The organism is Paenibacillus sp. PvP094, assembly GCF_040546835.1.
GTDB classification, from domain to species: Bacteria; Bacillota; Bacilli; order Paenibacillales; family Paenibacillaceae; genus Paenibacillus; species Paenibacillus illinoisensis.
Genome location: NZ_JBEPOM010000001.1, coordinates 807,401 through 1,268,773 on the forward strand (window position 1 = coordinate 807,401; position 461,373 = coordinate 1,268,773).

Genomic DNA, 461,373 nt, shown 5'->3' on the forward strand with positions numbered 1-461,373 from the left:
TCGGTTAACGACGACCTGCAGCCCCTGACTCGTACCATACTCCTGCAGTGCACTTAGCAGACCGGATTCGAGTCCGGCGGGACGAAGCTGCATGATCAGCGCACGCATTTCCTTCAGAGCTTCTTGAGATAACGAACGGATATCTCTCATGGCTTCAGCCGCCGGATGCAGTTCTGCTGTACCGGATAACATGCTCTCTGCTCCCTTGGCGGTCAACGAGAGCGAGAACAATATTTGGTTTACCGAATCATGCAGATCCCGAGCCAATCGGTTTCGCTCCTCCAGACGGGTTAATTCACGGCGCTTCTCGACGAGTCTCAGACTTTCCCAAGAAGCTGTAATATGTTCTGCCAGCGCATCCATAACCTCACGGTCTGACAGAAGAGAATCCATTTCCGAACCAAGCTGGGCGACCAGCACGGCTGTTTCCCCGGGAGGGCTGAGTGGTATGGCAGCAGCCAGACCTGAAGACATAACGGAATCGGGAGGCATGCCGCAAACCTGAGACAATTCTACCATCTCGGATGCTGACAATATTTCGGCGCGATGTGATTGAATCACACGTTGTAGTAGGCGATCCGTCTCCGGTGGTATCTCGTTAACTAGCAATGAGTCTTCCAAGGCACTGGCATGCGCCGTTTGTATGCGTAGAGCTTCATTTTTTTGAGCTATCAGAGCGACAAAAGGCCATTCGTAATGCTGTCCAAGCAGCTTGACCACTGTCCTGGCCATATCGTCAGCATTGCTGCACTCGTTCAGTTCCAGCCCCAGCGCTCTGCTGAACTCCCCCAGCCTGGCATACTGATCCGCTCTTCTCTGCTCGCCGCGATATAATCGCATGCGCTCCATGGCACTTCCAATTTGATAGGCTACGGCCTGCAGAAGCGCCAGCTCCCCTTCACTAAAATGCTCTTTGCCTGGTGCTGCAACGTTGAGCAATCCGATCATTTTCTCACCCGATCGCAGCGGAACCGTTGCATGATGGGTGATGTCACGCGTGTCTCCCCACTGATGCTCCGTGGCATCCTCAAGCCGTTTGCAGTTAATAATGTTGACGGCATTATCGAGTCTACCATCCCGGAAACGGTTTACACACCAGCATGTTCCACAGCGCATGGGCTCCTTGTCTTGATGAAGCAGAGCCGGCGGCAGGTTATAGTCCGATACACATGAATATTCTCCGCCCTCACGAATGAGAAATACCCAGCCTGTCGTAAGTCCCGTCAGCTCCAGCAGCTTGCCTACTACCGTATCCAGCATCGGGCTCAGATCATTGGATGTGTTCAGCGTCTCCGCAATGGTTTTCAGCGTGTACATTTCCTGCATTCCGGAATCTTGCGGCATGCGGATTTCTCTCCTTTGTTCCATCGAAGTGTTGTTGTTTCATTATTGTATACAATCATTTCAGGAGTTTAAAGGACGAACTTCCAATCGTTTTAACCGAGCTTTTGGCGGCTCTTGCGGGATATGGACAGCGGCTCCACATTGATCAGTCCCCGATCGGATAAGGCAAGGGCCATTTTATAGAAGGCACGGGTTCTGATTTTGGTATACGTATCCTTGCTCACAGGCGGATCAAATACATGGTTGTACACCTTGTAATCAAACACGTCATCATCTTTCAGGTACCGTTCACAAACGAGTATCCGTTCCTTCTCACTCAGACGAGACACGATATAATCAATTGTATCGCAATACGCCTGACGTGCACGCTGTACATCCACATTGTAGATCGCCGTTCTGGCAGTTGAATCCCCTGTGACATTGGTCGGCCCATGGAAACGCTCCGTGTAACTCGCCGTGACCATGACCTCACGTTCTTCAAAGGCAATCGTTTTATAAATTCGGTATTTCTCCAGCGCAGCCTCCACAGCCGTTTGCGTTTTGCGTCGATCCAGTTCAGGCAGCAATAATTCCATATTCATTCTCCTCCTTAAGGGTTTGGTCTAAAATAAAACACGCTAAACTTCACTTCTTTTATGAGTGTTATACAGTCTTTTCAGAGAAATAACGGCCATTGTCCAGGTCCTTTGCGTTGCCTTTTGGAATCACTTCCGCAGGGCACCATACCTCGAGGCTTTCGGTTTCCAGTACATACAAATCGTTCAAATTTAATGTTATGTTCGTATTCTGTTCGTATTTCTATTTGAGGATACCACTTATTGGAGATTAGAGTAAACCTTCATTTTGGGTCATTTTGACGATAAAATAAAACCCTCGCTCCTATTTTCTATACCTTTTGGCATAATTGTTTCAATTCCCTTTACCTAATGGTATATATACGTTATAGTACAGATAATTACAGATCTCTCGTATGAGCATGAATTTTTATAGCTTAAGATGGTTACCATTTCACCGTTAACGGAGAGGGCAGAAATAACCTGAAGAAGCGTTAGCGGTCACGTTTATCACCGGATTTCTCCCTTTAGAAAAGGGAATAAGGAAATCTGGGGATAACAGTGATCGGAAGGTTGTTCTGCCTGCGGAGTGCCCCGGTGTAAATAGAATTTCTTAATCTATCATTCAGTTACTTATACGAATTGAAGGAGTTGGCATGAATTGTGGAGCACGCTTTTGGTCCTTATCTGAAACAGCTGCGGGAACAGCAGAGCTATAGCATCAATCAGCTCGCCGAAGCAGCAGGAATCAGCAACTCACAAATTTCACGCATTGAAAATGGAGTCCGCGGTGTTCCGAAACCAGCCACGATCCGCAAATTGGCAGATGCCCTCTCCGTCCCCTATGCCGACATGATGAAACAGGCAGGGTATATTGAGGCAGCAAATGCAGCAAGTGAAGCTCAGGACATTCCCGAATGGGCAACGTACAAAGACCGACGTGATTTCAAGAAAATGCTTGAGGACGAAGACGATCTGATGTTTGACGGGATTCCACTGGATGACGAAGACAAAAAACGTATCAAGGATGTGCTGACCGGACTGTTCTGGGAAGCCAAGCAGATGAACAAACGCAAGAAAAACGATGAACCGGACAGCCGCCAATGAGGCATGGAAAGCTGATTACAATGAAGCAGCAGGTGAGATGATATGGACGAGATGGTAACAAAGCTGATTCGAAAACACCGGACCAACTGCCCCTTCAGCATTGCCAGAGCCATTGGAATACAGATCCGTTTCACCAATCTGGGCAAGTCTACCAAAGGGCTGTATTTCCGCAAGCTCCGCCGCAGATTTATTGTCATTCACAGTGAACTTCCGCCGGAATGGCAGCGGTTTGTATGCGCTCATGAACTTGGACACGACCGATTGCACAAAGGCATCAATCGTTTCTTTTTGGAGGAACACTCCTATTTTGCTCCCGGCAAGCTGGAAAGACAGGCCAATCGTTTTGCCATTCAATTATTGACCTCGGGAGTCATGCCGGAACCTGATGAATCCCTGGAGAAATTCTGTTTACGTACAGGACTGCCGCGCGAAGCGCAGCATTTTTTTTACTCTATATAAGAACATACGTTTCATTCAACTGAGCGTTAACTTTATTTCCCAGCCAGTCGATTAGATGTCACTTTCAGGTTACCTATTTTTACGTAAATCACGAGATTTCCTAATCATAGTCTGCTAAAATACAATTTGAGCTGTGCGAGAGCTCAGGCAGATCATATTTTTGGGAGGGTACAGATTCATATGAAAATCTGGAAGACTTACGTTTCACTTCTGCTAACGGCTTGCTTACTGTTTGGCAGTGTAGGAATTGCGGCCGCTGCAACGGATACAACTCCGGGCACGGGTAAACACATTACGATTCTACATACGAATGACACACATGCACGTGCAGTTGAAGCTTCGCCTGCAATGGGCTATGCCAAAGTGGCAGGGATTGCTGACAAATACCGCAGCGAGAATCCAAATACCCTTTTGCTTGATGCAGGGGATGCTGTGCATGGTACTACCTTTGCAACACTCGTGAATGGCGAGAGTATCGTCAAAGTCATGAATGAAATGGGCTACCAGGCCATCGTTCCGGGTAACCACGAATTCAACTACGGCTCCGAGCACCTCGTCGAACTTGCGGACATGATGAATTTTCCAATGCTCAGTGCCAACGTGAAGAAAAAAGACGGAACTCGTCTTTTCGATCCATATCTTATTAAAGAAGTTGACGGTGTCAAAATCGGAATCATCGCACTGACTACACCTGAAACCATGTACAAAACCAATCCAAAAAATGTTGAAGGTCTTGATATTACTGACCCAGCTGCGGAAGCCAAAATTCTGGTGAACGAAATTCGCAGCAAAGTAGATGTAGTAGTTGTTCTGGGACACCTTGGACAAGATGCTTCCAGTACAGACACTAGCTTCAAAGTGGTAAAAGAAGTTCCGGGTATTGATGTATTCATCGACGGTCACAGCCACACCATCCTCCAGGATGGTCTCGTATCCGACAACGGAACATTGATCGCGAGTGCCGGAGAGTACACCAACTTCGTAGGTGTCATCGATCTGTGGGTAGACGGTGGCAAGGTAACGAAGAAACAAGCTACGCTGATTGATGAAACAGAAGCCAAAGATATTAAACCGAATGAGAAAGTAGCAGCACTCGTGAACTCCATTCAAAAAGAACAAGAACCTATTCTTAAAGAAGAAGTGGCCAATACAGCAATCCTGCTTGATGGTAAACGCGAACAAGTCCGTGCTGGCGAGACAAACCTAGGTGACCTGCTCGCAGATGCCCTTCGTGATGTCAGCAATGCAGATATTGCACTTACGAACGGCGGCGGTATCCGTGCTTCCATTGAAAAAGGTATCGTAACCAAAGGCGACATTATCACTGTACTTCCTTTTGGTAATCAGGTTGTAACGCTTGATGTAAAAGGCTCTGACGTTCTGGCAGCTCTTGAAAACGGCGTAGCCTCCTATCCGGAACCAAGCGGTGGTTTCCCGCAAGTATCTGGCATGACGTTCAGTATCGATACTTCAGCTGCTGAAGGCAGCCGTGTACATTCCGTGACAATTGGCGGCAAAGCTCTTGATCCTGAAGCCACGTATACACTGGCTACAAACGATTTCACAGCCGTTGGCGGTGACGAGTACACCATGTTCAACAAATACACCATCTCCGGCATGTACGGTGCAATGGACGAAGCACTGATTGAATACATGCAGAAGCTTGGCGCTGTAGACATCAAAACAGATGGCCGAATCAAGGAAGCAAAAACACCTGTAGTTGAACCGGAAGCTCCAGAGACAGAGACACCGGCTCCAACTACACCGAAGCCAGAAACGCCAAAACCGGTAACACCAAAACCAGAAACACCTTCAAAACCGACACCAAACAAACCAGCTCCTGCCAAAGTATATGTTGTAAAATCCGGAGACTCCCTGTACTCCATCTCCAAAAAATACAACACAACCTGGCAAGCGCTGCAAAAGTTGAACAGCATCAAAAATCCTCACTGGATTTATCCTGGTCAACAACTGAAGCTGCCTGCTGCTTCTTAAGCAAACCAATATTTGAATAGTGTGACCCGCTCCACAGATCGAATGAATCAGAAGTAATGATAGCAGTATCGGAAAAAGGGTGTTCCTTAAGCCAATCTGGCTGAAGGAGCACCCTTTCTGCTTCTCATTTTAGAAGCAACCATTTATCTTTCCCTTGTGAGCCTTTTAGGCAAAAACGATTAAAATACCTTTGCGGCAAAAATAAATCCTCAAACCTACTCTATCGTACATACACTCTCTGAGTCCCTAATCGTGAACTATAGAAAATATGCGCATAATTGCCACTGCTGCGCGATTTGTTCGCTTTCCAGACGAACATAATATACAAAAATGCTTTGCATATTTGCACCTCTTTCCATACTTCAACCCAATCAGCGGAACGTGTACTTTTCAAAAAAGTTAAAATGCATTATACACATTAGTAAAGAGTAGTCATTTTGTACGGCATCATGCATATGATTCTGTTAATTCATATGTCTATAGGCCTTGTTTTGATGCTTTATTTCAAAATACCCCACAAAAATGGAATATCTCATAATATGTGGACCTATAAAATATGTCCCTTTATGACACGAATTAACAGCGTACTGACATTCGTACAAATAAGATTATCTACGGACTAGAGCACTTCCTTGGCATGAGTCAATGCCTCTTCCACACTCATGCTAATCCGCTTGGTTTCCACTTTACCGGCAAGAGTGTGGGACCCTAATTCGACATTCCTTTCTGCAGCGCCCCGGCCAACCACAATCTGTACAGGCAGACCAATGAGTTCCGCATCCTTAAACTTCACCCCGGGACGTTCATCCCGATCATCTGTCAGCACCGTGTATCCTGCATCCCCTAACTGCTGTTCAAGTTCCAGGACAAGCTGACGCTGCTGCTCATCTTTCCAGTTTATGGGGATCAGGTGAATCTGATATGGCGCAACAGCTGCCGGCCACCTTATTCCGTCCTCTCCTGCATATTGCTCGGCAATGGCAGCCATCAGACGGGACACTCCAATACCGTAACATCCCATCACCGGGGCACACTGGCGACCATTCCGGTCCAAAAATGAAGCGTTCATGGCATCACTATATTTGGTGCCCAGTTTGAAAATGTGACCTACTTCAATGCCTTTGGTGAATACAAGCTTGGCTCCACATGTAGGGCAGTTATCCCCGTCAGCCGCGAAGCGAATTTGTCGGACTTTGTTCAAGGCAAAATCCACCCCCGGACGAACACCCGACAAATGCATATCAACTTCATTGGCTCCGGTAATAGCACTTCCCATCGCAACCACATCCGCGTCCACGATAAGTGGCAGATCCAGACCTACAGGTCCCAGAAAACCAATCTTCAAATCCGAACGTCCTGCGAGCGCTTCTTCGTCAGCCAGAATGAGTTCCTCGGCACCCAATACATGCTTGAGCGCAATATCATTCACTTCATGGTCCCCGCGAACAAGTGCAGCAATCAGTTGACCATCCGCTTGATAGAGCAGTGTTTTGATGATTTGCTCGGGTCCCTCACCGACGTAGGAACTGAGCTCGGAAATGGTACGAATAGCGGGCGTATGGATTCGGATTAGCGATTGGTCCACGGCATTGGACCGAGATTCAGCTGTATGCTGGGTTACAGCTCCATTTGTCTGGTATCCGGCCTTCTCGAGATTCGCAGCATACCCACACTGCTTACAGGATACAATCGTATCCTCTCCCACATCAGCCAGTGCCATGAATTCGTGTGTTTCTCCCTGACCGCCGATTGTACCTGCATCTGCTTCTACACGAATATATTCCAGACCGCAGCGCTCCAAAATGCGTGAATATGCCTTATTCATCGCCTGATACGTGTGATCCAGCTCTTCCCAGTCGGAAGCAAAAGAGTACGCATCCTTCATAATAAACTCGCGGCCACGCAGCAAGCCGAATCTTGGACGCCGTTCATCCCGGAACTTGGTTCCAATCTGATATAACGTGAAGGGCAATTTTCTGTAGGAATTCACCTCATCACGCGCAAGAGCAGTCACCACTTCCTCATGGGTTGGTCCGAGAGCGAACTCCCGATCGTGGCGATCCTGCAAACGCATTAGCTCAGGGCCGTATTGGCTGTATCTTCCCGATTCCTCCCACAGCTCTGCCGGCTGCATAATAGGCAGCAGTACTTCCTGACAACCGGCACGATCCATCTCTTCACGAACGATCCGCTCGACATTGAGCAGTATACGCCGCCCCAGCGGCAAATAACTGTATATCCCTGCTGCCAGCTGGCGAATCATACCTGAACGAAGCAGCCAGCGATGTCCAGCTGCATCCGCTTCTGCCGGCGCTTCACGTAATGTTGGAACAAGCATTTCACTTTGACGCATCCATTCCACACTCCTCATCTTCCTGATCATTTTTGCAAAATGAGTGGATAAACCGCAAAAAGACACATCCGTCAAGGGACGAATGTGTCGTGGTACCACCCTTATTTAACTGCATGGTTACGTTCACTAACACGTCTCGGGTTCCCCCGGGCATGCTGAACAAACGTCCCGTTTCCCTAATAGGCAATACGGAATCATACAGTCCTCTCAGGCGTAACGGGCCCAGTCCGGCGGAGGTTGCAGCCTGCTGGCATTCTCTTCCGCAGCTCGCGAGGTGGGAATTACGAAGCAGCAGCAGAAACCTCTCACCAATCGGTTCCCTCTCTGATTGAAGCTGGCTGGCGCAATTATGTCCTCACTAATCGCTGTTATCATTTTTGATCACATTAGTGCATTTGCAAGCAATTGTCAACTACTGTGTTACATGCAGATAACGGGCAGGAAGAATTCCGCGGGTGATGCTGACATCCCGCTGGCTTCCCTGTAATATAGAGAGATAGAGAACATGTATTATTGATAAAGGAGCTTGTCCTATGCCATATATTATCTATGATCTTGAATTTACGGTTAGCCGTAACGCTCGTTACTCTTCTGAAATTATCGATATCGGTGCGGTAAAAGTTACGGAAGGACCTGACGGATTATATGTATCCGACACGTTTCATACTTATGTTCGTCCCTCGAATAGGTCGGTGCTGTCCACAGACACCATTCAATTTACCGGAATTACGCAAAAAGATATTGATGCTGCTCCTCTTTTTCCTGAAGCACTCCAAAACTTTATCGCCTGGATGGGAAGCGAAGTTTATTACATGTGTTCCTGGGGACCCGATGACCGCAGCAAGCTGATCTCCCATTGTCGCACACACCAGCTTGATGTTGCCTGGATCACGAATCATAATGACTTGCAGCAGCAGTGGTCGCGAACCGTTCGCAAGGAAGGCAAATTCCGTCAGCTCGGACTAGCTCAGGCACTCGAACTATGCGGAATTGAGTTCGATGGCACCCAGCACCGTGCACTCGATGACGCCATCAATACCGCCAAAGTATTTATGCATCAATTCGACCGCTTCAATCTGGAAACCAACTGTGCCGCGGATGATGAAGGCGTTGCTTCCAAAGTTGTGTATTCCAGCAGCACAGAAGACGATGTGAAAGATTCACCCTTCGGTAATCTCGCTCATCTGTTCAAAACCAATGAATAAGCTGTGTTATCTTTCCTCTTAATCATACAAAAGAACGCCTGTCCACGCTGGGCATTAGCTATACAACTGCTGCCAGCGTCTCAGGCGTTCTTTCATTACGCTTCGGTATCCCTCGGGTTCAAGAATCTCTGCCTCTGGCCCATATTGACTAAGCCATCTCAAAAATTCCTGATCTTCAGCCAAAATGGTCTCCAGCAGTAATGTGCCTTCTGGTTCCATCGTGAGAATGGGACGCACCAAAAATTTTTGCTGCATCACATGTTCAACTGCATCGCGGGAGAAACGGATCTTGAACGCAATCCATTCTTGTCCTTGGCCGGCTCCCGACTTGCGGAAATGGGATTGCAAAAGAAAATCGTCTTTGCGGAATGTACGAGGCAGAATCCGTACTTTTTGCAGATTCTCTACTTCAAAAATCCTTAGCGTCTCCAAAAGATGACAGTATGCCAACAAATCAAAACGGTACTCACGTGGGATCAAGCAATACGGATCGAGCCGTACCACTTTCTTCATGTTTTGAGTGAGATATTCTGCCTCAATTGTGTTTTGTGACATGCCAGCTTGAAGTAAAGTCACCAGTGAACTGCTTTTCCATTCATCGCCGTCATTCTGCCAAGCAGGCAGCCCTGTTTTAAATAAACCGCCAATCTGCTCTGACCACTCTACCCGCTCCGTTTTGTTCTTCTGATTCGATGCAACCACTTTCTCATAGGCGCTCTCGAAGGCAGGCTTCAGATAAGGACGAATATCATCCATAACCTCAGCCAAATGAGCAAAAGCGTGAGCCTCCTCATCAGACCAGTTGAGCGGATACATGGCAAAGTTGCTGATAAACATGTAACCTCTCCCGTGTCCCATATTGGCGATCGGAATATGCATTGCGCTGAGGGCCTCCATGTCGCGATATATCGTCCTTTCCGTTGTCTCGCATCGCTCGGCCAGCTCCCGGGCCAGAATTCCCGGTTTCGCCTGCACGAGAGTTATAATGCGCATTAATCGGATCAGTCGGTCTGTCATTTTGCCGGACCCTCCACTAAGTTGTCAAAAAATTCGATACAACTCCATCCAATTGTTAATCATGATATATAGTACATTCGACTCACTCTTTATTTTCACCTTTAAATTCTATGTAGAAACATTCATTTTCATATCATTCTCAATAGTCCTTTGTTCCTACTCACATAACATGGTTTTTCCGTGGCTGTTGTACGCTCCACCATATGTGATTCCGTAGTGGTAACGCAGTTTCTCCACAATCTCGGCTTCTTGGTAATAATCCAGATCCTGCTTTCGTGCTGCCTCAATCAACAAGGCATCTGCATGCCTGCGAAGCAGATTGCTTCCCTCTTGTGCACGACCTCTTTCATAGGCCCGCAATGCTTGTTTAATCAACGGCACGGTCTCGCTTAATTTAATCGTCTTCTCCACCTTCGGGTCCTCCGGCTGCCTTAACATCCCCAGGTGGCTTGTATATTGAATATACAATTGCTCACGGCGCAGCAATACTCTCTGACTCTGCTTCACTTTGCGTGTGCTCCAGTAGGCAGAGCATATGGCTGCTTTTCCAGACACACGAGGGCCCATGGCAAATTCGAGGAGAATTTGTTTACTCTCCCCTTTGTATACATCGCCGAGCCGCAGAATCCAGCCGATATCGGTCTCCTTGGATCGGCAACCATAAATCCCTTTGAGTTCAATTCCAAATTCCGGTTTGAGCAAAAGTTCCATGTCTCTTGACACAATTTTAGGTGCTACTTTCCTAAGTCTTTTGGCAGGGGCCCCGTAACGCCATTCCACCATCATATATACGGGGTCGGCCCCCCCTGTCGGTATGGCCTCTCTGTTCCACGAATAACATACTTCAAAGACTGAGTTCACTGGTAGTCTCTCCCCCGATTTATGTGTATTATCTTATAAGTTATCAGGGTGAATGGACACTATATTGTCACGGAACATATGTTCGCATAATATTTTTACATTAAAATGTTTTTACATCCCTAAATCCGCCTAAATCCGACATAAAACGACGAAAAAGCCTGGCATTATGCCAAGCTTCCCCGCTTCATATTTATGACAAGTCCCAACTTACACGGTAGGCTGATTCATTCCCATTTCTGTTATGGATGCTACCCATTCCGGTTCTCTCACAGGCGCGTAAGTCACACTATCAATGATTAGTTTACGCCCGATTGGCTCTCCGTTTACGGTAATCATAATCGTTTTGGTTGGTGTCGTTTGCTCTGTTGTGTACATATATTTCTTCTCCTTTATTCACGATCTTATTCTAAAAATCGGATATATTATTATTTTTTATTATTTTCGTCATTGTGAATGGAAGCACCCGGAACCGGGGTAATGATATTATGTTTAAACTGTCCGCGCGCTGCCTTGAACGTATATTACCCTGGTGCACGCTGAATTAAACAAATGATTCCTCCTGAAAATTTGCAATACACTGAACCCAACACATCCCTTTTGGCGTATAATGTAAGAACCGTATTTCAACAAATGACGACGAATTCGGCAGACGAAAAACCTCACCGAAAGAAGGTGCCAATGATGCCACAACCCATGAAGGGTCATTTCATTCGGGTGTTATTCACCACATGCATTTTATTTACCGTTACGCTGTCATCTACAGTAAATGCAGCTAGTGCCAATATATTCTCTGACATATACAGCGGGTGGGAACGCGTTTCCGAGCTCCCCGGTGAAGTGAACGCCCTGCAGGAGAGCTACCAGCAGACGCTGAACCAACTGAATGAAACCTCTGCTCAACTGGGACAAGCCCAGGCCAATGTTGAAGCATTCAAGGCCCAGAATGAGCAGTTAATAGAACAGAACCAGAAGCTGACCGATATGGTCACGAAACTGCAGGAAGATCAAGATGCCAAAAATGCCACGACCAAACGAATTCAAACGATGATTATCACCGTCATTGTCCTCATATTAGGCTATTTTGTTCTGATTCGCGTGATGCGCTGGGGAATGCGTCGTCGTTCTGGCCGAGCCTAAAAGAACAGGAGCAAGCACATGCACATACACCTGAACACTGCCGAGGCCGGCGGAGCTGGACAAGTGGTAACCTTCTCGCTGGTCCAGAATGACCGGCTTCATATTTTACACCCGCAGCAGATCGTGGCCTTTCGCGGATCGAGCGGCAGTCGCAATGACAAGTTCATGAACATCTCAGGCATGGTCCGCAAAAAAAAGCTGATCAAATCCGAAATCACTGGCCCCTGCCAATTTGTGGCTGCACTCCCTCCCGGATTTACCATGAAGGAAGTGGAGCTCACAGAGGAGAGTGATTTGCTGTACGACTTTCGGCATCTCTTCTTTTACTCAGACGGAGTGAGCATGCATACCAAGATCCAGAAAATTAAGAACATGCTGATCACGCAGGATGCTGTCAAAATGAAATTCTCAGGTAAAGGCAAGATTGGACTGTTAACCCAAGGCCAGGTCTGCCAGCAGGAATTACATCCTACTGCCCCGCTTTACGTAGATGCAGGCAGCATCATAGCCTATCCCGAGAATGCCAAGCTGGAACTCACCGTGTATGGAAATAATCTCGCCAGTCAGCATATGAACTACCACTGGAAAATGACGGGACAGGGCTCGGTACTCTTCCAGGCAGGACGGGAGAATAGCAGACTCGAACGGGACCTGAATGATGAAGGACTATTCAAACGCATCCTTAAGGAAGTCATCCCTTTCGGCAATGTAATCATTAAATGAACCGCCCGGTGATCTCCGCATTTATTACACATGCGGGGTAGTCACCGGGCGGTTTCGTGTTATAATGGTTCAGACAATTGAAGAAGAAAATCCATGCCTCCTGGCATGGGAGAGGTTCGCGAACTCCCTCTATAAGACTTGACCTTTACAGGTCATTACAAGTCTTGCGTACACCGTGTATGACGTACGTAAAAAACTAAGGACACTTTTACCGTGCTGTTTTTTAGCAGCGTAAGAAAGGTGTGTTTTTTGATGGATGCCAGTTCATGAACTTCTCTGTTCTTCCGACACTCTGTGCCTAGGTGCATGGATTGATCTTAAGAAGATGGAGAGGTTTTTTTATGTTGAACGAAGAAAAAGCGGTCGTCGTATTTAGCGGCGGTCAGGATAGTACCACATGTTTGTTCTGGGCCAAACAGCAATTTGCTGAAGTTGAGGTGGTGACCTTCGATTATGGACAGCGTCATAAGCTGGAGATCGAATGCGCCGCTGCGATTGCACACGATCTGAATGTACAGCAAACCGTGCTGGACATGAGTCTGCTTAACCAGCTCGCACCTAATGCATTGACCCGTACAGATGTGGAAATTACGCATGAAGAAGGCGAGCTGCCCAGCACATTTGTAGATGGCCGCAACCTGCTTTTCCTCAGTTTTGCCGCCATTCTGGCGAAGCAAAAAGGAGCGCGTCATCTGGTCACTGGCGTATGTGAGACAGATTTCAGCGGATATCCGGATTGCCGAGATTCATTTGTTAAATCCATGAATGTGACGCTTAACCTGTCGATGGACTACCCATTTGTCATTCATACTCCGCTGATGTGGCTGGATAAGGCCCAAACGTGGAAGATGGCTGATGACCTTGGTGCCTTCGATTATGTACGCGAGCGGACACTGACCTGCTATAACGGGGTTATTGGAGATGGATGCGGTGAATGCCCTGCATGCAAATTGCGCAAAGCAGGATTGGATCGCTACGTGGAGCAGCGCTCTGCTGGGGCATCTGTAGGAGCAGATGTACGATGAGAGAGCCAGGAACATTCCGCATAGTTGAGCATTTGCAGCGGATTGGGGAGGATATTCTTCCTTCACAGCTGCGTTATCACCGCAAACGTGTGCTGGTCAGCAAAGAGTTCACCTTCGATGCTGCGCACCACCTGCATTGTTATGAAGGCAAGTGCAAGAACTTGCACGGCCATACGTATAGAGTCGTTTTTGGCATCAGCGGTTATCCGGGCGAGACCGGATTGACGGTTGATTTTGGACACATCAAGGATATATGGAAGACAAAAATTGAAGGATATCTGGATCATCAGTATCTGAATGAGACGCTTCCTCTCATGAATACCACGGCTGAAAATATGGTCGTCTGGCTGTTCGAACAAATGGAACACGCGCTTCAGACTGAACCATATGCAGGGCTTACCGAAGGAGGCCGAACCGAATTTGTGCGCCTCTACGAGACACCAACCAGCTACGCCGAGGCTAGACGGGAGTGGATGATCGATGAGTAGTGTGCAAGAAAACGTGAGTGCTGCTTCTTCCATACAAAACAAAGAAGCGCGCATACCGGTCATGGAGATTTTCGGTCCGACCGTTCAAGGCGAAGGCATGGTGATCGGACAGAAAACCATGTTTGTTCGCACCGCTGGCTGCGATTATCGCTGCTCCTGGTGCGATTCTGCATTTACCTGGGACGGCAGTGGCAAGGACCAGATCCAGATGATTACACCAGAGGACGTATGGGCTGAATTGCGCCGTGTAGGCGGTTCGCGATTCTCCCATGTTACCATCTCCGGGGGGAACCCTGCCCTGCTGGCTTCGCTGGGCGGGTTGGTTTCTTTGCTCCGGGAGAACGGCATCCGCACTGCGGTGGAGACGCAGGGCTCCCGCTGGCAGCCTTGGCTGGCTGACATTGACGAAGTCACCGTGTCTCCCAAGCCGCCTAGCTCGGGCATGGACACCAACTGGGACGTGCTGGATGATCTCATTAACCGATTGTCCACAGGCCCTGCAGGACGCAGCCACAGCCTGAAAATTGTCATTTTCGATGAAGTAGACTTGGATTATGCCCGCCGCGTGCATGAACGGTATCCGGCTACCGATTTGTTTTTGCAGACTGGAAATCCGGACGTCACTTCTGCCGAGACGAAAGATCTGGCTTCGTCGCTGCTCGCCCGTTATGAGTGGCTGATTGATCAGGTCAGTGCATCAGATGACCTGAACGATGTCCGCGTGCTTCCTCAGCTGCACACCTTGGTGTGGGGAAACAAACGCGGCGTTTGATCGGCTCCATGGACAGCTTGGGTGGAATGGGCGGCATGATGTAATTTTTTTGGAAACAACAAGGGACTTCAAATTTGGAACTTGGAATCCCTATCATATACCGGAGCGCTTCGCGCTTGAACGGAACAAGGAGAGTTAACCCATTGACAAGACAACCTGATGAAATGAAAGATGTGACGCTGCTGGGTAACCAGGGCGTAAAATATACGTTCGAGTATGATCCCGGCATTTTGGAAAGCTTTGATAACAAGCATCCCTACCGCGATTATTTTGTAAAATTCAACTGCCCGGAATTCACGAGCCTGTGCCCAATCACGGGTCAGCCTGATTTTGCCACCATTTATATCAGTTATATTCCCGATGTGAAAATGGTAGAGAGCAAATCGCTTAAACTGTATCTGTTCAGCTTCCGCAACCATGGGGATTTCCACGAGGATTGTGTGAATATTATCATGAACGACCTGATCAAGCTGATGGATCCTCGTTATATTGAGGTTTGGGGCAAATTTACGCCGCGCGGTGGCATTTCCATTGATCCGTATACCAATTACGGCAAGCCAGGAACCAAGTATGAGCAGATGGCTGAACACCGCATGATGAATCATGACATGTATCCGGAAACGATTGATAACCGTTAATTCTCCGGCACTTCTGTTCCGCTGTGCAGTATATCGAAAATAATAGAACACTTAAAAGCCGAACTCTTCACTCCGAAGAAATTCGGCTTTTATTTATGTAATCCCTCAATCGCTCAAAGGTTCGATTGAACCTATCAAGAGCGGTTAATATATTTTATGGAATGTCATTATTTTACCTGTTCCCCTTGTCGCTTCCAACAATCTATCCTATTATGTAACAATATGCTTAGGCACACTACATTATCAGGCGCTGATCCTTCGTGACCGCGACCAAAGGAGAAAAGTACATGTCCATGCAAACTTCATTATCCAAGGACGCTGCCATGCGTTCGAAAAACCAACCCGGATTGGATGCCCAGAGCACCGTTTACCGGATCTTGATTGCCATCAGTCTCGTTCACTTGTTTAACGATTCGATCCAGTCTGTCATACCGGCTATTTTTCCAATCCTGAAAGACTCCATGCATCTTACATACACACAGATCGGATGGATATCCTTCGCTATCAACTTTACCGCATCCATTATGCAGCCTGTTGTAGGCTGGTTTGCAGATAAGAAGCCGACGCCTTCGATATTGCCGATCGGCATGGGATTCACGTTCACCGGCATGCTTCTGCTGGCGTTTGCCGACAGTTATATGGCTGTCCTGATTTCCGTTATCTTTGTCGGGCTTGGTTCGGCCGCTTTTCACCCGGAAGGTTCCCGGGTATCCCATATGGCCGCAGGGCCTCGTCGGGGTCTCGCTCAATCCATCTTCCAGGTGGGTGGCAACGCCGGACAGTCTCTTGCTCCGCTCTTGACGAGATGGATCTTCATCCCGTTTGGCTTGTTCGGTGCCATCGGTTTCACCGGCATTGCAGCCATGGGGATTGCCGTACAGATCTATATTGCCCGCTGGTACGGGCGCATGCTGCAATCCGGAGGTTATCTTCGCAAACAGGCGGCTGCCCGTCGTGCTCCAAATCCCGCACTTGGCAAAAAGATAGCTGCTGCCATCACGATTCTGATTATGCTCGTCTTTGTTCGTTCATGGTATGTCGCTTCCATCGGCAGCTTCTATGCGTTTAATCTGAAGGAATTGTTCAGTCTCTCCACAGAGGACGCTCAAATCTACATCTTCCTGTTCCTGGCCGCTGGCGCACTTGGCACGTTCTTCGGAGGTCCACTGGCAGATCGCTTCGGCAAACGCAACATGATATTCCTGTCGATGGCTGGAGCTGCTCCACTGGCGCTGCTGCTGCCCTATGCCAATCTGTTCTGGACCGGGGTACTGCTGACCATTATCGGATTCATCATGCTATCCAGCTTCTCGGTGACTGTCGTTTATGCCCAAATGCTCATTCCGGGCAAAATCGGAACCGTCTCCGGATTAATCACCGGGCTCGCATTCGGTATGGGAGGACTCGGTGCACTTGTTCTGGGAAACTGGATCGACGTGTTCGGTGTATCTCCAGTCATGCAGATGTGCAGCTTCCTTCCGCTGATCGGCATATTCACCTTCCTGCTGCCTTCGGATAAGGTACTGAAACGCTGGGCAGATGAAAACGGCAGTGAGGAATAAAAAGGATACTGATACTACACTTCTATAAACCTCATAAACGTCAAAAAGGGTTCCCGCTCCAATCTGGTATACAGATTGGCGGGAGCCCTTTTATTTATTAAATGGTTTATTAGTTCAAGCGCTGAAGAATCAGCCTTTTTTTGTATAACATTTTACCTGCTTCGGCAACATCGCTAATCGTATTTTTGTTGCTTACCGAACCAAACACCATGCCGGCAATCGGGATAAGCTGGAACAGCTTTTTCCAGCCGAAGGATTCACTATAGGAATTGAAAACCTCACGCCAGCCCTGCATTTGTGAAACGACCTGTACTTGCTTGTCCGGATTGTCATACTCGGCCAGTTCATCGATAATTGCCTTCTTGCCTACAATGTCGGCAGAGGAGAATTGCAGGCACTTCACAATGAATATCCGTTCCTGGGGATCGTCGGGATCATATCCGTAACATAACGCCATCTCTTGCAGTACCTTCAGGGAAAGCCCCATCACCATCGGGATATCCGCTGCGATCGTTACGATACCGCCAATTCCTGTTGCGGCACCCTGTGCTGCGGCAAATTTGGTTCTGCTCTCCGTAATGTTGTCGGCAACGCGGTCCAACACTTCAAGCGGCAGATTTTCTACACTATGAATTTTTGCTGTCCCTTCTGCTTGGGCATCCTCTTCCAGACGATAGGTGTGGTCCTTCATGGAGTAACCCGATCTCTCCGCTTCTTCTTGAAGCAGCTTGGCTACCTTCTTTTTCTGAACGAGAAATTTGCCGCCGTTCTGTACATACTGCCCAACTTCGTTCAGGGCATCACCAATTTTTTGTTTGATTGCTTTTGGCATGACTTTATCCAGCATCGCAAATGGCAAACGCCCGATTTTATCCCAGATGAATAAATCCTTCTGTTCCTTTTCCCACTTTAGAATCTGCTCAAGCTCGTGATCCAATTTTTCACGTGAATCCATATGTGATCCTCCTGTATGTTCGATTAATTCTTTCAGCTATGGATTGTATACGTTGAAAAAGGATTCTGGTTACTAATCGATGTGATTTTGCCTGTATACCTTAGGGGAGACTCCATAGGCCTTTCGGAACTGACGTGTGAAGTAGTTGCTATCGTTAAACCCGCATTCATAGGAGATCTGGGTTATGGTCAGGCTGCTGTGTTTCAACAAGCTGCATGCTCTCTCCAGGCGGAGCGTCAACATATAAGCAATTGGCGTCATCTGATAATAGGAGCGAAAGATCCGATTCAGGTGCCTTACCGAGATATTGGATTTACCTGCAATCTCCTCCAGTGTCAGCGGCTCCAGGTAATGATCTTCCATATAGGATATGGCATTCGCCAAGTGCATCAGATGGTTGCCCTCCATCCCCTTTTCCTGCGTATCATAGTGCCGCGACAGGTAGACGACCAGCTCCGTGAATCGCGAGAGCAGCATCGTCTGATAGCCCTGCAGCTGGCCATGATACTCCTCAATCATGATCGCAATCAGTGATTCCACATACTCCAGACTGGGAATGGGCAGCGCCAGCTTGCCAGGATAGGAGTGAATATTACGATAGTATGGCTCCAAGACAAACAGCGCCTGAAACCCGTTCGATTTCTTCAGATCCGGTCCAATGGATGCAAGCATCTCCGGTCTGAACATAATATTGCAGATTTTAAAGTCATGAGGGTCCCTGTAAGCATGAGGTGTGGAGCCGTTAATGACAAAGGCATTGCCCTTTTTGATAAAATACTCCTCTGTATGTACAACATGCGTGGCATTACCGTTCAGCACAATCACGAGCTCCGAAAAATCAACGTGCTGATGCAGCTCGGTATCCTCCTCATGCCCACCGTACTGAATATAAAATGGAAACTGCAAGTCAGATGTAAACCAGTTCAGATACGCGCTGCTCAATCGTTTCTCCTCCACAATTCCAGTTGGATTGATGTCTATATCATGCTACTCCAGGACCGAAAAATCAAGGTTTCCACCTTACTACCCCGATATAATTCATCATGTAGAGACGCCAGTGGAAGACGAATTAAGGAGGTGTATACGATCAGAAACACATGATCATGATTCTGCTCTATGGGCAGTCTGATTTTTTTAAGACCAGATTTGTAAACGCATTCAAAAATACAATATCTCAGGGGGTTAGCATGGTTAAATCGATAAGAAACATTCCCAAATGGTCAGTCGCGCTCACACTCTCATTAAGCTTGCTTGCAGGATGCAGCAGTGAAGGTGCAACAAATGGCAGCTCCAGCGGTGATGAAACCGCTCCGGTAACCTTCACTTTCTTCGGTGCAGATGCCAATCCGAATTGGAGCAACATGCAGGATGATGTCGGAAAGGAAATTACCAAACAAACAGGTGTAACCCTGAATGCGGAGTTCGCCATGTCGAATCCTTCCCAGCGTTTGGCACTCATCGCAGCAAGCGGGGATTACCCGGATCTGATCAGTCCAAAAGGGGATCTGGACAAATTGATTGATGCCGGGGCCATGCTTGATCTAACCGATCTGATTGAAGAGCATGCGCCCAACCTCAAAAAACTGTTCGGGGATGAAATGAAGCGGCTTCGCTACAGCAATGATGATCCCTCCATCTATGTCATTCCAACATACTCTGCGATTGATGGGGTCAACTTCGTCGCAGGCGGCGGCTTCCAGCTGCAGCATCGAGCCGTGAAGGAAGCTGGATATCCTGAGATCAAAACGTTACAGGATTACGAGAATGTCATCCGCAATTATCTGGAGAAACATCCTACCGATGAAAATGGCAATCCAAACATCGGCATGACGCTGAATGCGGACGACTGGCACATTCAGATTACCGTAACGAACCCGGCTGCCGAAACGACCGGCAAATCAGGTGACGGTGAATACTACATCGATCCGGAAACCTATGAGGCTTCTTATCATTTCCGCACCGAAGGTGAAAAGGAATATTTCCAGTGGCTGAACCACATGTACAATACCGGTTTGCTGGATAAGGAGTCCTTTGTGCAAAAGAATGACCAGTATCTGTCCAAAGTCGCATCTGGCCGGGTTATCGGCCTGACCGATGTGGACTGGGGCTATGCTGATGGCGAAAAGGCATTGAAAGCTGCCGGGAAAAATGACCAGACTTACGGACACTATTCCGTCATGTTGTCGGATCAATACAAGGATAATCGTTATCAATCAACAGGCTTTATGGCTGGCTGGGGTGTTGGCATCACCGTAGACTGCGAAGACCCGGTCCGGGCGATCAAGTTCCTGGACTACCTTGCTTCAGATGAAGCCCAGGTACTGAACAATTGGGGGATTGAAGGCAAGCATTATGAAGTCAAGGATGGCACCCGTGTTGTCCCCGCTGAAGTACAGGAACGTATCGTGAATGATAACATTGCGTTCAGCAGGGAATCAGGTATCGGATTTTACACGAACCTGGGAGCTCATTATGGAGATGGTGTCAAAGACTCTACCGGCAATTATTACACCAAGAACTTCCCGGAACAGATTGTGGAAAATTATACGGATGCCGATAAGGAAACACTCAAGGCCTATGGTGCCACAACATGGATGGATTTGTTCCCGAATGAAAAGGAATTTCCGGCCAAACCTTGGGGTGCCGTATGGAACATCTCCGTGCCGAGCGAGGACGAGATCAACATCATCTCAAGTAAGGTCAAGGACATCACATGGAAGCAGATCCCGCAGGCCATTATGGCCAAACCGGAGGAATTCGAGGCCATCTGGAATGAGTATCAGCAGATGCTGATTGATGCCGGCGTTGAGAAAATGGAACAGGGATTTACCAAGTACGTACAGGACCGCGTTAAACTTTGGAATGAATAGGAGTAATACATGATGAAATACAGCAATCCCGTCATACCCGGCTTTTATCCTGATCCGAGTATCTGCCGGGTAGATGAAGATTATTACCTGGTGACCAGTACCTTCGAATACGCTCCAGGAGTGCCCATATTCCACAGCCGAGATCTGGTCCACTGGCGGCAGATTGGCCATGTGCTAACCTCTGACCAACAGATTGTACTTGCAAATGCATGGGTTTCCGGGGGAATCTATGCGCCAACCCTTCGGCATCATGACGGCTGGTTCTATATGATCACGACCAATGTAAGTGCAGGTGGCAACCTGTATGTACGCAGCCGTCAGCCTGAAGGCCCTTGGTCGGAACCTGTTTATGTTGATCAGAAAGGCATTGATCCCTCCCTTTTGTTCGACGAAGATGACCGGATATACTTCCAATCTGCCTGTAACGGTTCAGAAGGTGAAGGCATCTATCAGTGCGAGATTGATATCGAGACAGGAGAACGATTAACCGACAGCCGATTCATCTGGAAAGGAACAGGAGGAGCCGCACCTGAGGCACCCCATCTGTACAAAGTAAATGGCATGTATTATCTGATGATTGCTGAAGGTGGCACGGAATATGGTCATATGGTTACCATTGCCCGCAGCAACGATCCCTATGGACCATATGAAGCATGTCCCGCCAATCCGATCCTGTCCAATCGAAGCATGAAGACCAGCATCCATGCTACAGGGCATGCAGACCTTATCCAGATTCAGGATGGGAGCTGGTGGGCGGTCTGCCTCGGCATTCGTCCTGCTGCCTATCCGCTGCGACATCATCTGGGACGTGAGACGTTCCTTGCCCCAGTCACATGGACGGAAGATGGATGGCCAATCATCGGCAATAACGGACATATCGAGCCTGTCATGACTGGACCGCAGCTGCCGGAAACGCCGTGGCCATCGCCAGCAGTTCGAGACCATTTTGACCTGCCCACACTGGGGCCGGGCTGGGTGTTCCTGCGAAATCCGGCTCCCGGCAGCTGGTCACTAACTTCGAATCGGGGTCACTTGACCTTATGCGGTAACTCCCTCTCCCTTCATGATCAGGGGAATCCCGCATTTGTTGGGCGGCGCTTGAGTCATTTCCAATGCAGCATTGCTGCAGGTCTGGACTACGAGCCGCTACAGGAAGAAGAAGAGGCCGGATTAACGGTCTTCATGAATGGAAAATATCATTATGATCTGGCGATTAAGCAGATTCATGGACAGAAGAAAGTTATTTTCCGCCGAACCGTAGGTTCATTACAAACTGAACAGATTCACGACTGTGGAACAGGCCCCGTCAGATTAAAAATTCAGACAGATCGTAATCAATTCACGTTTTTCCTGCAGCACGGCTTGGGGGAGGACATCCTGATTGGATCTGGCGAAACCCATCTGCTCTCCACCGAAGTGGCAGGCGGCTTCACCGGCATCATCATCGCCATGTACGCCCATGCTCCATCCGGAGCGGGTACGCCAGCTCAGTTCGATTGGTTCGACTATGAACCGCAAGAGGAAACCAGGACTAATCATTGATATAAGCCATGCAAACATACCAAAAAACCCACCGTCCATGTTGATCTGGCCGCGGTGGGTTTTAAGCATATTCCAGCGATGAAGTTCTTTCTTACATCATCAATCTAACAAGGTTCATTCCCAATACAATTGGTCTTACTTGCCGGAAGGCTGTGCTTCAGCGGTATACCCGGCTGGAATATCCGTCTCTGCCGTAACTTCCGTGATAACCATCGGATACATCATGTCCGGATCCGGCTGAACGATGGAATACAGCACGATCGCACGTCCATCCTTCTCCAGTTTGACATCATCAATCTTTAAGCCGTAACCAGGATGAGGCATTTCAGCCGTGAGTTTCACCTTGGTTGTTTTGTCATCGACCTTGGTTGAACTCACTTCAGGTACGATGGCTTGCTGGCCTTCCCCCGGAGTCTCTGGAGCTGGCTCAGCTGAGCCGCCATTGCCATGCTTATCCACAAATTCAAGTGCATTGAAGATCATGCTTGCAGCCTCCATACGGGTAAGCGACTGATCTGGACGGAAGTTACCGTCCTTATCCAGTTCAATGATGTTCATGTTCAGCAGGTTCTGGACTGCAGATATGGCGTCCTTACCAATTTTATTTTCGTCCTTAACAAAATTATACTTCATAACGACCGGATAATTCCCGGTTGTGTTAATGCCTTCATGAAGCAAAATAACAAATTGCTCGCGTGTCATCTTGCCTTGTGGATTCAATTCTACCGGGATCGACAGACCATTCTGGGTTGCAGCCTGTACAGCATCTGCATACCAGGTATCCGGACTAATTTTGTTTTGCGCGGATGCCGCAGCATATTCATTCTTCAATCCAAATGCCTTTACAATCAATTGAACACCCTGCGGCTCGGACAACGCAGCATCCGGACGGAACAGATCCGCCGTTACTCCGCTGACAATCCCTTTGGATTTCAGGGAATCCACAATGGTTTTTTGTCCTTCATCCTGCACGTCTGAAAAGGCGAGTACAGACGCACCTCCTGCCGTCAGAGAAACGCAAAGCGCAAGTGTTGCAGCCAATCCTTTTTTATGTTTCATTTCCTGGCACCTCCTAAGATTAGTAAACCCTATTTTTGACTTCTTCAATCCTACAGACGGGACACCTTCAGAAAATGTTTCAGAGAATTCGACATTAGGGTAATCCTGTGCAAAAAACTACATATACATGTCTGCATGGCCTGCGAATTTTCACTTTCATGCCCTTCTTCCCGGCTTCGTTGACAATGATACGAATTAGCGCAAAAATAAGAAAAGAAGAAATCATTCGTTAACGGATAAATAGCAAACTGGATCGCATAAAGTAAGAGGGCACGACGCGCTAATTATAGGTGTCGGCCCTTTTCTTGCCTCCGTACCTTACCTAACTTCACCCGAACAAAGGAGAACCCGAGATATGTCCAAGACAGGATTGCTTCGAAGCTATGTCGTCTCCAACTGGCCCGTGTATCTGACTGCCGTTGTGCTGATCATTGCCTCCAATGTCGGTCAGGCCTCTTTGCCCCGTATTCTGGGCAGTTTCACGGACCAGCTCATGCAGAATACACTTCAAATGAATACGGTCATCCGTTACAGCCTGTGGCTTCTGGCCATCGCCATCGCCTACAACCTTCTCTTCGGAACAGGACAGTTCATGATTATGCGGCTTGGGCGCCGCTTCGAATTCATGACACGCGAACGTATTTTCGGCAAGTTTTCCGAATTGAGCGAGCACTACTTTTCCAAGCAGGGAAACGGAAAACTGCTCAGCTATGTCATGAATGACGTTACCTCCGTGCGCGAAGCCATTTCCAACGGGGTGACGATGATGACAAATGCTACATTTCTGCTGATCTCCTGTATCGTCATGATGCTGCTTAGCGGCATTCCAATGAGCCTTATTCTGATCAGTATCCTTCCCTTGCTGGCCATCCCCTTTCTGGTTGTGTTCTTTGGCCCCCGCATCCGCAAGCGTTCTCGTGATGTGCAGGATGCCCTTGCGAACATGACCGAATCTGCGGAAGAGCAGCTCGGCGGAATTCGTGTGACGAAGACGTTCGCCATTGAAGACGGTGCCCGTGCACAATTCGGCGCAACTGTTGATGCCATTAAGGAAAAACAATTGCGACTTGTGCGCCTCTCTTCCCTGTTTCAAGCGCTGCTGCCACTGCTTGGGGCCATCTCGCTCGTTGTTTCCCTGCTTGTCGGCGGTATTCTGACGATGCAAAATTCCATTACACTCGGAAGCTTTGTTGCGTTGACGCTATATTTGCGGATCATTATGGGACCGCTTCAGCAGATTGGCAATGTGATCAATACCATGCAGCGATCGGGAGCGTCCCTTGAACGGGTTAACGATCTGCTGACAGAAAAACCGGATGTCCGGGAAGTCTCCGGGGCCAAAACCCTGAATGCCGTGAATGACATCATCATTGAAGACTTGTCCTTCTCCTACCCGGGGAGCTCAGCTTCTGCTCTTAAGCACATCAGTCTGAAGATTGCCGCAGGACAGACCGTGGGCATTGTGGGCAAGACCGGCTCTGGCAAAAGCACCCTGGTCAAACTGCTGCTTCGTACATATGAACCGCCTGAAGGCACGATTCGTATGAATGGCACAGACATTCGGCAGCTGTCGCTGGAAAGTCTTCGTTCCCGCATTGCTTATGTCCCGCAGGATGGTTTCCTGTTCAGCACCACCATTCGTGACAATATCGCATTCAGTGACCGGGAGGTACCGCTGGACACCGTGGAACGCAGTGCAAGGCAGGCGATGATCTACGACAACATTATTCGCTTCCCGGATCAATTCGACACCCTGCTCGGTGAACGTGGGCTAACGTTATCCGGCGGTCAGCGTCAGCGAACCAGCCTGGCTCGGGGGTTGATCAAAAAGGCTCAGATCCTCATTCTCGACGACAGTATGAGTGCCGTTGATGCAGTAACGGAAAGTGGCATTCTGCGCAGCCTGAAGGAAATTGGCAAAGGAAAAACTACCCTGATTATCTCCCATCGCATCAGCGCCGTCCGTCATGCGGATGAAATTATTGTGCTGGATGAGGGACACATCGCTGAACAAGGCACGCACTCGCAATTGATGGCCGCAGAGGGCCTGTATGCTGCGACCTACCGTTTGCAGGAGGAGGGATTGCATCATGAAGGATCATAAGACTGGCGCCCATACCGAAGCGAACCCCGTACCCCATACCTCATCCGGGAACCATACGGGTTCGGGCACAGAGAAAGAACTCAGCAAGCGTTCATCGTTTAAAGCGATGATGAGCTACGCCAAACCTCATCGATTTGCTTTTTTGGGCATCTTTTTATGCTCGTTGCTCGGGATCTCCGCCGATCTGCTCCAACCGTATCTGGTCAAAATCGCCATTGATGATCATCTGGCGATCGGCCAGACCAGCGTGGGATTTCTTGTAAAACTGGCTGCCGTCTATCTGGCACTGGCTGTAATCAGCTTTATTTTTACCTATATACAAAACAACCTGCTGCAGCATGTCGGTCAGAACATCGTCTCCCGCATTCGCAAAGATCTCTTTCGGCACATCTCCAAAATGTCCATGTCCTTCTTCGACCGCTTCCATATCGGAAGTCTGGTCACGAATGTGTCCAGCGATACGGAGACAATCAGCAGTTTCTTCACCCAGGTACTGCTCAGTCTGATTCGGGATGGCATGATGCTGGTGCTTATTATCTTCTTCATGTTCCAGCTTGATCCGGTGCTCGCAGGTTACTCGCTGATTGTACTGCCCGTTATCGCCATTGTGGCCATCCTGTTTCGCAGCAAGCTGCGCCAGGCCTATCAAAATGCCCGTACCCGTCTCTCCCGCCTGATTGCTTTTACGGCGGAGAACCTGTCCGGCATGTTTCTGATTCAGGCCTTTCACCAGGAGGAGGAACAGAAGAAACGCTTCACAGAGCAAAACAAGTTACACTTGAAGGCCAACATTACCCAGGCCCGTTCCAATGTTATCTTCAACCGGACGTTTGACATTCTGGGCAATGCCGCCCTGGTGATGATGGTATGGCTTGGCGGACGCGCCGTGCTGGGTGAATCGCTGCAGGTCGGGGTGCTGTATGCGTTTATCAGCTACATCCGCCAGTTCTTCCAGCCGATCAACCAGATTACGATGCAATGGAATACGTTCCAGTCCACTACCGTGTCCATGGATCGGATCTGGAACATTCTGAATACCAAACCCGAGGTCGCAGATCCAAAAGCAGAGACCGCTTCCTCACTAGAGCCCCGGGACGTGATGGGACAAATTGATTTTAACGATGTGTCATTCGGCTACCGGGCAGACCGCCCACTCATTCAGCATCTGAATCTGCACCTCTATCCAGGAGAAATGGTTGGCATTGTGGGTACAACGGGAGCTGGCAAGAGCACGCTGATCTCCCTGCTCAATCGGTTCTACGATGTCAATCAGGGCAGCATTGAAATCGACGGCACGGATATTAGGCAGCTGCCTCAGGCCAAGCTGCACCGTATTGTGGGGCTTATTCAGCAGGAACCTTTTCTGTTCTCAGGCTCCATTATTGACAATGTCCGCATGTTTCGGGAGGATATTACGAGAGAACAGGCAATCGAAGCCTGCCGTTTTGTCGGGGCACACGCCATGATCTCACGACTGCCGCAAGGATACGATACCCGCCTCTCGGAACGAGGTAGCGGTCTGTCTGCCGGGGAACGTCAGTTAATCTCTTTTGCCCGCATTGTGGTATTCCAGCCCCGTATACTCATTCTCGATGAGGCAACCGCCAATCTGGATTCCCATACCGAGCAGCTGGTGCAGCAGGCACTGGAAACGGTATCTCAGGGTCGAACCACGATTGTCATTGCACATCGCCTGTCTACCGTCATGCACGCAGACCGGATTCTGGTCATGGAACATGGCGAAATTGTCGAGGAAGGCTCACATCAGCATCTGATCGAAGCCGAAGGCATCTACGCCGATCTGTACGCCCATGCACGGGAGACCGGTGGTGACACGGCAATTCCGGGGTAATGAATGCCAATAAGTGCCGCCTGCGCTGCAGTGCGGCATGATTTGTTTTTGGAGCAGATGATGATAAGGAGGAGTGGCCTTTGCAGCGCGAAACAGCTGAGTTTGGTGATCAGCATTTAGGCTTTCGCCGGAGTACTGTGCTCTGGAAAAGCGCATTGTGTCTTATATTTTTACTGTTATGTGCAGCTCTACTATGGATTAATTATGTTGAATACGCGGGAAAATGGCAGACATTGCCCTACACGATTGCTGCCATTATTGGCATGTGGATCGTAGGTCCACTGTTTTTCATGTTTTTGTCGGGCTTAACCAGACGATCCACCGTTTTATTCTCTTGGAATGATGAAGCACTCGTTACACAGGGAAGGACCGTTCCTTGGCATAAGATTCGTCATATAGAACTTACATCATCCGGGGCCAGCAGTTGGATGTTATCCTCCGCCCCCATGCTCGCTCTGCATCTGAAGGACGGTAAACGGCTTCACATCCGGACTGGTCATTTACTTACCGCCAAGGAATTGCTCCGAGCCGAGATTCTGCTCCAGTTGAACCTGCGCGAAAAGCAACAACGAGATACTTGAAGCTTACTTCTCCCATTTAGTTTTTAATTATGCGTGTTATTTACCGTGAAAACGGGTTGTATACCATATAGGAGAATATATACCTATCTTGAAGGAGTGCAGCTGCAATGAAAATTCAATTGATTCGTCATGCCACCCTGTGGCTTGAATATGCCGGGATGAATATTCTGGTTGATCCGATGTTGATGGATCCTGAAGAGATGCCTGCCTTTCCCAACACCCCTAATGATCTACGTAATCCGAGAGTTGCCTTGCCAGAAACAGAGACCGATTACACCAATCCGGACTTGGTGATTGTTACTCATACCCACATCGATCACTGGGATGCAGTTGCAGCGGAACGGCTCCGGAAGGATGTGCCTTTGCTGTGTCAGCCTGGTGATGAGAACATATTTATCGAAGCCGGTTTTACGAGCGTTCATCCGGTGGATGAGAAATATGAGTTCCATTCCGTGCGTTTTGCACGAACTTCAGGCCAACATGGCACGGGGGAAATCGCGGAGCGGATGGGCAGGGTGTCCGGTTTTGTGCTTGAGGCTGATGCCGAACCCGTATCGTATATTGCCGGAGACACGATCTGGTGCGAAGAACCGGCCGAGGCCATAGAGCGATATCAACCGGAAGTGATCGTTGTGAACGCGGGGGGTGCCCGTTTTACCCAAGGTGACCCAATCACCATGGACGGATCGGATGTAGCTGCAGTGAAACGACATGCATCGGATGCACATGTCATCGCTGTTCATATGGATGCCATTAACCATTGCATGATGACCCGGTTGGATCTCGCCAGTTATCTGGCTTCCGAACAGCTGGACGGACAAGTTCTCATTCCCCGGGATGGCGAAAGTTTCGTATTTGATTCAAAATCGGAGCTGGGTAAAGACCCGTTAAATTGAACAGTAAAAAAGGATGTTCCCGTCACGTCATGACGGAAACATCCTTTTCTTCACTTACACTTATTTTTATTGAATTTTCAAACGAATCACGTTCCAGGAAGCCTTCGCCAGACTTGCAGTAACCAGCGTGCCCGACACTTCTGCCCCGCCGCGGTTATGTGGAGCCACCCGATTCGGCTGTGCAGCCGTATTCACGGCTTTGAGGTCGTCACTTTCCAGTACGATATGCTCCAGCAGGCTACATTGTCCGAAGCTGCGCAGATCGACTTCAAGCTGAAGAGAATCTTCCAGGTGACGGTTCACGGCAAATACAGTTACTTCACCCTGCTCTTCATTATGCACCGCAATCCCTTCCAGGTACGGTACATCCGTAATTTGTTTCGTATCGTACTTCGCTGATTGAATCAATGGCACAAGTGCTGTTCCACGTCCAAAGACGGAAGCGTGCATAAACGGATAGAAAATGGTCTGTCTCCAGGCAGCACCACCTGTGTCCGTCATGATCGGCGCGATAACGTTGACCAATTGTGCGAGGCAGGCCATCTTCACGCGATCCGCATGCTTAAGCATGCTAATCAGCATACAGCCCACAAGCAGTGCATCTTCATGGTTGTATACATCCTCCAGCTGCGGAGGTGCAATCTGCCACGGATCCAGCTTCCTGTCACTTTCATTGGAATGGTACCACACGTTCCACTCATCGAAAGACAGATACATCGTTTTCTTGCTGCGCTTCTTCGCCTTGATGTAATCACAGGTTGCCATGACGGTCTCAATAAATCGATCCATCTCCAGCGAACGCGCCAGGAAGGTAGGCGTATCATCATCCGCGTTACCATAATACTGATGGAGTGACAAGTATTCCACATGATCATAGGTATGATCCAGCACAGTTGCTTCCCATTCCGGGAACGTTGGCATGCCCAGTGAAGAACTTCCGCAGGCAACCAGCTCAATCGTTGGATCAGTCCATTTCATGACTTTCGCTGCTTCAAGCGCAACCCGTCCATATTCTTCTGCCGTTTTGTGACCGATCTGCCATGGGCCGTCCATCTCGTTACCCAAGCACCAGGTCTTGACCGCATGCGGCTCCTTGTAACCATGCTTGATCCGCAGATCACTATAATATGAACCTTCCGGATGGTTGCTGTACTCCACGATGTTCCGGGCTGCATCTACGCCCCGTGTGCCCAAATTGACGGCCATCATGACTTCGGAATTCGCAAGTTTGGACCAATCCACGAACTCGTTGAAACCGAATTCATTGGTCTCAATGGTTCTCCAAGCCAGCTCAAGTCTGCGTTTACGTTCTGCAACGGGTCCTACGGAGTCTTCCCAATTGTAACCGGATACAAAGTTACCCCCAGGATAGCGTACAATCGGCACCTGCAGCTCCTTGACCATCTCCAGCACATCCGTACGGAATCCCGCTTCGTTCGCAGAGGAATGCCCCGGCTCATAAATACCGCCATATACGGCGCGTCCGAGATGCTCAATGAATGAACCGTATAAACGTTTATCGACTGCACCAATCGTGAAATCCTTGTCTACCGTCATTTTTGCTTTTACCATCGTGAAGTTCAGCTCCTTAAGATTAATAAAAAAATTAATTGATAATCTATGGATCAACGTTCATATTTATATTAAAATCGATTATAACCCTAATTTCAACCTGAATTTTTAAAAAAGTTATTCTTTTCGATGGATTTATGTTTAACTTAATTCTATATCCAATAATGGAGGAACCCCATGATTAGAGCAAATACGGATGCCGAATGGCTGCCCTTATACGAAGCACTTGCCAGTGAAGTGCGCTTGCAGATTATACGACTTGTTGCCGAGAACCCGATGAACGTAAAAGATATTGCCGCCTCACTTGGACTAAGCAGCGCCATCGTAACGATGCACGTTCGCAAGCTGCAGGATGTCGGCATCATTCAATCCAAGATGGTCCGCAAGGACGGCGGTACCCACAAAATGAACAGCCTTGCAATCGACTGGATCGGCATCTCCATGCCGCAGGATACCGGTATGTCGAACAAGGTGCATGAGGTTGCTGTACCCGTCGGGCATTATACCCATTTTGACGTTTATCCCACCTGCGGCCTGGCTACAGTCAATCATGTGATCGGGCAATATGATGACCCGCGATATTTCCTGGACCCCGAGCGGATGCACGCCAATATTCTCTGGTTCGGACGTGGATTTGTGGAATACAAAATTCCAAACTACCTCTTACCGGGACAGCAGATCAACTCGATTGAATTATCGCTGGAGATCGGTTCAGAGGCGCCTTCAGTCAATCCCAACTGGCCCTCCGATATTACCTTTATGCTCAACGGAATACAGGTCGGTGAATGGACTAGCCCAGGTGATTCAGGGAATGGCCGCGGCGTATTCACGCCTGACTGGTGGAGTGAAAGTGTCAATCAGTACGGCATGCTGAAAGTGCTGCGGATCACGCAGGAAGGTACGTTTATTGATGGGCAGCGCGTCTCTGAAGTAACACTCTCGGATATTCCGGTCGAGCGCAATCAATGGACATTGCGATTGTCGGTAGAAGAAGATGCCCAGCATGTAGGAGGTCTTACCTTATACGGTGAGGGATTCGGCAACTATAATCAGGATATACTGTTCCGTCTCTACTACCAGGATTAGAGGCTTGAAAAGAAAAACCAAAAAACCTTCCATCTGCCTGTTCGGCGATGATGGAAGGCCTTTTTTTGCTGTATCCAGTTTTCCGTCACTCAGTTCATTCGAATTCAAAGTGAGCCTGAAACTATCAATAATAACTAGCTTTACAGTGCACTTCCGCCATAGAGGAAGCGATGTTCCCAGTGCTTGCCCGAGATGTCACTGGTCGTTACTCCGCCACCAGCATTGGAATAGGTGTGCAGTATTTTTCCGTCGCCAAGATAGATTCCGACATGCGTAATTCTTGCCGTAGACTTGTTCACCCCAGCATAAGAGGAAGCTTTCGTGCCTTTATACGACATAAAGAACATCAAATCCCCACGCTTGAGTTTTTTCCAATCCGTCTGAACGTTACCTTTGCCTTTTACATAAGTCCCCTGCTGACGTGAATCTGCAGGAAGCTTGACTCCAAGTGCATCAATAAATGCCTGGCGAACAAAGCTGGAGCAGTCGAACGTAGCCGTACTGTTTCTACTCGCTCCGAACTCATAAGGCGTGCCCCAATATTTCATGCCAGCAGCAATAACTTTCTCCACAGCTGCGCTGCCTGTTACAGAAGTGCTGCTGGAACCCGATGTCGTTGTGCTGCCGCTAACGGCTTTGGTGTATTTAGATGAAGAGGATATGTATCCTGTCCGGTTGCTGGAGTCTTTTACTTTATACCATGCGGATCCGGATTTTTGAAGTACGGTAATGGTTTCCCCTTTACCCACCATACGAACAACACTCGCAGAAGATGATGGTGAAGTACGCATGTTAACTCCCCAGATCACTTTCAGTTTGGCATTTTCGGCCGTTGCAGCAGATACCGGTGCCGTTAGTGCTCCTGTCGTCAGACTTCCCATCAGCATCGTTGCTGTTAGACTCGCGGTAATTATTTTACTTTTCCAGTTCATGATGTCGTGTTCCCCCTGATGTTACAGAATTTTAACCTGGCTTCGTTCTCTCCGGGCTTGCCCCATTGTAAACGGGCTGTCCATCGTGATCATCAGACTAAAGTCCTGTATTCCTCTCAGGCCATTTGAGCACTAAGAATCAGGAATGAAACCGCCATCCACATGAAAAACAGCAGGAATATGAAGTGTTTTCTAAAGGTTAAAATATTGTAACTATTTGATACCACTTCGTTTCCAGCTGTTACAGATAGGTTATTTCAACTAAACCAGCATATAGGTCTATATACCCACCGACACAATTGCAAATTCCATAAGTGGTAAACATTACTACGTCTAAAATCAGCAAAAACTGCCGCTTTATTGATTCAAATTCCTAAAAGCTGCTTCAGGAATTCCTTACCTTCTCGAAAAATAGATAGGTCCATATTGCTTTAGAGCAAAAAAAGACGGTTACTCATGACGCAGGTCTGCGCGCATGAAGTAACCGTCTCTGATATTTTCTATACTTTGAATTTGTTGATCTGTTCTTGCAATTCTTCTGCCATTTTGGAGAGAGAACCAGCCGATGACGCAATCTCTTCCATGGAAGCCAGCTGTTCTTCAGTTGCTGCAGATACATTGTGTACCCCGCCTGATGCTTCTTCAGCAATATTCGAGATTTGATCCACATATCGAACCACTTCATCCGTACTTGCTGACATTTCTTCGGATCCGGCAGATACTTCCTGAATTTCACCAGCGACCTTGTTCACTGCTTCTGAGATTTGCTCAAAGGCTTGTCCTGCCGCAGTTACCATCTCTATTCCGGCTTCTGTTTCACTGCTGTTCACTTTTACTGCCTGTACCGCATGGTTCGTGTCATTCTGAATGAGCTGCACCAGGTCCGTAATTTTCTGTGCGGACTCCGATGATTCTTCGGCCAATTTACGAACTTCTCCGGCAACAACGGCGAAACCTCGTCCGTGCTCCCCTGCACGTGCGGCCTCAATCGCAGCATTCAATGCGAGAAGGTTGGTTTGACGGGCGATATTGTTGATGACCTCCGTGATGCTGCCAATCTCTGCAGAACGTTCTCCAAGCCCGGTTACGAGCTCTGTAAGTGAAGCAATGGACGTACGCACCGATCCCATTTGATCCACAGCCTGCTGGATAATCATATTCCCTTCAGCCGATTGATTCGCTGCATCTACAGCCGATACGGATACGCTCTGAGCAAGCTCTGCAATCTGTTCTGAACCAATGGCCATTTCGCTCATCGCCTGGGAAGAACGTTTCACAATATTCACCTGGTCAGATGTGCCCACAGCCAGCTGCTCCACAGTTGCGGATATTTGCTCCGATGCTTGCGTATTTTGCTCGGCACTCGCCAGCAGTTCTTCCGAAGAAGCAGCTACCTGCTCGGAAGTCACGGAAACGGACTGAATCATCGCACGTAAGTTGCCCGTCATGGTATTGAAGGAAGCAGCCAGCGTGCCAAGCTCATCCTTGTTTTTCAGCGTGATCGTTTCACCCGTTAGATCACCGTTTGCAATTAGCATCGCCGATTCGTTCATCTTCTTAATCGGTCTTGAGATGATGCTTGCAATGAAGAAAGCAATAAAGAGTGCGATCAGGAAGGCAATAATCGTGACCACCAAAATAATAATAAAGGCGCTATTTGCTTCGTTCAATGAATCCGCTGTGGCTTGCCCTGCTAATTCATTACTCATCGTAATCAGCTGAGCAATAGTATCATTGGCTGTGAACCACAGCGGGTATGCTTCATTATGCAGCCTGCTGGCTTCAACATAGTTGTTAGCCATGCCCAGCTCGATAAAAGCAGGCATTTTGGCCAAATAGGCATCATAGTTGGTGCTGAACGTATCATACAGTGCCATTGCTTCGTCACTGCCCTTAACAAGGTCAAGCAGCTGTTTGCTCTCATCCTCAATCTTGACTTGCAGCTGCTCCAAAGCCTCATTCATCTTCGCGATTTCACTTTCATCCGTCTCGACAATGACTGCAAGAGCCAGACGTTCCACATCCGAGACGTCGCCATTCATCATGCCCAACAGACTGACGCTCGGCATCCACGTCTGATCGATCTCTTCAGAAGTATTGGACATATCATAGATCTGAATTAAGGCATAGCTGCTTACGAAGGCAAGCAATGCGACTACAATCATAAATCCCGTCAACAATTTCATGCGAATCGTCAACTTCAATTTCCCCAACGCGTTTCCCCGCGTGCTTTTCATATTCCCCACTCCCAACTTGGCCATAAACCAATACGTATGAATAGTATATCGACATCTATCGACATGAATTGTAGATATTCCAAATTTAATTTTCATCAATTTCATGTAACTTCGTCCTAAAAACAAAAAAGCCTCAAGTCTTTGGCACAGCCAAAACTCAAGACTTCAAAGTATATATCCCCCAATCCTTATCCCCACATCATAAGCGCTATTCTAACGGAAAACTCTCCGATGGATATGGATAAAGAAATCAGGAACCGACTTCGTATAGTTACGCGTCGCGATCAGAATGACACTGACCAGACTGCCCAGAACAAATCCGCCAAGGATATCTCCCGGATAATGCACACCTACATATACACGCGATACCCCAGTCAGCACGGCAAGCAGCAGCATCCACCATCCGAAACGACGTCCGATGAAAAATGAAGCGGCAGCAAGGGCAAAGACAAATGAAGCATGCTTGCTTGGAAAAGATGGATCCGGTACATGCGGCACCAGCTGATGTACATTCCCTTCCACAAAGGGTCTTGGATGACCAACGGCTGGAGAAATGCCCCATTTGGCAAGAACAAGAGCCACAATAGATGCTACACATGCATAAAAGACAATACGCTGCTTGGCCGGATTACCCAGGAACCAGACAATAACCAGAAGGGCAATCATAATCCACACGGCATATTCTGCTGAAGTGATCATAAACCAGTCCAGAAGCGGAACCCGGTCCGCAAACTGGTTGATCCAGTTAAAAACAGATTGATTCATAATTGCGTTCATACCTCCATGACATAAAACGTGATTCGTTTTTACACTATAATACCCACCAACGATTTGTCAAACAATGCACCCGCTGACCGAATATTCGAAATCAAAGGGGACATTTTCCTTACTTTTTGTTAAAATAGTCTGGGTTACATATCAGTTCAACAATAGAAAGGTGAAGATTATGCTTAAAAAATGGTTATGGGGGACAACCCTAACCCTGGCACTTACCGTAACAGGTGTCCTCGTATATTACGGATATTCCATTGTACATTTTGCCAATAGCATCTCAACCGCTTCAGGTACTTCCTCATCGTCTACATCCAATCCTCAGACAGACCTTGGTACGGACACTACAACAACACCAATTCCCAAGTGGGAAGGCAAGGAACGCGTAAACATCCTGCTTCTCGGGGGTGACTCCAGAGGTGATGATGCAGGGCGCTCCGATTCGGTCATGGTGGCCTCCATTGATCCGGTGTCCAAACGGGCTCATTTATTCTCTGTTCTGCGAGATACATATGTGGAAATACCCGGACATGGCAAAAGCCGGCTTAACGCAGCATTTTCCTACGGGGGCGCTGAATTGACCAAACAAACGGTAAGCAATCTGCTCGGCATTCCGATTCAGCATTACGTATACACGGACTTCATCGGCTTTATGGCTCTTGTCGATGCCGTAGACGGCATTGATATTGATGTGGAAAAAGACATGTACTACACCAGTAAAGCTGACAAACATATGTATGACATTGATCTCAAAAAAGGACTTCAGCATATGGACGGGAAAACGGCTCTCCAATATGTTCGTTTTCGGCATGATGCCACATCGGACTTTACGCGCACCGAACGGCAGCGAATCTTCATGACCGAGCTTGCCAAGAAGCTGCAAAGCACTACCTCCCTCTTCAAAATTCCGGAGATCCTGGAGGCGGTTGCCCCTTATATCGAAACAGACCTCAGCCCTACGCAGATGCTGAAACTGGCCTCGCTCGGGTTTGATATTAATGTCAATGAAGTGGACAAACAGCAGATTCCACCTAATAAATTGTTAACCAACGAGCTTGCAGGTTCTGCCCAGGTTCTGGGCGTGGACAAAAATAAACTTCAGGCATTCATTCAAAATCTGTTCGAGGAAGATGCTCAGGCAGAGCAACGATAAATAGAAAAGCGGCGGCCTTTTGGGCCGTCTTATTTTTTATCCTTTTTTCACCATTTAATCTCCTCTTAATGTTGAGATAGTACCCTTTAATGATGTTGTGTATTGGAAGGAGGCGGGCCATCTTGGGTAAACCGCGTATAGAAGAGTGGACGCAGCTGCGCGGGATCGCGTTTCTCGCCATCGTCATGCAGCATAATATTGCGGAATATATCTATCGTTCAGATATTGAACAGCCGGATTCCGTCATGCTGACCATGATCTATCATCTCACCCGGTTCGGAACGCCGACCTTTGTCTTTTTGTCCGGTGTGATGCTTTTTTATCATCATCGTCAGGTCAAGCCGGAATACCGTCCATTTATCCGAAAACGATTTGGGGATATTTATGTCCCTTTTGTCCTTTGGACACTGATCTACTGGCTGTCTGTTCGCATTTTCACACCTGCATTTTGGCTCTCGGGCACGCCTGATATACGCAGCTTGATCCGCGAGCTTTTCATCCCTCAGACTGGATACCATCTCTGGTTTGTCATCATGATTTTTCAGTTTTATGTGTTATTTCCCTTGTTCCGGCTCTTGGTTCAATTCGTGAACAGCAAGCTTACCAAAATCACCAGAATATCGCGCATGCATTCCGTTCTATTGCTTGTTCTGCTTGCAGCGGGAATGTATAGCTTGCTGATGAAGTGGTCCTATTACGACATGGCCAGCTGGACAGCGGCACTTGCGAAGCCCTGGTCAACATTGCTGGAGTATCGTTCCTACTCCTGGGTGATGTACTGGTTCTATTTTTTACTTGGGGCAGTTTGCGCTTGGGCTGTAGACACTTGGAGAAACTGGACCATTCGTGCACTCCCATGGATGATCAGTCTTTTCATTGGCATGTACCTCTGGCTTGGTTACGATGTGCTTAGAGGGTCTGGGGATATCGTTAATCTTAATATATCGACATATCTGAAGCCGACAACGTTCATTATTATTATGGCGCAGATGTTCATGTTATATGGATTCCTTGTCCTATTACGAGGCAAAACAACGAAGTTTCTGGGCGCGCTCACCTGGATCGGCCGTTATTCGTTCGGGGGATATCTTGTGCATGCTCTGATTATCTATGCGATCGCCTACTTCACCAGACCACTCCAGCTTGGCGGCTGGCATCTGCCGGTAACCTTGCTGTCATTTCTGGTGACAACTGCCACAGCGCTGGCCATTAGCTATGGACTATCCCGGTTACCAGGTTCCCGGTATACGGTTGGTTTACAGCGTAAGCGGAGCCGGAACTCGTCTGTTCAAAGCTCCGATCCTGTAGAGCCTCGGCTTAAAGCCGGATCAGTTACACCGCTGAGTGCAAGTGCAGGCCATTCTTCCGAAACAAGATAGAAGAGCTGATCGCATAACATAGTCTAGTAAAAGTAAAACTCAGTCAACCTCGTTATACACCTATATTGACGAGAAACAGGGCGCCTGTCTTCCGAAGAAGACCAGGCGCCCTGCATATACATACATTAATCTGACTCGGTCGAAGCCGGGTGCCCCGGTGCATGCTCCCGTGGAATAGAATGTGCCCCGCCCTTATGGTTCACGAGCCGCTGCAAATCCCCCGTTAATTGCTCCTTCAGCTTGTCAATAAGCTGTGTTTCACTAATTCCATGTGCTTTAGCAACTTCAGCAAGAGACTTTCCACTTTTCAACTGCTCATGAAGCTGTTCCGGCGTAATGCCGATAAATTGGGCAATCGCCTTGTGGTTCAAGGAAGCATGTTTTCTACCATGACCTGCAAACTCCTTACGCAACTCTCTGAGGGGAGTATTGATCACCTTTTTCAACTTTTCATCCATGCCAGCCTTGGCTGCCGAGACCTGCTCCTTGGTTAGGCAGCCTTCTGCAGCAGCTTGATCCAGACGTTTCACAAGGGATGGTTTGAGCTTCTGTAACAGCTGCTCTTCGCTTAGACCTTTGCGCTCCTTGGCAATCTGGCTCAATGTCTTGCCTAGCTCCATCTGCTCCTTCAGATCTCGGAGTCCAATGCCGAGCAGATCGGCTGTTTCACCAATCATAAATAATCCATGGCTTGCCTGCATACATGGTTGTTTGTCAAGCTGGGAAGCTGCCGGAGTTGTCATTGCGGTGCTGTCAGGCTTTTCTGCCGCACTGGCTGAGGCAGCATTTCCCGTTGCTGCTAATATGAGCATGGCTGCCAAACTGCTTACAAGCCATGTTTTCCATAGGTGCTTCATATTTATTTTCCGCCTTTCGTATGTCGAAATACTGTGGTCTACACCTAGTTTGAGCCTAATCCCCCCGTTTTTATCCCATAAAAATACAAAAAGTCATCAAATATTTCACAATTCATCACAAAAGATCCTATTTTTTTCAATTCATATCCGCTATACTGGGTATAACTCCATGATCTAGTCGAATAGTCCTTAATTATTTTATTGCGGGAAGGGCGTAAACAAACGATGCGGAGAGAATGGCTTGATCCGTTTAGATCCGATTTGGAGGTGGTGTTCGCTGCTGCCGAGCAGCTGGTTCAGAACTATCCTGAATCCCTGTCAGAACATGCACTGAAACAACTTCATTTGATTAATCCCCTGTTACGCGATTCAGGTCACAGCTATATTGGCTACATTATTCCGCTCTGGATGCAGATTTCAGACGGACTCCCCCCACAGACTGCACACAAGTTAAGCACGGCCTGTCTGATTCATATGTTGTATTTTCTCAATCAGGATGAAGTGATGGATGAACGTCCTGACGACAGCACCTTGAAGTTATCCTTGGGTAATTTATACTACATGGATGCTTTACGTATCTACTCGGATTTATTTAGCCCGTCTTCACTGTTTTGGACGTATTTCAGACAATATGTAACGGACTGGGCTGTTAGTGTTAACGGCGAGAAGTCGCTGGATTACTTCAAAGAAAACCCGCTTTTGATCACCCAAAAGGCTGCTCCCCTTCAACTTGGAGCTGCAGGTGCTCTTCTTTTACTTGAACAAAAAGACCGAATTGTTGCTGTATGTTCTGCTGTTAACATTGCACTCATGACCCTCCAGATGACAGACGATTTCAATGACATGGATCAAGATGCTGCGCAGGGAAATTATAATAGTTTCCTTTCTCATATTTCTTCTGCTCTACAACTAACTTATCCTGAACAGCCGCTAAGCGAGCGTATCCGGGATAATATGTACAGCACATCAATCATGAACTCTTATGTAGACATTGCTTACCGATATCATGACATATTGGCATCTTCTAACTCAGGAATTCCGCACCTTTTGTCCTTTAATACGCATTTATGCCAAACACTTGTACAAGCTGTCGAGGCAATCAAGCAGCACAAAAAAATGCTTCATCAAGGCGGGTTTCATTACTGGATCAGTGAACATGCCTTAAACCCACAGGGAAAGACATGAAACTGTGACAGTTCATATTCTATATTAAGAAGGGATTGTTGAACGATGATGGTATCTGAGAGAACAATGCATGAGGATATTATTGAAAAGGCATGGACCGATGAACATTTCAGACAGCAGCTGCATTCCAATCCAAAACAGGCACTTCGCGATGCATTCGGTATTGATATTCCGGACAACGTCAAGATCCGTACAGTAGAAGAACAGCAGAACGATTATGTTCTTGTCATTCCGCCCAATCCCTCCAAAGTGAATTATGACGTGAATTGCGGACCTTGGAGAACCTAAACACCCAACTTAACGGCTCTGGGCCAACATTACAGGTAAAGGGGTAGAGAACCAAAAAGCTGTCTATCTTCTGCCAGTCCGTCAATCGACGAACTCGGCAAAAGATACGACAGCTTCCGTTCCTACCCCTTTTGTGCTTGTAAATGAGATCTCGCCATGCATCGCTTCCACAATTCGGAAGGTTACCATCATGCCAAGCCCTGTTCCCTTGATCTTGTTGGAGAAGTAGGGTTCACCCAGGCGGACCAAAGCTTCCTCATCCATGCCTTCCCCATTATCCCTCACGTGAACTTTAATCATTCCATCCTGGGCATAGGCCCATATATCAATCTGGCCTTGACCTTGCAAAGCTTCAATACTGTTTTTAATAATATTAATAAAGGCCTGTTTGAACTTGGAAGAGTTGCCTCGAATCCAGAGATCTGGCGGGATATCGGTCGTTATTTTGCCGCCCTCCAGATTGGCCATCGGCACCAGAATCCCTTCTATATGCGTAAACTCATCAGCAATATTCAGAGAAGCAATATGATCGAACTCCGGTTTGGCAAACGTCAGAAAGTCCGTAATGATCCCTGATGCTCGGTCAAGCTCCTCAAGGGCAATTCGCACATACCCCTTGTTTTTGTTGTCTTCCTGTTCGGTCATCAGCTGTAGGAATCCTCTGGTCACCTGTAGAGGATTGCGAACTTCATGTGCAACTGAAGCGGCCAGTTCACTAATAATCTCCATCTTCTCGGATCGCTGCAATTCATTGTTGAACAGCTCCAGTTCCTTGGAGTACTCAATGACCTGTCTATGCTTCTCCGCAAAACGACTGCCCAGAATGGCAATAAGCGCTATGATAAAAGCAACCATCGACCACTTCCACCATATGAGATGATACGTGCCATTCCGCTGGTAGTACCATAACAACTCAGCTACACTGATAAGCGCAAACGTACTGTATCCTGCAGCCAGCAGTATTGCTTCCTTGTTTCTCCTTAGTGCCTGGGATATGGTGCCTATCATCAGTAATGTCAGCAGGATTACCAAAATGACGCCGATTGCCTTTTGAACCAGAAATACATAAAGTACGTCCCATTGACCGCTCGAGATGAAATACACGAGCAGTGCAATGATTGCAATACCTGAATACACGAGCTGGAATTTTCTTAACTTCGTGAAGATCCCATAAGGCCCCGCCCCAATAATCTGTTCGAAAAAATAACATAGTGCAGGCATTCCCGCCAGCATCGCCATATCGAACAATATGGAGTACAGATCGCCGTAAATCTGGTAGAACGTATACAGAAATTGTGAATACGTAATGATCATCGTTCCGATGGAACCCATGACAACACATAGCGAGATCCATAATCCCTTATGGAATTTGCCAAAGAAGAATGTGCAGCTGAGCATGGTCATAGCTGTAAACAGAAAGGTTGCCCCTAAGATGACATCCAACAAGCCATTATGAATATATCTCTCTTGCAGATTGGTGTATCTGCCTACCTCCACCGTCCCGAAGATTCCGAGTCGGCCGTTGGTATTTTCAGTCCATATATACAGCTGCTCACCTGAATTTTCGATAGATAGGGGCAGCAGTGCCGCATTGTTGTCATAGTTATAATGATAGTTCTCATACACCTTGCGATCCTTAAGATAGATCACAATATGTTGACCTTTAATATTTTCAAAACGAATGGCAGAATTATCCTCACTCAGTTGCGGAATGGTCAAGCGAGTCCATAGTGACTCCGTAGAAGGATTTACCGTAGTGTAATCCGGCTTCTCCAACCCTTGCCGCTCCCAGACTTCATCAGGTCTTCCCACTTCGCTGATAAACCCCTGATCGTGTTCATTTCCCCATTTTACTTCCCATGTCGTAATGGGGACAGGACTGTTATCTTCCTGTACACCTGCCGCGCCTACTCCCTGCGGCCAATACATGATGAATAACAGGCTGATCCATAGGACGATGATAGCTTTGGGCACATTTTTCATTCACAGCACCTCAAAGTTCATATTTTGAGCATTTAGCAATATTCGAATGATGCAAAATGCTGCATCTATCCCCTAACTCTATCATTTATGATTCGCCATGATTTAACGTGTCACCTTCTAATGGCAAACGAAAAAAATCACATTTTAGTCCAACTATATATTTATTTCCATTTTATAACGAGGGAATCCAGTTTTCCTTTGTCTTACCCGCGCAAATCTTCGAACTGGTTCTCAATCATTTCCCGTTCCGTTCGTTCATAGGCATTCCGAAACTTCAGCCACTGCTCCGTTTCCTCATCCTCATAAATCGTCCATATATCCGAAAAAAGAAAATCACGCAACTGGACAACTTGTCCGGCCCATATGCCACCGACCCAGAACAAACCGTCCGGTCTGCGAATGACTGTACGCGAAAAGCCGGGTGTAGATGCCTTTTGTCCAATTCGGATTCGAGTGATCATATTGCCAAGTGTAAACCATTCCAACTGGAATCCCTCCCTATTTCATCATGCTCCATCATAACATAGGCCTTGCTCGAAAGCTGTACCAGCTGCTCTGCGATTCAATTCGCTTCTAGGGGTGTAATGGTTCCTCAAAGCAACCATTCACCTATTAAGGAGATGATTTAAATGAACGAGCCACACAAAACGGTAGAAGTAGAACGGAAAGATATTCAGCAAAAATCGGATTCCAGCATGGTCGCCTCCACTTTTATTAAATATGCGGCTTATGTACTCATTTTTTTCGGCTTCCTGTACTTTCTCGTCAAATATGTATTCCCTAAATTTTAATCATTCATATTCGGGTCAACCCAGGGAATGCTAACACGTGCAGGATTACATCGTTTAGGGTTTGGGTAACTACGGGGTAAGAACCTTAGAAAATATCAGCACAATAATACATGCAGTCAATCACATTTAATTCCTGAAAGGAGCTGCTACTTATGACAGACAGACCGATTAGTAATGACGAAAGCGACCGTTATTATGACCGATATCAGAGGTTCCGCGATATTCCGCCCGAAACGGAAGTACCCGCGGGCGATATGGATACATTTGACGAAGTGTCCGGAAGACGGATTGAAACCGATGAGACGGATCTGCCTCCTGTAGCTGCAACGACAGTAGAGGATGAGGAGCTCGAATCACGTTTGGCAGAGCCTGCACTGGAATCTGTACCTGATGCCGATCTGCTGCAGCCGAATAGCCCGGTCGACCCGGCTGCACCTGATCCGGACGCCCTTCATGGTACTGATCTTCTCAATGGCGCGGGAGCGGGTGCCAAACCGCAGGACGACATTCTTCCACGAGGTTAAGATCGGCAAACTCCCTTGCGTCGTGAATAAGGAGGTGCAGCATAATGAAGGATGACCACCATAAGCATGTTGAGACGCCGGATAATTTGGTAACCGAACGGGACATCGACCCTGATTTCGGGCTATTTACGGAAGATTCATTTCCGGATGCTCTGGAAAAAGAGGATCAGCTTGATGCTGTTGAACATGCCATTCCGAAGGAGAAATCCGATTCTGAAGAATGATACACCTTTTCTATGAAATGAATCAGGCTGAACAATTGGGAAATCTCTCATGAAGAGGTTTCCCTTTTTAAATGTATATTACTTGCCCACATATATAGTCATATCAAAAAGATGGCTGCTGTATTGCTACAGCGCCATCTCTCCTTAAGATCCATCTATCGATCTGCTGTTACCGCTTTCTTCGATGCTGATTTTCCTGAACCCGGAAGCTTATGCTCCAAGCCAGACCATTTGGCTACAATCGCTGTGATTAACAGCGCCAGTCCATTGATGATAAAAATCCAGCGAATAGGCAGCCATCCACCAAGTATACCACCAATGATGGGACCTGCCATCGTACCGATCTGGGACGCCGACTGATTCAGGCTAAAGGCCCTTCCTCGGAAGCCCGGGTCCGTCGCCTGCACAATCATGGCATTGATGGCCGGGAACACAGCCGCGAAGAACAACCCGTATACAAACCGCAAAACACCAAAACCGATATAACCTGTCGTGAAAAACTGCAGCAGATTCCCCACTGCACCACCGACGAGTCCAATAATCAACACTTTGCCGTAACCGATGCGCTGACCAATCTTCCCCCATCTCGGTGCCATAATGACGGTAGCTATACCTACCGCTGAGAAAATAATACCTGAGCTGAGTGATGCCCGGTCCGGCTGAATACCCATCTCCATGACATAGACCGTGAGCAGCGGCTCAAGAATCATGACGGAAAAGGTACAAATGCCCATCATGCCGAGCACAGTAATAAACAGACGATTCGCTCTGGCTTCACGAATATCATCCATGACATGGGAACGCGGCTTATTGCGATTGAAATTCTCCTCTTTTACCCAGAAGGTCGCGATTACCGCTGAGACGAGCACCACAATGGCTGAAAATAAAAAAGCATTCCGGTTACCATAGTAGTGGCTTACCACACCGCCAATCAGCGGACCAATGATGCCGCCCGTAGCTCCGGCGGTGGACATGATACCGAGTGCGTATCCGGTCTTCGCTTCCGGGGTATTCGTACCTACAAGGGCAATCGCAGCCGGAACGAAACCAGCCAGCAATCCCTGAAACAGCCGGACTACGATGAGTGAATATGGGTCCTGTACAAAGTAGTTGATTAAATACAAAACCGCAAGGCTGTATCCCGACCGGATCAGCATCGGCTTGCGTCCGTATTTGTCTGCCAGGGAACCCCAGAACGGAGACACCAGGGCACTGGCCAGAAACGTGATACCAAAGGCCAGCCCTGACCAAAACTCCAGGTGATCACGAACACCGAGATCGCCGCTCAGAAACAAGGGCAAAAACGGGATGGAGATTGAATATGCGGTGCTGCAAAAAAATACACCAATCCACAAAATCACCAGATTACGCTTCCACGAGAAGTTCATATACCCACACGTCCTTTCCGTTACTGACGCGGGACTGCCGTGGTTTGGAGCGGACGGAACAGACCCGTACGTCCCTGCTGCGGAAGCATTTTCCTTATTTTACACCTATGCTCCCATGAAGACCATCCCTGTCACCTGCAAAAGCAAAGCTTGGATTGCCTTCCTGTCCCAAAAAACGGTATGATAGTTGATGGATTATCCCAAAATAATTCCGTTGAAATACATTAAGCAGAGATGCAAGGGGGAACATTCTCATGTCTTTACGATGGAAAAAAACAACTGCTGCATCGCTGATCATGGCGCTGCTGCTTATTGTTATTAGCGGCTGTGGACGCCCTTCGAGCAGCGCTACGGAACCCGTTCCGGCTCCGCCTGAAGGTCAAAATCCGGTAGCCACGATTGAAATGCAGGACGGGCAAAAAATCGTGATCGAACTCTATCCGGACATTGCGCCCAACACGGTATACAATTTCATCTCGCTGGCCAATCAGGGCTTCTATGATGGCTTGATATTCCACCGCGTTGTTCCGGGCTTCATGATTCAAGGTGGAGATCCGAATGGTAACGGGACAGGCGGCCCCGGATATGCCATTAAGGGTGAATTCACATCCAACGGCCACAAAAATAATCTGAAGCACACACGTGGGGTTATCTCCATGGCGCGGGAATCCGGAAAACTCGATTCAGCTGGTTCCCAATTTTTCATCATGGCAGCAGACGATGAGAATTTAGATGCTCAATATGCCTCTTTTGGCAAAGTCACAGAAGGTATGGATGTGGTGGATAGCATCGTTAATCAGCCTACTGAAGGAGTAAAACCGGTTACCGATCAAGTTATGAAAAAGGTGACCGTGGACACGCATGGACTGGAATATCCTGAACCTGTTAAAATGCCTGAGTAATAAGCCTTCAGGTACATTCCAAACAAACAAAAGCTCTGTCTTGCGATAAATAGCAAGGCAGAGCTTTATTTAATGATAGCGTTTACATATGAGGTTTTAAAAAAAGCCTCTACGCATGTATATATGCAGCAGCTCTGCAACCCGCTGATCTCACAACATCCACCCCAACAAACGGAACCAGCCAATAATCGCAATCCATAGCGGGCAGCTGAAGGCAATCCCCCATGCAAGCCCTTTCAACATGCTGCGGTCAACTTCCACGAACAACGACTCCTTTCTCCAGGGAATAGTCGCAGTATCGGTAATACTATATGATTTTATACCCGTTTTCATTCGTCACGGAACAGCTGATTTCCTTCTTTTCTTGACTCGTTTCATGGAATGCATACCGGGAACCTGATATACTATGACTACGGATCGAAACAGGGAACCTGATTTACGTTGGAGAGGAGAATTTTCCATGGCAAAATCCAAAAAACAACCTGCTGCCCCCAAAGCAGCTCAGGATAAACCAACGACGCTGAAGGATCTGCTCAGCAGCGACGTGCTGGAGAAGCTGAAAGCTCAAGCTGATGAAGCCAAGGCTGCCGAAGCCCAGCGCAAGGAAGAGGAACGCCAGCAGGCAGAAGAAGCTCGCAAAGCGGAACAGAAGCGACGGGATAATGACTTCGAGTATTTATTGAATAACAGCTCGCTGGACTGGAAGAAACATAAATAACATTTCAGCAAGCGATTCGCATATTTGACGTCATTTCAGATTTAGATGCGGGACCGATTATCGGTCCTGTTTTTTTGGGTTGGACAAGTATGGAGGAATCTGATTCACCTCCCTTGTGCCGGGTATGTAGAGATAGAGAGTAACACTGAAATTTTATGGACGTGGAGGGATCAGGATGAGTGAACAGCGTTTGAAAGGAAAAGTGGCGATTGTGACCGGTGGTGGTTCTGGTATTGGGCAGGCTACCGCGATTCGTTTTGCAGAGCATGGAGCCAAAGTCTACATGCTGGACCGGACGCCAGAGAAAGCGGAAGAAACGAAGCAGACCATTGAGAAGGCCGGCGGCGAAGCTTATGTGATCGAATGCGATATCTCCAAACCGGACCATGTGCAAAAAGCCATTAATCAGGCTGCGGCTGAAGCCGGCAAACTGGATATTGTATTCGCCAATGCCGGGATCAACGGCACAATGGCTCCGATTGAAACGATGGAACCGGAAGACTGGGACCAAACGATGGAGATTAATATGCGCGGCACGTTTGCAACCGTCAAATACGCCATCCCCCATCTGAAAGACCGTGGAGGCAGCATCATCATCACCAGTTCGATTAACGGTAACCGGGTATTCTCAGGTATCGGATTCTCTGCATACGCTTCCAGCAAAGCCGGGCAAACCGCTTTTACGAAGATGGCTGCACTCGAACTGGCCCGTTACAAGATTCGTGTCAACGCCGTATGTCCTGGTGCCATCGACACCAATATCGATGACAACACCTATCCTTCAGATGATCTGAAGGATGTACAGATCCCCGTGGAATTCCCGGAAGGCCATGAACATCCGCTCAAGGGTGAACCTGGTACTTCAGAACAGGTAGCCAACCTGGTGCTTTTCCTGGCTTCCGACGAATCTTCCCATGTCACGGGTACACGAATCTACTTGGATGGTGCAGAATCCCTCCTTCGGGGATAAGTTATCCGCCCCATCGTATTGAGTTCTATAAATTAAACATCCCGCATGTCTCCTGAGCTTCAGGATACTGCGGGATTTTCATTGTTCTCCTTTTGCCAATCACACTGCGGAACTTCTCTCCTTCTTCACCCGGTTCTTCACTCGCTCCGGAATGGCGAAGAACAGCACGTACATGAGCGAAAACAATACGGCTGCCAGCACTTCTTCCCCCACAATGTATAACGGGTACGGTCCCAGAAGATCCAGTACGGATGCCGTCTCCGGTTTATGACGAAGAAACATATAGTTGGCTTCCAAAAGCACATCCATTCCATATACAATCAGCGCTGCCACATTAACAAAAACCATCGAACCCACGACCGATCTCCAGCTTGGACGAAGCTGTTCTACCCAGGTCATATAGAGCAAGGCAAGTATAATACAGGCATGAGCCGTAAAAAATTGAATAAAACGAAAATGTGGAACGGTATAACCCAGGTTTGGAGTTACGATTGCCATCAGCGCACCTGCAATCCCTGCAAATAATAACGCCGAATGCAGCATACGACTGCGTGTTAACAGCAGCACGGCCGACAACAACAGGGACAGGCTGCACAGCTCCAGCGGAAGCGATGTCCTCACACTCCACACCCCGCCGTAGACATACCAGATCTGAAGCAGCACTTCACAACCTATCATAAAGATGGCTAAGGCAATCCGCAGCACCCGCCGTGTACGTTCTGGCCAGGCTCTCAACTGATTTCTAAACAGGTACAGCAAGATAATCACTATCGCTGTGCAGGCCATTGCCCATAGGTGCGGATTCGAAAACATGATAAAAGGCCGTTCATCATAAGGGTCAAGCCACTGGGGATATCCCATGTTCTTCTCCTTCCCATCACAAACAGTGATACCTTGAAATGTAATATTTTTCATTTTGGCATTAATCGAAGCGAAAGTCTATCCGTTGAATGTTTGCAGATATGTATTGCGTTCTAATTATCTTTATGTTAAGATAAATTCAGAACAAAACAAACAAAAAGTTAGCCACTTAATAAAAGTTAAATAACACTTTACACATAATCAAGAATACCCCATCCCAATTACTCAGGAGGAATTAACAATGCAAATCAAAGGACTTCACCACGTATCCGCACTGACCGCACATGCCGCTGAAAACTATCGCTTTTATACCGATGTCATGGGCCTTCGCCTAATCAAAAAAACAGTAAACCAGGATGACGTTTCCGTGTACCACCTTTTCTATGGAGATGAAAAAGGCAATCCCGGCACGGAGCTAACCTTCTTCGAAATTCCGATGGCTGGACAGACGCGTGAAGGCGTGAACAGCATCTCTGCTACTTCGCTGCGCGTTCCGAGTGATGCTGCTCTCCAGTATTGGATCAAACGTTTTGACGAATACGAAGTACCTCATGGTGAAATTACGAATCGTGGTGGCCGTGCAACACTCTCATTTACTGATTTTGAGAACCAGCGTCTGATCTTGGTGTCTGACGAGAACAACACAGGTGTTCCGGGGGGCAAACCATGGGATCAGAGCCCGATACCGGCTGAATACGGTATTGTCGGTCTTGGTCCTGTACACCTCACCGTTCAGGATGCCTCGTTGACGGCAGCTGTTCTCACGGAGCTGCTTGGATTCCGTCAAAAAGGAACCTACCCTGCTTTTGTTGCAGGACAACCGGATGTACTTGTATTCGAATCCGGTGAAGGAGGCAGTGGTTCCGAGGTCCATGTCGAGGAGCGTAATGACTTGCCGATCGAGAGACCAGGACGTGGCAGCGTACACCATGTTGCCTTCCGGGTGGATAATGAGGAAGAATTGAAACAATGGGTCGACCGGGTTCGCAACTTCAGCTCTCCTAATTCCGGCTTCGTCGATCGCTTTTACTTCCGGTCCCTGTACTTCCGTGAAGCGAATGGCATTCTATTCGAGCTTGCAACCGACGGTCCTGGTTTCGATACGGATGAAGAGCTGGCTCATCTTGGGGAGTCCCTGGCACTGCCACCATTCCTTGAAGGTCGCCGTGCAGAGATTGAAGCAAATCTCAAACCGCTCGATACTGTAATTCGGTAATGTCGTTTGATCAACATGATTCGCACTGAATAAACGTAAAAACGATTATCACAATGTGTGCTATGGATTTGATCCAGCAACATCATCGTTGATAATCGTTTTTTACGTCTATTTTATTTAACCAAATACGATGTTGTAAGAGGCACAAACAGCGATGAACCTGGATCTTCTGAAACAATCTCAACAAAAACAGCTTCTGTGCCTGATACATCCACGTCCAAGCTTACCAAACCGCTTCCCGGCGATATACTCAGCTTTTTGAGCACCGTATTGTCCTGGTTGATTACCTGTATCTCCTGATTACCAACAAGAGCGGCCAATTCCAGGTGCAGGGAAGAATACTTTTTGCCCGTCATGATCTGGAAGTCGTCCCCTTGCTTAACGGAATCGGTATGCAGATATACATCTTTGTAATCCTTGCCTTTGTAAGTAGTCTCCGCAGGATCTTTGGTATGCCATGCAGTAGATCCCAATACAGTTGTTCCAAGTGTACTTAGTGTTACTTTATCGTTTGTTACTGGCCCGGTTTCATTTTTTCCACCAATCAGGACGGATGAAGTTGCACTGTCATAAGTGATCTCTGTCCCAAGCAATGATCCCACCGCACGCACAGGCAAATATGTCGTTCCGTTGTAAGTAATCGGCAATACCGTTTTGCCATTGGCATCTTTGGCTGTTACCGTTGTTCCATTTAATTTCAGAGATATCTTGCTGTTCAAATACGCTTTAATCGGTTCCAGCCCCGTTGCTGCAAGTGCCCCAGTGCCGATGCCCAGTGTTAATGTACCCACCATTAAACCCAACACAACCTTCTTCCTCATGAATGATCCCTCCTGAAAGGATGAAATAGATAAGTTCCATCCTTTATACATTTAAACGACTAAAGTGCTTGTGTCAACCATTTCATGGTAAAATCCTGAAATGAAATTCGATTTTGGATAACACAAAGCGAGGCTAAAGGTGCATCATTTTTTCAGCCTCACCCGTTTCCCTCCGGCATTCAGACCTTAGGGACCTATTTTTTTGCCATGCTTCTCAGCTATTCTGCGCTTCTCTGATTACTTCCGTTCAATCAAAAGATTCATAGTACTCATCTTCATACTCTTCTGTGCTGTATTCCAATTCCACAGCTTGCCACTCGCCATCTTTATAGTCATAGGCAAAGTTAAGATCACCGTCATACAAGCCCATACCGTATGCACCGGATGCCGACACAACCAACTTGCCATTCTCCACACTGTAATATACAACACCGCCGAACTTGAGCTCACCGTTATACACGCCCTCGCTCGTCTCCTCCTCCATCAGAGAGGGCTCTGCATGAACACCATCAACGGTAACATTGATCGTCACCTGCCCCGGTGCAACACTGACTTTCGAATGTACATGCTGCTTCACAATGTCATCCAGTGATTGCATCTTCATCTCTTCCAGCGTATCTGGATCGATAATATGCGCCTCACCCAGATAGATGCCTGTTCCATGACCAGCTGTAAACAACACAACAATCTCCTTCTTGCCATCTCCATTCAAATCCAGTTCGTGCACTTCGGGTTTGTAGGACCCGCCTTCTCCTTGCCATTTGCTGAATTCTTGTGTTTTGCCGTTCACTTCCAGCACCATTCCGTTATATATATATCCTGAACCCTCCAATTTCATGGGGTACAGTCTTACGTTCTCATTTTCGGGAGCAACTGAGATGTCTTCCTCCTTGACGGAGGTTGCTTCTTTCGTTGTAAAAGCTGTTTCATTCATTGTTTCTATATTGGAAGCCACGACCCCTGAAGTCTGGCTGGATTGATCATCTATGTTAAGCTGTTTTTGTTCATTGGAGGTTCTGGCAGCTGAAGTTGTACTAATCGTAACAACAGCCAAAACGATCATCAGCAGGATACCTGTCCAAGTTTTCAATATTCTGGGCTCCTTCTTTTAAAAATGGAATACTACAACTATTATATCGTCATTTATCGCCCAGTCGTTGCGAATTTGTTAATGTTTCATAAAAAAAACTTTACAAACCTCAAAATTTGCGAAAGAATGTTCGGGTTTATCCATATAAAGAAAAAAAACACTCCGGACACAGCTTATGGCTGCATCCGAAATGCTTTAGTTTTATCCATCAAACGATTCGTTAATTCTCTCAACTCTTCAGCGGAAGAGGAGATTTCCTCCATGATTGCCGTCTCCTCATGAGCGGCATCCATAATCCGTCTGGCCTCGTCCGAGAACGAGCCGGCTTTTCCTTGAATTTGTTTCACGTGACCATGCGTCCGTTCAACCCGAACCGTCTGCTCTGCAATTTTGGAGCCGATCTCATGAGCTCCCTTCATGAACACCTCAACCGTTCCCGTCAGCTCCTGCAGAGTCTGATCGACGTTAATGGTGCGCTGGGACTCATTCACGACAAGCCCGTGCTGCTCATGAATCAGCTGTGCTGTATCGCGGATACGCTGCTGAACACGACTGATCAATTCGTTAATCCGGTGAACCGATTGTGTACTCTCGTCCGACAGCTTGCGAATCTGTTGGGCAACTACAGCAAAACCAGCTCCCTCTTCCCCTGCACGCGCTGCCTCGATGGATGCATTAAGGGCAAGAAGCGCTGTCTCCTCAGCGATGTTTTTGACCGATTGCGTAATGGCTTCAATATCCGAAGCTTCCTTCTCCAGAAGCACCATGATGTCACGGGAACGATTATGCGATACGGTCAGCTCGTCCATGCCTTTCATCAGATACGAGAAAGTCTGCTTCGTTTGATCAACCGACCGTTCCATTTGCCCTGACATCTCTGTCATTCCGATCGATTGGGTATGCATGCGCTGAAAATCATTCAACATCTCATCTGCGGTAATCAGTGATTGCTGTGAGGTCACTTTTTGTTCCTCTACCCCTACGGCAATGTGATCCACCGCTTCCGACATCATTTCGATCTGTTCAGCTGCCTGGGTAATGGCTTCACTCAGCGATTGCGCATTCTGTGAGGTCGTACGTGTACTATCCGAGATATCGTTTACAATACTTCTTAGATTAACGACCATCGCGCGAAATGCGTCATATAAAACGGCAAGCTCGTCCTGTGTACGGCGCTCCGGAATTTCAGCTGTTAAATCCCCTGAGGAAACTTGCTGAGCTGCCTTGGACAGATGAACAATTGGGCGTGTCAGCCAGCGTGAGGCAAACCATCCCAGAATTCCGTTCCAGCACACCCCAAGTATGAGTACTAAGGTGATATACAACCAGCTTGGCATGGAGAAAGAGAGCCAGTCCTGGAGGAAGAATATAAAAAAGCCGCTAGTCCCGTATGTAATAATCGAAATGAGTACCAGACCTGCGACTGTCTTTGCGCCTAAAGTCCATTTCATGCTCACACCTCGTAGTCCTTTTTTCCTATTTTACCAATCATCGACCAAAAAACATGTGATCTACATCACTGAAAACGCTGAATCAGGAACCCATCTTGTCCCGCACGAATACCTTTTCATCCTTGTGGTGCATAATTTATAAGATAAGTTTGTTACACTTCGATTCACCCAGTACCACGCCAGGTTAAACCCCCTAATTTTAATTATTATCGGCAACTTGGGTAAAATCATTTAGCCTGGCATCCATTTTGCTTAAATGATATACTGAGTGCGCTTCGGCATCGCCGGAGCTGACCTATTTTTGGATGCCACTGGAGGCGAAAGAAATGTCTACAATGTCCACACGGACGGAGAAAGATTTTATTGGTGAAAAAGAAATTCCTGCTTATGCCTATTACGGTATACAGACGGTGCGGGCCGTGGAAAACTTCCCGATTACCGGCGTACCTGTGCACCGGGAGCTAATTACAGCCCTCGCTGCCGTGAAGAAGGCTGCCGCAATCACGAATATGGAGCTGAAGATGCTGCCGCCGAAAATTGGCGATGTCATCGTGATGGCCGCTGAAGAAATGATGAAAGGTCATCATCTGGATCATTTTATAGTTGACTCCATTCAGGGCGGTGCAGGCACCTCCATGAATATGAATATGAATGAAATTTTGGCCAATCGCGGACTGGAACTGCTGCTGCAAAACAAAGGGGACTACTTCCATTGCAATCCCAATAACCATGTGAATATGTCCCAATCGACCAATGATGTCATTCCAACGGCACTGCGGATCGCAGCGTATCGGTTGTCTGAAACACTGCTTGATACCATGCAGCGTCTGAAAGATGCTTTTCTAAAAAAAGAACTGGAGTTCAATGATGTCGTCAAAGTAGGACGCACCCATCTCCAGGATGCCGTGCCGATCCGTTTGGGACAAGAATTCGGTGCCTATGCGCGGGTGCTGGGACGCGATATGGAGCGTCTTGAATTTGCGAATCGCCGCCTGCTGACGATCAACCTCGGAGCTACGGCAGTAGGAACAGGGCTCAATGCCAAACCGGAGTACATCGTTAAGGTCACGGAACATTTGTCCGATGTTACCGGACTGAAGCTGCAGACGGCTGATGATCTAGTTGATGCCACTCAAAATACGGATGCTTATATGGAGCTGTCTGCTGCCCTCAAGGTATGCGCGGTCAACCTGTCCAAGATCTGTAACGATATTCGAATGATGGCTTCCGGACCGCGTGCAGGATTCAATGAGCTTCGTCTTCCGGCCCGTCAGCCCGGTTCTTCCATCATGCCAGGTAAGGTCAATCCCGTTATGGCCGAAGTGATCAACCAGGTCTCCTTCCAGGTCATGGGGAACGATCATACCATCTGCATGGCGTGTGAAGCCGGACAATTCGAATTGAATGTAATGGGTCCCGTCATTGCGTTCAACCTGCTGCAATCCCTGAAAATCATGAATAACGGCATTGACGTGTTCACCCGTTATGCTGTGGAGGAAATGGAAGCCAACCGTGAACGCTGTGCGCTGATCATGAAGCAGAGCTTCAGCGTTATTACGGCCCTCAACCCGCATCTGGGCTATGACGTGGCGGCATCCATTGTGAAGGAAGCTCTGAAAACGGGTGCTTCGCTCCAAGAGATCATTCTGGAACGCGGACTGCTCACCATAGAGGAACTCGAAGAAATCATGCATCCGGAACAGATGACTACACCGGGCATCGCTGGTGAGCGTTTCCTGCACAATATGTAATGAGGCTTGACTGACTCGAATTCATCATGATTATGGTTCAAAACAGAAGGCCCCTGCACACCGTTAATTCGGATGAGCAGGGGCTTTATAGTGTTATAACGCTTATGCTATAAGAAAGAAGACATTAAGGCATGAAGGTTTATTTAACTCCAGCGCTTGCGCTCAAGCGAAGGCAGGATCTGCAGCTCCTCCCTGTACTTTGCCACCGTTCTGCGGGAGATCCTGATCCCCTCACCGGCGAGCAGCGCTGCCAATTGACTGTCCGAATACGGCCGGCTAACCTGCTCCGTACGGATGAGTTCCTTCAATCGAAGTTTAACCGCTGATGCAGAAGTGGGATCTCCACCTGCTGTCTCAATGCCTGTCGTAAAAAAGGACTTTAATTCGAATACCCCATGGGGGGTCTGAATATATTTCCCGCTAACGGCACGGCTCACCGTGGACTCATGCATGTCAATCCTCTCGGCAACGTTAGCCAGACTGAGTGGTTTCAGACCAGCGGGCCCTTCATGCAAAAAATGTACCTGCTCGCTCATCACTGCCGTGAGAACACGCATCAAGGTTCTGCGCCGCAGCTGCACACTGCGAACAATGGCTCTTGCCTCCGCTGCCCGCGCCGACCAGACTTCGTCTGGAGCTCCATGCCTGATCCAGTGGGAACATGCTTCATTCATGGATACATGAAGGTTCCCTGCCAAATGGAGCCCGATATAAATCTCGCTATGCCGCAGTTCCACCATGGCATCCGGAATAATGTAATGAGGACGCTCTTGGCATCCAATGGAACGACAGGGTTTGGGGTCGAGCTGTGTAATGTAATTATACGCAGCCTGTGCCTCCCGTGAGGATATACCTAGCCTGGTTCCCGCTTTCCCCGGATGGAAGGGGACGAGTTCCCCCAGTCCGGCCTGAACCATTCGCTCGGCATGGACAACGGCTGACGAATCCCGGCGGATCTGTAGCAGCAGGCACTCATGCAAGCTGCGTGCTCCAACGCCTGCGGGATCCAGCGACTGAAGGATATCCAAGCCTGCTTGCAGCCCATCCACAGAGATGCCGAGTACGGATGACAATTCAGCTAAATCTGTCTTCAGATAACCGTCGTCATTGACACACCCTGCCAAATATTCAGCTGTTACCTTCACCATAGGCGGGAGATCCAGCAAGCGAATCTGAGCAGACAGCAGCTGCTCAAGCGTTGGCTCAGCACTTTTCACCTGCAGCAACGGGTCATAGGAAGCGAACGTTCTCTGATTTCCTTTCCGCGGGAGGCGGACCAGCGGTGCAGCGTGCTCCTCCACTTCAAGTACCGGATTCTCATCGGCTGCTTCCTGCAGATAACGGTTCAAGTCCTGACCGGACAACGTCAGCAAATGAATGGACTGTTTCATCTCTGGCGTCATGGACAGCCGAACACGCTGTTCCTGAACCAGCTGCATCTCCAGCATGATTCTCCCTCCTTCTGCGCGGATTGGAATTTGATTTATATTTTCCGGAAAAAGAGTACAAAAGTAAATGCTTTACTACAAGCATCAGCCGCTGTACGCCTCAATACTTTTCGGAAACCAGCTTCGCTTGTGTAAAGAGCAGCAGATAGTCTCTTCCGCCCGCTTTGGAGTCCGTACCTGACATGTTGAATCCGCCAAACGGATGCGTGCCAACCAAAGCACCTGTGCATTTCCGGTTAAAATACAAATTGCCAGCAAAAAACTCTCGTCTCGCCAGTTCCAGATGCGCACGATTTCGTGAAATGACTGCACCTGTTAAGCCATAATCCGTGTTGTTTGCAATATGAAGAGCTTCCTCAAACGTATCTGCCTTGATAAACGCGAGTACAGGTCCAAAAATCTCTTCCTGCGCAATTCGGGCCAGCGGGTCAACATCCGCGATAATCGTCGGTTCGATAAAATAGCCTTGAGCATCCCCTGTACCACCGCCCAACACAAGCCTGCCTTCGCCCTTGCCCACTTCGATATATTCATTAATCTTGGCATAAGCCTTGTCGTCAATAACTGGTCCTACATGACTGCCTACCTCGAGCGGACTGCCCATCGTGAGCTTCTTCGTACGCTCAATGACCTTTTGTAATACCTCATCATATACATCCTTATGAATAATGGCACGGGAACACGCTGAACATTTCTGTCCAGAGAATCCGAATGCCGAAGCGGTAATGGAGTCCGCAGCCAGTTCCAGATCACTTTCACTGTCCACAACGATGGAATCTTTACCGCCCATTTCTGCAATTACCCGTTTGATCCACTTTTGCCCTGGAGCTGTGCGAGCAGCCCGTTCGTTGATCCGCAGACCCACATCTCTCGAACCGGTGAAGCTGATAAAGCGAGTCAGCGCATGATCCACCAGATAATCGCCCACTTCGCTGCCCGGGCCTGGCAAGTAGTTCACTACGCCATCCGGCAATCCTGCTTCAGTGAGCAGTTCCATGAACTTGGCTGCGATCACCGGTGTCGTGCTGGCCGGCTTCAGGACAACTGTATTACCCGATACGAGCGCTGCAGAAGTCATGCCAGCCATAATGGCCAGCGGGAAGTTCCAAGGTGGAATGACAACCCCCACGCCAAGCGGGATATAGGTTAGTTCATTATCCTCGCCTGCAATCCGGGTCAGAGGCTGAGGTTCACTGAGACGCTGCATTTCTCTTGCATAGAACTCCATAAAATCAATGGCTTCCGCTGTATCTGCATCTGCCTCCGGCCAAGTTTTGCCTGCTTCATACACCATCCATGCAGAGAATTCATGCTTGCGCAGGCGCATAAGCGCAGCTGCTTTGTACAGATATCGCGCGCGTTCGTTCGGATCTGTATGTTTCCAGGTACGGAATGTTTCTGCTGCTGTCTGAATCGCCTGCTCTGCCAGCTCCTGATCTGCCTGAAAAATCGTTCCGATCACCTGTTCCTTAGCCGCCGGGTTAACGGAGGTTAACGTGCGACTGCTCGTTATGTTCTGCCCACCGATAATAATGGAATATTCCTGTCCGAGCTCAGATTGCACCTTGCGAAGTGCGCTCTCAAAGGCTTCCTTGTTCGCTGGTACAGCAAAGGGCGTAAATGGTTCGTTAACAAAAGGGATATTCATGAATAATTCCTCCTTCAGGATGTTGGAATCGCTGGCTGCTCGCCTGATTTACCATGCTATTTCACTCTCACCCAATATATGTAGCAAGATCCGTGCCAACTCCGATTAAGAATGAATATTTTAATAAAATAAGTGATCTGGCATAATTCTTGCTTCATTAAACGGCTATAAGAAGCATGATCCCTAAGGAGGAAACTGGCGTGAGTATTGGAACGGAAATGTACCGTAAAACACTGCTGACCGTTGCAGGCAATAAAGCTGTGGAGAATTTGTCCATCAAATACGGCAAAAAGCTGGCAGGCAAGTTTATCGCTGGCAGCACACTGGAGGAGGCATTGGAAGAGATTCGGGCCCTTAACAACAAAGGCATCATGGCCACACTGGATCATCTCGGGGAAGGCATCACGAGGTTGAGCGAAGCTGCCCTCTATCGTGATGAATATATAAGACTCGTGGAAGGCATAGCTCGCCAAGGGGCAGACTCTAACGTATCCCTGAAGCCAACCCAGATGGGCCTTGCGCTCGATCCGGAGGAGGGTTACCGGAATATCCGATCCGTGGCAGCACAGGCGAAGCTGCATGAGCTGTTTGTCCGAATTGATATGGAGGACAGCCCATTCACCCAGGCTACGCTGGATATTGTCCGCCGCCTGCATGCAGAAGGACTTGATAACACGGGAACGGTACTGCAAGCCTATCTTCATCGTACCGAACAGGATACACGGGACATGATTCGTGAAGGCATTCGGCTTCGCCTCGTCAAAGGCGCTTACAAAGAGCCCGCAGCCGTAGCATATCAGAATGCTTCCGAAGTCATTGATCAATTCAAATCCATGATCCGCCAGCATCTGGATCAGGGTGTTTACACAGCGGTTGCTTCGCATGATGACCACATTATCTCGTGGACTAAACAGTATGCCAAGGACCGTGGCATATCCCCAGATGCGTTTGAATTCCAGATGCTGTACGGGCTGCGCATGAGCGAACAGGAACGACTTGCACGGGAAGGTTATCGCATTCGCTGTTATGTACCCTATGGAACGATGTGGTATCCGTATTACACTCGCCGCCTTGCCGAGAAGCCGGCCAATCTCTGGATGGTCGTCAAAAACATGTTTAGATAATCGACTTCCCTACTCATATGGAACCATGTGATCCCTGTTTTCTCAGGTCGCATGGTTTTTTTATCCCACTCTCTCTTATGTCCCCCTTCTACACTGCAATGTCTAAAAAATAAGAAACCCCAAATTGAAATGTCCAATATTTAAGACACTAATGAATGTTCAACAAATAGTGACCACCAGCTTGGTGTCATATAACTTTACCTCCCTATGACTTCAAAAGCTCAGACTATTTAGGAACAGTTGCGTAGAGAAGCAACATATCCGTATGTAAGCGTATACTAATCTAATTACTTTATATATTATTTAATCCTCCTTATAACACCTACACCTCATGTCAAAAAATATATACACAAGTTATTTGTGCCGCTATAATAGGGCTAACCATTCTTTATCGTTAAGATCACTTTATTGCTGCTCAACGATTCGCATTGCAAGTCATGGCACACAAGTGTCGTTTCTGATTATCATGCTCGAACCCGAGGTGAAACGGATGAAACATTTGCTTCCAAATGTAATGTCCCTGCTGCGGACAGACCTGAGTACGTTAAAAGATAGTACGCACTTGCCTGTTATTTCTTCGTCTACTACACTCCCCGAGGCCATTTCCTATTTTAGCGAAAGTCCCCACCTGTTGATCCAGGATGAAGGCTCCCCTGTTGGATATATCGTAGTAACTGATGTTTTGCAATCCATGCTGCAAGCCTACCGTCTCATGGAGGCTTATTTTGAAACCACCATTGAAACGGCAGGTACAGCCCTTACCCTGATTAATGAAGAAGCCAAGGTGGCTTACTGGACTACGGATGCAGAGCGTGTTTTCTCCATTAACAAAGAAGACATTATCGGACAGCCGGCAGCAGACTTCTTCCCGCCTGATCGGCTTCAATCACTCAAAACGTTATACACCGGCGACACGGTCTACCGTAAACAGCACCAGCCCCGTCCGGATCTGTTCGCTCTCATCAATGCACGCCCAGTCTTACTTGACGGACATATCGTGGGTGCGGTAGCAGCCGAAGTGGATATAACAACTGAAATCCGCCTGCATCAGGAACTGTTACATATGACATCCAAAGTCCAGCACCTGGAGAAGGCCGTAGCGCGGCTGCGTCCGGATTCCGATCCGTTCGCGGGAATCAAAGGCAGCAGTCCGGTCATTAAGCAGTGTCTCGAGACCATACGCAAGATTAGTAGTACCTCAGCCACCGTGCTCATACTGGGTGAGAGTGGAACAGGCAAGGAGTTGTTTGCCAAAGCCATTCATGACCTGCGCGAGTCGCCATCCGCGCCTTTTATCGCCATCAACTGCGGTGCCATTCCCGCTTCACTGTTCGAAAGTGAATTGTTTGGTTATGAAAAAGGGGCATTTTCCGGTGCTGATCCCAAAGGAAAAAAGGGGAAAATTGAACTGGCCGAAGGCGGTACGCTCTTCCTGGATGAGATCGGTGAAATGCCGCTGGAATTGCAGGTGAAGCTGCTGCGGGTCCTTCAGGAAAAAAGCTACTTCCCTGTTGGCGGAACACGCATGAAACAGGCGAATTGCCGAATTATCGCTGCAACCAACCAGAATTTGATGGGCATGATTGCCAAAAACCAGTTTCGGGAAGATCTATACTATCGCCTGAATGTCATCAATCTCATCATCCCTCCTCTGCGCATGCGCAAGGAAGATATATATGAACTGACCCAGACGTTCCTTCAGGAGTTCTCCCTGCTCTATAACCGTCACATTGAACTCGTTCCTCCCGAAGTATTCAAGCTGCTGTTCAGCTACGAATGGCCAGGTAATGTACGAGAGCTTCGCAATGTGATAGAACGCATTACCATACTTACAACGGATGGTGACGTCAAGGCGGAATATTTGCCGGAATCCCTTACCTCATTGGTACAGCCCCGCTCCTCCACGGCGGATGAGACTGCATTGCTGCATGTCATACCGGTACAACCTACGCTCTCATCAACCCGCGAATCTCCGGATACTATTGCCAAAGGAAACGAGAGCGAGTCCTTCGAAGTCTCCCCCCTGTCTTATCAGGAAAGGCTGGATTCATATGAAGCGAATCTCCTGCGTCAGTGTCTGATCTCGGCAGGTGGCAATAAGCGTACACTCGCTAGGCAGCTAGGCATCTCCAGAGCCACGCTCTATAACCGAATGAAGAGGCTTGGTCTATGACCAGCCTCTTCTGTATTTCATGATCCATTCCGTTTATAACACTCGTGCAAGACGAATCAGTGCGGTTCGCAAATGGCGGTAAAACGTGGCCCGGCTCATGGAGCAGGCCTCGGCTGCGGCCGTTGGGTTACCCGCATGAGTCCAGTAAGCTGCATAGAGGAGCATCTGATCCTGCTGGGAAATTCCGTGTGCGCGCCCCTCCAGAAGATCCAGCACGTGCATCTGCAGCTGTATCCCGTCTCTCACACCACTCACACGCGCAGCATACGTTTGCAGTTCACCCGGGGAGTGCAAATGCGTCAGCATTTTTCGCAGATCCGACTCAGACCACGGGACCCCATCCGCCCCCTCACTCGTTGCTTCATATGGCAACCTGCTCCCTTGTTTCTCGGGATCCAGCAAGGACATAACCCATTCTCCAAATAATCCATTTCGCAAATCCAGGTCCATGACATCAGCCTGATCCTCATATCGGTCACAGATACGTGTACGCGTTCTTCTCATCCGAAAACCGATGCTCTGTAAAAACAGCTTCAGATTCGGATTGGTCGCCACCAGCATGACTCTTGCTCCATCACCCAGAAGGGATAGCCTGTCCAGCGACATGTAGCCCACGAGCTCTTCACGTCTGTATCCGGGTACGTTATCACGGGCAGCAGCTAGTACGGCAAAATGAGTATCCGTCTGATCCGGATCACACGCGAGTTCCTGCGGGCTAAAGCATTCCTCCATTTCCGCCGGAAAATATCTTAACAGCATCTCACTGCTCTCCCGGTGGACAAGTACCGTAATAAACATGGCAATAGGCTCCCCGTTCTGATCACGCATCAGCACAATTCCTTCAGGGTAACGCTGTGCCAGCTCATCCAGAAATGGACGATAAGGCTCAGCCTGCCACGGCTCCACACTGTATTCGCACCATTCCTCCAATAAGCTGTGCAGCAAGGGCAGGTCCCCCTCTCGCATGACCTCCAGCGGTGAAAAGAGGGCCTCAGTGGATACATCCGCATATTTCCGATGCTGAAGCATGGATTCCTGACAGAGCAGGAGCATTCTCCGGGCAATCTGCCGCTGCTCATGTGGTCCGGCCTGTGCATGCAGGGGCAGCAACAAGCTCGCGATACGTACCCGCATGGCTTGCAGCCGCTGCGGTTCACGCTGACGAAAGTCCCGAAGCAGATGTACTCTGGCCAGGTCATGCAGCGCCAGGCCATCCGGAACGGAGCGGATGAATGACATTCGTTTCAGCGCCAGATATTCGCCGAGCGTCACTTCCGTTTGCAAAACCGAGGATAACAATTCCTGATTGGCGGTTTCGAGCAGCGTGAGCACCTCAATCATGGGATGCAGACTTGGAAGCGTCAATTCGAGCAATAAGCGTGCACTGATCATATAGGATAGCTCGGCCCATTCCGCAAGAGGTACGTTTCGCCGATGATCGGCAGCTTCCACCGCGAGGGCAAGTCCAAACGGATGCCCGTCCGTCATTCGTGCAATCGTGCCTGCCATGTTGATATTCACGAGTCCTGCACCAGCAATGTACTCCGATACTTCTTCATTCGTGAAATGCTGAAGCGGCATCTGCACCAAGTGCTGCCTCAAGCGGGGATGCATTCGCCATGCCGTAGCCGGTTCGGATCGTGAGGCCAGTACGATCAGCACTCCACTGGAGGAGAGTTTATTGACGAAAACCTCCATAAACCAACTTTCCAGCAAGGCAAGTTCTTCATAGTTATCCACTGCAATGACCAGTCTCTTGTGAACCGACGTCTCACTCAATCGGCTAAGTGGGCGGAGATGGCCCTCACTCCCCAGCGTTTCCAGTCCCAATGTCGAGGAGAGATACTCCAGAAAGACCGAGGGGGTTGAACCACAGGATCTGCCATCCATCCATATGGACGTAGCCCCCCGATTACGTGATACCGACAACATCTCCGAGAGCAGGGAGGATTTCCCGATCCCTCCCATTCCCGTTACCGAAAAAATGGTCAAAGGTGCTTCCGGATGGTTAAACCAGCGATCCAGAATCATTAATTCCTTGACTCGTCCTACAAAACGTTTGCCACGGTCATAGTGTCTATCGCTTTGTACCTCACTACTGTTTCCCATTTGCGCCCTCCGTACTAGATACTGATAGTTTTACTCTAGCATTATCCAAATGCTCAATATACGCCATTCCCTTGCAAAATGAGACTATATTGAGACGCGCACTAACCTATGAAATGATAAAATCTTGAAGAAGGCCAAATTATTGAAAGGTTCCGAACAGCATCCTGCAAACGTTTAACACGGTGTACATGCGCTTTATTTTCTATAATCTCTTACCATTGCATAAACTTAGTTAACTCTTCCGCCAATCGAGCATACCAATCTAGTCGCATTTGCCAATACCTGATGCTGAAGTACATAAGCACTTACCGATCTCAAACTCCTTGCTTCCCTTCCAAAACCATAATGATTCCAGGAAAGGCGGATTTGTGTGAGAAAAGAACTCGATATCTGTAATCTGAGCGGACAACTCGGAATCCAACATGAAAAGCTGGCTGATTGGTTGAAGGAACACGGATTTCTATCCCATGAGGCTGAGGCAGAGGGTCGTTCTGATCGAACATCGCCTCCGTACCGATTGGCAACCCCTACATCATTATCACTTGCTCCCTCAACTGGCCAACCCAAACTCTTCCGCGGCAGGCGTTCCATGTCCGGTCGTTCGATACTGCCACAGCTGGGTCCATCCCGCCGTATCGGCAAAAACTACTAACCACACTCCGATGCTTCCCACCATCAAGATTGATAAGTCTGTTTATCCTCCATCATCGCGTAAGCAAGCAGCGCCATCTCCAGGCATATTCTTCTCCCCTGGTCCATATAACCAGGTCCCATCAGCTCTTCCAACTTCTCCAATCTGTTGTACAACGTCTGTCGATGTATAAATAATTGGGCAGCAGCGTCACGCTTGGAACCAAAATTCCGCAAGTAGGCTTCAAGCGTCTCCACAAGCTGGAGATGATGTGCACGGTCGTATTCGATCAGCACACCGAGATGGTCTTCCACGAAGGGCTGAAGGAAGGATTGAGGCAGCGCCTTCAACATTTGATATATACCCATACGTTCGTAAAAGTAAATATGTTCCATCCGACTCACTGAACGTGAAACCTCGATAACCTGATACGCTTCTTGAAGACTGTCCGGCATACCGGTCAAACGGTTGCGAATTTTGCCAAACCCGGCATATATCGCAACCTGCTTCAGGTTCCGGCTCGCAAAGCGTTTTACATCCCCAATAATGCTTTCGAGGGACCTAACCAGCTTATGGGAGGTGGATGCAGCACTCTCTTCCTTGGCACAGCACAGGTAGACCTGGTTATTTTTCAGCATGATCAAGCTCGGCAGATTGTTCTTCTTCAGCAAGGATCTTAGCAAAACCAGAATATCCTGATGATTTGCCTCCATCCGTTCACGTCCGGTCCCCTTCAGCTGATGCTCAATCTCAATCACTCCTCCTGCAAACCAGTACTGTCCCTTCACCAGCAATCGGAGTCCCATCCGGGTCTGTGCCTGTTCTTCCTGATGGATATGACCATTCATCAAGTCCTGAATTAATTCATTCTGATTGCGTACCATCTTCTCTTCGAGAAACTGGGAACGAAGCGTCAGTGCGGCTGCCGCCTTCGCCGTGTAATCAAGCAGCAATTTGAGATATTCTACTGGCGCAGAGGGATGCACCACCATGCCTACAGCTGAGAACACCTGACCAAAGCAGACCACCGGATGACACAGCAGCATGTGCTGCTCATCGATGCGAAACCATAGTTCGGTATCCGAATCGTTCAGATCCAAATGCTCTACTTCCTGTTCATACCAGGTATAGATGGCCTGCTCCATCTCAGGGGGAAGACCTGGGACAAAGCTGCCTGGCTCCATGGACGAAATATAGACAACCGGTTTGGCCGCGTATTCATGAAGCAGATGGAGTACGGCAGACATGTCGGTGCTCTGCAATGTCCGCTGCTGCAGCTGACGGGAGTATGCCTCCAGACTCTTCAGCAGCTGATGCTGATGATTAATGAGCAGAGCATGAATATCCTGCGTAATCTCCACGAACCTTACTGGCTGTTCGAATACAATCAGCGGAAATTGATGTCTGTCCGCCAGTTCAATTAATTGTTCGGGAATGCCATGAATGCTGGTGCCAAACTCCACACACAATCCTGCCGCGTCACTATGAATCAGCTGGAGCAAATATTCTTCACGCCCCTCTTCCGATTGAAGCCACAGCCCTGTGGATAATATAAGATCATGGGGGCTGACATACGGAGAGACATTGGTAATCTCCAATACATGAACCCATCCAACCTGACGGGATGTTCCCCCGCTTCCTGCAACCAGACGCGCTCTGGCAAAGACAGGGCGTGCCAATAGATCCTTTATCGTAAACACACGATCATTTCTCAATATTGATCCCTCGTAATGTTATTTTTTCTTACATTATAATTCATGGACAAATGTCCTGAACAGCCCTTTTCGACATAATGTTGATTGAATCCCTTGAAACATAGACATTAAGTAAGGTGCAAAACAGTTACTCAGGTCATAAACTTGTAGTATAAGTTGACAACCATTAAATGGACGAGGTGCATGGGCATGAGAATCGGTATCCCAAAAGAAATCAAAAATAATGAAAACCGTGTAGCCATAACCCCTGCCGGGACGGCTGATTTTGTCAGAGCAGGGCATCAAGTCATGATTGAGCAGGGCGCAGGATTAGGCAGCGGATTCACAGACAGCGAGTATGAGGCCGCCGGGGCAGTCATTCAGGCTCAGGCCCAATCCGTTTGGTCGGAAGCTGACATGATTATCAAGGTTAAAGAACCGCTTGCCAGTGAGTACGCCTATTTTCGTCCTGGACTGATTCTCTTCACCTATCTGCACCTGGCGGCAGAACCGGAACTGGCGAAAGCTCTTGTTCAGAGCAGGGTAACTGCCATTGCATATGAGACTCTGGAGGTTAACGGCACCCTTCCTTTGCTGACCCCAATGAGTGAAGTGGCAGGACGGATGTCGGCACAGATCGGGGCACAGCTGCTGGAGAAAACCGAAGGTGGCAAAGGCATTCTGTTATCCGGCGTGCCTGGTGTCAGCCGCGGCAAGGTTGCCATCATCGGCGGTGGTACGGTCGGTACCAATGCGGCCAAGATTGCGATTGGTCTCGGAGCGGACGTGACCATCCTCGACCTGAATCTGAATCGCCTGCGCCAGCTGGATGACATATTCGGCAACCAGATCCATACGCTGGTATCCAGTGCATCCAACATCGCGGCTGCGGTCGCTGAAGCGGATCTACTGATCTGCGCGGTACTGATTCCCGGCGCCAAGGCGCCGAAACTCGTCAGCGAGCAAATGGTGAAGACCATGGCACCCGGTTCGGTCATTGTGGATGTCGCTATTGATCAGGGTGGAATCGTAGAGACCATTGATCATATTACGACCCACGATGAACCGACCTATGTGAAGCATGGTGTCGTGCATTACGCGGTAGCGAACATGCCTGGCGCGGTGCCGCGCACATCCACGGTGGCGCTGACTAACGCCACCATGCCTTATGCGCTGCAGCTGGCCAACCATGGTGCAGCCTCCGCTATTCGCGGCAGTGCATCCATTCGCAGCGCGGTCAACGTGCTGAATGGACATATCACGTATGAGGCGGTGGCCCGGGATCTCGGGCATGCCTATGTTCCTGCAGGACAGGCGCTAGAGCATCCCGCCGCTGTCCAGTAATCTGTATATGATCGTTCCCCTGGCGCCTTGCCTTTCTCGCCTGTGGAACGAACAGAAGCGCCACTCCGGGCATATTTAGTCCAGACTGGCGCTTCTCGGTTTATTTTGCATGAAATAAATTCTACTAGGGTTATAAGTTCTGGCTTCCGAGATATTCCAACGTTCAAACGGCCCGCTCGCTGCACACCTCGCGAAAATTGCAATCCCTGCACGCACGACGTGAAGGCATCGGAGTAAAGTACGACATGTCCTTCGGACGATTATGATACTCATCTGCCACGCAGGAACGCATCTCCTCAATGTATCTCCCCACATTATCTTCCACCTTCTGCAGCTCTTCTTCGGTCGGCGTAAACTCGCGATGTGTCCCGGTCAAAAGGTATTCCACTCGCAGCTCAATCTGCTCCAGCGGCACCCGGTAATGGTCCCTGACATACGCTGCGTACAGCATGAGCTGGTCCGTAAAATCATCCTCCTTGCCTGTCTTCCAGTCCACAATCACAATGTTGCCGTTGCTGCGGCGATACAACAAGTCCATCTTCACGTATACTCGCGTATCATGCAGAATCATGGTGTCCCATTTCTCAATCTCCAAAATATCCGTACTCGCCCGGGACAGGTCCTCCCAGGTAAGTGTCTGATACATATGGTTTACACACGCCGAAGCTCGCTCCTTAATCGTTGCAATTCGATCATTCAGCGTGTCATCTCCGTAGTAGATCTCGGATAGCATCACCCGATTCTTCGGGTTCAGGCGCCACTGATCCTGATCCATCGACTCCACGTAGGCCTGATTAAGCAGCTTCCGCATTGTTTGTTCCAGAAAAGATTCACGCGGCTTGTCTTTTCCTTCCTCCCTGCTGCGGACTGCTGACTCACACATCCGATGTGCGAGGTCACCAAAGACAAGGTATAGATTGCTGAGCTGTTTCAATCGGTACAGACGGACCTGCATCTCATCAGCCGATTCTGTCTTCCAGCCGTTATGGGCTCCGTAATAATGATAATAATATTTGCGCAGGCACTCATCGAACATGCTTGCCCGCGACTGCGAATACGACCACTGCGGGTATTGTGCCATAAGCTGTTCTGCCTTTCTGTATACCGGATCTGTATGAGATCCCTTGATGCTCACAGTATATAGGATGGGGTGAAAATGCTGCAAGCTGTCCTGTGATTTCGTACTGAACGCAACCGTTTCCGATTCGGAGCGTAACGTTTATATAGTATCATCACCAAAAGATGAAATGGCGAAGCAAAACGCATAATATACTAAATAAAGGACAGGATGTTGCAGATCATTAAATCATGTACAGGCATATCCTAAAAGGAGGCACCACCCATGAATCGACCGGATTGGTTCCAGGCGGAAATGGCTTTGCAACAGATCCAGGTCATTGGCAGCGACCGAAATGAGCTGGTGAATATCATCGGCCATGCAGAAGGAATCCATTGCATCGGAACAGGTACGGATGCGGCTGTTTTTACGTACGATGGCTTGCCCCAATATGCCTTCAAAGTGTATTCGGATCACGCCCTGGAGAAACTGGAGAACGAGAAGCGGGTCTATGAGCAGCTGCGTGGATTACCCTACTTCCCCACCTATTACGGCTGTGGCCGAAATATTCTGGTCATCAGTTATGAACCGGGAGATACACTGCTGGAGTGTCTGGAAAAAGGAATTCCGGTTCCCGAACAGGTGATGACAGATGTGGACGATGCACGGTCAGCTGTACGCAGCCGTGGCCTCAACCCGCGGGATATTCACCTCAAAAATGTACTTCTTCAGAACGGACGCGCGAAGGTTCTGGATGTCTCGGAGTACATTAAGGAAGGCAATGATAACCGGTGGGAACATCTCGTCTGGGCGTATCACAACATTTATCCAAGAATCAAAGGCACGCCCATTTCCCCGCGTATGCTGCAAACGATCAAATGGGGCTACAATCAGCTGGATCAGGCCAATCTCAAGATGGACGACCTATCCAAGAAAGCAAATCGTCTATTCGCCAGGTTTATGAAATAAAAAAGGTTACTCTCACAACAATGTACTTTCACGGAACATATCCTTCGGTATATATATTAAAACCCGGTCATCCCCATGAAGGGTGAGAACCGGGTTTTATTTGTAATATACAAAATTGTAAAGGAAATTATCATCTGAGTCTTATATGCCGCAGCTTATCCGGATTCCGGATCATATAAATTTCTTGAACGAGGTTATTTCTTATAGCTAGGCTGACTACCGTTGGGGAAGCCTCATTGGGGACCTGTATCAGAAGACCATGTTGTCCGTTGATTCTAACCACCCGTACCGATCCCAGGCTGTCTCCCTTGGCTACGAGACCTCCAATGAATGCAATGACGCGTTGACTGGATACAATCGGCTTCACAGCTGCCGTGATTTTGCCACCACCATCACTATACAGCGCAACATCATCTGAGAGAAGCTGGAAAAGCTCAGCCATATCGCCAGTCGACGCAGCCTCAAGAAAACGCCGTGTCAACTGCTCGGTTTTCGCATTGGGAACCCATTCAATTTCGAATTCGTTCTCCATTTTTTGTTTGAGACGACTGAAAATTTTACGACATCCCGTCTCGGTTTTACCAAGAAAGTCTGCAATAACATCGTATTCAAATACGAATGCCTCTCGCAAAATAAATACCGCTCGCTCGACAGGGGTCAACCGTTCAAGCATAACAAGAAAGGCGTAAGAGATCGTATCTTCCAGCTCAATCGTCTGGAATGGATCCATTCCCTCTGCTCGGGTTGATGCTGGGATGATCGTATATTCTTGCAACAAGGGCTCCGGCAACCAGGGACCGATATACACTTCTCTCAGTGCCTTGGCTGACTTCATATAATCAAGACAGCGGTTCGTAACGATTTTGCATAAGTAAGCCTTCAGATCGCGAATGTGTCCTTCATCCTGATGTATGGCCTTCTGCTGCAAGGTCACAAAAGTGTCCTGCACCAAATCCTCGGCATGGGTGACCGATCCCAGCATACGATAAGCGATAGAAAACAGAAGAGCTCTGTATCTACTGTATACTTCATCAAGTTCCATCCTGTGCCTCCTCTGTTTAGATGTCTGTATCTGCCAATATCATCCGAGCAGCTTCACGTGCACTGACCAGCGAAGCATGAACCAGCATCCCCTCACTCCCAACCCAATCACCAGCAACATAGATTCCCGGGCGACCCTTGACCCTCGGGCCTGGCCTCCCCTGGAGACCGCCCGTTACAGCGGCCGGAATGGCATGGGTAACCAGCATTCGTGGCAGAAGCCGCTTCCGGACAACATGCTCTCGCCAGCCTGATTGAATGCAATCCAGAAATCTAGTCAGCTCGTATTCATCCCTTTTGGGATCGGAATGCCCTGTTGCTGGTAAATACTTCATGACGTGTACAACGTTACGTTCGGAGTGAATGGATAATGAAGCCGTAGCAGAATGATTAGAATAATACCAAGGGGCGTCGGCACCCAGAACAAAGGTCGTTTTGGGATTCGGCATCCCTGTCACAACCAGATCCAGACACGCTGCGTAAACTGGAACTAGCTGCCTGTAAATTGCTTCTTCGGTGGTAGTAAGTGTAGGATTCAAAAAAGCCAATGTACTCCTTGGCCCAGTAGTGGAGATGATATTGCGAGAAATTAGACGGGATTCATCCTTAAGTTTAATCTCAATCCGAGGCTTAGTGCCATGGACTTCTTGTACGGAGACACCGCTACAGACGGATACGCCAGCTTGCTGAGCCCGCGTAGTCAATTGATTGACAAGAGACTGCCATCCTCCGTTTACATACAACACCCGACTCTGTTTAAGCTGATTAATTACAGCTCCAGCACTTATCAGATCAGGGGCATCGCAATACGTGCTTAACCGAACAAGCGCAAGCACAATACGCTGCGCACACAGGCTAGGTACTATTTTATCCAAATACTCCTGCAAACTGATCTTGTTCAGAGAAGATACATCTGCTCTGTTCAGAGACCAATAGAAGCCAAGCAGCTGATATTTTTCTCTACTATTCAGGAGTGACCCGAACAACAAACGCAACAATGAAACGTTCATACCCCGACTATTTTCTCCGTCAAAAACCAAGCTACCCGGCGGTTTGGGTGCCATTCCATCAGGAATTACACCTATGTCACGCAAAATGGGGAGTGCGCTTCTATTCAGCGCATGAGCCCCCAAGTTAACTTGGGCATCTGCCAGTTCAGTAGAAGCAGCACGACCTCCCGGATTTTCCCCTTTTTCCAGCAATAGCACTTTTTGTCCGGCCCGGGCTAAATATATAGAAGCAGTTAATCCAGCGATACCTGCTCCAATAATAACAGTGTCCCAAACGAAATCATTGGCATTGTGTCTCACGTCATATCAATCCCTTCTATTGGATACACATATGACGATTAGAGCCGTTATTTTGTGACCAAAATCATTCCCTTCATCCTTTCCGGTTCAACCGTCCTTCGGAAGGGGTCATTCCCTTATACTGTTTATACAGTTTTGTAAAATAATTGGCATTGTCGCACCCCACCCTGGCGGCAATCTCGGTAATGGTCAGATTGCTGCTTCGCAGCAGGTGTTCGGCTTCGGTCATCCGGCATCCGTTCACGTATTCGACGAAGGTGCGGCCCGTCAATTTCTTGAACATTTTGCAAAAATGATATGTATTCAGCCCCACCTGACTTGCCGCTTCGGTCACGGATATCTTCTCCGCCGCATTGGCTTCAATCTGCTCGATCAGTTGTTTGAACCGCTCGCGGTTCGGGAAATATGACCCCGTTGTTTTTCCCGGCAGCTGCTGGGGCATAAAGGTACGGGCCAGCATGGTAAACAGGGCGTGCAGCTTGGACTTGGCCACGAGCTGGTAGGCAGGTGGCTGCATCACCATCTCCTCAATCGCATCATGGATTAGTGAGTAGTAGTCCAGGCAGATTTTGTCCTGCTCCGCCGGCTTCACCGGAAAGCGAATCCGTCCCTCCAGATAAGGAGCCACGTACTGCAGATGCAGCGGATCATGTGTGAAATCATGGAATAACGCCGCATTAACAACAACCGAATCATACTCCACATCCCCCTCTTCCAGGGCATAACCCACATGAAGCGTACCTCCCGGAATAACAAGCACCTCGCCCGGCCCAGCCGTGTAAGGTCTGCTATCGATATGAAATACGGCATGACCCTTGCGCATGGCAATCAGTTCAAAGTGCTCATGCCAGTGCAAATACATGATACACTCCTCCGCTTTCATATCTGAGCAGCGATTCTGAAACAGCTGAAATGGATGTGATTTATGGTCAATTCGGGTATTTTCGTGAAGCGCTTTCAGATCCAGCACGATCTCTTCCCCCTCCTCACAAAATCGGACTAATATTGCACAAGATTGTATAGAGCCATACAGCAGATGCGTGGCTATAATGAGTGTGTCACGAAGTACTATAAGCCAATATTGGAGTGAAATACAACCATGAAAAATCAATTACGCATCGGTACCCTCGTCGGTGGAGCGGATGCTGTCCGCGTGATCCCTCAGATCATGAAACACGGTTTCGAGTCATTCAATCTGACCTTTTGGCAAACTACGGGTGAACTGGATCTTTCCGAAACAGCGAAGCGCGTGCGCGAGCTGGTCGACGAACATGACATTAAAATTTCTGCACTCAGTGTATTCGGCAACCCGCTCACCGGGGCTGGAGACAATGCAGACACACTGGCAAGCTGGGAACGGGTTATTGATCATGCCCAGCTGTTCGGCGCAGACATTGTCTCGGGTTTCACGGGACGACTAACGAATCAGCCCATTGACGAGTCCATCCCGCGGTTCAAGGAGGTCTTTGGGGAACTGGCACGCCGGGCGGCGGACCGGGGAGTACGGATTGCTTTTGAAAACTGTGATATGGGTGGAACCTGGCAAACGGGCGACTGGAATATTGCACATAATCCGACGGCTTGGGAAATGATGTTCAATGCTGTTCCGGAAGAAAACATCGGCCTGGAATGGGAGCCTTGCCATCAGATGTCCAGCCTCATCGATCCGATTCCTCAGCTTCGCAAATGGGCGCATAAAGTGTTCCACGTGCATGGCAAAGACGCAACCATTGCCTGGGATATCGTCAAGGAATATGGGGTTCATGGTCCGCATGAATATGTCTGGCATCGTACGCCCGGCTTCGGAGATACCAATTGGTCCGACATCATCACCATTCTGCGGCAAAACGGTTACCAGGGAACGATCGACATCGAAGGCTGGCATGATCCGGTATACAAAGATGAATTGGAAATGACAGGGCAGGTACATGCTCTGCGCTATTTGAAACAATGCCGCGGCGGGGATTTTGTGCCCAATCCGGAATAAGGAGATGATCGAGTGAGTCAGCAACATCGAGTGCTTGTCGCAGGCTGCGGTGCCATGGCCAACACCTGGGTCGATTACGCCATGCAAAGACCGGACACGGAGATCGTAGGGCTTGTCGATCTGCAAGAACAAAATGCTATGGCCCTGGCTGCACGCCATGGTCTCTCCTGTCCTACATATACGGATATCGCTGAGGCCATCCAAGCTACAGAAGCCAACATCGTATTCGATGTCACGATTCCTGCAAGTCATTATGGCATTGCCATGACAGCCTTACAGCAAGGCTGCCATGTGTTTGGCGAAAAGCCGCTGGCAGAAACCTTCGCGGAGTGCGGTGATATCGTCCAGACTGCACGCAATACCGGCCGCATCCAGGCCGTGATGCAGAATCGCCGCTTCGATCCTCGAATCCGCGCCTTTCGGGAGCTCATTGCCGGGGGCACCATTGGTAAGGTCGGTTATGCTGGGGCAGACTTCTTTCTCGGACCCCACTTTGGCGGATTCCGGGATATGATGGACAGTCCGCTGCTGCTGGACATGGCGATTCATACGTTTGATCAGGCCAGACTTATTCTTGGAGCCAATCCGGTATCGGTCTATTGTCACGAATTCAATCCCCCAGGCTCCTGGTACACAGGCAATGCGATGGCGCTATGTATCTTCGAAATGTCAGATGGCTCCGTATTCAATTACCGCGGGTCCTGGTGCGCAGAAGGCGCCCCAACCTCATGGGAAGCATCTTGGCGTGTAACCGGGGAAAAAGGTACAGCCATCTGGGATGGACATGATGACATTTATGCCGAAGTCGTTGGGGCAGAGCACCTGGATGCAAGCGGTAAGCCTTCCTTCTTCCAGCCTTCAGAGCGAATTGAAGGTCAGCTGCCTGTCATGGAGAAAAGTGGACATCACGGCTGCCTCGAAGACATGTTCGCTGCGCTGGAATCCGGGAGATTGCCCGAAACGGATTGCAGCGACAACCAGTTTAGCATGGCGATGGTGCTCGCTTCCCTCGAGAGTGCCCGCACCGGACAGAAAGTGCTCATCGCTGATCTGATGCAAGTTACGTAGAGAGCGCTTCATAAACAGCCAAGCCAGCCTAACCCGCAAATCTGAGCGAGTTAGGCTGGCTTGGTTAGTATTTTGCTGCATCTTTACAGAATGAAAAAGGAGATGAGAAAATCCGGGGATAGCAGCAATCGAAAAATGGTAATGCAATCGGAGCTTTTGAGTGTAACTGTATAACCTTTTATACCCCTCTATAAAATTCCTTTTTGCATGGCTTTGTACACAAGCTGCGAGAACAAGCTGTTGGACCAGGCAAACCAAGGTCTTGTAAATGTATCGGGATCATCTGCATGAAAGCCTTCATGCATGAACCCGGTTCCTGCGTCTGTCTTTTCCAAAAGTTCAATCATCTCCAGCATTTCCTCGTCATTATCCGCGGTCAGTCCCTGCATGGACAGTGCCATATGCCAGATGTATCCTGGCGGGGTATGCGGGCTTCCGATCCCTTTGGCTGCTTGGCCTTCATAATAAAACGGATTCTCCTTACTCAGAATAAACCTGCGTGTATTCTGGTACACGGTATCCTCCACGGGTGCATATTCCAAATAAGGAATGGACATTAGTCCAGGCGTACCCGCATCATCCATCAGGCAATGATTGCCGTATCCGTCTGTTTCGTAGGCATAGATTCGTCCATAGACCGGATGATTGTATATACCGTAGAGAGAGATTCCATGACGGATCTCTTCCTCAAGCCGAGCCATTTTGCTAACCAATTGTTCATCCCGAAATACCCATTTGGCGATCTCCCCCATCTGACGCAAGGTCACCGCAGCAAACATATTCGCGGGGATGTTATAGTGGAAATCACAGGCATCATCGCTCGGACGGAAACCCGACCAGATCATTCCTGTGTAGTTCACAGGCATTCCCATTCCCGCATTACGCATCGTATCATGAGCTGGACAATTGCGGCGCATAAACCGATATGGCGATTGCTCGGCATGGTGCTGCTCCGTTTGCCAGAGGTGGACTACACTCTCCATCACCCTTTTGAAGCGTTCATCAAAAATATCCGTCAATTCCGTCTCACGCCAGTACGCATAGGCCAGCTTCATCGAGAAGCAGAGGGAATCCAGTTCGAATTTACGTTCCCATACCCATGGTAACATCTCCGTCTCATCATTGGCATCCCAGTGCCAGCCGTTGGCTGTTTCGTTGAATGCATTGGCATACACATCAATGTCAGCATAGAACATATGCCGCTTGATCAACCCGCCGATAATTCGTTGTAATGCTGCATCGTCCTTCGCAAGTGGCACATAATGCATGACTTGCTCCACGGAATCACGCAGCCACATGGCTGGGATATCACCTGTAATGACAAACGTTGTGCCGTCATCAAGCAGTTTGGTCGTCGTCTCCAGCGTACTCGGGAAGCAGTTGCGGAACTGCGCGAGCAATCTCGGTCTGTGCTGCAGCTTCTTGTCCGCCTCCGCCAGAATATCTTGCACAGCCTGCGGCAACTCCAGATGAGGCATGGGAATCTTCGGTAATCTGAACTGTTCCATGGATGTAGTCTCCTCTGACATGAATTGTGGTTGTGGTGTTTGGATGTGGCTGATCTGTTCCTCTCCAAATCCGGTATATGCTTTTAGGCATATTTGAATATTGTTATTTTTGTTATCATAATATATAATAACGTTATTAAATGTAGTGTACTGTGAGTTGGTAAATGTCGTCAATTCGTAAATTGCTATAATTGCCACGAATTCAATTCTAAATTTATATTTTGTTTACATATGAAGGAGTCATGAACATGTCCCGCAAAGTATCCATTCAGACGCTGGCTGACCAGCTTGGATTATCGAAATATGCCGTTTCCCGTGCACTCAGTGGCAAGACAGGAGTCAGCGAGTCTACCCGCGCCCGTGTGCTTGAACTCGCCAGAGCTCTGGGTTATCGCCAAAATACACCCGGAAGCACCGGTGTCTCCGCTGCTGCAGACCAATCCGAACCGCCATTCGCGCTCATCTGCATGAATCAGCTAAACCGCGGGGAGCCTCACTACTGGCAGCGGGTGCTGTCCGGCATGATCTCAGGCTGTAATGAACGGGGTTGGCATCACGCGATTGTATCTCCTTCGCTTGGTACCGGGGACGCACATACGCCACCGGAACGGGCCATTGCTCCTCATCTGGATTGGGAACGATGTGCGGGTGTCATTGTCATGGGCGCCTTTCCTCATGCCGTTCTGCAGCGGCTGGCTCAGACAGGTCGTCCCATCGTGCTGGTGGATCATCAGGAACCGCTCCTGAATTGTGATACGATCAGCCATGATAATCTGGAGGCAGGCATCACCGTCGTGCGGTATTTACTGTCCCTGCAAGCCCGCAGGATCGGGTTAATTACGGACGATGGACGTGCGGCCAGCTTCGCACAGCGCAAGATCGGCATGGAACTGGCATTGAATCATTTTCATACAGGCCAGGGTCACGCTGCCACATTCCGGGAATGGAATGTTCCTTATGAGCAAGGGGAATGGGTGGACCAGCTCGCAACCGAAATCAAAAACATGCCGGAGCATGAACGACCTGATGCCTGGATTGGTGTGAATGATGATATTGCTCTGCAATGGATGAACAAGCTGCAGGAGATCGGAATCTCCACACCCCAAGATTGCCTTGTGGTTGGCATTGATAACGTCCACTCTGCCGCAACGTCTTCCCCACCTTTGACGACAGTCAACCTGTGCAAGGAAGAGCTAGGGCAGCGGGCCATTGAAGCTTTGCAAAGACGAATTGAACGTCCCGGGACACCGAAAGAGACTGTCATGCTCGCCACTTCCCTTATTCCGCGGGACTCGGCTTAGCTTAGCTTAGCTTAATATACGCTGTGCTACTTTTTAAGTAAGTCACGTGTAAATATGGAAATAGCCCCGCAGTAGATGCGGGGCTTCCGTGATTATTGGACTCATCTAATCCATGTTATTTTTGCCAAGGCAGACTTTGAAATGAAGGGAGATCCACTGCCCAGTTCACATTACGATACTCTCGATCAACGACCACACGTTTCAATGTGAATTTCGTACCGTTCTCTTTGTAAAAATTTCGTATGATCAATTTTAAACTATCTGCAACGTATTCTCCGTTATTATTTGGCTCATCTGGATAACCGATCACTTCAACAGGATACTCTCTCCCCTCCGTATCTATGGCCACCCAGCGATCCCCATTAAATGCATTACGAAAAGTTCCAGTTCCCTCGAGAACTAGTGACGAACCTTCCTTCGCATCACTCTTCGGGAGGTTATAGGATTCCAACTGTGGTTTGTAATTATAATCGTAAAATAATATTCGATCTCCCAGCTGTTCAAATTCAACAAAAGTATAGAAATTGGTGTCCTTACGCCTTTTGTCCAGATCTACTTCTACTGACTTCTCTTCTTTCACGGGGATCGTGTAACCGTCCAGGACAAAATGAATGTCCTTGGCATCTACTGTTACAAACGCAGGATCCCATGTCTCCGATAACTTTAACGGCCCACCATCCCTCAAGCCACTTGGATCACGGAGCCGAAACTTGGCTTGGCGGGTATCTGGTCTAATCCCATTGAATATACGATATTCATTGGTTTCAGGAATTTCAAGATGGTACATAATGTTCACATAATCCGCCCAATCCTCTCCGACTTTATCACGCAACTGATCATCTATACTTACATTCATATCAAGCCGCGTTCCGCTTGGCGTTCGTACAAGCTGCGTCATATCCAATTTCAAACCTTCTGGCGTCGTATATGTGTTATTCATAGGGGCTTCGACAGCCAGTGATTTGGCTTGGGTCATATCGATATTGAACTGGAAGCTCCAATCCACCGTGACATCTTTGTCTTCGTACGATTTTGTCTCGAAATTATAATAGCTTCTATTCAAATTTCCCAGTTCCCCACGTACAACTACCTCATCGGGGATATCATCGTGCAGCTGAAATGCAAATCGTTCAACTGTAAAATTACTTGATCGGGTATCTCTAACGAGACTGGCAACCTGTCGTCCTTGATCATCCGTTATATGGATTCTCCCCATTTCAGGAGTTAGTGCAGTTAAATTCAACCCATCAGGCATGGTTTGTTGCGTAGTAATCACGATCTGCGAACGGTCCACTAGTACATCTTCAATCTTAAGCGTGTAACCCTGGTCCTCGATATGAATATTAGGATTAACCACAAGACCGAGTGGCTTGAGACGTTTGTAATCATCAGCCAGATAGGAGTACTTCAGTTCCTCAGGTACAGGAATATTGGGAAGTGGAGGATTATTCACCGCATTGACCGCAGGTTGTTCAGGTCCTACTTTATAATCCCAAGCAAACCAGGCTCCCCCTGCAAGAATTACAACAGCCGCTGCTGTAACCCCCATACGGCGTATCCAATGGGTATTGGAAGACTTTCTCACGGTAAAATCCACTTCTGCTTCACGTTCCATGGAGACACCATCCAGTTTCTTCATCACCTGAAGCGTAAAATCGGGTTCTGGCTCCTCGCGGAATAAATGCTGTTCCCATAACCGGTCCTCATCATTTGGAATAGGCTTCATATGTGGCTAACCCTCCTTTGCGCTCCATCTGTTTCTTGAGCATCTTTTTCCCACGGTACATCGCGTTTCGGACCTGCGCTGCACTCATGCCGGTAATATCTGAAATTTCTTCATAGCTTAGCTCACTGGTATATTTCAACAGCAGCACAAGCCGGTATGATTCCGGCAGCTGTTCCATCTGGCGGTATATTTCCCGCTGCATCTCCTTGTGCAGCACATGCCTTTCCGGCGATTCTTCGCTGGCTCGCTCCATGACCGGTTCATCTGCCGTCATAACCGGTTTCTTTTGCCTTATAAAATCCCGCATCCGATTCACAGCGATGGTATATACCCATGAAGAAAAACTGCTTCCTACCCTTCGGGACGGGAGATAGCGATAGATCCGAATAAACGTGTCCTGTGCAAGATCCTGCGCATCCGGATGACTTGCGCCCATTCCGCGCAGAATGCCGTAGACTTTATTTTTATATCGATCCACGAGCAAGGCGAACAGTTGTTTATCCCCTGCAATAATACGCTCGATGAGCTCCTCCTCCTGCATATGTTGAGTCATGTAATCCCCCTTCTCTACAGCTTCCATGCATGGTTCTGTACTATATAGACGGAAGTACTTTCCAAAACTTCTCACTTTCTTCAAAAAAAAGAATTCGCTCAAGTCCGGTTCAAAGCCGGTTGGGCGAATCCACTGTAGTCTGCTCAACGTTTCTGCGCAATAAAATCGCTAAGCTGTGAGTAAATAGCAACGATCTCATCCATCGACATGCGTACCAGTCCGCTTGAAGAAGGGGCAACGAATTCCTGAATTTCCGGGACAACCGGATCGTCCTGAAATCCCCATTCCACTTTGGTACGTTTGCTGTACTGGGTGTATACCCCTTTCCCGACAAAACAGGCGACATCCGGTCGGTACTGTTCCAGCTTTTGCCGCAGAATCTGACGTCCCTCCGCATACTCTTCACGTGTTATATCTTCCACACCTCTCGTAGGCCGGGCTACTATGTTGGTAAATCCATACCCCAATTTGAGCAGATCCTGATCTTCTTCCGGATGATATAAACGAGGAGTTAAGCCGGAACGTTCAAGAATGCGCCAGAACCGATTGCCTTTGTAGGCATAATGATGGCCGGTCTCGCCTGATGTGATGCTGGGATTGAATCCGATAAACAGAATCGATAACCCAACATCCAGATGATCTGGAATCATATTCACATGACCTCCCTAGTGTATATAATGATATAATGGTTGAAGTGTTTACGAAATCGGACTGAAATTTTCATGAAAAAGGAAGCTGAACCAATGATAGCAGACATCATGCTTGAAGTCGTCCTGCCCGTCTTTCTCCTGATCGGAGTCGGGTCCTGGATGCAAAAGGTGTTCAAGCTGGACTTGTACACCCTCGCCAAAATCAATTTCTATTGTATTACCCCCGCAGCCGTCTTTATGAGCATGTACCATTCCGATATGTCGGGTGAACTACTCGGGACTGTCACTCTCTTCTACGCCATATATGTCATTATTCTGTATATCGTAGGATCCGTGTTCGCACGAACACTTCGATTGAACAAAGGCATGAAGGCCGCCTTTAACAACAGTGTCATGCTGGACAACGCAGGCAACTATGGCCTGCCGATTAATGCGCTTGTGTTTCGCGGAGACCCGCTCGCATCTTCCATTCAGGCTCTCGTGATGTCCCTACAGTCGTTGCTGACCTTCACGTACGGCGTATTATCCATCCAGGGTGCGAAGCTGAAAGGGAACTACCGTGCAGTCATCATCGGATTTCTCAAAATGCCAGTACCTTATGCGCTCTTACTGGGGATTCTGTTCCATATGTGGAAGGTGCCGCTGCCAACGTTTCTGTCCATGCCGCTGACGTATGCACAGCAAAGTATGGTTGCTGTGGCACTGCTGACCCTCGGAGCACAGATTGTTAAATATCCGATCCGGCTGTACCGTCTTGATGTGTATATTAGCACATTTCTGCGTCTCCTGATTGGCCCGGCCATCGGGATCTCCATTGTACTGCTTCTGGGTCTGGAAGGGATTGCCGCACAGGCACTGATCATCGCTTCAGGAATGCCTACCGGGGTGAATGCGTCCATTCTGGCCGAAGAATATGATAACGAACCTGACTTTGCCGCCCAAACGGTGCTTATCTCAACACTCTTGAACATTATTACGATTACTGCACTCATTTCTTTTGCCAAAACGTTTTGATGCAACTAAAAAAGTCCATGCGCTCCGCAAGTCGGATGAGCTTGGACTTTTTTTGGTTAAGACATATGCGATCTGTGCGAGTAACCCCTACTTGCACAGCCAAAAAGAAAAACTAGGATTCAAACGTCGTCCGTTCCGGAAACTTGCCGCCTTCCCTGAATAAACATCGGACCAGCCGCTGCGCCGCCCGATTGAAGTAAAAGCTGGGATTGACCCCTTCGACCTGAACAGGTTCCAGTTCCTTCACACTTTCCTTGATCTTGTTCATTTCAATCAGTCCCATCTTCCGCTCATTGGGTCCGAATCGATAAATAACCTTTTCATCGTCCTCCGTCTGTTTTACCAGCAGAATCATGGATGCCATGCAGGTTACCCCCTATCGTTACGTTATGAGATTCCAATGACTACTTGCTATATATAACATTATTACCCAGATAACCATGGAAGGATATAGGGCTTTGGTTCGTTTATATTGAAGTTAAGACTCCTAATTCAAATGTTCTTAAATGTAAAGTTTTTACAAATACAACGAAAAACAGGCCTGGATCTTGTCCAAGCCTGCCTTCATCTCAGTCTAATGCAAGGTGTTTTCCTCTATTAAAATGACCATCACAATCGTGGATCGACCTTCTCAGACTCCAGGGCTAACGTTGCCAGCACACATTCATGAACCCGCTCCACAGGCTCCCTGCGGACAAAACGCTCAACTCCCTCCATACCCAGAGCGCTTTCCATTAGGGCATGGCGTTCCTTCTTGGATGTTTTGCGTTTGCTGAGCCGGGACAAATTCTCGGGTGCCAGGTAATCCATCCCATAGATGATGTGCAAATATGCACGCCCTCGTACTTTAATCGCAGGTTGGATCATTTTGTTCCCATTCCACGTGCGGAAGGTTTCTGGCTTGATAACAATGCCCTCATGTCCTGCTGCCGTCATCTCCTCCCACCAGCGAATAACTTCCGCTTCATCCGCCTCACTCGTAATCACCCGATATTCCGTCTCCATCATGAAGCTGGACATCCGGGCAAACTCGCGGTTCTGCTCCATATGCCATTCATGTGTCTGATCCCAGAACGTTCCCGTGCTGTGAGCCAGGGTGTGGAACGGTGCTATACGGATATCCCCGAGTTCCTTCACATCCCAGCAGTAGTTCTGAAATACGTCACGGAATGTAGTCGCATTCGCCAGTTTGAATTCGGTCTCCCGCAGCCACTCCCCCACATCTCGTCCGGCGGCTCCCGCTTCCCGCAATTTGTCCAGCACCGTTCCGCGATCCATGAGGGAAGCCTCGGCCACATGTGCATATTGTGAAGCGATCAGCTCCCGGGCCTTCAGGTTCCAGGGGACAATCTCGGCATCCAGCAATACAAACTCCGTCTGATGGCGTTCAAAATAACCGTCTGCAGTCAGGTCCGCATGCAACCTGGTCAGTACATTCTGTTCTGTTGTGGGGTCAAAAAAAGATCGTCCTGTCCGGGTCACGATGTTCCCCAGCATCGGTCTTCCCACTCGCTGCTTCGCAGCTTCTTGATCGCGGAAGAGGAGCAAAATGGCTCTACTGCCCATATGTTTCTTCTCAGCCACCATGCGCGTAACCCCCTGTGACCGGTAATAGTGGAATGCATCCCGCGGATGCTCCAGATAGCCTTCAACTGAAGAAGTTGCTGGCGGCGGGCTCATCGTAGGCGGGATATAGACCAATTCTTCGAGCGGTACCGTAAAGTGGGAAAATGTATCAATGGCCGTCCGGGCTACCTCACCCTGGATGGATACGTCCAGTCTGGATCCGGTCTGCACCGTAAATCCTTCCTTGAATTTCCGAAGGTTGGGCGGTGCAAACCGGCGCTGTTCCCAGCGTTTGAGCGGGCTATCCGGATCTCCTGCATAATCCTGCAGTGCTGCAACGCTGACGGACTCCCGTTCCGGCATTCGCCAGGCCGTCAGCATACCTCCAAATACAACACCCTGATCGATATTTACCGTATCATTAACGATCGTAGGATATGGACGAGGGTCATGTCCCCAGACGATACATTCGCCTGAAGTATGATCCACGTACCAGTCCTTCCGAACTGGGCGTCCATGCTCATCTGTTCCATCCACATCTCCATAGCGGCAGTAATCCTGAATGCGTTTGGATTGTTTTCCGATAAAATGATCCCGAATACCCGCGTGTGCCACCACCACCTGACGTACCCCGTTCCGGGAGAATACCAGATGGGAAGGAGCGTTCAGCAGAAACTCTCTTAGATTTGTGCGTATTTGCTGCGCTGTCTCTGTGCCATGTTCCCGTTCCAGTTCGCTCAGCTCCTGCTCAACAAACTCATCTCCATGACTAAGGGTAACGTCGCGACCGTCCAGATAACGGGCAATTTTCCATCCATGGTTGCTGTCAACCATGTAGGCTAACCCTGCGGCACAATGCTGCTGCCAGAACAGCAGACATGAAAGCGATGCAGGTCCGCGGCTGGATACGTCCCCAACCGAGACCAGCTTTCTTCCCTCAGGGTGACGGTACAACCCACTCTCTTCCTCTACCACATATCCCAAACGAATGATTAACTCGATCATTTCATCATAACAGCCGTGAATATCACCAATGATATCAATCCCTACACCCATGTCGACCATTAGTGGATTGGCCGTGCGCACAAATTCAAGTTCATCCGGCTGCTTCAGCACGTAATTGGCATCGAAGCCATCTTCACGGATGGCACGCAGCGTGCGTTTGAACTGCTGCACCTGCTGCTTCACCCGCTGACGGCCGCGTGGATAATCGCGATGAGCGTCCCGCTCCAGCAGTTCCTTCTCCGGAACATCAAGTACGATCGCAATGACAGGTACATGGGCTTTTCTGGCGAGATGAATAAGACGCTGGCGATCTTCCGTATACAGATGGGTCGCATCGACCCAAGTCAGCTTGTTCAACCTGCATCGTGTGGCCAACATCGCTTCCATGGCTTCAAAAGCCTTGGCCGATACCTGCTGGTATTCGGCATAGATCACATCCGCTTCACTTCGCGGACGATTTTTCCAGTCCACATATTCGTCATCTCCGACCAGCATGCGGAACTGATCCGACGAGACGGCTTCCGTACGTCTGATGACTCCTTCCTCCACGAGTCGTTCGAGCAATGTGCTTTTGCCGCTACCCGACGGACCAACAAGCACGACGATCCCTGCATGAGGCAGGTGTATTTTGCGGCGTCTTTTGTGATCCCTTCCTGCCATCGGATCATGAGGCATTCTGCCTGTGTCCGTTTCTTCTGCTGTTCCCCGGTTATCTCTCATGTTAATCTCTCCTTTCCTTCCTGAAAATCACGAGCTGAGTCGGCTGCCCGAAACCTTCTGCATACTCCCCTATTCCCCTGATTTCAAAGGTGTACGCTGCCTGCTTCGTCCACATCTCACACTGAGCTGCCAGTTCCGCCCTGGTCCATTCGAAGCGATGGTCGTGATGGCGGAGGCTCTCCTGTTCCATTGCATATACTTGGTTGTATTCCTTGTTCGGAGTGGTCACAAGCAGTACTTCCGGCTGGTATTCGTTCATGATCGTATCCATGATACCGTTCAGCCGATAAGCTTCAATGTGCTCGATGACCTCGCACAGGATCATGACATCCTGATGCTGCATCTGCTCATCAAAATAAAACAGTGAGCCAATGACTGCCTCTGGCATAGCCACGATCCCGCTTCGTCCTTCCAGCTTGGAAAATCGTTCCATGGCCCGCAGCCGGGACTGTCCCGAAGGCTCCACAGCCAAAATGGACTCCACGCCCGGAATATAAGCTATGCGGGCGGATAACTTGCCTTCGCCGGCACCCATATCCACAATGCGGCGCTTAAGCGGAAGGCCTACGACCACATCTGTGATTGCACGATAACGAAGTTCATTTAACCGAACGGGTGGTTCCTCCTGCTGAGACGGAACGTCAGATCCATCGCCTTTTTCATAGACACTCACGTTATCGTCCCCGGCATCCGCCATCTTCACAGGTGCAGATAGAACACCCTCCTGACACTCATACTGCCGAATCAATTCGGCGAACCGCAGCGTACGCTTGATAATCATTTCCTTCAACGGATGGCTGTCCAGCCAACCTTCGCCGTAACGCTTGATTTTATCGATTTCATCCTCGCTGATGAAATAATGTTTATAGTTATCCAGCACGGGAATGAGCAGGAATAACTGGCGCAGTGCATTCTGCACGGTAACTTGACCGCGAAGAATGATGCGGCGGACAGTGCTCTTCTTTTTCAGATCAAACGTATAGGCTAGCTCGTCTCTCTCCAGGGTTACAGCGTAACCAAGTGGCGAGAACAACTCCTCAATGGCTCGATCAGGCAGATCCGATGCCACCGGTCCAAAGGAGAGCACCATATCGAACGGATGCCCTACCCACTGTACATAGGCTTCCTTCGGTTTGCCATTAAGCGCGGTCCCCAGCGCCGAACGTATGTAAGAGCAGAACAAGCTGCTGGTCACAAATTCACGGTCATTAATATACTGCGTAATATCATAACCATCCGGTGTGCCTCTAACCAGATCAACGGGATCAGGTTCGGCGTGCATCAGTACTTCGGTTTCACGTTCTGTAGCCATCGTATATACCATTCTTACGCGGACACCCTTGTCTGTCCGGTCATACACATTATTCGGATTCTTCGAGAGCAGATGCGATACAATGCCTGCTCCCTCTCCAGTTGCTTTTAATATCAGATGCATGAATTACTCCTCCCTCTTCCTAAGCTCCTACTCTTCATCCGCCCACGCTTCATCCAGCGCAGATCGGAAAATTCGATTCAATTCTTCGTACCCTACAACCTGATCATTCCTCATGTCCGCAGCTACGTGTCCGAAATGCTCGATGTTCTCTGCTAAATAGGAATGAATGGCTGGCAGCTTCGGCTCTAGATCCAGTTCTTCTCCAGCTCTCTTCCTTCTCAATAGCTCTTGAATTTCCATATACAGCTGCGTTCCCGCAGGGATAATGTCCTTGACTAACTCATCAAACTCCATGGGCGGCATGGTCTCATATCGTTCAATCCAACCGCAGGCGAGCAGCGGACGCAGCACATAGAAATACTTTTTGATTTTTACTTGCTCGCCTTGCAGATAATCCCGGAAGTTCCCTTTGGCCATATTCAGATAATGGTACATGCAGGACTTGGGCGAGAACGTAAGCGGAGACCATGCACGAATGCGCTCTGCCACACTGTATCTCTCATCGTAGCGAATGGGCGATTGCAGCCACTCCAGCAGCGGTGGATTTGATTTTCGAAATAACTTCAGCGCCTTTTGCAGATCCCAGCCATTGATGTCCAGCTGATCACTGATCGGACGTTCAATCACATCCCGTTTATCCTCAATCGACAAGTACCAATCCAGCGGTCTCACGTACAGAAAACGCACATCATAATCACTATCCTGTGAAGGAAATCCCCAAGCCCGGCTGCCCGACTCGCACGCATAGATAATACGAATCTCTTCCTCCTGTTCAATCTGTGCAAGCTGCTGCCGGATCGATTTTCTCATTTCTTCATCAACGTGAGTCATGTCTACCTGCCTCCTTTATTCTTCTGTTGTTTGTTACGTACCTCTTCGTACCCTCATTATGCCTAACTCATCCATACTAGAACATGGCGAAAGTATGGCGACCTTTGTAAGTTTAAAATGAAACCAGCCACTCTTCCTGTTACAATGAAGGGATACGAGAAGTGGGGAGCTGCATATTGCTCAATCCATATTTGCCTGACTCCAGGCCACCAAGGAGTGATGATTCATGGCCAAAGAAAGCTTTGACAAAGAAATTCAGTTTCTTCGCATGCTGTCTCTGACAAGCGGTGCATACAATCGCAAACAGTATGCCGAACGACTCGGCATCTCCGTACATACCTTTGATAAAACGACGCGCAGGTTAAAAGAAATTATGCAATCTGTGGCGGACCAGCGCCACGGTTCAGAGCCGAGCAAAGAAATGACGGACCTCGTCCGTTTCCAATATGGGGAATCTGCGGAACCCCTGCTTCTGTTCCTTTTTCGGGCCAAATCGATGAAAGAAACAGAGGTTCAGCGGCTTTCTGTCATTTTACATACGCTGCAAGGCCGCGCGCTGACCGCGATGGAACTGCTGGACGCCTGCTGTGCCGATCTGCCAGAGGAACTCGCATTGCCTGACGAAAAAACGATCCGCACCGATCTGAAGTATCTGGAAGAAGTCGGTGTAATCCGGAAGGAACCGGGCGGCAGGCCTTATCGCTATATGCTGCAGCAGGACGTCCTCACCAAACTAACGGCTCAGGAACAGCTGGAGTTATATGATTTTGTGGACATCATGGCCAATACCCAAGTTCCCTCGGTACAAGGGTATCTGCTAAGAGACAGCCTGAAGAAGGCAATAGCCGCAAGCTATCCCGAGCAGGAAGTAACCGAACCTTTTATATACAAGTACCATTATTATTCCCGCATTCTGGATGAGGCACATCTGTACACCCTGCTTAGTGCCATTCGCCAGTGCAAGCGAGTCCAGTTTGTCTATTTTTCACCCAAAAAACCATCCAGCTACAGCTCGCAGAATACGAATCCGCGATTCGAACGCGAAGCCGGCGGACACTCCAATCAGATCCTTCCGCTCGAAGTCGTTTACGATCACCAGTATGGCCGGTGGTATGTCATTGGATATCAGGGACGCCGAGGGTTCGTGAAGTTTCGAATGGAGGGTATCACCCAGATGGAGGAACTGGATGTGGTAAGCGCAGAATATATGCACGATCTCAAACAGCAATGGGCAGAAGTCAGCCGGTTCAGCTGGCTGGTGGATACGGCGAAGACGATTACGGTTCAAGCCCGTTTTTTCCATCCCGAGAGTGGTCAGCGCAACTTCATTCTGGATCGGGTACGTCTGCAGGGCCAGTGGGGCACGATTACGCCCGAAACCGAGCATACCTTTCTGTATGAGATCCGGGTTAACGGTACGACGGAGATTAAACCATGGCTTCGGAGCTTTGGCTCCAGCTGCGAGGTCATTGCACCTCACAGGCTTCGCCAGGAGATGATTAAGGAATGGAAGGAGATTGCGCAATATTATGAATCTGTTCGAGAAGATGTTCAACTATCAGATCATGACGAGATTGAATGAGACTGGACTGTTCACCTGGACTTCCCAGGAACGGGCCTGGCTCCGGATGATGCTGAATCACACTGCCGCCCAGGAAGCATTAACTCCTTCCACGTACCATAAACTGCAAGATATGCTGGATGCGGAGCCGGACATGAACCTGCAGGAGTACTTGACCGAAAAAGCCAAAAGCGAAGAACACAGCGTCTCCCACCCCCTGCTCAATCCACTGCGCAAAATCATAATGAACCAACAAGCTTTTCGACTAACGGGGTATGTCCGCAATGGGAGGATCATTCAGGATCAATTTGGATTTCCTTACAAGCTCGAATATTCCATGGTCAAAAAAGAGTGGTATGTGCTCTGGTACGCCCCTCGTTTCGGGAAATTGATGTCAACCAAGCTGCGCAGTATTATCACTGCGGAGTCGGAGCAGCTTGAACCGGAAAACGTCTCGCGTTATACGGAGCAAATCCGCTATTTGACCGAGAAACGTAAGACAACCATCACGATTGAAGTACTGCCGAAGTTCAATCAGGAATTGTCACGCATTCTATATGCCTTCTCCTGCTTCGAGAAACAGGTAAAGTATGTGGAAGCTCAGCATACCTACCGGATTGAGCTGACAATCCCCCGGAGTGAGATGGATTATGTGTTGTCCAAAATGCGTTTTCTTGGCAAACGGGTGCGGATTGTAGACAACGTTTTGCTGCGCAATCGCATGTCCGAGACAGCAGCCAAGGTGCTTGCACGCTACACAGATCCGGAACCTCAAAGGGAGCCGGGTCTGCCTTCCGAGACCAAAGTGTCCACATAACAAACAACAACCCGAACCACGTGGTTCGGGTTGTTCATAAGCGCGCTATGTGGCAGCGGAGTTCCGTCTTTTGTTGATGGCATGCACACCCATAACGACAGCAATCAACTCATAGGTATCCAGCTGCTCGGACTCGTTACTCAATACAAAAGCTCCTGAACTGAACCAGCCACTCGTGCGTCTGAAGCTAGCCACCGTTCTGCCGCCCATTCCGGTAACATCATATTCCTGGGAAAATGCCGGGGCAGATACTTCATAGATTCCTCGCGGTCCAGCATCGTATTCGTATCGCTTACTAAAAAAGCTCATTCTGGCTCGGAGGACCCCAAGGTGTCTTCCATCCACTGAAGTGACATCCCAGCGATTGCTTAACATCCCGAATCGACCACTGCAGATCAGCCCTGCTGGACCAAACACATCTAGTGATGATCCGAATAGGCTTTTCAGATCCAAATGTCCTGCCTGCTCCTGATTTCCGTTCATGATTTCGGTGTATCCTGCGTTGAAAAAGTTATCTCTGAAGTATAGTTCCATAACATCCTCCCCTTTAGCTGAAATTAAACCTGGCCGGTAAAGTCCATACTATATATGTATTTACGTATGCGAATTGGAAATGGCTTCATAACTTGTTGAATTCTTAGTATTCCAGCTATAAAAAAACGGACGATTATGATCGCCCGTGTGATTCATATCGCCCCGAAGTATGCTGCTAAACTTCTACCTTTTTATTATTCAGATATACAGCAGCTCCAACCATAATTACAGCCACAATAATCTCAAATATGATACTCCCCCACCTTCCATCTGACCACAAAACTCCATTCGCTGTAAGTGTGATCCCTGTACTCTCCTCAGTAAACTGGAACAACTCGTTCGGGTTGAAACGACCAGCAAGAATGACATTCTCCAACCAACTGATTAGATTGGTCAGCACGAAGAATGAGACGATACTAATCCACGGGCCTGTTTTCCACCTGAAGCTGCCTCCAATCGATATGGATAGGAAAATGATGATGGTCATAAAGATGGCGACCCACCAAATAAACAACAGCAGAGTAAGCCAATCCGAAAGAGGGATTCTCGAAATATGGATGTAGCTGAGAAAGTGCATTCTTGCATTCGTGGCAACATAGAGGAAGTAATGAATGATGGAAACTGCAGTTAGCCCCAGTCCACACAGTGTACCAAATATTAGGGGAGACAATAGGTGAGACAGTCCTGTTACAGGTACGAGACGACGATTGTACGCACGGATGTTGGACCAGTACGTCTTAATCATTCTCACATAGATGGCTACACCTGCCCCCGCATAAGCAATAATACCAATAATTAGCCCTGTCACCTCAGACATGAACAATGCCAGCCCGATCTGAACGATGATCAAAACAACCAGCCCTGCCAACAAGGTATTCCAGTTTCTTCTAAAATCATATTTCAACAATGTCATCATTCCGCATAGACCTCCTTGAACATCTCATCCACGCTCTTACCGTACTTCAGACGAAGCGTCTCAACCTCTTCCTGCATCACTTTCTCGCCCTCACGAATGAAAATGACTTCATCAAAAATCCGTTCAATATCGGTCACCAGATGTGTCGAGATCATTAGACTGCTGTCTTCGTCATAGAATTTTACGATGGCATCCAGAATTTTGCCGCGGGCAACGGGGTCAACACCGCCGATCGGTTCATCCAGCAAATAGAGACGAGCCTTGCGGGAAAGAGCCATTGTTAGTTGAAGTCTTTCATTCATGCCTTTGGATAAATGCCTAACCTTGTCACCCTCGGTGAGCTTCATGAAATCAAGCATTTCCCTGGCCTTTTCCTCATCAAAATCAGCATAGAAGTCCCGGTAGTATGCAATGGCATCACGAACCTTCATCCATTTTTCGGTCAAGGGGCGATCCGGCATGAAGGAAACGAGCGACTTGGTCTCAAGCCCTACCGGTTTACCCGTGATCTGAATGGTCCCACTTGAAGGATGCAGCAATCCGGCAGCAAGCTTCATCAGGGTACTCTTGCCGCTGCCATTGCTGCCAAGCAGCCCGACAATCCTGCCTGGCGCAACCGTAAGCGTGACATCGCTTAGTGCCCGCTTGCCGCCGTACATTTTACTAATGTGATTCAATTCAAGGACGTTACTCATGCCCTGCCCCTCCCTTCCCCTGTTCATGATTGTGCTGTGATGACTGACCTCCAGCGACCGCGTCCGCAACAATGGTAACAATATCCTGCTCTTCAATCCCGAGTTCCTGCATGCCTGTCAAAAAACGCTCCAGCAGTTCTCCCGCCATTTCTTTTTTGATCGTCATTATTTTCGACTCCTCACTTGTAACATATCTGCCCAGCCCCCGTCTCGTTTCGACCACTTCTTCCCGTTCCAATTCCTGAAATGTGCGCTGTACCGTGTTGGGATTAATCTGCAGCTCAGCCGCCAATTCCCGGACCGAAGGAATCTTATCGCCTGCCTTCAGTGTGCCTGTCACAATCTGCTTCTTGATGTACTGCATAATCTGCAGGTATATAGGTAAGTTGTTATCGAATTCCATAGCCACAAAGCACTCGCTCCTCTCTGTACCAGTGTGTTAGTTAAATAGTACACTAGTGCTATGTTGTTGTAAAGCCTATTTATTTCTAACCTTATGCAGAAATCCCATAAGGATGTCCAATGACTATGGGCCAAAATAAAAAAAGAGCAGATCATATACGATCTGCTCTCTCTCTCAACCAAGCTAATCAGTGAATTAGCCTGGCACACCACTACGCCCATTTATACAATGTCCAGAGGAACTTTACCTGCTGGTGCCGGGAAGGCTTCATTTAACCGTCCCACTTCTTCGTTTGTTAAAACAATATCCATGGCTGCGGCATTCTCTGCCACATGGGACAGCTGTACTGCTTTGGGAATCGCAAGCACATCCCCATCCCGGATAACCCAGGACAATGCAATCTGTGATGTGGTCACTCCACGTTCAGCAGCAATGCTGCGCATGACCGGATGCTCCAGCAGCTCGGTGCGCAGCCTACCTCCCTGAGCGAGCGGGCAGTACGCCATTACGGGAACGTGCCTTTCCCGGAGCCAGGGCAGGAGATCCCTTTCAATGCCGCGCGATGCCGCATGATACAATACCTGATTCACGGCACAATGCTGGCCAGCCGGAATATCCCATAGCTCCTGCATGTCCTCCGTGTCCAGATTGGACACGCCCCAGCGCAAGATTTTCCCGTCTTGTTTCAGCTCTTCCAATGCTTGAACCGTCTCTTCCAGCGGGACGCTTCCCCGCCAATGCAGCAAGTATAGATCCAACCGGTCTGTACCCAGACGCCGGAGACTGTTCTCACAGGCTGTAACCATCTGTTTGCGATCTGCATGATGCGGATAAACCTTGGAGACCAGAAAAACATCATCCCGGCAGCCCGCTATCGCTTCTCCGGTGACTTCTTCCGCCCCGCCCTCAGCATACATCTCTGCCGTATCAATCACTGTCATGCCAAGTTCAATCCCGTTACGCAATGCTCTTACCTCCTGTGCACGGGCTGAACGGTCTTCTCCCATGTACCATGTACCTTGTCCTATGGCAGGCAGGGATGTACCGTCAGGAAGCAGAACAGTACGCTTCTTCTCTCCATGAGTTTCCATTTTGCATTCCTCCTATTCCTATGAATATTTCGAAATCATAGCTTGTCTTGCTGGCCCGGCTTGTATACTTCACTCGCACGCTTCCATCGTCCCACCATCATGATATACAGCTGTTCCAGCGGCAACGACAGACTGCTCTGGGCTATGCTCACCGTAGCATCCACCATCTGTGTATTCACGGTCATCAGCTTACGCTTCACTCCGGTCTGACGATCCAGGAAGGCTTGCTCATCCTTGAGTTTAACTCCGATCATGGACTGCCCCATCAACTCATACATGAAAATGTTCTCTACATCTTTCCAAGGGATGAAGCCTCCCGACGTATACGAGGAGGAGTCCACGAATCCTTGCTCATTGACGACAAAGGAAGGCTCCTTCTTGATGATCTTCACCAAGCTGTATCCAAGACAGAGTCCAAAAAACAGGACGGAAACCAGGCCTACAACCGCTGAAATTACAGTATCCCCTGTATCGGAAGAATCACTGAACATCAAAAAAAATCCGGCTGCCACAAAAAGTGCAGCTCCGGCCGCAAGCCATCCCATCCGTTTACGGCTCGGATATTCCACATGCTGTTGTTCATAGGATGTCGACAATCTCGTGCTCCTCCTTTAATTTGACCGAAATAGGCGATGCTTATATCTTCTATATCAGATTAGAAACGTTAACAGACAAAAAACACATAGGTTATTAACCAAAACAAACCAACTTCAAACAGGACAATCCGGCCCTGATCCATCGCGTTCATGACAATTCAACCATTAGGATTCGCCATACGTTCTGCAATTCCTCCTGGGTACGATATCAGCAGAGCAGCAATCTCCATTCGTGCAGAAGCATGTTGTCCTCCCCCCTGCTTTCCTTTAATATAAATGGAAAGGTTAGGAAATTACATTTGGAAAACAAGGTGGGAGGATAATCAATGAACAGTCTGCGTGGCATCACATCGGAAGATCTTTATCAGATTACATGGGTGAATGATCCAACCCCGTCTCCTGGAGGCGAACAGCTGGTATATGTAAGTCGGAAGACGAATGACAACCGGGACGGTTACTCTTCTCACCTGAGACTCCTGCATCTGAAGAGTCAGAAGGACAGAGGATTTACCTCCGGTGACAAGGATCACTCGCCCTCCTGGTCGCCGGACGGGTCACAGCTTGCCTTTTTACGGGAGCATGAGGGAAAAACACAAGTCTGGATCATTGCCGCAGATGGCGGAGAAGCACGACAAGTCAGCCAGTTGAAGCACGGAGCAAGTTCCCTCATCTGGTCTCCGGATGGCCAGGCGTTACTTGTGAAGTCCCCTGTGGATATGCACAGTGAAGCAGAAGACGAATCCAATTCAGACAACAAACTGCCACAAGAAATTGTTGTTGACCGAATTCGCATGAAATCGGACGGCGGAGGATTGTGGAATGGCAGACGCTCTCACCTCTTCCGCATCTCGGTTGACGGCGGTGAAGCCACTCCAGTTACCTCGGGTCATTTCGACGTCGGTGATTATGCATGGTCACCTGACGGAGCGTGCATTGCCTGGATTGCCCAACTGCCGGAAGCAGGCGAGGAGCATAACGATTATGCACTGACCAATCATGTGTACCGCGCAAAACCAGATGGGTCTGACATACAGCAACTGACTCCGGAAGGGTTCACCTTCAGCCGATTGGCTTATGCACCGGATGGACAATCTCTCGCCCTGCTTGCCAGTGATCGCTCTTACGGAAATGCCACTCTGGTGAAGCTCTATACACTCCCGATCTCGGGCGGTCAACCGCTGTGCCTGACCCGTGACTGGGACGTACAGATGAATCATAGTATCGTTGGAGATATGCGTGCCCACCTGACAACAACGGGGCCAATATTCACTCGTGACGGCTCTTCCATTCTCTGTCTGGCAACCGTTCATGGCAGCGTCCGAATCGCACGTGTTGCACTGGATGGCAGTCAAGCGGAGTATATACTGCCTGCGGAGAAAGAGTTTTATCAGTTTGCAGAACTGGAGAATGGTGACATTGTAGCGGCCGCTGCCGACACGCAAAGCCCAGGAGACCTCTTTTGGTATCCCCATCCGGATGATCACGGAGCCGAGTCCATTCAGCTGACTCGCAGCAATCCCCAGCTGGAAGGAGAGATCCGGCTCAGTGTACCGGAAATGTTCTGGTTTGATACCTCGGATGGGCTTCAGCTGCAGGGATGGATCATGAAACCAATCGGCATGGTAGATGGTGTCAAAATCCCAACCATTCTTGAGATTCATGGCGGTCCTCACATGATGTATGGCTTTACCTTTATGCATGAATTCCAGATGCTTGCTGCGCAGGGCTACGCCGTTGTATATACCAACCCGCGTGGTGGTTTGGGTTATGGACAACAATTTGTGAATGCCTGTCGTGGTGACTACGGCGGTGGCGATTACCGCGACCTTATGGAGACCGTTGATTATGCCTTATCCACCTATGAGTTTATTGATGAAACCCGCTTGGGCGTCACCGGAGGCAGCTATGGAGGCTTCATGACCAACTGGATTGTTGGACATACAGACCGGTTCAAGGCAGCCGTCACACAGCGGTCCATCTCCAACTGGCTCTCTTTTTATGGTGTCAGCGACATCGGATATTTTTTCACCGAAGATCAGATTGGCGGCAATGCGTGGGAGGATACGGAACAATTATGGAAACACTCCCCTCTGGCTTACGTCGGGAACGTAAACACGCCCCTGCTGATCCTGCATGGTGAACAGGACCTTCGTTGTCCGATTGAACAAGCAGAGCAATTGTATATCGCCCTGAAGCGCCGCAGACAAACGACCCGCCTCGTTCGTTTCCCTGGAGCTAATCATGAACTTTCCAGAGGCGGTCACCCGCATCTGAGAGTGAGACGTCTGGAGCACATTGCCGGATGGTTCAACGAGCACTTATAATTATTTTTCCTTGGGACAAGCCGAGTAGAGATACAACCATCGCAGGAAGATAGTCATCGGGAAGATGGCGCTGCGATGGTTTTTTTATTTGTGTGAACCAAACCTTTTAGCCGAACAGCAGCTTCTGTACAACCGTTAGAGTTGAAAGAGATCAAAAGACTACATAGGTCAGCATTGAATAAATGCTCAGGTGAATAAACCCGAGAAATTTGGACCATACCGTAGGGAGTTTAGAAGCAGGTCAAAAAGTTGCGAAAATAACGAATTTATTAGATAATTATCTGTCGATTGTGGTCGAATGAACGGATTAGAAGGGGGAACCTAATGATGAAAAAAAACACATTTGATGAGCCGATTAATCGTCTCTCTACCGGTTCGGAAAAATGGGATGCACTTGAGGAAATCTTTGGTGTGGCCGATGCGCTGCCTATGTGGGTCGCTGATATGGACTTTGCCGCACCACCATCTGTTATTGAGGCATTGCAGGCACGAATGGAACATGGCATATTCGGTTATACCGTGCGTACGGATGCATATCACGAAGCACTAAGAGGATGGATGGAACGACGCCACAACTGGAAAATCAACGATGATTGGGTTGTATTTACACCAGGGATTGTCCCTGCTTTAAGCATTGCCGTTCAACGTTTTACGGTACCGGGTGATGCTGTTGTGATTCAAACTCCGGTCTACGCCCCCTTCTATGAAGTGGTACGTGGCCAGGGCAGAGAATTGATGACCAATCCCCTCCGTCTCGAAGACGGACGCTATACCATGGATCTGGATCATCTGGAATCTTGCCTGCAGACAGGCCGGGTGAAGATGCTGATCCTCTGCAGCCCTCATAATCCTGTTGGACGTGTATGGTCTCGCGAGGAGCTTGAAGGCCTTGCTGCCCTGTGCGTGCAATATAATGTACTTGTGGTGTCGGATGAAATCCATGCCGATCTTGTGCACCAACGCGGCACGCATACTCCACTGTCCCAGATCTCGGAGGCCATCGCTGACCTGAGCATCATCTGCACGGCACCAAGCAAAACATTCAATATTCCCGGCCTATGCACCTCCAATATCATCATTCCGAACGCCTCCTTGCGTGCATCCTTTGCCCAGGGCGTCAGAACGATGGGCCTCGCCAGCATCAGCACACTGGGCGCCATTGCAGCCGAGGCTGCTTACAACGGAGCTGAACAATGGCTGGACGACTGCCTTGCCTATATTCGGGGAAACATGGAATACGTTCAGGAGTATGCGGCGAAGCACATGCCTGATGTAGGCATTGACTTGCCGGAAGCGACTTATCTGCTCTGGATGGACTTCAGCAAGCTGGGTGTTCCCCAGGAAGAACTTGTACGGCTGCTCCTGAACGAAGCAGGTCTCGCCTTTAACGACGGTACCGTCTTTGGATCGGAAGGCACGGGATACATGCGGATGAATGTCGCCTGCCCGCGGTCCACGGTTGAAGAAGCCATGCGCAGATTATCCCAGATGGTGAATCAATTGAACAAACCAAACTAATGCCTATAAAATAAGCCATCTTCCTCGATAAAGTCGAAGGAAGATGGCTTTTCTTATCATTACAGCTCGGATACAGGCATGGGAATGATTCGGTCACAGAGTCTGTTCAGCAGGTCAAGGTCATGACTGATCACAAACAGCCCCAAATTACGCTGTTGCGCCGTTGTCATTACGGTATGCCAGATCTGGGCTTGCGTGATGGCATCCAGCATCGTTGTCATCTCATCCGCAATCAGGTAACGCGTTTCCTTGCCCAGTGCGCGGGCTACGCAGAAGCGCTGCAGCTCTCCACCAGACAATTCATCCGGTCTGCGATCCAGCCACTCAGGCTGAATGCCGAGAGCATTCAGAATGGGATGCTCCACCATCTCGGCTTCATGTAACACACGTCGCATCCGCCAGCGTGGGTTGACTGCTTTTTCCGGGTGCTGAAATACAAGTTGAACCGGACAGACTCCAGCTCGGGGAAGCGGCTGCCCGTCCATCAGCACTTCTCCTGCCATAGGTTCTGCATACCCTGCCAGGATGCGTCCCAGGCTTGTTTTGCCAGATCCACTGGGTCCCCACAATCCCACAACTTCTCCCTGCTCCACCTTCAGGTTCAACTCCCGAAATATCCAATGGTTTTTGTCGTATCCATAGCCGACATTCCGTGCTTCAAGTGGCATGAATACACCTCACTTCTCCGTTTCGCAGCTTCTGCAATTCAGGATGTTGATCTGTACACGCAGGGGTCGCAGCAGTACAGCGGGGTGCAAACGAGCAACCACGTCCCTTCCGCTGATTCGCCAGTGGCTGAGAGCCCGGGATGGGCTGGAAACCATTTTGCGGCAAAGCATTCCACAGTGCACGTGTATAAGGATGTCTCAATCCATCTCCTGTGCCCGTAAAATCAATGACCTGCGCGATCTCCACACAGGAACCCGCATAGAATACAGCGATACGATCTGCTGCGGTCAGCGCCGAGGCAATGTCGTGGGTGATCCACAGGATGCCTGACCCCCGGTCAGCCATTTCCCGAAATTGCTTCATCGTGTCTGCCAGCACTTCGGGATGGATTCCCGGTGTTGGCTCATCGGCAATAATCAGCTTAGGCTCACCGGAAGTCGCCGTTGCCATGAGTACCCGCCGAGCCATGCCTCCGGAGAGCTCATATGGATACTTCTTGCTGGTTCCCTTGGGCAATTGATAGCGATCCGTAAGTTCCCTCTCTGCCTTATGCATCTGCAACCTGGAGGATACCCGGCGCTCACCCGGCTTCCGGTGAACTGGCTGAACCTGCTTACCTACCTTGAGCAGCGGGTCCAGGTGAGTAACAGATTGGGGGATGTACACCAGTTCATCTCCGCGCAGACGAAGCTGTCGCTCTCTCGTCAGCGGCTCCCCAGCATAACAGATCTGTCCCTCAAGCCTGGCACTGGCAGGAAGAATGCCCATGATCGCTTGTGCCAGCACGCTTTTGCCCGATCCGCTTGCACCTACGACAGCTACAATCTCGCCTTCGTTCACGGTCAGATCCAGATCCTGAATGACCTCGCTCTCCTCATGTGCAAACCAGCCACGAGCTCGTCTGAATGAAACGGAGACCCCTTTTACTTCAAGAAGAGCCATGGTTATCCTCCCTCCCTTGAACTACCTGTCCCTGTCAAGACTTTCAAACTGTTCCCGAGCACATCAAAGGCACGAACGACCAATAACAGTGCCAGCCCCGGGAAAAAGGCAAGCCACCACATGCCTGCGGACAGATATCTCATCGACTCTGACAAAATAATCCCAATGGCCGGCTGCTGCGGCGACAGCCCGAGCCCCAGAAACGTAATTGCGGCCTCATGCAGAATGGCATGAGGGAAGATCAGCAATGTACCCACGAACAACTGTGGAACCAAGTGAGGAAGCATATGCTGTACGGCAATCCGGAACCGGGATTGACCCAGCCTGCGGGAAATATGAATATAGTCTGCAGATTTCAGCTGAATCATCTCCGCACGAACAATCCGGGCCAGATTCGGCCAGTGAGTCAGTGCGATGGCAGCCGCCACACCAGGCAGACCCCCACCGAAGACAAAGGCCAGCATCACGAGAGACACCAGATGAGGCACACTCAGGAACAGATCGATTAGCCATGAAACCACCCTGTCGGCAAGCTTCCCTGAAGCAGCGATCAACCCCAGCAGCAGCGCCACGACCCCTCCTCCGCACGCGGCAAGCAAACCAACCTGAATGCTGGTCGTCAATCCCTTCAGCGTGCGCATGAACATGTCCCGTCCCAACCAGTCCGTGCCGAAGGGATGTGCCCATAACGGGGCCAAATTCCGGTCTTTCAACGAAGTTAGCGTGGATTCTGCAGGGAGCACGAAACCTGCCAACCATACGATAACAATCCAGCCGAGTGCCAAACTCCCCCAGATCAAGGCTCGTTTGCGCGGGTTGGCATAGCGCGGCTGCTTCTCGAAGCCAGACACCCCTGGAGACAATCCAGCTTGACGCCTCCACCGTTTACCGTGATTCCGCTTCTCCGCTTCATCAGATCCACCTGACCGCAGCAGCGGCACAGCACGAATGGGTCTGGAGGACTGCTCCATTTCCTGCTTCATGTTAACAGTTCCTCCTTCATCCGCGGATCGATAAACCGATAGAGTATGTCTGCCAGCAGATTGCCGGTAAAAACAAAGATCGTGCTGCACAGTACAAGTCCGAGCAGCAGCGGCACATCCCCTCGCAGTCCAGCCTGAACGGTGGCCTGCCCCAGGCCCGGATAAGAAAATACCTGTTCTGCAAGAACAGCTCCTCCAAACAACTCACTGAACGAGGCAAACTGCAGCGTTAATGCGGGCAGCACAACATGTCTGAATCCATGCCTGCGAAACAGCTGCATGCCCCGTTCACCCCTTGCTCTGGCGAAGAGTATATAGTCCGAGTCCAGCACATCCAGCAGCTTCTGGCGGGTATGCAGAGCAATGGCTGCCACACCGGTCAGACTCAGGGTTAATGCAGGAAGAACCATATGCACGGCACGATCTGTCCATGTGACCTGATCGGCTGCCATCCCTGCGGGAACTCCCAGGCCAACCGGAAGCCAACCCAGCCACACGCCGAACACCATAAGCAGCAGCAAGGCCATCCAAAATACCGGAGTGGAAGCCAGCGTATAGCAATACCAACAGATCAAGCGATCCAGCACGGATTCCCGTTTCATCGCTGCGACTACACCCAAGCTGAAACCAATCAGACCGGATAAAATCCATGCCACCGCCATAAGCGCAACAGAATTCAGGAATCGTTCCTGAATGATATCCGCAACCGGCTGTCTGTAGATCATCGACGTTCCCAGATCACCCTGGAGCAACGCCTGTCCCCAGGTGAATAGACGCTGGGCAGGCGGGTCATTCAACCCCCACCGTTCTTCAATAAGACTTCGCTGCTCGGCACTCACTCTGATCATGTCTCCCCCGATGTAGGCCTCAATCGGGTCCACAGGCGAGAACTGCATCAATATAAAAGCCACCACGCTGACTCCTGCCAGCAGCGATAGGAGTCGCAGCAGCTTCACCCCAACAAACCTTCCCCATTCAAGAATGCCTGTCATACCATCTCTCCTCAATGTCGGTCAGAACTCGCACTATATTGCCTACTTCGAGTTATCATCCCAGGACCATTCCTCCAGATTGGATGTCACCGGCCAGCCATGTCCATGTGGGTGAATCTGTTGTTCACCAATGTTCAGGCCATCCTTCACCAGATACAGGTGATCAATATTGACCAGCCATGCCCAAGGGGCGTCGCCCTGATAACTGAATCCCGTCGTCCCGTCCCACTCTGCCTTCTGCCAGAACGGAAGGGCTTCCTCTTCACTCGTAGCTTGGAGAGCCTGCTGCATCCAGCTATCCACCGCCGGGTTGGAATACAGCCCCACATTGTAGTATCCCTCCCCCTTGTGCGTGCTGCTGTACAGATTGTAGGTTTCCAGCGGGTCATGACTTCCCCATCCGAATAACACGGCATTGGCGTAAGCCTGCTTTTTCGTCTCTTCACGGCTCTTGCCTTCCACATTGATTTTGATGCCAGCCTGGGCCGCCATATCCGCAGCAGCAAGGGCAATGGATTGTCTGGTCAGATCTCCTGCAAAATAGAGCAGGTTGAACTCGGCATCCATGCCGTTTTTCTCCACCACGCCATCACCGTCTGTATCTGTCCAGCCGCCAGCCGTCAGTATCCGCTTGGCTTCTTGAACATCCGCATCTGCGAATACAGCGTCCGGATTGCCCCATGGAAGGTCATCACTGACCGAATAGGCAGGACGACCATGACCCTCCAGCACGCCTTCAACCAATGCATTGCGGTCAATGGCTACGTTCACCGCTTGGCGGATGGCAAGGTCGGACGTCACATCGTTCCCTGCAGGGAAACCGTCAGCGGAAGTACCGCCCGCAGGCTGCATCGGAAACATAATTCCCCGGTTATCCACGGTTTTGACCGATTCCAGCGTCATGCCGCTTACCTGCTGCTTGCTGAATGCGGCGGGAATGGCTGCAATGTCGACTGAACCCGCTTGGGCTGCCGCAAAGGCTGCATCCTCGTCCAGATAGAGAAATGTCAGTTTGCGGAATGCAGACTTTTGACCGTAGTATTGCTCGTTTGCTTCCACAATGGCCTGTTGACCCTTATCCCACTGCACCAGCTTGTACGGACCGGAGCCGACAGGATGCTCAGCATAATCGGAGCCATAGGCATGTTCAGGCACAATTCCAAGTGTAGTCAGGATACTGATAAACGTGGATTGCGGAGACTTCAATGTAAACACGACCGTTGTTGAATCAGGAGCCTGCACTTCGGCCATATTCGTCAAATCGATAACCGATCCGCTGCTGGCCGCTGTTTCAAATGTGAACTTAACATCTTCCGCCGTCAGCGGTTCACCATCCGAGAACTTCACGTCATCCCGCAGCGAAACGGTCCAAGAGAGGCCATCTTCACTTACGGAATAGTCTGTTGCCAGGTCATTGACCAGATGCAGCTTGGCATCTCTTTTCAGCAGAGTACTCTGGAAAAGCGGCGAACCGTACTGCCCCCAGCCTGTTGTCGGATCAAACCCGCCTTCCGGCTCTGTCCCTACCGCAAGCACCAGCTCATCCCTTGAGTGAGAAGCAGCAAGTGCCTGGCTCTCTTGAACCGGTGAAGCACCTTGCGTGCATCCTGCGAGTCCAACTGCACACAATAGTAAAAGACTAAGCCCTGCCTGACTTGAACGTTTTTTCCATGAAATCCCGTGCATGTTTCCCTTTTCCCCCTTTTGAAATTGACCCCTTGCTCTCCTCTAGAAGGTGCAGCAATTCTCCCAACCAGATTCGTTCCAGTTCATATTCGTGTTACTATTTTTAGCAATTGTAGCACAATAGTAAAATCACGTGTCAATAAAGTTGACTTAACAATCCATATTTTTTCATTTATAAAGCTGTTCAGAAGAATCGGTCTGGAATTATTGAGTTTCTCAGATCATTAAGTAAGAATAGGTGACAACAAAAAAAGACTGTTGGTGATGAACCAGCAGTCTAATTGAATAACTACTTTGTTATCTTCTCTGCGGATACACTTAATGCACTAATTGAACCAAATACCCAAACAAAGGCTAGTAGATAAATCAGTTTAACTTGGGTATCCTCGTGAAAAATTAGGATACAGAAGAATAGAATAACTCCTGCAATCATTTGAATAGACATCATTGATCTTCTGAAGTAGATTGGAGCGAAAAAACATATTATACCCGCTAGAAAGATAAACGGTTCTTCAGCCATGTGCCTGCACTCCCTTACATCCTTTTTGTAGGAAAAACATCTATTACCATATCATGGAGTTAATGAATGGTAAATCATGTCAGTACTTACTTACAAATAAAAAAGCAAAAGACCCCGAGAAACGATTCTCTGTCTTTTACTTTTTCCAAATCCATATAGCTTGAGGTGTTGTTCATCAGTGAGCTACTTTCACTTGGTTGTCGGCCGACGGTTTAGCTTGTTTCAAAGCTAGGAAGGCAACTACGATGCCTAGTAAAGTTGTGGCAGCGGCGATAAAGAACGCCGTGTGGATGGCATGATTTAAATCAGTTGGAAGCATGTGTTCCAATGTCGCACCTGTTCCTAGACTCGCTGAAATAATAGCCATAATCACCGCAAGTCCGATCGCTCCACCAATTTGCTGACCCGTTGAGATTAATGCCGAAGCAACGCCCTGCTCTTTCGGCTCAATTCCTGCACTGCCTGCGATAAACATCGTCGTAAACACCAAAGCCTGACCAATACCAATAACGACTGTACCTGGGATGATTCCCCATGCCGAGCCGGTTTCCGATAGCCCCGTCAGCATTAGGAATCCGATCATACCTAGTCCCATCCCCGTTGCAATGGTACCGGCTACATCCACCTTGCTTAACATCCCATTAATCAGCTTAGCCCCAACAAATGCACTAAGCGTCAAAGGCAAGAAGCTAAATCCGGATTGAACGGCTGAAAATTCAAGCACACCTTGGGTATACAAAGTCATGAAATAATATAATGAACCAAATGAAGCCGAGAAGAGAAATGCGATAAGTGCAGCTCCCGTCAGATTACGATTTCTAAACATCCGGAAGGAGATCAGCGGTTCTTTTGTACGTTTCTCGATCAAGACAAAAGCTAGTAACATCAGCACCCCAATCAAGGCAACTGGAAATGTGGAAGCACTTACCCAGCCTTCAACGGGTGCTTGGATTAAATAATAGACAACAAGTAGCAGACCTGCAGTAACGGATATCGTTCCCGCTGCATCATAGTGTTTAGTGGTAGTGGACACCTTGCTTTCTTTCAAAACAAAAGGTGCAAGAATGACGACGAGAAGTGCGATCGGCACATTTACCAGGAAGGTCGCTTCCCATCCGATATAACTTGTCAGAACCCCTCCTAGCAGTAAACCGAGCGACATCCCCACTCCGCCCATCGCGGCCCAGATTCCCATGGCACGGTTTCGTTCAGGTCCTTCCTCGAAATTAGACATGATTAGCGATAACGTTGCCGGCGAAAGTAATGCTCCACCCAAACCTTGCAGGGCTCTGGCTACGATCAACATCAGTTGGGACTCTGCCAGCCCGCCAAGCAGCGATCCTACTCCGAAAAGTCCGATAGCAACCATAAACATGCGTCTTCTGCCCATCAGGTCCGACAGTCTTCCTCCGATGAGTAAAAAACCACCGAATGCGAGTGAATATGCACTAACCACCCACTGGAGGTGATTGGCGGAGAAGCCAAGCTCATTACCTAAGGACGGCATGGCTACAAATATAATCGTGTAATCCAGTGCCAAAACCAACTGTGAAATGGCTAGAATGAATAAGGCTAAACCTTTAAATCGCGTTGAATTCATCTTCTTAATTCCTTTCACTTGCAGACAACGGTCTGCAACCTATAATAATTTTTGACCATTTGATCTATTTTGAGGAAAAAGGAATGAAGCACCGTATGACGCTTCATCCTTGTTCCAATACCGAAAGTGTAATGGTTGTGATCTGCTCAATGACGAGCGGATCGTCAGTTAATTTTGCGACTTGCGTTAGCCCATATCGTGAATGGTACAAGTACCGCGCCATGGCACGCATATCCTGATTCGTACTGAACTCTCCCTGCTGCTGGCCGCGTATCAACGCGTCGTACAAAGCCTCTTCCAATCGAATTTTGTCCTGTTCGAAAAGTTCAGCAATCTCTGGATCATGCGGCACTTGGTCAATCGCACTATAGAGAATAAAGCACTCCTTGCGGCGCTGCTCATCTCTTAATGTGTCTCCAATGACGTTGAATATATCCGTGATCGCTTGCTTCACTGGTGTCGTCTCTGCCAAATATGCGACAACTGCAGAGGACTTCTCGTCCACGTAATGTTTCGTTGCCTTCAAAAACAGATCCCGCTTCGTACCATACGTATCGTACAAGCTTTGACGTGCAATACCTAGCCCATCAAGCAGAAGGTGCATGGAGGTGCCTTCATAACCATAATGTCCAAACACCTCCATTGCCTTATGCAGCACGAGATTCGTATCAAATTCTTTGCTTCTAGCCAAATGGAAAGCCTCCTTTCTCCTCCTCTATGCTAACGATATTAGATCGTTCAGTCAAGATGAGGCAAATGGTGGTTTCCAGGAAAGATCTCCTGCCGCCCTGCCTTAGGTTACTCCGAAAAACGTACGGCATCATTCACGCTGCCGACCGACTCAATGGCCACGAGTGGATTCCAGAAATCCCGGTAGCGTGTAATCAGCCCATTTTTGGTCTCCACTACGCTGATATAGGTCTGGTTGTACGGGTTGCCCGTTTCCCGGTGCTTCCCAATTGAGTTGAACTCGGCCACAACCAACTCCGGATCAAGCGTCAGATGAAACTGAAGATCCGTAAATTCGACCTCAAAATGTTTCGGGAAGTTCTGCATGTAATCGTACAGCTCCACTTTGCCTTCCTTGCGATCCGGGAATCCGGCAGGTCCATACGGGAACTCCAGCACGCCGTTCTCTTCCCACAGATCAACCCATGCCTTAATGTCTCCGCCGGACAGGTGCTTCAGGTGGTTGCGGAAGGCTTGCTGTGCTCTTTCACGTACGATTTCTACTTCTTGCGTCATCATTTGGTTTGTCATGGTTATATTCCTCCAGTTAATTGGTTTTATTTAGACTAATCGATCTGATTTGTTCAAAAAAATAATTGATCTTCCCTTACTCCGAAAAACGTACGGCATCATTCACGCTGCCGACCGACTCAATGGCCACAAGTGGATTCCAGAAATCCCGGTAGCGCGTAATCAGCCCATTTTTGGTCTCTACGACGCTGATATAGGTCTGGTTGTACGGGTTGCCTGTTTCCCGGTGCTTGCCGGACGACTTAAATTCTGCGACGACCAGCTCGGGATCAATCGTCAAATGGAACTGAAGATCCGTAAATTCGACCTCAAAATGTTTCGGGAAGTTCTGCATGTAGTCGTACAGCTCCGCTTTGCCTTCCTTGCGATCCGGGAATCCGGCAGGTCCATACGGGAACTCCAGCACGCCGTTCTCTTCCCACAGATCAACCCATGCCTTAATGTCTCCGCCGGACAGGTGCTTCAGGTGGTTGCGGAAGGCTTGCTGTGCTCTTTCACGTACGATTTCTACTTCTTGCGTCATCATTTGGTTTGTCATGGTATATTCCTCCAGTTAATTGGTTTTAAAAATAGATCGTTCAGTCCAAAATCTTTAAAAAAATAGTCTCTACTACTCTGAAGCTTCAGCACATCCGACTCTAGATAAAATCATTTAAAACGATTGGTTACCTATTCATTTTCTTAAACTTCTCTAAGGCGAATCGCAGGCTTTAGGAGCGGTGAACTAAAGTTGAACCAAAAATCCCGATAGTGCTTAATGAAGCCGTCTTTGGTCTCCACGACGCTAATGTACGTCTGGTTATGTGGACTGCCTGTCTCCCTATGCCATCCAACTGCCTTGAACTCCGCAATCACAAGCTCCGGATCAGTCATCGGATGAAAAACCAGCTCAGTAAAATTCACGTCAAATCGCTTCGGGAAATCCTTCATGTAGTCATACAACTCAGATTTGCCGATCTTCTTTTCCTGAGATCTTTCTGGACCGTAAGGAAATTCGAAAATGCCATCTTCCTGCCACAACTCTACCCAAGCCTTTATATTGCCGCCAGCTATATGCTTCAGATAGTTGCGAAATGTGTCTTGCGCTCTTTCCCGAATACCTTCCTGCGTCAAACTTGCTTCTCGAATCATCTTCGATTACGACCTCCTTTCATTGTTGACCATTTGATCTAGAATTATCATATCATTACCGGAACGATTGGTCAATAATTATTTTCGTTCTTTTTTATGACCAGATTTCCTTCACTGTTTCAGCCACTATCTCAAATGATCGCATACGAGCCTGATGATCGTAAATGTGGCTCGTGATAATGAATTCGTCCGCTTCTGTTGCTTCATAAATAGCAGGCAGCTTCTCTCGAATGGTCGTCTGATCACCAATAATACCAAAGTCCAGTTGTTTGGAAATAAGCGCCTTCTCATGGGGTTGCCATAATGCATCCATATTTTCTACCGGTGGCTGGAATTTATCCGGTCGACCGTGCAGTAGGCTTAAGACCTGCTGCGCTTCTGAAGTAGCAAGGTAGCGTGCTTCATCTACGTTGTCAGCTGCCATGACGGTCAATCCTATCATGACATAGGGATCTGCCAATGTTTTTGATGGAATGAAGGAATTACGATACGCATTCAGCGCTTTATGCAATCCATCTGGGGCAAAATGGCTTGCGAATGCGAACGGCAAGCCGAGGCGTCCTGCCAACTGTGCGCTGACATCGCTTGAACCCAGCAGCCATATCGGAATGTTCAGCCCTTCACCAGGGACTGCACGTACACCTGAATGATTCGGATGGTATGTGGCATCCAGATAAGTACGCAACTCGTTCAGCAGCTCCGGAAATTCCGCTCCGTTAGCTCCTAATGTTCTCCGCAGCGCTTGAGTTGTCCGCATATCCGTGCCAGAGGCTCTACCTAAGCCCAAATCAATGCGTCCCGGGAACAAAGATTCCAATGTTCCGAACTGTTCCGCTACGACAAGCGGCGCGTGATTGGGCAGCATTACCCCGCCGGACCCCACTCGGATCTTCTCGGTACCGTTTGCGACATGCCCAATAAGGAGCGAAGTAGCCGAACTCGCAATTCCCGGCATGTTATGGTGCTCAGCGAGCCAGAACCGATGGTAGCCCAGCTTCTCAGCGTGACGAGCGAGATCCAACGTTCGTCGGTAAGCATCCTGGGCTGATCCCCCAGCCAATATCGGAGCCAGATCTAGCACAGAAAGTTTAGGTATAAATTTAGACATTTCAATTCAACCTCCATTATAATTTGACCATTCAGTCTGAAAAGAGCAAAAAAATAAATGATTACACGTATCTTTGATGTTATGATGCTCTCATTAATCATGTATTGATGCCCTCTTTGTGAATTGAGTATACCAATTCCAGAACAAACGGTCAATAATTATTTTTAACTTGTTCTCGATATTCTCCAAGAATCAAATTCGTAGAAAAGTTTTTACTTCCCTGCCCGTTAGCTGAATAAAAGCAGCCGATCACATTGATCAGCTGCTTTTGTATAACATTGAACTAACGTTTTCCCTGATCTTAACTCTCTTTTAACCACAGTGGTAAAAGGAGTAACGATGCAGTGTGAGTAATCTACGGTAGAACTTCATTATTTTTATTTGAACGAATATAAAACTGCTAAGTTGATTTTTTAGCTCAGCTATTTATTGAGTTCATTAACTGGAAGAAGTATTCAGGTTTATGAGTCTTATTTAGGTTATACCATGAATGTAATGTATCTGGTGCAAATACATCTAATTTTTTCAGTACTTCCATCGCAAATTCCAGAGGAGCTATTCCTGATGCAGTAACTAAATTCGTATCAGATACCGCCGCAGATCCCATCTCATAGAACTTTTCTCCTTTATAATTAGGACATACCATTTTTGTGTATTCCAAATTATTACTTGTATGCTTTCTAGTATCTAAGTATCCCCTATTCGCAAGGGCCTCCGTTGCACCACAAATTGCAGCAACAATAGTGCCAAGCTCTAAAGCTTGGCCAATCCTTTCCAAGATAGGTTGATGAATTTCTTCATTCCAGGTAGTCCCTCCTGGCAAAATTAAAAGATCTCCACTCTCAAGAGTACATTCTTCAAGGGATATCTCTGGTTTCATGCTCAGTCCTCCCATTGTAGTAATCATTTCTTTATTAGCTCCTACTGTAATTACTTTTAAAGGCACTACATCTTTTTTGAAATATCTTCCCGTGTTTAGTTCAGCAACTAAATATCCATATTCCCAGTCCGACATTGTATTAAATACATATAGAAAAACTTTTTTGGTTTGCATCCAATAACACTCCAATCCCAATTGATATAGCCAACTGTAACATGACTTCACTGACAACTAGCGTCAGGGAAGTCATCAGTTTTGATGAAAATTTATTAATTCAGACAAAACTTCAATCATTCTTTTCTTAAGGCTGATTGGCTCAACAATTCGAATAGATTTACCGTACGATAAAAGGAAATAAGGTACATATGTATGTATCAACTCTTTCTCAAAGTTAAATACGGCTTGATTTGAAGTCCGCTCTTGTAAATAATGTCCTAAAAACCAATGTTGGCAAATATCAGCTAATACACTTTTATCCCCATGAATAACCAAAGAAATAATCTCTTCCTTATCTTCTATAGTTGGAAGAAAATTTTTCATAAAAAAGGCACGTGCTGAAAAATTTTCTGGCTGGTCAAACTTATTTTCGGTTAGCATTAGATCTTCAATTCGATCTACTCTAAAACTACGGATATCACTCCTAAGATGGCAAAATCCAATCACATACCACTTATTGTTCCAATAGATAAGTCTGTACGGATCAACCAATCTATCCTTTATTTGCTTTCCGCCACTTTTATGGTGGAGAATTTTTACTGAATACCCGCCAGCTACGGCCTGCTCCAACTCCTTCAAAAAAGGCTGCATAGAGAGTGAACTTAATCGACTTATAACTTCAAGACTAGTTAAATGATGGTTTATCTTGGTTTCCTGCTCTTGATTTGAGTATTTACTTAGTTTTGAAATGGCCCTATTTAATGCTTCACCTCCATAATATCCGGCTTCTTCTGCAAAAACTGCTGCATGTAATAGTGAAGTTTGCTCCTCAAAATCAAAAAAAAGAGGTGCCTCAATAAAATTGTTCATTAAAGTGTATCCACCGTTATGTCCTGGTTCTGAAATGATAGGTACGCCACTTGTTGAAATGGTATCGATATAACGATACACAGTCCTTATGTTCATCTCTAACTTTTCTGAGATTTGTTTTGCAGTCATTTTTTCACCTGATCGAAGCATCCATAGAATTGCTAGCATGTTGTCTATTTTAGGCACGTAATTCCACCTCTATATAAATTCTCTTGTTAGTTTAAACCATGTTCTCCAGAGAGCTGTTGAATAAGGTTAACGAGTATTCCTTTTGAGAGATCAAATTTTGGGTGATCCGTTGTATGACCTCTTTATCGCGGAGCTCCAGGAAATCTGGGATCAACAAATCCGCAGGTGCTATCCATTTCGAATCAATGATCTCCGCTTTATCTAACAGAAGAGAACCACCGATGATTTCACCAATAAAATGAAATAAAATAACCTGATGATTTGTACTACTCATGAAATTGTAAATACCTGTAGTGGCTGTAAGTTTAACATCGTACCCGGTTTCTTCCTTTGCTTCTCGACGTGCCGCCTCTAGAATATCTTCATGATATTCGATTCTCCCTGACGGGAAGTTCCACGTATTCCTAACCGTTGCTTTGTTTTCCTTAATCATAAGCAGCTTACCTTCATGTTTTATCGAAACACTCACAACCAATACAATCCCGTTTTGAGTCACGCTGAAAAACCTCCATAATTAGAAAATCAATCTACCATCATCGAACTTACCTACCGATCCCCAATATTCCCTCGCTAAATCTGGTAACATCCTCATCTGAAAATGCCTAAATACGGATTCAGCATCATCTAGGGTAAGAACAACCAGCTTCAACCGATCTGTAACGATGTCAGGAAATATCATGGACAATTCTGAGGACCTCCGTTAAATCAATTTTACCAATATTTAGACTAACACATAATCCAGCTATTCTGCTTAATAGATTAAGGAAGATTGATAATGGATGAACTGACCCTGTGTTTAATCCACACCGCTTGTTTAGTGCCTGAATATTACTGTATTTAGCTTAATGAAAATTACCGCTAGAGTATGAGGTCATAGAAGGTGGGATGGGAAAAATGGCTAATTTATCAACTGGGCCGATAGAAAACAATCCCGTTTCCGGGGTTAGACCGACACAACAGGTTACGATTAGATTGGTAAGTCGTGCTGCGGACTCTCTAACTGTATCTGTCCAAGGGTATGTGCTTAGCACAACAAGAACACTGTATGTGAGTGAAGTAATCAGTATCGCCCCTAACGAAGCAGTGACCAGGAATTATTTTGCGGATCTAGATGCTTATGAGTTTGTTTTTGAAACAAGCACGGAAGGTGCAGAGCAAGTAGGGATCTCAGTGTGGGGCAAACAAGCCTCCGGACAATTGGTTGATGCACATCGTGTAGTAGATCACGAAAAAAACAGTTAAGAAAAGTCTGGCAGATAAATCTGCTCAAAAGAAGGAGATGTGGCGATGAGCTTTTTATCGACAGGGCCAATAGAAAATAACGCTGTGAACGGTGTAAGACCGACTCAAACAGTTACCATCAGAATCGATAACCGCAGCGATGTGACAGCAACATCCGTACAAATACAGGGGTACTACATGGATGGTGGATTGAGGGTTTTGTATGTCAGTGAGTCTTTAAACATCGCCCCCAATCAAGTAGTAACCAACAATTATTTTGCCAACTTTGATGCGTTCGAGTTTACTTTTACAACAACCACGACGGTTAATGATCCTATACAGGTATCCGTCTGGGGCAAGAGCAGCACAGGCTCTTTAGTTACTGCCCATCGCTTGGTCTCTTCCGAATTGCTGGGTGATGTTCCAGGCATCACCGGAGTCACAGGCGCGACGGGCTCTCCGGGGTCCACCGGTGTAACAGGTGCAACAGGCTCTCCAGGTTCTACCGGTGTAACAGGTGCAACAGGCTCTCCGGGGGCTCCGGGTGCGACAGGCGCGACGGGCTCTCCGGGGGCTACCGGTGTGACAGGCGCGACAGGCTCTCCGGGGGCTACCGGTGTGACAGGCGCGACAGGCTCTCCAGGTTCTACCGGTGTAACAGGTGCAACAGGCTCTCCGGGGGCTCCGGGTGCGACAGGCGCGACGGGCTCTCCGGGGGCTACCGGTGTGACAGGCGCGACAGGCTCTCCGGGGGCTACCGGTGTGACAGGCGCGACAGGCTCTCCGGGGGCTACCGGTGTAACAGGTGCAACAGGCTCTCCGGGGGCTACTGGTGTGACAGGCGCGACGGGCTCTCCGGGGGCTACTGGCGTAACAGGTGCAACAGGTTCTCCGGGGGCTACTGGCGTAACAGGTGCAACAGGTTCTCCGGGGGCTACTGGTGTGACAGGCGCGACAGGCTCTCCAGGTTCTACCGGTGTCACAGGTGCGACGGGCTCTCCGGGGGCTACCGGTGAGACGGGTGCGACGGGGGCTCCGGGGGCTACTGGTGTCACAGGCGCAACGGGGGCTCCGGGTTCTACTGGTGTCACAGGTGCGACGGGCTCCCCAGGTTCTACCGGTGAGACGGGGGCTCCAGGCACAACCGGAGTCACCGGAGCGACAGGTGCTCCAGGTTCTACCGGGGCTACTGGAGCGGCAGGTGCCGGAGCTATCATTCCTTATGCATCCGGACTTCCAGTTGCACTGACTACCGTATTAGGGGGACTTTTGAATACCTCCAGTTTAGTTGGATTTGGCAACAGTGCTTCAGGTGTAAGTGTCAACGGAGGAATCATTGATCTCACAGGCGCTGCCGGCACCTTGCTAAACTTTGCTTTCTCCGCATCACGTTCAGGAACGATTACTTCACTGGCCGCTTATTTCAGTACGACAGCTGGACTAAGCTTGGTTGGATCTACCATAACCATAACTGCACAACTATTCAGATCTACTACACCAAATAACTCCTTTACGGCTGTACCGGGTGCTGTAGTAACCTTGACGCCTTCATTGACCGGTGTCTTGGCACTCGGAACAATATCCAGCGGATTGACAACAGGATTGAGCATTCCGGTAACTGCCGGTGACCGCCTGCTTATGGTGTTCTCGGCATCAGTAACAGCGGGAATTGATGTGGCTACAACTTTGGCCGGATATGCAAGCGGCGGACTTAGCATCACTTAACGTGAAGTTCAGTTTCATATTAAATTGAGATACACAGACCCTTCGCCGATCATGGCGGGGGGTCTCAATCTATCTATAAGCACACAAGTGGTCTATTTTGCCCGCTTGCTGAACAAAAGCAGCCGATCACATGGATCAGCTGCTTACTACATATATTCAGTTATCGTTTCCCGTTATCAGTTATCGTTTCCCGTTAATTGAACTTTCCATTTTGATCGTTTGTTCATCAGCTTACCCGATCATGCATGCTGAATGACCAAGCGTACCCTCTACCTCGTTTCCTTCCTTACGCCAGTACTCCATGCCTCCAAGCATTTCTTTCACCTGAAAACCCAGACGGGATAAGCGGGCTGCTCCTTTGCTGGCGCCATTGCAAGCTGGTCCCCAGCAGTAGACGACGATGACCTTATCTCTGGTCAAAGACGCCGTTGTTGCTTCGCTGATCGTGTTGGAAGGAAGACTAAGAGCTCCCGGGATATGGCATTCTCCATAAGCAATAGAGCTTCTTACGTCGATGAGTACAAAGTCATTGAGACCATGCGTCATATCATGTTTTACATCTGAGACGTCCGTTTCTACGGCAAGCTTGTTCATGAAATGCTGATGAATGTACTCAGGCGAAGGAGCAGGCGTCTCTAAGACGAGGGAATATCGGATTTGATTTGTCATTTGGGTTACCTCCAAGGGGGCTGATTTGATTTCTTGCAATCAATGTAACACAGCCTCTAACCATGGAGTTATCGATAGAAATCTATAAGATACTTCAATCATATTGATAATTGGTTCCACTGATTAAATCCACGAAACCTTGAAAAGCTTTGGACTTCCACTTTTTTTTAGAATAAATGAGTTGCGTATAAAATCTACACTCCGGATGGACGAAAGGAACCGCGACAATTTGGCCCTTACAGATTTCCTCGGCAACCGCTATACGCGGCAGCAAGGCAATTCCAAGATCATAAATAACGCACTGCTTGATTGCTTCCAAATTGCCGAATTCGTAGGAAAGACTGTAATTCACTTGATTCCTTTTCAAAACATTGAGAAGCATGGACCGGTAAGTACAGCCATCTTCTGTCATAATCAACGATTCACCCTCAAGATCTTCAATGTGGACTTCACTTTGACAAGCAAGTTTATGATCAGGATTCGTGATAAAAACTAACGTTTCCTCCCTCAAATTGCTGCAGTGAAGATCGGGATCCTTAAATGGAGGATCCAAAATGATCCCTATGTCTAGTTCGCCACTTTTGACTGACTCAATAATATAAGGTTCGTTACCAGGCTGGATGATCACATTGATACCAGGATATTCTCCACGATACTTTTGAAGATATGGCGGAAGGCAGAAGGCAGCCAATGTCTCGATAGTTCCTATGGACAGTTTTCCCTTGGATTGTTTTGATACGACTTCTTTGGACTCTTCATGCAGTCTGTGTATATCGTTGGCGTATTGCAACAGCGTTTCGCCAGCCAACGTTAGTTTCATTCCCCTGCCAAAACGTTCTAAGAGAACGACCCCGTAAGCTTCCTCCAGCTTCTGAATCTGAGTCGTGATGCTGGACTGTGCATATCCAAGTGTTTCCGCGGCTCGCGTATAGCTTCCCCACTTCGCCACTTCCCGAAAGGTTTTCAAATAAGTTAGTTCCACTAGCATCCCCCACCTTTGCAAGTTCCCGATACTCTATCATGAACTCTCGGTTATGACAATTGAATTATCAAAATTAATGATCTTACCTAGCTATAACTATTGATAACTTTGAGGATAATCCGCATTGTATGATTGGTGCAGTGTTGAGGAATACAGATGTAGAGCGAATCGCGGATAGCGAGCTTGAAGTGCTGTAACCATTTTGCGGAAAGTAATCATAGAACAACAATCTGAGTAACCCAAAGCTTTAAAAAGCTTTAACTTTCATTAAACTAACCTGCCCGTTAGTCGAACAAAAGCAGCCGATCATATTGATCAGCTGCTTTCTTAGTTTTAACGATATCGTTTCCCGTTAGTTTATTTACGGTCTGCATATTTTACTCTTGTTTTGAAGCATGGTCATTGCGTCCTTATCTTCAAAGATTATTCTGTAATTATGCTACTTAATTTTTGAAAATCAAGACCATATGCTTGCTTCCCATATATTCAACGGAAGTATTTAACTGCTCCGCTACAAAACGAACAGGAACGAACGCACTGCCGTTCTTCAGAAGTAAAGGAGCATCTTGCATCACCGTTTGCTGGTTTACTTTTACCTGCCTGTTCCCTACCGCCCAACGAATCGTTTTACCATCCTTCTGAATCGTTACCTCTTTGGTGCTCTGTTTCCAATTCACGGCTGCCCCAAGCTTCTCGGAGATGAAACGGATCGGCACATAGGTACGTCCCGTCTGAATAAATGGCGCTGCGGTAATACGATAAGCACTGTCTCCAACATAAGCAGTCGTGCTGCCGATCACCAAGCGCTGTGTCTTACGCTGACCGCCAGGCAACTCATTTCCTGCCATTTTCACAAATAATTTATATGTTTTCGATCCCTTGCTTAAATCTAAATAGTTATTTTGCAGTGCAAGTGGTTCAATGAATGCACCCGTATCATAATACGGTAAAAAACCACGTTGTTGGAGCGGCTCTAAATCCCAGACTCGATTGTTTTTCAAATAGAGGTAAGCCAACATTTGAAGATTTCTCAACGGCTCCAAATCATAAATCTGGTTAGATGATAAATCCAGAGAAAGTAAGTTAGTTAATTTAGATAACGGAGCAAGATCTTTGATGTTATTATTCGCAGCATCGAGTCTCCAAAGATTAACCAATCCTGCTAGCGGCTTTAGATCAGTGATCTTGTTAGAACTTATGGACAACGTATTCAGATTAACTAGTCCCGCTAGCGGTGAAAGATCATTGATTTGGTTGCTAGCTAGAGATAAATCTGTTAACTTCGTTAACTTCCCAAGGGGCTTAATATCCTCAATTTGATTGTCGCTCAGATCCAATGTTGTCAAATTTACAGCATCGGATAGAGGTGAAATATCAGCAATTTGATTTCTGCTTAAAGAGAGCCTCGTCATATTGACTGCATACTCCAAACCCTGCAAACTCTTAATTCCTTTACCCGCTAAAGGAACGTCGGTCAGTGACTCTAAATCCTCTTTTGTTAGGGATTCATCGTCGTTTTTATTCAATAATGACTTAATCGCTTGTTCTAGATTGGAATCCTCAAAAGCCAAAGGCTGTTGGTTAGACGCCTCCATGTAAGCCTGTCCTGGTAAGCCCAGACCCAAGACAAAGATAATTATTAATCCAGCAAGGTATTTCTTCATTCTGACCATTCCTCTCCAATCCCTGTATAAACTAGCCAATAGTTGCTTCAATTAGTACGCAATTTGGATAAAAAAGTTGTATTGAAGAGTAATGTAAATAGTTGAATAAAAACAGCCAATCACATGATCAGCTGCTTTCTTGTTGTTATGAGCTAACGTTTCCCGTTAGCTTAATCCTTCTATTCAAAGAAGCGCAACCATTATTTCATACCGTGTAATGAGAGGAGCGACGACATGGTCTCGGCTGATTCTTGCATGCCTCGACCAATCCATTCTTCAATCCAGCCATACGTCCCGTAGGCGATAAACGATGTAACGTAGGCTGTCATATTGTCATATTCGGTTTTAGGTCCGTAGAGCGCGATGTAGGTATTTAAAAACAGATGAAACAAATTTCGTTTTTTTAGCAATTGATAGAATACGCTATTTTCTTTTAAATGTTTAAATAAACTTCCATATAGTTCGGCATTAGAGTCTTTATTTACTAGCTGATATTCAGCGTCCCACTTCGAGATTAAATTCTTTATGTGTTTCATTAAAATATCCTCTTTATCGACATAATTCCGATAGAACGAATTTCTACTCACCTGTGCTTTCGCAGTTATTTGCCTTATAGATATTTGAGAAAGGTCGTATTCCACTAATAGCTGTATGGCAGCTTCCGTAATTTGTTGTTTGACAAAAGTGTTTTTTTCTTCGTTGTTCATGATGGTACATTTCCTCCTGATCTGTGCCATTTATGGTGTACATATTGATCTTGTAAATAAGGGCTGGTACATTTGACACGTCGGTAGAGTACAACTGCTGCATCAGATTGTCAAGGACAATGGTACGGTCTGTAAATGCAAAGATAAAGGAGCCATATATGACAAAACTTTTTACGATGAAACGAATTGTTATTCTCGCTGCCATTATGATTTTCGGGTTGATTTTAGGAAGACTGGCAGTACGAATGTTAATTAATTTAATGGTTGGCGGATCATTGTTCGGCGGTAATTTTCTATGAGAACAAGTAAAAAGAAAGGAAACAAAACAGGCCTATTTATTCTGCTTTGCGTAGGAGCGTTTATCGTTTCTTTTGCAGGATCGGCGATATTCAAAGTGACTTATACTTCCCCGGCATTAAAAAAATATTCGGTAGACTGGAACGATGAGATGGGAACGGTTTATACCGACATTGCTTACGGAGACGGCGAAGCAAATAAATTCGATTTATATGTACCCGCTAATCATACAAAAGAAAATTATGGGCTTGTCGTATATCTCCATGCGGGAGGATTCACTACGGGCGATAAATCGGATGACGCACAAATGCTTCAATGGTTGTCCTCAAAAGGTTATGTGGCAGCAGGAATCAATTACACCTTACGTGATGAAGAACACCCTGATTCCAGTGTTTATTCACAGTCCATGGAAATCAAAAGTAGTATTCCCGCTATTGTTGAAGAAGCTAAAAAGTTAGGATACAACCTTGATTCCATGGCGATATCTGGAGGTTCCGCGGGCGGAACGCTGGCGATGCTTTATGCATACCGCGATGCGGATGAATCACCGATTCCGGTGAAAATGCTGTTTGAAGCTGTAGGGCCATCTAGTTTCTATCCGGAAGACTGGTCTGTATATGGCCTCGATCAGAATCCGGAGGCGGCATCAGGTCTGTTTTCAATCATGGCCGGTACTGAAATCACTGCGGATATGTTTGGCACGGAAGCTTTTGAAGAGGCAATCAAACCGATTTCAGCATACATGTGGGTCAATGAAAATTCGGTGCCTACGGTCTCCGCATATGGCGTATACGACATAGTGTGCCCGTTTGATACAGTGAAGCATTTGACCAATGCACTAGAAGAAAACAATGTCACGCATGAGTACATTGAATTCCCACATTCGGGACATGCCCTTCAAAATGACAATGCTCTGTATATAAAGTACATGGAGACAGTAGAAAAATATCTGGATACTTATATACCGGTCAAATAAACAGAAGGTTATCTTGATACCTATATGCCTATGAAATAATTGGGGGACCATTATGAAGAAAGTATTGAAAATTCTGAGTATTATACTTGCTGTGATTTTGGTTATTTTGTTAGGAGTTTATCTATTTGTTTTACAATATCCAAACCTAAAAGATGATCCGAAAGTCGACAAATGGTATCGCGTTACAACTAATGAGATGAAATCATCGGATGGAAGCAAATACCGCGCGTTTTTTAAAAAAGGCAGTGAAAATAAAGTAATGGTTTACTTCGCAGGTGGCGGAGTCAGTGTTAATGAAGAAACGGCAAGGGACAAAACTTATAATACAAAAGAAATTTTTATAGATTATGCAGCAAATCTCACAATGAACCTGGGTGGTATTGCTACAGCGGCGGACAACAACCCTTTTAAAGACTGGACTGTAATCTCGTTCCCGTATGCAACAGGAGATTTTCATGCAGGAACCGGAGAATTCAAGTATGCAGACAAAAACGGTATTGAAAAAACCCTGTACCATAATGGATATCATAATTTCACAGCTACGATGAAAGAAGTTATGGAGCATGCCGGTATTGATAATCCAGATGCGGTTTTGGTTACAGGCTACAGTGCTGGTGGATGGGGGGCATCTTTACTTGCCGATGATGTATTTAGCAATTATTTTCCTTATGCAAAAAGCAAGACGGTTTTAGTAGATTCATCTTTGGCTTTAAATGAAGACTGGCATAATATTGCAACAGATGTTTGGAAATCACCCAAGCATATTTCTGATCGAATCGTATCCAATAATATCTCGTTAGACAGTTTAACTGCACTTCATCAGAAGTGGGCAGATCAGGTTAATATTTTATTTGACTCATCGACCAGAGACGGTGATTTAGCAAAGGTACAAAATTATTTTGATACAGGAAACATGGAGACGGATGAAGAAAAAGCAGATATCTATCAGAAGATCCTAAAGGAAAGTATACCGAAATTAAAAAAACAAGCGGGTGCTTATTTATTTATCTGGGATGGTTTACCCTGGTATGATGACCCACGGAATTTAACCATGCATACAATCATTGCAACCCCTTATTTTTATAACCGATTTGAAAATGTAAATATGTCCATATCCGAATGGACAATGAATGCGGTTAATGGCAAGCTGGAGGATTATGGACTGGATTTGGTCGACAAGAACTACCCTTCGACTAATGAAAACTAAATAATGCAACAACATGAATGAAGAAAGTTGGAGGGAACTCTGAAGATGGGGATTTTGAAAACCACTCTGAAAATTGCGTTAATTATCGTTACTATCCTAGCCTTATTGGTTACGGCAGGGATTACATTCTTTAAATATAAGAGTACACATTATTACAAGTTCACAAAAACAGAGCAGCCCATCGAGAAGCGATATACTGCACTTGGAGCATATGAAGTATCGTTTGCAGAATTTGATGCTCAGGATGAGACAATCAATAAATATGAAATCTGGTATCCGAGAGAACTGGAAAGCAGCGACATCGAATATCCAGTCGTTGTAGTTGCCAACGGAACAGGAATTCCTGCCAGCTCATATAAATCATTTTTCAAGCATCTGGCTTCATGGGGTTTTATCGTCATTGGCAATGAAGATGGAAATTCAAGAACAGGCATTTCTTCAGAATCAAGTCTTAAATTCCTGCTGGCACTAAATGAAGACAACAACAGTATATTTTATGGTAAAATGGATCCAGCTCATATCGGAATCGGCGGCCATTCACAGGGTGGCGTCGGAGCAATTAACGCAGTGACGTCTCAAGAGCATGGAAACATGTATAAGGCACTATATGCGGTCAGTGCTACTTCTCCATACTGGGGACAGGAAAACATATTTGGACTAGACTGGAGCTATGATCTTTCAAAGATCAACATACCAACTTTCCTGACTGCGGGTACAGGTAATTTTGATGCGGGTACTGCCGAAAATATCACGGCGAGTGAAGGACAAGGAATTAGCCCGCTTTGGTCACTTCGGGTAAACTATGAGGCGCTTCCCAATTCTATTGAAAAAATCATCGCCAGGAAGACGGCTGTCGACCACGGTGAAACATACCAGGCAATCGACGGTTACATGACCGCATGGTTCATATGGCATCTGCAGGGAGATGAAGAAGCAGCCAAAGCATTTAAAGGCAGAAACGCGGAAATTCAACATAACAGCCTGTACCGGGATGTCCAAAGCAATATCCATTGTTGGTAATTACAAATTTTTATAGTCACTGAATTATCGAGAGAAAATCAAATATGTTATGGGGGGGGGGTGAAATGACTGAAAGAGAAAAATCACATGCTGGCTTGTTATACAACCTAATGACCCAGAGCTTGTTGCCGATCGTGATGTCACTATGAAGAAATTGTACGACTACAACAATTTACACCCACTGGAGCGCAATTTAAGACGTGCTCTCCTATTTTTCGCCCTATTTATGATGGGGCTCCCGTGTTTAATCTTCAACTAACCTGCCCGTTAGTTGAACAAAAGCAGCCGATCTCATGGATCAGCTGCTCTTAATTGTATTGAAGTAATGTTTCCATTTTAGTTTAATGATTCTTTAAAAAATCCAACAGGATAGTTATTCTCTTCTTCCACATCTACATCAGGGTACCGATTAAAGATCTTTTGAAAATTATCGCTTTCTATCAAATGGTCCACAATTTTTTCAATTCTTCCCCGGCTTATGAAGTCAATTAACACCATGTCGCTAGACCAGAAATATGCACCTTTCATGCACTCACCAGTTTGTATATTCTTCTGCCTTAACGTCTGTATATTTTGGTAAGTGAAAAAGCTAGCACCCCATTTTGAGCGATCCGGAAATACTACAATTACATCCGTATTAGCATCATTAATGTCCCATGAGCCTACAGGCCAGCTTTCAGCTTCTATCCACACATGACGATCCGAACAGCGCATGCTAGTCTCCTTTAAAAGTAGTTGGGCTACCGTTTCCCGTCAGCGAAATCCCGCAATAACCATTTATCTAAGCCATGTATTTTTACTGGAGAAAAGGGTTGTTTTGTGATGGAGTTAAACCGATAAACTCCTCGTTATCTACAGGTTTTAAACTAATTAACTCTTCTCCAAACTGCTTGTTAAGCTCTTCGACTTCACTGTCCGTTAGTTCTGCCTGCACAACAATTTTTCCAATATCAGATTCGTAGTATATTCTTTGTTTTTTCCCTGATACATTGTGATCAACATGGTGTGCTATCGATTTCAATAATGCCTGCAACTCACTTGAAGAATATTTGGATAATTTGGCATCTTTTACTGAGGTATTTACGCCCAGAAAACTACACCCCGTAACCAAAGAAACGTACACAAAAACTAAACACAAAACAAAAAGATATTTACGCATCATAGCCCCCTATAACACTTTTATAATATCATCTAACTAGTAGACCAGAAAGACTCATTATATATATCCTTCCGCTACCTCATGCTAACCTGCCCGTTAGTTGAACAAAAGCAGCCAATCATATTGATCAGCTGCTTCCTTGGTTTTATTGAGCTCTCGTTTCTACGTTAGTTGAATGCTAAATACAAGACGGGTTCCAGCTTTCATTATTACGGCTTGACCGTTTCGTTAATCTTCTCGAAATAAGGGGACAACTTGGTGGCTAGTTGCTCAAATTGCTGCTGCTCTTTTGGGGTCAATTTCTCCTCATGACTGACCCCATTTTCATCAGTGATCTTCAGCTTTAATACCATCAACTGCTTTGTCAGTTCCATATATTCTTTAAACTCATCTTCCGTGAGCTTGCCTTTTGCTGCCTGAAGCATCCCTTCAATCTCTTGATAGTCTTCTTGTGTGCCACCTTTCTGTTCAATGATCGAAGAAGAACCAAAAATATCATCGGCCAGATAGGAAGCAGCAAATGCGGCAGACGGAATGAGGATTGCTACTGCAGCAATACCTGCGAGCATGCGTTTTTTCATAGGAGATCTACCTCTCTTCTCTTTAACATAGTGTTGATAGGACTGTCGTACACGTCCATACAACTCGGGTGGGCAGTGCATCGAATCCGCCACCTGGCGAAGTTCATCACTCAACTCTTTGTCAATGGACATACACGTCTCCTCCTGTCATTTCATATCGTTTCCGGAGTTCTTTCCGTGCTAGATGATGCCTGGATTTAACTGTGCCAACGGGGATCTGCAACATGTCCGCAATTTCTTCCAAGGTATAATCGTGAAAATAGCGCAGGATGACGACCACACGTAGTTTGTACGATAACTGGCGGACAAGGCTAAAGAGCTCATGCTGCATTTCGGACTGCAAGACTACTTTGTCCGTCCAGTCGAACTGTTGTTCACAAGTCATCTGGCGATTTCGTTCAAAAAGGCGAATTCGTCTCCTGGTCTTTCTTTTCCAATCCTGTACAAGATGGACAGTGATCCCGTGCAACCAAAACCGGAATGGTCGGTTAGGGTCGTATTTCTGATATGACCGCCACATGTGCATGTATACTTCGTTCACAATTTCCTCAATATCCTGTTTGTTGTAGACGAGAAAAGCAACGGTCCGATAGACATCTTGGTGAGTCGCCTGATAGACCAGCTGGAAAGCTGACTCATCACCAAGTATTGCTTTTTCAAGCGATTGAATTAACTCTTTATCATTCATGGGGGCCCCTCCTGAACGTGATACAAATCTTAATTCGCTCCCGTGCGGGAAAAGGTTCAGTAGAAGAAAAAACTTTTTCAATAGCCCTTACTTAGTATTAGCTTTTCTTAGTCAAAGCTGTTCCTCTGCAGAAACAAGGTGTATATGGAAGAAACATAGCTGGGCTGTGTAAATGGTTTCTCAATAAAAAAACAGTCGATCCTAATGACCAACTGTCGCTCTATTATATTAATCTAAAGTTTCCCGTTAGTTTAATGAACCTCTATTATGCATTTGAATAATTAATCGAGACCACTCCTGGTTAACTACGGAACGAAGGAGTACCCCAAGTACCCGAAGAAGAACTTCGGCTCGTGCTCCTAGTTTGTATCCTCCCATAGTTGAACGTAAAAGAAGTATCTTTATATACTAAATGTGAGACCTTTATATCTAAAGTAATCTTTATCTTGTTTAACAAAAAGTTTATAACGTCTCTTTAACCATTTAAATGACCTACTCATGATGTTTGTAATTATACGTGTATGAGTGAAACGGTAGGACGTCCAAATTTTTTTAAAAAATAATCCCAACCTTTATTTCGCCTGGCACACTATATAATTGTCAGGAATTACAGATGTAACTATGGAGGCAAAAGATGGATTCAACTGGTAAAAACGAAAAAGAAGCAGCGGAAGCGATTCGGAGCTATGTTAAACCGATTTTCGGTTTTGCGTTAAACCGGGTCAAGCAGCGGACCGAGGCGGAGGATCTGGCTCAGGAGATTATGCTGCAGTTGTTGAAATCCTTCTCCGGGGTGCGGGACATTAGAAGCCTTGACGCTTACGTCTGGACGGTTGCCCGATACACTTGGGTGAATTGGTTGAAAAAGCGTGCGCACGCTCCCCAAGTGATCGAAATCAACGGCATGTCCGAACTATCTGCTTCCCCTTCCCGGGAGCCGCTTGACCGGCTGCTGGTAACCGAAGCTTACCACGAGCTCCGCCGAGAAGTCGTGTTTCTGTCCGACATCCATCGCCGAATCGTGGTCATGCATTACTACGACGAGCTTAAAATCGGCGATATCGCGATTGCTCTGAACATTCCTGTAGGCACGGTGAAGTGGCATTTGAGCGAGGCTAAAAAGAAGTTACGGAAAGGGATGAAACGTATGCGTACAACAGGAACTTTAAGTGTCAATCCGGTCAGCATGGGGGAAATGGGCCATACCGGTTCGGCCGGCAAACTGGGCGAAACCAACGATTTTCTTGGACGCGCCTTGGCGCAAAATATCGTTTACGCGGCTTATCACAAGGCGCGGACCGTACATCAAATCGCGGAGGAACTGGGTATGCCGCCGTCTTTGTTGGAAGACGAAGTCCAGCACCTGGCCGATTACAATTTTCTCATCCAAACCTCTCCCGGCAAATATCAAAGCAACACCATCATCTGGGACCTCTTCGAATTGGCCGTAGCAGGTCATCAATTTTGGCAAGATTGCGCTGCCGAAGTGGCCGATGTTCATTTTGACGCGTTAATGGAAGCTCGCCGTCAAGTCGAGGACAGCGGGGTGTACGTTCCGGACGGCGACTATAACTTCCTGCTCTGGACCTTGCTGCCCAAGAACATCGAGGAGCAATCTTGGCGGAGCATGCCAGCGGGCGAAAACTTCGACGCAGTCGCACCAATACGAAAGGATGGAGGTCAATATATTGCCTATGCAGCGTTAAATCGGAGCCACTATACCGATCCAGGTTTTGATATGAGTAGTTACGTCACCTTCGGTCCGTCGCTCCGCTACGTCGAAGACACTCCCTTATATTTGTGGCAATTCAGTACGTACTGGAGCGACCGCGAGATGGATTGGCGTTTCCTGGAATACCGGAATGTCGAGATTTGTCATGCGTTCCAACAAGGGGAACTGCCCGACAACGAAGAGAACGCCGAGCAATATTCGTTCCTGCTGGAGAAGGGGTACATCCGCAAGACCGAAGAGGGGTACAAGTTCAATGCGGTTTGGATCGACTCTCCGCAAACGTTGGATCGGTTGAACAAGGCAATGCCGGATTTGTCCGCTCTGTATGCGCCTGCTGTCGGCAAGCTCTACGACAAAATGCTCAACCTGTTCCTGCAAAATCAGCCGAAGCATTTGGAGCCGCAGCTTGCTTACATGGTGAGAGGCAACACCGGCGGAGGCCGGCTGGTCGCTTATATTTTGAAGCATTTGATCGATAACGGGAAGTTGAAACCGCCGTTGCCGCACCAGCAGAAGACGATTTCAACCTGGATGGGGCCGGTCAAGTAAGTCGGTTCGGGAATGTATACGAAGAATGGCCGTTCTTGGTCGGTGGCCATTTTTACACAACTCTGTCTTTCCACTCTGTCTGTCCAACGAAGTGATTAGGACATCGCTATTTCACCACGGCCCCTCCTGAACGTATGAAAATGATATTAAAAACTACCCATGACGCATGTGCGTCATAGGTAGTTTTTAATCATTTTCATATCTGCCGGATTTCTCCTTTACCTTACAATTTTTAATCTTTCTTGTCTGCAACCAACCGTGAGAGGCCAGATGCTCCACTACTCAGCAGATCTATTCAGCAAAACTGCCCTTTAGTTGAACAAAAACAGCCGATCATATTGATCAGCTGCTTTCTTTATTTTAACGCTATCGTTTCCCGTTAGCAGAATACTTAATTCTTAATCCAATCATTGAAATGATCTGTTACAAATCGAATCTCTCTCTCATAGTGAGCCAAGTGTCCTTCATCCACCATTTTTTGAAAGGCCAAATTCCCTTCGGCAGCACCATTCCTCAACGTATCACACATCGTTGTCAATCGTTGAATAATCCACTGACACAGTTCATTAGGGATGGGAATTCCATATGATTCGAAAAACAGATGGATTCGTCGACTTCGCTCTCTAGAGTGCAAATCTGTTTCATATACCACCGTTTTTTCCGAGGTATGGTTAGGCTGGAAGCTGGCAAGAGGAACCGATGTATAAAGTGTATACGCAATGTCCCACATGCGGGGACCGGGGCCAGCCATGTCAAAATCAATCAGCGCTGCAGGAATCTCATTTTGAAAGACAACGTTATACAACGCAGCGTCATTATGGCATATCACTTCGTGCTCACGCTCGTTGACATAACTAAGCTGCCACTCGCCATTAGCCAAGAGAGTTGATCCTTCAGTCGCATCATGAAAACGGCGTAAAAGACAGGCTAAACCCACAAGCGTTTCATCTGACCACATGTAGGGTTCAAGCTCAGGGTACTCGTTTCCTGGGACTTCCCCTGGGATGAATGATACTATTTCACGGTCAGAGTCGTCGGTTCCGAGAAATCTTGGTGCTCCCTCAAATCTTTGCTTCTCTAAATGTTTGAGCAGCTCATGAACACTCGGACTCCAATAACCAGTGGGACGGAGAACCATATTCTCCTTTCGTATAATGTGGTTCACATTTCCACCCTTCAATACTTCTTCCTGAGTCACTTTGTCTCCCCCTTTTTATTATTTTTTTTCAAAGCCACCACACTTAGATGAGATTTGGTTGAATATCTTTTTATTCTTTATATCTTTTAAGGAACCTTTTATATAGGCCGAGTACTTCTTGTTTTGAGTAATATTTTGCACGTAAACTGAACAAAAGCAGCCGATCACATGGATCAGCTGCTTTCATGGTTATTATTGAGCTATCATTACCCGTTAGTTCAATGAACTATAACGAAGATTGTAATTAATTAAACAATTTTAATAGTAATACTATAAGGTACTTATCAAATTGACCATCGAAGGTCACATCGAATCCACTACGGATTCAACCACGTTTTCTGTCTGTCTAGAAGCAGCATTTGATAAATTTTTGTGTTTTTCTCCCCAGATTTTCATTTCCATAATGATCGGCACTAATGTGCGTCCGAATTCCGATAGCGAGTATTCCACTTTGGGAGGAACTTGCGGGTACACCTCACGGTGCACAATCCCGTCTTCTTCAAGCTCTCGAAGCTGTAGCGTCAGCATTCTCTGCGTAATCGTCGGACATATTCTGCGAAACTCATTAAATCGTACAGGACCTTCGATCATATGATACAAAAGTACACCCTTCCACTTGCCGCCAATGACATCCAACGTATACTCGACGGGACAACCTTCTTCATTCGGGCATTGGCCATATCCCGATTTGCGGTCACGCATGTATTTATCCTCCTTTTTTACAGTATACAAATTGATACTACATCACACTATTGTGCGTACTATTCACGATAGTTAATATACGTTATATTACAACCAGAAAGCAATAAGTGATGTACATTCAAGGAGGAAACGACCATGTCAAACCGACAAATGAAAGCCATCGGCTTGCTGAAGTATTTACCCATTAATCAACCTGAGAGCTTGCTGGACGTTATGATGGATGTACCTGAACCTACAGGGAGAGACTTGCTGATCCGAGTCAAAGCCATTTCTGTTAATCCCGTCGACGTTAAAGTGCGCGCTCCCAAAAATCGGACCGAAAACACGCCAAAGGTTCTCGGTTGGGATGTTGCAGGTGTCGTTGAACAAGCCGGACCGGAATCTTCACTGTTTAAACCCGGCGATGAAGTATATTATGCCGGCAGCATTGACCGTCCTGGTGGGAATAGCGAATTTCACCTCGTTGATGAGAGAATCGTCGGTTTTAAACCAGCAACACTGGAATTTGCGCATGCTGCCGCTCTGCCGTTAACCGCCATCACCGCTTGGGAAGGATTATTTGATCGTTTGGGTGTGCCTGCTGCCACCGAGCGCAACGAAGGTAAAACCATTTTGATCATCGGGGCAGCGGGTGGTGTTGGTTCTATTGCGACACAACTGGCCAAACACGCTGGTTTGACTGTCATCGGCACAGCTTCACGTCCGGAATCTGCTGAGTGGGCTAAAAACATGGGAGCCGACCACATCATCAATCATTACGAAGCATTTCTCCCTCAGCTCAAAGCACTAGGTTTAGAATATGTTGACTATATTTTCTGCTTGAACAGTACGGAGAAGCATTGGGTCAATATGGCTGAAGCCATTGCTCCCCAAGGGAAAATCTGCTCCATTGTGGAGACGGATGAGCTGCTCGATCTGACCTTACTGAAAAACAAAAGCGTCACTTTTGCCTGGGAGCTGATGTTCACCAGACCATTATTCCAGACTTCGGATATGATTGAACAGCACAACCTGTTAAACGAAGTTTCCCGTATGATCGATGAAGGACGCTTACGAACTACGGTTGCCCAGATCCTCTCTCCCATCAATGCAGCCAATTTGCGTAAAGCCCATGCCATACTGGAAGAAGGACGTATGACAGGTAAAATCGTGATTGAGAACTTCGAGTAACTAATCGATTGCTAAACGCCAAGGCAGGAACGTTTGTACTCGAAACGAAAGTACTGCTTAAAACGTCTCCGCAAACGAACCATAGGAAGAGTCAGTTTATGTATATTATTATTTGCGATATTAGCTGTTCCGTCCGTTGGTAAAACAAAAGCAGCCGATCACTATGGTCGGCTGCTTCTCGATTTAGACGCAGTACTACTCATATTCTACAGAACTAACTGTCTGGGTTAAGAATCGCGAGAATCTGATGATCCTCCCATTTTCCATTAATATGAACATTCTGTCGAGCAATGCCTTCTTTTTGAAAACCAGCCTTCTCCAGCACTCGAATTGAAGCGATATTATGCGTCATGGCCCCTGCTTCAAGTCTATGTAATTTCAATGTATTGAAGCCATAGTCAACGACTAACCGAACAGCCTCAGTCGTGTAGCCTCTACCGTTACTTTTTTGATCTAAGTCGTATCCGATATATGCACTTTGAAGAGGGCCCCGCATCACGTGGAAAAGGCTTACCGTCCCCACTAACATATTATCGGTGTTTGTAAAGATTCCAAAATTATATGCTTGGTCATTTTTTCGATCTTCTGCCTGCTTTTCGATACGCTTGAGCTGTCCTTCCATCGTATAAAATTCGTCGGTGCGTGTCGGTGCGTAGCTCTCAAAGAAATCACGGTTTTCTATCTGCAACTGGAGTAGTCCAGCAGCATCATCGACGGAAATTTCCCTAATATGTATGTTGACGCTTCTCAAAGTAAGCCACTCCTCTTATAAATAGTTGTGTAAATGATTGAGCGCTTGAGCTTCGCTGTTAATCTAGCAATAAAAGTAATGTAAATGATAGCATAGGTACTTTTCAAACTCAAAAATGTAACCTCGTCGAATCTAAAACGATTCTGCCCGTTAGTTGAACAAAAGCAGCCGATCACTTGATCAGCTGCTTTCTTGTTTTATAGCGCTATCGTTTCCGGTTAGTTTAATGACCATTTTCATGCTTCCCATGTATTCGACGGAAGTATTTAACTGCTCTGCCACAAAACGAACAGGAACGAACACACTGCCGTTCTTTAGAAGTAAAGGAACATCATGCAACACCATTTGCTGGACTTCTTTGGATAATACGAATCAAAAAACAGCCCGACTTAATTTAATCAAAAAAGCGAAACCAGCGTAATTATTTCATTATCGATCGATAAGATGTTCCCCCAGATCTTATCATTAAATACTCCATCTTCACTGATTAATTGGCTCTGCTGCAATGATAGATCTTTATATAGAGTAGAGAGCTTTTTCAAAAGATCCATCTGCTCTGTTGAGAGTTTATTTTCTTTGAATGTTTCGTAAATATAGTCACTCGTATTCGGGCCATTTAGCAGATGTTGATACTTGTTATCAAGCGCAACATATAAGGCATCGGATTCATAACCGTAAAGTGTAAGCAGGGAACGTATAAATTCGATATCAAGTTTATTATTTTCCACCGCGTAGGTCAACGTATCGCTTATCCGCAATTGAGTTTGCCATATTACTCCGTTCAATAAATATAAAGTTTGTGGATTATCGTTTTGTTTTTCCTTAATATTTTCTTGAACTACGTATACTACACCACAAATAATGATCAAAAGGCCTAAGAGATATATGAGCTTTCTTTTCAAGTGAACACCCCGTTAAAATTTTGGTTAAATATAATGAATTGCCTCCAATAACTGATAGTAACTAAAATTCATGACTGTAATATGTCTCAATTTTTGGCGTTACAAAGAAGGCTAGTGATTTTCCAATATTACATAGGTATACTGCCTTAGCTTTAATAAACATTTTATTCGTACCATCTGTTTGCTCCTCAAAGAAGAAGTATGCCGCAGTACCTCCATCTAAGTCTGCGGAAGAGGTCACTCCTGCAGTTTTATTTGGAAGATCTGCTTTCTTGGCAATAGCGCCGTTCCCTGTTGTACTCCTTATTTTGCGCTCAGCATACGCTTTCCAACTACTCATGACATTCGAATCTATTGTCGTTGTAGTTACCCCTAATGTAGCGTTTTGATAAGCAGCCCAAGTGGTAGCCAGAAGGTTATAGGCTTTTTTCAAATAGCCCTTTAAAATTGGAATTTGTATAGCTTTAACTGGTGTGCTATCAAGGGGATAACTTAGATCTTTTCGATAATTGATTAGTAATGATGAGTTACCTGCACCGACAACGAACATGTCTAAGTAAGCCGTCATTACTTCTGTTCCATACATATTATCCTCTGTGGCTTTAAGATACTCTTCTACAGCAGGTGTGTTACTCCAAAGTCTTGTTTCGATCATGGAAGAACCATTTCCCGCTTGTGGTCTCTCTCTAGTGTATATATTGACGCCCAGAGTAGCATATTTTGCTGCCGGGAAACTACTTGGTGTGCCTGTAGCTGTTCCAGTTTTACCTATCGCCTGAGTCATAAATGATGTTTTATAGTTGAACGTACTCGCCGAGTCTATTTTAAGAGTTTCGGCGTGAGCCACTCCTGTCCAAAAATTGCTGTTGAATTTTGATGGTGTAGATGAAGCTACCTTTTGTTCATCAGAATTTTCCATATCCGAAATAATTTGATCTTTCAATTCCAAATAACTTGAGGGTACCTCTCCAAAAGCCAAGATGCCAACCCCATTGTCACTTTGTAATGTTCCATAGGTCTCTGTAACATAAACTTTCTCGGTCTGAGGATCAATGAACAGAGTAATCACCGTATCAATATCTATGTTTTTTTCATTTTTAGCCTCAGCAATAACAGGACCAAAATAGACAGTTTGATTATTTACGGTATATTTCGTTAGCTCTCCATCCATCAAAAACTTAAATTTTTCAATCGATTTAACTTTAATCTTACCTTCCCCAATAATATGTACTGAAGTTTCATCTATTTCATCAATAGAGAATTTTAACTTTGCAGATCCGTCTGTTTTATCCGAATTCTTGAAATCATCATTAAGATAATGTTCATTTCCTTCTTTTAGGGCATCACTCCATAAAAATGAGTCTGTTTCTTTTGGGTTTAATGCAAGCTCAATATTATACTTGTCATTCCCTTTTGCCATCGTGTAGAAAGGAAGGCTCCCAAATATCATAGTAAAACAGCAAATCAAAATAAGTATTCTTTTAGGCATATCTTTTGCACTCTCCAATATGTAAATTTAGCCTATTAAACTTATCACATATAAGTATATGTTTTAACGTCCAATTAATGGTAATAAAACCAGGTGCCCCACTTGGAAATTAGGCTCCGGTTTGATTTATCATTAGACCTGAGTATTGGATAAAACAAAAAGATTCCTTTCTTTAATGAGGGACGTCAAAGTTATACCCTTGAGCTTATAAAAGAAAATATCTCGCCCTACTTGTTAGACAGTTCACCCATTGAATTTCATGGCGCCCGATAAATCTGCTCCACCAGCACAAGTTGTATAAGCCTTTATAGGAGGTAAAGTTGAAGAGACACTATATTCTAAATTCATCATTTTTATTTGATGTTTATAAAAAATTTTGGCGTTAAATATCTACAAATGCCAGGCAAACCTACCCGTTAGTTGAACAAAAGCAGCCGATCACTTTGATCGGCTGCTTTCTTTGTTTTATAACGCTATCGTTTCCCGTTAGTTCATTAGGGAATTCTTAATATAGCCTTCTTAACTCAGTATAGATCACTTCCCCTTTATTAAGAAAATGTGGGATGTCACATGCTTTGAATTGTTTTTTTCAGCTGCTCATCGAACGACCGATCTACTTCTGATTCGTTGAAGTAAACTATCATAATGTTCTTTTTCTCATATATATTTGGATATGTTATTAGATTTGCGTTTTGCAAACGCTCGTTAAAAGATTCACGTGCTTCCCCTCGTGCCTTTTCCGACTGGAACACATAAACTAGCAAATTTACCGATTCGTCATTACTGACGCTATTCCCGATCCTATACCCGTAGGGCTTCACATTGTCTAAAACTACAAATGGTTCGTTGATTTTTCCCTTCTCACTTAGTTTGATACTTTGTCCTTTAATAGACTGCGTTACATTTCCCATCGTCAGATTTCTTTTTATGTCTCTTCCATCTAAACATCCCGAAAGTAATAATAAAAATAAACAAATTAACACTATTTTAGACCTCATCGTGCAACACCCTCCTACATATTAGGAACGATTATCCAAGGGAAAGTGTTGCAAATATTTTTCGATGTGAAGGTTAGTCATTGAACTAACCTGCCCGTTAGCTTAACGAAAAAAGCCGACTAAGTAGCCGGCTACATACTTGATTTAGTAGAAACGTTTGAACGAGAACTCACGGCAACTTGTATGCCTCCAGTTTCGACTCGTGGCACACGGATGCTGTCAATTGCGTTCCAAAATAACAAATAACAACGGACATTAAGCTATTCCGGGGACATACTGCTCGGAAAAGATTCATCATATTGATTCATCTCATTCATGATGGTGTTCGCCGTGATGGTGATCATGGCTGTGGCGGCTTGCGAGTTCGTTCAGCTCATCCACATATGTAACAGAGAGCTCGGCATAGAGCACCCCTTTTTGCACCTGAATTTGTTGATGCAGATGGCGCAAGCGCCCGAGGTTCCCTCTTACAGCGATAACCTCTAAGCATTGGTCGTGGTTCAGATGTACGTGCATGTTGGAGATAATGTCATGATGGGCCAGATGCTGCAGTTCCATTAAACGGACCGGCAGATCACTAATATGGTGATCATAGACCATGACAATCGTTCCTGCCACATCCTGCTCGGACCGCAGACGGGAAGGCTCCAGCAATGTTTTGCGAACCAGATCACGAAACGCCTCCGACCGATTTTTGTACCCACGCTCTTCGATATATTCATCAAACTGTTCAATCAGCGGAGTAGGGAATGCCACGCCGAATCGGGTCAAATCTTCTTTATCAGCCATTCATAGCCTCCTGCACATCGTTTACACCTGAGTGTACCATAGTCCGGCTGCTTCATCGACGATGCTTCTGCAAAAATCGGACAGCCTCCTCCAGCGCCCTTTTCCCGCCATCGGTCTGAAGTTGAAATTGATAGTCATGCCCCAGGTTTTCTGTCGAAGCGGTAAAAAACAGCGTTTCCGTCTCAACATCCAGTCGCTTCAGGGTCTGTGCCAGTTCAACCGATTGCCCGGTTAACGGGTCATGATTGCCTGAAGTAATAAATGAAGGCGGATAGCTCGGCGTAACCTGCAGCACCGTCGACATCTCATCCAGACGAGTAAATTCTTCAAAAGCTTTGATTCCCGTATACGACCAGAGGAATGTCCGGATGAGAGGAAACCCGCTTTCGCCAACGGTACTCATATTATAAGGTCCACAGTATAGAAGAACACCTCGCAGCTCTTCTGGGTCAATCGAGGGTTGTATATTCATAAGCTGAGCAAGGGCCTGATTCGTAACCACTGCTGCGGTCTGACTGGCAATTTGAGCACCCGCAGAATTGCCTGCGAGAAAAATATTTTGGGGATCTCCCTTAAATTCTGTGGCATGATCCTGAATATAAGTCAGGGCCTGATTGGTTTGGAATACAGGCGTCGGATATGTGGCATCTGGTGCAAGTGCATAGTTCATACTGACGACCACGAACCCCCGCTCAGCCAACTGCATCGCATAGTCGGCTATGTCTTTTTTGTCACCCAAGACCCAACCGCCCCCATGCACCCACAAGACAACAGGCAGCAATTCAGTCGCTGCTGACGGATAGTAGATATCCATCGTACTGTTGCTGCGTCCCCCATCAATATAGGCGACATCCTTTAGATGGCTTACCCCTTCAGCCATAACGACATCTGAATCAGATGGAGCAAGCTTGATTAGTGTTTTCAAAAAGAAAATAGGAATTTTGGGTGTAATCTGTGCGCCGATATAAAGAGTAAGTATAGTTACCATTACGATCACGCCCGGAATCCAATATGGCTTGCGTCTATACCACGGCCTCGCCGTACCTTCGGTGTTTAACTTTAACTGCAACAGGGTCACCTCTGATCCTTCGTCTGTCTGCATCTAAAGTGGTGTACGCCTGGGGTACTGGCAGGGTTTCCACTTATTACGACTTCTTGTCCAGTTCTTTTTTCACTTTCAGGTAGGTATCCGCAACTTTTTGCTCCAATGTGTAGATATTTTGTTTGGATCCAGCCCACTTCTCCGCAGCAGAAGAGAGCTGATTCAGTGAACTTAATACACGTGAAGGCTGGCCGTCTTTGATATTCTGCTTGAACAATTTCAATGCGTTCGTATATCGCTCTTTGGACAGGCTTGCCTGTTTTTTGGCGGTTTGAATCTGTTTCTTGAACGGGTCTGCAGCCGCAAGCATGGTGCGCAGACGCTTATCCTCTGTACTTTTGCGTTTGCGAGCATCAGCCAACTGCTGTTTCTTGATGCGAATGTCTGCCTTCGCCAGCTGTACAGCAGGTTTCAGCGTGTCTGCCTGAGCACGGAGCGCGGCAGTCCAATCCTTGTTTTTGGCTGCTCTGGCTGCAGCGAGCTGCTTGTTGACCGCCGTGTACAATGTAAACATCGGCTCATACCGGGTTTGGGCACGCTTCAGCGTATCGGCCAGTGCAGCCAGTTTCGCTTCATCCGTTTTTCGTATTTCCTGACGAAGCCTGGCTAACTCAGCCGTATTCGCTGTATGAAGGGTTTTGGTTTTCTGCTCCCAGCTCTGCTCCTGCGTCGTCCATGTGCCCACTTTTTGATACGTTTGTTGAAGAGAAGCTTTCGTCTGGGCATCCGCCTTCTTAAGCAGAGCTTCCCACGACTTCTGAGCAGTTACGCCAAGATCCGGGCCAGCCGCCTCGGCAGCCGACGTAAAAAGATGCATGGAACCCATGCTGGCTACCAGAAGCAGTGCGATGCATAATCGAGCGATTAAGCCTCTCACCATTCTGCCACTTACGATGCCGGAACTCGCAGTACCATCCATGGTCTGGTGATCTTCCACCGTGTTCATTGAACCTTCCTCCTCGTTTACTCGAATGTAATGCAATTTTGCAACTTCTTCGTTCTTCAGTTGATCCAAGGTGAATCGGCCGAAAAAAACACAAAAAAAGCACCCGCAAAATCAGACTATTGCCTGATTCTATGGGTGCTTCCCTTATTAACCGTTACCTATATGATTCGCGGTTATATCTTATTCTGGAGCGAATCTCAACCTTTTCTAATATATTCCAACACAATCATTTCGTCAAGCAAGCCTTACGGGCTAAACATTCGGCAGCAGGAGAACCCTTCCCGCTCACCATTTGATCTACTTTTCGGACAAAATAGCTTTCATCTCTTCGGTTAAATCTTCTTCCTTCAGCATCATATAGATGTTTTCTCCACGAACGGCATTCAGCTTGATGTGATAAACGGTTGCTTTCTCTGTCCGCTCTCCTGATCGCTGACGTTCTAGCAGATCGCTAATTATTTTTTTGTTTTTAGTCGCAACCTGCTTGTTGCCGCTTAGGCTTCCATCAATATATTCCGGCTGAGCATATACCCACTGAGGATTACCCGGACTGTCGATCTCCTGCTTCACGAACTGCGCCGAAGCAATTTCGTCTGCCGTGACAAGCAGTTGATCATATAATTTGTTCTCTTTTAACCATCCAATCACCCGGTCATAGCTCGGTTTGATTTCGTAACTCCACATATCTCTCGGTTGATACGGATCATTGGAGGAGGATTCCTGATTTAATTCTGCATATGCAAACGACTGCCAAGGGGAACGCTGTTCCTCATAGGTCTGGTCAAGAATATCCTGCTTCAGCAGTTCCTTGAACTCCCGAACCTGGTCAGGACTGCCAATGTATATTTTGCGATACGAACTGATGGTGGAACGGATACCAATACTGAGGATATCCTCATCCAGTTTGTACGTATCATAGGCTACCTTTTTATAATCCTCCAACTGTTTCAAGGCCATTAATTCCTGCCGGAATTCCGTTTCAGGAATTTGGTATTTCCGCTTCATGACCTTGCCGTTATTAAGCTTATAGCTGATATACACATACTCGTCATAATCATCATTCGGATTTACTGGGTCTTGCAAGGGCAGATCGGAATCAATAATTTTCTGATGAAGAGCAAGGACTGCCCCCACAAATTCAGGATTATCCGAGTAAAATGGATGATCATCGATTTTCTGATTCACTCCGTTTACGTAAGTGTAACGATCTCCTCCAAGCTTAATGCTTTTGACATCATTCACTTCCGGTACTCTGCTAGCATAACCGTTCCAGTCGGCGACAGGCACGTACAGAATTAACCCGGACAAAAGGCCATATAGAGCCAGCTTAGGCAGTAATCTGACGTTCCAGATCAGCCACGTTTTGCGAATAATCATCTCGGCCACAATGTAACCGACAATGCCGCCTAGAACATATCCGAAGATGGTCCACCCGGTGGATCCTGGCGGTGCAATCATAGTGAAGTAGGCTCCGCCAATCAAAACCAGCGTAAACATCAAGCCAAAGCGGAATATGGGTTTTACAAGGGTAAACGTAATCGCCTGGGTAGCTGATTCCACTTTACGCTTGGCATATAAGACATAAGCTAGTGGGATGAACAAGATGGCCAAAGCTGCATATATTACGAGTTCCGTGCCGATCACTGGATAGTTCCTAATTGAAGCCATCCGAAGGACAAGGGATATTTTCTCTGCGTAGCTGTTCATATCACCATATGGATATCCAAACAGATAATGCTGCAGGTGCAGTGTAAAGATAAACCAAAACACAACAGGCAATAACAGGATTGCATAAACCGTTAGTCCCTGCAGTACAGATTGGCCGATGCACACGCCCACAGCTACAGTCAGCATAAACATAAACAGCGAATAAATGCTCATGCTGAGGCCCCACATCCAGATCTCACTACCGTCAAAGATGAAGGCCATATGATCCTGCACAGCCCACACCCAACCTGTAATCGCCGTGGTCAGCCAGATCGGGATCAGGATCATTCCAAAGCCGGAAAGCAGATTGACCGTTAACAGATGTTTGCGCTTCAGTGGCAAACCGTGGAACAAGTCCGACGGCGCTCCGGATTGCATATAACGGAATAGAAAAATGCCCATCGCGACCGGGAACGTGATCGCAAACAAAATATGGGTTTCCCCATTTGCCTGAAACAAGCTGGTAATCTGCTGCGTTACACCACCTCTTCGCTCTGTTGCAATGTAGAGCGGAAGCGAAAATAACAATGTGAGCAGAAATAGTATTCCGAGCCAACCGTGCTGCCTGAAATTTTGGAACAGGATGCCCCGGTTACAGAATAATCGGTTGAATATCATACCCTGCATCCTCCATTTCATAAATAAATATTTCTTCCAGCGTCAGCGGCAGCACGTCCAGCAGATAAGGATTCAAGGCCCGGAACCGTTCCGTCACTTCCTCGCGACTGCCTTTGACAATGTACAGCGAGACACTTCCCCGCATCTCTTCATGTAAAATATTCAGCTCATCCATCGCCTTGGCATCGTCAGGATGACGGAAAGCCACCTGAATCTTATGGGTATCGGCCTTCAGATCATCAAGATCCTTCTCTACAATAATGCGGCCCTTGTGCATAATGGCGACGTGGTCACACAGATCTTCGATTTCGCGCAAGTTATGGGACGAAATAATAATGGTCACCTGACGCTCAGCGGCTTCCTGGAACAGCAAATTTTTGATCTGCTGCCGCATCACCGGATCAAGGCCGTCAATCGGCTCATCCATGAGCAGCACTTCCGGCATGCAGCTCAGCCCAAGCCATACAGCTGCCTGTCTGCGCATGCCTTTGGACATGCGATGCAGCTTGCGTTTTACATCCAGCTTGAATACAGTGGCCAGCTGCGCGAATCGCTCTTCATTCCAGCGCGGATATACCGAACGATAAAAGGCAGCCATCTGGGCAATGGAGGATTGCGGGAAAAAGTAAGGCGCATCCGCCATAAAAATCGTGCGGCCCTTAAGGTCCATATTTTCATAGATTTCAGCCCCGTCAATGCGAACGGACCCGCTGTCCTGACGATAGATGCCTGCGATGATTTTGAGCAGCGAAGTCTTGCCTGCCCCGTTGGAACCGAGCAAACCGTAGATCGATCCCTTATGTATGTGCATCGTAACGCCATCCACCGCTTTTTCATGTTCAAACGCTTTAATGACCTGATTCAGCTCAATCATTCGGCTCCCCCTTTTCGATACGGGCCATCGCTTCCTGGAACAAAAGCGTCATATCCGCCTTGGTTAAACCGGAATACGTTGCTTCTGCAATCAGCTTCACCAGTGCCGCTCTAATCTCATCTCTCATGGCTGCATTCGGATGTTCCACAGACGATGATACGAAGCTCCCTTTTCCCTGCAAAGAGTAGATATACCCTTCGCGTTCAAGCTCCCGATATGCCTTCTGAATCGTATTCGGATTGACGGTCAGCTGCGCTGACAGTGTGCGCACCGAAGGAAGCTGCTCATCAGGTTGGAGAACACCGTATACGATCATTTCTTTGATTTTGTCCACTAGCTGTTCGTAGATCGCCTTACGGCTGCGTACATCTAATTCGAACATCCCGCACCTCCTCTCCCCAATTGATGTAATACCCCATAAGCGAATTGAATGACTGTATATGAAGTGTATGCTTTCTAAACATTAGGTGTATTAACTGTACTATTATTATTAATACAGTTGAATTGGATTGTCAACGGTAACTTTGACTTCACTCTTCATACGCGATACCTTTATATATATGAAGTGACATATATGCCATCCAAGCGCGGTTAACGAGGCAGCACATGTAAGTGGATCATGTTCAGACAAATACACGGAAAGGTTGTTCCTCTCTTTCCCATTCCGTTATGATGGAGATGACCAAATATAGCGTTGAATCCTACACCTTATAAGGGAGAACTCCGATGAACAAGCAAAATCAGGCTTTAAATCATACAGAGTCAGACAGCTCAGCATCGAACCAAGCAGTTCCGCGCGTATTAATCGTAACCGCTGTGGATGCAGAAAAAGATGCCGTACTTCGCGGTCTGGGTGACCAAGCCGCGGAAATGTTTGACGTGATCGCTGGCGGGGTGGGCCCGGCAGCCGTTGCAGCCAGCACGGCAGCCAAGCTGGCATTCGCCGCAGCGGCTGGCGGGAAGGCGCTGGCGCAGGGCTCCACCGCGCCAGCCGGACCGGATGCGGCGCAGGCATCTGCCGCATCCACGGGGCCCCTTGCCGGAGCAGGCCTGACCCCAGCGTACACGCTGGTGATCAGCGCCGGCATCGGCGGCGGGTTCCCCGGCCGGGCGGACGTCGGCTCACTCGTGGTGGCCGACGCCATGGTGGCTGCCGATCTGGGCTCGCAGACGCCAGACGGCTTCCTCTCTGTGGACGAGCTCGGATTCGGCTCGTCCCGTGTGGCTGCGGACGCAGCGCTTGCCGCTCGCCTGCGCCATGAGCTGCAGCGGGCCGGGCACGCTGTCAGCGGAGGCACAGCGGTCACCGTGTCCACGGCGACCGGAACAGCCGAGACGGCCGCGGAGCTGCTGCGCCGCGTGCCGGATGCCACCGCCGAAGGCATGGAAGGCTTCGGCGTGGCAACAGCGGCCAAGCAGTTCGGCGTACCTGCGCTCGAACTGCGGGCCATATCCAACGCGGTCGGTCCACGCGACCGCGATGCCTGGCGCATCAAGGATGCCCTGGATGCGCTCCAGGCGGCAAGTTCCATTTTACGGGAGGTACTTACATCATGAAAATTGCATTTTCCCCTTGTCCTAACGATACATTTATCTTTCACGCCTGGGTACACGGACGGATTCCGGGTGCTCCGGAACTGGATGTCCGCTATGCGGATATCGATATTACGAATGGCCTGGCTGCCAATCCCGGCGGACCAGATGTGTTGAAAATCTCCTATGCAGCATTGCCTTACGTGCTGAACGAGTATGCCCTGCTGCCTTCCGGCGGAGCGTTGGGAAGAGGATGCGGACCACTCGTTCTTACGGCTAACGGCACCACCGATCCGGCATATCTGTCCGGACGCCGGGTTGCCGTGCCAAGTGAACGCTCAACCGCTTATCTGCTGTTCCGTCTATGGGCAGCGCAGAATGTTCCAGGAGGCGTGGGCGAGATTGTTGTGATGCCGTTCGATCAGATCATGCCGGCGGTACGGGATGGCAAAATCGATGCAGGTCTGGTCATCCATGAAGCACGTTTCACGTACCAAAACTACGATCTGAAGCTGATGACCGACCTCGGAAGCTGGTGGGAAAGCGATACCGGCCTGCCGATCCCGCTCGGAGCAATCATTGCACGCCGCAATCTGGACGCTCATGCACTCGCTGGATGGGCACGTGCATCCGTGGAATACGCTTGGGCACACCCGGATGAATCCAAAGAATACGTCATGGCGCATGCACAGGAAATGGACCCGGATGTTGCAGCACAGCATATTGATCTGTACGTGAACGAATTCAGTGCCCATCTGGGCGATGACGGCTATGGGGCAATCACAGCCCTGCTTGGACGAGCGATGAAAGAGGGCCTTGTTCCCGAATTCGACCTGAATCTGCTGCGGATCTGATCTGAGCCAGCAAACAGCAAGCCGTTCGTTAGGATGGCAATGAAGCCTGCTTACCTTGGGTTTTAGTTATTTTAGTCGCTAACGAACCTGTCGCAACCTATTCGGAGAATTCAGACGTAATGGACAGGCTGATGAACATTAGACACGTTATTCGGACAGAAACCTGGGACAGAACAAGTGAAACGATGAAATAAGCCATCTACGATGCTTTACAATCAATGAACCTCTGATACCTCTTCCAATAAGAGATACTGAGTTCGTTGGCTCTACTCATCAAATCTACTCATCTAAGCAGCAACACTGGTTGCCTGTATGGCGCCACTAATTATGCATCACAAAAGGGGCTGTCCCATAGTCATCAACATGACTTCATGGGGCAGCCCCTTCTATCTGATTTACGTTACTTACAATCGAACCCAGCACATTACAAGTTAGAACAATACATATTCCGGAAAACGTTTTAGCAACTCCATTCAATCCCTATTGCAACGAAGGTTACTCACTCGGTACAGTCAAAGTCACCCTTAACTTAGCTACTACCTTACATACAAGAAGAACATGATTTACGCTTCCGCTACTACGGTGCGTATCATTACCCGCAAGGCGTCAAGCATTGTGCTTATCGGCAGCGAAGGCACCGACGGCTGCAGCAATGACATCTCCGTTGAAGCCGGGAAATGGACAAATCCTGCCCGGATCGGCAGCTGCTGCAATCGAATGTAATCCAGTACTCGATACATCGTATTGTTGCAAATATACGTTCCGGCGGTATTGGACACCGCTGCCGGAATGCCTGCCCCAGTCATATGATTCACCATCGCGCGGATGGGCAATGTCGAGAACAGGCCGTCCGGACTGCCTTCGGTTATGGGCTCGTCCACAGGACGCTGTCCCTGGTTATCCGCATAGGAGCCAGGCGGAATGTCTTTTACATTCACGGCGATGCGCTCAGGCGTTACCGCTGTCCGGCCTTTGGCTAACCCGCAGGCAATCACGACATCCGGGCCGTATGCTTCCATCTCGGCAATCAGCAGATCCGCACATTCATCGAAATGTACCGGCAGCAGCACGGTTTTCAGTTTTGCACCTTCCACCACTTCCTGTGCGATAGCTTCCATCAGTTCTCCCGTGGGGTTCACGGCATCCCCGCCAAAAGGCTCAAACCCCGAAATCAGAATTTTCATCCTAGTCCCACTCCCATCCAATCATTTCATATCTCCAGTATGATTTCTCTGTACACGTACCTACATAGAACCGTCCGGTTATGGTTGGATATCATTACTCAAATTTATATCGCAAGCCCCACTGTCCTCGAATGGTATCCATCAGTTTCATGATCTCAAGGGACTCGTCCAGCGGGATAATCGAACTTTCTGTTTTGCCTTCCATGATGCAGCGCCCGGCTTCTTCAGCCTCAAATGCATAGCCGATGCTTGTCCGATCATCCGTAAACTTCTCGGGCTCGTCCTGACCATTCACATGCAGAAAAGCTTCTTTCCCGGCGAGGAACAGCGGCAAACGGATATACCCCTCTGTACCATACACGACAGCTTCGTTGCTCAGGTTCAGACGGACTGCCCCGTTCAATGATGCCGAGCGTCCTTCCGAGTAAGAGAGCAGTACGGAGAACTGTTCATCTACACCGGTCTCCCCGATGTTCGCTGTGCTCCAGACATGCTGCGGCTGCTCGCCAAAGATCATGGACGCGAATGAGACAGGATACACGCCAGCATCCAGCAGAGCACCCCCGCCCAGATCCGGGTTCAGCAGCCTTCCTTCAGGCTCCCAGCCGATACGGAAACCAAAATCCGCTTTGACAAGCCGCACTTCACCGATTCGTCCTTCGGCAATCCACTTCCGCGCCTGAACAATCGGAGGCAAGAAACGCGTCCACATACCTTCCATCAGGAAGAGCTTGCGGCTGCGAGCCGTCTCCACCAGCTGCTCCAGCTGACGTCCGTTCATCGTGAACGGCTTCTCACACAGCACTGCTTTTCCCGCTTCCAGACAAGCCATTACATTCTCTTTATGAAAAGGATGCGGCGTAGCAACGTAGATAATATCCACCTCTGGATCCTGCAGCAGCTCTTCATACGATCCGTATCCGCTTGCAAAACCATATTCAGCTGCAAATTTCTCCGCACTTTCCCGTGTACGCGAACCAACCGCTGCCTTCACGGCATTGCCGGCATGCTCCAGATCTCTGGCAAACTGGGATGCGATCCATCCTGTGCCCATAATGCCCCACTTTACCTTGTCCTGTCGTCCCGTAACTCCTGTCATATTAAAGCCTCCCTTGTACCCTATTGGTAGAACCAATTCTGACTCTCCTCTATATTACCAAAAAGAACCTCTGGCGTCAGACGTTGGTTTCACCTCCTGCCCCGCATGCTTGCACAGAGCTGCTTTCATTTCAATTCTCGAGCATTTTTGCTAAGATTATCAGCAGATCACGGATGAAAGGAAGATCCCGCTGTGTCTACTCTCGTAACCATTCAACAACTCACCAAACATATTGGAGCGACCGAGCAGCGTCTCTTGTTCGAGAAAGTCGATGCCTCTGTCGATGAAGGAGAGCGAATTGCCGTACTGGGTGCATCCGGCCAGGGCAAAAGTACGCTGCTCCGCATCCTGTCCTTATTGGATGTGCCCGATGGCGGAGACATTCTGTGGCAAGGCACCTCTTACCTCAATTCCGATCCCAGGATCTGGCGCATGCGCATGTCCTATGTTGCACAACAACCCATTATGCTTGCAGGCAGCGTTGAAGATAATTTGAAAACCGTTCATTACCTCCACCGGACACCCTATGATTCGAATCTGGCTGGCCGTCTGCTGGCCGGAGTGGGGCTGGAAGAACTGGATATACATAAGCGGGCAAGTGATCTTTCTGGCGGAGAAAAGCAGCGCATAGCGCTGATCCGTTCCATCATGCTTCGTCCCAAGGTATTGCTGCTGGATGAAGTCACCGCTTCTCTGGACCGGACCAATGCCAAGCTTGTCGAACAGCAATTGACTGAATGGAGCAAGCAAGAGGGCACTTCACTCGTATGGGTCACCCATGATCAGGAACAGGCACGCTCGTTCAGCACAACAACATGGTTCATGGGCGAACAGACCCTGCTGGAACGCCAGCCCACCTCCCTTTTCTTCGCCCATCCGCATTCGGAACTGGCCCGTCAATACATTCTGCGTCCTGCCCCCGAGGCAGATAAGGAGAACACATGTCCATCCTCGCACTGAGTTTCACCATCATATTTATTATGCTGACCATGCTTATTTCGGTTTGGCAGAAGCTTGGTCTGGAGAGAGATATTGCTGTAGGTACCGTTCGTTCGGCGGTTCAGCTGCTGCTGGTCGGATATGTACTTCAATTTATCTTCAACTCGGACCACCCTGCACTCATCATTGCGATTGTAGGTTTTATGATAACCGTGGCATCCTTCAACGCGGGCAAACGAGGCAAGGGACTACGACGAATTACCCTGTACATCGCAGCAGCCATTACGGTGACCGAATTATTGATGATGGGACTTCTGCTGGGTCTTCACATTGTCGAGCCGACCCCGCAATACATCATTCCACTCAGCGGAATGACGATTGGCAACGCGATGGTTGTCTCCGGGCTCTTCCTGAATCAGATGAAACGTGAGGTTGAAGCTTCCAAAGGGGAGATTGAGACACTGCTCTCTCTGGGCGCTGCGCCCAGACGTGCATTTCAGGATGTATTGAAACGCTCTGTCAAATCCAGCATGATTCCAACCATTGACGGCATGAAAACGGTAGGCCTCGTTCAGCTTCCCGGCATGATGACCGGCATGATTATCGCAGGCGCCGACCCCGTCGAAGCTGTCCGTTACCAGATTCTGATTGTGTTTGCGTTCACCAGCTCGGCAGCCATAACCAGCATCATACTGAGTCTGCTGACGTACAGACAATGGTTTACCTCAGATATGCGTCTACGCTCGTTATAGAAAGAATCGAATTCATTTATTGAATCTATAGAACGAAAGGAGGCCCCTCCATGATAAGCAAATCAGATATGGTTCATCATCCGAACGCCCATCCCTCTGCGTCCGACAACATGAACCGTACCATTACGGCCACGGGCAAGGAAGCTGGATCACCGAGTGATCTGGGGCTGTTCCTAGAAGATACCCTGCTCGAACTTCACCAAACAGACCTGATCAGGTTCACGAGCAAGGAATGGACTTGGAGTAAACCCGATATTGACCACCATACCTTTATATACATGCACAAATTTACGGGTAAATTGATAGTGAATGGTACCGAACACCTCGTTAGTCGCAAATCAGCCTTCCTCTGCAATCCAGGCACTGCCTTGGAATTATTCAGTAACGCAGGCCATGAGACTGAGCTGTATATCATCAATTATGATCTGTTCCGGGCAGCGGAGAAAAGCGAAACACGAATGATTTATGAGCGTGAATCAAGCTTCCCGGTACAGGGCTGGATTCAGGGCCCTTATTACGGCATACAGCGCATTGCAGCACAGCTGACTGCGGATGACGGACCAACCTCTCATAAAAAGAAAATGCTCATGACCGAGCTGCTGCACATGCTCTGGCCTCAGGAAGAGCAGATAAATAACGATAGCTCAGAGGAAGACCCGAACCAGTGGCTCCAGGTAACGACGCAATATATGCGCGACAACTATATGCATGAGATCAAACTGGAGAAACTGGCCGAACTGGCAGGCATGCATCCATCGTATTATTCGCAGCTTTTCAAGAGCCGGATGTACAAAAATCCAATTGAATACGTAACCCATCTGCGCATGAACCGTGCCAAGGAACTGCTGATGACCTCGGACATGCGCATTCGCGATGTGGCTCGAAGTGTAGGTTACCGGGACGAATTTTATTTCAGCCGGCGTTTTCGAAACCATGCCGGCTACGCGCCAACGTCCTATGCGAAGCAGGTGCACCGCAATATTGTTTCGCTTTCATACCCCTACACCGATCATCTGATGACGCTCGGCATAACGCCTTGTGCGGCTCAGATCCAGGGACATCTACCCCATATCCCGAAATCACTCCGTCTGCCCTTTCATGCCTATGAGCCCTGGGAGCAAGGACGTCAGGCATTCCTGGATGTGAACCCCGACCTGATTCTGACCAAGGACAATGCAGCCGCAAAAGCTATGGAACATATCGGGGATATCGCTCCGATCATCACCATCCCCTGGAATCAGACCGACATGTTCGGTCATCTTCATACGATTGCATCCATCGTGGATCGCACCCAGGCAGCGAATGACTGGCTGGAACGGCACGAACGCAAGGCTGAGCGTGCACGCAAAAAGATCAGGGATTCGATTGGACAGGTAACGGTTGCGGTATGCACATTAACTGCGAAGGGGCCGCGTATGTACAGCACCCGTAACTTCGGTCATGTGTTCTACCGCAGCCTGCAGCTGACTCCACCTGCACGCATTCAATCCGAGCTCGCTGGCAAACCTCCAGGTGTAGGTTTCAACTGGATGCCCATCACTCCAGGAGAATGGGATGGACTGGAGGCTGATGTTCTGCTGCTGGCTGTAACCTCGGTGAAAGAACGCGCCTCCCTGCTGCATCAAATCCATGCTGATCCGCGTTGGAATCAGTATCCGGCCGTCCGGAACGGGCATGTTCATGTCATTGATTGGAATTCGTGGGTTGTATACGCACCCTATTCCATCAACATCCAGCTGGATGAGGCCGTTATGTTATTGACGAACAAAGGTTCCTTTTTGTAATCTAAAAAATGTCCATCACCCGAATCTTAATTTATGCCATGTACGGGCCTGAATTAAGATTTTATAATGAACTCTAATTGATAATGATAATCAATAACAGCAGAGCTGATCTTGCTGGCAACAAAAGGAGTGACCCCCATTCAACATCCGGGACTGCCACATCGTCCGTCCAATTCAAGAAAATCCCCGGTGACAATTAGTCTAATGTTTTTGTCAGCCATCGCCATTCTGCTGATTAGTCTGTTTGTCGCCATATCGCTTGGTGCCAAATCGTTAACACTCGAAACGGTGTGGGCTGCCATATTTCAGTACAATCCGGCTCTGACACCGCATCAGATCATCCATGATCTCCGTCTCCCCCGCGTAGTTGCTGCCGCTGTCGTAGGCGCAGCCTTTGCAGTAGCAGGAGCACTGATGCAGGGAATTACGCGCAATCCGCTGGCGGATACGGGAGTGCTGGGCATCAACGCAGGCGCCACCTTCATGATGGCGTTGAGCTTTGCCATCTGGCCGGGACTGCCTTATGCCTGGCTCATGGGCCTTTCTTTCGTTGGTGCCGTACTGAGCACCCTATTTATTTTCCTGCTGGGGTCGGCTGCGCCGGGGGGACTGACATCCATGCGGCTGACGGTTGCAGGTGCTGTCGTTGCGGCCATGCTTAGCTCGCTAAGTACAGGTGTCGCGATTTATTTTGACCTAAGTCAGGATCTCGCCTTTTGGTATGCCGGTGGCTTTGGCGGTATTGAATGGCGGCATCTGAGACTCATTGTTCCTGTGCTTCTGATCACGTTGCTGCTGACCATGCCTCTTGCCCGGAGAGTATCCCTCATGTCGCTTGGAGAGGAAGTTGCCCTGGGCCTGGGGATTAATATTCGCATGACCCGATTCCTTGCCCTCACGGCTGTGGTCATACTTGCAGGCGTGTCCGTATCCGCCGTTGGCTCGATCGGATTCGTCGGGTTAGTCATTCCGCATATTTCCCGTAAACTCGTCGGTGTCAATTATCGTCTGATCATTCCCATGTCCTCCCTGCTCGGAGCCATCCTTCTGGTATTGGCCGATCTGGGCTCACGCATCGTAAATCCACCGGAGGAGCTGGCGGTAGGCATCATGGTTGCTTTTGTCGGTGTACCGTTCTTCCTCTATCTGGCCCGCAAGGAAAGGAGGGCATTGTAACATGAGATCCACGATGCCTTCACGGGGAAAACGATCCATCGTAGTCAGCGTTACGCTGATCTGTATTGCATGCGCAGTTATCGTGATTAGCCTGAATACGGGTACGATTCGTCTCTCTCCGCTCGCTGTACTGCAAACCCTGCTTGGCCATGGCAGCCCGGACGATCAGATTGTGTTGTTCGATTACCGTTTGCCTCGCATTCTCATTACAGTCCTGGCTGGAGCAGGTCTTGGCATCTCGGGAGCGGCCCTTCAAGGCATTACGCGCAACCCGCTTGCCGATCCCGGCATTCTTGGCCTTCATGCAGGAGCCGCATTGGGGCTGATGGTTTTTGTAAGTCTGTCCTATTCCATGGATGGCTCGATTGCCCTGCTGATCCCCTTGTTTACTTTTGCAGGCGGAGTCATCTCAGCACTGATCATTATGCTGCTTGCCTATGACCGGCATAACGGGGTATCTCCCATCAAGCTGATCCTGGTCGGTATCGCGGTCGCCGCAGGGTTTCATGCGCTAACGTTATATCTGTCTCTTCGGCTGGATGAAGATACGTATTCCTTCGCTGCCCGCTGGCTCGCCGGCAGTGTGTGGGGTCGGGACTGGATTCACGTGCAGGCTCTGCTTCCATGGATTGCAGTCTGTGTTCCCTATATCTGGAGCCGGTCCAAAACGCTGGACGCTTTCGGTCTTGGAGATGCAGCCGCCACGGGCATCGGTACACCTGTCCGATCCCAGCGCATATGGCTTCTCTTATGTACTGTGGCGCTGTCAGCCATAAGTGTATCCATGGCCGGAGGTATCGGATTCATCGGGCTGGCCGCACCACATCTCGCCCGCAGACTTGTCGGTCCGATGCATCGCCACCTGATTCCGGCGGCCGGTCTCATTGGCATGGTCATCCTGGTTACTGCCGATACGATTGGACGAACGATTTTCCAACCGAATGCCATCCCCGCAGGCATTGTGGTGGCTGCCATTGGTGCACCTTACTTTTTATATCTGCTGGTGCGAACCAAATGATCGAAGCCGGTGATCTACTTTATTCATCTAATTATTAACATCCAAGTGATGTTCAAGGAGAATGTGAATATTCATGTTAAAGAAAAATGTATTGCTCGCCCTGAGCATTTGCCTGATATTTGTGCTTGCCGCTTGCGGAACTGCCAGCAATTCTGGCTCTTCATCCGCTGCTGGCAGCACTTCCACGGGCAGCACTTCCGAGCAGCAGGATAGCAGTCCGGCTTCCGGAGAACAACGCATCGCGTCAATGTCCATCCACCTGACGAATGACTTGCTGGCGCTTGGCATCACACCCGTTGGTTCCGTTATTGGCGGCGAGGCCAAAGCATTCCTGTCCCATGTTGCAGATCGCCTGCAAAACACGACACCGCTTGGTCCGGTGAAAGATCCCGACATGGAAGCCCTGCTTGCCCTGAAGCCTGATGTGATCTATCTCGATGAAGAATATTCCGGTGAGGACATTGCCAAGTTTGAGAAAATCGCTCCTGTGCATGTATATAATCTGGATGACGGTACATGGCGTGATCACCTCAAGGACATTGGCAAGCTGGTCCATCGCGAGAAGGAAGCAGAGCAATATATTCAGGATTATGCAACAGAGACCGAAGAGGTAAAATCATTAATCCACGACGAGATCGGTGATGGTAGCGTCATGGCCATCCGTGTAACTGCCAAAGAATTGCGTGTATTCAGCACGCGCCGCCCTATGGGGCCGATCTTGTATGATGATCTTGGACTGACCCCGGCCAAAGGCATAACGGATATTGATTCCACCAAGCCTTACCAGGTGATCTCTCGTGAAGTACTGCCTGATTTCGATGCAGATGCCATCTTCGTAGTGGTGAACTCGGATGAGGAAGCGGAGAACATGTTCAAAGAACTGCAAAACAACCCGATCTGGCAAGGGCTAAAAGCCGTTAAAGCCAGTCACGTGTACACCATCGGCGCGCAGCCTTGGCTGGACTATTCCGCGATTGGCAATAAAATGGCACTGGATGAGGCCAAAGAGATGTTTACCCAAAAATAAACCAACGCCTTAATGGAAAAATCGCAAAAAAACCTCGCTTACGAACTGGAGAGGGAACGGCAGACTTGCTGTCCTGTTCTCCTCCGTCCGAAGCAGAGGTTTTTTCTATATTTCAATAAAAGCCTGTCATTCCTCATCCTCATAAGGTACAAACGACAATCTCAACATCCGTGTCGGCAAACGTATCCTGAATAATGCCGCTTACTTTGTCCCACTTCAGTCTGTCGAGTCCGCAACCAATCTGCGGCATGGCCAGCTTACTGATTTCTTGTTCTACACAGACGTCTCGCATCGATTGCACCGCGCGGGTAAACGATGAATAGGTTGGTTTATTCGAAAACTTCGCCTTGGTTACCAGATTCAACGTACGCCCTACCGGGTAACACCGTCCAATCTCAAGCGCTTCCTGCTTCGCCTGCTCTTGTAAAACCTGAAGCCCGAATCTTTCCCGAAACTGTACTGCAATTCCCGCCCCCATGCGGGCATCAGCGGAAATACAATGAGCGAGCGTATAAGCTTCATCCATTGCAAACAAATCCTGTTGGATCTCACGAAATTGCATCTTAATCCTCCTTCTTCACATATTAAAATGACTCACTTGCTGTTTAATGTAATTGTTCTTGAAACGCCTTGATTGTTCTCTGTCCTGCTGATCTGTCCAACACAGCAAATACAATTTGCTCAAAGGACTGCCTGAAATTCTCCTGTACCAGGACATCATGGAAATACCTCGCCACATCCACCGGATCATTCCGAAACACCCCGCAACCATAAGCACCCAGGACAAGGGTACGATGTGCATTCATCGCTGCCACGTCCAAAATATACCGAATTCGCTCCTTCATGACCGATTCGATCTGCTGGTCATCTGCCTGCCCCCGTTCCTTCACAACGCCAGCATTTACGGCAGGTGCTGTAATAAAGGCCGTCGTGTAATATTGGGCTAGCAGCCGATCCTCATCATCACGTATGACGGGTACATCCGGTGAATAGATCATATAGTCTGAATACAGACAGGTGCGCAGCTTACGATTATGATCATACATTTCATTCATTTGTGAAATACAAGGATATAACCCGGAAGCCCGGGCGAGACTCTCTTCCTGTGCCTGACTTCCCCCCAGGAAACCACCACCCGGATTTTTCGCTGAGGCAAAGTTAAGGCAAACGACATCCGTTCTCCCCTCGTCTACCACGAGACGTGAGGCTGCGGCAAGCGTCGTCTCACCGGTGACTTCAATCTGGGCAGCTGCAGACTTAGGCGCTGCCTGTAATTGGCGCACCTGCTCCCGAAGTGCCGGAAGTTCAGCCGGACGGTATAAAACGGAACCCTGAATCGCTCGTTTCAAATCTTCATCAATCGACACCCTCCGGTCATATCCGTTGATGTACTGCCCCTCTTCCAGGATGGCCAGTGTTTCCTGGGCAATACGAGCCCGGTCCGAGCGCTGATTCGTGCTTTTTAGCTGGTTATTTTTCATATGCTGGTTTGCATTCATTCGAATCACTTCCTATCTCATCTCTTAGCCGGGTCAGAATCTCACCGAGCCAGTTGGTTCCCCGCCATGTTCTGCGATGGCGGATACGTGGATCTTCTTCTGCCAGTCCAACGCCCCAGATCCGGTCATCCGGGCTTGCTTCCACTAGGGTTGTTCCACGGGTGGCGAGCAATGCGGCAAGCAGTTCTTCGTTTTGTGTGAATTTGGCCTGATTGCCTTCATAAACAATGCGTTTGCAGTTTGCTTCCCATATCGTCTGGTCGAATCCGGTTACCTGTCTGCCCAGCTTCTTTTGTACTGAAGCTGAGCTTGCCTTCAAAATCTTGTCCGCAATAGCCTGGTCGCCAAACAGCAGTGCTTTCTGATACATCATGTACTGTTCGGCACTCGTATAACCGATTCCGTTCACCGTAAAATCAGCCGGATGCCACTGGGAAAAGGGTGATGCCGTACGCCAAAAGAAAGTAAACTTCTCCATGGTTTCAGATGTCCTCCTTTCAATACAAAAATTATGTCGTCATACGCTCCGGGTTTAATCTGTATAGACGGGAAGGACGATGTCCTGCATTGCCCGTAAACTCTCCGGTTTCGATCACCCAATCAGCGATTTTGCGCCGGAAGGCTGCAGCCAGCAGCTTTTTGCCACCAATAATCTCATAGACCTTCTGCAGGGCCGTCAGCGTAAATGTCTCCGGCATCAGATTAAAAGCAATATCCGTATATTCCACTTTGGATCGTAATCGTTCCAACGCATAAACCATGATCTTGGCATGGTCAAACGCTATGCCCTCCACTTCCAAGATGGTCATGCTGCTGCTTCGCACGCTGCCTTCCACGGCTTCCTTCACCTCAATGACAGCCGATAACTCCTCTTTTCCGTTCGACAACGTCAGCTGCACTCTTCGTTCCGTCGTACGACCTCGTTCATGAATATGACGTTTCTCCTCAAGTAGCCGCTGTTCTACCCTGAACCAGTCCGCATCACTCGCATCATCGCCTGCTTCCAGCTCAAGCTCGCTGCTATCAACGAGCGCCATGTACGAGCAGCTGATCACCCTTGTACGAGGATCACGGTGCACATCGCCCCACGTGTACAACTGCTCCAGATAGATATCACCCAGCCCGGTCTCCGTGACCAGCTCGCGGCGTGCTGCATCTTCCAGGGATTCCTGCATGGACACGAATCCACCCGGTAATGCCCACTTCCCCATATAGGGATGACCACCGCGACGAATCATCAGCAGCTGCAGTGCCGGCTCAGCAAGTTTGCGATAATTGGACTGAGCCTCGCTCCTTATCGTGAAGACAAGCATATCTACCGTCACTGAAGGACGCTCATAATCGCCTGCATTATATGTCTCCAGAAACTGCTGCTCGCTTATATCGCCATGATTCAGATGGTCCAATGGTCGGCCCTCCGAATAACCTTCGTTTGTCATAATTATAACCCCGTTCTGTTATTAATAAAATGTTATTAACAATTAGATAATAAGAAATTAACACATCTATTAGCCTTCGTCAATATTTCCCATACCTAAAAAATGAGAACTGCTGTACTGGTTGGGATCGGGTGGGTGTTAAACTGCAGCATTTCAACGTTGAAGGAAATAAATTCCAGATATATTTCTGATTCAGGAAAAAAATGGTTGACGGTGCGAAACGGTGGTCTGTATACTGTGTATATTGATATATACAGTATACACAGCGAACACAGCTTGCATAGTAAAAGTGTGAGATAGAAAGGCAGGCTTGGTGGCTAACCCGCAGCGATTATTTCAGTACAACTGTGTTATATTAATTTCAATTCACTCGTATTAATAAGGAGGAGTTTCGCTGGAATGAAAAGAATCGTATTATTGGATGTTCTTAGAGGATTTGCGATTATTGGTACATTGGGGACGAATATTTGGCTCTTTGCATACTTAGGCCCTCTGAACAAAGTGTTTGGCGATCCGCTTCAACCCTGGTGGATCTCAGGTGATCGTGTACTGCAAACACTGATGCTTTTGCTGGTGAACGGAAAATTCCTCGGACTGCTTACTCTTCTCTTCGGGGCAGGCATGGAATTAAAGCGGCAAAAAGCACTTCGTAAAGGATATGTCTGGCCAGGGGTTTACATATGGACATGTGTGCTGCTGCTCATCGATGGATTGCTGCACTACACGTTGGTCATGGAATACGATGTGCTGATGAGTTATGCAATTAATGGCATCATCGTGTCCTTCATCATCAACCGTTCCCGCCGCTTTATTTTGATCGTGATGGGGCTCATGGGCGGTATACATCTCATCGGAGTGGGCGGAATTACCGCACTGTTGGCCCTTACAGAGAGTGGTTCCATCTTCAATAACATGGACGCGATTGCCAAGCTCTACGCCACGGGAACATGGTGGGAGCAGGTTCTATTCCGGCTGGACAACTTTGCTTTCTTTCGAACAGAGTCCATCATCATCATTCCACTGAATATATTTCTGTTCCTGCTGGGTTCCATGCTCATGCGTGCAAACCTATTCTCAGACGAGGCATCCGGACGTCTTAGACGCCGCAAATGGATGAATTTCGGGCTTGCCGCCGGCATTCCTCTGAACCTGCTCCTGCTGGTGCCGGGAGGTAGCATGGACTTGTTTGTTCGGTACATCAGTGCACCGATCCTTACGTTCGGCTATCTTGGGCTGATCGCTTACATGCTGGAGAAGAATAGGTTCGCCGGTCTCTTCAGGCGGTTCGAAGAGATAGGCAAGATGGCATTGAGTTGTTACATTCTGCAGAACATTCTGGCTTCCGCCATCTTTTACGGATGGGGTCTCGGACTTGGCGGTTCTCCGTCTTCGCTTGTGATTCTGTTACTGTGGGCCGGCATCTGTATTGTATTGATGTTATTCTCACATGCATGGCTGCTCAAATTTAAATCGGGACCGGTCGAATGGTTATGGCGCAAGCTCTCCATCTCTCCTGCAGTCAAGTCACAGTCACGGACTGAACCGATGTAATATCAAAATGGTTCCCTGAATTGAGCAACACAGTATTTCTCCCTCTTTAGTTCGAGCTGCGGATCTGTTCCGGAGCTCTTTTTCTTATGCTGCAAAACCTTCATCGCTCCGCGCTGGGGATACGATGCCCTCACATTTTTAATTTCCACCTTACAAATGCCTTGACGGTATGTAAGATCAAACTTATGATTTAGTTAGTCGACTAATTAATAGGAGGATAGCATATGCATTCAGCCCGCAGCGAACGGCTGCTCGGACAATTATCCGAACTTGTGAAGCTGCATCGCTATAAAGTTCATGAGAAGCTGGTTAACCACCCCGAGCTGTACCCCGGACAACCTCCACTGCTGTTCCAGCTTGACCGTGAAGATGGTCAAACCCAGAAAAGTCTGGCCGAGAAGCTTCGCCGTGCTCCTGCAACCGTTACAGTCATGCTGAAACGCATGGAAACATCGGGATATGTAAGGCGTGAAGCCGATCCGAATGACCAGCGCAGTCTGCGTGTCTATCTGACCGACCAGGGCCGCAGCGCGCTCAAGGATTTGAGTGAGGTATTTCAGGAACTGGAGCTCCAGGCTCAGGAAGGATTTACGCCAGAAGAAACGCAACTTATGTCAGCGCTTGCACAGCGCATGATTCACAACCTTCGTGAATCCTGAATGACGCATGGAATTTTAGCAGCATGCTTTTAGACTTCATTGAATGAGGTGATTTCCCTATTGTGGACGTTAAAACGATTTTTGACGCCTTATAAGTCAGCCGCCATACTCGCTCCACTCCTTATGGTGCTGGAGGTAGCCATGGACCTGCTTCAGCCGAAGCTGATGTCCAGCATCGTGGATGATGGCGTGCTTGCCGGTGACCTGCCCCATATTGTACGCACAGGGCTGTTCATGCTTTTGTTTGCCCTCATTGGCTGGGTTGGCGGAGCAGGCTGTACACTCTTTTCCAGCAAAGCGTCTGTTGGATATGGTACGGATCTGCGCCAGGAGCTGTTCGACCATATTCAAACCTTTTCCTTCCGTAATTTGGACACATTCCAGGAAGGATCGCTCATCACGCGTCTAACGAGCGATATTACGCAGATGCAGACCTTTGTACAGATGCTTCTGCGAATGTTCATCCGGTCGCCGATGCTGATCATCGGCAGTATTATTATGGCATTTACGATCAGTATCAAGCTGGCGCTGATCCTCATGATGACCGTACCTGTTCTCTTTGTCATTCTGTACATTCTCATATCCGCTTCCTACCCGCTGTTTGCCAGCGTGCAGAACAAGCTGGATCAAGTCAACGCCGTTCTGCAGGAAAATCTCGCTGGGATTCGTGTCGTTAAGGCTTTTGCACGGGCGGGAACGGAGAAAAAGCGTTTCAATCAATCCAATGAGGATTATACGGGAACAGCGGTGAAAGCCTGGCGCATTGTTACGCTGAATGCACCTGTACTCAGCCTGATGCTGAATGCGACAATCGTAGCCGTATTGTGGTTTGGCGGGTTTCAGGTTGTAGGAGGCGATATTGCAGCCGGGGATCTGATTGCTTTTATCAACTATGTAACGGTGGTGCTCTCCTCCCTCACCTCCATCGGCATGATGATGATGAGTTACTCCCGGGCCAAGGTGTCGGCTGCCCGGATCAACGAGGTTCTACATACAGAGCCGGACATTCAGTCAGGCCATGAAGCTAAGAGTGAGAATGCATTGCCATATCAGGCCATTCAGGTTGGCTCCAATCCGGCATCCAGGGCTGCTGGCCTACAAGGTGAGGTGGAATTCCGGGACGTTTCGTTCCGTTATGACGGCGAAGATGCTCTTACGGGAGTTAATCTTACTGCGCGAGCAGGGGAAAAAGTGGCTTTACTCGGTTCCACCGGTTCAGGTAAGACATCACTCGTGCAGCTGATCCCCCGCCTATATGATGCCTCACTCGGTGAAGTACTTGTTGGCGGTGTTAATGTACGGAACTGGGATCTTCAGCTGCTTCGCAGCAGAGTGTCCATTGTATTGCAGGAATCCATTCTGTTCAGCGGCAGCATTCGGGATAATATTGGCTTCGGCAGACCGGATGCCACGGATGCCGAGATCCGTGCGGCGGCGAGGGCAGCGGCAGCGGATGAATTTATCATGAACCTGAAAGATGGATACGACACGGAGCTTGGACAGCGGGGAGTCAATCTCTCCGGCGGGCAGAAACAGCGTATTTCCATTGCGCGTGCCCTGCTCATGCGGCCGGATGTTCTTATTTTGGATGACAGTACGAGTGCAGTCGATCTGCGGACTGAAGCAAGCATTCAGAGAGCATTGCATTCCCTGATGAAAGACAGCACAACCTTTTTGATAGCACAGCGCATTTCTTCGGTGAAGGATGCGGACTGCATTTACGTGCTGGATGAGGGGCGAATCGTGGCAAGTGGTACTCATGACGAACTCATGGCCAATTCCACACACTATCAATCCATTTATGATTCCCAACAACGGAAGGAGGATGTTCAATTTGGCTAAACCTGCATCTTCCTCCACGCAGCCACCTGTCGTTCCTCCCATCGGAAGACCTGGACCGGGCCGGGGACCTGTTCCGAAAGTAAGAGCCAAAAATGCCAAGCACGCCATCCTGCGAGTATGGTCCTACATGGGACGCCATCGCAAAGGGGTTATCATGGCTCTGGTCCTTACCGCTCTGGGAACACTGCTTAATCTGGCGGGACCCTACCTTCTGGGCCGTGCCGTCAATGAGCATATTGTTCCGAAAGTGACCGACGGCCTTTTGAAGGACTGTCTCCTGTTACTGACGGTTTATGTCCTGAGTTCACTCATGATGTGGGGACAGTCTTATGTGATGATCGGCGTATCCCAATTGACGGTGAAGGATCTGCGTCAGGCTTTGTTCTCCAGGCTGCAGCAGCTGCCCATCAGCTTTTTTGACAAAAATCAAAGCGGAGACCTGATGAGCCGGGCTACCAATGATATCGATAACGTGTCCACTACCCTGAATCAGAGTGTGACTCAGCTGATGTCCAGTGCGATCCTTCTTGTTGGTTCGCTGTCGATCATGCTTGCTCTGGATATCCGACTGACGCTTCTCAGTCTGGTGACCGTGCCGTTAATCACCATTGCGACCAAGCTGATCGCTTCCAGAACACGCAAACATTTTTCTGCCCAGCAGAAGCTGCTCGGTGAGCTGAATGGTTATGCGCAGGAAACGATCGCCGGGCAAAAGGTGGTTGCCGCCTATAATCGTCAAGGGCAGGCGCACCAGCATTTTGAGAACCTGAATGAAAAGCTGCGTACAGCCAGTACGCAGGCTCAAACCGTATCCGGGCTGGTTGGACCTACGATGAACGTCATGAACAACATTGGATTTGCCATTCTCGCAGCAGTAGGTGGATGGATGGCTTACCACGATTTAACGTCCATCGGACTGATTGTAAGCTTTCTCGCCTATTCCCGGCAGATTGAGCGGCCTCTTAACGATCTTGCGAACCAGTACAACCTGATTCAGGCAGCCATCGCCGGTGCCGAGCGTGTGTTTCAGATTATGGATACGCCAAGTGAATACGAAGAGAAACAGGAGAAGCAGCTGAATCATATTCAAGGTAAAGTTGTTTTTGAAAATGTATCCTTTGGATACAATTCCGATAGAGAGATTCTGAAAAATGTCAGCTTCACCGCGCAGCCTGGCGAGATGATTGCTCTGGTCGGGCCAACAGGTGCCGGCAAAACAACCATCATTAACCTGCTCCCCCGCTTCTATGAAATTACAGGCGGAAGCATCACCATTGATGGCACGGACATCTCGGAGCTGGAGAAGGATCACCTCCGGCGCGGACTCGGTATTGTGCTTCAGGATGCCTACCTGTTCTCGGGAACCATTCGGGATAATATTGCCTACGGCAAACCAGATGCGACAGATGAACAGATCAGGCAGGCAGCTGAGCTGGCCAATGCCCACTCCTTCATTCGCAAGCTGTCCCAAGGTTACGACACCCCCATTATTGCGGGCGGAAGCAATCTGAGCCAAGGACAGCGGCAATTGCTGACGATTGCTCGGGCCATTCTCGCCGATCCGGCCATTCTCATTTTGGATGAGGCAACGAGCAGTATTGATACCCGTACGGAAATGCAGATCCAGGAGGCGATGCGCACGTTGATGAAAGACCGGACCAGCTTCGTCATCGCCCATAGACTAAGCACGATCCGGGAGGCAGATCAGATACTGGTGATCAATTCAGGCCAGATTGCCGAGCGAGGTAACCACGAGGATCTCATGCAGCAAAAAGGGTTTTATTATCAGCTCCATCAAGGTCAGCCAAACTGATCATTGACTGCGCTGTAATACAAAAACGCCGCACAGGTTCCGTTATATTGGAACCTGTGCGGCGTTTTCGTTTGTTCTTGGAGGTAGCTTGTTAAACAATTATTCCACGGCTACTACAGGGAGCTCCAGTGTAAACGTAGAGCCGATTCCCACTTCACTCCGCACTGTAATCTCTCCATGGTGATCATGAGCAATCTTCTGGCAGAGCGACAGACCAAGCCCTGTCCCTTCTTCCTTCGTTGTATAAAATGGATTAAATATATCGGCAAGGGCCTTCTCCGGTATGCCGCTTCCCGTATCCGTGATGGATGTATATGCTTTGTCTCCTTCATAAACAAGAACAATATGTACTTCTCCGGGATCATTCATCGCTTCGAATGCGTTGCGTATCAGGTTGATTAACACCTGTACAATCTTGTCCCGATCCATGTGCACCATAACAGCATGTCCCGTCAGCTCAAGCGAAATCCGGTGACCGCGCGATGCTGCATCTGACTCGGTTAATGACAAAACACGTTCAAGGCACTGGTCCAGCCTCTCCGGTTTCATTAGATGAGCCTGCGGCTTGGAAAATTGCAGAAATTCTGCAGTCAGGTCCGTAACCCGGATCACTTCACCCATAATCACTTCATACCACGGGGCAATATTGTACGCTTGTCCGCGTGACAGCTGTAAGAATCCACGAATCGCCGTTAGCGGATTACGGATTTCATGTGCCATGCCGGCTGCCAGTTCTCCAACAGCCCTGAGCCTTTCCGAACGGTAGATCTCTTCTTCATTCTTAATCCACTTGCTGCGCTGTGCCTGAAATAACCGCTCCTCTGCAATCGTTATTAACTGCTGGAGGGTCTCTGCTGTCTCCGGATAGACCGAAATGCTATACGTAACCTGTAATCCTTTCAGATCGGTGGTTTGCATCGTACTCATTCGTTCCTCGATACCCGCAACCTCGGGCAAAATGATTGAAAATCGATCTCCCGCATAACGGGATATCCCATAAGCATCCGCAAAATGTTTGGAGATGCTCCCCCCTGTCCCCGCTATGATGGAACTCCAATTGTTTTCCACTTCCTTATTAAATCCGTTGAAATTTTGGATGTTCAGAAGAATAAGCAAAAAGGAGCGCTGCTTCTCTGCCGTCTCTCGCAGTGCATTCATATATCCTTCATAGTTGAGCAGCCCTGTAAGCGGGTCATGCAGGGTGAGGAATTGATTTTTCTCACGCAGTCTGCGCTTCTCAGCTTCACTGTTAATCAATGTATGGTACAAGAAAATAAAAACAACTGCTGAGAGGATATCAAATAGGGACACCAGCAAGGTGTATAACTCTATTGGTACATAGGATAGGCGAATCAGTGTATATTCCAGCACAATTAGAAAAGAAATCGGCAGTGTTTGAGCTACTCGCTGTTTGTCCTGGATCATTGTCATGATGAGCAAGTGGTATAACAGGTTACACCAGTTCAATTCACTGAAATAATGGAATATGCCGAGGAATATCCACTGAATTTTCTGTAATACAGGATATCGTCTTTCTCCATAAATGCTAGCAACAAATAAGGCTCCGGCAAGGATCATCCATGTGAGGCTGGAAGTGCGGCCCAGAAAATAAGAGGACAGGATTACAAGCAGGCAACCCAGCGGGAAAATAACCCTTTTCATCGTGTACGTTAGCAAACAGCCTCGCCCCCTTTGACAATCTACTCACATCTAACACTTCATTTACATGCATTATATCGATTATGATTAGCTAATGTTGTCGATTAATGGAAGCTCTCCAAATTGGAATGGATAGGGTTCATGGATTATATACCATTTATTTAGCATCTTGAATAGCGATCCTGCACATCATCCACCCTTTTTCTGGTATGTTATAATACAGTAATGGATTTATTTTCAATAAAATTGGAAGTTGTAGGTGATTCTCTTGGTGGAACGTAGAAGACCATTCGGAATTGGTACATTTTCACTGCTCATTGTGGCTTTGGGATTTGCATTTAATTATGCATGGGGGCCTGATGATTTTAGGTTCGGGTATTACCTGTTTCATCAGATGAATTGGCCAATCTATAGCAAGGGTGACGAAGGACTGATTATTCCAACAGTAATAACTGCAATCTTCTGGATCCCTGCCATCATCATTGCAAGAAAACACAACGTACACTATGGTACAAAAACAGCTTTAATCGTGGCCGGTGCTATGCTGATCATCTGTTTCATAGGCCCTTTGGTTACTATGTTGGATTGGATCGTCAATTCATAAAGAAAAAAGAAGCCAGCGCTCTGACATTCCAGAGCGCTGGCTTTGTTCTTTCCTCTCCACATATCTATTTCTTCGCCATATATTTGCGGATATCAAATGCAACAGCGGCAACTATAATTAATCCTTTAATAATCAGCTGCCAATTAGGGACTTACACCGATAAAGGTAAGGCCGTAGTTGATAACCCCGAAGATGAGCACACCGGCCATAACACCTGGCACTGTTCCGATGCCTCCTGCTGTTGAAACGCCACCAACGACACACGCCGCAATGGCATCCAGCTCATACATATTGCCGTAGTTATTCGTCGCTCCGCCTGTGCGCGCTGCCTCCAGCACACCCCCCAGTCCATACAACGCTCCCGCAATGGCATACAGGGCAATCAAATTACGTGCGACATGAATTCCCGACACATGCGCGGCCTGGATGTTGCCGCCAATGGCGTACATATTTTTGCCGAGGCGGGTTTTGTTAAAAACGACCCAACAGATTAAGGCTACTGCAATCGCAATCAGTACAATATAAGGGATCGAGTAGCCCCCTCCCAGATCAATATAGCCTGATCCGATCACCGTGAAGTCCGGTCTTAGTCCTCCAATCGGCTGTGACTGGTTGGGCTCTGTATCAAAATAAATCGAGTTCAAACCATATACGGCCACCATCGTTCCCAGTGTGGCGATAAATGGAGGTACATGCAGCTTGGCGACTATAATTCCATTTACCAATCCGACAATCAGACCAGCCACAATTCCAATTATAATGGGCAGCCCCACCCATAAATGCGGCAGATCCGGGAAGAAGCGATTGGCATATTCGTCAATTTGCAGCATGGACGCGGATACCACAGCCGTCAGACCCACCACCCGGCCAGCTGACAGATCGACCCCGCCAGTGACGAGAATGAAGGCCGCCCCGAGTGCAATGATGGCCCTTGTGGAGGACTGCTGCAATATATCCCGTAGGGTAGAGAAAGCAAGGAAGTTCGGGTCCGCAATGGCAATGCCGATGACAAGCAGAATAAGTACGATAAAGATGGCTCGCTGCGTTACATACTGTTTCACCTGATTGATGACTTGCGTATTCATCTGTTTCCTCCTGTCTAAGCCATCCGCTGCTGTGCGGCCAGCCTCATAATTTCCTGCTCTGTGGCGTCGGCTCCGTCTACAATGCCGGTCAGCCTTCCTTCACTCATCACCATGATCCGGTCGGACATCCCGAGCAGTTCAGGCATCTCCGAGCTGATCATGATAATGCTTTTGCCCTGACGAGCCAGTTCCGTAATAATGGTGTAGATTTCAAACTTGGCCCCCACATCAATTCCCCGCGTTGGTTCATCAAGCAGCAGAATTTCCGGGCTAGTCAATAACCACCGGGCCAAAAGCACTTTCTGCTGATTTCCGCCAGAAAGGTTGCGAATCAGCGTGTTAACAGAAGGCGTTTTGGTTCTGAACTTCTGAGTTTGCTCCCGGGCCTCTTCGCGTCCCTTCTTTTCATCCAGCAGTCCAACGCGGTTACGGTACCTTCCCAAACTCGCAATAATTGTATTTTCATATACGGACAACACCGGAAATATGCCCGTAACCCTCCGTTCCTCGGTCAGCAGCGCCATATGATGACGTTTCGCCGCGGCGGGTGAGTTGATCTTCACCTTGCGTCCATGAATCGAGATTGTGCCCGAAGCAAGCCCTCGCAGTCCGAACAAGGATTCGATCAGTTCCGTCCGCTGCGCTCCAACGAGCCCGCCAATGCCGAGCACTTCGCCTTTTCGGAGCTCAAACGTGATATCTCTGAACGAGTGTGGCTGACTTGATGTTAACCCTTCCGCCTTCAAAATCACTTCGCCAGGAACGTTGGTTCGTTCCGGAAAACGTTCGTCCAGATCCCGTCCAACCATGCGGGTGATGATCAGATCGGTAGTCAGATCGGCAGCATCCCACGTACCGACTACAAACCCGTCACGCATAATGGTGACTTCATCCGAAATCGTGAGGATTTCCTCCATTTTGTGCGAGATGTAGATAATCGACACGCCGCGGCTGCGAAGCTCGTTAATGATGGCGAACAGCTGCTCTACTTCCTTGCCTGTCAGAGATGAGGTCGGCTCATCCATAACAATGACTTTCGATTGAAAAGAGACCGCTTTGGCGATTTCCATGGATTGTATTTTGGATACGGATAACGTTCCTGCCTGTGCCTTCGGGTCGATATCCAGATTCAGGTCTTTAAACAAGGCCAGGGTATCGGCATACATCTTCTTCTCGTCGACCAGCAGCCCTCTCATCGGGAAACGTCCCAGCCATATATTCTCCATCACGGGACGATGAGGCACCGGATTCAGCTCCTGATGGATCATGGATATGCCATGCTGCAGTGCTGCTTTGGAATTCGGAATGTCGACCTCTTTTCCATCGATTCGAATTGTCCCTTCATCGGGTCGGTACATGCCGAACAAACATTTCATCAGTGTCGATTTACCTGCTCCATTCTCCCCCATCAGGGCGTGGACCGATCCGGGCTTCACCTTCAGGGTGACCTGACTAAGTGCCTGCACACCCGGAAACCCCTTCGAAATTCCGTCCATCTCCAGCAGATAAGGTGATGCCATATTGGTTCCTCCCTTCCATATGCCCAGAAAAAAAGGACGCCACCGGTAAGACGGACGTCCCTCTCTGCTGCTGTTATTGGGCGTCGGCAATGTTGTCTTTCGTAATTTTCTTGTAGGCGATCCAGACATATTTGCCATCCGTAATGTCATAGCCCGTATTTTCCTTCGTTGGTGTCTCACCCTTGGCGAGTACCGCAGCCAAAGCCACTGTTGCTGCGCCCTGGTTCTTCGCATCATTCAATACGGTGCCCAGCATCGTGCCATCCTGAAGCGCCTGAATGGCAGGAGCCGTTGCATCCACACCAACGACAGGCATTGACTTGCCGTCCTTGAAGTACCCTGCTGCCTTCAATGCTTCGATAGCACCGAGTGCCATGTCATCGTTGTTGGCAAGTACAGCTTCAATCTTGTCGCCGTGGGAAGCGAGGAATGCCTGCATTTTCTCCTGTCCTTTAACCCGATCCCACATCGCCGTGTCTTCCGCCAGTGCCTCTACTTCAATACCGGCATCCTGGATCGCCTGTACGGAGTATTTGGTCCGCAGTTCTGCATCCTGGTGACCCGGCTCGCCTTTCAGCATGACGTATTGCAGTTTGCCGTCCCCGTTTTTGTCCGCTTCGGGATGGGCTTTCCAGTAATCCACAATCAACTGGCCGGAGATCGTACCCGACTCTTCCGCCTTGGCACCGACGTAGTACACCTTATCCCATTTGTTCATATCTTCCGCTACCGGCTCACGGTTAAGGAAAACAACAGGAATGCTCGCAGCCTTGGCCTTGTCGATGATTACACCCGCTGCAGTACGGTCTACCGGATTTACGGCCATGGCACTGTATTTCTTGGATACGAAGAGATCCACTTTCTCATTCTGGGTCGGCTGTGCGTTCTGGCTATCCACGATATCGAGTGTGGCTTTGCCTTCTGCTGCTGCCGTCATGGCATTCCGTACGCCCGTCATGAACGTATCATCGAATTTGTAGATCGCAACACCAATCTTCGGCGTCTCCGCTCCGCCTGCTGCCTGCTCTCCTGTGTCAGTTCCTGTACTTCCACCCGCACTGTCTCCGCCGCTGCTGCACCCAGCCGCAGCAACCATCAAAGCGGTAAGCAGCAGTGTCATCCACGTTTTCTTCATATCCTAATGACCTCCCCCAAGTTCATTCGGCTTCACCGATGTCTTTATTATGAAAGGGTTTACACCATTTTCGAATACAATATCTTCATCTGTTTTATCGAAATCTTCCTCTCTTCGGTTCATGTCTTCTATCTTCATTGAACAAACGGAAACAGCAGCTTCTGGTTATCCATCCAGAACATATTGTCCGTACTGACCAGCTTCGTTTCCAGCGTCACTCTGGCTTGCACCTGCTGGTTATTCAGCCGTGCCACGGCCTGATTCAAACCAAGGTACCCTGCGCTGAAGCCATTTTGCACAATAAGATACTGGAATACCCCTTCCTGCAGCTGCTCCAGCTGCTGCTGCTCACTCCCGAAGCCTACAATGTTGACCTGGTGCTCCAACTTCCGGCGATGCAGTTCATCCGCCGCTCCCAGAGACGCAGGCTCCTGCAGGGCAATGAAGCCGTCTACCTGCTGCTCGTCCAGCAGCTGCTTTGCTGCCTGCCAGCAGACTTCGCGGGTGCTGCATACGGACTTGGGTTCAACCTGAATATCCGGATACTGTACCAGCGCTTCCATGACCCCCTGCTCCCGGTGGATTAGCCCTGGATTCACAGGATCTGGCCCCAGCAAGGCTACACTACCTCTGCCTCCCAGAAGCTCGGCCATCGCTTCACCTGCCTGCCGCCCAGCCTCCACATTATCCATGGAAATGACACTCGTAATCCCTTCTACAGGGAACTCATCGTTGAGAACAATCACCGGAACACTCATGCCACTCTTATTCATCGTTTGGGCCTTCTGAATAATGTCGCCAAGTACCTTCTCACTCAGTGGATCAACGAGCAGAGCGGAAGCGCCCTGTTGCAAAGCCTGCGTCACTGCTCGGATCTGTGCCTGTTCGCGCTGACTGTAAGCCGAGACATCCCGCCCGGACAACTCCTGCGGATCTCTGGCTCGGTGGATCGTCGAATCAGGATTGGATGGTGCATACGTTGCTGCCTCGGATGGAAATGCCTCCACCGTCAGCAGTTCAGCCCCATGTTCCTTGGCTGCTGCTTCTGCCCCGAGCCTTATCGCTTCAGCAAGTTCACCTGTCCCAGCAGGGGTAATTAGAGCGACACGAGGTGGCGGCAGTACCGAATCAGCATTGGAAATGCCACATGCCGTACTCAGAAATAAACAGCAGCCCGCCGCAGCGATCCCCATCCATCTGCGTACACGAAGGAGGGGCTGACTGAACTTCTTGATGGAATCTGCACGAAAGATCCTGCGGATGATTGCTTTATCTTCATTACCTTTTATCATAAAAATCGCCATCCTCCCGTTCGCATTGAACCGGTATCCGAATCCAGACCGTCGTTCCTTCCTCCAGCTCACTCTCGAATTCAAGACCGCACCCTTCCCCGTAATAGAGCTGAATCCGGTCATGCACATTGCGCACGGCTACCCCTGACCCAGCACTACTCTTCACGATGGGACTGCCCTGAAGTAGTCCTGCCACCTGCTCCTCCGTCATGCCGACGCCATTATCCGTGATGCGGAATACCAGCTGGTCGCTCTCCCGATAGACGCGGATCTCAATGCAGCCTTCATCCGTGTGATACTCAATCCCATGCACGATGGCATTTTCAATTAACGGCTGAAGGACCAGCTTCAGTGTCAGACAGTCCAATGTATCCTCATCCGCATCCAGGCTGAACCGGAATTTGCGTTTGAACCGCATCTGCTGAATGGTCAGGTAATGGTGCGCATGCTCCAGCTCTTCACGGACGGTAATAATGGTTTTCCCTTGGCTGAGACTTATGCGAAATAGGCGTGAAAGCGATGTGATCATGGTGATTACTTCTTCATTACGACTCATGCCCACCATGCGTACGACAGAATTCAATGTATTGTAGAGAAAATGAGGATTAATCTGGGCCTGCAATGCTTCCAGCTCGAGACGCCGTTTCTGTTCCTGCTCATGGATGATCTCATTCATCAGGGTACGAATCTTGTACACCATCAGGTTAAACCGACGGGATAGCCGCTCCACTTCAAGCGGTCCCTGAATGGGCAGCTCCACGTTGAAGTCCCCTCTCTCCACGGCTTTCATCTTCCGCTCCATCCGCCGGATCGGACGTGTCAGACTGGAAGAGAGCAGCATGGACACGAGAATAACGAGTATTAACACAACCAGCAGTACCCGGACAAGATAGCCATTGACCTCCTGCCGGGTTGTCATGATTTCATCCAGGTAGGCCACACCGACAATTTTCCATCCGATATTGGCTACTGACTTCACGGTATTCAGTCTTTTCTGTCCATCCGCTTCATCTTCATAACTGCCTGTGGCCACCAAGGCCTGTTCGATATTTTCGCTTTTGAGTCCCATATACATCAGCTGCTGCTGCGGATGATAAACAATGTTGCCTGCGCTCTCGTCGATGATGTAGACATATCCCCGCTGCCCCAGACTGACCCTGCGGCTCAGTTCATCCATCTGTTTGAAATTGATATCCACCAGCAGAATAACCTGTCGATCCTGACCATTTTGCCGTACAGTAATGCCTTTGCTCATCGATACGACCCACTTATAGGGGCCTGAGTACATGTTCTGAATATGAGGCAGTGAAAAGCTTAGGTGGTCCGGCACTCGGAGCGCAGATTGAAACCACCCTTGCTGTGTCACATGGGCGCTTGATTTCAACTCGGCGGAAGGTCTGTTCTTGAGCAGTTCGCCCTTGGAGTCGAGCAGTGTAATGGAGATAATGTCCTCCCTGCTGCTGAGCAGTGTATCCAGCTGTTTGTCCACCTGTTCCCCTTCCCATGTCCCGTCCCGCAGCATATGCTCCTCGATGGCTCGGTAGAGATGCGACATGCTCCGGACATAGTCCTCCAGGTTGTAACTGACCTGATCGACAATCTGCCTCGTTGTCAGTTCGGCGCTTCGTTCGGCAGCCTGTGTGAATTTGTCATGCAGAAGCAGGGCCATGATGGTGAGCACAAGTACAATGAAGATGGAAAAGGACCACGTGATAATAGACCGAATACTGCTGACCTTCGAGGATCGAAGACGGAAACGCAGATTGAGCCATAACTGTCCCATCCATCCGGCTAACGTTCTCATCGTTCTGCACCTTCACGCGTTGTCAGCACGAACTGCTTGCGATATTCTTTGGGCGAGACGCCAATATGTTTCTTGAAGCAAAAGCTGAAATAATTCGGTTCGGCGAAGCCTACCCGTTCCGCAATCTCAAACGACTTCATCTCCGTGGAGCGAAGCAGTTCCTTGGCCGCCTCCATACGGATCTGCATCAAATATTGCAGGAAGGTAAGCTGTACTTCTTTTTTGAAAATGCCACAAAAATAACCTGAACTGATATGCAGATATCCGCATACCTTCTGTATGGACAGATCGGGATCGGCATAATGTTCCTTCGTAAACCGCAGCGCCTGCTCCACAATATCCTTGTAAACATGCTGGCGCCCGCTGGCAATCCGGTGCTGTACGAGCACGCAGACTTCCCTCACTTTGTCTTGTGCCTCAGACAGTCCCGGCAATCGGAACATATCCGCATACAATTGGAAACCGGAACCGAAGATATCCTCCATGTCCTCACCAGATGCCTGCGCTGCCTTCCATACCGTCGTCAACACTTCAATCAGGTACAGCTGGATGTCCCCTCGACCATGCTCCACCGTAATTTCCCGGAAAATGATATCCAGTGCATCTTCAAGCTCCGTTCTGGTTCCTGCCTTGAGCGTACGGGTCAGCGTCTGCTGCTTCAGCTCGTCAAAACGCAGCTTGCCTGCAGTCTGCCGCTCCACGTCTGCAATATAGATAAGCGAATCCGTCCCCGGCACCAGTCTGTAGTCGAGCGCCAATAATGCATCCTCATAAGCATGTTTCACATCCGAGAGGGTATTGACCATGGATCCAGATCCCACCGTGGCCGGGATACGCAAGTAGTGATTAATGCTGCGGATGACATTTTCAAGGGCATGCTGCTGACGTTTCTCCCCTTCACCCTGACCCCAGCGATCAATAAAAAGCAGAACAATGGCTTCCTGATGCATAAAAGCATGTCCCGCCCCGTGTTCCTTCCATACCTCTTCGGCAATGTTAAGCGCAGCGAACTGCTTCAGTTCCGCATCCTCGGAGTGACGCAGTGATCCCCCGGAACCGTGGTTACCCTTTTTCTCCGATACGTTGTCTGCCCTGACCGATTCCTGAGTATTCACTCCAACTTGATGGCCATTCTTCTTCCCGTCACCCTCCATGTGCAGCGTCAGAACGGATACCCCATACCGCTCACCGTATAGGTCCAGACCGCACTGTTTGGCTTTGTCATGAATGTACGCCGGCGATTTCTGCCGATGCAGCAGCGTAGCCATCAGATCGGCCTGCACCAGCGGCAAGCTTGTATAATAATGATCCCGCAGCTGCCGGACATCTTCACGTTCTGCCACTTCGGATGCCATCTGCGCTCGCAGACGTGTAAGCAGTTCGGTCAGATGCCCGGCTGAGAACGGCTTCAGCAAATATTCATCCACACTCAGTGAGACGGCCTGCCTGGCATAATCGAATTCATCATACCCTGTCAAAATAACAACCTTCACGAGCGGGTTGCGTTCCCGCAGCCTTCGCGCAAGTTCCAGTCCATCCATAAACGGCATACTGATGTCGGTTACTACAATATCGGGCTCAACCCTCTCGGCCATCTCCAGCGCTTCACGGCCATTCTCTGCCAAACCAACGATTCGCAGGTCCAGGGCCTCCCAATCCACCTCTATGACTAATCCTTCGCGTACGTCTTCTTCATCATCCACCAGCAATACCCGGTACACGTCCGAATTCCTCCCCAGCTCTTTGGAATAATGCAAGATGCCTCATGTATATGTCGTTTCGATCCAAGGTTGCCATCATACTATACAATATTATTTCATTTGTGTAACCGCTTACTTTTTGACGGAGAAAGAATAATATTTATATCACACTCTTCTTGAAAAGATGGTAAATTATAGTTAAGACGGTCCGAGAAATTGCGAGAAAGGAACATGTTATTTCAAATGAACAGATTACAAGCTGGATTGTTAACCACAGGGATCGGTGCCGTATTGCTTTGTAGCGGAGCCATCACAGAAACCATTCGATCTGATCAGCTTCATCCCCCTAGGGAAACATTAATGTGGGAACATTATTCTCAGGACTTAAGGAATAAATTAACACGTTCGTGGAGCGGTGGAGTAGAGGCAATCCATAAGGTTATGGGTCAGGATGACGATAAGGAAAACTTAAGCAAGTGGAAGCTATATTATGATTTGGAGCATGCCAAACACCAGATTCCCCGCAAAGAGCACTCCTCTTTCATTCAGGTCTATTACGGGAATGCCCGAAGATCCTTGCTTGAAAATGGAGATTTCATGCCTGCGCTGCTTCTGGATCCTGATCATTCTAAAGCCATTCAGTTCTGGGAAAAGCATGATGGAACGTATGCAATCATAACAATGGAGAAGCGATTAGATGAGGATGGAACGCGCAAATGGCTTGAAAGGGGTGCACAGATCATCAATAAGCCCTGACCCGCTCAACAGCGGATCAGGGCTATCATTCATATGAAGTCTAAGATCAACGCAATACTAATTACGGTTGCATAGAACTCTTTATATCTTTTTATCTAATCCAAATGGTGAGATTCCTTCTCCTGCTCTACGGGATTGGCATTTAACGCTTTTACATATATCATCGTTCGATCTGGATTCGTATGTCCCATCATTTCAGCCAGACGATGCAGTGGAACACACTCAGCCATGGCATAGCCAAACCGATGACGCAGATCATGGGAACTTAGTCCTTCCAATCCGGCTGCGGTCATTACTTTTTTAATCAAATGGCGAAGCGCCCTCTCGGTCAAACGATCATTAGTCTTCTCCGAAGGGAACAGGTAAGGGCTACCTGGACTCAGACCTTCCATATACTTTCTCAACATCGTAACACACACCGTATTCAACGGAATTCTCCGTTGTCCGTTTCGTTTATCGGCCCGCACCGTAAGCTGCCCGCTTCGCTTGCCCAGTTCAATATCGACTGGCTCCAGATTGCATATCTCCATCGTCCGCAGCCCCGTATGAAACATCAAGATCAAGATGGTCTGATCACGCAGGGAATTCCCCTGTTCGATCGCAGAGAGAAAAGCTTGTTCTTCTCCTGGTGTCATGCGGCGAGGACTCACCTTGTCTTCCGGAATAAACTTTAAAGTTTTGGAAGGATCAATGCTAATTTTGGACTCTGCTGCAGCCCATTTGAATAAGCGCTTCAGTGTAATCAGTCTGCGGTTAATCGTAGCTGGCTTCAGTTGCAAAACGTTGTGTGAATAATCACGGTAGCTCATTAACGTGGATGTATCCATGTTTTCAATACTGATATCCTTTTCTCCAAATGCTGTACTTCCTTTGCACCATTCAAGAAAATGCTTCAGATCACTCGCATATTCCTTTAATGTTTTGGGAGTTAATTTAGCCTGAATGGTAAGCATATGTATGAATTCCTGAACAACCATTTCCCCATGTACCGACATACCAGATACCTTATCCATTAGAAAAAACCTCCAAATCTTGACTTATATTAGCGGACATGGTATTATCATATTAATCGATACATTAGCGGACATCAAGTCTGTGGTTTGAATATACCTGATCAGTGTTAATTTCTCATTAACCCTAATCAAAATGGTCGTTTAAAAACTTATTTTCTGGAGGAATTACATGCAAACAGGTACAGTGAAATGGTTCAACGCGGACAAAGGTTTCGGTTTTATCGAAATTGAAGAAGGAAATGACGTTTTTGTTCATTTCAGCGCTATCCAAAGTGACGGGTTCAAAACATTGGATGAAGGACAACGCGTTCAATTCGAAGTAACCCAAGGTAACCGTGGACCACAAGCTGAGAACGTTACAGTCATCTAATATATTCAAGCTGCCTTAACAGGCAGCTTTTTATTTTTATTCGATTCCTGTCCTATCAGATCTTTCGACCAACCGAATACTCCATCAAACCAAAGTGAGGGATTACACATGGATAAGGAACAATTGATTGCAGAAGTAGCCAAGTCTGGCGGATTCTCCAAAAAGAACGCTGAAAAGGCTGTCACCGTCGTACTTGATTCGATTTTGGAAGCTTTAAAGGAAGGTCAAGAAGTTCAGCTTGTCGGGTTTGGAAAATTTGAAGTGCGTGAGCGTGAGGCACGTATGGGCAAAAGCCGAAGAACCGGCAAGAAAATTCAGCTTCCGGCAGGGAAAGTCCCTGTATTCACGGCAGGATTGATGATGAAAGAAGCTTTGAATTAAGGCAGCACACCACAGTATCGGAAAGAAGGTTTTTATTCAAACGAACAACAATAATTATAATGCACATGCAACATTTTCTACGGTTGATGACATTCTTAACTATTATTCCGACAAGAAGACCAACCAGGATAACGCAAAGGATCACACCCATTCAACAGCCCCTTCAGCAGAGTCTGAACACACTTCATCATCACCCACTCGCTAACAGACCCTTTCATATTGGACAACAAACAGCCCTGCTCCGCTTATAAACGGTCCAGGGCTTGATTTATGTTTATTCCAACACCCAGGGAGAGTGTATCTTGGGGACATCATTAATCAACTGCCTTGTATAGGGATGCTCCGCTTGGTGAATGACTTCCTCTGCTTTTCCTGCCTCCACCATCCGCCCGTGTTCCATGATGCAGATCGTATCGCTCACATAATAAGCGAGACCCACGTCATGGGTGATAAACACAATGGTCATCCGGTTCTCATCACGCAGCTTGAGCAGCATATCCAAAATGGTGGAGCGCGAACAGGCATCTACCATGGAAGTAGGCTCATCGGCGATCAGCACTTTCGGGTGCAGCATGAAAATTCTCGCAATCATTAACCGCTGCATCTGCCCACCGGACAGCTCGAACGGATATTTGTTGTACAATTCCTCAAACTTCAGGTTTACGAAGGAACATGCTTCCTTCATTTTGATGTACGCCTCATCTTGGCTGAGCTTCAAACCTTGCAATTTAATGCAATCCACGAGCAGCTTCTCTACCCGGTGAAAGACATTGAACGAGGAAAACGGATCCTGGAAAATGGCCTGGATATCCTTCCAATAGGCTTTGCGTTCACGATATCGTCCAAGCTTCCTCGGTTTTCCGTTATATTCGATGGCGCCACTCGTTTCCTTAAGCAGGCCCATAATCATCTTCGCAAGCGTGGTCTTGCCACTGCCGCTCTCTCCAACAATCGAAATAATCTCGCCTTCGTGAAAATCAAAGCTGACATCGTCTACCGCCGCCTTTTTACGGTTGCCTGTACCGTATACCTTGGTCAGATGACGGCCGCTGATCAGTACCTTGCCCATCGCCATGCGGGTTCACTCCTTCCGGGAGTCATGAATCAAGCTGCTCCTCTTTCCTGATCTGCTCCAGGATTTCCGGTGTCAGCAAGCAGCGATAGATCCGTTCTTGCACTTGGATATTCTCAATCTTGCCCTGACGACATTCGTCTGTAACCAGCGTGCAGCGCTCAGCGAATCGGCAGCCTTCAGGCACATGCTTCAGATTCGGCGGAGCGCCAGGTATCGCTGCAAGCTTATGTTCCTTCATCCCCTCTTCCGGTACAATGATGGACCCCATCAGCTTACGGGTATAGGGGTGCAGTGGATTGAAGATCATCTGGTCCGCCGTTCCCCGTTCCACAATTTCGCCGGCATACATGACCATAATCTCATCCGTGACGTGATACAGAAGCGGCAGCTCATGGGTGATAAACACCAGGGACTTGATCACTTCGCGTTTCAGCAAATCCTTCAGTAGACGGATGACCGCCTTCTGTGAAGTCACATCCAGAGCGGATGTCGGTTCATCCGCAATGAGCACTTTGGGATTCAAAATGGTTGAGATGGCAATGACTGTTCTCTGCTTCATGCCACCGGACAATTCATTTGGATACATATCCAGCACATCCGGGGACAGATTCAGCGATTGGAAACGCTCGGCGGCCATCCTCCGCACTTCCTGACGCTTCATCTCCGGACGATGTTCCTTCATAATATCCTCGATGAAACGGATAATGCGCAGCGTTGGATTAAGTGCATTCATCGCAGCCTGCGGAATATAGGCAATTTCCTTTCCGAGAATGCGGGAGCGCAGCTGCTCCTTGTTCAGCTGCATAATGTCCGTGCCATTGATCCGGATCGAACCACTGCCATAATGCAGGGGCGGGAAATAAAAGCCCATCAGGCTGAGTGCCAGTGTTGACTTGCCGCAGCCGGACTCCCCCGCAATGCCCAGCGTCTGCCCTTCTTTCAGTCCAAACTCTACCCCGTCAACCGCATAAACATTCTCTTTGAGCCGGGTACGGTAATAGGTTTTGAGGCCGCTGACCTGAAGTATAGGTTGGTCCATGGTCTTAGCTCCTTATTTTCGGATTAAAGATTTCGTCCATGCCCGTATTCATCAGATAGAGCGAGAACGTAATGACGGCAATGGCCATTGCCGCGGGAATGAATGCCCACCATGCTCCTGCTACCGGAGCTTCAAATACCAGTGCCCAGTTCATCAGAATGCCGAGTGATATCGTGTTATATGGACCGAGCCCCAGCATCGAAATGGAGGCTTCGGACAGAATGCCCGAGGCGGTCTGGAGCACAAAGGCCATGACAACATAAGACGCGATATACGGCAGAATCTCATGGATAATAATACGCGTTGTGCTGTGTCCAGAAATTTTCGCAATATGCACATGATCCCGGCTCCGCAGGGATGTTGTCTGTGCACGTACCGCCCTGGCTGTCCACGGCCAGCTCGTGATGCCAATAATAATGGCCGTTACGAGCGAACTGCGGGAATCGATACTGACCGAGATGAGAATCAAAATGATAAAAGAAGGAATCACGATGAAAATATTCGTAACTGCTGTCAGGAAATTGTCCAGCATGCCCCCGATATATCCGGATACCAAGCCCATAATCAGACCAATGACCGTTGCAAAAACGCCCGCGATCAGCCCCACCCGTATGGATGTCTGGATGCCATACATCAATTCCAGAAAGATATCGCGCCCAAAGTTGTCTGATCCCAGCAGCAATCCATCCCCCGGAGGCTGGAACGCCATCGCAATCATTTCCAGCGGATCACTGCGATTGATGAGCGGATAGATGGTAACAAGCAGCAGCATGCCTACAAAAGTCACCGCACCGATCATAAACTTGGGCGACTTCAGCAAAATAGAGATCGAATGCTTCATGTCATTGTTCCTCCATTTGAGCAGCCTTGATGCGCGGATCAATGAAGCCATAGATTACATCAATCGTGAAATTGGCCAGCAGCACGGCAACGGCAATCAGCAGTGTACATCCTGAAATGAGCGGATAATCGAGCTGACGTATGGCGGTGAACAGCCAGGTGCCAATACCCGGATAACTAAACACAATTTCACAGATCAGGGATCCACCAACCATGGTGCCAATGGAGAGCGCCAGTCCCGTGATCTGCGGTAGCATGGCGTTGCGGAACACATAACGGGCAATGCGGCCGTCCCGGATACCAAGGAGTTTGCTGTACAGCACATAGTCCGAATTCAGCTCGTAGATCGACATCTCCCGCATGCCTATCGCCTGGCCGCCAATGGTTACCAGCACAATGGATAGGAACGGCAAGGTATGGTGGCGTATCACTGACATGATAAAGTCGAAGCTCAGCTGGGGCACCATCTGGAAGTCGTATCCACCGGACAGCGGGAACCATTTGAGTGTTAAAGCAAAGACATACAGCATAATAATAGCCAGAGTGAAAAAAGGAATGGAATTGATAAACAGCGCTACAGGAAACAGCACTTTATCAAAAACACCTTTCCGGTACGCCGCGATGGCACCAAGCCAAATTGCCGATTAACCAGCCCACCAGGATAGCTGGGAGCTGAAGCCCCACCGTCCAAGGGACGGCGGAGGCCAGAATGTCCGTTACAGGCTTCGGATACAATCCGAAAGACGTGCCGAGATTGCCTGTGAAGAGATTTTTCAAATAAATGCCAAACTGGGTCCACAGGGGCTGATCAATACCAAATTCAACGGTAAATGTCTCATACACCCGCTTGATGGAGTCCGAATCAGTCATGCCTGCGGTCATTTTGGAAGCGATCATGCTCACCGGGTTGCCTTCAATCAGTCTTGGCAGAATAAAATTCAATCCGACGGCGATGATCAGGGTCAGGCCATACCAGAACACTTTTTTCGCTACATATCTGGCGTAGGCATTCATTGGATCCAGCACCCCCCGAATTTTACGGATAAGGTCATCACTGTGCTAAGGTGAAAGCGTTCTCTCATCTGCTAATTATGAATTTGGTAAAGTGCCCTGATGCCTGCGCCATCCATGGAAATCTGCGGTGGAATATTGGTACCGTCCCCTTCGGAAGGGAAGCCTTTCCAGACGGACTCATTTACGGTATCAAAAACCCATGGTCTATACATCAGAGGAATGGACGGGATGTCTTTCAGCCAGATCGTATTAAGCTCTGTGTACAGTGCTTTCAGTTTTGCCTCATCGGATACGGAAGGAATCTCTTCAATGATTGCGTCTGCACGGTCATTCTGGTAACGGCCCCAGTTCCAGAATGCCATCTCCCCGAGTGGTGCGACGCCTTTCGAATACATGATGGTCATGGCACGGTTCCACGGCTGGCTCGGACTCACGCCGCCCGCAGGGGTGTTCATAATGATATCGAATTTGCCGGTTTGCAGGTCATTGGTCCACACCGGAGATTCCGGGAATTTGGTTCGAATCTCAATGCCAATCGCCTTGGCACTCTGCGCAACGATCTCCAGGGCCGCATTCCAGTCTGACCAGCCATACGGACATTCAATTTCAAACGGCCCGAGACGGGTACCGTTCAGTACACGAATCCCGTCTTTGCCTTTGGCAGCCCCAATCGAATCAAGCAGCGCATTGGCCCCTTCCACATCGGTGGTCCATTGCAGGGACTTGATTGCATTCTGATCAATATATTTGGACTCGGCATCCGAGTTCAAGGTCAGCGAAGGCTGCATCGGTGCAGAATAACCGCTCATTGCCAGTTCGGAGATCTTGTCATAGTTGATGCTCATGGCAATGGCCCGGCGGACATCTGCGTTATCCAGTCCGGCTTTGGAGAGATTGAAGAATATGCTCGGCATGGAACCAGGGAGATAGTAAGGGGCATCTTTCAAATAGGTTTTGACCGGAGCGCCGCCTTCCCACATTTTCCACACCTGCGGGATAAACTGTTGGGAGACGTCCACTTGCCCACTCTTGAACGCGAGATCCCCTGCCGCATTATCCTTGTAGATCACATGGGTAATATACTTCGGTGCCGGCAGCTTGCCGAACAGCTTTTGTCCCCAGTAGTTGTCGTCGCGAATAATGGTAATTTTCTGATCATTGTAGAAGTGCAGTTTGTAAGCTCCGGTGCCCACCGGGTTATCGTTGATTTCTTTGCGGATCGCTGTCAGATCATTATTATTTTTCTTCTCGATCTCTTCCCAGATATGCTTCGGCAGCATCGGGATTAATTCAATGCTATCCAGTACGGTCAGTTTGTTGGGATTATCAGGGTTCAGCTTGATCTCCACGACCTGGGCTCCGCCTGCTTTCACTTCCTGAATATAGGTCCAGAAACTGCTCCAGTTAATGTCGTATTTCTTGCCCAGTTCATAGGTGTACACCACATCATCTGCGGTAAAAGGCTTCCCGTCACTCCACTTGGCATCCGCGTTCAGCTCGATCCGCAGCGTCGTGTCATCCGTCCATTCGTATGACTTGCCGAGCAGCGGCTCAAGTGCTCCATCCAGTTGGTTCACCATAAATAAGGTCTCATACAGGAGTTCCCTGGAGTTTCCGTAATTCACAGGGAAGGCGGGATTGCCGCTGAGCAGATTGAAATTGGTGGGAGGGCCCCACTGCAATCCATTGATATACAGCGTCTCGTTGCGCGGAGTCTCCTTGTTGGTTTGTGGGGCCGGTTCATTTTGGGTCGTTGCAGCAGGTGGATCTACCGTTCCTTGCGGTTCACTTACCGACGGTGGCTGAACACTTTGGCATCCGGCCAATAGAGCAGCCGACAATAACAGGGCGATGAGCGGTTTTGCAGCACTCTTGACTCGCATCCTGAACCCCTCCGTGAATTCATATTGGTATTTGGAAGCGCTTACTTAACGATATTCTATGAGATATATCACATGAAACATTCCATCTCTTTCCTCAATGTCGAGACATTATTTTTTGCAGCTAGGCCAAAGGGGTGTAGGCATATGGTGTCCAAATAAAAACAGCCGGCTCCGTCAGGAACCAGCTGTTTTTTTTGGAAACCAATCCTATCTGCTATTTACAAGTTCCTTCAATGTCTGCAGGTCATATGTGGAAACCAATTGTTCCAAATGGGTATCCAGCCACTCTTCATCCTGATCCCACCATTTCAGTTCCAGCAGCAGCTCAATTGTTTCGTCGTCAAAGCGCTTTTTGATCGGCTTGGCTGGGTTGCCACCCACAATGACATACGGCTCGATGTTCCGTGTTACCGTCGAATTGGACGCAACGATGGCTCCGTCGCCGATCGTGACGCCTGGCATGATCGTTACATTTTGCCCAAGCCATACGTCGTTACCCAGTACGGTATCGCCCTTAAATGGCAGCTGATCCAGAGTGGGCGTCACTCTCTCCCATCCTCCACCGAAAATATTGAAAGGATAGGTCGTCATGCCCTCCATCCGGTGGTTTGCACCATTCATAATGAAGGTCACACCTTCTGCAATCGCACAAAACTTGCCGATCACTAGGCGATCCCCAAGAAAATCATAATGATGCAGAACTCGGTCATAGAAATGTTCAGGCGGATTACTATTGTCGCTATAGTAGGTATAGTCACCGATGTCCACATTGGGGCGAGGCGGCAAATTTTGAATATAACAAACGGTGCGAATATTCTCGTTGGGGAATAGTTTTGTTTTATCGGGAGCCATACTTATTCCTCCTTTTTCCACCATTGTAACAGATATTAGATCTTAAACGGACTGAGCGATGCCTGAAGCTCCGAGGAAACATCGGACAGCACCGCTGCGGACGCCTTAATCTGTTCCACCGACTTGAGCTGTTCATGAACCGAAGCGGCAGCCTGCTGCGAATTGGCACTGGCCGTCTGCGCATGGCGTGCAATCTCGTGCACGGAAGCAACGATCTGTTCTACGCCGGCTGACATCTCCTCACTCGTCGCTGCCATGTCCTCAATTTCCGTTGCGATCCTTAAGTTTGTGTCCCGGATCAGGCTGAAGTTTTGTTCCGTTACACGGGTCAAGCGCATTCCTTCCTGCACCTCATCCTTCACTCGAGACATGGCTGTTAGTGACAGCAGCATGTCCTGCTCCATGGCTTTGACCAGTTCCTCAATGCGGCTCGAAGAGTCCCCGGCCTGTTCAGCCAATTTGCGAACCTCGGTAGACACGACGGCAAAGCCTCTGCCATGCTCCCCTGCTCTGGCAGCTTCAATGGATGCATTAAGAGCGAGAAGATTGGTTTGATTCGCAATCTCATGAATGGTGGTAACCATCTGGCTTATCTGGGCAGACTTCTCTTCCAGCGTACGAATGACTTCATCCGTTGTTGTAACGGAGGATTCGATCGTCGACATTTGCTGAACCGTCAGCTGCACTGCTTCCCCTCCGGTTTCCGCTTGCTTCCGGGAGTACAGGGCAGATTCCGAGATGCTGGAGGCCTTGTCTGCCATCCGCTGCACTCCAATGGCCACCTCTTCCATGGCCTGCAGGTTCTCTTCGGTACTAATGGTCTGGCTCTCTGCCCCTCTCGCGACTTGTTCTACCGACGAAGCAATCTGTTCGGATTCTTGTGCTGTGCGTTCCGCAATGGTCAAGAGTATTCCGGTCGAATGCTTAGCTTTCTCCCCCGCTTGAAGACCACCCTGAATAATCAGTTGCAAGCTGCTTCTCATCTCGTTGTACCCGGTACCCAGCATGCCAATCTCGTCCTGGACGTGATCAACAACCGGCTCAGTGAAGTCCCCCGTGCCTGCACGCTTGATGGCCATAGACACCCGTTCAATTCTTAATTTCACTCTGCGGACATACAGAATAATGGCTGTAATTGCTACCAGCATCGCGAGCAAGAATACGATCAGAAAAGTTTTCAGAAATGAAGAAATAATGACATCAATCAGCGATTGAGACGCTCCTACATAGAGAATGCCGATGATTTCCCCGGTTGCATCCTTGATCGGTTGATATGCCGTCTGTACATTCTGTCCAACGACAACGGCCTCACCGTAGAATTTCTCTCCCTGCTGCAAAACAGCCTGGGCGACCTGTTCCGATACTTTTGTTCCGACAGCACGCTCTCCATCCATCATCACATTGGTTGCCACGCGCTCTTCCCCGCGAAAGATGGTGACGGTATCTCCCGATGCCTCACCGACCTCATCTACAAGTTCGAAGTTGCCCTCCATTGCTGTTTCACCTTTGTAAAGCTCGCCATCCTTGATGGCCCAGTCGCCGGGGTGTTTGTATGTAATAATTCGATCCGCCATCTCCAAATCCCGCTTCGCCTTTTCCGTTGCAAATGTCGTAATCCCCTGTCTCATTTCCAGAATTACGCTTACCGCCACGGCTGAGGAAAATACGATAAATATGCTGATAACGATCAAACTGATTTTGGTACCGATGCTCATGCTTCGCATGTGTTGAGCCACCCATTTCCCTTTGTAATTGAGGTGATTCCGAACCGAATTTCGAATCGATTTCGATAATCACATATAGAGTTATCGGTAGGCACATTCACATTATTTATAAGGTTTCAGTGATATTTATCACAATTTTCAATGAAAAAAATCAAAACATTTCCGTATTTTCCGTAATCGTGTGCGAATGTCCTTCCGGTTGGAAATTCTGATGTCATGAATAGATCAAATCAATATGTCTGGATTCATATATTCATATTCACTAGAAGAATACAAAGCCGGTTTTGAATAGGGATTACTGAACATAACACATGGAAAAAAGGAAACAAAAAAAGAGACCCGATGTGCTCATCGAGTCCCTCTTTCCATTCTAGATTATTTGGATGTAAGACTTACTTGTGCTGCCGTTTGGTCCCAATCGACAGTCAATCCCAATCCTTCAGAGATGAAGCGTACAGGGACCAGTGTACGGCTATTTTGGATAATGGCTGGTGCATCAATATCAAGCGTCTCCCCATTAACCGTTGCCGTGCTGCTTCCAATCTGGAGTACGAGTGTCTGGTCGTTCAGAACAGCGGTTACCGTCTTCGCCGTTTTGTCCCAAGTCACCTCGGCACCCAGCGCTTCAAGAATGGCATTGACAGGTACCATCACCCGGCCGCTCTGCTCCAGCGGATCCTGATCCGGGAACGAAATTGCTTGACCATCCAGCGTGACGGAAATGGTCTTGTCTGTTGTTCCCGTTTCAGAAGAAGTTTCCGAGCCTGCATCTTCCGTAGTCTCAGGCAGCGGTGTCACTTCGCGTCCGAGCTGCTCTTGCAAGTTGGCAAGTCGGTTCAAGGCAAACGTCGTCAGCGATCCTGCTGCCATGGAGCCCATGCCTCCACCACCACCGAAGTTACCGCCGGGACGTGTCTGAGTATTTCCTGTGCTCGCGGCTCCATCTGTCGGTTTTGTTCCGCTGGTGCCATCCGGCTGCGAAGGTGGTGTCGTTCCATCTGGAGGCGTCATGCCTTCAATACCTTCCGGCGGTGTCATTCCCTCCATGCCCTCTGGCGGCGTCATGCCTTCGAACCCTTCCGGTGGTGTTCCACCGATCCCACCTGATGTATCTGCGCCAGCAGAGTATGCAATGTTGGATTCGAACTGTTCGGTTGTGTAGAATTTGGTTGGATCTGCTTCTACATAAGGACGGATGACATCAGCAAGTTCTGTAATACGGTCCTGGATGCCTTCCAGGTAATCCGTCAGCTCGTTGACGTAGCTCAAGTATTTTTCCTTATACTCCGGCACGGCAAGCAGGTTGTTAATCATCGGTACATTTTCCATGCTTATGCCAAGTACAGGCTCGTCCACGGATACGTTCGTTGCATTAGTGTTGGTCGTAGCTGATCCGGTTGTCGTTGTTCCACGTCCGCCTCCACCCGAATACCCATTGAAGGACATGTTAAAATCCCAAGGTACGACCGTGAACTTGCCATCGGCATCGCTGTAGAGCATGTAGTTATGCCCTTTGTCGCCGTTATAGCTGTCATAGTTGCCGAAGACCATGTTCCCCGCGATATACTGAAGTGCGGAATCAACGTCGAGTACGCTCTCGATATCGCCTTTTTCTCCTTCAGGCATGTCATTCAGCGTTTTGATAAAGTTTTTGAGTTTGGTTTTATTCTCGTCCGTACCCAAATCTTCAGTGAGTGTGCTGTATTCGCTGCCCTCTTCATATTGAAGATAACTTCTCTCGTCGGTATCATAGAGAACACCGTCTTCGTAATCTTCACCGTAGTTCCGCTCCAGATAGCTGTCATCCACCGCTTCAACACCTGTATAGAAACCAACCAATTCGCCGTTGACATACAGGTTGACGTAGTTCGTCATCGGTACATCCATACCAATACTGCGCAGCGCTTCATAGTGAAGAACCTCACGCATGTACGATGGATCCGCGTAGTTGTTGTTCAATACCATTTTATCGAGGCCAAGCAAGGTTTGCGTTTTATCGTATTTATCAAACTTCAGTCTGAAGCTGTAGCGGTCCGAATCTTCCATGGATGCCACGGTCTTCAGTGTCAGATTGCCTTTGGTGGAAAAACCGACATTATCCAGCTTGTTGCCATCCACTTCCACACTGACCTTCTTATAATCCTTATCGAGCGGACTTTCAAGCAGGCTCTCCCAATCCGCATCATCAATCGTAACGTTGATATCAATGACATTATCTGTCTGGAATAATGATTCGTATGCTTGCGTAACGCCTGTGCTGGTCGTTGTAGCCGCCGTATCCTCTGCCGCATACGCAGCGTTAGGGCTAACGATTAAGCCGAATGATGACGTTACCATTGTCACAGACAGTGCCGTTACTGCAAATTTTTGTAGTAAGTTATTCAAATGATACATCCTCCTTCTTGGTTTCTGTTAAGCACCTGAGGCTTATAGGAACCATGGTAGAGGACAAACCTTTAATGAATCTTAAATGTGTCCGATGTTAAAACGACTCATGGGCGGGTGATCCTATTTGGACCCCCAGATCGATTGATTGTTGGACCCGATCAACGAGAAGGTCATGACTTCATTATGACTGGCTGATTCATTTTTCTGTTTAAAGAATATACCCTTGTAAGTCACCCCGTTAATAACCATCGTGCAGTAATACGTACCGGCGGTATTGGACCACGTACCGGTTACTGCACCGGTGATCGTGCCATTGGAATTTAGCGTCACGCTTTGGGTAGGCAGCATGCCCACACCGCTGATGGAAGCATCCAGTCCCATGTTGACGAACTGATACGTTCCCGTCATATCGCTTGCGCTATAACCTGTGGACGAGATACTGCTTCCCAAAAATTCGTATACGGCCGTCACCGGCCATTTGTCAGCGTTCAGGAATTGCTGATGTGCACGAACCTCATGATACTCGGTTCCATTATTAAACCGGGTGTGGTAGATCAAATACCTTGCACCATCCGTATCTAGAAAAGCGGAGTTATGCCCTCCTGATTTGTAACCGAGCGGTATGCCGGAGAAAGCATAGTTACCAAACAGCTTTATTCCACGAGTCGACTGATCGACTGAAGCAGAGGCATATACGGCCTGATTGCCCGCAGCGTCGGTATAAGTTCCGTCAATTGTGGTGGAACGATACAAGCGGATATGGTAACCACCTTCATTAGCCAGTCCACCGTAGGTTACATAGAGGTAGTAATATCCTGCATCCTTGTCATAAACGATATAGGGAGCTTCTCCTGTTTTGCCGTAACCTCCAGCTATGCGCTTGCCAAAGTAACGGTCGGTATTGCCGTTATCCGATCCCGGATAGATGGGCTGTCCGGTATCCGGATTAATTTGCAGAATATAAATTCCTCCTGACCAGGACCCGTAGCTCATCCACAACTTTCCGGAACTGTCGTACGTTAAGGTAGGGTCGATGGCATTCGGGAACAGGGTATTGTTAAAGCCTCCATTGCTCAAGAACCAACCGCTCCGCGTGCCGGACAGACTGCCTTTGTCGATCAGCTCAGGAATGTTGGTATGCTGATACCACGTGTTTACGGTTTTGGTTCCAAGTGAGGACGTGGTCGTAACTGGATTGCTCCCATTTGTGAATCCAGAGTAGATAATCGTATCGATGTATTCGTACGGCCCCTTTACAGATTTGGATACACCGAATCCGATAGCTGAGCGAATATAGGTGGAAGAAGTGGAGTAATACAGCATGTAGGCTCCCTTGGAACCGTCCGCCCATGTGTATGAAGCATTGTAAATTGGCGATGCCGGCGCCCATACCGCATGACCACCAGAGCTGTCTTGGTCATTATATCCAGCCCATGCATAAGAAACAGCCAAGGCGGATGTCAAGGCAGCTCCCGAGCTGCGGGAGGCATTACCGGTGCCGCCTGCCTTGACCAGCTCCCATTTCTGCATCTCTCCACCCCAGTAATTCCACTGCTGTATATTGGCTCCAGCAGTCGTGCTGCCGCCCGCCACATCCAGTGCACTAGTATATCCGGATGCCTTGGTTAAGAAAGCAACGGAACCATCCGCATTTTGCTGGATCCGGAACAACTGCATTGTACCGCCCCAATAGGCCCACTGCTCAATGAGAGCTCCATCGGCAGCCGAGCCGCTATTTACGTCGAGGGCACTTTTATAGGCCGAGTTGGCTGTAAGGAGATAGTAATCCCCATTGCCGTAGTGCATAATTCTGAACTTTTGCGCGTCAGAGCCGTTATAGGACCACTGCCGAATGCTTGTCCCGTCGGCAGACGAGCCATCGGCGACATCCAGGTAGAGGCTGCTGTTTTTATTTTTGATGTAATAATACCCTTCGAAGGTTGAGGGGGCATACAAGGTACTGTTAGCATACCCCTGCGTTCCCTCGTAAGACCAGTTTCGGAGATCCGTGCTGCTCGCTTGAGCCAGATGAGATCCGTAAATGTAGTACTTGTTCGTGGACGAATCATAATAAATGGAAGGGTCATGTACAGATACCCGGGTTGTATTCGAGGTTGTTGATGAACTTGCTGCCCCCAGTGCATTTCCACTGCCCATGCTGACAGCCAGAAGTACAAATACGAGCATCATTGCGCTCAGCTTGTTCCATAGCTTGTATACACGTTGCATGATTGGATCGATCTCCCTTCATAATTGGTTGCTTATATTGCGAGTTAACAATATGTTTCTCCGCATACCCAATGAGTAAAGCGCTTTCATATTTATGATAAAAAATAAATTCTCTCTCTTTTGCATTCCATTTTTAAATGGAACGTACTTTTGTTACTTTATGAATGGATATATTAACCTCCCCTCATAACGATAAGCTGTATAGCGATTTTGGATTCGAACACTATACTCCACCTCATAATAAATGCATATCCTTGTCGAAGTAAGGGGATTCATGTCGTTATATAAAATAAATATATATATTAATAAATTTGTAATTATGTAATCTTGTTATACCCTCACTACTGGCGGGAGTGGTTGTTCGACGGGTATATCTCTTAAAATGAACTTAAAAAAAGGTGCTCCATGTTTAATGGAGCACCACTTTTATTTCGATTTAAGAATCTACTTCTACCCGCTGAAGAAAGGTGCGTGTGCGATTCAGCTTGGGGTTGCCGAAGATTTGCTCCGGCGGGCCCGCTTCGGCAATTTCACCGTTATCCATGAAGAAAACCCGGTCCGCAACATCACGGGCGAAGCTCATCTCATGAGTAACGATCATCATCGTCATATTCTCTTGTGCGAGATCCTTGATCACTCGCAGCACTTCTCCAGTCAACTCGGGATCGAGTGCTGACGTCGGCTCATCAAACAGCAGAATGTCCGGCTGCATCATCAATGCACGAGCAATGGCTACGCGCTGTTTCTGTCCACCGGACAGATTGGCCGGGTAGGCGTCCGCCTTGTCGGACAACCCTACTTTCCCGAGCAGTTCCAGGCTTCGCTGGCGGATAATTGCATTGCTTTCCTTTTTCAACGTCTTCGGTGCGAGTTCCAGATTGGCTTGTACAGTCAGATGCGGAAACAGATTAAAATGCTGAAATACCATACCCATCCGATCCGTGATTTTGCGGATCTCGGCAGTCCCCGCATAACGGCCATTATCAACCAGTGTCTGATCCTGAATGCGAATCGTTCCACCAGAGATATCCTCCAGATGAATCAGGCTGCGCAGCATCGTACTCTTGCCCGAGCCCGAAGGGCCAATCACGGCAATGACTTCACCCGGTGTCACATTGAAGGTTACCTGCTTCAGGACATCAAGTGTGCCGAATGATTTTCTTAACTGATTCACTTCTATAATATGTGTCATATGCAGACAGTCCTTTGATTAATCAGATTTAATTTATTCAAATGAAAACCGCTTCTCCAGTGCTTTGAACAGCAAGGTGAGCACCAATGTCATGAGCAGATACATGATCGCAGCGACGAAAAATGGGATGAGCTGCAGATCCCGGTTGACCGCAGCTTGGGCATAATAGAGCAATTCAGGAACCGCAACCGCATAGAGCAGAGCCGTATCCTTAATCAGAGTAATGGACTCATTCGCCGTTGCAGGCAGTACCACCCGAATCATCTGTGGAATGATGACTTTGGTCATCGTCTGCCACTTGGTTAAACCGAGAACCTGTGCAGCTTCATGCTGCCCTTTGTCAATGGAGAGCAAACCACCTCTGAAAATTTCGGCAAAGTACGCCGCATAGTTCAGAATGAATGCAATCGCCGCAGCAACAAAACGATCAAACACCAGGTAATCGCCAATTACAGGAAGCAGCGGAAGACCGAAGCAGAAGAATAATACCTGCAGAAGCAGTGGTGTTCCCCGCATGACATAGACGTACGTATGTGCAATCCATGCCAGTGGTTTAATTTGGCTTCTCATCGCCAGGGTGACCACGAATCCAAGCGGTACGGACAGCACGATGGCGAGCAAGAACATAAAGATGGTTGTCTGGGCTCCCTCAAGCATAGGCTTCAAAATAGTAGATATATAATCCCAACTCATGATTTTTTGTCTCCTCTAATCTGTTAACCCCGCACTCCAATGGAGTCGATGCTCCAAGAGGAATACGGGGTCATATTGGTTTCTGATCGTATGTCAGGCGCTAACCTGTCTATTTCAACACCTTGTCTTCACCCAACCACTTGGTTGAGATCTCGGCAGCCGTTCCGTCTGCATTCAGTTCATCCAGTGCTTTTTGCAGCTGATCGAGCAGTTCCTCGTTGCCTTTTTTGATACCAATACCATATTGCTCCGGTGCAAGGGATTCATCCAGCAATTTGAAGGTTCCCTCTTCCTTCGACATGTAATATCTTGCCACCACTTCATCAATGATAACCGCATCTAGACGTTTCGTCTTCAGATCCGTCAGTGCAAGAACGTTATCCTTGAATTCGGAAGCTTTCACTTTGTCCTTCAGGGGACTGGCTGCAAGTGCATCTGCCGCTGAAGACAGAGCCTGCAATCCCACATTTTTGCCATCTAGCTCATCCAGCTTCGTAATTGGGGAATCGGCCAGTGTAATCGCAACCTGACTGTTTTCCAAATACGGCTTAGTGAACAGCACTTTCTCCTTGCGCTCGTCCGTAATCGTGTACCCGTTCCAGATCATGTCGATCCGGCCGCTGTTCAGCTCTGACTCTTTGGAAGACCAGTCGATCGGCTGAAAGGTAACTTCTTTACCCATTTTCTCCGCTGCAGCTCTGGCGTAATCAATGTCGAAGCCGACAATTTCATTTTGCTCATCCCGGAACCCCATTGGAGCGAACTTGTCATCAATCCCCACAATAATGGAGTTGTCGTCCTTGCTTCCCGAGCTGGAACAACCTGCTACAACGATTATGCATATGCTGATGAATAATAGGAATATCGCTTTTTTTCTCATCTCTAGAACCCCTCCATGTCTGTAACCAAAACCCAAACGCTTTAGTTCGTTACCACGTTATCAGAGACTTATAATAACATAGCATGGGAGAAGAGTCGAGTGTCTAGCCTATTTCCTACGTTTTCATGCAGCTCAATTGTCAACAATTTGTGAAAACGCCTCTTGGACTTTTGCTGGTTTCTCCAGCTTCGAACGTACCACGAAATCCCATTGGAGAGGGTCCTGAAGTGCCTTCAACTCCGTGCCCGCCCATTGCCGAGCAACATTCCTCCCCTGCTTTTCGTATATGGAATATATTGGGGAGGTGTTTGAGATTAATTTCATACATTCAGTGAGAGTTTGGACTACCCTTATGCTGCTTGGATCTGTGTTCCTATTGTCCGGATGCAATACCAACCAATACAATATGAACAACGTGGAAAATTCCCCTTCAGGAACGAGCCTTCGCAATAACTTGCCAACGGAACTTCCTGAACCCATCATCCAATCCGTGAGCGGCAGCCCCATCCCCGCTGTACAGGGAAGTTATTGCTGGGAGGGCTTGTGTGTCGACTACGCAGGAGTCCTGGAGCTGCTGGAAAGAATAACACCTGTTACTCTACTTGTGGGAGAGGATGCATCCATTGATATGGGGACTGACGTTGCCCCGGATGAATTTACTCTAGTCGAATATGTGGATGGAAAAGCTCATCGCGTCTCAATTACAGCGGGATCATTCCAACTGGCACAGGAAACCGGCATTCACTATTATGGAGCATTTGCCCGCTGGTCCTCTCCCACAGATTCGAATGTTTCCTTGGGGGATACTTCATTTGCTTTTGCCGTTCAACTCGTGGAGAAAAAATAAAAAAACAAGGCCCCTCCAACACATTGGAGTGGGCCTTGTCATGGTTCACGTTCAACTTATCTTCTGATCAGATGAATCTTACGATTATTGCTGCACTTTCTCGCGGTCTTTCCCTTTATCGGACTCACCCGCATTTTTGTTCGCTGCCTCACGATCCTGCTGCATCTCTTCGATTGTTTTTACCTTGAGACGTGCAGCACCTTCATATTCCTTCGTAGGAATAAGATTACCGGCAGCAAGTCTGGCTTCTGCGGCAACAATGGCTTCACCATATTGCGGCAGCCACTGCGCCTGAGAAACCAGCATTTCGTCAACCATCTGCCAAATTTCTTTTGGATTACATACGGCACCGACAAGCGGATCCATCATGAATGCTTGACGAAGCAGCTTGTCGTCTCCGTGTACAGCTGCTTCAACCGCAAGCCTTTGGACCGAAATGCTCACATTACATACCGCAGCCGGACCCAGTGGCAGATCACCGACATGCGGCATCGAGATCCCGTTTCGATCCACATATCCTGGTGCTTCAATAATTGCATCATTCGGCAGGTTGGAAATCACGCCGTTATTCACTGTATTAAAGTGTCCGCGATATACACGTCCCGTTTCCAGACTTTCTATAATGTACGAACCATGTTCTCCGCCACGTTTTTCCGGAACAAATTGCATCGGTTCATCCTTCATCCAATTGGGAAAATCAGTCTCGAACCAATTTCTGCCCTCTGTACACACGCGTAAATACCCGCCCGTCTCTCCGTTAATCCAGTTGCCCAGATCAATCCAGTCCTGAATCTCTTCTGGACGTTTGCGGTACCATGGCACATATTCGCTAAGGTGCCCGTTCGATTCCGTGCTGTAGTAGCCGAAGCGGCGCAGCATATCGATCCGGACTTTCTCGGTACGGCTGTACTCCGGATGTTTTTCAAAAGCTTCAAGCAAATCACCTGTAAGGTCTTTGCCTTCGTGAGAAGCCTTGATGTACCAGGTCTGATGATTGATACCCGCGCACACAATATCCACTTCATTCATCTTCAACCCAAATGCTTCCGCAATCTGGTGATGTCCATGCTGCACACCGTGACACAATCCGATGGTACGTACGCCACCATACTTATTACAAGCCCATGTTAGCATAGCCATCGGGTTGGAATAATTCAGGAGCAGCACGTCCGGTGCACTCTGTTCGCGTATATCTTTGCAGATGTCCAGCATTTCGGCAATTCCGCGCTGCCCATACATAATACCTCCAGCACACAACGTATCGCCGACACATTGATCCACCCCATATCTGAGTGGGATGTCCACATCGGTTGCAAATGCCTCCAGCCCTCCAACACGTATTGTACACAGTACATACTTCGCGTCCTTAAGCGCCTCTTTTCGATCCGTGGTAGGCTGAATCTGAATATTGAGTCCATTCTCGCGTATATCCCGCTGGCATAGCTCTGTCACCATGTCCAGATTGTGCTGATTAATATCGCAGAACGCAACCTCTATGTTGTTAAACTCCGGTACCGTCAACAAATCCCGCAGCAAACCTCTTGTAAAACCGATACTCCCTGCCCCGATAAATGCCACTTTAAACGACATTCGCATGTCCTCCCGTAATCCGAAATGTTTCGTTTCGGTTAATGACCTCACTTCATGAGATCATTGTATCAACGGCAATTGATGAAGCGTTATCAAAATCATGACCAGTTCCAGATGAGGTTGTCAAAAATCCTAACTTTTATTATCAGATGAAGTACTTCTCTCTTGGCTAAAAATAAGACACTCCACTCACTCCTCTGGTGGGTACAGGCTGACATGCCTCTCCATCATGGATCGATATTCAACCGGAGTCCGGCTTGTATATTTTTTGAATAACATGTGGAAGTACTGACGACTGCCCACGCCCACATACTCCGAAATTTCCGAGATCGGAATATTGGTCTGCTGCAGCAGCATCTTGGCCTTCTCCATTCGAAGCATGGTAAGATAGTCCGTTGGGGTCCGCCGGGTGTGCTGACGAAAGATGCGATGCAGATAGCCGGGATGCAGATTGACCGCTGCCGCGATATCCTTCATCTGAATGCTGCGATCCATATTATGATGCATGAACTCAATGGTTCGTTTAACATATAGCTCCGACTGATCCGGTGCACTCCGGCTCATCTCCCCACGCAGCCGCGCAACCCGGACCAGCAGCTGGATAAACAGTGTACGCACCAGCGTACCCTGTTCCGGTGACTTGAGATTCCTGGCTTCACGATGGTGTGATCGTTCATCAGAAGGAATGATTCGTATCGGGATAGCAGACCCGCTGTGATTCATGAGGCCGCGTTGATCCAGCTCCAGGACGAGGCTTTTCATAATGTGATATACCTCTTCCGGATCAGGCAGTACCATGTAAGGCAAAGCGTGCGTTAAGAAGGTACCGACTTCCTCCTCTTCCTGAGCGAGCTGCCGAATAGAGGGTTGTCCAGGCGCCGAGCCGGCAAAGCCAAACTCCACATTTAACATCCGGCAAGGAACACCATCCTCGACCAGCAAACGGTGCGGAACACCTGCATCCAGCAGAATGAACTGCCCCTTTTTCAACACAGCCTGCTCTGAATTCCCATCTGGCATCTGCACATCGACCCTGCACATCCCCGAAATGATATACATGATTTCAGTCGAATCATGATGGTGATAGGCCATGCTGTAATTGTCCCATTGCTTATAATAGTACGCGTAGAATCGCGGCCCGTAATCCTCCGTTCGCAGCTCCTCCTGAAACAGGCTTCCTGTAAAACGTTTCGTGCTCATGTTCCTACCTCCATTGATGCAGCGATCCTCACTTTTCACCATTGTAGCAATTCTGCAAGGTGGTTTTAAACTCCATTACATCAAATAGATTGCTTATTTTAATTAGATAATTATATAATTAGCTAAATATCTAATTCATTCCGTACCTATTTTCCATCCTATAAGGAGGTCGAGTATGATGAGTACCATCTTCCATCTCGTGAGACACGGTTTAAAAGAAAGGCGCATCGGTGATGTCTCCCTTACTCCTGAAGGGACCATACAAGCGGAGTCAACAGCAAGGCATTTGGCCAAGGCTGCTTTCCCCATCACCAAAATTGTTACCAGTCCCCTTCAAAGAGCAAAAGAAACCGCCGAAAGGATTGCCTTGTATACTCGTTGTCCTGTAGCCGAAGATTCCCGCTTGCGAGAGCGTGCCAATTGGGGCGATTGCCCTCATCAGACCTTTGAGCAATTTATCGCGATGTGGGACCAATGCACGTCTGATCCGGATTACATCCCGCCTGTGGGCGATTCGGCCCAAAAAGCGGGTCAACGTCTGGGCTCCCTACTGGCCGAATTGCACAATGAAGAGCCCGTAAACCGTAACATCATCGTGGTTACCCATGGCGGACTTATTACCGATTTCCTGGTTCAGACGTTCACCGAGCGAGAGCTGGACGTCTGGCATCCTTATTTTAAATCCGTACAAAACCGTCTTATTCCCGAATGTTCCATAACCAAGCTTATCTATGATAAAGGAAACTGCAGAATTGAAGCATTCGCGTCCATAGAACATTTGACATGAAGATTAGGTTATAGCTCTGATATAGTGCCCCTCAATCTGATATTGCGCCCCTCGATTGGATAAGTTTTTGATCCAGTTCTCCTTCTTCTTCTTACGTTTCTACGTGAAAAAGCTCTGGGACCCCTCATGTGCCGAGACACACCGGGATATTCCAGAGCTAGGTTTTATATTAGAAACCTTTCTTCAATAACCTGAACTTAATCATTTTCCACCCTTACCTGATTGGGGAGTAGAGAACTTGGGCAGTGTTACCTTCGACCAGTCGATATCCGATGCCATATAGAAGGACGGATAAGAAGGCTGGTTGTAACCGCTGTTCTGTCCGGCAATACCCACGCGGTACATGGCGTCATGCATCAGCGTGTACAGCTTCCGGTCTGTCTTCTCCGTACTCAGATAGATGCGGATGGCCGAGCTGTCCTCGGTTCTCACCAGCATCTCTTCCCGCCAATCCCCGAAAATATCGGCCACCAGAGAAGGCGTGCCTTTGGTGTGATTGTTGGTTAATGTGCCTGTGGCGGTCAGCAGCGTGCCGCGATTCCAATCCTTGATGGTTGGCGTGACATCAATCGCGCCGTCTACGATCTGAGTGGTCATATCTGCTGCCCAGCGAATATTCATATTCGTGCCAGGCGCCTTATCACTTATTTTCTCACCACTGGCTGTCCACAATCCTACAGCCCATGTCTCCAAGCCTGGGCGAGTAGGGTCTACATCCCCTACCATCCCGCGCCCGGTATCTTTCCCTGTATAGCCGCCATAGATGACTTCTCCCGTTTTGGCATCCCGCAAGGAATAGCCATATGGAGCCCACGGACCGCCTTCATGTACCATGAAAATTTCAAGTCCCGGACGGTCCGGATCAATATCTGCCACATGCAGTGCATCCCCATGACCCAGGCGGGCAATCGTTCCCGGTGCAGCACTTTCGGCAGGCATCAGGTCCGTTGAGCTGTACAGCACACTGCCATCATGATCGATCGTGGCCGAACCATAAATAATCTCCTGCTTACCATCTCCATCGACATCAGCCACACTGAAATAATGAGCGCCTTGAGTCGTAATGGAGCCGTACTCCGGATCTGTGCCGTCTACACCATGTGGTCCGTCGTTGAACGGATTTTTCATCGGTGTCCAGCCACTGTCCACTTTCCATTCGCGTTTGAGCTTTTTGCCGTCCCAGTTATAAGCAACCATCGTCGAGCGTGTATAGTACCCGCGTGCAAAGACAGCAGATGGCTTCTTGCCATCCAGATACGCCACGCCTGCCAGGAAACGATCCACCCGGTTACCCGGCTCGATCCGTGCCATGGCATAATCGCCCCACATCAGACCATCATCATGGCGTTCCGGCTCGTAAGGAATGGTCTCGAGCTCTTTGCCGGATTCCCCTTCGAACACGGTCACATACTCAGGTCCATCTACGATAAAGCCTTCGAATTTGCGCAGCTCGTTCTTGTCACTGCGGCTTGGCGCATAAACATCGATGAAATAATCAGCCAGACTCTCGGCATCCTGCTGGGACAACGGATAGGCATACTTCTTCTCTATGCCAAAAGCCTCCTCCAGCGTAGCAGGCCAGTTCCCCTTCACAACCTCCTCGTGTTTGTGCCAGTTTTTGAACATGTCGACCACATGATCATAGTAATCCTCAGCACTTAAACGATAGTCGTCTTCGTTGGAGTATCCTGCTTTGCGGTCTTCTTTTGGCAGCGTTATATATTTCTCGGACGTCACTTTTCCTTTTTGGTTATATTTGATAATCTTGGTTCCCGGAGCGGTCTTGAACATCAATTCTGCCTTGCCATCTCCGTCAAAATCATAAACCAGCATCTGTGTATAGTGAGCACCCGCACGGATGTTGACCCCGAGATCAATCCGGTACAACAACTGGCCGTCCAAGGTGTAACAATCGACGTACGTTTTACCAGTGTAGCCTTTTTGAGATACATCCTTGGCGTTGGAAGGGTCCCATTTGACGAAAAATTCATATTGGCCGTCTCCGTCCACATCACCTACGCTCATGTCATTCGCGGAGTACGTGTAGGCTTCGCCAGCAGGTGTAACCCCATCAGCGGGTTTTTGCAGTGGAATATCCATATAGCCACTCGCCCACGGCTTGACGGAGCTGCTGCGCTTGCTTTCCTTTCCCTTGCTGTTAACAGCGGCTACTTCATAGCGGGAAGACGATTTTCCCGCGGGATCGATATAGTTCGTACTATCCGTAACGGTAGCAATCTTCTTGCCATCGCGGTACACGTTGAAGTTCGTGCCTGTCAGCCCTTTGTCGCTGTACCCCGTTGCCTCATCCCCAAGTAACCTCCAGCTTAGAAAAACACCTTCGGACGTGGATGCTGCCACCAGCCCCCGATCCAAATATTCGAGCTGAATCTCTTTCAACGAACCGCCCCCCTTGTGTGATTGAAGGCTAGCCTCTGCTGCACTGCTGCCATTCGAAGCTGCTGCTCCGCTTGTCCCCGCGGTTCCCGCAATAAGCAAAGCAACGCTGAGCGCCGAGGATAACACCTTGGCTGCAAGCGGCATACGCACCTTCCGGCGATTGGTCTGTACACGGGGAAACTCTTCCTTATGTACCCTTACTGTTGTTTTGGAATTCATCAACCTTCACTCTCCTTGAGACAGAATAGGTGATGCTTATCTTATTTTTGAACAGAACAGGTCGCCACAACATAATGATTGCGCTTACAAAATTAGAGTCGATCAACCACTGAATCGACATCCAGAGCGCTGTCCTCCTTCCATTCCTCATTCAATTCTAAGCAGGCATTCCCGCCCGACGGGTACTATTATAGACATCCTTTCCGCTGTGACATAGGCAAATATCCGTTCAAAACGATCAATATTCAGTGTTTTATTGAGACTTATTTCAAAAAAGTCCCCTCTGTTCTTATTGCAACCGTTCCGGCTACGAATCGTTCTTCCGCCGATCGCTGTTATTCCCAGAATCGACTTCGTCACTAGGCTCCAAGTGTTACAAGTTAGATACAAGTTCGGTGCGCTTTGGAGACATCCTCTCGCTATACTGACAATCATATCGCACCAACCGGAACGGATATGCAGACGGTAACCAAAGGAGACCCCCATCACATGAACAGCGCAACAATTAACAACGCTTATATTAATTATAAATCGGATATCACTCGGTACTTATCCCATCTCGTCAGGCAGCCTCAAGATGCAGAGGATCTGACGCAGGAATGCTTCATTCGGCTCATGAACGTTCACGCAGACATCCCTGAAGATCGACTGCTCTACTATCTCAAAAAGATTGCTTATAACCTCGCTCTGGACACCTTCCGCAAACGAACGCGGACCATGAAGCGGGATAGCAGGCTTGACGTGCCAACGTACCACTATGACATATCCGAACTGGAGATCACCGAGAGTGTCAACGATCTCTTCTCCGTCATCAGTAATCCCGAACATCGCAAAATCCTGGAGCTGCGCGTCATTCATGGATACAGCATCAGGGAAACCGCTCAGCTCATCAATCGCAGTGAAGGCATGATCAAGTCTTCGGTATTCCATGCCGTGAATCGCATACGTGCCAAAGTCATCTCCTAAAAGATGGCTTTTTTCATATTATGCTAAGCAAAAATATACAGAGGATGTAAGCTTTTATCGTATATTCACTTTTTGACGTATGACTAATGGCTCAATTTTACAAAACTCGAGGTATTTTTTACAAATTGTTATGACTATGTGAGATTTTGGTGTGATAAAATATGGACGAACTTATGAATCAACTAATATTTGGGAGGGATTTGGTTGGGTAAATTGACAAGCATGCGCGGAGTATGGTTAAAATCACTCCTTGCATTGTCCATGGCTTTACCGCTTCAGGTCGGATTATGGCATGGAAATGCTGCTGTTCACGCAGAGGGTCCAACGGATCCGGCACCGTTCATCCAGGCGAAAGTGGTGAACGAAAACGCCGGCAAAAAGGTATTGTTCGATAACTCGCATGGTCAGACAGCCGGAGCTGCAGACTGGGTTATTGATGGCGGATTCTCGGACTTCGGTAATGCACTCGCAAATGACGGGTACTACGTGAAGGAACTTCGAAAAACAACTCCATTTACCTATGATGATCTCAAGGATTATAACGTTTTTGTTATTGCAGAACCCCAAATTCCTTTCAAAACTTCAGAACAGGCTGCACTGAAGCAATACGTTGAATCAGGCGGCAGTATCTTCTTCGTCGGAGATCACTATAACGCCGACCGCAACAAAAACCGCTGGGATGGCTCTGAAGTCATTAACGGCTACCGTCGTGGAGCGTACGAAGACCCAGCTAAAGGCATGAGCACAGAAGAACGTAACTCCGCAGCCATGCAAAATGTAGCCAGTACAGACTGGTTGTCCGATAATTTTGGCGTACGTTTCCGCTATAACGCACTTGGCGATATCGACGCAAACATCATTGTCCCGGCAGATCAAGCCTTCGGGATCACGGAAGGAGTATCGGCTGTAGCCATGCATGCCGGATCTACTCTCGCTATTACTGATCCGGAAAAAGCAAAAGGTATCGTCTACCTGCCAAAAACCAATGCAAAATGGAATAACGCGGTGGATCAAGGCGTTTACAACGGCGGCGGGATTGAAGAAGGTCCTTACGTAGCCGTATCCAAGCTGGGCGCGGGTAAAGCAGCCTTCATCGGAGACTCCTCCCCAGTAGAAGATGCATCTCCTAAATATTTGCGTGAAGAGACAGGTGCACGCAAAACAACCTATGATGGTTTCAAAGAAGCTGACGATGCTGCGCTGCTCGTTAACACAGTGAACTGGCTTGCTACGCAAGAAAACTATACCGATTTTACCCAGGTAAACGGTTTGGAACTGGATAATCCAACTGCATTGCTCGCATTCGAGGAACCAGCAGCTTCCACCGAGCCACAGGCTGAGCCTTGGGCTGCACCCGCTGCAGGCTACAAATGGTATGACAGCTCCACCTTCAAGCCAGGTTCCTATGGCGGACCTGCTTCCAGCGCCAATGCTTCTTACAGCTTCGTGAAACAGGATACACTGCCTAACGCAGAGGACTTCCAGATTCGCGTTGTCGTGGAAAACATGCCTGCCAATACAACTGTATCCGGGTACAGTGCAGGAATTTATCTGACTGGTGGAACTCAAGTAGCGATGATTCAGAATGAGAGCGGCACTTGGCCTACTTCCTATGGCTACAGCTCCACATTCAGCGTCACTTCCGACAGCAAAGGCCGGGCGATCAAGGATCTGAACGTTCGCATCAAGCCAGGAACTTCCGGTGCAGCGAACTTGCGTCTTCGCCTGAACGGCAGCAACCTGATCACCAATGCCGTGACCATCGGCAACGTTCCAGCCGAGCAGCTTCCTGAAGAGGAAGGACCGATTCCTGCAGCCATTACCATTGCTGAAGCACGTTCCAAAACAGCCGGAACAACGGTAACTGTTGAGGGCGTTGTAACTACCGAACCAGGCGCTTTTGGCGGACAGTCCTTCTACTTGCAGGATGAAACTGGGGGACTGTATGTCTTCCAGAGCACAAGCGGTTTCCATGCCGGAGACAAGGTTAAGGTTACTGCAGCTACGGCGCTGTATAACTCCGAGTTCGAACTGACTGACATTGTTGCCATCGAGAAAACAGGAACAGCGGATATCCCGGCTCCTGTTGAAGCAACGACAGTAACGGATAATAATCAAGGACAATTAATCCAACTGAAAGACGTAACCGTTGAAAACGTGGTCAGTGCAACACCTGTTGGATCGTTTGAATTTGACGCAGTTGCAGCGGACGGGACAAGCACTCATGTACGTGTTGATACACGCACAGGGGTAACCGAATCGAGCTTCCCTTATGCAGCAGGTGACAAAATCAATGTTACCGGTGTCGCTGCCATCTTCAGGGATGTATATCAATTGAAACCAAGAAACCTGAATGATTTTGCTGCTGCTGAGGAAGAAGGCGGCGGTGAAGAGCCTTCGATTCCTTCGGCGGGTGCACCGGGTAAACCCGTGCTTTCCTCCAATAATGGCCATACCAATGGTCTTCTTGAAGGATCCTATACCGTTACCATGAACCTCTGGTGGGGTGAAAACGCAACAAGCTACAAATTGTACGAAGACGGCGTGTTGATCGATTCGCAAACGCTGACCAGCGCTTCTCCGCAAGCACAATCCGCTAAAACGACGATTACAGGCAAAGCCAACGGTACCTATACGTATGTGGCTGAGTTGACGAACTCCAGCGGTTCCACTCGCAGTGAAGTACTGACGGTTCAAGTTGCCAATGCTGCTCCAGGCAAAGCAGTCCTCTCCCAGGACAACTGGGATGGAGATGGCAGCTACAAAGTAACGATGAACCTCTGGTGGGGTACAAATGCAACAGAGTATCGCCTCTATGAAAATGATGTATTAATTGATACTCAAGCCTTGAAAGCTGCAACACCATCTGCTCAAAGCGCGGCAACAGACCTGTCCAGTCGTGCCAACGGAACGTACACGTACCGTGCTGAGCTGGTGAATTCAGCCGGTGTGACAAGCACCGAAACGATTACGGTTCAAGTTACCAAAGCACTGCCTTTGGCTAGCTAAGAGATATAGAAAAACCGAAACCAACCGTTGCCTTAATGCCGGGCAACATGGTTTCGGTTTTTTTTATTTTATTCATACATGTTGTGCTGACTTACTGAGCTAATCTGTATTCATCGCTTCATGGATATGAGAATCATACTTCCCCAAATTGCCATCCAGTGCATAGTGAATAACGATTACATTATTTTTTTGGTATTTACCGATATTTGTTAAAGAGGTTATTGTGAAGCTTGCTTGTTCAAGTGCCTGCTTCGCCTGTTTGGCCGAATTGAAGAAATAAACAAATACAGTATCACGATCCTCTCCGTTCTGAGAAATGCTCATCTGAAATGGAACTTTGCCCTGCATGTCTATACTCGTTGAAGGCTCCATCGTCTCAACTTTTAATCCCTGCTCTTCAAGTGAAGTTATAAAATGTTCCAGAAAATCATCCTCAACAATAAGCCTTTCATGCCCTCTACAGCCTATACATATGGCCAGCAAGACAACAACGCCTACAAAGATGGCCGATCTCATAGTTCCACCACTTTTTAAATATAGAAACGAGAATGAACTCAAAATGTTGCAAACCTTAAGGGAACATTGGAATCAAAGATTTAGTTAAAACAAAAAAAAGACTACCCGTGCATTTATATTTCAACACGTGATAGCCTCTTATAGACCAATAAACCAAGAATTCTACGATTAGTTACACCAGCTTCTTCCGGATATACCCCGAGATCAGGTCAATGATCGTGATCATCACGATGATCCCCAGCAAGATAATCCCTACTCGCGGCCAGTTCCGCGTGCTGAGTGCGAAGATCAGCGGTGTACCAATTCCCCCTGCCCCGATAACCCCCAGAATGGTTGCAGAACGTACATTAATCTCGAAGCGATACAACGTGTAGTTGAGGAATCCAGGCAATACTTGCGGCAGCACGGCAAACCAGAGCTGCTGCATACGAGTCGCTCCGGAAGCGAGCAACGCTTCTGAAGGACCATAATCGATATTTTCCACTTCATCCGCGAACAATTTACCCAGCATCCCGATGGAATGCAGTCCAAGCGCGAGTACACCCGCAAAGGAACCCGGTCCTACAGCCTTGATAAAAAGCAAAGCCATGATGATCTCAGGAAAGGTACGGATGAAGCTCAGCACCATTTTCCCTGCACCCGATATGCCGCGGAAACGGCTCATGTTTCTGGCAGACCAGAAAGCAAACGGAATACACAGTACAGCTGAAATAACGGTTCCCAGGATCGAGATCGCCAGCGTGTCCAGCAGTCCCCGCAGCAAATCCTCACCTTCAGGCAAATAGACAAAGTCCCAATCCGGCGAGAAAATCCCGGCAATAATCGCCTTCATAATCTGTCCAGCTGTTTCCTTGAGGCCCGTAAACGGTACACCTGCCAGTGCCCAGGCATATACCAGGATGAGCAGCAACACAATGACCCAGCGAAGCGGGTTCTTTCGAGGTTTGCGCCGAATGACGCTCGTTTCATTTTTCATCATAACAATTTCTCCCGCAGCTTAGTACTTACATAATCAATGATCAGAACAATAACTAGGGTAAAGAGAATGATCACGCTCGTTTTGTCATATTCCAGGAATCCAAGTGTTGCTTCATAGTACAGTCCAATACCGCCTGCACCTACCAATCCAAGGATGGCAGCCGCACGCACATTGATCTCAAAGGCATACAGAACATAGGATGTAAACTGGGCAGCCAGTTGTGGTACCACACCATAGACGATCAGTTGAATCCGGTTCATGCCAACAGCCGTCATCGCTTCCAGCGGTCCCTGATCAATCGTTTCCAGCGTTTCATAGGTCAGCTTGGCAATCAGTCCGACGGAGAATACGGCAAGTGCCAGAATACCCGGGATTGGGCCGAGACCGAACACAGCAACAAACAGTGCAGCGAGTAGCAGATCGGGCACGGTACGAATCAGATTTAGTACAAACCGGGCCGGATAGTAAATCCAGCGGCTCGGCATCAGGTTGCCTGCACAGATAATCGAAACTGGAATGGCAATAAATGCGCCGATGGTGGTGCCAATCAGAGCCATACGAATGGTCTCCAGCATGCCCTGAACAATGTTGTCAAAGTAAGTCCACCGAGGTGGAAACATTTCCTTTATCAATTTCCACATTTCGGGGAATCCTCCAAACAGTTCGCCGAAGCTCGCATCGGTCTGTTTGGCACTGGCCCACAGCAGCAGCAAGATGATAACTAGCGTAAGCAGATGTTTGGTGCGGCCGGGTGGCTTGGGACGATTAACCACCTGCCCTGGTCCTGAACCGGGCTCCTTCCCCGCTCCCGTTAGTGGTGTATGAAGTGAAGCGCCAGACTGCCCCTTCATACCAGTACTTCTCCCTGCTCGGTTACAGCCTGTTTGTCCAACAATTCGTCTGCGAGAATCGGTCTGCCATAGATCTCCGCAAAGCGCTCATCTGTCGCCTCTTCCACAGGACCGTCAAAGACCACTTCACCTGCACGCAAACCGACAATACGTGTCGCATACTCCCTTGCCAGATCAATAAAGTGAAGGTTAACGATGGTCGTAATGCCGAGATCCTGATTAATGCGTTTCAAGTCATCCATGACTTGTTTGGTGGTGAGCGGGTCTAGTGAGGCAACTGGTTCATCTGCCAAAATAATTTTCGCTTCCTGTGCGAGCACTCGGGCGATGGCCACCCGCTGCTGCTGTCCTCCAGACAGCTGATCTGCACGGGAATAAGCCTTCTCTGCAATGTTCACGCGTTCGAGCGCTTCGAATGCAAGTTCCGTATCTTCTTTTGGAAAACGGCCCAGGATGGTACGCATCGTGGAATGATAACCTACGCGTCCCGCCAGTACGTTACGGAGCACGCTGGAGCGTTTAACCAGGTTGAAACTCTGGAAGATCATGCCGATATCCCGGCGAATCATGCGTAATCGCTTGCCCTGTGCCTTCGTAATGGAACTGCCGTTAATCAAAATCTCTCCCTCGCTGATATCATGAAGACGATTGATGGAACGCAGCAGTGTGGATTTACCCGCACCAGACAAGCCGACTACTGCAATAAATTCACCCTGTTCAAAGGTAAGATTGATATTATTCAGCCCTTTGGTGCCATTGGCGTACGTTTTGGTTACGTTGCGAAGCTCAATCATGACATTAATCCTTCTTTCATTAATAGAGTTCTAATTCGTTGCAGGCAGTAACGGGACAAGCCAGCGCAGCGTATATCACGCTGAACTGGCCTGTCCGCACTGCGAATACATCTGTTACATTCATTGGAAACGAATGACACCATCTACATATTTCAAATGTCTACTTGTAACAAAGACTACTCGGTTTTTACTTTTTCTCCGTATTGACGAACGATTTCGAACTTGCTGTCATCAGACTCTACATAACCTTCGTGTGTATAGATTTCCTTGATGATTTCATGCCCTTCCGGATCTGTACCAATGTCGATGAACGCCTGTTTGATTTTGGTTGTCCAGTCCGCATTCATGTCTGTACGTACAGCGATCGTGTCGTTAGGAATTGGCTCTGTGAACGCCAGTACACGTGTATCTTCAAATACCGTTGGGTAGTCTTTGGAAACCGTGTTACGTGCATCTTGGAAAATAGCTGCTGCATCAACGTCACCGTTCAGTACAGCAATAACACCTTGGTCATGACCTTTTACCGTTACAGGAGTTACGTCTTTCAATGGATCAATGCCTCTGTCCAGCAGCAGACCTGCCGGCCATACATAACCTGCGGAAGAAGTTACGTTTTGGTAGGCGATCTTTTTACCTTTCAGTTCTTCAATGGATTGAATCGGTGAATCTTTTTTCACGATAAACATGGATTTATAGGAATCAGCCAGTTCTTCCGTCGGAGCACCTGTCTCATCATTTACGCCAAAACGTTGTGCCTGCAGAATAACTTGTGCTGCACCTTTTTCTTTTGCCAGTACATAAGCCGTTGGTGGCAGGAAGCCCACGTCTACTTTATTGGAAGCCATCGCTTCGATAATTGTGTTGTAGTCCGTGGATACGCTGACTTTTACCGGAATGCCCAGTTTGTCGCCCAGCAATTTCTCAAGCGGTTTTGCTTTGGCTTCAAGCGTGTCTGCATTCTGGGATGGAACGAACTGTACAGTCAACTCAGTTGGTACATACCCTTCGGCTTCTTTTTCTGTTTCTGCCGTTTCGGTAGATGCACCGGAAGCATTGGAGCTCGAATTCGTCTCGTTAGCCGAACCCGTTGTACTGCTAGACCCACAAGCACTTAGAAACAGAACCAAAATCAACAATGGTAAAAATAAAGCGGACTTCTTCAAGCGAACACCCTCCAAAGAGTTTCTATTTTTCAATACTTGTCTACTATAATTGGCAAATATTTGCGCGATGTGAAACGAAATTTGGAGTTTTGTAAAGTTTCCTGTCAGGCTGTCAGACGAAGTTTCATCTGTTAGAATAGGCTCATTATGGTTGAAGATATAGGTACAGAGGCTGATCTTCACTCGTTAATCATTGGCAAAACAGCCTGTGATTCCATATATTCATATTTATATATTAGAGGAGATTGTAAAATGACATCCGTAACCCGCACGTCTAATTTCGACATCCTGTTCACCAGTGATCTTCACGGGGCCATCCGTCCCATTCATTACAACACCAATGCGTACCGTCCCGCAGGTCTTGCCCTACTCGCTTCGCTGATCCGCAAGGAGCGCGAAGGTTCACCCGAACTCATGCTGGTGGATAACGGGGATTTGCTGCAGGGCTCTCCCTTGGCATCCTATGCAGCTTCCTTGGATGCGGATAGCCATGTTCATCCCTTTATCACGGTTCTGAACGAACTGGGCTATGATGCTGCCGTGATGGGCAATCATGAATTTAACTATGGTCAGGAGTTGCTGCGCGGAGCCGTTGAAGCCTCCAAATTCCCATGGTTATCCGCCAATATTGTAAGCAGCGAACAGCCGGATGTACCCGCGTATGGCCCTCCTTATCTCATCAAGACATTATCTTCGGGTGTGAAAGTAGCTCTGCTTGGTGCAACCACTCACTATATCCCGAACTGGGAGCATCCGAAGAATATAGAAGGCTTGCAGTTCCTTGACGCATTGGAGACCATTCGGAAATGGGTTGCTTACATTCACGAGCATGAGCGGCCGGACGTAATGGTCGTCAGTTATCATGGCGGATTTGAGTGTGATCTGGAGAGCGGTGAGCCTGCCGAACGGTTAACCGGAGAAAACCAGGCCTATGCCATCTGCCGTGACATCGAAGGTATTGATGTACTCCTCACGGGGCATCAGCATCGCCAGCTTACCGCCGATATTCATGGCGTGACTGTCATACAGCCAGGCTTCAGCGGAAATGGTGCAGGACATGTATCCGTTCAGTTAGCAAAGCATTCAGACGGAACGTGGAAGATTACGGGGAAAGAAGCTCGTTTGCTACTTCTGGATGAGAACAGCCATGTACAGCCCGATGCTGTTGTCATGGATCTTACGGAAGACTTGGAAGCTGCAGCTCAAGCATGGCTCGATCAGCCGATTGGCGACGTAGCCGGGGACTTGTCCATCAACGATGTCACTGCTCTGCGGCTCGCATCTCATCCTTTTATTACCTTTGTACACCAGGTACAGATGGAAGCAACCGGAGCTGAAATTTCCAATACGGCACTGCTCAGTGAAGAAGCCCGCGGCTTTGGCCCCCGCATTACGGTGAGGGATGTGTTATCCAATTTTATATACCCCAACACATTGACTGTATTGGAGCTAAGCGGTCAGGACATTCGGGATGCGCTGGAGCAAACAGCACGCTATTTTGAATTGAACGCTTCCGGTGAAGTGGTGGTCAATCCGGCCTATATGACTCCGAAACCGCAGCATTACAACTATGATATGTGGGCAGGGCTTGAATACGAGCTCGATATATCGAAGCCTGTGGGGAGCCGAGTGGTTGGACTGGAACGTGAAGGTAAACCGCTTAATACGGAGGGGACGTACTCTGTCGTGATGAACAGTTACCGTGCGGCAGGTGGTGGAGATTACGCCATGTATCCTGGCAAAAAGGTATTGCATGAAGGCGCCACAGATATGGCAGCACTGGTTGAGGATTATATTCGCAGACATCAACCACTAACCGTGGAGCAGGTGAATAACTGGTGGGTTGTTGGGTCGTAAGGGGGAATTACTGCTTATGTCGGTGGACTCGGGCAGGGATTTAGGAGGCTTTAGCATACAAGCGAGCATGCATGCTTGGTTGTATGCTTGTTTCTTGTTCTTAGGAACCTAGGACGTCTTATTTGTCCCCCCGACCCTCTTTTATAATTGTAAGGAACACCAGACACGCTATTTCCTAAAAATGTGACGATTAACGCGATATACGGCTCAACATCTTATAGTAACGTGTCTCAGGTTCCTTGATTACTGTAATTGCTTTAAACTCCTGTATAACGTGTCTTCGATTCGTTAGCGCTCAACCCTCTGCTCAAAACCGTAATCGTAAGCGGGTGGGATGAGCCATGACATGGATGCTCAAAAGGGACGTCCCGTCATATTCATGACCACGAGACAGCCCCTCTTCATTATTCAATCCATATTCGCCTGTACGGTTAAGTTGTTACATTCATCAAACCTGCTCCTATTATAATGTAACCAATGCCCCACGCTCATCCGCCGAGCGCATCTCGGCTTCAATTAACTCAAGCGTGCCTATTGCACTTTCCGGTGTACATACAGATACAGGCGTACCAGCTTGAACAGACTGGATAAAATATTTCAGTTGGTGATAATATCCCGAGTCGGGTGACAGCTCAGCGACGAAACCGGGAGCATTATTCGGATTCACTTTTAGATCACCATTCTCAAAGACCACATTGCCCTGCTCCAAATTAACGCGATACGTCATGGAGAAACCGTAGTCTCCCCCCAGCGTCCAGTCGGCTTGGGCATTCAGCACTTTTCCATCAGGGTATACATAGTTGGTGGAGACCGTATCATAGCCGCTTCCCGGAATAACGTTGCGAGCCAGCGTGGATACTTGATCCGGTTTGCCAAACACCCAGTGAATAATATCCGCATCATGAATGTGCATATCTAATATGCAGCCACCGCTTTTCTCGCCATCCAGAAACCACTCTTGTGGCAGACCTGAACCCCGGAAGAAGTAACCTGCGTTTACCGCTCCATAGCGGCCGTCTTCCACAACGGATTTCAGATAAGTATAGGCTGGCCAGAAGCGTAAACATTGACCAATCATCAGTGTTTTTCCTGTCTCCTTGGCCGTCTGTGCCATCTTCCAGCCTTCCGCCGAATGACGCGCAACCGGTTTTTCACACAGCACATGATAGCCTCTCTCCAGCAAGGAACACGTTAGTTCAGCATGCAATGGTGTAGGCAGCGTAATATCAATGATATCCAGTTCCTCTTGCTCCAGCATCGCGTCGATATTGTCGTACAAACGATACGGTGTGAGATCATATACCTCTTGCTCTGTTGCCATATTTCCAGCTGCTTTACCGTGCTTCAGTTCCTCTATTCTCAGATCGCAGATGGCTACCAATTCCACGGGTTCCCCTTCTGAGGTGAGGCGTACATAGTTGTCAAAATGCATACGTCCCATAAACCCAAAACCGATCAATCCCACTTTTAACATATCTCTACCTCCCATATCAAAATAGAATTAACATTCTAATAAACGTTGTTATCCGAATTTATTACTGAGAACGTCCAAGAATGGCATCCATCGCTTTGGATGTATTGAATATGATCTGCTCCGAATGATGAGTGTAAGGCGGAATCATCTCGGCTGTCACATAGTTGTCGTAACCAATGGCCTGTAGTGCTTGCATCACCGCTGGATAATTCACATCACCTGCCAGCAGATCCACAAATCCATGAAGTCCTCCCGCTTGACGGCGGTAATCCTTGAAGTGCACCTTCTTGATCCGATGAGCCAGAATGCGAACCCACTGCTCCGGGTAACCATTCTGCACGACATTGCCCACATCGAAATACGAACCTATATACTCTGAGCCAAAAGAATCAATAAAGGTACGCAGTTCTAGCGGTGACACCAGGAATTTGTTCCATACATTCTCAATACCAATGGATACGCCGGTACTTTCCGCATAAGGCAGCAGGTGCGCAATCGCTTCCTGCGCCCGCTCGTAGGCGGCTTCATAATCGGTCACTTCGCTGTCTGGAATGAAATCCACACCAACGGCACCCGGAATGACCAGAATGGTATCCACACCAAATGCTGCGGCAAGCTCCAACTGTTTTTTACACACATCCAGTGCTTTCGTGCGAATCTCCGGACGGGCGCTCGTCATCGGGTAATCCCAGTACAACCCGGTTGCAAGTCCCGCGATTTCGAGTTCAGCTTCCTCCAGACGTCCCTGAATGTCACGAACCTCCTGTTCTGTGGCAGACAGACTCAGTTCACCTTCTCCATTAAGCGATAGTTCAATCCCCTCAAAGCCAGCTGACTTCGCTGTCTGAATACAATCCGTGATAGAGGCATCTCCTGGAAACGACCATATATTAATCCCTTTTTTCAATCGAATACCCTCCTTCAAAATATAAAAAAACCGGTTCTTCAGCATCGCATAGCTATCCCAATTGAAAATGACCAAATCGGGCAGGTATATGAAAGTTTACAGCCCCCGTGGGCTGCCATGCCTGATACTCCCGATCTCCCTACACATTCTCATCAATACGGTAAGCGTTGACCCTCCAGCATACGCCTTTCGTCAGGGGCGACTTGAAGTTACTCGCTGGAATATGGATCACATACACCCGATGGCCCTGACGATCCACTTCTACAGCCGTTTGCAAACCCTCCAGCTGCCAGGTTACATCTGTTTTCAATTCCGAACCTTCGCCGTTATTGTGGATGAGTGCATCAAATATTACGTTGTGCGGACTGACCTCCAGTTCGATGTAGTTCCTGCCATCGCCCTGTTCATCAATGAACAGTTCAACCACATCCTGCTCATACAATGGCTGATCCCTTTCCGTGAAATCAGATACGACATGATCATCCTGGCATACAAAGCGAATATGCAAGTATTCGGGACTCCAGCCAAAACGGACTTCTGTGGATTGATGAGGCGGTCTGCCGGTTACTGTATCCACCAATTCCACTGGAACACATCGTTCCCAATCCGCAGCCGATGGGAAGCCACACTGTGAAACTGACCTGAGGGGTTCGCAGCAATAACTCGTGCTCCGTTCGACCGGGAGAGAGTGCATCGTAATCCTCTCCTTTTTTAGCTTAATCCGTGATGTTGTCTCATTCGTAAGAACATGTAATAATACATATATTATAAATAAATTACACGATTATTTATTTAGGTGATCAAGAGATTATTTGCACAATTCCGTTTAGTTTTAAATAAATCTATTTAGGCTAATCTCATCAAAAAAGGGGATGGAATTTATGTCTCTCCAACGGGCGGTATATCCTCTGCAACGAACCACAAATTACAAAGAATGGTCCCCGAGCGTACATTACGCTCAGTTCCAGAGTCTTCCTCCTGGCAAACTGGCCAAGCGGCGTCTGTATGATTTTGAACTTCTGTACGTCTCTCAAGGTGAAGCTGCAACTTATATGAATGATAAACACCATATATTGAAGGCAGGTCAGCTAATCCTGCTACCTGCCGGGGTTTATCATCAAAATGAGGTGGTTTCGAGCCCAGAAGCACGTTTCATTGGCATTCACTTTGATTTTTTCAACGAATTGACCATTCTGACCGAGGCAGACATGGTTGTGAACGAGGAGACGGTTCAGCATCATAAATTCGGTGTGGAAGCTTGCGCAGAGGGCATGACGCCGCTATCTTCCAATCCGGTATATACCCCCTCTCCAGCTGCCGTGCAGCTTATGGAGCAATTGGTTCATGAATTTACGATGCGCCAATCGGGATATGAACTGGTATGCAAAGCCTTAATGCTGCAACTATTGACCCATCTGCTGCGCTCATCCAGGCGAAGTTCGCCGCGTCATGATTCAGTACACGGAGATAAACTGCTCGAACTCATGAAACGTATAGAGGTCGCTCCATCCGACCCGTGGACCAATTCGAGCATCGCCAAACAATTGAACCTGAGTGTGGATCACATGGCCAAATTGTTCAAACAGATGGCAGGCATGCCGCCCAACAAATATATTCAATCCATCCGCCTAAGCGAGGCACGCAAACTGCTGCGGGAAACGGATTATTCCATCGAGGCTGTGGGTGTACAAAGCGGTTACCCTGACATTCATTATTTCAGTCGCATGTTCAGCAAATATGAGGGCATCTCACCCCGGGAATATCGGAAGTTGTCCAGAATGCTTTGAAAATCTTTCTATTCGGCCGTATGCTGCCGTTTCAGCAAAAAAAGAGTTCCCTCCTTCCAAACCAGGACAAGGGAACTCTTTCTTGAGAACGATGTATTCAAGCATTAGCCTGTTACATGTACAGAATGATGGCCTGTTTCGCTCGCTCAGGCACAGTGATCAGACTTCTCGCCTACCATTGGAAGACTGGCGGAGTATACAGCGGTACGGTACGATCATTTTGATAGCCACTTCATATGAATGATCCAGATAATCGAGCAGCTGTTTAACCGCGAACATGCCCATCTCCAGCTTGGGCACATGAATGGTCGACAATGGTGGAGAAGTGAATTCGGAGATTTCAATATTATCTACCCCAAAGAAGGCGATATCCTCCGGAATGCGGAGTCCCTGCTCAGTTGCAGCACGCATGGCAGCAATCGCCATCATATCACTGGCCGCAAAAATGGCAGTAGGTCTGTTTGCATTGTTGGTAAATGCCCGCTTGGTCAATTCATAACTCAGCGAAACATCCCATTTCACATCAATCACCCAATCATGATCAATAGATAATCCCGCATCAGTCATGGCACGCCGATAACCAAGAAACCGTTTTTCCTCTAGAAAATCATTCTTGAACTCTGCTCCACCAATGTAGGCAATGATCCGATGCCCTTGGTCAATCAGATGATTCGTTGCCTCTCTGGCAGCTTCTTCTCGATCATAACCAACGACCGGAATGTCCGGGTCCGTAATATCCACACCCACAACAGTTCGTACATTGGCCTTGAGCCAGCGATAGGCTTCCGGATCAATCCGTTCCACCACAATCATGCCATCAATCTGATGTTCCTTTACCAGAGACTGCAGCTGCACGATATCCCCATCGTTTTCGATGCTGTACACAAATTCCAGACGCATGCCTGCTTCAGCAAGCTGCTTCTCAATGCCTTCCATAATGACTGAAAAATAAGGACTGTTGTATTTATTTTGGGGGATGGCAACCACACAGCCGATTGCATATGCCGTTTTGGGCTGAACCTTTTTCTTCTTGGCCGGGCGCTGTGAACGGTAGCCCAGCTCCTCAGCGGTGTCCCATATTTTTTTACGGGTTTCATCGCTGACCGATCGATTGACATCGTTCTTCATCACACGTGAAACGGTAGAGATCGATACACCAACGCGGTCTGCAATATCCTTCAATTTTGCCATGTGAAGTCCCCACCTCTCCTCTAACTATGTATTTAAACCCCATTCGTATTGGGGCAATTTTATCTCTATCAACACAAATTTGCGGCAAATATAATTCTATATTTCTACTGGCCAGAAGTCAATGAAATGGTGCATGGGCACTGTCTTTAATAAAATAATAGCGGCAGTCAGGGAATTTTCTGCCCCCCATAACTGCCGCAATTTTAATTCTTTTAGGAAAACGTATGAAGCCTATACACCACTTTATCTGCTTATTGCATCTTGGAGGCCAAATCCTTAAGCGCTGCGTTCAGATCACCATCTCCGGCAAGTGGAAGTTTGAGTGATTGCTCACCATACGTCCAGACCAGATCGGTTTTCTTGGTTGTAAAGGGAGATACAATGCCATACTGCTGCGCATCCAGGAAGATTTTATTATCTTCACCTACAGTGGCAATATAAGCATCCGCTGCAGCCTTGTTAGCCGGAATCGAGTATCCCTGTTTCGCCAGTTCTGTCTGTCCTTCCGGACCTGCGAGCCAAGCGAGCAGCTTATAAGCTGCCTCTTCATGCTTGGTATTGGAGCTGATTGCAAGACCTGCTGGCTGAACAACGGTTTGGTTGGTTTTGAATTTTGGCAAATAGGAAATGCCGTAATCCACACCAGCCTCGTGGTAGTTGGTTGTATTCCAGCTGCCACCCGGATTCATGGCTACTTTGGATGTCGTAATCGCAAGGTTCACCTGTCCACCCATACCTTCAATCTGTGCAGGGGTGGTGTTAATCTTTTTAGTTTTGGTCAAGTCGATAAAATAGTTCAGCACTTCCATCGCTTCAGGCGTTTCAAGCGCAAGTGAACCATCGTCATTCACCAGCTTCGCACCATTGGACCACAGCTCTGGCTCCAGGAACCAATCCATTGTTGACCCTGGTGAAATGGACAAGCCCCACTGCACAATGTTACCGGCATCAAAACCCGCTTCGTCTGCACTTTTCCCGTTCTTATCCAGTGTCAGCTTGGTAGCAATGTCTGTAATTTCATCCCACGTTGGCTCAAGCGATGGAACGGGAGCTTTATGAGGATTGGTCGCTTCATTCTCAAAGATTGCTTTGTTGTAATACCAGACGATGACATTGGCATCGATCGGCAAGGATACTTGTTTGCCCTGATACTGGTGAAGTCCCAGCAGACTTTTGTCTACATTGTTCAGATCAAACTGATTTTCTGCCAGCAAGCCGTCCAGTTCCTTGAAAATGCCGAGCTCAGCGTATTTCTCAACGTATGCATAACTCGTTTTGAACACGTCCGGAAGTGTGCCCCCAGCTGCATTCGCTGTCAGTCCGTCCCAATAGCTGCCCCAATCCTTGCCTTCGAGTTTGACCTTAATATCGGTATTGGCCTTCATGAACTGATCCAGCAGTTCCTGTGTACGATGAAGCTCTTCTGCCGTCCCCCACTGGGAGTATGTGATCGTTACAGGTTCGCTCTGGCTGCTGCCAGAACCGGAAGAGTCGGCGTTTTCGGATGATCCCCCATTTCCACATCCACTGATTACCACCATTGTCGCAAGTACAAGTGCCCATACATTGAATAGCCGTTTACTCTTCGCTCTCATATACACAACTCCCCTTTAAGTCATTTCAATAAGTCCTGTTCACCTGAAAACCGGAAAGCAGTCACCACTTTATCCTTTGGTGCCCGTAAGCACCACCCCCTCAACGATATAACGTTGTGCAAACAGATACAGCAGACCGATCGGAACAATACTGATGAATGCACCCGCAGCAAGTGCCGGCAGATCTTGGCTGGTTTGACCAATCAGCAGCTGCAAGCCCACGCTAAGCGTGAACATTTCTGCATTTTTGATATACAGGAACGGCCCCAGAAAATCGAGCCAGGAGTTCACAAAAGCAAAAATAATGGTTGTCATAATAATGGGTTTGGACAGCGGCATAATGACCCGTGCATATACCGTCCAGCGATTGCCGCCGTCGAGATATGTAGCCTCGTCCAGCTCCTGGGGAATGGTCATGAAAAACTGTCGGAACAGGAAGATATAATAGGCGCCTCCGAGCCAGGCTGGCACAATGAGCGGCAACCAGGTATCAATCCAGTTCAGCTTGGAAAAAAGAACATACGAGGGAATCATCATAATGGATGGAGGAATCATTAAGGTAACAAGCACAACCGGGAACAGAATATTCCGGTATCTGTTTGCAAAACGGGAAAAACCGTAAGCGACAAGCGAGCTGGACACCACTGCTCCCGCTGCAACAAAAAAGGAAATGATAAAGGAGTTCTGAATCCACTGCCACATCATCGGCTGCACAGCAAACAATCGTTCAAAGGCTTCCAGACTGAATGTGTCTGGCAGGATGGTTGGAGGTACCTTGTAGGTTTCCGCTTTGGTTTTCAGCATGGTCGAGAGCATCCATACCAGAGGCCCTGCGAACAGCATTAATGCTACGATCAGCATGGTATATTGGGACGTTTTTATCGCTATTTTTCGGCTGTTCATGTAACTCTCCTCCTATCGTTCTCCCTCGTAATACACAAAGCGGTTCGATACTTTCATCAGGATCAGGGTGACAAGCGAGATCACGGCGAACAGGAAAATGGACTGCGTCATCGCCATGCTGAATTTCAGATCGGTAAAGGCCGACTTGTAAATATTGTAGACAAACGTATAAGCAGAGTAGTTTGGACCACCCTTGGATAACAGCAGCGCTTCCGTAAACATCTGAAAGTTATACATCGTCTGAATAATGATGACAAACAGGATGGAAGGACTGATCATGGGCAGCGTAATTTGGAAAAAGCGACGAATCCCGCTTGCACCGTCAATGGCAGCAGCTTCATACAAATGTCTGGGTACATTTTTCAGTGCAGCCAGGAAGATCAGAACCCCACTGCCCGAAATCCAGACCTGAAGCATGATGATGACCGGCTTAATCGTATGCTCTCCGCCAATCCAGTCCACTTTGCCAATACCCAGCGCGCCAAGTCCGGCATTCAGGATGCCGAATTCGGAGTTGAACACCAGTCGCCAGATAATAACCGTTGCCACAATGGGTACCAGGGTCGGTAAATAGAAGAAAGTGCGGAACAAGGCAATACCTTTGACATTAAAATTAAGCAGCATCGCCAGACCCAGCATACCTGCCGTTACGATCGGAACACCGAATACCACGAAAAACATCGTGTTCATCAAGCTCTTCAAGAAGATGGGATCATCCATCATGTGTGTAAAATTATCAATGCCAACAAAGTTGTAATTGGTTGCTCCCGGAAGCCTTGCATCGGTAAAGGCGTAGAAGACCGAGGTTCCGAAAGGAAACAGGAAAAAGGTAATAAATCCGATGATCCAAGGCAAAATGAAGAGAAAAAACAGCAGTGTGTCATATTTTCTCAACCTGTTCATGATGACACCCCTCAGCCTGAAATTTCTTCTAAATAGACATACCGCTCTTCCAAAATGGATTTCTCTGCAGCCAGGGCAATAAGCAGCGCGTTACGACCAACTTGTGCACTCGCGAAAGGCTGTCTGCCTTCCTGTACACATTTCAGAAAATCAATGCGCTGGGTCTGTCCCCCGGTATGTCCGCCCATGATGGAATCCGACGAAACATCAATGTCCAGGTGATCCTTTGTCCAGTCCTGCCCGCCAACGATATCAATCGTCTTGTCATTACGGGCCACCATCTGACCGCCATTCTCTCCGATCAGGCCGATCTCAAGCCCTTCTCCCATCAGATTGCGTGGTTTCAAATACATGCACAGACCCAGATTGGCTTTGCTGCCGTTATCATAATCAATGGTGATAAAGGCATGATCGACAATGGAGGTGTCCGAGATTTCTTTCGTCGGATAGTGACTGTATGAATTCTGAATCCGATTGGGCTCCCCTTGCTTCATGACATGCTGGCCTCCAGAGGCAAACACGCGGACAGGCTTCGCCTGGATCATCCAGTTGAAAATATCGAAGTGATGACAATCCTTCTCTACAATCGCTCCCCCGGACTTGGACTTGTCATAGAACCAATCCGCAGGTGGGAACGGGTCACGGAATTCCTTACACCACATCAATTTCACGTCACCAAGACGTCCGTTCTCCAATTCCTTCTCCATTCGGCGATACAGATTCGAATACCGATAAACCAATCCGATTTGCAATACCCGTCCCGAGGCTTCCGCCGCTTCTATAATGGCATCACAGTCCTCAATCGTATGGGCGACCGGTTTCTCCAGAAATACATGCTTGCCCGCTTCCAGAAAAGCGACTGCCACTTCGCGATGCAGATAGTTCGGTACACTGATGACCACCGCATCCAAATCTTCCTTGGCAAGCAGCTCACGATAATCGCTAACGATGGTGGGGTTGCTATTCTTGAGTTCAGCCAGCGTACGTGCCACATTGGCTTCATTCATATCACAGATATAACGAACCTCACTATCCTCGAGCAAATCAAAACCAATGCAATGATGTGACCCCATGTCTCCTACACCGATAAAAGCCATTTTTATCTTCTCCATGCTTACACTCTCCGTTGCTCGTTAATTTGCGGCAAATGCCCTAAAGCTAGTTCAATGTCAAGAAATCTAACAGGACTGTGACTATGTATCGATAGTAAAATAGTTTTAATCCCTTGTCAATTGATTTTGGCTAAATTTTAAAATATTTTGCGGCAACATATTCGCTGTCTATTTCACATACCTCTAAACTATATATCTCTTTATTTATCGTAAATTAAGCGTTTACATTTTTACTGTATTATCATATACTTTAATTTGTATTCATTTTTATTTGCGGCAAATACTATGATTAATTTATGAATAATTATATTCAAAATTCAATGAAACACTCTTATTTCCAATAGGAAATCACAATAAATTTCAGAAAAATACTTGTTGAATCTCCTGTATTCATCCCCTATAATGCAGTTTAGACATAGAATATAAGAACTGAAAACACATTTTATATTTGCCGCAAACCAAAATTCCACCTTTCCACTTGTTTATCTCCTTCTAACTACCATGATTCTCACATAAAACGTCACTATTCCTCCACTTTATGTGGATCAGAAAGGAGTTGAACTCTCCTAACTCCCCCTCACAAAGAAACACGAGGTGGGCCGAACGAATTATCATTCAAATCCATTATTCAGGAGGTATACCATGACAAGATTATTTGATCAAAGCAAGCGGAGCTTTGGACTGTTTTTGGCTTTTATCCTCATGATTACCCTGCTATTGCCTGCGGGAGCCTTACCCAAAGCCTCTGCTGCAAACATCACCATTGATGGCAATGTCAGCGACTGGAGCAGCGTTAGCTCTCTCAGCACCAATAGCGGCACTGCCCAGACGCTCAAAGTAACCCATGATGGAACCAACCTCTATCTGCTTATTCAAGGCTCTGGTCTGAGTACAACGATGGGCAACTTCTGGATCAATACGGATAACAATACTTCAACTGGTTACCAGGCTGCCGGCTGGGGAGCTACAGGTGTGGAGTGGCTGCTTGAAAATACGGGGTTATATCGCTACGGCGGCAGCGGAACCGATTGGAGCTGGAATTTCAACAGCACGTTGACCAGCTCCCAATTCTACCGGAGCTCCACCGTCATTGAGGTCGCTATTCCTCTCTCCACACTGCAAATCAGTGCAGGCAGCACAGTGCGAGTCGGCTATATCGACAACAGCTCGGATACGTCGAGATTGCCTGCGGCTGGACAATCATTGCCCGCTTACCTTCTGACCTCAGCTGGATCGGGTGGTGGTACGGGCAACAATACAGTGGTGAATCCCGTAGAACTGGACAGCCCACTCAACAATCCATTCAAAGGCTGGGCGCCTTCGGCCAAGAGCACGACATATCCACAGCCACACAGGCTCGTATATGCCGGAGTGACCTGGAAGGAGCTTGAATCTACCAAAGGCACATATGATTTTAGTGCAATTGAAGCCGCCAACAATTTTGCCTATTGGAAAAGCAAAGGCGTCAAAGTGGTGTTTCGCTTCATTCTCGACAGCCCGACAGGACAGGCTCACCGGGATATTCCCGACTGGCTCTACAATGACATGGTTGCCCGTGGAGAATCGCCAGGAACCGTATACAACGATACAACCGGAGGCATGGGTACGGGCAACAACATGGGCTTCTCTCCCAATTACAACTCCACCTATCTGCAAGAACGGCACAAATTAGCCATCGAAGCCATTGCAGCAAGATACAACACGAATGATCGTCCGGTCGCCTTTGTCCAGATCGGTTCTCTCGGACACTGGGGCGAGTTCCATACGTGGCCTTATATCGGACCTAATGGTGAAACCAATTACACAGGTGCTTTCCCGACCAATGACATCTCGAACAAGTATGTTCAGCATTATATTGATGCCTTTGCCGGCAAAGAAGATAAAATGCAGGTTCTGATCCGGCGCAGTATCGCCCTCGCCAAAACCAATAACAAAGGCATGGTCATGGGCATGTTTAACGATGTGTTTGGACATAAAGACAGCTTTGATGCGGATTGGGGCTGGTACACAGGCACCCAGAATGGCTATTGGGATGACATCGGTCAGCAGCAGCCAGGACATCCGAACTTCTGGGAGACGCGAATCTCCGGGGGTGAATTTTATGGGGGCACTTCCGGCATGCTTGCAGCATTAACCAACGGTAGTGGATTTACGGAAACATTGCGTCAGACGGAGCTAAGCAAACCCAGCTGGTTGGGGCCAAATTCCCCTGCCTCGCTTCCTCTGAATCATGCATTACAGGCCAATATGGATGCACTTAAGAAACGAATGGGTTACCACTTTGTCGTGAAGGAAATTTCGCATCCATCCACCATTAGCGGAAGCACGTTTACAACAACGATTAAAGTGGAGAATAAAGGCGTACAGCACTTCCCGTTTGCCTGGCCAGTTGAAATTCAACTGCGCAGCGGCAATACCGTGGTCGCCAAGAAAACAACAACTGTTAATCTGACCACGTGGAAAACAGGTACCTATACCCTGACTGATTCCATTCCGGTCTCCGGTCTTGCTGCCGGAACCTATGATATCGCGATTGCGATCATCGACCCGGAAACAAATAAACCTGGCGTAGACTTTGCCAACACAAACAAGCTGACCGACGGATCGTTCAAACTGAGCAGTGTAACGAAGTAAATGTCAGATGTTACGTTGTATGATGTAATACACTCATTATTGTACGTGTAAATTACAAGAGCAGGAAAGAAGGCATAACTTCCCATGCCCTCATTCCTGCTCGAACGCTAACGTACATCAGGCACGTTATTCGAGGGTTTTGGCATGATCTCAAAATTTAACGAACTTCAGAAGCCTTATATTCAAATTTCCAGGACAGAGTCAACTTAAAATACACTCATTCAGGGTCAATAACATCTCTGGGGTTCCTTAGAATCTCATAACCTATGTATTTCGGCAAATAATGTTCGTTACAATACACTCTCCCCTTGCTTAGCCTTCATTGCAATAACATGTTGACTATATGGCATCCGCGAACGATCTCCACTTCATATCGCACATATCAAAAAAAAGGATTGGGCTCCCGTCCGGGGTTGGTATTATCCCCTCATGGTAGACAGTGAAAAAAGAGGACATGTTACAATGAACTCAAACACTGGATACCGGAGGGGATTTTGGTTATGCCAGCAAAGAAAGGTCAAACCTTTAATCGATATAGCGAAGAGACGAAGAAAGAGGCTATTTGTCTTCGAACGGAAGAAGGTTGGAAATACAGTCAGATCATAGAGAAGTTTGGGATTAAGAGCGAGAGTCAGATTATCACATAGGTTCGTAAAAGCCAAAACGGAGAGAGCTTTGAGGATTACCGTGGACGTTGGACAAAGAAGCATTTTAGTAGTGCAGTGGTAAGGAATGTCTCGTGGTGAATCACAAAAAGGTATGCCGCTATGAGATTTCTATTTTTTTATTGTCTACTTGACGGGGCTATGACCCCTTCGCGTATGAAGGTTCTGCCTTTGCAATTTGCTTTTAACCTATATCAGGGTGGAAGCAAGCGCAGCCAGCAGCAGGACCGCCACCCAAACCAGTATCAAATTCGCCATCATTAATGCAGCTTTGAACTTATAGTTATTATAGAACGCCCAGCAAGTGAATGATGCAAGGACGGGAACCGGATACGTAGCCATCACCCCTGCGGCAATGTACTCCAGTATGTAATCATCTGTATTGCTGCTGGCGAACATATAGAAACTGATAATTAACATATAAGGATAGGCTACCAGAGTAATCAAATTGATTGCGTTGATGGATAAAAGCCAGTATGCTACGGTACGATTTTTCACAATTAGTGACCTCCCGGAAACACAATCTCAGTTCATTGGATTCTAGCTATGATCTAAAACGAAACAATACTGGAGGCAATGCCGACTAATATGATTGCCGCAACCCAGAACAACAATAAATTACCGATAACCAGGGCCCATTTAAATTTACGTACATGATAGAAAATCCAACAGCTGAGTGACAAGAGAACAGCAACAGGATATGAGGCCATAATATAGACCGTTATATAGTTGGATATATAGTCATGTGATGTCGGCGCATCAAACATAAACACACAAAGCATAAGCACCACCGGGTACCCAAGCAAAGTGATTAGATAGACCGCATTGAAAAAGAAGAGCGAGTAAGCAACTTTTGCATTCTTCATCCAACAAGTACCTCCTGAAAAATATCTCGTTCCAGTATATCCTGAAGTTGACATATCGTCACGGATGTATTTTCCAGAAAATTCAATACGGTCTTCTGTCTATATTTCCTATCTTCTCCCTTAGCCAGGCTCTGCGCCGCGCTTTCCCACACCTTCGAAAAATCGGCAAAGAGCAGGGAATCAAGGGCTTCATGCCCTCATCCCTGCTCTTTTACTGTAATAATAAAATCTAATATGAAAGATCCCCTGACTCACAGACTACTATTGTGCTTTCTTGCGCAGCTGGCTGTAATACAGTTCACTGTAGAAGCCGCCCTGCTCCAGCAGCACATCATGTGAACCTTGTTCCAGCAGCTGCCCATCCTTCAGCACCAGAATCCGGTCTGCCTGCCGAATGGTGTTCAGCCTGTGGGCAATGACAAAGCTGGTACGTCCCTGCATCAGCCGCTGCAATCCCTCCTGGATTTTGATCTCCGTAACGGTATCAATGCTGCTGGTCGCCTCATCCAATACGAGTATGGACGGATCAGCCAGAATTGCCCGGGCAATGGCAAGCAGCTGCTTCTGCCCTTGACTGATGCCGCTTCCGTCAGCCTGAAGCACTTTGTCATACCCATCCTTCATGCGCATAATGAATGAGTGAGCATTGGCCAGCCTTGAAGCTTCTTCCACTTCTTCATCTGTTGCATCCAGACGGCCAAAACGGATATTTTCCCGTATGGTCCCTTGGAACAGAAATGAATCCTGGAGCACAAAAGCCATGTGGGAGCGCAAGTTTTCACGCCGAATGGTCGTAATGTCCCGTCCATCAACCGTCAACATTCCCGCTGTCGGATCATAGAAGCGGGACAACAGCTGAATCAAGGTTGTTTTCCCGGCTCCCGTCGGCCCCACGAGGGCAATCATCTCACCCGGCTTCGCCTCGAAGCTGATCTCATGCAAAATGTTGCGTCCCTCATCATATCCGAAGGAAACCCGATCGAAGCGCACGGCTCCTTCTACCTTGTTCAGAGAAACCGCAGCTCCTTCATCCTTTGCTTCCTCATCCTCGTCCAACACTTCGAACACCCGCTCAGCCCCGGCAATCGCGGACAACAGCGTATTCCACTGGTTCGCAAGGTCATTGAGCGGACGAGTGAACTGACGAGCATACTCCACGAAGATGATAATGACCCCAACGGTAACCGTACCCTGGATGGCCAAAATCCCCCCGATCCCTGCCACAATAGCAAAGCTCAGGTTGTTCAATCCATTCATCAGTTTGGGGATAAAACCGGAAATGGTCTGCGCCCAAAAACCGGATACCCGGATTCGGGTATTCCGCTCTTCGAATCCGCGAACCACCCGCTCCTCCTGGGAGAAGGCTTTGATGATTCGTTGTCCGGACAAGGTCTCCTCAATATACCCGTTAAGTTCACCCAGATTACGCTGACGTTCTTTGAAAAGCGGTCCGGTTCGACGTGTAATCCAGCGCATGCCAATCGCCATCAGCGGTACGACGATAAATGTCAGCAAGGTCAGCAATGGACTTAACCAGAGCATCACGCCAAACGTTCCCAGCAGCGTCAACACACTGGAGAAAATCTGAATGGCCGAGCTGTTCAGCGTACCGCTGACATTCTCGATGTCATTCGTAACCCGGCTCATGATCTCACCCTGCTGACGTTTGCCGAAGAATGGAATCGGCAGCTTATGCAGATGGGAGAACAGATCGTAACGCATCCGGAAAATGGTCTCTTGAGCAATCTCGATCATCCATATATTTTGCAGCCAGGATGTGAGCGAGAACAGCACGTACACCGCAGCAAGACCCAGCAGAAACGTCATCCAGCTGGAGCTTGTCGCTTCTCCATCCATATAATTGTCCACGGCCACACCGACCATGTACGGACCAAGCAACGCCAGTGCGGAACTGGCAAATACCATCAGCAGCACCATCGTCAGCTTCACTTTGCGGCGGGCCAGATATGTCCAGATCCGGCCCAGTGTACCGGACCAGTTCTTGGCCCGTGCCTTCGGCTTACGACCTCCCCCTGCTTTTAGGGCTTCGGGGTCCAGTGGCGGCGGAGGCTGACGGAAAGGTTCAATGAACGCTTTGAACATGCGGTGTACCCTCCCCGTATTGTGATCCATAGATTCGGCGATACAGCTCGGACGAATCCATCAGGTCTTCGTGTTTACCCTGTCCAATCAGACGTCCATCGTCCAGCAGCAGAATCAGATCCGCAGAGGTCGTTGAGCTGATTTTCTGGGTGATGATAAAGGTTGTACAAGATAGCTCTTCCAGTGCATCCAGCAGCCTCGCTTCCGTTGCCACATCAAGTGCACTGGTGCTGTCATCCAAAATCAGAATACTCGGACGTCTGATCAATGCGCGTGCAATGGACAAACGCTGCTTCTGACCACCGGACAAGTTAACACCGCGCTGGCCCAGCTGCGTATCATATCCGTTCGGGAGCTTCTCAATCGTGTCGTGAATCTGGGCGCGCTTCGCAGCTTCCTTGATCTCTTCCAGCGTCGCGTTCTCCCGTCCCCAGGCAATGTTATCCCGCACAGAGCCCGTGAAGAGTACCACCTCCTGCGGCACGTAACCGATTGCTCCCCGCAATGCAGGGATTGCCAGTTGGTCTGCATCTCTGCCATCAATGAACACCTTGCCCTGATCCTCGGTATACAACCTTGGAATCAGCTGTACGAGTGAGGATTTACCTGATCCTGTCGCTCCCATGATGGCGATGCGCTCCCCTCGTTTGGCGGAGAACGTAATATCCTCCAGAACCGTAATATCACTGTTCGGATAGCTGAATCCTACACCCCGAAATTCAACGGCACCTTGAACAGGGTTAGCTCGTTTAACCTTCTCGCCAGTCACGGAATTTTGTGCTGAAGTTGTATTCTGAACAGTCTCCGAACCATCCTCCGTATCAAACACCTCATTAAGCCGCTGTGCCGAAGCACTGGCTCGGGAGAAGGTCACCAGAATCCAGGACAGGGCAGACATGGCCCCAATGGTGCGAAGCAAATAATTGATGACCGCGACCACTTCACCAACGCTTGCGCTGCCGGTGGAGATGTCACGCCGTCCGAACCAGAGGACGGCGATGATGCAGCCATTCATCATGAGCAGCATGAATGGCATTGTGGTTTCCGTCAGGCGTAGCGCGGAGATCGTACCCTTCATCAGCTTGCCGCTGAATCCGGCAAAGCGCTCGATCTCATGGCCCATGCGGACGAAGACACGGATGAGCCGGATGCCTGTCAGATTTTCCTGGATGACTCCGTTAACGGCATCCAGTCTGCGCTGCACATTGCGGAACAGCAGCGCGGCCTTTTTGATCATCCAAACTACAAATACGAGCAGTACAGGCACCATCACCACAAGCAGCAGCCCGAGCCTTGGATTCACGATAACGGCCATAATCATGCTTCCGATAACCACCAGCGGTACACGGGTCATGAATCGCAGACTCATGAATACCGTATCCTGCACCTGGGTCACGTCCCCGGTTAATCGGGTAATCAGCGATGACGTGGCGAATCGGTTAAATACGGCGTAAGAGAACGCTTGCACTTTGTCATACAGCTTCTCCCTCAGGTCATATCCGAACCCCAGACTCGCATGTGATGCAAAAAACGAACTGGCAATCCCGGCAGCAAATGCCACAACGGCACTGCCTACAAGCACGCCGCCCCACAACCAAACCACGGACAGATCACCTTGCTGGATCCCGTTGTCAATGATTTTGGAGATCAGGTAAGGCTGAGCCAGTTCCACCGCCAGCTCAATCAGCATCATGACCAGTGCTGCGATCGCGGCAACCCGATACTTCTTCAAGTAGTACAACAGCTTGATCATTACCATTCCTCCGGCACCGGAGCGCTAGATTACCGTGACTCATTTTGTGTCTACGCAGCCAGCTCCGTTAGTCTCTTTCTTAAACTCTATGTAAAATTTCACGTACCCAATACGATTATTATATCGCATTTTCCACGATCAAATCGTTAATATCTTCATTCATTTTCATTATTAACCTGAAATGGGCGAGAGGTTATCTATTCAGGACAAAAAAACCTGGGCAGCAGGCCCAGGTTTTCTCATCAACTGGTTATTATAACTCAGGTTTCTCCAAAACCGATCTGGGGAATCTTTCACTCCGCCTTCTTGAAATCAGCCTGCTGCTGTTCATAGATTTCATAGAAATCGTCCCAGACCAGAACATTATCCTTTTCCTTGCTCCACCAGTCCTTATACCATGCTTCAATCTCCGGTCCGCCGCCCTGCTCCCACTTCTGCTGAGCCTCTGCCGCGGCCTGTTCAACCGTATATTTGCTGCCGCCGATGATGGAACGGGTGAAAATATCGTTGATGGCTGTCGTTACATTGGTCAGCTTCACCTGAAGCTCCTTCGGCAGCTGCGGCATATGTTCCGAGTGGGTCACGCCCTCTCCTACCGGAAGATCCGTCATGTACACTTCTCGCGCTTCCTTGAAGAGGCGCAGCCCTTCCTTCTGGGATGGGATCTCCTCGCTGAACAGCATTTCGGTATACCCGCATTTGCCTTCCTCCATACGGCTGTACATCATGGCATAGTCTCCTGCCCAGCTGATCTCCTGCTTGTATTTCTCCTGATCGGAGATGCGCGGACAACCTTGCTCATTCAGGGTGTAATGCGTGCCTTCAAATCCATTTTTGAAGGTTCGTCCAGACTCTGTTTTGGTCAAAAAATCAATATACTGCATGACCGCTTCGGGATTTTTGGCGCGTGCATTCACGACCGCCGTCATCTGCACCGGGTTGTTCCATACCATCGTGTACTGTCCGACCGAAGTGGTTGGCAGAGCGATAACTTTTAGTTTAGCTTCCGGAACATTCTGCATCAACGTATCCAGTTCTTTCGCCGCAAAACCCGTATAGTCCGAAGTCATGGCAGCATACATACCGATTTTGCCATTCAGGAAATCCTGCTTCGCCTTGGCACCGTCCTTATCGGTCAGAAAGTCCTTATCCACCACGCCCGCTTCAAACAAGGCGCGTTTAAATGCAGTCGCTTCCTTCATGTGGTTGGGACCCACAACGACCTCTCCATTCTCAACATTGACCCAGTTGGCGTTGAACATATAGCGGAACAGACCCGCTGTATCCCCGAATTGAAACCCGCCGATGCCATATGTATCATTCGCGCCGTTTCCATCAGGGTCATTTTCCGTGAAGGCTTTGGCAACGGCCAGCATCTCTTCCTCGTTCGTCGGCACCTCCAGATTCAGCTTCTCCAGCCAGTCCTCCCGGATGAAAAAGCTCGTCAGCGGAAACACCTCGTTCATGCGACCGACTTCGTACAACTTGCCATCGCTTTTGATGCCGGCCTTCTTCAGCTGAGGATATTTCTCCATGAGTGCTTTGTATTCCACACTGGAGTTCTCGATCAAGTCATCCAGCGGCATAAGCTGTTTCTGATTAAACAGGGTATTGCGGATGGGCGTACCGAATTCAAAAATGACATCCGGCGCGCTGCCTGAAGCAAATAATACGTTTAACTTGGATTGGGATTCCCATCGGGGAACTGCCGTATATTTGACATTTGCCGGACCGTTCTCGTTAATCCACTTGGACCACATATTATCTTCAATCGTGCCCATACCGCTCGGAACCGCACCCCGATCATAGATCGTTGAGGTGATATTCCCTCTGCTGCCTTCGCCTTCCGCCTGCTCACTGCCGCCCCCTCCTGTGCAGCCTGCCAGTAATCCGCCGATCAAGCCCAGAACGAGACCCGACTTCACCCATGCCTTCATCGTTAACGCCATAGATAAGACCCTCTTTCTCTCCCTGTATTATGACACCCACGTAATATGACCGATATTCTGTTTGCCTGTTTTACCCTTTGATTGAACCAAGCATAACCCCTTTGACAAAGTACTTCTGCAAGAACGGATATACCGCCAAAATGGGAATAACCATGACAATCACTGCTGCTGCCCGGATACCTTCCGGCGTAAGATTCGAAATCATCGTTGGATCGGTAAAGTCCTGTACATTCAGATTGGACATAATCATATTTTGGACCAGTACAGTCATGTTGTATTTGGACGTATCGTTGATGTAGATCATCACGCTCATGAACGAATTCCAGTACCCCACGCCGTAAAAGAGAGCAATGGTCGCCAGCAATGGTTTGGATAGCGGCAGCACAATACGAAACAACAGTCCCAGCTCACCACAACCGTCAATGCGGGCCGCCTCGTCTACTTCCCCGGGCAGATTTTCAAAATAGGAGCGCATGATCAGCATGTTATACGTGCTCACCAGGCCAGGCAGCCAGAGTGCACCGTAACTGTTCACCAGCCCCAGGTTTTGCACTACCAGGTACGTCGGAATGAGTCCCCCGTTAAAAATCATCGTGAACACCATCGCCATCGTAAAAAATCGACGGTGGTAAAAATGCCTCCGTGACAGCGGATAAGCCGCCATGATGGTCACGGCCATGCTAAGCCCTGTACCGATTAACGTAATCTCCACACTGTTCCAGAACGCATTCAAAATTGGCGTCCCCGTAATCAGGCTGTGGTAGGAAAACCAGGTGAAATCGACTGGCCATAACCCCACGTTACCGGACACGACGGCTCTTGCATCACTGAACGACAGAGCTATGATATTCAGAAGGGGCAGGATACAGCTGACGGCAACCAATGATAACAACACATAATTGATCAGATAAAATACTTTCTCTCCTCTGGTTTTTCTCATGCTGTTCTCCCTCCCTACCACAAACCTTCGTTGAATCGGCGTGCAATGTAGTTTGCACAAAAGATGAGAATAAAGGCCACCAGGGATTCGAACAATCCCATCGCTGTCGTCAGGCTGAACTGTGCCCCCTGAAGACCCGTGCGATAAATATACGTACTGATGACATCAGCAACCTCGTTGACATTGGAATTCTGGAGCATATAAACCTGGTCGAAGCCAACCTCCATCACCCGCCCCATCGACAGAATGAGCAGAAGAATAATTGTCGAACGTATGCCCGGAAGGGTCACATGCCAGATCTGACGCATTTTGCTCGCCCCATCCATCTGTGCAGCCTCGTATTGGCTCGGATCAATGGTCGTTAGTGCTGCCAGAAAAATGATGGCGTTGAAGCCCATGTCCTTCCATATTCCTGATCCAACGAACACCGCAATCCAGGAGCCCTTGTTGTACATAAACGGGTAAGGTTCACCTGTCCAAGCCTCGACCCAGCGGTTTACGATCCCGTTCTCCAAAGAGAAAACCGTCATGATCATCATCGCAATAATGACCCAGGAAAAGAAGTGCGGCATGTAGACCACGGTCTGCACCGTCCGCTTGAAGGCCATGTTTCTCACTTCATTGAGCATAATGGCCAGGATAATCGGAATGGGAAATCCTACAATGATGCTTAACAAACTGAGGAACAAAGTGTTACGGATGATCTCCACCGTGCGCGGATCGCTGAACAGCGTCTGGAAATGTTGAAAGCCTACCCATGGACTATGCCAGAGCCCGTCATAGAAGTTATAGTCCTTGAATGCCATGACCAGTCCTCCAATGGGTGCATAACGAAAGGTCAGGTAAAACAGGATCACCGGAATAAACATCAGGATTAACGGAATATTAGTCTTGAACCGTCTCAGCCGCTGCTGCCTGATTCGATGCTTCATTTCATGATTTGGTGGTTGTATTCCGGACGGTGTTCCAGCGGCCAGCTCCCCCTTCATATTTCATCACTCCTCTCTGCTGCTGATGTGCTATAGCTGTATTTTAGATAAAAATGTAAGCGTAAACATTTGTTATTTAACGATCCTTTTTAAAATTTCTACGCAAAATAACCCCACTTGGTGGGGTTGTCCTAGGAAACGGGGCTGTATGCATACAGATTCCTTATGATCTGATCTTGGCTGTAAAACACATAAAGAACAGGTGCTACTCGTGGTGATCTCCAGCTCCCTGCTTACGATATTCGCGAGGAGACAATCCAGTCGCCTGTTTGAATACGGTAGTGAAATAGCTTGAGTTATCGAAGCCTGTCTGTTCTGCTATATCGGCCATGCTCTGCCGGGTGCTGTGCAGCAGCAGCTTCGCTTTTTCGATCCGGCGTTTGCTGACATACTGGCTGAAGCCCTGTCCGGTCTCCTTTTTGAACAAATGACTCAAGTAGTTTGGCGTCACATGCACATGAACAGCAGCGGCCTGCAGCGTGCAGCTTCCGGCGTAATTCATCTCAATATACCGAATGACACGTGTGATTACATGATCCTGCTGTTCCCGGGTCAGGCGCATCATCATATCCATCCACTCTTCACTCTTCGAGCGAGCCCATGCAATGACTTCGGGCACGGTATGGATCCACAGAAGCGGATCTGGACCGAATGCGTCCAATCCCCCGGACTCCTGTGGCTGAAGCTGCTGTGCGAGCATGTCCGTCAAGACTTTCATAAGCAGATGGATTTCGGATTTGCATGGGGACAGTGGCATTCTGGCGGCTTCCTCCAGTAGGTCCTCCACCCAAATGATCATCTCCTCAAATTGCTGATGGAGCAGCATTGAAGCCAGTTCTTCGCGCCATCTCTCGGTACGGTCCACCTGGTTGTATTGCTCCCTGATTCGGATGTCCGACTGCTTCCGGCGATACCGTTCATGTGCCTTGCGCAGCACCTTACATGCTTCATCGAGGGAGAACGGCTTGAGCAAAAATTCAATAGCCCCATAGCGGATGGCACGCTGTGCATATTCAAATTCACGATACCCTGTTAAAATGATAATCATGATATCCCGCCCACTCTCATGTATGCGTTCAGCCAAGTCCAGACCATCCATTACAGGCATGTTAATATCCGTAATAATCAGATCAGGCGTACAGCTGTGCACCGCCTGAATCGCTTCTTCTCCATCCGCAGCTTCTCCCACAACCTCCCATCCGAGAGGATTGTTCCGAACCAGATGAATTAGCCCCTGACGGAATAGCGTTTCATCATCGACTACAAGCATTCGTCCATTCACAGCACCTGCTCCTCTCTATCATCCGCATTCCCGGGCATGGTTCCTACTCCGATCTGATATGGTAAACGAAGGCGTACAAGTGTCCCTTCACCGACAGCAGACTCGATCTGTATGCCATAAGGCTCCCCGTGAATCAGTTCGATTCTTCGGAGTACACTTCGGATACCGATATGCTGACGTTCCTCTTCCGCATGTGGAACTGGCTTCATTATTCGTTCAATGACCGTTGCATCCATGCCGCAGCCGTTATCGACTATTTCAATAATGAGCATGTCCGTTTCCTTCTCCGTCTCATGCCCTGGATGCTGTAAACCACGAATCTGCAAACGGCGATTGTCCCTCTTGTCTGAGAATGCATGTACAAACACATTCTCGACGATAGGCTGAAGCAGCAATCGGATCACCTGACAACGAAGCAACTCCGCAGGAATTGAAATCTCTACGGATAATGCTTCCTGATATCTGGCCTGTTGGATTTGCAGATAATGATCGATTTGCTTCATCTCATCCTGGAGAGTCGTTAATCGCTGCACGGGTTCTAGTGTATACTGCAGCATTTCAGACAGGGCTGTAACGAGACGAGCGGATTTCTCATCGCCCAGCATATAGAACTTCCAGAAAAACATGCTTAGTGTGTTATATAGAAAATGAGGGTTCAACTGCGCCTGAATGGCTTTGAGTTCGGCTTCCTTTTCACTGAGTTCCCGCTCGTACACTTCATGAATGAGCGTATCGATCCGGGAAGCCATCGCATTGAACCGTTCACCGATGAAGCCCAACTCGTCCCGCGTCTCTATTCGGACCCTTGTATCGAACTGGCCATCACGCACCCTTTTCATCGCATTGACCAGACTGGCCAGCGGACGCAGCAATCTGCCGCTAATGATAGTGATGATGAACCAGGAGCATAGTACGCTGGCTGCGGCAGAGAACACGGCGACTTGCAGGATGAGCTTACCCTTGTTCTGAATCTGTGCGAGCGATACTTTGCTTACCAGTGTGAAGCCTGCCTTGTCCGAGGTTTGTTTGGTATACAAATGAGTCGATCCCTGCTCGTCCCTGATTTCTGTTGCCCCCAGGTTTAGCTGTGTAAGCGGTGGTGGGTCTATATCCGGATTATGAAACGCATATAGCAGCTGCCCTTCCGCATCAAACAGATCAACAGCAACCTCCTCGTTCAATCGAAGGTCCTTGAGATACGACTCAAACAGCGAGGTGTTAAACAGAATCAACATCACTCCATACGTTTCCAGATCAACCGAGCGCATTAATCGTCCAGCCAAAATCCAATTGGACTGCTCTTCCTGCAGAAAAGCATCTGGACCCAGACGATTCCACACATATTCACCGCCCGTCCCTTCCAGCTTATGAACCATCTCGGCCAAATAGGAAGGATTCATCTGTTGAAACGAGCCGGCAAAGGCGCCCAGATTAAATATATTTCCCTTCAGATCATAAATGCGAAGTCCCATGATCTCCGGTGCATCCAGCCTTACCTGGTACAACTGATCATCCAGTTCATCCTCAAGCTTCATCTGATCGTAGGACGAGATGCCTGCAGCCTGTGCCTTAATGGCATTTTTCACGGAAGGATTGAGTGTGATGTAATCCGTGACCTTGTACATGTCGTTGACCCGCGAATCCAGCCGTGCCAGAACCTGTTCTGCTGTAAGACTATACTGACGACTGACTTCTTCATTGAATAGGGCAATATGGATGCGATATGTGATCAGCCCTGTCATTCCGGAGATGAATACCGTCGCAGCCGACAAAAACAAGACTAGTTTCGTCCTGAATTTAAAGCGTTTACAAAAGTTATCCCACCACATCCGGTACACGCACCTCACCCTTATCCCGTTCCCGTCTTATGCTTAAAAACATATCACACCCCTGTTCAAAAAAACAGAAAAACCCTGACCCTGTCTCAGTGGTCAAAGTTTATCATTTCACCATATATCGGGGCACCTACAATCGGTGTAACTCCTTCTGCAGATACTCCCGACGCTCGGCCACATAGGTACGAATCTTCTCGGGTTCACCATAAAAAACATTCATCGGCCATTTCATGTAGGGATCCTGCTCCACAGCTTCACGGATCTGACCGTGTAATCGATACACTACCGGCATAATCTGTTTCTCGGTAAAAACGTTCATCAGATACTGCTTCATCATTCTCTTGTAATGCTGACGGAAAAGGCGGAAAGCAAGCAGCCGTCCAGTCAGTTTGTTATATCCCTGAATCCGTACCAGGTTAGGATCTACTCTCGTACCATAACAGTTTCTTCCCCAAGTCCCCTCATAATCCCAAGGCAGGATGCCATACCTCCGGGTCTTGATCTTCTCATACCATGTGTAATTCTGATGGAATCCATCGAAATTACCTGTAAGTACAGCTCCACTCAGCCAGCGCAAATAGTTATCCGTATCCATTCTCGCCCGCAAAAAGCGAAGCAGATCCTGCCTCGACTTCGTATTCAGCTGCTGGATAAAGGTACGGAGCCTCATGCGATCCTCGTCCTTGCCGCGTATCAGTGTGTATCCGGATAATAGATCCGTGTTTGTTTCAGTCGAATTCAGTGCAAATCCCGCATGATCGTTTACCGCATAGAAGATGCTTCGAACAGGCATTTTTCGTTGCCGAAAAAAGAACGATTTAACTCCCTCAATACGCAAATAGACACCCTCCAGCTGTCCGTTAAGATACAGTATGCAGTGCTGCGTCGATGGAGCCGGAACACGAAGGGATTCGAAAAAACGGAACGAGAGTGCATTGCGCAGCAATGAGGGATCATCATACTCGGCATTAAAATGAAATGTTCTGCTGGACGTTCGAATTTCGAAAGACTTTTTGACATAGCCACGTGTGTGCCCTCCCCGGTATCGAATTCGGATGGGAAGCGGTTTGCCGTCCATCTGCATCGTTCCGTTCACAAACGTATCTGACCAGATATCTGATGTTAACTGTTGATACTCGTTATCGGACACCGTGATGTGGTAGACAGGTAGAGCCATTTCCATCCGCCTTTCGAAGACTCCTGAGATTGCCCGTAGGCTGTTACATCATCCTATGCAGGAGCACAGCAAGCCGTAAGGGCAGATACACAGTTCCATTCAGAGTACCTACAAGCCAACCTTCCGGGATGCGGAGTAATCGTGCCATTAATCTATGATTACCATCATCTTTTCATAGATTATAGCCAAAATAGTATGGAAATGGTTGTCCGGCTAGTCCCTCTATTAAGCATGTTTCATATGATTAAACTACAGACAGACACGAATGACGAATGGAAGGGATCAACAAAACATCCGCCATTTTTGTCCATCTGAACTTATATCACGGAAGGGGCACAACACAATGTCTATGAACGGTCAAGGTATGAGAGGTTTGCTCGGAAGAGAGATCAAGATTAACCGTGGTGGCCCAGATTCCGTAACGGGCACGCTGATGGACGTGCGCTGGGACTACATGGCGATGAGCTGCAAGGAAGGCATCGTCTATGTCAATGAAACTCATGTTAAAAGCATCACAGACACGGGCCGTTCCGGTGGAAACAGAGCGGCAGCCATGGGCAACCCTATTCCATCCAATACGTTTCTCGGGGTTATGCAAGCACTCCGCTTCCGTCGTGTACAGATCAACCGGGGAGGTCCTGAGAAAGTCGAAGGCATCCTGGCCGATGCCAATCAGAACCAATTAATTTTGGCTTTGAAAAATCAGGAGATCGTTCGTATTCCCCTGCAGCATGTGAAATCGGTATCCATTGTACGCGGTAGTAACAACAATAATAGCAATAACTCTAACAACAGCAACAACAACAATGGTAATAACACGAGTCAAGGAAACCAAGCAGCTCAAGGCAATCGTTCTCAAGGGAATCAGGCTGCTCAAGGCAACCAATCCCAGGGTAATCAGGCCGCTCAAGGTAACCGGGGCAATCGCTCCCAAGGTGCCCAACAAGGCGCTCAAGGCAATCAATCACGCGGTAACCGTTCACAAGGAGCTCAAGGTAACCGTTCGCGCGGCAACCAAGGCAACCAATCCAAAGGAAACAAGTCTGGCGGGAATAAATCCGGTGGCAACAAGTCCGGCGGTAAAAAGAGATCATAATCGTTACGTGACAGGTTAGGTTATTAACCAGTTTAAAGGGGGGAATAATCATGTTGATCTTCGTTGCTGTAGTCTTAATCGGTGTGCCTTTGTACTGGATCGTTCTACCTGGAAGAAGGCCCACTCCAACCCACGAACATTCGATTCAATCTCCACCAGGACTTCTCCCCCTGGGAGGTGAATCACAGTAAATGCCTGATTACCAGTTGTGGTTAACCTTCGGGGTGTTTATTATTACTGTCATTTTCCTGATGTGGCGACCAGGCGGATTAAATGAATCCATTCCTACTTCGCTTGGCGCCCTTCTTCTTGTTATTACTGGTGTGAGCAGCTTCGCTCATATCGTTGGCATCTTCGGGATTGTTTCCGGCGCTGCTGTAACCATTCTCTCGACCATTGTCATGTCCATCATTCTCGAGAGCATTGGCTTTTTTCGCTGGATCGCCATCAATATGATAGAAAAGGCACGAGGCTCCGGCTTCCGATTATTCTGGCTGATTCTATTACTGTGTTTTCTCATGACGATCTTCTTCAACAACGACGGCAGTATACTGATTACAACTCCGATCATCCTCCGAATCTGTTCCATCCTACGCCTCAAAGTGCATCAGCAATTACCTTACCTGATCTCAGGTGCACTCATCGCTACAGCTTCCAGTGCCCCAATCGGACTTAGTAATCTCGCTAATCTCATCGCCTTGCAAATGGTCGGATTAAACTTGAATACCTACACCCAGATGATGTTTGTGCCATCAATGCTGGGGATCATGGTGATGACCATACTGCTGTTCTATTATTTTCGCAAAAGTATTCCCAAGGTTATTCATCACTACCCTATGTCCATGCAATCCACATCCGGTTCAGGGTATCATCCGCTGCAAACAGGAAATCAGGATACACCACGAGCGGATAGTGGAAAGAGCGTAGACTGGTGGTTGTTCCGTGTCTGTATCGGGATTGTTGTATTCATTCGTGCAGGATACTTTCTCGCTGAGCAGTGGGGAATTCCTATGGAGATTGTCGCCATCACTGGTGTTGTTCTGATGCTGGCTGTGCGTTGGTATCGCACCCGGACTGGACTTAAGGATGTAGTTACACAAACGCCCTGGCACATTCTGCTCTTCGCCTTCAGCATTTATATTATCGTGGATAGTCTTCACCGGGCTGGAATGACTGCTGTTATCGTTCAGTGGATGAAGCCCATGATAGAAGGTGGTGACGCCAGTCTCATTGCCGTATCGGGTCTAATGCTCACTCTATTATCCAATCTGCTCAATAACCTGCCTTCCGTCATGATTGGCACCTTTGCAGTAACCGATCTTCAATTAGGTGATACCCAGCTGCATCTGGCTTACCTTGCCAACATTCTGGGGAGTGATATTGGCGCCTTGCTGACACCGATAGGTACTCTAGCAACGTTGATCTGGATGTATATTTTGAAGACCCACCATGTTCGAATCTCTTGGAAACAGTATATGAAAGTAACCTTCATAGTGATACCAATTAGTCTAATTGTCAGCCTATTTTCCCTATATATTTGGACGTCTATTCTATATTGAGAGGAGGTATACTGTGAAATTCCCAACAATGTGGCTTGGAAAATCCATCGAATTGGAACTATCCGGCTGTAAACTTCCAATTCAGGGTGAGATCATTGATATGGGTCAGGACCTGATTGTTGTTTACGGAGATCAACGGTTCACCTATGTACCTCTTCATCACCTTCAATCCATGCACATAACCAAAGGGGGCGATGCAAGTTCCACCTCCAGCATGCCTGCGCCTGATCCCGAGATGGATCACAACAATATATCGTATCGCAAAATATTAATGAATGCTCGTGGCAGATTCAGTGAAATTTCGATAGGCGGGCGTACGCTGCACGGTTATATTACGAACATTATGAACGATTACTTCATCTTCTTCTCTCCACTGCATCATTCGGTCTACGTCTCCATCAATCATCTGAAATATATCATTCCTTCTCCAACAAACAGCACGCCTTATTCCCTAAGCCAGCAGCATTTCCCCATTCAGCCTGCGTCCATGCCTCTTTCCCGGACAATGGACCAACAGCTTCAGAAAATGGTTGGTGAACTTGTCATCCTGAATCTTGGTGACAAGCCATATCGGGCTGGATTGCTGAAGGCCGCAGATAATAAGCTGATTGAACTGGTAGAGGCAGAAGGTCAGACCTTGATTATGCATACCGATCATATTCAAACCATTCATCTGCCTTGAATATAGGAAATGACCGAAAAGGTCCATCCGCTTATCGGATGGACCTTTCATTTATGTTGGTAAGTTGTTGGGGCCCATCCATGAATAGGACAAGCCATGATTCTACTTTCCGTATGTCTGTTCCATACGCTCTTCCTCATTCGTAGACAGCAATATGTTAAGCAGCCCCATCGCATTATTGGCATCGGTTCTCGCCGTTTGGTACTTCTCAGCAAACGCTACCTCATCCTGCTTGGGATCCATTGCTGCCAGCTCCCCCCATGACTTGCGGGCCTTGTCGTAGAGTTCGCTTAACGTAATGTCATATGGATGCTGTGCAACCGGAGCCATGGATTCGAATTTCGCGGTGACTCTGAAGAAATCCATGGAATCCTGAAACGATTGGCTGCTGTAATCCTTGTTATTCATCGCATCTTCGGTAATCAGCAGACCTTCACGAGAAATAAACAATGTCTTGACCATGGCCCGTTCCAGGTTCGTAGCTTCATCCCAAGTGATATAGGTTACGTCAGGAGCCTGTACGGTTGTAAAAAAAGGAAAGGCGTCATCGATTAAAAGCTGTGTATTGGCATGAATCGGAACCTCCGCATTCATATCCACAACAGTATCACTGTAATTGGCAACGTTAATATTCTTGGACCCTTCCTCACTAACCCGGCGAACCGGATGGTCGTCCAGCGGAATACGGATGTAGCCCAGCTTGTCAGCATATTGATCCTGCAGTTCTTTCAACGTTTCCGTAGCAGTGGAGGCTGGTTCCGAAGCGTTACTCTCGCTCTCCTCTGCTGCTGCAGTTTCGGCTCCGGACTGCTCAGTGCTGCCGCTCGCTGTCGCATCAGTACTCGCCTCCTGAACAGGCTCTTGACTGGCAGTTTCCTTGGCCCCTCCGCCGCATGCGGATAAAACCGCAGCCAAGCTGAAGATCACGGTAAACATCCGAATCGGTTGTGTCCATCTCATGGTATAATCTTCCCCTTATCTTATGTATGCATCTAATCTACATTAACCATGGCATGTACGATTGAATTCCTATTCTCCATATGATTCATCTTCGGATAACATGCCGTATTCACAGGTAAGTATTGGTCTACATTCTAACATAAGTTAAATTCTGGGTGTATACGACGATGTACCTGTCTCCTTGAGCTGTCATGACTGGATGCCCCCGACAAAAGTACAAAAAAACACTGTCATCCCGAAGGACAACAGTGTCTGCAAGAAACCTATCTATACGCTATTTAATCCCCTTAGCCTTCTCGATATGTTCCGCCCTAGTCTGAGGCTCTGTGCAATTGGCTGACGACAGCAGGGAATAGATAGCCTGAATATCCTGCTCCTTAAACAACGTTTCAGGCACTTCTGCTTCGAGTCTTTCCGTTTTGCGCAGAATGGTCTCAACCAATTCATGATCATATATCACCAGTTCATCGGAATTCACATAACGCACCGCAGGATCGACACTGATCCGGCAGCGATTGGTGAAGGTCACCATGGAAATTATGCGGATCCGCTTATAATCTCCGAGGTGTGCATGAACCGCCTCAACATGGCCCCGATGCTGCATCAGAGGATTATACATCTTAATGCGACTGGTACTGACCGTCCAGTTGGCCTCTCTGCGCCCACCCCGAATCTCGCCTGTAGTCAGGTTACGGGTCTCGATGACGAAGATCCCCCGCGGACCAATAACAACATGATCAATCTGAGAATAGCCTGAACGGGATTTGGGATTGGCAACGAGCAGATCACTCAAAACTTTGTATTGTCCCGGGAGACTGTACAGTCGTTCTGCTGTTGTCGGTTCTTCCGGCTCGCTGATCCAGGCTGCCTCATGTTTGGATTTGGATTTAGATTTGCGTCTGCTCCGCATCATTCGGGCAGGTGCGGGGCCCGTATCCGGCATCGCGGGGGCCGAGGCCGTAATTGAACTCGCAAGCTCTGGCTGTGTCTTGAACAGAGACAGGATTTTTTTGAACATGGGCAAGCTCCGTTCTAAAATTTAGTGTGAGTTACAGGTGATCGGTTACGACAATTGAACAACATAACAACATCTTTGGACTTCCATTATGTAAACTTCTATTACTTATGTCGGATGAAGACGGGTAAAAATAAAGGTCATCAGGCCTAATTTCCTTGCACAAACCAAAGTATACGAAAATATTTAACCAATATCGTGACTTTAGACACATGCGATCCATTGAAAATTCTAATAAAAACAGCGCATCCCTTTCCACTTAAGAAAAAGAACACGCTGCCGCTTACCACAAATGCGATTTATGCTTGAAGATAGTACGTATAGAGCACCTGCGTGCCCTTCTCATCCAGACCGTTTCTGGATATTTCCTGATAGAGGGATTCAGCCAGTGCCAGCCCTGGCGTCTTCATGCCCATGGCTTTGGCCGATTCGAGGGCGATTCCCATGTCTTTGATAAAATGTTTCACATAGAATCCAGGCTCGAAATCGCCTGCGATCATGCGCGGACCGAGATTGCTAAGCGACCAGCTTCCGGCTGCACCGGTAGCAATGCTCTTCAGCACGTTCTCCGCGTCAAGCCCCGAACTCTTGGCATAGGCGAGTGCTTCGCATACGCCCATCATGCCTGATGCAATGGCAATCTGGTTGCACATTTTGGTATGCTGACCGGAACCTGCCTTGCCCTGCAATACAATGTTGGTGCCCATACACTCGAAAAGCGGTCGTACCGCTTCGAATGCTTCCGCGGTGCCACCAACCATGATGGACAGCTTGGCATCGCGTGCGCCAATATCTCCACCCGATACGGGAGCATCCAATGCATGCAGCCCCTTGGCTTCTGCCGCTTCGAAGATGCGAGCAGCCAGCATGGGACTGGATGTCGTCATATCAATCAGGGTTGAACCCGGTTTGGCATTGGCTACAAGACCGTCCTCGCCAAGATAAATCTCCTCTACATCCTTCGGATATCCTACCATGGTGATGATGACATCACACTCAGCTGCAAGCTTGCCTGGTGTATCGTGCCAAACAGCCCCTTCATTCACCAATGCTTCCGCTTTGGCAGCTGTGCGGGTATACACATGCAGCGGATATCCCGCTTTCTGGATATGACCTGCCATGCTTTTCCCCATAACGCCTGTACCGATAAAGCCAACTTTTGTCTCTCCAGGTGCCTTCGTCGTATTTGTCATCGTAGGTTTCCTCCTTGTTTCTCTATGGTTTGGTGAGGTGCTTGTCTTGGATCGCTATATCTGTATGTTATAGCTTTCGCACGCCGCCGTCTATCATTTACATGAAATCTAGCGGACCGACATTCGATATTGATTGGGCGACATCTGAACAAAGCGCTGAAAAGCCCTGTTCAGGTTGCGCTCCGAATATCCCACCTGTTCGGCAATTTCCGTAATGGTGCAGTCGGTATCCTTCAACAATTGCTTCGCTTTTTGCACCTTCAGATTCATCATGTATTCGATAAAGGACACCCCCATCTCCTTCTTGAAGAGTCTGCTTAGATAGGAAGGACTGACATTCACGAGTTCTGCACAATCCGATAGTGATTGCATTCCTTCGGGATGGCTGCTCAGATGCTCACAGACCCGCTGAACAATCAGGCGGGATGAATTGGTGCGAAGATCCTGACTGGCCTCAATGCATAATGGAAACAGCACACCGATAAACCAGTCGTGCATCTCCTTCGATGTTTGATTCTCCTGCAGCTGATCGAACAGATTGCTGCCCAGTCGTTCAAGCATGCCGGGACCCTTCGTCTCCATGAATTGAATAATGGCCGACAGCAGCATGTGGTATCCCTGAATCATGACCGTATAGGATTCGGAAGCACGCACTTTCTTGGAAAACCGATGCAGCGCATCCTCCGCATGCGTAAGCGTTCCGTTCCATAGTGATTCAAGAATCTCCTCTTCGAACTCCCGGGGATACATGAAGATCGGATTACGCTGGTTGGCCAGAATATCTTCATAGAACAAAACGTTCTCGGCATCATCAAATAGCCGATACTGCAGGGCGAGCTGCGCTTCCCGAAAGGACTCTGCGATCCCATGAAGTTGACCCGGACGCCCTACGCCCACCGCTGCCGAGAAAGACAGGTACTGATCCAGTGCATGATGAATCTCCTCTGCATAGCTGCATACCCTCTGCCTCGCTTCACGAGGAGAAATCTCTGAATCGAAATGCAGGATTGCCACCGAATCACTATCATTTTTGTCTACAACATACCCCGTCAGATCCGTTTTTTGGCTGAGCAGTTCATCCATGACGTTTCTCAGGGCAAATACAATGACGGGGCCTTCACTGGGTAAAAATCGTTTCTTCTTGACCAGATTTTCCACTTTGACGACCAACACCAAAAATTGTCCCTCTGTCCGGAAGTCGTGTCTGGCACATTCTTCTTCCAACCTGCTGCTGGTCCATGAACCGCTTGATTGCAGTAATCTCTGCAAAAAACGATCGCGGAGATCTGGCTGTATTCCCTCTATATACCGATTCAGGGTTTCGGTCTGTTCATTGAGATAGCTAAGCGAAGATCGGATATATTCAATTTCATTCCCCTGCGGAGCTGTTTCCTGCCCGTTCCTTCGCAAGTGCTCCCCATACCGCAGCAGCTGCTGAATAGGGTTGTAGGCCAGCCGTGAGCTGAACCAGGTGAGCAGCATACCGACCAACACGAAGATAGACACCGAGATGAGGATGAGCACCTTGATCCAATTCAACTGGGCAATCATCTCCTGCTCAGGGAGCTGGGATATATAGGTCCTCCCCATGGATGCCGAGGCATATGCCACAAGCTCATTCCCATGCTCCCCCTTCAGTACCTCATGGCCCGAGCGTTCTCTGCCTTCTGCATATGCGATCTGCTGCAGCACCTCGTCCTCCGATGCCCGTTTGCCAATCTCTCCAGGGCCGTCCGTGTGCAAAATAATTTGCTGATCTGCATTAAGAATGGCGAGGGACTGGTCTTCCAGACTAACAGAATAGCTGCGCAGCAAACTCCGCAGCTCCTGTTCCTTCACTTGGAGAATGACCACTCCGCGCGGTTCCCCCTGTCCCATGACAGGCACTTTCCTCACATAGGAGATATAGCCCGCTTCTCCGGACTCGGGAAGATACCTCCAACCTGCAGCTGCATGGCCTCCCAGAGCAGCCTCCATGTCCTGCTTTTCCTTGTAGTCTGCCAGCGAGACCAATCCGTAATAATGGGACAGAACCATATCTGTTTTGGCATCATAATAGATCATTTCTTCAATTAGATTATTGGTGTTTTTGTGGAGCTGAAACAGATCGAGCAGATCCAGGTGGAGAAAGTAATCGCTCTCATAATGAGCACTGCCTAATGCATTTCGCATCAACGGGCCACTGGCGAGCTGCATCGATTCATGCTCAATATTAGTCAGAATATTCTCCACCCTGTCTTTGAGCAAGTTCAATGAGGCCATATTGTTATCCTGGAATTGTTCGGTCAGTTTGATCATCGAGAAATGATAGTACGCGCTTCCGGCAAGCACCACCGGGATGACCACCGACATGCAGCCCAACCAGATCAGTCTTTTCAGATAACCATTCGTTGCGAACCAGCGGTCAAGCGCTGATTGGATGGTTTGCATTGCCCGCCTCATGGAATCACCCCCGTATGCTGCCTTAGGCTCATTTTCGCTTGTCTCTGTTCGGGTTCATTATATCAAGAGAGGTACCCGGATACACTCCCAAACGTCCAGCGTGGGGACTCTAATTTTTAGTTTATTTCCAGTACGCTCTGTCCTCAGCTTCGTTCCTGCGATTAACGCTTCAGCGTCCCCTGCAGAATGATCCTCCCCTGAACGAACTGTAATCTCAATATCATGTATGGGGAGCACCGATGACAGCGGTCTGCGACCTGCCCCGTTCACCAGATGAATCAGCAGGTCGTTATCCTTGCGGAAAACAGTCAGCTGTAAACCTGGTGCTTCCGTGATCGATACCAGAGCTCTATTGTTCAGCTGCATATGAACCGCATTGGCAAACAACCGGAAATGTTCCTCCAATTTGAATTCCTGTATCAGACCGCTAAGCGAAAATGGAAAATATAAGGTCTGCCCCGTGCCAAAGCTTCGCAACAGTGCCAGCGGAAGATTGGTTTGTTTGACAGCCAGTGAGGCCCGTTCCGGAGGCGCCCCCACACTTTCCAGTGGGGAAAACGGAGGAACTAGCGTTGCCAACACCTGCACATCCGTATCCCCGGGCTGACAGTACATTACCTTGCCTCGATGCGGTATAAGTTCCGTTTCCTCCAGCTTCCGCTGCAGTGGATTCCCTGCGTTGTCTGTGATAGATATCTGTTCAAACCGCAGATAGGATGCAGCCAAATACTCGCTCTCCTGCATTTCCCCGGAAATACCAAACAGGTCCATCAGCATCGAATTCGTCGGTTCTTCCATCTTCGGCAGCTCTCCCTCTGCGATAAGACTGCCTCCCTGACTCACATAATCGCGAAGCAAATCTATAAAATGGGATGAATGTGCGAATCCTTCAGGCAAAATAACGACCGGATACTGGTTTAGGTTCACGCTGGCCACCTGTTCAGGCAGAATCACATCGAAGGGAATATGTTTATGGATGAGCGCCTCCGCCAAGCCTTCCGCTGAGTGATTGGCACTCCACATGAGCGCCACCTGGTTCACGGGTTGTGCGTCGTTCATATGGTAAGCAAGCTTCGCTGCATCCCTGTTGACCTCTGTCACGGTGCGCAAAATCCGCTTATCCGTAATCGTATCCGGGATTCCGGTTAATGAATGCCAGAGCTGACCCCCATTGGCTGGAATCTGCGAGAGCCAGAAGCGGTATTCGGCAGGCGGAAGCCCGGTATGCCGCCAGTCCATGCCGGGGCAAGAATGTACAATGCCGAAGGGATCAGGGCGACCTGGAACGGAACGCCCCACCTTGATACTGAGCGCAGGCTGCCAGAACTCCGGGATACGGGTGTGCCCCAGCGACAACACATCCTGCGGTTCAGTACAGAGCATATCGGTAATGGACACCCGTTTCTCCAGATTATCCCGATGCAGATTGTAGTACAGGATCATCGGCACTTCAGGCCGAACAGCCTTGATCTCCTGATACATCCGCCCCAGATTATCATCGAAGCAGCGGGCTGCAAAATCAGACGCGAGCTCTGCTGAAGTACTCGGCAGTTCTTTTCCATACATCCCCTTGTATTTCTTCTGACAATTGGAGCATTGGCAAAATACATATCCGGGTGCGTTGAAGAAGACTCCATCAATCTCATAATGTTCCAGTGCCTCACGGATTACAGGAACCGCCAGTTCTTCGTTGCGGTAGCCTCCGTTAATGCAGGTCGACATCAATAGAGGCCAGGCCCCCGGCCGGGTGGGACCGATAATATCCGGCTGGCCCCCTTCCTTGCGGACAAACCACTGGGGTTTCTGCAGATAAACAGAGTCCTCTGCCTTGCTGAAATCGAAGCGGGCAATAAAGCGAATCCCGCGCTGATGACAGCTCTGGATCATATCCCACAGCAGATCGCTGCCGCGGGGCAAGTATTCATTATGAACATGAAATGCGACACTCGATCGGTACCAGGCATAGATTCCACCCATATTAAACACCATGGCATTGGCACCCATCTCGAGCATTTGGTCCGCAAGCCGTTCGGGATCAATCTTCTCGGTGTCCTTCACCTGCATGTTAGGTTGAATGATGCGCAGCGGCTGCTGCCACCAGGGACGTTGTTCCTTATCGCTCAGTATGGGAGTCTTCATCGCTTCTCCTTTACCTCGTTATTGTTGATTAAACTGCTCATAAGCCTTGGCCATTTCCTGATAAGCCTGCTTGATGTCCGGCTGGCTGTTCAACTTGTCTACATAGGCTCTGAATTCTTCGACACTGATCTGTCCAACAATCGTTCGGGTCAACATGGAGCTGTACTCGTCTGCATATTTGGGCCATGTCTCTCTCCAGGCCTCCGAGGTAATCACCCGGTAGAAATCGATCTTTCCAATTTCGTCGAAATTCTCGACTTCCTTGATTTTGGCGTCATTATAGGCTTTGTCTCCGGAAGCACTAATGACCTTGCCCCACTTGGCATAGGCGAGCACACCTGCTCCTTTACTCGTTGTGTTCACTTCCTTGACGCCTTGCTCCGTCAGCACTTTCTGACCATCCTGTTCCGTATAGTGCGTACCCTCGATTCCATAGTAGGCAAAGTCCGTCATTTCCTGGGAAGCAGTCAGATCAAAATACTTCAGGAGCTGCTTCACCTTCTCTTCAGGCACCTTCTTGGAAATGTAGAATCCACCCGCGACTCCGGTCTCCAGACCGACCGCTGCATCTCCATGAGGACCTGTCAGAGACAAGTTCAGAATTTTGGCGTCAGGCTGCCCTGATTTTTTCATAGCCTGCTCCCACTCATGATCCCACCAGATCGGACGTCCGTAAGAAGCCGCCCGGTTGGTCTTGAATAGTTCTTCAGCCTGACTCTCCTTCATGACGGCATATTCTTTGGATAGCAGCCCATCGGCGTACAGTTCCCGAAACCACTCGACCATCTCCACATATTGTGGTGTTAAACCAGGACTCATCAGCCCGCCATCGTTATCATAGGTTGGGTTATACGCCCCGAATCCGGCTTGGAACATGGCAGGTGGGTTGTTGACGAATAACAGGCCAACTGTGTCTTTCTTGCCGTTGCCATCCATATCACTGTCCACGATTTTCTTCAGGGCTTCTCTATATTCCTCGAATGTCTTGGGAATCGGCAGATTCAGCTTCTTCAGCCAATCCTCCCGAATCTTCAGTCCGCCATCAACCCGGGAACGGGAGCGTGGAACGGCGTAAATGCCTCCATCCACCGACAGGTATTTGAGCGCATCCGGCGCCAGATTCTCCTTCAGGTTCGGGTATTCGCTGAGATCTCCAAGGAATGGTGTCAGATCCCAGAATGCACCGTTCTTGATCGCGGTTATCAGCGTGGGGCGAATCTGATTCTGGTAAGCCACTACTTCTGGCAGATCACCGGAAGCGAGCAGCAGATCCAGCTTCGTATCCAGATCGCCTGAAGGCACCCATTCAATATCGAGTTTGGCGTTGGTGCGCTTCTCCCATTCGGTCCAGTATTCGTTGTTCATATCGGGAATTTCATTGTACAATCCGGCAAACATCTTGATGTCCAGCGGCTGATTTCCACCGGATTCTCCGCTATTTGTGCTGCCTGCCGTTTCACCTGAACCATTGTTCCCCGTACAAGCCGCCAGCATGATGACTGCCAGAAACATGCAGAGCCATGTCGTCCATCGTTTATTCCCCTTGTTCATTCGCCTTCATCTCCCTTATCGTCAGTATCGGTAAGCGTTTGCATTTATACATAAAGCATGGTTTAACTTCAGCTGCATTCAACCTTTGACTGAGCCAATCATGACACCTTTGGCAAAATGCTTTTGCAAAAATGGATAAACGATCAGAATCGGCACCATGGCGAGTACGATCGACGCCATGCGAATCGTCTCCTGTGGCACTACGCTCTCATCACTGGCCCCGGCCTGAGCTACAGCAACGGAATTCGAATCGATAACGAGTGTCTTGATGAGCAGCTGCAGCGTCCATTTGCTTGAATCGGATAAGTAAATCAAGGCATTGAAATACGCATTCCAGTGTCCTACCGCGAAGAATAATGTAAACGTGGCGATCGCGGGCATGGACAACGGTACAATAATTCGGAAAAAAGCCGTGAGATCACTGCATCCATCGATCTGTGCCGCATCCTCCAGTTCCGAAGGCAGCGATTCCAGAAAACTTTTGATCACAATCAGGCTCCACGCATTCGTCAGTCCAGGCAAAATCATGGACCAATAGGAGTTCAACAATCCCAGCTCTTTCACGAGCAAATAATTCGGAATAATCCCTGCACTGAACACCAATGTGAAAATAACCAATCCCATAATCCACTTATGCCCGGGCAGAGAGCGTTTGGTTAACCCATAAGCCATGGTGAAGGATACGATAATATTCAGTATGGTGCCTACAACGGTAATAAACAACGTGCTTTTAAACGCATTGATAAAACTGTTGGTTGATAAAATATACCGGTAGGATTCCAGCGACCACTTCTCCGGGAACAGATAAAACTTGAGCGGCACATACACCTTCGGATCGGTAAACGAAACGCTGAAGACATATAAGAACGGGAATATACATGCCAGTGAGATCAAAGCAACCAGACTGTAATTGATCCAGTCGAAGAGCGTAAGCCCTTTTTTCTGCACAACAAAGCTCATAACCTATCCTCCTTTCTGACAGACCACCAACCCATGGGATTAATAGATGCCTTCATGTCCAAGTCTTCTTACAATTTTGTTGGCAGCCACAATCAGGAACAATCCAACCAGTCCCTTGAACAGCCCCACAGTAACCCCAATGCTGATCTTGCCTTGCAATATCCCGTACGTATAGGAATACGTATCAAATACCTCTCCAACTGAACGAACGAGCGGATTCATCATCAGCAAAATTTGTTCAAATCCGGTATCGGCCATGCTGCCGAGGCGCAGGATCAGCAAAATGATAATGGTCGGCCGGATGGCAGGCAGCGTAATATGCCAGATTTGCCGGAACCGTCCGGCTCCGTCAACAACGGCAGCCTCATACCGCTGAGGGTCCACTCCCGCCATGGCCGCGAGGAAAATGATCGTTCCCCAGCCGGCTTCCTTCCACATGCTCTGAGCCGTAAGCAGCCCCCAGAAATAATTCGGTTCCGATAGAAACGAAATCGTATCCTTGCCGCTCTGTGCAATCAGCTTGTTCACAATGCCGACGTCCGTCGAGAGCAGAAAAAACGTCATGCTGGCAACGACGACCCAGGACAGAAAATGCGGTAAATACACAATCGACTGGTTGATGCGTTTAAACGTCTCATGCCGAATCTCGTTTAACATTAGGGCCAGCAGAATCGGCAGCGGAAAATGGAATACCAGTGCGATCAGATTAATGGCGAGCGTATTACGCAGCATGATGTAGAAGTTGGAGCTGGCAAACAGCTCATTAAAATGCTTGAATCCCACCCATTCACTTCCCGTAAAACCGAGGAAGGGATTGTAATCCTGAAATGCCAGCAGCAGCCCCCAGAGAGGTACAATCTTGAACAGCAGGAAATACAGCAGCCCCGGCAAAATAAGCAAATAGATCATCCGGTGTTTATACATTCGTGACAGAAGGCTGCCCGATTGCAGCTTGCCCGTGGCACGATTCACCGTCGTTATCTGGGGTTTCATTCGGTTACGTCACCTCTTTCTTCGGGACATGTTCCATCTCGAGTACAATGGCTTCATACCGCTTTAGTTCGGGAATGGTTAGTCTGACTTTGTTTCCCTCGGCCTGGATGGGAAGTGTCTCCGTCGAATGTAATGAGTACGCCCGAACAGGTACTCCTATATCGCGAAACTCAATCGTGCGATTGTATAGCGATATCGCTTCCATGTATGTCGTTCCGTTGAAGCCGGACAAGTTCAGGAGCTGGAGAAGCACATGCCCTTGTTCTGTCCGATTCAGGAATAACTCCGTACTGGCAGGCAGATCGTTCTTCACCAGGCTCTCCCCGGTTAACCGGGCCAGAACATCCATCACGGCATGCTTGTGGTCTTCGAAGCCGTGTCTGTAATACAGAACGCCCGGGTTCCATGTGTAATAGGCGGCTGTACCACCATTTGCCGGATGGGAGATCCCCAGTCCGTAACTTTCGCCCACTTGGTGTCCATACGCCCGTTCCGGCGGGCCAAAAGATGCAGGTTTAATATAGGACATGCAGCGTTCGGTATTCGAAGGGTCAAATTTCACGTGATCAAAACTACCACTAACCGTGATCCATTCCCGGTCCTTCAAGCTGGGGAAGTGATCGGCATCGGCCACTTGAAGATAGGCAGAGGGAAGCAAGTTGGTATTCCCTGTATGCACAGCTCCGAACCAGTCTGATAATGCATCTGCATCCTCTCTTAGGGCATTTCCCGTAGCGAGCAGCGTTACCCCTTGGCTTAGCAATTGATCCAGCGTTTCCTTGGTATTGATGTGGGGTCTTTGCAAACCAGGCAAGATGACTGCTTTCACTGCGGCCAGCTTATGTGCCATGGCGGTAATCTGGTCTTCTACAATGACATCGAACAGGACATGGGCTTCTTTTAACATTTTGAACAGACCCAAATATTCAGTCCCGGCCTCTGGTGCCTTTGGTTTAATCAAAATGACTTCAGCCATGGAAGCAAGACTTCCATAGATATGTTCATGTGCTGCATGATATCGGAAAATGTCCCGGGCTACTTCAAAATTCTTCCGATCCGGATATCCCTCGAAGGCTCCTATAATACAGAAATCAAGCCCGGAGCCGCTGGCGATGTTCTGATATAACCTTATTTCCGTCTCATGGGGCGAGACCCCGGTGAACCGATAGGTCAGATCGATGGCATTAATGCTGCAATTGCTGACTATCTTATCGTCCCAGCTGCTCACTACGGAGGCCACATTCTCTGAGGCGGAATACTGCCATAAAGGCAAGCTTCGGGTTAGCGATGTATTCGATTCCTTGCGAATGATGTCAACCCTGTGCGGGTGGTAGGTGCTTATGGCTATATCCGGCCAGCGGGACTTCAGCCTGTGATGAATTTTGCTCAAAATCCCTCGGGAGGTTAACTCCTGAAAATGAAGATACGCTGTATGCAGTGCATGCTCCGGACCGGTATAGTCCAGCAGTTCAGCCCCGCAGATCTCCTGAAAACGACGCCTGCAGTTGTCGCAATAACAAGGTCCATAATGGTTGCCGCTGTAATCCCAATGCTGGTATCCGAACATATTGAAGAAAATGCCGTCCACCGGATACTTCTCAAGCACCTCCGTAATCGTCTCGATCGACTTTTCCTGCTGATAATCCCCATTCAGACACGTATGCACGATGCCGTAATAGTTCACTTCCTGTCCGTAAAGGTCACGATAAAACCATTCCGGATGTGCCTCAAACAGTGATTCGTGCGCTTTGCTGAAATCGAAGCGGGCAATAAATTTCATTCCGAGCGCATGGGCCTTCGATACAGCTTCTTGTAATAAATCGGTATGAAGATAAGGTGTGACATATTGATGCTCCAGTGCAGATGGATAAAAGGCAAAAATCCCTCCCACATTCATCATTAGCACGTTGGCTTGAAACTCCTGCAGCTCCTCCATCAACAGGTCCACATTCATGTCCGCATCAATCTCGCGGAGATTGTTTTGAATCAGGCGAAGGCGGTTGGAAGACCACCAGTTCATTCGCATCATCCTCCTTTTGTCTGCGATGTACCTTAACGGTATACCTTGGGCAGCAGGCACAGTAGGGACATTTTTTGCAGATGTGAAGAAGGAAATATATGTCCGTTCTATCGGAGAAGATGTGCAGCATTATGCAATTGTATCGGAAAAGGAGACAAAAATTGTCCGACCGTTATGCAATGGAACGTTTTGCTTCAAAAAGCAGATTAGAGGAATCGAATCACCATATGCTGTACAAGCTAACGGAAACTTCCTTGGACGGAAAGGAGGATTCCCATGAGCCGTGAAAAGGGTGAAATCACGATATGGCTGTCCTTTTCCATCATTCTGCTCAGTGCCGGACTCGTATGTCACGTGCTGTCTATCCCGGCCATTTTGGACCAGGCCGGCAGAGACGGCTGGCTGTCTGTAGCGGCTGCTGCGCCTTTTTTCATGTTGTTTCTATGTATGATGTTCGTAATCATTCGCCGGGTACGCGGACAGCGCCTGACGGACTGGATCACGCGGGAGTTCGGTGCTGTATTTTCCTGGATCTTCCGTATTTCAGCCTCTCTTCTGCTGCTCGCACTTGCCACGCATACCTTATATGAGACAACGAACTGGACGGTATCCACCTATCTGCAATTCACCCCGCCCTACGTGCTCGCAGGGGTCGGCGCGTTGGTTGCGGCTTGGGCTGCTGCCAAAGGAATCCGCTCCATTGCGATGACTTCTAGCATCCTGCTCCCCTTTGTCATTCTGCTCGGGTATTTTGTAATGTCTGCCAATATGAAATACAAGGACTACGGACAGTTGTTTCCGATCATGGAATATGGTGCCGGTCCTGTCATGAAAGGCATGATCTATTCGCTCGCAGGGCTGATGGAGATCTGGATCCTGATGCTGTTTCAGCACGATGTGAAAGGCAAAATTCGTTGGTGGCATATTCTGCTGCTGGGATTATTCATGCTCACCATGGCGGTCGGCCCCACCTTGGGAGCTATTGTTGAATTTGGTCCGGAGGAAGCGGCCAAGCAGCGAAATACTCCTTATGAACAATGGAAACTGGTGAATATCGGAAAACTGCTCCAGCACGTAGACTTCCTATCCATCTATCAGTGGCTGAGTGGTTCTTTTGCCAGAGTGGCTATCTCCATCTATCTCATTGTGGATCTGCTTGATTTTCGGAGGCCGAGAAAGAGGTACATTGCAGTACTGTCCATCACCTTCATCATGTGCTTCATAGCCGTACAGTGGTGGCGAATTGATTACGTCGACTATTATGTGAGCCACATTCAGTTTCCCGTGATGCTCGCCTACGTATCCATTGTCACTGTCCTGTTGACTCTGGCCGCGCTCATACACAAAAAAGACAAGGAGGCTCCTGCCCATGCCGATCACAACCACACCCAAGAAGGACCATCAACCGGCTGAGCCCTTTCGAATCAATGAACATAGCCTGAAGACGTTTTTTGCCGGATCGGATGATGTCATCATCAGCAGTCACATGATCGGGGAGTCTCCCGTACAGATTATTGTCGTGTATTGCAGCGGTATGGTGGACAGCAAATCCATATACGATATTATTCTTCCTGAATTGTCGCGCGCTTACGAGCGTACGCACTTCCTTCGTACTTCAGATATTGAGAGATCCATTACCCTTCAATGGACCCGTATGGATTTGCAGGATACGCTGGGTGCAGAACTGATGTCCCTTCGGGTATTCGAGGGGCATATGCTCATCTGCATTCCTTCCCTTCAGACGATGTGGAGCATGGATATCTCCAATATTCCTACACGTACACCGGAAGAATCCACCACTGAGGTATCCATCCGCGGATCAAGGGATGGCTTTATCGAACGGCTATCGGTGAACATCGCCTTGATTCGTACACGTCTGCGTACAGCCGACCTGGCCTGTAACATCGAATTAATTGGTTCACGTTCCGTGACCAAAGTGGCTCTCATGTATATCAAAAACATTGCCAACCCCGATCTGATTGACGATGTCCAGAATCGGCTGCGCAAGATTGATACGGAACGAGTCATGACCGCCAACGAGCTGGAAGAATTAATTTCTCCTTCGAAAATTACGCTGTTCCCGGTCACCCACTACACCGGCAGGCCTGATTTTGCAGCAGAATGTCTTCTGAATGGCCGCTTTATTCTCATCGTTGATGGCAATCCCAGTGTCATTATCGGTCCGGTTAATCTGTTTCTGCTTCTCAAATCTCCCGAAGATGCCAGCTTCCCCTTTTTGCCGGTGAATGTGGGCCGCATGCTGCGCTTTATCGGATTATTGGTGACCATATTCCTGCCTGGTTTCTATATCGCTCTAACTTCATTTCATATGGACCAGCTGCCCTTCCCGCTGGTTGCCACGATCTCGGTTGGACGAATGGGGCTGCCTATGGAATCTGGCGTAGAAATGTTTCTCATCATGCTTCTGATGGAGCTGTTCCGGGAGGCAGGGGTACGGCTTCCCAGTGCCATTGGTCAGACACTAACCGTGGTTGGTGGATTGATTATCGGGGATTCAGCCATCCGCGCCGGCATGGTTTCACCACTCATGATTGTCGTCATTGCCGTCACGGTCGTCGCCGGGGCAACGATTGTGAATCAGGTGATGACCAGTTCGGTTCTGATTCTGCGCTTCTTCTGTTATGTACTTGGAGCGTCCCTTGGCATATACGGGTTCATTCTGTCCATTATCCTGTTCCTGATCTATCTGACTGATCTCAAGTCATTCGGCATTCCTTACCTGACACCACTGACGCCACTTAATTTCAAACAGGCCCTCGCTTCCCTATTCAAGCTGCCGAAGGGCTGGATGAAACGCAGACCCGTGTATCTCGAAACGCAGAAGCCACGCAAAGATGGTAATGATCGATGAAACGGCAGATACGCCGTTGGTCGTTAGGTCTGCTCAGTCTTGCTCTGTGTTTCGTGACCAGCGGGTGCTGGAGTGCCTATGAGATCCAGCAGGTCGACTACGCCAAGGCAATCGGCGTCGATTATAAAGACGGAATGTATCACGTGTACGTGCAGACCATGGACTTTGCCAGTGTAGCCAAGAGTGAGAGCTCAACCAAAAATGAGGAACCCCCTCCCATATGGGTTGGACATGCAACGGGCAAAACATTGAACCTGGCTATAAATGAACTATTTCGCAGTGCCCAGCTCCATATTGCCTGGGGTCATGTGACGGCAATCGTTATGGCCGAAAGCATTCTGACAAGCAATCATATCAAGGGTGTGTTTGATATGCTCGGACGCTTCCCGGAATCGCGATATACCACTTGGGTGTATGGCACTCGTGAACCGCTGGAGAATATTTTGAGTGCGACATCCATCTACAATATGTCGCCGCTGGACAGCATTCTTCACAACCCGCTTCCCAGCTTTCTGGAGGAGTCTCTTTTTCCTCCGGTGCTCAGTTTCAAGCTCATTGCCACCCATAACGATCCGTCCACAACAACCTATCTGCCATGTATTTCACTGAATAAGGAGCATTGGTCGCAGAACAAAAAGAAACATGAACTGTTTGTGATTGAGGGGGCTTTTTTCGAAAGAACCGGCAATAACTTCGAATATTTGCCCCGGCCCAAAATTCCAGGATACCACTGGCTGCTCAAGGATTTGCGGCGCGCACCACTGATTATTGAGAGAGACGGAACCACCTATGGCGTTCTAAGTGTGGGCCTGCCCAACATCAAGATTAATCCTGTCGTTCAGGGGAATGAAGTACACTTCAATATCGATGCCAAATATTTGACAGCCTTGTACGAATATCTCACTCCCATTTCCTATGATGAAATGGTTCATTTTAGCGAGAAGACGTTGCGGGATCAGATCATGCAAACATACCGTCAGGGTCTGAAACGCGGTGTCGATATCTATGGCCTTGAGGAGAAGCTGTACCGCAAGAATCCAAGCCTGTGGCGCAAGCTGTCCAATAATGGTTCGAAGATGATCCTTACGGAAGACTCCATTCAGAACCTGAACATCAAGATCACCATCCCCTATACGGGAAAATTCCAGAGGAGAGTATAGCAAATCAGAAGCAGTAAGCCCGCTTGTTTGGTTAGAACCGAACAAGCGGGCTTATTTAATGACAGTCCGAACAGCAGGATTGGAACATTATAATAAAGAGTATTCGTATATTGATTCAACCAGCCAAAGCGGTACACCACCGAATTCTAATGTTACACTTGTCACAACTGTGTACTGTTTAAAACTATTTCATACTCAAATAAAAAGAGTAATTCTTACTTCAAAAGAAAAAGACCTCCTAAGGAAGAAGGTCTGTAGCTTATTCTGTTTCAAGAAGATTAATCTGCATTGTACAAATAATTATGAATGCCGTCTTGTACTTTGTTGTTATGCCTCATTTCAAAATAAATAAGTACCAGTAAGACAGTTATCAGCACCAGTAAAACAGACACAATTTTTTGAAAATTATTCATTGCCAGTTATAACCTCCGTTAAATGAGTTACTTAAATCAAACATGTGTTGAACAGCACTGTGCCATGCGGTGACATGGCTTACTGTAAGTCCTGTATAAGGATATGCAGAAGCTGCCTTCCAACTGGTGCCGAGTTGAAAGCTATCTGTTGATTGAAGATTCTGTAAGAAATCTGATGTAATTACCCATTTTGATGTCACTTCTTATAATATTCCATAATCCTTAGACGAGTGGTCAGGATCAGCGCCTGAGGAATGAGCACGAAAACGATATATATAATGACAATTAACCATAAATGTGCCGCAAAATTCTCCGCACCGAAAGACGGCTCCGGACGCTCAATAAAATACCACCAGCACGGGATAGCTACAAACCAGGTTACTCCAGTCGAGATGAACATCTCCTTGATTCCGCTCCACAGAAAACAAAATAAAGCAACAAAGATAATGGGCCCCGTCCATGATTCCAATATTGGTCCCCAGCCCTGAAAGATGAAAATAATGGCGGGATACAACAGTGTAAAGGTCCAGCGCCAAATTGGGTTGTTGTAGATGTGCATCGCTTCCTCCTTGTCTGGCGCTAAAATTCCAACTAAACTAAATTTATATTTGTACCTTTTACCACAAAAGGAGTAATACACCTAATGAGAATAAAGCTAGTCATGGCAGTTCTTTTGCTTATTTTTACATTTGTAATAGGATGTTCGACCATGTCCACATCAGATCAACAAAAAATGGTAGAAATCGCTACGCCTATCAGTGCCCAGTACATCAAGCAATATTACAATGCTGAATTTGTTATAACCAGCCATGATGTTGACGATCCTTCAAACCATTCGCGTCTGTACCTGTACGGTTATGTAAAGGGACATGAAGATGAACGGATTACAGTTTCGTATAACTATGACACACAAGAAGTTCTCAGTGTCGAAGGACCGGGTTGGTTTATTGATAGCCGTAACCCAAAAAAGGAAATCCCCTCATCCTAAGGAATCACTGCAATGAAATAGCTGTTTTAGCAAGAATCGACCCGGAGAACTATCGGGTCTCTTTGTGTAACCGTTAGATGTAGTTCATTTGTAATAATTTCCTCTTATTCAAATAAATTAATTATAAATCAAGATGCATATACCGAAAACATACGTCAGCAAAAATAAGCTAAAAGTCTGCAATTGATGACATCAAAGTACCATCATTAAAGAATTAATGTAGGCTGTTGTTACCAGAATTCTTGGGGATATGCGTAATTTCAGGAAATAAATTCTGCAAAATAGGCATGATTCGATATATGTTGGCTCATACTACCTTCAGGAAAAAATAGAAGGAGTGACAACATGAGCTTGAAAAGCATCATTGCAATCTGTACAATCCTGACCTGTTCATCTTTACTATGGGGATGCGGGAATAACGGAAATAGTGCAAACCAGGCATCACAGCAAAATGAACCAGAGGTTCAAGTTGAAAGCTGGAATGACCCCAAGCGACTTGAGGCTTCTCATCTTGAGGCACTGGAGCGTATGGAAAAAGATCATATTCACCGAATGGTCTCATTGAGTGCACACACCGATGGGGATCAGGTGATGACCACACTCGAACGATCCAGTCAAAAGCTTGAGGAAATGAGACCACTTGCTGAAATGCTTCAGCATGAAGGGCACCCAGCATTGCTGCAGCGAATTCAGGACATGTCAGGTGATATCGAAGGATCCAAATCAGCACTGACCGAGATGAAGAAGAACCCTGGAAACGGTAAGATCAAAATCCAGTCATCTAAAACCGATGCTTTGCATCATATCAGCAGTTTCCGTGAATATCACCAGTATATGCAAGGTCAAGTGCAACCTCTGGAACAGAAACACCCGCAAGGGTCACACTAAAATAAAGTTAACTCAGAGAACCGCTAACCATTGGAATGCTCCATTCTGGTGATTTTCGGTTCTCTTTTTTACACTAATTAATTCCAAATATAATTGTAATATGTTATATATAAAGGGGTTGCATCGTTATTTAATGAAGGAGAAGAGCTGTTTTAGTTTTGATTAGAAAATTTAAAGCTTCTTTTTAGAAAGGAACAGCATCCTACTCAATTAATAGCAGCAAGGAGTAATCAAGTTAACATGCTCATAAAAAAATATCTTACTTTTTCTTTCTTATTTATATGCATTTTTTTATTTTCCGGCTGTATGTCTAATGAGCAAAAGGAAACTTTAGAGAAAGCCCAGCAAGTGAGTCTCACCTATCTTAAGGAGAACTATGGTGTGGAGGTAAAGTTCACAGATCACAAATTCCTTCCCGCTGACCTGAGTCATAATGTGAGTTTGAGCGGACATGTAAAGAATAATAAAAATACGGAGATCACGATTCTCGTCAATTATGATACTTTTGAAGTGCAGAATGCGATTGTTCCCAAAGAGATTCTTGATCAAAAGAAATAGAATCCAAATACATCTATACATACAATCTCACTCGCCGCTGCCATAACTTCAAAACATCTACTCCTCTTCGCTCGCGCCCAGATACGTTAAGAATGCTGCAAGCGCAATGATGACGTAAATGTTAATCCATACTTTGGCAGCCCCATAGGTTATATTGAAGAACCCCAGATACATAAAATCTTCACCCTGGTCAACCGATTGAAATACAAGTAACAGACACAGCAATATGCAGTACACCACGACCGTCAGTGCGCCAATTCTCAGTCTTCTTCCTTCTTCAATTCGAACGATCAGCAGAGCACTGAATATAATGGCAACAAAAAAAATTGCAAATAACATAAGTACCTCCCTTGTCTCTGGATGTCAATCTCTTGCTTCTCCCCTATACAAGGTAATTACCCTCTCTGCTTCAATCTCATTCCACCCACAGCGACACCCATATGAACATGCTAAACAATAGTACGGGCGTAAGTGCCCCCGTCGCTAAAATAAACCAAAGTGTTACCGGTTTTACATTTTGAAAGTAGGTGTCGAACTTATGCATTCGTCCTTTTCGCCATTTGGCAAACTTGAGCTGTCTGATCATTCGGTTCAGGACTCTTTGCCGCTGCTCGCCATCCTCCACATCTTCCAGTTCACGCCTCAACTCTTCATATAATTGTTCCTCTTCAAGCTCTGCTGCCACTGTGGTTGTAGTCATCCATCATACCCTCCCCTTGTCAAAACGTACTGAAATATTCCTCTGTTACATGTTAAGTCCCATCCAAGCAACAGCCCGCGACTTCTAACCCTCTACCTAATCAACACGTAAATCATTTTCAAAGTTTGGACTTTAGTCAAAATTAAAATAAACCAAAAAGCCCGGGCATGCCCGGACTTTGGTTAAACATTTATTTATTCTTCTGATTCGTTTATTCACGTTCAACAATCATTTATGTTCGAAACGTCACACGTTACCCATAAAATTAATGCAAGAATGACTTTATACACCTAGCCGATCAATTCATTCAGGCATACTGCTCCCTGTGCACGCACATTCACGACAATAATTGGTGTTTCTAGCATGCCATGCATCCAGGACATATACTCATCGACTTTGTCGTTTGGAAGGATAGTGAGGATTACCCCTGCGAATCCACCACCGTGGATACGGCAGGCACCATCGCCCAGGTTTTGCAGATAGTTTTCGGTCAGGGCAAGCGCAATCCCAATCTCCTGCTCCTTCACAGAACCACTCTGATATACATTCTGGAGCCACTTCCAGGACGAGTTCCCTGACGCTGTAATCAAATTCAGGAAGTCCGCAAAACGTCCATCCCGCAGCGCCTGCACCTGGCCATCTACCCGGTTATTCTCCTCCAGGAAATGAAGTGCACGCAGCACCGCACGATCTCCCGCAGCTTCACGTACCTGCTTGAGGTTCGCGTAGATATTCTCGGCTGTAATCTCCCGAACATACTCTTGGCCCAGCGCCTGAGCAACCGCTCTCATCTCATACGGCACGGCAGCGTAATCTTCGGTCAGATCGGCGTGGTTTCCGCCTGTATTTACAATCACCAGGGAGTAGCCATTCTGTTGGAAATCCCATTGCACAGGTTCAATGACTGGCTCAGCCGGGTTCGCAAAATCAATTGCAATCAGACCACCATAAGCACAAGCCATCTGATCCAGCAGACCGGAAGGTTTATTCCAATATTGGTTTTCCGCATACTGACCGATCTTGGACATCACCACAACATCCAGCGTTCCTTCGTTGTAGAAATGATTCAGAATTGTACAGATCAGCATCTCGAAGGAAGCCGACGAGCTTAGACCCGATGCCGAGAACACGTTACTGGAGATGTAGGCCTGGAAGCCGCCCACCTTGTATCCAAACTCTCCGAATCCCGCAGCCATACCGCGAATCAACGCCGTCGTACCGTCGTCTTCTGCCTTCGGCGTCAGATCTGTGAGATCGATTACATATTTCTTGTCATAACCTTCCGAATAAAAGGTAATTACGGATTCCGCGGTTGGTGCCGCCACTGCAATCGTATCCAGTGTAATGCTGCCTGCCAGTACCTTGCCATGGTTATGGTCCGTATGATTACCACCAATCTCACTGCGTCCTGCTGCGCTAAACCATTTGCTGCCCTCTTGTACACCAAAGTACTCTTCAAAAGTAGCATTCAGCTTCGTGTAACGTGCAGTCTGTTCCTCGACCTGCTGCTGTCCGTACATTTGAGCGAGCAATGCTTGGCCTTCTGCGGACTGGATCAGTTGTAATGGTTGTGTCGTCATCTCTACTCCTCCTATGGGTATGTAGCGTTTATTTATGCTGTGGGTGAAGAATGTTTTGCCTTTGGTTTCTTAGCCATATTCCTCTCCCATTATCTCAGCTTCGCTCCTGAAAAGGTAGGGCAGAATTGAAAGTTTGTAAACGTTTTATGAAATGTATTGGATGTGTCATGCGATAGGGTTAATCTTTTGTATTTTCAACAGGTTCAACTTCAATCTGATCAACGATGAACTCGTTCTTGGCCTCGTCATATGTGTAGGTCACATTAAAATCACATACATATGTCGGAGATATGCCAACAGATCCGGGAAGATTTAATTTAATTTTCTGATTCTCCAGCCTGTAGATTGTTACACCGCCAAAACCAAGCTCATCTTGATCGTAATCTGGAGCTGGATCGAAATCATAATCGAAGTTATAGGCTTGTCCTTGTGCTTCTACTGCAATCCCTAACGTGCCATCCCCGTTCTTCTTAACATGCGATTCAATGTAATTCGCTACGATGTCTTCGTAGCTCTGCACTTTAATTTCGGAGAAATCATCGGCGCTCACGACATGGATATCGTAATTATTTAAGCCTGTCCCTCTCCCAGTCTGGATAATAACCACAGCTTCTTCCTTACCGTCCCCCGTAAGATCTGTATAATGTACCTGTGGGTCGGTTCCCATATCCCCAAGATAGTACCAATCAAAGTCTTTGGTATTTCCATTGATCTCTAGAGTGAATATATGGTGTGAATCTTCTTTTGCTTCCCGATTATCATAGAGTTTTACTTGTTCACCCTCCGACGATCCGAGCCAATGTAATGTTGGATTCATTTCTTGCTCTGGCTGAGTTGTTACCTGACGGCTTGGCAAGTCTGATTGCTCTGGCGGATTAGATCCTGTAGAGTCGGCCTCACATCCTGCAACCAAAAACGCACCCATCAGTAACCATACTGCTATTTCCTTTTTCACCGATTAAATCTCCTTTCATCTTTTGACACAGGGTTCAGTACCGAGGCCAAATGGATTATACTACAAAGATATCCATTTTTGGTTTCGAATCGGTATCCATATTGTCATAAAAGGAGATTGTCATTTCTTCAGAAACTAAGGTGAACTACAACTTAAACAAAACACTGCGTACACTTAAACAACCTGTACATGCAGCCAGTCTAAAAAGATAGACAAACTCCTCCCTTCTCCCCTAGTCAATCCTGCGCAATTGATTTTGAAACAGCTAATTCGAATACAACTTTCTTCTTCTAGCTCCTTGACTGTTACGTAAGGTGATACTTGATAATCAAATCAAGCTTACAAGAAGGAGAGATTACGCTGAAGATTACCGCGTTACGTTCAGATAAAATTTACGAGAAGATCATTCCTGCGTCACCCGATCAGAAAATGGAGTTATACCGGCAGGAGATGATGGGGCCTTTTATGCCGAAGTGGAACATTCAACAGATCCCCTTTCGATCCAGTGATCCTCATGGCTTTGACGTTATCACGATGAATAATTTGATGAATATTTCACCTGCAAGCATTACGCCCGAAATTAACGAACCGCTCGCAGCTATTTCATCTGAAGCATTTTGGCAACAGTGCGATGAAGCTGTTAGGGCAAGCCTAACCACATTTACGAACAATGGCATCAATCTTCCGGTATCGGAATATCTATACACCGTTTTATTAGGAGATCAGAACAGTCAGGCAATGCAAATGAATGAAGGAATCTGCGGAGATGGTGGAATCCCCGGCTATATTATCGCGAACCTGATCCCGAATGCATACACTTTACCTCGCATCCAATCCGTATTAGCTCATGAGTGCAATCATAACGTGAGATATCAATATATTCAGTGGGATCCGTATGTTACGCTAGGAGAAATGATTGTTAGTGAGGGACTCGCAGAAAGCTTCGCAACATCTCTGTATGGTGAAGAGTTATTAGGACCCTGGGTGGCCAAAACGAATATGGAAACCCTAAATACAATCATTAAACCGAAAATGAAGGATCAACTGCATGTTACAGGCTTCGAGCGGATTAATCCCTATCTATACGGGGATGATCTTGCAAGAACGCAGAACTTTACTCCCGTAGGGATGCCCTATGCTGCTGGCTATGCCTGCGGATATCATTTGATTCAATATTATCTGAACAAAACAGGCAAACATATCACCGAAGCAACCATCACTCCGGCAAGTGAGATCCTTGCTGAAACAAAGGACTTTTGGAATGAAGACACCCTATTTCACCGTTAAAGATATCATTCATATTACGGGTATTACCAAACGCGCATTACATTATTATGATAAGACTAATCTATTGAAACCGACAAAAGTCGAGGATAATGGCTATCGGTTCTATGATCAGGAATCACTGGGGAATCTGCAAACGATTTTGTTGTTCAAGGAAATGAATTTTTCATTGAAGGACATTGCAGCCATGATGAAGCTCTCCAAGGATGAACAGAAAAAGATTTTAAGAGAACATCGCAGTACACTCGTGCAACGAAAGCAGAGGCTCGAAACCATAATCAACCAGTTGGATGAGTATGTGGATGGAACGGATATCGTTCATCTCAATATATTTGGCGACTCCCCCATCCTGTCCATTCAAGAGCAATACGACTCCGAGGCGAAGCTCGTTTATGGGGGTACGAAAAAGTATCAGGAATTTGAAACCAATGTGAACCGGCTTTCTGCCGAGGAGCAACAACAAGCCTACCAGCAGTTCTCGGTAAACATGCAGAAGGTATTTCGTAAGCTGGCTCAACACCAGGATCAATCTCCCGCTTCTGTCGAGGTGCAAAAGTACATTCGGGAATGGAAAAGCTGTCTCGAAACATTTATGGTGTGTGATGCAGAGATTGTGACTTGTATTGCTGAAGCCTATGTATCAGATCGCCGATATGCTGGTTATTTTGCTCAGTTTGGCGATGAGGACTTTTTGAGGTTTTTGTATGAAGCTATTATGGTTTGGGTTAAGGAAGGATAAATATAGCCTCTCAGTTGTGTGATTGTGAAATCACTTTAAACAGAACAAAGCAAAAAAAACGTATCTCCATGATTAAAAGAATGAAGATACGTTTTTTTAAATTCAATTTAGATCATTTGACTGTCATCATCATTACTATTTCTTAACAGGAAATCAGGTAATCGTTTTAACCATCTGTCTCTCCATTCTTTGCTGCTGAACCATATCTAGATACTGTGTAAATCGAGACTCACCGGAGTAACTCAAAAACAGCCACTCTAAGGCACGTGTCATGCCGATATAAAAACGGGAGACCTCCTGTTCATCCACTTCATCTGTTTTTCCTGCCTTTCGAGGCATGGTTTCAATTGAAATGATAAACACGGCTCTGAAATCCAGCCCCTTTGCGCTATCAATCGTCAAAACTTTAATACTTTCCTCTTCCCGATTAAAGCTCTTTTTGGATTGATCGTTCTGAGTTACCCAATTGTACGGTAGGTGACATTCGGTTAATGCTTTCTCCAACTCGCCAATGATGTTCACTTGATTCGCTTCCTGTACCCTGTATAAGATGGCAATATCCTTTAGGGTAAAGGATTTCTCACGTCGTAAATAGTCTATTGATTTAGCAACAAAGGCCATCTCTGCTTGTATACTCTTACTGCGATAGATCAAAGGCTCTGGACCTCTACGCTTCGTATACTGAGGGGGGATGATCTCAATTCCCTCAGAACTGGAACTGATAACTTTTTGCTGTAACTTGGACTGTTGTTTATAGAAATCCCAAGCAAATTGCACAATCTGTGCTGTATTCCTGTAGTTAATCGTTAATATCTTAGAACGTCCCCGAAAGTCTAATCCCGTATCTTGTGCTAGGCTATTTCTCCGCTTAAAAATAGTTTGTGCCCGATCCTCTACAAGGAGTAGTGACTGTGTTTCCTCATTGAGACATGCGCTTACCAGCCTCAGCCAATCCGCATCAAAGTCTTGTCCCTCGTCGATTAAGATGGCGTCATACTTTGGCAATTCTTGAATTCCTTGTTCCACCTTTTCCATCAAAGCTGGTAACTTCTTGTCCAGAATCCGAAATTGGTTCCCAAGCCACGAGTGAAATGTACTCACCTGAACATTGGATCTAAGAGAAGAATCTGGATCGTGATCTTTGTAATCAAATAAATCGTCAGGCTCAGTCATTTTTTGTACAATAGCTTGCCTCAGATATTGAGACAGGGTTGAACCGTAACAGAGAACAAGGATATTCCAGTCAGGGTGATCTTTAGCCAGCATTCTTGCCCGACTGACGAGAACCAACGTTTTACCGCTACCTGCAACACCGCGAATTAAACGATGCTTATCCCCAAGCTGTTTCGCCATATTTTCCTGATGTAAGTCCATTGTCTTGATGTTATGCAGGGATAATAGGAGCTGATCCTGATAAGGCACCCATTCATTTCTCTCTGCACTGATTCGTACTTCAGGAAACAGATGATATCGAATCGCCTGTATATCGTCTTGGGTCAAGCTATAACGGTTCCGAGTCGGTACCGTGAACATATGTAGTAACTTCTCAATTAATATCTCTGCTGAAAAATCTTCATCATCCGGGTCAATTTCTTCTCTAGTCAATACAAATAAGGGGTCAATGACACTGTACAAATCCATACGAAGAAAATCTGGCTGCTTCAATCGAGTGAAAACAACGCCATAACCATAATTAAATTTTAAATATCCAGGCGTTCCTTCTTTGATCAAATTCTTGTCTTTTTTCAACTGCTCAGCAATCAAAAAAGCATAATCTCTTGATTGTTTCAATGGATTACGGGCAGTAACCAGTTCTCCTGCCGTATTACGCAACGTCCATTCATCCCGGTTTAACTGATGTAGAGTACCCTTCGTGTAGTCTTTTACTTCTAATACCAGCAGACCTAAATCAGGCCCGATAATGACAAAATCAGGTCGTCTTCCACGAATCTCAGGTTCATAATACACGATGTAATCTTCTGGAAGATGTATCTTCAGCGTCTCAAATAATAGTCGTTCTCCTGCTGTCGCTTTCTTCGGTATAGCTTCTGGTACTGTATTTGCCATGCAAACCGCTCCTAATTCTAGTTATCTAAACACGTACATGTACATTATCTATTAAAAAACCACAATTTTCCACACTTTGATTCATATACATGCAAATAAAAAAAGGAAATTTAATTCTTACCTCCTGGTCCTTTCGTATTAATATATACATTTTTCACTTATTAGGTATCATATGGAAAATATATATGTTAGGGTTATTAATGTTGGCCAACACAAATAAACCAATTTAAGGTATATTAAGGAGAGTTCATTAATTGAAGAAATTTGTTAGCCTAGTGATTACATTGACCTTAGTATTATCGTGTAGTGCTATTACTTCAGCTTCTGCAAATGTCAGTGAAGAAAACAATGAAACCTCAGAAATAAGCAGTCTATTTACCAACTTTATAGATAATGCATATGAAAACACCGAAGACCTCACAGTTAAAGACCTTAGCGGTTCGATTGTTACGGATCGGTTTATTGAAGTTACTAGTGGATCTTATGAGGCAGCAGATTATCGCACAATACAAAATTTAATTATAGAAAACAATTGGTTTCTATCATATAGAGAACATACTCCCTTAGACAATTTAAACGAATCTGGCTTGCAGGTTAATGCTACCAGTGACATTAGGGGAGAAAATGTCTCTGAGAGATTCTATCACATTGCAAAAGACTCAAAAGATAAATTTACAAAAGAGTGGGTCGTTACGCTGTCTGGTAATTTTTCTTATAATACAAGTACATTTAAAGTTACGTCAGTTAGCGGACCTAAAGTTAGCCTTACCACAGCAAACTTCGGAGCTATGTTTTCTCCAGCCTTAGAAGATATATACACCTATAACTCCTCATCTGGATCTACAGCCACCTTTAATGCAAGATATAAAATGAGAGCTGTGTTAGGATTGTCCATAGGAGATCTTCCATTGGGATACAATCTCGATTTTGGAACTCATACGGATACAATGAATGCATACCCTTCGGTATTACAGCCTTAACAGGGATGCCTGTTTTAATAAGTAAAGAGGTGATCATCAATGCAAACAAAAAGTGAAAAGCTACCTGCACTCTTTTTACTTATATACAATGTCCTAATGATTATAAGTTACTGTTCTTATTTATTTTTGGAGAATACCCGATTAAGTCAATCACAACACTGGCTAACTGAAGGCACCATAACACAAGAAGATGTTAAATCTATTGACCAGATTGGAAAATGGACATCAATTTCGGAAACCGTGTTCCTCATTTTATTTGTGATTGCAATTATTTATGTGATGTATATGTATCAAAAGAAGCCAGCAAGACGATTTTTCATTATGAATGCAGCTCTATTCATTGGACTTGCACTAATCAGTTACATGGTTTCGCTTAATAGCTCCATGCCAATAGGTAATTTGCTTCAACCCGTAATCATTCCTTCGTTCTTACTTATAATCTTTTTTATCTATAATTTATGGAAGAAGAGAAGTGAAAATTAAAAGACCAGACTGCATACCCTACGAACGGTATGTAGTCTGGTCCTTTCGTTATACAGCTCTACTTGAATTACTAAACTTTCCGAGTATATCCTAGATGGAGTCTATAATATTAATCTGCTTAGTTTATCGTCCCTCTCTCAAAATACGTATGCAACCGATATAGACAAATTCCCTTCGTCCAGCGGTATAATAGTTCCCGTTCCCCCGCATCTTGGATCTGTAAGTTCAGCGAGAACACTCCATCCTCGAAACGCGTCATACTGCCCTTCGCCTTACTCCACTTGGACATCGGCATATCAACAATTAGTTTCTCTATTTCAGTTGCCGTCCTCTCGTTCCATTCCCAGAGCGCAAGCTTGTCCTTATCCGAAAAGTCTTTACGTTTCCGGTATTCTTTCTCCGTGAGGTACGTATGGAAAAAGCTTGCCATCTCCCCCGGTGTGATCGGGTCCATCCAGTGCGCTTCGCCTCGCTCCAACATGTACAGCAGCACGATCATCTTGTAGCTTTTGTTCATGACCGTCTTCTCCACATCACGCAGCCATGCTTCATAGCGGACATATACCTCTGCCTCAACCGAGGACAGCAGCTCCGCCCAATAGAGAAATCCAACATATGAGCCAAATTCGCTCCGATACCCGATGCTTTTGGAACGTCCCATAAGATGCAGCTCCAGATATTTCGGAATACGCCCGAGTTCCCGCTTCACATCCAGAAAATCTTGTTGCAGCTTCTCGCGACGCGGCAACCGCTTACGGCTTAGCTCCTGAAGCAGATTTACCACTCGAGTCTCCAGATGAATTCCACAGTTGGCTGGAACTTCCGGCACAGCCGAATCCATTCCTTTCCCGCTTCGTTCTTCCTCGCCACGCACAACCAGCAGACTCAGCTTCACATCCGCATTCCGGTAGTTTCCGATCAGGTCGATAATGACACAATGTGATTTACCTTCCGCCAGCCGCAGACCTCGGCCCACCTGCTGGGTAAACACCGTAAGTGATTCAGTTGGGCGCACGAAGAGCAGCGTATCCACACTTGGAATATCCGTTCCTTCATTGAACAGATCCACCGTCAGCACAACCTCCAGCTCGCCCGCATCAAGCTGTCGGATCGCTTCCTCCCGTGACATCTCCGATGTGCGCGAATGCAGACTGAGCACCCTCACCCCCTGACTTCGGAAATACGCAGCTAAATAGTCCGCCTGCCGGATCGACGAGCAAAAGCCAATCGTTCGTGTCTGCTTATGCCGCATCCAGGCTAAATAGATGTTCTCCACATGTTCCTCATGTAGCTGAGCCGCCATAAGCTGTTCTTCATCATACTTCGTACCAATCCAGCGAATTTGCGAATAATCCGTGTCATCGAATACACCGTAATATTGGAATGGAGCAAGCCATCCTCGCCGGATCGCATCAATAAAATGTATCTGGTAGGCCATGTTCCCATCACAGAGCGAATATACGTCTTTGCCATCTAGCCGATCCGGAGTAGCCGTAATGCCCAGCAGAAATTTAGGTTGAAAATGCTCAATGACCGACATATACGTCTTCGCTGCCGCATGATGAAATTCATCTACCACGATCAGATCAAAAGCATCCGCCGCAAACCCGTCCCGGTGCTTCTGCATACTCAGCGTAAAGATCGAAGCATACACACAATCCGCTGCTCCATCCTTATGCTGCCCGTTGTAGATACCATGACTGCGCTCCGGCATAATCCGCTGAAAAGACTTCTTCGCCTGAAACAAAATCTCTTCTCGGTGTGCCACAAACAGTACCCGTTGGAACCGCTGGGCGAAGAAGCCCGCCAGATACGTTTTGCCAAGCCCGGTCGCCATAACGACCATCGCCTTGTCGTACTGCTCTTCCATCGTGCCTTCCAACGCTTCAAGCGCATCAAGCTGCGCAAACCGCGGCTGGATCGGTACAAGCGATAGCTCGGCGGCTTCTTCCTCTGTTTCCTCCGGCAGCCTTGTTCCAAATTCCGCTTCTTCCATCTCCGTGATCCGCTGGATCATCTCAGGGTTCTTCTGGTGATACTTTCGATACTCTTCTTCATACAGCGCAATTGAATCCGGGTTCACCGGCAATGTCGTCTCATGGTAGAAGCTCTGCATGAACTTGTCCAAGGCCATCTGGAACGTATACGGCTCCGCCTCCGCATTCATCGCAAGATTCCATTCATAGCCCGTCTTCAGCGCCGTAAATGAAAAGTTCGACGAGCCGACGATCAGTAGTCCTTCACCATTATCATGATCGAACAGATACGCTTTTGGATGAAAAGAAGTGCCCATACTTCGCCACAGCCGTGCCTCAATTCGTGGATCAACCTCACAGAGCGCCCGAAGTCCTTCCGGCTGCGTGATATACAGATAGTCTCCTGCGAGCATCCGTACCTCTGCCCCACGTTCAGCGGCACGCTTTAAATGCGGTGCCAGCAACTTCACCCCGGATTGCATAATAAAGGACGTCATAATATAAATCCCGGATGCATGCTGCATCCGGGAAATGAGTTCGTCTGCCAAGTTATCTGTAATGAGTTTAACGTTAAGCTTCGTCGACATCGATCAGATACACTCTCTCCTGAAATCCACCGCGCGCCTCGGCTTTGTTTGCCCGAAGCTTATCCAGCTGTGCCACATTCGCTCCGTGCACCTCCGCCAGCGCCCGGATGACTTCCAGCATGTCGGCTAGTTCTTCTAGCGCTTCCTGATCGGTTCCTGCACTCATGTACTCATCCGATTCTTCTTGCAGCTTTGTTCTTAGTTCTTGCTTATACTCCTCCGGGTCCAAAATACGTGTGCGGCATTCTTTACCGCTGGATGTGATAATATGCGGAATCTTATCCCGCACCAATTTGTTGTATGTAGGCATGTGGTATAACATCCTTTCTGCTGTGAGAGCCCTCAAGCTTCGCGCCAGAATCTCCCTTTTTGCCATTATACCATTTGCTATGGGGAGGGATGGGTTGATTTAATAGAAAATAATCAACAAACACACCAAAGGGCACAACGTCAATAATGCCGCTGTCAAACTGATCTGTCCCGCCACTCGTCCTCCGGTAAACTCTTGCCGTGAAAAGAACATCCAGATCGAGAGATACAAAGCATATAGTGGGAATATAATTATCCCTCTAAACGTACTCGGTTCCATATACCCATTCATCAAGCTTTTACCGATTAGGATTAATGTAACCGATTCCATTATTGATAATATGAAAAGCGCGATAGCAATTACTCTTTTCAAAATGTACACCTACTTTCCAGATGCAAAGGAAAGAGCATCCTTTTGTAATCTCTGTATCATATCCCCTTTATTTGAATGATGTCATCTTGTAAGCGTAACACAGATAAATCAAACATTTAACCCAAATAATTAATTAAAAAAACATCTTACTCTGATGAATCATCCTTCAATCGAGCGGCTAACTCATCCAATATCTCTTCTGTTCGTTGAAGAAGCTTTTCGATGTTGTCCAGTTCTATTGGCTGGTCATACGTGTAATCTACTAGGGAAGAAATATGTTGTATCGTGCCGATGAACAAAGCGATATCCAATCCGGGTTCAGTGTCCGTATGAACTAAAGGCAAGATTTCGTTCATGGTGAGTTCCTTCGGTGGGTGAACTGAATGATACTTATGGATATAAAGCGCCTTAATCATGGAGGCTAGAGTCCAATCACATAGAATCAGGCAGGCTCTAAACTGATTGTGATTACGCATGATGGCGGCAAGTTTGAGATGATACTTAGCATGTTGGTGATAGGTCATTATTGTAGTATGTAGCATGTGGTGAGCAGAAATATGTTTGGATCTAGGTTGTGTATAGATATCGTGATCTTGCAAACGTGGGGTAAAATCTACTTGGTGATTACAATGTGCTCCGGTTATGGACCAATTTCTTGCCATTGTCATCCCTCCAAAGAGTTAATACCAATATTATACAATAAAATAATACTTATAGTAATCAAATTAATTATTTGTATTCTTCGTTTGGTGTTTACCTTGAGGAAACTTGTCTACACTTTTGAACATAGAGAGGTGAATACCGTGAACGAGAACAGAGAAGTTTTGAAGTTGGTAGGTGCCAGAATTCGTGCGCTACGCAAAGAAAGAGGGTATTCACAGGAGTCCCTCGGAGAAAAAGGTGGATTTCATTTTTCATACATAGGACAGATCGAACGTGGAGAAAAGAATGTTTCTTTGGTGAACTTAGCAAAAATCGCTGACTCATTGGATGTTAATTTGATTCAGTTATTTGCTTATATAGATGAAGTAACAGAAACTACCGAATCTGAAAAACAGATTACTAGTATCGTCGAGTTACTGAGAGAAAGCAATCCTGCAAATTTAAAATTAATAAAGAAAATTATTCAAGAAATACTTGAGAAATAATCTAATTAACGTCTTCATTTTTTGACTAACTCATCTAATAATTAATTATAAACTTTATTTGGGAGACTACTATGAAACACTCAAAAAACTATAATGTTCTTGATCTTTTCTGCGGAGCTGGCGGAATGGGAGAAGGATTTTTACAAGCGGGATTTAAAATACCTGTTGCATCGGATTACAGCCAAGAAGCTTCAACGACTTATATTAATAGACATAAGCAACTGGGGCTTACCTTAAATTTTTTCCAAGGAGATATAACCCAGTTAACTAAAGGCAAAAAATTATCTAAATTACTTGGTCCTACAAAAATTGATGTGGTTGTTGGAGGTCCACCTTGCCAAGGATTCAGCCTAACTGGGAAAAGGAAAGCCGACGATCCTAGAAATACTCTATTCTTAGAATTCTTAAAAGCTGTTAAACTAACCAAACCTAAATACTTTGTAATGGAAAATGTACTCGGTATATTGTCATATAAGTTCGAAAAAATAACAGGAATTTCTGGAACTCAATACACAGATATTTTAGCGCCTGATGTTATATGTAAAGAGGCTAGTTTGTTTGGTTATCAAGTTAGTTGGAAATTACTAAATGCCAAGGATTATGGTGTTCCTCAAAATAGATTAAGAGTTATTTTCATAGGACATAAGGTCAAATACAGATTAGGTATTCCAATTGACCTAGTGGTTCCTCCTAAGTTTCCAGAACCTTTCAATTATGATGTAACTGTTGCTGAAGCCATTTCTGATTTAAACTTTTTAAAAAACGGTGAGTCCTCAGATATTTATCAAAAAACTGCTTCTCTTAGCTCCTACCAGAAAATGCTCAGAGATGGACAGACACCAGATGTTAAAGGAAAACCAATCAGACTAAATTCTCTTCATAACCATACTGCATCAAAACATAATCAGAAAACAATAAAAAGATTTAAAGCACTAAAGAATGGTGAGAAAATCGGGCAACTTTTAAAAAGGTTAGTCTCAGAGTTATCTGCTAATGAATTTAAAGAATTCGCTACTAAAAAACGTTCCTGTTATAAATTAATAGAAAATGGTGTCTCTCCCACTGTTCTCACTCTTCCTGATGACATAATACATTATGATTCTAATATTCCAAGAATCCTAACTGTACGGGAACTAGCGAGAATTCAATCATTTGATGATAGTTTTGTCTTTTTAGGTAAGAGAACTACAGGAGGAGTGAGAAGAAAAACTGAGACCCCTCAATATACTCAAGTAGGAAATGCTGTTCCTCCCCTGTTCTCGAAAGCTATTGCTCTTGAAATAATGTCTGCATTGTTACTTTCAGAGAATGATAGAAAAACTAATAGTGTGGAGTGTGAACTATGGAGAAAAGAAAATCACTTAGATTTAGAACTAATTCAAAGTTAGAAAAATTAATAGGCCGGGAACTAATAACTAATAATACAATTGCATTCTTTGAGTTGATAAAGAACTCTTACGATGCAGGTGCTAAAAAGGTCAATATTCGATTTGAAGGCGTTGAGAGTTATTCAGCTGTTCATAGCGATAATAAAAAAACAGATTATTTCATAGGAGATAATAAAGTTGGTGCTGATACAATTATCACTAACTCTGATTCCTGTATCATAATTTCAGATAATGGTAATGGAATGTCCTCTGAAGAAGTTAATAAGTATTGGATGGAAATAGGGGTGGTTCATAAGGAACTCATAAAACAAATAGATATCAATGATGACACAATAAATAGAATGTATAAACGAGTACTTAACGGTGAAAAAGGAATTGGTAGATTCAGCACCGATAAACTTGGTGCGAAGTTAGAGTTAAGTGCTATAGACAAAGAATGTAAAGAAAAAACTGTAGTGAATTTCGATTGGGATAAATACAACGATCATACTCTACTTATAGAGGACATTGAGCATGATTATTCAATTACATATTTAAAGGATACGAAAAATTCGGGTGTTATCCTTAAAATATCTAATCTAAGAGATGAGTGGAGCATACGTGATGTTGAAGAACTAAAAAGACAACTCAAGAAATTTGTTTCACCATTCTCACAAGAACAAAATATATTCTCCATTATTTTCTCAATAAATAATAACCAAGAAAAAATAATAAATGACTCTTTCGATTATTCATTAACTTCAATAACTGCCTCAATTGGTGACGATGGTATTCTTAATTACACTATAGAGGACTCTCAACAAACTATAATAGATAAAATTGACTTACCTTCACCGTTATTCGGTCCTGCATCACTAAAAATCATATATATGGATTCGGCTGCTAAACGATCATTCACCAGAAAAACAGGCCTAAGTTCTAGACAATATGGAAATATAAAAGTATTTAGAGATAACTTTAGAATATTTCCATATGGAGAGCCTGAGAATGATTGGCTCAATATAGATAATAAACATGCACAAGCAGTTTTCAGATCTTTAGGGACAAGAGACATAATTGGTTATGTACAAATCTCCAATCTCAGTAACAAAGGATTGAAAGATGCTACTGATAGAGTTGGATTAGTTGAAGATACTAAAGAGTTTGAAGAGTTCAAGAAATTTATATGGAATTGTATTGAACTGCTCCAAAATCATATTTTCAAAAAATTGAAAAAAGAAGCGGAACAACAAGGGAAAATAATAGATTTTACTATTGAAAATAGAAAGAAAGCCGAAGACTCTTTTAGGAATGAAGTTATTAGTGTTATTAATAATACTGATATGCCAAAATTAGCTGCAAATAAGATTATTAATCTAATAGAGCAAAACAATAAGCAGTTAAAAAAGGATCTAGATAATGTAAAAAAAGCAAACGTTGAATTATCAAAAAAAATAAAGGTGTTTGAAAGAATCACTGGTGCCGAAGGTTTACTATACGAATTACTGCATACAGTTAAAAATAAAACAGCTATTCTTGATTCTAAATTCAACAAAATTCTTATTCAAACACAGAAACTAAATATTCATATAGAAAGCGAGAATATAAAAGGTGTTCTTAAGACAATTAACAAATTAATAGATAGTGCATTACGAAAGGCCTCATCATCTAGACTAACGAAAAAGATAGAGATAGTCTCAGATATAATTGAAGAATCAATCGCTGAAAATAAAGTTCTGTGTGAAAGTAAAGGTATATCTATAGATTATTCATTCAATGACTCATATAAACGTTCATATGTTAATAAGGAATCAATTAAAGTAGTATTAGACAACTTATTTAGTAATTCTATAAAAGCGTTAGCAGGTTATAGTAGTACTAATAAATTAATAACTATATCAACATCCTCAACAAATAATCAGCATATTGAGATTGTATTTCAGGATAATGGGCCAGGAATACAGGTTGACGATGCCCCTTTTATTTTTAATGTTTCTTATACAACTACAAAAGGTAATGGAATAGGTTTGTCAAATTCACTCGATATAATTCAAAGTCATGATGGAGATATTGTTTATTTTGAAGAAGTGAATAAAAGTAATGGTGCAGCATTTCTAATTAAATTACCAATAAAAGGGTAGGTTACAATGAAAAAATATGAAGTTTTAGTTATTGATGATGAAGCTCAAATTGTCGAGTACTTTGAAGATATAAATGAGATGTTTAATTTAAATGAAGAAAATTTTACTATTAACTTTAATTATATGCACAATGTTAATAATTTTGAGATAAAAAAGCCTTATGACATTGTGATGTTTGATTGCAATTTCAATGCTGGAAGATTTGATTCCTCAAGTAGGACTAGAGTAGGTTTAAACCTAATAAAAAAATATAGAAAGAACAATAAGCGTACAAAAATTATTTTTTATTCTAGTTCATTTAACATTGAAGAGCAAAATAATATGCCCTTAAATCATAGAGATTATTTTGAAATTATAAACGATTTAAATGTTTTCAAGCTCATATACAAGAATAATTCTATTGATACCTACAATGCTATTAAAGATGCATTAACTGAATTAGATATTATTATGACTTCTCTTGAAAAAATGAAGGATGAGTATAGTGAACTCGATATTAGTTTTGAACTAGAAGGTAATGCTTTCTCACTGGAAGATTTATTGCATGAGATAAGAATGGATACAGAATTTGGGAGGAAGTTCAGAAAAGACATTGTAGATTTAATCACAAATTACATGTCTAAGTTTAGTTTAAGAGAAATGTGAGGAATTCAAAATGAATATAGCTATATATAGAAGTCAGGACAAAAAAATAATCATTAATTCAATGTTCTCTGAAAGACTGGCAAATCTAATAGAAAGTAAACACAATGTGGAGATGGTAATGGATTCCGATATTCCAATTTGTTTAACAAAAATAAAAGAATCTGATCTTATAATAATTTTTTCACATGGCTCTGAACAAGGTATATTTCATAGATATGAGAATGATTTAGGGAGTGAGAGAAAACGTGTAGAATGGCTTTTTGGGACAAGGAGTAATTTAAACTACTTAGCGGGGAAGAAAGTTATTGTTTTTTCATGTTTTACAGCAATGTATGAGGGCGTTGGAGAATTAGCAGTTAGAGAGAATAACTGCATAACCTATTTAGGCTTTCAATCTTCAATTAATAGAGAATTACCTGACGATTTCCTGGAGTTATTACCAAAAAACGATAAATTAACTAAGAATTTTATCTCAGTCGTTTATTCATCAGTTTTTGAGAATACTCTTGCCCAAGCATTTGACAAGAATCTCACGTTTAAGCAGTTCGCCCAATTAACAAAAATCATGCTAAAGAAAGAAATTATGAATAAAATAAATAGAGATTACGGTAGAACGATACATTTGAGTCTCCACCTTAAGGGAGCAATACCAGTATACGAAACAGCAGACTCTATACATATTCATGGTAATGAGGAAGTTAAGTTTTGTTCTTGAATTTATAGCCCCCCTTTCATTAAGCCTAAAAATATGTTTTTTCCTGCTCCTCTATTTGAATTAAACTGCAGCAAAGTAGCTGTTTTCAGCCCAGCAAGAGAAAGGAACATTCGGGAGTGCCGATCAAAGTCGGACTTTGCACTCCTGAAGTTCTTGTTTGGAATAACCTAGCACAGTAAGGCACTCTTTACTCTCTGTTTTCCACGTTTAAACCCTAACTATTACTAGAATGCTGTAAGACTAGTGAACATCACATCATACATCGCTGTAAATCCACCCTATATCCTAAAGATCAACTACATCACCACATTTCTGTGGAAAAATTATTGCTTGAAGTATTGTATCAACTTTTTGTTATCATTAATAATACGCTATGAATACACATGGGTCAGCACTTCCCCTTGCTCATCCAACTGCAATTCGTTATATTCTTCTTCCCCCAGCGTCTCTTTTAACGTAGCGATAATTTCATTAGATGTACGGATCTGTGCAAGTACTGCTGTGTTATCTTCAGTTTGTTCTCTCACAATCTTCAGAGCTCGTCGGGTCACCGCGGCCAAATACGTAGAAAGCAGTTTACGTGCTTCCTCTGCATCTAATTTCTCAGTCCCAATGTTATACACATCCGGATCTATTGCCGAAATCTCCTGCCTGATGATTGTGTTGATAAGCTGTTCATATATGCCTTGTTTCATGAATACACCTCGTGTGAGTGTAGGATGGTTGTGGATATTCTGTATGTACAGGTTAGAGTTACATCATGTTTCTACTATATTATCGTCCAACGTGTGGAAGAGTTCATTAATTGTTTTGAATCCATAGCAAAAAGCACCTCTACTCTTTTCTTGGTAGAAGTGCTTACTTAATTTCATTTCGAATATGTCCTAAAGTTTAATCTCTAGCTACCAAAAAGCGTATAATTGATACTCTTAAGAATCTCGCTGTATTGGTCTTCTAGCAATTCAAGATATTTTCCGTTAAAGGTGTACTTTCCATCTCTATAGAAAAATATCTCTTCTCCTGATGTATGATAAAAAAAACCATCTACTTTGAGAGATTCTAAGATAGAAAAAGAAGCTTCGTACATCGTTTTATAACAAAGTTCGAATTGTTCGTTGTTCTCTAATTCATAAGATATTGTTTGTTCATAAACAAAGTCCTCTTCTTGAAACATAGTTTCATAAGTAGCCGCCGGATGATTGGGTGGAAAATTATTTTCATAAACACTTATTCTCAGACCATTGGCTAGATCAAATTCATCAATAGACAATGAATTATGTTGTTTGTTTATATAACGAAATGCAATATTTTTACTTCCTAATAATTTCTTTAACCATAATGCATCCTGCTTTCCATTAACCTTTAGAGAATATTCCATGGACTTTTCTCTCCTGAAATATGCAAAATCCTCAAACTATTGAAATTGAATTGCACAGCGCATCAATTACAAGATTTCTATTCAGCTTTGAAACTCCTCTCAACATAATGACAGTTAAGAAGTTTTAAGCTTTCTTTAGTAATATACTTGATTTGATACTCATCTAAATCATTATTTACAAGCAAGACATTGTTGGTTCTCTTCATTATTGGAAAGGATCTATCATCTAGCAAAAGTACATCGCCTTCCACAACAGATAACAATTGCCCCACTGTTTCAATCAATTTCAACCAACTTGTATCAAAAGTCTTTGAGAACAGTTGAATATTGATTCGCATATTTGTATTTACCCTATAATATTTCAGATTCATCTCATGGTATTCTTCCATTTCACCATCTTCATCCTCCAAATCAATATCAATTGTTAAATATTCTGATTCAATGTAAACATATTGATACCCTAATTTATGCTGCAATTTTTCGACTTTGACTTCCTTACCTATAACTTCTTTCATTATTTCAAATATAATATTACCTATTTTTTCTGCCTCAGAGCTATTATTTATAAATAGTTCGTAGTCCACCTTCTACTACCTCCCAAAAACTTTTGTGATTTTTCCATCCTTAATCATAGTTAGCTCATCCAAGTGCTTTAAGTTTGCTTGTGGATTTGTCTGCCTCAAAATAGTTTCCAGGAGTTCATCTATTTTCTCCGAAGGGTAATCATCCAGGTTCAGTACAATTCTTTGCGCCTGATTTTTCGTTTTGTTTTTTATTTTCGCACAAATACTATCAATTGGAGTATCAGTATCAGGTGAATAACAATCAAAAACTCTTCCTTCAATTATAAAATCTGGATTTTTTCCTTTTTTGATACCATAACCATTCCCGCCAACAACTTCATCTAACATTTCTATATCATAACCCTGTTCTGCGAGTAAATTAGCAGATTCATTTTGCCTAACATTTCCTCGTCCACCTTCAACATTAGCATAATTCCCTTTAGGGATTCCCCCTAGTGGTAAAGAAGGTTCTATTAGGTTATTCCTACTGTAACTGCCTGCCCCCCCAGTTCCCTTTCCAGCCTCCGGCTTTCCTCCACCCGATCCTCCCAGATCGCTATGCTTGTTCTCAACAGCCCGAAACGCTTTGCCGAAGAAAGCATAGGCCAATACCTGACCTGCCATCGATCCGCTGTAATAACCAAGTCCATCCTGGTCAATCTGTTTTTTTTGCTCTTCTACAAATTGCTCCACATCAGATCTTGCTGTTCCATTTCCCCAATATGCATCCCAAGCGAACTTAATGCCTCGCCCTGCATCAACCGCCCTACCTAGAGTGAAGGCATAAGCCAGACTTCCCGCCGTACTTAACGGACTATAGATAAAAGCTTCCAGCGTCTGCCCAAATCCTGTTACCGTTTCTCCAACTGAACCATCCGCAAGCCCCTTAGCAAAAGTTGGTTTAAGCTCCTCAGGAATATAAAGGGCAACCTCACCTGAGCCATCTGTTGTCCTGAAATTTTTGGCTACAAAGGTAAACTCATTCTGGATTTTATCCAAGATTCCCAATGTCGTAGGGAAAACTTCTTTTACTTGCATGAAGTCCCAAAAGAATCGTTCTCCTGTTACACCTGACCAATCAGATTGCAATAGGTAGATCGATTTTTCCAGTTCCCAGACCATCCGCTCCAGTTCCTGTTTCTTTTGCTGGACGAACCTCGCCTTTTCATCTAATACATCAGGGTGAACCTCAATTCGCTGCATTCCTCTTCACCGCCAACCTGACCGTAGTATATATACCTAAATTTTAACAAGTCAGAAGGAGGCTTGGAATCAAACGAGGGATTCATTTTCTCTAAGGTTATACAGTAGTTGAGCAACATTCTATAGAATGTAATTTTCGCATTAGTGCACACCTTGAATTCCTCGAATTGAAATGATCTTAGACGAATCCATTGTGGGAACAAAGGCGACAGCCCCATCACGGTCTTCACTTGATATTATCATGCCAATGACCACCATCTCTTGAGTTGATATTTTTATCCAAGATAACAACTCCTGTTCTTGTCCCACGTAAATATTCTCTGGTATCCACATCGATGTTGTTATCTCGTCGTACGTTTGGTTCATATCTTCCGTATGTATGACAGAAAAAGAATACTCTCGCACTGTAGGCAACTCCTCCTCCCTCACAAACAACTCGGAGGCAGGGCAATGAACTACTTCCTCACTCAATGTAGCAGGGATCAAATTTCCAAGTTTGTACGCATATTTAGCCTCAGGTGCAGCCAGAATCACTCCTCCATAGTTAATCAGTTTAACTTGAAGTCCACTTCTGAAGCCCACATAGTTTCCTAAAATGAGACCATCCTTGTTATGAACCGTTATTGTTGACGGGATCACTCGGTTTCCACGCAATCGAACAGGCTTGTCTTCTCTTTCAATTAATATAAATGACATGTTCCTTCTCCATTTCTCTTGTAGATATCTGCTGTTCTGAGCACCACCCTGCAATCGCTCACTGATACTATTTTTCCTTGCTATTTAAACCTAGTCTATCTAGCAGATTTCCACTGCTAATATTTATTTTCAGACGATAATCACCATTGGGGCAGATCACTGCCGGAGGTAATCCCTGCTCTACTGTTTGATAGGCTAATATTTCTCCACAAAGAGGACAACGCACTACCTCTCCATTAATTACTCGATTTAATATCTCTACATCTGTCATCTTACTATCCAAAGTTTTCTCTCCCTTCCTAACGATGCGTATCTGGATAGAGCGTTTTTACATTAATTATTTGTAAAGTACTTCATATAATAAATCTTATCTTTCGATTGTGTTAATTCACGCACAGTGTTAGAATTTTTCAAATTCCAGCTACAATTACACTCCAATTAGAGTGATTGACTTACCTTGAATATACAGGGAGAGAGTATCGCTTGTTTTTTCAGTGCGAAGATCGACGTTTGTTATTATTTCCTCCTTTTCAAATGCAACAAAGGAGATTATATCAACATAAATCCTCACTTGTTTAATATTTAGGCTCTCATTATCAACCTCTATCTCAATCCTTTTTATGTCTTCGTCAGAACGCAAAATCTCTCTTAAACTATAGACATTTTTATTTTCTTGAACTTCCTTATCCATTTTCCTACCTAATAGGCTTAAGAGTACTTGATAATTCGGTTCGCCGCCTTTAAATATATTAATCAACTTAATAATTAGATCACTTAGAGAATTGCTTCTTAATTCCTGTTCCATCCTATCTCTTGAATCATCTAGAAACCAAGACTCCAACTCCACTACAGTATCATCTATAATCCCACAAACATATGGCTTGGTATAAAGGAATTCTTTATTCATTTCTCAACCAACCTTCTTGAAATTTCCCATACCTTCTTATCAATTAAAACCCTCCAAACTTTTAAACTGGTTAATATATATTATAATCCAAAAAAAGCCAAAACCGCATTTCCAGAAAGGAGCCTGTTCACTTGAACAAAAGAAGTATCATCATAGCTATAATCATCGGCCTTATTGTATTCATTCTCCCCATCATACTGTACTTTGCAGTTGAAGTGTCTGACGAATCAGCACCTCCGGAACAGCACTCCCTCTCCATATACACTGGAACTGAAAAAGAGTTAATTCATGATCACCATGAGTTAACTCTTTCTTATTGCTTATTCCAAGGAATTTCAAATGCATATAAAAATTTGATACATCCTCCACAGGATTTTCCCATCTACAATTTTAATATATGTACGCCTCAACCCACTGAAGATACACTCAGACATCTGCGAATAGATTGAATGTATCCCAGATGGTACCACTCATGATAGAGCGTACGCGGGATCACTTCGCCGATTGTACTCATGCCTAACTCGCTCTCCCGGAGCAGCGGCTCTTCCAGGCGACCTGCAAATTTGTTTTTCAATTGGTCTGGTTGTGCCCTTAGACGCTCCATCAATTCAGTCCAAGATGAGGGTGCGGCATCCCACGTTGCCGGGCTTGTCCCATAACCGAAGAACTTCGCATAGTCCGCGGGCACTTCCGAGTCATCAGCAATGAGATAGTGAAACCACATATCTTGGTCCAAAATGATGTGTCCCACATTCCACAGGATGGAGTTATTGAATCCCTTCGGTACATCATGAACCTGTCCCTCATCCACAGAGTCGCACACTTCTAGCGTAAATTGCCTCACATCCTGCAGTTGATTCCATAGTACATCTTCACTAAACTTCATGATTCATCCTCCTTTTCTCCCTTACCTGAATTGTTCATCGATTCACATAGCTAGATCTAAAACATTTTCAATATATAGGCATTTTATCATTTCTCTGTAACTTCTTCACTCCCAAGAGCGTTTAGAAATATAGAAAAACCACAGTCCCCTAACCCACTCGAAAAAGAGGCGATTTCATGAGCTGGCCGGAGCCATCTGATCATAGAACTAACCCAGAACAAAATTCCTTCATACCACCCGATCCCCCTGTAAAAGGTAAACCAGCTCGTAGATGGCGCCTGGCGGTCGCTTCTACTTGGTTAACCACAACCCTATTAATGGGACTGGGTCATGACTCCATATCATACGCAGCAACAACTCCGCTGCCACCCAGCGGTACATCTACGGTCCATACCACCTCAGCAACCACAGAAAACAGACTTACATATACCGCTGTGGAGGGGGCTCATTATTATACGATCGCACTGCGAAGTGACGGTTCCGTCTGGGCTTGGGGTCGCAATATGTTCGGAGAGCTTGGTGTCAGTGAAGACATCCGCTACCGCCATACGTCCAGTCCCATTCGCATTCCGGGAATTTCAAATGTCATAGCTATTTCTGCCGCAGGAGGTGGAATTAACGCAGCGGTTCAGGCAGATGGAACTGTGTGGGAATGGGGCGCTGGTACACTCCCCTACCAAGTCGAAGGCATCTCTTCTGCGAAGGATGTGGTGACTGGTTCTTTCAATATTGCCCTTCTTCGGAACGGTACAGTTATGTCATGGCAGCGCCCAGGTACTCAAGGAAACAATTCTGAAGTTATGCACCGTCCACACGCCGTAAGCGGATTGAAAGACATCATTCAGGTAGGATCATCCGGCCAACAAGGATATGCCTTGAAGAAGGATGGCTCCCTGTGGACATGGGATGAACCAAACCAACCAGATAAAACCCCTTCCAAACCAGCCAAGTTAAAGGGTCTGTCCAACATATCATCGATCACAAGCACAGATACGTCCCTGCTTGTACTGGACCAGAACGGTAAAGTGTGGGGCCTGAACGAGAAGGGCAAACCAGTTGCTCAGCATCACGATCTCAAGGTGAAGCAGATGGACGGGAATTCACAATATATCCTGCTGTTAACCACTTCGGGTGAGGTGTACAGCTACGGAAGGACGGTTACAGGCAAAGAAGGCAGAGTTAAGCATCTGTCGGGTATAACCGATATTTCGGCAGGGTATCACCACAGTCTGGCCTTATCCTCCAATGGAACCGTCTGGGGTTGGGGAAGTGACAAGTATCAGGAGGCTGGAGCACCTGCAACATCATCTGGAGGCATGGTTTACCAACCCGTTCAGGCCAAGCTTGGCATCGATGCGTATATTAACGATTATCTATTCCAGTCCACGTATTCGGCAGTTCAAACCCAACATACCGTTCAACTTCCAGTCAGAGCCGTATCCGAAGCGATTGGGGCAACATTTGAAATGAACAAGGTAAACGGAATAGTCGAAGCTTATTCATTTCAATATGAAGATCGTACCGTCACAATCCGTCCCAACGAGACGGTGGCCACGGTGAAATCCACCTCTTCCTCTACAGCTCAATCCATTTCATTACCAGAACCAACGGGCAATTATTCGGGTGCGACGACCGTTCCCTTTGAAGTATTCGAGGCCCTGGGGCTTACTGTGAACTGGAATGAGGAGACAAGGATGTTGATTATCCAAAGTGATACGTAGCAACGAGATCATTCATTATTACAGGAGGATCATTACAATGTGGTTAAAAAAGATAATAGGTGCAGGTATCGTTTTCTCTGTCCTGCTCATGCCCGTAAATAAATTGGATGCGGAAAGCAGAATCCCTGCTGAGCCGTCATCTAAGGTAGCCAATGCTGCAGAAGAATCAGTAAAGCCGGATCCGAATGCTCTGCTCATTGGTCAAATCCATCATCAAGGCCGTGCAGCATACACCGGCAGTTTCACGATGGTTGCTGACAATGGAACACTTGCAGACATCATCATCGAAAATCATAGTGATCACCCCATGTATATGAACCTGTATGTCGATGACTACAGTGAACCTATGGAGACAACGATCAGCAAAAACAGTGAAAAAACCGTCAATCTGCTTGCCTTACAAGACACTAGTGTCAAGGTGTATATCTACAGCAGAATAGGGCATGAAATGGACCTCTCCATACGTGCAGAACAATTCCGTTAATCCTTAATCTGTCGAATATTTTACATACCAAAATCCCCTTCACGCGTGCGGTACAGGTTCACTTGAACATGAACTGTACCACCTTGAAGGGGATCTATTTTCACTTTAGTTTACTCTTTACTATAGAAGCATCTGTTTCTTAAAACCACTTACTTCTCAAACCGGAACCATCCGAAGTCAAACTGACTTCCCGGCAGGAAGATAAAGGTCACTTTTTGCACGCCTGATACCTGTTCAAGCTCAAATACCCGCTCCTCATATCCTTCCGAGTGCGTGAACTCGACCAGCTGGTTACTCTGTCCTTCTTCACCTGCGAAGCGGATATGAATCGTGTTTTTATCAATCGCCGAACGGCCATAGATGACGAGCTTCGACGTGCCTTCTGCCGTAAAGTCCATGTTTTCGAACTCCAGTGATACGTTGTTACCAATCCCCTCTACATACTCATCCTGGATTGAGAACGTATCACCGTAGAGATGGTCGCATGAAGCGGCCGTGTTTTGCTCAAACGCACGACTCTGACGCTCGAACGAGAAGCCCTTGATATGAATCTTCTGCTTCAGTACAAAACAGATCGACGTAATGCCGCTCAACCGCTTGGACAATTGGTATGTCTCTTCCTGATACACATTCCATCTGGATTCCTTCTGATAGACCACGTCAGCCAGAAGCGTGCTGCCCTCTTCATCAGGCATACCCTCCCAGATTTGCAGGTAATAATCCTCGCTCGACAGTGCAAAGATCGGAATCGTAATGGTATCGGAGCCGTAAGGTCCGAAGTCGATATTGCGGAAGCCGACATGCGTCTCCCCATCACGACTTGTCGCTACACCGCGTTCGTTGCCGTTACCGACATCGCCTTTGGTGTAATCGTACAATCCACCAGTAATGAAGCCGTACGGATCTTTGTAGGCTGTACCCAGACCAGTTGCTTTGAATTCAAGCTGCGAGATCAGCTTTGTTTTGTCCGTACCATTGCTGCTCGTTGCACGAAGGCGGAATTCGCCATCGCCCAGCGCTGACACGCGAACTTCCAGACCGTTCGCTTCGACCTTCGCAATGTTGGACTCAATACCGGCATCATTGACCACAGCCCACTCAATGTCACGGTACGACGTGTTCTCAGGATACAGCTTGGCGGTAACCACCATCTCCTGGATCGACGGATCGAAGGCTTGCCCGGCTTCGCTGATAATCTCGATTTTCCGCAAAGGAATCTCCTGTGCGAGCCCAGTGAGGACTGGACGTTCTTCGTTCTTGGTTAACACGGTTTGTCCCTGAGTTGCAACGGATGCGGACGTACTCATGACTTCGTCATCCACTGCCTTCGATTCGAACTCGGCTGCTGCACCCTGGAGTCCTTCGGAGGTCACTTCAATTCGGATGCTGCCCGGTTCATGTGTTGCCCCAATGATCGCCATCAGCTTGCCGCTGAACAATCTTCTGCTCAGACCTTTATACGGATCATAGTCCGTGCTGTCCCCGTTATCCAGACCAAGTAGTCGTCCTGCACCTGTCACATGAACTTGTACACGGTTGTTTGCATTTTGCACAGGATTGCCCGCTTCATCTTCCACTTGAATTTCAACGAAAATAAGATCGGTTCCATTCGCTTGCAGCTGCTCTTTATCCGCTTGCAGACGAACCTTTTGTGCATCCGTGTAAGATCGCTGTACATCCGTTGCGATAATTTCCCCGTTCTCATCATAAGCGATCGCTTTCAGCTCGCCCTCTTCATACGGCACTTTCCACCAGCCGACCAGCTGGGTTCCGTTTGCATGATCAATATCATACGTCCCGATCGTCTTGCCGTTCAGCTGCAATTCGATCTTCGGCGCATTACTGCACACGCGTACATCAATCAGCTGACCAGGGCTGAAATCCCAGTACGGGAACAGGTGCACCATCGGGCTTTTTTTGTAATCAGTCCAGGCCGCTTGATAGATATAGTAGGAATCTTTCGGGAACGTCGCCGTGTCCAGCTGTCCAAAGTATGAATTCTTCGTATGGTATGGCGTCGGCTCTCCGATATAATCAAAGCCGGTCCACAGAAATTGCCCCAATGAATACGGCCGATCCCGTTCGGCCAAAATGCAGTATTCTGCAGACTTCGCCCCCCAGCTTGTCGTGCTGTTGCCCAGTGCGGAGCACTGCTCGTCATCATCTGCCAGGATAGATTGCTCGAACGGGAAGTGATAGATCCCGCGGCTCTGCACCACAGATGATGTTTCACTACCGTAGATGATCCAGTCCGGGTGCTCTTCGTGGTGCTTGTCGTAATATTTCTCGGCATAGTTGTAGCCTGCCAGCTTCACGATATCCGCGCATTTTTGCGCATTTTCCCAAGGCATGTAGTTGGAACCGATGGTTACGCCTGCGTTGCCTTTTGGATCGAATTCCAGTACATACTCCATCAGCATCCGGGTCACTTCCTGTCCCCGTTCATCCGCATGGGTATCATAGATTTCATTCCCGATACTCCACATGACCAGACTTGGATGGTTGCGGTCCCGCTTCACCCAGCTTTTCACGTCCGTGTGTGCCCATTCCGGGAAAAATCTCGCGTAATCATAAGGCGTTTTGGACCTTTCCCACATGTCGAAGGCTTCCGAGACGACCAGCATTCCCATCTCATCTGCGAGCTCCATGAACTCCTTGGCAGGCATATTGTGCGCGGTCCGGATCGCATTGACGCCCATCTCCCGCAGCAGATTGAACCTTCTGCGAAGTGCCGTCAGGTTGAAAGCCGCCCCAAGTGCGCCCAGATCATGGTGTTCACACACGCCGTTCATTTTCATCTTGACCCCATTCAGATGGAAGCCTTCGTTCGGATCGAGCTGGATGTCCCTGAAGCCAATTCGCTGCGATACCGACTCAAGCGTCTGTAGATGCTGGTCCGCATCCGCCACTTGCAGTTCTGTTACCAGTTCATACAGATTCGGTTCATCCGTGCTCCACAGTTTCGGGTTCTCCACCACGATCTGCTGACGATCCGTTACAACCGTATCTCCGCTTGCAGCAGCCGCAACCTCCGCTGTATTAGTGGCAATAACCTGACCCGCATATCGGATCGTATGCACAAGCTGTGCGTTCTGATCCATATTCAGCTCGGTATCCAGTTCAACCTGCCAGCCCGCGGGCTGCTGCTTGATGGATACGTAGATGCCATCGGTTACGATATGATTGCGGTCTCTCGTTTTGAGCCATACATTGCGATAAATTCCGGCTCCGGAATACCATCTGCTGTTCGGACCCTGATGCACCACTTTTACGATAATTTCATTATCGCCTTCCACCAAAGCATCCGTGATTTCATGTTCAAACGCGGAATAACCATATTTCCACTCCCCGACCAGCTGGCCGTTCACATATACGGAAGAGTTCATGTAAACGCCATCAAAACAAAGCAGAAGCTGCTGATCATCCTTCGTGTACGGGAATGTCTTGCGGTACCACCCCATGCTGTCTTCGTACAGGTCGAGCGTATTGTAGATCAGCCAGTCATGGGGAAGCTCCACAGGCTCGAATGCCAGTCCCGCAGGGTCCGTAACATCCAGTTTGGTTTTCGCAAATTGCCACCCATCGTTAAAAAGCTTTTTCTGATTCATCGCTATTCTCACTTTCTGTTTGGTTTATGATTGCGGTTACATAAAATGGCGACTTTCGCCGATAACCTTTTCGAAAAATGCTTCGACGTGACATGAATACTCCAACCGATTATATCATCTGATGGTTTCGATGTACGTTAATTTCATGCATTTTTTGGTGAGGATTATATGAACAAACCACATTACTAATTCTATGGGGGCTTGTTGGCCTCTACTCATGTTCAGCCGAGCGTTCATATTTGAACATATGGATATTCCTTTATACCTATATAAAGTATCAGTCTAACGATTCAAATTTAAGGAAACAATGCCGATCTCCAAATATTTGTAAAACTATTCCTGTAATTTCTTGTAATCCTATGTTAGATTATCCCTTGGAATAAAATCACATCTATAGATAGGGGACATGTAACGTGAAAAAGAGGTCTTGGGTATTATCCATTATTATGAGTTTTGTATTGCTGGGCGGGGTATTCGCTCCTGCTGGTTCCTATGCGGCTGCAGCGGAAGACACCACCACTACATATTCGGAAGATAACTACACGGAAGTGGACACGTCAGAACAAGAGCCGATTCCTAGCGCTGAAGAGGAAGATTTCCTGAACTACCTCGATGCACTTGATCGGACAACGGTTTATGAAAAGAAAGCCCTGGATTCCATTGGCAGCACGTATGTTACATCCGCCAACCGCAAATCCATCTTCCTGAAATTGAACAATACTGCGGTTCCCAATTACACCAAGTATGTGTCCATGCTGAAGCAGATCAAGCCAGAAAACGCGGAGCTGCAAAAAATCCATAACAAACTGATCAAAGGAAGCTATGCACAACTTGAAGGCTATCTGCTGTTCAAGAAATCCGTATCCAAAACCAAAGTAAACAGCGCCCTTCTGAAACAAGGCAATGCCAAAATTGACACAGGCATTAAAATTCTGGAGCAATACAAAAAAGAAATCCAAGCCTACGCACAAGAACTGGGCTACGATTTTTAATGAAGCAAACTTTAGACGAACAGCCTGAGCAGAGGCATGCACATTCACCTGCATTCCCATTTAAATAAAATGAGATTTCAGAAAAAAAAAGTGTTTTCTTTTGCCGGGATAATTCGTATAATAGCCGTATAATCAAAAGGCTATGCTGCCGAAAGGTACAACCTCGTGAACAATGGAGGTTGTGCCTTTTTTGCGTTTTCATGGCCGAATATCATCTGAATTTCATCGTATAAGGAGTGATTTAACATGATTCTTGAAGCCATTTACCATCGTCCCAAATTAAACTGGTCCTATGCCTACGACCGGTCCACCATGCACCTAAGGCTGCGTTCCAAACGCGGAGATCTGGATGCTGTCATTGCCATTACCGGGGATAAATATGCCTGGGAGCACACCATCACCCACACACCCATGCGAATCTTCGCCCGAGATGAGCTGTTTGATTATTGGGAAGTCGAGACCCATCCTCCTTACCGGAGATTACGTTACGGCTTCCAGCTGGTGGAGGGCGAGAAAAACGTCTGGATGACCGAACGTGGATTCGAGGAAACCCTGCCGGAACATCCGCTGGAATTCTTCGATTTCCCATTTATGAATCCGGTCGACATTTTTGAACCGCCTGCCTGGGTCAAGGACGCTGTATTTTATCAGATTTTCCCTGAACGCTATGCGAATGGTGATCCTTCCATTAGTCCGAAAAACGCTGAGCCTTGGGGTGGGGAACCTACACCGGTGAATTTCTTCGGGGGGGATCTGCAGGGTGTGCTTGATCATCTGGATCATCTAAGTCAGCTTGGCGTGAATGCAATCTACTTCTGCCCGCTGTTCGAGGCTACAACCAACCACAAGTACAATACGGCCGACTATATGAAGGTGGACCCTCATTTCGGGACCAATGAACAACTGAAAGAGCTGGTGGATGCCTGTCATCAGCGCGGCATTCGGGTTGTGCTTGATGCGGTCTTCAACCATTCGGGCAGAGAGTTCCCGCCTTTTGCTGACGTATTGGCGAACGGGGCAGCTTCCCCCTATGCGGACTGGTTCTACGTCAGGGATTGGCCGCCACGCATTGAAGATGGCATACCAACCTACGATACCTTTGCCTTCGAACCGCTTATGCCCAAGCTGAATACGGAGCATCCCGAGGTTAAAGCCTATCTGCTGGAGGTCGCGCGGTACTGGATTGAGGAAATGGACATCGATGGATGGAGACTGGACGTTGCCAACGAGGTGGATCATCAGTTCTGGCGTGAATTCCGTCAAACAGTAAAAGCCATCAAGCCTGAAGCCTATTTGCTCGGCGAGATCTGGCATGATTCACTGATGTGGCTGCAGGGAGATCAGTTCGATGCGGTGATGAACTACCCATTCACCAACTCGGTACTGGACTATGCAGTTCACGGCAAGCTGGATGGACTCGGCTTCGCGAATGAGATCGGCAAGCTGCTCGCAGCCTACTCCCAGCCTGTGACCGAAGTTGCCTTCAATCTGCTGGGCAGCCATGATACACCCAGACTGCTCACGCTGTGCGACGGGGATATCCGCAAGATGAAGCTTGCCGTTACTTTGCTACTCACGTACCCAGGTGCACCCTGCATCTATTACGGAGACGAAGTGGGCCTGGATGGCGGATATGATCCTGGCTGCCGCAAATGTATGGAGTGGGATGAAACCAAGCAGAATCTTGAGCTTCTCGACTTCTTTAAGCAGACGATTGCCCTGCGCAAAGCGCACCCTGCACTGCGCAGCACCGAGTTGAAGATACTTCATGCCGAAGCTGGAGATCCGGTTATTGCGATGGAACGAGTGGATTCAGCCACAGGGGAACGTTTCCTTATCGTGCTGAACGCTGGTGACGAAGCCTGCAGTGTAGACCTGCCGTTGACGGATCGAAGCGTCTGGCGAGACCTGTTTACGACCACTTCTATAGAAGCGAAACAAAACAAACTGTCTCTGAAACTGGAAGCTTACGGATTCTCCCTGCTGCAGCTCGAAGTGAAACAACCTGCAGAAGCCTGATCACCTGACCATTCCTATGGCAGAACTCTAAGACTCAGACATTTCACCGTCCGTTCACCCTACTTCTTGATAAACGAAAGAACAGGACGACATGCCATTACCGCAACGTTAATCATTGAAATTCATTAATTCTCCTTCCGGGCAAAAAAAGGCTGAACGTTGAAAAACGTCCAGCCCTTCTCTCTTAAGCGGCCCCTTTAAGCGTTCCAATACCCTAATGAATAATTAACCATCAAACATAACTCTTATTATGATATAAGCTTACAACTACTCCAAGTCCAGATCTGATGAAGTCTCTTCCCTCGCTGCCGCAACTTCATCCATGGGCCAAGCTGATGCAGGTTTTCTAACTTTCTTCATTCTTGAGCTCACAAGCCCCTCTTGCGTAATGACAATTTTCTGAGGAATCTTGTACGGAGGCAGCTTGTCCTGGCAGTACGACCAGACCAATCGTCGCAGCTCAGCAAGCGGGAAGTCTGTTGCGAGCTTAACGGTAGCCTTCACCATCTGCCCTGTGATGCTGCTCGGTTCTCCTATAACCACTGCTGCCTGGATGCAGTCCATCTGTTCCAGAATGCTCTCCACTTCAGCCGGATACACCTTACGCCCGCCTACATTAATGATCTCGGAGCGGCGGCCGAGGATGCGGATGTAACCTTGTTCCAGTACTGCTTCGTCTCCTGTGCGCAGCCATCCATCGTCGGTAAATGGCGACGGGGCGTTCAGATAACCGATCATGGCTGTTTCTGTCCGGATCTGAAGCTCCCCTTCAACTACCCTGAACTTGACGTGATCATCATGAATGGCAAACAGCAGCGATCCCGATTCCTTGGAACGTGTTGGCAGAATGCCGAGTTCAGACATGCCATATGCCTGTATCGTTCGTATCCCAGGGAACCGTTGATTCCAGGCTGCCAGCACCGCTTCGGGCATAACCTCTGACCCGTAGGATACAACTTCTAGACTCGATAGATCGTATGCCTCATTATTGCGGCCCAGCAGCAGCAGATTCATGAATGTTGGGGAAACCGGGAGAGCCTGAACTCGATGCTTCTCAATGGTCCGGCATACTTCCTCGGGGGAACGATCGGCAATAATGCACAAGCAGCCTCCACTGGACAGCGATTGCAGCATTGTATTAACCCCGCCGATATGATCAAACATCATGAACGGAATCGTTCGCAATGGCCGCACCTGCCGCCGGAAACGCTGTAAGAGCCGATCTGCACGATGAACCGTGGCCTTGCTCACACCTGTCGATCCGGATGAGAAGAGCACGAGTCCACCCACACCTTCCTGCTCAAGCGCAGCCAGTAAAGCAGGACGTGAACAGGCATCAGACTCATCCCGGATCGATAACCTGCCATTTTCAATACCAAGACGCCACTTCACCTGTGCTAGCCGAATATATTCCTGCCGCTTGGCTTCTACTAAATGAGAGTCCATAGGCAGCAGAATGCATCCCTTTCCAAGAAGTGCGATGAACGCTGCGACCGCATAGGGAGAATAGTCCTCCTCCAGCGTTACGAGCTGCCCATGCAGTCCTTCTGCCGCAAGCCATTCATCCATCATCATGATCTGATCAAGCAACCATGCGTAGCTATACTCCCGATCTTCCCAGATGAATGCGGGACGCGCGCCTTGTTCTGCGAATCGTTCCAGCAGGAATTGAACGCTCATCCCGCATCCTCCTCCTGATCAGGCAGCCATTGCCGTTCCAGATAGCTCACCAGCGAATCAACCGTTTGATATGGACTCTCCGGCAATGAAGCTGCGGCCATCTCGGAAAGTGCGGCTCCTGCTCCAGTTCCCCATTCGTCTTCAAGTCCCTGTTCGACGACAGCAAGCAAGGACACCAGCTCCAGTGAATCCAGTTGTCCATCCCGGCCATATAGCGGCGCGTTCCCACCCTTGTCGAGGGGTATGGTCGTATTATGGTACGCATTCAGTTCCCGGCAGCTATCCAGCACAATGCGGAGCAGGGCATCCCTGTAGCCATTTTCGGTTCGCGGAACCATCTGCCGATTGAAGCATGCCTCCTGCGGGACAGCACTTCGGAGAGCTTCGTACCAGCGCCACTCATCGGTTATCAATTGATGAATTACGCTTGTTATCTGTACTAGCCAATCCGCCCGCTGCTTGATCAAGCTCACCTGTAGCAGTTTGTATGTCCTTTCCCAGCGTTCAATAATTTCATTAAACTCTGCCGCATACCTGTCCAGCGGGGAACCTAGCCATAAGACGGCTTCCTGAAGCAGATCCCGGAGAAAATACCGACTCCACCGCATATCGAACAGCAGACCCGATATCAGTGTGTCATTCGTCTGCGCCCGAGTCCCTTCGTTCCCCTCCTGCAGTGCCTTCATCAAATGAAGGGACACGCCCTGTCCAAAATGATAGCTGCGCTCCCCTTGTGTAATGATCCTGCCCGTCATAAATTCACTGATCTGTGTCGCCAGCGCCTGAGTCAGTATGTCACGATAACCGGAAGAGTCAAGCTTCACCGTTGCACGGACGTCCATGGTGCCATAGGTACGCAGCTTCTCCTTGCGCTTGGCAGGAGCTAGCTCGGGTATGCTTTGGTTTCCTTTCCAGAATTCATGAAAGGCTTCTTGGGAGACCTTTCCCATATATTTCGAGGGAACCGGATCATAGACGTGGAAATGCTCACCATCGATGCCATACACTGCAATCCAGTGATCTACCAGATGCAGACGAGAGCCTGGTTTGACATGTTTGCGGATGTACTCGGGGTTCTGATAATCTTCGCAATAAGGCAGGTGATAACTGGTTCCCGTAGCGAGAAAGAGTCCCCCTTCGCCTATATGCTGCCGCATATGCACCTTCCCCTCCTCGAAGCTGCCCAGCTCCCGCTGGCCGCACATCTCCCAGATCGGTTCCTCATAGTCCAGCTTGTGAAAATAAGGCTTCACCAGTCCGTTATCCGCGCACGAAGGAAGGCAGTACAATCGGCTTGCGGCGAGCAGAGCCAGGCTGCTGATCGACCCTTGCCGCAGAAGCACCTCATGAATCAGAGGAAAGTTGCAGGGATAGTAATACGGGATGTCCATTACTGGAGCGAACGATTGGATCATCATGATCATTGACCTCCTGTTCCCGCTTTGACAGTCGAACTGCCCCAAGACTGGATGTGGTAATGTACTGACATGTTATCTGTTGCCCGAATGACCCGATTGGCTACTGGCATGCCACTTTTGTCCGTCTCAAAACGCCGGAAACCGCGTGTGAACCGGAAGGAAAAACCGCTGTCGCGCGGAACAAGGTAACAGCCTTCATAACGCCCCGTTCCCGTACGAACCAGCTTCATGCCCATCCCTCCATATATGGATTCAGCTGGTTCCTCTTCATTTTCCACTTCGGCACAGATACATACCTCAACGAGAGCAGAGAGTTCAGGAATAACGGTATACTGACGAGTCGTTGATAACTCTCCTACGGTCAGGGTGATGAGCGCACTGCCTGGGCCGACAGGCACCAATTCACCATTCGGACTTACTTGAAGCACATGCGGATGATTTGTTGTATAACTCCCTTCGAGTAGGCTCTGTACCCAGCCGCTATCATAGTGAAGCCGTGCATTAATGCACGTGTTCATTCCACCGGATAAACCAATGATCTCTCTGCCTTGCATTTCCAATGCCACAGGTTGGCCTACTTCGCCGAACATGTACAGTAAAGGAAGGTCGACTCGTTCGCCCCAATCGGATTCCTGATGACAGGCCTCCGGTTGCTCCAGAAAAGCCATGCTATCCCGAGTTCCGATCCCTCTCTCAAGCAATTCATGAGCAACCTTTCTTACCTGGGAGGGCAGGAAGAGTCCTTCTGCATCCCCAATGTCCATCCACATTTGCACGTCTGGCACCTCATCCGGCAAGCGATACATGGCTTCTTCCAACAGACCGCTGTCCGACATTTCATCCAGCTGCACATCTACCAAAAATGGCGACATCATGACCAGTTTTCCGAAAACCTCTGGATTCCGCATGCCCATATGAAGTGTACATAGTGCCGCTGCTGATGAGCCAAGCAGCCCTGTATTGGACTTGTCTGGAAGCGTACGGTATCGATGGTCGATCAGGGGCTTCAATTCATGAATGATGAAATGCTCGTATGCGCCCCCTGAACAACCCACGCTAATCGCTTCCCTCTCGGGTGCAATGAAGTGATAGAACTCGTTGTGCGTAACCGGACGGACATGCGCAATGCCAACCATAATCAGTGGCTCGATCCGCCCGGACACAATCAGCTCGTCCACCGCTCGATCCATATGCCACGTTTCATTGCCGGGTCCGGGTGGACCAAAAGCCCGCTGCCCAGCGTGAACATAGAGAACAGGATAATGCCGATCTGTCTGCTCCTGATAACCTGGCGGGAGGTATACATAGATATTGCGAACATTCCCCAGCTGTGACGCCTGAATACCTCCCAGACATTCAATGACCGATTGTGTATTCAAATGATCATCAACCGCCTCTCTTCTCCGGATTCCCCTGATTTGATTTATAAATCAGGTTATTGCACTTCCCTTACTCCATCCCCGCCATGCTGCATGCACAAACAACCCCGCCTCAGTAGAGACGGGGTTGTTTCAAGACACATCAATGTCTTAAAATACATGGCCCTCATATTGGTGGATATGCGAATAATATACGTCCCCGGATAGTCATTTGTAAATATATAATTAGAAAAAAAATGCTCCTAAAAAAGTTATTGACATAAGTGGAAATTTTTCTTACGATAACGATGTGATCATAACTCGAGGGCCATGCTTTTAAACCCAAGCGGTTTAGGACAACCCCGGTAACTCCCCAGGAGATACCGGGGTTGTTGGCGTGTCGAAGGAGGGAAGTCTTTAAGCCACAGAATGTCTCCTCGTACAATTGTAAGCGCTGTTATTCGAGAGCCAGGTTAGTTGTTTTTGTTGAAAACTACTACATTCATGAAGGGTGGATTACCATGTTTCAAATGGCCAAACGCGTTCTCCTCAGTACCACGCTAACGTTCAGCCTGCTTGCCGGCAGTGCATTGCCTTTCCTGCCTGCTTCCGCGATTTATGCCGATGCGGATACAGCTGTCACCAACAAGCAGAACTTCAGTACGGATGTCATCTATCAAGTTTTTACGGACCGATTTCTGGATGGTAACCCATCCAACAACCCTACCGGGGCTGCCTTTGATGGCACGTGCAGCAACCTGAAGCTGTACTGCGGTGGGGACTGGCAGGGATTGGTCAACAAAATCAATGACAACTATTTCAGTGACTTGGGTGTCACGGCCCTCTGGATCTCCCAGCCTGTCGAAAATATTTTCGCTACCATCAACTACAGCGGTGTAACCAATACAGCCTATCACGGCTATTGGGCACGGGATTTCAAGAAGACCAATCCGTATTTCGGAACCATGACCGATTTTCAGAATCTGGTAACCACCGCCCATGCGAAAGGCATCAAAATCATTATTGATTTCGCGCCAAACCATACGTCCCCTGCCATGGAAACCGATACCTCCTTCGCCGAGAACGGCAAACTGTACGATAACGGCAACCTGGTTGGCGGGTACACCAATGATACCAACGGATATTTCCACCACAATGGCGGCTCCGATTTCTCCACTCTTGAGAATGGCATTTACAAAAACCTCTACGATCTGGCCGATCTGAATCACAATAACAGCACGATCGATACATATTTCAAAGACGCCATCAAGCTGTGGCTTGATATGGGCGTAGACGGCATCCGTGTCGATGCGGTCAAGCACATGCCTCAGGGCTGGCAGAAGAACTGGATGTCATCTATCTATGCACACAAGCCGGTATTTACCTTCGGCGAATGGTTCCTGGGATCTGCAGCACCCGATGCGGATAACACAGATTTTGCCAATGAATCTGGTATGAGTTTGCTTGATTTCCGTTTCAATTCGGCTGTCCGCAACGTGTTCCGGGATAACACCTCCAACATGTACGCGCTGGATTCCATGCTTACGGCTACGGCAGCAGATTACAATCAGGTGAATGACCAAGTCACTTTCATTGACAACCATGATATGGACCGTTTCAAAACGAGTGCGGTGAACAACCGCCGTCTGGAACAGGCCCTGGCCTTCACGCTAACCTCACGCGGCGTACCTGCCATCTATTATGGTACGGAGCAGTATCTGACCGGGAACGGCGACCCGGATAACCGGGGCAAAATGCCTTCCTTCTCCAAATCGACCACAGCGTTCAACGTGATCAGCAAGCTGGCACCTCTGCGCAAATCCAACCCGGCGATTGCCTACGGTTCCACACAGCAGCGCTGGATCAACAATGATGTATATATCTATGAGCGCAAGTTTGGCAAAAGCGTTGCCGTCGTTGCCGTTAACCGCAATCTCACGACGCCAACCAGTATCACTAACCTGAATACGTCGCTTCCATCAGGAACCTATACCGATGTGCTCGGCGGCGTGCTGAACGGAAACAACATCACGTCCAGTGGAGGCAATATTTCTTCCTTCACGCTCGCAGCAGGAGCTACCGCTGTGTGGCAGTATACGGCAAGTGAAACGACGCCAACCATCGGTCACGTTGGCCCTGTAATGGGTAAACCAGGTAACGTCGTTACCATCGACGGACGCGGGTTCGGTTCCGCCAAAGGTACCGTCTACTTCGGTACAACAGCCGTTACGGGCTCAGCCATTACTTCATGGGAAGACACTCAGATCAAAGTCACCATTCCACCAGTAGCAGGCGGTGACTATGCAGTGAAAGTAGCTGCCAATGGTGTGAACAGCAACGCCTATAACGATTTCACCATCCTTAGCGGCGATCAGGTATCGGTGCGGTTCGTCATCAATAATGCCACAACTGCGCTGGGCGAGAATATCTACCTGACAGGCAACGTGTCCGAACTCGGTAACTGGACCACAGGTGCAGCTTCCATTGGACCGGCTTTCAATCAGGTCATTCACGCCTACCCGACTTGGTATTATGACGTAAGTGTTCCGGCCGGGAAACAGTTGGAATTCAAGTTCTTCAAGAAAAACGGCGCTACCATTACGTGGGAAGGTGGATCCAATCACACCTTTACAACACCGACGAGTGGTACTGCCACAGTAACGGTAAACTGGCAATAACTAGCCATAATCCATTAATGAAGCCCGGAGCAGCGCTTATACAGCGTACGCTCCGGGTTTTGACGTTTAATCTGTTTCTGGTTTATCGGTAAGTTCGAATGGACTTCAATGTGGTCGCGGCAAGGATTCCGGTTGCGAGCAGCAGCATGCCGAGTCCCTCCAGCACAGCCGCTGCCCCCCACTGATCAGCCATCACGGAGACAACTGTCAATCCCAGGATAGGCGCCGTGCTTGTAATTGTACCGACAACACCGTAGATTCTCCCCTGCAGCTCATCGGGTACCGCTGTTCTTAGCATGATCTGGGTGAGCATCGTGCAGCAGGCAAACATCGCTCCCCCGCCCATGATGAGCGGAAGTGCCATCATGGGAGAAGTTACCTGGGACAGGAGAATATAGAGCGGCCCCAGTACCAGCAGACCGATGAAAACCCATCGCCCTCTTCGCTTCATTCGTTTCCCCGATGCAATCAACACTCCCGATCCAATCATATAACCAAGCGGAATACACGTTTCAATCAGTCCAAACTGCACGGGGTCTGCCTCCCATACCTTGACTGCCATCACCTGAACTAGCATCATGGCCGACATGAAAAATAAAATCAGCAGCGGATTAAGCAATACGATCGACCGAATTAGAGGACTGCGGTAGATATAGGAGAATGATCCCCGCCATTCCTGAACGAACGTGGTCTGCTGATCGCCAGATCGCTTTACCTCCGGGAAACGGCCGGCCATCAGTACACATACCGCCGATAGAAGAAAGGTGGCTCCTGTAATCAATATGGCGACAAACCCGCCAAAGGCGGCAACGGCGACTCCGGCTGCCGCGAGTCCGCTGATTCGGGCCAGGTTATCCACCAGATGAATGGCCCCCGTAGCTTGCTGAATATGCTCCCTGCCCACCATGCTCGCCACGGACGCGTGGAATGCAGGCGCCTGAAACAGGCTGGAGAACATGGAAAGTGATAGCATCAGCAGCAGCACAGGAAATGGTACATGCAGCCCAAACAAACCAATCGCGATAAGTATGGCCATCACACCCCGAAATACATCCGAGGTCAGCATCAGCTTCCGGCGATCCAACCGATCAGCAACCGTACCTGCCAGTGATCCAAACAAAAAACTCACTGCCATGTTGCAGATTTGAACGGCAGCCATACTCTTGGCACTTCCCGTCGTCTGGAGCACCCATAGACTGATGGCAATACCGTTAAAGCAGTCTCCGAACACGGAGATGCCGTAGCCGTATAAAATCCTGCGGAAAGTGACATGCTGCCAGAGCTTTGGTGGAACACTGTTTTCTTCGCGCAGCACGGCTTGTCCATCTTCATATCCAATCGTCTCGGGCTCAGTGGACGGTATTATTCCCATACATCCCTTTCCTCCCCTAATTATGATGGAGCCCTATGCAAAATCAGGCACTTCCGTTGTCATGTCCGTCGAAAAGAGACATGACATGGCGGAAGTGCCTAAATGTGCTGCCGCGTAGAGGCGGCCATCTATGCTGTTAATGGCACGGCATTATCCTTTGGAAGCACCTGTTGTGAGCCCCTGGACAAGGAAGCGCTGAAGGAACACGAACAACAGCGTAATTGGTATCGCGATCAGCACAGCCCCTGCAGCAAACATGGTGAAGTTACTGTCCTGGTACCTATTGACCAGGTCCCACATGCCTACTGCAAGCGTCCAGTTTTCCTTTGTCCGCAGAACAAGCCGGGCGAAGATGAAGTCCATCCATGCGCCAGTGAAGCTGGTTAGCGCCACATAGGTCAGCATCGGTTTGGATAATGGCAGGATGATGCTGGTGAACACCCTCAGGTGACTCGCACCATCAATGCGTGCTGCCTCATCCAGACTGCGCGGAATTGTATCGAAGAATCCTTTGACGATAAATCCGCCGAGTACTGCTCCGGAAGAATACACCAGGATCAACGCGGCATGCGTATCGAGCAGCTTGATCTGCAGCAAAATGATATAGATCGCGATCATGCTCATAAAGCTCGGGAACATGCCGAGAATCAGCATGGTGGAGAGAATCGTCTGCCGCCCGCGAAACCGGAAACGGGATAGGGCATACATCCCAAGCGTTACCATCAGCGTGGAGAAGATCATGGTGAAAAAGGCAATTTTCAGCGTGTTCAGATACCACCTGCCATACATGAAGGACGGATTGTTGAACAATTCGCCATAGTGGGACAAGGTAAAGGCTTCAGGCCACAAACGCTCGCTGAACAGTGCCGCACCAGGTCGCAGGGAAGAGAGAAAGATCCACAACACCGGATAGACGGAGACCACGGCAATGATGATCAGCAGCACATAACTAAGCGTTAGCCGCAGCGGATTATTGCGTTTCTTCATTGAATCATGTCCTCCTCCTTGAACGATTTGGAGCGACGGAAATTCCAGATGGAAAACGACGCGATAATAATGAAGATGATGATGCCCACCGCTGAAGCCATGTTGTATTTGTTGTTGTCCAGCGTAAGCTTGTAGAGCCAGGTCACCAGCAGGTCTGTTGCTCCCGCATACTGGTAGTCGCCGCGTAACGGATTACCGTTGGTCAGCAGGAATATGACATTGAAATTGTTGAAGTTTCCGGCAAATTGCATGATAAGCACCGGAGTTGTTGCAAAAAGGATGAATGGCATCGTAATGATCCGGAATTTCTGGAATGCGGAAGCTCCATCCACTTCGGCGGCCTCATACAGATCACGTGGAATCGCCGTCAGAACGCCAAGGATCAGCACCATGCTGACCGGAATACCGATCCACATGTTAACAACAATGACCGTGACCTTGGCCCAGAACGGATCGGTCAGCCAGGGCAGTCCCTCCAGACCAAAAGCTCTCATATACGTATTAATTGGACCGAATTGACCATTAAACAGGTTCCTCATGAGCAGCAAGGAAATGATCTGTGGTATGGCATAAGGGAGAATGAAGATCGTCCGCCACAGCTTTTTGAACCGGATGCCTCGCTGCTCAATCAGCAGCGCTACAAGTACCCCGCCAAAATAAGTGGTCACGGTTGCGAGTATCGCCCATATAACCGTCCATGTTAATACGCCATAAAAGGTGTGACTCCATGATTTGAGCTGAATCAGGTCACTAAATGTCTTGAACCCTACCCAATCCACGAGCTTGGCAGGCGGAATATGATCCGGTGCCGAGTAGTTGGTAAACGCCAGGGTGATTGTAAACAGGATCGGCATGATCGTGAAGAACAGCACCCCCAGAGCCGGAATGGACAAAAACAGATACGGAAAATTTTTGTCCATCATGTTACGGAGTGAAGCTGCCGCTCCCAGTGTTTTCTTTCCTTCCTCCCTCGCAAGTCCCGTAAGGTAAGCATCACGGATGTTCAGGATGTAGACAATGATAAACACAAAAAACACGAGCAGCACAATAATTCCCTCTAACAGTAAAAAGATTGAATGGTCGCCCCGCTGAAGCACCGTAGACCCATTTACTTTGACAAAACGCTGCGTATTTTCCCCCAGTGTCCATATTCCCCATACGGCCTGCGACAGGCGGGGAAGCAGGTAAGCAAGACCTGCCCCCTCCAGTAACAGTAAGAAAATTCCCTTGATCCATTGCCGGTTGTACAGCTGTCCTAGACCCTGCAGTATGATGGATAATATGGCCGCTGTCATCCGGTGCTGCTTTTCCCTGCTTTGCGGAGCAGACACCGGGACATGCTGCTGTTTCATTCGCTCTCTCCTCTCCACCTTCTCCTTACCAGGTGCTCCGTCCGATTATTGAACTGTTGCCAGACTCTCCTGGATCTGCTTCACGGCGTTATCCAGCGACGCCTTCACATCCTTGCCGCCATCCCAGATATCGGTCATGGCTGAAGTGATCGGGCCCCAGACACTATCCATCGCGGGAAGCGAAGGCATTGGCGTCGAATTGTTGAATTGTTCGAGGAACGCCTTGTTGATTGGATCCTCCTGTACCTTCGGATCGGCTGCCACGTTGGCGTTGGCAGGAAGCGTGCCGTTCATCTCAAAGTTGGTCATCTGGGCCTCTTCGTTGGAGAGGAAAGCCGCAAAGAGTTTGGCTGCATTCGGATATTGCGTGAATGCATTGACGTAATAGGCTTTCACGCCAGAAAAGGATGTCATTGGCTTGCCATCGATCGCCGGGAGCGGTGCAACGCCGAAATTAATACCTGCATTGCGATAATCGGCAATCGTCCAAGGACCGTTAATGTCCATAGCCAGTTTCCCGCTGGAGAACAGTCCTTTTTTGATATCATAGTTCACGTCACCCATCTTGAGCGGCAGCACTTCCGACTTCAGTGTCTTCAGGAACTCCCCACCCTTCTGGGCTCCTTCGTTATTCAGGCCAAGATCTTCGCTGTTCATTCCGTTATCCCCGAAAATATAGCCGCCTTGGGAAGCCAGGAACGCATAATTGTAATAGAACTGCTGCAATTCCCACATGAGGGCATATTGGTTGGATTTCACGTCATTAAAGGTTTTGGCGAAGCTGACAATCTCCTCAAAATTTTTCGGCGCTTCCGGATAAAGTGCCTTGTTATAGAAGAGAGCGTACGTTTCCACGCTGTACGGATATCCATATAAGATGTCCTTAAACGTGACGGCCTTCAGCGCATTTTCGCTGGTGTTCGCTACCGTCTCTGCCTCGAATATATCATTTGGTAAAATGAGACCCGCCTCTGAAGCGCTTCCAATCTTGTCATGCGGGAATACGACAACATCTGCTGCGAGTCCTGCCGGACCGTCCGTTGTCAGCTTGGTTACCTGATCGGTAGGAGGCAGCTCCTCCATCTTCACGGTTACACCATACTTTTCCTCAAACAGCCTGGCTCTTTCCTCTACAAAACTCTGTTGGTTCTTATCTTCCCAGATGACCAATGTTGCGCCTTCTTCCGGCTGAAGATTTTCGGCTGTCAGCTCTACAACTTCCCCCGTATCTCCGGTTCCCTCCGCTGCCGGAGAGTTCGTTCCACCACCAGCCGAGCACGCGGCCAATGTAAAGGCCATGATGACGGACAATGTTGCCCCTTGCCATTTTCTCATGTAAATGTCCCCTTCCCTCTGTTTGGTTCAACCAGTCTCGCGCTCTCCACCCTTGATTGGTACGATTGATGCAGGTTTTGCAATCCATGTTCGCTTTTGCACAAACGTTTGCTCAAATGGAAGACAAGGATACTTCTAAGTATGTATTCAGGGAGAAATATTCTAAGATGCAGGCTAAATCCACTTATGTAAGCGCTACAACAACAATCAAATCATACAATATCAGGATTTCTTTGCACAAACGTTTGCACAATCCATATTTGTTCAATTTCATCCATATTTCTTGTTCTAACGCCAGTAATTTCCTGTTTGCTTGATCTGTCTTCTTCTTCCTTATTTTTACTTCTCCTGTATCCTCCATGCTGCAGTTTGCAATTGATTTATCGAATCTGTTGCATTACCATAGGAGAATGTTGAAATGATGGATCAGAAGGGATTTTTTACATGATTACGATCAAAGATATTGCCAAAATGGCGGGTGTCTCCCCTTCTACAGTTTCACGGGTGATTTCCAACCATCCCAGAATCAGCACCGAGACGTCTCTCAAAGTGAAGCAAATTATGAAAGAACTGAATTACCATCCCAATATCATGGCCAAAAGCCTTGTATCCAAGACGACCCAAACCCTTGGCATCATGCTTCCGCGTCCTGCAGAAGAATTGTTTCAGAACTACTTTTTCGGAGAACTGCTGCGAGGAATTATTACGCATGCCACCCGCATGAATTACGAACTGCTGCTGACCACTGAAACGTCATCAGACAATGAATTGCATGCGATTTCCCGCCTGGTTCATGGACGAAGAGTGGATGGCATTCTGCTGTTAGGCTCCAAACGGGACGATCCAATCATCTCCTTTTTGGAGGAGGAAAAGTTCCCCTTCGTACTGATCGGACGCAGCGAAGCTCACCCGGACGCGCCCATGGTCGATAACGACAACGTACAGACCGCCTATGATGCAACCCAGCATTTGATCGCCCAAGGGCATACACGGATTGGATTTGTTAGCGGCCCGCCGGACATTACGTTATCGCATGACCGCATGCAAGGATACCAAAAGGCGCTTGCCGAAGCGGGACTTCATACCAATAATGACTGGATTGTGGAAGGTGAATTCCTACAAGAGAGTGGATTCCGAGCCATGTCATTGTTCATGGCCCTGCCGGACAGACCTACTGCCATCGTCGTGATTGATGACAATGTTGCTTTTGGCGTACTGAGAGCTCTTGCCGAACTTGGTTACCGTGTACCTGAGGATATCAGTGTAGTCAGCTTTAACAACATTGCCTTGTCAGAACTGGCTTCTCCGCCTTTAAGCTCCATCGATATTGGAACCTACCAGCTTGGTTATACTGCCGTTCAAGTGTTGTTGAAAATTCTGAACAGGGAAACGCTGCCTCAGAATCCGGTCATTATTCCGCATCGTTTAATTGTGCGCGAATCTTCTCTCTTTTCGAAGACTAAACCGGCCTCCATTTAAATGATTTTTGAGCTTCGTTAGAGCAATGCAAACGTTTGTCCTATTACTTGAATTGCCTATAGTTAGTAGCGATGGATGGCAGCAAAAAAAGAAGCCGCAGCATGCGGCTTCTCGTTTACATATCAATATTCGATTTTTATATGCATGGATTAATAGGAATTCCAGCCTGAGTCCGCTTCAATCACAGTTCCGTTCACGAAGCTGGACTCGTCCGAGCCGAGGAACAGCGCTACCTTGGCAATCTCTTCACTTGTTCCTATGCGTGGGTTGATCGCCATGCCCAATTGTTGTCTGGACGCACCGAATTGGCTGATCCCTGCCATGGAGGCACCGATATTGGTTGCTACCCCTCCCGGAGCGATGGCGTTGCAGCGGATACCTTGCTCTGCATACATAAACCCTGTGTTTTTAGTGAATCCGACTACAGCATGCTTCGAAGCCGTATATGCCGCTCCCGCACGTCCACCATGCAATCCGCCTGCCGAAGCAACGTTCACGATGACGCCGTTTTGCTTTTCCTGGAAGATCGGCAGCACTTTGCGCGTTGTACGCATGACACTTGTGGTATTCACCGCAAAGAGTCGTTCCCACTTCTCATCCGTTACCTCTGCAGCTGGTTCCATGCCATCCATAATTCCTGCATTGTTCACCAAAATATCTACTGTACCGTACGTGCTAACTGTCGTATCGATAAGGTTTTGCACATCCTCTTCTTTGGCCACATTGGCCAAAACCACGATGGCTTCACCGCCTTGGGCTTTGATCTCATTGACGACCGTCTGTGCGGACTCCTCGTTGATATCGGACACAACCACTTTGGCCCCCTCTTGTGCATAGAGCGTTGCGATTGCTTTCCCCATGCCTGAACCTGCGCCTGTAACTACTGCTACTTTATCTTGAAGTTTCATCTCATGTATCCTCCTTTGTGTATTCGTTTACAATAAGTTAACAAACAAATGTTCATTAACTCTTATCCTTAGTATAATAAGTCATAGCATTCCGCTTCAATCAGTAAAAGCTTGCCCGATTGTACGTTAATCAACACTATTGAGCATAAATGTACTTTTATTCTAAATAGGCCTTTCTCAGGAGGATTCCACATGTCTGATAATTCCAATTCAATGGATAGAAGAATCAAGAAATCAAAAGCTGCACTGAAGGATGCACTCATTCATTTGATGCAAAAATATCCCTTTAAAGAAATTTCCATCACGGATATTGTCCAGCTTGCGGATCTGAACAGAGGCACCTTCTACCGACATTATCAATACAAGGAAGACCTGTTTGATGAGATTATTGATGATGTGATACAGGATCTGGTCACTTCTTTTCGCAAACCCTATCAAGGTATGGAAAAGTTCGAGGTTGGTCTGATGCCCTCTTCGGCAATCACCATATTTGAGCATGTGCACCAGCACGCACAATTCTACACGCTGGTTGTAAAATCCGAGGCTTCTTCCAACTTCCAGCGCATGATCTGTGATGTTCTTCGGGATCTCTCCTTACAGGATCTGAATCAAATATTCCCGCAGCACATTAACCCTGAACTGCTGGCAAGCTACCAGTCCCATGCGATATTCGGCATGATCCTGGAGTGGATTAGACAGGATTTCAAGCACAGCCCCGCTTACATGGCCGAGGAGTTATTCAAGATCATTCATTACCGGCCTGACAATGTCGTGTTGAAAGACTGAAAATGAATACCGCTATTTTCAATATAGTATGGTGATCGAGATGATTTCTAGGAAACTTCACAACCAAAATGATGTAAATACATTCCTGTAACTTTTGCTGAATCTATGTTAGATTATCATCTGGAATAATATTACATACACAGACAGGGGACATTTTGCTTGAAGAAAACATGGTTATTATCGTCAATTGTAAGTCTTTCTCTACTCGGTGGAGTACTTATGCCTATGGGGTCATATGCAGCTGCAGCAGATGATGTAAACCCTACATATTCGGATGAGTTTGATATCTACGAAGAGGATACGATTACAGATGACAACTGGTACGAGGATTTCGCCGAGGAAGAACCAGAGCTAACGGCAGAGCAACAGGAATTTGAAAATTATCTTAATCAGGTTTTTGCCCTAGAATCCTATGAGGAAAAAGCCTTTGCCGCCTTGGAAAGCATCGGCTCCAGTGTTAACTCAAGCAATCGTAAATCCATGTATCTAAAACTTACGAATACAGTTATCCCCAACTATACGAAATATGTATCCAAGTTAAAACAAATCAAGCCTACCAATCCGGAACTGAAGAAGATTCATGCCACATATGTTAAGGGGAGCTATAATCAACTTGAAGGGTACTTGCTGTACAAGAAAGCAGTGTCCAAGACCAAAGTGAATTATACCCTACTTAAACAAGGCAATGCTAAAGTAACCACTGGAGACGAACTACTTGATTATACCCAACTACAACTGTACGCCTATGCTAGAAAGATGGGTTATGATATTTAAATGTTATAGGGAATATCATCAGGGAGTCATTAATGCCGTTATTGTCGAGCTCATCGATAATGCCACATCTTATTAAAATTCAAAAAGCGACCTTTCTCCAATTAAATTGGGAACTGGTCGCTTTTGAATTACAGAATGTATAGGAAAATGTGATGCAATCCCCATTTCACTCTTGATCACAACCCCAGCTTCTGCCCTTTCTCCAAGCGCTGGATCTGCTGCTCTCCGGTATCCGCAAGTTCACGGAACTGGTTGATCGTCTCCCGCATCCGCGGTAGTGCCTCCTGCTTATATACACTGATGGAGTCCAGTGCGGACAGCACATCCGTGAAGGCCTGCTTCATCGTATCGACGGAAATGCTGGCATCATACGCCTGCTTCTGAATCGCGATACCCTGGTCCTTCAGCATCTTGGACGTGCCTGCGATCAGGTCATTGGTCGTCTGATTGAGCAATTCAATCTTCTGCAAAACAATTTTCTGATTGTACAGCGCACTAGCAACGGTTACGGCAATTTTCAGTGCCGAGATTGTCACATTCTTGGCCCGGTCGACTCCGCGGATCAATTCCTTGTTGTTGCGGATGACCACCTCAATCGCCATGATGCCCTGCTGGTTCACGACAAGCATCTGCTGCAGATCCATGACCCGCTGACGAAGCGGGAATAATACTTCTTCCGTAATAAACCGGACTTTCTCCGGGTCCTCATTCCGAACCTTCGCTGCTTCAATCTGTCCGTCGATCGACTCATCCATGAGCACACCGAGCTGGATTTCCTTTTGCAATCGTTTGGTCAGCTCCCTAAGCGTATGCTGCTCGATCTCCAGTGTCGTATTATCATTGCGCAATGTTGCCCTGCCTTTGTCCAGGGAGGTCACAATATCGGCGATGACTGCATCGGCCTTCTGGTATTTGAGAAAATAAGCCCGCAGCGGGTTGAACAATTTGCCGAGGAATCCGGTCTTGGCGAAATCGACCACGCTGGGATCGAGATCCTTGAGCTGCATGTGCAGCTCGGTCAAGCCTTTGGCAACCTGACCGCCCTCGTCTCCCGTCTTGGACAGATGTCCAACAGAGATTTGAAGCAGCGCGTTTTTCTCCGAAGAGGATCTCATGGTGTTCATGCCAAAGCCTTCAATGGACTGTAAAATCTCCTTGCGCTTATCCAGTGATTCCAGATCCAGTGACATGATCATCTCCACGTTAGCGTTCGCCACCTGCTGCAGCTCCGCCACCTCGGCCGGAACGGGCTTCACCTCTTCCTCGATAACCTTCTGAATCTCCTTCTGGCTGGGTATTTCCATCGAAAACGACATCCAAACTCCCCCTTAATTACACACTTTATAAATGAACTAATGATGATTACACTCGGCCACTACGAATGCAGTACCATCTTCTGATCGCTGTTATCCCCAGATTTCTTGATCTCCTTTTTCAGGGTAGATTACTTACTTACATCTGGACGTTAAACAGATTTCCGATCTTGTACACGACATCATCTGTATCCGCATTGATGCTGGCTGCTTCGTTAATGCTGGAGATGCTCTCCAAGGCTTTGATGTCGGCGTTGTATCCGATCGTGTAGATTGGCACTTGGTAGGTCTCGACCAGTTCACGTATATCTTTCAGTGTATGTCCCTCATTGGTCTCTCCATCACTCAGGACAAAAATCAGCGGTTTCACGTTCGGGTCAGCGGCCATATAGTCTTCCAGCATCTTCATGGCTACCACGATACCGTCAAAAGTCGCTGTACCGCCGCCTGCTTGCAAGCTATCCACGGACCCGACGAACATGGACTGCTGGTTCGTATCATACTTGGCAATCGGCAGATTCACGGTTACCCCACTGGAATAAGAAACGAGGCCAATACTATTGTCGGTGCCGAGATATTTCTGACCTTTGCGAAGAGATTCCTTCAACCGGTTCAGCGGTTCCCCATCCATGCTTCCGGATACGTCCGTAACGAATACGGCAGCGATCGGTTTACTTCCGTTCTTTTTCTCTTTCCATACCTTCTGCGCGGATAATAGAGTTCCCCCATCGACGGTCGCCAGCTCAGACTTGTAATCCTGCAAACCGTTAAATCCGAACTCTTCTGCCGACTGCTGGTATTTATCCTGAGTGACGAATTCAGCGAATTTCTGGATGATTTCCTGTTTGTTCTGCGGCAGCTGTCCCAGTGCATACAGCGGGCTGTCATGTCTTACACCAAACGGGGTAAAAACATATCCGCTCTTCAGGTCTGCGGTGTTGACGTATGTCTGGTATTCAAGCACAAAGGCATCCAATCGGCCCGACTTCGCGGCTTCACGCATCTGAATGGTTGTGGAAGCCGTAAATGGCACATTGGCCTGGAACTTCTCGAAGCCTTCAATCGCTTTTTCCCCCAGCGGATTGGAGCTATCGTACGTGTTCAATGCCGTCACAAGAAAGTTAAGTCCTGTGGAGCTGGCAAACGGGTCGGTATACCCCATTGCGAGTTCATTGTTGGCAATCGCTTCGGTTACCGTTTTGACGTTAACGGATCCGTAGGTATCAACGAGCGAATCATATTTGGCTTTGGAGATCACAATTCCGGGGACGTTGCCCACGAGCCTATCGGATACCTTCTCCGTCTTCACCCCGCTAGCGGCTACCATTTCGCCCCACAGTTCATTGGAAGGGGTATATGCATCAGGTACGTATTTGCCGGACTTGATATAATCGGCTGCCGTACCGGAAGCGATATTCCGGATTTTTACCGATACCGGTTGACCGCCCACTGTAATGTTGGCCTTGTTGAATTCTTCACTGACCTCGGTCAACCAGCCGTCTGCTCCGGTGCCTGACTTCTCAATGGAAGAGAAGATCTCTACATACTCGTTCGTGGTATTCTCAACGGTAATCGGGAACTTCGAGATATCCGGAAGGGAATCTGCCACATCAACCGGATCCAGATCAATCTGCCCCTTCACGGGTTCAGCCGTCGCTGGCGCAATGTCCGCATACAACTTGCCTAATTCTTTGCCTGCATTCTCTGTTGTCACCTGTGTACTGGATTTGCCGAAATTCGATGTCAATGTAATTCCTGCATAGACCAATCCGAACACGAGCACCAGCATCACAATTGATATGAGAAAAAACTTCCCCTTCTTCGCCATAAATGCAACCCCTCACTGTCTGTATAATTTGGTGTGCTTGATTAACTGATCAATGTCCTGCATACAGGGCATCTGTTCAATATCCCCGGCTTCAAAGCTGTCCAGGCGTGATATTTCCAGCAGCAGCTGGTCAAGTTTGAGCAGTATTTCTTCATTCGTATGAAGCGAGTCTTTTACATAGGATAGATAGTCGTTATACACTTTGGTTTTTTCCTGAACTAATTTGGGTGGAATCTTGGAGGATTTGGATTTCATCAGGGCGGCGTATTCGGCTTCATCGAACACATGGAGTCTATTCAGCACGCTTCGAATGTTGAGATACAGCAGCTTCTCCACTTCAAGCGTGACGGAGGCAAATTTCTTGTAGCTCAGCTCTCCCGGATCGAACCGCTGGTTCAGCACGTTCAGGAGCGTTTCTTTCTTTTTCTTCATCCGGCTTAGTTGCGACAATCCCAGCGTGATATCTTCTTCCAGCACTTTAATTCGTCTGTAAAAAGACAATGCTTCCACATAATCCTCATGGGTCTCGATCTGCTTGACGGGCAGGACCACCTGCTGTCTAAACAGCAGAGTGTAACTTCCGTAAATGAGGGCCATCACACTCCCGAACAGCAGGGTGACGGACAGCGCAGTGGAGAAGGCTTCACCCCGGAAGCCAAGTCCGATAAAGCCTGGCGAAAATAACAGAACATTGATGACAACGATGCCGAAAATCAGGCTCAGCCATTTTATGTATTTGGTCATGTAACAAGCTGACCTCCTTTCTCGCTATATGATGGACCAATTGTCGATATTTACCACTAAGGTATATCACTCATTGTACATGATGCTGTCTCATTCAGGTCGATGAATGTGGATATTCATAATATACGTGGCCCAGGCTCATCCCATTTCATCTCCATGGACACGTGGACAAATTTTGTAATCTCATAACAGCAGGTACAATTCGGACGAAGAAAAACATGGATTATCCGGTAACGGAAAAAGAAAGATTTACAGGTAATACGTGGAATATGGAGATTGCGTGTCATTTTTTATATAGGACGAGCCGGAAAAAGCAATCAAAAATACTCCGGGCACAGGGCACCGGAGTAACTTAAATAATATTCTATTCCAGCCTGAACAGCTGATGAAAGGGTATCGCCAGATCCGGGAACAGTTTCGATTGAATCGTCTGATCTTCCGTATACAGCCTGCGATCTTGATAGCTTCCGTCCTCTAGCGTATATACATGTACCGTCTGGTTGCCAGGATCGACAATCCAATATTCATTCACACCATATTTCTGATACAAATTAAATTTCTCGTTAAAATCCTTTAAGGCAGTCGAAGGAGACAATACTTCTATAATTAAAGACGGTGCACCGTAACAGCCATTTTTGGAGATTTGGTCCTTGGAACAAATAACTGACAGATCCGGTTGTACAACATGATCAGGTGCATCGTATTGTTCATTTTCGCTAAAATACACATCGAAGGGTGCAACAAACACATAGCATTTTTGGTTCTGCAAAAAAGTTCGCAAGGAGAAATGCAGCTCGCCCACGATAAATTGGTGCATAGAGGTCGGTGCCGGGGACATATTATAGGCTTTGCCATTAATGAGTTCCCATGTTCCTTCCCAGGTCAGCCAATCCTGAAAGCTATAGATACCTTTGTTATCCGGTTTTGCCACACATTCAACCTCCCTGATCCCTAATCGACTTTGTCCTCATTATACCATTGTGTTTGCTGATTTCCATGCGCTGCCGTTTTATGAGATCACGGATTCCGGCTTGCTTCGGGTTGTACGCACCTCTACGACTTTTCCTGCACACCCACGATCACCAATGGCCTGGAATGTTACTGTCACACTGTCTTTACCGGAGGTAACCGTCTCAGGAATATCATAGGTTGCATAAAACACTTCACCAATCTTGTTCATATGAATTCGCTGCTCACCGACTATGGTTCCATCCACCACAATGTTGAACTCTCTGGCATACCTCGTTCCTTCGCGTTCAAATGGTGAATGATCCCCGCCCCAATAGCCGACGCACAAAACATTGGTACCTGAACTTTCCACGGCCAGTTGGTAGCTGAAATATGCTCCGCTGACGCCAAAGGCTTCCCGCCACATATGCAGCCTGTTGCGGCTGTCCGTGTACGAACCGTTATGTTGCTCTGCACGGCAGTTGCTATCCAGATGATGCCCGATCTCATCCTGCTGACCATCCGGCTGCACCCTGTCGATCGTAATATCATTCAGCTCTTTCTCCAGCGCATCACCTTCATCGTTAAACGGCCAGTATACCGTATAAAACTCATGATGCACATCGTAGAACGGAATCAGCTTCACGGGTTCGCCCGTAGACGTAACATCCTTGCTAAGTTCAAACGTTAACGTACCCGCATCCACGACGCTGATCCACTCCCGGACATCCTCCTGCTCCGTCCAAATCACGGGTACCGGGGCCGTCTTCGGATTCAGGGCTGTCTCATCCACAATGGTATCTTCCGGCAGCCCTTCGCTTCCCAGAGCGCCCGCGAGTACAATGGGTCCATACAGGAAGGCGACTTTGTGGGTATCATCCCTAGACGTGTATCGGCTCAGCGACATCGGCAGGGTGATGGTGACGACATCCCCGGCGGACCATGTGCGCTGGATGGAGAGATAGCCGGCTTCCATCCGTGTATACGGATGGGCCGCATCCCCGTTGACGGTTGCCGTCATTGGCTCCTGCAGCCATGAAGGCACGCGTAGTTTTAGATTAGCCGAGGCGTTGCCTCCGGTGATCGTCAGGGTTACCTTTTCCGAATAAGGAAAGTCGGTTTCAAGCTTCAGGGATAGTCCCTGTGACGTCCAGTCCAGCCCGGATGCGATATACAGGTTCACATACAGATCCTGTTCATCTTCGAAATAGATGGCCTCGGCATATTTGCCGGGGTTCTCCATCCCTGAGCCTGTGCAGCACCACCATGCAGTATCATGTGTCCCGTAGATTTTGTAATGGCCCTGAAGGGTCGAAGCAAAATACGTTTTGTTACCTGTATCAGGGTCCTGCGTGCCCAGGATGTGATTATAGATAGCGTTCTCATAATAGTCCATGTAGGCACTGTCCGGGTTCCAGGCAAACAGCTGCTTCGTCAGATGCATCATGTTGTGGGTACAGCAGCTCTCTCCGGTTTTGATACCCAGACTTTCCATGCCCTTCGCTTCATAATGTTCCGCGATGCTCGTGGCACCGAACACATAGGAGCGATGATGAATCGTTGTGTCCCAGAAAAACTCCGCGGCCGTCCGGTAGCTCTCGTGCGAATGATCCTGATTATAAATTTCGGCTGCTCCGATTACTTTGGGAATCTGAGTATTGGCGTGCTTGCCTTGAAGGTCGTCCTGCTTATGTTCCAGGGGTCCAAGGATCAACCGATGGGTAAACTTGTTAGCAATCTCAAGGTATACGGCTATGCCCGTGATGCCATACAATTGTGCAAATACCTCATTCATGCCTCCGTGCTCACTTTGAAGCATCGTCTGCATCTGTTCTTCTGTCATCGGGAGCAATCCTTCTACCGCCCAGTCTGCAAATCGAGTAACGACTTCAAGTGCCTGACCGTTGCCTGTCCGTGTATAGGCGTCAATCAGGCCACGATAGATTTTGTGCACGCTGTACCATGGAACCCAGTATTCGCCGATATTGAATCCACCGATATGTTCGGCCCGGAATGCGATATGGAACGCTTCTTCCGTCAATCCGCCGATATATCCGCTGCCTGTTGCCTGCTGTATTCCCGCAAGCTCGGTGACGGCATAGTCCAAAGTTTGTTTGAGTGTCTTGTTGCCTGTCGCCTGATACGTCACAGCCAGAGCAGACAGATAGTGCCCCAGGGAATGTCCGCTGATCGTCCGCGCTTCCCAACCGGCATACCGCTCCTTCTTCGCGGTTAATCCGTGTGCCTCGTAACATGGGGCCAGGAACCGATCAATGTCCAGCGATAACAGGTACCGTTCCCCGACCTCTTGGGATGTTTGGAAAACCCCATTTAACAAATGCACGTGTTCGGGACCCAAAAATCCCTTTTTCGTTTCAATCATGAACTATGCTCCTCCTCATTATGTAATGATATGATGACTTTTAATATCTTTTCTGAAGCATGTGAAAGGGTAAAATCCGTGTTTCCATTTATACGTTGCATGATTACTGCCTCATATCCATCCTTGATTATCCACATGTTATCAAATAAAATACAACTACATCAGACTCATAATCCAAGAAAAGGTGGATAAATCCGTCTTATGCAAAAGCCACTCCAATATTATCTGTGCGGCAAGTTCATTACGGAAGGCAATTGGACACATATGAAGCGGATCATGCCTGTGAATGAGATCATTTTGATGCTGGAAGGCGAGATGTATATTGCGGAGGAAGATCGGCATTACGTGGTTCGCGCCAATGATCTGCTGTTTTTGCGAGCGGGGCATACCCATTATGGTTACCAGATAAGCGATGCTCCTGTCAGCTTTTACTGGGTTCACTATGACACCTTGGCTGAAGGGTTCGATCGTTATCCCACACATGTGACCATCCCGGTACCCTCGACGGCCAATCAGCTGTTCAAGCAGCTGCTGCATGTCTCGTCCTTTTCCCCCGAAGAGGCAGAAGCGGCACTTCTGCTGCTGTTAAAGGAGCTGGAGCGAAACGCGGAGGCTGGTTATCGCCCCCATAATGCGGTCGTTGACCATATCTGCAAGTGGGTTGATATTCATCTTCATACGAATATCACGGTTAGCAGGATTGCGGAGCATTTTAATTTTAACAAGGACTATATCTCCAAAATGGTGAAACGCGAAAAAGGCATCGGCTTGAAAACGTACATCCTCACCCAGCGAATTAACCGGGCCAAACAGCTGCTGCTCAATACCAATGCCAGTGTCAAAGAAATTGCCGGACAATGCGGATTCACGGACTACAAGCTATTCCTCCGCATGTTCAAGCAGTATGAAGGCAATACGCCAACGGAATACCGCAATAATCTGTATTCCACCCAGCTCAATCGTTTTTAATTGCTGGATTCGTATGAGAAGTGAAGATGGTGGCATAGACTTACTCATAGAAAATCATACGTAATCTATAGAACATTTTGATTATTCCGATAAATTTAGTTGTGTTAAGATGTGAAATAACTGTATTTCATCCACCCCATTTCAGAAGGAGAAATTGAAATGACGACAACGGCAGTCACGATTCAACCCGCTTCAGAAGCTGATCATAAAGGGATCATAGATATCCTCATTGCAAGTTATGCAGAATACAAGGATACCTTTCAGGATCAACAACGTTGGGAAGCCTACGTGAAAGACATCGAGGAATCACTGGATAATCCCTATCTCACACAATTATGGGTCGCCAAAGTGGACGATCAGATTGTGGGGACCGTGCAATTGTTCGAAACCGCACACAATGCCTATCCCAATTTTGAACTCCCGATTGATTATCCGTTCATTCGTCTGCTTGGCGTGGATCCTGCGTGGCGGGGTCACGGTATTGCCCGGGAGCTCCTCCGTCAGTGTGTTGCATCTGCCAAGGACATGGGCAAAAATACGGTGTATCTGTTCACGGGCGGGCAGATGACGAATGCCATCCGATTATATGAACGTTTTGGCTTTGTGGAGGATGAAGAATTCAGTACACGCAGCAGCGGCGGCAACGCCATCTGTTATCGTTACGATTCATGATTCATATGAGAACACATGCTATTAAGCGCAAGTTATAAACTTCAATTCAATTGAAGTGATAAGATGAAAAAAGGCCACTCATCCGAGTGGCCTTTACTATTGGAAGATGCGGCAATGTAATACTGCTTATTAACCGCCGATCTCCACCAAAATTTTCGCATGACTCTTGTCGCTCATCAGCAGTTCCAGTCCTTCTTCCACGATGTTATCCAGTTTGATTTTCTTCGTAATAACCTGTTTCACATCGAGTGCTCCTTCAGCAATGAGGGAGATGACTTCAGGGAAAATGTGGCGATATGCCAGTGTGGCCGTCAGATTCGCTTCCTTCACCAGAAGATCGAAGAAGTTCACCTGCAGTGGGTTAGGGATGGCTGCAATGACAACCACTTCTCCGCCTTTTTTGACTACTGCTACAGCACTATCCATCGTAGGTTGCACACCTGCTGCTTCATAGGCGACATCAATTCCACCCGATTGCTCCAGGATGACTTCCGTTGCATTCACTTTGGCACTGTTCACCGGAATGGCTCCCAGTTTAGCTGCCAGGTTCAGGCGTTCCTCGAATACGTCAACCGCATAGATCGTGGAAGCTCCTGCCGCTTTTGCAGATAGAATGGTCAGCAGTCCAATTGGGCCTGCACCATACACGGCTACCTTCTGTCCCACTTTCAGCTTGCTGTGGCGAACGGCATGGAAGGCTACCGCTGTAGGCTCAACAAGTGCTCCTTCTTCAAAAGAAACCTTGTCTGGCAATGGGTGCACCATATATGCTTCGACAACAACATACTCGGCAAAACCACCATCCCCATTCAAACCTACGAAGCCGAATTCGGTACACTGATTATAGCGGCCCTGGATACAGTATTCGCATTTACCGCAATGATACAATGGCTCCACCACAACACGGTCTCCTATGTTGATATCGCTTACATCACTTCCCAATTCACTGACCGTTCCGGCGAACTCATGGCCCAATGTTAATGGTGCCTGCTGACCGGAGAGCGGATGATTCTCACCTTCTTGAATCCCTACACCATGGTGATAAGCATGCAAGTCACTGCCGCAGATCCCCGCATATTCCACTTTAATTTTGACTTGTCCGGATCCAGCAACCGGAACTTCACGTTCTTCCACTCGAACATCTTTATGGCCGTACCATACTGCTGCTTTCATGTAAATCCATCCCCTTTAGTTGAGCTTATAAATAGCTTGTCTATGTATTATATCGCCGTTCACTTATTATTCATATTTATAGATACTAATGTTAATATTAGTAGCAGTAATGTTAAAACGGAGATGAACCCATGAATCTGGAACAGCTTGAATATGTCGTTGAAATTGCCAAAACCCAATCGTTTTCCGCCGCCTCGGAGCACCTTCATGTTACCCAATCGGCCATCAGTCAGTCTATCCATCGTCTGGAAAAGGAGCTTGGCCTGGTCCTGTTCGAACGCTCCCGGCAGGGGACGCACCCCACAACAGAAGGCAAACAATTCATTGCCAAGGCCCTGGACATTTTGCAACGGGTTGATGAATTGAAATCGCTGAATGTGGAAGCATCCTGCCTGACAGGCGACCTGCATGTAGCGACCTTTCCCAGTGTCATGCACTACCTAGTCCAGACCACTGCCGATATGAAACGGGAGCATCCTCTACTGAACATTTCCATTGAAGAGAAAGGTTCCATGGAGATTATCGAAGATATCCGGAACAACAAGGCACACCTGGGCTTCATTGCCATCTACACGAAACAGCTGCGTGAATTCGACGGACTGCATTTCAGCCCCATGTATTCCGGCAAACTGGTTGTGGGCACCCACCATCAATCCGATCTGGCCAAGCTGAATCGGGTGACGCCGGATCAATTGAAGGAGCATCCCCTCGCGCTGTACCGCGATGGCTTCATAGAAGATTTCATTAAGGATTTCACATACGATTATGGAGCATTATCCATCCTCTTCAAGACCAACAATTCGGAAGCGATCAACACGGTGCTTAGAAACAATATAGCAGCCAGCATCGGCCACGACTTCTCTTTCTACCAGAACACATTGTGGAAAGAAGGGCTTGTGAAGATGGTGGAGATTGCCTCCATCGACCAGCCCAAGATGCAAATTGGCTTCGTACAGACCGAGTCCAAGGAGGTTGCCGTTGCGGCCGAACGATTTGCCCAGAAGTTCAGACAAGCGATCGAGCTGGATTATCTCAAAAATTAATTGATTTGAGGACATCTTTATCCGTTCGTCCTGGTTCACACCAAAAAAGGCACGCCGTTACTGGATATGTCTCGCTTCACATCAATCACTGTGCCAGCTTCAATTGGACGGAACTTTGTCGCTGCCTGCTTGAGGTGAAATTGTTACGTTTAATTCAAATAAAAAAACTCCAACGTGTTCGTCAGAGTTTTCGGTATTATTCTTTGCATGATCCACCCTTGTCGCTATTATTGCTGTCCAGTTGTTTCAGTGCAGCCCGGTGCTTTTTCGTTTCCAAATCAGCTTGTCTTACAGGGATGGGTAATCGACTTTCTTTGTTAATTAACGCCAGGGTCACTTCTGTAGCCGTATTGATATCGATCCCATTGCCACAGGAGACGAAGATCGGTTTAACCTGTGAATGCGTTCGCAGTGCACGCCCATAGACTTCACCGTTAATCACAATATCCGTGAATTTACCTGATTCGCTTCCTGGCATCTCATAGTCCGTGTCTTGAATTCGGAGATAACTCTTGGCGATGCCGATGGTAGGCTTGTTGAGGTAAAACGAAGCATGTGTGGCGATCCCCATATGCCGAGGATGCAGATATCCGTTTCCGTCAAACATGACCAGATCCGGATCATTCTCCAGTTGTTTGAATGTATCCAGAATGAGCGGCAGCTCTCGAAAAGACAGATACCCCGCGATGTAGGGCACCTTGATCTCATCCTGCAAGGACTTCGTTTCCACAATCTCATGGGTAAAGTAGTCCACTACACAAATGCAGCACACCGCAAATGTACGGTCTCCATCCTCCCAGTACGCCAGATCGACTCCTGCCACGAGATGGACATCTTCCATGTTGAAGCTGTTCTGCAAGTTAATTCTTGTCACCAGCTCCCGCTGGATCTGATCAAAGGTTTCTTCGTTAAATGATTTAGGGGGCAAAATGTTAAGTTGATTCAATGGGCACCTCTCCGTTGGATTTGTTAAGGAATATTTGTATCACAGTAGGGGAGAAAAACTCCCCTTCATTTATTTTACCTCTTCTGTCTTTGCAGCTGCAGTTGGTAACTGAATCATTGGCGTATTGGAACCACTGACATATGGAAGCACACCGTCCCACTTCTTAATCGTTTCGTATTGAACAAGTTGGCTTGTAAGTGATTGTTGAAGCTCTTTATTTGCTTTGGCTTGACCTTCTGCTTCGATCAATAGTTTGTCTGCGTTACCTTGTGCTTCCACACGTTTACGTTCTGCCTCTTTCTTCGCAATTTCAAGCTCAGTCGTTTTACGTTCCAGCTCTTGAGATGCCTCGACTCGTTTATCTATGGCTTCTTGGGTTTTTGCATCTGGTTGAGGAACACCAACGGTCACATTGGATACAATGAAACCCAGTTCTTTGACATCGTCTGCGAAACGTTGTTGAACGTCTACGCCAGCCTCGGATGATTTTTCTCCATATACATCAATTACAGTAAATTTAGAAATACCTTTCCGGGCTGCATCACGAAAACGTGTTTTCAGATATGTATCTTCAATTTCCTGAATGCTAATGGGTCCAAAAGTATTAAAAATCGAAGACACTTGGCTTGGTTCTACTTGATAGTTGTAAGCAAAATCGATTGTGATGTTTTTTCCGTCAGACGTAGCAATCTGAATATCCTTGTATTCAACGGTTTGAATTCGAATTGGATATTTGGTTACCTTATCAAAAGCACCTACCAACTTCCATCCCTGACTCAGCGTATTATCTTTTACACCCCCATTTGGTGAATAGACAACGCCAACATATCCGTTAGGAATTCGTGTCACAAAAAAACTTACCAATACTACCCCCACAATAATCACTAAAGCTACTGAAATGGCCCCTACCTTAAACGTCTTTAGATTCTTCATTTACATCCTCCTCTTGTTTGAATTTGTTGTATCTTTTCAATACTCTTCTACCTACCATATTGAATAGCGGGAACATTAATGACCATAGAATAAATGCTAAGATAAAGACTAAAATCATTCCTCCAATGAATGGCATACTCATCCTCCCTCTAGGGTTGTATCCAAACACAAATTTCATCATCACCTAGAAACTCACACAGTTCATATGCGTTCATATAAATTACACTTCTGCTTAAACTCTCCCGCTGCTAGTCTTTCGTAACCAAACTTTATTAAAAAATGTTGTTTCATTCATCTCTCCCTTCTCCCAATCGTTAACTAAAATAATTAATTCTTCTAAATATATACTTCTAATTTCATATCTGGTTTCAATGATCTCTAAAGGCTCTTGCTGCCAAGTCTCTCCACCTCACTTTTCAATATAGAAAAGACATGAAAGAGCAAGTCCACGTTGCCGCCTGATCTCGACTCTCTGAGCTCATTCCTTTGCACATAAAAAAACATCCCGGCATACATGCCGAGATGTTTGGTCCATGTAGAGGTCCACACCTCTACTATTCAATTTTACTTCTGCAAACCTTAAACTTCCTGTCCATTCGACTTCCTGAACCGAATCAGGGACCAGATAATCAATACGGCAAGGACACCGAGGCAGATACTGATGCTGAACCGATTGCCCTCATCAAATATGAACATCACCGCAATTACACCAAGCGCCAGTACGGCCAGTCCGGTTACGTAAGGGAATCCCCAGACTTTGAATGTCGGTTTGACCGGGTATCTCTTCCGCAATTTTAACTGGGAAGTGGCGATGCATATCCATACAAGCATCACGACGAACCCTGGCACTGCGAGCAATACGCGGAACAATTGATCCTGAGCGAACAGTCCAAGCATGGAGCCTCCGAGCAAAATAACGGAACAGACCAAGAGCGTATTCACCGGACTGCCGCTCCGATTGGTTTTGGACAGTGCTTTAGGAGCCTCACCACCCACCGCCATGGAATGAAGCATCCGGGATGCGCCGTAGATGCCGGAATTGGCAGCCGATAAAACGGCAGTCACCAGAATAAAGTTCATAATATGCGCTGCACCAGGTAGACCTGTGGAAGCCAGCACTTGTACAAACGGGCTGCTCTCCGGCCCAAGCTCATTCCACGGAATCAGACCACAGATGATGAGAATCGGCAACGTGAAGAACAAAATAATTCGGAGCATGAAATTTCCCACAATTTTCGGCATGACCTTGTCCGCATTTTCCGTCTCCGTCAGTGTCAGACCAATGAGTTCCGAGCCTCCATACGAGAACATAACGACCAGCAGCGCGGAGAAGATCGATGACCAACCATTCGGGAGGAAACCTCCGGCTTGTGTGTAATTTTGCAGATAAGGTGTATTATCACTTGGAATAATGCCAAAGATCAATGCGGCACCCAGGATGATAAAAATAATGATCATGGCAATCTTGATGCCCGCCAGCCAAAATTCAAACTCCCCGAACACCCCAACACTCAGCAGATTGACGAGTATAATAAATGCCGCGCACGCCAGACTCAGCATCCATAACGGCACTTCCGTGAACCAATATTGCAAGAAGCTCCCCGCAGCAATTACCTCAATGACACACACGGATAACCATAGGAAGCAGTACATCCACCCCATAACAAAGGATACCCTGCTGCCGAAGGCTTCCTGCACGAAGTCTTTCATGTTTTTGTTTTTATAGACGGTAGCCATCTCCGCCATCGCTGCCATTACAACCAGCAGTAACAGTCCGGCAAAAATGTACGTTAAAATAACACCCGGACCTGCGAGTCCAATCGTTTCGGCACTGCCCTTAAAAATTCCTGTTCCAATGACACCGCCCATGGCCATGAAGCTGATATGTCTTGGTTTAAGCTTTTTCTGTAATGTTCCTTCTGTCTGAGCCAATTCAAGTCCTCCTGATGTCAACAACGTCTGTAATCTTCTCTCAAGCTTTTATAACATAATTTCCAGTATACCCTATTGTTCATGTCTCAGCACAGAGATTCGTTATGGCAAATTCATTCAATTCACGTACCCACGCCAAAAAACCAGAACCCTGTCGAGGCAGAATCCTGGTTGATTACCCTTTTGTAAACGAAATTGAAACAACGAGGAGGACTATGCGAGCGTTGATAACTCCTTTGTCATAAATGCACTATTCGGGTCCAATATATAATCTGCAAAAGGCTCGCAGTATTCGAATCCGAAGTCTTCATACATTCGGCGTGCCGGGATAAACGAATCCATCGATCCGGTCTCCAGGCTAATGCGTTTGTATCCCCGAGTTCTGGCAACCTCAATGATGTGAGTCAGGATTTGTCTCGCTACGCCTTTTCTGAGATGAGCCTTGGCTGTACGCATCGATTTCAGTTCGGCATGCTCGGCGCTCAATTCCTTCATGGCTCCACATCCCAGCAATTCTTCACCTTCCCATGCGCACCAGAATGTAATCTCTGGTTTCTTCAACCCATCTAGATCCAATGCATGAATGCTTTCTGGCGGCGAATCTTCGGCCATGCCAAGCAAATGTTCTGCGATTAACCCCTGAACCTGTTTCCCACTCAAATCATCCACTCTAATCTCCATAACAACCACTCCTGCCAACAATTTTGGTGTATTCCATCGATGTTTTTTAACTTTATGATTTCATCTTACTACCGTGGCAGGTTTACTGACAAGGGATTAAGAAAACCCACTGAAAAGTGTATTGTGATCCCCTAAAATTTCCAGTATGATGGGGCTATCTGATTTTCCAAAGGGGCGAAGATATTGAGCCAACCATACAGTTCATTTTCGTACTGAGGTGAAGCGAGCTTCATTTATCTTCAAAGGAGACCAACATGACACTGACAACGGACAACCTGTTTTATAGCAAACGATTGAAAATGACACCTCCGCGTGAGGGAGACGTACAGACGATGCTGCAATGGAATGAAGATCCGGAGTATCTTCGTAATGTAGATACCGATATCGCCATCCCCTACTCGGAGAAGCAATTGGAGGATGAGGGGGAAACGAAAAACAAAGAAGTATACTTCAGGCTTCGAACACACGAAGAGGATACACTAATTGGTTTTGTTGTCATTCACAGCATTGAATGGAATAACCGCTGCGGGCAGCTGGCCATCGGTATTGGACTCGCCGAACACCGCAACAAAGGGTATGGAACAGAAGCGTTGCATCTGATTTTGCGATATGCCTTCCATGAGATGAACCTCGATCGTGTGGGGCTGGACGTCATTTCGTATAACGCAAAAGGGATTCGTGCCTATGAGAAGGCCGGTTTTCAGTTGGAGGGGCGAGCACGCTCCGCGGTATACCGGGATGGACGGCGTTATGACCGCCTGATGATGGGCATTCTGAAGCCGGAGTGGGAAGCACTCAATCCAATACAAATGGAGGATGAACAATAATGGCCTTGAATACAGAAGTCACGGAGTTTATCGAACAGATCTCAACCCCCTGGCAAATCGCCGTAGCAGGACAATTACGCCAGCTCGTGCACGATTCCATTCCGGACGCGCAGGAGCGCATACAATACAAGAAGCCTCATTTCCTGAAGAACGGCAAATATGCCGCGGTCATCTCCCCTTCCAAGCAGGCGGTGTCCTTCACCATTTTTAATACGGCTTCACTTGATCTGCCCGATGGAGTATTTGAAGGCCCAGCGGAACGCAAAACGATTAAAATCAAGGAAAAGGATACACCGGATTATGAATGGCTCGCTGGTCTCCTGACGCAGGCATCTGCAGAATTGTAGAAGGATGTACAAACTAATCTATTAGAAGTGCTTTCTTTAGAGTGTAATATGTTGGACTCGTTCTATTCCAAGATAGCATCTGTAGTTCTCTAATTTGCAAATGATGCTTTTAACAATATATTACCATCGGGTTATCGAATCAAAAATTGCATTTCCGCAAGAAAACGAAGATAACATACACCAGGTCAACCATGGTGGGCCCTGACCGTGCTCGACCTGGTTTATATAACCACGTCCCTCTAATCATACTAAAAATCAAACACAAGCGGTTAGTGGTAATGCTTCACTGCCCTGTCGACTTCTCTAGTTCATACACCTCATTGCATCTTTTATTTATCCAGTCTACTGCTGATTCTGCTTCTTCTCTTAACATAACGCCTTGTTTGCACTTATACTGATAATTTTCTTTTGCCCAAACCAGTATGATCTTTATATATTCTAAAGTCTCAATTTTACATGTACTGTCCTCTTCACCATCTTCGGCAAAAATGTCTTCAATAGTTGTAAAATATTCATCTGATTTTATTATGTTTACATTCCCCCCACCTTCGTATGTAGTTACCTTTCCTTTTAATAATTCGAGTAATTTTTCAATTTCATCCTTTACAGTAGCAAAATCTCCAAAAATATCCGAACCTAGTGAATTACTAATCAGATAACCATTCTTTAATGATGTATCTATACCGAAATCCAAAATAACCTCATTAAAATCTTCATTGTATTCAGTTGTATACAAATATTTAATCATGTTGTTATCTCCATTCTCCTTAATACAACGGATATGCTGACGTGATTTTCCCACTTTTTACAACAAACTCAATATTCATCCCTGTACTTGCAGTCCCTCTATACCTATTATTTTTGAAAACAACTTTGTTGTTGAAAGCTATATTTATCTCGTCAATAACTTGCTGCGATGTCCAATCTTTCGGAAAAAACGTTGTCTTTGCTTTCTTCAGTACTCCATCAACTTCTATATTAGCTCTGTATACACCATACTCATTAGGAGGATCAACATTCCCAACAATTTTCCCCTTACTATTTGGCAAACCTTCATAATGAAATCCAACTGCTTGTCCTTTTATGAGTTCGCCCTCAAAAATATGATTTAACGCGTTGCTCGTTGTTCCTTTTTTGAAAGCTTCTGTATTTTTTAAATCATCGAGATTCCAATTAACTTCAACAGTCTCCTTAACAATCTCCTTTTCCTTCTCCACAAATTCAGAAAATTTCGAGGACTCTCTCGCCTTTTTGCTTTCGGCAATGTTTTCAGTGATTCGCAAGCGTTGATCCTGAAAACCATGAAAGCCACCCGTCATATTTCCTGTTCCAGGACGGGAAAACGAATTGATTTTCGCTCCCCCACCTGTAGATGTAAATAGATTGTGTGGCTTAATCATCGTTGATGCATACCCGCCACCCAGCATCAATCCACCCACACCAAAAATATTAGCCCAGTGCTCACTAGACCAAGCATTCGTTGGGAACGTAGCTTCACGGATCGTACCATGAATACCGAATGTAAGCCAATTCGCTGTATCATTCGGAGAGTCGAACGCTTTATTCGCTCGATCCATATACCCCTGAACAAGACCACCAGGGATGCCGAACGTCCAATAATCCAAAAATCCACCTACACTATCGTAACGCTTCTGATACCGATCATCTGCAGATTGCATAAAAGCTTGTCCCAATTCGACCAAACTGTCAGCAGACTTCTGGAAAGCATTACGTGTATCGGCTGCGGGAGCCCTACATTCATCCGGTGGAGGTGGAGCACATCTTGGGTCATAGGATTGTACCGTTTGACTATCGGCCATCCGAAACTTTTCGGAATGACTTCTGAGCTCTTTCGATATTGACATGGATAAGGTCACAAAGTTATCCATAACCCGCTGTGCATGAGTAAAATCAGCATAAAAGTTTTCTTTTGTACTCCCATCCCATGCTCTCTCAATCTCAAACATTCGTTGTTTCAGGTTGTTATTCATCTGATAAATCTGGTTCTGAGCAGCTTCGAACTGTCTGGATACAGCAAGAAGTTGCTCTGGTGTTACTTTTATAGTAGTCATAGCGTACCTCATATAATAAGTTTCCGTTGTTAAACGAAGCTTTCATCCTCACTACAATGGCACAAGAATTCGGCAACCCGTAGTATGAAATATTATTATAAATGAGGCACACCGTGAGTAGGTAGCTACTCACGATGTATTTACATAGTCCACTTTTCCCTAATTATCTCCAAAACATAATACTACTTGGAACCTATTCAGAGTCCTGCTCCAATCATTCGGCAATCTAGTTAAGATTGCTGGTACGTCACCGCAGTCATCTGACACGGCTCACATAGAAACATGTAATACATACCCTCGCCATACTCCTCGATCTGTGCCCAGTCTACCTGCCCAACCGCCCTCATAGTTGTGGAGCAGCAGGGACAGACCGGATACGCTGCATCCTGAACCCATCCGGGATGACCGCCAATCTGGGATAGTGACGGTTCCATGGCCCACTCACTGCCATGGAAGGCCTGACGGGGCTCTGTCGCAATGTAGAATGAATCACCAGCATCCGGGTCAGGTTCGAGCGAATTTTCGGGATCAATGTCATCCATTCCTACTGGCATGACATTGTGGGGACTCCAGAAGGGCTCCCCTGCTGAGCTTGTCTCCATATACACCACACCGTAGCAGCTGCAGTTAACGCAAGTTCGAATCTGTAGCTTTTCGGCTTGCCAGGAAACATTTTGCAAGGCCGGATGTCCGACATCCAGAGCAACCAGAGTGGTTAAGGCAGTTCCACACCATGGACAGCTGCTGGAACTTAATTGAAGCATTTGAAGGGGTACGCCGCTTGAAGGCGCAATCGTTCCATCCTTTGCATCACCTTTATATAATGAATAACTTGGGGTGGTGAACAAGTCTCTCCGCTTCACGTCCTCGGTGAGTTCCCACCCGGCTTCGAAGGTGTATTGCTCTGGTTTTACATATAACTGATCTGCCCAGGCCGGCGGAGACTGCTTCCACTGCCAGAACTGCTCAACGACTACCTCATCGCCGATATAGGCTAACATAATCAGGATATGGTTACGATTCTCGTCATCGGTGTGCACCTGCTGCAAGAGTAGATCCCGCACTTTCGCTGAGGCACTTTTATATAGGATCGCAGGATAGTAGATCTCCTGCTCCAACAACTCGGGAATCTGTGCAGCGAGCGAGATATCATGGTAACAGACCAGGTACAGCAGAATGTCTTTGCCGGTATCAACATCATCGGTACGAATCAACTCCATCGCATAGTCTGCCATCGCTTCCTGCTGCTCGGCAGACAGTGACAGGTAGACTTGCTCTTGGGAACGTTCAAACGGCACATAGTGGATTAATGGATCGCGTACATGAGGTGTATGCATGATTTTCAGAATCTCCACCGGATCATGTACTCCCTCATACAAATTCACGTCCCGTCGATTCGCTTCAATGTATTTCCGGCGTTCCTCCCGCTCCATCTCCTGCTTGCAGGGCATGCAGTAACCACCTGTTTTGGCCGCGGTTGCAGGTAAAATCGTATTGGTGCATCCTTCACGGATACACGGAATGCGTTGTGTCATTCCTTTGTACCTCCTTGCCGTCTGATCGATATACCCCCGAGTATATCACAGGAAAATGATGGGATGCATACTGGCTCTGCTCAGACGGATTTTCGCCTCATGTGAAAAACACGCCACAATTTGTGGCGTGCTGCTCCTTACTGATATCGCTTCGACCCGAAGCCACAATTCATCTTAGTGATGTCCTAGCTGGTCCTTGGTAAATTCATAAAAGGCTAAGGCATCTTCACTGCTGGCAAAGCCCGCCTGAGCCATTCTGTCACTGCCCCCGCCCTTGCCTTGGTAGGCTCCGAGATTGCCCTTGAAAAATGGACCGCAAGACCACTCAGGCGGCTGCCCGTTCTGAGCCAGAACAACCTTGGCCTCCGAGATGCTGGCAAAGAGCACGATGCCCTCATGATCTTCCGTCAGCTTGGTCGCCAGGCTCTGCATGTCCTTGAGGGATTTGTCCTCGAATACCTGGGCAATAACCAATCCTTCCCGTGCAGATAGGAGTTCCTGTGCATAATACGCATCATTGGTCGATTTGACCGTACTCAGCTCGGATAGAAGCTGTTTCTGGTCTGTTTCCATTTTGTCTATACGGTCAAGCAGCTCTTCCCTGCTGGTTTTTAATTTCACCGATATTCCGTTTAACACCTGCTGTACTGCCGCGAATTCGTTTAATGCTCTGAATCCGCATTTGAAATAGATGCGCGTGCCACCTTTAACCTTCTCCGTTTTCAGCAGCTTAAGGATGCCGATCTCGCCTGTTGCCGCCACATGCGTGCCGCCACAAGCATTGTATTCCACACCCTCCATCTCGACAATACGAATGTCCTCTGTCACAGAAGGCTGCTTCACGAGCGGCAGACGCGCTGCTTCCTCTGCAGTAACCCAGGAGCTGCTAATGCGGGCATTGCGGTAAATCTGGCGGTTCACTTCCTGCTCAATGGCTGTCAATTGATCCGCTCCCAGTTCTGCAGCAGCTACATCAATCGTTGCATATTCGGTTCCCAGATGAAAACTGAGCGTCATCGCATCAGCCAGCTTCAGCGTGATGGCTGACAACAGATGCTGCCCTGTGTGATGCTGCATATGATCGAATCTGCGCTCCCAGTCAATCTCGCATTGAACCTCCTTCTGCTCAGGCGCCTGCTCGACCTTATGCCATACCTCGCCATCTTCGATGTTTACATCAAGAACATCGACACCTCCGATTCGGCCCAGGTCACAGGGTTGTCCACCCCCATGCGGATAAAATGCCGTCTCCGCAAGCGTGATATATGTACCGTCTTCCTTGTCCACTCTACCCGTAATTTGTGTATGCCAATCCCGCGTGTATGCGGAGTCGTAATATAACTTTTGTGTCATTAGCTAATCCTGATCCCTTCTCGTTCAATTTAAGTGCTGATCCATGCACATTCCTTACGTATCTGTTCTACAGATTACACTATTTGGCATGAGGACACCAAATTTCTGCCCTGCCGCTATAGCTTCTTAAACAAAAAGACCACTCTGTAACCAAGCTACAAAGTGGTCTTTCTTACTTACATCCATATTGGATGAAACGTTGATTATGGATATCTATTTCATTGACTCGGACAGCTCTGTGAAAATAACTCCCAGTGCGTATGCACCGGCATCCGGATATCCCAGACTGCGATCTCCAACCGTACCTGCGCGGCCCATGCGTGCCACGATGTCTTCGGTTTTCTTCGCACCTTCGACTGCCGCTTGTGCCCCTTTTGCAAACGCGGTTTTGAAGTCATCACCGGCATTTGCACTTTGTGTCCAGGAATCGGCACAAGGTACGAGTGCATCAATCAGCGTCTTGTCACCCACAACTGCGCCGCGTCCGAAGGACCGCTCACCCGTGGATTGAATGCCTTGCACGGCTGCTTGCATCATCTCGGCAAACTCGGATACGTTCAGCTGCTGTTTATCTCCTACAGCTTTGCCCGCTGCGCGGAATGCCGAACCCCAGATTGGACCGGATGCCCCGCCGCAATACTCCATAATAACGAGCGAGCATGCATCCAGGAACGAACCGATATTCTTCTTCTCTTCGTTGATAATATGGTTCCATTCGCGCTTCAGCTGACGGAAACCCTTCGCCACGCTCATCCCGAAGTCGCCGTCCCCTGCATGGGAGTCCAGTTCACAAAACGGTACCTCGTTCTTGATGATGATCTCACCCATCTTATCGATCAGGTACACGATGTTGTCCAAGGAGAATTGATTGTTGTTAATCACTGCAGCAGATGCAGGTGTCTCTACTTCATAGGAAACCGTAGCGTCTTCACCTACAACTGCTTCAAGTGCTTCGGAGTAGGCTACTTGTGCAGCCGGAGGACCGGAAACCTTGAATGCAGGTGTGTCACTTTCCTTAAACAACAACGACTTGAGTTCATCATCCAGCTTCAGGATCGTCAGCGATGCGCCAGCCATATCGATGCTGGTCATATAATTGCCAACAAAGGTGGTGGCTACTTGTAAACCTGAACGGCCTGCCAGCTCGCGCTGAACGGAGTTGTTAAGCAAGTATAGTTCCTGCAGCGGTGTTGCACCAAATCCGTTCACGAGCACGGCAATCTCCGCGGATGTGTCGCCATCCAGCTTCATGTCTGCCAGCAGGGCTTCAACCATGCGGCCTGCCAGCTCATCGGCAGAAACGATCTTCTCACGACGAATTCCAGGTTCACCATGGATACCAACACCGAACTCCATTTCATTGTCCGCAATTTCAAACGTTGGTGTCCCTTTGGCAGGTACGGTGCAGGACGTAAATCCAAAACCAATACTGCGTACGTTCTGGGCTGCCTTCTCGGCAACCAATTTCACTTCTGCCAGACTGCGCCCTTCTTCAGCTGCAGCTCCGGCAATCTTATGGACCAGAACCGTTCCGGCTACGCCGCGGCGTCCTACAGTGTAGAGACTATCCTGTACAGCAATGTCATCTTCAACACGCACGTACTGTACATCGATACCGTCTTCTTCCGCCAGATGTGCAGCATTCTTGAAATTCATCATGTCACCGCTATAGTTCTTGATGATCAAGAGTGTGCCCTTGCTGCTGGCCGTTGCCTTAATTGCCTGGTACACCTGAATCTGGGAGGGTGATGCGAATACATCTCCACATACCGCAGCATCCAGCATGCCTTTCCCCACATAGCCAGCATGAGCCGGTTCATGACCACTGCCGCCGCCGCTGATGAGGCTGACTTTGTCCGTATTAATCTCTCTGCGTTTGATGACCTTATACTTTTTCAAAAATTCAAGCTCGGGGTGCGCCAGCGCAATCCCGTTGCACATTTCCATCACGACATTTTCAGCCTGATTGATAATTTTCTTCATTACTTTGCCTCCCGGCGAGCTTTGTATTCCCGTCCCATACGATCAGCCGCTGCAATGGCAGCAGCTACTTCTGGAACAGTGATAGGGAACGGCATCGCGTGAATGGATTCTTCCGGAATACATGCGATCTCTGCCACTTTCAGCAGCTCTTCTTGCGTAATGGTATCTACACCGATATCCGCCAAGCTTACAGGCAGTCCCACCTCGAGGCAGAAGTCCATAACTTCATGCAGCTCTTCGGTTGGTGCATTTTCGAGGACAAGCTGTGCAATCGTACCGAAGGATACTTTTTCACCATGGAAGAAGTGATGTGTACCCTCCAGAACCGTCAATCCGTTGTGGATAGCATGTGCTGCGGCCAGACCGCCACTTTCAAATCCAAGACCTGACAACAGAATGTTAGTCTCAACGATATTTTCCAGCGCTTGCGTTACAACGTTGCTGTCGCTGGCTACTTTTGCTTTTGCTCCGTCAGTCAGCAGCATTTCATAACACAATTTTGCCAGCGCCAGTGCTGCATTCGTACCTACAGCAGATGGAGTATATCCTTCGCGGGATCCCATTGGCAGACTTGCGTTTACACGGGAATACGATTTTGCTGTTGCTCTTGCTTCGAAGTACGTAGAGAGCGCATCTCCCATACCGGATACCAGGAAGCGTGTTGGTGCGTTAGCGATTACGGTTGTATCCACCAGCACTACGCTTGGACTTTGTTTGAAATATGCATAGTCATCAAACGAGCCTTCGGGTGTGTACAATACCGCCGAGTGACTTGTTGGTGCATCGGTTGCAGCAATGGTTGGGCAAATGATCAATGCTTCACCTTCCGCTACGCATTTGGCTGCATCAATGGCTTTACCACCTCCAAGACCGATGGTGCAGGTGCATCCTTTTTCCTTCGCAATTTCCTGCAGACGAGACACTTCCTGACGGGAGCACTCCCCTCTAAAACCGCTTTCAACAAAGGTAATATTGAACTTTTCTGCTGTTGCATCAAGCTTCGCTTTGACGCGCTGTACATCATCCGGATGTGCGATCAACAATGCGGAATCTCCGAAGGATTTCACAAAGTAACCAAGGTTCAACAGTTCATCTTCGCCTTGCACATATTTGGTTGGACTGATAAATGCTTTTCTCATAATGGTATGCCTCCTAAAGATAGTTAATAGGGTCGTGTTAATGGATCAAATTTGAATGGTTCACAATTAACCTAAATATATCTCATGAATGAGAGAGACACATTGGACTTTAATAACAAATTATTATAACTTCCAATCGTAATTTTTTGCTTTTTTCTGAAATCATGGTATGTTATTGTCATTGGATGGTTGAATGTTGACATCATCTTACATTACCCGTTTGCATCCTATTCTAATATGTACAACTTGCTAACTTTTTAGCGCTTAAGGGCCATTAATCAGGTTAGCTATGGAGGTTCACACAATGATTAAAGAATACTTGCACATTAATAAAATTCTCGACCTAAATAAATGGAAGCGCCTACAGGATTCACTGGCGAATGTAACCAAGCTGGCCATCCTGACCGTCGACTACAAAGGCATCCCAGTGACAAGCCACAGCAGCTGCCAAGCGTTCTGCCAAAATGTACGCAAAGATCCCGAACTGCTTTCCTACTGCCAAAAATGCGATTCACGCGGCGGGCTGGAAGCCGTTCGGTTGAATGAACCTTATGTATACTTGTGTCATTTCAATATTATTGATATCGCCATTCCCATCACAATTGACGGGAAATACATTGGTGCCGTGCTCGCAGGGCAAGTTAAACTTGCAGATCCCAATAAAGGAACTGATCTGGAACAGATCGTCTCTTCCAAAAACGTGCCCATGCATGAAGCGAAGCTGCAGGAACTGCAGGACGATTATGATCAACTGCCTGTCATGACCTATGAAGAGATTGTGAAAATTTCCAACATGCTGTCCCTGCTGTGCAACTATATTGTAGAGGAAGCTCTCAATAAAAATTTGCTGGTGGAGATGTTCGAGAAGGCTTCCGGATCTCAGGAATCCGTTAATCTATCTACGATTTTGCCCGGGTATTCCATTCGCAATATTGAATCCATCAAAAAGGAAATGACCAATGCGATTGCGGATGCCTATCTCAAAAACAGTCCAAGCGATAATGCATGTACCAGCCCTGCGTTACAGCCTGCTTTTGAATATATTCACAGTCACAAGAGTGAACAGGTGACATTGAAACATATGGCAGATCTATGCCACCTTAGTCCAAGCTATTTCAGCAGACTGTTTGCCAAGGAGACTGGGGAGAATTTCACAACCTATCTGGCCAAACTCAAAATCAAGTGGGCCAAGCAATTGCTGGAGGTCACCGACATGCCAATCTCACAGATCAGTGATGAGCTGGGTTTTAATGAATCCGGGTACTTTATCAAAATTTTCAAAAAATTCGAAGAGATCACACCGGCCCTATATCGCAAATACATTCAAGAGCAATCTGTCACCTAGTTTAACTACTTCATCTGTTCCTGAACCCAGATCGCAGACTCAGCTAACATCTCCATCAATCCGTTAAAGTGGGGGGCCACCTCTTGAAATGGATGGTCCCCAGCATAGTCGTGGATAAGCATCAGAACTTTACCCGAATTCCGTTCTAGAACAGCAATGCTTCCTTCTCCAAATCCACCAATCGGGAACGGATTCAGGTCTTCAGACAGGTCATACTCTTACTTATACTCATGATACGCTTCCACAAAAGGGAAACCTAGTATTACTGGTTACGGGTCTTCAATGTAACTGACTTCAGAGGGGATCAATTTACCACGGTACTCCCTGAATTCAACTTCAATTGAACCTGTGTATGTCCCCGGAGAAACTTGCACCGGTATTTCAGCAATCAGCTTGTTGTCCTGAACCCGGTACCTCAGAATAAGACCAACACTTGCTTCTTCAAACCATGTTCCTGAACCATCCATAGGATAAGAATAGACATACTTTTTACCGTCAATGTTTATCGTGTATTCAACCGTTGCTGTGTGTTCCTTATACACCGAAGACAAGGCATTTCGAGCTTTTTCTATTGCATCCCCGACGGGTATTTCAGTCCAGTCCTCTTGTAACACATGAATGGCTGAGTCCCGCACCCCAGTACCTTTTCCAGTCGTAAGTATAATGATCAATTCGTCCTGAGCTTTGCCATCTATATTGGCGGTAACCAATTCCGGGTAAAAAGCGGGCTCGCTAATGTTCTCCCATGGAAATAATTTCGTTTGGTTGTTCCATGTGACTGTAATACCGGAGTACATCCCTTGAACAGGTTTGGTTGCTGCGCTTAATGTAATGTCTTGTTGATTTTGTTTGAGATCTGCCAATACAGTTCGTTCTTGATTGGGAACAGGAAGATAACCCGGTAGAGCAATGATTGCTGCACAGATTAGTTTGGGTATGATCAACAAGCTCATCATCGAACCTCACTTTGCTATTTATAGGAATTGAGTTTCGCAACTCACTATTAACAACAGTGCTCAGCCCCGTTTAGTTTTGGAAGTAATCTATTTATTCTTCTCTATTCCTGGCCTCAATGTCATCATCTCCAGTAAGCCACGTAATGCGGCCGATAGATGAGCTTTTCGGGCATGTACAAGTCCCACTTCCAATCTGCAATATGGCTCTGGCAAAGATATCACTGAAATCTCTCCTCTTAATTCGGCTTGAACAACCGAAGATCGCGGGAGTAAAGATACCCCTATTCCGGCAGATACACCACTTAGGATCGTGTTCAGTGTACCAAATTCCATTACATTGAGCGTATGGACCCCACGGCTATGTAGAAAAGCTTCAGCTTGAATTCTGTGCGTACACCCGATCTCAAAGAACAACATCGGTTTACCTAATACTTCGGCCATCTGATGCAAGCCGGGTTCCGCAATCAGAACCAGTTCTTCATCAAACACCTTGATATAGTTCAGTTCAGGATGATCGACTGGCCCATAGACTAAGGCACCTTGCAGATCATGCTGCATGACCCTCTGATTCAGCTCATGGGTCCCTCCTGTGACAAGTGAAGCCTGTACCTCTGGATAACAGGAATGGTATTTAGCCAGGAATGGAGCAAAGAAGCTGGAGGCCGCTGTCTCAATGGAACCCAAACGAAGCTTCCCTGCAGGTTTACTTCCTGTTTGAGTCGACAATTCTGCTTCATGCAACAAATCCAGTATTTTATCTGCATACCCGAGCAAATGCTCTCCAGCAGGTGTAAGTACCATTCCCCGGTTCTTGCGATGAAAAAGTGGAACTTGAAGTTGATTTTCCAGCTGCCTGATCCGCGTTGTAACATTGGACTGCACATAATTCAGTGCCAATGCTGCTTTACTAATACTTCCTTCTCGAGCAACAGTCCGAAATATTTTTAGATCTCCTGCATCCACGATAATCACCTGCTTGCTAGCTATTGTTTTTATTGATACCCACATTCAATTCTGTTCATTTTACGTGAAACCACCCCAACTGTACAATGAGGCTCAATCATGACCTTTAATTACATCAACGGGAGGAATAACATTATGAAAGCTATTATACATTCAGGCCGAAGTGGCCTCAGGGGGCTCCAATATACATCATTCACAAGTCGACCACCAGGGTTCGGCGAAGTCAAAATTCAGTTAAAAGCCGCCGGTCTTAACCATCGCGATCTCTTCATCATGGCAGGTCGGACAACCCATGACGCCCCGCTCATTCCAGGCTCCGATGGGGCTGGTATAATAGTAGAAACTGGCGAAGGAGTAATACACCCTTCTGTAGGTGATGAAGTTATTATTCATCCAACTCTGGGTTGGAACTTTGCAGCAGATGTGCCGATCGTACCTGAGATCGTAGGTGGACCAACGGATGGAACACTTGCACAATACATCACACTCCCTGCTGATAATGCATTGCCCAAGCCATCTCATCTCACATGGGAGGAAGCAGGGGTGTTATCCCTATCGGCATTGACGGCCTATCGTGCGTTATTCACCCGTGGTGGTGTTCAGCAGGGAGAACATGTTCTGATTCCCGGCATTGGAGGTGGCGTAGCCACCTATGCTCTTCTCATGGCGGTATCAGCCGGAGCCAAGGTAACAGTAACCTCAAGGAGCGAAATGAAGCGAAATGAAGCCATTCAATTGAGAGCTGTACAAGCATTTGGCAGTCATGAAGATTGGAGTAGGCATAACAAACTTGACCACGTGGATCTGATTTTGGATAGCATCGGACAAGCCCTTTTCCCCCAATATTTCGATCTTATCCGACCGGGTGGCCGAATCGTGATGTATGGCGCAAGCTCCGGAGATGATCTGACTGTTCCGATTAGATCGATCTTTTTCCCTCAAGTTAGCCTGATCGGCACTTCCATGGGAAGCCGTGAAGAGTTTGTCCAGATGCTGCAGTGGGTGAAACAACATAATATACACCCTGTAATCGATAAAGTGTATCCGTTACAGGACACAGCAAAAGCATTCGAACGCATGGAAAAGGGAGAGCAGTTTGGCAATCTTGCTATACGGATCGAGTGATTACTTACACTATGAATTATTCAGGAGGTTTTGTTATGTCCGACCATGCACAATTAGTAGAACGGGTTCGCAAGCTGATGAATGCCGAAGGAACGGAAGCAGAACTGGATGATATGCTGACTGAGCTGCAGCAGCAGCTGCCATATGCCGAGATCAGTAATTTGATTTTCTGGGATGATCGAGACCTGACTCCCGAACAGATTGTAGAAGAAGCACTGGCTGCCCGTCCTATCCAGCTTCCGCCTCAATCCTAGCTTCTCATTCAGGAGGTGAACGATCGCTATGTCTGAACCAAACTACAATAACTTTGAACAGCTAGATTTCGACGCACTCAGTGAAGAAGAAAAGCGGCAGGCTCTTCGTAATTTGACAGAGCTAACAGACCATCATCTCACGCAGCAAGTTCTGGCTATCGGCATGAATTCTCAAGAAGAAGATCTGGTGCGCATCGAAGCCTGGCGTGCCCTTGGTATGGTATGCTCCTCTGATCTTCTGGATGGAGTCCTGCATGCTGCCGCGCAGCTTGTTCGTGACCCGGACGAAGATGAGGATGTACAAAACTACGCCTTGCAGACTCTAGCCCTACTGCCCATCACCGAAGCCGAGATTCAATTGGCTCTGGATGTTTTGCAGGGGAGTGCCTACATCCTGGTCAAGGGAGCTGCATTTGCCGTTCTTGCTGCACATCAACACGTTTCCGGTGCTCGGTCTGCGCTAGAATCACTTCAATCCGATTCCGATTTCGGCTCTTCTGCGAAGCGGGTAATACAATCGAACCAAGGAAGTGATAACCTATGAACAAACATGACCCTTCTTCCCGTGAACATGAAGCTTATGAAAATATGGATCAGTCCAATGCAGCATCGGGAGAACATGCCGTGAAGCCTGTCTACCTGACCCAGGGTGAAATCAATGCTTTGCAGAAGGCCATCATGTTCCTGAAATTTGAATGCGAGGAAACCGACTCTCTCCTCTACGCGGGCAGTCCTCTGCTGAACAGTGTGCTGGAAAAGGTCCGGGATGCGCATGACTATGCTGAGTACACCAAAGACTTTCACTCCCGTCCCAATGAATATGCCGAACGTTTTATGAGAGCCAAACTGGAGCGTTCCTACGCAGAAGAATTAGCCCCACGTGAACGAACAGCAGAACAACTGGCTGAAATTCTAGGCGCCTGCATGTACCCTTTTCCAGTGAAATAGCATTCAATATGTCTGGGTATCTGCATGATTAGATAGTGATTGTTTAACTGTACTGCTGGAGTGGTAGATTAAACTCATACCACACTTCTTCCAAATTTTCGTTATAATGTAAGCATTACACCGAGAAGCGGGAGGCGAATTATGGAAACCGAAGGTTTACGCAACGTTGAACAATTAGCCTTGAAGAAGCACAAGATTTACAAACAAAGTTTAATCAGGTACCTCTCACGTTCCATGTTAGCCAGCATGTTTATCGGATTTGGTGTGATCGTGGCGTTTAAGACAGGTAACTTCTTCTATATGGAGCAGTCCCCATTTACATACCCCATGGCAGCACTTACGTTTGGAGCGGCTATTATTCTGATTGCGTATGGCGGGGGTGACCTGTTTACCGGAAATACGTTTTATTACACGTATGCTGCACTCAGGAAGAAGCTGCGCTGGCTCGAAGTCGTGAAGCTGTGGATCGCCAGTTACAGCGGGAACCTGATGGGCGCGGCTGTCTTTGCTCTATTAATCTATCTGACTGGATTATTCGATTCATCTCAGGTCAATGGATTTCTGCTAAGTGTGGTGGAGCACAAGATGGAGGCACCGGCGATGCAGCTCTTTTTCCGGGGAATTCTATGTAACTGGCTTGTGTGCCTGGCATTCTTCGTGCCGATGTTCATGAAGGAGAACGGCGCCAAAATGTTCGCCATGATGCTGTTTGTCTTCTGTTTTTTCATCTCGGGTTATGAACACAGCGTAGCCAATATGTGCACGTTCGCCATCGCACTGGTACTGAATCATCCGGGAACGATCTCGTTTGGCGGGGTCATTCATAATCTCGTTCCGGTAACCCTCGGCAATCTGGTGGGAGGCGTGCTGCTAATGGGCTTTATGTATTATGCGGTAAATAAACCATTTCTCGATGATGAGACTCACTAACGTATGAAAAATCCCCCGCGACCATCCATCTCAAGATGTTGGTTACGGGGGACTTCTATTTTAATTCCAGATGTAATATGGGAAAAGGATTACCCGAGCCATCCAGCTCCGATCTGCCTGTCTGCACAAACCCCATCCGGGTATAAAACCGTGCAGCTCCCTCGTTTTGTTCATTCACATCCACTTTGAGATCGTTACCCTTAAGGTCAATGGCATGCGTAACAAGCATCCGTCCAACACCTTGCCCATGCTGATCCACATCCACGAATAACATCTCAATGTGCTTGCCATCCAGCCCCATAAAACCAATGGGTTCTCCCGCCGAGTCCACCGCTTCCCATACTTCCATGCCTGACAGAGCTTCACTCACCACACTTTTATAAAAGACAATATCCTCTTCAGCCAGAAACGTATGCGTCGCCCTCACAGCACGTTCCCAGATGGAAACCAGCTTGGCATGATCCTGCTTACGGTATGGTATGATCCTCATCTTAACTTCCCCTCCCATATAAAGACTATTATATGAGCATTATACTTAAATCTAATGCACTAATATATTAGATCCCACTCGTTCAATTCGTCTATATGTTGGTAGATCAGCGCGCTTCTTCCTTTCCATATGTCGCCGATAGCCAATAGAAACTAATCGAATAATGCTAAATACCTGAAGGCAGAATTGGATGTCCAGATCGAGTTGATCTATCGTTCGTTCATCCTCTCTTAGCTATTCGCGGCGATCTCCGGCTTCCAACGAAACGTGGCAGCGGATTGGGATGGTAGCGTGTATTGAAACGTCTTTCCTTCCATAACGACATGGAAGGAAGCATCTTTGTCCCCCGTGTTAGCCGCAACCAGCACCATGGTTCCATCCGGATTGCGAAAAGCTACATTTTTCAGCTCATCCGATTCTTGGGTAGACTCCACTCTTAAGGCTCCTGTACGCACATAACGACTGACATGTCCAAGCGCATAATACTCGACATTACGGGTCACCTCACCGTTATCCGGGTTGATTGTCACTACTCCCCGGCAGTTCGCACAGCCACCATTTGTAGGTCCGCCTTGCGGATCGAGCGCTATATTCCAGAGCAGTACGCTTTTGGCCCAGTTTCGCGGAGCACCGACTATCAGATTGGACATCTGCCAACTTAGATTTTCGCCAAAATCAGGACTCCATTCCCCACCACTGCACTCTGTAAAATAGATGTTTTTATCCGGAAAACGATCATGCACTTCCGACATGGCGGAAGGCTCCCCTCCATAACAATGGAATGCCGAACCATCAATGTAGGATGCAGCGGCTTCGTCGCCAAGTACGCTGCCTGTATACTCCACTGCCTGATCCCAGTTATGATCATAACTGATGATGCGCGTGTCCAGTCCTGCCTCTTGCATGGCCGGCCCAAGGTAATCCCGGATAAACATGGCCTGTTCCTCTGCCCCCATGCTCATGCTCGGATAGTTAGCCGTGGTGAACTCCGGTTCATTCTGCAGCGTCATTCCATAGATGGGCACACCCTGGGCCTGATAGGCTTGGATATATTTTACGAAATAACGTGCGTAAGCATCATACACTTGAGGATTGCTGTAATCTAGATACCAGCCATTCATGGTCTTCTCACCGTATTTCATCCAGGACGGGGCAGTCCAGGGCGTGCCCATAACCTTGATGTCCGGCTTTAGTCCAACAATGTGTCTCAGCATACCCACCACTTCCTGATCTTTCTCGATCGAAAAGTGCTCCATATTATAATCCGTACCCGATTCGATATCATTATACGTGTAACTTGATGGTTTCCCTGATGCATCCACCGAATAATCGGAGGAACCAATGGTATGTCGCACCATGTCCAGATTCAAGCCTTCCGTGGTATACAGCTCCTGAAGTAACTGTTCTCCCTGCTCTGGTGGAAGCTGGTTGATTAAGTAAGTGGACGAACCTGTCATGGCAGCACCGAATCCATCCATGGTCTGATATGTCTGGGACGGATCAATGATGATAGTGTAATCTGCATCTGCGTCGGAATCATTCTCCTCCGATGTATTCCAAGAGATTGGCTGCTGCGGTTCCAATAAATGCTGCTGATCTCCGGTTGTCAGCCATACTTCAGCTGTTGCAGGTTTCTTCTCTACTGGTGGCGGTATGGCATCCTCTTCGGTGTGGCTTGTCATCCACCAAACGCCGAAACCAGCCACAATGCATACAACGAGCGGCAGGATGATCCAGGCTGCTTTCCTCTCTTTCCATCGTGACTTCATCTCATCACACGCTCCTCTTCAGGTGTGGAAAAAGCCGCGGCCCATGGGCCACGACTTTTTGCTTCTTCCTTTTATTTACCGGACTTGCTTCCGATATTCACACTACCTGTCAGACGAATATCATCCGATGCACTGCCGACATAAACAGATACCTTACCCTTAGGCATTACCCATTCATGTGACTTTTCATCCCAATAGGAAAGTGCACTGCGATCCAGTTTAATTTTAACGCGCTGCTGTTTGCCTGCCTTCAGATCGACTTTGGCCCAGCCAGCAAGTTGTTTTTCCGGTGTTTCCACACTCGTTGCCAGTTTGCCCACGTACACTTGTACAACTTCTGCACCTGTAACTTTACCCGTATTGCGCAGGTTCAGGGACACTTCTACGGTAGCATCGTTGCCTTTGCCTGTATTTTTCACGTGCAGGTTACGGTAGTCGAAATCCGTGTAAGACAGCCCGTGTCCAAACGCAAATGCTGGTGTCATGCCTTCTTTGTCATATCCTTTGTAGCCTACAAAGATTCCCTCTGAGTAAGTACCCACGCCATTCACACCCGGGAATTGTTCCGCAGTGGATACTGGTGTTTGCGAATCATCCGATGGGAACGTTACTGGCAATTTACCGGATGGGTTCACATCACCGAACAGAACGCGAGCTACCGCGTTACCTTGTTCCTGACCTGCATACCAGGCTTGAACAATGGAAGGTACTTCTTTTTGCCAGGAGTCCATCTCCACGGCACGGCCACTCATTTGTACAACAATCGTCTTCGGATTTGCTGCTGCAACCTTACGGATCAATTGCTCCTGGTTGTTCGGCAGTTCCAGATCGGAACGGTCCACATAACCTTCGCTGTCATACGTACGTGTCACGACAACGGCAACATCGGATTTTTTGGCCAGGTCCACTGCTTTTTGCATTTTGGCATCGACAGCATCTTCAGGCGCTTCCCAGCCGAAACGCATTTGGGCACCCATGTCATGGCTTGACTGTACCGGGAAGTCGGTACGGTATTCAATCTTAATGTTGTGGGATTCGCCTTCTTTTAACGTAATTGCTTTCTTCGTTGTGCTCAGCGTTTCACCCTGATTTTCTACGAGCAGCTGATCATCCACGTACAATTTCGCAGATCCCAGGCTGGTCAGAGACAATTTGTAATCACCCGTTTTGGGTGCTGTAATGGAACCTGTCCAACGTGCGGACATTTTACTGTTGAATTCCGTTGGTGTAACCGGAAGCTTGGAGGACTGGGCGTTGAACCCTTCATAGTTATAAAATCCAAGATTCATGTTGACCTGATTGTCTGTACGAACCAGTGAAGGGTCACCTTCCATGTTCGTGTTGGTCCAGTATTCGGCACGAAGACCATATTCCGCTTTGTCCGTACCAACATTCTGCTCGCTCTTCTCGGCATCTGCCGGAGACAACAGTGCGGATGGTACTGCGGAAGGACCGTTAAATGCATCCCCGGCGGAGATAGGATCCGTTCCGGCTGCATATTTCACTTCCACGCCATTGCCTACACGGTTACGAATGCCTTCAAGCGGACTCACGGTGTATGTCGGGTTAACGAGGCTGCTGCCTCCACCTGCTGCAGAAGCTGTGTCTGCATCCGGTCCAATTACTGCAATGGAATTCAGTTTTTTCTTGGAAAGCGGCAGCACGTCATTGTTATTTTGCAACAGCACCATGCTCTGCTCAGCAATTTCCCGTGCTTGCTTACCGTCTGCCTTCGCATTAATCTGCGTATTGGTTACAGGGTTGTCGAACAGCCCTTTCTCGAACATTTGGAGCAAAATGCGGCGAACCTTCTCATCAATGGTCTGCTCGCTGACTTCACCTTTTTTCACGGCTTCCAGCAGCTGTGTTCCCCATTTGCCGTAAGGCTCTCCTGGTGTCTCGAGATCCAGACCCGCGTTAGCCGATTTGGCTGTACTGAAATTGGCACCGTAGTCACTCATGACGAACCCTTCGAAGCCAAACTGGTCCTTGAGCAGATCGGTCAGCATCTCCTTGTTCTCACAAGCATATGTACCGTTCACCTGGTTAAATGAACACATGGCGGAACCGAGATCCGCTTTTTCAACCATAGCCTGGAATGGACGTGCATAAACTTCTTGAATCGCACGTTCACTGGCTGTTGCATTCGTTGTGAAACGCTCCGTTTCCTGATTGTTCAGGAGGTAGTGCTTCGCCGTTGCAATCACCGGGTTGCTTTGAATCCCGTTGACATACGCTGCACCCATGCCGGAAGCCAGCAATGGGTCCTCACCCAGGGATTCGAAGTTACGGGATCCCCATGGCGTACGTGCAATATCCAGCCCAGGGCCAAGCACCACGTTATGTGTTGTATCATGCGCTTCCTGTCCGATCAGATCGCCATATTGTTTGGCAAGATCGGTATCCCAGGATGCTGCCAGGGCAATCGGTGCAGGCAGTGCCGTGGACTTTTTGTCCTGCACATCCGGATTGGCAACACGCACCCCTGCTGGTCCATCCGCCATCTGTAGTGCCGGAATGCCAAGCCGCTCCAATCCATCATTATAGAAACCATAATAGTTATTTACTTTACCAGTAACGAATCCGACTTTCTCCTCCAGCGTCATCGCCTTGAGCAGCAGCTCGGTGCGTTCCTTCGCAGATAAGGATTTGTTCATCCAAGGGCGATCTGCCCCGGAATCCGCTTCTGCGGCAAAGGCGTGTAACGGCATGGCCGCAACCGCCACGATGATTAATAGCATAAACCATCGTTTGAGGAAAATCAGGTTGAGTCTTCTGTTCATGTTTGTAAGCTCTCCTTCTCTCTTGATCATTTTTCTTGCACACATTGCTTGAATACATGTATACAAGGGAATGCAAACTGGCTTGTCCCAGCCCTTCAAGCATTCAGGCAGCCCTGCACATCGCTACGAAAAGTGCGGCTCGACAAGCGAGCGAGCAATTTCGCTTTCTTACGATAGCCGACCTGCGGATCAATTACATCCCCTTAAATATGGAAATGGAGCTGAAAGGAGTGAATTAGTTCTTAGGTATGATGTCAGGAATAATTCGTATAACATCATATGAAAACGAGTTAATTACATTTTTGTAACTCAAATCATACAAAACATTTACTTTTGAAAACAGTCGTTATGTCCCATTTCGATTTAACAATTAATTCAATAAATTATCATATTAAGGAATTTCAATTGAACACCTGGGCCCAAAGTCTATTTGTAAACGGATGCAATAAATTTCTTCGTTCCACATGGAAAATAAAAAGCAACCGAAGTCCCTTTTAACAGGTACCCCGGCTGCTATTTCTTCATTACTCACTCTAATCGTATCGCATTTCTCTAGTCGAACTTCCTTAAATCTTACATCCATTCTTACTAACCATGTCACCTGCTCTGTCCTAATCTTGCCTGCGATCTCGAGTTACTTCTAGCTCTTCAGCTGCGCCAGGATTTGTGGATCTTTGATCTTCTTATCTTCTGCGAGCAGCATGATTTTGGATAAAATCTCAGCTGTTCTTGGATCTTCGTCCAGGAATGGCAGGAAGATCCTCCCCCGATGCTGACTATGCACAGGTACGATATATAGCGCACCAGTTGCCTGTTTAAACACATTGCCACTGCCGAGATGAACGGCATATTCGCCAAAGTCGCCTTCGATCCGTGCATAATTGCCATCCAGTCGTACATTGTCTATCTTGAGTAGACGCAGGGATTCATTCACGATAACATGACGCATTTCAATCGTTGTCAGGCTGGCTTCCGGATCCACCCCGCCCACATGCGCAACACTGACTACCAGATCAACATCACGCATGACCTCCGAGAAGAAGACCTTCGGTACATCTTTCAAGGCTACAGGCTTATACGTTTTGCGATCATAAAATTGTACTGTCTCCAGCGTAGGTGCTTCCGTATCTGCCGGTGAGAACCAGTCTGCCATGGCATACAAATTGGCTATCAGGTTATGCTCATAGCTGACTTTCTGCAAGCCTTCCTCATAACTGACGGTCCACTGGCGACCTTTGAGCAGGGCAACCGTCTTCTTCGGTTGAATCTGATACCCGGCATACCGGCGGGAGACGGTTCCATTCGCAAGCTCATCCTCATTTGGAAGGTACAGCTCACGGAAGACCTGCTTGAACGGCTGTCGTGCCTGACGGGTGAACAGATCCCGCTGGAATTCGCTCCATGTCCCGCTGCGGAACAATTGCAGTGGATGTGCAATCACCAGTGGATCCTGCTCCTGCAATGCATGTGTGGTACTTTGTTCGCCAGGTGCAATCAGGCAGGCTGATTCCGCATCGAAATACCCCAAACGGTCACCTGACTGAAACACCAACGTGCGAATCAGCGGACGAATGACCGGATTTTGCATCAGACTGGTCACTTCCTGGACGGTAAAGGCAGTCTCCGCCGTCATGGAACGCTCCAGTTCATGTTTTGCCCGGCGATACTGCTGTACCAGATCCCCTTTTAATTCCTTCAATTCGTTAATGTATCCATCTTTCTTGAATCTTGCAGGGACCGATTTGAGTATCTTCCCTTTACTTACAAGAACCAGCTCGGACTGCCCATCCTCATCAATGACCAATTGTGCTGTCGTTGTCTCATCCAGGGCCTTCGGTTCAAAGTAGGATTTCATCTCATCCAGCTTGCTCGCTTCCATGTTCCAGATCAGCCGGGTAACGTCCGTATACCCTGCATTGCGGGCCAGGTTGCCAAGAGCAATCTGCGCGGCTGCACCTTCACTAGAACGACGCTGTGCTCCAAATTGCTTGCTCTCCAGCAGAAATTTCTGAATGAAATCATAACGTTCTCGCAGATCCTGTTCCTGCTCCGCTTGGAATGGAATCAAACTGTACGTGAGCAGATGGTCCTTATTACGCTTCTCCTGTACAGATTGACGCATATCCTCCAGACGAAGCTTCCCTAACGCTGCATCGGCGAACAACTGGGATCTGCGGTGGTTTGATCCACCCGAAATGTATTTGGCACAATCATATAACAGATTGAACCGTTCCTCGCCGACAGCAGCATAAGCTTCCTCGAACCAGGCAATATCAAATGCGCCGTCGTTGAATTCCTGCGGCGATATCGGTGAATAGTGAGCGACAATGGTTTCCTTTTCAGCCGTAAATCGTTCATTAATGTGGGCATGGAAGTACCATGCGGCACTGCGAAGTCCTTCCCATCCCAAATGCTTCGATACGATCTCCATCCACTGCGGGGCGTACATGGCCGCTTCCAACAGCTTTTTCTCTTGAATCGGATATTGCTCAAGTAGTTGGCCCAGGAGAGTATCATCCTCACCCTCACGTGGATGGCAAACTTGAATCAGGTGACTGAACGTCTCCTTGCGTGTTGTGTTATCTCCGTAGCTGTAGATATAGCCTCGTACAAACGTATCCTTATCCATGGCTGAGACCAGATGCACCCAATGCTCCATGCCTTCAATTCGTTCAAACTTCATGGCCAGTGTACTGACTTCGGTGGAAAGCTCACCTCGTGTCAGTTCGATCTCCAGAATTCGTTCAACGACAGTATTCCGCAGCTCTATCAGTTCCGGATCATCCATGATGCCTTCGGTGCGTGTCGACGTCAGCTCATGAATGAATGCAAAACGCTCCCCGCCCGTCAGCAACTGACGGTATATCGTCTGCTTGTCAATCAAACGCAATTTGAATGCCCGCACGTAATCCTCGAATGATAACAGGGAGAAACGCTGTGTATTTCCCACAAGGTTGATGAACTGATACGCCGTTTGGAAGAATCGTTGGAAACTGGCATCATCATATATTCTGCTTCTTACCAGGTAGTTCCACCGTTCCGTCAGGATATGAAGCATGCCAGCTTCCTTCTCCAGTTGATCGTCCGGCATACTGGCGATAATAGAAGCCCATGTTTTCTCCGCGATCTCAAATGTATCTGTAGGGTTGCTGTCCCTGAACGCGGCTGCAATCAATTCGGCAACTTGATCCTTGTAGGTCAGCGAAGCCGCCATCTGTTTCATTTCTTCCATATAGGAAAGAGGATAGGTCTGTTCGGCAAAAGACTTGCGCCAGCCTTCCAATAATGGGATTTTGCTTAATTCGTTATAATCATATTGATCGTGATAATAGCTGTAATGTTCATTTAAGTTGCCGCTCAGTGTGCTGAATTGCAAAATAAAATAAAGCTGCATGAGTTCCAGGCTGTTCAGATCACTCTGCGCAACATACGCCTCCCAAACGTTGTGGAGAGGATATTGCTCCATCTGTTTCATCTGATTTCGTTCCGCATAGGAGAACATAGAGCGCAGGCCGGCTCCAATCAAAAGCGTCTCACGGTAGCCCGCATAATACTCTACCTCATACTCATGATCCCTGTGTTGATGGACCAGAGCATCTAATCCTTTCAGAAATGGTTTGGCCTTCTCCAGCGAGAGGGTGAAGATCTCCTTGGGATTGAAATCACTAAGATCACGCTTCTCCTGCAGCAGTGGCTCCACCCGGGATGGATCGAACAATCCAAAACCATTCGAAGAGGTATACCGGCTGCCCTCCTTCGTCAGCTTGTCCAGCAGCTTTTGCTCCTTCGCGGTAGGCTTCTGGATCAGTCCGGCTAATGGCTGTAATTGTTCATGTTGATCTGCACGTTCCGGATCTGCAGAAATCTCGGTCAACAGTTCCAGTGCGCCCAGACGCTGCAATTCATTCTTCGCCTTCAGCAAACGTTCCAGTGAAACCACTAGTTGATCCACAGGTTGCAGCAAAAGAACCTGAATGACCTTCTGCCGAAGTGAACCGGTCTTGAGTTTGAGCAAGGCCTCCATCTGTTTCATCTCGTCAGTAGTCAGCTCAAGCTTCCTCACTTTGACTAGAGCAATCTCTCGGTTGCTCATGCTTTTGTCGGATAGGCTCTCAAACACAAACTGTCTTTGCACCTCGTTATCGGGCTGCTGAACGAACTGGGATAACAGCTCGCCTCGAAGTTCCGGGCTCAGCATGTCCTTGATTGCAATGACTTCTCCGATCCAATCGGGGTCCATATCATACGCAGCCAGATAGAGCATTTTTTTGACCACATCATTCCGTTCAATCCGGTAATGGACATATTCAAGAACGCCAGATGGTCCACCTTCCCCTCCCAGAGGAATGCGGTTCAGCAGCTGCTTAAATTGATCGAAGTCCTGACGCCGAATTGCCTTGTCTTCAAAGACAGGCAGGGGCGAAATGTGAATGCTGCGCAGATTCTCTCCATCCTCGAAGTGCCAGTTATGCATGTACATGGCATCATAGTTTTGGATAATCCAGTGCATCAGCTCCAGATCCTGTACGTCCAAATACCGACGGGCAATGCTTAGCCGCAGGTCACGATTCTGACTGTTCGCAAGCACATATTGCGCAACAATTTTCTGATACAGTTGGCCTTGATCCATAATACGGATCAATTTGTCATTGAGACGGTCCTCTTCAATAACAGCCGTCGCCCACAGACTGATGAATATCTTATTGGCATTGGAATCCTGCTCCCAATCTTCACGAACAGCTGCATCGGTCAGCGCTTCATAGGCTTGCTCAATCAACTGTGATGCAACGCGCGAATTGGCCGCTTCAATTCCGAGCCCTGTCCATACAGCCAATGCTCGAACCACTGAACTGAAACGAATCAGATTGTGATCGACGATTACTTTTAATATGTATATAAATGCTTCAATGGTTCCTTCATCCATCCGTTCAACGATACTTTGGCGCAGTCCTTCCTGCAGTCTTGCTGCCACAAGCAGCTCACCAACCATATGGTACGCCTCTGTCTGGTCACTCATGAATATACCTTTGATCATCTCGCCAGTAAGCAACGCCGACTGATTGTCGCCATATATGATCTCGTGTAATGCCTGCTTCATATCTCCGTTGCCATGGTCCAGTTCATATGCGATGCAGTCCGGAAGCACAGATCGGATCTCATACAGATAATCAAACTTGTATTCACGAACAGATACATATTCGTCCAGGGAGAATTGCCGCATCTCCATGCGCAGCAGTCCAATGAGTTTCCGGATCACCTGTCCAATATGCTGTTCAGGATCGGAAGTGCGAAATGGCCGGCGCTCATACATGATGCTGTACGGGTAATTTGTGGCGCGGTCAGCAATGTAACGGAATCGTTCCACCAACCGTTCATTCACCAGCTGCCCAAGCACGTTCAGCAAGGGTTCAAATAAGGGCTCTCCCGTTTCGGCAGCCTGCTTTTGCAGAAATTCCTCTGTATTCAGATATACTTTTTCATCTCCGCGCAAATATGTGGAACCAGCCATCTCCACCACATATCCTGCAAACTCCTGCCAGGTCCCGTTCAATGACTCTGCCTTCTCTTGCAGACCGTTGATATACACCTGTTCATTATCGTTCTGATTCATCCAATCTCCTCCTTATCATTTATTACCACAAGCGGCCGGCAAGCATGGTGAACCGGATAAACACCAATTCGTCATCTTCCTGCAACTTCAGTGGTGCATCCAACTCGGACAATTCTTCATCATTGAGGAAGACTTTGTATAGTCCATCTTCATAAGCCATCATAGCCGTTTGGACCGCATGCTCCAGGTCTTGAATCTCCTCATTGTACACTTCTCCAAAACCGACTTTTCCCGTTGATCCCTTAAGTTGAATCTCCTCAGGCATAAGATAGGTGAGTAACGCCGCACTGTTTTTCTTCTCCTGAAGAGCGTTCACCTGCACGTATACCATATGTTTGATTAGCTCTCGTAATGTTTCGGTTGTTTCCGGAAGTGCTGTGGCTTGTTTGGCAAGTGCAGGCTTGCGTTTGCCCAGGCTTTTGACCGTGACCCATACGTTCACAACGCCCCCTCCCTTCTTCTATATGAACTGACTAGTTACGTCTCACCAGTCTAGTAAAAAACTAAAAATGCGTACACATGTACCCCTTATTAGCATCATAACCAATATTTCCGCCACAATCATGAGCCATTCCTCACGTTTACCTGGAACCTGCGAACTACTGCACTCCCAACGTACTTACGCAAAAAAGCCGGGTTGTTCCAATAACCTTGGAACTCCCAGCCACATCAGCATTCATGCAGACCTAATTTGTGTTATGAGAAAATGAACAGCTTTGGATTCATCTGGCCAATCGCATGGGGCAAATCGTTACAGCTGCCGTTTTGAAGCCGGGCATACGGCAATAAGGGTCCAGATCGGGCCTTGTCGCCCGATTGACGTTCTGAATGCCACCCCAATGCATCGGTACAAACAGCGTGTCTTCGCGAATATGTTCCTTAATACGGGCACGTACCGTGAAGCTCCCATGCACAGATTGAATCTCGACCCACTCCCCATCCATAATTCGATTACGCGCAGCTGTAGCCGGATGAAGTTCCACAAAATTCTCCAGTTCACGAGCTTCCAGCGTTGGGCTCCGATGGGTTTGTACGCCAGTCAGATAGTGAGGAAGCACGCGGCCATTGGTCAGGATCAGAGGAAATTCCCGCGAGACATCCTGCCAACCAGCACTTAATTCACTTGTAAATGCAGCCTTCCCGTCCTCATGGGCAAACCGCTCACTGAACAGCAATCCCTCACCCTCATCCTCCAGAGAAATGCAGGGCCAATAGATCCCTTTTTCTCTTCGCAGACGTTCATAGGTCATCCCATAGTAATCTGCAATTCCGCCCCGGCTCGCTTGTCTGAGCTCATTGAAGATATCCTCGGCACATTCATATTGGAAATATGAAGCTTTGCCAAGCCCCCCAGCAATGGAGCATAGAATATCCCAATCGTGACGGGTATCCCCTGGTGCTGGCCTACCCTGTTCACGTAACAGAACCCGGCCTTCCAGATTGGTCAGCGTACCTTCGTTCTCCAAATAAGAGGTAACCGGAAGCACCACATCGGCCATCTTCGCCGTCTCGGACAGAAACATATCCGCCACGACCAGAAACTCCAGCTTGCGAAGACCTTCTTCTACCAGGCGTACATTGGGATTGGAGACGACCGGATTGGAACCCATCACAAGCAGGGCACGGATCTCCTGCTCATGCACCCGTTCCATCATTTCATAGGCAGATACACCTTTTCCAGGCAAGGTTTCAGGTGCAACTCCCCAGACGGATGCTACATGTGCACGGTCCTGTTCATTCTCTATGGAACGATATCCCGGCAGCTGATCGGCCTTCTGCCCATGCTCTCTTCCGCCCTGTCCGTTCCCCTGTCCAGTGATCGCACCGTAACCACAGCCTGGTCTGCCGACTTTTCCAGTCGCCAGTACCAGGTTAAGAAAATGACGGACTGCCAGATGTCCATCCGTTTGCTGTTCCACTCCCCGCGCTGTCATGATCATGCCTGTCTCCGCCTGACCATAGGCCATTGCGGCCTGACGGATCAGGGTCAAGTCCAGCCCGCATTGTACGGCGGATTCTTCTAGATCTATCTCACTCAGTGCATTCTGCAAACTCTCATATCCTTGGGTTCTTGCATCAATAAAATGCTCATTCACCAGCCCCGCTTCCATAATGACCTTCAGCATGATGTTCGCAAGCCGTGCATCCATACCCGGTTTGATCTGCAAATGAAGGTCGGCAATGGCTGCAGTAGCTGTCTTGCGCGGATCAATAACGATGATATACGCTCCATTTTCCTTCGCCTGGTTGAAATAAGGCAGCAGAGTGGGCTGGCACTCTGCAACGTTGGTCCCTGCAAGTACAATGCACTCGGCCCGAGGGATGTCGGACAAGCGGAATGTCAGCCCCCGATCCATGCCAAACACCTTACTTCCTGCAGAAGCAGCGGCAGACATACAGAAGCGACCGTTATAATCAATATATCGTGTCCCTAGAGCAACCCTTGCGAATTTTCCTAGCAAATAGGCTGTTTCATTGGTGAGGGAACCCCCTCCATACACACCGATTGCATCGGCACCGTATTGATTCTGAAGACTGATAAAACGCCCTGCGATATATTCAGTGACTTCTGGCCATGAAGAAGGTATCAGTTCACCATCCCGGCGGATGAGAGGCTGCAGAAGTCGCTGTCCACTCAGTGCATGCTGATGTGCATTCATGCCTTTGACACACAATCTCCCCTGCGAAGCTTCATTCGGCACGCCTTCAACGGTGTACGTGGCACGGCGCTCACCAGCGATGGACCCAGCAACTTCCTCGACGGTCATTTTGCACTGTACGCTGCAATAGGGGCATTGTGTCTCCCGTACATGCAGTTTTGAAACAAACGAACTGTGTTCCATTGATGTCTTCATTCCATCTTCACTCCCTTCCCTACCTTTTTGATCAAGTAAGTGTCAATTCGCTTACCGTTCTGCCCGCCAGCTCGTTCTGGAATTGTTGATCCAGCAGATTTTCGCGGATTGATATGAATCCCAATCGCTCTACCCATGCCCAGAGGGGTTCATCGTACCAGGCGGTTCGGCGATACCACTCCACGCATGCCGAGATCAGCTGCACTGCATCTTTTTCCGTCTCGGCAAGTCCGAGGAGTCCCCCCTCTTTTACCGGATGGGCCGCATGACCACCCGCGTAAATTTCCCAGCCGGCGGGAGATTCCTGCAATCCGATATCCTGCACTACCGGGCTCACCCATGAGCTTGCTCCACCCGATACGGCCACCCTCACGGGAGCAGGCATATCTGCATTAACCCACCTAAATTGAAGGTCCTCTACCATGGCTTCGAACTTCAAATCACCTGCATGGACCTCGATACCCACAACCGCGCCCCGCAGGATATCGTTCCGGTTTCCAGCCCGATCAGGCTGATGCACACTTATCCACTTTCCGGTTATCTTCAAATAGTAACGAAGTGCAGATTGGCAGATATGGCACCCTTCTTCTGTTCTCCAGTCCAGCTGCTGCATGATTCTTCTCATTCCGTCTCCCTCATGAATTCCATACAGATGGTGATGCTCTGCTGAAGCTGCAAGCTCAGAGGGATCTCCATCCGACAACCGAGTGAGCGCTTCTTTCAGTGAGGCATGACTTAGATCCGTACAACTGCAAACGGGCCATTCTGTCGTTTTCGCCGCAGCTGCTGCTTCGCTTGCACTACCGCCGTTTTTCTGGAGATGCAGAGTGTGCTTCACCAGGGCGGTAACCATTGGACGACATCCGCCGCAGGAACCGGAGGCTTTGGTATGCTCCTTCACCTGTTCAGCAGTCTGCAGCCCCTTATCCTGTATGGCCCTCATGATCATCAACTTGCTCACATTGTTACAGGCGCACACCGTCTCCTGATCAGGCAATGCTGCTGCTGCCTTCTCGGCTGGATTCGTCCCTTCCTCGCGCGGAGCGAGTTCTTCGATGCCAGCCCCACGCTGTACAAGTCCCAATAGGCTGGCACTCTCCGTCGTATCCCCGAACAGGATCGCTCCACTTACGCGCCCTTCCTTCATCAATACTTTCTTATACGTACCGCGAATACCATCAAGCATCTGTACAGCCGTCCGCATTTCTTCTCCGCTAATGTTTCCGGCCGAGAACACGTCAACGCCAGAGACCTTCAGTTGGGAATAGGGAATAGAACCCTTATACTCTGTTGTCTCCTGCTCACATAAAAAACGTGCGAGTACCTTACCCTGCTCATACAGGGGGGCTACCAGACCATAACTGATCCCCCGATGTTCGGCACATTCACCCACAGCATAAACATCAGGTACGCTGGTACGCATATAATCGTCGACCACAATCGCCCGATGGGTCCTAATTCCGCTCCGCCTGGCCACTTCAACATTGGGGCGAATGCCTACGGCCACAACGACAACCTGTGCTTCAAGCTTGGTTCCATCTGTAAATTGAAGCCCCTGAGCCTGGGACCGACCCACAATTTTTTGTGTGTTTTTGCTTAACAGGAAAGACATACCCTGAGCTTCCAGCTCATGCTGAAGCATGGTCGCTGCCTGCAGATCCAACTGCCGATTCATAATGTAAGGTGCGTTATGCACCACGACTGCTTCCATCCCCAAATGCAGCAGTCCGCGGGCAGCTTCAAGCCCAAGCAATCCGCCACCAATAACGGCTGCCTTACGATGTACTTTGGAATACGCGGACATACGTGTGCAGTCATCTATGGTGCGGAAAGACATCACCCTCTCTTTATCCACACCAGGAATGGGCGGAATAAACGGAGCAGACCCTGTCGCAAGGATCAGAATATCGTAGGACTCCCTTATCCCGGACGACGTTTCAATCGTTTTAGCTTGAATATCGATCCTGTGGACAACCTCTCCCGCACATAATCGAATGCCATGCTCCTCATACCAGCTCCAGTCGTTAATGATAATGTCCTGCAGATCGTGCTCGCCCTGCAATACTTTGGATAACATGATCCGATTGTAATTGGGACGTGGTTCATTTCCATAGATGACAATCTCGAATGTATCCGGAGATGCAGCAATAATCTCTTCCACACACCTCACACCTGCCATACCGTTTCCGATAACCACCAGTTTCTTCTTGCTCATGGGCTGCCCCCTGTCTCTGTTACGTGTTGGGTTAAAATTAAACAGAAAAATCCCTTCTCCATCGTTCGGAAAAGGGCACCGTTGCCTCCGGAATTCACACGCCATTGTGTGATTTCATATTAGATTCAGATTACGGCAATCCGTATTATGTGTCAACAAAATTAACACATAAATCTGAATTGATATCGAAAATGATTTATTTCAAAATTTAATGTTATTTTTGTTGACATATACAAATTCTCTTTTTATAATTTGAATCAAAATCACCGTGCTGTGATCAAATCAGGTGCAGGAACACAATGACGTGTCCTGCCTGTCGGCAATGAGGCCGCAAATCGTTCATCATCTGGACGAATTGCGGCCTTTTTCTGCCTGAACTGCACAAAGACAGGGTAAGATTATTCAATTGGATGAGGAGCGATGCTGAATGGTGGAGAGCAAAAGTTTTTGGAAGAGTGGGCATAAGCCCAGCCTTTTCGGGGCATTTCTGTACTTTGATATCAGTTTTATGATTTGGGGCATGCTTGGCCCCCTCGCAGTTGTTATTGCCATGGACTACCCGATGACCCCTCTGGAAAAAGCCAACCTGGTGGCACTGCCCATCCTTGGCGGCTCCATTCTTAGACTTGTGCTTGGCTTTATGTCCGATTATATTGGTCCAAAACTTACGGCCCAGATCGGAATGGGAATAACGCTAATCCCCTTATTATTAGGCTGGTTGTGGGTGGACTCACTAAGCCAGCTATATGTTGTTGCTCTCCTGCTCGGTGTTGCCGGGGCTTCTTTTGCCGCTGCCCTTCCACTCGCAGGACAATGGTATCCTAAGGAGCACCAGGGACTTGCTATGGGAATCGCGGGAGCAGGGAATAGCGGGACGGTACTCGCTACCCTTTTTGCCAACCGACTGGCTACTCATTTCGGCAGCTGGGAAGTCGTTTTTGGACTCGCCATCATTCCAATCGTGGTCGTTTTTATCCTTTTCTCTATCTTCGCCCGTAACAGTCCCAATCGGCCAGCACCGAAGAAGCTCTCTGAGTACGGCACCTTGCTGAAACAAAGGGATGCCTGGGTATTCTGTGCATTTTATTGTGTTACCTTTGGCGGTTTCGTGGGATTGTGTAACTATCTGACCATCTTCTTCAACACCCAATATGGCTTGTCTCCTGTTCGAGCCGCTGATATCACAACCTTTTGCGTTATTGCCGGAAGCTTCTTCCGACCTGTTGGCGGTTACTTGGCAGACAAGATTGGTGGTACGCGGATGCTGACATTCCTATACACTGGTGCCTGTGTCATGCTTGTAGGTGTATCCTTCCTCCCTCCACTTCCTGTGGTCGTCGTCATGTTATTCCTGGGCATGATGTGCCTTGGGGCTGGTAATGGTTCCGTGTTCCAGTTGGTTCCGCAGCGTTTCGGTAATGAAATCGGTCTGATGACAGGCATTGTCGGCGCGGCAGGTGGCTTGGGCGGATACGCACTCCCGTTGATTCTTGGTCAACTGTATAGTTCCTACCAGTCTTATACGCCGGGATTCGTCATTCTTAGTCTGATCGCAGCCGCGTCCATGCTGCTTGTACTGGTTATGCAGTCCAAATGGCGCGGCCAATGGCTGAAGAAATCTTTTACAAGCAAAACGGAATCAACATCCCTTTCTTCATAAATAATACAGGTGACCAGCAGCATCTAAAAAAGAGAACAGCACAGCCCTTCGGCTGCTGCTGTTCTCTTGTTGTCAGGACGAATATTTGCGAAAAACAACGACGGCATTATGCCCGCCAAAACCAAAAGAATTGGACATTCCGATCTGCATCTCTGCCTCCCTGGCTTCATTAGGGACATAATCCAAATCACAGTCCGGGTCCTGGCGCTCCTGGTTAATCGTTGGTGGAATGATGCCATGCTGCAAGGTTTGAATCAGTGAGATCGCTTCCGCTCCACCAGCGGCTCCTAACATGTGCCCAGTCATCGATTTATTGGCCGTCACGGGAATACGATAAGCAGCTTCACCGAAGAGGTGTTTAATCGCTCGGGTCTCCGAGAGATCTCCTGCTTCGGTACTGGTTGCGTGGGCGTTAATCACATCCACGTCATCAGGCTGAAGCTTCGCATCAGCAAGCGCAGCTCTCATGGCCAGGAATGCTCCGCGGCCTTCCGGATGGGTTGCTACCATATGATATGCGTCTGAACTGGCACCATATCCAACAATTTCAGCCAGGATATTTGCGTTTCTAGCCAGAGCGTGGGATAGAGACTCTACCACCACAATCCCCGCACCTTCTGCCATCACAAACCCATCTCTTCCAGCGTCAAAGGGGCGACTCGCCGTTTCATAGGCTTCGTTTCTTGTGGATAACGCGGTAGCATTACCGAAGCTGGCCAGCGAAACTTCCGTGATGGCTGCTTCAGTTCCCCCTGCAATAATGACATCTGCACCTCCGTCACGAATTAGCCGGAAGGCCTCACCTATGGCTGTATTTCCAATGGAACAGGCAGTCACAGGGGAAAGCGTCGGTCCCCAACATCCGAATTTCATGCTCACCATGGCAGCTGCCATATTGGAAATCATCATTGGCACAAGGGTCGGACTAACTCGGCCTGGACCACGTTCGGACAACAGCTTTCCTTGCTCCATCAGTGTTTGAATGCCGCCGATGCCGGAACCAATGTATACCCCAACCCGTTCCCTGTCCACTTTCTCCATATCCAGTCCCGAATGCACAAGAGCATCGTCAGCTGCCGCTACAGCAAATTGGCAAAATCGATCCATACGGCGGGCTTCCTTGCGTCCGAAGCGACCCTCTCCGTCAAAATCTCGGACAACACCAGCCATTTTGGTTTTATATGAAGTGGTATCGAAGCTTTCAATTAATGATATTCCTGACTGCCCTTTCACAAGTCCGTTCCAAAATGTATCTACATCATTGCCAAGCGGCGAGACAATTCCCATGCCGGTAATCACAACACGTTCGCGTTCCATATCTAACTCATCCTCCTTAGCCATTCAGGCTAACCGACTGAACTTCTGCATTTATATTGGCACGTGCAGTATCCTATTACAAGTTGTGAATTATAATAGTATAATGACTACCATGATAAATGAGGTTGGGGTGGAATGAGATGAACCAGGATGTCAGGCTTCAGGCTTTATCCGTATTTTTGAAAACTCAACGTGCCAAAATAGCTCCGTCAGCGGTCGGTTTGCCGGAAGGCACCCGGCGCAGAACACCGGGTCTTAGAAGAGAAGAGGTGGCCCAATTGGCGGGTGTAAGCACAACTTGGTACACCTGGCTTGAACAAGGAAGGGATATTCAGGTATCCCATTCGGTGCTAGATAACATTGCTTCCGCACTCAAACTGACCCCGGATGAACGCAAGTACTTGTTCTCCCTTGCCATGGAGCATTACTCCGAACTTCATATCCGTGAGGAAGAACCTTACCAGCTCCATCCTTCCCTGCAAAAAATACTGCAGGAGCTCCAGAATTGTCCCACCATTATTTCCGATCGCCGCTGCTACATTGTTGGCTGGAATGAAGCAGCCAGTCATGTCTTCATTGATTTTGAGCAGATTCCTGCCGAACAGCGAAACATGATTAGTCTATTATTTGAACGAAAGGAATTTCGGAGACTGGCGGTCAACTGGGAGGATTTTGTCCTCGGATACCTTGCGATCTTCCGCGCCTATTACGGCCAATATGTCGATGATGAATGGTACAATCTGTTTCTGAATGAAATGATGGATCGATATCCGGAGTTCCAGTCCCTATGGAAACAAAGCAGCGTGAGCAGTGCACCAGACGTACTGATTGAATTCAGACATTCCAGAGCAGGCAAAATGTTGTTCAATCTGACCTCGTTACAGGTTCAGGGTAATACCGATCTGCGTTGCAGTATATACACTCCTGCACAGGATACGGCCACCGAGCGGAAATTGGTGCGCCTTATGGAACGTGAGAAGGAACGTCAAGCCAGACCTAACGTTTAAACAGTATTCAATGCTACAAAACGCAAAAAAGATCCGAACGGTTTCCGCTCGGATCTTTTTGATGATCATCCAGCCCTTTGTATCGGATATGGATCAGATCAATCTATGCATAGCAAATGTTATTCGAACGCCGGAATGGCGATGTCTGCATACTTCTCTTCGAAGAAAGCCTTCACTTCAGGGCCTGCCATACGTTTGGCCAGCTTCTGAATGGCTTCGGAATCCTTGTTGTCCTCACGCGCAACCAAAGTGATGGCAAAATGGGAATCATCCTTCTCTGTGAACAGTGCATCCTTCTTCGGTGTAAGTCCCAGCGGGCTTGCATACGCCGGTGTCATGGCAACCAGATCTGCATCATCCAGCATGCGGGCCAGCATGAGCAGGTCTACTTCCTGGAACTTGAAGTTCTTCGGATTCTCGATAATATCCGCCTGTGTTGCGTTGAATCCTACGCCTTCTTTCAGCTTGATCAGACCGTTTTGTTCCATCATCACCAGTGAACGTCCGATGTTGGAAGGGTCATTGGCAATAGCAACCGTTGCTCCTTCAGGCAGTTCTTCAGTGGTTTTATATTTTTTGGAGTACGCACCGTAGATCGCGTTGTAGATCGGCTGTACAGCTACCAGGTTCGCATTATTGGCTTCGTTGAATTGGTTCATGTAAGGCACGTGCTGGAAGAAGTTAGCGTCAACTTCCTTGTCTTTCAATGCCGTATTCGGTTGAACGTTATCGGACAGAACGACGACTTCCAAATTCACGCCATCTTCCTTAAGCAGCGGCTTCACAATATCCAGTACATCGGTCATTGGCGGAATCAATGTAGCCACTTTCAACGTAACTTCCTGAGTCGCTTGGCTGCCTTCATTATTACCCTCCGCAGCAGGTGTCTCTTCTTTTTTGCCGCATGCGGATACAACCAGCATGACTGCGAGCAGCATAAGGATCATTTTTGCTTTCATTTTCATTCTAGCCCCTTCATCGTGTAAACTGTAATGTCATCCTAAATTCTTCTCGCCCTTTAACCTTGTTTGCCTCAGGATCTGCGATCAAGCCAGCGGGATAATCTGCTTCCGGTAAACTGGATCATCTGCACCAGAATGATCATAATGATGATCGTAAATACCATGATCTCCGTCTCGAACCGCTGATATCCGTAACGAATGGCAAAATCGCCAACACCTCCACCGCCGACTATGCCCATCACCGTGGAATAGGAGATAAAACTGATCGTTGCCGTGGTCAGTCCGAGTACGAGACCTGAACGTGCTTCCACATACAAAAATTTCAGCACAAGCTGCATGGTTGATGCACCCATCGAGGATGCCGCCTCAACCACACCTTTGGGCACATCGAGCAGTGCCTGTTCTACTAGGCGGGCATAGTAGGCAATCGCAATAACGGAAAGCGGCACCGCCGCTGCCAAGGTCCCCATCGCCGTTCCCACAATCATCCGCGTGAACGGAATCATGAATACGACCAGCAGCAGAAACGGGAACGAACGAATGATATTGACCAGGCTGCCCAGAATCGTGAACAGCGGCCTGTTCTCATATCGTTGTCCTCTTCGGAACAGATACAGCAGCGTGCCGAGTGGAAGCCCAATCAGGACAGCTGCTCCAATCGAGATGCCAACCATGACAAAGGTCTCTCCGATCGCCTTCCATATCTCATCCTGGTACTTCAATATGGATTCAGGTATCATCGTTCCTCGTCCTCCGTTTCCCATGGCTCCGCCTCTTCACCTGTAAGCAAGGACGTTAGCAAATCCGGCTGTGGTGCGGGAATACTGCGTACTTCCGCTTCCGTTAGCGTTCGGACAATGCGCCCTTCCCTCATCACGGAAATTTGGTGGCAGAGTCTGCGCGCAACCTCCATCTCATGCGTAACCATCACGATGGTCACACCCAGTGTTTCATTCACATGGCGCAGCACATCCAGAATACCGTTCGTTGTCTGAGGATCGAGCGAGGACGTTGGTTCATCGCAGAGCAATACATCAGGCCGGCTCGCAAGAGCCCTCGCAATAGCCACGCGCTGCTTCTGTCCTCCGCTTAACTGGGCGGGATATTGTTTCGCCTTATCCTCGAGGCCCACGAATCTCAACACCTCAAGTCCACGTTCTTCCCGTTCTCTCCGGGAAACACCCGCCAGTTCAAGAGGCATGCATACATTGCCAATCACCGTTCGGTTGCTCACCAGATTAAAGTGCTGAAAAATCATGCCGATGGAACGACGCGCCTGACGAAGAGCACTTTCGCTCATCCGAGTCAGCTGCTGTCCTCCTACAGTTACTTCACCTGAGTCCGGCTTTTCAAGCCCGTTCAGCATGCGGAGAAGCGTTGATTTGCCCGCACCGCTGGAACCAATGATACCGTGAATCTCTCCCTGTCCCACTTCAAGCGAGACAGAGCTTAACGCCTCGAATCCCTGATCAGCCCGGGACCCGCGTTCGTTATAACGCTTGCTTACGCCGTATAATGAAATCATGGAGATTCCTCCTGCGATTAATCATGCATGGTCCTTCGAGAACACATGAAGAAAGCCCGCACAGCCGATAACCGGAGCGCGAGCAATCCTGTTCATTTATAATAAAGCAACATTCTGTGTGAAACAAGCCTTAACGAGAGATATCTGTTTTTAAATCGTTTACATGATACAAGCTGAATCTGCCGTTCGAAGAACCGATGTAGATTTCATCCCCTACCCGATTTATTGTGCCATTCTTGGCATCCCGATCCCGGTGTTCCGGCGACCCCATAACCACGTCATGTACGCGACCGAGCAGCGTACCATCCTCTTTGTTCATGATCAGAAGATCCTCACCCATGGGTAACAGAAGTTGTTCATCGATAACCAGGTAACTTCCCTGGTTGGTAGGGTATCTCAAGGAAGAGATCGTATATTGTGCGTCCCAGCGCGTTTTTCCTGTAGTATAATCCAGTGCAGCTGGGTAACCGTTCTTGATCACAAATATTTGATCACCTTCCACAAGCCCTCGTTCAATCTTGTCATTTAACGTCCATCGTTTTTTATCGTTCTTGGCATCATAAAGCGTCGTTGTAAAATCCGAATAATCCCCGTAATGCTCACCTTGCTTATTTTCGCGGATCAACAGCATGCCATCATTCAGCACTTCGAAGCGCTGTCCGTTCCGGGCCTGAAAGTGAGCAAGTTTCTTGCCTGAATTCAGATCGACCAACACCCACTGATCCCCGAGCAGCATCCAACGTTCAGGCTTTGCCTCCGCGAATGGATCAAGACGGGTTATTCCGTCGAAGTACGGATCATTCTCGATATGATCCACAGTAGGCTTAACGGTTTTGATACTCCATACCGTACGACCTGATAGCGGGTCAGCTGCAACCAGCTTATTTTTCTCCCAATACATCACATACGGGTCATCTGCCGTCTGGTTGAACAATTGATATCCGGCACTTAGCTTCTTAGTCCAGAGGGTTTTGCCATTAGTACTGTTCAGCACGGTGATTCGTCCCTGACTGGAGCCTTCCGCTACCGGGCTATCCACTATTGCGACGTTCTTCGCAGCTGTAATACCACGAACTGAAAGTTTGGAGCCGGGTTTGTACTCCCACTGCACTTTCCCATCCGATAGTTTGATGTGACGTATGCGATCCTTGTATTCCTTATCTCCCGGAGCATAGGATGTAAAGATCGTCACACCCTCGCGTTTCGCATCCAATTGCGCTTGGAGTGCACCGAAGCCTGCATGAATCTCCCACAAATTCTTCCCGGTATGCCGATCAAGAGCGTAAACGGATTTGTCATAATGCATGCCGCTAAATCCACCGTCGTCTCCTTTCATCAGAAGCACATCCTCTGTTGCTGCTTGCAGAAAGGGATAATTCAGCTTGCCCTGATTGGTCCATGTGGATTTCCACGGTAACGTTGCAGGGAGTGTTTGGCCAAGAATTTTGGTTGTGAACTGATAGTCGTCCGAACGACTGAAACTCCAATCCGAAGGGACTACATTATTACGATCATCCACCCGGATGTTCCAGCGTGTCTGCACCAGCTTTCCCGTCTTGCTGAACGTTACCAGAAACTGTGCGTCTTCCCGCTCATATCGCCAGGTCTGTCCAATGCTCATGGAAACATTGGTTTCATTCAGATTCTGGGAATGCTCTTTCCAATCTGGCTCGCCGAGCCACTGAGCAGCTTGTTTTGAGGTCGTGCTTTTATCTAATAAAATATCCGTCAAATGACGCACATCCGTTGTAGACATGGAAGCCTGATTCCCGAACCAGCCGTCCGTTACGTTCACCCGCTGCTGTACGTCCTTCGCCCTCACCCAGATTATTGCTGGACGGTATACGTTCGACTCTTTGTTCCAGGTTCGCGGGGCAACGGAAACACCATACCAATCCTTCGTCGCTGCAACGATTAGCGCATGATCCGTTAGAGAACTGGCAGAAGGCCAGCTTGTCTGGCTTCCAGGGTACAGATACAGTTTACTTCCCGCCCGGAGTGTAAAGTTCTGCGGAGTGGACCTTTTCATCGTCTGGCTTTCCTTGGATGCGTACCATCCCGGTACCCAGAAACTCCCGAACTCGCTATGATTCAATCGGATCCATTCTCCGCGAACAACCTGTACTTTCATCTTTTCCCCGCCGGAGGTATATGTAGATATTCTCATCAAATCAACGGGAACCTTGTGATCAACCGTTTGGGCATACATAGGCAAGCCTTTTCCCAAAGTGACAGTTTCTCCGGCTTTCAAGGTTATTGATGCCGATAGGGCTTGTGTAACTGATTCTGGGGCTTGGCCTTCACGGGCAGCCACATTCAGATCCAGCAGCATGTATCCTGTAACCATCACAGCAGCTACTCCGGTAATGGTGATCCAGCTGTAACTCCTTTTGCGCCAGTTCCCGCCTGTCTTCACGCCTGTTCACTCCATCCATTTGAAGTTATTTCCATTAAAGACGTTTTGAACAAGAAAAAGTTACTGTACTATCAAAATAAAATGTCTGTGCCTTCTCTTCATCTGACATCCAGCATCGCCGGATAATAAGGGAATTCCCAGCCTAGCGTATAAGCCATCGTAAGGGATACGATAAAATAAAACACAAAATACAGATCTGCACGGGAATACCCAATCTGGATGTAATACGTCCGGCTCGCGCCATCTGCGAACCCTTTTGCCTCCATGGCGATGGCCATGCGCTCTGCTCGGCGGATGCTCTGCGCGAGCAGGGGAATGGCATACCGCTTCAAGGTTCCATACACATTCCAGTGCGAGACACGCTGCTGCGTACCGCGAATGCGGATGGCATAACGCAGCGTCTGGAATTCGTCCAGCAGAATGGGAATCATGCGCATGGCGGCCAAAAAGCTATAGGCATACTTGGCCGGCAGACGCCATTGCTGCATCAGTGAGTAGAATAGACGAACCGGACGGGTGGTCAGGCCAAACAACAATCCCGCAGCCGCCATGCTCAGGGAACGAAATCCCAGGTGCAGTCCACGATAGAAGCTCTCTTCCGTGATATGTATCAATCCATATTTGTACCACGTCGTCTCGCCTTTACCAAACATCATCATGCCTGTGGAGGTGGAGATAAAGATCAATATAAAAGGCGACGCATAGAGCAGCAGCCGATGCCAAGGATGACCCGTCCAGCATAGTAACAGAAGCATGACAACCGCTACATTGATCATGACGTTCAGATTGTGAATAAGAATAACCAAGATAAACATCAGGGTCAGGAAAATAACTTTAAGGCCAGGATTCACGGCGTGCAGCCAGGTTTCACGATGAGGAAACGACAGCTGCATGCGTAACCCTCCCCTCTTCTACAGTCCACACTTTAGTACAATATCTGTTCACAATCTCCTGATCATGTGTCACCATGACAACGGCCGTCCCCGCGCGACGCAGGCGCTCCAGTTGTCCCAGCATGGCAAACGTATTACGTGCATCCTGTCCGAATGTGGGCTCATCCAGCAGCAATATCCGCTGTCTGCGAACCATAGCAGAAGCTACACTCAGACGGCGTTTCTGTCCCATCGACAATTGATACGGGTGCCTCCCAGACAGCTCCCTGAGTCCAAATTGCTCCAGCATATCAATGCTTCTGGCCCGTCGTTCTTCCGCAGTAAGTTCTCCGCCGAGTAAGGAAAATTCCACCTCATCCAGAACCGAATTCGTAACGAATTGAAATTCCGGATTCTGAAACACGAATGCAATGCGGTCAGCCAGCTCTCTGGTCCTGCCGGGCCGTTGTCCTTCAACACGATAATGTCCCGTCGTTTTCAGGATATTCATCAGGGAAAGCAATAATGAACTTTTTCCAGCGCCATTAGCTCCAACGACTCCTACCCAATCCCCGTGAAATACCTCAGCGTGATCGATCTGTACAACCGGATTCTTCCCTCGCAACCCTGTGAATTGCCTCAATTCGAGTGCTGGATGGTATAAGTCTGATTCCCTAGAATCATCTTCTTCGACTTCTGTGCGATTGCCGGATCCGGACGTCACATGCTTAAAGGCATCTTGAGAATCCTGCTGCTTCGCTCCCACCTTCCGGGCTCCACGTACCTCCCATACTCCCGGATACCAGATGCCATACTCCTTGAGCATACTCCGCTCCTTCGCAAATACCTGATCCGCCTGTCCGTCGGCCACAATCTTCCCTTCGGGTGATAGCACGATGATTCGGTCAACCACGTCCACAACCTCATTAATTTTGTGTTCCACGATAATGAGCGTCTTATCTCGTGCGACCTGCTTCACCGTATCCCACACCTGTGTGGTTCCCTCATCATCGAGCAGTGCGGTTGGTTCATCCAGAAACAGGACATCCGGCTCCATGGCAAGAATGGAGGCAATCGCAAGGCGCTGCTTCATCCCCTGGGACATCGATTGAATGAATGCACGATTATGTTCAAAAGAAAGCCCAACAAGCTCCATATAATGTTGAATCAGCGCAGGCATCCGGTCCCTTGGGATATTCCGATTTTCAAGCACAAACGCAATCTCTTCATCACTATAGGACATGCAAAATTGGGTATCCGGGTCCTGGAATACAATGCCTGGCTGAATCGGCACCTGAATCTCATCGCATTTCATCGGAATCTCCACGGACCGCGGAATAAGACCGCTCAATATTTGCAGCAGCGTGGACTTGCCTGAACCACTTGGACCGAGCAGCAGCACTTTTTCCCCTTTACGCACGGAGAGAGACAAGCCCTGGAATACCAGGTCCTGCTCTCCCGGGAACTTGCATCTTAGATTGGTAACCCCTACCGCCTGCGAATTCCCTTCTCCGTTCATCTAGTCCAGTGCCTCATAATCCTGCTTGGAGACAGGTCTCAATGACCGTGTAACGCCTGTGAGTTCAAGTGCTTTCGCAAGATAATACGCAAATACACCTGCAATCAGAATGCTTCCAATGAAGCGGAAACCGATAAACAATGTGTAGTTCCACGCCGATAACGAGTCAATGTATCCATACTGGTAATCGAGCAAAAGCGAAGCCGCTGCTGCCCCAATGGCTGCGAGACAGGTGACGAACAGATTCGTTTTGCGGTACAGAAATGCGGCGAAGAAGATCTCTGCGCCCAGCCCCTGTAACAGACCGTATACCAAGGTGGACATCCCCCATTCACTTCCGAGAAAAGCACTGACGGTTGAGGCTGCTACTTCAGCAAGAATGGCCACCCCCGGCTTGCGAATGATGACATAGGCGAACGTGCCCGCCATAAACCACATGCCATAGATCATTTGCTCCGCATGCACGCCGAAAGGCTTCATCAGATCATACGTCGGTCCCCATATCTTGTAGATGACCCCGAATACAACCGCAATCACGATCGTCACCAAAATATCGGTTAACTTCAATTTGTTGCTGCGCACTGTTGTTGACATGTTCTCTACTTCCTTTCTCTGCTCCCCATAAGGTTATGAAATGAAAATAAAAAAAGCCTCCCCGGTTCCGGGAAAGCCTTACGCACAGTGTCACATATCATGATTGAAGTAACTCAGAATAAAATGAAATCCGGTTCAATTCACGAGGCAAGCCTGCTTTCGCTCGCATTCCGAGATCAACCGTTCCCATTTCCATTCCCCAAGTTACTTATCATGAATTCATGTTCTCTACGCTGGCATTACCCAGATCAGATATACGGTCAGCGGCATAAGGCCCCAATCTCAGCCCAACTTCATTGAGCTCCCGGTTCACTTTATTTCATTGCTACTAATGTACACCACATGGGTATTTGTGGCAATAACATATAACCCGGACAAGGTTTCACACTGGAGAATCCCGATTAAAGAAAGGATGCCAATTCCATTAATATGAAACATTTAGGAGAAATTGGCCGTCTATATACGGGAAAGGGGATTGATGATATGAATACAACCAACACAACCTGGCAGCAAAAAAAGTGGAAATGGATCCTTGCCGCTTCGATCGTTACCGCAGGAACGGTACCTGCACTGATGTCATCCAATGTAGTGGAAGCGGCAGCGATACACCAGCCTGCAGCCTATATTAACAATGTTCCTGCCGAATATGATGTGGTTATTCGCCAGGGAGTTACGTATGTGGCGCTCACTGAATTGAAATTTCTGGGTGACTATACTTTCGGATACAACAACAAAACGAAACAAATTAGCATTAGTACAGGAAGCGACAAGTATGTACTCACCCCTAACAGTAAAAACATGAAGAAAAACGGACAGGCTGCAGCGCTGTCATCCGCTCCGATTCTGGTGAATGGCAAAGCCATGCTTCCGCTTCGTGCAATCGGTGAAGCCTTCGGTGCACAGGTTCGATGGAATCAGGCTGCCAAGGAAGCTTATATATATACGCCAGATGCATCGATTATTGAGGAGTACAACAGTTCTGACCTGACCATTGCACGTGAGGCTGCGCTTCGTCTTCCACGTTTTTCGGATTTAAAACAGGCACGCCTGGACATCCGTAATCCACTGGGTCCTGTCGACTCATCGATGACTTACATTTTTGAAAAAGGACAGAAGGACTGCTTTTTCGTCAACGAAGATAATGATCTCATCAGTTACTACGAAATTAAAAATGGAACTGCCCTGCTGAAATGGCAGGCCAACGTGAGCAGTGCAGCCGGAACAATCGGAGATCTGTTCTTTATCAAAACCAAAGCTGTAGCAGAAGCAGGGAAGCGACCATCCGTAGCAGGTCAAACTCTCGTATCGTTCCAATACTCTCGCATGCTCGAAGAGACTTCTTATGAGGTCATGAACAAGTCCGGCTCCATTGATTCGGGTTCCATTGCCCCGCAAAAAGACAACATCATCGTTGCCGTTCCAGAAGAAAACGAATGACTACTGAGAAATCTCAGAGACATATAATATTTTCTAAACTCTTTTCATCTAGTTTTATGGCAAACGCAAAAAGGCATCCTTGAGGGTGCCTTTTTGCGTAATGATATATAAAAGGGTCTAAACAATGCAATTGTCCCCGCTCTATCTTTTCGTTGACATGCTATCCTTAATATTGCGTATTCCCCGATTGACTTGTTTTACCCGACGCGAATCCCTTGAACAGGGTAGGTACTTTGGAATAGCGGGTATTCGTTATTTTGCCGACCGTCGAGCTGCTGTCTGTGCGCAGAATGGAATCCTTCACATTGGAAATGTTGGAGCTGTCCACGTTCATGGTAACCGCGTAAGAAGTTCCCCCATTTTGTCGTACCAGTTTGCCGATATCATCTGCTCTGAAGTTTTTGATGTTAATTGTCCCCGAAGCGTTCATCTGGAACACCTTATCATATGCCTTGTATGCTGCACCGCCCGTAATATTAACGGTACCTGCGGATTTAAGCGTGAGTGCATCTTCACCGACATCATTCCAGGTCACGTTCTGAATATTGCAGTTGCCATAACAATGGACGCCATCAGCTGCCGGGGCCTCGATCACTACATTTTTTAGTGTAGCTCCTGCCTCAAGACGAAAGATGGGTTTTTGATTCTCGGCCTGACTGCCATCTCCCAATGTGTTTGGATCAGCGGCTACGCTTTTTCCTTTGCCATCATAAGTCTCACCTGCTTTGACAATAATCGTCGTCTTCACAATCTCGGGAGCAGCAGACACGGGTAATGCACCAAATACAGAAGCGACCAGACCTGCGGAGAGCAGCAGCGATAACATTTTTCTCATGCGTAAATCCTCCCTTATACGGATATATTGGTGTTCAAGCCAGCTTGTCTTCCCGGATCCCTTAAGAGGTGCACCTCTTTCCTGGACCCTACCCTGATCCTACCAAAACAGGAGTGTAATGATAATAATCATTAGATTAGGTATACAATTGTCGGCATGATACCTGCATTCTTAGCAATCTTTGTCGATCCATTCCGCGTGGAATGTGCTGATCTTAACTTTCGGTATGCTTCATTTACAGTCTGTAAAAAAATCTGCAGAACAAAAAAAGAAACCCTTGGTCTATGAAAGACAGGGTTTCTCAGATGCAATTCATCCTTATGGATTAACATAATTCCTTTATAATCATGATATATCTACAGTTCTTCCTCACTATTTTCAATGGATGGTTGAAGTGAATAGAGAGGGTTATTATCTGTAAATTCATTTACATTCTCAAATGTTACTGTACCGTTATCAGCTACGATCATTTTGAAAACGACCCAATATCTCTCATTGCCGCTTCCTTCCTCTACCGTAAACGAGGCACTTGGTGAAGCTACAGCTCCGTGGAACACTTCAATTTTAGCTCCTGAACTCTTGATCGTACTCACTCCTGAAAAATGATGCACATAAAACGTATATGTTCCAGGAAGCAGTTGACGTATGGTAGTCGTTTCAGGTCCATAGGACGTGACATCATCCAAGTCCAGATCTACCATAAGTTCGTCATTATTATAGTATTGCTTATCTGCGAAGAACGTATGGAACACGCTGTTGTCACCTGCAGGACCTACAAGGTGTGAGTCCAAATCGGCTGGGTCTTTCCCCCATGTCAGAACAATACGTGTTTCATCTTGCGTAGGTATTTCAATAGCTGTTTGATTTTCATTTCTATTTTCCACATTTACTGCGGAAACACCAATCAGATACGTTTTAATATATTTCGTGTCTCCTCCTCCCAGTTCACCTGTGTAGATGCCTGGTGGAAGATAAATTTGATAGTTTCCATAAGTATCTGTAGTAACGGACCCAACAATTTCACCTGTTTTATTATCTAGGCCTTTTCTAAAGGAAATTTGCAAATTGGCAACCGCTTCTCCAGCAACATCCTTGATGTGACCGCCGAATCCGGTCAGCTTGATTGCACCACTTTGGCTTCCTGCAAAATGTGTTTTATTAACATCGGACTCTACAGTGATGTACAATGTGGCTCCGTAACGGTTAACAGGTTCAAATGTAAACTCCCCATTACGGTACTGCAAATTATTCAATTGTTGTTCTGCACCATTCAAATAGGCATGAACTACAAAATCATCTACTGTCAATTCAGAAGTATCCAAACCTTCGGTAAACTCCAATTTTGCACTTCCATTGGTAACTTGAATGCCTTCGAGCGTCGGATAAGCTGCTCCTTCGTTATAAACTGCAACAGTTACTGGGACATTGATCTCAAAATCTCCATATTGGGCTTGCACAACTGTTGTACCGTTACCTTTGGCCTGAATCTTGCCTGAGTTAACGACAGCGATGGAGCTATCTTCGACTTCCCATGTTGCAAAGGAAGTAATATCTTTGAATGCTGAGCCAGCATTGCCCGTGAGCACGATCTGACGTGTCGAGTCAATTGCTGAAAACTCTGCTGCTTCCGGTGAATAAACGACACTCGTCACCGTAGGATTTGCTTCAATGGTTGGAGACTGATTCAGTTGACTGAAATCAATGCCTTCTACATTAACCAGAGCCGAATGTAATGCTCCCCCTCCAGAAAATTGTACAATTGCATTCAATATCGCCCGATTCACTACAGCACCATTATTAATTTTAAACACAGTGTTCAATGCTTGTTCGAATACTTCGAGATTGCCAATGGTGGAGTTATCTCCAAATTCCACTGAAATTTGCTCCGCATGAACCATTACGGAGTCGAAGTTTCCGCTCAGAGCTACCGAAGCATTATGCGGAACCGACTCTGCAATATCGATTGATCCGACCTGACCTGTGGAAACATTCTGTACGATCGCACCAGATCTAATTTCAATCTGCTGAACATCACTTCCACCTTCAAGGACCAGACGGATACTGCCATCTGCTTTGTCAACGATCACTGTTGCTAGAACGGAGTTCACCGCATGAATACTGTTAGGTCCTCCGCCATAAATCTCAGTGGTTCCCGTAACATTTACATTATCAAGAGTCACGTCACCGTTTTCTACGGACTCAAGTATTTTCAAATTACCATTAATTTTAGTGTTTTTTAGAGTGACACCTTGAGAACTAATAGTTACATTTCCAGTTACATCCCCAAGCGTATATTCACCTGGAGCGGTAAGATTTTTACTAGGAGCTTGTTCCCCGCCTCCATTATTTCCACCATTGTTACTACCGTTCCCTTTATCTCCGGAACTGCTACCACTACTTCCTTTACTACTACCTTCAGAAGGTTTTGTCGTTTCCGGTTTTGCTTCGTTAGATTCTTCAGTTCCGTCCTCTGTCTTGGCCGGAGTCATGTAACTATCATATGTAGACTTATTCATTACAAATTCATAGGCAAGTCTCGCTAACGCTTGGCGATCTGCTATTCCTGAAGGATTAAATTTTACTGTTCCATCTTTTTGAACTAATCCTTTGATGAAACCAGATTGGTAGGCCAATGCTACAGAATCTTTTGCCCAGTTCGATACTTGATCCAAATCAAAAAGTTGAGGTTTGGATGTTTGGCTCGTTACGTCTTGTTGGTTCCAACCAAAAGCTCTAACGAAAAATACAGCTAATTCTTCTCTTGTCACGTTCTTATTAGGTGAAAAGCTATCTTTGGAAGTGCCTTGAGCAATCCCGGATTTGACCAGTGCACCTACATAGCCGGCATACCATTGATCTTCCTTTACATCCTTGAATTGGCTTGCTTCAGATGTATCAGGCTGCAACTTAAGTGCACCGACCATAATTTTTGCCAATTGAGCTCGTGTTACGGAATCAGAAGGCTTAAAGGTCCCATCAGAAAAACCTGTAAGTATTCCTTGTTCCACCAATTTGGTTATTTCCGTTTTGGCATACGAATGATCAATATCAGTAAAAGAATTCTTAGAAGTAGCTACTTCTGCCGATACAGATAAACTAAGAGATAACATGGAGACAACCAGCGACGTAGAAAGCATTAACGATAGTTTGCGATTAAACTTTTTCCATTTCGAATTCAAAACTCAAACACACTCCTCAGTAGGCTTCTAGTAGGTAAAAACAACAACATATGAATCTATGGAACTATATCACCTCCTGATCAATAGGATAATAATACCATGTAAAATCATAAAAACAAGATAATTAAACTATGATTTTACAAAAAAGTTGTTATCCTGAATTGATTTCAATTTTTATTATCTAAACTATTCTGCAATAAAAAAAGCAAAAAGCGTGCCATATCGAAATAAAATTCGAAGGGCACGCTTTTAATTATATTTTATTTGACTAGGCTCCGAACCGCTGACGATATCCGCACTTTCGGCATAGTTCCTCCACAGCTTCCCGCTTGGAAAAACCATAAACCAGATTGTTCGCCCGCTCGCCTTCGACAATCTCCGAGAAAGACTTCTCATGGACGTTACCGAGATTAATGACACCTTCGCCATCGAGGCAGCACGGAACAACCGTGCCATCCACAAGGACCGCCGCCTGACTGCGCAGCGCATGACAGAAGCCTTTGCCATCATCCTCTGGTGCATCCAGACTTGGCCACTGGAACTCGTGGTCCTGATTGAGATAGACATTCGGCGCAATTTTGACACCGCTGCCTGGAACCACCTTCTCCTCAATGCGGAAATCCAGGTTGAACTCGCGCTCCAGTACCTCCAGTGTTTCCCGGTTCCGATTCATCTGGGCATTCGTGAAGTTATCCTGCGTCAGATTCCAGAGCCGGAACGAGATGATCACATTATGTTTCACAGCTTCCCGGGCAAAGGACAAAATATTGCTGAGGTATCCCTCACGGTCCGTCGATCCCTCGTGCCCGTCGAAACTGTGCAGAGAGAAGTTCATTTGCCGCAACGCCGGTTTGCCAAGCAGCTTATGCTGGGTCTTGGGCAGCAGTGTTCCGTTCGTTGTTATGTTTACCTTGAATCCCTTCTCATGTGCGGAATCCAGTAACAAATCAATTTTGGGGTGAAGTAACGGTTCCCCTTTGACATGCAAATAAATGTGTTTGGTATGTGGCTTAATCTGATCCAATATATTGTTGAAGACTTCAGGGTCAATGAATCCTTTGGCACGCTTGGTCTGCGGACAGAAGCTGCATGCCAGGTTACATATGCTTGTAATTTCAATATATACTTTCTTGAACGTTTTCAACTCGGGGTCCCCATTCTGCTTAGGAGGGAGAACAGTCCCACCCTCATTTGTAATCCGGCCCATATGTGCCATCCCCATTATATCGGGTTAGGAAGCCAAGGTAAATCGACCAGCCTGATAATTTCCTTTTCTCCTCGAATCCATTAATTACGTTCACCTATAGATTCTTTCAATCGAAGTATAGGATGTATTGATTGTCCGGGTTATTGTGGTTGCCGAAACGCAATGCTAGAATCTAAACAATTTAAAACCAAGTTAAAACGTAAGAATAATAAGCTATGAGGAGAGTGTATTCATGATTACTGTTAAGGCACCTGCAGTATATGTACACGAAGCTAACATTCTTGAGCAAAGTGGTCCACGGATTGCACAGCTTGGGCAGCATGTTCTGATCATCGCCGGTGAGTCTGCATTAAAAGCCGTAAAGCCTTACCTTCTTCCTTCACTGGAGGAGCATAAGATCAAGTTCCATGTGCAATTGTTTTACGGTGAGGTTACGATAGGCCAGATTGATACTTTTACGCAGCAAGCTTTCGATCTGGATGTTGATCTGATTATCGGCGTCGGTGGTGGTAAAGTGCTCGATCTGTCCAAAGCGGTGGCCGAGCAAGCCCAATTGCCCATTGTAACGGTCCCAACGATTGCTGCAACCTGCGCTGCCTGGTCTGCCTTAACCGTGCTCTATGATGAACAGGGCCAATCTGCAGGATATCGTCCGCTGCGCCGTTCGCCTAATCTTGTTCTGGCTGATCCTCATATTCTGGCGAGTGCACCAAGGCGGTATTTGGCCGCTGGGATCGGTGACACACTCGTAAAATGGCATGAGTTCGCCGTTAATCTAAGTGGCAACGCCACCAGCCTCACTCTCCGAAACAGTGTCAGCACTGCCAAGCTTGCACTCGATATTCTCGAAGCGCACGCCATCGATGTCTATGAATCCACTGATACAACCGGTAGTACACCTCAATTCCGTGATGTTGCCGACGCCATTATTGTGCTCGCAGGCCTTGTAGGCAGCATTAGCGATGGATCACTTCATGCCGCAATTGCTCATGGGCTACATGATAGCCTCACCAAATTACCCGAAACACACGCTTCACTGCATGGAGAAAAGGTAGCCTTTGGACTTTTCACCCAGTGGATCCTTGAAGGCAAAGCAGGGGATGAGCTTCAGGAGCTGACCACTCTGTTACATAAGCTGAATCTGCCTATCACTCTTGCCCAACTCGGCATACAACAACAGCCTCAGGAAGCTGCTGCGCGCATTGCAGCAGGACTACAGTTGCGGGAAGGCAGTGCGGCACATCTCTCCTTCGGAGTTAGCACGGCGCAGGTAACCGAAGCCATCCTTCAGGCAGACCGCATCGGCCAAAAATTCATAGAATCCAGTCAGTCCAGTGAAAGCAGTACATACACCAAGGAGGTTTCCTCCCTATGATCCGTCCAAACCGCCAGTACACTCTTCCCTTAACTGCCTTTCTGAGCGCGCTTCTGTTGTTGCTGATTTCCGGCTGCTCTGCCGGAACGGATAATCAGGCCGCGGGTACAGGCACAACACCGACAGTAGCATCAGCTGCTTCGAATAAAGACGTTACTATTCGGGTTGGTCAGACCGGATGGGGCAATCTCGAATTGGGGCTAAAAGCCGCCGGACTCGATGACACCCCCTATAAAGTCACTTATAACGTATTTCAGGGAGGTAACCTGATCCTCGAAGCGATGGCTGCAAATCAATTGGACTTTGGTGTGACCAGTGAAATTCCGCCCATTTTTGCATCTCAGGCTGCCAATGGTGGAAACTTCAAAATTATTGCGGTACAACAAGGCAGCACCTTAAATCAGGAGGTCGTTGTTCCCAAAGGTTCTTCTATCAAATCAGTTGCTGACCTGAAAGGCAAGAAAGTTGCTTTCGTAAAAAATACAACAGCCCACTATTTCCTGCTCAAAATGCTGGAGGAAGCCGGACTAACCTGGAGTGATATCAGTCCGGTCGAACTTTCAACAGCCGACGGACTCAGCGCCCTGATTAGCGGGAAAGTGGATGCCCTTGCCAGTTACGGCAATGCCATCATCTCCGCACATCAGAATGGAGCAACAACGCTCGCCAGCGCCAAAGATATCCTGTCAGGCAGCTTCCTTGTAGCCGCGTCCGATCAGGCTATTGCAAATGCGGAACAGAAAGAGGCCCTAGCCGATTATCTGGAGCGAATCAACAAATTCAATGATTGGGCTCGTGCCAATAAGGATGCGTGGGCTCAAATTACAGCAGACAATACCCACCAGCCGGTGGAACAAGCCCTTAAAACCTACACGGATGGAGAAGCACAACGCCCATCACGTATTGTTGCCATTTCTGATGAGGCAATCAAGTCCGAACAGGACGTAGCAGATACGTTTCAGCAAGCGGGAATTTTTGGTCAGGCAGTCGATGTGAGCACATTCTGGAGTGATGCACTTCAAGATCAACTTCCAGCTCCAGGTAGTCAATAACGAAGGAAGCAAGGAGGTAGGCATAACGTGCGGTCCAAAACCTTTAACCGGGCATGGTTTAACCAGTTCATTCCTTTTGTTGTACCCCTACTCATTCTGGCTCTGTGGCAATGGCTGACTGCATCCGGAGTTGTTGCAGCCAATATTTTGCCCCGTCCCGCTCAAGTACTGGAGGCCTTCATTCGTCTGCTTGGTAACGGTGAACTACTGAACAATATCAGTATTAGCGCCAGACGAGCTTTGGGAGGATTCCTCATTGGTGGGGGTCTGGGTTTTCTGCTGGGAGTGCTGAACGGCATCTCCTCCCTTGCGGAAAAGATCGCCGACTCCTCGGTACAGATGATCCGTAACATTCCGCATCTGTCATTGATCCCCCTCGTTATTGTGTGGTTCGGGATCGGTGAAGAAGCAAAATTATTTCTCGTTTCACTGGGTGTATTCTTTCCGGTATATCTGAATACGTTCCACGGCATACGATCGGTCGATCCCGGTCTGATTGAAATGGGCAAAGTATATGGCCTCAGCCGTTGGTCCCTTTATAAAGACATTATCCTACCTGGTGCACTGCCTTCCATTCTCGTGGGTATTCGTTATGCACTTGGCATTATGTGGCTGACCCTTATCGTAGCCGAGACGGTTGCGGCGGATGCGGGGATTGGCTACATGGCGATGAATGCGCGGGAATTCATGCAGATGGATGTAATCGTCTTAAGCATTCTGCTATATGCCCTGCTGGGCAAGCTGTCCGATACCATCGCCAAATGGCTGGAACGGCGCTGGCTGCGCTGGAACCCGGCTCTATCCCGCAAGTAAAGCCAAAGGAGCGTGAATTGATCCATGAGCACAAGTCAGATCAGTCCTTTTCTTCAAGTAGATAGGGTTCAGAAATCGTATGATCAGCGGACAATTCTATCCGACATCAATGTCAATGTAAGACAAGGGGAATTTGTAGCCATCGTTGGACGAAGTGGTTGTGGCAAAAGCACTTTGCTGCGTCTGATCGCCGGGCTGGAATCCCCCTCTTCCGGAAGCGTTATGCTGGGCAACAGAAAGCTTGGCAGTACAGCACCAGAGACACGGTTTCTGTTTCAGGAAGCCCGACTGCTGCCTTGGAAATCCGTGCTCGACAATGTACGGCTGGGAATCCCCGACAAGAACAAGGAAGATGCACGCCAGTCGCTTCGCAATGTAGGACTTGGAGAGCGTGAAGGTGACTGGCCGGGGGTATTATCTGGCGGACAAAAACAACGTGTTGCCTTGGCACGGGCACTCGCAAGTCATCCGCGTTTACTGCTGCTGGATGAACCGCTGGGTGCATTGGATGCATTGACCCGAATTGAAATGCAGCAATTAATCGAACGCTTGTGGGTAGAAGAAGATCTGACTGTCATTCTGGTCACTCATGATGTCAGTGAGGCGGTTGCGCTCGCTGACAGGGTGCTGTTAATCGAGGATGGTCATATAACGATGGATACCCGAATTACGCTGGAGCGTCCACGTGTTCGGGACAGCGGGTTTGCTCATTTTGAAAATCTTATTCTAAATCGCTTGTTGACTCCTCCACAAGAGACACCACAGCAGATAGCCCAGAAACAGATATCATTCTCGATCTAATTCCACTGGAAAGAAGGTATGATTATGCAATCCCTCTCAACCGTTCCCTCTCCTCCTGTTAAAGATCTGTTAAATCAAATTCCGGCTTATACACCTGCCAAATCCATGGAACAGATCCGGCGGGAATTGGGACTGGAAAGTGTAGATCGACTTGCAGCGAACGAGAATCCGTTTGGCTCTTCTCCCCTGGCAGCGGAAGCAGTCAGATCGCTGAGCTCCGATCTTCTGGCTCAATACCCCGACGGTTCCAGCCAACTGCTGCGAGACAAACTTGCGGAACGTCTGGGTGTGCGTACCTCCCAACTGGTATTTGGCAGTGGATCATTCGAGCTCCTAACCCTTACCGCCCAAGCCTATCTTAATCCCGGCGAGGAATCACTCATTCCGGTCCCCTCCTTTAACTGGTATAAGGGCGCTACGCTGCTGGCAGGCGGGGTTATTCATGAAGTGCCTTTGGTCAACCATTCACTGGACCTGGAGCAATTCCGGCAGCGGATCAATGCTTCTACCCGAATCATCTGGCTGTGCAATCCGAATAATCCAACCGGAACCATTTTCACGGCAGATGCCCTGCTTGGTTTACTCGAACATGTGCCCTCCCATGTCGTGGTTGTCCTGGACGAAGCGTATTATGAATTTGCGGAAAGTGAAGATTATCCTGATACGGTTAAGCTGCTGGAGCAGTATAATAATCTGATTATTTTGCGAACCTTCTCCAAAATATATGGACTTGCCGGCCTGCGAATTGGATATGGCATCGGGAATGAAAGCATCATTGAAGGCATTAACCGGGTCAAGCTGCCCATCAGTTTGACAGCCATCTCCCAAGCCGCTGCTTCAGCCAGCCTGGATGATCATGAATTTGTTTCTCATTGCCTGCACTACAATCGTCAGGGACGGAAAACGTTAATGCAGTCCTTTGATCATTGGAAGTTACCCTACATCCCTTCCGAAACGAATTTCATGATGGTGGATCTGTTGCAGGATAGTGGCCCGATTACCAAAGAATTGTTAAACAGAGGCATCTCTGTCCGCGGCGGTGCCGAATTCGGCATGCCTACCTGGCTTCGGATTACGATTGGCACACCTGAACAGATTGCCCGTCTGATCGGTGAGCTTGATTCACTGTTACATTCAAACAATTAGAATAGGTCACTTTCCTAACTTCTTTACGCACACTTCTTTTAAGCCGCCCTCTTTACATCTCGCGGGCACGTGATATATGCTGTGTACACAACTGCATATCTTGAACGATTGCACTAGGGGAGCCTTGCGGCTGAGACGAATAAATGTATTCGGACCCTTTGAACCTGATCTGGATCATACCAGCGGAGGGAAGTGGAGCGGACTTTCAGTTAACGGATTTTTTTCATATTCATATGAACATGAATGTCGGTTGAACTTAACAGGCCCACTCATTTCTCCGGAAATGGGCGGGCTTTTTCGCATTTACTTACATACAGATCGCAAACAACGTGCATTTCCGTTCAGGCAGTTTTTATTCCAAGGGGGTCAAGGAACCAAATGAGCAACGATGTACAGATTGACAACATGACCTTTACTTTTCCGGATCAGAGACATTCCCCCATCCTCTCCAATGTGTCGATGTGTGTAAAAAAGGGAGAGTTCGTCTCGCTGATCGGCTCCAGCGGGTCGGGCAAGAGCACACTCTTCAAGCTGCTGGCAGGCTTGCTTGAACCGACAGACGGCACGATCGAAATTGCTGGGGTGCCGCCTGGACAGCGACTTGGGCGAGTCGCCTACATGCCGCAGAAGGATTTGCTGTTATCCTGGCGGACGGTTATGGAGAACTGCCTGCTTCCCTCGGAGCTTGCCCCGAGGAAGCAGGACAAGGTGAAGCTGCGCGCTTCCATTATGGCCGGACTCGACAGATTCGGCTTATCCGGCTATGAGCATGCCTACCCGGACGAACTGTCCGGCGGCATGAAGCAGCGGGTCGCCCTGCTGCGCACGTTGTTGACAGGAGGACAGCTGATGCTGCTGGACGAACCCTTTGGCGCGCTTGACGCCATGACCAAGCGGGAGATGCATCGCTGGCTGCTTGAATTGTGGGAAAGCCTCGGCAAAACGGTGCTGTTCATCACGCATGATATTGAAGAAGCCCTGTTATTAAGTGACCGGATTGTCCTTCTCACTCCTGGTGGTCGGCAGCTGCTGGACATGACGGTGCCTCTACCCCGTCCGAGACACTCGGACATGGTCTACGATCCCGATCTTATACAGATGCGACAACGGTTGGAGGAACAACTACATGCGAAGCTTTAACGTCAGCAGATGGCTTGCCCGCTACGGCCTGTTCGCTGCGCTTCTTCTCCTGATGCTGGTCAGCTGGGAATGCATCGTGCGATTGGGCTGGGTCCCTTCTTTCATCATCCCTGCACCTACATCAATAGCGAGTTCTCTAGTTGAGCATCGGCATCTGCTCCTGGGAACCCATCTGCCTGCCACATTGGTGGAGGTTGCGGTTGGCTTCGGCTTGTCCATCGTTGCCGGAAGCGCTCTGGCAGCAGGCATGCACCTCAGCCGTTCGATTGAAAAGGCGCTGTATCCCTTCATCGTAATCAGCCAGACAATTCCACTGATTGCCCTGTCTCCTGTATTCATTCTGTGGTTTGGCTACACACTCTGGAGTAAGGTCGCTGTGGTGTTTCTGATCGCATTCTTCCCGATTGTGGTCAGCACCTATGATGGTCTCCGTCAAGGCGACCCGGAACAGCGCGAACTGCTGATGACCATGGGAGCAAGCACGTGGGATCTGTTCCGCAAGCTTCAGGTACCTCTTGCGCTGCCCTCTTTCTTTTCCGGATTGAAGATGTCGGTGGTGTACTGCGTGGTCGGCGCAACCATTGGCGAATGGCTCGGAGGCAGCAAAGGACTTGGTTATTTCAGCCGCAGAATGTCCAGCAGCATGAATACCGATGCAATGTTTGCATCCATTCTGCTGTTATCCCTGCTGGGCATCGGTCTGTTCGTGCTTATTGCCTGGCTGGAGCGAGTCCTCGGATTGAAGCGGAATGCAGAGCATGCACGCAGAGGAAAGTCGATTAAAAGGCAATCGGCAATGAGATAACAAGTGCTGCTCCTTCCTGTCGATCTCTTTAAAACATATCAGCGATTGGAACCAAACAAAAATGAAAGAAACGAGGCCCATTTATCCATGAGAAAGAAGAAACTCATTCACATCCTGCTTCCTGCCCTCATCTGTTTATTACTGATCGTCAGCGGTTGTGGCAATACGGGTGCGAACCCATCATCGTCCGATTCCGATCCCCAGGTACAGGGCACAGATTCAACAACAACCGGATCGTCGTCTGGTGACCATGATTCATTGTCCATCATGCTCGACTGGTATCCGAATGCAGTCCATTCCTTTATATACGCAGCACAGGAGAATGGATATTTCGCAGACCAAGGTCTCGATGTGGACATTCAGATGCCTGCCGATACAAATGATGCACTCAAACTTGTAGCCGCTGGCAAAGTGGACCTGGCGCTGAGCTATCAGCCGCAAATTTTGCTAGCCCGTGGAGAAGGCATTCCCGTACGATCCATCTCCGCTGTCGTTCGGCATCCACTCGTTCATCTGCTGACGGAAACGGACGGCAACGTGAACTCGCCCAAAGATCTTGAAGGACTGACGGTAGGATATTCCTCCGTTCCCCTATATGAAGCCATGGTGCGTACGATGATTAGTCAGGATGGCGGCGATCCAGACCGCATGAATTTGGTGGATGTCGGATTTGATCTGATCCCTTCGCTGGCCTCCGGTCAGGCCGATGCGATCATGGGTGGTTTTATCAATCATGAACAGTTGATTCTTGAGAAAGAAGGTCATCCCGTTAAGTCAATTAACCCCGTCGATTACGGCGTGCCGGATTACTACGAACTCGTTCTTACAGCAAGCGTCGAGGGAATTGAGGCGAAGAAGGATCAGCTCACCCGCTTCGTCAAAGCGATCCAGGAAGGTCAGAACTATGTGACCGAGCATCCGGAAGAAGCATTGAACATCCTGCTCGCACACGAAAATGAGACGTCCCCGCTGGATCGGGAAATTGAAACAAAAAGTCTGGACATTCTGCTGCCGCTCATGACTGAAGAAGGTATCCTGTTCGGCTGGCAGGAACCTTCATCCTGGGAAAACGTGCGGAAGTGGCTGGTACAACGTGAATTGGTTCCGGATTCGGTACAGTCCGAGGATGCGTTTATCAACTTGCAGGAGAAGTAAAAAGTACAGTTGCTGCTAAAAAATAATGGCTTATCAGGAGGGAATTTCAAATGTCATATCTGGCACGCGTTCGTACTCAAAATCCACTTGTTCACAATATCACCAACCTCGTGGTTGCTCCCTTTACGGCCAACGGTCTGCTCGCACTGGGCGCCTCTCCCTTCATGGCCTACGCACATGAAGAGGTAGCCGATGTCGCTAAAATGGCCGGAGCGGTCGTGCTCAACATTGGCACACTCGATGACCAGGTTGTTCAGGCCATACGCCTCGCCGGACAATCGGCCAATGCCCATCATGTGCCAGTTGTACTTGACCCGGTGGGAGCTGGCGCTACGGCCTATCGCACGGATACGGTTCAGATGCTCGTGCGCGAGCTTCGACTTACCGTACTGCGGGGTAACGTAGCGGAAGTCGCCAATGTCATAGGCGAGAACTGGAGCATCAAGGGTGTCGATGCAGGCCAAGGCGAAGGTGACCGCACCGGAATCGCCGAGCGGGCAGCACAGAAGCTTGGCTGTATTGTCGTTATCACTGGACGCGAGGATATCATTACGGATGGGCGGACCACGTTCCTAACGCAAAATGGACATGCCCTGCTCACTCAGGTCACTGGCACAGGATGTTTGCTCAGCTCCATCATCGGTGCCTTTGCTGCGGTTGCACCGACAGGAGAAGAATTGCTAAGCAGTGTTGTTGAAGCCCTTGCCTTCTACGGCGTTGCAGCCGAGATCGCGGCAGCGCGCACAGCCAACCTCGGGCCAGGCAGTTTCCAGATCGAGCTGTTAAACCAGCTCGCGCTGGTAACTCCGGACGTGCTTGCACAGCAGGCTCAGGTACGACAGCTTGGCGGTGATCCCCAATGAGTATGGCGCAGGCACTCACGATTGCCGGGTCGGATAATGGCGGCGGGGCCGGCATTCAGGCGGATTTGAAAACCTTTCAGGAGCTGGGCGCTTACGGCTTGTCTGTTATTACTGCGGTTACCGCACAGAATACACTAGGCGTTCAGGGAGTCTATCCGGTTCCTTTGGAAGGCATTGCCCAGCAGCTCGACTCCACAGGTGAAGATTTCCAGCCCAGAGCGGTAAAAACAGGCATGCTCTTCAGTGCAGAAACCATTCGCTTGGTTTCCGAGAAATGGCGGCAATTCGGCTGGACCAATCTGGTCATTGATCCGGTCATGGTAGCGAAAGGTGGTGCCCCTTTGCTTCAGCAGGAGGCGGTGCACGCCCTGATCACGGATCTGCTTCCACATGCATTAATCACAACGCCGAATATTCCGGAAGCCGAACTGATCACCGGAATGACCATCCGCAATCTGACGGATCGTGAAGAAGCCGCCAGACGAATCGTGCACATGGGCTCTGCGTATGCTCTGGTCAAAGGCGGACATGCTGAAGGTAATGGGATGATTGTTGATGTGCTCTATGACGGCACGTCCTTTCACTATTTGGAGAACGTACGCATCGTGACACGCCACACCCATGGGACCGGATGTACGTATTCTGCCGCCATCACGGCGGAACTGGCCAAGGGCTCGTCTGTCCTGGCTGCCGTAACAACCGCGCGAGCGTTCATTCAGGCGGCCATTGAGGATGAACTGGGGATTGGGGCCGGACACGGGCCAACGAATCATTTTGCGTATCAGCGCAGACAGCGGGGTGAGCAGTGATGCGCAGATGGGGTGCAGAAGCGGTACGCCAGGCCATGCAGGTGTACCTGGTGATGGGCAGCGTGAATACAACGCTGGACCCTGTGGATGTGCTGCGCCAAGCTATCGCCGGCGGTATCACGCTGTTCCAGTTCCGCGAGAAGGGAACTGGCGCCCTTGCTGGCGAAGCCCGCATCTCGCTGGCGATGCAGCTTCGCGAGGTGTGCAGCCAGCACGGGATTCCGTTCATCGTGAACGATGATGTGGAGCTGGCTGTTGCCGTGCAGGCCGACGGCATGCATGTCGGCCAGGACGATGCGGACGCGGCGCTGGTACGCGCCCGCATCGGAGCCGGGCGGATGCTTGGCGTATCCGCCCACTCCGTGGCTGAGGCGCGCCGTGCCGTGCAGGCGGGCGCCGACTACCTTGGCGTCGGGCCCATGTACCCGACGCGCTCCAAGGCGGATGCCCACGCTGTGCTGGGCCCCGCCGGGGTGGCGGAACTGCGCGCCGCAGGCATCGCAGTTCCGGTGGTGGGTATCGGCGGCATTACGCCCGATACCACGGCCGCCGTGATGGCGGCAGGAGCCGACGGCGTAGCCGTCATCTCCGCCATCGCGGGCGCGGCCGATGTGCGCGCAGCGGCTGCGCAGTTCGCTGCGGCGGTGCGCGGGTTGCAGGCATAGCCGCGCCTACCTGCACCGCCTCCCCTCCCCACACGCTGGGGGCAGGCTGCTCCTTCAGACTGACTGCCTCACCGTTTACCCCCAACATTCATCATAGTTCATACTTTTTTGGATGCGGCCTCCTGGCTCGCATCTTTTTTTACCTGTTGACTCTCACGTTACGTGACGCTATACAATCGGTGGTGTAAGGAGGTTTGATCATGGCCATGAAAGTCAAAGAAGTTGCCGAACTTGCCTCGATCAGTGTGCGCACACTGCATCATTATGATGAGATCGGATTATTAACCCCGGACGAAGTCACTTCAGCCGGATATCGGCTGTACTCGGATGCCAATCTGGAAACGCTGCAGCAGATTTTATTTTTCAGAGAGCTTGATTTCTCCCTGAAAGAGATCAAAAGCATTATCACCAACCCTTCCTTTAACCGGGAGGAAGCACTTCAGATGCACCGCCGTATTTTGCTGGAAAAGCGTCAGCGACTTGATCAAATGATCGCTACCATTGATCGAAGCGTTTTGCATATGAGAGGAGAGATACACATGACAACGAAAGAACAGTTCGAAGGATTCGACTTCAGCAAAAATCCGTATGAACAGGAAGCCAGAGAACGTTGGGGAGACGAAGCTGTAGAAAAAGCAAACCAGAATCTTCAGGGCAAATCTGCCCAAGAACAGAAAGCCCTGTCCGATGAAATGAATGAAATTTATACACGGCTGGCAGCACTTCGTCACACAGACCCTGCCTCGAACGAGGCTCAAGCAGGAATCGCCGAATGGTATGCCTATCTGAACAACATGGGGAACTATTCCCCGGAGGCTTTCAGAGGACTGGGACAAATGTATGTGGATGATGAACGCTTCACTCGTAATATCGATCAATTTGGCGAAGGATTGGCCATGTTTATGAAGGATGCGATGGCAGTCTTTGCTGACCGTAAGAGCTAATACTATATGCTTTTCTCATTAAATCCGATCTACTCCAAGTATAAAAAAAAGGGACGTACGCCATAGGCGTTACGTCCCTTTCCCTGTATCTCAGCCGCAATGTGATTGACCCCTTCCGGCCCTTCACTCTGAGTACTTTTTAAATGGTATAACCAGTGATTACATTGCACCGTACTGATTACCGAGGCAGTGTTCCCCTATTATGCTCTTGGCGCATGATCGGATGACGAAGCTGTCGATGCCAGGCTTGTCTTCGCCATGCGTCCCGGAATCTGCCAGGCGGATACAATAGCCAGCACGATGAACAACAGATCAATCGGCTCACTGAAGTAATCTGTAATGGTTGCGAAGAACTCGCGGATGATCTCAACATCAAACGCCAGTTCCATCATTCCGATATCTCCGAACAACTGGGATGTAAAATAGATCACGGTAAGATACTTACCCAGCAAAATGCCGAGAAGTGCGAAAATAACCGCAATGATTTTATGTACCGTTGCAATACGTTTGTTGGAGAACAACACAACCGCATACCCCGTAAGTGCCCCAATCAAGATGGCGATAAGCCCTACCTCATATTCGGTCGATGCTGCAATTGCTGCCCACACGGCTCCCCCTACAATCGCTGCAATTAACCCACCGATGATCGGCAAGCCAATTCGGATTCCTTGTTTCTCTTCCACGTGCTTTTCCCTCCTGAGTCATGCTTATGCTTATTTTCCAGAATTCACCTTTCTTATGAAACCACAAAATGTACTCTCTTTCAACATATTTCTACAATCTAAGCGCATGGAGTTCATTAACCTTGAAACAGGCACACCCGCCCAACATCGGCATAATCTAATTCAAAAGCCATGGAAAGGAGCCCTCGCCCATGTATTATGTTCCATATTATCGAAATGACAGCATGCTCACTGCTCAGATTGCAAAGGCTATTAATGGAGAATCGTCAGCAATTGCCTGTTATGCCAAACTGGCTGAACTTGCACCTACGGAGGAAGAAAAAGCACGTATTTTAGAAATACGTCAGGATGAGATGAAACATCTTCAAGTTTTTATGGCTATCTATGTATCCTTAACAGGCATGCAGCCCACCGTTCAAATTGCTCAGGACTGTCCATCTGAATATATTGCCGGTCTAAACTACGCTTTCAAAGACGAACAGGAAACCGTAGAATTTTACGCTGATGTATCTGATCAGGCGACAGACCCCTATATCCAAGCAGCGTTTAAGCGGGCAGCCACGGATGAACAGAGACATGCCGTCTGGTTCCTGTACTATCTGACGCAGCATAGGTCATCCCTGCCAATAAAGAACGACTCTTTCTAAAATAAATAAACACCCCCTCTTTGCCGTACACAGCTAAGAGGGGGTGCATAATGAAGCTATTGTTATAGTTTCGCTTCTTTGGACGGCTGAATGACTGCAGCAATCTGTGCCAGAATGGCATCTACTGAAGCCGGATCATGTACATCATACTGATCAATGTTCAGACGCAGTACCGGACAAGCGGTGAACTGATCAATCCATACCGAATAACGTTCATGCATATGTTCCCAATACGAGCGGTCCGTCTGAATTTCCATTTCACGTCCGCGTTCCGTAATTCGGTTCAGAATGGACGGCAGACTGCCTTCCAGATAGATCAACACATCGGGATGAGGGAAATACGGTGTCATGACCATTGCTTCAAACAAACTGCTGTACGTTTCGAAATCCGTGGCTGACATCGTGCCCTGATCCGCATGCATTTGCGCAAAGATTCCCGTATCTTCATAGATGGAGCGATCCTGCACAAATCCCCCGCCAAGCTCGAAGATCTTCTTCTGTTCCTTGAAACGCTCCGCCAGGAAGTAGATTTGCAAGTGGAAGCTCCAACGCTCAAAATCATGATAGAACTTCTCCAAATACGGATTATGATCGACCTGCTCCAGGGATGTCTTGAAATTCAAACGCTGCGCAAGTGCTGCCGTTAACGTGGATTTGCCCACGCCAACCGTACCTGCTACCGTAATTAATGCATTCGCCGGAATGCCATAGTTATTCATCTGATATACTCCTTTACCTGATTAACAATCTGCCTGAAATCTTCAGGATGCTCCACAAAATCCAGCTGCTCCGCATTGACTTTAATAATGGTTGGCGGGTTCGTACTTTCCCCCAGGTAGGCCATGCCTGTTTTGTAATCCGCGATCAATTGTTCCATATATGCCGGGTCCATGTCCTGTTCAAAGGAACGTCCACGTTTGTTAATGCGATACATCAATGTGTCCAGCTCGGCTTCGATGTATAACACCAGATTGGGTTTAGGCAGATCGTCGGTTAACAAGTGATAGATTTGACGGTATTTGTCCCGTTTGGTCCCTTTCAGGGTACGTTCGGCAAAGATCATATTTTTGTAGATATGATAATCCGATATGACGGGCGTATTTTGTTCAATGTAGTGCAGACCGGTGTCTTCCAATTGCTTGAACCGGTTGCATAGAAAAAACATTTCAAGCTGGAAGCTCCACTCATCAATATTTTGATAGAAGGAAGCCAGAAAGGGATTCTCTTCTACTATTTCCTTCACCAGCGGAAGGTTTAATTCCTTGGAAAGCATCGTTGCCAGGGTGGTTTTCCCTGCTCCAATCGCACCCTCCACCGCAATAAACGGGGCTGAATTCATCGTGTTTCTGCTCCTCCTCGACCTCATGCGTGTTTCCGTTTCTGTACAGACCTCACCTATTGTATCACAGCCCGTAGAGTCGAAGGCCAGTATTTTATGTAAAGTCAGTCTCTGTTAAATACCCCTCCCGCAAATGGCCTGATTACACCATACGATGAAGAGGACTGCTTGCATAATGAACCATTTTCTTGCTCCGATTCTTCTCCAAACTTTCTGAAAAACGCGAAAAAACGCTGAAAGTTTTAGTACTAAAGCATCATTTTATTTTCATTACTAACATTCATATGACTTTATTACGATATATTCCATGAATACGATATGTCTGGAGGTCCTAGAAGAGTCTGGAACGATTCACATATACGAATAGATCAATTTAACCAGAAAAAAGGAGAGAAACAAGTTGTTAGCTAAGATTCGATGGAGTACCATGCCTTTCTTTGCCAAAAACCTCGTTATATCATTCGGTAGTATTATGTTGATTGGAATCATCCTGATTACAGCTGGATATCAGCTGCAGAAAAACGTACTCAGCCAGCAGCTCTATGATCAGGCCAAAGTGACCACCCAGAAGTGGTCGGACGATCTGGACACAGCCAAAGTGCTTGAAGCCATTAATGAAAAAAGCTATGACGGTCCGGTCCAAAAAGAACTGCGGGACTATCTGGATTCCATCCATGAACTGTACCCCAACATTGCCCAGACCTATATTTTTGGAACCGAACTGGCGGAAGGCAACCAAACGTCCATCATCGCTGTTCCAACCAACCTGGTACAGCCTTTTGAAGAATTGAATCTGGCTGTAGGCTCCATGTACCCACTCCCACAAGAAAACGTGAAAGCACTGGAAGGCATGAAGAAGGACGGGCAACCTGCACTAAGCAGCTTTTATACAGATGAATATGGAACCTGGACAACCATTATGTATCCGATCAAGAATGCAGCGGGTGAAGTGTACGCCGCCATTTACTTTGATGTCGATGCCAACGCCATCCCGAATGGTCTCCATAAGCTGATTACATACAGCAGCATGTTCCTTATAGGTTTCCTGCTTCTGTTCATGATTCTGCAATATATCCTGTTGAAGAAAACGTTAACTCCGATCCGTAACCTGATGAAGGGCATCGATGTTGCCAGCTCGGGGAATCTGGATGTAACCATCCAGACAGGACGAGATGATCTGGGAATTATTAATCAGAAATTCAATACGATGATTGAACGATTCAACGATACGATGTCCAAAGTCCAACTGACTTCACATCACCTGTCCAACTCCTCCAAGAAATTGCTGGAGATCTCGGAAAATAACAATGGCAATATTCAAATGATCAGTACGAATATTCGGGATATCTCCCTCGGCCTTCGCTCGCAGGACCAAGCGTCCGTTGAAAACGCGCGTGCCATGACGGAAATGTCTACGGTTGTTCAAACCATCGCGAGCAGTTCTTCAGAGGTTGCCGATGAAGCGCAGAGCATGGAGCAGCGGTCCCATACGGGCCATGAGATTATGCAGCAAGTCATTGAGCAAATGGATCTGATCTCGGGAGCCGTACAACACACATCCGAGTCCATCCAGTCTTTGGAAAACCGTTCCAATGAGATTAGCGGTATTGTCAATCTCATTACGGACATTGCAGGACAAACCAATTTGCTCGCCCTGAATGCTTCCATCGAAGCTGCACGCGTGGGTGAAGAAGGAAAAGGATTTGCCGTCGTGGCAGGAGAAGTACGCAAATTGGCAGAACAATCGCAGCAATCGGCTGATCAGATCCGCTCGTTAATCGATGAGATTCAGCGGGACATCTCGCAGTCTGCCGAAGCTATGCAGCTTGGTTCGCGTGAAGTAGAGAAAGGTTCTCAGGTTACCCGGGAGACAGGTGAATTCTTCGGCGATATCCTGACAGCCACGAACAAAGTCGCGAATCAGATCCAGGATATCTCCAGTTCGACGGAGGAAATCTCCGCCAGTACACAAGAGATGTCTGCAACAGCAGATGAGCTGTCCGCAAGTGTTAGCAAGGCAGCAAACAGCAGCAAGCAAATTGAACAATCAATTGCTGAGCAGGAAGCTTCCATGGCGTCCATTGTCAGTGCTTCGGATGAACTCTCTGCGGTTTCCAAGCAGCTGCAGGAACTGATTTCATTCTTCAAAGTTAAGCAAGCAAATTAATCGAATATACGATGCCATTCACAAAAAAAGAGATCTTCCCTTTTTCATGGGAGATCTCTTTTTCTATCTTATCTTGTGCCCATTTACAGGGACTTGTCACTTGAAGTTTCGGCATCGTCTTTCTTCTTCGTGCCTTTGCTTTTATAAGGCTTTGGGGCACTTTTCGCCCGATTGGCACTGGCTTGCCAGCGATTCCAACCTTTTTTGCCGGTACCACGGCCCGTGCCGCCTTTACCCTTTGCTTTGCTCATGTTATCACTCCAATAATCCTGTATATGCTTAAAAATGACCGTCCTCGGTACCTTTTATCGTAACCCAGCCCATCGTATTCACTTCCAGCATTTCTTATTATAACAAAAATAAACATCTTTACGTTCATTTCCTCGCCGGACTACATTTCCGTCTTCGCTTGCCCTGCTGGTCTAACCCCTCTGAGAACCCGGAGGGATAACAGGAAACAGATTGCCAGAACAGCAGCAGCTGAAACATACGGATAGTTGATATTTACATCGAACAAGGCACCAGCCACAATCGGACCTGCGATATTACCCAAGCTTGTGTAGGCAGAGTTCAATCCAGCCACGAAACCTTGCTGTTCCTCTGCCAGTTTGGACATCTGCGTGCTGATGGCAGGACGCAAAATATCCATACCCAGGAATACAATAAAGGTGACCACCAGAATGAGCCAGTACGTGTGCACAAACAGGGTCAGCAGTACAAACACTGCCACGAAGAACAGACATACCGAAATCACTTTCTTCTCCCCAAACTTGTTCAGCAGCCACCCGATCAGGGATACCTGCACGACCGCACCCGCGATCGAGCCGAATGTAATGATGAATGCAATATCTTTGGTCGTGAAGCCGAATTTGTGATCCACAAACAGAGAAAATACAGTTTCATAGTTGGCCAAGCCAAATGCCATGACGAATACGATAATCAGACTGAAAAAGTATGGCTCCCGGTACGAATTCAGCAGTTGGGATACCATCCCTGGTGTTTTGCCGTTTGCTGTACCTGCAGCAGGTTTACTTGCTTCACCTGTGCTGCGTGTTGATTCCGGCAGAATAATCAGGGTAATAATGGCTGCCAGCAATCCGGCAACCCCTGCGGCATAGAACGGAATCCGAATGCCGAAGTCCGCAATATATCCACCGATTCCCGGTCCAATGATGAATCCGGTCGTGATGGCCGCATTAATCAGTCCCATGCCCTTGCCGCGCTCTTCTTCCGTCGTAATATCTGCGGTGTAAGCCATAATGGAAGGGAAAATCATCGCTGCACCGACCCCGCCGAGCATCCGGGCTGCGAAGAGCAGCACGGGGGCATTCACCGCACCAAACATGAATTCCGATACGGCAAAGATCAGCATGCCGCCAACAATGATCTTTTTACGGCCAAATGAATCGGACCACCTGCCCGCTACAGGAGAAAATAGAAACTGGGTAAAGGAAAATGCCGCGACCAGCAAACCCACCGTAAATCCAGTGATATGCAGCAGATCCATGTACGCAGGCATGATCGGTACGACCAAACCAATACCTGTAAAAACGAGAAAAATATTAAACATCAACAGCAGGAGTGCGCCCCTGTTTCTTGTCAGTAATGCCATGATTGTATCCTCCGTAAATTGTCAAAATGTTGCCTGTTATATAGATAAGCAAACGTATTGTTTCATTAGTGTGTTCAATCCATCTTAATCAATGCTTCTGGAGATTCCATGCAAGAATACATTTGCCGCTTGGCGATATAAGGCCACTGCCTCTTCGGATTTCATCCCGCGGGACAATTGGCTGAGTCCAATAATGGAACTTTCCAGAATCAGCGCCAGATGATCAACATTGTCTTCCTTGAACTCCCCGTTCTCAATCCCCTGCTGAACCAATTGTCTATTGAACTGGATATGCCGCTCAAACATCAAGGCAATACGTTCCTCAATATCGTTCTCCTTCTTTTCACCCGTGAAAAACTCATCAGCTGCCTTCGTCAGAGGATGGTTCATGTCATCCAGAACAAGCTGCACCATGAGTCCATGGATCTTCTCCGTGGATGTCTTGTAGAGATGTTCCTTGGAGGCCCAGTTCTCTTCCCACTCCCGATCCCACTCATCAATCAGATAGAGAAAGAGGCCTTCTTTGCTTTTGAAGTGGTAATAAATATTTCCTTTGCTGCTGCCAGTCGCAGCTACAATATCTTCAATGGACGTCGCTTTATAGCCTTTTTGTACAAAAAGAGCTCTTGAGGCATCCGCAAGTTTTTTCTTGGTCTGCTCGGTTTGAAGTTGCTTTTTATTCATCCCATCACTCTCTCTCTTACATACTGAACATTCGTTCTGTATTTTAACAGATCGCTGGAAATTAAGCAATACAAAAGGAGAATGGCCCGGGTGCCGATTCTCCTTTGATTTAATTATTTTATCTTTTTTCCCTGACCATGCAATATTTTCAACTGACCATTCTCGTAACCGAGCTGATACGTAACCTTATACTTCGAGGTCACATATTCGCCGTCCCTGCGTTCATCCGCCGTAATGGTAGCCGTAACTTCCATCTCATCATTCCCATTATTGGAGGAAGAAATTCCGCTAATCGTTACATAGCTTGTATTCAGGTATCCTTCGCGGAACTTGGCATAACTCGTACCGCTCTGCCATTCACTGCCCAGCAGTGCATAAGCGGTAACGTAATCACTCTCGTTCAGACTCAGATAGAAGCTGGTCACCAATCCCTCTGCTTCGGCAGAGGTTCCTGATGCTGCCTTGTTACCTCCACCATTCGTCTGTACTACCGTTGTCGCGTTGGGCTTCTCGGACCAGGCCTGAACCTGCTTCAATACACTGGTGATCGGAATGCTGAAACCAATGCCGCCCTCCTGCTCCACAACAGCGGAATTAATGCCGAGTACTTCACCTGTCTCCGCGTGGATCAACGGTCCCCCGCTGTTGCCATGCGTAATAGGAGCCGAGATCTGATACAGGTTACTGTAAATGTATGGCGGAATTTCGAAGCTCCGGCCCACACCGCTAATAATGCCTGTGGTCACTGTATTTTCAAGCCCCAGAGGACTTCCCAATGCCAATACCTCGTCTCCGGTCTCGGCTTTGGATTTGGCAATGGCTAGCGGTGTAAGCTTTTGTAAACCCGGCACTCGGACAACAGCCACATCTGTCTCTTCCCCGATTCCAATCACTGTTCCTTGATTTTCCTCATGGTTAAGTGTGCGGACAGTTACCTCTTTGGAGCCTTCCACCACATGCGCGTTGGTTATCACATCGCCTTTGTCGTTGTAGAGAAAGCCCGAACCCAGCCCGATGCCGCTCTCAATCGTGACTACCTTCTTCTGGCTATCTTCAATGATCTGTTTGCGTGTCTTCTTCACATTGGAATCGGAAGCCGTCTTCGCTGTCTTCGTTTCTGCTTCCTGCGCTGCGACGACAGCCAGTCTGGGGCCACCCTGCAACTGCTTCTCCGAATGCTGATGTATCCAGAACACGCCTCCTGCTCCCGCACCAATAATGATGGCACAGGATATGATCGTACTCCATGTTCGTTTGGCCATTCCAACCTGTCCTCCTATTCCAGATACCACGTTGCATTCACAACAGAGACTTGTGCTTCCTCGTACACCCCATAATAGTAGGTTTCGAAGAAACCTTCTTCGCCCACTTCCAGCCAGCTTGGATACACATCGACATAGGTCTGACCCAGATAGGTGCCATCCGTTCCATAGATATCAACCATAATCGTAACGGAGGAGATCGGTCTCGTCGCATTGTTTACGATTGAACCGCTAATGTACAGGTCTCCATAGTTATCCAGTGCCGCATCCACGTTAACGACGCTTACGGCCGCCGTCCGATTTTTCAAATCCTCTTCGGCAGCCTGCTGCTCAGCCAACTGAATCCGTTCCGCTTCCGCTTTCTCAAACGCCTTTTTCTCACTCAGCACCCGCTCCCGGTATGCGGTAAGTTTGTCATCCTCCGGTGCATAGGACAGTCCTTGATCCACGGTCTGCAGGGCAGCCGTAAAATCCTTTTTCTTCACTTGCTGTTCTGCCTGCTTATAGCTAATCCCCGCCAGCTTGTCGATAATTTGTTTCTGAACAGCCTGGGCTTCATTGCCTTTCAGCTTCGACACCGTATCCAGCTTCTCCGCGAGAGCCTCTACAGTGGTCAAACCATCGATTTCCTTCTTCACCTTCAATACGGAAAGTGTGACCTTTCTATTGTTCAATGCTGCTCGTACCTTGCCAAAAACGGGTTCCTCCCGCTCTTTCAGTTCTTTGGCTACCGCCTGAATGGTTTTATCTCCTGCGGACAGTTTGCCTGTCTTCAAACTCACCGCTGCTTCATCCAACTGATTCATCAGATTGGACGCTTTCGCCGTAATCTGGCGATCCTGCATCAGCGCATTGTAGTTCGGGCGTTTGGCGATGGCTATGTCCAGCAGCTGCAGAGCTTCTGCATATTCCCCGTTCAGCGCTGCCTTTTCCGCTTGTTGATGCAGCAATTGTACCTCTGCATTCACACTGCTTTCCTGGTTGTAATAATAAGTCAGCAGCGCTCCCATTAACGCTGCCAGCAGCAGCGGGATGATCCAGCTGAATGCGCGCCCCGGACCTTTATGGCTCTGCTGGGGTGCAGGCTGCTGTTGTCTCGATAACGAATGATCTGTGTCTCCCGTTCCGGTCTCCAGACCCACTGCGGTTTCGGCCCAAATCTGTTCCTCTGTAGAGCTTGGATCTAATAATTTCGTTCTACACTTTCTGCACGTGCTATCCCCCGGACTGCTTTTGGTCCCACATACGTGACAATACACCCTGATCCCTCCATCAAAAAGAACGTATGTATGTTTGCTGTTTTTACATGAATCGACACTTATCATATAGCAAAAAGGTAAAATACACCATATGTTATTCTGATGAAAATGGTGCCTTGGCATGGACATAAAAAAGAGATACCGCCTCACGGTATCCCTTTGCAATTCACCCCTGTTGTCCTGCACGTACCCGAATGTTGCCCAGTTCATTCGCATTGATGGCAAATGCATTTCCGCCCTGTCCAACAGAAGCTTTGGCCGACTGACGAGCCTGGAATTTCAAACGACTTTTGTCGACCTCTACCCGGTTAACCTGTTTCGCATGCTTCTGTCTCTTTCTTGTGCTCATCGAACCATCCCCCTATGATGATATATCCCGTAATGTTACGTTGCTCCGGATCTGCTCATCCATACTGCCCGAGCGACCCATTTATCTATCTTTTGCTTGATGAACGCCGGCCCTTCTGCTTCTTGATCTGTATATTCACAGCATTACTTGCGAGCACATTGCCTGTCTCGGCATACCCTTTGGCGGTTTGGTGGATCTGAATGACAATATACTGTCTTTTCCCCACACGGTAACGATAACTTTTCACATTTGAACGAGTCATGGCCATCTCCCTGTCAATCAGTTTTGAAACCTGCGTTATCCTATTCATGTCCATATCGATCTGGATGTGTAAATGTGTAGTTTTATAGAAATAGACAAAAAACCTCCCTACTATGAAGTAGGAAGGCGTGATCTATCCAAGTATGTTCTACTCTACTCTTGTGTTGGAAATGCGCTAAGGTCCATATAGGTAACTTCCCAGAGGTGATCATCCGGATCCTGAAAACTCCATCCATACATGAATCCATGATCCTGGGGATCATTATATGGCTTAGCGCCGGCATCCAGGGCAGCTTGTACGATGGTATCCACCTCTTCGCGGCTATCCACCGATAAGGCTACAATCACTTCCGCCGTATTCGCCGCATTTGAGATTTCCTTGTTAATAAAGGATTGAAACCGTTCCTCCACCAACAGCATGGCATAGATATTGTCCCCAATGATCATGCAGGTAGCAGATTCATCCGTAAAATTTGCATTAAACTCAAATCCTACGTTGGTAAAAAACTCAATCGACTTCTTCAGATCCTTAACAGGTAAATTGACAAAAATCTGCTTGGCGCGAACAGCCACCATCGACCACCTCAATCCAATAGAGTAGATTCTACCACAAAATAACATTCCGGACAGGGCCTGTCAATGCAAAGGTTTTACGGAGTAGACTCCAGCTGCTTCAGGAAAGGCTTAAGCTTATCCACCACATAGTGGCTGCCGCCCCGGCCATTCACGCCTTCTATGACCGCCGAGATCAGGAAGCTGGGGGATTGCGTGTCAAACACGACAACGAATCCGTTCTCCAATCCGTTTTCGCCCTTTTTCGCCTTCAGCTCGGCTGTTCCGGTCTTGGCTGCCAGCTCCCCCGGAAGCGAGCTCAGCGTGTGAGCCGTTCCTCCCGAACGGGCCACCACCTGGACCAGGGCATCCTTGACCGTGTTCGCAGCCTCAGGAGTAATAATCACCTCGGGTTCGGAGGTTTCTTTTCCCTTGATCAGAACAGGCTTCACCATTTTTCCTTCATTAATAAAAGGAGTGAAGGACGACGCCAGATGAATCGGCGACATCAGCATTTCGCCCTGTCCATAGGACGTGTCGGCAAGCAATACTTCGGAAGCCAGATCCAGATTCGCTTCATTCGCATACTGACTTGGCTTCAAGTACAATTCATCCAGGCCGAAGTTATCTCCAAAACCAAACTTCTGGATACCTTCAATAAACCGTTGGCTGCCCATCTCCAGCGCCTCTTGGGCAAAGTAAATATTATCCGAATAGACCAGTGCATCAACCATATTCACCGGAGTGACACTTTTCACCCGCTTGACATAATATCCGCCCCAGCTCTCATCCTTGCGCCACTGCAAACCGGAGATATCATGGGTTTTGTCCGCTGTTGTGACCTTCTCCATTAATCCCGCGGCTGCCGTAATCGCTTTGAAGGTTGAACCTGGTGCATATCGGTTGGTGAATCGGTTGATAAAAGGAAGCCGTTCATCCGCAGAATACGCATCCCACTCCGCCTGAGTGAGTCCTGTAACCATTTTGTTCGGATTGTAGGCAGGTGCACTAGCCAAAGCGAGCAGGTCTCCATCGACCGGATTCATAAGCGCGGCTGCTCCGGCATCTCCGTCACTCGATAACGCCTTATACAGTTCCGACTGCGTTTCCGCGCTGATGGTCAACTGCACTTTTTGTCCGTTTACCGCGTCCTTGCGAATGAGCTCCGAGAGGACTTTGCCGCCTTCGTCCGTGATTTCAATTACGCCCCCGCGCTCGCCGCGGAGCTGCTTCTCCATGGACTGCTCCAGTCCGGCTCTTCCGATCCAATCCTCGGCACGGTAATATCCTTCCGTATCCTTCTCCAGATCTTCCTGAGTAACCTTGCGCACATAACCAATCAGATGCGCAGCCGATGCACCAAGCGGATAATAGCGGATTTCCTTGGACTGCAGCTTCACCCCACTTAATTGTTCAGGGATATTGTAATCCTCAGTTGAACCGATGGGGACAAAATACTCCGGCTTCACCCACTTTTGGGACAGGGCGTTGTTAATCACATCTTCTGACACCTTATAATGTTTCGCAATTCGGGCAATCATTGCATCCGGGTTGTCACCCAGCTTCTCCGGCACAATGCCCCATTCGTTTACTGTTCCTTTGGTAGCAAGGGGCAAACCGTCCCGGTCCACGATATCACCGCGTTCCGGCAGGAGTGTCCTCACCCTGACTTTGCTTCCTTTAATCATATCGCTCAGGATCATGGAAGGCTGCCAGTTAATCCGCCACACTTTCGTGCCGTCCTCGGTTTCCTGCCGGACAAGCTTGAGTGTTTGTGTCTCGTTTACTTCCCCAAGGAAGGTTGTTAGGTGCAAGTTATAGTCCACTTCATAGGCATCCGGATTCTGATCCGGTTTGCCCGTGTTCTGCTCCCCTTTGTCCTGATTCTCTGATGTACTGGCACTTTCCGCCGTGTCCGTTACCCTGGGCTTCACTTCCGCCTTAACGGATGAGACCTCCATTCCCGAATAGATGGCACTGTACTTCTCTACAAACTGTTCCCGGTTCATGCCGGACTCTTCCAGCGACGCGGGCGTCATTAATGTATATAACTGATCAAATTCCTGCTTCTGCAGATGCTGTATGTATTGATCTACGGTTGTCTCCGGTTTCGCTTCCTCTGCCTTGCTGCTTTGCATGTATAAATACGCTCCAATTCCGCCAGCGAACAGAAGGGGGAGCAAGCCATATATGATTTTTCGTTTTGATTTTTTCATAGTCAGATCACCTCTACGTTATACTATAGATTTCCAGAGCTCCTGAAACAATGGAACAAATCTGACGAATTTATCATTAAAAATAGCCGAATGCTCACATAATATGTTTAAATAAGGAGAGTGAAACTACAGGCAAAGGAGCCCGATGATGGAAATCAGCTATTTTTTACTCCCCAAAGACGAAGTGGCTTATATCAAGTCCTCCGCTTCCATGAAGGAAGCACTCGAACAGCTTGAAGCACAGCATTATACCGCCATTCCCGTGATTGATCAGGACGGAAAATATGTTGCGACTCTGTCCGAAGGCGATTTGTTATGGAAAATGCGGAGCACCCCCGGACTGACTTTTGATAACATGGATCAGGTCCAGGTGCATGAGATTAGCAACAGGGTATATAATGAATGCGTCTTCATCAAGGCAGAAATGGAGGATATGCTGACACTGGCAGCGGACCAGAATTTCGTGCCTGTCGTGGACGTGGACCGCGTCTTTCTTGGCATTATCCGGCGCAAGGATATTATTGAGTATTACACGCGCAACATTTCTGATTAATTCAATATCGAAAGCCACCTGCAGTTTTCCCTGCAGATGGATGAAAAAAAGGCGAGCACTTCTTGCTCGCTTTTTTGCTGCCTATATTTCCCCTTTTTCTTCCATACACTCTCTTCTGTCAACTCGTTCTCAAGCTATTTTAGTGTAAGAAAACAATAAACATATTGCGCATTATTCGACAAATAACTACAATAATTATCATCATACGACATATTCAAGGGGACAAATCGTGTTTTTACAGCCCTTACGCCGCAAGGGTCCTATTGTTTTTTTCAGAATTTGTTCAGAATGCTTTAGTACAATAAGCACATTCTTTTCAGTGCAGCTCCATTTCAGAAACATCAGAGAGAGGTATTCTATTGAATTATTTAAGTACACGCAACAAGATTCTGGTCACAGCTACGGTGATCATGTCTTGTATTTACGTCATTTGGCGTACGTTCTTCACCATTCCTTTCGGCCATGGCCCTCTCGCCGTGACCGCTGGTCTTGCCCTCCTTATTGTCGAACTCATCGGCATGTTCGAACTGGCCGTCCACTTTTACAATATGACCCGGCTTGAATACCCGAAGCTTCCCGTCGTAGACGAGTCGTTATATCCGGATGTGGACGTCTTTATTGCAACTTACAATGAACCGACTTCCCTTCTCTTCAAAACGATTAACGGCTGTCTCAATATGGATTATCCGGACCGTTCCAAGGTACATATCCATCTGTGTGACGATTCCAATCGTCCCGAGATGCGGAAGCTTGCCGCCCATCTGGGCATCAACTACCTGACCCGGACTGAGCACAAACACGCCAAGGCTGGCAATCTCAACAACGCCATGAAACATACTTCTTCCCCCCTGATCGTCACCTTTGATGCCGACATGATTCCGAAGCATGATTTTCTGACGTCCTGTGTTCCGTATTTTCTGACAGGAGAAAAGATCGGTTTCGTGCAGACACCGCAAAGCTTCTACAATCCCGATCAATTCCAGTACAATCTGTACTCCGAGAACCGGATTCCGAATGAGCAGGATTATTTCTACCGTGACGTGCAGGTTGGACGCAACAAATCCAATTCCGTAATCTACGGCGGAACCAATACCGTGCTCTCCAGACAGGCATTGGAAGACGTAGGGGGCTTCTACACAGGTTCCATTACGGAGGATTTTGCAACAGGCATAGAAATGCAGAGCAAAGGGTATCGCTGCTTCGCAACCAACAAGGTACTGGCATCCGGCCTTGCCCCTGGCGACTTGAAGAGCTTAATTAAGCAGCGTCAGCGCTGGGCACGCGGTTGTATCCAGACAGGTAAGAAGATGAATCTGCTGTTCAAGAAAGGTTTGAGTTTTGCCCAAAAATTAAATTATATCTCTTCCATAACCTACTGGTATTCCGGGCTGAAGAGATTGCTGTATATCATGTCGCCGATTCTGTTTGCCGTCTTCGGCATTCTTGTTGTGAAATGCACAATACTTGAAATTTTGATTTTTTGGCTGCCGATGTATCTCCTGACCAATACCTGTCTGCGCATGCTGTCGGGCAATATTCGAACAACCAAATGGACCAACGTCTATGAAACGATCCTGTTCCCGTCCCTGCTGCCTGCCGTTATTTTGGAGACGCTTGGCATGACGATGAACAAATTCGTCGTTACCCGCAAGGATGGTGCGCAAAACGATGACCGTAAATACAAAATAAAACAAATGATTCCCCATCTCATCCTGGCCGTGCTGTCCATCATCGGTATCGTGAACTGCATTCACTGGACGTTCAGTCAGGGCACCATCGGTTTCCTGGTCGTGCTGTACTGGCTGCTGATCAATTTCTACAACATCATGATGTCCATCTTCTTCCTAGCGGGACGTAAAGTGTTCCGGAACCACGAGCGTTCACTCGCTTCTGTGGACTGCACCATTACGACCGAAGGCGAGACGATCTCCTGCTTGACGCATGATCTCTCCGAAGGCGGAATATCCGTGATGCTGGATACGCCGAAATATATTCCGAGTGATATGGAGGTCGGCATCAGGCTGGTTAACGATCGATATGCAAGTGAATTCACAGGCAAGATCGCTCATGTGGCATCCATCGGAAATCGCTGGAAGTATGCTTTTACCGTCAAGGAAATGACAGAAGAGCAGCAGCGGCAGCTGCTGCACTTGATCTATGATCGTGAGCCGACGCTGCCGCAGAAGCTGGACAAGGATATCAGCACATTTGAGGATATTCGTCTGAATTTCGTGCGCCGGGGTCAGAGTGAATTCATGTCTAACCGGAAGCTGGCACGTATTGCATTGAACCGTACGGTGGATACGTCCACACATGGAACGGTTACCCTGCTTGATTTCAACTATGAGTATGTTTTGCTCGAGACGTCCCGCCAAGAATTGAGCTATGAGATCGATCTGCCCATTAGCGACGACCTGACACTGGAGTGTGTATGGGTACAATCCCTGCGGAACAAACGAGGTAACCTGTATCGGGTGACCAACATCCAGGACATCGCCCGCAAGCATCAGATGGCCGCTCTCGAGTCTTTACTTACACAGTGGAATAGAGAGCAGCAGCAGTCAGGCCGATCAAATGTCACATCCAAAGACAAAAGCGTCTCAAATGATGAACTCAACGAGATGGCTTATTTATAGAGCGGAGGCAAGGTACACATGATCAAAAAGTGGAAACAACTTATACTTGCCGCCAGTTTCGCTGCATTATGGAGTCTGCTTCCAGTTCAGGCTGTTCAAGCACAACAGCTTAAGCTGAGCGAAAGTACGCTTCGTGAATGGAACAACGGGACCCAAGTAGATACCCATATCGATAAGAACGGCAGTATACAGATCCAAACCACTACCGAGGGACTCAAAAAAGGCTATTATTCCGCTTACATCTATGAACTGCGGAACAGGGACTGGTCAAGCTACGGTGCGCTGACCTTCTCCATCCGTAATGAATCGGAGATGACATTACCATTTAATGTCGTTATCACCCGGGCTGATCAGAGCTCCCTTACCATAGCGGATAACCGAAATGTCATCGTCGTTCCGAAGGCAACCAAGGAAGCCACGTTGGTTCACCCTTCAGCAGGTCTGATTGAACTGGAGCCGGGCTTTGTCGGACAGATCCGCATCCCTTTCTCCAGTCTGATGGTTCAGGACAAGGCTAAGACGGCAGGCCAGGTCAAGCTGGGCAAAATCACCGGCTGGGGCATTACGACGACCACCACCGAGAATGCCAAGCTAAACGTACGGGTCGGAAACATCAAGCCAATATCCCGGAAGCAAGCCGCTGCAGAGAATGAGCTAACCACGCTGCAGATCACGGGAGAAGAACGAATAGTGAAGCCTGAGGCTGGTGAATCGATTGCACAATATGAAGTTCACTCTTCTTCCAGCAAAGGAATTCCACAGGCATCCTTTCAACTGGACAGTCCTGTGCAAGGGGCATCCATTACACCGGATGGCTTACTTACACTCCAGACTGCCGTTCAACCTGAAAGTCTCACCATACGCGCACTGGTGAACGGAAAATGGAACCTGACTTATCCCGTTATCTTGGACCGTTCTACGGCCATGAATGTACAGGAGAAGGATGGAACGAAGCGCGCCATTCCGTCTCCTGATCAGGTAACGAAGGTGGTAAACCCCGCCGATCCGCTGATGAAGCCGTGGATGGTATGGCTTATCCGCATTGCCCTGTCGGCAGCCGGAATCCTCACGCTTGTGGCCTACTGGCTGTGGCGGAAGGGCAGGAACACACCTCGTGCCCAACAAAGGCGTGCCCGCCGCGAGCAGCGCCGGGCAAGACGTCCATTCAGCATGTAGCTGAACTGCGGCAGGCTGGACCACATCCCAGGATGTGAGTACAGCCTGCCTTAATTTAGTGTTAATGCATGCTGCATTCTTATATGATCCTCAAGGAGGAAAGGCAGTGCTCTTTTCCAGTGTAGTCTTTTTATTTTACTTTCTGCCGCTTGTACTCGGGCTCTATTACATACTGAGATTCTCGGTTACGCTCAAAAACATGCTGCTGCTTGTCGCGAGTTTATTCTTCTATGCTTGGGGTGAACCCTGGTTCGTCCTGATCATGCTGGCCTCCATCTGTTTCAACTATGTCTTCGCTCTGCTCGTGGACAAGTTCAGGGAAAGGCGCAATGCAGCCTATACCATCATTACGATGATGCTGATCGTCAACCTCGGCATGCTGTTTGTGTTCAAATATCTGGCTTTTGTGCTGCGTATTGTGAACGAAAATACGAGCTTTGGACTCAGCATTCCGAACATCGCACTGCCGCTGGGTATCTCCTTCTTCACTTTCCACGGCATCTCTTACGTCATTGATGTCTATCGTGGACACGGCGCTGTACAGAAAAATCTCTTTTACGTGGCTTTGTACATCTCCTTCTTCCCTCAGCTCGTTGCCGGACCGATTCTGCGGTACAACACGATTGCGGATCAGATGGTGAACCGGAAAGAGAGCTGGGATAAGTTCGCCGTAGGCTGCTGCAGGTTCATTGTGGGCTTGGGCAAAAAGGTGCTGTTATCGAACAGCATGGCTATTGTCGCTGATCACATCTTCAGCATGGGAGGCACATCGGAAGTGTCCTCCAGTTTGGCATGGCTTGGGGCGATTGCCTATACGCTGCAGATTTATTTTGACTTCTCCGGGTATTCCGACATGGCCATTGGTCTGGCATTGATGTTCGGCTTCAAGTTCGAGGAGAACTTCCGATATCCGTACATCTCCAGATCCATCACCGAATTCTGGCGCCGCTGGCATATCTCGCTCGGTACCTGGTTCAAGGAATATGTATACTTCCCGCTGGGCGGTTCCCGCGTTACCAATAAGGACAAAATGATTCGCAACCTGCTGATCGTCTGGGGACTTACCGGCGTATGGCATGGTGCGGAGTGGACTTTCGTCGTGTGGGGATTAATTAACTTCGCGTTCATCGCGCTGGAGAAAATCTTCAGCTTTGACAAAGGAACACGCTTCATCCCGCTGCGGCATCTCTACGCCATGTTTATCGTCGTGATTGGCTGGGTCATCTTCCGGTCACCGGATCTTCTGCAGGCGGGTCACTATCTGGGCAATATGTTTGGACTGTACGGTAATGGATTCTGGAGCGATACGACCTGGATGTTCCTCAAGGAATATGCATTCTTCTTCATTCTGGGTATTCTGTTCTGTATGCCGATCGCCACCCGGATGAACAAATTAATGGTCGATGGCGCCCGTTTCCGCAAACCGCTGGAGCTGGTCTATCCGCTGACGATCATTCTCTTGTTCCTGGTCTGCGTATCGTATCTGGTCAAGGGTACGTACAATCCGTTTATCTATTTTAATTTCTGAGAGAAGGCACACAAGCATGCATAACTTTCTTGCCAAAAAGAGAATCACCGCTTTCCTCTTCATTCTCGTGCTGGTGACGCTCTCTGTTCTGAATATCATTCAATCCTTCGGTCCGATCAAACAAACGCTGGCATCCGGAGACTACGATATCTCTGAAACCAAAGGACTGATCCATCAGCTCGATGCGGACATCAATGAACATGTCTTCGAGAAGTTTGGCTTCGTGGAAGCCTATGGATACTTGCAGTCCCTCATGTGGAAAAACGAGGAGAATAATTTCGAGGTTGTCAAAGACATGGAGGGCAAGCTGCACTATACCTACTTTGCCACCGGTCCAACGTACACAAAGGATCTGTCCGACCGGGTTGCTGCGCTTGGAGAACAGTTGGACCCACAAACGAAGCTGACTTACGTCATGACGCCGGACAAATACGTGCGTGGCTATACCACGTTCCCGGAAGGCATTCCCTACAACTATAACAATGAAACTGCCGATGGCTTTCTGGCCAATCTGAAGCAGGATGGCATTGATACCCTCGATCTGCGGGAGGGTTTGCTGGAGAGCGGTATACCGGCGAAGGATCTGTTCTTTACGACCGACCATCACTGGAAAATCAAGACGGCGTTCTGGGCCTTCGGCCAGCTTGTAAATCATCTTGACGGCATGTACGCCAAGCCGCTGGACCCGTATCATTATTTCACGGATATCCATAACTACAATGTGCTTCCCTATGAAGACATCTTTATCGGATCGCAGGGCCGCAAAGCAGGTAAATACTTCGCGGGTGCAGATGACTTCGACCTGATCTATCCGAAGTTTAAGACGAACTATTCCTTTTACTTCAAGACCGGCGAGACCGAAGCCACACTTAACGGACGCTTCGAGGATGCGCTGCTCACCACCTACCCGCTCAATGTGCAGGGAGCCACGTATGATCTGACTGCGGACAAATATTTCACGTATCTGTACGGCAATCAGGGGATTGTTCATGTGGTGAACAAGGATAACCCGAATGGTCTGAAAGTCATGTTCATCAAGGACTCGCTCGCCGTGCCGATGATCTCTTTCCTGTCCACGGTTGTGTCCGAAATTTACGTCATCGATCCGAGGTATTACACCGAGGACATTATGGATTTTGCCAGCAAGACCGAGCTGGATCATGTCTTCGTATCCATCTCGCCACAGGATCTAGTGGAAGAATTTTTCCCTTATGGGGTGAAAGATTAAGTGAGTGAACGATCATACGATGCCCCCTCCGTTCCAGTATGATCTTGAAAAATAAAAAAAGGGTAACCCACAGCCAATCCTGATTGGCAGGCAGGGTACCCTTTCTTTTTGTGATCCCGCAGAATCAGTTTCGTTCATGCTTCAGCTTCTGTTCCTTGTAATAGTGCAGCACGTCAGGCGGGCTGCCCTGAAAAGCACGTTCTTTGCCGTACTCATAAGCCTGATGCAGATAAGAATACGCCTCGTCATGCTGTTCCAGTCTCATGCAGACGGTCCCCAGCTCAATGAGCGGGCCCGTATTAACATCCGATCCTCGCGTTTGCAGCGATAATTCCGCCCAAGGCTTCGCCAGGGCATACTGCCCCAAGTCCATATGTGCATTCGCGTGACAGGAAGCAATCCAGCTGGCAATTTCCCAGTCTGTCTTCGGCTCGGGTAACATTCCCCAGGCTTGATCATAATAGATCAGGGCCTGTTCATGCTGCTGCGTGTCGTCCAGCACATTGCCTGCTTCAACAGTTTCAATAATCTGTTTCTCCAGTTCGGGATGTTCCGATGTCAATTCCTTCATAGTGCCTTCTCCTCCTCCAGTTGAAAATACCATTCCAAGAATGTATTAAAATCAGGCCACTGCGGGCTGCTCTCGCCGCTCAAAAAGCGTTCAATCGACTCCCCAAGCTCTACCAGCACCACTTCACCAGTCTGCCGGTTATAGAAAATCCTCCCTCCCCTTCAAAGCTATCCAGTGGTATGTAAGCTTCAGGCAATCCGAGGGTGAGCTGGGCCACCGTCATGTCTTCCAAATACACGGTATTCTCCATAACCCAGCAGATCTGATAGATCTCCTGATGCCCGCTATAGAACATTGGGCCATCATCTGCATGCAGATAAAACTGGGCAAAATCCGACTGAAGATCAATATTCAGCTTCTGCAGTGCTTCCTCAGACTCCTTCGGTACATCTTCATGCCACCAGCCCTTACCTTGGCAAAACTCAATAACTTTACTAGATAACATATTCATCCTCCTAATCAACTGACGGCGTAATTATGATCGATTCAGTGCAGAACGGTAGGGTGCATAAGTACTCATTACCCATTCATGAAATAATTGGTGAGCGCTGCTGGCATCCGGGGCATGGAAGAGATAGGTTCCTTCCACCTCCCGGCGGCTAAGTTTAGAATCAACTAAGTCTCTGTCGTCTTCTTCATTCAACATAATCTGGTACGTTCCATCCTCCTCACGGAAGCCGATGGCGTGCACATTCGTTTCTTGTTTATAATAACCGAGCTGCAGTATTGCTGGTTGTTCGTTAGCCACCATACCGGCGAAATCCGGGTTCGGAAAGTCCTCATCGAAACGGGATTCATCCGGGACAATTCCCTCATAAAAGCCGTTAACCACTTCGCCGAGAAGGCTCACGATGTGATGAGCATAAACGTAAGGGAAATGTTCAATTTCGTAGACGTCGGAATCCGAGTGATGCCACTGCAGGTACTCCATGATTTTGGAATAGGTGAAGCTGACGGCCCCCGCTGCTTCCCGATTCAGCGGTTGGTCCGCAGTGAGACGGGTCAGTTCCATAATACTATTCACATATCTCCAGAATAACGACTGATCAAAACGTGCTTCCTCATGAAGCATGTATATAAAGGTATTCTCTTCCGCCCGCGCGTTGCGCATGAGCTCCTGGAGCGAATGTTCCATATGATTTATACCTCCGAAACGTTTATAACCAATGTATCAAAATTGAAGAACGTTTGGAAATAAGGATATGAGGGTGGGTCATTCCTTAATCTGGTGAAACTTTCTCTAAGGCCTTTCGTCTAATTACTGATAAACAACAAAGGAGATGACTATGCGAATAACCTGCAGCCCGGCATATGCTGGAAAAATGATTGGTTCTATCCATCTTCAGCCATCAAAGTTTATAAAAGAGATCTCAAGCACCAGCCGAATTACCGATTATGTTAATCCTGAGCGCATTGCAATTCCCTACATAGAAGACACTAACTTTGGATCGCATTTGGATGCTATGACAATCATGAAGGGAACCTATAAGGAAGAGTTTCATGTGAGCTATGATGTGGAATTTACAATTGATGTGGATAAAAAAGGGTACATCACACAATTTGAACATACGTTTCCCTTGGAACGCTATATTGATCTTGTCGCAACACAATCCTATAAAGTCATTAAAACCAAATGGCGGGGGCAAGACTATCACGTGATGACTTACAGCTACATGGAGGAAGTATGTAACCCGAATAACGTCATTTTCAAATGTAACGCCGCGGAAGACGTGTTCGTCGTTGCCGAACTGGCTCCCTACCGTATGGATGGTGTGGTCGTACAGCCCAACCATGCTTATCTTCACCTTCGTGCCTTAATTTCAGCGAGAGATGATCTCTATCCGATCGATTACATGTGTGAGCCTGATTTTGATCTGAGTCTGGATTAGATCTGGGATACATAAAGAAAAAGAGCACAAGGATCTCCCTTTTACTTAGGAATAGCCTGTGCTCATTTTAAGTTGGATCGGCAGCAAATCTTCTCGCAAATCCCTTCATCGCTGTCTTCATCACTTATTCAGACTGGACAACTGCCATTCGTTCCACTGTCTCCGTGTTTTCCTTATACCATGCCATGACGACATCTCCCTCTTTCAGATCAGATACCTGAATTGCCCCGTTGGCGTCCGAATTGGTGTTACCGCGTCCTCCCATGTCCATACCTTCAGTGATGCTAACATCCGCATTCAGCTTTAATTTCATTTCAACGCCAGTTTCATTCATCCCCCTGCTTCCGCTGTCAGGAGCACCGTCCTGCTGACCCTGGTTAGTGGAGTTCTGTGAAGAGAAACCTTGAAACTCAAGTAATGCTACAGTAACGGTATCTCCGTCTATGGAGACAATCCGGCCTGTAAGATCGGCATTCATGGCACCGCGCATATCATCCGGTCCACCTGTTCGGTCATTCATGCCTCCGCCTCGCTGCATTCCTCCGTTCATGCCTGGGCCACCATTCATCATTCCCCCATTCATACCTTGTGCAGTACCGGTATTCGTAATGTTTTGGGCTGTTATGAAATCACAGGCAGCAAGCAGAACAGCACAGCCTGCCAGTAGGATTAGAATAGATGTGGAATAATAATTTTTTCGCATAAGATCACCTTTTTCCCAGGGATGGCTGTCCCCAGCCGAGTTTTCTTTGGAACACCAATTCATACGCATCCTTGAACCCCATATAGGACAACACAACAAGCAACGGATATACCGGATAGATATAGCGCGATTTGATCTCCCACAGGATGTAGAATCCGATAAATCCGAGAACCACCAGAATCAGGGAAACCTCATCATATCGCTTAAGACGAATGCCTCGGACCAACCGAACGAAAATAAAACAGTACATCAGGAAGTTCATCACATATACCACCCAAAGCACACCCGTTCGATAGACTGAATCCCCCTGGAACAGGTCCGTTACCCCATTGGTGTAACTATAGGAGCCCGCAATTCCGCCTGCTCTTCCTCTTCCCATGCCTGAGGCACTTTCATTACCGATCCCGTATCGATCCATCTGGTACGTGCCTTCAGTCCAGGTCCATATGATCTTTTTGTAATACATCTGAATCAGTTCACTGGCACTCGCTTCCGAGAGCTTCGATTCAATCTCCTGCTTAAATAATGCTGTGCTGACGGCCTTATTGTAATTGGCCTGTCTCTGATAGATTTGGTAGCTCTCCATATTGTCCCAGAATCCGAATCGTTCGAGGTTAATCCCCATGTTCAGCCACATATAGACGGGGGCCGAATTCTCGCCGACCGGTTCGCTTACCGTACCTATGGACTGCAGCACGGCCTTCTGGGTCCAGCCTGGGACATTAAACAGAACAGCCAGTACGGCGATGGAGCCAAGCACCTTCTTGAACCCGATACTCCGCATGTTCAGCAGAATGTACAAGATAGCAGCAATCAGCACAATCGCACCAATGCTTCGGAAGTAGTTTCCGATTGCGAGAAGAACGGCAGCAAAGAGAATGGCTTTCCATGATCTTTCGCGTACAAACCGAAGCAAAAAGTATAAACAGGATGTCAGAAATGCCGTCGCAATCACATCGTTATAAATCAGGTTGTTCAAGAATAAGGAAGGCAAGTACGTCGCTGCAAAAATCAAAACGCCGTAATCCCGTTCCTTAGATTGGGGGTTCAGCTGCTTATAAATGAGATAAATCATAAAGGTGGTTAACGTTGAGAACAGAATATTAAACAGCTTGATCACCAGATAGTTATCCGGGAACAGGTATAGCAGTGTTTTTAAATAGAGCACGATGGAAAAGTTAAACGGGAACATGTGAAGATATCCACCCGTTTCAAACGAGGAATAATCCTGTTCGTAGAGCATGCTCATTGCAAGAGAAACTACTGTCTGGGAATCATCCGTCGGCACTCTTGGAAACACAAAGATAATCGCGATCTGAATCGCCATGGAACATAGCAAAACCACGGGAATAACGACCTTTGGACTGTACTTGTTCAATCTCAGGCAAAGACGGTACAAGCCAATACCCGCTAACAGAAGCAGGAGGATGACCGGAAGGAAAATACTCCATTGCTGGGTTCCCAGAATCGGATTGTCTCCATAAAGTCCATAATTATACTGCGCCCGAACGAATAAAGACGAAACAATAAACAAACCAACAAAGAAAATAAGAATGAGATAAAGCGTCTTATGGATCACCTTAGACATGCCAAAACTCCTTTTCGAGTACAGGATTCGAAAACAGTATAATGGCTCTAACTGAAAAATCGCTGAATTCAACCAGTCGGCTATCGCTGACCCCACGAACATGATTTTTAAACACAAAAAAGACCGCCCTCTTCGCCAAAGATAGCGGTCTATCTATTCCTTTAATACAATGCTACTTCTTTCGTTTCTTTTCCACTGCCTTCTCCACATTTTCCTTCACCCGAAATCCCACAATCCGGCGGATAAGCTCTTCGGGCAAGGGTTGATTCAGGGGAAACTGCACCGAGCCTTTAGCGCCTTTATAGACAGAGAGTTCATCCCGGAATGCCTCGATTCCACTGGGCGCCGGATAGAATCCGATATGGTTCTTATATGCGGCAAAATGGACCAGATTCCCGTGCAGCGCATACGTTGGCATCTGGTAGCTGATCTTCTCCTCCGCATTCGGAGCCGCTTCGCGAATAATCTGTCTTAATGCCTGCAGTCTGACCTGTACATCCGGAGCGAACCCCGAAATATATTCATCGACCAGTGCAGAATAATGGTTACCCTCAGCCATCCTGAACTCCTTCCACCACGATTCATGAACTCGTGATATGGATTTATTTTTTTCACAACGTCATGGCCCGGCCATTGCGCATCAGATAATCTTCCTTCGTCTTGTAGTCCGGCATGATACTGCCAACGCGGCGCCAGAAGGAGCGATCATGGTTCATATGATGAATATGGCACAGCTCATGGATAATGACATAATCAATGACTTCCGGTGGTGCCATGGCCAGACGATAGTTAAACGTGAGCTTTTTGTCCCAGCTACAGCTGCCCCACTTGGTGGGGGATTCCACAATGTCTACAGACTTTGGCTTGACCTTCAGCTCCTGTTGGTATGGACCAATACGTTCACCAATGACTCTCTTACACTCGGCAAAATAAAATTTCTTCAGATTCGCCCGCAGCTCATCCTCGGACAACCCTTCAACCTTAATTAACTCATGCAGGGCATATTCCTTGCCCAGAAGCAAAAACTTCCCGCTGCCTTCTTCCTCGTAGTCTTTGGCCTGCGGTCCTTCCAGGGCCCGCTGCATTAGTGCCGATTTCTTCAATATGATTTCACCATGCTGCTCTACAAGCTGCTGAATCATTTCATTGCTCGTGCCAGTAGGTGCCTTAATCGTTACCATGTAGGGCAGGTCCATCGTGATGGAAACCTTCTTGCCTTTGCCATATACCACATGGCATTGAATGATGTGTTCGTTTAGTTTAATCGTTAGCATGCTGTGCTCCGCTTCTTTTTTTGTTATCCATTCATTAACGATTGTATACCATCCCAAGGTGATCTGCACAAACAATAGATAGATATTTGTTAAATAAAACTGTATTATTATTCATTATTATGTATTATTATTTAAAACATACTGAATTCAGTCTCATATAAATGGAGGATACCGTATGAAGCAAATCACTGAGAATGGCCACAAAATCATTGAGGAATTATCCCTCAATCACTGGCAGACCTTGTCTACCTTGTTCTATGATGGATGGATTTTACGTTTTGCCAACGGATACACGAAGCGTGCCAACTCCATACAACCCATCTATGATTCTACCCACGATGTATTTGCCAAGATAGACGAGTGCGAGCGAATCTACGCTTCCCATCAGCTTAGTACCATTTTCAAAATCACACCATTTAGCAAGCCGGATCACCTGGATCAGCTTCTGCAGGACAGAGGGTATTCCATTGTGGATCACACCAACATGCAGGTGCGCAGTCTGGAAGAGCTGAAGGAACCGGAGTACCCTTTTGTACAAATCGATGAGCAGTTGACCCAGGAGTGGCTGGATCACTTTTGCCGATTGAATCAGGTACACGAAGGGAAGCGGGAAACAATGACACAGATGCTGTCCAACATCCGTACAAGTACGGGTTTCATTTCCCTCTTGGTCGATGGGCAAGTTGTTGCTTGTGGGCTGGGCGTTGTCGAGCGTGGCTATATCGGCTTGTATGATATCATTACGGATGCCGCTTATCGGAATCGCGGGTTCGCTGAACAGATGATATTACATCTCTTGCATTGGGGGAGAAAACAAGGCGCCACATCGAGCTATCTGCAGGTTGTAGCCAGTAACGCTCCCGCCATAAAACTTTACGCCAAACTGGGTTATTCGAAAATCTACTCGTATTGGTATAGAGTTAAGGATTTCCACGAATCTTGATCCTAAATTCTAATGTTGATTTTCGAGCTAAGACAACCGCCTTGGTGAGTGAGGCGGTTGTCTTGGGAGGCGATACTTTGGTTATGTTGTAATTTTAAACAAAGTGCAAAGCTTTCGTATGTATAGATGTTGATTTTATACATTTGTCATTCTCGTATATAGCTTTGATTACTGATATTTCAACGATATTAGTACGTAGACTTTCGATTCTTTTAGTGCAGTAAACCATCGCTTCTTTTAAATTCTCATCGTTTAATCGGTTTGCTATTGTACAGTGAGGTATCCAATGATTGGGGAGATATTGAGACTCAGCATTCATTCGGTATTTTTCAAAGAAATGGTGATGATTAGCATGAAACGTTAATAATTCTTGGGAAGGAACAGGGGCAAGAAATACAATTCCTGTGTTCAAAAAAGTCCCTATTGAGTTCATAGTGATTGAAAGTTGTTTTTTAGATTCATAAAAGCAGTCAAAATCGCTTATAAATTTGTCGATATCTACGTCAGAGTCATAACCTGCTATGGTAATATGAGGTCTTCTATTCTGTACTTCTTCTGCATACCTGGAAACTGCATTATCACTCAATTCTTTCCAAACCTGCTTTATATAGAGCTCTGTATCCTGGTCAAAATGAGCCACTACTCCGTACAACTCATAACCCCCTCCATAACTATAACCCTTGCAATGGAGAGTATTCAACGGCGCCATTGAGCAATCCTCCCCGCAAATCATCTCCGAATGAAATCGCCACCTTCGTTATAAAACATTGGTTCACAATTATCGAATATCGACATAAGGTTTAACCTGGCCTATAAAATATTTTAATAAAAAATGCCTTTCTTAAAAAAACAAGAAAGGCATTTCAAGTTTATCTATTCCTTATGATTTAGGAAGCTTGACCAATACCTCGTATGACTTGCCAGCCTGGATATCCTTAATCATGTCTCCTTCGATCAATTGACCGTTAACATATACTTCAGTCTTTCGGACAGCCGCATCCCGTTTCATCTCCACCTGCAGCTCGGCACCACGGAACAACCTGGTCACCGAAGCCTTATTCCAATCCGCAGGTAATTGTGGACGGACAAGCAGCCCTTCGGCATGACCCTGCAATCCGAACAGTCCATCGATCAGGCAGCGATACACCCAAGGTACCGTACCTGTGTTGAACAGATGGCTGGAGCGCCCGGCTGTACGTGGAAATTGTCTGTAGGCCCCGCGATAATAATTGGGGATGAATACAGGTAACTGTCCCCGCTGGAGGATATCTTCGGTATCGGGACCAGGAATCATTTTGCGAAGGAGACGATACGCGTTCTCCTTTTCATTAACCAAATACAGAGCATAGATGTAGAACGCAGCCGCGTGGTTGTAGACCGCCCCATTCTCGGCGCTGCCCGGATGTTTTTGCGTAACCCGGCCCACATCTTCCCGCATGGCGGTGAAGGACGGTGCTAGTTTCTCCACACCATATGGGGTCTCCAATTGCTCCTCCACTGCCCGGATCAGCTTCTTCCGCTTCTCCTCATCGGCTGCGCCGCTCATCAGCGCCCAACCCTGAGGATTAATATAGATGCGTCCTTCCTTATCCTTGCTGATGCCAAAAACGACATTATCATCCGTTATTCCGCGTGCATACCATTCGCCATCCCAGAGATACTCATTCGCTACAGCGTTGGTCCGGTCTGCTTCTTCACGGAATTGCTTCGCTGTCTCGGTATGCCCGGCCTGCTCGGAAATATCCGCCCATACCTTGAACGCATAAGCCGTTGCAATGGTCAGCCAGCCGGATACCCCTTTGCCCTTATAACCCACCATGTTCATCGGATCACACCAGTCGCCCTGGTTAATGAAGTTGAGGCCGCGGTGGTCACGATCCTGAATCAGCCAGCGCATGGCCAGATTCATATGCTCCAGCACAGAAGCTTTCTCTTCACTGTCGGCAAATGCAACCTGCTCCTCCAAAATGCTGTAATCATTCGTCTCATCCAGATACGTACGCATACAGACCGGAAGCCAGATACAGTGGTCCGTATGAGGAACCTGGTTGATGTATTTGAGCTCGGCATCCGGGTGCAAAATGATCCCATCCGGCATCGCGCCGCTTGCATGCTGCTGAGCCAGGGCTGTCAGGAAGGCTTCACGTGCGATCGCGGGCTGAATGTAACTCATGCCCATGTTATCCTGCAGATAGTTCCGGGTCTGCGGATCAGTCGTTAGCCGGTTCGTTTTGCCGTGGTAATACATTTGGCGTGGCAGCCAGTGGTTTACAAAATTATTCAATCCGTCATCCGGGGTCTGGATCTGGATATTTCCCTGTCCTTCTGCAACGTAAGCCGCATATTCCTGTTCGGCCAAGGCAAAGCCATCCAATCCTTCATAATCCCGCTTGATAAAATACTGCTGCCGGATGCGTTCGATCTCTGCCTCATCATGAGCCGGGCCAAAGATAAACCGGTATTGCCGCTCAGCCCCAGCTTCGAGCTCCAACCTGTACTGAAGGACAGCAACAGGTGTCTCATACCTTGCATCCCCGCCCTCCAAGGTGTCCAGCTGCAATGCCGATGGAGCATGAAGGCCGCCCTCGCCCTCGAAACGCTCGTGATTCACTTCCCATGAAGCAGGCTTGCGATCCGCAAGCAGGTAGGTCTTGTCGCTGTAATTTTTGATTTTGGCATAATCCTGATATTTCTGATACGGCGTAATGGACGAGCAGACGATTCCCTGCAAATCATCCACATATTCACCGGATTGATTCATCCATGACATATAGCCAACCGTGAAATACGGATACATGCTCAGCTTGCGTTTATGAGAGGAAAGGTTCTTCACCTTCACTTGCCACAGCTCCATGGCATCCGCTTTGGGCAGACGCAGGCTCATCTCAATGGAAATGTCATCGCTTACAACATTCCAGCGAATATCGTGTTTACCCACGGCGAATGTATAGCTGTCCGCCTGTTTTCGCACCGGCTCATATGGAGCCGAGAAAATGTTTCCGCCTACTTCATCCTTGATGTAGACAAATCTCCCCGGATGATGCGCATAATACGGCTGCTCCGGCTGCATAAATGTCTTCGCTTCCAGATTGGGTGCATGCGAGTACTTGGCAGGCTCCGGCTGCATGAATTGCGCCACAGCATATCCGCGGCAATTCATATGGATCATCATCTTTTCGTTCCATAGAAATCCGGATGCCTTGGGCATACTTGTCGGACTGGTCAGCTCATAATATTCATTATCGTTCGTTGCTCTGATCATCACTGAACCTCTCTTTCGGGTTATGAAATTGGAATGACAGAAAACGTTTTAGTAACTTGTATACAACTTCATTCATTATAACACGGGAACGCTTACAGTCACGGATAAATGTTTAAAAAATTCATGTGAATTCACCTGCTCAGCTCATAAACATCGCAAAACATTCTATTAAAAATAAAACTTCTGATTAGGTGCTCCGATTTAACAAAAAAAGAGCTGAATTCTCAGCTCTTATTGCGCTCCAATTGTTTTTCGATGCCCAGCCTGTCAATCTGAATCCAATATTCTGCAATCCGCTCATTTTCCACGCGATATACAGCACTGGCAATTTCAATAACCGGCCGATGGGTTGGTGTGTATCCGTCCACTTCTCCCATATGTATACCCTCTTGTTTCCAGCGCACATACACTTTATCGCCCTGGGCGATCAGTTCCTGAATCTCAAGTGAGAATTCACCGTAGGCCTGAATCATTTCTATCACATGATCCGCATATTCGTATGGTGTCCTTTTTACTGTCACTTCCTCTTCCGATATCACCTGATGGGCCAGTACCTGTTCGGCCATCAATGTATCAGCATAATCAAGGTTACGACCTGACCGTACCTCCTTGAAAAAAGCTCTGACAATCTGTTCAGGGGTCATTGCACGCCACTCCGTTTACATTGGATTTTCTACTACATCTGAAACCCAGCCTTCTATATCTTCCCTTATTCTAACATCCATTCCATGGTGGGAGATCAATCTGTTCTACTGTTCTACGGGACTATTATCCCTATTAGCATACCTTGACAATGAGACTATATAACCATAAACTAGCAAAAGACTTTAGGTAATTAATAGGAGGTTTTGCTGATAAGAGAATTCGGATTGATTTTTACCATAAATGATAATGTCAGGTGTATGAACAAGAAAAACCAGAAAGTGGTGTATCATGAAACGTCTATTCGTAATATTGTTTACCCTTACCCTGCTGCTGGCTGGATGCCAGAGCAATGACAAGGAGAGCAGTCCAAGCGACAATAATCCCACAGAAACGTTAGAAGGCTCTACCATATTGAGTTTGAAGCAAAAATACGGCTCCGAATCAAGCCCATCGATTATGCCCATGTATAACGTAGCTCAAGACGAAGAATTCAAGTTTACATTTAAGGCTGACCTAAAAACCAGTCGTCTTCAAGCAAGTGACATGATAAGTGTACATACCGATATTAAAGCCTTGGAAGCAAGTAAAGTCTATGCCATACCGCAAATCAATGATAATAGCATTTCGATAAAACCTCTCGGATGGGGTGTATTAAGCTCGGAGAAGCTGAAAGCTCAAGAACAAAATACATGGGGTGGTGCCCCCATCTATTACATTCGTCTGAATTATAATCCAGATGCTGAGAAGCTGACACTTCTTGATCAACCCATGATTATTCCTTTTACAGTAAAATCCGAGCTGCCTGTTCCGAATCTGAAGTATGAGATCGACAAGGATAAACGGTTCACGCTTACCTGGGACAAGGTAGAGGGCGCAGCAGAGTACAAAATCTATAATCGTGCCGATCGAACCGTTATTTTTGAAACAAACAATGTTCCCCTGCAAGGGGCAGAGAAAGCTTACAATGGAAGCAATCCGCTGGTCGTAGCGACGACAACCGAGACATCCTTCAATGATTTCAATGAGGATGGCAAAGGCGGCCTTGGTATCATGAATGAACTAACGACATCCTATCAGAACCATGGGATGAAGGGTGAATACTACGTCACTGCTGTCAGTGGGGACAAGGAATCGAATTTTAGTAACGGTGTAGCTACTGCTCCTCTCTCTAACCAGCTGCCCATGGCTCTAAAAGAACAGCTCTATATGAAGAAATTGAAGAACACAAACGAATTGCCGAAAACAACAAGTATTGAGCACATCGATGGTTCCTTCTCCCAAGGATCAATTGTTTATGATATTGCGAATGTAGATATCTCGGAGTTCAACGAAACGAACATTCCTTTTCATATCAAAGGAACCGCTCTTAAGAGCTACGTACGGGTAGAATCTGTAACCCAAGAAGACTTGGCCAAATTGGATCAACAAACGGTCGCGGAGTCCAGTAACGGACTGGTTGAACCAAAAAATGACACACCTTACGTCCCTGCACCTGATGTGCCAACCATCATTAACAATAATGATGGGCCTGCATCGGAGACTGCAACAGAGACTGTGCCTGAAGAGTCTACAACGACTGCTGTTCCAGCACCTGAAGATGAAGTGGACACGACTACTGAAGAAGGTCCTGAACAAGCTCCTGCTTCTAACCCTGAAACGGCAGAAGCAAACCTGGTGGACGAACAGAAATCGAACACACAGCAGAATGTTGAAGAAGGCAACCAGGAAACCGTTCCTGAACCGGCTGCAGGTGATAAACTCATCAATGCGGATTCTGCACTGGAAGAAGTGCTGGCCAAAAACATGATTGCTGCTGAAGATCAAATCTCATTGAAAGCTTTTCCCGAAGCCCAAAATTTCACAACGCTCTCGGATGTTGTCCTGAAAGTGATGTATCAGAATCCATTGATTCTCGGCGTTGAAGGGTTCGAATACAACTATGATACGTTGACGCTCACCATTCATTACAATGAATCTCCAGATGTCATCCAGAAGAAACAAGGCGAGATTATTGCCAAAGCAAACGAAGTTGTTGCTTCCATCATCAAGGATGGCATGAAGGATGATGAGAAACGAAAAGCCATCTATGATTATTTGAATGATAATGCGAAGTATGACGATGCAGCACTGGAAAGTGCGGAGCAAAACAACTTCAAAAATGTAGACGCTCAGTTTAACGACTCATTCACCACCTACGGTATTCTGGTCAAAGGGGTTGGTGTATGCGCCAGCTATGCTTCCGTCTACAAACTGCTCTCCGATCTGTCCGGATTGGACAGCATTGTCGTAACAGGAGCATCTAGTGGTGTTCCTCATGCATGGAACAAGGTCAAAATCGGAAATGAATGGTTCCACGTAGATGCCACGAACAACCTGACCAACTCCGGTATTCCCTACTTCCTATACAATGCAAACGATGAGACGGCTGCAAGTCAGGAAACGATAGCGGATCAAGATTACTGGATCGATTCCGAACTCGAACTGTTTCATGGTGAAAGTGATACGAATGACTATTATGTGCAAAATGAACTCGAAGTCGCTTCGGTCAATGAATATAAAACAAAGACGGAGAGTGAACTGAAAAATGGGGAGAAACGGGTTATTCTGAGATTTGCCTCTCCTGTTGACTCCGATGAATTAATGACAGCAGCAGGCGAAGCACTTGCTGCGGTGGATGAAGCCCTGCTGAACACGGCACAACTGGCAACGCTGGGCAGTTACACGATTCTGGAAACCAATCCGGAACAAAAATAATAACCAGAACATAAAGAACTCCATCACCCATATCGGGAATGGAGTTCTTTGCTTAACAAGCTAACCATTTAGGGCCCATTTACGGTCTCCTGTTACGGACTAACGGTACCACCGTTGGCATTCAGGGTCTCACCGCTCACGTAACTGGATTCCTGGCTCGCCAGGAATACAAAGGCAGGTGCCATCTCGGCAGGTTGTCCTGCCCGGCCAAGTGGCGTGTTGGAGCCGAACTCTGCCAGCTTCTCGACCGGCTGTCCGCCAACCACCTGAAGCGGTGTCCATACCGGACCTGGCGCTACAACATTCACGCGGATACCTTTGCTACCGACCTGCTGAGCCAGTGCTTTGCTGAACGTATTGATGGCCGCCTTCGTCGTTGCATAATCCAGCAGGATTGGTGAAGGACTGTACGCCTGAATGGACGATGTATTGATGATGGAACTGCCTGGTTTCATATGTTTTACAGCCGCTTTGCAGAGCCAGAACATGGAGTACACATTCGTTTTGAATGTCGCATCGAATTGCTCTGTAGTCAGATCCGCAATCTGTTCCACAAACTGCTGTTTACCTGCCACGTTGGCAAGAATATCGATCCCGCCAAGCTCCTTAACGGCAGACTCAATGAGCTGCTTGCAATAGTTCTCATCCTTCAGGTCACCAGGAATTGCAACAGCCTTACGGCCTGCTTCTTCAATCAGCTGTACCACTTCTTTGGCATCCGCTTCTTCTTCAGGAAGATAAGACAGCACAACATCCGCGCCTTCACGGGCAAATGCAATGGCCGCCGCACGGCCAATTCCGCTGTCTGCCCCGGTTACTACGGCTTTGCGTCCAGTCAGACGTCCGCTGCCTTTGTAGCTCTTTTCGCCTGCATCAGGCACAGGTGTCATCTCGCGCTGAAGTCCCGGCTCTTCCTGCTGCTGTTTCCATTCTGATGTTGCCTTCGGATATTGTGTCGTCGGATCTTGTACAGTATGCTGGTCTTGATTAGCCATGTTCAATTCCTCCTCGGGTAAATTTACACTCTCTAAAAATAGAACCAATGGATTCTACACGGGTCACTGCGCGGTCAGAACAACCTTCCGATCGCTGTTATCCCCCAATTTTTTGTATTCCTTTAGAAGGAGAAAATTCGGTGATAAAGGCGAACATTTCATTTCTCCAGGTTTTCTCTGCCCTCTACGTTAATGTGTAGATGTGAAGTTCAATTTAAATAAAATGTGTAAATTTCAATTTATTTATAGTTGGGTTTCATAAAAGTGGCACTCTTTTCTTTGTAACCGAGATGGGTGAAATTTAAACTGGGCTTGATCATTTCCTTAAGGCAGCTGCAGCATTTAAATTGAAGGCTGTTCCGTAAACCGCTGGATCGTTTACATCGTCCTCATCTTGCTTATCCCCCTTGTCTGCTGCAATGGAATTGATATTGATCGCGCAGCAGCTCTTCTAGTTCATATCCTAAAACCTCCAGTAACAGGAGATTCAAGAGATATTTTTCAGAGGGTGACACTGCTCAAAAGACAAATAAAAAAAGAGAGGGAACTCCCCTCTCTTTCTACATATTCTAATTCGTAAACAACGTAAACTTACTCTTACCAGGATGTACGTGGTTTTTGAATAGCATCCGTCTCTTTTTCTATATCTGTCATCATGTCTTTAATCCGGTCCAAAGCCAGTTGGAGTTGCTTTTGATGTGCATCCAGGCGATGAGCCATCGATCGAATCTGCTCTTGTGTAGGAGGCTGCGGCGCATGGGAGATTTCAATCAATTCTTTTTCAATAGCATCTATTCCATCCAATCCTGTACCCAGCATCTCAATGCCAAACTTGGCCTTATCTGCAATATGATCTATCTTTAAAGCCGTTTCTTTTGCTTGTTTGTTGCCCCAGCCACCCGATATGTAATTGGGCTGACCTACAGGTGGTGTATAATCGCTCATAGAGACCTATCCTCCCTACTTCTGATACTTATCGGTAATTTCATCAATCTTATCTGTCAACTTGTCAATTTCGTCCGTGAGACTATCAATTTCGTTGGTTAACTTATCTACATCTTTAATGTTCTTCTGAACCTCGTCAATGTTGCCGCTAGTAGCTATAACTTTGGACATTACTTCCTGTGCAATCGATGTTACCAGTACTTGTACATGATCAGGAGCATCTTGTCCAACTTGTGCGACCAATCTGTCAATCAGAGGCTTGATCTGAGATAATGTCGTTGCAGCGTTTGAAAGCTCACGACCACAAGAGTTCAATTCAGAGTCAATTTTATCCGATACCCGGTCAATTTTGGATTGGGTGATCTGGTCGATTTCTCTGATGACTTTGTCGATATCATTTGACATCTCACGCACTGCGCCTTTTCCTACTAACATTAGCAAACTCCCCCAGTATGTTTACAAATTCTTCAATCTCCTTGATTATAAGGTAAGCCTTAATACTGTTCAATAAATTAAGTTGTTATTTCGACTCATTGTTACAAAAAAAACAAAAAATGCACCCTTGAATGACACCGAATCTCTAAAGATTCTTCGATGTACTCAAGAAATGCATTTTGGGCACCCACTGAACAATTCACACCACAGTTTTATAACATAAAACTATTGTTCTTCTCCACCGTCTACACGCTGCTTTTTCCCAACGCCGAATACAAAATATCCGATCACCACGATGGCCATAAAGGTCGCACCCACAATCAGGGGCAAACGCGTATCCGGGTTAAACGCCATCCCGATGATAACGAGGATCAGATACACAATAATAATGTAGTTGCTGATGGGGAACCATTTGGACTTGAAGTTGTGTTCCTCCATCTCATTACCCCAGCGCTTTCTGAACCGGAACTGGCTGAAGGCCAGTGCGAACCACGGCACCATCCCCGGAAGAACACTTGCACTGTAAATATACAGGAACAGTTTGGAATCCGGCATCAGGTAGTTCAAGATTACACCGATCAGCAGCAGGGAGATCGTAATAACGATGCTGTTGCGTGGAACCCCGCCTTTGGACAGCTTTTTGAAAAAGGCAGGTGCCTGTCCATTCTCAGCAAGCGTATATAACATACGTCCCGCACTGTAAATTCCGCTGTTACATCCCGACATCGCAGCCGTGAGCACCACAAAGTTGATAATGCCCGCAGCAGCCACGATACCGACCTTGGCAAATGTGAGTACAAACGGGCTTCCCGTCTGTCCCACTTCATTCCACGGGTACAATGTCACGATGACGAAGATAGCCCCTACATAAAAGATAAGGATACGCCACACGATATTTTTGATCGCTTTACGCAGCGTATGCTTCGGATTCTCCGCTTCCCCTGCCGTAATACCGACCATTTCCACGCCCTGATAGGCAGCCGTTACGATACATAGAGCAAACAGGAATCCTTTGATTCCTCCCGGGAAGAAGCCTCCATGACTCACCAAATTCGATAATCCGATTGGCTGTCCACCGTTACCCAGACCGAAGAAGATCAAGCCCGTTCCGATCACGATCATGAACACAATGGCTGTTACCTTAATCATGGCGAACCAGAATTCAAACTCCCCGTAATATTTCACCGCAGCCAGATTCGCCGCCGCAATAATGAGCACACCAGCCAGTGCCGGCAGCCATTGTGGAATATCCGGAAACCAGTACCCGACATAGATACCGATCGCCGTAACTTCCGCCATCCCCACCGTTACCCAGAGGAACCAGTAACTCCAGGCGGTCAGGAACCCGGCAAGCGGACTGATATATTTATGAGCAAATGTGGCAAAGGATCCGGTGACAGGCTCCTGAATCAACATCTCACCCATAATACGCATGACAAAAAAGATAATGATCCCGGCCAGCAGATAGGCCAGCAGCACCGAAGGACCTGCCCATTTGATCGTACTCGCCGATCCCATGAACAATCCAACGCCGATTGTACCCCCGAGTGCAATCAGCTCAACGTGACGGGGCTTAAGCCCTCTAGATAGTTGCTTCGATTCCAAACGATTCTCCCCTTTTCTTGTGTGCAGCTTCGTGTTGTCAGAATACCATTTTTATGTTCACATTAACGCAATGCAGAATTGCTTCACCAAATTGTACGAGATGTGCCGAAGAAATACAACAAGGAATGTAAGGAAGCGTTTTTAATGAGAATGTTTATCATTTATAACGTTTTCTGGATAACAAACAATTACATTCTGGGTGCTGGACATCTTTTTCATCATACATACGATAATGCATTTCTAGTTTGAGAAGCACCCTCGCAATCCATTTAAAAATTCGTTCTTAAGGGCATTCATCTACCCCATGGAAGTTTTTGCTTTAATTCATTTAATATTCCTAATAAACTAGGGGTAACAACTACTCATTTAGGGAGGTGTGCATATGGAGCAGCAGCACGCAGCACGAGTCGAATTATTCGTTTCCAATACACAGATCATCAAGAAGTCGTTCAAATGGCAAAATCCGATGATGCATCGCCTTGCGGCACTTCTCTATGCAGGCGAAAATAAAACGGCAGATGGTGAGGCCGTTCGCCAGAGTCATGATCTGATGAAGCAAAATACAAACCTCTTTTCCGTATTCAGGGGCAATTCGGCCATCAGTATCGCCGCAATGCTCTCCCTTACCACGGATCAGGAGTCGAAGCTGGCGGACACCCTGCATGTCTACGATCTGATGAAACAGATCAAGTTCCGCACTTCCGATTTCCTGGCCGTGGCTGCCTATCAGATTGCTGCCCAGGCAGCGCCTGACCAGTTTCAGTACACGGTGGAGCGTGCCAAGGCTTTTTACGATCAGATGAAAGCAAAACACCGCTTCCTGACCGGACAGGATGACTATATTTTCGCAGCCATGCTGGCTCTCTCCGATCTGGATGTGGAATCCGGTGTGGCCCGCATGGAGCAGCTCTATCGTGAACTGAAGCCAGAATTCTCCCCTGGCAACAGCGTGCAGGCATTGACCCAGGTACTGGTCCTTGGAGACGACAATCCTGAATCAAGCGCGCGTGTATTGGCATTACAGGAGGCGTTCCGTAAACGCAGTATCCGCTTGGATAAAACGTATACCCTATCCTCCCTCGGAGTGCTCTCTCTGCTGCCTGTCCACCAAGACACACTGGTGGATCAGGTGCAAGAAACGTTCGACTGGCTGCGTGACCAAAAGGGCTTCGGGGCATGGTCGATCACCAAACAGGAGCTGCTTCTATTCTCATCTGCCCTGGTGGCTGTTCAGCATGTTGAGAATCTGCGAAGCGGTGTGCTGACCACGACACTCTCTACCAGCATCACCAACATTATCATCGCACAGCAGGCCGCCATGGCCTCCGCTGCGGCGGCTTCGGCTGCTGCTGCCGCTTCATCATCTTCAAGCTAACGTTCACCAAGGCAGCTTATTATATGAAAAAGCCCCCTCCGATTGATTCAGAGGGGGCTTAAGATAATTCAAAATAGGTGTAAAACAGTTCATCATCTTCTGAAACTATATGATTCCTGCTTCTCGAAATTCCTCGATAAAACTGTCCAGCCAATCGTCACCATAATCGAGTGCTCCCATATCATTTTCGATAAAAGCAACATCCAGACCCATGACCCAGAATCTACGAGCGATAATGAACAGGTCTACGGCCTGCTCGTCCTCTGGAGAGAAGCTTCGTATCGAACGGTAACCTGCCATGAGCGCATTCCATAATTGTGCTTTTTGCTCACCGGATTGTCTCTTTCTAGCCTTTACCTGAGCCAGATCATAGGCTCGCCAGCCTTTGGCTGTCCACTCCAGGTCATAATGCGTAAACGAGCCTCCCTGCTGAAAGGCATTATTGTTGCCATGCATATCGCCATGACACAGTCCCCATTCCAGACTACGGGCAGATGCTGTAATCCGCTTCTTCAGCTCCTCAGTAAACGCAACCAAAAACGGTCCCGCTTCATGCGACTCTCCGATATACGCCATAATAAGCGCGAGCGGCTGATCAATCAGAAATCGTGTATCCAGCTCATATCTGGGCTGCTCCACTACCACTTGATCCATAGCCTTGTGCAGCTCAGCCGCAGATTGACCAAAAGCATAACAGGACTCCTCATCCTCCAGGTTGTTCTCGGTCCCCTCAATATAGCGGAACATCACGGCCACACGTTTGCCTTCCGGCGCATCCAGAACGGTGTAATCACTACTATCCCTCCTCTTAATGTAATCACCAACATCTGCATGCACGGAAGTATTCAAAATCGCTTTCAATTGAGATAGCACGGACAACTCCGTGATCACTTCTTCCTCCCCGATCTCGGCACGGTATACCCGAAGGATGTGCAAGCCCGTGGACGTCTTTACCCGGTATGTATCATTTAATCCTCGCAGCCAAAACAAGCATTCTTCCCATGGACCCAATTCATATTGATCTCTTAAAGCAAATTCCAAATATTTCGGACTTAAAATCGAGCGCAATGCCATGGGTTGATTAAAATTAAGCATATTAATGCTCCTTTGGTTTAATAATTTCTGTTACTCCTATCATTTAATATATAGGTTACAGGTACATTTTGGAAGAGGAGTTAAAAGAAGTGTGCATTCTGGCAAACTCGTTTTACAACCTTTAGTGTTCTCGCTTTGAATCTAACCCTTGACCTTGAAGTACACTTCAACCTTTATACTGTAGATATCGTAATTTAGACGAGAGGTGGCATACAGATGAGTATGAATGTTTATAACAAAAGACGCTCTCTAATGAGCTATCTATTTGAAAAATTTATTCTTTTATCAGGCACCAAGAAGAATTTCTCCACGCGGGACAACACCCGGAAGCACATCGACCAAGTGGGACTTGAGAATATTAAGCCTTATCAGTTAGGTAAGGTGAAACTCACATCTCCCCGATCAGAGCGTTTCTTTGAGGACATGAAGGTATTTACATTGAATGACCAGCATTCAGACGCACAAAAAGTCATCTTATATATACATGGCGGCGCTCATACGCATCAACCTCTTAGCTTGCATTGGAGATTCATGGACACCCTGGCCCAGGCACTGAACGCCAAAGTGATCGCTCCCATTTATCCCAAAGTGCCTCACTTCAACTATCAGCATACGTATCCAAGACTACTAAACTTATATCGTGAAATCCTTGAATCGGTACAAGATCCCTCACAACTTACGATTATGGGAGATTCAGCGGGTGGGAATATTTCGCTAAGTCTGGCACATTACATTCAGATGAATCATCTTCCGCAGCCCAAAGATATTATTTTACTGTCTCCATGTGTGGATATGGTTCTGGACAACCCGGTCATATTTGATTATGAGTCGAGGGACCCCATGCTCGCTGTAGAAGGATATGATGTAATCCGGCGGATATGGGCAGCTGACAAATCGCTGGATGATCCGCTGATTAGTCCGATTTACGGAGATTTCGAAGGGCTCGGGGAAATCACCATGTTTGTCGGAACACATGAAGGGCTGTTCCCCGACATCATGAAGCTCGACAAGATGCTAACTGACCAAGACATTGACCATCATACCTTTGTTTATCCCAAAATGAATCATGTTTTTGTCCTGTATCCCATCCCGGAAGCCAAGGATGCTCAGCTCAAAATCATCGACATCATTAAGCACTAAACACAGCCTCCAATTCCTTGTTTCATAAGTTAACGCATCAGTAATACTCACAAATATTTATGCAAAATTAAATAAAAAATTCAATTATGCACTTGTATATTTGATTATTCCGGGTATAATACTCGGTATATAGAAAAGCGAAGCCGACTGGAGTGAAAAATGCCATGAGTTCTTGGACACAAACTTGGGTTAACGATTATTTGGACTTATATAACTATGCCAAGACTATAGGGGACTCGGCATGGGCTGAAGATCTTCTCAGGAAGCTTCGTGACCAGAGGGACATCATGTTGGAAGAAGAACGGAAAGTTCGATTGCTGCGTGAACTGCTTGCTAACTATGACCGAATTAACAATCAGTTGTTGGAAATTTTCAATAAACTGCGGGGGGCTTCCGAAGGCTCTCAGGCAGAATCCTTACAGGAGCAATGGTTAATGTTGAAGCTGATGCGTATTGATGTATCGAGGAAAATTCTTCAATATATATAAAGAAAAAAAGCCGGTCTGCAGTTTGTCTGCTCAACCCGCCTTGTTTAAAGGCTTACTAATCGTTTCAATGCTACAGTCGACTGTTCGGCAATAATGTAAAGCCCGCCAGCTTTACATTAGATGATGTATCGATAATTACATGGATGCTTTCTTCATGCTGCTCATCATGCCCATCATGGTGGTCATCATTTCGTCGCACTCTTGCATGCAGGACATCATTTTGTTCATGTCCATGCTTTCCATCATGTTATTCTCTTCCATGCACTCCATCATCATTTTCATGGACTTCATTTTACTCATCATTTCTTCCATGCACATATTCATCATCATGTTCATACACATATTTTCCATTCTATGTTCCTCCTAACCATATTTAGTAGACTTCCTTTTTTTAGAATAAACGATCCCCCGTTTAAAAGCAATCATTTTCCTCTTGCCATTCAGATTAAATTTGTGTATAATACGCACTTCACTTATTAATCCAGTCGGAAATAAAGGCTTTTGCGGACATGTAGCTGTTCACAAAAGCCTTTTTGACGTTTTGGCAGGGTTGACCCTTCAGCAAAGTAAGTTGTAACTATGAACCAAGATTGGTTCTATAGTCAGGCAGCTGCCTGTCCTGCGTTGTACGATTCAACAGGCTCGCTATACGCTCCCGGTCAAAAGAAGCCAGATATACGGCTAATACGTCTTCCTCGCTTTCACCAACAGCCATTTCGAACAGGAGAATGACATTATCCCTACAACATATCCGCCAAGCCTGAAGAGAGGACATTTCTGGAATTTCATATGCTCCGTCGCTTAATCCCCAATAGGATCGATAGTCCGATAACCCCCACATGTTCTCATCAAAAATAACCCAATAGGGCAGCCTGTCCTCCACCCCCATCTGAATAAATGCTTTGCTTACCAGGAAATTGGTGAGTGATTCATTCTCCAGCGACCAATCCGGACGGTTCCAGGCACATAGATACACCGGCGGGTCTTCCTTCGTCAGATCACTGAAACGTATGCCGCAATAGATCACCGATTCTTCGCATTGATAAAAGATCAAAAACGCTTTGTCCGTTGTAAAGAAATCCGAATCCGGTACAAAGATATCCTCCAGAAGCATCGGCTCATACTGATTATTGCAGTGTTGCGTAATATATTGTGACCGCCCAAACCTCTTATAATATTCACTCAAAGCCGCCGGAAAAGGCTTGCCAAGACGACGCTCCTGCTCCTGAATGTCTTCCTCTGAAATGGAACCCTCTGCCTCATCATGACCTTGGAGGAACTCGGTCAACACTTTAAAATCCGCAATCAAGTAAATCTTCTCCTCTCACCAGAACGTAGCTTTCAAAGAACACACGGGCCTCCGGAAATAACAGTGGAGCGACATGGTTTATGGGGAACCATCGAATATCATCGATCTCATCATCCTGAGGCTTCAAGTCAGTCCCGTCTCCAGCGTATTCGACCAGAAACATCGTCGTTTCCTGGCCCTGATATCCCAATTTCTCCTGCGTTATAGCGTCAAAACGAAAGGCAATTCGGTCCTTGAACGGTTTGCTAATTATAAAGTTTGTTGATCCCGTTTCTTCTTCTAACTCCCTGAGCAGTGCCGCCTCTAAGCTCTCATCCTGCGGCTCCATCCCGCCTTTCGGGAAATCCCATGTTCCTTTGATTTTCCCCTGTGCTCCCTTTACCTTATGAACTAACAGCAATTCATCACCCTTTTGAATGACCGCGCCGACAGCCATACGAATCATTGATTACACCCCCACGATCTTTAAATCTAGAGCAAGATATCCGATTGGTTTGCCTGTATGGTTTACATTATAAAATATTCATGAGCAAAATTCCTTTTCAGCCCAAATAGACCGCTCCCTGGCTAGGGTAACGGTCTATGAGACGATTTTCGATAAAGAAGATATCCTATGAGGATACCGAGTTAGTTGCACCAATCTTGGTAATAACTGTATCATACGGAGCCAGTTCCAGCGTTTGTTTTCCAAACTCTGTATCAATCGTTGTTGTCTGAACCTGGTCACTATTGTTGATCACAACCAATATGTTACTTTCCGGATAATACGCACACTCGGTATACAGGTTATCCGGGATATACTTCGTTTCCTCGTACTCCTCGCCTGCATAGCGAATCAGATTCAACAGCAATCGGGTATTCTCCCAGTTGAATGCGAATGCGGAGAGATAGATCCCTTTTCCTTTGCCGAATGCATGCGTAGACAACGTAATATGACCATCCGTTTCATGCAGCACCTCAGCCGTGCCATCCGTAAGATAAATGCCTTTCTTCGGCGTTATGCTGGCTTCATCCGGTACCAAACCATGCTCATCTCGTACCTCATACGACCATTTTCCGTGAACAACTCTTGCCCCTGTATCTTCATCCACGCCAAGAATATGTGCCATCCGGAAAAAGCTGTCGTATCCCTCGATCGCCGAAGGCTGATTGATTCCGATAAATGTACCACCTTCGTACACCCACTTCGTCAGTAGGTCCACACAAGTATGGTCATTCCAGTGTTCACCACCGCTCCATGCGGAACCGGCAGAGCCAGCATTGATCACGACATCGCAGTCATGCAGTACGCCCTGACGGATGTCTTCAAAATCGATAAACTGCACCTCAACCGGTAATCCCGACAATGCTTCATTGACGTGAATGAGATCATGCATGTACGTTTCATGGAAATGCCCGGACAAGGTCCATGATCTCAGTTTGCCCCAGCTATGCAGCACGGCTACCTTGGTCTTGATCTGATAAGGCATGCCAGCCTGATGCAGCTCCTTCATTTCCCTGAATTCATTGGCAATCTTCTCGATGTATTCCACAAAATCCGGATAAGGCTCCACCAGATGCAGATACCCGCCCAGTCCGATTCGATCGATCGGTTCTCTGAGCAGGGCACGCCGGATGTTAATCCAATACTTCTTGGCGTCCAGCGTAGGGTCGCCGCCCTCCTTGAAGGTAGGGAGTCCACCTAAACCAACCGGGAACAGATATGGATGCAGCCGAATTTCATGCGTTTCCACGTCGATCCCAGAACACATTCTGGCCTCATACCCGGAGAATACGCATTTGATCATGCCGTCGAATCCGAACTCCTGGAAGCGGTCATTATAAGGCTCCATGCCGACCCAGCTATCATCGTAGAAAACATAGGCCAGCTTGCCATGTTTGTGTACAATATCAATCAGCTTTTTACCGAATTCAATCACAAAATCATTGATGAACGCCATCCAATCCAGTTTGCGCTGATTCGCAGGGATATGACTGACCCGGTATTTACCGCCATTCACGAAATCCTCAGCCGTGAGGGAATAGCCAGCCTTTTTGGCAAACAGATCAAGCGCTCTTGAACTTACCGTAAAATCATATGAACCCCAGTCCGAGAACAGATGGCGATTGCGCTCACTGCTGCCCCAGATCCAGGCGAAATTATAGAACAGGGAAGTAAACCGAACAACGGTCGTTTCCTTGTGCTCCTGACACCAACTTTCCATCCAATTCAGCAAGTATGCTTGTGTCTCCGGATAGATGGGATCGATCTGCATCAGATGCTCTTTGTCCCAGTCATTCGTCGTATGGTTGTACATCGAAATCTCTTCCCATATCCGGTAAACCATGAAGCTGACGGTGTATTTGTGCCACGGAACAATGCCGGTAATGACCACATTCCCGGATTCCCGTTCATAATTCCACTGTTCTCTCGGCACCTCTTCCCCCGTCGTCCGGTCATAGACCTGCCAATACTTGAATGCTTCCCGAGAATCGTTCACCTTGAACTGTTCAGCGAAGAAATCCTCCATCAAATAGATGGACAGGTAATCCTGCACAGCTACCTTGGGGTTCGTTATGAGAAAACATTGCTGCAGCTTATCCGTATTGCGGGATGCCCACTCATTATGATCCCGGATGATACAGATCGTCGAATAAATGCCGTATCCGGCGTTGATAATCTCATCCGACAATTTCGTCCCGTCACTGTCACGAATGACATCGGCACCCCACCGTTCAGCGAGTTTCAGTGTCAGTGCCTCATAACCGGATTCTCCGGGCAGGGTGAAGGCTCCCGTTGTTTTTTTGGACAATTGGATCTCCTCCTATCTCAACATGTCGGACAGAAAAGCGAGTGCCAGGCCTTGACCCCAGCCCTGAATCCAGTCTTTGGGGATTTTGCGGTACCCTTCCCGATCCTTCATGACTGCCGTGCCGCCAGATACGCCCAATACACGTCCATCTTCAGTGATATTTTTCAGTACACCGTCCAATGCCTTCTGTACATACTTGGTATGCAGCGGATTGCCGTTATTGATCATGGCCGCCGCTATACCGCAAGACGCCGATACTTCTTCATAGGACTCCTCATCGTCCAGCACCGTTCGCCACAAGCCGTTGTCCGTCTGAACCAGCTTCAAGGCTGCCAGTTGGTCCCGAAGCGAGCACTCGACGTCCATACACTGCGGATACAAATACCAGTCCTTCAATTGAGGTTTCACCTGCGACATTGTGTAAGCACCCCAGGCATTCGCTCTCCCCCAGTAAAATCCGGACATATGGTCCTTATTGACATTGTTATACCCGTGATACCAAAAGCCTGTGCTTGGGTCCTGAAGGTATTTGATATGCCAGTAATACTGATTCAGGGCATCCTGAATCATGGCTTCATCCTTCAACTTGCTGCCTACGCGCAGCAGGAAAAATGCAGCCATAAACAAGGTATCCGCCCATGCCTGTTCCGGAAAGTCATTGGCAACGGATACGGTATGCTGCAGCACGTTGTCTCCGAAGCGGAGTGCATGATTCTGAAGATAATCCACTTTGCTCAGCGCGATATCCCAATATTTCTGGTCCCCTGTCTCTTCATACAACGTAATCAGCATATGTCCCATGGCACAGGTGTTTACCGTCCAGCTCGGCAGGCCCAGCTCAATATATTCATCCGCCCACTGAACCAGCCTGTCCAGAATCTCCTTGTTGCCTGTCGTCTGGTAGGCTCTGGTTACACCGTAATAGGCAACACCGCAAGGCCAGTCCCATGTCAAATCCATGGATAGTGTTTTTTGGGTGACATTATCGATGACCTTCAAAATCTCTTCCCTGTCATATTTCACTTGAAGCATCAGTATTCCCCTCTCCTGGACACACGCCCCCAAGTGCGCCCTGAGAGGTGTCCGTTCGTATTGTAAACGCTTTACTTATTCCATTCTACGCAGTAAAATGGTGTCAATCTAAGCATATTCGTAACAAAACTGCGCAATTTCAACCATTTATGAATAAAATCAAAGGTTTACACTAAGTCACTCCGCTGTCAGAACAATCTTCCGATCGCTGTTATCCCCAGAATTTTTTGATTCCTTTTCTATGGGGAAAATCAGGTGATAAAGGCGAACGCTTCGCTTCTCCAGATTTGTTCTGCCCTCTCCGTTACCGTGTAATTGTAGAAGTTCATCCTTTTTAAAGGTTACCTTTACTGTAGTTTCTAATTAAAATGGACTCCAATTAACAAATAGGGGGATCGTATATGCCTAAAAAAAAGAAGCCTGTTATTGAATACCGTCATTACAGCCTGCCCATCCATTTTCCCGTCCTGCTATTAAGCGGTGAACGCTGGAAAATATCCGATATCAAGAGCGAGCATCTTCATTTTCATAACCATCTGGAGATTGGCATTTGCTACTCCGACAGCGGCATTATGGAGATCAAGGGAGAATCCGTCCCCTTTCAGGCCGGCGATGTGACCTTCATTCCGCGATATCTTCCTCATACAACGTACAGCACGCCTGGTACAGCCAGTTTGTGGGCTTATATTTTCTTTTCGCCGGAGGACCTGTTTCAGCATTCATTAAAAGGTACATACCGTGATTTTGAGCCGAATCTGTGGGCAGTACAGGGAATGAACTGTGTGCTCAGCAAGGAGCAGCATCCCAAGGTGTACACGCTTGCCACATCGATCGTAGAGGAGTTAAGACAACAGAATCCCTATTATCAGGAAAGTGCCTACGGCTTGATGCTGTCCCTGTATATTGAGCTCCTTCGAATTCATTTCCGGAATCGCCCCCTGTCAGAAGAGGGTACAGATCATGGCTTGAAAGGGGACCTTGTTATCTCCCCTGTACTCGAGTACATCACCAAGAACTACATGACCCCCATGACCATCGACTTTTTGGCCGATCTGTGCCACTTGAGCACAACGCATTTCCGCAGAAAATTTTATGAGATTATGAGAACGACCCCTCTCGAATTCATCAACAGCACACGCATCGAAGAGGCCTGCAAACAGCTGAAGAGCACCGATCATTCCATTCTGTCGATCTCCGAGCAAGTCGGTTTTCATTCCATTTCCAGCTTCAATCGCTGCTTCTCCAAACTGATGGGGCAGTCCCCCAAAGCTTGGCGTAAAAGTGCACAAACCGAAGTACAGTCTGCCAAAGCATCCATACTGGAGTTTACGGGATGGGTCTAGGACCAGGCTTGAAAGGCGAGAAGATAAGCTTCCTCCTCCCTATGGAGGTCACTTCGTTGGCCCAACAAAAAAACGCAACCATGAACGGTTGCGTTATGTTAATGCCAATGCCTTACACAATTTCACCTGTACTCGCACCGGTTAATGCCTTCTCGGGTGTTTTTACGGCAGGTACAGACAGCCCCAGATTCCCTCGCAGAGTACTGCTCTCATATTCGGTACGGAATAATCCCCTCCGCTGCAATTCAGGAACCACCAGTTCGATGATATCGTTGAAGCCCTCCGGGAAATGAGGCGGCATGATATTAAAGCCATCTGCACCATCATTCAGGAACCATTCTTCCAGTTGATCCGCAATTTGTTCCGGAGTCCCGACAATCTCCCGATGACCGCGTGCTCCTGCGATTCGTTCATAGATTGCACGTATCGATTGCAGGTTCTCCCGTTTCGCAATATCCCGAATGATGTTATAGCGGATTCGCGGGTTGGTCTCATCTTCGATGGAGCTTGCTTCCGGAAGTGGTTCCTCGACATCATACCCGGACAGATCAATATTCGTAAAAGCAGAGAGATATGCTAATCCCACTTCAGGCAGAATATAGCTGTTTAACTGCTGCTGCTTCAGCAGGGCTTCTGCCTCTGTTTTAGCCACTGTAATGAACACGCCAGGCATGATCTTCAGATCGTCCGACTTGCGTCCGTATTTAGCCAGTCGCCCTTTGACATCCCGATAAAAGACCTGTGCCTCTTCAAGCGTTTGCCAAGCTGTGAAAATGACTTCAGCCGTCTTCGCTGCCAGCTCTTTGCCGGATTCCGAAGACCCGGCCTGAACAATCACGGGATGCCCTTGCGGTGTTGTTGGGGAATCAAGGGCACCTTGCAACTTAAACCATGCCCCCTCATGGTTAACCGGATGCACCTTCTCTACATCCAGATATCGGCCATTTTCCTTGTCGATGACAAGCGCCTCATCCTCGATGGACAACCATAGCTGCTTGACAACGTCCACGAATTCCTCAGCACGTTCATAACGGAGCGCGTGCTGCAGATGCTTTTCTTTACCGAACAGGAGAGCTTCTCCATCGTTGGCAGATGTGACGACATTCCAGGCAGCCCGTCCCTTGGATAGATGATCAATCGCTGCGAATTTACGCGCGACATGGTACGGATCGTTATAGGTCGTGGTCAGCGTGGCCGTTAGCCCTATATTTCTCGTCACAGCCGCGAGGGCCGAAATGATGATAACCGGGTCCAGCTTCAAGGAGGAGTGTGCATTACCGGAAAGCCGCTGACCCAGGACATCGGCAAAAAATATCATATCGAACTTACCGCGCTCAGCTGTCTGTGCAATCTCCGTTAAATAATCCAGATCGAATGCACGGCCTGCACCTGAAGAAGGATGACGCCAGCTTGCTACATGATGTCCCGGCAGATTAATGAAAGCTCCCAGTTTCATTTGTTTTCTAGTCATACGAACCACTCCCTTATCTGATTTTGGTTAAAAACTTATTCATATAAACCACATTTATCTATCACACAAGGCCACTGCGAGTGCAGTACCATCTTCCGATCGCTGTTATCCCCAGATTTTTTTGATTCCCTTTTTCTAAGGGGAAAATCCGGTGATAAGCCTATGCTTCCGATGCAGCTTTCTTTCAGAAAGCTTTCAGGCGAACGCTTCGCTTCTCCAGATCGGTACTGCCTCTCCGTTAACGTGTGTTTGAATTTTGGGGTATATATGAAAAGGTTATTGAGCAAATGGATTATATTCGTTGGTATATAAATCTTCCGGTTTCACCTGACCTTCTGTTAGCTCACCATTCGCCACAAGCCAGTCGATCCATGTTCTGTATTCCGATGGAGTAATGACGCCTCCCTTTTCCGATATGCCTGTACTCTTCCAGTATTTAAGGTTTTCCGTCGTTTCCTTGCGTTCCCGCTGATTCACAATGTCCTCGAACCGCGAGATGACTTCCTCCCTAGGTGTGGTCTGAGCCCAGTCAATGGCTTTGGCAACCCCGTCTACAAATTGCTTCACCGTATTCGGATTCTCCCGGATGTAATCCTCACTGAAGAAATAGTCGCCTGCAGTAAACTCCTTGCCAAACACATCGATATCCCTGAAAATTTCGGTAATTCCTCCTGTTGCCAGAGCCCTGTCCCGGCCGATTCCGCTTAACATCACCACGTCGATCTGTTGATTCCGCAGAACCTGTTCCGCACTTGAACTTGGGACAGTCACCAAAGTGACCTGTTCAATTTCTTTTTCCGTCAGATTGCCTTGTCGTAAATAGTCTTTGAGGACAAACTCCAAATGGGCCCCGAGAATATTGACGCCTACCTTTTTCCCAATAAAATCTTTGGCCGATTGGATTGGCGTCCCCTCAAGGGTATAGGCGCCGATGTACGTATGTTCATCACTGCCGTATGAGCCGACGACCGATTTTATTTTTACGTTTTGGGAGTAGGATTTGATAATGGCTCCATTAAAAGCTGATCCAAAGTCGATTTGTTTCGTCGCCGTTAATTGAATGCTCTCCGGTCCCCCAACGCTGTCGCCTATGGATTCCAGTTTCAAGTCCCCCAAGTAGCCCAAATCTGCAGCCAGCTCCGGAAAAGAAACACTTCCAGGTGAAGACTGATATTGCAGAACTTGATCTTCTTCTCCGCTCTTCGCGGAGGTCTTGGGATCTGAGCAGCCTGATAGGACACCACTGACCAAGCCTGCAAGTACAAGAATGCCTAATGTTCGTTTCATCTCGCTTCTCCTCCTCCAAACGATGTCTTATTCATAACTCACTAATTCAATTGATTTAGTAAGGATTAATGATAAAAAAATAATGAGGGAATATTCGAACAGAACTATTCATTCACTTGCTGTTTCCATTTGGAAAATTTACGTTCCAGCATGCTGAGCCCTTGGTTGATTAATAACCCCAGCAAAGCAATGGTTAATATCCCGGCATACATCTGAGGAATCTGGAAGTTATACTGGGAATACGTAATGAGATAACCCAAGCCTTCCTTGGCTCCTACCATTTCAGCAGCTATGAGTACCAGGATTGCCCCTGTCCCTGCCATGCGAATACCGGTAAAAATCGTGGGAACCGATGCCGGCAAAATGACCTTAAGGAATAATCTGAAGGACTTAATATTCATCGATCTTGCTGCCTTGATCAGCAAGGGATCAACGCTGCCGACAGCAGCAATCGTATTGAGAAGAATGGGCCATGTGCAGGCAAAGAGGACGATCGCAATCTTGGAGGTTTCACCGATTCCCAGCAATAGCATGAATACCGGAAGCAGCGCTAATGCAGCAGTATTTCGAAACAATTCCAGCACGGGATTCAACAGCTGTCTGGCTAATGGATACCAGCCAATCAGTAATCCTAATGGGATTGCAATAAGTAAGGCTAAGGCGAAACCACTGAATGAACGAATGATGCTTGCCAGAAAGTGAGTGAAAAGCTCACCTGAGATGATCAAACTCCATAATGCCCGAATGACCTCGGAAAAAGCAGGGAAAAATGCTGCATCTACCAAGCCTGTCCTTGGTGCGATCTCCCACAGTAAGACCAAGGCAATTAACACAATCGACTGTTTGAACAACTTCAGCACACCAGAAAAGGCAGCAGGACTTCGTTTACCAAGCCGTAGGGTTGAATGGGCAGTCTTTACAGATTCGATGGGAATACACTCCTTTGATCAATTAGATATAAGCACCGCGGTATTCAGGTTCATGCAGCAGACTCCATACTTCATGGCGGGCCTTCACAAAGTCGGGATGGGAGCGAATATCCGCATCCTCCAATCGTGATTGAAGCGGAATATCCACAATTTGTCTCACCATACCGGGTCCTGGCGTCAATACGACGACTCGCTCTCCAAGATAAACGGCCTCATCAATACCATGTGTAATAAAAATGATGGTCTTCTGGGTCTTCTGCCAAATACGTAAAAGTTCACTTTGCAGGGATTCACGTGTCTGGGCATCCAATGCAGCAAAGGGCTCATCCATCAATAAGACATCCGGATTAAAGGCAAGGCTTCTGGCAATAGCTATACGCTGCTTCATCCCCCCGGATAGCTCATGCGGATAACGGTCTCCGAAGTGAGTAAGTCCCACTAGCGACAGAAAATGCTCCACCTGCTCCTTACGCTCCTGCTTCGGAATACCCTTGGCTTCCAAACCAAATTCAATATTGCCGCGTGCCGTCTTCCACGGAAATAAAGCGTACTGCTGAAAGACAATGCCACGGTCAAGCCCTGGGCCAGTAATGGTTTGGCCATCAATTAAAATGCGTCCTTGTGTCGGTGAGGATAGTCCACTGATCATATCAAGCAAGGTTGATTTTCCGCAGCCACTCGGACCCACGATGGTGATAAACTCGCCTTTTCTTACCGAAAAGTCCAGGTCTTTTACAGCAGTAAATGCCTGAGTTGCTTCCTTTTGCTTGGGATCGCGGACCGTGAACGTTTTGGTGACACTCTCAAATCTGATTTTTTCAGCAGCAGCCATTCGCTTCACCTCTCTCATTATATTGGGGTACTTAAGCAAAAAAGGCTCAGCTGACAACGTCTAGCGCTGCCCTCTGAGCCTCTGGATAAACCAGTCAGCTTCCATTCAATGGTTAAAATTTGAACATCTACAAATTTACATTAATCTGATGTGTTTACTATATTTTAGAGCTGTAGGATTGTCAACAACTACTTGAAAATAATGTATTTTTGTCAAGTAAGATCCAGATAAAAACACATGCGTTGTCTTCCTTTAACATCTTACATACTTGCGTTTGAAACCAATCCGACTTTTTTCTACGGCAGTTTGAATGGTTTCGGAAGCATTCAGGAACTTGCTCTTTGGCTTGTCCTTCTGAACTTCGACGGGACCAATGGCCTTCGCTGTTTCAACGGCCTTGTCATGCAGCGGAACGTAGGAAACCCCCACAGTGTATACGAAATTATTCATTGAATATTGGGTTCGTTCGGGAGCTTGATGGATCTTCGCTTGCACGTCTTCCAACATCGCGCTCAGCTTATCCTCGGAGAACTCGCTGTCCGGACGATTGCCTAACAACCAGCAATAACAGCTCCAGCCTGCCGACATTTTCAGCTCTTCACCGCTGGCGATCCATTTATCCGCCACTTGCTGGGCGATATCCGTCTCGGAAAGCGTGACAGCAACGATGAAATCAGAGATCATGTAAAAATACGCGTCCTCGATCCAACGGTCGAAATCCGCTTCCGTCATCGCTTTTGGATCAGCAATAACACCCGCAAAATACATCGCATCGTAATTCCCGGTTGCGTACAACTGCTCAGCCAACGCCTGATCCTTTTTGATTTTGCGGGCGATCGGCTTCATCGCCCCTGTAGCCACGCCGAAGAGTGGTTCATGTGCACCATTTGACATGTATATCTTTTTCGTGCGCTCCTTGCCAAGTGCCTCAAGCTCCTGCATCACTTCTTCCAAATTCATTACGCTGCGCTCCTTCATATTGATCTTAATAATAAACAAAGCAGTCACATTCCGTTTCTGAGCATGCAACTACTTGTAAATCAGAACTTGTATTCTCTTCTTTTCACCATTTTATTCTATACTTTTTAACGATTCAATCATATTGATCTTGGTAACTTTTAATCGTAGCAGCAAGTTGCACAGAATGGTCAGCACAAACGCTAGAAGAACCGCTATCAACATGACAATAAGATTTAACTGATCCGGAATCTGTTGGTGGGTACTCGACAACGCCTGTACGACTAGGGTATAAAAATGAACTCCCATAGGCAGCGCTACAACAACCGCAAAGGCCGTTAGTATAACGTTTTCAACAAAAATGAGCCTGTTTATTTTGTTTTTGGGATAGCCCAATACCTTAAGCGTCGCAAGTTCACGTTTACGTTCGTATATGTTTATGGAAGATATCGTGTATACAGCGCCAAAAGAGAGCACCACAGCACTAATGACAAACATGATGAACATAAAGCGATTTTGTTTCAAAATATACTGGGCCGATTCCTTCAAATCCGTCTTGTCCGCTATGGTATCTACTTGCTGATCCTGTTCGAAGAAGCTTCGAATGTCGGAAAGATCCGCACCATTATTCGCTTCAACCAAAAGTGAGGTCGGTGTATAGTCGATGTGAAAGCTTTTCAAGTAGTCTGGCGTGATATAAAAGGACGGATTGTTGAACTGAGAGGAAATTTGTATAACCTTCATATCAACGGATTGATTGTGAAGCCCTGGTTTGGTGAACTTGATTTGAATGGTATCGCCCTCTGCAATGTTGTAATGGTCGGCATAAGATTTGGGCACAAGCACGCCATTATGCTGCAACAATACTTCATTCCCGTTCTCGTCATGGAAACGAATGAGATGGTTTTCTTCTTCTGTTACAATCAACGTTGCGTTTTTCTTTATCCTTCCCTTTTATGAATTCAACAGGAAAGGTAGACAACAAAAATGATTGTTTGATGCCGGAAGGCAGCTGTAATGCTTCCAACGATGAATCTGTCTTATAATCCACTTTAAAGTCATAGGTGTATACCTCTTCGACTTGGTTGGCTATTTTTTGCAAGGCAGATTGCGTACCCAATGCAGTAATCAACAATACGGTGCTTGCAATGATGCCAATGGAGCTTGCCAGCGCTTTTCTTTTATTTAAAAACAGGTTTCTCAAAATGAGCTTATGGTTGTAGGAAGTCCGGTTCCAGATCCCCGGAAATCGTTCGATTAACAGCTTCTTCATCTTTTGAGGTGGTTTGGGACGCATCGCGTGTGCTGCACGTTCCTTCAGTACGCTTCTCCCGCTAAAGTAAACGGACAGGAGTCCGAAAAAACAGGAAAAAATAATAGGTGGTATGACCGAAAATAATGAAAGCGAAAACGAGATGCCAGGCAATGAATATGACGTTGAACTGGACGCAGTCACCAAAGGAATAAATACGTTAGCTGCAATGATACACCCCATGATCGACCCAACAATACTTATTAGCACAGGGTATCCCATGTAATGAAGCATAATGTTTCTGTCCTTGATCCCCAGAGCTTTCATAATCCCAATTTGATGTCGATGCGAATCAATCGTTCTGGACATCGTAAGAAACAGGATAATGGCAGAGATCAAAAAGAGCACCAAGGGAATCACCCTGCTCATCATGCTGTTGTTATAAATGGTTTGATGAATTTGAGCGTAACCGAATGACCGCTCTTTGCTGCGTTGATCTAGATAAGAAAGACCCTTGGATTGCCTTTCGATGACTTGGCCCAACTGATCCACATCATAGCCTTCGCTGGCATCAATGAGAAGTTCATTATAGACCACGTTACCTGTCCCTGATACTTCGGTGATCGCCTCTTCGGCAACATAAGCAAATCCGTAGGTTTTATGGTCTTGTGTCGCATTCTTTTTCACATATTCAACATTTTCGACCAAACCGCTGATCTTAAACGCAAGCTCTCTATCATTCGCAATCATACGGATCGTATCACCGACCTGATAATGATGTTCTTGGGCGTAATGGGAATCCATGATGATCTCATTTTTATTGGACGGAATGTGTCCCTCGATAATCGTAGATGTATTGATGTGGTTGTCTGCGGGAATTGAATGGATTTTCAATGAGGTAGTGCCACCTTCAACATGCTGCGTTGCATCCGTAGTGTACCGTGCTTCGATTCTATTAATGCCTTCCACTTCACTTAAACGAGCAGCATCTGCACTGGAAATATGATCGTAATAAACATTTAAGTCACTTAAATTGTGCTCTGTATAATAAGTTTGTACATAAGCACGCTGCTCCTTGCTATAACTATTCAGTCCTGCATAAAAAAAAGCCCCTACTGCGATTACCAATGCCAAGGCTGTAAATTGAACGAAAGATTGTTTAATGTCCCTAAGGAGCTTCACTGCTAATTTCGTCATCACCATCACCATTCAATGCTTTCAACGCTTTGTTTATTATCATTTATCGTTACACTTTCGATTTTCCCACTTTTGACTCTGATTATTTTGTCGGCCATAGGAGCAATCGCCGTATTATGAGTGACCAGAACGACGCATTTTTTCATTTGCCTGTTCACATCTTGAAGAAGCTTGAGGACAGATTTGCCTGTAACATAATCCAATGCGCCAGTTGGCTCGTCGCAGAGCAGAAGTAAAGGATTTTTCGCAACAGCTCTGGCGATCGCAACTCGTTGTTGTTCACCTCCAGAGAGCTGGGAAGGAAAGCTTTTCATGCGATGCTTCAATCCGACTTGATGTAAAATATCTGCGGCATTTAGCTGATTCTTACCTACTTCTGTGGCAAATTCAACATTTTCCAATGCGTTCAAGTTCGGGATCAAGTTATAGAACTGAAATACAAAACCAACTTTTTCTCCACGATAGGTCGTTAACTTTTTTTCATCCCATGTGGCAATGTCCTGATCCCCAACGGTCACTTGACCAGAAGTCGCCGTATCCATACCGCCAAGTATATTCAGAATCGTACTTTTACCGGCACCGCTTGCACCCAAAATAACGACGAACTCTCCTTCTGATATGGAAAATTCCGCGCCGTCCAGAGCTTTGATCCGGACTTCCCCAACTTGGTATTCTTTCGTTACCTTCCTGAACTCAATAAACGTTTTCACTCTTACATCTCCTCGCAATGAATTTTCAGTTGGCCGTGATGCGCTATTCTCCATGTTACACCTTACCGTGCAAGAGACACCCGACAAGCGATGTATTCCAGCATCAGCCTCAAGAAGGATTTCACTTTGGCTGGCCTTGAATTGCTCGGACATAAAAAACAAAAAGACCACGATCCGACTAAGGGATTGTGGTCTTTTCCATTCTTCCAGCTATTCCAGAACATCGTTGAAGAGCTGTCCGCCTCCATCAATGTCAATGATTTTAAGACGAGTTGTGTTTTTGATAAAAATGGTCTTGTATTTCTCCTCACCATCTTGGTTCGTGAGTAAGAGAATCCTTTCATTTTCATTATCGGTTACCGTTCGAAAGGTATAATCCTGGGAATCGATCTTCTGAACAATCATGTCATATTCGGGAAGCGAAGACCACTCGCTCTGGCTTGTACTTTCTTCGGTTGGTTCGTTGTTTGGCTGCGCCGTCTCGGTCTGTGCGGATTGGTCGCTGCTCCCCGAGGGGTTCACGGTATCCGTCTGGTTCGATTGGCAAGCCGTCAACATCGTTGCGGCCGCAATCAGGATCATAAGCAGTCTGTTCATCGTAAGTCATCTCCTGCCTGCGTTAAAGCTTTTTTATTGGATAAGTGTCTCTGACGCCAGCGTAAAGCCTTCAATCGCAACATCTTCGTCCACTTCAATCATGATGCAGCGTTTCCCTTGGAAATTCACCTGCTTGACGTATCTCAAATCCTGCGGGCTGATCGAAATCGTAGCGACCTTGGTTTCGATCTTGATGGACTTGGAAGTAAACTTCGGCATAACGCTGGTCGCTTTCATCTCATAGTTTTTATTGTCCACGATCGTTTCGAATGCCCGTTCCACCTTCTCGGTCGTCACATCCTCAACACCGCTTGCGTTCAGAACACGCTCCAGATCTTTGTAATCCAGCTTCGGAGGCTCTTCCTCCTTCGATTCTTCGTTAATTTCAATCACCCGGTTAATCTCTTCGTACACCTGAGCAATGGTAGCTGAATCGAGCTCTTCCCCAGCCACTTCCTTGACGATATCTTCAAAGATTGCTCGCTCTTCCAGTGCCGTCACGGATCTTTCTCCGTTCAATACCTGTTCGACAAAATGCGGATCCGGGAAATTCGATTTTCCCGTACAGTACAAAATCCGATTCACATCGGAATAGTTGTCCGTCACGCTAGGGTACAGGAATCCTTGCTCCGGCGTGCTTAACTTGATAATCGGATCGACAATGACATTGTACTTGAACTCCCGCTCCACATAATCGAACAAGAGTGTCTTCCGCTGTTTCTCCGTGGAGTTCACACTGCATAAGATGAATGGATGGGCAAACACCTCATTCTTCTCGCTTTCTTCCGCTTCATCGTTTCTCGCCTTCGTCGGCAAATAATACTGTCCCCGAACAAACGTGACCACCATGTCCCGCTCATACTTGGCATCCGCCAGCATTCGGTCCACGAGCAGCAGCATCATGTCCTGCCATTCTTCCGGATCACCCGTTACGAGTGCTTGATGAAGCAGTACCTGCGCAGGCTCTTCGGCTTCTTCCTGAAACTTCAGTTCGAACAATTTTTGATCCAGTTCACCGGTCAGCAGTTTCTTGAAATTCCCCATGTATAACTCCTGCTTCTCCCGGTCCACCAGTTCAAACGGATGGCGCTCCCAGTGGTAGACTTCATTCGTTTCCTTCGTAATATAGACATTGAGGATATCGTAAATATTCAGTAGATCGTGATCCATTTTGAATTGCTTGCGGATGTTGGCAACTTCTTTTTTGTTCATAGCGGACTCGGCAGCTCCTTCGATATATTCTGGCTTATTTAGTATAAATTATTGAGCATCATTTTGTTAGCGATTTGCGGCTTGCATTACTGTGCCTGCGGGTCCATTCTCCCGTGCACCTGATCCTCTATTGTGGCATATTTAGATACCCGAGTCGAGGGCATTTCCTTGAAATAAACATCTTACTTCATTGTGCTTATTTTCCTTTTCCCGAACCTGCAGCATTACGGTGATATCAAAAAAAGAACGCTATCCACTGGAGTATGGATCTGCAGTTTCCCTGCATTTCTTAATCCCGGTTCATCAGGAAAACCATCCTCTTAAATAAAAATGGTGATACGGAATTTGATCCGTACCACCAGTTCATATTCATATTATTCTGTTTATGCATCATTCCGGGCTGAGCAGCGTTAGATGAATGCCTGACTAATTATGGCATGCACGCTTCTCATGCAGCAGATCATGCTGTCGAGCATAGAGGGCATATCGTTTATGGTACTATAGCTTACCCGCAGCTTTCACTTTCACGAGCAGTGCGTTACCTGGCAAATAGGCAATCGGAATATCCTCGACAGACACAATCTGAACCGTCTCCGGGTTCGCTCCAGCTGCCGTTGCCTCGTTCACGGCGCTTTCCTTGGCATCCTGCATGACGTCGTCATATTTCCAGTCGTCCAGTGAATAGATACGCTCCGACTCGCCGCTAACCTCTCCCAGTGCTGCGCCGATCGCATTCGCCGCATCATAGTTGTCTGGCCGGATGATTCGGCTCGACCCGGCGAGCGTCTCCGGCACCAGCAGGCTACCGCCGCCGACCAGAATGACATCCACCGGATCAGCGCTCGTTTTCATCCGGTCAATGGCGTCCTCCAGGCTCTGCTGCATGACTGCATCCACCTTGAGGCATACGGCTTCGTCCACTGCATCCGCGTTGGTGCCCGGCCATACGGCCCGGCCCAGCTTCACCGCCACGTCCGTCGTTGTCAGCGTATCACCGCCGAAGATGCGGGCCCGTTTCGTCAGCTCATAGCCAACGCTGTCGGGGCCAACCGTTACGCCGCCAGCGTCATCCAACCGGACAATGGTACCGCCGCCGAGACCAATGGACAAAATGTCCGGCATCCGGAAATTCGTGCGAATGCCGCCGATATCCACCGCAGCCGACGATTGGCGTGGGAAGCCTTGTACAAGCACACCAATATCCGTTGTTGTACCGCCAATGTCAACGACCAGCGCATCCGTCAGACCGGACAGGTGTGCAGCGCCCCGAATGGAATTCGTCGGTCCGCAGGCAATCGTCAGAATCGGATAACGGAGCGCATATTCGCTCTTCATCAACGTGCCGTCATTCTGGCAAATGTAAAGCTGCGCATGGATGCCGAAGCCGTTCAGCGCTTCTTCAAAGCCGCGTACGACACCCGCAATGACTTGCAGCAGTGCCGCGTTCAGCACAGATGCATTCTCCCGCTCAAGGAGTCCGATGCTGCCAATCTCACTGGAATAGGTAACTGGCATGTCAGCACCCAGCACTTCGCGGATGATCTTGCCAACCCGCTTCTCTTGGTCACGGTTCACCGGGGCAAAGACCCCACACACCGCTACAGCGTCAACTTCGCCCTTCATCAGGTTGGCCAGTTCAGCAATCTCGGCTTCATCCAGACTCGCGATCTTACGTCCATCATACTCATAACCGCCAGATGCGATATAGCTATGCGGTCCAACCGCTGACCGCAGCGATTCTTCCCAGCCAGCAAGCGGGGGAACGGCTGTTGTTGCCGGTGCGCCGATACGAATCAGGCCAACACGGCCGAGATGCTTGCGTTCCACGATGGCATTCGTGCAGTGCGTGGTGCCAAGCATTGCGTAGCGAATGTCTGCGCCGTTCACGCCGCTCTCCTGCAGCAGGCGGCGAACAGCCTCTACAATGCCTTCGTTCACGTCAGCAGTCGTATGGACCTTGACCTTGTGCACGCAGTGCAAGTTGGAATCGAGCAGGGCGGCGTCCGTATTCGTGCCCCCTACATCAATGCCGATCCGGTAAACCTGGTTTGTGTTTGGTTCAGTCATCGTACCCTTGGTCATTGCGCCGCACCTCCTTTCAAAACCAACGTCTCAATCGGCACATAGTCGAAATCGTATCCGAAGTATCGCGGCCCCGCCGTCTCAATACCTTTTGGTGTACGCCATTTGTCATCGCATGGCAAGCCTGCTACCGTCACCCGGGCACCATACTTCAGATTCTCCGTCGTTACCGGCATACCCGTATCCTGGTCCAACAGTGTGATCAGATCAGGCGTAATCGCCAGCGGTTGGTCGTCAACGGTAGCGAGCAAAAACTCGTTTTGGAAGAACAGCCGCATCGTTTTACCCTTGTTCTCCCCGGTGCCTTCAAATACCGCTTCGCCCCGTGTAAAACCGCCATCCATACGGCGGCGGATATCCACGGCCTTGCCATGGAACAAGGCATGGCCGTTCAGCTTAGTGAGCAGTTCACGCACCGGATTCAGCTTCTGCTGCTTCGCTTCGAACAGGGTCCGCCCGATCTCATAAGCGAGCGTCAGCGTACCCCCGATGGCGCTCTGCTTCGCCTGCGCACCAGATACCGGATAATCGCAGATGGAAGCAGAACCACCCATCTCTACGGTCAGCGCACGCGCCATGCGCTCTTCCCATACGCCATCAATTGTATGCATCAAAGCGCTGTTACCCCGCTCGTCCGCCATCGCTACCGGACTGCACGGGATGCCTTCCAGATGGAACGTGACCATCTGCGATTCAGGAAAAGCCCGCCCCATCGCATCGGCGTCTACAAGCGGAATTCCGCGCTGCGCCGCCGCAATGACCGGAACGAGTGAGTTGCCGCCACCGACCTCGATCGGCATGACGGCATCCACTTTGCGCCCAATTTCTCTTTCCATCAGATCCAGCGGCTTGGTCAGCTGTTCTGCCGAAGGGATTTTCTCCAGCATCACCGTAGGTGCACCAATCATCGATACCGGTACGATAAGTCCTTCATCATCCAGTTCTTCAAGCTGTACGATTCGGACCGGCCCATGCTTGCGGATGGCCTCCATGGCAATCAGTTTACCGACATGCGGGTCGCCCCCGCCGCCTGTGCCCAGCACCGCTGCGCCAATTGCAATATATTCAATAGCCTGTTCATCAAGTGTAGTTAATCTTGCTGCCTTGTTCATGCTTTCATCCCTTCTTTACTACCCATTTGCCTATGATGGCTTGTACGATAAATGCCATCAAGAAGCTGTCCAGCGCCGGAACCTGCGTCACCTGGAACCAACCAAGCCCATCCGGAGCCATCGTTGTCATGAATCCGAAGAATGTGGCAAGGACCCATACCACGATGGAGCGAGGAATCCAGCTCCGGTTGCTGTCCAGCCCTTCAAACGAGAATCTGTTTTTGTTCACCAGCAAATACTCTGCCGTATATATACCGCCCAGCGGTGCAACAAGCATCGTAATATATGTCAGGAACGTTGTGAAACGGTCATAAATGCCGAAGCAAGCGAGTGCTGTTGCAATCAAGCCTGCAATGATGGTAATGACGGATTTGGGCATCCGTCTGAATACGACGGAGAAACCCAGTCCTGCGGAATACAAATTGTTCGTATTGGTCGTCCATTGTGCCAGTGTCAGCACGATAATGGCGGGAATACCAAGTCCGAGCGTCAGGAAAATGCCCGTCAGATCGTCGGAATCCATCGCCCGTGACAAGAAAATGGCAATGATCGTCATGAAGCTGTTGCCGACAAAGAAACCGACAAATGCTGCGGTAATCGCATGCTTAGGTGTCTTGGCCCAGCGTGCAATGTCAGGAGACAATGCTGTACCCAGGATAAAGATTCCGATAACCAGCGATATTGCCGTTCCCATCGGCAGGGCTTCACCTTCAAAAGGTGCCCAAACCGTGCTGCCACCTTCGCCGTTCAGCGCCATGACCAGCGCGACAATAATAAACACGACCAGCAGCGGTACCGACCAGACGCTTAGTTTTTCAATCGCACGGTAACCCCAGATTGCCGTGGACATCATGAGCAGTCCGCCAATGATCGATAGTACCCAGAGTGACCAATGCCAACCCCACAGCTCGCTTAGCGCCGTTTGGAAGTTGGTTGCGAAGAAGCCAACCTGTACGCCGAACCAGCCCAGCGATGAAATACCGAGAATGACGGAGACTATGAGAGCCCCTTTGTTTCCGAACAGAAACCGGCTGATCATGGCCGTCGACAGACCTGTTTTGGCCCCAACATAGGCGCACACAGCCCCGATAATACCCAAAATGATTGAACCAACGATGACCGCAGTAAGCGAGTCACCAATGCTCATGCCTGCGCCGAGCTGCGCTCCCAGAAACATGGCAGACAGGTCGATCCCGATCGCAATCCAGACAAGAGCCATCGACAGCCATGATTTTCGTAAATGCTGAGGTACGGGTTCCCGTTCGTAATCTTCTATTTTCGTATCGTTGCTCATGTTCCACCCTCTGCTTTCTGTACAATCTTGTTGATTGCCTATGCTGCGACGGATCTCCAGAACATCTCAAAGGCATGTTTCAGTTTCCGTTCGAACAGCTCAGGCGATTTATAGTAGTAATATTGCATGCCCAGCCCGTCCATCAAGGTGAGGAACGAATCCACCAGCGTCTCCATCGGAACGGCAGCCAAATCGCCGCGATCCAGACCTTCCTGCATGATCTCGCCGATAATGCTGCTCAGCAATGTATCGAAACGCCCGAATGCCTCCTGCATTCTTTCCAATAGGAAATCCGGCGGAAAAATCAAATACCGGAAGGCAAACACGGCAAGCTCTGTTTTGTTTCGGTGAAAATCGTATTGGCGAAGCAGCAGCGCATGCAGTTTTTTCTCCGTATTCATTCCTTTGCTGGTTTCCGCCATCGCTTGGATATATTCGTTGTAGGCGCTCATCGATTCTTCGAAGACCGTCATGAACAGATCTTCCTTGCTCTCAAAAAAGGCGTAGATTGCCGGAGTTTTGACGCCGACCTCCTTCGCAATTTCTGATAATGCCGTCCCATCGTAGCCCTTCTGCCCAAATAATCTCAGCGCGGCTTCCTTCAGCTTCGTTCTGGTCATGGTCATCCCCTTTTCTCCATTCTAATTAACGTTAATTAAGTAGATTATACAATTATCTGCATAAAAATCAATGCAATTAATTGCTATGTCAGCTTTTTATTTCAATGTTATACGGCCAAAATTCAAGTGGGACAATATCCTCGCAGATTTGGGCTGGAATGAATTAGTAGATTGCAGAGGAGTGCATAAGAGCTCCCTATGGCTCTAACCTGATAAAATGTATAGCAAAAAGAGGTACCCTGACATCAGGATACCTCTTACTAGAATGTTACACCTATTCATTCAAACAACCGTTGATGCTTATGAAAAAACTCGTAAAAGAATCGTACATTGTCCAGCTCATACCACTCTGCCGTCTGCAGCATGCTGGCATCGAGATTGTAGATCTTCGCATGAAGTGTGCCCAGAACAAAGGGAGAATGCGTGGCAATAATGAATTGACTGTCGAAGTAACGTGCCAGATCATTCATTTGTTCAGCCAGCTTGATTTGATTCGCGGGAGACAATGACGTTTCCGGTTCATCCAGTAAATACAGCTGCCCGGGAAGCAAATGCTCCTCAAAAAACTGCATCGAGCTTTCCCCGTTCGAATACTTCTCCTGCGAGAATCGAATGATATCCATCCTTTTGTCAAAAGCATACGACTGCTCCAGCTCTTCGACCTCGCCCTTGCTCTTTCCCTGTACGAATTGCTCATGAAGCAGCCCTTCGCGAAGCACGCTTTCCTGCTGTATTTTTTTGATTTCATATAGCAGATCCTCTGACTTGATGTACCGGCTCCCCTCGGGCAGGTTATATACGGGATGCTCGTGTTCATCCTGCCCAAGTTGATAGCTGCTTTCCTCAATAAACCGCTGAACATAGATGCTGTGTCCATAAGTGGACATTCGCTCAGCGCCCGCCATTCCCAACTTGTTCGCGATCAGATTCAGCAAAGTGGATTTGCCAGAGCCATTACTGCCGTAGAGTACCGTGATTCGGTCAAACAGCAGAACCTCCCCTGCCATGTGTCTGAACACATGATCCGGATAGATATTCGGGTTGCTGGAAATGACAGAAGAGAGTTTGAAGTTACTTATATGCAGCATCGTCTCGCTCCCCTCCCGGATAAAATAAAATGACTTCATGTAGAAGATTCATAACGAACAATCTATCCTTGTAACCACCCGATCCAAACGTCTTTTCTATTCAAGCGCCGTCCAAATATCCAATGCCGTCATACGAATGGCCTCATGCTCATGATTCCGGTATGCTCGCAAGCGTTCGGCACAAGCCTGATTCCACCGTAATGCGGTTCCCGCAATCTTCAGCAGAGAAAGCCCAAGATATTGGGCCGCAAACAGCTCCCTGCCTTTCAAATGGTCCACCAGATCCAGAATCGCTTCCGGTTTCCAATACGCCTGACTGGCATTAGCTGCACGATTAATCTGCCTGTAGGCCACATCCAATAGATACGGATGCTTGTCCACCATTTGAATCACAGGGTCCAATTGCAGGGCAGCCTGATCCACCTCGTTCCATTCCACAAATGCCAAATGTAACTTGATCACGGCCGGTTTCAGAGTTTCTTGGGATTGAAGAGCAGCAATGATGCCTGTATATAAAGGAACGAGTCCCCGCTTCGTAAGTGGAGGCAATGAGATTAGCTTGTCTATCAATGCGACCAGACGCTGCCGTTCTGGAAGGTCTCTCTCCAAAGCGGCATTCCATTCGGATCTTGTCTCCGTGCCCGCCAATTGTGTGCAAACGTTAATGACCTGATCATTCACCTTTCCTTCACGACAAGCCGCAATGAGTGTATCCATCGCTGCCTTCCACCTGGCATTGTCCTCCAGATCCAGAATCGTTTTACTGGCCGAAGCTGCCACCTTCTCTTCACTTCCATTCACCCAGTGGCTCATCGCTTGGAATGCCTCTCTGGCCACAACCGGATCGGCATGTCCGGAGATCTCGATAATCAATTGCAAATACCTTGGCCGGGCTTCTACGGGAATGCCGCCAGAATACTGGTTAAGCAGGCTTCGTGCGATATCGCGCTGCGGGGAAGCAGCCATGGCACTCATCATGGCCCAGCTGCGTTCATCATCCAGCCATTGTCTGGCCGCATGGCCTATGGCGATCATCACGTCTTTGTGTACATTCGGTTTCTTGTATTCACGGATGAGAAGCCCCATGCTCTCTTCACTTTTATAAGCCCCAAGCAGCCTAATGGCCTCTTTTCTGACCGTGATCTTCAATTTCTCCCGATGGAGCAGCTCGGACAGCATGGACGTCAACATCACCGGACTGACCCTGCGCATGCATCTGGGAATCGAGTACATGGCAACCCGGGCCCGGTCTCCATCCAGGTTGTTTAGCAATACAGGCAGTGCCTTCTCAGGCTCTTCCCATAACGAGTACGCATACAGCGCTGCCTCCACAACATGCACTTCCTCATCCTGGAATAGGACTTCCAGTTGGTCGGAACTATAATCGGGCATGCTGGCTAAGCTGCGCATCGCGGATGCACGTTCATGGAAGCTTCGTTTGGCGTCGAGTGCCACCCGTTCCAGCAGGGAAGCGAATGCCTTTTGCTGACGCGGCAGCCACCGATGAAACCCGTTATGCGCAGGCACAACATAAATTGTTTTTCCCGATAAATGCTTGCCTTTGATGATTGTCCCCGAGATAAACGGGTCCAGCCACTCCTGACGCTTCAGATGCAGATGCAAGAATACGTCATGGAATGAGATGAAGGATGGGTCTTTGTCCAGCAATTCTCTAACCCTTGTATCCCGGGTTTTATAGGGTGCCAGCCAGTAATGGACTGCCTGTGGAGACACCGTTTTGGCCTGCAGCAGTTCTTCCAGCAGAAGCTGGAGCTTCGGTAACCGATCCACGGCTTTTCCGAACAAGTCTGCCATGCGCAGAATCACGCTCGTGTTTTCGCGCTTGTTCGCTTCCACACCAAAGGCATAGATCTCATCGAATAACGCCTCAAGAGCATAACTCGGTATGCTATCCCAATCCATCGTGTACAATGCAAACTGTCCGTCCCGCATCGTCAATCTTCCAAACGTTCTCAGAGCAAACTTGAATAGGGTGCCCTTCGGCTCAAGTGCATGTTCACGCAGTATGGCAAAAGCCAGTCTCTCCACTGCGGACCTTGTCCCGTATGACGTGTCTCTGGCTTCAATCACGCTATCCACCAGCACCGTCAGATCGTCAATATGCTCTTCCTTGAACATGGGAGCCGGGCAGTTGGAGAGCTGAGCCATAACCATGAAGCGTACCGGATCCTGATCATTCTTGATTCGGGTCAGGAAGCGCAGCGTCTCATCCATACCACGCCGGGAAAGTGCTGTGCTTCGAATGAGGTGGGCATAGGCCGCAGCACGCTCGTCGCTATTAGACACCTGAACGGCTTGTTCCAGCTTCTCCCGTGCATGAACGATGCCAAGCCGTGCCGTCGTTTCGAGCATGGCGTCCCGATTATCACGAATGTCACGCAGTTCCAACATGCGGGCAGCTTCCTTGTCACGCAGCTGGTGTGGCAGTACATCCAGCAGCAGCGTAGGGATAATGCGCGTCTTCCGCTCATCTTCCTGATAAGTCGCATCAAAGATCACTTCGCGATGTGACGGCGCAAGGGTATCCAGCACCTTGGCCAGGTGCACAGGCTGATCTGCAAGCAATGCAGCCAGTGTCGTCCACTGCGCTGTGGTGAACCATTTTCTTTTTTTCAAAACACCTGCCGGAACGCCATGATTCAGAAGATATTCCCTTGTCTCCTCACGTGTCAGCAGCTCAAAAACGTCCTCTGGGCTGGCCTGAATCAGAATCCCCAGCTGCTGCTTGAGTACAGGGTGAATCGTATCCGATGGCCCAAGCGTAAGCGCACATTCCAGCACAATCGCCGGTCTAGAAAAACTCAGTATTTCAATCGCGGAAGAGAGCGTCCACCATACATGGGTCTTCTCCCGGTGCGTTGCATGCTGTAAAGCATTCTTGAAGTACGCTGCCACCAGATCGGGGTGGTACTTCGTTAAGAGCCGCCAGTTCAGTAACGCATATCCCAGCTCTGGCAGCCTGCTGCGTACCGTCTCTTCGCTGCACACAGCCAGTAACAAGGCCGCTTCTTGTGCTCCCCAGCGGTTAAGCACGATCGGCAGCAGCCGCTCCGCCCAATCCTGACGATGTGTATTCAAGATGCTCCGCAGCAATTGGCGGCGGCAGTGGTATGACATCAGGGTGATTTCGATTTCAATTGAAAAGTCCGGGTCAGTCACCACTTCTGGCAGTAGTCCAGCCGCCCGGCCCCTAACACCTGCCTTGGGATGCTGCAGGGCCAGTACAACCGCACGGGCGTCATTCACTACACCCGCACCCGTCAAGGCCAGATGTGCCTCATAGGCGGTGCCGCTTTCGAGCAAGGATACAAGCAGCGCGGAATAATTCGCATCTCCTGCATGCTGGCGCCCCAGAAGTGCCATCCGCTTCATTCTGTCCGAATACCCCAGCGAGTCCAGCTCTGTAAGCAATTGTTCTCTATTTATCAGATCATGGTTATCTGTCATCATTTTCTCTCCCCTCATGTCTCTAATAAGCTCTTTATAAGTGATCAAAACAACTCCACAAACATACTTCACAGGGTATTCCTGGAATAGTATAACTTCTTGGTAAGCAGCCGCTTCTCCTGTTTGATTCCACATTTCAAACCAAGTTAGCGCACAGCATTTGTCCTTCTCGGCCTGATGAACGGCTGACGAAAGCTAGATAAAGCCATATTCAACGTCCTTTTTCGGGGCTTCTGCGTTTTGAGTGGGAGAATGCTGCACAAAAAAAAGAGATGACTCACGAGGCACTTGTGGCCCCTTGAGTCATCCCTTCAAGCTCAGATGATTCGTATTCGAATTTTAGAGACTACGATGAAGTATCGTTAATTTTCCCGCAGCTCTTAGTTATTCCAATATTGCTTTGCAATGCGTTGACCTTGGTCGATCTTCGCCCATTGCTGAGCCTCGCTCAGCTCGTTACCGCCATCGCAGGAGGCAAAGCCGCATTGATGGGAGAGCAGCAGACGATCCTTATCAATAATTTTGGATGCTTCGTCAAGCAGACGGATGACGCGTGCTTCATCATCCAGTGTACTTGTTTTGGAAGACAGGAGGCCGAGAACGATCTCCGTTTCCGGTCTGTCCTTGAACACTTCCAATGCTTCAATCGAACCTGCACGGTCATCATCCCACTCCAGGAAGAAACGGTCATATTTCAATTGTTTCAGGAACAGGTTGGCGATTTTCGCATAAGATCCACCGCCCATGTTGCGGGAATCGTAGTTACCGCGGCAGTTATGTGTCCACATTTTCAAGCCCAAGCTGTGACCGAAGTCAATTACGGTATTGTTAATATCAATAAATTCGGTGGCAAGACCCGCTACTTCTGCTTGATCAATATGCTCGCCGGTAAACGGAGAGTTCGGATTGTCGTCTGCAAACAGCTCCCAGAGGCAGTCATCGAATTGCAGAATTTTGCCGCCAGCCGCAGCGAATTCCGCTACGAATTCTTTATATGCCTTCTCAAGACCCGCCTTGAGCTCCTGTTTGTTCTGATATACAGCATTCGTACCGCCGATGTTATCCGACCAGGACAGCTCTCCGAAGATATGGGAAGGTGAAGGTACGCAAAGTTTTGTTTGCTGATCGCCTGCTGTATCCTGCAGTTGTTTGAACAGTTGAATGAAGTGATGGTTCTTACCGCTCAGTTCACCCGTAATGCGCAATCCGATATCTTTACGAGTTTCATATTTGGATGTTCCGTCCACATCCCGGAAAAAGTAGCCGTGGTCCGCGATATAGCGTTCAATTCCGTCAAAGCCCCAGACAAAGTCCAGATGCCACATCGACTTGGAGAACTCGCCGTCTGTAACAACCGACAGGTTGTGCTCGATTTCCTTTTGCACGACCTCTTTCACCGCTGAGGTCTCGCACTCGGCATATCCTTCAAAATTTTCATAGAACGGATACTGGATATCATCACGATGTTCAATTTGTGTTTTATATGTCAGCAGCTCTTCGGGCCGCAACAAACTTCCTACGATCTGGAACTTATCAGTCATGTAAATAACCCCCTCGTTGTATAGGGCTATCATAGCACGCGGAAAGGAGTTAGAAGAATAACCAAAAGAAGATAACTAGTTATAGCTAAAAGCTATAGCAAAATCACTTATCCTTTGCTACCTGTTTACTTTGATTGCCTATCGAGAGAAATGAAGATTATGGTATAATCGGATAGCAATAGAAAGGCTGATATGGGCGGTCGGCTAATCTCCCGGAAGGGAGGTGATGCCTTGTGACAGTGTTTGAAGCAATTATGCTGATGCTTACCTTCGGTTCGCTGATTGTAGCGCTGCTGTCCAATAAACACAAGTAGACCGCCCCACCGTGCAAAGGTTGCGGTCTACTTGACGTTATATCCTCTTGTTAAGCCCACCGCCCTTAAAAGCGGTTATCGCTCCGAGAGTCGTGTTGACGCACGGCTCTCTTTGCATTATAAACTGTCCATGCCCTTATTATAACGTGACAATTGAGGAATTCAATTCAAGGCTTAGCAAGCGTAGAATAAAAACGATAAACATCTAACTCTCAACTAATTCACAACGTCCTACGCCGAAGTTCATAAAAATACTGCACGGCTGGGTGCTTTAACTTGATCTTCTCAGACATGTTCAAAATTCGCTTTTTGCCAACGCGTCTGTCTACCAAAGCCAGAATGTTCAGCAAGATATCCTGACTCTCCAGACTTTCCTCTATAGGTCTTGATAAAAACGTAGTCGCTGCAACCGTAAAATTAGATTTGCTTAATGATGACTGAGCTGACAAAAGCTCTTTGGCCAGAACAGAGATTTTTCTGCTTCTTGCAATGACGTGAAGACGTTCCTCCGGAATGGCTCCTTTGCTCTCTTTTCGAATCGCTTCAATCTCTTCGTTATCCACAGGAATTTCAGAATTCGGATCGTTCTTGATCTCCTGCTCCGTCTGGTACCAGCGGATTGGAGTTGTTGTGTCACTCATATTGAGTATGTTCTTCTTATCTACGGAAAGGTAACAGCTTCCTGATTTATCAAGTGCATAACGGTAGCTTGTTGCGCGGTATTCAACTCTTCCGACTAATGCCGGGCTAAGGAAGCTCTCCAGTTGTTGCTTCAATTTACTCCAGGACATAAATCCTCCTCTTCTCAAAAGCCTACTACCTTAATTATAACATAGCATACCGAATTGACATCTCGGGTTGATACAGGATGTGGAGCTAGACTTCAGACGGGAGAATTCCTATTTTTGGATTTTAATTCCCCTATGTGATAAAATGGCTGGAAATTATATATCTATTAAACTGTCATTGCCTATCATGGGATAGTACGTTGCTATTCATAAAGGAGAGGAAGACGTTAATGGCTAAGAAGAAAACAACATTACCCGCCCATATGGAGCAACTCATTAAAAATAATGATATCACTGCTGTAAAAGAGGTCTTTGAGCAATGCGAATGGGATGCCCGCGGGGGTTACAGCAAAGGTACAGCCCTCAGTTTCCGACAGATTTCGGATGAAGCCGTTCGATGGCTGGTAGAGCAAGGAGCTGATATGAACGCCCGGGACAAGTACCAGCGTACGCCATTGCACGCCCATGCTGCGCACTGGTCAGGAAATGTACCCTTGCTCCTCGAATTGGGTGCAGAGCTGGACGCGGTTGATTATACCAATGAAACACCGTTGCATTCAGCAGTCAATTCGTATAGAACTACAGTGGTGCAAGAGTTGGTAACCCGAGGTGCTGATATCAACGTAGAGAATAAACAGGGGAACACCCCGCTCGCTAAAGGATTAGTCAATTGCCGGAATAGTGATATTGTAAGTATGTCTGAAATCTCAGCCATTTTGCTGGATGCCGGAGCATCGGTCACCCCTGCTATGAAAGAGTCGGTAAAGCGAATTGGCAAGGATTTTGAATTCGTCCGGGAAGAGTTCAATCAAGACAGCGTTGACGAAGTGTCAGACGCGCTTCTCAAGCTTTATCGACTATTTGGTGTCGAGCCGGTAGCGAATCGGATCATGCATGATGGAACTGCCCCCATTCAGGTAAAGGCAACCACCTGGCCCGAGCAGCACCAAGAGCTGTGGGAATATCTCATTCCTCCCAAGGGTCATGCTCAAACGGTACAGGGAGAGGTCATCCGCATCACCGGGCGCGTGTCTCATGAAGTATTGGATAATGGCGGGGGAAATTGGGATGGCCAATACCTCAAGATGCTGGATGCGCTGCTTCGATACCTGGGCACCGGTACGCCATTAGCTCCAGCACTTCTGCAAGAGGCAACCAACTTGGTCGGCAGGCTTCGCAATGGATCGGATTATGATGCGCCTGCTAGATTATGCGAATTGGCAGTGTTATGGGTGCTTAACAATCCTCAACCGGTAACGATGGCACAACCGGAATATTCTCGTTAATTCACCTAGTTTAGACGGCTTTGAAGTTCCTGAGTCCCATTCGTGGACAGATTGGGCAATGAATGTGTTACGACTAAAATAGAAGTACAGCAGCTAAAAAAAGAAGCGGGATATTTCCCGCTTCTTTTCTTGGTAACCCGCCAATAAATCTCAACTATTTGTCGGAACTTGGCAACTTAATTTCCTTGTTCCTCTGCCTCATCATGATTCTTGCTACCGAACTCATCAAGCAGCGTACGCACTTCCTTTGTGGATTTGGCGTTCATTAAGCTGTTTCTGAGTTCACTTGCGCCGCGGAATCCACGAACATAGATTTTGAAGAAGCGCGCAAGCGGGCTGAACGAACGCGGCTCCTGTGCGGAATAATGATCATAGAGATCCAGATGAAGCCGCAGCAGACCAAGCAATTCTTCGCTGGTGTGTTCCTTCGGCTCTTTCTCAAAAGCAAACGGGTTCTGGAAGATACCACGCCCGATCATAATGCCATCCACGCCATATTGCTCAGCGAGCTTCAAGCCGGTCTGACGATCAGGAATATCTCCATTAATGGTCAGCAGTGTATTGGGTGCTACCTCATCACGAAGCTTTTTAATCTCCGGAATCAGTTCCCAGTGAGCGTCTACCTTGCTCATTTCTTCTCTTGTGCGCAGATGAATCGAGAGATTCACGATGTCTTGTTTCAAAATATGGGTCAACCAGTCGCGCCATTCGTCCACTTCAGTGAAACCAAGTCTTGTTTTTACACTTACAGGCAGTCCCCCGGCTTTTGCAGCTTGGATAATTTCCGCAGCCGTTTCGGGACGACAGATCAGTCCGCTCCCCTTCCCGTTCTCCGCCACATTGGCTACAGGACAACCCATGTTAATGTCGATGCCTTTAAAGCCTTCTTTCGCCATACCAATACTCATTTCACGGAAGAATTCCGGCTTATCTCCCCAGATATGAGCTACCATGGGCTGTTCATCCTCTGTAAATGTCAAACGCCCACGTACACTTTTGTTCCCCTCCGGGTGACAGTAACTCTCAGTATTCGCAAACTCCGTAAAAAATACATCCGGTCTGGCCGCTGCACTCACAACATGGCGAAACACAACATCTGTTACATCTTCCATCGGTGCCAATATAAAAAATGGTCGTGGCAATTCACGCCAAAAATTGTCTTTCATCTTAAAAACTCCTCTATATATACCGGGACCAACATGGCCCCGAGAATAGTAAATATCTGTTCATTCCCTAGTTCATCCATTTAGTACGAATGTTACTGCATCTTCTTCAATTACACCATCTTCACTTATACCATGTTACCGCAGCGTAGTTCAAACAGCATTATATGTTAATGCTACGTCCAAACGAATACATTTTAACCTGAACAGAAGTCTGATTTCTATGGATTCGCATAAAAAAGAGGGGCGATGCCCCTCTTGGCTATTTACCCAATGGAACTTGGATCGGTTACCCTTCCTCCATTTGTCCTTTTTTTAATTTTATCACGTCTTAAGCTGATTTTCAGCACGAGTTTATTCGTCATGTCTCAAAGCCTAACTCAACTCCCGCTTTGCCTCCCCCATATATAAATCAAGCCGTCTCCATCGTTCTAATGATTCTCGCTGTCAGCTCTTGCCGAACCGAACAAGCTCCTCTACAATTAAAGCTCGGCAGGCTTTTGTACCTGCAAATCGTGACATGAAGGTGGCCTGGATCAAACATGGAAATTTCACTGGATATGATTAAAGACAAAGTTGAATGCTTGCAGGCTTATGACTTCAAAGAACTGGAGCGGGCGATTGAGGACCGAATCGGAATCAACAAAGCGCTAATGCTGCGAGTGAAGCAGGTTCAGCATCAAGTGACATACCACCCCATTCACAACAAGATGTTATATAGTGCCGTTGTGCATTTTGCCGTTGATTGATGGGACATAGGTAAATGGATGGAAATAGCAAAAAACCGGATTGATCTATGCTCAATCCGGTTTTTTGCTTTGTTTCGTGATCATACTTTTTTCAAACTTATGCTTTATAATTTTTTTACACCGACTCTTACATAAGAATTCCAAAGATTTCTAACTGCTCATTAATCTTAAACAAACAAGCGGCTGCCTGATCGGCAACCGCTGTATCTGACATGCTTATTAAATGTCGTAGTTATTCGAAGGACTGTGATCGATAATGGATTGCACGACTCGTTTAACCACGGATTTCGCGGCATCCTGGGTGGAAATTCCACCGATCTCATCCGCGTTAACTTCAATGAATCCTTTGCCCCCAATGATCTCTCGGGCTGTCTCAAGTTCGCCCGCACTGATAGACTCATGGGATACCAGTGAGATCAGACCGGCGTCGTTCAACACCTTTGCCATCTCCGCCGTACCGCGGAGCGTTTCTCCACTGACGCTCTCAAGCAGCATGGTATGGTAACCGGATGACACTAGTCGCTTCTCCACTTCCTTGGCGAGAGCTACCGTATCCGAGCCAGCAAACCAGACCGTGAGCGGAGATTGTCCTTTCTGCTGGGCGCGAACCTCTCTCGTGATCCCCGTATCCAGCGTGGCAAATCGGCTGTCTCCCTTCAGCGCTTGATCGATGACTCCGCAAGCGGACGTCATGTTGGTGACACGATCAATGAGGATAAAACCTCCGATGCTCTTATTGTGCTCAAAGGAATCGAAGACGATCTGATCCGACAGCGTGAATTCACACTTGGCCAATTCGTTCTTAACAATCTGATCCGCCGGAACGGTTTGGCCCGTGTTAATGTCAATTTTATGGGTAATTGCCGTTACAGTGCCTGGAAGAGTCTTCGTTCCGACCTTAACCCAATAATGCTTGCCCGGAGTCAGGACGGAATCGTCCATCCACAGGATCGTAGAAGCGAAGCTGTCAGCTTCTTGGACTTGATTATCCATCGTGAGCACGCAGCCACGCGAGACATCAACTTCGCGGTCGAGTTGTATCGTAACCGGTTGGCCAGCATAAGCCGAATCCTGAGCTTGGTCCGTCACCAAAATCCGCTTAACCTTTGCTTTCTCCCGACTTGGCAGCGTCATGAGTTCGTCTCCGACTGAAACCTTTCCAGCCTCAATCTGGCCCTGGAACCCACGGAACGTATGGTCCGGTCTGCTTACACGCTGAACCGGCATCATGAAAGGCTTTGTATCATCGGTAGTATGAACATCTATATTTTCCAAATACGGCAACAAAGCTAACCCTTCGTACCAGGGGCTATTTGGCGACTGAGTTGTGATGTTGTCCCCTTCCGTAGCGGACACGGGAATGACCTGGATACTCTTGATTTGGAATTCAGCCGTCGTTTGGATGAACTCTTCCTTGATTGCCTCGAATATCCCCTGATCGAAGCCAACCAGATCCATCTTGTTCACAGCCAATACGAGGTGCTTGATCCCCATCAGGGCGCAGATCCGGGCATGGCGTTTGGTCTGGGTAATGATACCTTTGGTAGCGTCCACCAGAATGATGGCTAGATCGGCAAAAGAAGCACCTACAGCCATGTTGCGCGTATACTCTTCGTGTCCCGGTGTGTCTGCCACGATGAAGGAACGATGAGACGTCGTAAAATAACGATATGCCACATCGATGGTAATTCCTTGTTCGCGTTCGGCCAGCAAACCATCGAGGAGCAGCGAGTAGTCGATCTTGCCGCCTCGGCTTCCCAATCGACTATCGAGCTCAAGCGCGCGCTCTTGATCGGCGAACAGCAGCTTGGCGTCATAGAGCATATGTCCGATCAGCGTGGACTTGCCGTCATCCACACTTCCGCAGGTAATGAATTTAAGTAGACTCTTCATGTTAGAAATAGCCCTCCCGTTTGCGTCGTTCCATGCTTCCCGCTGCTTCTTGATCGATAACCCGACTGGTCCGTTCGGAGGATAACGCACCCAATGTCTCCTCAATGATCTCGTCCAGCGTAACAGCATCGGACTCGACTCCGCCCGTGAGCGGGTAACAACCCAACGTGCGGAAGCGAATCTTCTTCATCTCTATCTTCTCGCCAGGCTCAAGCTTCATCCGCTCGTCATCCACCATGATGATATGCCCGTCACGATTAACGATCGGTCTTACGTCCGCGGAGTACAGCGGAACGATATCGATGTTCTCCCGACGAATGTATTGCCAGATATCCTTCTCAGTCCAGTTGGACAGCGGAAAGACTCGAATGCTCTCTCCCTTGTTGATTCGCGTGTTGAACAGCTTCCACATCTCCGGACGCTGGTTCTTCGGGTCCCACGAGTGGTTCTTGTTCCGGAACGAGAAAATCCGCTCCTTCGCACGCGACTTCTCCTCATCACGTCTTCCCCCACCGAACGCAACCGTGAATCCGTATTTATCCAATCCCTGCTTCAGGGCTGTGGTTTTCATAATGTCGGTATATGCGGAACCATGGTCGAAAGGGTTGATTCCTTGTTGAATAGCTTCTTCATTAGAGTGCACGATCATCTCGATACCAAATTCCTTCGCCTTTCGGTCGCGGAACTCTATCATTTCCTTAAATTTCCAGGTTGTATCGATATGCATGAATGGGAACGGCGGCTTCTCGGGGTAAAAAGCCTTTAGGGCCAAGTGCAGCATGACCGAGCTGTCCTTGCCGATGGAATACAACATGACCGGTTTCTCGCACTCCGCTGCTACTTCTCTGATAATGTATATCGCTTCAGCCTCAAGTTGATCCAGATGTGTTAGTTCTTGCATGGCAAGGCGGCCTCCTTTTAATCCTCACTAAAACCATCGTATTTATAAACTTATCCTATCAGATTCCATCTTTATTGCAAAGTGGAAAAAAGTAAAATTTATGATGTCTATGTGTTGGATCGACAATATTCAGCATAGAGTAGCGGCTCCCTCCTATCATAAAATCGCCTAAACGAATGATTTTTGCTGAGCTGCAAATGGAATCGGTTGGTTAACGATCAATATTCAATCATGATTGAGGACCATGGAATTTGAAAAGGCTGCCGCCTGTAAGGTACAGACAGCAGCCTCAATGAATTGCCTAGTTTTTTCAAAATGTCTTAAAGATCACTTACATGTTCCAGATGCGGGACAGAATCACCGCTGCTTCAGCGCGGGTCAATGATTCAGTTGGTGCGATTTTGCCACCTTTTCCGTTGACGATTCCGCTTCCTACGAGGGAAGTTACACTATCCACCGCATAATTAGAAATACTTTCGGCATCGGAATACGAAGCCAGATTTCCGCTGCCGACAGATGGCTTACCTGCTGCTTTCAGGGCTTTCGCTGTAAGAACCATCATGTCTTGACGGGAAATGCTGCTGCTTGGTTTGAACGTGTTGTCTTCAAATCCAGAGGCGATCCCCAGCTCCTTGGCAATGGCCACGGCCTGTGCATAGTAAGCAGTAGGCTGTACATCGCTGAAGGCTGCCGTGTTCGTGTCCTTGCCCTTCAATTCAAGGACTCTCACCAGCAAGGTGATAAAGTCAGCTCTCGTGATGGAAGCTGAAGGAGCGAAGCTCTCATCCGAAATGCCTTTAATAATATCGCGTGCAGCCATTGCTTCAACGGCTTCTTTTGCCCACAGGACATGCTGTACATCGGCAAAAGACTTGGTTACGTAGGCTACGGCATACGTGCTAAATTCCGTTGTTTTGAACACAACCGATCCGGATTTAGCATCGTATCGTCCGTTCGGTACGACTGCTGCCTTTCCTTGACTGTCAATATTCAGGATCACCAATTGATGTGCATTGGCAAGTTCTTGGCCAGCAGGTGTGTATGGAACAGATACCGTTACAGGCGCCGCTGGATTATTCCAGGCCAGCACACGGTCCCCAGCTTTGATACTAAGGTCGATCACCGGACGGCTGCCCACTTTGGCGCGGACTTCTGCGTTCAAGCGATCTGCCGAGACTTTGCTAATCTGAATAGAGACTTGGTCCGCTTGTTCCGTCATGTTAGACAGCATGTTGGATGGAATTTGAAGTGCTGCATAGTCTGTCTTAAGTACAAACTCAACATTATTATTGCTCTGCAGATTTGAAGTTGGCAGCTGCACCACATAGGATTGGGCATTTGCCTGCTTCGGCACTTCGATGGTAACCTGTTTCTTGCCATTTGCACCTGTAGAAGCCTGTTCAATCGCTTTATTCAGGCTGTCGCTTGAAATGGTTGCTGTGGCTGTTCCATTTTCGACTTTCACTACTGGCACAATTGCCGAGTCGCTGCCTGGAAGCTGTGGTTGCGGCTGCGGAGTAGTACCGGAGTTCGATCCGCCACTGCTGCCACCATTATTCCCGCCACTGTTGTTGCCGCCACCGTCGTTTCCTCCTGGAGAAGGTTTGCCCGTGAGCGTCAACTCACCGAATACGGATGTATCCTGGTAACCTTGACCGGATGCATCATTCCATGCGTTTACGCTGATTCTGTTGCCGTCTTTGGCATCGTTAATCTGCGCATCGAAGCCGATCTTAGCATTATTCGCAGGCTTCACCTTTTTGAATGGAATTTTCATCTCGACCGTGTAGTTGGTACCGGAAACAGCGACTTTGGATTCAAAACCTGCTGCGATTTCTGCAGGATTAAAGGTAGCAAGGTTCTCGAAGTTCACTCGGTATTGTCCATCATCATCCTGGAAGCTGGACGTTTTGCCGTTATTTTCATCGACGAATACCTCGACCGAATCCTGCTCCCATACATTTGGATTGGTCTTGTTCAGTTGATCGTCTCTGACTTGAGCGAGCACATAGAGATTGTCGTCATCCCACAGTACTCTTGCCGTTCCTGTTGCACCGGACCACGCCATTTGCTTCGTGTCCAGTTTCAATTCAGGAGCTTTGCTCCATATGCTATCTACAGAACCATCAATGGATGGTGTCCCATAGAGGGCAGTTGATTTCTTGTAATCAAGCTCTTCTGGTGGATGTTCTGCCAGATACTTCTCCGGATCAACGACCCCGTAGAAGGCCTCTTTGGCTTGAAAATTCTTGTCAAACAAGGTTGGATTCTGCTCGGCTCTCCAGCTCGTGCTGTCATTCAATCCCCAGAAGGTCACACGCGGAATATGCTCGCTGTTCTTCTTATAGAGATCCATCAATTGGGCATACAGATAGGCCTGCTGCTTCGCTTCTTTTTCAGTGATTGCAGAGTTGGTGCCTGCCATAATGTCCAATTCGGTAACACTAACTTCTACACCCAAGGAAATGAAACGTTCGAGTGACATCTTCACATTGTCCAATCTCGTGCCCAGATTGTAGTGGGCTTGCATGCCGATGCCATCAATCAGTTTCTCGCCAGGGTGATCTTTGGCGTAATTCTCATTGATCTCTTTCACCATGCTGTAGATCGCTGTAGATTTATTTTGGTTGTCATCGTTGTAGTCATTGTAGTAAAGCTTGATATCCCAGCCATTCTCGTCAATGACTTCTTTGGCTGCGAGGTATGCCTCCTCAAGAAAGTCAGGGCCGATGGCTTGTAACCAGCCAGAATTACGCAATGCATTTTTCCACTCTTGCGGATTAGCCGGGTTATCGTTCATGGCTTCGTTGACAACGTCCCAGGAAATAACCTGGTCACCAAAGTGTTCAACGACCGTTTTAACATGTGTTCTCAGGTTCTTCAGAGCTTCTTCACGGCTCAAAGGTTCGCCGTTTGCTGCCGTATGCAGCCATGTAGGAGACTGGGCATGCCATACAAGCACGTGACCGTGCAGATCAAGGCCTGCATCCTGTACTCTTTGGACAAGGGCATCTTCTGCTGTGAAATCAAATTGTCTGTCCGCGTTGTATGCATAATCCGGCTTCATATCATTCTCAAACGTGACGACATTATGATGCTTCGTCAGCAGCTTGAGCCGGGTCTCGTCAAAGGTCGCCGGATTAACAATGTTACCGATCAAGAAATGATCCTTGTAAACCTCCTTCAGATCAGGAAGGTCCTCTTGAATCGGAGGTGCAGCAGTTACAGGACCCACATATTTTAGAGCAAAATCATCCAGGAAGAAGGTACGGTTCCCACCATCGTCATTTGCCGTTTCAATATACGCATTGAGTACGCTTGGAGTGGTCGTGAGTGTATACTTCCCTGTTAGATGTACCCAATCTTGATCTGTAACCGTTGCATTTTGCGAAACGTTCGCATAGCCACTCTCCGCGTATTGAACACTAATACGAAGTGTTGTAGG

399 protein-coding genes, 3 pseudogenes and 1 riboswitch (2 of these 403 only partly in view) are annotated in these 461,373 nt (G+C 47.7%); of the genes and pseudogenes, 145 read left to right on the plus strand and 257 right to left on the minus strand.

Annotation, left to right across the window (positions count from 1 at the left end):
• Window positions 1-1,344, minus strand: partial view of a GAF domain-containing sensor histidine kinase gene (locus ABIC22_RS03935; protein WP_354478451.1) — the 5' portion only. It extends 324 nt beyond the left edge of the window; 1,344 of the gene's 1,668 nt are visible here — the first part of the coding sequence; it begins with the start codon at window positions 1,342-1,344; the stop codon falls past the left edge of the window.
• A gap of 92 nt (window positions 1,345-1,436) precedes the next feature.
• Window positions 1,437-1,919 (minus strand): ArpU family phage packaging/lysis transcriptional regulator, encoded by a 483-nt coding sequence (locus ABIC22_RS03940; RefSeq protein ID WP_154892681.1) that lies wholly within the window; start codon window positions 1,917-1,919, stop codon window positions 1,437-1,439.
• 639 nt (window positions 1,920-2,558) lie between these two features.
• On the opposite strand from ABIC22_RS03940, the gene ABIC22_RS03945 reads away from it, so the two are divergent.
• The 3 genes from ABIC22_RS03945 (at window position 2,559) to ABIC22_RS03955 (ending at window position 5,459) form a co-directional block, all read left to right on the plus strand.
• A complete protein-coding gene (locus ABIC22_RS03945) occupies window positions 2,559-3,005 on the plus strand; it encodes a helix-turn-helix domain-containing protein (RefSeq protein ID WP_127538077.1) in 447 nt (148 codons plus the stop codon).
• A gap of 42 nt (window positions 3,006-3,047) precedes the next feature.
• The gene (locus ABIC22_RS03950; RefSeq protein WP_095360761.1) at window positions 3,048-3,464 is read left to right on the plus strand and encodes an ImmA/IrrE family metallo-endopeptidase; all 417 of its coding nucleotides are present in this window, start codon (window positions 3,048-3,050) and stop codon (window positions 3,462-3,464) included.
• A gap of 180 nt (window positions 3,465-3,644) precedes the next feature.
• Window positions 3,645-5,459: a 5'-nucleotidase C-terminal domain-containing protein gene (locus ABIC22_RS03955; protein ID WP_354478455.1), complete on the plus strand. Its 1,815-nt coding sequence runs from the start codon at window positions 3,645-3,647 to the stop codon at window positions 5,457-5,459.
• A gap of 619 nt (window positions 5,460-6,078) precedes the next feature.
• Here the strand turns inward: ABIC22_RS03955 and ABIC22_RS03960 are convergent.
• A complete protein-coding gene (locus ABIC22_RS03960) occupies window positions 6,079-7,812 on the minus strand; it encodes a proline--tRNA ligase (protein WP_354478458.1) in 1,734 nt (577 codons plus the stop codon).
• A 533-nt stretch (window positions 7,813-8,345) separates the two neighbouring features.
• Here ABIC22_RS03960 and ABIC22_RS03965 point away from each other — a divergent pair.
• The gene (locus ABIC22_RS03965; protein ID WP_354478461.1) at window positions 8,346-9,017 is read left to right on the plus strand and encodes a 3'-5' exonuclease; all 672 of its coding nucleotides are present in this window, start codon (window positions 8,346-8,348) and stop codon (window positions 9,015-9,017) included.
• 54 nt (window positions 9,018-9,071) lie between these two features.
• On the opposite strand, the gene ABIC22_RS03970 is transcribed toward ABIC22_RS03965, so the two are convergent.
• From ABIC22_RS03970 to ABIC22_RS03980, 3 genes are all read right to left on the minus strand, one after another.
• On the minus strand, window positions 9,072-10,034 hold the full coding sequence (locus ABIC22_RS03970; RefSeq protein ID WP_354478464.1) for a helix-turn-helix transcriptional regulator: 963 nt from the start codon (window positions 10,032-10,034) through the stop codon (window positions 9,072-9,074).
• A 156-nt stretch (window positions 10,035-10,190) separates the two neighbouring features.
• Complete coding sequence (locus ABIC22_RS03975; RefSeq protein ID WP_127538072.1) at window positions 10,191-10,895, minus strand: hypothetical protein; 705 nt, start codon at window positions 10,893-10,895, stop codon at window positions 10,191-10,193.
• 207 nt (window positions 10,896-11,102) lie between these two features.
• Window positions 11,103-11,270: a hypothetical protein gene (locus ABIC22_RS03980; RefSeq protein WP_164764233.1), complete on the minus strand. Its 168-nt coding sequence runs from the start codon at window positions 11,268-11,270 to the stop codon at window positions 11,103-11,105.
• A gap of 306 nt (window positions 11,271-11,576) precedes the next feature.
• Here ABIC22_RS03980 and ABIC22_RS03985 point away from each other — a divergent pair, with 306 nt between their 5' ends.
• The 7 genes from ABIC22_RS03985 (at window position 11,577) to ABIC22_RS04015 (ending at window position 17,240) form a co-directional block, all read left to right on the plus strand.
• Window positions 11,577-12,032 carry a hypothetical protein gene (locus ABIC22_RS03985; RefSeq protein WP_354478468.1) on the plus strand — a complete coding sequence of 152 codons (456 nt, stop codon included), beginning with the start codon at window positions 11,577-11,579 and terminating at the stop codon, window positions 12,030-12,032.
• Between the two features lie 18 nt (window positions 12,033-12,050).
• Complete coding sequence (locus tag ABIC22_RS03990) at window positions 12,051-12,755, plus strand: AIM24 family protein (RefSeq protein WP_127538070.1); 705 nt, start codon at window positions 12,051-12,053, stop codon at window positions 12,753-12,755.
• A 344-nt stretch (window positions 12,756-13,099) separates the two neighbouring features.
• The gene (queC, locus tag ABIC22_RS03995; protein ID WP_354485838.1) at window positions 13,100-13,780 is read left to right on the plus strand and encodes a 7-cyano-7-deazaguanine synthase QueC; all 681 of its coding nucleotides are present in this window, start codon (window positions 13,100-13,102) and stop codon (window positions 13,778-13,780) included.
• Entirely contained in the window at window positions 13,777-14,268 is a 492-nt protein-coding gene (queD, locus tag ABIC22_RS04000; protein WP_110821465.1) for a 6-carboxytetrahydropterin synthase QueD, read from the plus strand. The genes queC and queD overlap by 4 nt, the downstream gene beginning before the upstream one ends.
• Window positions 14,261-15,040, plus strand: a complete 780-nt coding sequence (queE, locus tag ABIC22_RS04005; RefSeq protein WP_354478473.1) for a 7-carboxy-7-deazaguanine synthase QueE — start codon at window positions 14,261-14,263, stop codon at window positions 15,038-15,040. The genes queD and queE overlap by 8 nt, the downstream gene beginning before the upstream one ends.
• A 164-nt stretch (window positions 15,041-15,204) precedes the next feature.
• Entirely contained in the window at window positions 15,205-15,678 is a 474-nt protein-coding gene (gene queF / locus ABIC22_RS04010) for a preQ(1) synthase (RefSeq protein WP_095289120.1), read from the plus strand.
• A gap of 287 nt (window positions 15,679-15,965) precedes the next feature.
• Window positions 15,966-17,240 carry an MFS transporter gene (locus ABIC22_RS04015; protein ID WP_354478476.1) on the plus strand — a complete coding sequence of 425 codons (1,275 nt, stop codon included), beginning with the start codon at window positions 15,966-15,968 and terminating at the stop codon, window positions 17,238-17,240.
• A gap of 109 nt (window positions 17,241-17,349) precedes the next feature.
• Here the strand turns inward: ABIC22_RS04015 and ABIC22_RS04020 are convergent, their stop codons facing one another.
• A complete protein-coding gene (locus ABIC22_RS04020) occupies window positions 17,350-18,195 on the minus strand; it encodes an EcsC family protein (protein WP_354478479.1) in 846 nt (281 codons plus the stop codon).
• A 72-nt stretch (window positions 18,196-18,267) separates the two neighbouring features.
• Window positions 18,268-19,137: an AraC family transcriptional regulator gene (locus ABIC22_RS04025; protein WP_354478481.1), complete on the minus strand. Its 870-nt coding sequence runs from the start codon at window positions 19,135-19,137 to the stop codon at window positions 18,268-18,270.
• Window positions 19,138-19,382: 245 nt separating this feature from the next.
• Between ABIC22_RS04025 and ABIC22_RS04030 the strand changes: the two genes are divergently transcribed.
• Both ABIC22_RS04030 and ABIC22_RS04035 read left to right on the plus strand, forming a co-directional pair.
• Window positions 19,383-21,065 carry an ABC transporter substrate-binding protein gene (locus ABIC22_RS04030; protein ID WP_354478483.1) on the plus strand — a complete coding sequence of 561 codons (1,683 nt, stop codon included), beginning with the start codon at window positions 19,383-19,385 and terminating at the stop codon, window positions 21,063-21,065.
• A gap of 12 nt (window positions 21,066-21,077) precedes the next feature.
• Complete coding sequence (locus ABIC22_RS04035; RefSeq protein WP_354485840.1) at window positions 21,078-22,607, plus strand: glycoside hydrolase family 43 protein; 1,530 nt, start codon at window positions 21,078-21,080, stop codon at window positions 22,605-22,607.
• A 135-nt stretch (window positions 22,608-22,742) separates the two neighbouring features.
• Here ABIC22_RS04035 and ABIC22_RS04040 read toward each other — a convergent pair whose 3' ends face one another.
• Window positions 22,743-23,666 carry an S-layer homology domain-containing protein gene (locus ABIC22_RS04040; protein WP_127538063.1) on the minus strand — a complete coding sequence of 308 codons (924 nt, stop codon included), beginning with the start codon at window positions 23,664-23,666 and terminating at the stop codon, window positions 22,743-22,745.
• Between the two features lie 355 nt (window positions 23,667-24,021).
• Here ABIC22_RS04040 and ABIC22_RS04045 point away from each other — a divergent pair, with 355 nt between their 5' ends.
• From ABIC22_RS04045 to ABIC22_RS04060, 4 genes are all read left to right on the plus strand, one after another.
• Window positions 24,022-25,770: an ABC transporter ATP-binding protein gene (locus ABIC22_RS04045; RefSeq protein ID WP_354478486.1), complete on the plus strand. Its 1,749-nt coding sequence runs from the start codon at window positions 24,022-24,024 to the stop codon at window positions 25,768-25,770.
• A 106-nt stretch (window positions 25,771-25,876) separates the two neighbouring features.
• Window positions 25,877-27,622, plus strand: coding sequence for an ABC transporter ATP-binding protein (locus ABIC22_RS04050; RefSeq protein ID WP_354485842.1), 1,746 nt, complete (start codon window positions 25,877-25,879; stop codon window positions 27,620-27,622).
• 80 nt (window positions 27,623-27,702) lie between these two features.
• Complete coding sequence (locus ABIC22_RS04055; protein WP_354478489.1) at window positions 27,703-28,203, plus strand: DUF5381 family protein; 501 nt, start codon at window positions 27,703-27,705, stop codon at window positions 28,201-28,203.
• Between the two features lie 107 nt (window positions 28,204-28,310).
• A complete protein-coding gene (locus tag ABIC22_RS04060; RefSeq protein ID WP_354478492.1) occupies window positions 28,311-29,099 on the plus strand; it encodes an MBL fold metallo-hydrolase in 789 nt (262 codons plus the stop codon).
• Window positions 29,100-29,165: 66 nt separating this feature from the next.
• On the opposite strand, the gene arfA is transcribed toward ABIC22_RS04060, so the two are convergent.
• On the minus strand, window positions 29,166-30,671 hold the full coding sequence (arfA, locus tag ABIC22_RS04065; protein WP_095288907.1) for an arabinosylfuranosidase ArfA: 1,506 nt from the start codon (window positions 30,669-30,671) through the stop codon (window positions 29,166-29,168).
• A gap of 177 nt (window positions 30,672-30,848) precedes the next feature.
• On the opposite strand from arfA, the gene ABIC22_RS04070 reads away from it, so the two are divergent.
• Window positions 30,849-31,757 carry an ArsR/SmtB family transcription factor gene (locus ABIC22_RS04070; RefSeq protein WP_127538059.1) on the plus strand — a complete coding sequence of 303 codons (909 nt, stop codon included), beginning with the start codon at window positions 30,849-30,851 and terminating at the stop codon, window positions 31,755-31,757.
• A 140-nt stretch (window positions 31,758-31,897) separates the two neighbouring features.
• Here ABIC22_RS04070 and ABIC22_RS04075 read toward each other — a convergent pair whose 3' ends face one another.
• The 3 genes from ABIC22_RS04075 to ABIC22_RS04085 all read right to left on the minus strand — a co-directional run bounded on the left by ABIC22_RS04075 (window position 31,898) and on the right by ABIC22_RS04085 (window position 35,691).
• Window positions 31,898-32,689 (minus strand): C40 family peptidase, encoded by a 792-nt coding sequence (locus tag ABIC22_RS04075; protein WP_354478496.1) that lies wholly within the window; start codon window positions 32,687-32,689, stop codon window positions 31,898-31,900.
• A 500-nt stretch (window positions 32,690-33,189) separates the two neighbouring features.
• Window positions 33,190-34,926, minus strand: coding sequence for a methyl-accepting chemotaxis protein (locus ABIC22_RS04080; protein ID WP_354478499.1), 1,737 nt, complete (start codon window positions 34,924-34,926; stop codon window positions 33,190-33,192).
• 213 nt (window positions 34,927-35,139) lie between these two features.
• Window positions 35,140-35,691 carry an undecaprenyl-diphosphatase gene (locus ABIC22_RS04085; protein WP_354478502.1) on the minus strand — a complete coding sequence of 184 codons (552 nt, stop codon included), beginning with the start codon at window positions 35,689-35,691 and terminating at the stop codon, window positions 35,140-35,142.
• Between the two features lie 181 nt (window positions 35,692-35,872).
• Between ABIC22_RS04085 and ABIC22_RS04090 the strand changes: the two genes are divergently transcribed.
• Together ABIC22_RS04090 and ABIC22_RS04095 are read left to right on the plus strand one after the other, a co-directional pair.
• A complete protein-coding gene (locus ABIC22_RS04090; RefSeq protein WP_354478504.1) occupies window positions 35,873-36,850 on the plus strand; it encodes an LCP family protein in 978 nt (325 codons plus the stop codon).
• Between the two features lie 122 nt (window positions 36,851-36,972).
• Complete coding sequence (locus ABIC22_RS04095) at window positions 36,973-38,229, plus strand: acyltransferase (protein WP_354478507.1); 1,257 nt, start codon at window positions 36,973-36,975, stop codon at window positions 38,227-38,229.
• 125 nt (window positions 38,230-38,354) lie between these two features.
• Here the strand turns inward: ABIC22_RS04095 and ABIC22_RS04100 are convergent, their stop codons facing one another.
• Window positions 38,355-39,086 (minus strand): hypothetical protein, encoded by a 732-nt coding sequence (locus ABIC22_RS04100; RefSeq protein ID WP_354478510.1) that lies wholly within the window; start codon window positions 39,084-39,086, stop codon window positions 38,355-38,357.
• Window positions 39,087-39,311: 225 nt separating this feature from the next.
• Between ABIC22_RS04100 and ABIC22_RS04105 the strand changes: the two genes are divergently transcribed.
• Window positions 39,312-40,271, plus strand: coding sequence for a hypothetical protein (locus ABIC22_RS04105; RefSeq protein WP_354478512.1), 960 nt, complete (start codon window positions 39,312-39,314; stop codon window positions 40,269-40,271).
• A 45-nt stretch (window positions 40,272-40,316) separates the two neighbouring features.
• The gene (locus ABIC22_RS04110) at window positions 40,317-40,559 is read left to right on the plus strand and encodes an NHLP leader peptide family RiPP precursor (RefSeq protein WP_095288899.1); all 243 of its coding nucleotides are present in this window, start codon (window positions 40,317-40,319) and stop codon (window positions 40,557-40,559) included.
• Between the two features lie 81 nt (window positions 40,560-40,640).
• Here ABIC22_RS04110 and ABIC22_RS04115 read toward each other — a convergent pair whose 3' ends face one another.
• Together ABIC22_RS04115 and ABIC22_RS04120 are read right to left on the minus strand one after the other, a co-directional pair.
• Window positions 40,641-42,542 carry a sensor histidine kinase gene (locus ABIC22_RS04115; protein WP_127538052.1) on the minus strand — a complete coding sequence of 634 codons (1,902 nt, stop codon included), beginning with the start codon at window positions 42,540-42,542 and terminating at the stop codon, window positions 40,641-40,643.
• Window positions 42,543-42,745: 203 nt separating this feature from the next.
• The gene (locus ABIC22_RS04120; protein ID WP_095288897.1) at window positions 42,746-43,027 is read right to left on the minus strand and encodes a hypothetical protein; all 282 of its coding nucleotides are present in this window, start codon (window positions 43,025-43,027) and stop codon (window positions 42,746-42,748) included.
• A 144-nt stretch (window positions 43,028-43,171) separates the two neighbouring features.
• On the opposite strand from ABIC22_RS04120, the gene ABIC22_RS04125 reads away from it, so the two are divergent.
• The 3 genes from ABIC22_RS04125 (at window position 43,172) to ABIC22_RS04135 (ending at window position 44,081) form a co-directional block, all read left to right on the plus strand.
• A complete protein-coding gene (locus ABIC22_RS04125) occupies window positions 43,172-43,333 on the plus strand; it encodes a hypothetical protein (RefSeq protein WP_164764231.1) in 162 nt (53 codons plus the stop codon).
• Between the two features lie 152 nt (window positions 43,334-43,485).
• The gene (locus tag ABIC22_RS04130; protein ID WP_354478517.1) at window positions 43,486-43,857 is read left to right on the plus strand and encodes a hypothetical protein; all 372 of its coding nucleotides are present in this window, start codon (window positions 43,486-43,488) and stop codon (window positions 43,855-43,857) included.
• A gap of 44 nt (window positions 43,858-43,901) precedes the next feature.
• A complete protein-coding gene (locus ABIC22_RS04135) occupies window positions 43,902-44,081 on the plus strand; it encodes a hypothetical protein (RefSeq protein ID WP_127538050.1) in 180 nt (59 codons plus the stop codon).
• 155 nt (window positions 44,082-44,236) lie between these two features.
• Here the strand turns inward: ABIC22_RS04135 and ABIC22_RS04140 are convergent, their stop codons facing one another.
• Window positions 44,237-45,469, minus strand: a complete 1,233-nt coding sequence (locus tag ABIC22_RS04140) for an MFS transporter (RefSeq protein ID WP_127538049.1) — start codon at window positions 45,467-45,469, stop codon at window positions 44,237-44,239.
• 254 nt (window positions 45,470-45,723) lie between these two features.
• Here ABIC22_RS04140 and ABIC22_RS04145 point away from each other — a divergent pair, with 254 nt between their 5' ends.
• The 3 genes from ABIC22_RS04145 to ABIC22_RS04155 all read left to right on the plus strand — a co-directional run bounded on the left by ABIC22_RS04145 (window position 45,724) and on the right by ABIC22_RS04155 (window position 48,059).
• Window positions 45,724-46,371, plus strand: a complete 648-nt coding sequence (locus ABIC22_RS04145; RefSeq protein WP_127538048.1) for a peptidylprolyl isomerase — start codon at window positions 45,724-45,726, stop codon at window positions 46,369-46,371.
• Window positions 46,372-46,831: 460 nt separating this feature from the next.
• Window positions 46,832-47,089 carry a YqkE family protein gene (locus tag ABIC22_RS04150; RefSeq protein ID WP_110821486.1) on the plus strand — a complete coding sequence of 86 codons (258 nt, stop codon included), beginning with the start codon at window positions 46,832-46,834 and terminating at the stop codon, window positions 47,087-47,089.
• Window positions 47,090-47,264: 175 nt separating this feature from the next.
• Window positions 47,265-48,059, plus strand: coding sequence for an SDR family oxidoreductase (locus tag ABIC22_RS04155; RefSeq protein WP_354478521.1), 795 nt, complete (start codon window positions 47,265-47,267; stop codon window positions 48,057-48,059).
• Window positions 48,060-48,158: 99 nt separating this feature from the next.
• Here ABIC22_RS04155 and ABIC22_RS04160 read toward each other — a convergent pair whose 3' ends face one another.
• A complete protein-coding gene (locus ABIC22_RS04160; protein WP_354478523.1) occupies window positions 48,159-48,920 on the minus strand; it encodes a YwaF family protein in 762 nt (253 codons plus the stop codon).
• 241 nt (window positions 48,921-49,161) lie between these two features.
• Here ABIC22_RS04160 and ABIC22_RS04165 point away from each other — a divergent pair, with 241 nt between their 5' ends.
• The gene (locus ABIC22_RS04165) at window positions 49,162-50,136 is read left to right on the plus strand and encodes a ring-cleaving dioxygenase (RefSeq protein WP_354478526.1); all 975 of its coding nucleotides are present in this window, start codon (window positions 49,162-49,164) and stop codon (window positions 50,134-50,136) included.
• Window positions 50,137-50,249: 113 nt separating this feature from the next.
• Here ABIC22_RS04165 and ABIC22_RS04170 read toward each other — a convergent pair whose 3' ends face one another.
• The 3 genes from ABIC22_RS04170 to ABIC22_RS04180 form a co-directional block, all read right to left on the minus strand.
• Window positions 50,250-50,957 (minus strand): stalk domain-containing protein, encoded by a 708-nt coding sequence (locus ABIC22_RS04170; RefSeq protein WP_127538044.1) that lies wholly within the window; start codon window positions 50,955-50,957, stop codon window positions 50,250-50,252.
• A gap of 247 nt (window positions 50,958-51,204) precedes the next feature.
• Window positions 51,205-52,047, minus strand: coding sequence for a hypothetical protein (locus ABIC22_RS04175; protein ID WP_354478529.1), 843 nt, complete (start codon window positions 52,045-52,047; stop codon window positions 51,205-51,207).
• 173 nt (window positions 52,048-52,220) lie between these two features.
• A complete protein-coding gene (locus ABIC22_RS04180; RefSeq protein WP_127538042.1) occupies window positions 52,221-53,498 on the minus strand; it encodes a methyl-accepting chemotaxis protein in 1,278 nt (425 codons plus the stop codon).
• A 326-nt stretch (window positions 53,499-53,824) separates the two neighbouring features.
• Between ABIC22_RS04180 and ABIC22_RS04185 the strand changes: the two genes are divergently transcribed.
• Entirely contained in the window at window positions 53,825-55,249 is a 1,425-nt protein-coding gene (locus tag ABIC22_RS04185; RefSeq protein WP_095288886.1) for an aspartate ammonia-lyase, read from the plus strand.
• Between the two features lie 143 nt (window positions 55,250-55,392).
• Here the strand turns inward: ABIC22_RS04185 and rpoN are convergent, their stop codons facing one another.
• Window positions 55,393-56,697, minus strand: coding sequence for an RNA polymerase factor sigma-54 (rpoN, locus tag ABIC22_RS04190; RefSeq protein ID WP_354478532.1), 1,305 nt, complete (start codon window positions 56,695-56,697; stop codon window positions 55,393-55,395).
• A 100-nt stretch (window positions 56,698-56,797) separates the two neighbouring features.
• The gene (pruA, locus tag ABIC22_RS04195; protein WP_354478535.1) at window positions 56,798-58,345 is read right to left on the minus strand and encodes an L-glutamate gamma-semialdehyde dehydrogenase; all 1,548 of its coding nucleotides are present in this window, start codon (window positions 58,343-58,345) and stop codon (window positions 56,798-56,800) included.
• 200 nt (window positions 58,346-58,545) lie between these two features.
• On the opposite strand from pruA, the gene ABIC22_RS04200 reads away from it, so the two are divergent.
• Window positions 58,546-59,469, plus strand: coding sequence for a proline dehydrogenase family protein (locus ABIC22_RS04200; RefSeq protein WP_354478538.1), 924 nt, complete (start codon window positions 58,546-58,548; stop codon window positions 59,467-59,469).
• Window positions 59,470-59,959: 490 nt separating this feature from the next.
• The gene (locus ABIC22_RS04205) at window positions 59,960-61,642 is read left to right on the plus strand and encodes a sigma 54-interacting transcriptional regulator (RefSeq protein WP_354478541.1); all 1,683 of its coding nucleotides are present in this window, start codon (window positions 59,960-59,962) and stop codon (window positions 61,640-61,642) included.
• 33 nt (window positions 61,643-61,675) lie between these two features.
• Here the strand turns inward: ABIC22_RS04205 and ABIC22_RS04210 are convergent, their stop codons facing one another.
• Window positions 61,676-63,751, minus strand: a complete 2,076-nt coding sequence (locus ABIC22_RS04210) for an nSTAND1 domain-containing NTPase (protein ID WP_354478544.1) — start codon at window positions 63,749-63,751, stop codon at window positions 61,676-61,678.
• Window positions 63,752-64,121: 370 nt separating this feature from the next.
• On the opposite strand from ABIC22_RS04210, the gene ABIC22_RS04215 reads away from it, so the two are divergent.
• Window positions 64,122-64,403 (plus strand): hypothetical protein, encoded by a 282-nt coding sequence (locus ABIC22_RS04215; protein ID WP_154892716.1) that lies wholly within the window; start codon window positions 64,122-64,124, stop codon window positions 64,401-64,403.
• Between the two features lie 23 nt (window positions 64,404-64,426).
• Here the strand turns inward: ABIC22_RS04215 and ABIC22_RS04220 are convergent, their stop codons facing one another.
• A complete protein-coding gene (locus tag ABIC22_RS04220) occupies window positions 64,427-66,097 on the minus strand; it encodes a PucR family transcriptional regulator (RefSeq protein WP_354478546.1) in 1,671 nt (556 codons plus the stop codon).
• 189 nt (window positions 66,098-66,286) lie between these two features.
• Between ABIC22_RS04220 and ald the strand changes: the two genes are divergently transcribed.
• Complete coding sequence (gene ald, locus ABIC22_RS04225) at window positions 66,287-67,420, plus strand: alanine dehydrogenase (protein WP_336781199.1); 1,134 nt, start codon at window positions 66,287-66,289, stop codon at window positions 67,418-67,420.
• A 163-nt stretch (window positions 67,421-67,583) separates the two neighbouring features.
• On the opposite strand, the gene ABIC22_RS04230 is transcribed toward ald, so the two are convergent.
• Window positions 67,584-68,501 carry a PD-(D/E)XK nuclease family protein gene (locus ABIC22_RS04230; protein ID WP_354478550.1) on the minus strand — a complete coding sequence of 306 codons (918 nt, stop codon included), beginning with the start codon at window positions 68,499-68,501 and terminating at the stop codon, window positions 67,584-67,586.
• A 261-nt stretch (window positions 68,502-68,762) separates the two neighbouring features.
• Here ABIC22_RS04230 and ABIC22_RS04235 point away from each other — a divergent pair, with 261 nt between their 5' ends.
• Complete coding sequence (locus ABIC22_RS04235) at window positions 68,763-69,446, plus strand: serine/threonine-protein kinase (RefSeq protein WP_354478553.1); 684 nt, start codon at window positions 68,763-68,765, stop codon at window positions 69,444-69,446.
• A gap of 130 nt (window positions 69,447-69,576) precedes the next feature.
• Here ABIC22_RS04235 and ABIC22_RS04240 read toward each other — a convergent pair whose 3' ends face one another.
• The 3 genes from ABIC22_RS04240 to ABIC22_RS04250 form a co-directional block, all read right to left on the minus strand.
• Window positions 69,577-70,488 (minus strand): RNA polymerase sigma-70 factor, encoded by a 912-nt coding sequence (locus tag ABIC22_RS04240; protein WP_354478556.1) that lies wholly within the window; start codon window positions 70,486-70,488, stop codon window positions 69,577-69,579.
• Between the two features lie 16 nt (window positions 70,489-70,504).
• A complete protein-coding gene (locus tag ABIC22_RS04245; RefSeq protein ID WP_354478559.1) occupies window positions 70,505-71,797 on the minus strand; it encodes a phytoene desaturase family protein in 1,293 nt (430 codons plus the stop codon).
• Window positions 71,798-71,870: 73 nt separating this feature from the next.
• A complete protein-coding gene (locus ABIC22_RS04250; RefSeq protein WP_354478561.1) occupies window positions 71,871-72,767 on the minus strand; it encodes a helix-turn-helix transcriptional regulator in 897 nt (298 codons plus the stop codon).
• Between the two features lie 129 nt (window positions 72,768-72,896).
• Between ABIC22_RS04250 and ABIC22_RS04255 the strand changes: the two genes are divergently transcribed.
• Both ABIC22_RS04255 and ABIC22_RS04260 read left to right on the plus strand, forming a co-directional pair.
• Window positions 72,897-73,784: a sugar phosphate isomerase/epimerase family protein gene (locus tag ABIC22_RS04255; protein ID WP_354478564.1), complete on the plus strand. Its 888-nt coding sequence runs from the start codon at window positions 72,897-72,899 to the stop codon at window positions 73,782-73,784.
• Between the two features lie 54 nt (window positions 73,785-73,838).
• Complete coding sequence (locus ABIC22_RS04260; RefSeq protein WP_483312578.1) at window positions 73,839-74,852, plus strand: Gfo/Idh/MocA family protein; 1,014 nt, start codon at window positions 73,839-73,841, stop codon at window positions 74,850-74,852.
• Window positions 74,853-75,040: 188 nt separating this feature from the next.
• Here the strand turns inward: ABIC22_RS04260 and ABIC22_RS04265 are convergent, their stop codons facing one another.
• Window positions 75,041-76,360 (minus strand): glycoside hydrolase family 125 protein, encoded by a 1,320-nt coding sequence (locus tag ABIC22_RS04265; protein WP_354478570.1) that lies wholly within the window; start codon window positions 76,358-76,360, stop codon window positions 75,041-75,043.
• Between the two features lie 248 nt (window positions 76,361-76,608).
• On the opposite strand from ABIC22_RS04265, the gene ABIC22_RS04270 reads away from it, so the two are divergent.
• Window positions 76,609-77,661, plus strand: coding sequence for a LacI family DNA-binding transcriptional regulator (locus tag ABIC22_RS04270; RefSeq protein ID WP_354478573.1), 1,053 nt, complete (start codon window positions 76,609-76,611; stop codon window positions 77,659-77,661).
• Window positions 77,662-77,776: 115 nt separating this feature from the next.
• On the opposite strand, the gene ABIC22_RS04275 is transcribed toward ABIC22_RS04270, so the two are convergent.
• From ABIC22_RS04275 to ABIC22_RS04285, 3 genes are all read right to left on the minus strand, one after another.
• Complete coding sequence (locus ABIC22_RS04275) at window positions 77,777-79,387, minus strand: DUF4179 domain-containing protein (RefSeq protein ID WP_354478576.1); 1,611 nt, start codon at window positions 79,385-79,387, stop codon at window positions 77,777-77,779.
• Entirely contained in the window at window positions 79,368-79,940 is a 573-nt protein-coding gene (locus ABIC22_RS04280; RefSeq protein ID WP_354478579.1) for an RNA polymerase sigma factor, read from the minus strand. Before ABIC22_RS04280 ends, ABIC22_RS04275 begins: the two co-directional genes overlap by 20 nt.
• 143 nt (window positions 79,941-80,083) lie before the next feature.
• On the minus strand, window positions 80,084-80,590 hold the full coding sequence (locus tag ABIC22_RS04285) for a mismatch-specific DNA-glycosylase (protein ID WP_127538023.1): 507 nt from the start codon (window positions 80,588-80,590) through the stop codon (window positions 80,084-80,086).
• A 93-nt stretch (window positions 80,591-80,683) separates the two neighbouring features.
• On the opposite strand from ABIC22_RS04285, the gene ABIC22_RS04290 reads away from it, so the two are divergent.
• Complete coding sequence (locus tag ABIC22_RS04290; RefSeq protein ID WP_095288865.1) at window positions 80,684-81,604, plus strand: AEC family transporter; 921 nt, start codon at window positions 80,684-80,686, stop codon at window positions 81,602-81,604.
• Window positions 81,605-81,716: 112 nt separating this feature from the next.
• Here the strand turns inward: ABIC22_RS04290 and ABIC22_RS04295 are convergent, their stop codons facing one another.
• From ABIC22_RS04295 to ABIC22_RS04310, 4 genes are all read right to left on the minus strand, one after another.
• On the minus strand, window positions 81,717-81,968 hold the full coding sequence (locus ABIC22_RS04295; protein ID WP_095360818.1) for an RNA-binding protein: 252 nt from the start codon (window positions 81,966-81,968) through the stop codon (window positions 81,717-81,719).
• A gap of 245 nt (window positions 81,969-82,213) precedes the next feature.
• Complete coding sequence (locus ABIC22_RS04300) at window positions 82,214-84,835, minus strand: polynucleotide kinase-phosphatase (RefSeq protein ID WP_354485844.1); 2,622 nt, start codon at window positions 84,833-84,835, stop codon at window positions 82,214-82,216.
• A 61-nt stretch (window positions 84,836-84,896) separates the two neighbouring features.
• Window positions 84,897-86,330 carry a 3' terminal RNA ribose 2'-O-methyltransferase Hen1 gene (locus ABIC22_RS04305; protein WP_354478584.1) on the minus strand — a complete coding sequence of 478 codons (1,434 nt, stop codon included), beginning with the start codon at window positions 86,328-86,330 and terminating at the stop codon, window positions 84,897-84,899.
• A 27-nt stretch (window positions 86,331-86,357) separates the two neighbouring features.
• Window positions 86,358-87,161, minus strand: a complete 804-nt coding sequence (locus ABIC22_RS04310; RefSeq protein WP_354478586.1) for a nucleotidyltransferase domain-containing protein — start codon at window positions 87,159-87,161, stop codon at window positions 86,358-86,360.
• Window positions 87,162-87,387: 226 nt separating this feature from the next.
• Between ABIC22_RS04310 and ABIC22_RS04315 the strand changes: the two genes are divergently transcribed.
• Window positions 87,388-88,743, plus strand: coding sequence for a helix-turn-helix transcriptional regulator (locus tag ABIC22_RS04315; RefSeq protein WP_354478589.1), 1,356 nt, complete (start codon window positions 87,388-87,390; stop codon window positions 88,741-88,743).
• Window positions 88,691-89,539 (plus strand): WYL domain-containing protein, encoded by an 849-nt coding sequence (locus ABIC22_RS04320; RefSeq protein WP_354478592.1) that lies wholly within the window; start codon window positions 88,691-88,693, stop codon window positions 89,537-89,539. The genes ABIC22_RS04315 and ABIC22_RS04320 overlap by 53 nt, the downstream gene beginning before the upstream one ends.
• Window positions 89,540-89,584: 45 nt before the next feature.
• Here ABIC22_RS04320 and ABIC22_RS04325 read toward each other — a convergent pair whose 3' ends face one another.
• The 6 genes from ABIC22_RS04325 to ABIC22_RS04350 form a co-directional block, all read right to left on the minus strand.
• Window positions 89,585-90,073 carry an LURP-one-related/scramblase family protein gene (locus tag ABIC22_RS04325; protein WP_354478595.1) on the minus strand — a complete coding sequence of 163 codons (489 nt, stop codon included), beginning with the start codon at window positions 90,071-90,073 and terminating at the stop codon, window positions 89,585-89,587.
• 175 nt (window positions 90,074-90,248) lie between these two features.
• Entirely contained in the window at window positions 90,249-90,989 is a 741-nt protein-coding gene (locus ABIC22_RS04330) for a hypothetical protein (RefSeq protein ID WP_354478598.1), read from the minus strand.
• Entirely contained in the window at window positions 90,986-91,684 is a 699-nt protein-coding gene (locus ABIC22_RS04335; protein ID WP_354478601.1) for an ABC transporter ATP-binding protein, read from the minus strand. Before ABIC22_RS04335 ends, ABIC22_RS04330 begins: the two co-directional genes overlap by 4 nt.
• Window positions 91,677-92,093, minus strand: a complete 417-nt coding sequence (locus tag ABIC22_RS04340; RefSeq protein WP_127538015.1) for a GntR family transcriptional regulator — start codon at window positions 92,091-92,093, stop codon at window positions 91,677-91,679. The genes ABIC22_RS04335 and ABIC22_RS04340 overlap by 8 nt, the downstream gene beginning before the upstream one ends.
• A gap of 215 nt (window positions 92,094-92,308) precedes the next feature.
• On the minus strand, window positions 92,309-93,178 hold the full coding sequence (locus tag ABIC22_RS04345) for an aldo/keto reductase (RefSeq protein WP_354478604.1): 870 nt from the start codon (window positions 93,176-93,178) through the stop codon (window positions 92,309-92,311).
• Between the two features lie 35 nt (window positions 93,179-93,213).
• Window positions 93,214-93,774: an STM3941 family protein gene (locus tag ABIC22_RS04350; protein WP_127538013.1), complete on the minus strand. Its 561-nt coding sequence runs from the start codon at window positions 93,772-93,774 to the stop codon at window positions 93,214-93,216.
• 326 nt (window positions 93,775-94,100) lie between these two features.
• Between ABIC22_RS04350 and ABIC22_RS04355 the strand changes: the two genes are divergently transcribed.
• Together ABIC22_RS04355 and ABIC22_RS04360 are read left to right on the plus strand one after the other, a co-directional pair.
• Window positions 94,101-96,098, plus strand: coding sequence for a prolyl oligopeptidase family serine peptidase (locus tag ABIC22_RS04355; protein ID WP_354478608.1), 1,998 nt, complete (start codon window positions 94,101-94,103; stop codon window positions 96,096-96,098).
• 324 nt (window positions 96,099-96,422) lie between these two features.
• Window positions 96,423-97,616 (plus strand): MalY/PatB family protein, encoded by a 1,194-nt coding sequence (locus ABIC22_RS04360; protein ID WP_354478611.1) that lies wholly within the window; start codon window positions 96,423-96,425, stop codon window positions 97,614-97,616.
• Between the two features lie 59 nt (window positions 97,617-97,675).
• Here ABIC22_RS04360 and ABIC22_RS04365 read toward each other — a convergent pair whose 3' ends face one another.
• The 15 genes from ABIC22_RS04365 to ABIC22_RS04435 all read right to left on the minus strand — a co-directional run bounded on the left by ABIC22_RS04365 (window position 97,676) and on the right by ABIC22_RS04435 (window position 111,098).
• Window positions 97,676-98,284, minus strand: a complete 609-nt coding sequence (locus ABIC22_RS04365; protein WP_354478614.1) for an ABC transporter ATP-binding protein — start codon at window positions 98,282-98,284, stop codon at window positions 97,676-97,678.
• Window positions 98,274-99,227: an ABC transporter ATP-binding protein gene (locus ABIC22_RS04370; RefSeq protein WP_354478617.1), complete on the minus strand. Its 954-nt coding sequence runs from the start codon at window positions 99,225-99,227 to the stop codon at window positions 98,274-98,276. The genes ABIC22_RS04365 and ABIC22_RS04370 overlap by 11 nt, the downstream gene beginning before the upstream one ends.
• 2 nt (window positions 99,228-99,229) lie before the next feature.
• Window positions 99,230-100,210 (minus strand): ABC transporter permease, encoded by a 981-nt coding sequence (locus ABIC22_RS04375; RefSeq protein ID WP_354478619.1) that lies wholly within the window; start codon window positions 100,208-100,210, stop codon window positions 99,230-99,232.
• The gene (locus ABIC22_RS04380) at window positions 100,207-101,202 is read right to left on the minus strand and encodes an ABC transporter permease (protein ID WP_354478622.1); all 996 of its coding nucleotides are present in this window, start codon (window positions 101,200-101,202) and stop codon (window positions 100,207-100,209) included. The genes ABIC22_RS04375 and ABIC22_RS04380 overlap by 4 nt, the downstream gene beginning before the upstream one ends.
• Window positions 101,203-101,244: 42 nt before the next feature.
• A complete protein-coding gene (locus ABIC22_RS04385; RefSeq protein WP_354478624.1) occupies window positions 101,245-102,888 on the minus strand; it encodes an ABC transporter substrate-binding protein in 1,644 nt (547 codons plus the stop codon).
• 289 nt (window positions 102,889-103,177) lie between these two features.
• Window positions 103,178-103,408, minus strand: coding sequence for a hypothetical protein (locus ABIC22_RS04390; protein WP_127538006.1), 231 nt, complete (start codon window positions 103,406-103,408; stop codon window positions 103,178-103,180).
• A 175-nt stretch (window positions 103,409-103,583) separates the two neighbouring features.
• Window positions 103,584-105,008, minus strand: a complete 1,425-nt coding sequence (locus ABIC22_RS04395) for an MFS transporter (protein ID WP_354478627.1) — start codon at window positions 105,006-105,008, stop codon at window positions 103,584-103,586.
• Window positions 105,009-105,111: 103 nt separating this feature from the next.
• Complete coding sequence (locus ABIC22_RS04400; RefSeq protein ID WP_354478630.1) at window positions 105,112-105,699, minus strand: TetR/AcrR family transcriptional regulator; 588 nt, start codon at window positions 105,697-105,699, stop codon at window positions 105,112-105,114.
• 107 nt (window positions 105,700-105,806) lie between these two features.
• Window positions 105,807-106,268 carry a nuclear transport factor 2 family protein gene (locus tag ABIC22_RS04405; RefSeq protein WP_354478632.1) on the minus strand — a complete coding sequence of 154 codons (462 nt, stop codon included), beginning with the start codon at window positions 106,266-106,268 and terminating at the stop codon, window positions 105,807-105,809.
• A 76-nt stretch (window positions 106,269-106,344) separates the two neighbouring features.
• Window positions 106,345-106,806: a nuclear transport factor 2 family protein gene (locus ABIC22_RS04410; protein ID WP_127538003.1), complete on the minus strand. Its 462-nt coding sequence runs from the start codon at window positions 106,804-106,806 to the stop codon at window positions 106,345-106,347.
• Window positions 106,807-106,949: 143 nt separating this feature from the next.
• On the minus strand, window positions 106,950-107,399 hold the full coding sequence (locus ABIC22_RS04415) for a nuclear transport factor 2 family protein (RefSeq protein WP_354478635.1): 450 nt from the start codon (window positions 107,397-107,399) through the stop codon (window positions 106,950-106,952).
• A gap of 94 nt (window positions 107,400-107,493) precedes the next feature.
• Window positions 107,494-108,507, minus strand: a complete 1,014-nt coding sequence (locus ABIC22_RS04420) for an LLM class flavin-dependent oxidoreductase (RefSeq protein WP_354478638.1) — start codon at window positions 108,505-108,507, stop codon at window positions 107,494-107,496.
• Window positions 108,508-108,925: 418 nt separating this feature from the next.
• Entirely contained in the window at window positions 108,926-109,561 is a 636-nt protein-coding gene (locus ABIC22_RS04425; RefSeq protein ID WP_354478641.1) for a type 1 glutamine amidotransferase family protein, read from the minus strand.
• A 75-nt stretch (window positions 109,562-109,636) separates the two neighbouring features.
• Complete coding sequence (locus ABIC22_RS04430; RefSeq protein WP_354478644.1) at window positions 109,637-110,599, minus strand: helix-turn-helix transcriptional regulator; 963 nt, start codon at window positions 110,597-110,599, stop codon at window positions 109,637-109,639.
• A gap of 34 nt (window positions 110,600-110,633) precedes the next feature.
• Complete coding sequence (locus ABIC22_RS04435) at window positions 110,634-111,098, minus strand: NUDIX hydrolase (protein ID WP_354478646.1); 465 nt, start codon at window positions 111,096-111,098, stop codon at window positions 110,634-110,636.
• Between the two features lie 398 nt (window positions 111,099-111,496).
• Here ABIC22_RS04435 and ABIC22_RS04440 point away from each other — a divergent pair, with 398 nt between their 5' ends.
• Both ABIC22_RS04440 and ABIC22_RS04445 read left to right on the plus strand, forming a co-directional pair.
• Window positions 111,497-111,844, plus strand: coding sequence for a hypothetical protein (locus ABIC22_RS04440; protein ID WP_354478649.1), 348 nt, complete (start codon window positions 111,497-111,499; stop codon window positions 111,842-111,844).
• Window positions 111,845-111,889: 45 nt separating this feature from the next.
• Complete coding sequence (locus tag ABIC22_RS04445; RefSeq protein WP_354478651.1) at window positions 111,890-113,548, plus strand: exosporium glycoprotein BclB-related protein; 1,659 nt, start codon at window positions 111,890-111,892, stop codon at window positions 113,546-113,548.
• A 231-nt stretch (window positions 113,549-113,779) separates the two neighbouring features.
• Here the strand turns inward: ABIC22_RS04445 and ABIC22_RS04450 are convergent, their stop codons facing one another.
• The 4 genes from ABIC22_RS04450 to ABIC22_RS04465 all read right to left on the minus strand — a co-directional run bounded on the left by ABIC22_RS04450 (window position 113,780) and on the right by ABIC22_RS04465 (window position 117,570).
• Window positions 113,780-114,217 (minus strand): rhodanese-like domain-containing protein, encoded by a 438-nt coding sequence (locus ABIC22_RS04450; RefSeq protein ID WP_354478654.1) that lies wholly within the window; start codon window positions 114,215-114,217, stop codon window positions 113,780-113,782.
• Window positions 114,218-114,311: 94 nt separating this feature from the next.
• Window positions 114,312-115,199 (minus strand): LysR family transcriptional regulator, encoded by an 888-nt coding sequence (locus ABIC22_RS04455; RefSeq protein ID WP_354478657.1) that lies wholly within the window; start codon window positions 115,197-115,199, stop codon window positions 114,312-114,314.
• Window positions 115,200-115,642: 443 nt separating this feature from the next.
• Complete coding sequence (locus tag ABIC22_RS04460) at window positions 115,643-116,863, minus strand: stalk domain-containing protein (RefSeq protein ID WP_354478660.1); 1,221 nt, start codon at window positions 116,861-116,863, stop codon at window positions 115,643-115,645.
• 200 nt (window positions 116,864-117,063) lie between these two features.
• Window positions 117,064-117,570 carry a TetR/AcrR family transcriptional regulator gene (locus ABIC22_RS04465; RefSeq protein ID WP_354478663.1) on the minus strand — a complete coding sequence of 169 codons (507 nt, stop codon included), beginning with the start codon at window positions 117,568-117,570 and terminating at the stop codon, window positions 117,064-117,066.
• A 158-nt stretch (window positions 117,571-117,728) separates the two neighbouring features.
• Here ABIC22_RS04465 and ABIC22_RS04470 point away from each other — a divergent pair, with 158 nt between their 5' ends.
• From ABIC22_RS04470 to ABIC22_RS04490, 5 genes are all read left to right on the plus strand, one after another.
• Window positions 117,729-117,869: a hypothetical protein gene (locus ABIC22_RS04470; RefSeq protein ID WP_354478666.1), complete on the plus strand. Its 141-nt coding sequence runs from the start codon at window positions 117,729-117,731 to the stop codon at window positions 117,867-117,869.
• Window positions 117,866-118,843: an alpha/beta hydrolase gene (locus tag ABIC22_RS04475; RefSeq protein WP_354478669.1), complete on the plus strand. Its 978-nt coding sequence runs from the start codon at window positions 117,866-117,868 to the stop codon at window positions 118,841-118,843. Before ABIC22_RS04470 ends, ABIC22_RS04475 begins: the two co-directional genes overlap by 4 nt.
• A gap of 52 nt (window positions 118,844-118,895) precedes the next feature.
• Window positions 118,896-120,050 carry a pectin acetylesterase-family hydrolase gene (locus ABIC22_RS04480; protein ID WP_354478672.1) on the plus strand — a complete coding sequence of 385 codons (1,155 nt, stop codon included), beginning with the start codon at window positions 118,896-118,898 and terminating at the stop codon, window positions 120,048-120,050.
• Window positions 120,051-120,095: 45 nt separating this feature from the next.
• On the plus strand, window positions 120,096-121,070 hold the full coding sequence (locus tag ABIC22_RS04485; protein WP_354478674.1) for a poly(ethylene terephthalate) hydrolase family protein: 975 nt from the start codon (window positions 120,096-120,098) through the stop codon (window positions 121,068-121,070).
• Between the two features lie 100 nt (window positions 121,071-121,170).
• On the plus strand, window positions 121,171-121,329 hold the full coding sequence (locus tag ABIC22_RS04490; RefSeq protein WP_354485846.1) for a maltose acetyltransferase domain-containing protein: 159 nt from the start codon (window positions 121,171-121,173) through the stop codon (window positions 121,327-121,329).
• Between the two features lie 77 nt (window positions 121,330-121,406).
• On the opposite strand, the gene ABIC22_RS04495 is transcribed toward ABIC22_RS04490, so the two are convergent.
• From ABIC22_RS04495 to ABIC22_RS04510, 4 genes are all read right to left on the minus strand, one after another.
• Window positions 121,407-121,784, minus strand: a complete 378-nt coding sequence (locus tag ABIC22_RS04495) for a hypothetical protein (RefSeq protein ID WP_354478676.1) — start codon at window positions 121,782-121,784, stop codon at window positions 121,407-121,409.
• Between the two features lie 82 nt (window positions 121,785-121,866).
• Window positions 121,867-122,229, minus strand: a complete 363-nt coding sequence (locus ABIC22_RS04500) for a hypothetical protein (RefSeq protein ID WP_354478679.1) — start codon at window positions 122,227-122,229, stop codon at window positions 121,867-121,869.
• 209 nt (window positions 122,230-122,438) lie between these two features.
• Window positions 122,439-122,942: a DUF3600 domain-containing protein gene (locus tag ABIC22_RS04505; protein WP_354478682.1), complete on the minus strand. Its 504-nt coding sequence runs from the start codon at window positions 122,940-122,942 to the stop codon at window positions 122,439-122,441.
• A complete protein-coding gene (locus tag ABIC22_RS04510; protein WP_354478684.1) occupies window positions 122,932-123,498 on the minus strand; it encodes a sigma-70 family RNA polymerase sigma factor in 567 nt (188 codons plus the stop codon). The genes ABIC22_RS04505 and ABIC22_RS04510 overlap by 11 nt, the downstream gene beginning before the upstream one ends.
• A gap of 634 nt (window positions 123,499-124,132) precedes the next feature.
• On the opposite strand from ABIC22_RS04510, the gene ABIC22_RS04515 reads away from it, so the two are divergent.
• Complete coding sequence (locus ABIC22_RS04515) at window positions 124,133-125,779, plus strand: RNA polymerase sigma factor (protein ID WP_354478687.1); 1,647 nt, start codon at window positions 124,133-124,135, stop codon at window positions 125,777-125,779.
• A gap of 391 nt (window positions 125,780-126,170) precedes the next feature.
• On the opposite strand, the gene ABIC22_RS04520 is transcribed toward ABIC22_RS04515, so the two are convergent.
• Together ABIC22_RS04520 and ABIC22_RS04525 are read right to left on the minus strand one after the other, a co-directional pair.
• Window positions 126,171-126,977: an aminoglycoside phosphotransferase family protein gene (locus ABIC22_RS04520; RefSeq protein WP_354478690.1), complete on the minus strand. Its 807-nt coding sequence runs from the start codon at window positions 126,975-126,977 to the stop codon at window positions 126,171-126,173.
• A 303-nt stretch (window positions 126,978-127,280) separates the two neighbouring features.
• Window positions 127,281-127,679: a winged helix-turn-helix transcriptional regulator gene (locus ABIC22_RS04525; RefSeq protein WP_354478693.1), complete on the minus strand. Its 399-nt coding sequence runs from the start codon at window positions 127,677-127,679 to the stop codon at window positions 127,281-127,283.
• A 135-nt stretch (window positions 127,680-127,814) separates the two neighbouring features.
• Between ABIC22_RS04525 and ABIC22_RS04530 the strand changes: the two genes are divergently transcribed.
• Window positions 127,815-128,849 (plus strand): zinc-binding alcohol dehydrogenase family protein, encoded by a 1,035-nt coding sequence (locus tag ABIC22_RS04530; RefSeq protein WP_354478695.1) that lies wholly within the window; start codon window positions 127,815-127,817, stop codon window positions 128,847-128,849.
• A 214-nt stretch (window positions 128,850-129,063) separates the two neighbouring features.
• Here ABIC22_RS04530 and ABIC22_RS04535 read toward each other — a convergent pair whose 3' ends face one another.
• From ABIC22_RS04535 to ABIC22_RS04585, 11 genes are all read right to left on the minus strand, one after another.
• Window positions 129,064-129,600 carry a GNAT family N-acetyltransferase gene (locus tag ABIC22_RS04535; RefSeq protein WP_354478698.1) on the minus strand — a complete coding sequence of 179 codons (537 nt, stop codon included), beginning with the start codon at window positions 129,598-129,600 and terminating at the stop codon, window positions 129,064-129,066.
• 180 nt (window positions 129,601-129,780) lie between these two features.
• Window positions 129,781-129,945: a stalk domain-containing protein gene (locus ABIC22_RS04540; RefSeq protein WP_354478701.1), complete on the minus strand. Its 165-nt coding sequence runs from the start codon at window positions 129,943-129,945 to the stop codon at window positions 129,781-129,783.
• A 53-nt stretch (window positions 129,946-129,998) separates the two neighbouring features.
• On the minus strand, window positions 129,999-130,502 hold the full coding sequence (locus tag ABIC22_RS04545; protein WP_354478704.1) for a hypothetical protein: 504 nt from the start codon (window positions 130,500-130,502) through the stop codon (window positions 129,999-130,001).
• 61 nt (window positions 130,503-130,563) lie between these two features.
• On the minus strand, window positions 130,564-131,991 hold the full coding sequence (locus tag ABIC22_RS04550; protein WP_354478707.1) for a hypothetical protein: 1,428 nt from the start codon (window positions 131,989-131,991) through the stop codon (window positions 130,564-130,566).
• Window positions 131,992-132,557: 566 nt separating this feature from the next.
• Window positions 132,558-132,989, minus strand: a complete 432-nt coding sequence (locus ABIC22_RS04555; RefSeq protein WP_354478710.1) for a hypothetical protein — start codon at window positions 132,987-132,989, stop codon at window positions 132,558-132,560.
• A gap of 309 nt (window positions 132,990-133,298) precedes the next feature.
• On the minus strand, window positions 133,299-133,778 hold the full coding sequence (gene nikR, locus ABIC22_RS04560; RefSeq protein WP_251641291.1) for a nickel-responsive transcriptional regulator NikR: 480 nt from the start codon (window positions 133,776-133,778) through the stop codon (window positions 133,299-133,301).
• Between the two features lie 52 nt (window positions 133,779-133,830).
• Window positions 133,831-134,880 (minus strand): alpha/beta hydrolase, encoded by a 1,050-nt coding sequence (locus ABIC22_RS04565; RefSeq protein ID WP_354478713.1) that lies wholly within the window; start codon window positions 134,878-134,880, stop codon window positions 133,831-133,833.
• Between the two features lie 43 nt (window positions 134,881-134,923).
• Entirely contained in the window at window positions 134,924-135,826 is a 903-nt protein-coding gene (locus ABIC22_RS04570; protein ID WP_354478716.1) for a hypothetical protein, read from the minus strand.
• A 297-nt stretch (window positions 135,827-136,123) separates the two neighbouring features.
• Window positions 136,124-138,151, minus strand: coding sequence for a hypothetical protein (locus tag ABIC22_RS04575; protein WP_354478719.1), 2,028 nt, complete (start codon window positions 138,149-138,151; stop codon window positions 136,124-136,126).
• Complete coding sequence (locus ABIC22_RS04580; protein ID WP_127538556.1) at window positions 138,126-139,025, minus strand: ABC transporter ATP-binding protein; 900 nt, start codon at window positions 139,023-139,025, stop codon at window positions 138,126-138,128. The genes ABIC22_RS04575 and ABIC22_RS04580 overlap by 26 nt, the downstream gene beginning before the upstream one ends.
• A complete protein-coding gene (locus ABIC22_RS04585; RefSeq protein ID WP_095288792.1) occupies window positions 139,018-139,407 on the minus strand; it encodes a GntR family transcriptional regulator in 390 nt (129 codons plus the stop codon). Before ABIC22_RS04585 ends, ABIC22_RS04580 begins: the two co-directional genes overlap by 8 nt.
• A gap of 344 nt (window positions 139,408-139,751) precedes the next feature.
• Here ABIC22_RS04585 and ABIC22_RS04590 point away from each other — a divergent pair, with 344 nt between their 5' ends.
• Both ABIC22_RS04590 and ABIC22_RS04595 read left to right on the plus strand, forming a co-directional pair.
• Window positions 139,752-140,582, plus strand: a complete 831-nt coding sequence (locus tag ABIC22_RS04590; RefSeq protein WP_354478723.1) for a futalosine hydrolase — start codon at window positions 139,752-139,754, stop codon at window positions 140,580-140,582.
• Window positions 140,579-141,412, plus strand: coding sequence for a 1,4-dihydroxy-6-naphtoate synthase (locus tag ABIC22_RS04595; protein WP_095288790.1), 834 nt, complete (start codon window positions 140,579-140,581; stop codon window positions 141,410-141,412). Before ABIC22_RS04590 ends, ABIC22_RS04595 begins: the two co-directional genes overlap by 4 nt.
• A gap of 563 nt (window positions 141,413-141,975) precedes the next feature.
• Here ABIC22_RS04595 and ABIC22_RS04600 read toward each other — a convergent pair.
• Window positions 141,976-142,596 (minus strand): pyroglutamyl-peptidase I, encoded by a 621-nt coding sequence (locus tag ABIC22_RS04600; RefSeq protein WP_354478725.1) that lies wholly within the window; start codon window positions 142,594-142,596, stop codon window positions 141,976-141,978.
• A 94-nt stretch (window positions 142,597-142,690) separates the two neighbouring features.
• Entirely contained in the window at window positions 142,691-143,695 is a 1,005-nt protein-coding gene (locus ABIC22_RS04605; protein ID WP_354478727.1) for a Gfo/Idh/MocA family protein, read from the minus strand.
• Between the two features lie 192 nt (window positions 143,696-143,887).
• Here ABIC22_RS04605 and ABIC22_RS04610 point away from each other — a divergent pair, with 192 nt between their 5' ends.
• The 6 genes from ABIC22_RS04610 (at window position 143,888) to ABIC22_RS04635 (ending at window position 150,391) form a co-directional block, all read left to right on the plus strand.
• Window positions 143,888-144,655 (plus strand): ABC transporter ATP-binding protein, encoded by a 768-nt coding sequence (locus tag ABIC22_RS04610; protein ID WP_354478729.1) that lies wholly within the window; start codon window positions 143,888-143,890, stop codon window positions 144,653-144,655.
• On the plus strand, window positions 144,637-145,386 hold the full coding sequence (locus ABIC22_RS04615; protein ID WP_095288786.1) for an ABC transporter permease: 750 nt from the start codon (window positions 144,637-144,639) through the stop codon (window positions 145,384-145,386). The genes ABIC22_RS04610 and ABIC22_RS04615 overlap by 19 nt, the downstream gene beginning before the upstream one ends.
• Before the next feature lie 50 nt (window positions 145,387-145,436).
• Window positions 145,437-147,170, plus strand: a complete 1,734-nt coding sequence (locus ABIC22_RS04620; protein ID WP_354478731.1) for a helix-turn-helix domain-containing protein — start codon at window positions 145,437-145,439, stop codon at window positions 147,168-147,170.
• A gap of 153 nt (window positions 147,171-147,323) precedes the next feature.
• The gene (locus ABIC22_RS04625; protein WP_483312579.1) at window positions 147,324-148,346 is read left to right on the plus strand and encodes a FecCD family ABC transporter permease; all 1,023 of its coding nucleotides are present in this window, start codon (window positions 147,324-147,326) and stop codon (window positions 148,344-148,346) included.
• Between the two features lies 1 nt (window position 148,347).
• Window positions 148,348-149,364 (plus strand): FecCD family ABC transporter permease, encoded by a 1,017-nt coding sequence (locus tag ABIC22_RS04630; RefSeq protein WP_354478733.1) that lies wholly within the window; start codon window positions 148,348-148,350, stop codon window positions 149,362-149,364.
• Window positions 149,365-149,437: 73 nt separating this feature from the next.
• Window positions 149,438-150,391: an iron-hydroxamate ABC transporter substrate-binding protein gene (locus ABIC22_RS04635; RefSeq protein WP_354478735.1), complete on the plus strand. Its 954-nt coding sequence runs from the start codon at window positions 149,438-149,440 to the stop codon at window positions 150,389-150,391.
• Window positions 150,392-150,530: 139 nt separating this feature from the next.
• On the opposite strand, the gene ABIC22_RS04640 is transcribed toward ABIC22_RS04635, so the two are convergent.
• From ABIC22_RS04640 to ABIC22_RS04655, 4 genes are read right to left on the minus strand one after another with little or no spacing between them, the layout of a single operon-like run.
• Complete coding sequence (locus tag ABIC22_RS04640) at window positions 150,531-150,953, minus strand: macro domain-containing protein (protein ID WP_127538548.1); 423 nt, start codon at window positions 150,951-150,953, stop codon at window positions 150,531-150,533.
• 43 nt (window positions 150,954-150,996) lie between these two features.
• Window positions 150,997-151,890 (minus strand): TIGR02452 family protein, encoded by an 894-nt coding sequence (locus ABIC22_RS04645; RefSeq protein WP_483312527.1) that lies wholly within the window; start codon window positions 151,888-151,890, stop codon window positions 150,997-150,999.
• Entirely contained in the window at window positions 151,862-152,368 is a 507-nt protein-coding gene (locus ABIC22_RS04650) for a riboflavin biosynthesis intermediates N-glycosidase (protein ID WP_354478737.1), read from the minus strand. Before ABIC22_RS04650 ends, ABIC22_RS04645 begins: the two co-directional genes overlap by 29 nt.
• 31 nt (window positions 152,369-152,399) lie before the next feature.
• Window positions 152,400-153,329: an NUDIX hydrolase gene (locus ABIC22_RS04655; protein ID WP_354478739.1), complete on the minus strand. Its 930-nt coding sequence runs from the start codon at window positions 153,327-153,329 to the stop codon at window positions 152,400-152,402.
• 399 nt (window positions 153,330-153,728) lie between these two features.
• Between ABIC22_RS04655 and ABIC22_RS04660 the strand changes: the two genes are divergently transcribed.
• The 4 genes from ABIC22_RS04660 (at window position 153,729) to ABIC22_RS04675 (ending at window position 159,194) form a co-directional block, all read left to right on the plus strand.
• Complete coding sequence (locus ABIC22_RS04660) at window positions 153,729-154,880, plus strand: DUF418 domain-containing protein (RefSeq protein WP_354478741.1); 1,152 nt, start codon at window positions 153,729-153,731, stop codon at window positions 154,878-154,880.
• A gap of 224 nt (window positions 154,881-155,104) precedes the next feature.
• Window positions 155,105-155,539, plus strand: a complete 435-nt coding sequence (locus ABIC22_RS04665) for a MarR family winged helix-turn-helix transcriptional regulator (RefSeq protein ID WP_095361164.1) — start codon at window positions 155,105-155,107, stop codon at window positions 155,537-155,539.
• A 60-nt stretch (window positions 155,540-155,599) separates the two neighbouring features.
• Window positions 155,600-157,381 carry an ABC transporter ATP-binding protein gene (locus ABIC22_RS04670; protein WP_354478744.1) on the plus strand — a complete coding sequence of 594 codons (1,782 nt, stop codon included), beginning with the start codon at window positions 155,600-155,602 and terminating at the stop codon, window positions 157,379-157,381.
• Window positions 157,374-159,194 (plus strand): ABC transporter ATP-binding protein, encoded by a 1,821-nt coding sequence (locus ABIC22_RS04675; RefSeq protein ID WP_354478747.1) that lies wholly within the window; start codon window positions 157,374-157,376, stop codon window positions 159,192-159,194. Before ABIC22_RS04670 ends, ABIC22_RS04675 begins: the two co-directional genes overlap by 8 nt.
• Window positions 159,195-159,293: 99 nt before the next feature.
• On the opposite strand, the gene ABIC22_RS04680 is transcribed toward ABIC22_RS04675, so the two are convergent.
• Entirely contained in the window at window positions 159,294-160,871 is a 1,578-nt protein-coding gene (locus ABIC22_RS04680; protein ID WP_354478750.1) for a sensor histidine kinase, read from the minus strand.
• Window positions 160,872-161,124: 253 nt separating this feature from the next.
• Between ABIC22_RS04680 and ABIC22_RS04685 the strand changes: the two genes are divergently transcribed.
• The gene (locus ABIC22_RS04685; RefSeq protein WP_354478753.1) at window positions 161,125-161,457 is read left to right on the plus strand and encodes a hypothetical protein; all 333 of its coding nucleotides are present in this window, start codon (window positions 161,125-161,127) and stop codon (window positions 161,455-161,457) included.
• Window positions 161,458-161,521: 64 nt separating this feature from the next.
• On the opposite strand, the pseudogene mglC reads toward ABIC22_RS04685, so the two are convergent.
• The 6 genes and pseudogenes from mglC to ABIC22_RS04715 form a co-directional block, all read right to left on the minus strand.
• A pseudogene (gene mglC / locus ABIC22_RS04690) lies at window positions 161,522-162,542 on the minus strand (galactose/methyl galactoside ABC transporter permease MglC).
• A 14-nt stretch (window positions 162,543-162,556) separates the two neighbouring features.
• On the minus strand, window positions 162,557-164,062 hold the full coding sequence (locus tag ABIC22_RS04695) for a sugar ABC transporter ATP-binding protein (protein ID WP_354478755.1): 1,506 nt from the start codon (window positions 164,060-164,062) through the stop codon (window positions 162,557-162,559).
• Between the two features lie 73 nt (window positions 164,063-164,135).
• A complete protein-coding gene (locus ABIC22_RS04700) occupies window positions 164,136-165,197 on the minus strand; it encodes a galactose ABC transporter substrate-binding protein (protein WP_354478758.1) in 1,062 nt (353 codons plus the stop codon).
• Between the two features lie 134 nt (window positions 165,198-165,331).
• Window positions 165,332-166,489: a substrate-binding domain-containing protein gene (locus ABIC22_RS04705; RefSeq protein ID WP_354478761.1), complete on the minus strand. Its 1,158-nt coding sequence runs from the start codon at window positions 166,487-166,489 to the stop codon at window positions 165,332-165,334.
• Complete coding sequence (locus ABIC22_RS04710; RefSeq protein ID WP_371859969.1) at window positions 166,476-168,293, minus strand: cache domain-containing sensor histidine kinase; 1,818 nt, start codon at window positions 168,291-168,293, stop codon at window positions 166,476-166,478. The genes ABIC22_RS04705 and ABIC22_RS04710 overlap by 14 nt, the downstream gene beginning before the upstream one ends.
• Window positions 168,290-170,014: a response regulator gene (locus ABIC22_RS04715; protein WP_354478764.1), complete on the minus strand. Its 1,725-nt coding sequence runs from the start codon at window positions 170,012-170,014 to the stop codon at window positions 168,290-168,292. The genes ABIC22_RS04710 and ABIC22_RS04715 overlap by 4 nt, the downstream gene beginning before the upstream one ends.
• 222 nt (window positions 170,015-170,236) lie before the next feature.
• On the opposite strand from ABIC22_RS04715, the gene ABIC22_RS04720 reads away from it, so the two are divergent.
• Window positions 170,237-170,749, plus strand: coding sequence for a hypothetical protein (locus tag ABIC22_RS04720; RefSeq protein WP_354478767.1), 513 nt, complete (start codon window positions 170,237-170,239; stop codon window positions 170,747-170,749).
• A 95-nt stretch (window positions 170,750-170,844) separates the two neighbouring features.
• Here ABIC22_RS04720 and ABIC22_RS04725 read toward each other — a convergent pair whose 3' ends face one another.
• On the minus strand, window positions 170,845-171,762 hold the full coding sequence (locus ABIC22_RS04725) for a tyrosine-type recombinase/integrase (protein WP_354478770.1): 918 nt from the start codon (window positions 171,760-171,762) through the stop codon (window positions 170,845-170,847).
• 169 nt (window positions 171,763-171,931) lie between these two features.
• Between ABIC22_RS04725 and ABIC22_RS04730 the strand changes: the two genes are divergently transcribed.
• Both ABIC22_RS04730 and ABIC22_RS04735 read left to right on the plus strand, forming a co-directional pair.
• Window positions 171,932-172,132 (plus strand): cold-shock protein, encoded by a 201-nt coding sequence (locus tag ABIC22_RS04730; RefSeq protein WP_095288763.1) that lies wholly within the window; start codon window positions 171,932-171,934, stop codon window positions 172,130-172,132.
• 108 nt (window positions 172,133-172,240) lie between these two features.
• Window positions 172,241-172,513, plus strand: coding sequence for an HU family DNA-binding protein (locus tag ABIC22_RS04735; RefSeq protein ID WP_354478774.1), 273 nt, complete (start codon window positions 172,241-172,243; stop codon window positions 172,511-172,513).
• A gap of 274 nt (window positions 172,514-172,787) precedes the next feature.
• Here the strand turns inward: ABIC22_RS04735 and ABIC22_RS04740 are convergent, their stop codons facing one another.
• The 13 genes from ABIC22_RS04740 to ABIC22_RS04800 all read right to left on the minus strand — a co-directional run bounded on the left by ABIC22_RS04740 (window position 172,788) and on the right by ABIC22_RS04800 (window position 188,322).
• Window positions 172,788-173,588, minus strand: coding sequence for an ABC transporter ATP-binding protein (locus ABIC22_RS04740; protein ID WP_354478777.1), 801 nt, complete (start codon window positions 173,586-173,588; stop codon window positions 172,788-172,790).
• 22 nt (window positions 173,589-173,610) lie between these two features.
• Window positions 173,611-174,627, minus strand: a complete 1,017-nt coding sequence (locus tag ABIC22_RS04745; protein WP_095288761.1) for an ABC transporter ATP-binding protein — start codon at window positions 174,625-174,627, stop codon at window positions 173,611-173,613.
• A 4-nt stretch (window positions 174,628-174,631) separates the two neighbouring features.
• Window positions 174,632-175,468, minus strand: coding sequence for an ABC transporter permease (locus ABIC22_RS04750; protein ID WP_354478781.1), 837 nt, complete (start codon window positions 175,466-175,468; stop codon window positions 174,632-174,634).
• Window position 175,469: 1 nt separating this feature from the next.
• Window positions 175,470-176,057, minus strand: a complete 588-nt coding sequence (locus tag ABIC22_RS04755) for an ABC transporter permease (RefSeq protein WP_354478784.1) — start codon at window positions 176,055-176,057, stop codon at window positions 175,470-175,472.
• 4 nt (window positions 176,058-176,061) lie between these two features.
• The gene (locus tag ABIC22_RS04760; RefSeq protein ID WP_354478787.1) at window positions 176,062-176,481 is read right to left on the minus strand and encodes an ABC transporter permease family protein; all 420 of its coding nucleotides are present in this window, start codon (window positions 176,479-176,481) and stop codon (window positions 176,062-176,064) included.
• Between the two features lie 71 nt (window positions 176,482-176,552).
• Window positions 176,553-178,364: an ABC transporter substrate-binding protein gene (locus tag ABIC22_RS04765; protein ID WP_354478790.1), complete on the minus strand. Its 1,812-nt coding sequence runs from the start codon at window positions 178,362-178,364 to the stop codon at window positions 176,553-176,555.
• A 207-nt stretch (window positions 178,365-178,571) separates the two neighbouring features.
• Window positions 178,572-179,216, minus strand: a complete 645-nt coding sequence (locus tag ABIC22_RS04770) for a Vat family streptogramin A O-acetyltransferase (RefSeq protein ID WP_354478793.1) — start codon at window positions 179,214-179,216, stop codon at window positions 178,572-178,574.
• Between the two features lie 35 nt (window positions 179,217-179,251).
• Window positions 179,252-180,940 (minus strand): methyl-accepting chemotaxis protein, encoded by a 1,689-nt coding sequence (locus tag ABIC22_RS04775; protein ID WP_354478796.1) that lies wholly within the window; start codon window positions 180,938-180,940, stop codon window positions 179,252-179,254.
• A 375-nt stretch (window positions 180,941-181,315) separates the two neighbouring features.
• Window positions 181,316-183,334 (minus strand): CotH kinase family protein, encoded by a 2,019-nt coding sequence (locus ABIC22_RS04780; RefSeq protein WP_483312528.1) that lies wholly within the window; start codon window positions 183,332-183,334, stop codon window positions 181,316-181,318.
• Window positions 183,335-183,448: 114 nt separating this feature from the next.
• Window positions 183,449-185,557 (minus strand): RICIN domain-containing protein, encoded by a 2,109-nt coding sequence (locus ABIC22_RS04785; protein WP_354478802.1) that lies wholly within the window; start codon window positions 185,555-185,557, stop codon window positions 183,449-183,451.
• A gap of 436 nt (window positions 185,558-185,993) precedes the next feature.
• The gene (locus ABIC22_RS04790) at window positions 185,994-186,749 is read right to left on the minus strand and encodes an amino acid ABC transporter ATP-binding protein (protein WP_127538521.1); all 756 of its coding nucleotides are present in this window, start codon (window positions 186,747-186,749) and stop codon (window positions 185,994-185,996) included.
• 33 nt (window positions 186,750-186,782) lie between these two features.
• Window positions 186,783-187,442 carry an amino acid ABC transporter permease gene (locus ABIC22_RS04795; RefSeq protein ID WP_127538520.1) on the minus strand — a complete coding sequence of 220 codons (660 nt, stop codon included), beginning with the start codon at window positions 187,440-187,442 and terminating at the stop codon, window positions 186,783-186,785.
• Between the two features lie 109 nt (window positions 187,443-187,551).
• Window positions 187,552-188,322 carry an amino acid ABC transporter substrate-binding protein gene (locus ABIC22_RS04800; protein WP_354478807.1) on the minus strand — a complete coding sequence of 257 codons (771 nt, stop codon included), beginning with the start codon at window positions 188,320-188,322 and terminating at the stop codon, window positions 187,552-187,554.
• A gap of 352 nt (window positions 188,323-188,674) precedes the next feature.
• Between ABIC22_RS04800 and ABIC22_RS04805 the strand changes: the two genes are divergently transcribed.
• Complete coding sequence (locus ABIC22_RS04805) at window positions 188,675-189,169, plus strand: hypothetical protein (RefSeq protein ID WP_354478810.1); 495 nt, start codon at window positions 188,675-188,677, stop codon at window positions 189,167-189,169.
• A gap of 84 nt (window positions 189,170-189,253) precedes the next feature.
• On the opposite strand, the gene melA is transcribed toward ABIC22_RS04805, so the two are convergent.
• Window positions 189,254-190,759, minus strand: a complete 1,506-nt coding sequence (melA, locus tag ABIC22_RS04810) for an alpha-glucosidase/alpha-galactosidase (protein ID WP_354478812.1) — start codon at window positions 190,757-190,759, stop codon at window positions 189,254-189,256.
• Window positions 190,760-190,948: 189 nt separating this feature from the next.
• Window positions 190,949-191,959, minus strand: coding sequence for a helix-turn-helix domain-containing protein (locus tag ABIC22_RS04815; protein ID WP_354478815.1), 1,011 nt, complete (start codon window positions 191,957-191,959; stop codon window positions 190,949-190,951).
• A gap of 175 nt (window positions 191,960-192,134) precedes the next feature.
• On the opposite strand from ABIC22_RS04815, the gene ABIC22_RS04820 reads away from it, so the two are divergent.
• Complete coding sequence (locus ABIC22_RS04820) at window positions 192,135-192,746, plus strand: histidine phosphatase family protein (RefSeq protein ID WP_354478817.1); 612 nt, start codon at window positions 192,135-192,137, stop codon at window positions 192,744-192,746.
• A 201-nt stretch (window positions 192,747-192,947) separates the two neighbouring features.
• On the opposite strand, the gene ABIC22_RS04825 is transcribed toward ABIC22_RS04820, so the two are convergent.
• On the minus strand, window positions 192,948-195,290 hold the full coding sequence (locus ABIC22_RS04825; protein WP_354485852.1) for a rhamnogalacturonan lyase: 2,343 nt from the start codon (window positions 195,288-195,290) through the stop codon (window positions 192,948-192,950).
• 564 nt (window positions 195,291-195,854) lie between these two features.
• Between ABIC22_RS04825 and ABIC22_RS04830 the strand changes: the two genes are divergently transcribed.
• Together ABIC22_RS04830 and ABIC22_RS04835 are read left to right on the plus strand one after the other, a co-directional pair.
• The gene (locus ABIC22_RS04830) at window positions 195,855-196,331 is read left to right on the plus strand and encodes an RNA polymerase sigma factor (RefSeq protein ID WP_354478820.1); all 477 of its coding nucleotides are present in this window, start codon (window positions 195,855-195,857) and stop codon (window positions 196,329-196,331) included.
• A gap of 204 nt (window positions 196,332-196,535) precedes the next feature.
• Complete coding sequence (locus ABIC22_RS04835; protein ID WP_483312529.1) at window positions 196,536-199,340, plus strand: chitinase N-terminal domain-containing protein; 2,805 nt, start codon at window positions 196,536-196,538, stop codon at window positions 199,338-199,340.
• A 99-nt stretch (window positions 199,341-199,439) separates the two neighbouring features.
• Here ABIC22_RS04835 and ABIC22_RS04840 read toward each other — a convergent pair whose 3' ends face one another.
• The 5 genes from ABIC22_RS04840 to ABIC22_RS04860 all read right to left on the minus strand — a co-directional run bounded on the left by ABIC22_RS04840 (window position 199,440) and on the right by ABIC22_RS04860 (window position 203,643).
• Window positions 199,440-199,856, minus strand: a complete 417-nt coding sequence (locus ABIC22_RS04840) for a hypothetical protein (protein ID WP_354478823.1) — start codon at window positions 199,854-199,856, stop codon at window positions 199,440-199,442.
• Window positions 199,857-200,028: 172 nt separating this feature from the next.
• Complete coding sequence (phnE, locus tag ABIC22_RS04845; protein ID WP_095361135.1) at window positions 200,029-200,835, minus strand: phosphonate ABC transporter, permease protein PhnE; 807 nt, start codon at window positions 200,833-200,835, stop codon at window positions 200,029-200,031.
• The gene (gene phnE / locus ABIC22_RS04850) at window positions 200,832-201,686 is read right to left on the minus strand and encodes a phosphonate ABC transporter, permease protein PhnE (RefSeq protein ID WP_354478826.1); all 855 of its coding nucleotides are present in this window, start codon (window positions 201,684-201,686) and stop codon (window positions 200,832-200,834) included. Before phnE (ABIC22_RS04850) ends, phnE (ABIC22_RS04845) begins: the two co-directional genes overlap by 4 nt.
• On the minus strand, window positions 201,683-202,480 hold the full coding sequence (gene phnC, locus ABIC22_RS04855) for a phosphonate ABC transporter ATP-binding protein (protein WP_354478829.1): 798 nt from the start codon (window positions 202,478-202,480) through the stop codon (window positions 201,683-201,685). The genes phnE (ABIC22_RS04850) and phnC overlap by 4 nt, the downstream gene beginning before the upstream one ends.
• A gap of 176 nt (window positions 202,481-202,656) precedes the next feature.
• Complete coding sequence (locus tag ABIC22_RS04860; protein ID WP_354478831.1) at window positions 202,657-203,643, minus strand: phosphate/phosphite/phosphonate ABC transporter substrate-binding protein; 987 nt, start codon at window positions 203,641-203,643, stop codon at window positions 202,657-202,659.
• 252 nt (window positions 203,644-203,895) lie between these two features.
• Between ABIC22_RS04860 and ABIC22_RS04865 the strand changes: the two genes are divergently transcribed.
• Entirely contained in the window at window positions 203,896-205,500 is a 1,605-nt protein-coding gene (locus ABIC22_RS04865; protein ID WP_354478834.1) for a bifunctional metallophosphatase/5'-nucleotidase, read from the plus strand.
• A gap of 463 nt (window positions 205,501-205,963) precedes the next feature.
• On the opposite strand, the gene ABIC22_RS04870 is transcribed toward ABIC22_RS04865, so the two are convergent.
• The 3 genes from ABIC22_RS04870 to ABIC22_RS04880 all read right to left on the minus strand — a co-directional run bounded on the left by ABIC22_RS04870 (window position 205,964) and on the right by ABIC22_RS04880 (window position 208,575).
• Window positions 205,964-206,974: a Gfo/Idh/MocA family protein gene (locus ABIC22_RS04870; RefSeq protein ID WP_354478837.1), complete on the minus strand. Its 1,011-nt coding sequence runs from the start codon at window positions 206,972-206,974 to the stop codon at window positions 205,964-205,966.
• Window positions 206,975-207,035: 61 nt separating this feature from the next.
• Window positions 207,036-207,881, minus strand: a complete 846-nt coding sequence (locus ABIC22_RS04875) for a sugar phosphate isomerase/epimerase family protein (RefSeq protein WP_354478840.1) — start codon at window positions 207,879-207,881, stop codon at window positions 207,036-207,038.
• A 139-nt stretch (window positions 207,882-208,020) separates the two neighbouring features.
• Window positions 208,021-208,575: a carbohydrate-binding family 9-like protein gene (locus ABIC22_RS04880; RefSeq protein WP_354478843.1), complete on the minus strand. Its 555-nt coding sequence runs from the start codon at window positions 208,573-208,575 to the stop codon at window positions 208,021-208,023.
• Window positions 208,576-208,762: 187 nt separating this feature from the next.
• Here ABIC22_RS04880 and ABIC22_RS04885 point away from each other — a divergent pair, with 187 nt between their 5' ends.
• Window positions 208,763-209,668: an AraC family transcriptional regulator gene (locus tag ABIC22_RS04885; RefSeq protein ID WP_354478846.1), complete on the plus strand. Its 906-nt coding sequence runs from the start codon at window positions 208,763-208,765 to the stop codon at window positions 209,666-209,668.
• A gap of 159 nt (window positions 209,669-209,827) precedes the next feature.
• Here the strand turns inward: ABIC22_RS04885 and ABIC22_RS04890 are convergent, their stop codons facing one another.
• From ABIC22_RS04890 to ABIC22_RS04910, 5 genes are all read right to left on the minus strand, one after another.
• Window positions 209,828-210,859 carry a LacI family DNA-binding transcriptional regulator gene (locus ABIC22_RS04890; RefSeq protein WP_154892815.1) on the minus strand — a complete coding sequence of 344 codons (1,032 nt, stop codon included), beginning with the start codon at window positions 210,857-210,859 and terminating at the stop codon, window positions 209,828-209,830.
• A gap of 251 nt (window positions 210,860-211,110) precedes the next feature.
• The gene (locus tag ABIC22_RS04895) at window positions 211,111-212,454 is read right to left on the minus strand and encodes an ABC transporter substrate-binding protein (protein WP_354478849.1); all 1,344 of its coding nucleotides are present in this window, start codon (window positions 212,452-212,454) and stop codon (window positions 211,111-211,113) included.
• A 69-nt stretch (window positions 212,455-212,523) separates the two neighbouring features.
• A complete protein-coding gene (locus ABIC22_RS04900; RefSeq protein ID WP_154892817.1) occupies window positions 212,524-213,357 on the minus strand; it encodes a carbohydrate ABC transporter permease in 834 nt (277 codons plus the stop codon).
• Between the two features lie 12 nt (window positions 213,358-213,369).
• On the minus strand, window positions 213,370-214,260 hold the full coding sequence (locus ABIC22_RS04905) for a carbohydrate ABC transporter permease (RefSeq protein WP_337034323.1): 891 nt from the start codon (window positions 214,258-214,260) through the stop codon (window positions 213,370-213,372).
• An 11-nt stretch (window positions 214,261-214,271) separates the two neighbouring features.
• The gene (locus ABIC22_RS04910) at window positions 214,272-215,372 is read right to left on the minus strand and encodes a Gfo/Idh/MocA family protein (RefSeq protein ID WP_354478853.1); all 1,101 of its coding nucleotides are present in this window, start codon (window positions 215,370-215,372) and stop codon (window positions 214,272-214,274) included.
• 642 nt (window positions 215,373-216,014) lie between these two features.
• On the opposite strand from ABIC22_RS04910, the gene ABIC22_RS04915 reads away from it, so the two are divergent.
• Together ABIC22_RS04915 and ABIC22_RS04920 are read left to right on the plus strand one after the other, a co-directional pair.
• Window positions 216,015-218,006 carry a DUF4832 domain-containing protein gene (locus ABIC22_RS04915; protein WP_354478854.1) on the plus strand — a complete coding sequence of 664 codons (1,992 nt, stop codon included), beginning with the start codon at window positions 216,015-216,017 and terminating at the stop codon, window positions 218,004-218,006.
• 500 nt (window positions 218,007-218,506) lie between these two features.
• The gene (locus tag ABIC22_RS04920) at window positions 218,507-218,653 is read left to right on the plus strand and encodes a transposase (protein WP_354478856.1); all 147 of its coding nucleotides are present in this window, start codon (window positions 218,507-218,509) and stop codon (window positions 218,651-218,653) included.
• A gap of 207 nt (window positions 218,654-218,860) precedes the next feature.
• On the opposite strand, the gene ABIC22_RS04925 is transcribed toward ABIC22_RS04920, so the two are convergent.
• From ABIC22_RS04925 to ABIC22_RS04970, 10 genes are all read right to left on the minus strand, one after another.
• Window positions 218,861-219,169, minus strand: a complete 309-nt coding sequence (locus ABIC22_RS04925; RefSeq protein ID WP_127538508.1) for a hypothetical protein — start codon at window positions 219,167-219,169, stop codon at window positions 218,861-218,863.
• 53 nt (window positions 219,170-219,222) lie between these two features.
• Complete coding sequence (locus ABIC22_RS04930; protein WP_127538507.1) at window positions 219,223-219,537, minus strand: hypothetical protein; 315 nt, start codon at window positions 219,535-219,537, stop codon at window positions 219,223-219,225.
• A gap of 261 nt (window positions 219,538-219,798) precedes the next feature.
• Complete coding sequence (locus tag ABIC22_RS04935) at window positions 219,799-221,640, minus strand: ABC transporter ATP-binding protein (protein ID WP_354478859.1); 1,842 nt, start codon at window positions 221,638-221,640, stop codon at window positions 219,799-219,801.
• Window positions 221,621-223,393 carry an ABC transporter ATP-binding protein gene (locus ABIC22_RS04940; RefSeq protein ID WP_354478861.1) on the minus strand — a complete coding sequence of 591 codons (1,773 nt, stop codon included), beginning with the start codon at window positions 223,391-223,393 and terminating at the stop codon, window positions 221,621-221,623. The genes ABIC22_RS04935 and ABIC22_RS04940 overlap by 20 nt, the downstream gene beginning before the upstream one ends.
• A gap of 293 nt (window positions 223,394-223,686) precedes the next feature.
• Window positions 223,687-225,342 carry an extracellular solute-binding protein gene (locus ABIC22_RS04945; protein ID WP_354478863.1) on the minus strand — a complete coding sequence of 552 codons (1,656 nt, stop codon included), beginning with the start codon at window positions 225,340-225,342 and terminating at the stop codon, window positions 223,687-223,689.
• Between the two features lie 70 nt (window positions 225,343-225,412).
• Window positions 225,413-226,282, minus strand: a complete 870-nt coding sequence (locus ABIC22_RS04950) for a carbohydrate ABC transporter permease (RefSeq protein WP_095361125.1) — start codon at window positions 226,280-226,282, stop codon at window positions 225,413-225,415.
• Window positions 226,283-226,296: 14 nt separating this feature from the next.
• Entirely contained in the window at window positions 226,297-227,214 is a 918-nt protein-coding gene (locus ABIC22_RS04955; RefSeq protein WP_164764265.1) for an ABC transporter permease, read from the minus strand.
• Window positions 227,215-227,476: 262 nt separating this feature from the next.
• Window positions 227,477-228,553: a response regulator transcription factor gene (locus ABIC22_RS04960; RefSeq protein ID WP_354478866.1), complete on the minus strand. Its 1,077-nt coding sequence runs from the start codon at window positions 228,551-228,553 to the stop codon at window positions 227,477-227,479.
• Window positions 228,550-230,331: a cache domain-containing sensor histidine kinase gene (locus ABIC22_RS04965; RefSeq protein ID WP_354478869.1), complete on the minus strand. Its 1,782-nt coding sequence runs from the start codon at window positions 230,329-230,331 to the stop codon at window positions 228,550-228,552. The genes ABIC22_RS04960 and ABIC22_RS04965 overlap by 4 nt, the downstream gene beginning before the upstream one ends.
• 187 nt (window positions 230,332-230,518) lie before the next feature.
• Window positions 230,519-231,565 carry a CotH kinase family protein gene (locus tag ABIC22_RS04970; RefSeq protein WP_354478872.1) on the minus strand — a complete coding sequence of 349 codons (1,047 nt, stop codon included), beginning with the start codon at window positions 231,563-231,565 and terminating at the stop codon, window positions 230,519-230,521.
• A 343-nt stretch (window positions 231,566-231,908) separates the two neighbouring features.
• Here ABIC22_RS04970 and ABIC22_RS04975 point away from each other — a divergent pair, with 343 nt between their 5' ends.
• From ABIC22_RS04975 to ABIC22_RS04985, 3 genes are all read left to right on the plus strand, one after another.
• Window positions 231,909-232,661: a hypothetical protein gene (locus tag ABIC22_RS04975; RefSeq protein WP_354478875.1), complete on the plus strand. Its 753-nt coding sequence runs from the start codon at window positions 231,909-231,911 to the stop codon at window positions 232,659-232,661.
• 191 nt (window positions 232,662-232,852) lie between these two features.
• Window positions 232,853-234,220 (plus strand): arsenic transporter, encoded by a 1,368-nt coding sequence (locus ABIC22_RS04980; protein ID WP_354478878.1) that lies wholly within the window; start codon window positions 232,853-232,855, stop codon window positions 234,218-234,220.
• A gap of 13 nt (window positions 234,221-234,233) precedes the next feature.
• Window positions 234,234-234,902 carry a DUF2642 domain-containing protein gene (locus tag ABIC22_RS04985; RefSeq protein ID WP_246058365.1) on the plus strand — a complete coding sequence of 223 codons (669 nt, stop codon included), beginning with the start codon at window positions 234,234-234,236 and terminating at the stop codon, window positions 234,900-234,902.
• 102 nt (window positions 234,903-235,004) lie between these two features.
• Here the strand turns inward: ABIC22_RS04985 and ABIC22_RS04990 are convergent, their stop codons facing one another.
• The 9 genes from ABIC22_RS04990 to ABIC22_RS05030 all read right to left on the minus strand — a co-directional run bounded on the left by ABIC22_RS04990 (window position 235,005) and on the right by ABIC22_RS05030 (window position 248,175).
• Window positions 235,005-235,862 (minus strand): hypothetical protein, encoded by an 858-nt coding sequence (locus ABIC22_RS04990; protein WP_354478880.1) that lies wholly within the window; start codon window positions 235,860-235,862, stop codon window positions 235,005-235,007.
• Window positions 235,863-236,136: 274 nt separating this feature from the next.
• Window positions 236,137-236,880, minus strand: coding sequence for a nuclease-related domain-containing protein (locus ABIC22_RS04995; RefSeq protein ID WP_354478883.1), 744 nt, complete (start codon window positions 236,878-236,880; stop codon window positions 236,137-236,139).
• 296 nt (window positions 236,881-237,176) lie between these two features.
• On the minus strand, window positions 237,177-238,070 hold the full coding sequence (locus ABIC22_RS05000; protein ID WP_354478885.1) for an NAD(P)-dependent oxidoreductase: 894 nt from the start codon (window positions 238,068-238,070) through the stop codon (window positions 237,177-237,179).
• A gap of 108 nt (window positions 238,071-238,178) precedes the next feature.
• Window positions 238,179-240,512 carry a helix-turn-helix domain-containing protein gene (locus tag ABIC22_RS05005; RefSeq protein ID WP_354478888.1) on the minus strand — a complete coding sequence of 778 codons (2,334 nt, stop codon included), beginning with the start codon at window positions 240,510-240,512 and terminating at the stop codon, window positions 238,179-238,181.
• A gap of 57 nt (window positions 240,513-240,569) precedes the next feature.
• On the minus strand, window positions 240,570-242,651 hold the full coding sequence (locus tag ABIC22_RS05010; RefSeq protein ID WP_354478891.1) for an alpha-amylase family protein: 2,082 nt from the start codon (window positions 242,649-242,651) through the stop codon (window positions 240,570-240,572).
• Window positions 242,652-242,669: 18 nt separating this feature from the next.
• A complete protein-coding gene (locus ABIC22_RS05015; protein ID WP_354478894.1) occupies window positions 242,670-244,202 on the minus strand; it encodes an extracellular solute-binding protein in 1,533 nt (510 codons plus the stop codon).
• A 78-nt stretch (window positions 244,203-244,280) separates the two neighbouring features.
• A complete protein-coding gene (locus ABIC22_RS05020; RefSeq protein WP_095288713.1) occupies window positions 244,281-245,162 on the minus strand; it encodes a carbohydrate ABC transporter permease in 882 nt (293 codons plus the stop codon).
• A 39-nt stretch (window positions 245,163-245,201) separates the two neighbouring features.
• The gene (locus ABIC22_RS05025) at window positions 245,202-246,155 is read right to left on the minus strand and encodes an ABC transporter permease (RefSeq protein ID WP_095288712.1); all 954 of its coding nucleotides are present in this window, start codon (window positions 246,153-246,155) and stop codon (window positions 245,202-245,204) included.
• Window positions 246,156-246,159: 4 nt separating this feature from the next.
• Window positions 246,160-248,175: an alpha-amylase family protein gene (locus tag ABIC22_RS05030; RefSeq protein WP_354478898.1), complete on the minus strand. Its 2,016-nt coding sequence runs from the start codon at window positions 248,173-248,175 to the stop codon at window positions 246,160-246,162.
• A 276-nt stretch (window positions 248,176-248,451) separates the two neighbouring features.
• On the opposite strand from ABIC22_RS05030, the gene ABIC22_RS05035 reads away from it, so the two are divergent.
• From ABIC22_RS05035 to ABIC22_RS05045, 3 genes are read left to right on the plus strand one after another with little or no spacing between them, the layout of a single operon-like run.
• Window positions 248,452-249,588, plus strand: a complete 1,137-nt coding sequence (locus tag ABIC22_RS05035) for a GerAB/ArcD/ProY family transporter (RefSeq protein WP_354478901.1) — start codon at window positions 248,452-248,454, stop codon at window positions 249,586-249,588.
• Complete coding sequence (locus ABIC22_RS05040; protein ID WP_127538489.1) at window positions 249,545-251,047, plus strand: spore germination protein; 1,503 nt, start codon at window positions 249,545-249,547, stop codon at window positions 251,045-251,047. The genes ABIC22_RS05035 and ABIC22_RS05040 overlap by 44 nt, the downstream gene beginning before the upstream one ends.
• Window positions 251,044-252,207: a Ger(x)C family spore germination protein gene (locus ABIC22_RS05045; RefSeq protein WP_354478904.1), complete on the plus strand. Its 1,164-nt coding sequence runs from the start codon at window positions 251,044-251,046 to the stop codon at window positions 252,205-252,207. The genes ABIC22_RS05040 and ABIC22_RS05045 overlap by 4 nt, the downstream gene beginning before the upstream one ends.
• 609 nt (window positions 252,208-252,816) lie before the next feature.
• Here ABIC22_RS05045 and ABIC22_RS05050 read toward each other — a convergent pair.
• Window positions 252,817-253,179, minus strand: coding sequence for a hypothetical protein (locus ABIC22_RS05050; RefSeq protein WP_354478906.1), 363 nt, complete (start codon window positions 253,177-253,179; stop codon window positions 252,817-252,819).
• Between the two features lie 150 nt (window positions 253,180-253,329).
• Here ABIC22_RS05050 and ABIC22_RS05055 point away from each other — a divergent pair, with 150 nt between their 5' ends.
• The 3 genes from ABIC22_RS05055 to ABIC22_RS05065 all read left to right on the plus strand — a co-directional run bounded on the left by ABIC22_RS05055 (window position 253,330) and on the right by ABIC22_RS05065 (window position 255,054).
• Window positions 253,330-253,608, plus strand: a complete 279-nt coding sequence (locus tag ABIC22_RS05055) for a hypothetical protein (protein WP_354478909.1) — start codon at window positions 253,330-253,332, stop codon at window positions 253,606-253,608.
• A 345-nt stretch (window positions 253,609-253,953) separates the two neighbouring features.
• Entirely contained in the window at window positions 253,954-254,496 is a 543-nt protein-coding gene (locus ABIC22_RS05060; RefSeq protein ID WP_354478912.1) for a hypothetical protein, read from the plus strand.
• Between the two features lie 381 nt (window positions 254,497-254,877).
• A complete protein-coding gene (locus ABIC22_RS05065; protein ID WP_354478915.1) occupies window positions 254,878-255,054 on the plus strand; it encodes a hypothetical protein in 177 nt (58 codons plus the stop codon).
• A gap of 57 nt (window positions 255,055-255,111) precedes the next feature.
• On the opposite strand, the gene ABIC22_RS05070 is transcribed toward ABIC22_RS05065, so the two are convergent.
• The 4 genes from ABIC22_RS05070 to ABIC22_RS05085 form a co-directional block, all read right to left on the minus strand.
• Window positions 255,112-255,393, minus strand: a complete 282-nt coding sequence (locus tag ABIC22_RS05070; protein WP_354478918.1) for a hypothetical protein — start codon at window positions 255,391-255,393, stop codon at window positions 255,112-255,114.
• A 76-nt stretch (window positions 255,394-255,469) separates the two neighbouring features.
• Window positions 255,470-255,754, minus strand: coding sequence for a hypothetical protein (locus tag ABIC22_RS05075; RefSeq protein ID WP_354478921.1), 285 nt, complete (start codon window positions 255,752-255,754; stop codon window positions 255,470-255,472).
• Between the two features lie 290 nt (window positions 255,755-256,044).
• Window positions 256,045-257,334, minus strand: coding sequence for a galactokinase (locus ABIC22_RS05080; RefSeq protein ID WP_354478924.1), 1,290 nt, complete (start codon window positions 257,332-257,334; stop codon window positions 256,045-256,047).
• Between the two features lie 178 nt (window positions 257,335-257,512).
• Window positions 257,513-258,289, minus strand: coding sequence for a hypothetical protein (locus ABIC22_RS05085; RefSeq protein WP_354478927.1), 777 nt, complete (start codon window positions 258,287-258,289; stop codon window positions 257,513-257,515).
• Between the two features lie 360 nt (window positions 258,290-258,649).
• Between ABIC22_RS05085 and ABIC22_RS05090 the strand changes: the two genes are divergently transcribed.
• Both ABIC22_RS05090 and ABIC22_RS05095 read left to right on the plus strand, forming a co-directional pair.
• Window positions 258,650-259,576, plus strand: a complete 927-nt coding sequence (locus tag ABIC22_RS05090; RefSeq protein WP_354485857.1) for a DUF2268 domain-containing putative Zn-dependent protease — start codon at window positions 258,650-258,652, stop codon at window positions 259,574-259,576.
• Window positions 259,551-260,312: a MerR family transcriptional regulator gene (locus ABIC22_RS05095; protein ID WP_354478930.1), complete on the plus strand. Its 762-nt coding sequence runs from the start codon at window positions 259,551-259,553 to the stop codon at window positions 260,310-260,312. The genes ABIC22_RS05090 and ABIC22_RS05095 overlap by 26 nt, the downstream gene beginning before the upstream one ends.
• A 153-nt stretch (window positions 260,313-260,465) precedes the next feature.
• Here the strand turns inward: ABIC22_RS05095 and ABIC22_RS05100 are convergent, their stop codons facing one another.
• Entirely contained in the window at window positions 260,466-262,379 is a 1,914-nt protein-coding gene (locus ABIC22_RS05100; protein WP_354478933.1) for a 3'-5' exonuclease, read from the minus strand.
• A gap of 254 nt (window positions 262,380-262,633) precedes the next feature.
• On the opposite strand from ABIC22_RS05100, the gene ABIC22_RS05105 reads away from it, so the two are divergent.
• Window positions 262,634-263,359 carry a hypothetical protein gene (locus tag ABIC22_RS05105; protein ID WP_354478936.1) on the plus strand — a complete coding sequence of 242 codons (726 nt, stop codon included), beginning with the start codon at window positions 262,634-262,636 and terminating at the stop codon, window positions 263,357-263,359.
• Between the two features lie 39 nt (window positions 263,360-263,398).
• The gene (locus ABIC22_RS05110; protein ID WP_354478939.1) at window positions 263,399-263,842 is read left to right on the plus strand and encodes a hypothetical protein; all 444 of its coding nucleotides are present in this window, start codon (window positions 263,399-263,401) and stop codon (window positions 263,840-263,842) included.
• 118 nt (window positions 263,843-263,960) lie between these two features.
• Here the strand turns inward: ABIC22_RS05110 and ABIC22_RS05115 are convergent, their stop codons facing one another.
• The 3 genes from ABIC22_RS05115 to ABIC22_RS05125 form a co-directional block, all read right to left on the minus strand.
• The gene (locus ABIC22_RS05115; protein ID WP_354478942.1) at window positions 263,961-266,405 is read right to left on the minus strand and encodes a DEAD/DEAH box helicase family protein; all 2,445 of its coding nucleotides are present in this window, start codon (window positions 266,403-266,405) and stop codon (window positions 263,961-263,963) included.
• On the minus strand, window positions 266,389-266,715 hold the full coding sequence (locus ABIC22_RS05120; protein WP_354478945.1) for a nucleoside triphosphate pyrophosphohydrolase: 327 nt from the start codon (window positions 266,713-266,715) through the stop codon (window positions 266,389-266,391). The genes ABIC22_RS05115 and ABIC22_RS05120 overlap by 17 nt, the downstream gene beginning before the upstream one ends.
• Before the next feature lie 518 nt (window positions 266,716-267,233).
• Complete coding sequence (locus ABIC22_RS05125) at window positions 267,234-267,749, minus strand: hypothetical protein (RefSeq protein WP_354478948.1); 516 nt, start codon at window positions 267,747-267,749, stop codon at window positions 267,234-267,236.
• A 141-nt stretch (window positions 267,750-267,890) separates the two neighbouring features.
• Between ABIC22_RS05125 and ABIC22_RS05130 the strand changes: the two genes are divergently transcribed.
• From ABIC22_RS05130 to ABIC22_RS05150, 5 genes are all read left to right on the plus strand, one after another.
• Window positions 267,891-268,235 carry a helix-turn-helix domain-containing protein gene (locus ABIC22_RS05130; protein ID WP_354478950.1) on the plus strand — a complete coding sequence of 115 codons (345 nt, stop codon included), beginning with the start codon at window positions 267,891-267,893 and terminating at the stop codon, window positions 268,233-268,235.
• A 71-nt stretch (window positions 268,236-268,306) separates the two neighbouring features.
• The gene (locus ABIC22_RS05135; protein ID WP_354478953.1) at window positions 268,307-269,623 is read left to right on the plus strand and encodes a DNA cytosine methyltransferase; all 1,317 of its coding nucleotides are present in this window, start codon (window positions 268,307-268,309) and stop codon (window positions 269,621-269,623) included.
• On the plus strand, window positions 269,578-271,743 hold the full coding sequence (locus ABIC22_RS05140; protein ID WP_354478956.1) for a sensor histidine kinase: 2,166 nt from the start codon (window positions 269,578-269,580) through the stop codon (window positions 271,741-271,743). Before ABIC22_RS05135 ends, ABIC22_RS05140 begins: the two co-directional genes overlap by 46 nt.
• A gap of 6 nt (window positions 271,744-271,749) precedes the next feature.
• Complete coding sequence (locus ABIC22_RS05145; protein ID WP_354478959.1) at window positions 271,750-272,388, plus strand: hypothetical protein; 639 nt, start codon at window positions 271,750-271,752, stop codon at window positions 272,386-272,388.
• Between the two features lie 10 nt (window positions 272,389-272,398).
• Window positions 272,399-273,103, plus strand: coding sequence for a hypothetical protein (locus tag ABIC22_RS05150; protein WP_354478962.1), 705 nt, complete (start codon window positions 272,399-272,401; stop codon window positions 273,101-273,103).
• Between the two features lie 374 nt (window positions 273,104-273,477).
• Here ABIC22_RS05150 and ABIC22_RS05155 read toward each other — a convergent pair.
• The 8 genes and pseudogenes from ABIC22_RS05155 to ABIC22_RS05190 all read right to left on the minus strand — a co-directional run.
• Window positions 273,478-273,798 (minus strand): annotated as a pseudogene (locus ABIC22_RS05155) (NgoFVII family restriction endonuclease); the annotation flags it as partial.
• Window positions 273,799-274,001: 203 nt separating this feature from the next.
• The gene (locus tag ABIC22_RS05160) at window positions 274,002-274,481 is read right to left on the minus strand and encodes a hypothetical protein (RefSeq protein ID WP_354478965.1); all 480 of its coding nucleotides are present in this window, start codon (window positions 274,479-274,481) and stop codon (window positions 274,002-274,004) included.
• Between the two features lie 77 nt (window positions 274,482-274,558).
• Window positions 274,559-275,065 (minus strand): hypothetical protein, encoded by a 507-nt coding sequence (locus tag ABIC22_RS05165; protein ID WP_354478968.1) that lies wholly within the window; start codon window positions 275,063-275,065, stop codon window positions 274,559-274,561.
• A 6-nt stretch (window positions 275,066-275,071) separates the two neighbouring features.
• Complete coding sequence (locus ABIC22_RS05170; protein WP_354478971.1) at window positions 275,072-276,247, minus strand: CdiA C-terminal domain-containing protein; 1,176 nt, start codon at window positions 276,245-276,247, stop codon at window positions 275,072-275,074.
• Between the two features lie 141 nt (window positions 276,248-276,388).
• Complete coding sequence (locus ABIC22_RS05175) at window positions 276,389-276,943, minus strand: hypothetical protein (RefSeq protein ID WP_354478974.1); 555 nt, start codon at window positions 276,941-276,943, stop codon at window positions 276,389-276,391.
• A gap of 67 nt (window positions 276,944-277,010) precedes the next feature.
• On the minus strand, window positions 277,011-277,226 hold the full coding sequence (locus tag ABIC22_RS05180; RefSeq protein ID WP_354478977.1) for a hypothetical protein: 216 nt from the start codon (window positions 277,224-277,226) through the stop codon (window positions 277,011-277,013).
• A gap of 144 nt (window positions 277,227-277,370) precedes the next feature.
• A complete protein-coding gene (locus ABIC22_RS05185; protein ID WP_354478980.1) occupies window positions 277,371-277,850 on the minus strand; it encodes a hypothetical protein in 480 nt (159 codons plus the stop codon).
• Window positions 277,851-278,256: 406 nt separating this feature from the next.
• Window positions 278,257-278,736 (minus strand): DinB family protein, encoded by a 480-nt coding sequence (locus tag ABIC22_RS05190; RefSeq protein WP_354478983.1) that lies wholly within the window; start codon window positions 278,734-278,736, stop codon window positions 278,257-278,259.
• 176 nt (window positions 278,737-278,912) lie between these two features.
• Here ABIC22_RS05190 and ABIC22_RS05195 point away from each other — a divergent pair, with 176 nt between their 5' ends.
• Both ABIC22_RS05195 and ABIC22_RS05200 read left to right on the plus strand, forming a co-directional pair.
• Window positions 278,913-280,457: a stalk domain-containing protein gene (locus ABIC22_RS05195; RefSeq protein WP_354478985.1), complete on the plus strand. Its 1,545-nt coding sequence runs from the start codon at window positions 278,913-278,915 to the stop codon at window positions 280,455-280,457.
• 37 nt (window positions 280,458-280,494) lie between these two features.
• Window positions 280,495-280,941: a hypothetical protein gene (locus ABIC22_RS05200; protein WP_354478988.1), complete on the plus strand. Its 447-nt coding sequence runs from the start codon at window positions 280,495-280,497 to the stop codon at window positions 280,939-280,941.
• 149 nt (window positions 280,942-281,090) lie between these two features.
• Here the strand turns inward: ABIC22_RS05200 and ABIC22_RS05205 are convergent, their stop codons facing one another.
• On the minus strand, window positions 281,091-284,549 hold the full coding sequence (locus ABIC22_RS05205; RefSeq protein ID WP_354478991.1) for a glycoside hydrolase family 2 TIM barrel-domain containing protein: 3,459 nt from the start codon (window positions 284,547-284,549) through the stop codon (window positions 281,091-281,093).
• A gap of 413 nt (window positions 284,550-284,962) precedes the next feature.
• Here ABIC22_RS05205 and ABIC22_RS05210 point away from each other — a divergent pair, with 413 nt between their 5' ends.
• Window positions 284,963-285,541 (plus strand): hypothetical protein, encoded by a 579-nt coding sequence (locus ABIC22_RS05210; RefSeq protein WP_153977060.1) that lies wholly within the window; start codon window positions 284,963-284,965, stop codon window positions 285,539-285,541.
• Window positions 285,542-285,787: 246 nt separating this feature from the next.
• The gene (locus ABIC22_RS05215) at window positions 285,788-287,560 is read left to right on the plus strand and encodes an alpha-glycosidase (protein ID WP_354478994.1); all 1,773 of its coding nucleotides are present in this window, start codon (window positions 285,788-285,790) and stop codon (window positions 287,558-287,560) included.
• Between the two features lie 267 nt (window positions 287,561-287,827).
• On the opposite strand, the gene ABIC22_RS05220 is transcribed toward ABIC22_RS05215, so the two are convergent.
• The 3 genes from ABIC22_RS05220 to ABIC22_RS05230 are packed head-to-tail and all read right to left on the minus strand — an operon-like array spanning window position 287,828 to window position 292,037.
• A complete protein-coding gene (locus ABIC22_RS05220; protein WP_354478997.1) occupies window positions 287,828-289,240 on the minus strand; it encodes a class I adenylate-forming enzyme family protein in 1,413 nt (470 codons plus the stop codon).
• Window positions 289,237-290,658 carry a cysteine peptidase family C39 domain-containing protein gene (locus ABIC22_RS05225; protein WP_354479000.1) on the minus strand — a complete coding sequence of 474 codons (1,422 nt, stop codon included), beginning with the start codon at window positions 290,656-290,658 and terminating at the stop codon, window positions 289,237-289,239. Before ABIC22_RS05225 ends, ABIC22_RS05220 begins: the two co-directional genes overlap by 4 nt.
• A gap of 2 nt (window positions 290,659-290,660) precedes the next feature.
• The gene (locus ABIC22_RS05230) at window positions 290,661-292,037 is read right to left on the minus strand and encodes an alpha/beta hydrolase (protein WP_354479003.1); all 1,377 of its coding nucleotides are present in this window, start codon (window positions 292,035-292,037) and stop codon (window positions 290,661-290,663) included.
• Window positions 292,038-292,537: 500 nt separating this feature from the next.
• Between ABIC22_RS05230 and ABIC22_RS05235 the strand changes: the two genes are divergently transcribed.
• A complete protein-coding gene (locus tag ABIC22_RS05235) occupies window positions 292,538-294,694 on the plus strand; it encodes an alpha-amylase family glycosyl hydrolase (RefSeq protein ID WP_430198085.1) in 2,157 nt (718 codons plus the stop codon).
• A gap of 82 nt (window positions 294,695-294,776) precedes the next feature.
• On the opposite strand, the gene ABIC22_RS05240 is transcribed toward ABIC22_RS05235, so the two are convergent.
• From ABIC22_RS05240 to ABIC22_RS05255, 4 genes are all read right to left on the minus strand, one after another.
• Window positions 294,777-296,066 carry an MFS transporter gene (locus tag ABIC22_RS05240; RefSeq protein WP_354479006.1) on the minus strand — a complete coding sequence of 430 codons (1,290 nt, stop codon included), beginning with the start codon at window positions 296,064-296,066 and terminating at the stop codon, window positions 294,777-294,779.
• 150 nt (window positions 296,067-296,216) lie between these two features.
• On the minus strand, window positions 296,217-297,053 hold the full coding sequence (locus tag ABIC22_RS05245) for a sugar ABC transporter permease (RefSeq protein ID WP_127538467.1): 837 nt from the start codon (window positions 297,051-297,053) through the stop codon (window positions 296,217-296,219).
• Window positions 297,050-298,405 (minus strand): carbohydrate ABC transporter permease, encoded by a 1,356-nt coding sequence (locus tag ABIC22_RS05250; protein ID WP_336781354.1) that lies wholly within the window; start codon window positions 298,403-298,405, stop codon window positions 297,050-297,052. The genes ABIC22_RS05245 and ABIC22_RS05250 overlap by 4 nt, the downstream gene beginning before the upstream one ends.
• Window positions 298,406-298,450: 45 nt before the next feature.
• Window positions 298,451-299,740, minus strand: a complete 1,290-nt coding sequence (locus ABIC22_RS05255) for a sugar ABC transporter substrate-binding protein (RefSeq protein ID WP_354479011.1) — start codon at window positions 299,738-299,740, stop codon at window positions 298,451-298,453.
• A 444-nt stretch (window positions 299,741-300,184) separates the two neighbouring features.
• Here ABIC22_RS05255 and ABIC22_RS05260 point away from each other — a divergent pair, with 444 nt between their 5' ends.
• Window positions 300,185-301,219 carry a LacI family DNA-binding transcriptional regulator gene (locus ABIC22_RS05260; protein ID WP_354479014.1) on the plus strand — a complete coding sequence of 345 codons (1,035 nt, stop codon included), beginning with the start codon at window positions 300,185-300,187 and terminating at the stop codon, window positions 301,217-301,219.
• A gap of 149 nt (window positions 301,220-301,368) precedes the next feature.
• Here ABIC22_RS05260 and ABIC22_RS05265 read toward each other — a convergent pair whose 3' ends face one another.
• Window positions 301,369-302,127 carry an SDR family oxidoreductase gene (locus ABIC22_RS05265; protein WP_127538464.1) on the minus strand — a complete coding sequence of 253 codons (759 nt, stop codon included), beginning with the start codon at window positions 302,125-302,127 and terminating at the stop codon, window positions 301,369-301,371.
• Window positions 302,128-302,319: 192 nt separating this feature from the next.
• On the opposite strand from ABIC22_RS05265, the gene ABIC22_RS05270 reads away from it, so the two are divergent.
• Together ABIC22_RS05270 and ABIC22_RS05275 are read left to right on the plus strand one after the other, a co-directional pair.
• A complete protein-coding gene (locus ABIC22_RS05270) occupies window positions 302,320-302,913 on the plus strand; it encodes a TetR/AcrR family transcriptional regulator (protein WP_354479017.1) in 594 nt (197 codons plus the stop codon).
• A gap of 159 nt (window positions 302,914-303,072) precedes the next feature.
• Window positions 303,073-303,687: a hypothetical protein gene (locus ABIC22_RS05275; protein WP_354479020.1), complete on the plus strand. Its 615-nt coding sequence runs from the start codon at window positions 303,073-303,075 to the stop codon at window positions 303,685-303,687.
• A 176-nt stretch (window positions 303,688-303,863) separates the two neighbouring features.
• Here the strand turns inward: ABIC22_RS05275 and ABIC22_RS05280 are convergent, their stop codons facing one another.
• The 5 genes from ABIC22_RS05280 to ABIC22_RS05300 all read right to left on the minus strand — a co-directional run bounded on the left by ABIC22_RS05280 (window position 303,864) and on the right by ABIC22_RS05300 (window position 310,903).
• Entirely contained in the window at window positions 303,864-305,003 is a 1,140-nt protein-coding gene (locus tag ABIC22_RS05280; protein ID WP_354479022.1) for a toxic anion resistance protein, read from the minus strand.
• 136 nt (window positions 305,004-305,139) lie between these two features.
• Window positions 305,140-306,828, minus strand: a complete 1,689-nt coding sequence (locus tag ABIC22_RS05285) for a vWA domain-containing protein (protein WP_354479025.1) — start codon at window positions 306,826-306,828, stop codon at window positions 305,140-305,142.
• 12 nt (window positions 306,829-306,840) lie between these two features.
• The gene (locus ABIC22_RS05290; protein WP_354479028.1) at window positions 306,841-307,572 is read right to left on the minus strand and encodes a hypothetical protein; all 732 of its coding nucleotides are present in this window, start codon (window positions 307,570-307,572) and stop codon (window positions 306,841-306,843) included.
• A gap of 364 nt (window positions 307,573-307,936) precedes the next feature.
• Window positions 307,937-308,503, minus strand: coding sequence for a Uma2 family endonuclease (locus tag ABIC22_RS05295; RefSeq protein WP_127538458.1), 567 nt, complete (start codon window positions 308,501-308,503; stop codon window positions 307,937-307,939).
• Between the two features lie 78 nt (window positions 308,504-308,581).
• Window positions 308,582-310,903 carry a beta-L-arabinofuranosidase domain-containing protein gene (locus ABIC22_RS05300; protein ID WP_354479031.1) on the minus strand — a complete coding sequence of 774 codons (2,322 nt, stop codon included), beginning with the start codon at window positions 310,901-310,903 and terminating at the stop codon, window positions 308,582-308,584.
• A gap of 201 nt (window positions 310,904-311,104) precedes the next feature.
• Between ABIC22_RS05300 and ABIC22_RS05305 the strand changes: the two genes are divergently transcribed.
• Both ABIC22_RS05305 and ABIC22_RS05310 read left to right on the plus strand, forming a co-directional pair.
• Window positions 311,105-311,872 (plus strand): helix-turn-helix transcriptional regulator, encoded by a 768-nt coding sequence (locus tag ABIC22_RS05305; RefSeq protein WP_354479033.1) that lies wholly within the window; start codon window positions 311,105-311,107, stop codon window positions 311,870-311,872.
• Window positions 311,873-312,031: 159 nt separating this feature from the next.
• Window positions 312,032-312,544 carry a GNAT family N-acetyltransferase gene (locus ABIC22_RS05310; protein ID WP_354479036.1) on the plus strand — a complete coding sequence of 171 codons (513 nt, stop codon included), beginning with the start codon at window positions 312,032-312,034 and terminating at the stop codon, window positions 312,542-312,544.
• 129 nt (window positions 312,545-312,673) lie between these two features.
• Here the strand turns inward: ABIC22_RS05310 and ABIC22_RS05315 are convergent, their stop codons facing one another.
• Window positions 312,674-313,717 (minus strand): 2,3-butanediol dehydrogenase, encoded by a 1,044-nt coding sequence (locus ABIC22_RS05315; RefSeq protein ID WP_193723264.1) that lies wholly within the window; start codon window positions 313,715-313,717, stop codon window positions 312,674-312,676.
• A 131-nt stretch (window positions 313,718-313,848) separates the two neighbouring features.
• Between ABIC22_RS05315 and ABIC22_RS05320 the strand changes: the two genes are divergently transcribed.
• On the plus strand, window positions 313,849-314,760 hold the full coding sequence (locus ABIC22_RS05320) for a LysR family transcriptional regulator (protein ID WP_354479040.1): 912 nt from the start codon (window positions 313,849-313,851) through the stop codon (window positions 314,758-314,760).
• 196 nt (window positions 314,761-314,956) lie between these two features.
• Here ABIC22_RS05320 and ABIC22_RS05325 read toward each other — a convergent pair whose 3' ends face one another.
• From ABIC22_RS05325 to ABIC22_RS05340, 4 genes are all read right to left on the minus strand, one after another.
• A complete protein-coding gene (locus ABIC22_RS05325) occupies window positions 314,957-315,706 on the minus strand; it encodes an endonuclease V (protein WP_354479043.1) in 750 nt (249 codons plus the stop codon).
• 69 nt (window positions 315,707-315,775) lie between these two features.
• The gene (locus ABIC22_RS05330; RefSeq protein ID WP_095361063.1) at window positions 315,776-316,639 is read right to left on the minus strand and encodes a prohibitin family protein; all 864 of its coding nucleotides are present in this window, start codon (window positions 316,637-316,639) and stop codon (window positions 315,776-315,778) included.
• Between the two features lie 579 nt (window positions 316,640-317,218).
• Window positions 317,219-318,571 (minus strand): amino acid permease, encoded by a 1,353-nt coding sequence (locus ABIC22_RS05335; RefSeq protein WP_354479046.1) that lies wholly within the window; start codon window positions 318,569-318,571, stop codon window positions 317,219-317,221.
• 213 nt (window positions 318,572-318,784) lie between these two features.
• Window positions 318,785-319,252 carry a GNAT family N-acetyltransferase gene (locus ABIC22_RS05340; RefSeq protein WP_354479049.1) on the minus strand — a complete coding sequence of 156 codons (468 nt, stop codon included), beginning with the start codon at window positions 319,250-319,252 and terminating at the stop codon, window positions 318,785-318,787.
• A 254-nt stretch (window positions 319,253-319,506) separates the two neighbouring features.
• Here ABIC22_RS05340 and ABIC22_RS05345 point away from each other — a divergent pair, with 254 nt between their 5' ends.
• Window positions 319,507-320,079: a GNAT family N-acetyltransferase gene (locus ABIC22_RS05345; RefSeq protein ID WP_170948106.1), complete on the plus strand. Its 573-nt coding sequence runs from the start codon at window positions 319,507-319,509 to the stop codon at window positions 320,077-320,079.
• Between the two features lie 5 nt (window positions 320,080-320,084).
• Entirely contained in the window at window positions 320,085-320,426 is a 342-nt protein-coding gene (locus ABIC22_RS05350; protein WP_354485861.1) for a DUF1801 domain-containing protein, read from the plus strand.
• A 283-nt stretch (window positions 320,427-320,709) separates the two neighbouring features.
• Here the strand turns inward: ABIC22_RS05350 and ABIC22_RS05355 are convergent, their stop codons facing one another.
• From ABIC22_RS05355 to ABIC22_RS05380, 6 genes are all read right to left on the minus strand, one after another.
• Window positions 320,710-321,174, minus strand: a complete 465-nt coding sequence (locus ABIC22_RS05355) for a hypothetical protein (protein ID WP_127538446.1) — start codon at window positions 321,172-321,174, stop codon at window positions 320,710-320,712.
• Between the two features lie 19 nt (window positions 321,175-321,193).
• Entirely contained in the window at window positions 321,194-322,498 is a 1,305-nt protein-coding gene (locus ABIC22_RS05360) for a WXG100 family type VII secretion target (protein ID WP_354479053.1), read from the minus strand.
• A 230-nt stretch (window positions 322,499-322,728) separates the two neighbouring features.
• Window positions 322,729-324,033 carry a DUF1963 domain-containing protein gene (locus ABIC22_RS05365; protein ID WP_354479056.1) on the minus strand — a complete coding sequence of 435 codons (1,305 nt, stop codon included), beginning with the start codon at window positions 324,031-324,033 and terminating at the stop codon, window positions 322,729-322,731.
• 174 nt (window positions 324,034-324,207) lie between these two features.
• Entirely contained in the window at window positions 324,208-325,386 is a 1,179-nt protein-coding gene (locus ABIC22_RS05370; protein ID WP_354479059.1) for an alanyl-tRNA editing protein, read from the minus strand.
• Window positions 325,387-325,599: 213 nt separating this feature from the next.
• Window positions 325,600-327,369 (minus strand): dihydroxyacetone kinase subunit DhaK, encoded by a 1,770-nt coding sequence (gene dhaK / locus ABIC22_RS05375; RefSeq protein ID WP_354479062.1) that lies wholly within the window; start codon window positions 327,367-327,369, stop codon window positions 325,600-325,602.
• Window positions 327,369-328,508 (minus strand): glycerol dehydrogenase, encoded by a 1,140-nt coding sequence (locus ABIC22_RS05380; RefSeq protein ID WP_354479065.1) that lies wholly within the window; start codon window positions 328,506-328,508, stop codon window positions 327,369-327,371. Before ABIC22_RS05380 ends, dhaK begins: the two co-directional genes overlap by 1 nt.
• A 304-nt stretch (window positions 328,509-328,812) precedes the next feature.
• Here ABIC22_RS05380 and ABIC22_RS05385 point away from each other — a divergent pair, with 304 nt between their 5' ends.
• Window positions 328,813-329,853 carry a PocR ligand-binding domain-containing protein gene (locus tag ABIC22_RS05385; protein ID WP_354479068.1) on the plus strand — a complete coding sequence of 347 codons (1,041 nt, stop codon included), beginning with the start codon at window positions 328,813-328,815 and terminating at the stop codon, window positions 329,851-329,853.
• Window positions 329,854-330,122: 269 nt separating this feature from the next.
• Here the strand turns inward: ABIC22_RS05385 and ABIC22_RS05390 are convergent, their stop codons facing one another.
• Window positions 330,123-330,806 carry a hypothetical protein gene (locus ABIC22_RS05390; protein WP_354479071.1) on the minus strand — a complete coding sequence of 228 codons (684 nt, stop codon included), beginning with the start codon at window positions 330,804-330,806 and terminating at the stop codon, window positions 330,123-330,125.
• A 90-nt stretch (window positions 330,807-330,896) separates the two neighbouring features.
• The gene (locus tag ABIC22_RS05395; RefSeq protein ID WP_354479074.1) at window positions 330,897-331,772 is read right to left on the minus strand and encodes a LysR family transcriptional regulator; all 876 of its coding nucleotides are present in this window, start codon (window positions 331,770-331,772) and stop codon (window positions 330,897-330,899) included.
• 135 nt (window positions 331,773-331,907) lie between these two features.
• Between ABIC22_RS05395 and ABIC22_RS05400 the strand changes: the two genes are divergently transcribed.
• The 5 genes from ABIC22_RS05400 (at window position 331,908) to ABIC22_RS05420 (ending at window position 335,029) form a co-directional block, all read left to right on the plus strand.
• Entirely contained in the window at window positions 331,908-332,897 is a 990-nt protein-coding gene (locus ABIC22_RS05400) for a zinc-binding dehydrogenase (protein ID WP_354479077.1), read from the plus strand.
• A 35-nt stretch (window positions 332,898-332,932) separates the two neighbouring features.
• Window positions 332,933-333,151, plus strand: a complete 219-nt coding sequence (locus ABIC22_RS05405) for a hypothetical protein (RefSeq protein WP_255248034.1) — start codon at window positions 332,933-332,935, stop codon at window positions 333,149-333,151.
• Between the two features lie 28 nt (window positions 333,152-333,179).
• Window positions 333,180-333,695, plus strand: a complete 516-nt coding sequence (locus ABIC22_RS05410; protein WP_354479081.1) for a hypothetical protein — start codon at window positions 333,180-333,182, stop codon at window positions 333,693-333,695.
• A complete protein-coding gene (locus tag ABIC22_RS05415; RefSeq protein ID WP_354479084.1) occupies window positions 333,692-334,099 on the plus strand; it encodes a hypothetical protein in 408 nt (135 codons plus the stop codon). The genes ABIC22_RS05410 and ABIC22_RS05415 overlap by 4 nt, the downstream gene beginning before the upstream one ends.
• 141 nt (window positions 334,100-334,240) lie before the next feature.
• Window positions 334,241-335,029 (plus strand): formate/nitrite transporter family protein, encoded by a 789-nt coding sequence (locus ABIC22_RS05420; protein ID WP_095288637.1) that lies wholly within the window; start codon window positions 334,241-334,243, stop codon window positions 335,027-335,029.
• Window positions 335,030-335,084: 55 nt separating this feature from the next.
• Here the strand turns inward: ABIC22_RS05420 and ABIC22_RS05425 are convergent, their stop codons facing one another.
• The 7 genes from ABIC22_RS05425 to ABIC22_RS05455 form a co-directional block, all read right to left on the minus strand.
• Window positions 335,085-335,519 (minus strand): acetyltransferase, encoded by a 435-nt coding sequence (locus ABIC22_RS05425; protein WP_354479088.1) that lies wholly within the window; start codon window positions 335,517-335,519, stop codon window positions 335,085-335,087.
• A 230-nt stretch (window positions 335,520-335,749) separates the two neighbouring features.
• Entirely contained in the window at window positions 335,750-337,288 is a 1,539-nt protein-coding gene (locus ABIC22_RS05430) for a glycoside hydrolase family 30 protein (protein WP_354479091.1), read from the minus strand.
• 71 nt (window positions 337,289-337,359) lie between these two features.
• Window positions 337,360-340,071: a beta-glucosidase gene (locus tag ABIC22_RS05435; RefSeq protein ID WP_354479093.1), complete on the minus strand. Its 2,712-nt coding sequence runs from the start codon at window positions 340,069-340,071 to the stop codon at window positions 337,360-337,362.
• 640 nt (window positions 340,072-340,711) lie between these two features.
• Window positions 340,712-345,682, minus strand: a complete 4,971-nt coding sequence (locus ABIC22_RS05440) for a DUF4132 domain-containing protein (protein WP_354479096.1) — start codon at window positions 345,680-345,682, stop codon at window positions 340,712-340,714.
• 22 nt (window positions 345,683-345,704) lie between these two features.
• On the minus strand, window positions 345,705-346,124 hold the full coding sequence (locus ABIC22_RS05445) for a hypothetical protein (protein ID WP_354479099.1): 420 nt from the start codon (window positions 346,122-346,124) through the stop codon (window positions 345,705-345,707).
• A gap of 280 nt (window positions 346,125-346,404) precedes the next feature.
• Window positions 346,405-348,537, minus strand: a complete 2,133-nt coding sequence (gene nasC / locus ABIC22_RS05450; RefSeq protein WP_354479102.1) for an assimilatory nitrate reductase catalytic subunit NasC — start codon at window positions 348,535-348,537, stop codon at window positions 346,405-346,407.
• 31 nt (window positions 348,538-348,568) lie between these two features.
• Window positions 348,569-350,752, minus strand: a complete 2,184-nt coding sequence (locus ABIC22_RS05455; RefSeq protein ID WP_354479105.1) for an FAD-dependent oxidoreductase — start codon at window positions 350,750-350,752, stop codon at window positions 348,569-348,571.
• A gap of 430 nt (window positions 350,753-351,182) precedes the next feature.
• Here ABIC22_RS05455 and ABIC22_RS05460 point away from each other — a divergent pair, with 430 nt between their 5' ends.
• Window positions 351,183-352,412, plus strand: a complete 1,230-nt coding sequence (locus ABIC22_RS05460) for a nitrate/nitrite transporter (RefSeq protein ID WP_127538597.1) — start codon at window positions 351,183-351,185, stop codon at window positions 352,410-352,412.
• Between the two features lie 72 nt (window positions 352,413-352,484).
• Here the strand turns inward: ABIC22_RS05460 and fabF are convergent, their stop codons facing one another.
• Window positions 352,485-353,729, minus strand: a complete 1,245-nt coding sequence (fabF, locus tag ABIC22_RS05465; RefSeq protein ID WP_354479108.1) for a beta-ketoacyl-ACP synthase II — start codon at window positions 353,727-353,729, stop codon at window positions 352,485-352,487.
• 140 nt (window positions 353,730-353,869) lie between these two features.
• Here fabF and ABIC22_RS05470 point away from each other — a divergent pair, with 140 nt between their 5' ends.
• The gene (locus ABIC22_RS05470) at window positions 353,870-354,736 is read left to right on the plus strand and encodes a helix-turn-helix transcriptional regulator (RefSeq protein WP_221804987.1); all 867 of its coding nucleotides are present in this window, start codon (window positions 353,870-353,872) and stop codon (window positions 354,734-354,736) included.
• A gap of 119 nt (window positions 354,737-354,855) precedes the next feature.
• On the opposite strand, the gene ABIC22_RS05475 is transcribed toward ABIC22_RS05470, so the two are convergent.
• The 7 genes from ABIC22_RS05475 to ABIC22_RS05505 form a co-directional block, all read right to left on the minus strand.
• Window positions 354,856-355,695, minus strand: coding sequence for a MetQ/NlpA family ABC transporter substrate-binding protein (locus tag ABIC22_RS05475; RefSeq protein WP_127538427.1), 840 nt, complete (start codon window positions 355,693-355,695; stop codon window positions 354,856-354,858).
• A gap of 74 nt (window positions 355,696-355,769) precedes the next feature.
• The gene (locus tag ABIC22_RS05480; protein WP_227779605.1) at window positions 355,770-356,462 is read right to left on the minus strand and encodes a methionine ABC transporter permease; all 693 of its coding nucleotides are present in this window, start codon (window positions 356,460-356,462) and stop codon (window positions 355,770-355,772) included.
• Window positions 356,435-357,223, minus strand: a complete 789-nt coding sequence (locus ABIC22_RS05485) for a methionine ABC transporter ATP-binding protein (RefSeq protein ID WP_354479113.1) — start codon at window positions 357,221-357,223, stop codon at window positions 356,435-356,437. The genes ABIC22_RS05480 and ABIC22_RS05485 overlap by 28 nt, the downstream gene beginning before the upstream one ends.
• A gap of 130 nt (window positions 357,224-357,353) precedes the next feature.
• Window positions 357,354-359,639, minus strand: a complete 2,286-nt coding sequence (locus ABIC22_RS05490) for an outer membrane protein assembly factor BamB family protein (RefSeq protein WP_354479116.1) — start codon at window positions 359,637-359,639, stop codon at window positions 357,354-357,356.
• Between the two features lie 98 nt (window positions 359,640-359,737).
• Window positions 359,738-360,532: an energy-coupling factor transporter transmembrane component T family protein gene (locus ABIC22_RS05495; RefSeq protein ID WP_354479119.1), complete on the minus strand. Its 795-nt coding sequence runs from the start codon at window positions 360,530-360,532 to the stop codon at window positions 359,738-359,740.
• A complete protein-coding gene (locus tag ABIC22_RS05500) occupies window positions 360,507-362,030 on the minus strand; it encodes an ABC transporter ATP-binding protein (protein WP_354479122.1) in 1,524 nt (507 codons plus the stop codon). The genes ABIC22_RS05495 and ABIC22_RS05500 overlap by 26 nt, the downstream gene beginning before the upstream one ends.
• On the minus strand, window positions 362,031-362,624 hold the full coding sequence (locus ABIC22_RS05505; protein ID WP_095288623.1) for an ECF transporter S component: 594 nt from the start codon (window positions 362,622-362,624) through the stop codon (window positions 362,031-362,033). It lies immediately after the preceding gene.
• Between the two features lie 483 nt (window positions 362,625-363,107).
• On the opposite strand from ABIC22_RS05505, the gene ABIC22_RS05510 reads away from it, so the two are divergent.
• Window positions 363,108-364,061 (plus strand): copper amine oxidase N-terminal domain-containing protein, encoded by a 954-nt coding sequence (locus ABIC22_RS05510; protein ID WP_354479126.1) that lies wholly within the window; start codon window positions 363,108-363,110, stop codon window positions 364,059-364,061.
• 166 nt (window positions 364,062-364,227) lie between these two features.
• Here ABIC22_RS05510 and ABIC22_RS05515 read toward each other — a convergent pair whose 3' ends face one another.
• From ABIC22_RS05515 to ABIC22_RS05525, 3 genes are all read right to left on the minus strand, one after another.
• On the minus strand, window positions 364,228-364,896 hold the full coding sequence (locus tag ABIC22_RS05515; RefSeq protein ID WP_127538421.1) for a pectate lyase: 669 nt from the start codon (window positions 364,894-364,896) through the stop codon (window positions 364,228-364,230).
• A 356-nt stretch (window positions 364,897-365,252) separates the two neighbouring features.
• Window positions 365,253-368,075: an S-layer homology domain-containing protein gene (locus ABIC22_RS05520; RefSeq protein ID WP_354479129.1), complete on the minus strand. Its 2,823-nt coding sequence runs from the start codon at window positions 368,073-368,075 to the stop codon at window positions 365,253-365,255.
• A 268-nt stretch (window positions 368,076-368,343) separates the two neighbouring features.
• Window positions 368,344-369,219: a radical SAM/SPASM domain-containing protein gene (locus ABIC22_RS05525; RefSeq protein WP_095288619.1), complete on the minus strand. Its 876-nt coding sequence runs from the start codon at window positions 369,217-369,219 to the stop codon at window positions 368,344-368,346.
• A 295-nt stretch (window positions 369,220-369,514) separates the two neighbouring features.
• Between ABIC22_RS05525 and ABIC22_RS05530 the strand changes: the two genes are divergently transcribed.
• The 12 genes from ABIC22_RS05530 (at window position 369,515) to ABIC22_RS05585 (ending at window position 380,850) form a co-directional block, all read left to right on the plus strand.
• Window positions 369,515-370,657 carry an iron-containing alcohol dehydrogenase family protein gene (locus ABIC22_RS05530; protein WP_354479132.1) on the plus strand — a complete coding sequence of 381 codons (1,143 nt, stop codon included), beginning with the start codon at window positions 369,515-369,517 and terminating at the stop codon, window positions 370,655-370,657.
• The gene (locus ABIC22_RS05535; RefSeq protein ID WP_354479135.1) at window positions 370,654-371,709 is read left to right on the plus strand and encodes an ABC transporter substrate-binding protein; all 1,056 of its coding nucleotides are present in this window, start codon (window positions 370,654-370,656) and stop codon (window positions 371,707-371,709) included. Before ABIC22_RS05530 ends, ABIC22_RS05535 begins: the two co-directional genes overlap by 4 nt.
• 27 nt (window positions 371,710-371,736) lie before the next feature.
• Window positions 371,737-372,522, plus strand: coding sequence for an ABC transporter permease subunit (locus ABIC22_RS05540; RefSeq protein ID WP_113056161.1), 786 nt, complete (start codon window positions 371,737-371,739; stop codon window positions 372,520-372,522).
• Window positions 372,523-372,546: 24 nt separating this feature from the next.
• A complete protein-coding gene (locus ABIC22_RS05545; protein WP_127538417.1) occupies window positions 372,547-373,323 on the plus strand; it encodes an ATP-binding cassette domain-containing protein in 777 nt (258 codons plus the stop codon).
• A 24-nt stretch (window positions 373,324-373,347) separates the two neighbouring features.
• The gene (hisC, locus tag ABIC22_RS05550) at window positions 373,348-374,469 is read left to right on the plus strand and encodes a histidinol-phosphate transaminase (protein ID WP_354479138.1); all 1,122 of its coding nucleotides are present in this window, start codon (window positions 373,348-373,350) and stop codon (window positions 374,467-374,469) included.
• A gap of 105 nt (window positions 374,470-374,574) precedes the next feature.
• A riboswitch (TPP riboswitch) is annotated at window positions 374,575-374,677 on the plus strand.
• 170 nt (window positions 374,678-374,847) lie between these two features.
• On the plus strand, window positions 374,848-375,609 hold the full coding sequence (locus tag ABIC22_RS05555) for an ABC transporter ATP-binding protein (protein ID WP_354479141.1): 762 nt from the start codon (window positions 374,848-374,850) through the stop codon (window positions 375,607-375,609).
• Window positions 375,596-376,414 carry an ABC transporter permease gene (locus ABIC22_RS05560; RefSeq protein ID WP_127538414.1) on the plus strand — a complete coding sequence of 273 codons (819 nt, stop codon included), beginning with the start codon at window positions 375,596-375,598 and terminating at the stop codon, window positions 376,412-376,414. Before ABIC22_RS05555 ends, ABIC22_RS05560 begins: the two co-directional genes overlap by 14 nt.
• Window positions 376,415-376,501: 87 nt before the next feature.
• A complete protein-coding gene (locus ABIC22_RS05565) occupies window positions 376,502-377,569 on the plus strand; it encodes an ABC transporter substrate-binding protein (RefSeq protein ID WP_354479144.1) in 1,068 nt (355 codons plus the stop codon).
• A gap of 50 nt (window positions 377,570-377,619) precedes the next feature.
• Window positions 377,620-378,432, plus strand: coding sequence for a hydroxyethylthiazole kinase (gene thiM / locus ABIC22_RS05570; protein ID WP_354479147.1), 813 nt, complete (start codon window positions 377,620-377,622; stop codon window positions 378,430-378,432).
• Entirely contained in the window at window positions 378,429-379,241 is an 813-nt protein-coding gene (gene thiD / locus ABIC22_RS05575) for a bifunctional hydroxymethylpyrimidine kinase/phosphomethylpyrimidine kinase (protein WP_354479150.1), read from the plus strand. Before thiM ends, thiD begins: the two co-directional genes overlap by 4 nt.
• Entirely contained in the window at window positions 379,241-379,906 is a 666-nt protein-coding gene (gene thiE / locus ABIC22_RS05580) for a thiamine phosphate synthase (RefSeq protein ID WP_354485864.1), read from the plus strand. Before thiD ends, thiE begins: the two co-directional genes overlap by 1 nt.
• A 200-nt stretch (window positions 379,907-380,106) precedes the next feature.
• A complete protein-coding gene (locus ABIC22_RS05585) occupies window positions 380,107-380,850 on the plus strand; it encodes a MerR family transcriptional regulator (RefSeq protein ID WP_354479153.1) in 744 nt (247 codons plus the stop codon).
• Between the two features lie 200 nt (window positions 380,851-381,050).
• On the opposite strand, the gene ABIC22_RS05590 is transcribed toward ABIC22_RS05585, so the two are convergent.
• Window positions 381,051-381,533: a hypothetical protein gene (locus tag ABIC22_RS05590; protein WP_246058354.1), complete on the minus strand. Its 483-nt coding sequence runs from the start codon at window positions 381,531-381,533 to the stop codon at window positions 381,051-381,053.
• Between the two features lie 191 nt (window positions 381,534-381,724).
• Between ABIC22_RS05590 and ABIC22_RS05595 the strand changes: the two genes are divergently transcribed.
• Window positions 381,725-382,180 (plus strand): ferritin-like domain-containing protein, encoded by a 456-nt coding sequence (locus ABIC22_RS05595; protein ID WP_127538408.1) that lies wholly within the window; start codon window positions 381,725-381,727, stop codon window positions 382,178-382,180.
• Between the two features lie 62 nt (window positions 382,181-382,242).
• Here the strand turns inward: ABIC22_RS05595 and ABIC22_RS05600 are convergent, their stop codons facing one another.
• Together ABIC22_RS05600 and ABIC22_RS05605 are read right to left on the minus strand one after the other, a co-directional pair.
• Window positions 382,243-382,899, minus strand: a complete 657-nt coding sequence (locus ABIC22_RS05600) for a deoxynucleoside kinase (protein WP_127538407.1) — start codon at window positions 382,897-382,899, stop codon at window positions 382,243-382,245.
• On the minus strand, window positions 382,896-383,519 hold the full coding sequence (locus ABIC22_RS05605) for a deoxynucleoside kinase (RefSeq protein WP_354479157.1): 624 nt from the start codon (window positions 383,517-383,519) through the stop codon (window positions 382,896-382,898). The genes ABIC22_RS05600 and ABIC22_RS05605 overlap by 4 nt, the downstream gene beginning before the upstream one ends.
• A gap of 427 nt (window positions 383,520-383,946) precedes the next feature.
• Here ABIC22_RS05605 and ABIC22_RS05610 point away from each other — a divergent pair, with 427 nt between their 5' ends.
• On the plus strand, window positions 383,947-385,686 hold the full coding sequence (locus tag ABIC22_RS05610) for a methyl-accepting chemotaxis protein (protein WP_354485866.1): 1,740 nt from the start codon (window positions 383,947-383,949) through the stop codon (window positions 385,684-385,686).
• A gap of 83 nt (window positions 385,687-385,769) precedes the next feature.
• Here the strand turns inward: ABIC22_RS05610 and ABIC22_RS05615 are convergent, their stop codons facing one another.
• The 9 genes from ABIC22_RS05615 to pbp4 all read right to left on the minus strand — a co-directional run bounded on the left by ABIC22_RS05615 (window position 385,770) and on the right by pbp4 (window position 393,881).
• Complete coding sequence (locus tag ABIC22_RS05615; RefSeq protein WP_127538405.1) at window positions 385,770-385,937, minus strand: DUF3934 family protein; 168 nt, start codon at window positions 385,935-385,937, stop codon at window positions 385,770-385,772.
• Window positions 385,938-386,077: 140 nt separating this feature from the next.
• Window positions 386,078-387,298 carry an MFS transporter gene (locus tag ABIC22_RS05620; RefSeq protein ID WP_354479160.1) on the minus strand — a complete coding sequence of 407 codons (1,221 nt, stop codon included), beginning with the start codon at window positions 387,296-387,298 and terminating at the stop codon, window positions 386,078-386,080.
• A gap of 84 nt (window positions 387,299-387,382) precedes the next feature.
• A complete protein-coding gene (locus ABIC22_RS05625; RefSeq protein ID WP_354479163.1) occupies window positions 387,383-387,982 on the minus strand; it encodes a TetR/AcrR family transcriptional regulator in 600 nt (199 codons plus the stop codon).
• Window positions 387,983-388,095: 113 nt separating this feature from the next.
• Window positions 388,096-389,244, minus strand: a complete 1,149-nt coding sequence (locus ABIC22_RS05630; protein ID WP_354479166.1) for a S1C family serine protease — start codon at window positions 389,242-389,244, stop codon at window positions 388,096-388,098.
• Between the two features lie 14 nt (window positions 389,245-389,258).
• Complete coding sequence (locus ABIC22_RS05635; protein WP_127538402.1) at window positions 389,259-390,503, minus strand: FxLYD domain-containing protein; 1,245 nt, start codon at window positions 390,501-390,503, stop codon at window positions 389,259-389,261.
• Between the two features lie 166 nt (window positions 390,504-390,669).
• A complete protein-coding gene (locus ABIC22_RS05640) occupies window positions 390,670-390,852 on the minus strand; it encodes a hypothetical protein (RefSeq protein WP_095361005.1) in 183 nt (60 codons plus the stop codon).
• Window positions 390,853-390,937: 85 nt separating this feature from the next.
• Entirely contained in the window at window positions 390,938-391,114 is a 177-nt protein-coding gene (locus ABIC22_RS05645; protein WP_164764254.1) for a hypothetical protein, read from the minus strand.
• A 152-nt stretch (window positions 391,115-391,266) separates the two neighbouring features.
• Entirely contained in the window at window positions 391,267-391,686 is a 420-nt protein-coding gene (locus ABIC22_RS05650) for a VOC family protein (RefSeq protein ID WP_354485868.1), read from the minus strand.
• Between the two features lie 77 nt (window positions 391,687-391,763).
• Complete coding sequence (pbp4, locus tag ABIC22_RS05655; RefSeq protein WP_354479170.1) at window positions 391,764-393,881, minus strand: penicillin-binding protein PBP4(5); 2,118 nt, start codon at window positions 393,879-393,881, stop codon at window positions 391,764-391,766.
• A gap of 148 nt (window positions 393,882-394,029) precedes the next feature.
• On the opposite strand from pbp4, the gene ABIC22_RS05660 reads away from it, so the two are divergent.
• From ABIC22_RS05660 to ABIC22_RS05680, 5 genes are all read left to right on the plus strand, one after another.
• Window positions 394,030-394,434: a CBS domain-containing protein gene (locus tag ABIC22_RS05660; protein WP_095288594.1), complete on the plus strand. Its 405-nt coding sequence runs from the start codon at window positions 394,030-394,032 to the stop codon at window positions 394,432-394,434.
• 359 nt (window positions 394,435-394,793) lie between these two features.
• A complete protein-coding gene (locus ABIC22_RS05665; protein WP_354479173.1) occupies window positions 394,794-397,070 on the plus strand; it encodes a glycosyltransferase in 2,277 nt (758 codons plus the stop codon).
• Window positions 397,071-397,088: 18 nt separating this feature from the next.
• Window positions 397,089-398,246: a hypothetical protein gene (locus tag ABIC22_RS05670; protein WP_354479176.1), complete on the plus strand. Its 1,158-nt coding sequence runs from the start codon at window positions 397,089-397,091 to the stop codon at window positions 398,244-398,246.
• Between the two features lie 106 nt (window positions 398,247-398,352).
• A complete protein-coding gene (locus tag ABIC22_RS05675; protein WP_354479179.1) occupies window positions 398,353-399,774 on the plus strand; it encodes an MBOAT family O-acyltransferase in 1,422 nt (473 codons plus the stop codon).
• A gap of 16 nt (window positions 399,775-399,790) precedes the next feature.
• Window positions 399,791-401,002, plus strand: a complete 1,212-nt coding sequence (locus ABIC22_RS05680) for an alginate O-acetyltransferase AlgX-related protein (RefSeq protein WP_354479181.1) — start codon at window positions 399,791-399,793, stop codon at window positions 401,000-401,002.
• Window positions 401,003-401,126: 124 nt separating this feature from the next.
• On the opposite strand, the gene ABIC22_RS05685 is transcribed toward ABIC22_RS05680, so the two are convergent.
• Genes ABIC22_RS05685 through ABIC22_RS05700 form a run of 4 tightly spaced genes read right to left on the minus strand, consistent with a single transcriptional unit; the run spans window position 401,127 to window position 402,708 of the window.
• A complete protein-coding gene (locus ABIC22_RS05685) occupies window positions 401,127-401,573 on the minus strand; it encodes a hypothetical protein (RefSeq protein WP_354479184.1) in 447 nt (148 codons plus the stop codon).
• Window positions 401,570-401,695, minus strand: coding sequence for a hypothetical protein (locus tag ABIC22_RS05690; protein WP_354479187.1), 126 nt, complete (start codon window positions 401,693-401,695; stop codon window positions 401,570-401,572). Before ABIC22_RS05690 ends, ABIC22_RS05685 begins: the two co-directional genes overlap by 4 nt.
• A complete protein-coding gene (locus ABIC22_RS05695; RefSeq protein WP_354479190.1) occupies window positions 401,683-402,018 on the minus strand; it encodes a hypothetical protein in 336 nt (111 codons plus the stop codon). Before ABIC22_RS05695 ends, ABIC22_RS05690 begins: the two co-directional genes overlap by 13 nt.
• Before the next feature lie 30 nt (window positions 402,019-402,048).
• Window positions 402,049-402,708 (minus strand): Imm41 family immunity protein, encoded by a 660-nt coding sequence (locus tag ABIC22_RS05700; protein WP_354479193.1) that lies wholly within the window; start codon window positions 402,706-402,708, stop codon window positions 402,049-402,051.
• A 337-nt stretch (window positions 402,709-403,045) separates the two neighbouring features.
• Between ABIC22_RS05700 and ABIC22_RS05705 the strand changes: the two genes are divergently transcribed.
• A complete protein-coding gene (locus ABIC22_RS05705) occupies window positions 403,046-403,462 on the plus strand; it encodes a hypothetical protein (protein WP_354479196.1) in 417 nt (138 codons plus the stop codon).
• 124 nt (window positions 403,463-403,586) lie between these two features.
• Here ABIC22_RS05705 and ABIC22_RS05710 read toward each other — a convergent pair whose 3' ends face one another.
• The 4 genes from ABIC22_RS05710 to ABIC22_RS05725 all read right to left on the minus strand — a co-directional run bounded on the left by ABIC22_RS05710 (window position 403,587) and on the right by ABIC22_RS05725 (window position 407,027).
• Window positions 403,587-404,165 carry a hypothetical protein gene (locus ABIC22_RS05710; RefSeq protein ID WP_354479199.1) on the minus strand — a complete coding sequence of 193 codons (579 nt, stop codon included), beginning with the start codon at window positions 404,163-404,165 and terminating at the stop codon, window positions 403,587-403,589.
• Between the two features lie 4 nt (window positions 404,166-404,169).
• Window positions 404,170-405,753 carry a glycosyltransferase family 39 protein gene (locus tag ABIC22_RS05715; RefSeq protein WP_354479202.1) on the minus strand — a complete coding sequence of 528 codons (1,584 nt, stop codon included), beginning with the start codon at window positions 405,751-405,753 and terminating at the stop codon, window positions 404,170-404,172.
• Window positions 405,754-405,925: 172 nt separating this feature from the next.
• Window positions 405,926-406,312 carry an iron chaperone gene (locus ABIC22_RS05720; RefSeq protein WP_127538391.1) on the minus strand — a complete coding sequence of 129 codons (387 nt, stop codon included), beginning with the start codon at window positions 406,310-406,312 and terminating at the stop codon, window positions 405,926-405,928.
• A gap of 52 nt (window positions 406,313-406,364) precedes the next feature.
• Entirely contained in the window at window positions 406,365-407,027 is a 663-nt protein-coding gene (locus tag ABIC22_RS05725) for a M48 family metallopeptidase (RefSeq protein WP_354479206.1), read from the minus strand.
• A 175-nt stretch (window positions 407,028-407,202) separates the two neighbouring features.
• Here ABIC22_RS05725 and ABIC22_RS05730 point away from each other — a divergent pair, with 175 nt between their 5' ends.
• On the plus strand, window positions 407,203-407,970 hold the full coding sequence (locus tag ABIC22_RS05730) for a GNAT family N-acetyltransferase (protein ID WP_354479208.1): 768 nt from the start codon (window positions 407,203-407,205) through the stop codon (window positions 407,968-407,970).
• Between the two features lie 94 nt (window positions 407,971-408,064).
• Here the strand turns inward: ABIC22_RS05730 and ABIC22_RS05735 are convergent, their stop codons facing one another.
• From ABIC22_RS05735 to ABIC22_RS05745, 3 genes are all read right to left on the minus strand, one after another.
• Window positions 408,065-408,679, minus strand: a complete 615-nt coding sequence (locus tag ABIC22_RS05735) for a 2'-5' RNA ligase family protein (protein WP_354479211.1) — start codon at window positions 408,677-408,679, stop codon at window positions 408,065-408,067.
• A gap of 171 nt (window positions 408,680-408,850) precedes the next feature.
• Window positions 408,851-411,232: a GH36-type glycosyl hydrolase domain-containing protein gene (locus ABIC22_RS05740; RefSeq protein ID WP_354479214.1), complete on the minus strand. Its 2,382-nt coding sequence runs from the start codon at window positions 411,230-411,232 to the stop codon at window positions 408,851-408,853.
• 224 nt (window positions 411,233-411,456) lie between these two features.
• Entirely contained in the window at window positions 411,457-411,876 is a 420-nt protein-coding gene (locus ABIC22_RS05745) for an ester cyclase (protein ID WP_354479217.1), read from the minus strand.
• Window positions 411,877-412,165: 289 nt separating this feature from the next.
• Between ABIC22_RS05745 and ABIC22_RS05750 the strand changes: the two genes are divergently transcribed.
• Window positions 412,166-414,631 (plus strand): transglutaminase domain-containing protein, encoded by a 2,466-nt coding sequence (locus tag ABIC22_RS05750; RefSeq protein WP_354479220.1) that lies wholly within the window; start codon window positions 412,166-412,168, stop codon window positions 414,629-414,631.
• 92 nt (window positions 414,632-414,723) lie between these two features.
• Here ABIC22_RS05750 and ABIC22_RS05755 read toward each other — a convergent pair whose 3' ends face one another.
• The 4 genes from ABIC22_RS05755 to ABIC22_RS05770 form a co-directional block, all read right to left on the minus strand.
• A complete protein-coding gene (locus ABIC22_RS05755) occupies window positions 414,724-415,626 on the minus strand; it encodes an SDR family oxidoreductase (protein ID WP_354479222.1) in 903 nt (300 codons plus the stop codon).
• Between the two features lie 597 nt (window positions 415,627-416,223).
• Window positions 416,224-416,571, minus strand: coding sequence for a hypothetical protein (locus ABIC22_RS05760; protein WP_095288571.1), 348 nt, complete (start codon window positions 416,569-416,571; stop codon window positions 416,224-416,226).
• A gap of 15 nt (window positions 416,572-416,586) precedes the next feature.
• On the minus strand, window positions 416,587-417,006 hold the full coding sequence (locus ABIC22_RS05765) for a hypothetical protein (protein ID WP_095288570.1): 420 nt from the start codon (window positions 417,004-417,006) through the stop codon (window positions 416,587-416,589).
• Window positions 417,007-417,231: 225 nt separating this feature from the next.
• On the minus strand, window positions 417,232-418,611 hold the full coding sequence (locus ABIC22_RS05770; RefSeq protein WP_354479227.1) for an amino acid permease: 1,380 nt from the start codon (window positions 418,609-418,611) through the stop codon (window positions 417,232-417,234).
• 382 nt (window positions 418,612-418,993) lie between these two features.
• Between ABIC22_RS05770 and ABIC22_RS05775 the strand changes: the two genes are divergently transcribed.
• Window positions 418,994-419,986: a DUF4003 family protein gene (locus tag ABIC22_RS05775; RefSeq protein ID WP_354479229.1), complete on the plus strand. Its 993-nt coding sequence runs from the start codon at window positions 418,994-418,996 to the stop codon at window positions 419,984-419,986.
• 105 nt (window positions 419,987-420,091) lie between these two features.
• On the opposite strand, the gene ABIC22_RS05780 is transcribed toward ABIC22_RS05775, so the two are convergent.
• A complete protein-coding gene (locus ABIC22_RS05780) occupies window positions 420,092-421,081 on the minus strand; it encodes a phosphotransferase (RefSeq protein ID WP_354479232.1) in 990 nt (329 codons plus the stop codon).
• Between the two features lie 216 nt (window positions 421,082-421,297).
• On the opposite strand from ABIC22_RS05780, the gene ABIC22_RS05785 reads away from it, so the two are divergent.
• Window positions 421,298-422,221: an alpha/beta hydrolase fold domain-containing protein gene (locus tag ABIC22_RS05785; protein WP_354479235.1), complete on the plus strand. Its 924-nt coding sequence runs from the start codon at window positions 421,298-421,300 to the stop codon at window positions 422,219-422,221.
• Window positions 422,222-422,385: 164 nt separating this feature from the next.
• Window positions 422,386-422,709 carry a hypothetical protein gene (locus ABIC22_RS05790; protein ID WP_354479238.1) on the plus strand — a complete coding sequence of 108 codons (324 nt, stop codon included), beginning with the start codon at window positions 422,386-422,388 and terminating at the stop codon, window positions 422,707-422,709.
• Between the two features lie 135 nt (window positions 422,710-422,844).
• On the opposite strand, the gene ABIC22_RS05795 is transcribed toward ABIC22_RS05790, so the two are convergent.
• From ABIC22_RS05795 to ABIC22_RS05815, 5 genes are all read right to left on the minus strand, one after another.
• Window positions 422,845-423,060 carry a hypothetical protein gene (locus ABIC22_RS05795; protein WP_127538379.1) on the minus strand — a complete coding sequence of 72 codons (216 nt, stop codon included), beginning with the start codon at window positions 423,058-423,060 and terminating at the stop codon, window positions 422,845-422,847.
• Window positions 423,061-423,286: 226 nt separating this feature from the next.
• Window positions 423,287-424,018, minus strand: coding sequence for an SMI1/KNR4 family protein (locus ABIC22_RS05800; protein WP_354479241.1), 732 nt, complete (start codon window positions 424,016-424,018; stop codon window positions 423,287-423,289).
• Window positions 424,002-424,463 carry an NUDIX hydrolase gene (locus tag ABIC22_RS05805; RefSeq protein ID WP_354479243.1) on the minus strand — a complete coding sequence of 154 codons (462 nt, stop codon included), beginning with the start codon at window positions 424,461-424,463 and terminating at the stop codon, window positions 424,002-424,004. Before ABIC22_RS05805 ends, ABIC22_RS05800 begins: the two co-directional genes overlap by 17 nt.
• A 166-nt stretch (window positions 424,464-424,629) precedes the next feature.
• Window positions 424,630-426,810, minus strand: a complete 2,181-nt coding sequence (gene gnpA, locus ABIC22_RS05810; RefSeq protein ID WP_354479246.1) for a 1,3-beta-galactosyl-N-acetylhexosamine phosphorylase — start codon at window positions 426,808-426,810, stop codon at window positions 424,630-424,632.
• Between the two features lie 12 nt (window positions 426,811-426,822).
• The gene (locus ABIC22_RS05815) at window positions 426,823-427,842 is read right to left on the minus strand and encodes a glycoside hydrolase family 88/105 protein (protein ID WP_095288562.1); all 1,020 of its coding nucleotides are present in this window, start codon (window positions 427,840-427,842) and stop codon (window positions 426,823-426,825) included.
• Between the two features lie 401 nt (window positions 427,843-428,243).
• Between ABIC22_RS05815 and ABIC22_RS05820 the strand changes: the two genes are divergently transcribed.
• Complete coding sequence (locus ABIC22_RS05820) at window positions 428,244-429,185, plus strand: AraC family transcriptional regulator (RefSeq protein ID WP_354479249.1); 942 nt, start codon at window positions 428,244-428,246, stop codon at window positions 429,183-429,185.
• Window positions 429,186-429,297: 112 nt separating this feature from the next.
• On the opposite strand, the gene ABIC22_RS05825 is transcribed toward ABIC22_RS05820, so the two are convergent.
• From ABIC22_RS05825 to ABIC22_RS05900, 16 genes and pseudogenes are all read right to left on the minus strand, one after another.
• On the minus strand, window positions 429,298-430,656 hold the full coding sequence (locus ABIC22_RS05825; RefSeq protein WP_354479252.1) for an LLM class flavin-dependent oxidoreductase: 1,359 nt from the start codon (window positions 430,654-430,656) through the stop codon (window positions 429,298-429,300).
• A gap of 276 nt (window positions 430,657-430,932) precedes the next feature.
• Window positions 430,933-431,943 carry an ABC transporter substrate-binding protein gene (locus ABIC22_RS05830; RefSeq protein WP_354479255.1) on the minus strand — a complete coding sequence of 337 codons (1,011 nt, stop codon included), beginning with the start codon at window positions 431,941-431,943 and terminating at the stop codon, window positions 430,933-430,935.
• 104 nt (window positions 431,944-432,047) lie between these two features.
• Window positions 432,048-432,803, minus strand: coding sequence for an ABC transporter permease (locus tag ABIC22_RS05835; protein WP_246058347.1), 756 nt, complete (start codon window positions 432,801-432,803; stop codon window positions 432,048-432,050).
• Window positions 432,804-432,894: 91 nt separating this feature from the next.
• Window positions 432,895-433,704, minus strand: coding sequence for an ABC transporter ATP-binding protein (locus ABIC22_RS05840; RefSeq protein ID WP_193723337.1), 810 nt, complete (start codon window positions 433,702-433,704; stop codon window positions 432,895-432,897).
• 252 nt (window positions 433,705-433,956) lie between these two features.
• Window positions 433,957-434,664 carry a DNA alkylation repair protein gene (locus tag ABIC22_RS05845; protein WP_354479259.1) on the minus strand — a complete coding sequence of 236 codons (708 nt, stop codon included), beginning with the start codon at window positions 434,662-434,664 and terminating at the stop codon, window positions 433,957-433,959.
• A 111-nt stretch (window positions 434,665-434,775) separates the two neighbouring features.
• Window positions 434,776-437,110, minus strand: a pseudogene (locus tag ABIC22_RS05850) (ABC transporter permease).
• A 5-nt stretch (window positions 437,111-437,115) separates the two neighbouring features.
• A complete protein-coding gene (locus ABIC22_RS05855; protein ID WP_354479262.1) occupies window positions 437,116-437,820 on the minus strand; it encodes an ABC transporter ATP-binding protein in 705 nt (234 codons plus the stop codon).
• Between the two features lie 210 nt (window positions 437,821-438,030).
• Window positions 438,031-438,417 carry a hypothetical protein gene (locus tag ABIC22_RS05860; protein WP_354479265.1) on the minus strand — a complete coding sequence of 129 codons (387 nt, stop codon included), beginning with the start codon at window positions 438,415-438,417 and terminating at the stop codon, window positions 438,031-438,033.
• 33 nt (window positions 438,418-438,450) lie between these two features.
• Entirely contained in the window at window positions 438,451-439,629 is a 1,179-nt protein-coding gene (locus tag ABIC22_RS05865; protein ID WP_154892986.1) for a DUF4317 family protein, read from the minus strand.
• Between the two features lie 498 nt (window positions 439,630-440,127).
• Window positions 440,128-441,711 (minus strand): ROK family protein, encoded by a 1,584-nt coding sequence (locus ABIC22_RS05870; RefSeq protein WP_354479269.1) that lies wholly within the window; start codon window positions 441,709-441,711, stop codon window positions 440,128-440,130.
• Window positions 441,708-442,823, minus strand: a complete 1,116-nt coding sequence (locus ABIC22_RS05875) for an S-methyl thiohydantoin desulfurase family protein (protein ID WP_354479272.1) — start codon at window positions 442,821-442,823, stop codon at window positions 441,708-441,710. The genes ABIC22_RS05870 and ABIC22_RS05875 overlap by 4 nt, the downstream gene beginning before the upstream one ends.
• Window positions 442,824-442,827: 4 nt before the next feature.
• On the minus strand, window positions 442,828-444,117 hold the full coding sequence (locus ABIC22_RS05880; RefSeq protein WP_354479275.1) for a cytosine permease: 1,290 nt from the start codon (window positions 444,115-444,117) through the stop codon (window positions 442,828-442,830).
• Between the two features lie 38 nt (window positions 444,118-444,155).
• The gene (locus tag ABIC22_RS05885) at window positions 444,156-444,743 is read right to left on the minus strand and encodes a TetR/AcrR family transcriptional regulator (RefSeq protein ID WP_281280804.1); all 588 of its coding nucleotides are present in this window, start codon (window positions 444,741-444,743) and stop codon (window positions 444,156-444,158) included.
• A gap of 272 nt (window positions 444,744-445,015) precedes the next feature.
• Window positions 445,016-445,825 (minus strand): AAA family ATPase, encoded by an 810-nt coding sequence (locus tag ABIC22_RS05890; protein WP_354479278.1) that lies wholly within the window; start codon window positions 445,823-445,825, stop codon window positions 445,016-445,018.
• 96 nt (window positions 445,826-445,921) lie between these two features.
• Window positions 445,922-449,296, minus strand: coding sequence for a HEAT repeat domain-containing protein (locus tag ABIC22_RS05895; RefSeq protein ID WP_354479281.1), 3,375 nt, complete (start codon window positions 449,294-449,296; stop codon window positions 445,922-445,924).
• Window positions 449,297-449,673: 377 nt separating this feature from the next.
• The gene (locus ABIC22_RS05900; protein WP_354479284.1) at window positions 449,674-450,834 is read right to left on the minus strand and encodes a cobalamin-independent methionine synthase II family protein; all 1,161 of its coding nucleotides are present in this window, start codon (window positions 450,832-450,834) and stop codon (window positions 449,674-449,676) included.
• Between the two features lie 239 nt (window positions 450,835-451,073).
• Here ABIC22_RS05900 and ABIC22_RS05905 point away from each other — a divergent pair, with 239 nt between their 5' ends.
• The gene (locus ABIC22_RS05905; protein WP_354485870.1) at window positions 451,074-451,148 is read left to right on the plus strand and encodes a putative holin-like toxin; all 75 of its coding nucleotides are present in this window, start codon (window positions 451,074-451,076) and stop codon (window positions 451,146-451,148) included.
• 221 nt (window positions 451,149-451,369) lie between these two features.
• Here ABIC22_RS05905 and ABIC22_RS05910 read toward each other — a convergent pair whose 3' ends face one another.
• Window positions 451,370-451,939, minus strand: a complete 570-nt coding sequence (locus ABIC22_RS05910; RefSeq protein WP_127538361.1) for an SF0329 family protein — start codon at window positions 451,937-451,939, stop codon at window positions 451,370-451,372.
• Window positions 451,940-452,136: 197 nt separating this feature from the next.
• On the opposite strand from ABIC22_RS05910, the gene ABIC22_RS05915 reads away from it, so the two are divergent.
• Entirely contained in the window at window positions 452,137-453,222 is a 1,086-nt protein-coding gene (locus tag ABIC22_RS05915; protein WP_354479287.1) for an ankyrin repeat domain-containing protein, read from the plus strand.
• A 176-nt stretch (window positions 453,223-453,398) separates the two neighbouring features.
• Here the strand turns inward: ABIC22_RS05915 and ABIC22_RS05920 are convergent, their stop codons facing one another.
• Window positions 453,399-454,388 (minus strand): tRNA dihydrouridine synthase, encoded by a 990-nt coding sequence (locus ABIC22_RS05920; protein WP_354479290.1) that lies wholly within the window; start codon window positions 454,386-454,388, stop codon window positions 453,399-453,401.
• Window positions 454,389-454,927: 539 nt separating this feature from the next.
• On the opposite strand from ABIC22_RS05920, the gene ABIC22_RS05925 reads away from it, so the two are divergent.
• Complete coding sequence (locus ABIC22_RS05925) at window positions 454,928-455,134, plus strand: DUF2536 family protein (RefSeq protein WP_127538359.1); 207 nt, start codon at window positions 454,928-454,930, stop codon at window positions 455,132-455,134.
• A gap of 219 nt (window positions 455,135-455,353) precedes the next feature.
• On the opposite strand, the gene ABIC22_RS05930 is transcribed toward ABIC22_RS05925, so the two are convergent.
• From ABIC22_RS05930 to ABIC22_RS05940, 3 genes are all read right to left on the minus strand, one after another.
• A complete protein-coding gene (locus ABIC22_RS05930; RefSeq protein ID WP_354479293.1) occupies window positions 455,354-457,027 on the minus strand; it encodes a GTP-binding protein in 1,674 nt (557 codons plus the stop codon).
• A gap of 1 nt (window position 457,028) precedes the next feature.
• The gene (gene cysD, locus ABIC22_RS05935; RefSeq protein WP_095288547.1) at window positions 457,029-457,928 is read right to left on the minus strand and encodes a sulfate adenylyltransferase subunit CysD; all 900 of its coding nucleotides are present in this window, start codon (window positions 457,926-457,928) and stop codon (window positions 457,029-457,031) included.
• 331 nt (window positions 457,929-458,259) lie between these two features.
• On the minus strand, window positions 458,260-461,373 hold the 3' portion of the coding sequence (locus ABIC22_RS05940) for an endo-1,4-beta-xylanase (protein WP_354479298.1). Its footprint extends 852 nt past the window's final position; only the last 3,114 of its 3,966 coding nucleotides appear in the window; its start codon lies off the right edge, out of view; it ends in the stop codon at window positions 458,260-458,262.

Excerpts from the sequence above, each read along its gene's own strand:
- ABIC22_RS03940 (WP_154892681.1), bottom strand. The coding sequence starts at position 1,919 with ATGGAATTATTGCTGCCTGAACTGGATCGACGCAAAACGCAAACGGCT.
- ABIC22_RS03950 (WP_095360761.1), top strand. The coding sequence starts at position 3,048 with ATGGACGAGATGGTAACAAAGCTGATTCGAAAACACCGGACCAACTGC.
- ABIC22_RS03955 (WP_354478455.1), top strand. The coding sequence starts at position 3,645 with ATGAAAATCTGGAAGACTTACGTTTCACTTCTGCTAACGGCTTGCTTA.
- ABIC22_RS03960 (WP_354478458.1), bottom strand. The coding sequence starts at position 7,812 with ATGCGTCAAAGTGAAATGCTTGTTCCAACATTACGTGAAGCGCCGGCA.
- ABIC22_RS03965 (WP_354478461.1), top strand. The coding sequence starts at position 8,346 with ATGCCATATATTATCTATGATCTTGAATTTACGGTTAGCCGTAACGCT.
- ABIC22_RS03970 (WP_354478464.1), bottom strand. The coding sequence starts at position 10,034 with ATGACAGACCGACTGATCCGATTAATGCGCATTATAACTCTCGTGCAG.
- ABIC22_RS03980 (WP_164764233.1), bottom strand. The coding sequence starts at position 11,270 with ATGTACACAACAGAGCAAACGACACCAACCAAAACGATTATGATTACC.
- ABIC22_RS03985 (WP_354478468.1), top strand. The coding sequence starts at position 11,577 with ATGCCACAACCCATGAAGGGTCATTTCATTCGGGTGTTATTCACCACA.
- ABIC22_RS03990 (WP_127538070.1), top strand. The coding sequence starts at position 12,051 with ATGCACATACACCTGAACACTGCCGAGGCCGGCGGAGCTGGACAAGTG.
- queD (WP_110821465.1), top strand. The coding sequence starts at position 13,777 with ATGAGAGAGCCAGGAACATTCCGCATAGTTGAGCATTTGCAGCGGATT.
- queE (WP_354478473.1), top strand. The coding sequence starts at position 14,261 with ATGAGTAGTGTGCAAGAAAACGTGAGTGCTGCTTCTTCCATACAAAAC.
- queF (WP_095289120.1), top strand. The coding sequence starts at position 15,205 with ATGAAAGATGTGACGCTGCTGGGTAACCAGGGCGTAAAATATACGTTC.
- ABIC22_RS04015 (WP_354478476.1), top strand. The coding sequence starts at position 15,966 with ATGTCCATGCAAACTTCATTATCCAAGGACGCTGCCATGCGTTCGAAA.
- ABIC22_RS04020 (WP_354478479.1), bottom strand. The coding sequence starts at position 18,195 with ATGGATTCACGTGAAAAATTGGATCACGAGCTTGAGCAGATTCTAAAG.
- ABIC22_RS04030 (WP_354478483.1), top strand. The coding sequence starts at position 19,383 with ATGGTTAAATCGATAAGAAACATTCCCAAATGGTCAGTCGCGCTCACA.
- ABIC22_RS04035 (WP_354485840.1), top strand. The coding sequence starts at position 21,078 with ATGAAATACAGCAATCCCGTCATACCCGGCTTTTATCCTGATCCGAGT.
- ABIC22_RS04040 (WP_127538063.1), bottom strand. The coding sequence starts at position 23,666 with ATGAAACATAAAAAAGGATTGGCTGCAACACTTGCGCTTTGCGTTTCT.
- ABIC22_RS04045 (WP_354478486.1), top strand. The coding sequence starts at position 24,022 with ATGTCCAAGACAGGATTGCTTCGAAGCTATGTCGTCTCCAACTGGCCC.
- ABIC22_RS04050 (WP_354485842.1), top strand. The coding sequence starts at position 25,877 with ATGATGAGCTACGCCAAACCTCATCGATTTGCTTTTTTGGGCATCTTT.
- ABIC22_RS04060 (WP_354478492.1), top strand. The coding sequence starts at position 28,311 with ATGAAAATTCAATTGATTCGTCATGCCACCCTGTGGCTTGAATATGCC.
- arfA (WP_095288907.1), bottom strand. The coding sequence starts at position 30,671 with ATGGTAAAAGCAAAAATGACGGTAGACAAGGATTTCACGATTGGTGCA.
- ABIC22_RS04070 (WP_127538059.1), top strand. The coding sequence starts at position 30,849 with ATGATTAGAGCAAATACGGATGCCGAATGGCTGCCCTTATACGAAGCA.
- ABIC22_RS04075 (WP_354478496.1), bottom strand. The coding sequence starts at position 32,689 with ATGAACTGGAAAAGTAAAATAATTACCGCGAGTCTAACAGCAACGATG.
- ABIC22_RS04080 (WP_354478499.1), bottom strand. The coding sequence starts at position 34,926 with ATGAAAAGCACGCGGGGAAACGCGTTGGGGAAATTGAAGTTGACGATT.
- ABIC22_RS04085 (WP_354478502.1), bottom strand. The coding sequence starts at position 35,691 with ATGAATCAATCTGTTTTTAACTGGATCAACCAGTTTGCGGACCGGGTT.
- ABIC22_RS04090 (WP_354478504.1), top strand. The coding sequence starts at position 35,873 with ATGCTTAAAAAATGGTTATGGGGGACAACCCTAACCCTGGCACTTACC.
- ABIC22_RS04100 (WP_354478510.1), bottom strand. The coding sequence starts at position 39,086 with ATGAAGCACCTATGGAAAACATGGCTTGTAAGCAGTTTGGCAGCCATG.
- ABIC22_RS04105 (WP_354478512.1), top strand. The coding sequence starts at position 39,312 with ATGCGGAGAGAATGGCTTGATCCGTTTAGATCCGATTTGGAGGTGGTG.
- ABIC22_RS04110 (WP_095288899.1), top strand. The coding sequence starts at position 40,317 with ATGATGGTATCTGAGAGAACAATGCATGAGGATATTATTGAAAAGGCA.
- ABIC22_RS04115 (WP_127538052.1), bottom strand. The coding sequence starts at position 42,542 with ATGAAAAATGTGCCCAAAGCTATCATCGTCCTATGGATCAGCCTGTTA.
- ABIC22_RS04125 (WP_164764231.1), top strand. The coding sequence starts at position 43,172 with ATGAACGAGCCACACAAAACGGTAGAAGTAGAACGGAAAGATATTCAG.
- ABIC22_RS04130 (WP_354478517.1), top strand. The coding sequence starts at position 43,486 with ATGACAGACAGACCGATTAGTAATGACGAAAGCGACCGTTATTATGAC.
- ABIC22_RS04135 (WP_127538050.1), top strand. The coding sequence starts at position 43,902 with ATGAAGGATGACCACCATAAGCATGTTGAGACGCCGGATAATTTGGTA.
- ABIC22_RS04140 (WP_127538049.1), bottom strand. The coding sequence starts at position 45,469 with ATGAACTTCTCGTGGAAGCGTAATCTGGTGATTTTGTGGATTGGTGTA.
- ABIC22_RS04145 (WP_127538048.1), top strand. The coding sequence starts at position 45,724 with ATGTCTTTACGATGGAAAAAAACAACTGCTGCATCGCTGATCATGGCG.
- ABIC22_RS04150 (WP_110821486.1), top strand. The coding sequence starts at position 46,832 with ATGGCAAAATCCAAAAAACAACCTGCTGCCCCCAAAGCAGCTCAGGAT.
- ABIC22_RS04155 (WP_354478521.1), top strand. The coding sequence starts at position 47,265 with ATGAGTGAACAGCGTTTGAAAGGAAAAGTGGCGATTGTGACCGGTGGT.
- ABIC22_RS04160 (WP_354478523.1), bottom strand. The coding sequence starts at position 48,920 with ATGGGATATCCCCAGTGGCTTGACCCTTATGATGAACGGCCTTTTATC.
- ABIC22_RS04165 (WP_354478526.1), top strand. The coding sequence starts at position 49,162 with ATGCAAATCAAAGGACTTCACCACGTATCCGCACTGACCGCACATGCC.
- ABIC22_RS04170 (WP_127538044.1), bottom strand. The coding sequence starts at position 50,957 with ATGAGGAAGAAGGTTGTGTTGGGTTTAATGGTGGGTACATTAACACTG.
- ABIC22_RS04180 (WP_127538042.1), bottom strand. The coding sequence starts at position 53,498 with ATGAAATGGACTTTAGGCGCAAAGACAGTCGCAGGTCTGGTACTCATT.
- ABIC22_RS04185 (WP_095288886.1), top strand. The coding sequence starts at position 53,825 with ATGTCTACAATGTCCACACGGACGGAGAAAGATTTTATTGGTGAAAAA.
- rpoN (WP_354478532.1), bottom strand. The coding sequence starts at position 56,697 with ATGCTGGAGATGCAGCTGGTTCAGGAACAGCGTGTTCGGCTGTCCATG.
- pruA (WP_354478535.1), bottom strand. The coding sequence starts at position 58,345 with ATGAATATCCCTTTTGTTAACGAACCATTTACGCCCTTTGCTGTACCA.
- ABIC22_RS04205 (WP_354478541.1), top strand. The coding sequence starts at position 59,960 with ATGAAACATTTGCTTCCAAATGTAATGTCCCTGCTGCGGACAGACCTG.
- ABIC22_RS04210 (WP_354478544.1), bottom strand. The coding sequence starts at position 63,751 with ATGGGAAACAGTAGTGAGGTACAAAGCGATAGACACTATGACCGTGGC.
- ald (WP_336781199.1), top strand. The coding sequence starts at position 66,287 with ATGAGAATCGGTATCCCAAAAGAAATCAAAAATAATGAAAACCGTGTA.
- ABIC22_RS04230 (WP_354478550.1), bottom strand. The coding sequence starts at position 68,501 with ATGGCACAATACCCGCAGTGGTCGTATTCGCAGTCGCGGGCAAGCATG.
- ABIC22_RS04235 (WP_354478553.1), top strand. The coding sequence starts at position 68,763 with ATGAATCGACCGGATTGGTTCCAGGCGGAAATGGCTTTGCAACAGATC.
- ABIC22_RS04240 (WP_354478556.1), bottom strand. The coding sequence starts at position 70,488 with ATGGAACTTGATGAAGTATACAGTAGATACAGAGCTCTTCTGTTTTCT.
- ABIC22_RS04255 (WP_354478564.1), top strand. The coding sequence starts at position 72,897 with ATGAAAAATCAATTACGCATCGGTACCCTCGTCGGTGGAGCGGATGCT.
- ABIC22_RS04260 (WP_483312578.1), top strand. The coding sequence starts at position 73,839 with ATGGCCAACACCTGGGTCGATTACGCCATGCAAAGACCGGACACGGAG.
- ABIC22_RS04265 (WP_354478570.1), bottom strand. The coding sequence starts at position 76,360 with ATGGAACAGTTCAGATTACCGAAGATTCCCATGCCTCATCTGGAGTTG.
- ABIC22_RS04270 (WP_354478573.1), top strand. The coding sequence starts at position 76,609 with ATGTCCCGCAAAGTATCCATTCAGACGCTGGCTGACCAGCTTGGATTA.
- ABIC22_RS04275 (WP_354478576.1), bottom strand. The coding sequence starts at position 79,387 with ATGAAGCCTATTCCAAATGATGAGGACCGGTTATGGGAACAGCATTTA.
- ABIC22_RS04280 (WP_354478579.1), bottom strand. The coding sequence starts at position 79,940 with ATGACTCAACATATGCAGGAGGAGGAGCTCATCGAGCGTATTATTGCA.
- ABIC22_RS04285 (WP_127538023.1), bottom strand. The coding sequence starts at position 80,590 with ATGATTCCAGATCATCTGGATGTTGGGTTATCGATTCTGTTTATCGGA.
- ABIC22_RS04290 (WP_095288865.1), top strand. The coding sequence starts at position 80,684 with ATGATAGCAGACATCATGCTTGAAGTCGTCCTGCCCGTCTTTCTCCTG.
- ABIC22_RS04295 (WP_095360818.1), bottom strand. The coding sequence starts at position 81,968 with ATGGCATCCATGATTCTGCTGGTAAAACAGACGGAGGACGATGAAAAG.
- ABIC22_RS04300 (WP_354485844.1), bottom strand. The coding sequence starts at position 84,835 with ATGGCAGGAAGGGATCACAAAAGACGCCGCAAAATACACCTGCCTCAT.
- ABIC22_RS04305 (WP_354478584.1), bottom strand. The coding sequence starts at position 86,330 with ATGCATCTGATATTAAAAGCAACTGGAGAGGGAGCAGGCATTGTATCG.
- ABIC22_RS04310 (WP_354478586.1), bottom strand. The coding sequence starts at position 87,161 with ATGACTCACGTTGATGAAGAAATGAGAAAATCGATCCGGCAGCAGCTT.
- ABIC22_RS04315 (WP_354478589.1), top strand. The coding sequence starts at position 87,388 with ATGGCCAAAGAAAGCTTTGACAAAGAAATTCAGTTTCTTCGCATGCTG.
- ABIC22_RS04320 (WP_354478592.1), top strand. The coding sequence starts at position 88,691 with ATGAATCTGTTCGAGAAGATGTTCAACTATCAGATCATGACGAGATTG.
- ABIC22_RS04325 (WP_354478595.1), bottom strand. The coding sequence starts at position 90,073 with ATGGAACTATACTTCAGAGATAACTTTTTCAACGCAGGATACACCGAA.
- ABIC22_RS04330 (WP_354478598.1), bottom strand. The coding sequence starts at position 90,989 with ATGATGACATTGTTGAAATATGATTTTAGAAGAAACTGGAATACCTTG.
- ABIC22_RS04335 (WP_354478601.1), bottom strand. The coding sequence starts at position 91,684 with ATGAGTAACGTCCTTGAATTGAATCACATTAGTAAAATGTACGGCGGC.
- ABIC22_RS04345 (WP_354478604.1), bottom strand. The coding sequence starts at position 93,178 with ATGGAAACTCATGGAGAGAAGAAGCGTACTGTTCTGCTTCCTGACGGT.
- ABIC22_RS04355 (WP_354478608.1), top strand. The coding sequence starts at position 94,101 with ATGAACAGTCTGCGTGGCATCACATCGGAAGATCTTTATCAGATTACA.
- ABIC22_RS04360 (WP_354478611.1), top strand. The coding sequence starts at position 96,423 with ATGATGAAAAAAAACACATTTGATGAGCCGATTAATCGTCTCTCTACC.
- ABIC22_RS04365 (WP_354478614.1), bottom strand. The coding sequence starts at position 98,284 with ATGCCACTTGAAGCACGGAATGTCGGCTATGGATACGACAAAAACCAT.
- ABIC22_RS04370 (WP_354478617.1), bottom strand. The coding sequence starts at position 99,227 with ATGGCTCTTCTTGAAGTAAAAGGGGTCTCCGTTTCATTCAGACGAGCT.
- ABIC22_RS04375 (WP_354478619.1), bottom strand. The coding sequence starts at position 100,210 with ATGAAGCAGGAAATGGAGCAGTCCTCCAGACCCATTCGTGCTGTGCCG.
- ABIC22_RS04380 (WP_354478622.1), bottom strand. The coding sequence starts at position 101,202 with ATGACAGGCATTCTTGAATGGGGAAGGTTTGTTGGGGTGAAGCTGCTG.
- ABIC22_RS04385 (WP_354478624.1), bottom strand. The coding sequence starts at position 102,888 with ATGCACGGGATTTCATGGAAAAAACGTTCAAGTCAGGCAGGGCTTAGT.
- ABIC22_RS04390 (WP_127538006.1), bottom strand. The coding sequence starts at position 103,408 with ATGGCTGAAGAACCGTTTATCTTTCTAGCGGGTATAATATGTTTTTTC.
- ABIC22_RS04395 (WP_354478627.1), bottom strand. The coding sequence starts at position 105,008 with ATGAATTCAACGCGATTTAAAGGTTTAGCCTTATTCATTCTAGCCATT.
- ABIC22_RS04405 (WP_354478632.1), bottom strand. The coding sequence starts at position 106,268 with ATGACAAACCAAATGATGACGCAAGAAGTAGAAATCGTACGTGAAAGA.
- ABIC22_RS04410 (WP_127538003.1), bottom strand. The coding sequence starts at position 106,806 with ATGACAAACCAAATGATGACGCAAGAAGTAGAAATCGTACGTGAAAGA.
- ABIC22_RS04415 (WP_354478635.1), bottom strand. The coding sequence starts at position 107,399 with ATGATTCGAGAAGCAAGTTTGACGCAGGAAGGTATTCGGGAAAGAGCG.
- ABIC22_RS04420 (WP_354478638.1), bottom strand. The coding sequence starts at position 108,507 with ATGTCTAAATTTATACCTAAACTTTCTGTGCTAGATCTGGCTCCGATA.
- ABIC22_RS04425 (WP_354478641.1), bottom strand. The coding sequence starts at position 109,561 with ATGCAAACCAAAAAAGTTTTTCTATATGTATTTAATACAATGTCGGAC.
- ABIC22_RS04440 (WP_354478649.1), top strand. The coding sequence starts at position 111,497 with ATGGCTAATTTATCAACTGGGCCGATAGAAAACAATCCCGTTTCCGGG.
- ABIC22_RS04445 (WP_354478651.1), top strand. The coding sequence starts at position 111,890 with ATGAGCTTTTTATCGACAGGGCCAATAGAAAATAACGCTGTGAACGGT.
- ABIC22_RS04450 (WP_354478654.1), bottom strand. The coding sequence starts at position 114,217 with ATGACAAATCAAATCCGATATTCCCTCGTCTTAGAGACGCCTGCTCCT.
- ABIC22_RS04460 (WP_354478660.1), bottom strand. The coding sequence starts at position 116,863 with ATGAAGAAATACCTTGCTGGATTAATAATTATCTTTGTCTTGGGTCTG.
- ABIC22_RS04465 (WP_354478663.1), bottom strand. The coding sequence starts at position 117,570 with ATGAACAACGAAGAAAAAAACACTTTTGTCAAACAACAAATTACGGAA.
- ABIC22_RS04470 (WP_354478666.1), top strand. The coding sequence starts at position 117,729 with ATGACAAAACTTTTTACGATGAAACGAATTGTTATTCTCGCTGCCATT.
- ABIC22_RS04475 (WP_354478669.1), top strand. The coding sequence starts at position 117,866 with ATGAGAACAAGTAAAAAGAAAGGAAACAAAACAGGCCTATTTATTCTG.
- ABIC22_RS04480 (WP_354478672.1), top strand. The coding sequence starts at position 118,896 with ATGAAGAAAGTATTGAAAATTCTGAGTATTATACTTGCTGTGATTTTG.
- ABIC22_RS04485 (WP_354478674.1), top strand. The coding sequence starts at position 120,096 with ATGGGGATTTTGAAAACCACTCTGAAAATTGCGTTAATTATCGTTACT.
- ABIC22_RS04495 (WP_354478676.1), bottom strand. The coding sequence starts at position 121,784 with ATGCGCTGTTCGGATCGTCATGTGTGGATAGAAGCTGAAAGCTGGCCT.
- ABIC22_RS04500 (WP_354478679.1), bottom strand. The coding sequence starts at position 122,229 with ATGCGTAAATATCTTTTTGTTTTGTGTTTAGTTTTTGTGTACGTTTCT.
- ABIC22_RS04505 (WP_354478682.1), bottom strand. The coding sequence starts at position 122,942 with ATGTCCATTGACAAAGAGTTGAGTGATGAACTTCGCCAGGTGGCGGAT.
- ABIC22_RS04510 (WP_354478684.1), bottom strand. The coding sequence starts at position 123,498 with ATGAATGATAAAGAGTTAATTCAATCGCTTGAAAAAGCAATACTTGGT.
- ABIC22_RS04515 (WP_354478687.1), top strand. The coding sequence starts at position 124,133 with ATGGATTCAACTGGTAAAAACGAAAAAGAAGCAGCGGAAGCGATTCGG.
- ABIC22_RS04525 (WP_354478693.1), bottom strand. The coding sequence starts at position 127,679 with ATGCGTGACCGCAAATCGGGATATGGCCAATGCCCGAATGAAGAAGGT.
- ABIC22_RS04530 (WP_354478695.1), top strand. The coding sequence starts at position 127,815 with ATGTCAAACCGACAAATGAAAGCCATCGGCTTGCTGAAGTATTTACCC.
- ABIC22_RS04540 (WP_354478701.1), bottom strand. The coding sequence starts at position 129,945 with ATGGTGTTGCATGATGTTCCTTTACTTCTAAAGAACGGCAGTGTGTTC.
- ABIC22_RS04550 (WP_354478707.1), bottom strand. The coding sequence starts at position 131,991 with ATGCCTAAAAGAATACTTATTTTGATTTGCTGTTTTACTATGATATTT.
- ABIC22_RS04555 (WP_354478710.1), bottom strand. The coding sequence starts at position 132,989 with ATGAGGTCTAAAATAGTGTTAATTTGTTTATTTTTATTATTACTTTCG.
- nikR (WP_251641291.1), bottom strand. The coding sequence starts at position 133,778 with ATGGCTGATAAAGAAGATTTGACCCGATTCGGCGTGGCATTCCCTACT.
- ABIC22_RS04565 (WP_354478713.1), bottom strand. The coding sequence starts at position 134,880 with ATGCAGACAGACGAAGGATCAGAGGTGACCCTGTTGCAGTTAAAGTTA.
- ABIC22_RS04570 (WP_354478716.1), bottom strand. The coding sequence starts at position 135,826 with ATGAACACGGTGGAAGATCACCAGACCATGGATGGTACTGCGAGTTCC.
- ABIC22_RS04575 (WP_354478719.1), bottom strand. The coding sequence starts at position 138,151 with ATGATATTCAACCGATTATTCTGTAACCGGGGCATCCTGTTCCAAAAT.
- ABIC22_RS04580 (WP_127538556.1), bottom strand. The coding sequence starts at position 139,025 with ATGATTGAGCTGAATCAGGTCATTAAAGCGTTTGAACATGAAAAAGCG.
- ABIC22_RS04585 (WP_095288792.1), bottom strand. The coding sequence starts at position 139,407 with ATGTTCGAATTAGATGTACGCAGCCGTAAGGCGATCTACGAACAGCTA.
- ABIC22_RS04590 (WP_354478723.1), top strand. The coding sequence starts at position 139,752 with ATGAACAAGCAAAATCAGGCTTTAAATCATACAGAGTCAGACAGCTCA.
- ABIC22_RS04595 (WP_095288790.1), top strand. The coding sequence starts at position 140,579 with ATGAAAATTGCATTTTCCCCTTGTCCTAACGATACATTTATCTTTCAC.
- ABIC22_RS04600 (WP_354478725.1), bottom strand. The coding sequence starts at position 142,596 with ATGAAAATTCTGATTTCGGGGTTTGAGCCTTTTGGCGGGGATGCCGTG.
- ABIC22_RS04605 (WP_354478727.1), bottom strand. The coding sequence starts at position 143,695 with ATGACAGGAGTTACGGGACGACAGGACAAGGTAAAGTGGGGCATTATG.
- ABIC22_RS04615 (WP_095288786.1), top strand. The coding sequence starts at position 144,637 with ATGTCCATCCTCGCACTGAGTTTCACCATCATATTTATTATGCTGACC.
- ABIC22_RS04620 (WP_354478731.1), top strand. The coding sequence starts at position 145,437 with ATGATAAGCAAATCAGATATGGTTCATCATCCGAACGCCCATCCCTCT.
- ABIC22_RS04630 (WP_354478733.1), top strand. The coding sequence starts at position 148,348 with ATGAGATCCACGATGCCTTCACGGGGAAAACGATCCATCGTAGTCAGC.
- ABIC22_RS04635 (WP_354478735.1), top strand. The coding sequence starts at position 149,438 with ATGTTAAAGAAAAATGTATTGCTCGCCCTGAGCATTTGCCTGATATTT.
- ABIC22_RS04640 (WP_127538548.1), bottom strand. The coding sequence starts at position 150,953 with ATGCAATTTCGTGAGATCCAACAGGATTTGTTTGCAATGGATGAAGCT.
- ABIC22_RS04645 (WP_483312527.1), bottom strand. The coding sequence starts at position 151,890 with ATGAATGCAAACCAGCATATGAAAAATAACCAGCTAAAAAGCACGAAT.
- ABIC22_RS04650 (WP_354478737.1), bottom strand. The coding sequence starts at position 152,368 with ATGGAGAAGTTTACTTTCTTTTGGCGTACGGCATCACCCTTTTCCCAG.
- ABIC22_RS04655 (WP_354478739.1), bottom strand. The coding sequence starts at position 153,329 with ATGACAAACGAAGGTTATTCGGAGGGCCGACCATTGGACCATCTGAAT.
- ABIC22_RS04660 (WP_354478741.1), top strand. The coding sequence starts at position 153,729 with ATGAAAAGAATCGTATTATTGGATGTTCTTAGAGGATTTGCGATTATT.
- ABIC22_RS04665 (WP_095361164.1), top strand. The coding sequence starts at position 155,105 with ATGCATTCAGCCCGCAGCGAACGGCTGCTCGGACAATTATCCGAACTT.
- ABIC22_RS04695 (WP_354478755.1), bottom strand. The coding sequence starts at position 164,062 with ATGGCATCACCTTATCTGCTGGAGATGGACGGAATTTCGAAGGGGTTT.
- ABIC22_RS04700 (WP_354478758.1), bottom strand. The coding sequence starts at position 165,197 with ATGAAGAAAACGTGGATGACACTGCTGCTTACCGCTTTGATGGTTGCT.
- ABIC22_RS04705 (WP_354478761.1), bottom strand. The coding sequence starts at position 166,489 with ATGATAAAAGGTAATGAAGATAAAGCAATCATCCGCAGGATCTTTCGT.
- ABIC22_RS04710 (WP_371859969.1), bottom strand. The coding sequence starts at position 168,293 with ATGAGAACGTTAGCCGGATGGATGGGACAGTTATGGCTCAATCTGCGT.
- ABIC22_RS04720 (WP_354478767.1), top strand. The coding sequence starts at position 170,237 with ATGAACAGATTACAAGCTGGATTGTTAACCACAGGGATCGGTGCCGTA.
- ABIC22_RS04725 (WP_354478770.1), bottom strand. The coding sequence starts at position 171,762 with ATGGATAAGGTATCTGGTATGTCGGTACATGGGGAAATGGTTGTTCAG.
- ABIC22_RS04730 (WP_095288763.1), top strand. The coding sequence starts at position 171,932 with ATGCAAACAGGTACAGTGAAATGGTTCAACGCGGACAAAGGTTTCGGT.
- ABIC22_RS04735 (WP_354478774.1), top strand. The coding sequence starts at position 172,241 with ATGGATAAGGAACAATTGATTGCAGAAGTAGCCAAGTCTGGCGGATTC.
- ABIC22_RS04740 (WP_354478777.1), bottom strand. The coding sequence starts at position 173,588 with ATGGCGATGGGCAAGGTACTGATCAGCGGCCGTCATCTGACCAAGGTA.
- ABIC22_RS04745 (WP_095288761.1), bottom strand. The coding sequence starts at position 174,627 with ATGGACCAACCTATACTTCAGGTCAGCGGCCTCAAAACCTATTACCGT.
- ABIC22_RS04750 (WP_354478781.1), bottom strand. The coding sequence starts at position 175,468 with ATGAAGCATTCGATCTCTATTTTGCTGAAGTCGCCCAAGTTTATGATC.
- ABIC22_RS04760 (WP_354478787.1), bottom strand. The coding sequence starts at position 176,481 with ATGAATGCCTACGCCAGATATGTAGCGAAAAAAGTGTTCTGGTATGGC.
- ABIC22_RS04765 (WP_354478790.1), bottom strand. The coding sequence starts at position 178,364 with ATGCGAGTCAAGAGTGCTGCAAAACCGCTCATCGCCCTGTTATTGTCG.
- ABIC22_RS04770 (WP_354478793.1), bottom strand. The coding sequence starts at position 179,216 with ATGGCTCCCGATAAAACAAAACTATTCCCCAACGAGAATATTCGCACC.
- ABIC22_RS04775 (WP_354478796.1), bottom strand. The coding sequence starts at position 180,940 with ATGCGAAGCATGAGCATCGGTACCAAAATCAGTTTGATCGTTATCAGC.
- ABIC22_RS04780 (WP_483312528.1), bottom strand. The coding sequence starts at position 183,334 with ATGTATCATTTGAATAACTTACTACAAAAATTTGCAGTAACGGCACTG.
- ABIC22_RS04785 (WP_354478802.1), bottom strand. The coding sequence starts at position 185,557 with ATGCAACGTGTATACAAGCTATGGAACAAGCTGAGCGCAATGATGCTC.
- ABIC22_RS04790 (WP_127538521.1), bottom strand. The coding sequence starts at position 186,749 with ATGACACATATTATAGAAGTGAATCAGTTAAGAAAATCATTCGGCACA.
- ABIC22_RS04795 (WP_127538520.1), bottom strand. The coding sequence starts at position 187,442 with ATGAGTTGGGATTATATATCTACTATTTTGAAGCCTATGCTTGAGGGA.
- ABIC22_RS04800 (WP_354478807.1), bottom strand. The coding sequence starts at position 188,322 with ATGAGAAAAAAAGCGATATTCCTATTATTCATCAGCATATGCATAATC.
- ABIC22_RS04805 (WP_354478810.1), top strand. The coding sequence starts at position 188,675 with ATGCTGCTTGGATCTGTGTTCCTATTGTCCGGATGCAATACCAACCAA.
- melA (WP_354478812.1), bottom strand. The coding sequence starts at position 190,759 with ATGTCGTTTAAAGTGGCATTTATCGGGGCAGGGAGTATCGGTTTTACA.
- ABIC22_RS04815 (WP_354478815.1), bottom strand. The coding sequence starts at position 191,959 with ATGAGCACGAAACGTTTTACAGGAAGCCTGTTTCAGGAGGAGCTGCGA.
- ABIC22_RS04820 (WP_354478817.1), top strand. The coding sequence starts at position 192,135 with ATGATGAGTACCATCTTCCATCTCGTGAGACACGGTTTAAAAGAAAGG.
- ABIC22_RS04825 (WP_354485852.1), bottom strand. The coding sequence starts at position 195,290 with ATGCCGCTTGCAGCCAAGGTGTTATCCTCGGCGCTCAGCGTTGCTTTG.
- ABIC22_RS04830 (WP_354478820.1), top strand. The coding sequence starts at position 195,855 with ATGAACAGCGCAACAATTAACAACGCTTATATTAATTATAAATCGGAT.
- ABIC22_RS04840 (WP_354478823.1), bottom strand. The coding sequence starts at position 199,856 with ATGAGATCGGCCATCTTTGTAGGCGTTGTTGTCTTGCTGGCCATATGT.
- phnE (WP_095361135.1), bottom strand. The coding sequence starts at position 200,835 with ATGATGAAAAATGAAACGAGCGTCATTCGGCGCAAACCTCGAAAGAAC.
- phnE (WP_354478826.1), bottom strand. The coding sequence starts at position 201,686 with ATGAAGGGGCAGTCTGGCGCTTCACTTCATACACCACTAACGGGAGCG.
- phnC (WP_354478829.1), bottom strand. The coding sequence starts at position 202,480 with ATGATTGAGCTTCGCAACGTAACCAAAACGTACGCCAATGGCACCAAA.
- ABIC22_RS04865 (WP_354478834.1), top strand. The coding sequence starts at position 203,896 with ATGACATCCGTAACCCGCACGTCTAATTTCGACATCCTGTTCACCAGT.
- ABIC22_RS04870 (WP_354478837.1), bottom strand. The coding sequence starts at position 206,974 with ATGTTAAAAGTGGGATTGATCGGTTTTGGGTTTATGGGACGTATGCAT.
- ABIC22_RS04880 (WP_354478843.1), bottom strand. The coding sequence starts at position 208,575 with ATGCACTCTCTCCCGGTCGAACGGAGCACGAGTTATTGCTGCGAACCC.
- ABIC22_RS04885 (WP_354478846.1), top strand. The coding sequence starts at position 208,763 with ATGTCTCTCCAACGGGCGGTATATCCTCTGCAACGAACCACAAATTAC.
- ABIC22_RS04890 (WP_154892815.1), bottom strand. The coding sequence starts at position 210,859 with ATGGCAAAATTGAAGGATATTGCAGACCGCGTTGGTGTATCGATCTCT.
- ABIC22_RS04895 (WP_354478849.1), bottom strand. The coding sequence starts at position 212,454 with ATGAGAGCGAAGAGTAAACGGCTATTCAATGTATGGGCACTTGTACTT.
- ABIC22_RS04900 (WP_154892817.1), bottom strand. The coding sequence starts at position 213,357 with ATGAACAGCCGAAAAATAGCGATAAAAACGTCCCAATATACCATGCTG.
- ABIC22_RS04905 (WP_337034323.1), bottom strand. The coding sequence starts at position 214,260 with ATGAACAGGTTGAGAAAATATGACACACTGCTGTTTTTTCTCTTCATT.
- ABIC22_RS04910 (WP_354478853.1), bottom strand. The coding sequence starts at position 215,372 with ATGGAGAAGATAAAAATGGCTTTTATCGGTGTAGGAGACATGGGGTCA.
- ABIC22_RS04915 (WP_354478854.1), top strand. The coding sequence starts at position 216,015 with ATGACAAGATTATTTGATCAAAGCAAGCGGAGCTTTGGACTGTTTTTG.
- ABIC22_RS04920 (WP_354478856.1), top strand. The coding sequence starts at position 218,507 with ATGCCAGCAAAGAAAGGTCAAACCTTTAATCGATATAGCGAAGAGACG.
- ABIC22_RS04930 (WP_127538507.1), bottom strand. The coding sequence starts at position 219,537 with ATGAAGAATGCAAAAGTTGCTTACTCGCTCTTCTTTTTCAATGCGGTC.
- ABIC22_RS04935 (WP_354478859.1), bottom strand. The coding sequence starts at position 221,640 with ATGTTCAAAGCGTTCATTGAACCTTTCCGTCAGCCTCCGCCGCCACTG.
- ABIC22_RS04940 (WP_354478861.1), bottom strand. The coding sequence starts at position 223,393 with ATGATCAAGCTGTTGTACTACTTGAAGAAGTATCGGGTTGCCGCGATC.
- ABIC22_RS04945 (WP_354478863.1), bottom strand. The coding sequence starts at position 225,342 with ATGGCGTTAACGATGAAGGCATGGGTGAAGTCGGGTCTCGTTCTGGGC.
- ABIC22_RS04950 (WP_095361125.1), bottom strand. The coding sequence starts at position 226,282 with ATGAGAAAAACCAGAGGAGAGAAAGTATTTTATCTGATCAATTATGTG.
- ABIC22_RS04955 (WP_164764265.1), bottom strand. The coding sequence starts at position 227,214 with ATGAAGCATCGAATCAGGCAGCAGCGGCTGAGACGGTTCAAGACTAAT.
- ABIC22_RS04970 (WP_354478872.1), bottom strand. The coding sequence starts at position 231,565 with ATGGCTCTACCTGTCTACCACATCACGGTGTCCGATAACGAGTATCAA.
- ABIC22_RS04975 (WP_354478875.1), top strand. The coding sequence starts at position 231,909 with ATGTCTATGAACGGTCAAGGTATGAGAGGTTTGCTCGGAAGAGAGATC.
- ABIC22_RS04980 (WP_354478878.1), top strand. The coding sequence starts at position 232,853 with ATGCCTGATTACCAGTTGTGGTTAACCTTCGGGGTGTTTATTATTACT.
- ABIC22_RS04990 (WP_354478880.1), bottom strand. The coding sequence starts at position 235,862 with ATGAGATGGACACAACCGATTCGGATGTTTACCGTGATCTTCAGCTTG.
- ABIC22_RS04995 (WP_354478883.1), bottom strand. The coding sequence starts at position 236,880 with ATGTTCAAAAAAATCCTGTCTCTGTTCAAGACACAGCCAGAGCTTGCG.
- ABIC22_RS05000 (WP_354478885.1), bottom strand. The coding sequence starts at position 238,070 with ATGACAAATACGACGAAGGCACCTGGAGAGACAAAAGTTGGCTTTATC.
- ABIC22_RS05005 (WP_354478888.1), bottom strand. The coding sequence starts at position 240,512 with ATGAGGCGGGCAATGCAAACCATCCAATCAGCGCTTGACCGCTGGTTC.
- ABIC22_RS05010 (WP_354478891.1), bottom strand. The coding sequence starts at position 242,651 with ATGAAGACTCCCATACTGAGCGATAAGGAACAACGTCCCTGGTGGCAG.
- ABIC22_RS05015 (WP_354478894.1), bottom strand. The coding sequence starts at position 244,202 with ATGAACAAGGGGAATAAACGATGGACGACATGGCTCTGCATGTTTCTG.
- ABIC22_RS05020 (WP_095288713.1), bottom strand. The coding sequence starts at position 245,162 with ATGAGCTTTGTTGTGCAGAAAAAAGGGCTTACGCTCTTCGACTGGATC.
- ABIC22_RS05025 (WP_095288712.1), bottom strand. The coding sequence starts at position 246,155 with ATGAAACCCCAGATAACGACGGTGAATCGTGCCACGGGCAAGCTGCAA.
- ABIC22_RS05030 (WP_354478898.1), bottom strand. The coding sequence starts at position 248,175 with ATGAACTGGTGGTCTTCCAACCGCCTTCGCCTGATTCAAAACAATCTC.
- ABIC22_RS05035 (WP_354478901.1), top strand. The coding sequence starts at position 248,452 with ATGAGCCGTGAAAAGGGTGAAATCACGATATGGCTGTCCTTTTCCATC.
- ABIC22_RS05040 (WP_127538489.1), top strand. The coding sequence starts at position 249,545 with ATGCCGATCACAACCACACCCAAGAAGGACCATCAACCGGCTGAGCCC.
- ABIC22_RS05045 (WP_354478904.1), top strand. The coding sequence starts at position 251,044 with ATGAAACGGCAGATACGCCGTTGGTCGTTAGGTCTGCTCAGTCTTGCT.
- ABIC22_RS05050 (WP_354478906.1), bottom strand. The coding sequence starts at position 253,179 with ATGCACATCTACAACAACCCAATTTGGCGCTGGACCTTTACACTGTTG.
- ABIC22_RS05055 (WP_354478909.1), top strand. The coding sequence starts at position 253,330 with ATGTCCACATCAGATCAACAAAAAATGGTAGAAATCGCTACGCCTATC.
- ABIC22_RS05060 (WP_354478912.1), top strand. The coding sequence starts at position 253,954 with ATGAGCTTGAAAAGCATCATTGCAATCTGTACAATCCTGACCTGTTCA.
- ABIC22_RS05070 (WP_354478918.1), bottom strand. The coding sequence starts at position 255,393 with ATGTTATTTGCAATTTTTTTTGTTGCCATTATATTCAGTGCTCTGCTG.
- ABIC22_RS05075 (WP_354478921.1), bottom strand. The coding sequence starts at position 255,754 with ATGACTACAACCACAGTGGCAGCAGAGCTTGAAGAGGAACAATTATAT.
- ABIC22_RS05080 (WP_354478924.1), bottom strand. The coding sequence starts at position 257,334 with ATGACGACACAACCATTACAACTGATCCAGTCCGCAGAAGGCCAAGCA.
- ABIC22_RS05095 (WP_354478930.1), top strand. The coding sequence starts at position 259,551 with ATGAAGACACCCTATTTCACCGTTAAAGATATCATTCATATTACGGGT.
- ABIC22_RS05100 (WP_354478933.1), bottom strand. The coding sequence starts at position 262,379 with ATGGCAAATACAGTACCAGAAGCTATACCGAAGAAAGCGACAGCAGGA.
- ABIC22_RS05110 (WP_354478939.1), top strand. The coding sequence starts at position 263,399 with ATGCAAACAAAAAGTGAAAAGCTACCTGCACTCTTTTTACTTATATAC.
- ABIC22_RS05115 (WP_354478942.1), bottom strand. The coding sequence starts at position 266,405 with ATGTCGACGAAGCTTAACGTTAAACTCATTACAGATAACTTGGCAGAC.
- ABIC22_RS05120 (WP_354478945.1), bottom strand. The coding sequence starts at position 266,715 with ATGCCTACATACAACAAATTGGTGCGGGATAAGATTCCGCATATTATC.
- ABIC22_RS05125 (WP_354478948.1), bottom strand. The coding sequence starts at position 267,749 with ATGGCAAGAAATTGGTCCATAACCGGAGCACATTGTAATCACCAAGTA.
- ABIC22_RS05135 (WP_354478953.1), top strand. The coding sequence starts at position 268,307 with ATGAAACACTCAAAAAACTATAATGTTCTTGATCTTTTCTGCGGAGCT.
- ABIC22_RS05140 (WP_354478956.1), top strand. The coding sequence starts at position 269,578 with ATGGAGAAAAGAAAATCACTTAGATTTAGAACTAATTCAAAGTTAGAA.
- ABIC22_RS05145 (WP_354478959.1), top strand. The coding sequence starts at position 271,750 with ATGAAAAAATATGAAGTTTTAGTTATTGATGATGAAGCTCAAATTGTC.
- ABIC22_RS05150 (WP_354478962.1), top strand. The coding sequence starts at position 272,399 with ATGAATATAGCTATATATAGAAGTCAGGACAAAAAAATAATCATTAAT.
- ABIC22_RS05160 (WP_354478965.1), bottom strand. The coding sequence starts at position 274,481 with ATGGAATATTCTCTAAAGGTTAATGGAAAGCAGGATGCATTATGGTTA.
- ABIC22_RS05170 (WP_354478971.1), bottom strand. The coding sequence starts at position 276,247 with ATGCAGCGAATTGAGGTTCACCCTGATGTATTAGATGAAAAGGCGAGG.
- ABIC22_RS05175 (WP_354478974.1), bottom strand. The coding sequence starts at position 276,943 with ATGTCATTTATATTAATTGAAAGAGAAGACAAGCCTGTTCGATTGCGT.
- ABIC22_RS05185 (WP_354478980.1), bottom strand. The coding sequence starts at position 277,850 with ATGAATAAAGAATTCCTTTATACCAAGCCATATGTTTGTGGGATTATA.
- ABIC22_RS05190 (WP_354478983.1), bottom strand. The coding sequence starts at position 278,736 with ATGAAGTTTAGTGAAGATGTACTATGGAATCAACTGCAGGATGTGAGG.
- ABIC22_RS05195 (WP_354478985.1), top strand. The coding sequence starts at position 278,913 with ATGAGCTGGCCGGAGCCATCTGATCATAGAACTAACCCAGAACAAAAT.
- ABIC22_RS05200 (WP_354478988.1), top strand. The coding sequence starts at position 280,495 with ATGTGGTTAAAAAAGATAATAGGTGCAGGTATCGTTTTCTCTGTCCTG.
- ABIC22_RS05205 (WP_354478991.1), bottom strand. The coding sequence starts at position 284,549 with ATGAATCAGAAAAAGCTTTTTAACGATGGGTGGCAATTTGCGAAAACC.
- ABIC22_RS05215 (WP_354478994.1), top strand. The coding sequence starts at position 285,788 with ATGATTCTTGAAGCCATTTACCATCGTCCCAAATTAAACTGGTCCTAT.
- ABIC22_RS05220 (WP_354478997.1), bottom strand. The coding sequence starts at position 289,240 with ATGAGCGTTCAATTCCTGCTGGAACGATTCGCAGAACAAGGCGCGCGT.
- ABIC22_RS05225 (WP_354479000.1), bottom strand. The coding sequence starts at position 290,658 with ATGATGATCCAATCGTTCGCTCCAGTAATGGACATCCCGTATTACTAT.
- ABIC22_RS05235 (WP_430198085.1), top strand. The coding sequence starts at position 292,538 with ATGTTTCAAATGGCCAAACGCGTTCTCCTCAGTACCACGCTAACGTTC.
- ABIC22_RS05240 (WP_354479006.1), bottom strand. The coding sequence starts at position 296,066 with ATGGGAATAATACCGTCCACTGAGCCCGAGACGATTGGATATGAAGAT.
- ABIC22_RS05245 (WP_127538467.1), bottom strand. The coding sequence starts at position 297,053 with ATGAAGAAACGCAATAATCCGCTGCGGCTAACGCTTAGTTATGTGCTG.
- ABIC22_RS05250 (WP_336781354.1), bottom strand. The coding sequence starts at position 298,405 with ATGAAACAGCAGCATGTCCCGGTGTCTGCTCCGCAAAGCAGGGAAAAG.
- ABIC22_RS05255 (WP_354479011.1), bottom strand. The coding sequence starts at position 299,740 with ATGAGAAAATGGCAAGGGGCAACATTGTCCGTCATCATGGCCTTTACA.
- ABIC22_RS05260 (WP_354479014.1), top strand. The coding sequence starts at position 300,185 with ATGATTACGATCAAAGATATTGCCAAAATGGCGGGTGTCTCCCCTTCT.
- ABIC22_RS05265 (WP_127538464.1), bottom strand. The coding sequence starts at position 302,127 with ATGAAACTTCAAGATAAAGTAGCAGTAGTTACAGGCGCAGGTTCAGGC.
- ABIC22_RS05270 (WP_354479017.1), top strand. The coding sequence starts at position 302,320 with ATGTCTGATAATTCCAATTCAATGGATAGAAGAATCAAGAAATCAAAA.
- ABIC22_RS05280 (WP_354479022.1), bottom strand. The coding sequence starts at position 305,003 with ATGTCGTTTTCGATGGAAATACCCAGCCAGAAGGAGATTCAGAAGGTT.
- ABIC22_RS05285 (WP_354479025.1), bottom strand. The coding sequence starts at position 306,828 with ATGGCGAAGAAGGGGAAGTTTTTTCTCATATCAATTGTGATGCTGGTG.
- ABIC22_RS05290 (WP_354479028.1), bottom strand. The coding sequence starts at position 307,572 with ATGACCAAATACATAAAATGGCTGAGCCTGATTTTCGGCATCGTTGTC.
- ABIC22_RS05300 (WP_354479031.1), bottom strand. The coding sequence starts at position 310,903 with ATGATTGAAACGAAAAAGGGATTTTTGGGTCCCGAACACGTGCATTTG.
- ABIC22_RS05305 (WP_354479033.1), top strand. The coding sequence starts at position 311,105 with ATGCAAAAGCCACTCCAATATTATCTGTGCGGCAAGTTCATTACGGAA.
- ABIC22_RS05310 (WP_354479036.1), top strand. The coding sequence starts at position 312,032 with ATGACGACAACGGCAGTCACGATTCAACCCGCTTCAGAAGCTGATCAT.
- ABIC22_RS05315 (WP_193723264.1), bottom strand. The coding sequence starts at position 313,717 with ATGAAAGCAGCAGTATGGTACGGCCATAAAGATGTTCGAGTGGAAGAA.
- ABIC22_RS05320 (WP_354479040.1), top strand. The coding sequence starts at position 313,849 with ATGAATCTGGAACAGCTTGAATATGTCGTTGAAATTGCCAAAACCCAA.
- ABIC22_RS05330 (WP_095361063.1), bottom strand. The coding sequence starts at position 316,639 with ATGAAGAATCTAAAGACGTTTAAGGTAGGGGCCATTTCAGTAGCTTTA.
- ABIC22_RS05340 (WP_354479049.1), bottom strand. The coding sequence starts at position 319,252 with ATGGAGATTAGAGTGGATGATTTGAGTGGGAAACAGGTTCAGGGGTTA.
- ABIC22_RS05345 (WP_170948106.1), top strand. The coding sequence starts at position 319,507 with ATGACACTGACAACGGACAACCTGTTTTATAGCAAACGATTGAAAATG.
- ABIC22_RS05355 (WP_127538446.1), bottom strand. The coding sequence starts at position 321,174 with ATGATTAAATATTTGTATACAACTGAATACAATGAAGATTTTAATGAG.
- ABIC22_RS05360 (WP_354479053.1), bottom strand. The coding sequence starts at position 322,498 with ATGACTACTATAAAAGTAACACCAGAGCAACTTCTTGCTGTATCCAGA.
- ABIC22_RS05365 (WP_354479056.1), bottom strand. The coding sequence starts at position 324,033 with ATGACACAACGCATTCCGTGTATCCGTGAAGGATGCACCAATACGATT.
- ABIC22_RS05370 (WP_354479059.1), bottom strand. The coding sequence starts at position 325,386 with ATGACACAAAAGTTATATTACGACTCCGCATACACGCGGGATTGGCAT.
- dhaK (WP_354479062.1), bottom strand. The coding sequence starts at position 327,369 with ATGAAGAAAATTATCAATCAGGCTGAAAATGTCGTGATGGAAATGTGC.
- ABIC22_RS05380 (WP_354479065.1), bottom strand. The coding sequence starts at position 328,508 with ATGAGAAAAGCATTTATCAGTCCAACCAAATATGTGCAAGGCGAAGAT.
- ABIC22_RS05385 (WP_354479068.1), top strand. The coding sequence starts at position 328,813 with ATGATTAAAGAATACTTGCACATTAATAAAATTCTCGACCTAAATAAA.
- ABIC22_RS05390 (WP_354479071.1), bottom strand. The coding sequence starts at position 330,806 with ATGAGCTTGTTGATCATACCCAAACTAATCTGTGCAGCAATCATTGCT.
- ABIC22_RS05400 (WP_354479077.1), top strand. The coding sequence starts at position 331,908 with ATGAAAGCTATTATACATTCAGGCCGAAGTGGCCTCAGGGGGCTCCAA.
- ABIC22_RS05405 (WP_255248034.1), top strand. The coding sequence starts at position 332,933 with ATGTCCGACCATGCACAATTAGTAGAACGGGTTCGCAAGCTGATGAAT.
- ABIC22_RS05410 (WP_354479081.1), top strand. The coding sequence starts at position 333,180 with ATGTCTGAACCAAACTACAATAACTTTGAACAGCTAGATTTCGACGCA.
- ABIC22_RS05415 (WP_354479084.1), top strand. The coding sequence starts at position 333,692 with ATGAACAAACATGACCCTTCTTCCCGTGAACATGAAGCTTATGAAAAT.
- ABIC22_RS05420 (WP_095288637.1), top strand. The coding sequence starts at position 334,241 with ATGGAAACCGAAGGTTTACGCAACGTTGAACAATTAGCCTTGAAGAAG.
- ABIC22_RS05425 (WP_354479088.1), bottom strand. The coding sequence starts at position 335,519 with ATGAGGATCATACCATACCGTAAGCAGGATCATGCCAAGCTGGTTTCC.
- ABIC22_RS05430 (WP_354479091.1), bottom strand. The coding sequence starts at position 337,288 with ATGAAGTCACGATGGAAAGAGAGGAAAGCAGCCTGGATCATCCTGCCG.
- ABIC22_RS05435 (WP_354479093.1), bottom strand. The coding sequence starts at position 340,071 with ATGAACAGAAGACTCAACCTGATTTTCCTCAAACGATGGTTTATGCTA.
- ABIC22_RS05440 (WP_354479096.1), bottom strand. The coding sequence starts at position 345,682 with ATGAATCAGAACGATAATGAACAGGTGTATATCAACGGTCTGCAAGAG.
- nasC (WP_354479102.1), bottom strand. The coding sequence starts at position 348,537 with ATGAAGACATCAATGGAACACAGTTCGTTTGTTTCAAAACTGCATGTA.
- ABIC22_RS05455 (WP_354479105.1), bottom strand. The coding sequence starts at position 350,752 with ATGAGCAAGAAGAAACTGGTGGTTATCGGAAACGGTATGGCAGGTGTG.
- fabF (WP_354479108.1), bottom strand. The coding sequence starts at position 353,729 with ATGGAACGCGAACGTGTTGTGATTACCGGCATGGGAATTGTCTCGCCG.
- ABIC22_RS05470 (WP_221804987.1), top strand. The coding sequence starts at position 353,870 with ATGAACCAGGATGTCAGGCTTCAGGCTTTATCCGTATTTTTGAAAACT.
- ABIC22_RS05475 (WP_127538427.1), bottom strand. The coding sequence starts at position 355,695 with ATGAAAGCAAAAATGATCCTTATGCTGCTCGCAGTCATGCTGGTTGTA.
- ABIC22_RS05480 (WP_227779605.1), bottom strand. The coding sequence starts at position 356,462 with ATGGGAAACGGAGGACGAGGAACGATGATACCTGAATCCATATTGAAG.
- ABIC22_RS05485 (WP_354479113.1), bottom strand. The coding sequence starts at position 357,223 with ATGATTTCATTATACGGCGTAAGCAAGCGTTATAACGAACGCGGGTCC.
- ABIC22_RS05495 (WP_354479119.1), bottom strand. The coding sequence starts at position 360,532 with ATGCAGCTGTCGTTTCCTCATCGTGAAACCTGGCTGCACGCCGTGAAT.
- ABIC22_RS05500 (WP_354479122.1), bottom strand. The coding sequence starts at position 362,030 with ATGAACGGAGAAGGGAATTCGCAGGCGGTAGGGGTTACCAATCTAAGA.
- ABIC22_RS05505 (WP_095288623.1), bottom strand. The coding sequence starts at position 362,624 with ATGTCAACAACAGTGCGCAGCAACAAATTGAAGTTAACCGATATTTTG.
- ABIC22_RS05510 (WP_354479126.1), top strand. The coding sequence starts at position 363,108 with ATGAATACAACCAACACAACCTGGCAGCAAAAAAAGTGGAAATGGATC.
- ABIC22_RS05515 (WP_127538421.1), bottom strand. The coding sequence starts at position 364,896 with ATGAGAAAAATGTTATCGCTGCTGCTCTCCGCAGGTCTGGTCGCTTCT.
- ABIC22_RS05530 (WP_354479132.1), top strand. The coding sequence starts at position 369,515 with ATGATTACTGTTAAGGCACCTGCAGTATATGTACACGAAGCTAACATT.
- ABIC22_RS05535 (WP_354479135.1), top strand. The coding sequence starts at position 370,654 with ATGATCCGTCCAAACCGCCAGTACACTCTTCCCTTAACTGCCTTTCTG.
- ABIC22_RS05545 (WP_127538417.1), top strand. The coding sequence starts at position 372,547 with ATGAGCACAAGTCAGATCAGTCCTTTTCTTCAAGTAGATAGGGTTCAG.
- hisC (WP_354479138.1), top strand. The coding sequence starts at position 373,348 with ATGCAATCCCTCTCAACCGTTCCCTCTCCTCCTGTTAAAGATCTGTTA.
- ABIC22_RS05555 (WP_354479141.1), top strand. The coding sequence starts at position 374,848 with ATGAGCAACGATGTACAGATTGACAACATGACCTTTACTTTTCCGGAT.
- ABIC22_RS05560 (WP_127538414.1), top strand. The coding sequence starts at position 375,596 with ATGCGAAGCTTTAACGTCAGCAGATGGCTTGCCCGCTACGGCCTGTTC.
- ABIC22_RS05565 (WP_354479144.1), top strand. The coding sequence starts at position 376,502 with ATGAGAAAGAAGAAACTCATTCACATCCTGCTTCCTGCCCTCATCTGT.
- thiM (WP_354479147.1), top strand. The coding sequence starts at position 377,620 with ATGTCATATCTGGCACGCGTTCGTACTCAAAATCCACTTGTTCACAAT.
- thiD (WP_354479150.1), top strand. The coding sequence starts at position 378,429 with ATGAGTATGGCGCAGGCACTCACGATTGCCGGGTCGGATAATGGCGGC.
- thiE (WP_354485864.1), top strand. The coding sequence starts at position 379,241 with ATGCGCAGATGGGGTGCAGAAGCGGTACGCCAGGCCATGCAGGTGTAC.
- ABIC22_RS05585 (WP_354479153.1), top strand. The coding sequence starts at position 380,107 with ATGGCCATGAAAGTCAAAGAAGTTGCCGAACTTGCCTCGATCAGTGTG.
- ABIC22_RS05595 (WP_127538408.1), top strand. The coding sequence starts at position 381,725 with ATGTATTATGTTCCATATTATCGAAATGACAGCATGCTCACTGCTCAG.
- ABIC22_RS05600 (WP_127538407.1), bottom strand. The coding sequence starts at position 382,899 with ATGAATAACTATGGCATTCCGGCGAATGCATTAATTACGGTAGCAGGT.
- ABIC22_RS05605 (WP_354479157.1), bottom strand. The coding sequence starts at position 383,519 with ATGAATTCAGCCCCGTTTATTGCGGTGGAGGGTGCGATTGGAGCAGGG.
- ABIC22_RS05610 (WP_354485866.1), top strand. The coding sequence starts at position 383,947 with ATGCCTTTCTTTGCCAAAAACCTCGTTATATCATTCGGTAGTATTATG.
- ABIC22_RS05615 (WP_127538405.1), bottom strand. The coding sequence starts at position 385,937 with ATGAGCAAAGCAAAGGGTAAAGGCGGCACGGGCCGTGGTACCGGCAAA.
- ABIC22_RS05620 (WP_354479160.1), bottom strand. The coding sequence starts at position 387,298 with ATGGCATTACTGACAAGAAACAGGGGCGCACTCCTGCTGTTGATGTTT.
- ABIC22_RS05625 (WP_354479163.1), bottom strand. The coding sequence starts at position 387,982 with ATGAATAAAAAGCAACTTCAAACCGAGCAGACCAAGAAAAAACTTGCG.
- ABIC22_RS05630 (WP_354479166.1), bottom strand. The coding sequence starts at position 389,244 with ATGGCCAAACGAACATGGAGTACGATCATATCCTGTGCCATCATTATT.
- ABIC22_RS05640 (WP_095361005.1), bottom strand. The coding sequence starts at position 390,852 with ATGAGCACAAGAAAGAGACAGAAGCATGCGAAACAGGTTAACCGGGTA.
- ABIC22_RS05645 (WP_164764254.1), bottom strand. The coding sequence starts at position 391,114 with ATGACTCGTTCAAATGTGAAAAGTTATCGTTACCGTGTGGGGAAAAGA.
- pbp4 (WP_354479170.1), bottom strand. The coding sequence starts at position 393,881 with ATGAAAAAATCAAAACGAAAAATCATATATGGCTTGCTCCCCCTTCTG.
- ABIC22_RS05660 (WP_095288594.1), top strand. The coding sequence starts at position 394,030 with ATGGAAATCAGCTATTTTTTACTCCCCAAAGACGAAGTGGCTTATATC.
- ABIC22_RS05670 (WP_354479176.1), top strand. The coding sequence starts at position 397,089 with ATGATCAAAAAGTGGAAACAACTTATACTTGCCGCCAGTTTCGCTGCA.
- ABIC22_RS05680 (WP_354479181.1), top strand. The coding sequence starts at position 399,791 with ATGCATAACTTTCTTGCCAAAAAGAGAATCACCGCTTTCCTCTTCATT.
- ABIC22_RS05685 (WP_354479184.1), bottom strand. The coding sequence starts at position 401,573 with ATGAAGGAATTGACATCGGAACATCCCGAACTGGAGAAACAGATTATT.
- ABIC22_RS05695 (WP_354479190.1), bottom strand. The coding sequence starts at position 402,018 with ATGTTATCTAGTAAAGTTATTGAGTTTTGCCAAGGTAAGGGCTGGTGG.
- ABIC22_RS05700 (WP_354479193.1), bottom strand. The coding sequence starts at position 402,708 with ATGGAACATTCGCTCCAGGAGCTCATGCGCAACGCGCGGGCGGAAGAG.
- ABIC22_RS05705 (WP_354479196.1), top strand. The coding sequence starts at position 403,046 with ATGAAGGGAACCTATAAGGAAGAGTTTCATGTGAGCTATGATGTGGAA.
- ABIC22_RS05710 (WP_354479199.1), bottom strand. The coding sequence starts at position 404,165 with ATGCGAAAAAATTATTATTCCACATCTATTCTAATCCTACTGGCAGGC.
- ABIC22_RS05715 (WP_354479202.1), bottom strand. The coding sequence starts at position 405,753 with ATGTCTAAGGTGATCCATAAGACGCTTTATCTCATTCTTATTTTCTTT.
- ABIC22_RS05720 (WP_127538391.1), bottom strand. The coding sequence starts at position 406,312 with ATGGCTGAGGGTAACCATTATTCTGCACTGGTCGATGAATATATTTCG.
- ABIC22_RS05725 (WP_354479206.1), bottom strand. The coding sequence starts at position 407,027 with ATGCTAACGATTAAACTAAACGAACACATCATTCAATGCCATGTGGTA.
- ABIC22_RS05730 (WP_354479208.1), top strand. The coding sequence starts at position 407,203 with ATGAAGCAAATCACTGAGAATGGCCACAAAATCATTGAGGAATTATCC.
- ABIC22_RS05735 (WP_354479211.1), bottom strand. The coding sequence starts at position 408,679 with ATGGCGCCGTTGAATACTCTCCATTGCAAGGGTTATAGTTATGGAGGG.
- ABIC22_RS05740 (WP_354479214.1), bottom strand. The coding sequence starts at position 411,232 with ATGATCAGAGCAACGAACGATAATGAATATTATGAGCTGACCAGTCCG.
- ABIC22_RS05745 (WP_354479217.1), bottom strand. The coding sequence starts at position 411,876 with ATGACCCCTGAACAGATTGTCAGAGCTTTTTTCAAGGAGGTACGGTCA.
- ABIC22_RS05750 (WP_354479220.1), top strand. The coding sequence starts at position 412,166 with ATGAAACGTCTATTCGTAATATTGTTTACCCTTACCCTGCTGCTGGCT.
- ABIC22_RS05755 (WP_354479222.1), bottom strand. The coding sequence starts at position 415,626 with ATGGCTAATCAAGACCAGCATACTGTACAAGATCCGACGACACAATAT.
- ABIC22_RS05760 (WP_095288571.1), bottom strand. The coding sequence starts at position 416,571 with ATGAGCGATTATACACCACCTGTAGGTCAGCCCAATTACATATCGGGT.
- ABIC22_RS05765 (WP_095288570.1), bottom strand. The coding sequence starts at position 417,006 with ATGTTAGTAGGAAAAGGCGCAGTGCGTGAGATGTCAAATGATATCGAC.
- ABIC22_RS05775 (WP_354479229.1), top strand. The coding sequence starts at position 418,994 with ATGGAGCAGCAGCACGCAGCACGAGTCGAATTATTCGTTTCCAATACA.
- ABIC22_RS05780 (WP_354479232.1), bottom strand. The coding sequence starts at position 421,081 with ATGCTTAATTTTAATCAACCCATGGCATTGCGCTCGATTTTAAGTCCG.
- ABIC22_RS05785 (WP_354479235.1), top strand. The coding sequence starts at position 421,298 with ATGAGTATGAATGTTTATAACAAAAGACGCTCTCTAATGAGCTATCTA.
- ABIC22_RS05790 (WP_354479238.1), top strand. The coding sequence starts at position 422,386 with ATGAGTTCTTGGACACAAACTTGGGTTAACGATTATTTGGACTTATAT.
- ABIC22_RS05795 (WP_127538379.1), bottom strand. The coding sequence starts at position 423,060 with ATGGAAAATATGTGTATGAACATGATGATGAATATGTGCATGGAAGAA.
- ABIC22_RS05805 (WP_354479243.1), bottom strand. The coding sequence starts at position 424,463 with ATGATTCGTATGGCTGTCGGCGCGGTCATTCAAAAGGGTGATGAATTG.
- ABIC22_RS05815 (WP_095288562.1), bottom strand. The coding sequence starts at position 427,842 with ATGCTTCAAGTGAAATATGACAGGGAAGAGATTTTGAAGGTCATCGAT.
- ABIC22_RS05820 (WP_354479249.1), top strand. The coding sequence starts at position 428,244 with ATGCCTAAAAAAAAGAAGCCTGTTATTGAATACCGTCATTACAGCCTG.
- ABIC22_RS05825 (WP_354479252.1), bottom strand. The coding sequence starts at position 430,656 with ATGACTAGAAAACAAATGAAACTGGGAGCTTTCATTAATCTGCCGGGA.
- ABIC22_RS05830 (WP_354479255.1), bottom strand. The coding sequence starts at position 431,943 with ATGAAACGAACATTAGGCATTCTTGTACTTGCAGGCTTGGTCAGTGGT.
- ABIC22_RS05840 (WP_193723337.1), bottom strand. The coding sequence starts at position 433,704 with ATGGCTGCTGCTGAAAAAATCAGATTTGAGAGTGTCACCAAAACGTTC.
- ABIC22_RS05845 (WP_354479259.1), bottom strand. The coding sequence starts at position 434,664 with ATGAATTTGGAAGAAGTGATGCAGGAGCTTGAGGCACTTGGCAAGGAG.
- ABIC22_RS05860 (WP_354479265.1), bottom strand. The coding sequence starts at position 438,417 with ATGAACAGACTGCTTATGATCCTGATTGCGGCCGCAACGATGTTGACG.
- ABIC22_RS05865 (WP_154892986.1), bottom strand. The coding sequence starts at position 439,629 with ATGAACAAAAAAGAAGTTGCCAACATCCGCAAGCAATTCAAAATGGAT.
- ABIC22_RS05870 (WP_354479269.1), bottom strand. The coding sequence starts at position 441,711 with ATGACCAAGGGTACGATGACTGAACCAAACACAAACCAGGTTTACCGG.
- ABIC22_RS05875 (WP_354479272.1), bottom strand. The coding sequence starts at position 442,823 with ATGAACAAGGCAGCAAGATTAACTACACTTGATGAACAGGCTATTGAA.
- ABIC22_RS05880 (WP_354479275.1), bottom strand. The coding sequence starts at position 444,117 with ATGAGCAACGATACGAAAATAGAAGATTACGAACGGGAACCCGTACCT.
- ABIC22_RS05885 (WP_281280804.1), bottom strand. The coding sequence starts at position 444,743 with ATGACCATGACCAGAACGAAGCTGAAGGAAGCCGCGCTGAGATTATTT.
- ABIC22_RS05890 (WP_354479278.1), bottom strand. The coding sequence starts at position 445,825 with ATGCTGCATATAAGTAACTTCAAACTCTCTTCTGTCATTTCCAGCAAC.
- ABIC22_RS05895 (WP_354479281.1), bottom strand. The coding sequence starts at position 449,296 with ATGATGACAGATAACCATGATCTGATAAATAGAGAACAATTGCTTACA.
- ABIC22_RS05900 (WP_354479284.1), bottom strand. The coding sequence starts at position 450,834 with ATGACTGATAAGTTCCAGATCGTAGGAAGTTTGTTGCGGCCCGAAGAG.
- ABIC22_RS05910 (WP_127538361.1), bottom strand. The coding sequence starts at position 451,939 with ATGTCCTGGAGTAAATTGAAGCAACAACTGGAGAGCTTCCTTAGCCCG.
- ABIC22_RS05920 (WP_354479290.1), bottom strand. The coding sequence starts at position 454,388 with ATGAAAGACAATTTTTGGCGTGAATTGCCACGACCATTTTTTATATTG.
- ABIC22_RS05925 (WP_127538359.1), top strand. The coding sequence starts at position 454,928 with ATGGAAATTTCACTGGATATGATTAAAGACAAAGTTGAATGCTTGCAG.
- ABIC22_RS05930 (WP_354479293.1), bottom strand. The coding sequence starts at position 457,027 with ATGAAGAGTCTACTTAAATTCATTACCTGCGGAAGTGTGGATGACGGC.
- cysD (WP_095288547.1), bottom strand. The coding sequence starts at position 457,928 with ATGCAAGAACTAACACATCTGGATCAACTTGAGGCTGAAGCGATATAC.